Origin of the sequence: Staphylococcus sp. Marseille-Q1834 (assembly GCF_916858875.1) — a bacterium.
Lineage (GTDB): Bacteria > Bacillota > Bacilli > Staphylococcales > Staphylococcaceae > Staphylococcus > Staphylococcus pragensis.
The window spans coordinates 519043-980415 of sequence record NZ_CAKASN010000001.1 but is presented as its reverse complement, the minus strand read 5'-3'; the positions used below and the strand labels follow the sequence as shown (position 1 = coordinate 980415).

Here is a 461373-nt window from a genome sequence, read left to right as displayed (position 1 = left end):
AAATTTCCCCTTTAGTCATGCGTTTAGCTTCAACATCTGCACCTTTATTATCTTTAACAAAGAACATGGCAATAAGACCGCCAATTGCGATAAAGATAATTGATGACCATAACGTACCTTCTTCACCAATAAATGGAATTGTGAAGCTTGGTAAGTATGAACCTAATACACCAATACCGATAGAATACATTGCCCAGAACCAACCCATTGCTGACGCAAGTTTATGACTAGGTGAAGAATATGTAATCCAAACTACAAAGCTATAAATAAACATTGGATACGCAAATCCACGAATACCATACATAATCATCATCATCGCGTAGTTATCTTGAGCTAAACCTAACGTTAAGAATCCAACATGGAAGACAATCCAAATAATAAATGCGATTGTCATGATACGTTTCGGACTGAAGATTTCAGCCATCACACCTGACATCCATGAGGCTACGGCTACGATTAAGCCGTAAACTGTTAATACATTCCCGGCTTCCGCATTACTGTAGCCAAGACTCATAATATATTTAGATAAAAATGCTTGTTCTACCCCATCACCAGTCATAAAGATTGCTACGGCGATATACCCCCAAATTAAAACCATAGGTAAACCTAAAAACTGGCGTTCCTGTTTTTGTAAATCATTAACCACCTTAATCCCACTTTCTACCTTTGTTTAATTGTTTATTTGATTATTTTGTACTAAATTGTTCATGTGCAAGACGTTCAAGCGGAATGCCTTGTTTGAAGCGTTCTGTGTAAGCACTGAAACTGTCGATTTCTTCTTTAGTAGGTTCAATCGTTAGAGATTCAGTACCTTTAAATGCAAAATCATTAAGATATGTTGCTAAATTCGTTGTTTCTTCTTCAATCATGTATCTTGCTAACACCGCGATACCCCATGCGCCACCTTCACTCGCCGTTTGCATCACTAGCACTGGACTTTGAAGCGCAGCCGCTAAGAATGTTTGTGCGACTTTTTCCGTTTTGAAAATGCCGCCATGACCGTACATTGAATCAATTTGAATATTTTCTTTATCTTTTAATAAATCAATACCGATTTTTAATGTACTGAAGGCACTGTAAATATGTGTCTTCATCAAGTTAGCAAGATTAAATTTACTATCAACAGAACGTACGAGCATTGGATAACCATGTTGTACATCTGTAATAAATTCACCTGATATATAGCCAAAAGATAATAATTTACCTAAATCTTGATCACCTTTTAAAGCGCTTTCAAATAACTTTGTAAAAAGTTCTCCTTTATCATATTTCACGCCCATGGTATCTAACACTTCACCAAATAAATCCGCCCAAGCGTTAATATCAGAAGTACAATTATTCGCGTGAATCATCGCAACTTCGTAACCATCTGGTGTAGTGACAATATCGACTTCAGGATATACAGCTTTAATTGGTTTCTCTAAGACAATCATTGAAAAAATACTTGTACCTGCTGAGATGTTACCAGTTCTTGGCGCTACACTATTCGTCGCAACCATCCCCGTTGCCGCGTCAGCTTCTGGGGCACATAAAGGGCACCCTGCTTGTAATTCACCATTTGGATCGATTAATTTAGCGCCTGTTTCTGTAAGACGTCCCGCACACTCACCTGCCACGACGACTTTAGGCAGAATATCGCGAATATCTTGGGTATACCCCTTTTCAGAGAACAAAGCATTAAAACGATCTAGAATATCTTGACGATAATCTTGTGTTTCGCTGTCAATTGGGAACATACCTGAAGCATCGCCAATACCAAGCACTTTCTCGTCAGTAAGATACCAATGAATATAGCCCGCAAGTGTTGTCATGTAACGTACATTCTCTACATGTGGTTCTTGATCTAAAGCAGATTGATAAAGTTGCGCAATACTCCAACGTTCTGGAATATTCACTTGGAAATCTTCACGTAAAATTTCTGCAGCTTTATTTGCATTGTTATTACGCCATGTTCTGAATGGAACGAGTAAATCATCTTTCTCATCAAAAGGTAAGTAACCGTGCATCATACCACTAATACCTAGTGAAGCGAGTTTAGTTACAGTAGCGTTGTACTTATCTTTCAATTCTTGTGTCATTGCGGCATAACTTTTTTGAATGCCAACCCAAGCATCATTCACTGAATACGTCCAATAGCCATCGCGATAGCTGTTCTCCCATTCAAAAGAACCAGTCGCTAGCGTTTGGCATTGGTCATCAATAGCTATGGCTTTAATTCTTGTTGAGCCAAATTCGATGCCTACGGTTAATTTTCCATCTTCAATATATTGCTTAACTTCTGTAGAATTCATCATCTCATCTCGCTTATCTTTTTATGAAAACGTTATCATAAATTAATCCTAGCATATGAAAATTTCATGAAACAAGGTAAATTTTACAATACTCACAACTTTTTAAAGTAAAAAAACACCTTTATTCTAGATTTACATCTATAAAATAAAGGTGTTGATTTTCACTCTATAAGTATTATTTTAAAATACCATATTTTTTCATACTATCAATTGAAGCTAGGATCGCTTCCTCTTTCGTATACATCGGATTCAAGCCTAACACTTCACGCACTTGTTGATTACTCACATTTCTATTCATTTCAAGTAACAATTTACCTTCCTGCGCTTCTCTATATAAGACGTCTTACCCTCTTAATTCTCCAAAGCAATTTTAATATGTTCTAAATGATGTCTTTCATGCCAAGACAACTTCGCCAATAACTCAGCCACTGACACATCACTACCATCAGATAATGTAATATTGCGTGATAAATCTTCTTCCGTAACATGATTACCCATCTCTACAATACGTTGATTTAAACCTTCTAAAATATGAAGAGAGATATCAATTGGTAAAAATGAATCAGGCAACTCTACCCATTTATTTTGATTGAACATAAATGCTGTCACACCTTGTTCAGTTAAAGCCATTTTCAAACGTTCGTATAAATTAATTTGTGAATCTGCAATATGATGAACGAGTTGTCTTACCGTCCAACTCCCTTCACGATATTGTTTCTTTAATTGTTCATCACTTAAATGATCGACTGTTTCTTTTAAATGATCGATATAAACCTCAATTTCACTCATCCATTGTTTTACATCTACTAAAGTTGGATCCTTAGGCGCTTCAAATTGACCAATTGGAAATCTAACATCCATACTGTAATCCCCCTTAAATTTTAATACTTACATTTACCCATTCCATCCCAATTTAAAAGTGGCTCACACCTTTAAGGGTGTAAGCCACTTCATAAAAATATATGTTATTGTTCTATGCTAAAAGTAATGGGCTTGAAAAAATAACAAAGAAAACAATTGTTAAAATCAAAGTTGCACCATTTAATAGTCTATTGCCACTCATCATACCTACGATACTAGAGATTACAGATAACAGAATTACAAAAAAGCCTGGTAAATACCAAAACATACTTGTAAACATAATTGAAACAGCTAATAAAAATGATAAAATACATAAAATACTAGAAACTAAATTAATACTGTTTAACCTCATTTAATCTTTTCCTTTCTATAGGTTTAAACAATATTATATAACATTTACACAAAGAAAAGGAATGACTTTTATATAAATATATTTTTAATAAATAAAGCGCAATTATAATGATTGAGGTGATAGCTAATGAAATGGTTTAGTACTAAACTCTTTATCATTTACGCGATTATACTCGTCGCTTTGACTTACTGTATTTATACATTCACTAATCTCTACACACATAAAGGTTTAGGCTTTTATATCAATATCTTTTTAATAAGTTTAGGATGTTTTGTAGGTACCATGAATCATATTTATCGTAAAAAAAAGAAGAAAAAATAAGAGTAGGTTCAAGACTATCATGTCTTGAACCTGCTCTTACTCAATTTAAAATTATAGTTTTAATTAGTGGAATCTCATACCACCGTCAACGATAATTGTTTGTCCAGTGATGTAATCAGAATCGCTACCTGCTAAGAAACTAACCACATTTGCAACGTCTTCCGGTTTAGATAAACGTTTTAATGTAATTTGATCAGTAAATTGTTTCCAACCCCACTCTTCAGGTTGATTATTTTCTTTAGCTAATTTAATCGCAATACCTTCCATCATTGGAGTTTCAACGATACCTGGTGCATAAGCGTTTACTGTAATTCCTTTTTCCGCTAAGTCACGTGCAGCAACTTGAGTTAAACCACGTACAGCAAATTTAGTACTACTGTATAAAGATAAACCTTTGTTACCTTCAACACCTGCTTGAGAAGTGGCGTTGATGATTTTACCGCCATGACCTAATTTTTCAAATTGTTCTAACGCAGCTTGGATACCCCAGAAGACACCACCAATATTAACGCCGATAACTTGGCTAAATTGTTCAGGTGTTACTGTGTCAATAGGTGTCATTGGTCCTAAACCAGCATTATTTACTAATACATTAAATTCACCGAAATGTTCTACCACACCACGTAAAACATTAAAGACATTTTCACGGTCTGAAACATCTGCTTTAAATGCAACTGCTTCTTGACCTTCTGCTTTTAATGAAGCTGCTGCTTTTTTAGCGCCTTCTTCATTAAAGTCAACAAGCGCTACACTAAATCCATCGTTAAATAAACGTTCAGCGATTTTAAATCCAATCCCTTGTGCAGCACCTGTAACGACTGCGACTTTTTTCGCATTACTCATAAAAAACACCTCTTAAAATATTATTCATTTATTATATTATCACTTTTATATAATAATATTTTGAACGCTTTATGAATAATCTTTGGCAGTTTTGTGAGGTGTCTTCAGATAAATCATTTTTACTAATGCTTTAAATACTTTATAAAAGCTTGAACAGAGCTATCATGATTGCGCTCCTTGTGTGTTACAGCAACAAAGTTAATAAAATAATTGAAAGGCTGACCCAGAGGAATTGCTTCAATTAATTCATTATTCAAGAATGGTTCATTTTCTAACATTAAACTAGAAACAATACCCACACCTAACCCTTCCGCTACTGTTCTCATTAGTACCACAGGATTATTAGTTCGAAAGACAATTTTTAGTTCCCCGCTTGTCTGTTCAAATTGTCTTAAATGATGATGGTAAAAACTACGATCGTATAGTACAAACGGATAATCTTTGATATCTTCTAAATCGACTGTATCTTTAAACGTCAACTTAGATTTAGCTGGGACAATCAATTTAAAATTCGAGGTTAAATTAAGTGACGTTTCAATAATATTCTTCGGGGTTTCATTGATGGTCGTTTGACCAGTTAATCCCAAGTCAATTTCATTATTCTCAACCATTGAAACAATATCTTCACGATCCGCTTCAATCACTTCAATATCTACATTAGGATAATCTTGTTTGAACTGTGATAGTGCTTTAGGCACTAATTTATGGAAAATAGTTGGTATAGTTGCAATTTTTAACTTACCGGCAATATTCGTCTGTAAGCTATCTATTTCAATCATTAAATGTTCTTTAGCTTCAAGTATTTCTAAAATTTTAGGTATCAATTGCTTTCCTATTTTCGTTGGGACAGTGCCTTTTCGGGAACGGTAAAACAATTGATAACCTAACTCTTTCTCAAGACTAGCAATTGACTGACTCATTGCCGATTGGCTAATATGCATCATCTGACTTGCACGAACAATCGATTCTTGTTCATAGACCGTTTTAATATAGCTTAATTGCTCAAAGTTCATTTCACACCTCTTCAATATTAGCTCTACTTATATTAACTTCATTAATTCTAATTATACATTAGTATAATTGATTACTATAATGACTTTATATAGGAAAACACATATTCAGAATGATGATTTAGGAGGGAGAACATGGCTCAACGTCTATGGACAAAAGACTTCATCTTTGTAACGTTAGTTAATTTATTTATGTATTTAATCCATTATATGCTTATCGTTACAGTAACCTCATTTACTATTGATGAATACCATGCGTCAGAAAGCATGGGGGGCTTAGCTGCCGGCGTATTTATTATCGGTATGTTAGGTGGCAGGCTCGGTTCTGGTCGTATTATCGATAGTTTACAACCGAAAAAGGTATTACTCGGAGGCGTCATCGCTTCAATCATTGCGATTGCATTGTATTTCACAATTAATAATATTTGGGTATTAATGTTAATTCGATTTATTCATGGTTTAGCTTTCGGTTTTTCATCTACTGCGACTGGTACAATTTCATCACGTATTATTCCCGAAGAACGTAAAGGGGAAGGTATTGGTTATTATGGACTAAGCGTGACATTAGCCTCTGCATTCGGACCATTTCTTGGGTTAGTGTTAGACAACAATTTAGGATTTTCTTCAATTTTTGCAATTGGCCTAATCAGTATTCTTATCGCATTTGTCTTTACTATTTTTATTAAAAAGTTACCAATGGATGAAATGGACACAAGTGAAGATGCGACACGCAAGCCGAAAGGGATTAACGCATTTTTACAAAGAGAAGCTCTACCTATCTCAATGGTAGTTATTTTAGTCGGTATTGCGTATGCGAGCGTTCTTTCATTCTTATCTATTTATGCTGATTTACTCGACCTAGTCACAGCATCAAGTTTCTTCTTTGTCGTGTTTGCCATTGCGACATTCATTACACGACCATTTACAGGTAAGGTTTATGATCGTTTTGGGGAAAATAAGGTAATGTACCCAGTGTTAGCTAGTTTTGCGATAGGCTTAGTTATCTTAAGCATGACAACTTCTTCATTCACTTTACTTGTAGCAGCAGCCTTTATCGGTATTGGCTATGGTACTGTGATTCCAACTGCACAAGCAATTGCTGTTCAACAATCACCATCTAGTAAAATGGGATTAGCCACATCAACCTTTTATATTTTTGTTGATTTCGGTGCAGGTATGGGACCATTCATCCTAGGAATATTTATCCCTTTCTTAGGCTATAGAAATCTTTATTTAGCGATGGCTGGTGTTATTATCATAGCTATCATTGCGTATTACTTCATACACGGTCGCCATCATAAACACCCTCACAAAGTATCAACAAATCATTCATAAGGAAATAATATAAAAAAGAGGAATTTGAGCCACTTCAACTTAAATTCCTCTTTTCTTATTAAAAGCTGATATAACAAGGTTTTTAAGACGTCCCTCCTACTAACTTCAGACAAACCTCAGTCTTACCTCATCGCATTTTAATAACCAATTACCAAGGCAATAGACATTGCAATGGCACAAATGATTACCCATAACAGAATTAATTTCCAAACAAATTTAATCCATTCTGTATATGAAATACGACCTACGGCTAAAGCTCCCATAAGAATGGCTGAAGTAGGAAATAAAATATTACTAATTGAATCACCATATTGAAATGCGAGTACTGTAAGTTGTCGATTAATATGTAATAAATCAGATATTGGAACCATTAACGGCATAGTTGTTAGTGCTTGTCCTGATCCAGATGGTATAAAGAAATTTAGCAAGAATTGTAAAATGAACATAGCAATGATGACTAAAGATGCCGGTACATTGGATAATAAAGTTGTCATACCATGAACAATCGTATCGATAATTTTTCCATTTTCCAAAATAACTACAATTCCCTTGGCAAAACCTACAATCATTGCTCCAAAAAGTATATTCTGCATACCTTCAATTAAAGCATCAAATGTGCCATTCATTCCTAAGCCACTGACTAAACCAGCGACAATACCAGAAAGTAAGAAGTTGGCACTCATCTCATTAAAAGTCCAATCAAACATAAAAATACCAAAGACATTAAATAAAATCGTCGCTACGATAATTAATAAACTGAAGGCTTGTCGCTTACTAAAATGTTGATATTCAACTTCTTGGTCGGCATGACCTTCTTCTTGTTCAAGATGATAAACGATACTTTTCGTTTTATCCTTTTTAACTTTATGTGCATATAACATGACAGTGGAAATTGCCGCCGTCAGAATAAATAAGTAGATAATTGTACGTAGCCCCCAACCTGAGAACATTGGCAATTCTGCTACCGTTTGAGCTACCCCAACTGTAAATGGATTGAGCATCCCGCCACTAAAACCACTTGCCGCACCTAAAATAACCATAGCCGCGCCTGTTAATGCATCGTAGCCTAATGTACGCGCAATAATAATCCCTATAGGTACAAATATAATTGTTTCTTCAGCTAAACCTATCGTAAATCCTAAAATTGAAAATACTGTCATTGTTAAAGGAATCATTAGAAAGTTAGCTTTACCTAGTGAACGCATTGCCTTATTAACTCCATTTTCAAAGGCGCCTGTTTTATGAATAATACCGAATGCTCCACCTACTAAAAAGATATAAAATACAATTTCTCCGCCACTGATCAAACCTTCAGGAATGGATCTAAATATTTCTAGAAAATTTAAATGTGCAGAATCAACAGTATGATACGTGCCAGAAACAACTAGCGTTTGGCCACCTTTCTTTTCTCTTGTATATTCACCTGCTGGAATAATATATGTTAGTAACCATGCGAGACCTACCACAAACATCAGTAACGCATAAGTGTGTGGTGTTTTAAATTTAAATCTTCTGGATTTCCTGTCTTCCATTTTTTATCAGCACCTTTATTCATATTTAAATTGATTGAATTTTACAAAAATTATTATTTTTATCATACCCTATTTAGAATTAATGCGTAAGACATAATTTAAAAGAAAAGATTCATTGCAAATCAAAAAAGACGGTAGCACTTGATTTAAAAGTGTTACCGCCTATAGAGGTATAGTTTGAATTTAAAACTTAGTCATGTTGTTTTAAATAAGTTGTAAGTAGTTCTGTATAATAATCAATAAATTTAAAGTATTTCTCTTTATCTACATGTTCGTTTACTTGATGAGGCACTGTTCCAGGACCAAACATTAAGAATGAGAAGTGTTCATCTTTACCTCGTAATAAGTTAGATGCATCTGTTACCGCGACAGTTGGTGATGCTACGATATCTTCATCAAAGATTTGTTTAGCGACCTGTTGTCCTGTCTTGATTAAATCATTGTCTCCAGTTGTTAAAACAGGATCTAAGTCTAAGTACATATTCTCTTCTAATTTACCGCCTTGTTTATTGATTTCTTCAAGGTATTTTTTAAATAATTCTTTCACTTTGGCATTATCGTATTCAGGCACCGTTCTAATATTAAACTCTGCAGTAGCTACGTCTGGCACTGAATTGACTTGATTGCCTCCGTGAATGATTGTATTGCTGATGACTAAGCCTGAGATGACACGTTTAACTTCATCTTCATCTAATTCACTATTTTGTTGTAATTGTGATTGGATACGTTCAATTAAATGAGAGAAATCTAATTTTTCATATTTTAATTCTTTCGAAATACGTTCATATTCTTCATCAATATTTTGAATAAATTGGATTAAAGGCTTAATCGCATTATGACCAATCACTGGCACTGAACTATGCGCTGCGCGTCCTTTAGATGTAATTCTGAAATCCATTGAACCTTTATGCGCATATACAAGGTTTTGTTCAGATGGCTCTGCAATAATTAACGCTTCAACATCATCCATATAACCTTTTTCATATAATTGAGCTGAACCTAACTGTTCCATTTCTTCGCCCGCAGTTGCCATAAATTTGATTGTACCTTTAGGTAAAGCGTCATTTTCTTTAATATCAATCATAGCGATAGCTAAGCCTAACAGACCTGCTTTCATATCTGATGTTCCACGCCCATATAACATGCCATCTTTTTCTGTAAGCTCGAATGGCGGGTAGTCCCAATCATCAGGGTCACCTTCAGATACGACATCCATATGTCCTGAAATACCTACGACAGGACTCCCTTCTCCGATAGAAGCAATTAAATTTACACGATTTTCTTCAACTTCATCAATTTCTGCTTGAATACCATGGTCTTCGAATAATTTTTTTAAATAACGTGCGACTTCAATTTCGTTATCATTTACTGTATTCATTTCAACAATATCGGCTAACATTTGAATTTTTTCTTTTTCTGAAAATATACTCATGAATTCATTACTCCTTTTAAAATAAATACAATTTTAATTATAAATTAACTGTATCATGTTAATTTAGCTAAAGAAAATCATCTAGTTTAAAAGAGAATTAATGTTATATATAAACCGAATAAAGTCATAAATAGCACAGGAATAGTAATAACAATACCTGTTTTAAAATAAATTCCCCAGGAAATTTTAACGTCTTTTTGAGCTAACACGTGAAGCCATAGAAGCGTTGCTAAAGAACCAATTGGCGTAATTTTAGGACCTAAATCTGAACCAATCACATTTGCATACACCATACCTTCTTTAAGAAAGCCTGTAACTTGCTATTGATGAATCGCAATCGCATCTATTAAAACGGTTGGTAAGTTATTCATTATTGATGACAGTATTGCAGAAATAAAGCCTACACCCATAATACTTGTGAATAATCCGTGTACTGAGATATTTGAAAAAATTTGTCCTAACACTGTCGTAATTCCTACATTTTTCAAACCGAAGACGACCAAATACATACCTAATGAAAAAATCACGATATTCCATGGCGCGCCTTTGATAACTTTTCCAATAGAAACCGCATGAGATTTACGAGCCAAGAGTAGGAAAATTATCGCGATACCCCCGGCAATGAATGACACAGGAATATGAAGGAATTCGCTACTTAAATAGCCTACAAGCAGGATCGCTAAAACAATCCAAGATATACGAAAGAGCTTTCGATCTTTAATCGCCGTGTTTGGACTTTGAATAGATTGCGTATCTACCCCCTTCGGAATAGAGGTTCTAAAATAAAGCCATAATACTCCAATACTTGCGATTAGAGAAAATAAGTTTGGAATAATCATTCGACTAAAATATTTAATAAATCCAATATTGAAATAATCAGCAGATACAATATTCACTAAATTGCTTACTGTAAAAGGTAACGACGTCGTATCTGCGATAAATCCACTGGCGATAATAAACGGAAAAATGACTTTCTTATTGAAACCAAGATGACGCACCATTGCGAGTACAATTGGCGTTAAAATTAGTGCCGCACCATCATTCGCAAAGAAAGCTGCCACAACGGCGCCAAGTAGCATAATGTAGACAAACATCCTAACGCCATTTCCTTTAGCACCACGCACCATATGTAAAGCTGCCCATTCGAAAAAACCAATTTCATCGAGTATCAGCGAAATTAAAATAATTGCTACGAATGTCAAAGTCGCATTCCATACAATTCCCGTCACTTCTACAATATCCGACCAACCTACAACGCCAGTAATAAGTGCCAATATTGCGCCTATAACAGCAGTAATGGCAATATCTAAACCCTTTGGCTGCCAAATCACAAAAATTAACGTGATGATAAAAATCGCAATTGCTAAAAATGTCATCATAGTTGATCACCCAACAAGATAACATTTTTATAATTAAATAAATTGAATGTTGATAATAATTGTTTATCTGTCATATTCATCAAGTCCTCCTACGTCACAACTAAGCATATCACGAGCAACATTTTGAAATCTATCAGGCTATATAATCGTAGGCTTCAATAAATAAAAAATAAGACCTCCAACATATACGATGTTCGAAGTCTTATTATCGAAAATTTTACAAATTACTTACCGAGTGACTTAATGCCCCTTTTTCTTTTGCTTTGTTTTTTGCATTTTAAGCTGTCGTTTGTGAGCTTTCGTCTTTTCTTTCTGTAATTTGTTTTTCTTTTTGCGCTCTAATTTTTTAATTTCTTGTTCTTTTTTAATTGCTTGTTGTGCATAAGTAGAATACTTAGTTTGCTTTTGTTCCTTAGCAATTTGTCTCTGTAACCGTTTAGGATTAACTTTTTTCGGTTTCTTTTTTATAACCGATACTTTAGTTTGATTCATCAGTTCATCTAAGCGATTATGAATGAAATTAAAAATATCCACACTATTCGGTTCAGTTCCAAAGGTGAATTTTACAAATTTAATTTTATCTTCTTCCCTATATTCAACCAAACCTATAAAAAATTGACCATCATGAAATATTGATAATTCCAATGAGTGCCCCTCCTCTTAATATATAACTTGAAATGAGGGACGACCTGAGGAGGAAGGTTACTGACAAATTATTACATTTGCATTGGGACTACCAACCCAATTGTGTTTTTACATTTCTCCTTAAGCATAACTGATTCATTCAACGAAACCAACTTCAATCTTCTGTAAAAGTATTGTTCTTTCCTCTGAGATCTTCGTCAGACACTCTCTTACTATTGTCATTTAATCGTTCTAAAACTATAAGTTCATCAAATTGATCTTCATAATCTTCTATCGTTTGAAGTAAATTTTCATACTGTTGTTGAGTTAAAATGACGCCTTCAATATTTTTCTTATTTAAAATGTAGACGCCAGTTTGTAGTTTTCTTGCCATTTTAAAAATATTTTTAAGGTTTGAATTTAATTCAGTCATAGATGCAGTAGGAACAGTTTCAGTAAAATAAGATATAAACATATTCTAATGCTCCTTCTCGATGTTTGATTAACTACATTATACTTCTAAATCATTCTTAAATCGTTTATACAAACATCTCATTTTAATTTATATTTTTTGTTAATTACATCTTATTATGAAATAATTATATAAGTGAATTAAATAATTAAGGAGTTAATTATGAATATTTATCAGACTTACGCACTTTTGGTATTAGGCATTATCATTTTAGGAATAATTGTTAACATTGTGATTTCAATTTCTGAGAAACGAAAGTTAATCTCTAAAATTCAATATTTGTGGCAGAACAAACGTCCTTTAGAAACATTTATACGTCCAAATGCTCGCTTTGATTATCAATTTAAACTTAGACGCGATACATACCCTGACCGCAATTTCATTGATGATAAGACGTGGTCAGACTTAAGCCTTGAAGACATCTTTCATCGAAGCAACTTTAACTTCACCGCAATTGGTGAAATGAAATGGTATGCCACTTTACGACATATGTTTCAAACAAATAATAAACAACTATTAGACCAGTTCAATACAAACACACAGTTTCGCAATAGCGTTTCATATCGCTTAGCCCTAATTGGTAAAGTCGTCTATCCGATCTTCCCAGATCAACTTAAGCCAATTAAACGCAATAATTTATTTATGATATGTCCTTTCCTGCCAATATTAGGATTATTAATAATATTCATTTCTCCATCAACTGGTGTCCTAATCACAATCTTTGCAGTTTTACTCAATATCATCTTATCAGGCACCTTAAAACGCACTTATGACCAAGACTTAAAATCATTATTCTATACAGCTAACGTCCTTAAACAAGGATATTATCTTGACCAAATAGAAGGCACGCCAGAAGTTAAAACCAACTTCAATCACTTCAAAGGCGCACGTTTATTTAGTGGCCTACTCGGCAAAGTTGGCGACCAAGATATCGGTGGCGCTTTCGTCATGATGTTGAAAATGGCATTCATGGTAGATTACTTCCTCTTCCATACCATCCAACACACATACTTTAAATATCAAGACGAATTGCTAGCTTGCTATGACTACGTAAGCACCCTAGACAATCATTATTCGCTAGCCATGTACCGACGCACCCTAGACACCTACTGTGAGCCGACTGCCTTTTCAGAAAAAAAGAAGATAGAATTTACCAATTTAGTTCATCCTTTATTGGAAAATGCAGTGCCAAACGACCTCAACATCGATCACAATATTCTATTAACGGGTTCAAACGCATCAGGGAAATCAACATTTATGAAATCTGTAGCAATTAACCTGATACTCGCCCAATCTATCGAAACTGCGACAGCCGACAAATTTAGCTATCAACCCGGTTTAGTCTATACTTCCATGGCAAATGCCGATGACGTGCTATCAGGCGACAGCTACTTTATGGCCGAGCTTAAATCAATCCGCCGTTTATTTGATATAGAAACTGACATGCCAGTTTATTGCTTTATCGACGAAATCTTTAAAGGTACAAATACGACGGAGCGTATTGCAGCATCAGAATCTGTACTTAGCTATTTAGATCAAGAACTTGATTATAGAGTCATCGCAGCAACACATGATATTGAATTGTCAGAGTTATTACAACCTGACTATCATAACTATCATTTCAATGAATCTATTGAAAATAATGAAATCTACTTTGACTATAAGATTAAAGAAGGCAAAGCTAATACACGTAATGCGATTGAGTTATTACGTATCACGCATTTCCCAAATAAGATATATAAAAACGCGAAACAACAAGTTGAACAACTGTAGTTTCACGTCTCAAACTTTAAAATGTTTCATGTAAAACATTTTTCTAGGAATTTATTAAATTACAATAAATAATGCCTATATAAGCTAATTTCAGCATTAACTTATATGGGCACTTTTAAATGTTTAGGCTTCTTCGTGATAAGGTTTTAAGTTTTTAAATTTAGGACTTTCACCGTATTTATTTTTTTCAATTTTACTATTAAAACAAGTGATTACAAGTTGATAAATACCTAAAATAAATGTAATCAAACTAGCTCCTAATGTGAATCCTAAACTCCATCCACTTTCAAGATTAGGGTCATTAATATCAATAAAGACTTGGCTTATAAATACTATAATATTTAAAACTACGACAAGTACTGGTACCAACATAGTGCGATTCGTATCATGGAAACGTCTTGTAGTTAATGCAAGTTGAGGGATGAGAATCGCTAGTACATAAATAATCGTATAAAAGCCTGCACAAAGAACTAAAATAACTCCTGCAATCATGAAACCTTCTTCATGTAAGGAAAATGCTAGTATAAAGAAAATGATACCTGTGATGTAAACAAGTAAAGAAGGAATATAAAAGATTAAGTGCCATAATTGCATAAACCAATACTCACTACGTCTTGAACGCCCTTTAAAATTGAAGTAATTCTTCCAAAATAGTTTAAAGGCTTGACCGAAACCTACTTTTGGGTTCATATTTAATGCCTCCTTTATCCACCTTTTCTTTTATCTTATCATATGTAAAATTTATTAAAAATGAATATAAATAAATAATTTTTTCAATATTATACATGTAATTATTTTTCTAATTTTACGGAAAGCATATAGATTAAATAAGCTCAGAAAAGCAATTAATCTTGCTTCTGAGCTTTAATACCTATTATTTTATTTTTCCTGCTTTATCACTTTGCCATTAGGATCAAGTTTAGATATTTTCCCTTTTTCCATAACATATGTACCTAAGATTTCCCCATCTTTATTACGGTAATTCACTTTCCAATCACCTTTATTGCCTATTGGTTTAACATCATCCCATATGTAATTCGTTTTACTCACAGGAATGTCTTCAAAATCAGAAATAAGTTGATACGCTTGAGTACGGAAATGTGTATTTACCACTCCAGATTTTTCTAAATTTTTATCTGAAAGTGGGTTTTCTCCATCTTCCTCATCTTTTGGAGGTGTAGTTGAAATGTTCATTTTACTGATTAACTCAGGCAACGCTTTATTTCCTTTGTTTTTAAGATACACGTCTTTTAAATCTACCTCTTCGCCTTTAGTTAACAATTCATTGTAATCTGTCACATCTTTTTTCAAACGCCCTATAAAGATTTTATCTTTATTGACTCCAATCAACGCTTTAAAATTTCCTTTATCTGGATATACTGTATAAAAATGCATACCGTCTGGGGCATTATCGATTGAATCTTTAAATTTAACCAACGTAAAATCAACTAATTTAAGAATCTTCTTACCTGTAGATAAACGATATTCATAAATTCCTGTTAGAATTTCGTTTTTAGTTAATGTATATTGTTCAGCATCTTCAACACAAAAAGCTAAAGCTAATTTTGTCTTTTCAGATAATTTAGCTGTATTAATCGTAGTTGTTTTTGCTTCACTCTTATTAGATTGTTTATCTTTTTGTTCTGTATGAGAATTATCTTTATCTTCTTTAGAAGGATTGCTTGTACTACAAGCTGTTAATAATATTAAAAGCGCTCCGCTTAAAAATAAAAATTTCTTCATTCATTACTCCTTTAACGTTCACATTATTAAATAAAAATATTATACTTTATTTATACAATAGTTTTAACTTAAGTTAAATATAAATTTTTCTTTTCCTACGCTGATTTATATTAACGACTCTATTATTTTATTTGAAGATACTTAGAAAGGGATATTAAAATGAAAAAATTTTTTGCAACATTAATATTCAGTACTTTATTACTCACAGCTTGTGGTAATCATTCAAATAATAAAGATGTTTCTGACAATGATCAAAACCAACAAAATGAAGATACTCAAAATAATCAACATATAAAGAAAAATCATAAAAAAGTAACAAAAAATGGCTGTACATACATAGATAATATTTTAATTGTTAATAAGGAAGTCAGTCTTCCCTCTAATTTCAATCCTGGAGAGAATCCAGAGTCTCAACAAGCACTTCAACAAATGTTCAATCAAGCGCACAAAGAAGGCCTTAATTTATACAAAATTAGTGGTTTTAGAGATTATCAAACTCAAGTGCAACTTTTTAATCAATATGCCGCACGAGATGGTAAAAAAGCAGCTGATAAATATAGCGCACGTCCAGGTCACTCAGAACATCAAACAGGTTTAACGTATGATGTGGGAGCCGTGGGTTCAAATAAAAATTTATATAAAAGCTTTGGCAATACTAAAGAAAGCAAATGGATTGCTAAACATGCACATGAATATGGCTTTATCGTACGCTACCCAAAAGGGAAAGAAAAAGTCACTGGTTATCAATATGAACCATGGCATCTGCGTTATTTAGGTAAAGATACTGCTAATAAGGTTTATCAGTCTAATCAAGCTTTAGAAGAATACCTAGGCTTAAAATAAAAAATACCCATGAAAGTAAAGGCACGAAAAGTTTGCCTTTATTTTCATGGGTTTTAAATTAATACGAACGTTTAATTTATAATAAATGATTTTCTTTTAATTGACTCAGTTCAGAGATGATTTTTCGACTATCTGTATTTAAGTTTTTGACTTGAACCGTATTATGTTGATCTTCATATTTTTTCACAATAGTATCAATCGCATCTACAGCGGAATCATCCCATAAATGCGCATCTTTAAAGTCTAATTCAATCGTTTCATTTTGAATACTAAAATCAAGTTGGTTCATCATTGAATCAATAGAAACGAAGAAGATTTGACCTTTAAATGATAGTACGCGTTTGTTGTTTACCTTTTCAGATAAAACTTCAATATTAGAAATCTTCGTTGCAAAGAATAGCGCACTAAAGATAACACCTACGACTACGCCAAGTGCTAAGTTACTTGTAAATAACACAATAACAACTGTCAGAATCATCACAAATGCGTCAGTCTTTGGCGCATTTTTAATATATTTAAATGAACCCCAATCGACCGTGCCAATTGAAACCATGACCATAATACCAGCTAATACAGGCATTGGCATTTCAACGACTAAATGGCCAAGTACCATAATCATAAAGATTAAGAAGATACCCGCCGTCAATGTTGATAATCTGCTATTTGCACCTGAACGCACATTGATACCTGATTGACCAATCATCGCGCATCCGCCCATACCACCAAATAAGGCTGTAATAATATTTGCAATACCTTGTCCACGTGCTTCCTTATTTTTATTACTATAAGTATTAGTATAGTCATCCACAATTTTCGCTGTAAGTAAGGATTCTACTAAACCTACAATAGCCATGGAAACGGAATAAGGTAGAATGATTTTTAAGGTTTCCAGTGTATAAGGTACATCAGGAATAATAAAATGAGGTAATGCTTGTTTAATCGTTCCCAAATCACCAACTGTACGAATATTAGCGCCAGTATATAAGTAAAGTGCTGTCAGTAAAATAATCGCAATAAGCGGTGCAGGAATTGCAGTGAAATATCTAGGTAAAATGAAGACAATAAGCAAAGTAACAATCACGTAGATGTAAGTTGCAATTGAAATTCCAAAAATATGTTCAATTTGAGATAAGAATATCATGATACCCAAGGCATTCACGAAACCAATCATCACTGAACGTGGAATGAATTTCATTAAGCGACCTACTTTTAAAATCCCTAATAGCAATTGAATGATTCCCATTAAAATTGTCGCTGCAAAAAGATATTGAACGCCATGCTCTTTGACTAACGGCGTCACAACTAATGCCACAGCAGCCGTTGCACCTGAAATCATCGCAGGACGTCCTCCAACAATCGCAGTGACCGTTGCGATGATAAATGCGGCATATAACCCTACCATAGGATCTACACCCGCAATAATAGAAAACGCTATCGCTTCAGGAATTAAGGCAAGCGCAACTACAATCCCAGCCATAATATTTTTACCAGGATTGACTAACCATTCAGACTTTAATCTTTCTATCATTTTTGACTCTCCTTTTTTAGACAGAGCCTATTATAACAGTTAAACATTAAGTTGTTGAAAACTTTTTTAAAATTTAGTTATTGTGGCATATTATTTTCAATATACTCCCAAACTTTGGCATTAACTTCCTTATATTGACTAACAGGTACGGGTTCCTCGCTATAGTTATATACAGTGTCACCATTTCTATAAACATAATTATTGTAATATTTAACTAATATATTATAAGTTCCACTATCTATTTTTCCATTTTTAGGACGTAAAGGACCGTCTGGTGCTGGAGGGCCTCCATCTTGTTCAATTACTTCTCCAGTATATCTATTTAGAATTATATGACTTTTTGCAGAACCATTAATTCCAAATAACGGACTTTCAATAAATATTTGATTATCATCGCTTTTATCTTCTCTATAATCAAGATCACCCTCCTTAAAAGACACGCCGCCTTCTTTTTCCATTAAGTCATAAGAGATATTTTTAGCCTTATCAATCGAAATGGGATTAGATTCTTGATTGTTACTCTGAGATGTTCCATTTTCGACGTTCTGATTTTGATTATTACTAGTCTGTTGCTGATTTTGTTGAGTATTATTATCATTATTTTTATTCTTATCTAAATTTATATTGATATCACATGCACCTAAAAATACTGATAATAATAATGAGATACTTAGAAGTTTCTTCAATCTCAATTGTAACCCTCCTCAAATATATTGTAGACTACAAAATAGTTATATGAAACGTTAGTATCTAAATTGAAAATTTCCTTTATTTCAACAAAATAAGAGACTGAGACAAAATAAAATGTCCCAGCCTCAGTTAGCATTTTGGCAGTGATTAGTTTGAAATAGGCTTAAATCAAGCTTTTCAAATTTAGTCATCATTGCCAGAGAGGATTTCCCAATATTTCTAATGATTACGAAGTAATTTAACTTCATTTGTGGCTTGATCTCTAATTGCTTGTTCATAGTCTCGTGCCCATTTTGGGATTAGGAACACATCAATTAGTAACCAAATTAAAGTTGGAATATAGAATATCCACCAACTTACAAGTAAGGTAACTAAAAGTAAACCTACTGCTGACCCTGTTTTACCAAAATAAAAACGATGTGCCCCAAAGCTACCTAAAAAGAACCATAGTAGAAATGCAGGTGTTTTAGATTTACCTCTGTTAGCCACTTGCTGTTCAATATAGTTTTTTTCATCTAAATCCATGATTTAACACCTCTATTATATAAATATTTCATTTTATATTTATATAATATAATACCATACTATTCTAATCAGGATACCTGTTTAAAAAGTTTTACTTCCAACTTTTTAAACTTTGCTTTTATTTAATTAGCGAAAAATTTCGAGGGAAAGGTTCGCATCCTCTCCCTCGAATTTCAAATACTAATTTTTAAGACTGCCGGCTCACTTAATTATTTAATAATTGTGCCTTCTTTTTCATGAATCATTTGAATAATTTCGTTCTTTTCATTCATAACAGCTACTTTTGGCGCATGATCAATTAATTCACGTTCATCTAGTTGAACATATGTCATGATAATAACGACATCATCTACTTCAACTAATCTAGAAGCTGCACCATTTAAACAAATCTTGCCACTACCTCGTTCACCCGCAATCACGTATGTTTCAAAACGGGCTCCATTATTATTGTTAACGATAGCTACCTTTTCATTAGGCAAAATATCCACCGCATCTAAAATATCTGCATCAATCGTGATACTTCCAACATAATTTAAATTAGATTCCGTAACACGGGCTCTATGTATTTTACTATTCATCATTGTTCTAATCATAACTTACTTTCCACTTCCTAAAATAATATTATCTATTAAACGTGCTTTCGAAAACTTAACAGCTAATGAAATAAATATTTGCCCTTCAATGTCAGTAACAACTTCTAATTCTGGATAGCTATAAATCGCAACTTCATCAATATGACTACTTGTATTTTCAGCTAAATATGTTTTAATCGCACCGACTATTTTATTACTACGACGTTCGCCTTCTTCATATAAAGACTTAGCTAATTTTAAACTTTTACTTAAATGGACAGCTTCTTGGCGTTCGTTTTCTGTTAAATATACATTTCGTGAACTACGTGCTAAACCATCTTCTTCACGTACAATATCAATTCCTATTATTTCAATTTGATGGTTAAAATCTTCTACCATTTTTTCAATAATTGCGAGCTGTTGAGCATCTTTTTTTCCAAAATAAGCTTTATCCGGACGTACAATATTAAATAATTTATTTACAACCGTCACTACGCCATCAAAATGGCCAGGGCGTTGGGCACCTTCTAAGACTTCCGCTAGACGTCCCACCTTCAATGTCACGCTTATTTCGTTTGGATACATCTCTTCAACTTCAGGATGGAAAACGTAATCAACATTAATTTCTTCCACTAACGCTACATCTTGTTCAATTTGACGTGGGTAAGCATCGAAATCTTCATTAGGACCAAATTGTAATGGATTCACAAACACGCTTATAATCGTGACATCATTTTCTTCTACAGAACGGCGCATCATACTTAAATGTCCTTCATGCAACGCACCCATCGTTGGTATAAACCCAATTGATTTCTCAGAACGTTTCAACTCTTGCGTAATTTGTTGCATCTCTTTCACAGTCTTAATTACTTGTGTCATCACTATTTACCTCATCCAATATTTTCTTCTTATACGTATGTTCTTCTGCTGGGAAAAGGCCAGCTTTTACCTCTTCGTCATATTGCTTAATACCTTCAACACCTACTGAGAAATCAGCAAACTGTTTCACAAATTTAGCATATCGATCAACGCCGTAATTTAACATATCGTGATATACCAATACTTGACCATCCGTATTTTTACCAGCACCAATACCAATTACCGGAATATCTAATTGTTGACTAATAAGACCAGCTAAATCACTAGGAATGGCTTCAAGAACTAAGGCTACAGCGCCGGCTTCTTGTACTGCATGCGCCTCTTGAATTAATTGTTCCGCAGCATCTTTCGTGCCACCTTGCAAACGATAACCCATGACGCCAACGCTTTGAGGCATTAATCCTAAATGTGCCACGATAGGAATACCGATTTGAGTAGCTTTTTTAATGAAACTTACTAAATGCGCACCTTCTGCTTTTAGCGCATTCGCATTCGTTGCTTGATATAAAGTAATCGCATTTTTCAAATCATGCTCATCACTTACACCAACTGCGCCAATGGGTAAATCCACAACTACAAACGTGTCATCTGCACCACGGCGCACCGCTTTACCATGATGAATCATATCATTTAATGTAACTTGCGTTGTTGTTTCATAACCTAGCACCGTCATGCCTAGCGAATCTCCAACTAATATCATATCCACACATGCTTCTTGTGCTTGCTTCGCACTAGGATAGTCATAAGCGGTAATCATCGAAATTTTCGTTTTACTTTGCTTCATTTCTACTAATTTCGCTAAATTTTTCATTTATTTAATATCTCCTATAGTATGAGTTCATTTATATTAAAATTCATTATATAGCCTTATACGTAATAATACTTTAAAATACTCTCAAAATTTAAAATTTCGCCATAAATAAGCTTATTTAAAATAGTTAATACACTATTTCAAATAATTATTAAATAACATAGTGTTTATTATTTCAATACAAAACTTTATTTTCAATAAAAGTGTAAATTCAATATCCATATAATTACAGTACTTAGTTTATTAAAATAACCACATTTTCTTACAATAAAAAATTGTATAATAATGAATATATTTTTTAGGAAAGGAACTTTATCCATGAATATTGCGATTATTGGTGCTGGCGCAGTTGGAACTATCATTGCACACGAACTCAAACAAACCTTACCGAACGTCACTCTTATTGGACGTACATCAAAACAAATGACTATTCAGCCGGCTAACCAAACCATCAAAGTCCACGACATTAAAGAAATAAAGTCGACTTTCGACACTATCATCATTGCCGTGAAGACGCATCAACTTGACGCCTTGATGCCACAACTTCACCATCTTGCACATAGCGAAACAATTTTTATTTTGGCTCAAAATGGCTATGGCCTACTCCCACAGCTTCCTTTCAAACACACTTATCAGGCTGTGGTCTATATCAGTGGACAAAAGACAGAAGACAAAGTCACACACTTCCGAGACTATCGTCTACATTTACAACAAGACGCACACACTACAGAACTAAAGAAAGTCTTTGATAAAACAAAAATCGAGATTGTTTTAGAAGAGAATATTGAAGAAAAAATATGGTATAAATTACTCGTTAATCTAGGTATTAATTCAATAACTGCACTCGGTAGAAATACCGCTCAAATTTTAAAAATTAATGAAGTAAATAATCTGTGTAGAAAGTTGTTAACAGAAGGAATACAAGTGGCAAAAGCAGAAGGGATTCATTTTTCAAATACTATTGTCGAAGATATCATGAACATTTATGCAGGCTACCCTAATCAAATGGGAACAAGTATGTATTACGACGTTATTGCGAATCAACCACTTGAAGTCGAAGCAATTCAAGGATTCATTTATCGCCAAGCAAGAAAGCATCAACTTAACACCCCACATCTTGATACCATTTATGCGCTTTTACTTTCACATCAATCACTTACTCAACAATAAAAAATAGTGGATAATTTGTGCTTAAACACTGATTATCTACTATTTCTATTTCTTCAATAAAATTCCGTTTAATCGCCACAATTTTTTAATTTTAGAATTATACACATCACAAAAATAATATGGTACGATATAAATAATTTTTAAAGTAAGTTTACTTTCGATATAAAGGGGACAACATTCTTGGATAAATCGAGTCGTATACTTAACCTACTCACATTACTTCTTAATGGTCGTATCGTTACACAAGATGATATACGTAACTTCACAGATGTAAGTAAAAAATCTATTCAACGTGATATTAATACGATCAATACTTTTTCTATGAAAGTCCTTATTGGAATCATACTAATACGCGTGTAGTATACAATCACAAACGTAATGGCTATGAACTTAAGCAAGAAACGAGTTCTAAACATAGCTTAGGTATTTTAAGTTTACTAATTAAATTACAAAGTTTAACGCCAATATTACATTATGACATTCATAAATATCTTTCGAGTTCTATTGCTGCGCTCAAACTTTCAGATAAACACATGCTAATGACAATGTTAAATCAGTTTAAAGTGCGACCAGAGGTTTTACCGGGCAAGTTATTAATGGCACTTCAAAAAGCCATAGTTAATAAAAACTTAGTTCGCATTGAAGTGAAGAATCAAAAATTTGTTATTAAACCACTCTCTATTTTATACATGCATTTCGATTATTGGTTTACTTATGAAGAAAAGCATAAGATTTATACTATATCGTTACGAGATATCCAATCATTTAAAGTACTTGAATCAAAATTTATCAAAGATTGTGCCTCAAACCCTGTTTTATTCGAAATAGATGAACAAATTTGGAACCAATTTCAACAACAATTTTCAATAAAAGAAGTAGTAGAACGCTACGACAAAAATTTACTCGTCTGGGTCAATTGCACAAGATACGATGCCTATTACATCGCTTACCAATTGGCACCATTAGCCAAAATGCTAGAACCCCAATCATATATCGATAGTTTCATCCAACGCTTAGATGAAATTAAACAAACCTATGAAAGTAAAACAGAGATCTAATTATATAAAATTAGATCTCTGTCTCATTTCTTCTTAATATCCGAATTTATTCCGGGTCTCCATTTTCATCATATTTCGTTACATCTCCATCAGCAGTAACAATATAAGAACCCGCTAAATCACCATTTTTATCAACAAACGAGAATCCCCAATCCCCATCAGAATTTTGTTCAGGCTCCTTATAAGTATAAGTAGACGTATCCAACTTATGACCCTCATAATCTTCAACCTTATCAATCACATTTTCACGCGTTACCTTTTCACTACTAGATTCATCAGTAGCGTCATCTTCAGGATTACTAGTCTGTGGTGCCTGACTAAATGAAATTTGGTTCGCTACCTCTTTATAATCTGAATTATTGCCATATTTTTCATATAAATCATGAATATCAAGCTCATTACCAGCTTGAGAATTTACAAAAGATTGATAATTACCAGGACTTTGAGTGCCTGCTATTAAAATCTTATCATTTCCAATTCCAACAAGCGTCACAAAATTACCCTTAGCAGGTCTCGCATTATAAAACTTCATATCACTTGGCGCACCTTCAATACCAGCTCCCGAATGTTCCATATAATAAGTATCAATATGATGTTGACGATCACCATCAAAACTTTTTGTCGTATATGAATGATTTCTCAATTCATCCGCTGTAATTGCATACTCTGAAATTGCTCCATCCTCTAACGCTAAAGCCAATTTCTCCGCTTGAGATAAATTCTGTACCTCATTATCAGTATTATTATTCTTTGATTCTTGATTAGAATTCTCATTCGATTTTGAATTATTGTCCGCTTTTTTAGATTCCTCAGATTTCGAATTGTCGCTACTCTTATTATCCGACTGCGACGTCTTATTACTATCCTCCGTCGACTTACCAGGCCCATTAATCGTCAAACTACAACCCGCTAACAACAACGTCCCCGTCAACGCACCAACCATTAAATAATTCTTTTTCATTTTCCCATTCCTTTCTCTTTTTGAAAATGCAGAACCAAATACCCCTTAATTAATCATACTTCCATTATAACTGTTAATACCGACATAATCCGTCGCTGCGCAAAATTTCCACAAAAAAAGCACACCCACTAAAACAATCACCTCTCGTAATTACTCCAGCAAGCATGCCCTATCAGTCTATAAACTTATATTATTTAATGTGCTGACGTACAAAATTCCCAGCATAACCTTTAAATGATTCCCCACCAGACAATTCTTGCTTCGCATAAGCATCTGATGAGCCACCCATTAAGTTATAACCATATGTTCTTAACCCGTACATTGTATTAAAACTACTATTTAACATTGGAGAACCTGAAGCACCTGATCTAAAGATATCTTTCGTTTGAATTTCTGTGCCATTTGATGAAAATTGTGTCACACGTAATTTATTAAAATATGGTTTCGTATTATCGCCATATTGCCAAGGATAACCTAACGAATAAAGTGGCGTATTGAATTTCAATTTATTAATTTCTGCATCTGTTGCAATGCGAACTGGTTTCACATATTTCGCCATATTTTCTTTTGTATGTACAATAGCAATATCATATTGAGGCACTTTAATAACTTCACTTGCTTGGAACGCATAAGGTATACGGTTTCCATCACGATTCATTTGAAACTTAATGTATTTAGGTGCCGCAGCTCTACCAAATTTATCATCAATAACATGCGCATTTGTAATAAATGTATGTGCGCCAATAACTGTACCAGTACCCATTGAATCCTGGCCTTTATATTCTGGTTTCCCTGCTTTCCAACCATTTAAGTTAGAAACACGTCCAACTGCTTTTAAATTATTTTGCGCCGCATTTGGGTAATATTGAATAGAAATATTATTATTGCTAATTTTTTTAGCTTTTAAATATGCTTGATAACTGCTTGATTGTATTCCATCATAATAATAGTTTGTTTCAACTGCCTTAGCTTCATCATGATGACCAGTATAGCCTAATACTGTTGCGCCAATAATAGCACTAGCAATTAAAGATTTACTAAATTTAGATTTCCACATAACCTATCTCCTAATTCCTTCCTTTTATAAAATGAACATTCCAACTCAATTGCATTATAATTATTTAAAAATTTTCACTATTATTATATTACATAACTGGGACATAATACGTCTTTTTCTTTAAAATTATAAAATAATTTGAATTTATTTAAAATTTACATTTAATTAATATTTATTTACAAAAATGAATTTATATAGTATGATACCTAAGTAATGACATGGAGGGGTACTCAAGCCTGGCTTAAGAGGCCAACCATTTATGGTTGGTAGGAGCTTTTAGCTCGCGTTGGTTCAAATCCTTCCCCCTCCGCTACTAAGAGACTTGTAAGAAATGATTATTACAAGTCTTTTTTTATGTACAAAAATAAAATCACCTCCTATTGAGAAGATCTTAAATCTTATCAATGGAGGTGAAATTTTTATATTTACCTATTGTGCAAGCAGCCAAATGTCCACTTCTTATAGTTACCATTAGTTGCGGCTCGCATTTTGAGTGACGTCATCTATCTCACTGGCGTCTTCTGTTGCAGTTAAGGTCACTTTTTTAGCATGATTCTTCTGATCAACTTCATGACGTAATTCACTATTTAAACCTAGTAAATTGTTTGCTTGTGTTTCATCACTATTATAATCTTCTAAGCCATTTACAATTTCAGTTGCTAAATATTCACACACATCTTCATTTTCAACATTTACTTTTTCATTAATAATACTTTGCATTACTTCGATTAATTCTGATTTTTCGATTTGAATATCAATCATCTTGTAAAACTCCCCTAATCTTCTATTGACATAGCAGAAAAACTATGTCTTCAAATTGTTTACCCAATTCTAATAAAGATATTCCAATAAATAATGTATGAATGATGCTATACCCTATCCAAATGAAATATAAGACTTTTTTCATAAAAATCTTAATGTAGAAAGTATACCTTAAACTAAGATAATAAAATATTAATATAACGATATTGTAATAACTAACAATAATTATAAATTATTAAATCTAATCATCGGCTGGGTTAGGAATAAACACATTTGCTTCACTATCATTCGGATAATAATATCCATTAGGAATGGTTTGGAGCTCGATTAAACTGCCCCATGGACTCTTAACATAAACCGTCTTATTGCCGTCTGTGTCCTCATATTTCGTGTTAACATGCGGCTCAGAAATAGGCTCTCCGCCCGCTTCTTTCACTTTTTCCAACACACTATCGAACGCTTCTGTTTCTATGTAAAATGAAATATGCGTAAAGCCAATATCTTGTAATGATTGTGGTTTACCTTGTTGCGCATCTTTAAACTCAAACATTTCTATATTAGGACCATTACCAAAGACCATCATACGTTTATGAATGATACTAGCCCCTTTTTCTAAGCCAAGAATATGTTCTACATGCGCTCCGCCACGAGGTTCATCTGTTTTCTTTTGACTGTCGTAAGCAATCTTGCCATTTAAACCGTTCTTGAAAAAGTCTGTAGCAACTTCCATGTCTGGTACTGTTAAACCAATATGGTTGATTCCTCGATTGGCATTCATCGACTATCCTCTCCAATCATTGAAAATTGTTTTACATCGTATTTCATTTTTATCTTTGAAAATACCTTTTTTATTTATTAAGTATTCTCACCATTACGAACGCGATCTATTATGTTTTGAAGGCGTTCCCTTTTGTCGTTTTCATTTTCAACAAAAAAGACTGAAGGTTCATCCTTAATAGCGACCCACGGCACAATAGCATCAAACTCTAAGTCACGAATCATCTCTAAACTCTTAATAGAGGCTTCTCTATCACTTGAACTTAGAATGACAGTGCGCCACTCGCCATTATCTACACAAATAAAGTCGCCAGTAAATAAATAACGGTGTTCACCATTATCCCATAAATACATTGTTGTACCTGGTGTATGACCTGGCGCAGGGATCACTTCGATATCACTATCTAACATTTCGCGCTTTGTAAACTGACCGGCTATATTTACTGTTTTACTCATTTCCTTAGCGTCATCTTCATGAATCCAAAATGGTAAATCAATCTCTGTCTTACCTCCTAGCGATTCATGTTCATGATTAATAAGGATACGTGTCGCTCCACCTAAAGCTTTAATATCATGTTGCGCTTTTTCAAGGCTTGGAGAATGGTAAATGATAACATTACCTTGGGGACGTACTAAAACAAAAGATTTAATCATATATCTTTTGTCAAAGGGAAGCACTGTTGTTTCTGTTTCATATAAACCTGGTGCCACAAGACGCAACGACGTTAAATTATGTTGTTTAGAAGCATTTGTCATACTTTTTCTCCTTATAAATTAAGTACTTTGTGCAATTCCTTTATAGCGTCACTCAATATAGTTATACCCGATTTTTATAAAATAAAAAATTTAAGGTCATACTTAAGAAATAAAATTCTTAATTTGTATGACCTCAAGTAAAAAAATTATTTATAATCTACTACTCTATCTACGGGCATTCTAAATGAAGTGTGTGCTTCTTTCGCTTTTTTACCAATAGCGACAATCATCACAGGTACATAGCGTTCTAAATCATACCCAAAGGCTTTACCAATTTCTTCATGATCAAAGCCGCCAATTGGATTTGTATCATAACCATGTTGTTTTGCTACTAACATAAGTTGCATTGCTGCGAGACTGCTATCCACTTTGACAATATCACTCATTGATTGGCGCGTACGACTTTTATAATTTTCAAGCACTATTGGAAGCATTTGCTCTTTCACTTCTTGAGGCATATGCCCATTTTTTACAGCTTGCTCATAAATATATTCGCCTTCTTCATAACATTGTAAGTCTCCAAATATAATAATCATTGCAGAAGATGTATCATTTTGATTGGTATTAAACTGAATTAATGGACGCAACTTCGCTTTCGCTTCATCACTTTCTACTACAACAAAACGCCAAGGTTGCATATTAACTGAAGACGGCGCTTTCGTCGCTTTAGCTATCATCTCGTTCATTTCTTCATGTGGAATTTTATATTCTGAATCAAATCCTTTAACAGATTTTCTATTTTCTAATATTTCATTAAAATCGTTCATTTATTCTTCTACTCTCCTTTAATTTCTATAATTTTTCGTATTCTAGATTATTACTGAATTTGAAAAGGATGAGAAGAAATATGCTTACAAAAAATTAATACTTATTTATTCAGAAAAAGTTTAAAGTTTTTATTAATAAATGTATAATATAGTTACCATTTATACTAAGAATTGATTATTATTAATTAAATAGGGTATCATTAATTTTGGTAAAATAAATAATTTGTATTTTAGAAAAATTATTTATGATATAACAAAGGGTATACAACTTACAGTCATTATATTCAGTCATACATGTACCCACGAAAGGGAAGAACATTATGGCAGATAAGCTGCAAAGAGAATTAAGCAATAGGCATATACAACTTATTGCGATTGGTGGCGCGATAGGAACAGGGCTATTTTTAGGAGCCGGTGCTTCAATTCATTTAGCAGGTCCATCAATCTTGTTAACCTACGTCATCGTAGGATTTATTTTATTTATGTTTATGCGAGCAATGGGAGAAATTTTACTTTCAAACCTAGGATTTAAATCATTTGGTGATATTGCTCATCACCACATTAACCCAATGGCTGGATTCATGGTAGGTTGGACTTATTGGTTAACATGGATTATTTCAGGTATGGCTGAAGTAACAGCCGTAGCTAAATATGTAAGTTATTGGTATCCAAACATTCCAAACTGGATTACAGCTGCATTTACTATTTTAGTATTAATAGCTTTAAATTTATTTAGTGCGAAATTATTCGGTGAACTTGAATTCTGGTTATCACTTATTAAAGTTATTACTATTTTAGCTTTAATCGGTGTTGGGATTGTCATGGTTATCTTCGCTATGAAGACGTCATACGGTCCTGCTAGAGTTTCAAATATTTGGGAATATGGAGGCTTTTTCCCTAATGGCGTATCAGGTTTCCTTATGTCATTCCAAATGGCTATTTTCTCATTTATTGGTATTGAATTAATAGGTATCACAGCTGGGGAAACGCAAAACCCTCACAAAACGATTCCTCAAGCGATTAATAACGTACCATTCCGAATTTTAATATTCTATATTGGTTCATTAGCGGTTATCATGTCAGTCGTACCATGGCACAAATTAAACCCTGAGGAAAGTCCTTACGTTAAATTATTTGGTTTAATTGGTATCCCATTTGCCGCTGGTATTATCAACTTTGTAGTATTAACAGCAGCTGCTTCATCATGTAATAGTGGTATCTTTGCTAATAGCCGTACGTTATTCGGTTTAGCTGGCAGAAAACAAGGTCCTGCATTTTTACATAAAACAAATAAAAATGGTGTGCCGTTTTACGCTATCTTACTTACATGTGGTTTATTAAGTATTGCAATTATTCTAAATGCTATATTTAAAGATGCGACGAAGGTATTCGTTCAAATCACCACATTCTCAACGGTTTTAAATATTATGATATGGACATGTATCATGATTGCTTATTTAGGATTTATTAAAAAGAATCCTGAATTGCATAAAGAAAGTAAATTTAAAATGCCAGGTGGTAAATACACAGCTTATGGTATTTTAGTATTCTTCGCATTTATATTCATTGTATTATTAATCAATAGTAGTACACGTTATGCTGTATTATTCGCACCTGTTTGGGCGATTATCTTAGTAATTATGTATCAAAAATATAAAAAAGAATCTGAAAAAGCGAAGATTGAAATGGATGATGAAGATCGCGAACTTCAAGATAACGCTTAAAATGATGTAAGGGAGAGATACAGAAATCTAATTTATAAATAGGTTTCATTGTTTCATCCTAATTTACTGAAAGAGGTTACGATATTATTAAATATCGTAACCTCTTTTAATCTTCTGATAGGAACTAACGCCCTTTCAAGTAAGCACTACTTATTACTTGAAAGGGCGTTTTCTTCTATTTATTTTTCTGTTAAACGGCCATCTTCCATATGAAAGACTTTGTCACAGAATTGAGTTAAGCGTTCATCGTGTGTAACGATAATACATGTTTTATTGCGTTGTTTAGACTGTTCTTTCAAAATTTCCATTACTGCCATTGCATTTTCTGTATCAAGTGATGCTGTAGGTTCATCGGCTAAAATAATTGAAGGTTGCGTATAAATTGCCTTTGCAATGGCTACACGTTGTTTTTGCCCTCCAGATACTTCAGAAGGTAATTTATTTTCAAGTTCTTTTAAGCCTAAATCTGATAATAATTTATTATATTCTTCAGTATTCAACACATCTTTTTTATAATTTTTCAATAAGTGAAACTGTTGTTTAATTGTTAAAAATGGCACTAAGTTGGTCGATTGTAAGATAAATCCAATTTCTTGCATTCTTAATTTGGCTAATTGTTTTTGACTTAACTTAGAAATTTTCTTGTCATTAATATAAATTTCGCCCGATGTTGGCGTTTGTAATGCACCTGCCATGGTTAGAAATGTACTTTTCCCAGAACCTGAAGGGCCAACAATCGCTATGAGTTCACCTTTATTAAAAGATAATGTAGTAGATTTAACCGCTTCAATAATACGATTTCCATCTTTGAATTCTTTTGTAACTTGATCAAATTTTAACATTGTGGCACCTCCCTAACCGATTGCCTTGAGTGGATCAATTTTGCGAATAGATAATACTGAGAATAAACTGCCGATAAGTGACGTCACAATCAATACAATTCCAAAGATAATTAGCGTGCCAATATTAAACTGTACAGGCACAGCATCCGGTAAGACGAGACTTGTAAGTAATGTAAGAATGAGACCGATCAATGTTCCAATTAAGGCTAGAATAAATGTCTGAGCTAAGACCATTTTCATTAAGAAACCATTAGTAAATCCTTGCGCTTTTAAAACGCCAAATAAATTCTTCTTCTGCAAAGTAATGACGTATAGAAAGACACCAATGACTGTTGCAGAAATGACAAACAAGAATGTTATCATAAAGTTCATTGTTAAATTTTGTGGTTTATAACCTGGTAAATTTTCTATAAATTTATCTATTCCTACCACTTCGAGATGATTATCTACTTTTTTATTTTTCCAATTACTGTCTTTTACGACCACCGCATTGGTTTTATCAGTTGATAATGCTGGGTTTATCTTTTCAATAGTCTTATTATTTGCGAAAATAACGGGCGAGGCATTGTATTTAGCACTTTCTGAGATACCTACAATATGTAATTTTTCGTCAGACTGCGATAATTTTATCGTGTCTCCTATTTTAAATCCTTTGTCTTTTAACGTTTGGTCAATGACTACATCATTATCCTTATGAAATTTCTTGCCATCAATCATTTTAGGCATTAAAAAAGAATCCTCAGTAATACCAAAAAGTAACGCATTCTCCTTACTATCACCATTTGATGCAATGACACCTATTTGTTTTAATGGTGCTTCTTCCTTAAAATCACCTTTGACTTTAGACGTCTTAAATACAGACTGTTGCACTGTTTGGTTCGCATCTTTATTTACGACAATCGCATCTGCTTTCCACTTTTTAATGCCTTCAGTATTCATATTAATCAAGCCATTCGCTAACCCAGATAGTAAAAAGAGTAAATAACTAATTAAAACGAGTATACCGATAATTAATCCAAACTTTAGTTTATTACGCTTAATTTCATTCCATGCTAAAAACATTTAACCCCTCCTTTATTTAATTAGTCATTATTATATCAATAATATGGAAATGAGGAGCTTCGCTTATCGATAATTTATCATATAATCAAGTTCTACAAATTGGTTATATTGTGTGACGTTACGCAATTTTAAATCTACTTTGTTATCAATTTCATTAAATAATGAAACGCCTCCACTCAAGATTGTTGGTGCAATGGTGAGTTGAAGTGACGTTAATAGATTTAAATTAATAAGTTTAGAAATTAAATTTCCACCGCCTACAATCCATACTTTCTCTTCAGGCTTAAATTGCTCGAATAGCTGGTTTAAATCTCCATTGTAAAATTCAATATCCCAATCTATTGATATTTGTTGTGAACTTATTACGACCACCCTTTTATCTTTATAAGGATTCTCTTTAACATCGTTATCAAGCAACCATCTAAATGTCTTACCACCCATGATGACCACATCTACACTTGCATAAAACTGCGCATAGCCGTTATCACCTTGACCTTCCACTTCTTCTAGAAATTGCACGCTTTCCGATTGGTTTGCGATATATCCATCTACCGACGCTCCTAAATAAGCACAAATCTCTGCCATCTTGATTCACTCACTTTTCTTTATTTTTTGAACTTTAATCTAACTATACTGGTAAATGCCAATTAAACAAAGAAAAAGGCCAGAAGGACGAATTCACTTTAAATCCGTTCTTCTGGCCTATTCTTCCTATGATATTTATTTTACACGTTGCCAAACTAATTTTTGGTTAGGTACATTGCCATTTACAATACTAAGTGTATCGCCTTCCAATTCAAATTCACGAGGTTGTATATCCCCTAACCAAGTAGGATTCATACTTACTTCCATTGTATGATAAACCGTTGAATTCTATTCATCTAATTCAAAGCGGCCAGCATATGCAACATAACCGTGTGCTGCCTCAGCCATTTCATCTTTCGTACCAGTGTGTAAATCTCCAGAAGCATAGGGTTTACGACCTTGTTACATTAATTGAGCTGACATATAACCATCTGGATTATACATAATAAATCCTTTTGCATCTTCGCCTAGTGGATAAAAAATATTGCCATCTTTATCTTCATCTTGATATCTCACTAATTTCCAAGTTCCAATTAATTGATCTTTAAGTTCTGCCATTCTAAATACATCCTTTCTTCATTTTTAATATATTTAATAATTATGCGTTTGAACCACCAGAAACACTAATTGTTTCTCCAGTAATTGCTGTAGCACCTCCTGAAGCTAAGAATATAACTGTAGCCGCAATCTCTGAAGGTTCTAATAAACGATTCATTGGCATTTTTCCTGTGATATATTTTTCCATTGCTTCTTGTTCTGTTGAGTCATCTTGTTGAGCAAGATGTTCTAATTGGTTTTCAATTAATGAGGTACGCACTGGACCAGGTAATACAGCATTTGCTGTTATACCATCTTTAACTGTTTCAAGTGCCACAGTTTTTGTAAAACCGATTTGCGCAAATTTAGAAGCTACATATGCAGATTTAAATGGATCTGCCATTTCTCCGTGTGCTGAAGAAATTGTGATAATGCGTCCACTTTGTTGTTGTTTCATTGACGGTAATACATGTTTCGTCATTAAGAATGTACCCGTTTGAATCACGTTAATTACTTTATTCCATTGTTCTAATGGGAAATCTTCTACTTTATCAATATGTTGAACGCCTGCATTATTAACTAATACATCCACTGCACCATATCGTTCAGTTACATCTTTAATAGCACTTGAAACTTCATCTTCATCCGTAATATCTACTTTATATGCCACACCGTTGTTTAATGAGTTAGCTGCTTTATCTGCCGCTTCTTGATTCATGTCGAAGATGAAGACTCTGTCATTCTCTTTATCAAATGCCTGTGCGATAGCATATCCTATACCTTGTGCTGAACCTGTTACGATTACATTTCTTGTCATCATTCATTACCCCTTTATCTTTGTATTGAATTTCCCTGAAAATGAATCACAATTTAAGGTAGTATAATATGTGTAATTTCTATTATTACGTCCACTTCTATTGTCTAACCAATTTCGAAGAATGTAAAAGACGTTTTCAACTATTAAAGCTATAACTAAAAAGTTATAGTTCCAAATATAAAATCTAGAAAGGAATGGAAGGTAATGTCCTATAAGCACGCCATCAGTTATTTAGAAGCAGTGCAACGTTATGGTAATATCTCGCATGCAGCGAAACATTTATACATTTCTCAACCCTATTTGAGTCGTTATATTAAAAACATAGAGGATGATTTAGGCGTCACTTTGATTAATCGTGACAGTAATCCATTAGAACTGACTTATTCGGCCGAACGTTTCCTTGAGTATTTACATGAAATTGAAGAGATTGATACTCAAATGCGTGAAGAATTGCAGACGATTTCTAATTTGAAAAAGGGGCGTCTCCGTATAGGGGTTAATCCAATTTTAGCAACACATACGTTATATAATATTTTGCCGAAATTCATTCAGAATTATCCTGGTGTGGAAATTGAACTTGTAGAGGAAGTTGCTCACAGAATCGAGCAAATAGTAGCTGATCAACAAGTGGATATTGGTGTCACTATCTTGCCTTTATATAATGAAGATTTATCTTATGATATTTTATATACTGAAAATATTTATTTAGCATTACCTCCGGGACATTCATTGCTTGATGAAGCTAGAACACATGCAGATGATGGCGCATTTCCTTTTCACTTATTAAATAATGAAAAATTCATTCTACTTAAACCTGAAATGACACTACGTCGCCTATCTAATCAAATCTTACAAGATTATAATGTTTCACCTAATATTATGCTAGAAACAATGAGTGTGGAAAACGCTCTACGCCTAGTCAATGAAGGCATCGCAATGACGTTTGTCCCTAAAAGCGTTAAAGATATGACTGCAGATCATTTTAATGGCACCTTTGTTCAACTTAATCCTAATCATTATTACAACCAAGTTGTATTAGCTTATAAAGAGAATGACAAAACATGCTTATCTAAAGCAGCGCAGACGTTTATTCAAATGGCAAAGTCAGAAGGCAACTGAAACTCGAGACCATATCTTGCTAAATCATTTAGATGAAAAGAAAAAATAGACCTCATCATCTAAATATAAATCTAGACATTGAGGTCACTACAAATATTATTTATTATATAAGACTAAATTCTTGTTAATTGTATTCATCTTCAATATCTCCGACGATTTCTTCCAGAATATTTTCTAAGGTAATAATGCCTTGGAACTCAGAATTACTATAAACTGTAGCGATATGAACTTTTTCTTTCTTCATTATTTCTAATATATGTTTCAATGGTGTTTCGATCTCAGCATTAATAATTGGATTAATAAAATGTTCTAAATCAGTAGGTTGTTCCACGTTAAACAATGATTTGGAATGAATAAATCCTATAATCTCATTATTCTTCGTAACAGGATATCTTGTATAAGCATTTCTTTTTATTTTTTGAATTGCCTCTTCGAAATGATCATTTATATCAAGCGTTTTGACATATTGTCGTTCAATCATTACATCTTTAGCAACTAAATTATCAAATTTGAAAGCTTGATTAATATGGTGAAGTTCACTTTCATTAATCTCGCCACCTTCATGACTATCATAAATCAATTGCTTCAATTCTTCTTCAGTGTGAAAGACTTCGCTCTCTTTCGCAGGTTTCATGTTAAACATCTTCAAGATAATGCGTGCAGCTCCATTTAAAATATAAATAAACGGATACATGATCTTATAGAAAAAGATAATTGGTTTGGCAAAGGCTAATGTGATAGCTTCCGCCTTTTGTATAGCGACCGTCTTAGGTGCCATCTCTCCAACGACAACATGTAAAAATGTCGCAATTACAAATGCGCCACCAATGGTAAACGGATGTATCCAAGACTCCGGAATACCCACGCTACTGAATAGTGGATGTAACATAAATTCAAATGTTGATTCACCAACCATACCAATACCTAAAGCGGTGATGGTAATACCTAGTTGACAAGCTGCTAAATATTCATCTAAATGTTCAATAACTTTCTTAGCCGCTACAGCTTTGTTGTCTCCAGACTTTGACAGCTGCTCAATCCTGGTCGATCTAACTTTAACAATCGCAAATTCCATTGCTACGAAAAATGCCGTTAGGACTAATAATAAAATAAAAGTAATAAGACTAAATGTGGTCCCCAAATATTTTCCTCCAAAAATTAAAATATTGTAGATATACTACTATACTAATTATATCTTTTTCATAAAATTATTCAAAATATTTAAATTATTATATTATTAACAAATAGTGCCTAATTAATTGGAAAAATAGAGACTTCATTTTTAATATTATTTTTACTTTTTAATGTTCATTGTATCCTGATTTAGACTTACCCCATGGCGGTCAGTCTCAAATAACTGTAATTCGTACATATGGTGATTCTCAGGCAGATGCTGTTCAAACTCATCCCAAATCCACATCGCAATATTCTCTGCTGTCGTATTCATGTCAGGTAATGTTTCATTTAAAATTTGGTGATCGACTTTAGGTTTGATGAATTGATTATAAATCGCATCTACTTCGTTAAAATCTAGTCCTAGGCCAAATTTCCCAATAGGCGATAACACATCTACATACAAACGATACGAATGATCAAAGAGGTCTTGATGTGCTGACTCACTAAAATAAATGCGATTATCACACTTAAATTCATAACTTTGTTTAAGAATCGTCTGACTTTCTTTATATTTGAAATGTGTCGGTGGTTGGATATGACTTAAATCTTTGTTCATACTCATCACTCCCAGAAAGCTTTAATCATGTCGGCATCTTGTCGGCCTTGATCTTGAGCTACTTTGAAAATGTCTGGACGAATGGCAGGGTTAACTGTATTGCCACCAAGTTCTTGTAATTGATTAAATACCGCTTTACTTGGTGTAATTAATTTAACTTCAGAACCATTTTGTTCCAATTCTTTAATAGCATCATCAAGCGTATAAGGGGTTGCTACTGGAAGATTTGTCGCAAAGATTAAGACTTTTTTTGCGCCTTTAGCTAGGTCAGCATTTTCCATAGAATGACAACCACCATCGAAATGTTTCTCTCCGTCAATTGTAGTCGCAGGCCAAACACCTGGTAATGAGCCACTTGATGCCATGGCTCTATGAATATCGACATTCGATTCTGATGTCAATGCAACGCGCTTTGCTTTGTTAGCATTTACCGCAGTAATCATCATATTAGACGGCCATTCTGTTACCTTAATTCTATTTTTTAAACGGTTAATATGTACACTTTCATCAAATTTATGATCTTCTAACGCATACTCACTATAGTTCTCAATCCACTCTTCTGGAGTTGAGGCATTCTTCTCAATTTCATTATAACGCGCAAATATTTTAGACATATCATTAACAGGAGGTGCTTCATTAGATTTAGGTGCAATTTGTTGGTCATAAATTTCTTCCCAACTATGGTCAGAAGTTAAGCTAGTACCAGCTTGAGCCCCACCTGAAGTACCAATGACTAAATCTGCATGTCTCACATCAATACCAGCTTCAGATAGTGCTGAAAGATAACCGAGTTCCCAACCAATCGCGAGTGAACCACCACCGCCTAATACAATGGCATGTTCAAATTTGTCTTTTTGATTATTCATGTTTGTTACTCCTTTAACTTATCATCTATAAATAACGATTGTTATGAATATACGGCGTTTCATTGCGAAACACAAATAAAAAACAGCATCCCTATTAAAATAGATACTGTTTTTTTAATATTATTTATCTAAATATTTATCAGCATGTTCAAGGCCAAATGTCTCATTCTTAGCTCTTTCTTCTCTATATTCTTCATCTGATAACTTTTTAATATCTTCTACTGCATAGCTTACTTTTTGTGCAAACTCTCTTACTTCGTCCTCACTATTCGCTTCCACAAATACAGTTAAAATATTATCGTCTACGATGTCTTTATAATGTTGGTATTGAAGTCTATAAATATTCATAAAAATCTCCTCCTTTAAGATATGCCCTATCATTTTTAACTTTTTACAACTTTCATGAATATATTTAACAGTAAATTTATCCCCTGTTTCAGCCATGTTCAAACTTAAATTCAATAACTATATAGAATTTATTTATGAAAATCCGTTATATCTTATACTTTTTCAGCGTCAAATCTATCTCATACCGAGGACATTTTAATTGTTTTGCCATTAAACGAATTAAGCACATATTGATCATGTGAAATAATGATGAGTTGCGTTTCTTTTAATGTTTTGAGCATTTGAAGTATGGTTTCTTCATTAACCACATCTAAATTGGTGGTCGCTTCATCTAATATTAATATTTGTGGCTCTACAATTAGCGCTTTAGCTATCCATATGCGTTGAAATTGACCCCCACTCAACGTGCCAACACGCTGATTTAATATTTCTGGTGGTAATGCACAACGCTCTAGCACCGCTTCGATTCTCTCTGAGTACGTTTCTTTTTGAAAATGATAATTCTTCAATGGCTCGGTTAAGATGTAACGCACCGTTTTACGTCCATTTAATGTATCACGTTGATATTGTGGTACATATTGAATAACCTTCATCCATTCTTTAATAGTATAATCTTCACGGAGGCTATGATTGAGATATAATTGGCCACTATAATCTGTATCTAATCCCGCTATAATCTTGGCTAACGTAGATTTACCACTCCCACTTTCTCCACTAATCAGTAAATGATGTTGTTTCATCTCAAAACTAATATTTTTGAAAATGATTTTTCCACCAAGATGTTTGGTCACATTATTAATTTCTAGCATAATCTCTTCTCCTATGTGCTATCTCAATTAACTTTTGCGTATAGATTTCAGATGGATTATTCAGAATTGCTTTCGCAGTACCACTTTCGATGATACGTCCATTTTTCATAATACTTATATGTGTCGCATAGTTTCTAACTAAATTAATATCGTGGGTGATAAAGATAATCGTCATACCATAACGTTGTTGCACTTTAATCAAATATGACATCAACCGCTCAACGTTATCTGTATCCAATGCGCTCGTCGATTCATCTAAAAATAAGACGTCCGGGCGTCTTATTAATGACATTATGAAGGCAATACGTTGTGCCATGCCACCACTCATTTCAAAAGGATAACGTTTAAGCAACCTTTCTCCTTCATTCAAACCAAGTAAGCGCATTTGCTCTATTACCCACTCAGTTTGTTGTTCAGAAGTCATTGTAGATTTTGTAGCTTCAAACAAATATTGAAAATGTTTGCCTATGGTAACGTTTTGAAACATATTACTGTAAACATCTTGGAAAACTGCGTCCGTTTTACCTAAATCAATCTTTATCGAACCTTGATATCGCAAATTATCTCGCTTCATGCCAAGAATGGTTCTAGTTAACAATGATTTACCGCTTCCACTTTCGCCAATAATACAATGAAAGTCTCCTTTGTTCACTTTTAAAGAAACCGAATCAATCAAGATACGGTCGTTATCAAACACACTTAATTGTTCAACGTTTACTATCGGGTTATCTTTTTGTTGATGATTTGAAATAATAAAGCATAACCTCCTAACAGTAATCCAGGGAAGAAGAATAACCATGGTGCGCCATTGAAATAACTCTTACCATCAAATAAAATCGTGCCTAATTCTGGTGTGGGTGGTTTAATACCTAAACCGAGAAAAGCAAGACCTGAAATACTAAGCATAATCTTGCCGAAATCTGCAGTAATTAAAGCAAAGATGTTACTACATAAATGCGGAATCACATGTGTGACTGTTGTTTTCACTTTCGAATTACCGCTTAATACGGCATATTGAATAAAAGGTTGTTTCTGAATATCACGCGTCAAATTTCTAAAGTAACGTAAGTAGCGACCCATCCATCCTAGTGTGAGCGCAAGAATCATACCTATCATGGAATTGCTGACCAAACTTAAGACAACTAAAGCGATAATAAAAGAAGGTATCGCCAACAACATATCTGCCATAAACATCACGATTTGATCAAGCCATTTTCTTTCTATACCTGCAATTAGACCAAGCATCAAGCCAATTCCAGCACTTAATATAATGACAATTGCAGTCAAACTAAGCGTTACCAAACTTCCCACACACAACCTAGCAAGGAAATCCCTTCCTAATTGATCTGTGCCTAATAAATGTTGCCAACCAGGAGATTGTAATGACGCAAACTGATGATTACTGCGCATAACGCTATAGGTAATTAATGCTATTAAGAGGATACCAGTCAGACTTACTATGACATATGTTTTACTGTGTCTCTTCATGTCAAATCTCTCTTCTCATCATCAACTTTTTCATAAGCATCACGACGACGTAATCTAGGTTCATTTTTCAAAATAATTAAGTCTCCTACATAATTAATAAGCATGATAATAACAATAATAATGACTACAATGCCTTGAATAAGCGGATAATCTCGCTGATTAATCGCATTAATAAGTAACTTTCCTATACCTGACATACTGAAGATGACTTCTAGAATAACTGCTTTTCCAATTAAATGAATAACGCTATTCACAGAAATAGTCATAAGAGGCGCAAAAACCTCTTTAATTTGCACCACAATACGCGCTTTTAACGGAAAGCCACGTAATAAAGCCAGTTGATAAGCATCATTAGCTAGTGTCCTTTCAATAAGATGTGCAGTCATTAATAAAATATGACAACCTTCAATCATGACGATGGCAATGATCGGTAATATAAAGTGTTGCCAAGAATCACTGCCAACAAATGGTAGGAGTTGCCAGCGAACGCCTAAATAATAGATAAGTAAGATTGCTAACCAATATTCAGGCATAGATGTCATCACTTGCGCGAATCCACGAATAACAGAGCTATAACGAGTTTGTGATTGTGTGCCAACCACATAGCCGATAACATATCCGACAGGCAACATAATACAGGCAGAGACAATCATCAACGTCAGCGTTGGAAGAATTGCCTCTATAATCATTGAAGTAACAGGCTCGTTGGTACTAAAGCTATAACCTAAATTTCCTGTAAAAGCATGACCAACCCAGTCTATATATCTAAGAAATAGATTTCGACCTAAACCAAGTTTATGTTGAGCTAACTCAATATTTTCTTGTGTAATTGAGGTATAACCATGACGTTGCAGATAAAGAATTGCTGGATTGCCGGATGTCTTTTCAACTAAGACAAAAATAATAAACGAACTCACTATTAAATAGAGCAATAATTTAAACGTGCGTTTTAGCATAATTACTCTTTAACTTTCAATGCTTTATAATCTATTGGCGCATCCGTTAATCCTGAGAATTTAAATTCTTTTACTTTATCGCTAACTACAAACGTTTCATTCGGATAAGCGATTGGCACACCATAATATTGCTTATTAAAGTGCTTAAAGATGTCATCAAAGGCGTGTTGTTGATTTTCTTTCGATATGTTTGCTGGATAATCATCTAATTGTTTGGTAAGCGCCTCATCATTAGCTAAGACACCCGATTTACCATCATCATTTTTAAACACTGAACTCATAAAGTTGTATGGCATTAACGCATCTGAATACGTTCTATAGAAAATGAGGTCATACTCCTTTTTAGTCCACAATGTGTCGTAATAAGATTGAGCATCTAATGTTTTAACGTTTACTTTAATTCCTGCTTGTTTCATATCACGTTGCACTTGTTCTGCTTTATCTTTCCAATTTGGAAACTCTGCCGTTTGAATGACTAAATTGAATGCTAATGGTTTACCATCTTTTTCAAAAATACCGTCTTTATTCTTGTTATAACCTTCAGTCTTCAACAGTTTCTCAGCACCGGCAATATCAAATACGTGAGGCTGCTGATTCTTTTTATTAACGTACTGCACATTATTCTGGAACAAACCTTCCACTGGTTTACCCGCAATAGCTTTCGCATTGATACTCTTACTTATCGCTTCACGAATCTCTTTGTTGCTCAATATTTTATTATTCGGATTAAAGGCCATGAAATGACTTACGGTACTTGGTCTATCCTCAACCGTTAATTTGTCGTTTTTCTTATCTTGTTTAATTTGTTGATCCGATAACATGCCTAGTGAACCACCGGAAATGTCTACTGAGCCACTTTGCACAGCAGAATTTCTAGAATCTCCATCTTCAATCGTTTGGAAAGCTAGATTGTACTTAACTGGATGATCATTATCGAAGTATTTATTAGGTTTCATCGTCGTCTTTTCTTTGCCCGTTTTATTAACTACGAACGCCCCAGTACCAATCGCTTTCTTGAATTTCCCAGTCACTTTCTCACCTTCTACAGAATGCGGACTCATAATGTGTAAAGGTCTTACTTGCGTTAATTCGTTCAACACTTGGTTCGACGGTGATTTCAATTTAATTTGAACAACATGATCATTTTTCACGACAACTTTATCTAATTTCTTCAACGTTTCCACTGTCGTTTCTTTATTCATTGCTTTGGCACGCTCAATGGAGAATTTAACCGCTTTGGCATCTAACTTTGAGCCGTCTGAGAATTTAACATTATCTTTTAAATGAAATTCATACACTTTACCAGATTTATCCACGCTCCATTTATCAGCTAAACCTGCTTTAATGCCTTTATCTTTATCGTATTTCACTAATGCGTCGTAAACCGCGCTATATACTGGCATTGCCGCGTCATAACCTTGTGCATCAAGCTTGTCTGCCTTTGCCTCAGTTGGTAATGACACTGTGATATCCTTGCCATCTTTATGGTTATTGCCACATCCCGCTAGTAAGAGTGTCGCACTTGCAGCCACTGTCATTATTAGTCTCTTGTTCATTCCCCAGTACCTTCTTTCAATCTCGCTTTTATTAAAAATGACTCTTCATACAGCGTGCGTAAATAATCATTTGGCGTTAAATAAAAATCACTATAATGTGTTAAATCTATGATGTCTGGAACTGGTTCTTTCATAACTGCGACTTCAAATCCAGCATCAACAAAGCTATCAACAATATGCTTTAACGAGTGATTCTGAGAAGGCGTCGCGCCATATTTATTAATCGTGTCATCCATAAATTGACGACTTGGATTATGTGTTAAATCTGCAAATGTTGCATAATAAACGCCACCAGGTTTTAACACCGCTTTTAAGTCTTGCGCATGCTGTGGCACATCTTCGATTAAATATAAGACTGATGTACTAACTGCCGTATCATATGTATACGATGTATCTTGTGGTTTGTCTGTTAAAAAATAGCTAAGCGGTCGTTGTCCTTTTAAGGCGTCTGCCTTTTCCAAAGATAAACGGGCTAAGTCAATACCTACGCCTGTTTTAAATTGAATCTTGTCGTATAACTGACGCAAAAATCCGCCTTGATTACATCCCACATCTAAAATCGTCTTGCCCTTAATATCTGAACTATCTAGTAGTTGTATCGTTCTCTCCCATGCTTCTTGGTGATCGCGGGCCATATCATCGTCTGTTTCGTCTCCCTTTTGCCACCAAACTTCATAACTCTTAGTCATCAAAATCTCCTCACTATTATTAAATCGTAATAATTACGATTTATATACTACTATAATATTTTTATTTGTACAATAGTGACTTTTTTAAAAGCATAAAAAATAAGTCATGATTAGCTCATACTAAATGAGTTAAACATAGCTTATAAATTGGGTAATTATTGAATTTGTCTGTGACCTCTAAAACGCACTTTATAAACAATGAAACCAATGATAAATCCGATAATTGCAGGGACAATCCATCCCATACCAATCGTAAAGAATGGTAAATATTTTTGAGCGAAACCGATTAATGCTTGCGCGAATGCTGTCTTCGCAAAGAATTCCGGACTCGCATTTATGCCATCAAAGAACGCCGCGAACATTGTGAAGAACGTTGTAAATTTATAAACAATCGTTGAATGATTGAATAACGGACTTGCCAATGTTAATAAGATGAGCGTAATCGCTAATGGATAGATAAACATCAATACCGGCGTTGAGTACATAATGATTTTTGTTAGTCCCACGTTAGCGAAGATACACGCTAGCACTGCCACACCTGTCGCTAACCATAGATAATTCATTTTCGGGAAGAGTTCTGTAAATGTTTCTGAAAATGCAGTAATCAACCCAATTGCCGTTTTTAAACATGCCACGATGATGATTAATGACAAGATGATAATGCCATAGTCACCAAGGTAATGTTGTGCGATTTGTGCAAGTGCGATACCACCATTTTCACTGACTTTAAAATGTCCTAAACTCATCGTACCCATGACAGCTAATAATGTGTAAATGACGCCCATCGCAATGATACTGATGGCACCAGATTTAAACGTTTCTTTCGCGATACCATTCGGGTTCGTCACACCTAACTTCTTAATTGTCGTTACAATAATGATACCGAAAGCAAGTGATGCTAAAGCATCAAGCGTGTTATAACCGTCGATAAACCCTTTAAGTAACACACTATTGCTATAATCCGCACTTACAGGCGCATGGCTAATGCCTCCCATTGGACGGATAAACGCTAATAGTACCACAATTCCTAACAGAATTAAGAATACTGGATTTAAAAATTTACCTATGTAATCAAGTATTTTTGAAGGTCTTCTCGCAAAGAACCATGCGATAACAAAGAACAAAATACTGAAAATGGGTAATAAAATTTTACCTGTACTAGGCGAAACGAATGGAGAAAATGCAATTTCATAAGATGTTGTCGCAAGTCTTGGTAAGGCAAAGAATGGCCCTATTACCAGATACAATGCGATAGTGAATAAGTAAGCGTATGTTTTACTTACTCTTGAAGAAATTTCAAATACGCCATTCGTTTTAGAGATGCCAATCGCTACAATCCCTAGGAATGGTAACCCAATTGCGGTAATTAAGAAACCAAGATTGGCGAGTAACACATTAGACCCTGCCGTTTGGCCTAGATGAATTGGGAAGATTAAGTTCCCAGCACCAAAGAATAAGCCAAACAACATTGATCCAATAAAAATATTATCTTTAATTGAAAGTTTGTGTTTCGTCATATGTCTGTTTCTCCTAATTATAATTTACTTGCTATTATACAAAATTTTCGGCTTTATTTGTTCGAAATATTCAATAAATTTTAAAAATTTTCTGATTTTAATGTATTTTAACGTTTCCGTCCATTGTTTATGACACTAATAAAACCTGAGACACCTTACCTTTGTCATAGGTCTTTACATGTAACTTCTTGATTGTCAATCTGACCTAAATTAATTAAATGTAGCCACAACCATGATTAAAGAGCGATTAAACCCATCTTTTCTCGAATAATTACATACACTATTCATATTTTTATTTACTATCTCAGCTTGACACATCTTATTTTAGGTGTTTATTATAAAATAAATTAGGTTAACCTAAACTTTTATTTAGGAGGTAGTTGGTTGATAGAAATTAGCAACATGAATTTGCATTTAAATCACAAACATGTCCTTAAAGATATTACTTTAAAGATTCCAATTTCTGGGGAAATCATCGGTATTATGGGGCCCAACGGTGCCGGTAAATCCTCTTTGCTGAAATGTCTAATCGGTGAATTTAACGCAACCGGCGAGATGCATTTATATGGCAAATTCATACATAAACAATTGCAATACGTTACATATATTCCTCAAAAAACACAATTAGACTTAGACTTTCCAATCAATGTGGAGAAAGTCATATTGTCAGGTTGTTATCAAACCATCGGCTGGTTCAAACGCGTCGATCACGCTTCAAAAATGAAGTTTCAAAAACTATTAAGGGATTTGGACTTAGCATTGTTACAATACAAACAAATTTCCGAGCTTAGTGGTGGCCAGTTGCAACGTGTACTTGTAGCAAGAGCATTGATGTCAGATAGTACTGTTTATTTATTAGACGAACCGTTTGTAGGCATCGATTTTAACAGTGAGCAACTTATTATGGAGAAACTTCGCCAATTAAAAAATCAAGGCAAGCTCATTCTTATTGTGCATCATGATTTATCTAAAGCAGAACAATATTTCGATCGAATCCTGTTACTTAATCGTACTGTTAGATTCTTCGGTGATAGTCATCAGGCGATGCACTCACAATATCTAAACCGAACTTTTCTATTTAATGGAGCTTCTACTATTGATGAAAGGAGAGCCCTATCAAATGACTGATTTCATTCAACATTTATTTGACTATCAGTTCTTAAACCGCGCGTTAATTACATCAATCATTGTAGGTGTTGTATGTGGGACTGTAGGGAGTTTGATTATCTTGCGTGGATTATCGTTAATGGGAGATGCAATGAGTCATGCTGTTTTACCGGGTGTGGCTTTATCATTCTTATTCAATATTCCCATGTTCATCGGAGCATTAGTAACTGGTATGATTGCAAGTTTATTAATTGGCTATATTTCAAACAATAGTAAAACAAAGCCCGATGCAGCGATTGGCATTAGTTTCACTGCATTTCTCGCAACGGGTGTCATCATTATCAGTCTTATCAATAGCACGACAGATTTACATCATATTTTATTCGGAAACTTACTCGCAATCACACGACAAACGTTTTGGACAACCATCATTATTGGCGTCATCGTGATGTTACTGATTGTCATACTTTATCGACCATTAATGATTTCAACCTTTGATGCTACATTCAGCCGTGTAAGTGGATTGAATACAACGATGCTACATTATTTTGTAATGCTATTACTCGCTTTAGTAACCGTCGCTAGTATTCAAACTGTAGGCATTATCTTAGTCGTTGCATTGCTTGTTACACCGGCCTCGAGCGCCTTTTTAATCACAAAGAATCTATATTCGATGATGATTGTAGCAAGTTTGATAGGCGTAATAAGTTCTATCATCGGCTTGTACTTTAGCTTTATTTACAATCTCCCTAGCGGTGCGACGATTGTGCTTGCAACATTTAGTATTTATATTTTTACTCTTCTCTTTTCAAAAATAAAAACAAAATTTAGAGGTGTACAAACAACATGAAAAAATTTATTCCATTACTTATTGCATTAATGCTCATTCTAGCAGCTTGTAGTTCAAATTCTAATAATCAACTTAGCAAACATCACGACAAATTAAAGGTCGTGACTACTAACTCCATTATTTATGATATGGTCAAACAAGTAGCTGGCGAGAAGGTAGACGTTCATAGCATCGTACCTGTGGGACAAGACCCTCATGAATATGAAGTGAAACCGAAAGATATTAAACAACTTACTGATGCAGACGTCATCTTTTACAATGGCTTCAATTTAGAATCTGGTAACGGTTGGTTTGAAAAAGCCTTAAAACAAGCAGGTAAATCTACTGATGATAAGTCCGTCTTCGCGGTGTCTAAAGGTGTTAAACCAATTTATTTAAATGGAGAAACTGGCAATAAAGATAAGATTGACCCACATGCTTGGTTGAGTTTAGACAATGGTATTCAATATGTGAAGAACATCCAAAAACAATTAATTAAAGCAGATTCATCACATAAAGCAGACTATGAGAAACAAGGTAAGACTTATCTTGCTCAGTTGGAAAAGTTAAACAAGGAGAGTAAATATAAATTTAGTGATATTCCGAAACAAGAACGTGCCATGATCACAAGTGAAGGTGCTTTCAAATACTTTTCAAAAGCATTTGATATTAAACCTGGCTATATTTGGGAAATCAATACTGAAAAACAAGGCACACCTTCACAAATGAAACAAGCTATACAATTTGTTAAAGACAATCACATTAAACATTTATTAGTAGAAACAAGTGTAGACAAAAAATCTATGAATAGCTTATCTGAAGAAACTGGCAAAAGCATTTACGGAGAAGTATTTACAGATTCAATTGGAGAAAAAGGATCTAAAGGAGATTCTTATTATAAAATGATGAAACATAATATCGAGACGATTCACGGAAGCATGGAATAATTATTAATAAAGTAGTGAAAGAGGTTGAGACACAAATCGTTTATGTCTCAACCTCTAATTTTATATGTTCTTATTATATTAATGAATTATTTCTACAAAGTCTTTATTTGCTGTTAAGAAGTATCCGTCTTCAGTTACAAGACGAGGTGTTGAGCTTTTAGTATAGATAATGTTCTTAATCTTCAACGTTTCTCCTACTTTAAGAGGCGCAACTACATTATCTTTAAATTGACGTGAATCGTATAACTTACATCCTTTAATAATCTTAACTTCATTTGGTATCTCAGTGATGTATTTTTCGCTATTTTTCGTTTTAATTAGCGCGATAAAATCTTTATTGGCCGTTACAAAGTTGCCGTCTTCAAGCACTAATCTTGGCGTACCATTTGACGAATTTTGAATTCCTTTCGGATTTATACGACTTCCTACTTCCAATCTTGCCACCTTTTCCTTAAAAGCTAAATCTTGATAAACATTAATCGTTTTAAGCGTCATCATTGGCCCACTAATATGCACAAAGTATTTATCCTCAATGGCAGTTTCTGAATTTTTCTCAGCTTCTGGATGAATCAGTTCCAATTTAAAACTTTGGCGTTTCATTGTATAGACATCATTGAAACTTGGGAACGAGGCATATACCAAGGAGTGATCCGCTTCGCCATATTCCACGCTAAGATTAATATTAGCTTTATCTAATCCTTTAAAATTGTCATGTAAAATATAGATTCTGTCATTCTCATATTCAAATTCTAATTCACAATTATTCGCCATGTTATTAATTTCTAGCATCTTCACAGCACGAATCTTAATCTCTTCTGGCTTCATTACACGTATCACTTCATATTTATTTCCATTAATGAGATGTGTCCCTTCATAAATAGGATAACAATCGACCCGAATTGGACTAATTGCGTCATAATGACGGACGAAATCTCTATAAATGACATTATCTTGAATAATATAGCGCCACTTATTATTGACCACATCTTTCGTAAAATGAATAAAGTCTGTTTTATCTTCTTTATGATATAACGTATACATCGCTTTGAACACAGGATTTGTTACTAGCGATGGCACGTCAATATTGTATTCAGTTAAAAGTTGTTCTAACTCATCAAAAATGTCATAAAACGCTTGTTTATCTTGAGATTTAATAAAAGTCTTTGTACGAAGGAAACGTGAAATGAAATCTATCTCAACAATTCGAGACATAATCATTTCTTTTAGAGATGACTCCATGTCCATCTCACAGATTCTTTTTGTGATTTCTAAGTTTAACTGTGCTTTCTCTAACATAGACGTTTGCTTCACTAATGATTCATTCGCCTCATATCGGTTCACATGATACATTGGCGCTACTGACATTGTGATGTCATTAACTTTCGAGAATAATTCAACGAAGAATAATTTATCTTCGCCATATTTCATATGTTCAAACTTAATTTGATTATCGATGACTAATTGACGTTTAAATACTTTCCCTGGTGGCCCTACTGCTCTGAACAACTTCTTAATCTCTTGAGGTTTCAGATATGACGCTTCTTTATAAGACGTGAATTTACCATGATACGATACACTCTTAGCTGTATGTTTGAAACATTGACCTAAACCAAAGTCCGCATCATCTGCGTCTACCTTTTCCATTAATTGAGGGAAGCCATCTACATCTAACCAATCATCCGCATCTAGTAGCGTAATATACTTACCTGTTGCTTTCTCGATACCCACGTTTCTTGGTTCAGAAGGACTTCCTGTATTGTGAGGCAATTGGATTAATTGAATAAATGCATGCTCTTTCGCGTATTCTTGAATAATCTCCACCGATTGATCCGTTGAGCAATCATCGACAAAGATTGCCTCGACTTGGCTCTTATCCATCTTCAAATCAATTAATGATTCTATACATTGCCTTAAAAATAACTCTTTATTATACACAGATATAATGATTGAAACTAATTTCTCCATGAATGCGCTCCTTTATAATTACTTTATTAATGATTAAACTCTCTCTACGCTTCACGCTTCTTGAAAATTAAACCCCATTTAGCGTTACTGTTATGTCAGTCAATATTCTTTAACATAATACTTTGCACTTTCATTTTATCTATTATATTAAATGTAATTTACATTGTACATTTTCTAAAGTATAGAGCTATTCTGCTGGGAGTCGTTCTACATATATTCTGACTTATTAAAAATAATATATAAAAATATCAACATTACAATTAAATAACCAATCATCCAAAAATTAATAAGTAAGAATGAAAAACTTAATACATCTGCTAGACTTTTATTTAATATATTAAGAAAATCACTAACCGGGGGAAAAATCCATAAAATATATTTTAAAATTGGAAATGATTGAATAAGAATTCTTCTTAACATTGATATTAAAAACATTAATACAATAAATAACCAAATAAGTTTATCAGAAACCTTAGTTAAAGATTTAATTAAAGTTGTCATAATTACGCCTAAAGCTATTATAATAATATGACTATATATACCGATTAAGACTTCTATTAATTTAGGCGAGTGTTCAAATTTAAAAGTAATAATAGGATAAATGACAGCCCATAAACCTAAGGGCAAAATTATGATAAAAGAGAATAGTAATTTACTAGTTAGGTAGTTCTTTTTAGATTTCAATTGTGTAAATAATAATTGTTTCTCTTTTATAGAATCTATATCAAAAATAATTACAGTTATCCACGCTGAAATAAAAAGCAGAAGCATTGAGGTACTAGCGAAACTAGATAGTATTGGCTGGCCTGAATAAGTATATAGAATTACTACCAAGATCAAAAAAATTATTAAAGGCCCAATCCACTTATACGATCTTATAAAGTTCTTAAAATGATAATTAATAAGTGCCATCTTCATTATCCTCTCTTACCTCTTTAATCAAGTAGCCTTCTTCAATCAACAGCATAATTAATTGGTTACTTTTAGCTACATTCACTTTAATTTGAACATTATTTATTGCTTGCGCTTCAAGTTTATTTAAATTTTTACATAGATTGGAATCTAAACTTTCTCTAGTTTTAACTATCATTGATTTAGCTTTAGCTTCATATTTATTCACTGCAAAAGAGTTTTTTTCTAAATTAAATTTATGGGTAACAAATGAATAATCCAACGCCTCTTCATGAGATGTTAGGACTACTGTTGCAGATTGTTTTAATTCAGAGAATATTGATTTTAATTGGACTATCGCACGCTTATCAAGACCAGAAAATGGCTCATCCATAATATAAATGTCTACTTTTCTCGCTAAGCATTGAATTAAATTCACTTTTTGTTGAGTACCTTTAGAACATTCTTTGATTCTTTTTTCTAAAAAAGGAGTTAAATTAAATCGACTAATCAATTCCTCAATATTCATACTAAAATGCGTGTTTGAATTTATATCTTTAATGAATTTTAGATATTCTTTAATAGTTAAGTTAATCGTTGATGGCAAGTGATCAGGTGCATAACTTACAATACCATTTACCTTTAATGTCCCACTTGATAGTTTTAATATATGAGCTAACATTTTCAAAGTAACACTTTTTCCAGAACCATTTTTTCCTTCGATTAAAACAATAGAATTATATGGAAAATTCATATTTATCTTTTTAATAATATGTTGATGATCTATTACTTTAGAAATATCTTGTCCTTCTATTACAAACTTTTCCATATCAACGCTCCTATGTATTAAATATCTTAAATTTCTCGTCGCTACTTTAACTTTTTAACAATAATGTAAATACCAATAATTACTAAAGGGATTTGGAAAAAATTACCAATTAGCATTACAACAATATAGAAAGGGATAATAAATAATAAAGATCCTAAAAAAATAGCTATAAATAAAATTAAAAATGACATACCCTCAGAGTCATCCTGTCGCAATCTATTACCTAACAAAATCCTAATTAAATCATTTACGAAAAAGACGCATTTCCATATACAATACATAAAAACTGCCAATAAAAATATTGAATAAGGTACGATTACTAACATTTGAAGAAACGCAATGATACCATCCATGTATTAATCTCCATGTTTTATTAATTACAATCAAGTTTTCACTTTCTTAATTAAATTATTTATATTCACTATACCATTGATAGAAATAGTTAGCTTAGGTAACACTAATCACCCTCAAACACACTCTCTCGACCTTGTCATTACAATATTCAGCGCATCTTTACAGAACTTTTGAAAATAAAAAATAATAGCTCTAAATAATTCGGTAAATATAGACAATATAATCGTTAACAAATTTAATATTTTCGATATATGTTACAATATTAAAATGTTTAAAAAAACACATTATATATATTAAGGAGTTATTATATATGAATATCATATTAGGGGTCGGCACATTAGTGATTGTGCTCATTGTTATGACGCTATTCTTGAAATTTGCGCCATATGGTCAAGAAGGATTGCAAGCGTTATCAGGGGCTGCTTGTGCCACTTTCTTACCACAGGCATTCTTAAGTTATGCTATTGGAGGCATTTTCCATATAAAATTCTTACAGGAAATCGGAGACTTGGCAGGGAGTTTAGGCGGTATTGCAGTCGGAATACTCGCGTGTATCAACTTAAAAATATCACCTGTATTCGCTGTTATCGTTGGTCTTACTTTAAAGGACTTTAGTTTATTACCTGCATTCATTGCAGCTTATTTAACCGCTTTCGTCATTAAATTGATTGAGAAAAAAATACCAGACGGTTTAGATTTAATCGTGGTTATTCTTGTTGCACCGGCTTTAGTCTATGGCTTAGCAACATTAATCAATCCAGGCGTTACCGCAGTCTTAAATTCAATCGCGAATGCCGTTAACTCTGTAGGAGATAGCAGTCCATACGCGTTAGCGATTATTTTAGGCTTAATCATTCCAGTAACAAGCATGACGCCATTAAGTTCAATGGTACTAGCAAGTATATTAGGTTTAACAGGGGTTCCAATGGCTATCGGTGCCATCACTTGTACAGGCGCATCATTTGCGAATTTCACATTATTTAATTTACTTAAAATTGGTAACAAGTCTAACCGCTTTGCCGTATTTATTGAGCCACTTACACAAATTGATCTTATCGTTAAATATGCGCCCGTCCTTTATGGGGCAAATGCGCTAATCGGTATGTTTACCGCATGTATTATCAATTTCAGTGGCTTGAAAATTGATGTAACGGGCATGGCGACACCAATGGCTGGTGCGATTGTATTATTCGGTTTCAACAACCCAATCACTTCAATTATTACAATTGTAGCAGTCGCAATTACAGCTGTTGTTTTAGCGTTTATTATCGGTTTCATTATTAAAAAATTCGACTTATTACATTTACACATTCCAATGCCTTGGAACAAAAATAAAGAACAACATTCAGAAGCATAATGTAAATACACAGGGAATTTAAAGAACTTTTCGGGAATGATTATTTTCTCGAAAGTTCTTTTTTTATTGCTTAACTTACAGAGTTGTAATTTAAGGCTTTTATCCTTAAATTCAACCTTATTATATGTTTATATAGAGTTGAGGTGAAAAACATGGCAAATTACGAAGATAGATATAACGAACGAAGCGGTAATATATTAGGCGCGTTAAGTTACCTAAGTGTATTTTTTGCGCCAGTCCTTTTCCCATTGATTGTATGGATTTTCGCATCACCACCTGGATCAACGCATTCTAGAAACGCTTTATTTAATCACATTTGGACATGGGTACTCATTGGCTTAGGTTTCGTAGCATTAATGATTGTCCCAGCATTAGTCGGTTCACATCATGGCATGGGCTGGTTTGTAGGTCTTGTACTTGCTGTTATTTTCTTTATTTGGGCAGGTATATTATTCTTATTAAATATCTTTAGAGGTATTAAATTACTTCTTGTATAACGATTTAAAAACGAGCTAGACGACAATGTCTAACTCGTTTTTTGTATGATTTATTGGAAGTATTTGTAACTATTGATTCTTTGATTGTTCCAAATGGCTTCTGCATTTGTTTCTAAGAAATGCTTAAAGTCTTGGTCTTTAATTTTCTTAAACGCTTTGGCAGTGACGAATGGCCGATTAGCATCATTATGGGCGTCACTACCGATAATATGAAATAATCGATGCTTTACCATATATTTGGCAGCTTTTTTAGCACTTCTACCATGATTACCTAAAATCGAACCTCCATTTAATTGCAAGATACATCCTAAATCTACAAACTTTTCAAGCAAGCTAAAATCTGTCTGTACAGACTTATATCGTTCAGGATGCGCGATAATAGGGACATAACCCATGTCTACTAACTTAACAAGAAGTTCAAATATAAATAATGGAATATCATTAAATGAAAACTCTACTAATATGTATGTTTGATTATCTAAAGATAGCGCAGTTTTTGATTCAATTTGTTCAAAAGAAGCGGGTTCTAAATAAATCTCTTCTCCTATTTTAATCGAAACAGGAAGACTTAATTCTTCTAATCGTTTTTCTAGCAAAGCTTTCTTCTCATATAAATCATCTTTATTCGGTTCATAAGTATCAATATAAAAATGCGGTGTCGCTATAATTCTAGTAACGCCTTGTGCGTATGCCGTTTTAATCATATCGAGTGTTTCTTCTATATCCTTTGCGCCATCATCTACGCCCCAAATTAAATGATTATGAATGTCGATCAAAATTATCACCACGCTTAATTAAATTCTTTAAAATTAATAAAATAAACTCATGTTTTAACACTAAATTAGTAATCAAATAAACTAACATTCCGACTACAAGTAAAAGTATAGTTGAGTATACTGTTGGAGAGAGATAGGCATTCAAAAACATCAACACAACGACCATGACAATAGACGCAAATACTGTTTTACTAAGATTTTTAACATCTAATTTAATGCCTGTCCCAGAAATATCAATTACTCTCCATAATAAAATAAGAAGTTCGGAAGTAATTCTGGCTATCCCAGCACCATAAATTCCGAAAAACGGTATAAATATAATGCAACAAATGAAGTTAACAAAAGCGCCTATAATTAACGACATATTATACACTTTCATCTTGTTTTGAATAATAAGATATTGTCTGCTTATCGTCATATTAAGCGGAATAATAAATAGTAATATCGCTAACACAGTCATTAGTGAGACGGTACTTTTAAATTGCTCCCCAAAAAACCAGATATAAAATGTAGGCATAATGGCAATAATACCTAGCACCATCGGAATTGTTAAAATCGGTTGCATATTTATATTAAGTTCTAGCATTTGTGTTAAAGCGTTATCTTGCTTGCGTGCTAGTTTAGTAATTCTCGGAATCATGACTAAATCGATTGTATTCACGAGTAAAATAGCTACCGATAAAATATTAAATGTATTCGTAAAGATACCAACATCACTATAACTTCCAATTAATCCTAGAACTACACAGGCAATACTTGTAAAAAAGTTTAATTGGCCATTAGGTAACAAATAGACTAAGGAAGAATGAAAAATATGCCATACATTTTTCCAATTAATCCGTTTTAAAGTAATGTATTTTCTCAAATAATAATAAAGTGGCACTTGGTTAAGCACAGTCACAATAGATAACGTAAAAACATATAAGGGTAAATCTGAAGTGTCTCTAATAAAAAATACAACAATTACTAAAACAATCAATGATGCTACGATATTACTTAAACTTGGAATTTTAAATTTCTCAATTCCTGCATAAAACCATGAAATATCAACTGCAGCGCCAATAATATATATTCCTTGAAGTAGGAAAATTAAATAATACTCATGAATAAATATACTCATCGTAACAACGTAAAGTAATAAAACGGTTAATGAGAGGAGTAATTTACTCATAAAAATATCGCTAAACTGTTTCGATAATTGTGTTTTTTCATGCGCTACTTCTGCAATCAAACGATTAAAGTATAATTGCACCCCGACACTCGCAAACATTAAAAAATATTGAACCATACTAAATGAAAACGAAGCGACCCCTACTCCAGAAGGCCCAAAGGCACGTGAGATGATTGGAATCGTGATAATAGGCGTAATCGTTCTAATGACTTGATATAAACTCTGATAAATAATGTTTGTTTTAAGTGAGTCACTCTTCATGGGTATGTCTACCTTCTGTCTTATTTGATTGAACTAAATAAATCAGTATACCTATCACAAAGGCTACGTATCTTGAGTTATTAAAAGATACCGTCATAAAATAAACCATTAATATTAAAAGAATTGCTATCCATACAATGTTACGTCCATTTTCATTAAATTTAATTAAACTAAATAACAAGTAGATTAGGTAGAAAATAAACACGAGTCCAAAAACTATGCCCCATTCTGCAAATATTTGTAAATATGTATTATGGGCAACAAGACTAACCCCATTTAAATATGTACCGACATGAACATAGTCGAATAAGCCTAATCCAAATCCAAATGTATATTTGATTAAACTAATGGCGTTAAGCCACACAAGACTTCTGTCCGATCCACTCTCATTGATAGAAGCAGTTCCTTCTTTAAAGATGGAAGTCATTCTATTGAAAGAGCCTCCTAAATCCACATCATATGTGTGCCAATTGCCAAAATTAATCATATAAAATGTGCCTAATAATAAGATAGAAAAGACTGATAGTACGCTAACAATACTTACAACATTTCTATTAAATAATTTAATGGCGCAATAGCCCATGATTAATAATAAAATGATAATCGAAGCGGTCTTTGAACCCGTTGTGAAAATAGATAATAAAATAATAAGTGACAATACTAACCTGTAAAAGAAACGATGTGTCAATTTAAATACTAAAATCAAACTGATAATTTGTGTCATCGCAAAGTAATTAGGATCGTTCATTAATCCTTTAGATCTAAGTTCATCAAAGAATAGTAAACGCATCAATAATGGTGTTTTAAAAACACTCGTAAACACACACAATATACCAATCATAGCGCTACTGATAACATAAGATTTCAGGAATATAGTTCTACTATTACTTAATTTTAAAATAATAGAGCCAATTAAAAGATAAATCACAACAAATGCAAATTTAATTGATGTTGCTAAAATTTCTTTTAAATTAATAATGAGAATATCATCAAAGACCCCTAAAATAACCGTCATTAGAATGCGATAAATATATAAAATAAGAATAAATATCAAGATAAAGTTAACTTCTATTATTTTGCTGTGATTGATTAAGATATAAGCAAATAAGATTAAAATAATAAAATCGGCAATTGAAATATTAATGCCACCAATAACAAAAGATTGTTGAATAAATATTGCTAAGCCTATCAATAATATATTTAAAAATGTGCTATTTTCTTGAGTACGCATTATAAACCATTTCCACTTCTTTTAACATTTTAGTTTCTGTAAAGTGCTCAAGATATTTCTCTCTAGAACGGTCACTTTGTTTAATATAATCATCATTCTCTAATTGTTGTTTTAAAGCCAAAGCAATAGTATGTGGTTCATTATCTTTAAGAATCTTTCCATTATTGTCTACTAACTCACTTATCCCACCTACGTCACTCGCTATAATTGGTAATCCATATGACATCGCTTCAATAATACTGATTGGCAAGCCTTCATGTTTACTCACTAAAACAAATGTATCGTAATGAGGTAATTCTTTTTGTGCATTAATCACATTACCTAAGAAACTCACTTCTTGTGTTACTTCTACAGATTGAGCCAACTCTTTACATTCATTTAAATTAATGCCATCTCCTATAAGGGTAAAATGGAAGTGTTTATCGGTCATATTTTTCAGTAGATTTAAAGCATTGATAATGTTCATCTGCAATTTAGGATAAGCAAATCGGGCTATCATAACGAATTGATGAGCGTCACCTTTCTCATGTGACAAAGACGTAAACTTGAATGGATCTTTAATTCCGTTATGAATAGTTACAAGCTTTCTAGGATTGAAGTTATATTTGATAGCTAATTGCTTATCAAACTCCGAAACACAAATCACGCGATTAGTTACTTTGAACATCATCTTCTCAATCAATAAATATAAATATTTCTTAAGTGGCGCAATACCGTCTGTAAATGACCAACTATGCGCTGTAAAAACAACTAAAGACTTCTTCCCCTTAGATAGTTTATAGGCTAGTCTTCCAATTGTGCCTGCTTTAGAAGAATGTAAATGAATAACGTCTGGACGAATTTTATTAATGAGGCGGGTTATTTTTTTAGTTGCTAAAATGTCTTGCTTCACATTGATAGGTCCGATTAAATTTTCAACTATGGTCACTTTAATGCGAGCATCTAATTGTTCTAGCATCGGCCCTTTACATCCTACTACTACGTAGACATCATTGTTTTGACAAAAGTAATTTGCGAGTTGAATTAAATGTGTTTGTGCACCGCCATTATCAGCCTTGGTAATAAGATATAAAATCTTCAAATTGATACAAGCCCTTTCTAATAATAGCCTTTAGTATTAGTATGTTTTACTTGATTTAGCACCACACCGAAAACAGAAATTTTCAAATTATCTAATCGTGTTTTAGCTTCAATAACTAATTCTCTCGGCGTTTTTTTACTATTTGCCACTAGGATGGTTTGATCCACTAATCTACCAATAATTAACGCATCAGTAACAGGTAAAATAGGTGGCGTATCAATAATCACATAGTCATACTCATCTTTAATATCTTCTAAGAAATCTTTAAAATTAGGCGAATCTAAAAGTTCTGAAGGATTGGGTGGTTTTGTCCCAGCAGGTATAATATCTAGATTTGAATCTTCACTATAATAAATGCCTTGTTCATAAGGAATTTGATGACTAATAATATTTGATAAACCATAATTATTAGGCACATTAAAGCGTTTATGTACTTGAGGTCTACGCATGTCTGCATCGATAAGTAGCACTTTATAGCGCGTATTTGCTAGTGACTCAGAAAGTGATTTGCTTACAAATGTTTTCCCTTCTCCTTGCCTTGAAGAAGTAATCATATATACTGTGCTATTTTCGCCAGTAACGTTGAAGGTTACATTTGTTCTAAGCGTTTTAATTTCCTCGTTGATTAAATCTTGGGCTGTGCTTATATTACTCATTTTTTATCACCTAAGTCGCTAATCTTTCCAATTGTAGGAAGATGTAAATAGTTTTCAACTTCTTTTTCAGATTTAATTTTGTTATTTAATAAATATTTAGTGAACATAATTAAGAGCGCAATCACTAACCCGAATATCACACCGAACACTACATTAAGTAAGATATTAGGAGATTTTGGCGATTTCACTTGGCTACTTGTCGCTTTAGATAAAATCGATAAATTATCAACGCCCATTACTCTTTCAATTTCTTCTTTAGCCGCTTTAGCTACTTCATTCGCATAGGCTACTGCTTCTTTAGGATGTTCACTTAATACATTGATTTTAATAATTTGTGAATTCTCTACAGAATCTATAGAAAGCCCTTGATAGAGACTATTTTTATCTTTCACATCTATTTCATCTAATGCTTTATTTTTAATTTCTTCTGAATTGATAATTTCTGAATACGTTTTGATTAATTGAATATTTGTTTGAATTTCATTTGGATTTTTATATAAGTTGTCATCATTTGCACGTTTTTGATTAATAATGACATTTGAAGTTGCTTGATATTTTGGCGTAATGATAAATTGTGAAACTACAAAGCTAATAGCTCCAAAAATAACAATACACAAAATAATTAACCCAATATGTTCTTTTAAAATTTTTCCAAATTCACTTAAATTAAGATTTTTTCGCATTTTATCCACCTATCTTGATCCTGATCCTGTGATGATGATGTTAATTGTTTTCAAACAGATATAAATTTCGGTAAAAATATTACCTTTGTAAATGTATTTCAAATCATATTTCAATTTTTCTTCAGGAGATAAATCGTAACCTCCTTTGACTTGAGCAAGACCAGTTAAACCAGGTGTTACTAAGCATCGTTTCTCAAATCCTTGTATTTCTGAACTAAATAATTCAACAAATTCTGGTCGTTCAGGTCGTGGTCCTATAAAACTCATTTCTCCTTTTAAAACATTAAGGAGTTGAGGCAATTCATCTATTCTTGTTTTTCTAATGAATTTACCGACTTTTGTGATTCTAGGGTCATCTTTCTCTGCCCATTGCGCACCATTATGTTCTGCATTGAGCTTCATAGAACGCAATTTGTAAATCGTAATTAACTTGCCGTTTTTCCCGACTCTAATTTGCTTATAGATTGGGTTACCAAATGAATCAATAACAATTAATACCGCGAATAAGACCATTATTGGAAAAGTAAAATATAATAAGACGATACTCATCAATACATCCAATAATCGTTTCAATGGGTCATACCATTTCTCTACTGCTTTATAAGTGTTTAATTTCTTTTGGTAATCATATCTAACGATTCCAAATTCTGGCTTAATCACGCCATCTTGTAATTTAAGATCTTCAGTCTTAAAATTTTTCACGTTTATCACCTACGAAATAAAGCGTAAATCGCATTGATATATCCCATTTAGTTTTTCTCTTTTTTAGCTTTTCTAGGGTATCTTGTTGCGTTTAAGTCTTTAAATGTCCTTTACATGTTGTTAGAAAAGCGTCAAAGTCTGCCACCTTAACGTTTGATTACTTAGAATATATCATTAAACCGAAAAAGATTGTACCCATTCTATGAATAAAAAAATACTTTTTTATTCCAACTTTTTAATATTTAAAAACATATAAAATTATAATATTTTATCAGTGTAATAAAAAAACGCCTAGTTGAATGAGCACTTACACTCATTAACTAGACGTTATAATTTAATATTATTGTTTGAAAATAAATACATCGGGACTGTACAATTTCAATACTTTTCCAAATAAGAAATTGAAAAATAAAGCAGAAATGAATGGTACCACTCCATAAGCAATAATGACCATGAACAAACTAGTCATTGTACCTGTATTTAAAAGTCCCATAGATTTAATAGGTCCTACTAAACCGATTAATCCAAAACCTGCAGAGTTGGGTGAGCCTTGGATATTTAATAATCCACCCACAAGACCTGAGACTGCTGCTGTACACACAACCGGCAAGATAATGATAGGATGTCGAATTAAATTAGGCATCATTACTTTAACCGCGCCTAATAATACAGTAATTGGAATACCGATTTTATTGACGCGCCAACTAGCAACTGTCAACGTAATCGCACTAGCAGCTACTCCAACAGCAGCTGATCCTGCGGCTAGACCAGAAATTCCTATCGCAATACCAATTCCAATAGCGGAAATTGGAGATACAATTAAAATTGAAAAGATAATCGCAATCAAGATAGTCATGATAATGGGTTGCATGTTAGTCAAACTATTAACTAATTCACCTAATCCCACAGTGATTAACTTGGTAAATGGTAATAATAAATAGCCTATTAGTCCTGCTACTCCGGCCCCAACAAGAGGGAGTGCAATCATATTTAAACTACCAAAACGGTCTTTAATTAATAACATAATTCCAACCGCAATCGCAGCAGTAATCATTGTATTGATTAAATCACCAATTCCAACAATCATCCATTTCTGATCTGAAACTATAGCTGCACCAGAACCTACAAAAGCAGCTGCACCAGCTGATGCTACTTGAATTGGCGCCATTCCAAATTGCACTGCAATGAGTGCACCAGTAAGAACTGGAATTGTATATTGAATGCCTTGAGTTACAAATGCAATCTTTAAGAAGAAGTCATTGTATTGGCCTAAATATTTACAGAGCTCGCCTAGAATAGCATTGGGAATCATCCCTACCACGATAGCTAATGCTACTCCATTTAATACATTAAATAAGAATGATCTGGGTGTTATTGTTTGTGTCTCGCCCATAATTCATATACCTCATAATTTCTATTATTTTTACATGATTTTATAGCATTGCATGAATAATTCAATCCTATTAAGTTTAATCCATAAAATTTAATATGTAATAATCATTATTTTTTCACAAATTGTTCACATTTTAAAGCGTTTTCATCATTTTTTGGTAAAAATTATTAATTTTTTGAAAAATAAAACTATTATCCTGTTTATTTACAATTTTCAATAGAGATGAAAAAAGGATAATACAAACATGAATTATGTTTATATTATCCTTCATATATTTATTAACTAATTTTGAGCGCATTAAACTTATCCACTACTTAGTTATTTTCATAACTTTCTTCTATGTATTTTTTAGCTTTTTCAATATCCTCTTTATTACGTATTTCTATAGCTAAATTTCCAGTTCCATAGTGTCCTATGTTAGTTACATCTCTAATAAATCCTTTTTCGAAAGCTACATTTTTCACATCGCCTTTAACATAAAGTAAAAGTTTTTGTTTGTTAGGAAGTATTTCCATACAAACAAAGTTTTTTATTCTTTTAAAGGCTAAATACAATTTTAATTCTTTAAATTGTACATCATCCCCCAAATTCATTAAATACTCTTTTAATTCTTTATATAAGTTGGTGAGATGTTCACTAGAAAATTTAAGTTGTTTATTTAAATATGTTTCTTTCTCTTTATTTACATCTATGATATTTTTCACTTCAAAAGTAGTATTAACCAAGTCCAACATTAAATATGTATTTTCAAAATATTTATAACGATATAACTCAATATTACGGTTAATTTGTTTAACCGCATGTTCGTCATATCTTGTAAACCCACCAGCAATACATAATAATCTTGGAGATGACCAATCTATCTTATCCGAAAAATCCTTACCCAATTTTTTCATTACTATGAGTTCAAATTCTGCTTTATGATCCAATAACCAATCAAGATAAAATAATCCTTGATTAATTACATTTTCATTAGTTGTACGCTTATATTCTATAATTACGGGACAGTAATTTTCATCAATAGCTAAAGTATCTATTCTTCCACCGTGATTTTTTCCAGTTGTATACTCAGTTTCTAAAAACTTAATACCTAATAGCTCTTCAGAATTTTCCTCAATAATATTTTGCAATGATTTCTCAATTGCTAAAGATTCTCCTTCTAATTCATGAGTATTTCCATCCTCAATTCTAAAAAGTTTTATATCTCCCAAAAGTAATTCATCTCCAAATTATTTTAACTAATTATTCATTATTATTTTAACTAATTATTCATTTTACCTTTAAACTTATTTAACGACAAATCAATATTTTCTAAATGCTTTGGATATACTCAATCATTTTCATCAAAATATCTTTATTTTGCGACGGAATTTCATAATTTATTATAGATTGCTCTGTATTACCTAATACATTACCCTCTATATAAGCACAATCCGCTTCCACTATATCTTTCAACGTCTCCTTGGTAGTTTCCATATGGAACTGCAAACCTATCACATTATCATTATAAATAAACGCTTGGTTCTCACAATGCTTCGAATCATACAGTCTCATAGCCCCTTTTGGTAAATTAAACGTTTCTCCATGCCAATGTAGCACATCTAACTTTTCCGGTAAGAAATCATACTGATTTGTCGCTTTCTGAATTTCACCAAATCCTACTTCTTTCCCCTCTTTATTTTGGAAAATGGTAGAACCCAACACCTTCGCAATTAACTGTGCACCCAAACATATACCAAGCATCGGCTTATTATTCTCAATCATAGTTCGAATTAACTTCTTTTCTTGTAATAACCACTCAATATCATCATTTACGCTCATAGGTCCCCCTAGAATGATAAGTAAATCTATATCTGCGGTATCAGGCAACCTATAATCAGTCTCATATAACTTAATTACCTTCGCGTCTAACGCCTCTAATATACCCGGTTTCTCAAATGGGACATGTTGTAAAATATAAATGCTCATTCTATCCCTCCGTATCATTTTATTTTCATTATACTTAATATTATGAACTAGAAAAAGCACCCGACAAGACCATACATGTCAGATGCTTTATGTTAAATTGAAAGTTTTCTCTACAATTTGATTCAACTGTTTTGTTATTACTTTGAAATCCTGGTTTAAATCTAGTGTCTTTACGCTTACTTGATTCCCACTCATTTGAAACGTATCATCTGGAATGACGTTCTCATCAGTTTTAGCATAAAGTAACATGCCAGAAACTGTAATATCTTTCTCTTTTAAATTCACAGATTGATTTTTTACATAAGTAAATATTTGATATAAATTAGCAGAATGAAGTTTCTTAGTTTCAAAATAGTTATTTAACGTGTTTTTATAATATTTAGCATCAATTATTAAACATCGCTTATTATACGTTATCATGATATCACTTTTCATAATGGGTAACATTTCAAGACTGGAAGCTTCCTCAATTGACCAAGGGATGTGTGAAGCCGTTACCGTTAACTGTGGAAATTCCTTTTTATAGTATTCAAGTATAAACTTCTCGTATAAACGCGACATTTGTTGCTCATCTTCAAATGTCATTAACTGTTTATTGCCACTCTTTTCAGATTGAAGCACGCCGTCATAAATCAACTTGCATATAGATAACAGCATCTTATATGTCTGATTATTACGCGTAAAACTGAAATTCCATTGAATATTACGATAATCTATCGTATCAACTTTATCAAAATATAATAGCAATCTTTTAAGATTCTTCTTTCTCTCTTTCGAAATTTCCACATTTAGCAACGTAATCATCGTTGTTTTTAATATTTGGTTCATGTACGTATTAATAGAGAATTCTTCATATGTACAATTCATTCTCTTGTTCATCATATCTAGATTCTGTATAGATTGAGTGACATTTATTTTCCCTCTTAATACTTTTAAACTATCGTTGTATTCTACATATTCGTGATGCAAACCATTTTTTAATTGAGTTGAAACACCTTTAATCAGAATGGCTGCATACAAATCAGCAATATTCTCAAATTCTTCAGTCGCTAATTTTTGATAACCCTTTTTATTTAAAATGGTGAACGCATACGACAACATATAATAAATATTTTGAATCTTGATCATAACTCAATCGCATTCCTTAACTTCTCCGCCCACATGTCGACTTTCGACGGGTCATCAAACCAATATTCGTTGAGTAATGGTAAAATTTCAAATTCGATAATATCCGATAACTCAGTAGTAGTAACATTTTCAAAGTTACTAAAATAACTGTGACCGATTACGAAGCTTTCGCCCAACATATCATCTTGGACAATGTCATTGTTCAATGCTTCAATACATTGAATTAATGCATCAAACTCTGCGCTATTTAAGCTTTCTTGATAGTCTTTAAATTTCTCATTTTCAAAGGCAGGTTTCATATCATAAAATGCAAATCTTCGACGCAATGCATAATCAAGAATTGCTAAACTACGGTCAGCCGTGTTCATCATCCCTATAATATAGAGATTCTCAGGCACAGAAAATGATTTGTTCGTATATAACAACTCTACTTCTAAACCTCTCTTGTCGTTCTCGATTAACATGAAAAGTTCGCCAAAGATTTTACTTAGATTACCGCGATTAATTTCATCAATAATAAAGAAATAATCATTATCTAAATCTTGTTCAGCAACTTTACAGAAATCATAAAAAGCCCCTGTAGAAAGCTCAAAACCTTCATTAGTCGGTCTGTAACCCATAATAAAATCTTCATAAGCGTAACTTTGATGAAATTGAATTAATTTAACACGTGACGCATCTTTAATGCCCATCATTGAATACGCTAAACGCTTCGCTACATACGTTTTACCTACACCCGGCGGTCCCTGTAAAATGACATTTTTCTTTCTTTTCACTAGACGTACGAGGCGGTCATAATTGCTTTCAGTCATAAATACGTCGTTCAATAAGTCGTCTTTTGTGTAAGGTGGAGATTTAGGCGGTGGGTCTGGCACTATAGGTTTTTCTTTTGAATAAACCCAAACTTCATGGCTGAAATCAATAAAATTGTCTACTGCTGTTTCGCCACTAGATAAAAACGCTTTTAACATATCTATAATGGCTAAATAGTTCTCACCACTCAACTTACCTTTAGGTTCAAGCTCTTTATTAATAAATTGAGCTGGTATTTGATTCGTTTCAAAGATATAACTTTTTGTAAGAGAATCATAATTCGCAAACGTTTCTGGCGCAATCCAATACAAACCACTCGTTAGCTTGCTATTACCAATTTCTGGTTGAACAATAACCATATTAAACTTTTCAATAAAATTAATTCTCTTATCGTCGTTCTGTTTTTGTGCATATTTCAAAGCACTCTCAAATAACGCCCACAAATTATCGATATCATCGGCATTACGCTTTCCATCAAACGCATAAAATGTCGCACTCATATTATTAACTGTAGGAATACTATAAAAGCTTGTTGGTACCTGAGTTTTGATATCAAAATAGAGCGCCAATTCATTTAAGATCTTAATCTTATTCACATCTCGCATAGATGCTTTATTAAATAACGCAAAAATTGTAAACGGATCAATATCAATCAGCTCATTGTTTTTCTCAAGCGTTGGCAGTTTGATTCCTGCTCTTTCATATATCATCTCTATCATTCTTATTAACTGACCACGACGATGGCGATAATTTAATAATTCAGAAGCTAATGTTTTATAAAAAGGAACCCATGTTTTATCTATATTATTCAAGGTCAAAACCCCTTTAAATTTCAAAAATTACAAATTTAGATGTTAAAAATTTTTATATTTGGCGCTTTATGGTATGAGGTTAATCTCATAAAGTAAGCCAATATGAACAGTGTTTAGTTAATAATATCTAAACATACAAGTATATAGAAGAAAAATGTTTAAGAAATGATTTGATTTCTCTACATTTCTTAGAATTAATTTAAACTCCTATGCAAATAAATTTTAATATATTAAATCTAACTATGAGATGAATATTTACTTCTAAATATTTGATGTATGAATTAATAATTCAAGTTAATCTATATTAAAAATTTTAAAAATAAAATATATTTAATTGTAAATCTTTTGTAAAATTTTAGAAATATTATTGAAATATATTTGTAATAATGAAACGATATAAATGTAACAAAACTATAAAAAGGAGATGGAATTAAATGAACAATAAATTCAAATTAGGTACATTTGCATTAACAACTACATTATTAACAGGTGTTTCGACTCATACTACATATGCAGCGACTAATGATGCAGCAACTGATTCTACGACGACTCAAAGTCAACAAACTACCCAAGGTGAACGTCCTTATGGCGGTATTCCACCTCAAGGCATGACAAATGAACAGTATGCAGAACTTGAACAAAACGTTCCTAATCCAAACAGTGTATCTCAACAACAATATCAATTGGCTTTAAACGATGCTACTCAAGATATTGCTGACAAATATAGCACTACAATTACGGTCCCAGAAGGTTCTTTCAAACCAAATGCTGTTAGAGATAATAACGGACATGCTTTACCTTTAACTAAAGACGGCAATTTCTACCAAACAAATGTGGATGAGAACGGCGTTAACCACGGCGGTAGCGAAATGTTAAACAATCAAACTGAGAATCAAAGCCAACAAACTAATCACGCTCAACAACAAACAACTAAAGAACACAAACAAGCTCTTCCTAATACAGGGGTTAAAGAAACTTCTATTTTAGCTACTACAGCTATTGGCGCACTTATCCTAGCAGTTGGCGTATTCTTCACATTTAAACGCAAAAATTCATCTCATTAATAACATAATAAAGAAGTAAGCTAATATTATTTAAAAAGCATCCAACACTTTTTAATTTGTGCTGGATGTTTTTTCTTAATGTAATAATTTCAAGCTCTACACATGAAATGGAATGAATATGTTTAGTAAAGGAGATTTGTCATGAATAAAGAAAGCTTAAAAGTTACTATTGAACAACTATATGAAGATATATTAATCAACCTAGATACTAAAAAAATTAATAGTTATTTCGCTCCTAATTATATACAAACTACTGATCATCAAACTTCAAATATTAACGAGTTCACCGCTCATTTAGAAAAACTTAAAGAAATAGTAAGTACATTATCAATCGACTCTTTTAAAACAATGCTTATCGATGAAACTCAAAATATAGTTTTTCTTCGTTATGATGTTGTTGTTGAGAAAAAAGATGGTTTTATCGGGAAAATAGAGGTATACGCAGAATTTACTTTTAATGAAAATGGAAAAGTTGTCTCATGTAATGAACTAACACGACCATATCATGAAACATTAGAAGGCATAGGTAGTATTAAATAGCTAAGATACTAATTTATAGTACCTTAGCTTATTTTATATCATAGTAAATTATTAGACATTAGTATCTTATATTTTCTTTTTCATATAAGTACTAAAATTCATATTTTAGACTACTCGTAGACGCCCCTCTTCAACCTTATTTCTCATAAAATTCCTTTTGTATAAGTTCACCATTTGTGGTAATATCATCATGCATAAAAATTAGAGATATTAATAAAGAAGAAGGTTTAAATATATTATGAAAGAAAATTTTTGGAGTGAATTGCCACGTCCATTTTTTATTTTGGCACCTATGGAAGACGTGACAGATATCGTCTTTCGTCACGTGGTTAGTGAAGCAGCTAGACCAGACGTCTTCTTCACTGAGTTTACAAATACAGAAAGCTTTTGCCATCCAGAAGGCATACACAGCGTTAGAGGTCGCTTAACATTTAGTGAAGATGAACAGCCTATGGTCGCTCACATTTGGGGCGACAAGCCAGAGCAATTCCGAGAAATGAGTATCGGTTTAGCAGAAATGGGCTTTAAAGGTATTGATTTAAACATGGGATGTCCCGTAGCCAATGTTGCAAAAAAAGGTAAAGGTTCAGGATTAATTCTACGACCTGAAGTTGCAGCTGAAATCATTCAAGCCACTAAAGCAGGCGGCTTACCAGTAAGTGTTAAAACACGTCTAGGTTATTATGAAATAGATGAGTGGAAAGAATGGTTAAAACACGTTTTCAAACAAGACATCGCAAACCTATCTATTCACCTTCGTACTCGTAAAGAAATGAGTAAAGTAGATGCCCACTGGGAATTAATCGCCGCTATTAAAGAAATGCGCGACGAAATCGCACCAAATACATTATTAACGATTAATGGTGATATCCCAGACAGACAGAAAGGTCTAGAACTTGCCAATAAATATGGCATTGACGGTGTAATGATCGGTAGAGGCATTTTCCACAATCCTTTTGCCTTTGAAAAAGAACCCCGCGAACATACAAGCAAAGAACTACTAGACTTATTCAGATTACATTTAACATTATTTGAAAAGCATTCCACTGAAGAAACACAACAATTCAAAGCTCTACGCAGATTCTTTAAAATCTACGTACGTGGTATTAAAGGCGCAAGCCAACTACGCCATCAATTGATGAGCACTGAAACAGTAGAAGAAGCTCGTGCATTATTAGACGAATTTGAAGCTCAAATGGATGAAGCTTAAAAATATGACAAAACACCTTATTAAGTTTGATTAAATTCAACTTAGTAAGGTGTTTTTATTTACTTACATTATTTCAAAAATGCCCTTTATATACACAGGATATTTAAAACTAATGTATCTATTCTTTTTTCATAGTTCTAGTCCACTAAATTTTGTTTATAACTTTGATAGAATTTTTCATACTTCATTTTCCCAATACCGCCAACAATATACTTGCCGTATTTACTTAAATTCATAACATAAGCTATACATACAGAGAAAGTTACAGTTAATGTAAATGTAAAAATAATATTAAAAAATGGATGCTCATGTAACAATCCTAATCTATGTACAAAGAAATAATGAATTAAATAAATTGAAAATGAATAATTACTAATAAAGATAACAAATCTTGGAACATATTTAATATACGACGATAATAATAAGAATAATAAAATAACCATCGTTATATAAATAGGTGTATCAAAACGTTTAGAATCAACTAATGTTAAAATACCAGATAAGTAGTTAAATATAACAATTATCGTTACTACAATCGTACCAATCACAATATGTAAGGTGTATTTTTGAATTCGGTTCATCATTGTTTCATAATAGTATCCCATATAGAAACCTAATAAGAAGTAACTTAGCCATCCAATGAATAACATCCATCCTTCTCTTTGCCAAAGCCAATTAAACCAAATATTTTCGGGTGCATCTATAAAGTTTCTCATAGCCCAAAATAAAGACGTAATCACTAATGAATATATAATTAACTTTATTGGATTAAGTTTCACGAGATACTTGGCAAATAATACATGTAATAAATAAAACTGAAAAATGATAACAATAAAATATGTTAACGTGCCCCCATGAAACATCATAAAACCAACAGATTCTAAATAATCTTGGAAATTTTTCGGATGGCCATATACATAAGCAAGACCCATATTAATAATGATGTATGGTATTCCTAAAGTGAATAATTTTTGTTTAAAGAAGTTTTCTTTAACTTTAGTTTTATATTGTTTAGCTAATAAAAATTCTGAAATGAAAACAAACATTGGCGTAGCATACAATAACAATAATTGAAAAACTCTTAATAAATAACCTTCATTTGGCATATCAAATTTATAAAAAGTCGTTGTTATTGTATGAATCATCACAACACTTAAACAAGCGATTGCCCTCATCCAAAAAATAATCGATGTATAAACTCTCATCTACATTCTCCCTTTTACATACTAAACCATGAATTTTTATGTTTAAATTTAAAAAATCATAGCTAAATTTCATTATATAATATATTTTTATGTAAATTCAAAATAATTCAAATACTTACTTTTTGATATTGCAACTATTAATTTTTATGTATTTTAGATTACGCATTGAAATTTTTATATGATAATTGGAGTGAATAATGACCTTCCTTTTTTATTTTAAAGATTATAGAAGAAATGGCAGATATCATCTTTTTAAGAGAGAGTATAGATAATTAAATAGATGAAAGTGTAGCAGCTTAAAAATATGAAAAAATTGGACTAATGATTTTGGCATTAGTCCAATTTATTATATATATAATATTAATAAAAGTTTTTTAGCGAATGATAATACCTTTATTAGTCGTCTCAATAGTTGAATGTTTAGGCGCCTTAATCATTTTCCAAACCCAATAAAAGTCACCTATGCAACATCCTGCATGAAATGTAGCAAAGAAGAAAAAGAGACCTCTTGGAAACCATCCTAAAAATAAAGTGACTATGAATATAGCTGTGATAATTATAAAAGGCGCAATACTACTAATTGTAAAAGTTAATGGCGTAAATGTGCCTCCTGGTATCGCACAATAAATCATACCTTTAGTTGCCCCAAAATAAACCTTATTCTCAGGTGAGAATATTTTAAAAAATATGCCATGAATACATTCATATATTGCAAACATAAGTATTAAGAGAATAATTACAAAAAGTGCATTGAATAATATTGAATCAAAGAATCTAGGGGCATCTGCAAATTTCATAATTATATAGAATATAATCCCAAAAATTACAAAACTAATATAAGAGTATATTGCAAGTTTATTCGCTAAATCTTTATCTTCTAATATATTAATTTCTTCCAAAAGTAACGCTCCTTTTTTTGAACTATGTTAATACTATAATTACCCTTCAATTCCTTAGATTTTTAAACTTTTCTTAAGAATAATTTAGTCAGAACATAGTAAATTTTATGTTTTAGTACTAATCCTTCCAGTGACTATGTCATCACTAAGTGGACTCTTTAAATTTTCAAATTTAATTTTCTTTGATAAACAATCCTCACTCAATAAAGGTGTAGTCATCACTTGAAAATGGATATGTGGTTCAGAAGAATGACCTGAATTACCGCACCTACCTAAAAGGTCACCACTTTTAACGCTTTGACCAGGCGTCACTACTATAGAGTTAGGCATAAAATGTGCTATTAAACTATACTCTTGTTCTCCATGACGTATAATCACATAGTTTCCTAATAACTGTTTTTCATTCATTACTCCTGGTTGATTGTCTTTAATATTGCTACGTACATCAACAACTACGCCGGCGTGTGGGGCAACAATATTTTGATTATATGCAAAATAGTCTTCGTTATGTTTGCCTTCATCAGAATAAGTTTTATTTTCTTTCTCAATCAGTAAATCATAAGCATATTTTTGAGATGAAATGTTGCTATGATAATTAGTTAATAAGGTATCGTCGCCCCAAACAACTTTCCATTCTTTATCAATAGGCATGAAATAGTTCAAATCAGTAAAGAATTGCTCTTTTTCTTTATTAATAGGTACGAGTAATAAACCTAATATTTTTTTAGTTACTTTATGAATGGTTATGGCAATTCTCATTTATAATCTTTACTTAAATAAATGCAACGAACTGAATTATTTAGCTCTAGTTGATTGAACAATTCATGGGAATGACCTTTATAATTCAAGATAATCTTTTTTAGCTGGCGTTTTTTTATTTTACTTTTAAATTCTTTATCTAAATTTCGATATAACAGTTTGTATTTTTTATTTTCAATACAATTTATGTAATCACTTACTTTGATAAAATGACCTCCTAAAATCATTCTTTAGAATATCCATTTGAAACTACTCTTATAATAAGAATTGCCTTCCCCATAATAACTGTTACTAAATAAGAGATGCCTCCTTGATTTTTTAAAGGGCGCTACCAATTTTTGAAAGTGATTTAACCTTCATCTATATAAATCTTTATATTACGATCTATTAGAAATAATAAGCTATTATCTCCAATATATTAGAATCGAAAACACTAACACTAAAAAAGCTACGAAGAAATCTATAGTCATAGATTTTTCATAGCTAATTTTTATAGTTGTAGAGATCCGCACTTTAAACTTATACTGCAAAATGACCAATCATAATATTTTGAACTTTACCATTGTTAGTGTAGAAAGCAATACCATAATGTTGTTTGTTAGGATTATATACATACACTTTTACATCTTGAGAACTATTTACTAATTTCAATTTATTTCCATATGCATTCATTAATTGTTTCGTTGTCAATTTACCATTTGCATTAAATGATACAAATCTTGCTACTGTTCCATTAGAGTTTGTAATTGCAAATGTTTGGTCATATTTTTGAACATTTTTAATTTCATTAGGAAGCGCTTTTTTGCCGGTTGTGTAAGGGATTTTCACACCATTGATTTTAAAATTGTCGTATTTTAAAGCATTAATAAACGCTGGATCTAAAACGAAAGAAGGCGTACCTTTTGCTGCATAACCGTTATAATTATAATAAGGTTGTCCAGTTTGATTTTGAGCTGCATATGCTTCATTTACATGAAGGTTATCAACTGAATATCCTACTCCAAATAATGTTCCAAGGGCTACTACAGATGACAATGTAATTTTTGTAAGTTTTTTCATAGTTCTTCTCCTTTTGATATAAATTGAATAGTAGCAAGTCCAAAATTCATATTACCCTTCGATTACAATATTACAGTTATATTACAAAATATGCAATGTTATACTATATAAAGTTTTGTAAACTTTATATGAAAACTGTAAATAAAAAAAGACATCATCAAAAGACTTAGTCTTTTAATGATGCCTCGCATAAATTATTTAAAATCAATCTTAAATTTACTCACTCTACACAATATTATCAAGGATTTCCTTACGTAAATTTCCTCTAATTTCCGCCATCGTGTTTAAATGATATTTCTTATACTCTCCTGAGTCCACTCTAAATGCATGAATACCTAACACTTCGTTCTTATCATTTAACACAGCAGCTCCAGACGAACCTGGTTCAGCCATCATTTGATAATAACCAATAGGATTAACATTACGTGCGATCATAGAGTATTTACCTTTAGAATGGTACATCGTTCCTGCAGGATCGTTTTTATACTGCCCTGATGGCGCACCATAATGATACATATGAATAGGTGTATTTGCTTTCAATGACTTAATTGTCTTCTCAGATGCAATTTTGCGTATCGGCATGTATTTCGAAATATCCTCGTATGTATACACTAAAGCTACATCCCCATTTTGTAACATCTGGACACCAAAAACCTCAAGTGTTTTCGCTACTTTTGAACCCTCTTGTAATAAATTCACTCGCATATTCTGAGGCTGTGACGGTGATAGAGGTCGATGCGCACGTTGATCATTCACGACATGATTAGCAGTTAAGATAGTATGCTTCCCAATCGCAGTGCCTGTTCCGTACGTTAATGTTTTGGCCGTTGGATTCCAGTTATATACTGTCGCAATGTTAACATCCTTTGGTTTGGCATGTTCAATTGTCACACCTTTATTCCCAGATTTTTTCATGATTTTTAAAGCATCATCAAGACCTGACTCTTTCGTCGTTTGACCGAAATCTCGTACATTCTCACCGCCGGGTACATTTGAAGGCCATCGCTTAGGCGGTTGGTTATAATAATTTTTATTAGTTGATGCTGTTGTTTTTGGTAGTGTCTTCGCTGTCGTTTTAACGCTTGGTTGCACTGGCTTACTTTTAGTGATTGTAGCTATTCTAGGCGTTTTCTCATTCTTTGAATTACTTGCAGTCTTTGTCGTTTGAGCAGGTAATTGTGATTTTGATGGTTTTGGTACTACGCTCTTTGATACTTGACTAGAAGTTACTTTCTTATTTTGTGGCAGCGTTGTAGAACGCTGAATAGATTTAGGCGCATTTATTACACTTTTGCCTTGAGGTTCAGCAACCTTATGTAACGTGTGGTGAGTAGCCTCTAAATTGTCTTTAGTTAAAGCCTGTGCTTCATTTAATTGGAAAAAGAAGGCCAACCCCATCATTACGAATAACGTAACAACTATTTCAATATATCTTTCTAATCCTACCCCTTTATTCACTATATTTATCCCCTCTTACTTTGAAAATATAAATAAATTATCTTTTAATAATATTTATTATATACATTTATTACCAAAATCTACAATATTTTATTAATCAAACTTTTTATTTAACAAAAAGGAATTGATGTTTAATTTCATATTTGTAATGTTAACTCATAAAAATACACCCCAAAAGTTAGATTTTCAGTTTAACTTTCGGGATGCACACCAATGAATACTTTGTCTTTATTTCAAACACTAAATTTTATTATAAAACATTTTTACTTTTTTCTATTTATTTGGAGAATACTTTTTTCATTTTCAATTATGCACATCTAATAAAATAAATGAATCAACTAAAAACTTAATCAATTATATTTCTACTTGATAATGCATTTGAAATAATTTTCAAAAAACAAATCATGATTATAAGTTGAAACTTTAATTACTTCTTAATATATCCTAAATTACCCCCAACTGTTTCATAAAAATCAAAACGCATGCCAGATTTGATTACTGAACCATTTAAATCTTTATCTAAAACAGTAAGCGCTAATTTCCCTTTAGGTAGGTTATCAGTTTTAAACTGAACACTATATTCTCCGGATTTGAAACGATTTTTCTTAACATCTATTACAATAAACTGAGTTGGATCTTTTCGATTTTTAACTTCTAGATATTTTAAATCCGAGTTTTTAGAAAGTAATTTTAAGAAAATCTTATCGTTTTCTTGCTCGATTTTTAGTAATGTAGGGTGCATTCTTTTTTTATAATTTGACCCTTTAAATGAATAATAATAGATGTCATTTTTCTCATGAAGTGACTTATCATCTTTATTAAGATAGAATTTAACGAATTTTATAATCTCTTCTTTATTGCCTTTACGTATTAATTTTATTGCTTGATGGTTTAAATCATCATCTACATAATCTAAAGGATTGAAATTTTCTTCTATCATATGAATAATATTTTGAAAAATAGGAAGTAATTCATCAATGTCATTAATAAAGCGCTTTTTATAGAACTTAGCTTCTAAAATATCTTTATTAATAATACGGTATAGCAAATTAGGCATTAGCTTATTATTTTTATACTTATCCATTAAATGTCTGTAAGCTTCGCCTTGCCATTTCATTCTATTAATACTTGTTGAACTTTCTGATTTAACTAAAGAAATATTATCATCGTATCGATTAGCACAATAAACAACCTCTTGTGTCGTACTAATACGTCTAGTATTGAAAAATACTTCTGCAAAAAATTGTAAATCTTCTCCATAAATCATTTCTGGAAATTGAATATGATTCTTTTTAATTACGCTAGCTTTAATCATACGGCCAGCAGGCGCTAGATGATAAAACGCTTTTCTAAAATATTTTAAATCTGTTTTTTTATATGCAATTTTAGATAAAGCAACTCCACTTCTAGCAATACGGTCACTATGCACATATTTAGTTAACCCAGTAGCATAATCTGTCTTATTTGTTTTTAAAAGTGTGTATAGCTTTTCTAAAGCACCTACAGGTAACCAATCATCCCCATCTATAAACATTATGTATTTTCCTTTACTTAAATCAATAGATAAATTACGTGGCTTTGCCGGAGTACCTGAATTGGCATCTAATTGAACAAACTTATAATTAGCAAAGCTATCTATTTTTTTAGTAACAATATCGAATGTTTGATCAGTAGAACAATCATCCACCACAATTACTTCAAAATCTTTCATATCCATTGTTTGTTTTAAAATACTATCTAATGTAGTATCAATAAACTTCTCTTTATTGTATGTGCTAATTAACACACTTACTTTAGGCCTATGATTGATTTCTTTACTCTTTACAATCTTCATTTCTATACTCCTTCAATTAATAATGTAATGTATTTTTAAATAATAATGAAAATACAAACAATAATATAATTATACATAATAAAATATATTTTTATATGTCTTATTTATTGTAATAATATAATTATATATTATATAATGTATTTCTTTATTTAATATTACGGAATACAACATTAATTAATAGCATATTATCAAGCGCATGAAACAATATGTCTATCAGAATGATACTAATTTAATGACATCACTATATAAAAGGGACTTTTTGAAAAATGATTGTGCTTTTCTACATTTAAGGTAAATTTAATCAACCTAGATTAATTTCTTACTTATATAATTAAATATATTAAACGGTCAAATAATGGCCGTTTAAAAATGTAGTGTGGAGTTTGAGGTGAAGTAAATTTGGAAAAAGAGAAACGTCTTTTATATATTTTTTTACTATTAATAAATGGTGAGAATGTAAATCGATCTAAATTACTTCAAGATACAAAAGTAAGTATTAGAACATTAAGAAGAGACATAGAGGCAATTAATAATTTTTTTAAGGATTTAGATTCTCCTTGGCGTAGTATTAACTCAAAAATTAAATTGAAGCTTAAAAACAATAATGCATTTTATTATTTAGAAAACAACTCATTCACTAGTGATAGTTACGCAATATTAGGGATGTTATTAAGTATTAAAAGTCTAACCCCTAAGTTACATAGAAGTGTTTATGAATTATTCGAACAACTTATATCAAACAGTAAAGCTGAAAATATAACAATTTTAAAAAGTGTGTTAAATCACTTTTCAATACGTGAAAAGGTATATGATAGTAATTTTCCTGGGCAAGAATTAATGATTTTACAAAAAGCAATAACAACTGGGAAAATGGTCGATTTTAAAGTTAAAGAAACAGGAAAATATGAGTTTGTAACCCCTCATTCTTTAGTGTATATGAACTATGACTATTGGTTAACCTATGAAAAAAGAGATAATTTCTATAATATCAGAGTTCGTGACACATTTGATGTTCACATAGCAGAACAGTTTTCAAAGAAAAAATCTGAATCAAAAGAATTAGTTAAATTTAAAATACATAAAAGAATAGCCAATGAATTAAAGCAAATATTTAACGTTCAAAGTAGTCGTCCATTAAATCAAGAAGAAGCAAAGTCTGTTGAAAAAGAAAACGATTGGCTCATTTTTGAAATTGCTTGTACTAAATTAGATGCTTATTATATCGCTTATCAACATGCACCATTTGCTCAAATACTCGCACCTCAAACATATGTAAATAGTTTTACGGATAGAATGAAAGAGATAGTTAGTCAATACGATAAAGCTATTTAGCAAAGATAGCTACTATATGAAAATTAAATAAGCAAACTCATGTATAATTTATTCAAACGGGGCTTAATACCACTTGAAATAAAGAAATGTGAGTAAAACTCTACGCATTACTCACATTTCTTTATTCAATTTATATTATAAAAATTTTACTAATCTTTACTCTCTTTAACATACTTCGCAGTTGGTTTATCATTGCTTACAGTTTCTACTTTATCTCCAACTTTAGTGACTAACTTAACCTTTGAACTTTCAGTGCTGTTCATATAAGCAAAGTTAGTGTCATATATTTTCTTAACTCCACCTCCACTATATGATTCATAACTATCATGAATAGGAGTATAATTTCCGCTTAATAAATCTAATACATCTTGTTTGCTACGTGCACCGGCACTTTGGAAAAAGTTAAAATGGCTATAACCAAATGTACCAATATTAAATTGTTCTTTAGTCGTTTCATTCCCTGAACTATCTGAAGTTACCTTAATATTTAATTTATATGGTTCTGTAGTCTTTTTAAATATATTGTCTGCTTCTTTTTGTGCCTCTTTCACATATTTCATACTCTTATCATAATCATTTTGAGAAAATTCAATAGTATCTCCATCTACAGTATGTTTTCCAATTCTGTCTTTTTTCGTTACAAACTTATACTCTTCAGTAATAGCATGGTCATCAGAAATATTTTCACCTTTGATATATTTAGATAAAGCTAGAGAGTATATTGCTTGATTATTAATTGTTCTTTTATGACCTTTTTTAGCCGCTTCTTCTATCTCTTTATCCGTCATCTTACTAATCTTACCTAACGTAATGTCATTCATTGTTTCATCGTCAAATAAAGGTGTATTATTTAAATTGTAAGTAGTAATTTCTCCATTATGAGACTTTATAATTGTTTGGACTAAATTATCTTTACCAATAGAATCATCTTCCCCACTAACTACAAAAAACCATTTTGTATCACTATTCATCATTTCTCCAAATGATACTTCTTTCTTATTACTCATATGTTCTGCTTTATTTCCACAAGCAGTTAATATAAATATCATAGTTAAAATAATTGTTACTATTTTTTTCATGTAGTTCCCTCAGATCACTTTAAATTTACTATATTAATATATGAATTTAGAGTGACATGATATGACCGTTTTAAAACTATTTTTTAAAACAAAATATAAAATCACATAATTATTTATAATAATTAATTCAAAAAGCCCCTTCACTATTTCTTTAATGAAGGGTAAACTAAATTACTTGTTTATCATTTATTTGAATTGAATATAAAGATACATATTTCTTTAAAAATACTGTATTTTACATTAATGGTGGACCTATAGGGGGACGAGTTATATCTGCATGGTTATAGTAAATATTATTATTAGAAAATGTGTGGAGAATAGCAATTGTAAATAATTTATGTTTTTCCACAAAAGATCCTTTAAGTTTAAGATAAATATAATCTCCTCTTTGATTCCAACTAGCCACTTCGTTATTGTCTTTTGTATCTATCATTTTGCAATGTTCTTTTTTATCTACACTCACTGTAAAAAGGTGATTTTCATACTCGAACAATCCTATTTTTTCTCGATTAAACTTTTCTTTTTTATTTAGATATACTTCATTGTATTCCTTGTAATTTGCATCGAAATAAGACAATATATATTTTCTTTTTTGTGATAATACTAATTTTCTAGACTTTACTATGATTTTGTCTTCATCATCTTTAAAAAGGTATCTCTCAAAAAAGTATCCAAAAGTTATATTGCCTATAATTTTTTCAAATATATTATTATAGTACTTTTGAACAACTCCTACTTTTTTCCCTTTAGAATCAAATATGGTAGAAGATTTAGTCGAGTTAATATATCTTTTTTTATATTTATACATTATATTCCACCTTTAATATAAAATGGTTTAACTGATTTCTTTAGAATTTATAAGCATTTATATAATAACTACATTTTAAACATTAAATTTTATTCATCGCTAATAATTAAGTTATAAATATCGCATTTATAAAACATTATCCTTTTGAAATTTAAATTTTCTTACATTGCAAACAATTTACTTTTTAGTTATATTTAGTAATGACTTACTACCCATTATTTATAGAGATTTATATATAGAAAAAATTTATCGGAGGTAATAAAGTTACTATGAATCAACTAAAGAATACATTGTATAGGTTGTTTGAACCTATGACAGAAATTGAATTTTATCAAAGTGTGTTAATTAATATTTTAATTATCATTGCTTATATCTTAATGGGTATGATTGTAATTGCTATATTAAGAAAGTTAGTTACTAAATTTTTCACCGTTAATGGAAAGAAAAAGAATCGTCATAAAATTAAAAGAAGCGAAACACTATCAAAATTACTTCAAAATTTAATCAGTTATGTCGTATGGTTTATTGTACTTACGTCAATACTCTCACGCTTTGGCATCAGTGTATCAGCGATTTTAGCCGGAGCTGGAGTTGTTGGTGTCGCTGTTGGTTTTGGGGCACAAACGATTGTTAAAGATATTATTACTGGTTTCTTCATTATATTTGAAGGACAGTTTGATGTAAGTGATTATGTTCAAATTAATTCATCTGGCGTAACTATTGCAGAGGGTACAGTTAAAACGATTGGTTTAAGATCAACAAGTATACAATCAGATACTGGAGAAATCTATACATTGCCTAACGGTACGATTAGTGAAATAGTAAACTATTCAACAACAGACGTTTCTCCAATTGTAATGATACCACTTTCTCCTAATGAGAATTACGAAGTCATAGAAGAAAAATTATTAGAGTTTTTACCAACATTGAAAAACAAATATGACATGTTTGTAGCAGCACCTGAATTGCTTGGTTTAGATAGTGTTGATGGTAATGAAATGATTATTAAACTTTTAGCACATGTTAAGCCAGGAATGCACTTCCCAGGTCAACGCTTACTTCGTAAAGAAGTAATCCAGTACTTTAGTGAAGAAGGCATTCATATTCCTAAACCAACACTCGTAAAACTTGATGATGATTTGAAAAAATAATCTGCAAATAAATTTTATATCGAAATGAGTAAAGCATCCCTCACTTTGTGTGAAGGATGCTTTTAATTTTAATCAAAGTAAATATTAATTTTATAGTTAATAACTGAGAAAGTCTTGTGAATTGGTATTTAAAAGCATCGTGATATAATCATCAACGGTATTTATATCACGATGGTTTGTTTTTTACCATTACTATCATTTTAGTAGTTATGATAATAGGATATATTTGTACTAAAATATTTATTCGTTAATCACTAGAGAAACATAAGTAAATAATTATTCTTCTAAACTAATACTACAACTACATTTAATTTATTGTGTTTGCTTGTTTATAATACATTGTAAATAAACTGCTATTAATATTTCTTTTTTTTAATTTAGTACTGAGAATTTGTATATTGTGTTTTTCACCACGTTTTTTAGTTCTTTTACTTTTTGAAATATCTAAAAAACTGCGCTTTGCAGTAAATAAAGTTTCATTTCCAGATGTGATTTTGGTTTCATTACTAAAAAATGGGTTACTTACATCAAATAAATCAGATTTGTAATTAAGTGTATAAGGAATTTGTTGTTTTCCCCCACTTTTGAAGAATTTTTTCATTTCAAGTGTACCTACTTCTTCATTGTTCAAATAAATCGTATATTGGTGTCTATTAGCTGCAATATTTTTACGAATTACTTTCACGCTATTATTACGAGAATTCATGTGCAAACTATATTTTGTTTGAACACCAAAAGTACTCATTATCTTATGCAACATATTATCAAAAACAGGTTTATAAGTTATAGTCTCATTACCGTATATAACATTGCTTTGATTCTCAATGATATATAAAGGCATTTGCACGAAGAACTCTCCCTCTTTAAATTCTTTATTAATATCGGAGTTTATATTAGTTAGAGAATCCTTTTTTTGTAGATATTTTCTAAAGAGCAAAACACTTATTATAATTATTGTAACAATTCCCCATAATAACCATGTGCTCCATAAAGGTGCTTTAAACAATTGTGTTTTTCCTATGAGTACTAAGAATGTGTTTATTAAATTAAATACTAGAAGTAAAATCCAAATCAATGCCTCACGAAACATAGTCATTACCATTTTCTCCTTTATTCAATTAATGATTTCACAATATATATTACACACCTTATTTCTTAGTTTTATTTGTGGTACGCTTCTGCGTATCGGTTAATGATGCGGTTTTTAATTAACGTCTTTTTGTTATAAGTCTTAAAGAATATTAAATAAACAACATCATTTTTCTTAACTGAAACGAAAGAACGACAAATTCCATACTATTACATTGGAATTTGTCGTTCTTTTATTTATTAGAAGCATATATTTTACAGACTTCTAAATTAATTGTTACAACAACAATTATTATCCTGTTGCTCTTTTTCATTTTTTTCATTTTTTTCTTCAATTTCTACAGAACAACAAGATTGTTCCTGAGGTTTTAATTTTTTTAATACGTCTTTGACTCCCATTATCTCACCTCCTTTAAATAACGATGTTCACCATCAAACCTGTAGAAATAGCTACAACTAAAATGGCGATAACGAATGAGATTACAAATTTTTTCTTGAATAGTTTCGATAATAATACAACTTCTGGAATACTTGCACCAGCACCACCAATGATCAAAGCAACAACTGTCCCAAGCGACATTCCTTTTGAAGCTAATGCTTCAGCTATAGGTAACATGGTTTCAGGTCTAATATACATAGGAATACCTATAATAGAAGCAATAAATACGGATATAATGCCACCTCCACTCGCATATTTAGTAATAAATGTTTCGGGTACAAAGCCATATATAAAAGCACCAATAAATACACCGATAAATAAGTAAGGAATCATTGGATATAAGAATGCCCAAGCATCATTTAATGCTTGTTTAAAACGAGATCCATGTTTATTAGCGAAAAACCCATCGCCTTTAACATTTACACCTTTATAACTTTTAGATAAATTCATTTTTGAAAATACTAGACCCGTTAAGACACTAAAGATTGCTAGTACAATAAAATAAACAACAGCAACTTTCCAACCTAATAAGGCCCATAACATAAATATCATTAAGGGATTCATTAAAGGTGACGCAATTAAAAAACTCATTGCAGGACCAAATGGAACTTTAGAATTTAATAAACCTGCAAGTATAGGAATTGTAGAACAAGAACAAAATGGTGTCATCGCACCAAAAGCCATTCCCAAAATATAATTAATAGCTTGATTAGGTTTACTTAAAAAGTATTTTATTTTTTCTTCTGAAACTATCTGCTGGATGATACTTACAATAAAGCTCACGATGATAAATAGTATGAATAGTTCAAAAAACAACATCACAAATGTTTTTATAAATTCCATAATTGAATCTAACATGAGTATAACGCCTCCAAATTTAATTAATCAATATTTCTTGATGTATTAATCAAAAAAAATTGATTAATACTACATTAAAAAAGATACTTAAAGTATCTTACAACAAGTATCTTCATTTAAAACAACCTGTATTTGCTGCTCATTAATTTTATAATAATTCCATGTGCCATGCTTTTCAGCAATAAGAACATTTGCATCTACTAATTTTTTTAAATGATAAGAAAGTTTAGATTGTTTTATATCTAATAACTCTTCTAAATCACATACACATAATGATTTATTGAAGCTTTGGCTAATTTGATTTAGTATTTTTAATCTGATTTTATCGGCAAGTGCATTAAACATATTTTCATAAAAGTCAAATTGTTGATCTTCACTCATATCAGTCTTTGCTTTAATAACTTCCATAAAAGACCATCCTTTTTATAATATTTCATTGAGTTTATATTATCTTTATTTCAATTCTTGAATTGCTTGTTTATAGTTATTTTTTGTTGATTCGCCATACTGATTAATGTTCCCTTTAAAAAACTCCTTTTCCATATATATTGTAGCTTCTTTTAAATTGATTTCTCTTGATAGCATAACAAGATTTAAATAACTTACAAAATAACCAACAGTTAAAGTACTTGCATGGTTTACTCGCAATCAAGCACGCCTCCTTATTGTCAACGTAGTTTTATATCATTTAATACATCAATTTTTTTTGATGTATTAAATGTAAATCAATATCCATATTATCGCAAGAAAAAAACTATAATTTTTACATAAACTTAGGTATTGCTCACAGAAATACTAAAATAATTTTTTTATAAATTGTATTATTAAGAATTAAATTTAGTAAAATTTTTAAAACTCAAATAAAAACATAGACACCCATCTATATAGATGTTAGTCTATAATCGTAAATTAATTAATGAGGTGAGTATAATGTTAAATATTGAAATATACGAAGAAGCTATGTGCTGTTCTACTGGGGTATGTGGTCCAGAACCGGATGAAACACTAATAAAAGCGAACCAAATCAATGAATATTTAAAACAAAATCAAATAGAAGTTCAACGTTATAATATGAATAATAATCCGAATGAATTCATTAAAAATCAAGAAGTTATTCGTTTAATTCAAGAAAAAGGTGATGAAGTTTTACCCATCACTTTTATAGAAGGCGGTATAGCTAAAACGGGCGCTTATATTACCCAAGAAGAAGCTGATGAAATCATTACAGTTAATCAAATGAGAAATGGAGGATGCTGTGGTGGAGATGGATGCTGTTAAATACTTAAATAAATTGAATTTAGATAACATTGAGTTAACAAAATATTTGTTTTTTACTGGTAAAGGTGGCGTAGGCAAAACAACGATATCAAGTTTTATTGCTTTAAACTTAGCAGAGAATGGAAAGAAAGTAGCTTTAGTAAGTACTGATCCAGCTAGTAATTTACAAGATGTATTTCAAATGGAATTATCTAATAAATTAACTAAATATCAACCTATACCTAATCTCTCTATAGCCAATTTTGACCCGATTGTTGCTGCAGACGATTATAAAGCACAATCTATAGAACCTTATGAGGGTATTCTACCAGAAGATGTGCTTTCTGAAATGAAAGAACAGTTAAGTGGTTCATGTACAGTTGAAGTAGCAGCATTTAATGAATTTACAAATTTTTTATCCGATAAAACTTTAGAACAAGAATTTGATTTCATTATATTTGATACAGCTCCCACAGGTCACACCTTGAGAATGCTTGAATTACCTTCTGCATGGACAGATTATTTAAATACAACGAGTAATGACGCTTCTTGCTTAGGTCAATTATCAGGTTTAAATGAAAATAGAGTTAAATATAATTCAACACTTGAAAAACTACGTAACCAAGATGATACGACCATGATGTTAGTTGCGAGACCTACTCACTCTTCTATATATGAAATTCAAAGAGCGCAACAAGAATTACAACAACTGTCAATTTCTAAATTCAAAGTAATCATTAACAACTATATAGAAGAAAGTCACGGTTTAATTTCGAGTCAGATGAAATCAGAACAAGATAAAAACATTAATCATTTTACTGAATGGTTAAATAACAATCATGCTTATTACGTTCCATATAAAAATCAGAAAGAAGAAGGTATAGAAAGTTTAACTAATCTATTAAATGATGATAACTTAATTGAAAATGATGACTTTATTGTTGAAGATCATCCGCAATTCAATAAATTAATCGATGAAATTGAAAATAGTAAAGTTCAATATTTATTTACAATGGGAAAAGGTGGCGTTGGTAAAACGACAGTAGCAACGCAATTAGCTACAACGTTATCTAATAAAGGATATCGTGTTCTTTTAGCAACTACTGACCCTACTAAAGAAATTAATGTTGAAACTACAAGTAATTTAAATACTGCTTATATTGATGAAGAACAAGCATTAGAAAAGTATAAAAAAGAAGTACTAGCCACAGTGAATGATGATACACCACAAGACGATATTGATTATATTATGGAAGATTTAAAATCACCTTGTACAGAAGAAATAGCATTTTTCAAAGCCTTTAGTGACATTATGGAGAATCAAGACGACATGGATTACGTCATTGTAGATACAGCTCCTACAGGCCATACCTTGCTGTTACTTGATTCTAGTGAAAATCATCATAGAGAATTAAAGAAAAAATCAACTCAAACTACCAGTAATGTTGAAACATTATTACCTAAAATTCAAAATAAAAATTTAACACAGATGATAATCGTAACACTAGCAGAAAAAACACCTTATTTAGAATCTAAACGTTTAGTAGAAGATTTAAATAGAGCTAATATAGGCCATAATTGGTGGGTGGTTAATCAATCGTTAGTTACGCTAAATCAACGTGATGACCTTTTTAGTAACAAAAAAGAAGATGAATCATTTTGGATAAACAAAATTAAAAATGAAAGTTTTGATAATTACTTTGTTATACCTTATCGAATATCAGAATATTAATGTTATTGATTATAATGAGACCTAGAGTCTACTTTAAACCAGTTAATAATTTAGGAGTTAAGCAAGTATATAATTTATCAAGTGACAATAAAAATTATTAACGAAATAAAAGATTTCAAGTAGAAAGGGAGAAAAAATTGAATTATAGTGAAATATCGCAATACTTGAAAGTGATGGCTGATAGTAGCCGTCTTGAAATATTAGATTTGTTATCTTGTGGTGAATTATGCGCTTGTGATTTATTAGAGCATTTTTCTTTTTCTCAACCCACATTAAGTCATCATATGAAAGTATTAAAAGACAATAATTTAATTACATCCAGAAAAGATGGTAATAAAATTTTATACAAATTGAATCATGACGTATTGGATAACGTTACATCACGACTCACTCTATTGAGTTCCTGTACTGTCCCATGTATATGTGAAACAGTAGAGAAAGGTGAGTGTTAACAATGACGATATTAGCAATCACTATTTTTATATTAACGTTGATTTTTATCATATGGCAACCTAAAGGTTTGGATATTGGAGTTACAGCTTTAATCGGTGCTGTTATTGCTATCATTACAGGTGTCGTTAGCTTTTCAGACGTATTAGAAGTTACAGGGATTGTTTGGAATGCGACATTAACCTTTGTCGCTGTTATACTCATTTCATTAATTTTAGATGAAATTGGATTTTTCGAATGGGCAGCTATACATATGGTCAGAGCTTCAAATGGTCATGGGTTTAAGATGTTTGTCTACATTATGTTGTTAGGCGCTATTGTAGCAGCTTTCTTTGCGAACGATGGAGCTGCATTAATTCTCACTCCAATCGTGCTCGCTATGGTAAGAAATTTAGGGTTTAATCAAAAAGTCATTTTTCCTTTTATCATTGCAAGTGGATTCATTGCAGATACTACGTCTCTTCCATTAATTGTAAGTAATTTGGTTAATATCGTTTCTGCTGACTACTTCCATATTGGATTTATTGAATATGGAAGTCGCATGATGATTCCCAATCTATTCTCTTTAATTGCAAGTATTGTTGTATTATGGCTATATTTCAGAAAAGTTATTCCTAAGCATTTTGAAATTAAAAACCTTAAAACACCTGATCAAGCCATTAAAGATCCAAAATTATTCAAGTTTTCATGGATTGTTTTATCAATCTTACTCATTGGTTATATAGTTAGTGAATTTATTCAAATTCCAGTATCGATAATTGCTTGTTCAATTGCGTTTATATTTACTGTATTGGCCTATCAATCAAGCGTTGTAAATACGAAACAAGTGATCAAAGGTGCACCTTGGAATATTGTGCTCTTTTCTATAGGAATGTATTTAGTTGTATTTGGTCTGAAAAACGTGGGTATTACTGCATTATTAGCTAATATTCTATCAAGCATATCAAACTATGGGTTGTTTAGTAGTGTGATAGGTATGGGCTTCATATCCGCATTCCTTTCAGCCATTATGAATAATATGCCTACCGTATTAATTGATGCCATTGCTATTGGACAATCTGCAACTACCGATTTAATTAAAGAAGGCATGATTTATGCCAATATCATCGGCGCAGATTTAGGACCTAAAATCACACCTATCGGCTCCTTAGCAACACTACTATGGCTACACGTTTTAACACAAAAGGGAGTAAAAATTTCGTGGGGCACATATTTTAAAACGGGTATTGTTATCACGATTCCTGTTCTTTTTATCACATTAGTTGGTTTATACGTTACACTTATTATATTTTAAAAAAGAGGTGTCAATGATGACAAAGAAAATAATTTATTTTATATGTACAGGTAATTCATGCCGTAGCCAAATGGCTGAAGGCTGGGGTAAAAAAATCTTAGGAGATGAATGGCAAGTATATTCTGGCGGTATTGAGGCACACGGTGTAAATCCAAAAGCAATCGAAGCTATGAAAGAAGTTGGAATTGATATATCAAATCATACTTCTAATTTAATTGACAAAAATATACTAAACCAATCCGATTTAGTAGTAATTTTATGTAGTGATGCTGACAATAATTGTCCTATATTGCCGCCGAATGTAAAAAAAGAACATTGGGGATTTGATGATCCAGCAGGCAAACCTTGGTCAGAATTCCAACGTGTTAGAGATGAAATCAAAACCGCCATTGAATCATTTAAAACTATATAAACTTTAAGCGTCTCAATATAATTGGGACGCTTTTTTATTATTAATTATTTTATACTTTTTGATTTATCTCCAGGATTAGTCATTTTTCTTATCTATTTATTTATAGTTTATTGTATATTTAGAGAAAAATAGAAAGGAATTTAAGAATGTTTAAAGTTAATAAAGATGAAAAGCAGCTAGTTAAAGCAATAGTTCAATTACTTAATATAGATTCTGAAAATTTAGAATTTAACGAAGAAGTATTCATTAGCTCAAACCAAATGCTAAGTGAGCCATTTATCACTAATAAAATAAGCATTGAAATAAAAGATGATTTCAAACATGTTATCAATCAATATGGCGCACACGCTGGTTCTGTCTTAATACTTAACCGATTATTCGACGCTTTATATCAATTTTTGAAATATAATTACGATCAAGAAATGCTAGATGAACAATTCGAACAGGTAAAAGAAGAAATCGTATCATATTTTATTGATAAAGAAAGCGTTACTCGTTACTTAGAATATTGCTTACTACAAGATAACTTAATTAATTTAAGTGATAAAGAAATAAAAAATATAAAGATAGCCATTACTTTTGGTGGATCAAAGGAATTTTTAAACCATCGATTTCATTTAACTCCTATTGTAAATAATATTGAATCTGTTGTTGCAAGATTAAAACAACTCCCCCAATCTAATAAGAAAAACGCAAAAACTTACAGCCAATATGAAAATATTCGATTAAGCAAATTAACTAAATATTTAGCTGATACTAGTGAATTCAATCCAAATGGTCATTTCTATAGCGATACTAAGCTTAAACGAAAAGATATTCAAATAAGCTATTATGCGACGATGAAAAGTTATATTAGCTCAACCTCATCAATAGAAATGCCTACTAAGAAAGACCTGGATAAGGATATTGATAATTTAATGAAGCATGTTGCTAAAGAACAAGATAATGACTTTACTAAAGCATTTTATACATTTAATGATACTTTACTAATAATAACCAATTGTATGGTCAATAGGTTATTACCTTCTAACACGTATTGGCAATTATTAAATCACAATAAAACGCTTTTATCTAAGTATGACAATTCTAAAGCATCACTCAATCATACTTTATCAGAAACATTTATTGACACATTACTTACTTCTAATAACTCTAAAGAACTACTCAATAAAGATTTTTCTAAAGTAGTTGAGCTACTCTCAAATGTAATACCTAAGCATTTAATTATTTTAATAAATAGTGCTACTTATAGTTTAGAGGAGCTTTTAGATGAAGATTTTCTTGATAATTATAATCATAATTTAATATTTCATTTCAAAAAGAGACCCTCTTACTATCCTTTACATCAAGTGTTTAAAGATTTTTATATTTATTACTTTAAAGGATTCAATGATTTAAGAACATTAGTAAATTACACTCGAATTTTAATAAAAGAGGAAATGTACAACAGTTACCAACGTATCTAGTCGACAAATAGAAGTTAAATCAATACCTAATGCGTCGTCAATGTAAGAGAAGGTTTGTGCAACAGGTACCGGTTCAGATATCCCTGTAGATTCAATCACAATATAATCAATATTTCCTTTTTCTACTAGACGCTCAACTTCTTGCAATAAATCGTCTCTTAACGTACAGCAAATACAACCATTAGATAATTCGACTAATTTTTCATCTGTTCGAGATAACCCGCCCCCATCAGCAACTAAGTCTTTATCAATATTTACCTCACTCATATCATTCACAATAACCGCAATTCGACGGCCTTCATGATTATTTAAAATGTGGTTAAGTAATGTTGTCTTACCTGATCCAAGATAACCACTCAATACCGTTACAGGTATCTTGCCCATAAAATCATACCTTTCTTTTTATAAATCGTAATTATTACGTTTTATATTTTATATTTAAATTTTTAATTGTCAATCAAACTAATGATAATCAAATGTAGCTATATCAATGATTAACGCTCACTCTAGAACTTATTTACCGAAATGAATTGATACTATTTCCACACTTTTATTGACTACCTCGACTTGACACGCTCTATTTTCGGAAGCTATTATAAAATAAATTAGGTTAACCTAAACTTTTATTTAGGAGGTAGTTTGTTGATAGAAATTAACAACATGAATTTGTATTTAAATCATAAACATGTACTGAAAGATATTTCTTTAAAGATTTCAATATCAGGGGAAATTATTGGCATCATGGGGCCCAACGGTGCGGGTAAGTCTTCATTGCTAAAAAGCTTGATCGGAACGTTTAACGCTAGTGGCGAGATGTATTTATATGGCAAATCCATACATAAACAATTGCAATACATTACATACATTCCTCAAAAAGCGCAATTAGATTTAGACTTCCCAATCAATGTTGAGAAAGTCATTTTATCTGGCTGCTATCAAACTATTGGTTGGTTCAAACGTGTCGATCATGCGTCTAAAACAAAATTCCAAAAACTATTAAGAGACTTAGATTTAGAAGCGTTGCAATACAAACAAATTTCCGAGCTCAGTGGCGGTCAATTGCAACGTGTTCTTGTAGCAAGAGCATTAATGTCTGATAGTACAGTTTATTTATTAGACGAACCGTTTGTAGGCATCGATTTTAATAGTGAGCAACTTATTATGGAGAAACTTCGCCAATTAAAAGCGCAAGGTAAGCTTATTCTTATTGTGCACCATGATTTATCTAAAGCAGAAGACTATTTCGACCGTATTCTTTTGCTGAATCGTACAATTAGATTCTTCGGTCCTAGTCATCAAGCAATGCAACCCCAATATCTCAATCACACATTTTTATTTAATGTGACTTCTACTTTTAATGAAGGGAGTGACATAGCAAATGACTGATTTCATTCAACATTTATTTGATTATCAGTTCTTAAATCGCGCTTTAATTACATCTATTATAGTGGGCGTAGTTTGTGGGACTGTCGGAAGTTTAATCATCCTTCGTGGATTATCGTTGATGGGAGATGCGATGAGTCATGCCGTTTTACCTGGTGTGGCGTTGTCATTCTTATTCAATATTCCGATGTTCATCGGCGCATTAGTCACTGGCATGATTGCAAGTTTATTAATTGGATACATTTCTAACAATAGTAAAACAAAGCCAGATGCAGCGATTGGCATCAGTTTCACTGCATTTCTCGCAACGGGTGTCATCATTATCAGTCTGATAAACAGCACGACAGATTTACATCATATTTTATTTGGTAACTTGCTCGCGATTACCCGACAAACATTTTGGACAACCCTTATTATTGGTGCCATCGTGATGTTACTGATTGTCATATTGTATCGACCATTAATGATTTCAACGTTTGATCCAACATTCAGTCGCGTAAGTGGGTTGAATACTACAGTCATTCATTATTTTGTAATGCTCTTACTCGCCTTAGTCACCGTTGCTAGTATTCAAACTGTTGGCATTATCCTAGTCGTCGCATTACTTGTTACACCGGCATCGACCGCCTTTTTAATCACAAAGAATCTTTATTCAATGATGATTGTAGCAAGTTTGATTGGCGTAGTAAGTTCGATTGTCGGATTGTACTTTAGCTTTATTTACAATCTTCCAAGTGGGGCAACGATTGTCATTGCAACATTTAGTATATATATCTTGACCCTTCTCTTTTCAAAAATAAAAACAAAATTTAGAGGTGTACAAACAACATGAAAAAATTTATTCCATTACTTATTGCATTGATTCTAGTTCTAGCAGCATGTAGTTCAAATTCTGGTGAACAACATTCTAAAAATCATGACAAATTGAAGGTTGTCACAACCAATTCCATTATTTATGACATGGTCAAACAAATCGGTGGTGACAAGGTAGACGTTCATAGTATCGTACCTGTAGGACAAGACCCGCATGAATACGAAGTGAAACCGAAAGATATTAAACAACTTACTGATGCAGATGTTATCTTCTACAATGGTTTCAATTTAGAATCTGGTAACGGTTGGTTTGAAAAAGCTTTAGAACAAGCAGGCAAATCTACAGATGATAAGTCAGTATTCGCGGTGTCTAAAGGCGTTAAGCCTATCTATTTAAATGGTGAAACAGGTAATAAGGACAAGATTGATCCACATGCATGGTTAAGTTTGGATAATGGTATTCAATACGTTAAGAATATTCAAGAACAACTTGTGAAAGCAGATGCCTCACATAAAGCAGACTATCACAAACAAGGTGATGCTTATCTTGCTGAACTTGAAAAGTTAAACAAAAACAGTAAAGATAAATTCAATGATATTCCAAAACAAGAACGTGCTATGATTACAAGTGAAGGTGCCTTCAAATACTTCTCAAAAGCCTTTGATATCAAGCCAGGCTATATTTGGGAAATCAATACTGAGAAACAAGGTACACCGTCACAAATGAAACAAGCTATCAAGTTTGTTAAAGACAATCACATCAAACATTTATTAGTTGAAACAAGTGTAGATAAAAAATCTATGAATAGCTTATCTGAGGAAACTGGTAAGCGCATTTACGGAGAAGTCTTTACAGATTCAATCGGAGAAAAAGGCTCTAAAGGTGATTCATATTATAAAATGATGAAACACAATATCGAAACAATCCATGGAAGCATGGAATAGACTTAATTAAAACAACGCAATTAAGAAATTAAATTAATATACTATTATCATCTTTCTATTAAAATAGCTAGTAAATGAATTTTTAGGAATTCATTTACTAGCTTATTATTTTTTATATCCTTAGTTAAAATCTAAATCCTAAGGCAGCGGTCTAAAGAAATTCTTAGATGAACATTTACTCATTCTATTGTGATGTTTGCTACGGGTAAGCTGGGTCGAACCGCCATCTCAAAACTTATCCTACTTCCTCAGGCGTCATACAACATCATTCGTAGTCCATCCTTAGAACTACTAGAGCCTAGGACATAAATAATTTATTATCGTATTATTTGATTATCTCAATAAAATCTTTATTTACTGTTAAGAATAGCCCTTCTTGTGTTACTAATTTTGATGTTGGGTTCTCAGTATAAATAATGTCTTTAATAGTCAGTATATCATTTTTTTAAGTTTGCCTTCTACATTATCTTTGAAATTACGTGAGTCATACAGTTTACAAGCTTCTATACTTTTCACAATTTCAGGCGCCTTAGTAATATACTGTTCTAAACCTGCTGTGTTAATCAAGGTAATAAAGTCTTTATTCGCTATTATAACACTATCATCTTTTAATATCAGGCGATGTGTACCATTTGATGTATATCGCTCAGCAACTTCTAACAAATCTTTTTTCTTCTTCGACATCATTACCACTTACCACTCATTTAAAAAAAGAATAGTCATTATACTTTAAAGTATCAGAGATATTTTCTTCTGTCAAAAGAAATTTTTTAGTTTATTAAAAAAAGACCTCATGATACTTGTCATGAGATCTATCCACGAAGGTCTGTCACCTTGTATTTTAAATCATATTATTCATTTTTAAGGGCTTTTTCAATTGCTTTAACGTTCTCTTTCATAAATGATTGATACGTATTTTTGTCGTCATCTTGTTGTTTCGTATGTGAGCCCATATTGTAGAATTTGATTGTTTCTGCATTTGTTTCTTTTCTCACTGTCTCTGCAACTTTGTTCGATACATTTTCTTCAGCTAAGATATATTTTACTTTATCTTCTTTAATTTGTTTAACAATGTTTGTTAAATCTTTTTGGCTAGGTTCTTCAGCATTCATATTTTGAATACCTTCTTGTTTGAAATTGTATCTATCTACTAAGTAACCGATAGAATCATGTGAGATATAAACTGTTTTACCTTCATTACCTTTAACTGCTTGTTTCATATCTTTATCGATGCCTTTTAAGTCTTTAACTAATTTTTTATAGTTATCTTCATAGTAATCTTTATGTTCACTATCTTTCTTAACTAATTCATCTTTAATTTCTTTAGCAAATTTTTGGCTAATGACAGGATCTAACCAAATATGTGGGTCATATTTACCATGATGATGATGTTCATGGTCTTCGCCATGATCATGTTCTTCACCATGTTCATGCTCATGTTCGTGTTCTTCACCTTTTAATAAGTCACTATTTTTGTCTAATGATGCTTCTAAAGATAATGTTTTATCTTTGTCGTTAATTGCTTTGGCAATCTTCTTAGCTACAGGGTCTAAATTGTCACCTGTGTATACGAATAAATCTGATTTGCCGATATCAACCATTTGTTTTTGACTTGGGTCATATGTATGTGGGTCTACTCCGTTTGGATAAACTGATTCAACATCAACATATTTACCACCGATTTGTTGTGCAAATGATTTTAATGGATAAACTGTCGTCTTAACTTCTAATTTACCTTTATGATCAGATGACTTTTCACTATCGCCTTTGCCACATGCTGCAAGTGATAACGTTAAAACAGTCACGAATAATAAAATAATACTCTTCTTAAACATGTACACATCTCCTAAATCAAAATCGTTACGTTTTATTATTTACATTAAATGGTGTAATTGTCAATGCTAATTTTTAAAATCGCAAAACTCTGACAACAGTAATAGGTTTAATTTATCTTTATCTATTCATTTTATTTTGAAAATGATTATATGTTTGATATATTTTTTAAATAGTAGTAATTACGCTTTGAAAACTTACCTTTATTTCTTTTATCATAATAGTTATTTAAAATCGTGAATAAAATCGCACATCTCATTCATAGTTAGGAGACTATTATTGTTGGGGATTTCTTAGGTAGCGGCAAGACAACGACATTAAATCATCTGATTACAGAGGTCTTGGATCATAACCTAAAAACCGAATTCATTATATATGAATTCGGAAAAATGGGCATCGATAGTCAACTCATTCATCCGGCTATCCCTATAAGTGAAATTGTTGAAGGCTGCATTTGTTGCGCTATAAAGTCTGACGTATTTCAACAACTACACGAATTATATTTAGCGCATCAACCAGATCTAGTATTCGTTGAATGTGCATAGGTGTGACAGAACCACTGGTTGTTGTCGATATCTTTTTAACACCCGCCTTAGCACCAATCACTACAATAAGAAGCAAGCTTGGTATTATTAATGCGAAACTATATGTGCAATTGGAAACATACTCCAGAGATATTCAAACGTTATTCTATGAACAATTAAATCACTGTATTCTCTACGAAGTGTTTTTTAGCACTTCATTTTATTTTTCCTCAAGTATTTTTTCTAACTATTTCTCCATATACTTATACATTTTCTTATTTAAATTCTATGGCATACCAATTTTATGTGAAAATTAGTATAGATGTTAACTAAAATAATAAAAAATAAAAGCGGAGATATAGGTAGTCCTAAACCTGTATATTCAGATGATGATATCGACTCTAGTGAAGAAGATTAATAATACCAATTGTAATATTAACGAAGTGCCCTCAAGCACTTCGTTTTTTCTTTCTGTAGTATTTCTAACTATGCTTAAGAATTCTCTTTATCAATTTCAATAACACTTATCTAATGAGATAGCGAATTGACATCATCTATCTACTACTACACGAAGCTTATATTGAAATTGCTAAAGAACATCCCATGATGATTTTTATCGGGAAATGACTGGGATTTGCAGATTCAAAGAAGCAGAAGGATTGTGCAAGCACAATCCCAAAATCCCGTTATTTTTTATAAATAAATAATATATATAAGGAAGCAGAGACCTCACCCTATCATTAATACGTATAAATAATGAGTTGATTGTTCGTCAAAATGAGTGGGATTCCGGGATTTCCTTGTTACACCAACGTTTGTAGCGGGTTTTTATATGGAATTTTCTCATATTGTCAACGGGATCCGTAATAAATGACAAATCAAATATATATTATCTCAGTGATGTATATGAAATACATCACTATCACACTATCTAGGAGGCAATGATATGAAAACAACCACTCAAGAACTCAAACAATATATAACTCATCTATTCCAACTATCTAACAATGAAACGTGGGAATGTGAAGCACTGGAGGAAGCAGCAGAAAATATTCTACCGGAACGTTTTATTAATAATTCTCCACTTGCACATCTTACACTTGAAACTTATACCTACTATAATGATGAGCTACATGAGCTAAGTATCTATCCATTTCTAATGTACGCCAACAACCAACTCATCAGCATTGGTTATCTGGATCACTTTGATATGGACTTTCTATACCTCACAGATACTAAAAATATAATTATTGATGAACGTCATCTATTACAAAAAGGAGGAAAAGACCATGAATAATTGGATCAAAGTGGCACAAATATCTGTTATAGTCATTAACGAAGTGATTGACATCATGAAAGAAAAGCAAAATGGAGGAAAATAGTATGCAAATCAATCGATATATCACAAGAGGCATTAGTGAACACTTATCTCTAGACCTTCAAATCTTACTTTGGAACATGGTAAAAGAACGGGACAATCAACCTCAGACAGATTACCTACACATTTTTAAACTGCAAGAAGATGAGAATATACTCTCAATCACACATGAACAAGAACAACCTGCATACAAATTGGAATATCACTATACAAACTATGTAAAAAATCAAAATGCATTACCTAAGAAAGTCTACGTCATCCGAGAAGATGATGTAGACGTTTTTTATTATGTGATGCTTTTACCAGAAGAATACTAAAGGAAGTGATGATATATGAATACAATTAAAAGTACGATACACACAGAAGCGATTTTTAGCGATGATGAACAACATCGCTACTTACTCAAAAAGACATGGGATGACAAGAAACCGGCTTGTACTGTGATAACGATGTATCCTCATTTGGATGGTGTATTATCACTCGATCTTACTACGGTTCTCATCCTCAATCAATTAGCTAATTCTGAGCAATATGGCGCTGTTTATCTCGTTAATCTTTTCTCTAATATTAAAACACCTATGAGTATAAAGCACCTCAAAGATAAAGAACCTTACGATAAACACACGGACATACATTTAATGAAAGCAATTAGTGAAAGTGACACAGTGATTTTAGCCTATGGTGCCTATGCGAAGCGCCCTGTTGTAGTCGAACGTGTAGCGCAAGTGATGGAAATGTTAAAACCTCATAAAAAGAAAGTCAAAAAGCTCATTAATCCAGTAACGAACGAAATCATGCATCCACTTAACCCTAAAGCACGTCAAAAATGGACATTGAAATAAAAGGAGGATTATCTATGAACCATGAAACCACACACTCAGACTGGCGAACGGTTGCTAATTGCTTAGCATCGCAAAATTATATTTCAATTGTAAAAGGACTAGTACATCATTTCGCAGCAATTAAAGATGAGGAAATATTGGATAAAATCTATGATGATTTTATGGATGATGACTCTATAACAACGGTACTTAATAATGATTTACAGACAATTATTAACCATTATCTATTAAAATGAAAACTATATTCTAATAAAACTAGAGCATCCTTCACTTAGCGGTGAGGGATGCTCTCAATTTATTTTTTTGCTATTTTCAATTAACATAATAGGACGTTATCAGTATTAGATAAACATTTTTTGTAGTAACCCTTTTTTTCGTTGTTTTAATACTTCAATTTTAGCGTATTGTTTTCTTATTAATTTATCTAATTCATTGAAAAAGTATGCTATTTTATTTTGTTCTTGTATCACTGGTAACTTTACTATAATACTATTAATTGAATCGTTATTTAATGTTACTCCTTTAACCGCTTGTGCACCAAAAGTACTTATATTTATAGAATTTAAATAGTAGTACATATACTCAGTATTAACATTACTTTCTTTCCATACGAAATGACATATAGCTTCATTTGTATAGATAGGCTCTTTTACTATAGCTAACTTACCTAAAGTCAATTTAAAACTCATTATTAGAGTATCTTTATCTACTTTTACATGCTTTGATGCACCTTTTTTTGTAATTCCTTTATTTCCTTTATACAAATATTTCTGTGTCATACCTGCTATAGATAACCAATTTTCATTTAATTCATCCCAGTATTCATCATTTTTTGTATTTGGAGTAAACCCTTTATTAACCTTAGAAATATCTTCAATCTTTTTAATAGACCAATCAGGATAACTGTTTCCATTTGCATCTTTAAATCTTAACTCTTGTGAAAAAAATTTTTGTATATATCCACGCTTTTGTTGCTCTAAAAGTTCCAGTTTCTCTTCTTCTAACTCAATTTGGCGGTCGAGTTTGCTAAAGAAATTTCCTATTTTCTTTTGTTCAACCATATTAGTAGGGAGATAAAAATTTAATTTTTTTATATCTGAATTATATAAATGAACTACTGATTTTCCTTGAGCATATTTTGCTAGGTTATATTTACCTTTACCGTTAATATATAAAGAAATAAATCTTCCATCAGAATTAATAGGAGTTATTATATTTAAGTCACCTCCTATTGCTATTTTTACATCAGTATCAATAGCAGTTGCAGTTGCTATATCGATATCTGTTTCTCCAGAAGAAGGTATTAAAATCTGATTTCTTTTTGAGAATACCAGTGAATCATTTTGAGTAGAAGTTTTACTATAGACCTTATTTAAGATAGCTCCATACTTAGTATATAATTCTCCATATAAAATGCAGGGATTTCCATTTATATTTAAATCTTTTTTTGATAATGATTTGCCCTTTGAAAATTGAGCTAAGTTTCCTAATTTTTGAAATTTCCATTCTTCTTTAAACTCTGGAAATCTTAATTCTGGAGTATTTTTATGTTCAGTCATGTTTTAACACTCCTAGTTCTTTGAGATAATCGTTAATTTCTGATTTAATATTACGTATATTTACTCGTTTATATCCTAAATTTTCAAGTTGTTGAAGTACCTCATTTTCTAATGCATATTCACTTTGGTAAGCCATTCATTCACCCACCCTAAACTTAATCTTTCTTTAAATATATCAAAATTTAGTAATAATTAATATTGCATACTTCATTTTTTAGCAACTAATTAATAAAAACCGCATCACTTATGATATGCTTCTGCGTATCGGTTAATGATGCGGTTCTTTCTATATACTAGGAAATATTGGATAACTATTACTACTTACTTTAAATGTTATTAAGGAAATCTTTGACTTCATCTTTATGAATCATATTTTTAATTGGTAATGCATCTAATACTGCTTCTTTATGCTTATAAGTGGGTTTATTCATTCTTGAATCTAATAACACTAATAAACCTTTATCCTGCTTTGTTCTTACTAATCTTCCTACACCTTGTTTCAGTTTAATTATCATTTCAGGAACTATAACTGCTTCATTACTATCATTTAATTTAGTAATCTTATATTTTGTAATTGGATCAATCGTAGGAAAAGGTAATCTGACAATAACTAATAATGTTAATAATTCATTTTTTAAGTCTATTCCTTCCCAAAATACTCCCGTACCCAATATTACACCTTTAGTCTTTTTAAATGATTCAATAATTTCATTTTGACTTTTACTACCATCATCTACATAGATATTTTTATTAAATTTCCTTTTTGATAAATCATTATATACACCGTCAATGTCATCTTTAGCAGTAAACAATATCAAAGTGCCTCCCTTATTTTGGCTTGCCAATTCAAAAATATGTTTACCTATTTCTTCATAATATTTAACATCACGTTTATCAAATTTTGGTAAGTTTGGAGGTATGTAGAGCCTGCTTTCCTTGTACGGAAAATCATTATACTTAATATCTTCCTCATAGCCTTTAAAACCAATTATTTCTTTAATGTACTCATAGCTATTTTCATTATTAGTTTTATTAGTAATTGTTGCAGAAAGACATACAACTGGGTAACTTGTACTAAAAACTGTTTTTCTAAGTGTTTCAGCAATATTATTGGGACAAAATGAAATATCAATTTGGTCTTGCTTAGTTATTTCAGTCCAAAATATATATTTGTCACTGTTATTTTGAAGATTTTTAAATAATGTTAACAGATTATTAGCTATTTCTAATTGTTCATTACTAACTAACGAAGATTGTTTAAATACAGCAATATTATTAACATCGAATTCTTCGACTATTTCCTTTGTCATACTAATTAATTTGGCCATTTGATGATGACTAACAGGTTTTATATCAACTCGTCCAGTAGATAAACAATTACCATTTTTGTATATCTCACTTTTGGCACTATCCTTTTGAAGATTAAACCAATCTTCAATCATTTTTATATTTTTTAAATACCGAGATCTACTACCAACTCGGTTTGCGCCTTCTTTTATTTTATTTATCACAGTTTTAGAGTTAATAGTTTTAGTCATGTTAGCACGTTGTTTCTCTTCTAAGTTGTGAACTTCATCTATGATTAGCATACAAGGATCATCATAGATTAAACTCTCTTTTCCAAAGGTTAACTTTTTAAAGTTCATCATTAACATATCTTGATTAACGATTATGACTTTCGGCTTATATTCATTGAGTCTAATATATCTATTTCCTTCTTTTAACTTATTTCTCATTTTAAAATAAGCGCATTCATTTTTATAGTGACATTTACTCATAATACAATTATTGGTAGATATTTGATTCCATTTTAAATTAGTCTCACGTACAGTTTGTTTTGTTAAACCTTTATTTGCTATATCTAAAGCCTCCATTAAATTTAATTTACTTAAATTTTTACGATGAATTTCTTTAAAACAAGGATAGTTAGTTACACCTTTACCTACTATACAATCAACAGATATATGTAAAATTTCTTCAACTTGCTGTATATCATTGACTAGTTGTTCAGTTAATTGAATTGAGGAAGACGTTACAATTAAAGGTTTTTTAGTACTTTTTGAAATCAATATACCAGGAATTAAATATCCAAATGATTTTCCTATACCTACTTGCGCTTCTACTATTAAATTTTCTCTTGAATCATAAGCATCAAATACATCATACATTAAAGCTTCTTGCCCATACCTTGTTTCCCAGCCTTTATTTTTCATATTTTCAATAGTCTTTGTTATATGATCGAATATAATTTGATTACTCTCATTCATTACATCACCCCAAAATCAATTTAAACTAATTATACCCTAATTAAGAACACATGTTCTTTTTATAAGTTTTTACTTGTAGATAACGTATTTAAGTTAGTTATTGTATCCAATGAGATTAAGAGATATATCTTTAATAGCTCTATGAAGTGTGTTCCTATCTTGATCATTAAAGTCTCGACCTCTTAACCATCTAATTCCAAATTCATGTTTGAGTAAGGTAAAATATTCTTTAATACTATTTCTTTTATATCTGTTTTCTATAATTGCATCTAGATAAGGAACCCTACCATATTTCACATTCATTAAATCTCTAATTCCTTCTTCAATTTCTGCTCGTTCAATCCACTGTTCGATTTCAAGTAACGTATAATTGATAATATGACTAATATCGTTAATCAATGAATTTATATCATGATATTTTTTTATATTATCAATAAAAGCTCTTAGAACTACTAATCTTAGCCATGGAAATTCTATATTTGCTAACTTCATACTAATTTCACCTATTGCTTTTTCTATTATCTTGCTATTAGCAGCTAGTTTACACTTTTTGATTAAATGTATCATCCTTAATAATTCGTTATAAAGTACAAATGAGTAATCTAATTCTAAATATAGAAGCGCTCGTAATTGCTCAAAGTCGTTGCTATAGTTTTCTATTTCGTCCATAAAATAATTGTATAACTCATATAAATTTTTATAAGCAATCAACTTTGGTTCCAATTTTATGTCAAATGTATTCTTACTTATTTTATCTAAAATCTGTTCAATATTAGAATTTAGTTGTTTATAAGTTTGGCTTAAGCTTTTAATATTGGAGTCAATGTATTTAGTTCCAGCCATCAATTTTGTTTCACCTAAACGTATTGCTAAGATACTTTTAAAAGATTCTGGATGAATGACTTTTTCTTCTTCCCAAGCTTTTTTTGGCTTTAGTTTTACCCGTAAGTAATTGTGAATATTGCTCGTTTTATAGAATCGATGAAATGTCTCATAATCATAAATAACTATGTCCTTCTGTATTAGATTATGGTAAAACTCTTTAATGTTCTTATATTTATCTATCGAATTACGTTCATGTTTCCTAATCATTAGATGTATTGCAATCTCAAGTTCAATAATGTCTCCTAATCGTTCGTACAGCTTATTTTTCCAATTATTCATTTTATCTCTCCTTTTATACTTTATCGCGTTAATATATTAATGCATTAAATCGATAAAAAGTATCATTAAAACTCTCTATGACTTAAAATTCTGATCCTTGCAATAATTCAAGTGTAAAGTTGATTAAGTAATTAGTCACTTTACTAGCAATTAAGTAAGGAGTGATTTTTATGACTTATAAAAGTCAAGAATTTATAAATTTAAAAAATGCAGATTTAGCTATTGCAAATAATTTACAGAAAGGCACTGAATTTACAATTGGTGATTTAACTAAAAAATCAGGCCTTAACTGTTCTAGAGATGTTCAACGCGAGGTAGGACGTTGGTTCGCTTATTTCGTAAAACATACACCTAGCATTCCTTTTATTATTATTGGTAAAAAAAATGGTAGTTTATTGTATAAAAAAATAGGACCTAATCCACTCAATGATAGCAACCCTTCGAAAGGAGGTGTTCGCTAATGGCTCAAACTAACTTTTCGTTTAATCCTTTACCGTATTACGTACCAAAAAAAGGTTGGTATGAAGATAAGCCTCCCAAAGAAAAAGGAGGAATGCCTACTGAAGTTGAAATCGCAGGTCCTATCGTTATCGAAAATAAATTTATTGACCCTAAAACTAACACTGAAAAAGTAATTATTACAGACGAGGATCAAAAAGTAATTGTTGAATCTAGTGATATTTTAACAACACAAAAACTGCCCTCTTTAATGAAATATGGATTTAGTATTAATGAAAAATATACAAAAGATTTAGGCTATGCGTTGCAACAAATGCGTAATCAATTACCTATTTCCTACTTATATGAAGGGGTAGGCATACTGGAAACACCGTTTGGTCCTATTGTATCGTTAAGTGAAATCTATACTACTGCGGAATTTGATAATAAATCTCCATATGACGCCATTTGTGAGAATACTTATGACTTAGCATCTAGGGGCACATTTGATAATTGGTTTAACATGTATATTGACGAGGTTAAAGGTCATCTTCTTCTAGAGTTAGCGGTCGTATTTGGAATTTCTGCCTTAGTGACAGCATTTCTGAAGCATAAACATGAAATCGAATTTGCAGGAATTATCTTTAGTTTTACAGGTCAATCCTCAACCGGTAAGTCAACCGCAGCTGCATTAGCTGTATCAGTCGCTGGTAACCCTACCAAAGGTAATGAAACTCTCTTTAGAAGTTGGAATGCCACACGTAATGCACTTGAAGGTTACTTGAGCAACAATTTTGGTATACCTATTGTATTTGACGAGCTCTCATCAGCAACTTTTAAAGATACAACAGGGTTATTGTACTCTATCGCTGAAGGTCAAGGGCGTCAACGTTCCAATGTACATGGAGAAGTTAAAACGCCTAAGAATTGGGGCACTTCTGTGATTTCAACCTCTGAATACAGCATCTTTACTGATTCTGCTCAAAATGATGGTTTACGCGTGAGAACTATTGAGATTAATGAACAGTTTACTAAAGATGCAACAAATTCTGATAATATTAAAAAAACTGTGGCACTAAACTATGGTCATGTTTTACCGTTAGTAGCTCAATACCTTATAAATCGTGAAGATGAAGTTATTCAATGGTTTCACAAGGAAGTTGCTTGGTTTGAAGCTAAATTGAAGAGTGAAACAAACAATACAGGTATTCGTATGTTTAAACGTTATGCAGTCATTACAACATCTGCGAAAATATTAAGTCGTGTTTTAGCTACAGATATTGATATCGCTAAAATAAGAGACTACTTTATTGATTATCATGGTCATACAGTCTCTGAACGATCACTAGCAGATAAAGCGATCGAAGTCATTACGCAATTTGTAGCACAAAACCGGGGTAAGTTTTCTGATGATACAGCATTAAAGAATATGATCGAGAACTATGGACTAATTGTCTTAAAAGATGATTATATCGAAGTCAAAATCATTGCGTCTGTATTTAAAAATATGTTGATAGAGAATCACTTCCAAGATGTTAATAATGTCGTGAACGCACTAAGGGATAAAGGATTTATCGAATCTGACCGTGATCGAATCACGACAAAAAGAACTGTCAAAGATGACTATGGCAAGAAACAGTCACTTGTCTTTTACCATTTAAAGTTAGATTCAGAATATGCGTCTATTTTTGGTCTAACTAAAGATGCTGAACCTATTAAAGCTAAAATTAACTTGGATAACAAAAAGATTCTTGAATCATGGAAAAAACAGAATGATGAGTCAATTGATTTTTAATAACTTAAAGATGTAATCGTACAGGAGTAGATAAAATGGATGAATTGATTGAATTACTAGCTGATTTAGTCGTTGAAGAGTTGCAGAATGATAACTAATCATGGCGGTCCAACGTGTTAAAAGCACGTTGGACCTTTCATTCGAATTTACTCACAAATATATATTATCTTTTTGGAGGTGTATAACATGGAAGAAGCGATTGCTTACGTACGTCAAAGTACACTAAAACAACAAAGCTTAGCCACTCAGAAATCCCTCATTATAGACACCGCTAAGCAATATGGATGGGTCAATGTAACATTTTATGATGATAAGAAAACAGGTCGACATACAAAACGGTCTGGCTATCAAAAAATGGTAGAAGCGATTACATCTGGAAAATGTAAAGTATTGTGTTGTTATCGCCTAAATCGGCTCCATCGTAATTTGAAAAATGCCATACAATTCTTTGAAATTTGTAAAAAGCATCACGTCACAATCATTAGTGTGAATGATGGCTATTTTGACTTATCTAAAGAGTTTGATTGTTTTCGCTTGAACATACTTATGAGTCTAGCAGAAATGGAATCGAACAATATTAGTGAACAAACACAAAATGGTCTAAGAGAAAAAGCCAAACAAGGTAAGTTGATTACAACACATGCCCCTTTTGGCTATCGTTATAGAAAAGGCCGCTTTATTGTACACAAAGAAGAAGCTTATATAGTTAAAATAGTTTATCGTTGGTATTTACAAGGCCTGGGTTATAAGAAAATTTCTCAAAAGTTGGATAAAGATATGAATTTTATTTCTCGTAAGCCCTACCAAGTTAGAAATATTCTCTTGAATCCTAACTATTGCGGTCGTGTCATCAATAAGTATGGCACGTTTAATAATATCGTTCCACCTATTATTGATGTTGATACGTTTGAAGAAGCACAGGAGCGTCGTATTCATAAGCAATACAATCGATCCCATTCTAGAAATAAGCTAAAACGACGAATCAAATGTCCTTACTGTCAGTCAACATTAACAAACTTAACGATAAAAAAAGAGAATCATTCTCTACATTACTATATCTGTCCTAAAAATATGAATGAAGCTTATCATACGTGTCCATTTAAAGGTATCAATGCCCAAATGATTGAAACAGAGGTCCTAAACATTTGTAAAGCATATTGTGACAATCAGTCATTTCATGACAAATTAAATGAGACAATACTAAAAGCTCTAAAACACCAACAAATGAAACACAGACAATCACATCTAACACAAGAACAACTCATCGAAAAGCTGGCACAAAATCAAATTGATATCGAAACGTTTAAACGTTTATCCGCTGGCTCTGAAAATGAAGAACGTTACTCTAATTATTCACATAAACAAATTACCGAAACAATCTGTCATGTACTCAAAGATAAATTGACATTAGAAACCATAGCACCTTTGATTGATGACATTACAATAACTCAAACTAAACAATTACAAGGAATCTACTTTAAAAATAGTCCCCTCAATATCGTTGAACAATCACGTTTAATAACTCCTGAAAGGAATGAAGTAATATGAAACAACTCAAAAAGAAACGTATTGGATTATATGCCCGTGTATCGACTGAAATCCAGACGAACGGCTACAGCATTCAAAGCCAGTTAAATCAACTTAAAGAGTATTGTCAATTTCAAGGATATGAAGTCGTTGATGAATATACCGATCGTGGTATATCGGGTAAAACCACGCAACGTCCTGAACTACAACGTATGTTAAAAGATGCAAACGACGGTAAGTTAGATTGTATTATGGTCTACAAAACCAATCGTTTAGCTAGAAATACCTCAGATTTATTAACTATTGTCGAAGAATTATATAAGATTAATGTCGAATTTTTTAGTCTAACTGAAAAAATAGAAATTGCCAGCTCAACAGGTAAATTAATGCTCCAAATCTTAGCTAGCTTTTCTGAATTTGAAAGAAATACAATTGTAGAAAATGTCTACAATGGCCAAAGACAACGTGCTATTGAAGGTTATTACCAAGGTAATTTACCTCTAGGCTATGATAAAGTACCTGACAGTAAAAAAGAGCTCATGATCAATCAACATGAAGCGAATATTGTTAAATATATTTTTGAGTCATACGCTAAAGGTCATGGTTATCGTAAGATTGCGAACGCATTGAATCATAAAGGTTATGTGACTAAGAAAGGTAAACCTTTTAGTATTTCGTCCATTACCTACATCATCTCTAACCCTTTTTACATTGGAAAGATACAGTTTGCGAAGTATAGACACTGGAGCGATAAGAGACGAAAAGGACTCAATGAAGAACCAATTATTGCAGATGGTAAGCATGCACCTATTATTGATAGAAACTTATGGGATAAAGTGCAATTTAAACGCAAAGAGAGTCGTAAGAAACCACAAGTTCATGGTAAAGGGACCAATCTACTGACTGGGATTGTAAAATGTCCCGAATGTGGTGCAGCCATGGCGGCAAGTAATACGACCAATACATTAAAGGATGGCACTAAGAAAAGAATCAGATATTACTCATGTAGTAATTTTAGAAACAAAGGATCAAAAGTATGTAGTGCTAATTCTGTTAGAGCAGATGTATTAGAAAAATATGTTATGGATCAGATATTGGAAATTATCAAAAGTAAAAAGGTATTGAAGCAATTGGTTGAAAAGGTAAATGAAAACAGTCAAATAGACGTATCTTCTTTGAATCATGATATCGCCTATAAACAGTCACAATGTGAAGAAGTCAAAGCCAAAATGCATACACTAACGAAAACCATTGAAGACTCACCTGACTTAGATAGCGTATTGAAACCCACAATACTTAGCTACCAAGATGAATTGAATCAAATAAATAATCAAATACATCAACTAGAACAAGATAAACAAGCGGAAGCTCCACATTATGATACTGATATGATTGCCAACATACTACAAAAAATATTTAAAGATATAGACAAATTAGAGAAATCACAGTTGAAATCATTGTATCTGACGGTCATCGATCGTATTGACATAAGAAAAGATGAGCATCATAAGAAGCAATTTTACGTTACGCTCAAACTGAATAATGAGATTATCAAACAACTATTTAATAACCATCCACTTGACGAAGTGCTTCTTAGCACTTCGTCTTTATTTTTGTCCCAAACACTATATCTTATTATTTAGTAAATAAAGTGAGTATAATTATATTTTAATAGAATAAAAAATAAAACCCTTCAAGAAAACGTTTACACAAAAATGTATATATGTTATTATCTCTTTGAATGAAACAAACAAATGTTTTGTTTATGAACTATTGTTTCTTTAAAAGGAGGTGCTATTTTGAAAAATAAAGAGCAATTTATTTTAAACGAAATTAAAAAAAATCCTTTTATTACTCAACAAGAGTTAGCAGAACGTATTGGTTTATCAAGGCCAGCCACAGCTAATATAATATCTGGTTTAATAAAAAAGAAATATATATTAGGAAAAGCATACATTGTTAATGAGGAAGATTCCATAATCTGTATTGGAGCTGCTAATGTTGATAGAAAGTTTTATTGTGATACTGATCTACAATCTATGACTTCCAATCCAGTAAAATCAACAAAATCGATTGGAGGCGTAGCAAGAAATATTGCTGAAAACTTAGGGAGACTTGGTGAAAATGTTACATTTTTAACAGCAGCTGGAAATGATAGCGAATGGAGTTTAATTAAAAAACTATCTGAGCCTTTTATGAATACAAATTATATTCAACCTATAGAAAATGCAAGTACAGGATCATATACAGCCATTATAGATAAAAAAGGTGATATGCAGTATGGTTTTGCAGATATGAATATTTACGAGGAAATTACACCTGAATTTCTGTCAAAGCAGTCATCTATCTTATTAAAAGCTAAATGTTTAGTAATAGATTTAAATTTACCCAAAAAATCTATTGAGTACCTCACTTCATTCGCAGAAAAAAACAATATTAAGTTAGTAATTGTACCAGTATCTTCACCTAAAATGATCCATATGCCTAATTCACTACATTCAATTGATTGGTTAATTATTAATCGCGATGAAACCGAAACTTTTTTAAAAATGAAAATTGATAGTAATGATGACATGAGTATTGCTGCTGAGAAATTAATTAATCTTGGTGTGTCTAACGTCATTATTACAAATGGACTAAAACCACTCATTTTCAAAGATAATAGTTCAGAATCATTTCACTCAGTAATTTCATCTAAAAATGTAGTTGATGTAACTGGTGCTGGTGATTCATTTACTAGCGCAGTAATATATAGTTGGCTAAAAAATTATACTAATGAAGACATTATTAACTTAGCTTTGTTAAACTCGAAGAAAACTGTTGAAACTAATTACACTGTTAGACAAAATTTAGATCAAAAACAATTAGAAATTGAATTGGAGGAATTTAAAAATGAAAAAATTTCTTGAATTTTCTACAGAAGTTGAAGAAGCCAAAAAAAACAATAGTCCCATAGTAGCTTTAGAATCTACAATAATCTCTCATGGTATGCCCTACCCACAAAACATTGAAATGGCAAAAAAAGTTGAACAAATAATACGAGACAATGGCGCCACACCTGCTACTATTGCCATAATGGATGGGAAAATAAAAATTGGTTTAAACGAAAATGACTTGGAGACTCTAGCAAATAGTCCTAATGTCGCTAAAGTATCTCGTCGCGACTTAGCAGAAATAGTTGCTACTAAAAAAATTGGGGCTACAACTGTTGCTTCTACTATGATTTGTTCAGAATTAGCTGGGATACCATTTTTTGTCACTGGTGGAATTGGTGGTGTTCATAAGGGCGTAGAAACTAGTATGGATATTTCAGCAGATTTAGAAGAACTAGCGCATACAAATGTTACAGTTATATGCGCAGGAGCAAAATCTATTTTAGACTTGCCTAAAACGCTTGAATACTTAGAAACTAAAGGTGTTCCGGTAATTGGATATCAAACAACTGAACTACCTGCTTTTTTCACTAGAGAAAGCGGTTTAAAACTAAATAGTTCAGTTGAGGAACCTACAGAAATAGCTGAAATTTTCAAGACCAAAATGGAGTTAAATTTACATGGTGGAATGGTCATTGCAAATCCTGTTCCTAAAGAACATGAACTTTCTAAAGATTATATTGACACTATAATTGAAGAAGCTGTTAAAGATTCTATTGCCAATGGAATTAGTGGAAAAGACTCTACGCCTTTCCTTCTTAAAACAATCGTTGAAAAAACAGATGGCAAAAGCTTAGAAACAAATATTAAGTTGGTAGAAAATAACGCTGTTTTAGGAGCTAAAATAGCTGTAGCTTTCAGCAAAATGTAGGTGCTTGACTATGTCAATAATCTTCACATTTTTAGGAATAGTTTTTGCTTTATTAGTTGCATATATTTTTAGTTTTAATAGAAAAGCTATAGATATAAAAAAACCAATGATTATGATAGTAATACAAATTGTTCTTGTTTTATTTATGATGAATACATCAATAGGTCTTAATTTATTAACCGCAATGAGTACATTTTTTGAGGGTTTAATGAATATTAGTAAAGAAGGTATTGAATTCGTTTTTGGAGATTTACAAAATAAAAACGGCTATAATTTCTTTCTAAATGTATTACTACCTTTAGTTTTTATTTCGGTTTTAATTGGTATGTTAAACTATTTTAAAATTTTACCTTTTCTAATTAAAATTATAGGTTGGATAATTAATAAAATAACTCATATGGGGCAACTTGAAAGCTATATCGCAATATCTACTTCTATGTTAGGTCAACCAGAGGTTTATTTAACAGTTAAAAATATTATTCCAAGCTTGTCAAAAGAAAAGTTATATACTATTACTACTTCAGGTATGAGTGCTGTCAGTATGGCTATGCTAGGCTCATATATGCAAATGATCGATCCTAAATATGTAGTTACTGCAGTTGTTTTAAATATTTTCAGTGCTTTGATAATTGCTAGCGTCATTAATCCTTACAAAAATGATAATAAAGAAGTAGAAGCTGAATCAGAAAAAAATGTTAAAAAAACAACTTTCTTTCAAATGATTGGTGAAAGTGCTATTGATGGCTTCAAAATTGCTATTACTGTAGCAATAATGTTGTTAGCTTTTATATCTTTAATGAAAGGAATTACCATTGTATTTGATTTAGTCGGTCTAGATTTTAAAAAATTGATTGGTTACATATTTGCTCCTATCGCTTTTATTATGGGTGTTCCATGGAGTGAAGCTATACGTGCTGGATCAATTATGGCAACAAAGTTAATTACAAATGAGTTCGTAGCAATGTTAGATTTTCAAAAAATTGCCTCTTCTCTATCTCCAAAGACTCAAGGTATAATATCTGTTTATCTTGTAAGCTTTGCTAACTTTGGTACTGTTGGAATTATGGTAGGAGCTATTAAAGGTATTGATAGTAAACAGGGAAATAAAGTAGCTTCTTTTGCCCTAAGATTATTATTAGGTGCAACATTAGCATCAATTATTTCAGCAAGTATTATTGGCTTAGTTTTATAAATAATAAATTTTTAAGTAAAAAGTCTTCACTAAAATTTAATAGTGAAGACTTTTTATTATAGAAAGTTCTTTATTTTCTTCTTCTGATTACTTTTTCTAACTAAGTTTAAGAATTCTCTTTATCAATTTCAATAACACTTATCTAACATGGTAGCAAATTGCATTATCTATCTACTACTACATGATGCTTATATTGAAATTGCTAAAGAACATCCCACGATGATTTTTTACCGGGAAAGGAATGGGATTTGCAGATTCGAAGAAGCAGAAGGATTGTGCAAGCACAATCCCAAAATCCCGTTATTCTTTATAAATAAATAATATATATAAGGAAGCAAAGACCCAACCCTATCATCAATACTTATAAATAATGAGTTGATTGTTCGTCAAAATGAGTGGGATTCCGGGATTTCCTTGTTACACCAACGTTTGTAGCGGGTTTTTACATGGAATTTTCTCTTATCCCCACCGGGGTTCGTAATAAATGACAAATCAAATATATATTATCCCAATGATGTATATCAACTACATCACTATCACACTATCTAGGAGGCAATGATATGAAAACAACCACTCAAGAACTCAAACAATATATAACTCGTCTATTCCAACTATCTAATAATGAAAAATGGGAATGTGAAGCACTGGAGGAAGCAGCAGAAAATATACTTCCTACTCGCTTTGTAGACCATACTCCACTTGTGCATCTTACACTTGAAACTTATACCTACTATAACGATGAACTACATGAGCTAAGTATCTATCCATTTCTTATGTACGCCAATAACCAACTCATCAGCATCGGTTATTTGGATCATTTTGATATGGACTTTCTCTACCTCACTGATACTAAAAATACGATTATCGATGAACGCCATTTACTAAGAGAAGGAGGGAATGACCATGAATAATTGGATCAAAGTCGCGCAAATATCTGTTACAGTCATTAACGAAGTGATTGACATCATGAAAGAAAAGCAAAATGGAGGAAAATAGTATGAAAATCAATCGATACATTACACGAGGCATTAGTGAACAACTATCTCTAGAGCTTCAAATCTTACTTTGGAATATGGTAAAAGAACGAGATTATCAATGGCATACCGATTACCTACACATTTTCAAACTACAAGAAGATGATAATATGTTGTCAATTACACATGAACAAGAACAGCCCGTATACAAGTTAGAATATCACTATACAAACTATGAAAAAAATCAAAATGCATTACCTAAGAAAGTCTACGTCATTCGTGAAGATGATGTAGACGTTTTTTATTATGTGATGCTTTTACCAGAAGAATACTAAAAGGAGTGACGTTGATGAATACAATCAAAAGTACGATACACACAGAAGCTATATTTAGCGATGATGAACAACACCGCTACTTACTCAAAAAGACTTGGGATAAAAAGAAACCTGTTTGTACAGTGATAACGATGTATCCTCATTTAGATGGCGTATTATCACTCGATCTTACTACTGTTCTTATCCTCAACCAATTAGTGAATTCTGAACAATATGGCGCTGTATATCTAGTGAATCTATTCTCTAATATTAAAACACCAGAGAATCTTAAACATATTAAAGAACCTTATGATAAACACACAGACATCCATTTGATGAAAGCAATTAGTGAGAGTGATACAGTGATTCTAGCTTATGGCGCCTATGCAAAGCGGCCTGTTGTCGTCGAACGTGTTGAGCAAGTGATGGAAATGTTAAAACCTCATAAAAAGAAAGTAAAAAAGCTCATAAATCCAGCAACAAATGATATTATGCATCCGCTTAATCCTAAAGCACGTCAAAAATGGACATTGAAATAAAGGAGGATTATCTATGAACTATGAAACTAAACAATCAGATTGGCATACAGTTGCTAGTTGTTTAGCATCGCAAAGTTATGTATCAATTGTAAAAGGATTAGTACATCATTTCGCAGCGATTGAAAATGAAGAAATACTTGATAAAATCTATGAAGATTTCACGTAATAATGATTTTCAAAATATTATTAATAATTATTTAACAAAATGAAATGTATATTTCAATAAAACTAGAGCATCCTTCACTTTTACGGTGAGGGATGCTTTATTATTTATTTTTTTATTGTTACTATCGACGTATTTATTCTTAATACAAACAAATGTGAGAATTTTATAGGTTTCATAGTAAGAGTAATAAATCGAGAATAACAAGAAAATGAGAATTAGTATGTGGTGAATTGTTAAAATAGAGTATTCACAGTGAATGATGACTTATTCGTTATTTATATTTATAATGCAAATATATGAGAAAATTTTGGGAGTGGAATTATGAAACTAAGAGCATTAGAGTATAGTGACTTACTTTTTGTTCATGAATTAAATAATGAATATTCTATTATGTCTTATTGGTTTGAAGAACCATATGAATCCTTAACGGAACTTCAATATTTATTTGATAAGCATTTATTAGATGAATCGGAAAGACGTTTTATTGTTGAAGATGAAAATCAAGTCGTAGGTATTGTTGAATTAGTAGAAATTAATTACATCCATCGTAATTGTGAAATACAAATAATTATTAAACCTGAGTTCAGTGGTAAAGGTTATGCAAAATTCGCATTCGAAAAAGCGATAAATTATGCATTCGATATATTAAACATGCACAAAATTTATCTATATGTTGATACAGATAACAAAAAAGCTGTGCATATATACGAGTCACAAGGATTTAAAACAGAAGGATTACTCAAAGAGCAATTCTACACTAAAGGTAAATATAAAGATGCCTATTTTATGTCATTATTGAAATCTGAATATATTTTGTAGCATAAAAAATAGCTCATATATTCATTTAGGTAGGTTCAAACCTAAATTACTTCTAATAAAATTGAAATGGGCTTCACTCGAATGTCCGTAAGAGGAATAAATAAAGTTAAAAGAGAATTGGGATTTGTATGAACGGCACTCAATATGAGAAAAGTAGTAGCTCAACCAGCTGAAAATAATCAAAAAATTTATAAAAAAGACAATTTCTATATTAATTTGATAGAAATTGTCTTTTTTATTTATTCAAAAACTTTATGTCTTGGGCTCGCTTTCATAATGTTATCTCTATTTAATATTTTACATAATAGGACTTTATCAGTATTAGATAAACATTCTTTGTAGTAAGCCTTGTTTACGATGTTTTAATAACTCAATTTTATGTATCTGCTTATTAATCTTTCTATTAATTATCTGAAACAATCGTCCTATTTGTTTTTGTTCCTTTAATATTGGAATTAACAACTTTATTTGTTCCATCTGTTTTCTTGACACTTCAGAAAATGTTGATCCTGCTCCTACTTTTTCAGCTTTTCTTTTTAAAATACTCGTCATTGAATATAAAAAATATGAATCTAAATCGTTCTCTTTTGGCACTATTGATTGAAATCCTTGATTAGTAGTCGCTTCTTTAGAGAGTATAGCTGTTTTTCCTATGCCTGCTCTTGAAGTAAATAACACCGTGCCTATTGGAAGCATCTTTGCAGAACTTTTTTCTAGTCCTTTTTCAGTTATTCTTCTTTGACTAGTACTTACAAATTCTTTATCTCCTATTTCAACTGGCGAAAACCAATTTATATCGCCATCCCAATATTCACTTTTTTTAGTACTTGGTGTTCCTCCACCTATAATATCAGCAACATTGCTTAACTTCTTCAATTTCCAATCAGGATAATCATTTCCATTTTCGTCTTTAAATCTTAACTCCTGAGAAAAAACCTTTTGCATATATCCTTTCTTTTGTTGCTCTAAAAGTTCAAGTTTCTCTTCTTCTAGCTCAATTTGGCGGTCGAGTTTGCTAAAAAAAACACCAATTTTTTGTTGTTCTTTTAACGAAGGTAGAAATAATTTCATTTTTCCTAATTCTTTTCCCGATATTTCTAAAAATGTTGATCCAGCAGCATGTTTTAATGCATATTTTTTTATATGGTTACTGATAGTGTAAATAAAATAACTATCGATTTTCTCACTATTAGGTATAATCGATTGGAATCCTTGATTAGTACAACCTTCTTTTGCTAATATAGCTGTATTTCCTATACCTGCTCTTGAAGTAAATAAAATTGTATTAATCGGCAATAATTTAGTAGAGCTTTTTTTATAACCTAAATTTGTTATTTTCTTCTTACTACCTCTAGCATAAATACTTTCCCCTATTTCATTCGGCGTATACCAATCAATTTCTCCATTCCAATATTCTGATACTTTTGTACTTGGCGTACCGCCTCCTGTAATTGTAGCTACATCACTTAACTTATGAATATGCCACATATCTAAAAAATTCGAAAATCTTAGCTCTGGAGTTTTTATGTGTTCAGTCATGTTTTAACACTCCTAGTTCTTTGAGATATTTGTTTATTTCTGATTCCACATTATATATTTACTCTTTCACTTCCTAATTCCACAAGTTGTTGAAATATTTCTAATGCATATATCTTTTGATATATCATTCATTTATACATCTTAAAATTTAATCTTTTATTAAATATATCAAAATTTGGTATTAATTAATATTGTATACTTTACTTTTATAAATTAATAAAAACCGCATCACTTATGATATGCTTCTCCTCGCATTATTTTAAATGCTCGATATACTTGTTCAATTAAGACGACGCGCATCATTTGATGTGGAAATGTCATTTTACTGAAAGAAAGTGCATAGTTGCTGCGTTTTAAGACATCCTCATGCAATCCGTTAGATCCTCCAATGACAAAGACAAAGTCGCTTTGTCCCTGAGTCATGCGTTGTTGAAGTTCTTGTGCTAATCCTTCTGATGACAACATTTTCCCTTGTATTTCTAAAGTGATGACAGTCGCTTGTGGTTTAATTTTGGCTAGAAGGCGTTGTCCTTCTTTTTCTTTTACTTGTTCAATTTCTTTTTCGCTCATATTTTCTGGAGCTTTTTCATCGGGTACTTCAATAATTTCAATTTTGGAATAAGCACCTAATCTTTTTTCATATTCTGCAATAGCCTGTTTCCAATATTTTTCTTTTAATTTACCCACAGCTAAGATAGTTATCTTCATATAAACCTCCATAGATGATAATAGTTATCCCACTTATCCACAAGTTATTCACTTGTTAACAGAATTCCCTCTAATTATAACAGTAATGTATATAAATTCTGTGGAAAAATTAAGAAATAGTACTAAAATATGTTATTAACACCTTTATTTTGTGGATAACTCTGTGAATAATGTGAGTATTTCTGTGTGTATTATACACAATAGTGGATAACTTCAATTAATTTTGGGGATAACTCAAAGTGAGTCTTAAATATTTATTCACATATTTTATCCAAATCCTACTTTTATAGGGTTGCTTATGAATATTAATGTATAGTTCAAATTATTAGATAACTACATCAAAATATAAAAAAAGACCTACTTACAATTACTAAAATTATAAGTAGGTCGACTGTCTAAAATATTATAATGTGTAAATAGGTGTAGCTTGTGCTTTATCTGTATCGCACAATAATACTTCTTTTTCTGTATCAATATCATGTTCATTTAACACTTGTCCCACACTCATACGTGCTAACTCTTTCATATTGTTATCTTGAGATAAGTGAGAAAGATAAATGCGCTTTGTGTTACCTGTAATAACATCTGTCATCGCAAGTCCAGCATCTTCGTTTGATACATGCCCCATATCGCTTAAAATACGTTGTTTCGTCTTCCATGGATAACGGCACATACGTAACATATCTACATCATGATTACTTTCAAACATAAAGGCATCACTACCTTGAATCATACCTTTCATGCGGTCAGAAACATAACCTGTATCTGTAATCATTGTAAATTTTTTATAATTATTATGGAAAATATAAAACTGTGGATCAATCGCATCGTGAGATACATTAAATGACTCTATATCAAAACCTGCAATTGATTTTGTTTCATATGGGTTAAAAATAAATTTTTGGTCCATTGGAATCTTACCGTCTTTTTTATCGATAGCTTTCCAAGTATTCTCATTCGCATAAATCGGTAAACCATATTTACGTGCAATTACGCCTAATCCTTTAATATGATCACTATGTTCATGAGTAACTAATATACCGTTCAAATCTTTCATATTTCTATCTATTTGGCTAAATAACTCTTCCATCTTTTTACCAGTGAGTCCAACATCTACTAAAAGACTGCCTTTGTCACTTTCAACATAAGTGGCATTTCCCGTACTGCCACTAGCCAGAACACTCATACGTATCAAGCAGCTCATCCTTTCTACTTCTGACAACCTATTCTATATGTTAGAGTGCCTTCAGTGTAAAATATTTATTCTGCACTCTTTTTATCCTAAAAAATGATGTTTCGAACAACTCACATCATCCGAAACATTCCAGTCCTTTAAAAATACCTTTATATTATACTATACCAACACAGAAATTAAAGTTCCAATTCCTTGTTTATGTATTAGCCATCTCCACACAAACATAAAAAAGTAAGTGCATAAAACCTAGGCCTCACACACTTACTATACTTCCCACTCCTAACCCTCTTCCTCTCTTAGATAAGAGAGAGGAAAGGATGAGGATAGTTATTTATTATTGAAAAAGTTTATTAAACTTAATTTCAGTAAAGAATTCTGAAGAATTGATTCGAGCAATCGTTTTGTTTTCTTTCTTCATTAATTAATAAAAACATAAATATTAGCGAATGAAGTAGCGCGACTCTTGGCGGAAAAGAAAGAGCCTCAAGACTACAGGCTTGAGCCTTTCCCGCAAGAAAGCGTCGCTACGAAATGAGCTAAGAGTATAAAACCTATTACAAATTCAAAGAAGCGAGAATAATTCGTAAGAATTATCCTTTTAACCAACACACTAAAGTAACCCTAGTTATCAATCACCTTAGGATTGGTTGATGTCGCCTCAACATAATACGTCTTCGTATCATTTTTACCTTTATGCTTCACCTTAATCTCCCAGTTCGCTTGCAACAACTGCACATTTGTTTCCCTCACGACTGAGTAATAACCAAGTCTCGCATCCAATACTTCATCACCCGATTTTAAATAACGATTAAAATACAACGTCTCAATCGCCTTACGTGGCGTAATCACCTGCTTCTTAGGATTATTATCACTCTTCGCAGGCTCAATCTTACTCATCACTGTCTGCTTATAACTCGTCGCCTTACCATCACTCACATTAAAACGTAAACGCGCCTTATTATTATTCATCAACGGATAACCATCATACGTTTGCTCATATGTCACCGAATCTCCTGACACACTTCCTAATTGATACGCCTTGCCATTATAAATATTATCCATAATGTAATTCTTCAAATCACTTAAATTACTATCACTTACATTAACCGTACTATTCATCTCACCTGTCAACGTATAACCTGAATCATCCGCTTCCAACGACGATTTATCTTCTGCATAATTATTGAAGTTCTTCGTCGTCGCAGTAATCATCTGCATCTTCGTACCGCTGACATCTTTATTCAACACATCTTTCGAAATCTTAATTTCTTCTTGCTGAAAATTAACCTCATTATCACTCTCTGACTCGTTAATCTGAGACTTCGTCACCTTGTTAATGTAAATCATAACTAGCAGGATGTTAACAAGAACAAATACGAAAATAAACAATGTCTTCGTTCGTTTCCAGTTCATTTATTCAAGCCTCCCATCCTCATATGCATACCAATCTCCATCATATTCAACATACCACGTTGGAACAAACTCACTATTACGTTGTACTTCAATATCATCTTTCGTAGGTTGATCATCTTCACGATAGCCAACCGCCATATTCGTTACTTTTTGGAAATCAATATTATGATTGTTAGCTAAAGCTGAACGCACTGTTTCTGCACTATCGAGAGAAACACTTTCACCTTCTAAAGGCACGCTAGAACGCAGTAATGCCCGTTTATAATCATAAATACCTTTCTCTCCCCATGTGACTTCAATATCATTCAACTTCTGATCATTGAATGTTGGATGGCCGTTGAGGAATAACTGATAGGTTAATTCACCTGATGAATTATCTGTGCTAAATAGACGGAAATCATCGTTAAAGAAGCCACCATGACCATTAATATATTCAAAAGTACTTGGAATCGTGGTATCCATATCACTCAAACTTGATTCATCTTCTGATAAGTTCTTATAATGATATTTTTTACTCTCATCATTATAGTTCGCTACGCCTGTATTGTTGTTATAGGTCGTAGCGCCACTTTTCCCGCTTCGAATAATAACAGAATCATCAAATAAAATTGAATTCATCGTTTCTACAGGAATAGTATCATACACCATACGATAAGAACGCATACGTTGAGGGTGATTTGGCGCAAAAACGTGTGTCGCTTTATCAATGGTATCCTTATTCGTAATAATCTCTGAATATTTCTGCATATCCTCATTTAATTGATCCATCGTCTTAGCAAAATTCTTAGCTTTCGCATTCATTGTTACCTTCATCACTTGATGTCGGTCTTTACTTATCGCATATAGCTCTAAATTACCTTTTGAATTCTCATCAACCAATAAACGATTAAAATTAAAGTTTTTAGGCACTTTCGCCGATGTATTTAAGACTTGTCCTAAATATGTAGTTAAAGGCATATCATAAGTAAAATCTAATACAGTAAAACGGGTATTTAACGTCGGAAGCGTTAAATTATAATCGCGCTGTAAATGCTCAATTTTACTTACTTCATGATTCTTTAAAGCCTCTGACACTTGTGATAATTGCGCACGTGACGGCGCCATACCTTTAACTTTATCATCTTTAACCTCGACGATTTGATACGGCGCAATTACATTCTCAATATGCGCTGCCATAGGTTTACCAATCGACTTTACATTACCTTTTTTACTCTCTGCACTATCGATATTCGTTAAATCAGGCGTAAAGTTCCACACCATGTACGTTAAGACAATACTCATCATGACTAATAAAATCAGAATAATAGATTTAATATACTCCTTACTCTTCATCCCAATCACCATCGTCTATAACTTCACATGGAAGCGTAATAAATATCGATGTACCTTGACCTTCAACGCTGTTTGCCCAAATACGCCCATTATGTGCTTCAACAATCTCTTTTGAAATCGCAAGACCTAGACCAGTACCACCCATTTTACGCGTACGTGCTTTATCTACACGATAGAAACGATCAAAGATTTTATCTACTTTGTTAATAGGGATACCAATACCGTTATCCTTAATACGAATGGTCATACGATTGTATAACGCATTCTGTTTCACGTGGAACTCGACACGTTTCTGACCGCGAGAATATTTCATCGCATTAGTAATAACGTTGTCGAACACTTGCGTCATCTTATCGGGATCAATTTCAGTGAAAATCGTATCTGAAGGAATTTCACGCACGAAAATGGTATCTTTCGCTGCCATTTCATGGCGATTAATAATTTTATTAATAAACATATTGAAGTCGACAATTTCTTTAGTGATTTGTTCAGATTCGTTATCCATTTTCGATAATTGAAGTAAATCGTTAACTAAACGAATCATACGTTCCGTTTCTTCACGTGTCACTGATAAGAATTGAGGCGCTAAATTATCATCTTTCCACGCGCCTTCTTCTAACGCTTCAATATAACTGTTCATTGACGTTAATGGTGTACGTAGTTCGTGAGACACATTGGCTACGAATTCGCGACGTTCACGTTCTACTTGTTGTTGCTCTGTAACATCGTGGAGCACGGCAATATAACCATTTACAAAGCCCGTTTCCTGAACAATAGTACTAAAGTTCACACGCGCAATAATGCCTTCTTCTTCATTTATATCAAGTAAGAAACTATCATTGTTCTCTTGAATCTCATCTAAAGAGAACTCGTCTTCGATATTCAAGACATTTAACATATAATAACCTATTAAATCTTCTCGTGCCATGCCTAACATTTTAAGCGCCATATCGTTAACGATACGCACACGTCCGCGTCGGTCCGTCGCAATAATCCCGTCACTCATATGCGTGATAACGGAATCTAGACGACGTTTTTCACTTTCCGTATTGGCTTGTGCTTCTTGTACACGTTTCGATAAATTGTTGAATGCTAAGGCAAGTTCACCAATTTCGTCATTCCCGTAAATCTTCACACGTTGCGTATAATTCCCTTTCGACATTTCAACCGTTTGGTTACGCATATCCGTAATCGGACGCGTAATTGTTCGCGCAATGAAGAAACCAAGAATTACCGTTATGAAAAGGGAAATAGCCGTACCAATAATGAAGATTTGGTTAATATTATTCAACTGATTATATACATCATTAATATTCGATTCTATGTAAATATTACCAATCGTCTCGTTACCATTCTTCACGGGCAAATTATAAATCCAAATTCGCTCTTTACCACTACCATAATCTTTCAATACATTGTGATTATTTGGTTCTCCTAATGATAAAGCTTTCTGAACGGAATTATCATTTACTTTCTGATTAATTAAATTATGAGACGATAACTTCGCCGTTGCCATAATAATTTGATCCTTATCAATAAAACGAATCTCTTCTATTTCTTGACGATTGGCATACTCATTTAATAAACTTTGCACTTCTTTTTGTGCATTAGACGGATCATCTCGATAAATCCGTTCAATATTAACTTCAAGCTGCGTCGCATATTGTTTAATATTCTTCATGAAGTTATTCGTTAATTCTTTTTCCAAACTATTAGTGAAATACAGACCAATAATTTGCATCCCAATAATAATCAGTAACACATAGACAATAACAAGCTTTGTGTGAAGGGATTGTAATTGCTTCAGCCACTTCATAACCTTAAACCCCTAATCATGTTGTTGGAGGAAGTATCCAACGCCTCTACGTGTCACAATATATTCTGGATGAGAGGGATCATCTTCAATCTTCTCACGTAAACGACGAATCGTTACATCCACTGTACGCACGTCGCCGAAGTAATCATAACCCCAAACCGTTTGTAATAAATGTTCACGTGTCATAACCTGACCCATATGTTTAGATAAATAGTGGAACAATTCGAACTCACGATGTGTTAATTCGATATCCTCACCACGTTTCTTAATAGAATACGCGTCTGGATAAATGACAATATCCTTAATTGTAATTTCATTAGAAGTACTCGCCACTTCTTGAGCAGGTTGTGAATAGTGACGACGTAAGTTCGCTTTCACACGCGCAATCAATTCACGTGTACTAAACGGTTTCGTTACATAGTCATCCGCACCTAATTCAAGACCCAACACCTTATCAATTTCAGAGTCTTTCGCCGTTAACATAATGATAGGCATTTCATATTTTTTACGTACCTCACGACATACTTCCATTCCGTCGCGTCCAGGTAACATGATATCTAATAAGACGATATCTGGTTCTTCTTCATAAATTAAATCCACTGCATCATTGCCATCATAAGCACAGTAAACATCATAACCTTCTTTTTTTAAGTTAAATTCCAATATATCCGCAATTGGCTTTTCATCATCAACTACAACAACTTTTCTTGCCATATCTATAAACCTCATTTCTCAAATTGTAGTTCTATATTTCATTAAATATTTATGTTAATTAGTAAAGAATAAACAGTGATTTGATGCGTTAAATTAAGTTTATAGCGCATATTAATCTATTATATAATTTACCATTAATAGTCACTTAATTCTATTTTCATAATTAAATTTATAGAATAATATTAGTTTCAAGTTTACCACTCTAATTTAATATTACAAATAAGTTGAATGCTTTTGAAATGAGACAATAGTCGTAGTGACGCATGATTTGAAGATTATTACAAATAGATAATCGTCTTTAAAGTCGGTCTATCAACATTTGTCAGAGTATTCACATTGAAATATTAAGAATGTGTTGCACCGTCACACACCTGTAACGCATTGAATATAATTGAGGAATATTTAACTTTTAGACTATGCCCGTAGGCTTATTTTTTGAAAAGGGTGTATAAAGAGGACCGCCACAAAAAAGAAGGGGTTATGAAGCAAAAAAAGCATAAAAAAAATGCCTACCCTTTTGGGTAAGCAGTACGGTCTCGACGGGAATCGAACCCGCGATCTCCTGCGTGACAGGCAGGCGTGTTAACCGCTACACTACGAGACCTCCTAAATGGTGACTCCTACGGGACTCGAACCCGTGTTACCGCCGTGAAAGGGCGGTGTCTTAACCGCTTGACCAAGGAGCCGTTCTTAAGCACAAGATAGATTATAGCATAGCTTTTAATTTAAAGACAAGACTTTTTTTACATAATTTTAATATTTTTTTAGAAATCTTAATTTTCCTTAGAGAAGCCTATGATATCAAGGGTTTCAAGTTTACATATCCTTCATTTTCAACCCTTTTACACCTCGATTAAAATAAAAAAAGCAGACATTGAATAATCAATGTCTGCTTTTTGATGAAAATCATCTTTAACCATCATTCAATTTTTACATTCACAATATGATAGACATGCTCCGATAAACAGGTTTTTCAACAGAGACTTTCAAAACCTAAGCGCTTATCTTCGCACCTTGTGATAGACGGGCTACAGTGAGCAGGTTTTTCGGCAGAAATACTCAAAGCTCAACAAAACTTGAGAAACAGTTTTGCTCACTTTTCGGTTCTGCTCAAAACCTAAGCGCTCACTTTCACACCTTTTTTTACCATAATTGTTCTAATAAGTTTGTTTGGTCACGGTCTGGACCAACTGAGAAGATTGAAATGCGTACGCCACATAATTCAGAAATACGTTCTAAATATTTACGTGCATTGTCAGGTAGCTCTTCTAAAGTACGGCAACCTGTAATATCTTCTTTCCATCCTGGTAACTCTTCAAAGATTGGTTTACAACGACGTAATTGATCAAGGTTCGCAGGATATTCTGTGATTTCTTCTCCATCTAATTCGTATGCTGTACAAATCTTCACAGTGTCTAAACCTGTAAGCACATCGATAGAGTTAATAGATAAATCTGTAATACCACTTACACGACGAGAGTGACGTAATACAACTGAGTCGAACCAACCTACACGACGTGGACGACCTGTAGTTGTACCATATTCACGACCAACTTCTCTGATATGGTGACCATCTTCATCAAATAATTCAGTAGGGAATGGACCATCACCTACACGAGATGTATAAGCTTTACATACACCAATCACTTTAGATACGAAAGTTGGGCCTACACCAGTACCAACTGTTACGTTACCTGCAACAGGGTTACTTGAAGTTACGAAAGGATATGTACCGTGGTCGATATCTAACATTACACCTTGTGCACCTTCAAATAATACTTTTTCCTCAGCTACAAAAGCATCGTCTAAGATTTTAGCTGTGTCAGTAACAAACTCTTTTAAGCGTTGACCTGCAGCATAGTATTCATCAAAGATTTCATCGAAACGTGGACAAGATTCATTGAACATACCTTTGAAATAAGCATCTTTAATTTCAATATTTTCTTTTAAGCGTCTTTCAAAAGTTTCTTTTTCCAATAAATCAGCCATACGAATACCAATACGTTGTGCTTTATCTACATAAGCTGGACCGATACCTTTTTTAGTTGTACCGATTTTATTATCGCCACGACGACGTTCTTCGTATTCGTCTTGTGCTAAGTGATAAGGAAGAATCACTTGCGCACGGTTTGAAATGCGTAAGTTTGATGTAGACACACCACGTTCATTTAAACCGTCTAATTCTTTTAATAATGCAACTGGATCAACAACTACACCATTACCAATCACTGCTAATTTATCTTTATAAAAAATACCTGATGGCACTAAATGCAATTTGTACGTTTCTCCGCCAAATTGAATTGTGTGGCCTGCGTTATTACCACCTGAAAAACGTGCAATAACATCTGCTTGTTCCGCTAAGAAATCTGTAATTTTACCTTTACCTTCGTCTCCCCATTGTGTCCCAACTACTACGATTGATGACATGTGAGCACCTCCAAAGTTTTCTCAATTAACCATTAAGTATTCTATCAATACGAACCTCATAATGCAAATAAAAATCGAACGTTGAGTTTTACACTTATCACTTCTCTTTTTGAAAATGAATTTAATCGATAAACTTTGAAAGTTCCTGTAATATCAACATTTCATAGCACATTTTTCAAAATGAAGAACACATACTTCAAAAAATGTGATTAGGTCTAAACAAAATAAAAACCGTACATTGAATTATAATTAATAAAAAATGTACGGTAAAAATATTTTTTAATTTATTATGTCATTTCAGCATGAGCATAATCAATATCTGTAAATTTATTGTATTGTTTCATAAAGTGTAGTTTCACGGTTCCAGTTGGGCCGTTACGTTGCTTAGCAATGATAATTTCAATTTCCCCATTATCATCATTAGATGGCGGTTCGAAATCTGTACTATCATCGTCATCTTCGCCTTCACCACGATTATAATAATCGTCACGGTATAAGAATGCAACAATATCCGCATCTTGCTCGATAGATCCAGATTCACGAATATCACTCATCATCGGACGTTTATCCTGACGTTGTTCTACACCACGAGATAACTGACTTAAAGCAATAACCGGACATTCTAATTCACGCGCAATCGCTTTTAACGTACGTGAAATTTCCGAAACCTCTTGTTGACGGTTATCTGAAAAGCGTGACCCACTACCTTGAATCAATTGTAAATAGTCAATCACAATCATGTCTAAACCATGTTCTTGTTTTAAACGACGACATTTAGAACGTAAATCTGTAATTCGAATACCTGGTGTGTCATCAATAAATATCTTCGTACGAGATAACTTACCAACTGCAATCGTAAAACGATTCCAGTCTTCTTCCGTCATTGTACCTGTTCTTAAACGGTTTGAATCTACATTCCCAGAACTACAAATCATACGCGTCGCTAATTGGTCTGCACCCATCTCAAGTGAGAAGATGCCTACAGTGTAGTTATCCTCATGCGTCGCTACCTTTTGAGCAATATTAAGAGCGAAGGCAGTCTTACCTACCGAAGGACGTGCTGCTAAAATGATTAAATCATTACGGTTAAACCCTGCCGTCATTTGGTCTAAATCACGATATCCTGTAGGAATACCAGGAGTCTGACCACTGTTTTGGTCAAGTTCCTCTGCTGTCTCATATACTTGCCCTAGAACATCTCTAATGTCCTTGAAACCATCGCTTTGACGGTTAGCGGATAACTCAAGTATACGTCGCTCTGCATCACTTAGAATTGCATCTAATTCTAGTTCATTATTATAACCATCATTGGCGATACTATCCGCCGTTTGAATTAATCTACGTTTTAACGCCAAATTAGCAACGATATTCGTATAATACTGAATGTTTCGTGTCGTCGGTACATTATTAGAGAGTTCCGCTAAATATTGAGGACCACCAGCTTCACTTAATGTACCTTCTTTCGTTAATTGATCCATTAACGTAACAACATCAATTTCGCTACTATCTTCATTCAAGTTCATCATTGCTCTGAAGATATGTTGGTGGGCACCTCGATAAAATGACTCAGGAAGTAGGGCCTCCTGAGTCGTTCCAATTAATTGTGGATCTAAAATAATTGCACCTAAGACAGATTGTTCAGCTTCATTATTATGGGGCATTTGTTTTTGATCATACATATTATCCATCAATCATCACACCTCTAAATCAATCCATCTCAAATTTCACAAATACAGTGCAACATTGTTCAATTATATTTTAATTCTTACTTTGATTATTTCTTATAATCATTCACTCATTCTGTTGTGACGCTTTCTTGCGGGAAAGGCTTAAGCCTGTAGTCTTAAGCTCTTTCTTTTCCGCCAAGAGTCGCACAACGTCATTCGTTGTCTATCTTAATCTATAAAAATTTATTTCCTTACCATGCTAATGCCTTGATTAGTTTAAATTCTAAAATCATTTACTTTATATAAGGATATTAGAAATTCTTTTAGAAACATATCGAATAAAGTAGCGAGACTCCTGTAGAAACAATACAAGTCAAAGACCTTAGAGTTACCCACAGACTTATCTGTGAGGTAATTCTGGCTGAGACTGTATCCACGGAAAGCGAAGCTAACTGAATAAGATAAAAGTTTCTAATTAGAATTTCTTAATAAAATATATGAGTACGTAAGTTAGATAATAACTCTGTTTCTAAAATTACAATTTCGAGTAATTCCACTTATGATAAAGTAATAAATTCTTTTTTAGAAAAAGAGAAATTTTGTGGTTGGCTAACGTAGCGTAGTTGAGCGACGCCTGAGGGAGCAGGATGAGTGTCGAGACCAAGGCTCGACCCAGCCCCCTAGGCAAGCGTCTCAACTTAAGCGAAGTTAAAAACCAACCTACAAAATTTCTTTCCGCTAGGAAAGTATTTGAAGAAGTATTATTTTTCTACTGTATGAACACGAATAGTTCCTTCAACCTCTTTGTCTAATTTTACAGGAACATTTGTATAACCTAACGCGTGGATACCGTGAGGTAAATCCATTTTACGTTTGTCAATCTTGATATCATGTTGTGCTTTAAGTGCCTCAGCAATTTGCTTAGTACTTACAGAACCAAACAACTTACCGCCTTCGCCTGTTTTCGCACTTACTTCAACTTCAATTTCTTCTAATTTAGCTTTTAATGCTTTCGCGTCATCAATCTCTTGTTGTCTATCCGCTTCAGCACGTTTATTTTGTTGTTCCAATTGTTTTAAATTACCTGGAGTTGCCTCAACAGCATAGTTATTTTTTAATAAAAAGTTATTAGCGTAACCTACTGGCACGTCTTTAACTTCACCTTTTTTACCTTTACCTTTAACATCTTGTGTGAATATTACTTTCATGCGTCTTCACTCCTACTCATTTGTTCAGTAATTGCTTGTTGTAAACGATTAATTGCTTCTTCAATTGTAAAGCCTTTAAGTTGTGTCGCTGCATTCGTTAAGTGACCACCGCCACCTAATGCTTCCATCGTTAATTGAACATTGATAGAGCCTAATGAACGTGCAGAGATACCAATTAAATCATCTTCACGTTTCGCCACAACATATGAAGCTTCAATACCTTCTAAACTTAACAACTCATCCGCAGCTTGTGCAACTGTAACGGGATGATAAATTTTTTCGTCAGAACCATGGGCAATCGCAATACCGTTATCTTGAACTTCAACCGTTCTAATCAATTCTGAACGATTAATATACGTATCAACATCATCTTTTAAGAAGTGTTGCGTCAAGATAGTATCTGCGCCGTGAGCACGTAAATAACTTGCCGCATCAAATGTTCTTGAACCCGTACGCAATGTAAAGTTACGTGTATCTACGATGATACCTGCGTACATTACTGTAGATTCTAAACGTGTTAAGCGTTGTTCAGTTGGTTGATATTCAAGTAACTCAGTCACAAGTTCTGCAGTCGAACTTGCGTATGGTTCCATATATACCAATAATGGGTTTGAAATAAAGCTTTCGCCACGTCTATGGTGGTCAATAACCACTTTACGGTTTGCTTTATTTAGAATATTTTCATCTAAAACCATTTCAGGTTTATGCGTATCTACGACTACAATCGTGGTTTTAGATGTCATCATATCCCAAGCCTCATCAGACGTTACGAAACGTTCTTTCAACTCGGGTTTCTTATCGATTTCATCCATCACACGACGTAACGTTGGATCGATATCTTCTTCATTTAATACAACGTAGGCTTCTAAATTATTCATTAGTGCGAAACGAGAAACACCAATTGCGGCACCAATCGCATCTAAGTCAGGACGTTTATGCCCCATAATAATCACTTTATCGCCTTCAGTTAAGATATCTTTTAATGCATGAGAGATAACACGCGCTCTTACACGAGTACGTTTTTCCATCGGGTCAGTCTTACCGCCGTAGAAACGCACGTTACCATTCATATTCTTAATAGCGACTTGGTCCCCACCACGTCCTAATGCTAAATCAAGACCTGATTGAGATAGTTCACCAAGATCGATTAAGTTCTCAGTGCCTTCCCCTACCCCAATACTTAGTGTTAATTGAGCGCGGTAACCGACACTCTTTTCACGTAACTGACTGAGAATTTCAAAGTTAGATTCTTCAATTTCAGCTAAAATCTTTTGATTTAAGTAAGCAACAAATTGATCTGAATTATAACGTTTGAAATAGATATTATACTCAGAAGCCCAACGACTAATGACACGCGTCACCATTGAGTTAATCTCAGAACGTTGTGTATCGTTCATATTTTGCGTGATTTCATCGTAGTTATCTAGGAAAAGCGTTGCAATAATTGGTTTCGATTCTTCGTACAATTCATTTGTATGTACTTGTTCAGTAATATCGAAGAAGTATAAACAATTCTCTTCTTCAGAATGACGTACATGATAATGATATTGACCATGTTCGATTTCAATTTCTTGAACCTTTTCAAGTTGCTTTAAAATGTTAGGAAACACTTCATTAACTGGTTCTGAAATGACATTTGTTTCTAAGTGTTCAGACATGTATTGGTTAATCCATTCAATATGATTGTCCTCATCAAGAACAACCAAACCAATCGGCATACGCTTAATTGCTTTATTACTTCCTGCCGACACATGACCACTCAAGTTATCCACATAATTATCCATTTTTAATAAGGCTTGTCTTACTAAGACGATACTGATAATAATCATGACTGCTAAGATTGCAGCCGCAATCGTTGCGACTAATGGCTTAAAAATAAACCATACGACAACAAGTGCTATCGCAGTAAGTACCATTAAAATGTAAGGTATCATTAATGCCTTTTTAGTGGATTGACGGTTCATTGTTCCACCTCTATTCGCTTTTTAAAGTCATTTTTTAATCATTCGTTTTAAATTAATTCCTAAATCAAGTACCCCAAGTAATGAAACAATATGTGTAAATGGCGTTATAATTGTCCCCACGACCATTAATAATATTGAAACACCGTCTGGCATACGTCTTGCTTTACCAAAGAAATGAATCAAGCTCAATCCTTGGATATACATCAATAATGATAACACAACTTCGAAATTTAACACGATACTTTGGAAAATACTTGGTTCAGTTGCCACCATGACACATAGCAATACAACCATATATATCCATAGTAATGAACGATTCATTTGCCAAGCAAATAGCGGTTTAAAAATAGGTGTTGCTACTTTAAATTTACGAAGAATTGGAAATGTAATAATTAGATTAATTAAAACAAAAATAAAGATTAAAATGATGATAAAACTTGGAAGTTGAACTGACATTTGTCGGAAGCCTTCTTCTAAAATCGTTTTATAATCTGATTCCACGCCTGCGGTTACAATCGCTTCATGCATTGTATCTTTAAATGGTTTAATTAGTGTTGAGGCACTTGGAATTTTTTTAAATACTTGTAATAACATCATTGCGACTAAAGTAAATATACTTAAATAAGCTGTGGCTATATATAAGATACGTTCTTTAGAAGCACGTTCTTTTAATAATTGGCCAATTACGAAACTAAATAATAAAACTAAAATCATGGCACTTAATACGAACGTATTACCTAATAAAGTGGTTAAGATTACGGTTACTAAAGCTCCAATTCCAAACGATGGTATCGATTTGTTCCATAGAATCACACCGGGAATGGTAGCGAATAGACATAATATTAAACCAAGAACTGGTAATACATACGTTACTAAAGCAACAACCACAAGTGCTAACGTTCCTAGAATGGTTGCTTTAGGATGTACTTTTGAAAACACATTCGCCACTCCTATACTTTTTTGACTATAACCTCTATTTTAACCTCTATGGAAGATTAAAACAAATAGCGCGAATGCTTCTTATTAGAAGTCTTTCCCATTATTTACGTTTGAAATGAGTGACCTTTAAGAAATGATAGAGTTTTGGCGCCCAGTCATTAAAGTTTAATAGGAAACCATCATGGCCGACATTATCTGGCACAAAGAAGTGACGATGATATTTAAACCGCTCCCCTACTGCTCTTACTTGATCATCTGGATAGAGTAAATCGTCTGTAAAGCCCATTGTTAAGACTTTCGTATCTAAAGACTGCAACACTTCATCTACATCATCACGACCTCGATCTAAATTATGACTATCTAATACATTTAACATAGTTAAATAACATGTTAAATCGTAGCTTTCTTTAAATTTGTCGCCTTGGTAGCGTTGATAAGTAACCACCTCATCTGGCGTAAAACGTTGATCGTAACTTTTAGAGGAGCGATAAGTAAGAAAGCCAAGTTGGCGTGCGATACTCAAACCTTCTTTGCCACCTAACTGAATGGCTTCACGTGCAATTTCATTAAAGGCACGACTATATGACGATGTTTTGTCCGTAGCAGCTAAGATGACTGCTTTATCTATTTGAAATTGGTTGTTATAGAGCAATTCCATCGCTTGCATACCACCAAGACTGCCCCCGATTAAGATATTAATTCTATCGAAGCCGAGTGCCTGAATGCCCTTTTCAATAGCTTTAACTATATCTCTTAGGGTTAATTGCTTTGGAAAATGTGGGTCCGTTAATGGCGAACTTGAACCGAATGGGCTACCAATTACGTTAAATGTAAGAAATTGGTAATCATAGATGGGCATGTAGCCACCATCAATGATTTCACGCCACCATCCTGGATGTTCATCTGTGCCATAGGTTAAATGATTACCTGTAAGGGCATGACAAACCACGACAAGTGGTTGACCTGAATAGCCTACATGTTCGTATCGTAACTGCAAATTCTCAATGGTTTCTCCTGATTCTGTCGTAAAAGATCCTAGGTTCAAAGTATCTACGGTATAATTTGTCATGCGATTACCTCCTTTAAAATAAAAACCGCTTCCTACTCTTGTTAGAAGAAGTAAGAAGCGGTTGTGCTTTAATACTTATCATTCGAGTAGTGTCTCGTTGGTTTTAGCACCGTACGTGAAGTTGCCGGTTGCTGAAGCTTCTTTGGGCCAAGTCCCTCTGCTTCTCATAATAAGGTTTCATGTTATTTTATTTATTTACACGTTAACTTTAGTTTGAATTTATTTTATCTGATTGTCGGTATAACTTCAATCGTCAGCTATTTGGGACTGCCTTTTAAAAGAAGAAACGTATCCCGGCAATAAGTGCGATGCCGACGAGTATAGTTATAGTCAGACTGCGTGTAACGAGTGCAATGATGACGGTTGGAATGGTTACGATGATATACGGGATGTTAAGTGTGTAACCTTGAACGCCTTCTTGTTGCACGATGATACCGTCTAGGATGAGTGCTGTGAACAATGTGATTGGGATGAATGATAACCATTTAATGACGGTTTCTGAGAGTTGTATTCGTGAAATCATCAAGAATGGTAGGATTCGAATAATTATGGTTACGAGTCCACATAAGACGATTAGGATAAACATATGCCAAGATGTTGTCATCGGTCCATCACCACCCCTAGTGTTGCTGCAAAGATGGATGCGATAAGGATAGCCACGTATGATGGCATGAACCAGCTTAAAATGAGCATCATCACAATGACACATGCGATTAATACGAGATATATTTTAATCTTTGAGCCTCTAATAGTTTCAAATTGTGCCATTGCCAGGAAAATGAACATGGCCGTGATGGCGAAGTCTAGCCCAAACATTTCTGGGTTAGAAATGTATTTACCGAATACGGCACCTGCTATGCTTGCGAGTGCCCAAAACGTATAGGCTGTGAGATTTAGACCGTGTAACCAGCGATCGTTAATCTTTTCCCCTTTTAAGTGAGGCGTAATGGCTACACCAAATGTTTCATCAGTAAGAATGGAAGACATGGCTAAACGATTCCAAAAGCCGTAATCTTTGTAGTTTGGTGCGAGTGTCATTGATAAGAGAAAGAAACGTGAATTTACAATTAATGTCGTTAAGACAATTGCAGACATAGGTGTACCTGTAATTACAAGTGCGCAAATAATAAATTGTGCTGCGCCTGCGTAAACGAGTAAGCATAGCAACAGAATTTCTAAAACACTAAAATGTTGGGAAGCCGTCACGATTCCAAATGACAATCCAATTCCGATATATCCTAATAATGTAGGAATACATTCTTTAACCCCTTGTTTAAATGTCACATGTGACGTCATCTAAGTACCCCCTTTGTTTAAATTTTGTATTAAAGAAAAAATGAATCTATAAGTAATTAAACTTAGTCTAATACACGCCCTGAATAGTAGCAATAGTCTTAGACGTAGGGTTGTGTGAAGTTAGACTGAAAGATGTGTTAAAACGTTGATATTAAGACATTTTAAAATGTCAGAATTTTAGAGAATCAAAGTAGAGTTACCTCTATAAGAGTGGTCTTATTTGATATATTTTACTGCGCTACTTTAGCAAGAAAAAGCAGTTTGTAGATGTAAAAAGGAGCGGGACAGAAATTAAAATAATTTCGTTGTCCCGCCCTGGCAAGGATGACTAGATTTGATTGCATTTTCAAATCAGTCAGCTACTGCCAAAATGCTAAAGTAGGCTGAGACATTTTATTATGTCCCAGCCACTTTTCTTAATAAACCTCTATTTAAATTTTAGATTAGTCATTTACTGGACGGATTTCAGTTTTACCACCCATGAATGGTACTAATGCTTCTGGGATTGTAATTGAACCGTCTTCGTTTTGATAGTTTTCAACGATAGCTGCGAATGTACGACCAACTGCAAGACCACTACCATTTAATGTGTGTGCTAATTCTGGTTTAGCAGAAGCGTCACGTTTGAAGCGGATGTTTGCACGACGCGCTTGGAAATCAGTACAGTTTGAGCAAGAGCTGATTTCTTTATAGTCGTTGTAACTTGGTAACCAAACTTCTAAGTCGTAAGTTTTACTTGCACTGAAACCGATATCTCCAGTACATAAGATAACACGACGGTATGGTAAACCTAATTCTTCTAAGATAGCTTCAGCATTTTGAGTCATATCTTCTAAAGAATCCCAAGAATTTTCTGGTTGTTCGAAACGAACCATTTCAACTTTGTCGAATTGGTGTAAACGGATTAAACCTCTTGTATCTCTACCAGCTGAACCCGCTTCACTACGGAAACATGCAGTTTGAGCAGTGAATCTTTCAGGTAACACGCCTGGTTGGATGATTTCGTCTCTGTAGAAGTTTGTTAATGGAACTTCTGCAGTTGGGATTGTGTATAAACCTTCTTTTTCAACTTTAAATAAGTCTTCTTCGAATTTAGGTAATTGACCTGTACCGAACATAGTATCTGCATTAACTAATTGAGGTGTCATCATTTCAGTATAACCGTGCTCAGTTGTATGTTTAGTAAGCATGTAGTTCATTAACGCACGTTCTAATAACGCACCGTCTCTAGTTAAGTAAACGAAACGTGCACCTGAGATTTTTGCAGCACGCTCGAAGTCAGCCATTTTTAATTCTTCAACTAAGTCCCAGTGTGCTTTAGGTTCGAAATCGAACTCACGAGGTGTACCCCATTTTTTGATTTCTACGTTATCTTCATCAGAATCACCTTGTGGTACATCGTCTGCGATTAAGTTAGGGATGCGAATTAAGATGTCTCTAATTTTATTATCTACTTCATTTAATTTAGCGTCGTTTTCTTTGATTTCATCGCCAAGTTCACGCATTTCTTTGATAACGTCATCAGCATTTTCTTTGTTACGTTTCTTTTGAGCGATTTCATCACTTACTTTGTTACGACGGGCTTTCATTTCTTCAGTCTTACCAATTAATTCACGACATTGGTTATCTAATTCTAATACTTCGTCGACAACCTTTGGATCGTCTCCACGTAACTCAATTTTACTCTTAACTTTGTCAGTTTCATCTCTAAATTGTCTGATATCTAACATTTAACATTCATCCTTCCCATTTTTGAAAAAATTATTAAGAATGGTCGCTACTTTTAAATAAATAAAAAAAGACCACATCCCTCACAAGGGACGTGGTCTACGCGTTGCCACCCTATTTAACAATTTAATACATAGATAATGTACTAAATTGCACTTTACTAAAATAACGGTTATTACCGATTGCTCACAATTGTAGGTAGATTCGCATAATCATTAATTACTTGTTCACACTCAACACAAGCTCTCTGAAATTAACGTGTTATGTTACTTGGCCTACGAACAATAACTTATTAAGTTATTTTTAATATAGCAAAGTCTTTTAGAATTTTCAAGCAATTGCTAATGTTAAATTTTCATTTAAGTAAACGCTATCATTTTCAATAATTCAGACTTTTAATTATTTCTCAGAATAGTGTTGACGAAAGTCTCTAGCAGGTATAGTATTTTCTATTGTATTTAAAGCTCATAAATGGCTGATCTTTCGCTACAGATTTAGAGTTCAGACATTGAAAATATAGGTGAAAACAGGGGCTTGGACGTAAAGAATATACACATTGTCCGGACCTCATAGATAGGGAGGGTTTTGTTCATGGAAACATTAACTACTGTTAATATTCCAAAACGTAAAGATGAAACACATAAAGGCGATTACGGTAAAATCTTGTTAATCGGTGGTAGTGCGAACTTAGGTGGCGCTATTATGTTAGCTGCTCGTGCTTGTGTATTTAGCGGCAGTGGTTTAATTACAGTCGCTACACATCCAAATAACCATGCAGCTATTCATTCACGCTGCCCAGAAGCAATGGTAACAGATATTAACGATACAAAAATGTTAACAAAGCTCATTGAAAATACAGATAGTATCTTAATTGGTCCGGGACTTGGCGTAGACTTCAAAGGTAATAATGCGATTACTTTCTTACTACAAAATATTCAACCTCACCAAAACTTAATTGTTGATGGAGATGCGATTACAATATTTAGTAAGTTGAAACCAGACATTCCAACATGTCGTGTTATCTTTACGCCACATCAAAAAGAGTGGGAACGTTTAAGTGGTATTCCTATTGAAGAACAAACTTATGAACGTAATAGAGAAGCTGTAGACAAATTAGGCGCTACAGTAGTCTTGAAAAAACATGGTACAGAAATCTACTTTAAAGATGAGGATTATAAACTTTCAATTGGTACACCTGCCATGGCAACAGGTGGCATGGGTGACACACTTGCTGGTATGATTACAAGCTTTGTAGGCCAATTCGATAGCTTAAAAGACGCCGTAACAAGTGCTACTTATACACATAGTTATATTGGCGAAAAGCTCTCAGAAAAAATGTACGTTGTACCACCTTCACGCTTGATTAGTGAAATACCATACGTCATGAAAGAATTAGAACACTAAGACTTGAAATCAAAACGCTCTGAACTTCTTATTTGAAAGAAACTCAGAGCGTTTATTTTATATAAAACTAGAAGTCGTAAATTTGAATCCATTTTTCCTTAACTAAATAGTTCAAAAATGGATAATGAAACGTAGTTGCATAGACTCCTATATTGATTGTTAATGAACATAAGTGCTATGCACTTATGTAAGTAGTTCTAAAATAAATAATGAAACGTAGTTGAGTGACGCCTGAAGGATTAATTTATTAATGAACGTAAATGCTTCCTCACTTACGTAAGTAGTTCTAAGATAATAACGAAACGTAGTTGCGTAGACTCCTAGGGTAGCAGTGCCAGTCGAAGACTACAGGCTGAGACGGCACCCCAGGAACGCGTAGCAACTTAAGTGAGTTAATATCTATCTAAGAACTACTTTACAAGACCAAGGCTCAACCCATCCCCCTAGGCAAGCATCTCAACTTAAGCAAGTAGACATCTACATAAAAACTACATAAAAAATAAGACTACCTTCATGAGAGGGTAGTCTTATTTTTTAAATTATTATTCGTTATCACTGTCGTTTTCTGAACTATTTTCAATATCTTCATTCACACGATCCATGAAGTCTTGTCTAAGTTCAACGCGTTCATTACTATTATCTTCTGTTGTTTCTGTATGAAGTGCATTACCTGGCGTAGCATCATCTACAACATGTTCACTTGGGCTTTCTGTACTTTCCGCATTAGATGTACCTTCTGCTTGAGCCGCTTCTGTCGTATCTTCATCTTCTGTATTGTCTTGAACCTTAGCTACAGTTGAAACAGATTGATCCTCGCCTAATTTCATTAGACGCACACCTTGTGTTGAACGACCAGTTTGTGAAATGTCGTCTACTTGTAAGCGAATAATAACGCCACCATTTGTAACCATCATTAAATCTTCATCGCCAGTTACTGTAGTGATACATACGATATTACCGTTACGCTCTGTTATAGTAGCGGTTTTAACACCTTTACCACCACGATTAGATAAGCGGTATTCACTTACTGGCGTACGTTTACCGTAACCATTTTCAGTAACAACTAAAACTTCATCTTCACTGTCTGCATGCGCGACGTCTAAACCAACTACAACGTCGTCTTCACGTAATGAAATACCTCTTACACCGGCAGCTGTACGACCTAATGGACGTAAACTATTCTCAGAGAAGCGAATCAATGATGCATGAGATGTACCAATTAGGATATCTTGGCTACCATCTGTTAAGCGTACCGCAATGAGTTCATCATCTTCTTTGAAACCAATCGCAATCTTACCATTCTTATTAATATGTGAGAAATTACTTAACGCAGAACGTTTCACAATACCGTTCTTAGTCGCAAATACTAAGAAACTATCCTCATCTTCAAGATCTCTTACCGCAATCATTGTACTAATTGTTTCGTCATTCTCAAGTTCAATCGCATTGATAACTGGAATACCTTTAGATTGACGAGAAAGTTCTGGCACTTCATAACCTCTAAGTTTATAAACACGACCTTTATTCGTGAAGAATAATACATTGTCATGTGTACTTAGCGTAACTAATTGGCTGACAAAGTCTTCTTCAAGCGTGTTCATACCTTGCACGCCACGTCCGCCTCTGTTCTGAGAACGGTACGTTGAAACAGGTAGCCGTTTAATGTAGTTATTATGACTTAATGTAATGACGATTTGTTCTTCTGGAATTAAGTCTTCATCTTCTAAATCATCTAAACCACCTAATTGAATTTCTGTACGACGTTCATCGCCGAAACGCTCTTTAATCTCAGTTAATTCATCGCGGACTAATTGAAGTAATACTTCTTCGTCTGCTAGAATCTCCTCTAATTCAGCAATATAGCTTAATAACTCATTATATTCTGATTCAATCTTGTCGCGTTCTAAACCTGTTAAACGTCTTAAACGCATATCAAGAATAGCTTGTGCTTGGCGTTCTGAAAGCTTAAAGCGTTCTTGTAACGTCTCCATAGCGATTTTATCTGTGTCAGATTCACGAATGATAGAAATGATTTGATCGATATGGTCTAACGCAATACGTAGACCTTCTAAAATGTGTGCACGATCTTTCGCTTTCTTCAAGTTATATTCAGTACGACGACGTACCACGATTTTTTGATGTTCTAAGTATTCTACTAACGCTTCTTTTAAATTAATTAATTTAGGACGGCCGTTTACAAGGGCAATCATATTCACACCAAATGATGTTTGTAATGGTGTTTGTTTGTATAAATTATTAAGAATAACATTCGCATTAGCGTCTTTACGTACATCAATCACAACTCTTACACCTGTACGTAAACTTGTTTCATCACGTAAGTCTGTAATACCTTCGATTTTTTTATCACGTACAAGTTCTGCAATTTTTTCAATCATACGTGCTTTATTCACTTGATATGGAATTTCAGTGACTACGATACGTTGACGACCGCCACCACGCTCTTCGATTTCTGCACGTGCTCGCATTTGAACGGAACCACGTCCTGTTTCGTAAGCACGTCGAATACCACTTTTCCCTAAAATTAAGCCCGCTGTAGGGAAGTCAGGGCCTTGGATATCTTCCATAAGTTCAGCGATTGTAACATCTGGATTCTTACTTAAATGTAATACACCATCAATGACTTCAGTTAAGTTATGAGGAGGAATATTAGTAGCCATACCTACTGCGATACCTGAAGCACCGTTCACTAAAAGGTTAGGGAAACGAGAAGGTAAGACTTCCGGCTCTCTTTCAGTACCATCATAGTTATCTAAAAAGTCAATTGTATCTTTATTGATGTCGCGTAACAGTTCCAATGTAATCTTTGTCATTTTGGCTTCTGTATAACGCATAGCCGCAGCACCATCGCCGTCCATTGAACCAAAGTTACCTTGACCATCTACAAGTGGATAACGATAGCTAAACGTTTGTGCCATTCGGACCATGGCATCATAAATTGAAGAGTCACCGTGAGGGTGATATTTACCCATTACGTCCCCAACGATACGAGCTGATTTCTTATAAGGTTTATCAGGTGTCATCCCTTGTTCATTTAAACCGTATAAGATACGACGGTGTACAGGTTTTAAACCATCACGCACATCAGGTAAAGCACGTGAAACGATAACGCTCATTGCATAGTCTAAGAATGATTCACGCATTTCGCTGGTTATATTTCGTTCATTAATTCTTGATTGAGGTAAGTCAGCCATCAAGATATCCTCCTTCTATCATCACTTAAAAATGAATAGTCAGACTGTTAATACGTACGATTGATTAACAGCCTGTGCTATAACTTATGCAAATAGGCAATCAATTAGAAATCTAAGTTTGCGTATACTGCATTTTCTTCAATAAATTGTCTTCGATTCTCAACAACGTCGCCCATTAACATTTCGAATGTTTGGTCGGCATCTAAAGCATCTTCAAGTTTTACTTGTAACATCATGCGGTTTTCAGGATTCATCGTTGTTTCCCATAATTGATCCGCATTCATCTCTCCTAAACCTTTATAACGAGAAATTTGCCATTTAGGTGTAGGATTTAGCTCTGATTTCAATTTGTCTAATTCACGGTCGTTAAACACATAGTATTTTTGTTTACCTTGTGTCAATTTGTACAATGGTGGTTGTGCGATATAAACATATCCCGCTTCAATAAGTGGGCGCATGAAGCGATAAAAGAATGTTAATAATAACGTTCTGATATGTGCACCATCGACATCGGCATCTGTCATGATAACGATTTTATGATAACGTGCTTTAGAAATATCAAACTCGCCACCAATACCCGTACCAAATGCTGTAATCATTTGACGAATTTCATTGTTATTTAAGATACGGTCTAAACGTGCTTTCTCTACGTTTAAAATTTTACCTCTTAACGGTAAAATCGCTTGTGTTTTAGAGTCACGACCTTCTTTCGTAGACCCCCCGGCAGAGTCACCCTCAACTAAGAAGATTTCACTTTCTTCCGGTTTTTTACTAGAACAATCTGCAAGTTTACCTGGTAAGCTTGAGATTTCTAAGGCTGATTTACGACGTGTCACTTCACGTGCTTTTTTAGCAGCTACACGTGCGCGTGATGCCATAATTCCCTTTTCAACAATCGTTCTAGCCACATTAGGATGTTCGTATAAAAATCTTTCAAAGTGCTCTGCAAACAATTTATCCACAATTTGACGCACTTCAGAGTTACCTAATTTCGTTTTAGTTTGTCCTTCGAATTGAGGATCGCCGTGTTTAATTGAAACAACCGCAGTCAAACCTTCACGTGTATCTTCACCAGATAAGCGTTCTTTATCATCTTTAATGATCTTACTTTGTGTACCATAACTATTCAGTACACGTGTTAACGCACGTTTGAAGCCATCTTCATGTGTACCACCTTCGTACGTGTGAATGTTATTAGCGTAAGATAATAAATTCGTCGCATAGCCACTGTTGTATTGCATCGCAATTTCAATTTCTACGTCATCTTTAGTTTGGTGAATATAAATTGGCTCATCATGGATAGGCTCTTTATTCTCATTTAATAATTCAACGTATGATTTAATACCACCTTCATAGTGATATGTATCTTCACGTTGTTCTTCTTCTTCACGTTCGTCTCTTAAAGTGATTGAAATGCCTTTATTTAAGAAAGCTAACTCTCTGATACGCTTTTGAAGTGTATCGTAATTATAAATTGTCGTTTCAGTAAAAATTTCCGCATCGGCTTTAAAGCGAATTACCGTACCTGTTTTATCAGTTGTGCCAACTTCTTTAAGATCAAATTGAGGTACGCCTCGTTTATAAGCTTGATGATAAATTGTATCGTTACGATGAACGTATACTTCTAACTGCTCTGATAAGGCGTTTACTACAGATGACCCTACGCCGTGAAGACCACCAGACACCTTGTATCCGCCACCGCCGAATTTACCACCGGCATGTAATACAGTTAAGATAACCTCTACTGCTGGGCGTCCCATTTTTTCTTGTATATCAACAGGAATACCACGGCCATTGTCAGTTACTTTAATCCAATTGTCTTTTTCAATAATGACTTCTATTTTATTAGCATAACCAGCAAGTGCCTCGTCGATACTGTTATCCACGATTTCCCATACTAAATGGTGTAAGCCTCTTTCTGAAGTTGAACCAATATACATACCAGGTCTTTTACGAACCGCTTCTAGTCCTTCTAATACCTGTATCTGTCCAGCACCATAATTATCTGTGTTGTTTACATCTGACAATGTATTCACCATCACTTTCTATTACTTAATAATTTCACCTTGACTGATTCGGTAGAGTTTCGCATTATTCATAATCTCATGATCAATACCCTCTACTGACGTTGTTGTTACAAAGGTTTGTACTTTATGTTGAATCGTACTTAGTAAATGAGTTTGTCGTGAATCGTCTAACTCACTTAGTACGTCATCTAATAACAAGATGGGATATTCTCCTACTTCAATATTCATTAATTCTATTTCTGCTAACTTGATGGATAACGCCGTCGTACGTTGTTGCCCTTGTGAACCATACGTCTGAGCGTCCATTCCGTTGACGTTAAACCCTAGATCATCTCTATGTGGGCCATATAAACACACGCCACGCTCCATTTCGCGTTTAATATTGTCATTTAACAAAGTAAGCACTTCATCTAACAATTCGTTTTCATCTTTCTCCGCATCACTTAACTTAATACTTGGTAAATACTTTAACGACAGTGTTTCACGTTCATTTGTAATACCTGCATGAATAGGTTTAGCTAGAGATTCTAGCTCTTTTATAAAATAATCGCGTCTTAATGTCACATTAAGGGCATACTGTGCAAATTGATGATTTAACACTTCCAACATGGTTGTGTCTGTCTTCTGACCAAGTTGTAACTGCTTCAAATAGTTATTCTTTTGCTTAAGGATACGTTGATACTGAGCTAAATCGTTCAAATAAACGGCAGATATCTGACCTAATTCCATATCTATAAAACGACGACGTATTTGAGGAGAACCTTTAACAATATTTAAATCTTCGGGCGCAAAAAGAACCACATTAAGATGTCCAACATATTGCGTTAGACGACTTTGCTCTAAGTGGTTCACTTTAACTTGTTTACCTTTTTTAGTTATAAACATTGTCAGTGGCATTGTTCCGTGTCTATAACTTAGCTCACCCTCTATTTTAGCATAATCAGCGTTAAATCGTATGAGCTCCTTGTCATTAGAAGTACGATGACTTTTTGCCAAAGCTAGCGTATAAATTGATTCAAGTAAATTTGTCTTCCCTTGGGCATTTTCGCCAATAAGAATATTCACTTCAGGATGACAATTTAACGTAACCGCTTCATAGTTACGATAATTTTCTAGTTGGAGTGTTTTAAGCTTCATTGTTCACCTTGATGAATAATGATTACAGAATCAATTTCAGGAATATCAGGGAAATCAATTCGATCTTGGTCAGCTAGTTTCTTACCGCGACGTGTTTCACGTTCTCCGTTAATTAAGACTTCATAATCTTGTAAGAACCATTTGGCTTGTCCACCAGACTCTATGATGCCTTCTGTTTTAAGAAATTGACCTAACGTGATGTCGCCATCAACTATGACTTCTTGAACCAAAATAATCACTCCGTTTCTTTATGTGTCATTAATATATTATACCTTTTTTAGGATTAAATTTCATTTAAAATGGAATGTGAAACCGCTTACTTTATTAAAGTTTTTTACATTCTGATTTTGATTGAATTTTATCTAGAATTTAAGGCGTTTGAAGCGGCTTTTTTACTTTTAGAAAATGCTAATTTCATGTCTTGAGGATTTGCACATATCCAATTTTTAATTTTAAGGCCTATTTTAGCTTGAAAATGAGAAAAACAATATTTATCCACAAGTCACTAACTCTTTAGCCACAGTGAACGGCTGAGAGGGCTTAAAATGAATTTCCAAAGATAAATAAAAAGCAGGAAGGAAATCTATTTTACTAAAAAGATTTCACTATCCTGCTTTGATTATTTCTAATATGTTCTGATTGGTAAGATTAATTGTGTTACTGAATCATCTTCCTTAGGTTTAAGGATGAATGGTTTCATTGTGCCAAAGAATTCAACTTCAACTTCGTCATTGTCGATTGCTTTTAAAGCGTCCATCATGTAGCGAGAGTTGAACGAAATCTTTAAGTTGCCACCTTCAACATCCGTTGCTCTCACTTCTTCTTTTACAGTACCAATTTCAGGTGATGTAGAAGATAATTCTACTACCTCGTTACCTGTACTTAGTTTAATAACATTATTGCCGCCTTCACGTGCGAGTAATGAAGCACGATCAATTGCATGATAAAACTCGCCATTGTCTAATCCTAATTTGATTTCATAATTCTCTGGGAACAGACGTGTCGTATCAGGATAATGTCCCTCTAGTAGTCGAGAAATGAAGTTAACGTTGCCTACTTTGAATAACACTTGGTTAGATGCAAAGAAGATATCGATGTCTTCATCGCTGTCACTCATAATTTTGTTTAATTCAGATAAAGCTTTACCTGGAATAATCACATTTTTGTTTTCAGATGCATCTTCAAGTTTTAACTTTCTTACAGCCAAGCGGTGTGAGTCAGTTGCAGTGCATATTAATTCATTATCTTGTATAAGCCAGTTCACACCAGTTAATACTGGGCGTGTTTCTGAGGTGGACACTGCGAAATTCGTTTGCGCAATGATGTTTTTAAGTACTTTTACTGATAATTGAATCGCGTCATCGCGTGAAACTTGTGGCAATAATGGATATTGATCAGGATCTAAACCACTTAAGTTAAACTCTGAATGACCTGATGTAATTAGTGTTTGGAACTGTTCATTTGTTGATAATTTAACGTCTTTACCTGGTAATTTTTTAATAATATCTACGAAGAAACGACCAGGAAGTACTACAGAACCAGTTTCAGCAATAGTGACAATATCTTCACCATCTACTTGTTTAGGAATAGTGATTTCAATAGAGATTTCAGAATCTGAACCAGTTAGAATCACTTCATTATCTTTAGCGTCAATCTTGATACCTGTTAAGATTGGTAAAGTTGTTCTTGGTGAGATTGCTTTTAATGTGTCATTTAATTGAGTAATAAAATAATCTCTTCTAATTGTGAATTCCATTATTAATTAAACTCCTTCCAGTCGTTTATATATAAATTATATAGGTTTTAAAATCATAGTAATAGTAGTAGGGCTTGTGGATTAGTGGATATCTTATGAAAAGCCTGGAATGGCAAAGTTATACACATGTGGATAAACTGTTGATGGTGTGTATTACTTTTAAACATTATCCACATATACCACTTTATATTTTAAAACAGCGAAATCAATTTTTAACTACAAAATTTAATTTCTTAGCCCATTTTTTATTTCTCAGTTTGTAAGCATGTAATCTGTTATATAACAGTAATAACTTATTGCTTACGAATCTCTTTCTCCAGATCTTCCACTTCTTGTTTGAAAATGCTATCCGCTTTAATATCATTAGCAATTTTTTCATGTGCATGAATTACTGTTGTATGATCGCGGCCACCAAATTCTTCACCGATTTTTGGTAATGAAAAATCAGTTAGCTCTCTAGATAAGTACATTGCAATTTGGCGTGGATAAGCGATTGATTTCGTACGTTTCTTCGCACTAAAGTCTTCAAGGCGCACATTGTAGTAGTGACCAACAACTTTTTGAATATCTTGAATTGAAATCTTTTTAGATTTAGGGACTTGAATAATGTCTTTAAGTGCTTCAGCTGCCAATTCAGTTGTGATAGGTCTTCCTTGAAGTTTTGAATAAGCAAGTAAACGCGTTAAAGCGCCTTCTAATTCACGGATGTTAGATTGAATTTGATTTGCGATATAATTTAGCGCTTCAGCAGGAATTTCTAAATTCTCTTCTTCGATTTTCTTCTGAAGAATAGCCATACGAGTTTCATAATCAGGTGGTGTAATATCAACAATCAAGCCCCATTCAAAGCGTGAACGTAAGCGATCTTCAAGCTTTGCAATTTCTTTAGGTGGACGGTCACTTGAAATAACAATTTGTTTTTTATTTTGATGTAACTCATTAAAAGTATGGAAGAATTCTTCTTGTGTTTGCTCTTTATTCTGAATGAATTGGATATCATCAATCAGTAAAACATCGATATTTCTGTATTTCTCTCTGAATGCTTCAGGTTCATTGTTACGAATAGATTTAATGAAGTCATTAGTAAATTTCTCACTAGAGGTATAAAGCACTTTGGCATTAGGTTGATTGCTTAATACATGATGTCCAATCGCATGCATTAAATGTGTTTTACCTAAACCAACGCCCCCGTAAATAAATAAAGGGTTATAGGCTTGAGCGGGTGCTTCTGCAACAGCTAAGCTTGCAGCATGAGGGAAACGGTTACCAGGTCCGATGACGAAAGTATCAAATGTGTTGTGAGTATTGAATTGATCAGTACCCTCATGAGGATCTTCAATCGTTTGAGTCGTAGTTTCTTTACTATGAGAAGACTTACGATTACTTTCATCGAGTTCAGCTAACTGTGCAGCAGTGAAAAATTTGGGATCAACTTCATAACCGATAATATCTTTCATAATGTTTTGAATAACATCTTTGTAATTTGCATTTAGCCAATCGGCGTAAAATTCCTCAATAACAAAGATGTATGCTACATTATCACGAATTTCTTTGAGTTCTGTATCTTTTAAAAACGTATTAAAAGTAGTCTTTGAGATTTCTGTTTGAGCAACCTCTAATACCTTTTTCCAAATTTCTTGTTCTGACATATATAAACTCCATCTTTCTATAAATTTAAGACTTATACACAGAAATTAGAATGAGTGGATAAAAATAATCACAGCATGTTAATAATTATCCACAAGTTAATAACAATCGGTGGATAACTTTAGAAATGCTATGATTTATTCACACTAATTATGTCTATAAAATCTATAAATAAATCCTGTAAAAATAATGAGTTAGACGACTTATCCACACAATTATACTTTTTAACCGGGACAGATGTCAATTGGGTGTGAATATGTTGTTAAATTAGGTATAAAGTTGTGAATAATGACTTGATTATCCACAATATTTTCAATACTATATGTGAATAAGTGGATAAAAAATGGGCACTATTTTTCAGAAACTAAAAATGTACTATAACAGTTTTGGGAAATAATTTATAAACGTGTATTAAAAATGAATAAAACCGGCTCGATGATTCGAAACTACAAATGTATAAATATTAATAATGAAGAAAATGCAAATTTTATTAAAAAAATGTAGGCTTGCTTTTAAATGCTGCTTGCTTTATAAATGGTAATTTGTTATATTGTAGTAGTTGCTTGAATTATGACTAGATAAAATTTAATTAAATCAAGAATTCTGATATCAGAAAGTATAATTTATCTATTAAAATAATCAGGTTCATTCAGATTAATAATGAACTGGATAATAAGTAGATGGAGGTGTTTTGCATGGTAAAACGTACTTATCAACCAAATAAACGTAAACATAGTAAAGTTCATGGTTTCAGAAAACGCATGAGCACTAAAAATGGCCGTAAAGTTTTAGCGCGTCGTCGTCGTAAAGGCCGTAAAGTTTTATCAGCATAAGATCACTGACTTCTCAGTGGTCTTTTTTTTCGTTTGAAAGGTAGTTTGAGGCGTCTCAAGTATGAATTCAAACGTAAATAGTTAACTAGATAGATAAATTTAAAGTAGAGAATAAAATAAGCGAGTGATGTAAACGTGGAGAAGGCGTATCGTATAAAAAAGAATACGGATTTTCAAACTATTTATAAAAAGGGTAAATCCGTAGCAAACAGACAGTTCGTAGTTTACACCTATAATAGTAATAATGAACATTTTCGCTTAGGAATTAGCGTATCTAAAAAATTAGGAAATGCCGTAACTAGAAATAGAATTAAAAGAGCTATCAGAGAAAATTTTAAAGTACACAAACAAGATTTCATTGCTCGCGATATTATCGTAATAGCAAGACAACCTGCGAAAGATATGTCGACATTAGAAATACAAGGTAGTTTAGAGCACGTGTTGAAGATTGCGAAAGTATTTAATAAAAAGATAAAGTAAATCGCGAATACTACACAGACTTCAGTCTAACTTCAGACAACCCGAAGTCTTACCTAGATGCTATAAATCAAGATATTCGCATTTTCAAAAGAAACAAATTACAATGTTATAATGAAATTTTACTTGGATAAGGAGGCGAGGATAATCATGGATTTTGATACAATAACTAGTATTTCAACGCCGATGGGTGAAGGTGCTATTGGTATTGTCCGTTTATCTGGACCACAAGCAGTAGAAATTGGAGATAAGCTATATAAAGGAAAGAAAAAATTAGAAGACGTAGATTCACATACGATTAACTATGGGCATATAGTAGATCCAGAAACGAATGAAGTTGTCGAAGAAGTAATGATTTCAGTGTTACGTGCGCCAAGAACATTTACGCGTGAAGATATTATTGAAATCAACTGTCACGGTGGTATTTTAACGATCAACCGTATTTTAGAACTTACAATGACGCATGGTGCTAGAATAGCTGAACCAGGTGAATACACTAAGCGTGCTTTCCTTAATGGACGTATTGATTTATCTCAAGCTGAAGCGGTAATGGATTTCATTCGTTCTAAAACAGATCGTGCTTCAAAAGTAGCAATGAACCAAATTGAAGGTCGTTTAAGTGATTTAATTAAACGCCAACGTCAATCTATTTTAGAAATTCTCGCTCAAGTAGAAGTGAATATTGATTATCCTGAATATGACGATGTTGAAGATGCGACAACTGAATTCTTATTAGAACAGTCTAAAAAAATAAAAAACGAAATTAACCTTCTATTAGAAACTGGTACGCAAGGTAAAATCATGAGAGAAGGACTTTCAACAGTTATTGTAGGTAAACCAAACGTAGGTAAATCTTCAATGTTAAATAACCTTATTCAAGATAATAAAGCCATTGTAACGGAAGTCGCAGGAACGACACGTGACGTCTTAGAAGAATATGTTAATGTTCGCGGTGTGCCGTTAAGATTAGTGGATACGGCAGGTATTCGTGACACTGAAGATATTGTAGAGAAAATCGGTGTAGAACGTTCGCGTAAAGCATTAAGCGAAGCGGACTTAATCCTTTTTGTACTTAATAATAACGAACCGTTAACACAAGAAGATCGTACATTATATGAAGTCATTAAAAATGAAGATGCGATTGTTATTGTTAATAAAACTGACTTAGAACAAAAATTAGATATTGCAGAAGTGAAAGAAATGATTGGCGATACGCCACTTATTCAAACGTCTATGTTGAAACAAGAAGGTATCGATGAATTAGAAATTCAAATCAGAGATTTATTCTTTGGTGGCGAAGTTCAAAACCAAGATATGACTTATGTTTCTAATTCAAGACACATTTCGTTATTAAAACAAGCAAGACATGCCATTCAAGATGCCATTGATGCTGCTGAATCAGGTATTCCAATGGAGATGGTTCAAATCGATTTAACACGTACTTGGGAGTTACTTGGTGAGATTATCGGTGAATCTGCAAGTGACGAGTTAATCGATCAATTATTTAGTCAATTCTGTTTAGGTAAGTAGTTATTAATAAATATTAAAAAATCGAGACGGTAGGGTGTCTTAATTTTCATAAATAAAAAAAGTAGGAATATATGAAGGAGGTCAATAAAGTGGTTCAAGAATATGATGTAATTGTCATTGGAGCAGGTCATGCTGGGATTGAAGCAGGCCTAGCTTCAGCAAGACGTGGCGCTAAAACATTAATGTTAACAATTAACTTAGACAATATCGCCTTTATGCCATGTAACCCATCAGTAGGGGGACCAGCTAAAGGTATTGTAGTACGTGAGATTGACGCATTGGGTGGCCAAATGGCGAAAGCAATTGATAAAACGCATATCCAAATGCGTATGTTAAATACTGGGAAAGGCCCGGCAGTACGTGCATTAAGAGCACAGGCAGATAAAGTGTTATATCAACAAGAAATGAAACGTGTGATTGAAGATGAAGAGAATTTAGATATCATGCAAGGCATGGTAGATGAATTAATGATTGAAGATAACGAAGTCAAAGGTGTGCGCACAAATATTGGAACAGAATATCGTGCCAAAGCGGTTGTCGTTACTACAGGTACTTTCCTACGTGGTGAAATTATCTTAGGTAATATGAAATATTCAAGTGGACCGAACCACCAACTTCCTTCAATTACTTTAGCTGATAATTTAAGAGCGCTTGGCTTTGAAGTCGTGCGCTTCAAAACAGGTACACCACCACGCGTGAATTCTAAAACAATTGATTATTCTAAAACAGAAATCCAACCTGGTGATGATGTAGGACGTGCGTTTAGCTTTGAAACAACAGAATACATTTTAGATCAACTTCCATGTTGGTTAACGTATACAAATGATAAAACGCATAAAGTCATTGATGATAATTTACATTTATCAGCTATGTACTCAGGAATGATTAAAGGTACTGGCCCACGTTACTGTCCATCAATTGAAGACAAATTTGTGCGTTTCAATGATAAACCTAGACACCAACTTTTCTTAGAGCCTGAAGGTCGTAATACGAACGAAGTTTACGTTCAAGGTTTATCAACAAGCCTTCCAGAACACGTGCAACGCGAAATGTTAGCAACGATTCCTGGTCTTGAAAAGGCAGACATGATGCGTGCAGGTTATGCCATTGAATACGACGCAATCGTGCCAACGCAATTATGGCCAACATTAGAAACTAAAATGATTAAAAACTTATACACTGCGGGTCAAATTAACGGTACGTCAGGATATGAAGAAGCGGCAGGTCAAGGTATCATGGCAGGGATTAATGCTGCAGGGAAAGTTTTAGGTACAGGCGAAAAAATCTTAAGCCGTTCAGATGCATATATCGGTGTATTAATCGACGACTTAGTGACAAAAGGTACGAACGAGCCATATCGTTTATTAACGTCTCGTGCTGAATATCGTTTATTACTTCGTCATGATAATGCAGACTTACGTTTAACAGATGTAGGTCATGAATTAGGAATGATTTCAGAAGAACGTTATGCACGCTTTAACGAAAAACGTCAACAAATTGAAGACGAAATTGAACGCTTAAAAAATATTCGAATTAAACCTAATGAGCATACACAATCTGTTATTGAAGCAAATGGTGGTTCACGTCTTAAAGACGGTATCTTAGCTATTGATTTACTACGTCGTCCTGAAATGACTTATGATACAATCTTAGAAATCTTAGAAGAAGACCATAAATTACCTGAAGCGGTTGAAGAGCAAGTCGAAATTCAAACGAAATATGAAGGTTATATCAATAAATCATTACAACAAGTTGAAAAAGTAAAACGTATGGAAGAGAAGAAAATTCCAGAAGACTTAGATTACAGTAAAGTGGATAGTTTAGCGACTGAAGCGCGTGAAAAATTAGCTGAAGTTAAACCGTTAAATATTGCGCAAGCATCACGTATATCAGGCGTAAATCCAGCAGATATCTCAATCTTACTTGTGTATTTAGAACAAGGTAAATTGCAAAGGGTGAAAAGTTAATGAGTGGCGTAGAATGGCTATCTAAAGAATTAAGTGAACATGGAATTGAATTATCAGATAAACAAAAAGAACAATTTGAAACGTACTATAAATTGCTTGTTGAATGGAATGAAAAAATGAATTTGACAAGTATTACGGATGAACATGAAGTTTATTTGAAACACTTCTATGATTCTATTACACCAAGCTTTTATTATGACTTTAACCAACCACTGACTATCTGTGATGTAGGTGCAGGCGCTGGATTCCCAAGTATTCCATTGAAAATTGTTTATCCAGAGTTAAAAGTAACCATCGTTGATTCTTTAAATAAACGTATTCAATTCTTAAATCATTTAGCTGCTGAACTTGGTTTAACAGAAGTCAGCTTTGTCCACGATCGCGCCGAAACATTTGGTAAAGGTGTTAATCGAGAAACTTATGATGTGGTGACGGCACGTGCCGTAGCAAGATTAACTGTTTTAAGTGAATTATGCTTACCTTTAGTTAAAAAAGGCGGGCACTTCATCGCGTTGAAGTCTTCAAAAGGAGAAGAAGAGTTAGAAGAAGCGCATTATGGGATTGGTATTTTAGGTGGCGTCTTCAGTGATTCGTATACATTCGACTTACCTGAAGATGCTGGCGAAAGACAAATGATCATTATTGATAAACGTCGCCAAACATCTAAGAAGTATCCTAGAAAGCCCGGTACGCCTAATAAATCTCCTTTATTAGAAAATTAATAGTGAACTCGTGTTAAAATTAATTTTAAGAGGAGTGAATGGATAATGAAAAAACCTTTTTCAAAATTATTTGGATTGAAAAATAAAGATGACATCGTTGGATACATTGAAGAAGATCGTAATTCAAGCGTTGAATCCATTCAAATTGAGCGTATCGTACCTAACCGTTATCAACCACGACAAGTCTTTGATGCGAGTAAAATTACAGAACTTGCTGAATCGATTGACGAACATGGATTATTACAGCCGATTGTTGTACGACCTATCGAAGAGAATATGTATGAAATTATCGCAGGTGAGCGACGCTTCCGTGCGTTACAATCTTTGCATAAAGCTCAAGCAGACGTGATTATTCGAAATATGAATGATGAAGAAACAGCAGTAGTTGCGTTGATTGAGAATATTCAACGTGAAAACTTGTCTGCGGTAGAAGAAGCGGAAGCTTATAAAAAGTTACTTGAGATTGGCGAAACAACGCAAAGTGAACTTGCTAAGAGTTTAGGTAAAAGCCAAAGCTTTATTGCGAATAAATTAAGATTATTGAAATTAGCGCCGAAAGTCATTACGCGCTTACGAGAAGGTAAGATTTCAGAGCGTCATGCCCGTGCGGTGCTATCTCTTGAACATGAAGAACAAGAAAAGTTGATTGAACAAGTAATAAGCCAAAAATTAAATGTTAAACAAACAGAAGCCCGTGTAAAACAAAAAATCGGACCGGAAAAAGTTAAAGCTCAGAATTTTCAATTTGAGAAAGACTTAACGCAAGCTCGAGATGAAGTTGGAAAAAGTATACAGGCTATCGAATCATCAGGTATACGCGTAGAACAACGTGATAAAGACCATGGTGATTATTACGAAATTAAAATTAAAATTTATAAGAAGTAAAACTATCCTCCTTTCACAATATGCTAGATTTAGCTAAGCGTGAAAGGAGGTTTTTGTGTTTTGAGAAAAGAGTGATATACATGAGAACAGATGTAATAATTTGAAAATTAATGATATTTCATTCGATATTTACAACTGAGTTGTTTAGTTTTACAATATTATTAAACGAAACGTTTCGTTTAATAATTAATGAAGAAGGGTTTCAAAGTGTTCTCAATTTCAAGTGCTATACTTCATTTTGTGATTGGCGGATTGGCAGTCGCCTTTGCTTCTATTATGGCTGAAAAAGTTGGAGGTAAAATGGGAGGTATTATTGCAACTATGCCCGCAGTCTACCTCGCAGCTATCATCGCATTAGCTATAGACCATCGTGGAGACAAGTTAGTTCAAATGTCGATTCATTTAAGTGCTGGTGCGGTTATCGGCATCATTTCATGTATTGTTACTGTCTTTTTAACTTCTCTCTACATCAGTAAAAGAGATTATAAACGAGGAACGATTTTTGCATTAATTTGCTGGGTCGTTATTTCACTTTCTATTTTTGCAATTAGACATATTTCGTAATAGTTGGAGGCATTTTCAATGAAATTAGCATTTATCAAATTTCTTGTTGGTGGCATGGCAGTCACATTAAGCTATATTATTTCAGTTATTTTACCTTGGAAAGAATTAGGTGGAGTATTTGCTACATTACCTGCAGTCTTTTTAGTTTCACTATTTATTACGGGCATGCAACACGGCGATGTCATTGCGAAGCACGTGAGTAGGGGCGCTGTTTTTGGAATGACTGGTGTATTATTTAGTATCTTAGCCACTTGGGCGATGCTATACTATACTAATCAATGGTTATTAAGTATTGTAGTAGGATTTATCGTATGGTTTGTTAGTGCGGTAATCATATTTGAACTAGTAGAATTTATTGCACATTTAAGAAGGGGAAAACATGGCTGGAAGACCGAAAGATCCAACAATCAATCATAAAATATTTAATGAAATAGATAAGTTATTAGAAACGACACATTTTAGAGAAATTACAATTGATCAACTTGCAGAGAATACAGGTATATCTAAAGCTACAGTATATCGACGTTGGAAAGATAAATCCTCAATTATTGTAGATATGTTTGTCAGTCGAACTCAAGTTTTTGAACATGAATATGAAGATTTATATAGCGATTTATATTCATTTTTAGTAAGAATTATGGAAGTTTATAAAACAAATTTGGGACGCGCAGTTATTGAAATATTGATTAGTAATCAACAAAGTGAAGCACGCGAACTTTTTATGAAAGGTTACTTTGAAAGTAATCGTAAGAGTTTAAAAGCTATTGTGGCTAGACATATTAATGAAGCAGATCAAGATATATTTATTGATTTAATTTTTTCGCCAATTTATTTTAATATTTTAATTAAACCTAATGTACTAGATGAAGATTATATCGAAAAAATGTTAAATATTGTTTTGAAAGCTTATGAGAAGTGATACAAGGCTAAACATGTCTTGTGTCACTTTTATAGTATAAAAAAAGACCTAAGAAGAGCAAAGTCTTCTTAGGTCTTTTGGCAGTTAAAGGAGATTATTTATCTTCTTTTTTTCTTCTTCTACCAAATAATAAGATGCTACCTAAACCTGCAAACATTGTAGCTAATAATGGTGCGTTAGTGTTAGTTTCTTCGCTACCAGTTTTAGGAAGATGTTTAGGTTTATTTGGTTGTTCAGGTGTAGGTGGCACGTGATGTGTCGGTGGTACACCTGGTGTTTTAGGTGGAACCGGTGGTTTACCCGGATGATGTGGCGGATGAACCGGTGGCTTACCTGGATGACGTGGTGGGCAATATGGTGGTTTGTCAGGTTTTGGTGGTACTGGTGGTTTAACTTTATTGTTAAACTCAGTATCATCTAATCCAATTGCTTTACCACCTGTACTGATGTAACTTACTTTCGCTTGTAAGTCACCTGTAGTTGGATTTTCAGTTACAACTACAGTAGCTACGATTGACATTGTATCGTAGTCGATATTTTGGTCTGTACCCACTTTTTCAGTGATTAGGTAAGAGTAAGTTCCTACTTTATCGAATTTAATTGGTAAGAAGTTCACTTTACCATTAACATCGTTTGTTGCTAATTGAACTGGGTGATCAGGACTATTTAAGTCAGTTAAGATGAATGTGTAATCTCCACCTTTAAGTTGACCACCTTCAAGTTTCTTAGTCACTTTGAATTCGAATTTTGCTGGTACTGGTTTGACTTTGTTAATACGTTTTTCAGTTGTTGGTGGAGGTGGTACCTCATTGCCACCTTTAACTGGGTTAAAGAATTGAACAGATTGGTTAGCCACGTTAGTGATGTCTTTATTAGCTTTAGCATCATTTCTAATTACACCAACAATGTCAAATTTGTAGTAACGTCCAAATGGCATTTGTGCGTTATCAATCACATGGTCTTTTACTAAGTTTTCTTTAGTAGTTGCTGTGATGACACCATTTGTATCAACAATATCGAATAAGTGAGTCACATCTTGGCCAGTAACACCGTCATAAGCTTTAATGTGCTGTATAGCTACGCTTGATTCATCGTAATCATCAGTAATACCTAATTTATTAATTTTATTCGCTTCAGTTAATTTCGTAGTATCTAACCATACTTGGTAAACGATTTTATCTCCACGATTTAATGCTTTTGTATTAATATTTTCAGGTTCATTGTTACTTGTTTGATCAGCGTATGGGTTTTTATTTGTATCAGCGTATTTATTCGCTAACTCACTATCATCGTCTAATAATTTCTTACCAGTTAAGTCGAATTTTTCAACTGATAAATCAAATTTCTCAGGTTGTACCACTGGTGTTGGCGGTACTGGAGGTTTAACTGTGTTGTTAAATTCAGTATCATTTGCACCAATAGATTTACCACCTGTACTGATATATTTCACAGCTGCTTTAAGATTACCTGTAGTTTCATCTTTAGTTACATTAACGTTAACTAAAATGTTCATTGCATCGTAATCTACATTTGCATCTGTTCCAACTTTTTCAGTAACAAGGTAAGAATGTGTACCTACTTCTTTATATTTCATTGTTGAGAATTTCACAATACCATTCGCATCATTTGTTACTTCTTGAACGACTTGGTTAGGATTATCCAAATCAGTTAATACGAATGTGAAGTCTCCACCTTTAAGTTGACCACCTTCAAGTTTCTTAGTCACTTTAAGTTCGATATCAGCTGGTGCTGGTTTTACTTTGTTTACACGTTTTTCTGATGGTGGTGGAGGTGGTACCTCATTGCCACCTTTAACTGGATTGAAGTATTGAACAGATTGGTTCGCAATGTTAGTGAAATCTTTTCCAGCTACTGCGTCAGCTTTCACTGTACCGACGATATCAAATTTATAGTAACGTCCAAATGGCATTTGTTCGTTATCGATGACATGATCTTTCACTAGGCTTTCTTTAGATGTAGCTGTGATAACACCATTATTGTTAACGATGTCGAATAAGTAAGATACATCTTGACCAGTTACGCCATCATAAGCTTTGATACTTTGTACATCTACGCTAGACTCATCGTAATCATCAGTAATACCTAATTTATTGATTTTATTCGCTTCAGTTAATTTCGTAGTATCCAACCATACTTGGTAAACGATTTTATCTCCACGGTTTAGTTCTTTCGTGTTGATATTTTCAGGTTCATTATTATTAGTTTGGTCAGCGTAAGGGTTTTTATTTGTATCAGCGTATTTATTCGCTAATTCGCTGTCATCATCTAATAATTTATTACCAGTTAAATCGAATTTTTCGACTGATAAATCAAATTTTTCAGGTTGATATACCGGTGTTGGCGGAACTACTGGTGGCGGTGGAGTAATTGTATTGTTGAACTCAGTATCGTTTGAGCCAATAGAATTACCGCCTGTACTTACATAGTTCACATGTGTTTTTAAGTTGCCAGTAACTTCGTCTTTAGTTACATCAACATTAACGATGATTGACATTGTATCGTAATGAACGTTAGCTTCTGTACCAACTTTTTCAGTTACAAGGTAAGAGTGCTTACCTACTTCGTTATATTTAATTGGTAAGAATTTTACATTACCATTTGCATCGTTAGTAGCTTGTTGAACTGGTTGATCAGGATTTTCTAAATCAGTTAATACGAATGTAAAGTCGCCACCTTTAAGTTCTCCACCTTCAAGTTTCTTAGTGACTTTAAGTTCGATGTTCGCTGGTTCAGGTTTCACTTTATTGATACGTTTTTCAGTTGATGGTGGAGGTGGTACTTCATTGCCACCTTTAACTGGGTTAAAGAATTGAGCAGATTGGTTAGCTACGTTTGTAATTTCTTTTCCGCCAACTGCATCAGCTTTAACAGTACCAACGATATCAAATTTATAGTAACGTCCAAATGGCATTTGTTCATTATCAATCACGTGATCTTTTACTAAACTTTCTTTAGTAGTCGCAGTGATTACACCATTATTGTTAACGATATCGAATAAATGAGTCACATCTTGACCAGTTACGCCATCATAAGCTTTGATATCAGAAACTTCTACGCTTGATTCATCATAATCATCGGTAATACCTAATTGATTAATTTTGTTAGCAGCAGTTAATTGAGTTGTGTCTAACCATACTTGGTAAACGATTGTGTCACCATGGCTTAATGCTTTTGTATTAATATTTTCAGGTTCATTATTATCAGTTTGATCAGCATAAGGGTTGTTAGCTGTATCAGTATATTTGTTTGCTAATTCACTATCGTCGTCTAATAATTTATTACCAGTTAAATCAAATTTCGGAACAGATAAATCGAATTTTTCAGGTTGGAAGTGTGGTGTTGGTGGTACTGGTGGAATAACAGTGTTATTAAACTCAGTATCGTTTGCACCAACAGATTTACCGCCTGTGCTTACGTATTTAACGTTTGTTTTTAAGTTACCAGTAACTTCGTCTCTAGTTACCTCTATGTTAACTGCGATAGTCATTCTATCGTAATCCACATCAGTTTCTGTACCTACTTTTTCAGTTACAAGGTAAGAATGAGTGCCAACTTCATTATATTTAATTGGCAAGAATTTCACATTACCATTTGCATCGTTAGTAGCTTGTTGAACTGGTTGTTCAGGATGATCTAAATCAGTTAATACGAATGTGAAGTCTCCGCCTTTAAGGTCTCCACCTTCAAGTTTCTTAGTGACTTTAAGTTCGATATTAGCTGGTTCAGGTTTCACTTTATTAATACGTTTTTCAGTTGTTGGTGGAGGTGGTACTTCATTGCCACCTTTAACTGGGTTAAAGAATTGAGCAGATTGGTTAGCTACGTTTGTAATTTCTTTTCCACCGACTGCGTCAGCTTTAACAGTACCAACGATATCAAATTTGTAGTAACGGCCAAATGGCATTTGAGTACTATCGATGACGTGGTCAGTTACTAAACTTTCTTTAGTAGTTGCTGTGATGATACCATTTTCATTCGTAATATCGAATAAGTGAGTCACATCTTGACCAGTTACGCTATCGTAAGCTTTAATATCGCTTACTTCAACAGTTGTTTCATCGTAATCATCAGTAATACCAAGTTTATTAATCTTATTCGCTTCAGTTAATTTCGTAGTATCTAACCATACTTGGTAAACGATAGTATCTCCACGATTTAATTCTTTCGTGTTAATATTTTCAGGTTCATTATTATCAGTTTGATCTGCATATGGATTGCTAGCTGTATCAGCATATTTATTTGCCAATTCGCTATCATCATCTAATAATTTGTTACCTGTGATATCAAATTTTTCTACTGATAAATCGAATTTTTCAGGTTGGAAGTGTGGTGTTGGCGGTGTTGGTGGTACAAAAGTATTATTGAACTCAGTGTCTGCCGGTGCAACAGATGTTGCAGTAAGGACATGTAAGTCTTTCGTTACATTCACTGTTACAGTGGCTTTCATTGTATCACTTGTAACACCTACTTCTGTACTTGGTACTTCTTCAACAGTGTAAGTAAATGTTTTACCAGCATCTGCATTTGTATAAGTAGGACGTTTACCATCTACAAATGTAAATGAGATTTTACCTTCTGCATTATTAGTACCAGTCGCAATGACTTCGCCATTCGCATCTTTCATATTGAATTGGAATTCTTGATCTTTTAAGTCGCGACCTGTTAATGCTTTAGTGAATTCTACATCAAAGTTTAATTCTTTAGGTGCAACATAGAAGTTATCGAATTCAGTGTCATCAGGTGTAATGACAGTAGCTTCGTAGTTACCAGTTGTGCTATTTTTCGTTACATTTACTGTAACTGTTGCTTCCATAGGATCATAGTCGATATTACTATCTGTGCCAGTTACCTCTTTAACGGTATAAGTATGAAGTCCTTCTTCGTTGTAAGAAATTTCATCGAATGAAACTTTGCCGTCTTTGTTAGTAACGGTTTGAATTACTTCACCATTTTCAGAAAGTGTGAATTGGAATTCACCGTCAGTCAATGCTTTACCAGTTAACACTTTAGTCAATTCAATTTTCGCTTTTATAGGTGTTGATGTGAATAAGTTATTGAACTCAGTATCTTTAGGTGCAACAGATGTTGCAGTAAGAACATGTAAGTCTTTCGTTACATTCACTGTAACAGTTGCTTTCATAGGGTCGCTAATCATACCTTGTTCATCACTAGGCACTTCTTCCACAGTATAAGTGAATGATTTACCAGCATCAGCATTTGTATAAGTAGGACGTTTACCATCAACAAATGTAAATGTGATTTCACCAGCTGCGTTGTTAGTACCAGTCGCAATCACTTCACCGTTTGCATCTTTCATATTGAAGTGGAATTCACCATCTTGTAATGGACGACCAGCTAGTTCTTTAGTGAATTTAACACCAAAGTCTAATTCTTTTGGTTTAACGTAGTAGTTGTCGAATTCAGTATCGTCAGGGTTAACGATGACAGCTTCTAAACCACCAGTTGAAGGATCTTCAATTACATTGACTAATACTACGGCTACCATCGGATCATAGTCGATATTTGTATCAGTACCAACTACCTCTTTAACATTGTACATATGCATGCCTTTTTCAGTATATGTGAGGTTGTCGAATACTATTTTACCGTTTTGGTTTGTCACAGTTTGAATGACTTCATCATTTTCAGAAAGTGTGAATTGGAATTCACCGTCAGTTAATGCTTTACCAGCTAAAGTTTTAGTCAATTCAATTTTCGCTTTTATAGGTGTTGATGTGAATAAGTTATTGAACTCAGTATCTTTAGGTGCAACAGATGTTACTGTAAGTACACGAAGACCTTGGTCTTCAGATTTTGTTACATTAACGGTAACAGTGGCTTTCATAGGGTCACTTGTAATACCTAGTTCATCACTTGGCACTTCTTCCACAGTATAAGTGAATGATTTACCAGCATCTGTATTTGTATAAGTAGGACGTTTGCCATCAACAAATGTAAATGTAATTCGTCCATTTTCATTGTTTGTACCTGTGGCAATGACTTCGCCAGCAGCATTTTTCATGTTGAAGTGGAATTCGCCATCGCGTAAAGGACGACCAGCTAAATCTTTAGTGAAGTCCACGTCAAAATTTAATTGTTTAGGTGCAACATAGTAGTTATCAAATTCAGTATCTTGAGGATTGTCAACGATTGCTTCAAGATTATGTGTAGATGGATCTTCGATAACGTTAACGTTTACAGTTGCCACCATTGGGTCATAATCGATGTTTGCGTCTGTGCCTCTAACTTCTTGGATAGTGTAAGTATGGTTTCCTTCACTACTATAAGAAATATCTTGGAATGTTACCTTACCATTTACATTTCTAACTGTTTGAAGTACTTCTCCATCTTCAGAAAGAGTGAATTCAAAAGCGCCATCTGTTAATTTTTTACCTGCTAATACTTTAGTGAACTCAATTTTTGCTTTAGCAGGAGTAGGTGTATAAACGTTATTGAATTCAGTATCTCTAGGTGCTACAGAAGTTACAGTGAGCACATGTAAGTCTTGGTTTTGAGTTTTAGTAACATTAACAGTTACTGTAGCTTTCATCGGATCGTAAGTTACGCCTTGTTCGCTACCAGGCACTTCTTCAACTGTATAAGTGAAAGTTCTACCTGCGTCAGTATTTGTGTAAGTAGGACGTTTACCATCGATGAATTCAAAGTTAATTTGACCTTGAGCATCATTTGTACCTGTGGCAATGACTTCACCAGCAGCATTTTTCATATTGAAATGGAATTCGCCATCAGTTAATGGACGACCAGTTAAATCTTTAGTGAAATGTACATCAAAATTTAATTGTTTTGGTGCAACATAATAGTTTGTAAATGCTTGGTTCCCATCAGTATCAGAATTATAAGCATAAGCTACATTTGATTTTAAGACACCGTTTTCTTCAGTGACTGTAACTGTTGCAGTCACTGTTAAAGGCTCAGCATCATAATCTGGACTTAAGTTAGTTTTATTTTCAGTTATTGTATAAGTGTACGTACCTGGTTTAGTAAATGAAATTTTATCAAACGTTACCGAACCGTCTGCTGCATTTGTTTTAGATTGAGATGCAGCTGGGATGGCTGGTGAATTTGGTCCAGCTACGATATTGAATGTAAATTGTCCATTAGTTAGTTGCCCGCCTGGTAAAGAAGTATTACGTTTAACTACTTTTCTAGCAGATAATGTTACCTCTACTGGTTCAATCTTAGTGTAATAGTAGATAACAGGGTGTGCTTTCGTTAATAAGTTTTGTAAACGGAAGTTACTACCACGACCTACTTGAACACCTTTAATTGTTTGGTCAGGTACGAAAACGTTACCTACCGCACCATCACCTTGGCTAGCGTCAAGAATTTTAAATGGTTTAGAATAACCAGGAATCGAAATTTCCTTACCTAAATCATTCATATTTCTTTGACCAGGCTTTAATGTTGTTTCGTATACTTTGACATAATTTGTTGTATCGATACCTGTGTTTTTAGCTGATTCAGACATATGGTCCGCCGATAATGTCCAAACTTCTACGCGAGTTGTACCATCCTCTTCAACGATTTCTTTAATACGTTTAACCCCACCATTATTAGTTTCGGCATCTACGTATCTTAAACCTACTTGATAAGGACGCGTAATAGGACCAGTCATGTTAGCAGGATCTGCCATTTGATATAAATGATAGCCTTCAAATTGTCGCACGTTTGATGCATTGTATGTTTGACCATCCATACCTTTTATTACATAACGCGCAAGTTCTGTTTCAGTCTCATTTGGTTCGTATGTTTGCGCATTAACATCGGTTTTATTCGCTTGATAAGTAGGGTTGTTTTTATTTACGACACGATAGTAAGTAATTTGAGGGACAACCTCAGGCACATAGTATTGAGGGTCCGTGATTGTTGTACCTTCATTTGCTTGGTTAAATACGTCATAGATTTGCATACCACTACGTTCATTCTCTAAGCTACCTTGGTCATCTATTGCGAAACGTCCTCTGATTGTTGAAAGCGTCTTGTTAAATGAGTCTAACGTTTGTAAAAACGTAAAATTAATATGACCGTATTTCGCTTTTTTAGGATCACGTGCAGCGACAACTCTTGCTAAAGAAGTTTCACCTATTGATACAGTTCCAGGTGAATTAATACGTTTAGTTTCTACTACGGCGTTTGTTTCACCATCTACTAATTCAATCGTTACATTTTTAGAGTCATCAAATGGTTTTGATAAACGATAATAATATTTTGTATGATACGAAGCGTTAAAGTCTTTCAAGTCAGTAATCGCAAAAGTATATTGATTAGGATCTGGATTTTTTTCGAATAGTACGTTTTGTGTAGGAATTGTGTTAGGATCTTTAGCTTTTGGAATCTTAACAGGTCTACTTTGAATTGTTGCTCCATTAGGATCATCCATGTTTGGTGATGCTGTTGTAGCATTATTTTCTAATATACCTTCCGATGAGAGTGGTGCAGTAGCTGAGCGACGTGAGCGTTTATGTACTGCTGGTTGACTTGTTGTATCTGAAGCGGCTGTAATTGTATTTGTTTCAGTTTGAGGAGCAGCTTCCGTTTTTGCTTCTCTGTCTTCACCTTTAGTTGTTGAAGAAGGGGCAACTTCAGTTTTAGGCGTCGCTGAGTTATCAGCAACAGTGTTATGTTGAGTACTTGACTGTTCACTAGCTTGCACTTCAGTTGTCGGAGTTTCTGTAGCAACTGTATTATCTTTATTTGTTGTTTCAGTTTGAGAAGCCTCTTTCGTAGGTGCTTGAGTTACTGGGGCTTGAGCATCAGCATTTGCTGAGCTATTAGCCGTTGTTGATTTCGTGTTGTTAGTGTTCAATTCGCTCGCATGAGCTACATCATGAACACTCAAAATTAGAAACGTTCCTAATAAGACAGAACCAGTACCGACTGTGAACTTTCTAATAGAGAATTTCTGTTTCAAATGTTGTTTCAAATCTTGATGTCCTCCAGTATTAAATTTTAAGCTTAGGCCTAATACATATATTATAAATGAGTTAAAAGAAAATACAACATTAAAATAAAATATTTATAAGATGAGATTATAAAATTTTAATGAATAAATAAATGTTGTTTGCATGAATTATTTATATTGAAAATATAGCTTTGTAAAGGTAAGTTTATTTCATTTGAAATATATAATTTTGCCATGAAAAACTAATGATAAGGTCATTGGGAAAATGTCATTATTAAGCACTACATAAAAATACCAAGAGAAGCAGTTGAATCTACTCCTCTTGGCATTTAAATACTAAAATCATTCAATTTTAATTTAATCATTCTTTTCTTCGTAGCGTTTTAAGAAGTAACCGCCACCAAGTAAACCAACTGGAACACCGACAATCGGCGTCGCAACACTACTTAAAATAAAAACGATAAGAACTAGCATGAAACCGTTAAACCAATTCACTTTTAAACTTAATAAATCTTCATAGGATTTATGAATTAATTCTTTAATGTTCATTTAGATACCTTCTTTCTTTACGTTTGACCAAGCACCTTAGATAGATTGTTTGATAATGCGATTAGCATGCACGAATGAAATAGCTGCAAAGATAAGGTATACCAGTGAATAAATAACCATGACAACTAGAATTGCTACTGGTGCGTATTCGCCAACGAATTTCATGAAGGCCATAGCAGCAAATAGTGCGTGTAACAATGCGACAATTAGTGGTAAACCAAAGTTGAATAGAATCTTCATTGCTAAACCTTTCATCATATCAGTGTGTGTAAAACCGATACGTCTTAAGATACGGTAATTATTCACTTCATCTTCTGTTTCATCCATCTGTTTAATATAGATGATACAGCCTGCCGCAATTAAGAATGCAAGTCCTAAGAATGAAGAGACAAACATTAATATACCCATATTTTCATCAATCAATTTTTTGATTTCACTTTGAAGAGGAACTTGAGGATATATTTTTTTAGCTATCTTTTCAGCTTTAGGAAGATCATGCTTATCTTTAATATTGATACCGTATTGATGCATTATTTTATCTTTTGATTTTAAGGCTTGATAATTTTCTGGACTTACTTTTAGTACTGGACCACCCATTGAAGCATTGCCTGGGATGATTCCAGAGTCATCTTTTTTATCGACATGGAATGTTTTTTTCGTCTTACCAATAAGTGTAATATCTTTGTCTATATGAACATCTACCATACCTTCGATAGGGCCTTGTAAGTTCGTAATAGTCGCATGATTGCCCTTAATATTTTTATCTGGCGTTATTCCCATTTCAGCATGTGAAAAATCATCATCCGTTTTACTTGTTAACACATCATTTTTACCCATGCGCATATTCGCACTTTCATAATGTTTCTCATCATAATTAATATGACGTTGATCTAAAGAATGTTTTAACTTTTCTGCTGAACTTTTTTGAGCAAAGTTAATATCTTGTGGTGCCATAGATTGGATTGAATAGTCAGCATTAGCTTTGCTTACTACGCCGAAACATAGGACTGTTACTGTTACTGCTGAAATAACTGCGATAACTGTTAATGACATCGCATTTTTCTTCATTCGGTGCATAATTGATGATGTGAAGACGACATCTGTAATAGATACGCGTCCATGTTTAGCTTTCTTAAGGGATTTAAAGATTATTGAAACAGAGCTTCTAAAGAAGAGATAAGCGCCTACTACAGTTAAGAATAGAATAATAAATGGTGTAAGTAAGCTCATTGTTAATTGTCTAAACGTACCAAACAGCTCAGTAGACATGTAATAACCAAATGCAATCATCACGATGCCTAGAATACCTGCAACTAATTCGGCCGGTGTAATCTTAGCTTTTGTTGCTTCAGTCTTCGTACTATCCTTCATCATTGTAAGGATAGTTCTTCTTTTTAGGAAAAGGGAGTCCTGAATAATAATCAAGATAAATGCAAGTACAAGCATTAAGATAGTTTGAATTAACGCAGGTAGCTCAAATCCGATGGCTACATGGACCGATAAATGCATCATCTTAACTAGTATATTGAGTAAGCCAACTGACACTAAAGTACCAATGAGAATGCCAATGATGCCAGTTATAATGAAAAATGTTAGTTGTTCAATGGCTAACATTCTTAAAATATTGCCACGCGTTAGCCCAATTAATTGAAATAACGCAAATTCACGTGTACGTCGCTTAATAAATAAGTGATTTGCATACATTAAGAAAACAATGATAATAATGAATAAAAATACAGAGCCGACTTTAGCGCCATTACGAATAATCCCAGGTGATTCACTACTATTTAAACTATGTGTATATTGCAAAGTGACAAAGCTAAAATACAAAATAATACTGAGCACTAAAGAGAATAAATAAAGTGCATAGTTCTTTATATTACTTTTTAAATTTTTGAGCGTAATTTGATTAAACGTCATTTGCGACACCACCTAGGGATGACTGTAATTGAATAATTTCCTTATAATAATCTTGTTTAGATTTATTCTGTTGATGAATTTCTGAATGAATATTACCGTCTTTTAACATAATAACGCGCTCAGAGAAACTAGCTGCTGAAGGATCATGCGTAACCATGATGATAGTACTATTGAATTTTTTGTTCATTTCTTCTAAGCGATTTAATAAATCTTTCGCACTTTTAGAATCTAGAGCTCCGGTTGGTTCATCGGCAAATATAATAGAAGGTTTGTGTACAAAGGCACGCGCTGCAGCGGTACGTTGTTGTTGCCCACCTGAAATCTCACTTGGGTATTTATTGCTTAAATCATAAATGCCGAGCGCTTCCGTCACTTCTTTATAATGTTTCTCCATATCGTCCTTACTTACTTTTTGAACAGATAACGGTAACATAATATTTTCTTTAACGGTTAAAGTAGGAAGAACACTGTAATCTTGGAAAATGAACCCAAGTTCCTTTTTACGAAATTGAGCTAATTTTTTATCAGATAATTTATTAATTACATTGCCATCGACTTCTACAGTGCCACCAGAAATACTGTCAATTGAGCTAATCACGTTTAAAAGCGTTGTTTTACCTGAGCCAGAAGGCCCCATGATTGCTACAAATTCACCTTTTTCTACTGAAAAGTTAATATCATTAAGTGCTTTGAATTTTTGTTTACTTCCATATACTTTAGATAAATGATTCACATTTAAAATTGTCATTGTTGCAACGCTCCTTATCTGATTTTATAGTTTTTCTTTAGCTTTATTAGGAATATCTGATTTTTTAACTTCTTCATATGAAGTAATAGTATGTGATTTTTCTTTTACAACTAGATAATGATCTGTTTTTAATTTTTTAGGTGCTGTATATTCAATTTTTTTAGATTTACCATCTTTTGTGTAGCCTTTTTGATTGTAATGATAGAGATAAAAGTCTTTTTCTTTATCTAACGTTTCAACTTTTGATGGTTTTTGGGTTTTAACATAATATGCATATGTTGGTGCTAGGGGGTTGAGTTTATTCCAATCATTGACTGAACGATTATTAGGATGTTTATCTGAATATGCATTTAATCCGAATAGTCCTCCTACAGCAATAATTGCAATAATAACGACTGCAATTAGAATATTTCTTAATGTTTTCAATATCCTCACTCCTTTTTCTATTACATTTATAATTGTAGGAGTGTTGCGTTATCACTGCCTTTATCTAATCTTACAAAGTAGGAGCCATATCTTACGGATGTGAAAGGTTAGATTATTTTTTGGAAAAATAAGTAGTTGGGCATTCTTAAAAGTGACAACTTGAATAGTAATCATGTAAGAGGTTTGTTACTATGAAGCCATCGAGACAATAGAGAGGAAATCATATATAAATCTCAAGGATTTTATGATGAGAAGATGTTCTATTTTGACTGACAAAAAATGTGGTCGCAGGACACTATGTGAAACATACATATTTTCCAAAAGAAGATGGAAGTCAAGAACGTTATCATATTTAAAAATAAGTGAAACGACTTTGCAATGAATTTGTGATAAAGTAAATTATGTTTATAAAAGATGATAGGCGGGGTTAACTTGAAAAAAGAAATAATTGAATGGGTCGTAGCCATTGGTGTAGCCCTCTTAGTAGTGGGGCTAGTATGGAAATTTATTGGTGTTTCTTATACCGTATCAGGTTCTTCCATGTATCCAACGTTCCAAGACAGAAATAAAGTAATCGTAAGTAAAATTTCAAAATCATTAAATCATATCGATAATGGAGATGTCGTGGTCTTTCATGAAGATGCACAACGCGACTTTATCAAACGTGTCATCGGTACACCTGGTGATAAAGTAGAATATAAAAAAGATCAATTATACGTAAATGATAAAAAAGTATCTGAACCGTATTTAGATTACAATAAAAAGCACAAACAAGGTGAATACTTAACAGGTACATTCAAATCTAGCCAACTTGAAGGTGCTAATGGAGAAACTAAAATTCCTAAAGACAAATATTTAGTTTTAGGAGACAATAGACAAAATAGTGTGGATAGTCGCTTCCCAGAAGTCGGTTTAATCGATAAGAAACAACTTGTAGGTAAAGTTGTATTAAGATACTGGCCGTTCAATGAGTGGAAAGCAAATTTTAATCCAGGTACATTTTAATAATATAGGAAAAGTTGCTTAATGCGTTATTGCGCGTAAAGCAACTTTTTTATGAAAACTGTTATGAAGGCGTGTTTATAGGTAGTTATTGTCATTATATTGATTGAAAAGCTGTTTAATTCGAGAAGAGAATTAAACAGTTTTTCTTTTTCACGAACTATTATATAGATTAAATCTATTTAAACTTCAATTTTTTATAAATTTTTTTGATATACATTAATAATATATTCAATTAATATAAACAACCTTTTTTTATAGTAAATATTGAAAAGAGGTGAAAAGATGACATTAGAGTTAGTAAATATTAAAAAATCGTTTGATAAAAAGAATGTAATTAAAGATGTGAGTTTAACAATTGAAAATGGAAAGTTTGTTTCTTTATTGGGAGAATCGGGTTGTGGTAAAACGACGTTATTACGACTCATAGCAGGGCTAGAAAAACCTGACTTCGGAAAAATCATACATGACGAGAATACATACTATTCTACAGAAAATAAACGTTTCATTTCTCCAGCAAATCGAGATTTAGGGATGGTATTTCAAGATTTTGCTTTATGGCCTCATATGTCCGTATTTCAAAATGTAGCCTATCCGTTAAAAGTAAAAAAAGATACAAAAAATTTAAAACAACGTGTCATGGATGCTTTAAAAGAAGTTCATCTAGAAGAACATTGGGACAAAGCGATTCATCAGTTATCTGGAGGACAACAGCAACGTGTCTCATTAGCACGTGCTATTATATCGCAGTCAAAATTGATTTTAATGGATGAACCTTTATCTGCACTTGATGCCACTTTACGAGAAGATATGCAAATACTCATAAAACGATTAATTAAAGAAAATAACATGACAGCTATATTTGTGACTCATGACCAAAATGAAGCCATGACAATGTCTGATGAAATTATCGTACTATCTCAAGGTCAAATTATTCAAAAAGGTTCGCCGGAAAACCTATATTACCATCCAAAATCTAAAAAAATCGCTACATTTATTGGAAAAGGTACATATATTGAAGGAGCTATAGATAATCAATATTTCAAAACGTTGGATGATTTTAAATTTGAAGTTCCTAATTCATTAAAAAGTGGCGAATGTGGCGTACTTGTACGTCCAGAAAATATTAGTATTTCAAAAAATGAAAAATCGCTACCAGCTACAATAGAAAACATTCAATTTACAGGAGAACGTTATCAATATTTAGCTCGCATTAATAATACAAAAGTTATGTTTTACGATATTAAATCTTATGCAAAAGATACACAAGTTAATTTAGAGTTTAACATTCCAGAAAATTATTTTATTTATTCAAATTCGGAGGAGAATAAAGATGAAGCACGTTACTAAATATCTTTTTTTATTACTTGCATTAGTTGTCGTTTTAGCCGCATGTCAAAATAAACCTGAAAATAGTAATAGTAGTGATGATAAATCGAAATCATCTAGTAATGGAAAAGGTAAGCTTGTTTTATATGCAGCTGGACCTGACAACTTAGTTAAAGATATGGTCAAAGAGTTTGAAAAAGAAACAGGAAAGAAAGTAGAAGTCTTCCAAGGTACAACAGGTGAGGTGTTAGGACGTTTAGAAGCTGAAAAAGATAACCCAAAAGCTGATGTTGTACAGCTTGCTTCTTTACCTGCAGCTTTAGATTATAAAAAGAAAGGTTTAATTGAACCTTATAAAGTTAAAAATCATAACAAGTTATACAAGGACTGGATTGATAAAGACGGTTATTATTACGGATTTAGCGGTAGTGCTTTAGGTATGTCTTATAATACTAAAAATGTTAAAAACCCTCCTAAAGATGATAAAGATTTAACTAAGTCACAATATAAAGATAAGATTGCAATACCTGACCCATCTGAATCTGGTACAGCTTTAGATTTATTATCTATTAAAGTAAATAATGAAGGAAATAAAGCATGGGATGAATATAAAGCATTAAAAAACAATGGAATGAAATTAGCTGGGGCTAATAAGCCAGCATTAGAATCGGTTATTAAAGGTGAAAATGACGTTGTATATGGTGGCGTAGATTATATGGTTTATGCAGCTAAAGCTAAGGGAGAACCAGTTGATATTGCTTATCCTAAATCAGGTACTGCTATATCTCCACGACCTGCATTTATTTTAAAATCTTCATCTCATAAAGAATTAGCAAAACAATATATGGATTATGTAACAGGTTCAAAAGGACAAAAACAAGTAGACGATCACTATTTAATTCCAGCAGATAAGTCAGCAGAAAAGAAAAAAGATAAAGCAAAACGAGCAGATATTAAAGAATTTAAATATGATTGGAATAATTTAAGTGATAAAAGTGAGAAAGTATTAAAACAATTTACGGAATTGATGAGATAGAATGAATAGCAAATTAATAAATAGATTTAATCAGATTTTAGCATTCATTGTATTATTTATTTTAATCATCATGCCTTTATGTCTCATACTGTTGAAAGGCTTTGTTCCAGAAGGTGATCAAACATTTTTTGATCACCTTAAACAACTGGGACAATCGTACCATTTGAAGATATTATTGAATTCCATTCTATTAGGTGTTTCTGTAGTCATTTTATGTACGCTCATTGCCCTTCCTTTAAGCTATATTATGACTAAAACGACTTTAGCAAAACACCAATGGTTGGATTTATTAATTATGGTGCCGTTTATGACGCCTCCCTATATTGGATCAATGGGATGGATGCTTACGATGCAACGAAATGGGTTGCTAGAACAAATTAGCCCTATTTTCTCTCATATGACGCCTTATTTTTTCAGTTTTTTTGGGATGGTACTTATTATGAGCTGTCACTTGACGCCATTTTTATATATTATTTTAAAAAATGCGCTTATGAATATTCACCAGTCTCAAGAAGAAGCGGCTGAAATTTACGGTGGGACATTCTTTTATCGTTTTAAAAAAATTATCGCGCCATTATTTATCTCGGGTTATAGCATGGGTGCCCTATTAATATTTGTGAAAACAATAGGAGAATTTGGGACACCAGTTACAATGGGTAATCGTATAGGGTTTAGAGTACTGACTTCTGAGATTCATCATAGTGCGTCAATATGGCCGATTGATTTTCAAAGAGCAGCGTTATTATCAACCTTATTATTAGCTGTAAGTATGTCGGTATGGGCTTTTCAACAATGGTTTCAGACTAAAACGAATATCAACTCTAGTTCTGGAAAAGGTCGGAAAATTAAAATTCATCAATCAAGTAAATGGAATATATTATGTTACGTATATGTGATTTGTGAACTGATCGTAACGATTGTTTTACCTTATGCGAGCATCTTCGCTAACGCATTTATGAAAAAGATGTCGCAAGGATTTCATTTAAATAATTTTACAATTCAACATTTTATTGATGTTTTATCGGGCAATGGAAGCATCGCACTATTTAATAGCTTTTTATTGGCTACAATATCAGCCACATTAGCGAGTTTAATTGGCTTATGGGTTGTATTGATTACAGAAAGAGGGAATACGTTAGGTCGCTTTATAGATTTTACAAGTTTATTACCTAATACAGTACCAGGGATTATTGTAGTAATCGGTCTGATACTTTTTTGGAATAATAAATACAATGTATTACCTATCTACAATACGATTGCCATCTTAGCTGTTGCTTATACTGTGCTCTATATTCCATATGCTGTGCAAAATATTAAAACAGTAAATCAACAAATAAGTAAAAACTTGATTGAAGCTGCAGAAATATCTGGTAGTAAGGGATGGACATTATTTAGAACTATTACATTACCATTATTAACGCCTGGTATTCTTTCGGGATGGATTTTAATATTTTGTATTTCGATGAGGGAACTTGTTGCTTCTTTAATGTTGAGACCGCCTAATACAGATACGTCTTCTACATTTATTTATCGACAATTTGAACAAGGCGATTCTGCACAAGGGATGGCCATGGCACTTTTATCTATAGGATTAACTTCTATTATTTTAATGATACTTGAAATATATCAAAGAAAGAAAAAACGAATTGAATAAGGGGGTACAATGCCGTTGAAGAAAAGAATTTTAGCTGTTTCTGATATTCATGGCCACGTAGACTCCTTATCACAATTACTAGAGGTCACAAAATATAACTCGAAAAATGATCAACTTATCTTAGTAGGTGATTATGTGAATAAAGGCCCTGACTCAATAGGCACTTTGAAATTAGTTAAGCAATTACAAGCAGAAGGTGCCATTGTGTTAATTGGTAATCATGAAATGAGATGGTTGGAAAGTGATGAGGAACAAGCTTTAGAGTGGCGCCATTTTATTGAAGAATTGCCACATATTAAAATATTAGATAACTACATCTTTGCCCATGCAGGCATTGATACTAACAAAGATTTACAACATCAAGACCGCAGTATCGTTACGGGACATCAACCTAAGGAATTAAATTTCAATTTACCTGAAAATAAAGTTTTAGTTCATGGGCATGTACCGAATTTTAGACTTGGTTATGAAGATGACGAACTTCTTTTTGAAAATAGAATTATCGGCATAGACACTGGAGCAGGTCATGATAAATATTTAACGTTAGTAGATTTAACGAATCGAATAAAGTATTCAATTGATGTCTTAGATGAAAAGAAAGAAGTCGTTATTAAAAAATTGAGTGGAATTTTATAAGGAAACTTGATTTGGGTTCGAAATCATAAGCCTGTATAATATAAATGAAACATGGCGATAGTTAATATTTAATAAGGAGTTTCAATAAATGGACAATAAGAAGATAAATGAAGAACCAGTTTGGTGTAAAACGCTTAATTATATTTCAAATTTATTTATTTTTTTAGGTCTAATCAGTTTAATTCTTATTCTTTTTCTAGATGTGATGAAAAATATTGCTCCGGCGTTATTTATGATAGGATTTTTACTCAATATTATTCCCAATTTTTATAAGAAAAACTTTTTCATTGTATATGTAGATATATTTATCTTTGTTCTAATAATTATTATTAAAGTTTTATAATAAATTGGACTGATGGCTAAAAATCATCAGTCCAATTTTTATGTTTTGAATACAAAAATAGCGCAATTACCTCTATAATTATTAGCTACCACACCAAATAAAAAAGAAAGGTAATGCGCCTATGTGTAAGTCTATATTAAATACATTAAGAATTAAAGATAAAAATCTAAATTTTTCAGATGAAGTGACTGAGAAAAAATATAAAGGACGAAAGAGTTTGTTTTACTATGCAGAGCTTACTTATCAACCTACACATTGTGAAAACTGTTTAACTAAAAACGAAAATTTCTCTATAGTGAAAAATGGGAAGAAAACTTCAACGATTACTTTACTTAAAATTATGGAAATGCTGCTTATTTAAAGCTTCAAAAACAAAGATTTTATTGTAAAACATGTGATAGTTATTTTACTGCTAAATCTAATATTGTCGACGATTATTGTTTTATTTCTAACAAAACAAAACTTGCAGTTTTAGATAAAGCACAAGAATACCGCTCTCAAAAATCTATCGCTAAGTCATGCTTAGTATCATCAATGACTGTATCTAGAGTGATTAATCAAGCGGCAAGCGACGTAGGTCAGTCTTCTTTTGATGCTTTACCTGAACACTTAATGATGGACGAATTTAAAAGTGTTAAAAATGTAATTGGAAAAATGAGTTTTATTTATGCAGATGCTGTATCACACCGCATCGTAGATGTGGTAGCGGATCGTAAGTTAAAATCGCTGAAAGATCATTTTTATCGTTATTCTTTGAAACTAAGACAAAAAGTCAAAACTGTAACGATTGATATGTATGAACCCTATATGTCGCTAATCAAACAATTATTTCCTAATGCGAAGATTATTATTGATCGTTTCCATATTGTTCAATCTTTAAATCGAGCGTTAAATATGTCTAGAGTTCATATAATGAATTGTTATAGAACCTCTAATAGACCGCTTTACAATAAATATAAAAGTTATTGGAAACTATTTCTTAAACCTTTTGAAACGCTAGAGGCATTTAATTATCGTAAAGTCCGTTTATTTAAAGAGTGGAAAACCGAAAAAGGAATTATGAATTACTTATTAAGTGTAGACGTTGAATTATTTAATACATATCACTACGTTCATGAGCTAAGACGATTATTAAAAGAAAACCAAATAGAGAAATTTACTCATAAACTCTTTTCTATTCATCTTTCAGATGTGTGTCCTAGATTACGCCCAGTCATTAGAACTTTAAGAAGATTAACAGCTTTCATTGAAAACTCCATGATATATTCTAACCTGACCAACGGTCCGTTAGAAGGAATTAATAATAAAATCAAACTCATTAAAAGGGTATCTTTTGGTTATAGAAATTATGATAATTTACGTAATCGAATTATTATAACTTCGCGACTATTTGCCTCAACAACAAAAAAAGAGATTAAACAACATAATGTTGCTTAATCTCAATAGTATTGAAAAGTTTATTTTGTCCATTGATCTACTTTATCACGGTTATTATCAATCCATTCTTTAGTTGCATCTTTAGGATCTTTACCGTTTTCAATTTCAAGCATGATAGATTCCATATCATCTACTGACCACTTGAAATTATCTAATATTTCATAAGCTTCTGGCATATCTTTTTTAAGCCCTTTACGTGCCATTGTATTAATGTTTTCTGATTTCCCCATGGTACCTTTAGGGTCTTTTAAATATTTTAAATCATAGCGTTGGAAAATCCAGTACGGGTTCCAACCTGTAATGACAATATCTTTTTTACTTTTAATCGCACGTTTTAATTCGGCATTCATTGCGCCTGTTGACGAATTGATTTGTTTCCATCCTTTAAGGTTTGGATATGATTTCAATGTTTTATTTGTAGCTTGAACGATACCAGCGCCTGGTTCTATACCTGTAATTTTTTTGTCAGCTTGATTGTTTAAATCTTCAATTGAATCTACGTCCATATATTTTGGAACGACTAAACCAAGTTTAGCTTCACCGTCAATATGTGGACCTAGATTATCTAAGTCATCTTTATATTCATCATATTGTGCCTTATGTGTAATTGGAATCCATGCCCCTGTCATAGCATCAGCTTCGCCATTAGCTACAGCTTTCCATGTCACAGGGATGTCTAAAGAAGTCATTTTAACATTGTAGCCTTGTTCTTCTAATACTTGAGCAATAACATTTGTTGAAACTACTTGGTCGTCTTGTTGTGCATATGCTAACGTGATTGTTCCCTTACTTGAACCTACATTACTTGGTAAAAACAGTGTAATCAAGATAGCAAGTATAGCTAAAATTGCTAAAATAATACCAATAATTAATTTTTTCTTTTTAGATAATTTGTTTTTATTTGGTCGATTCATAGCTTGTGTAAAACGATCGATAATTATAGCTAAGATAACTATACCAATACCAAATACAAAGCCATTACCTACTTCTGAACGTTGTACAGCTGCTAAAACGCCTTCACCTAAACCAGGCGTACCTATCATTGAAGCAATGACTACCATAGATAGTGTTAACATGATAGTTTGGTTAATACCAGCGAAAATATTTTCTTTCGCCATAGGTAAATCTAGTTTAAATAGTCTTTGCCAAGGTGTTGAACCAAATGAATCAGAGGTTTCGACTAGTTCTTTTGAAATAGAACGAATACCTAAATTTGTCATTCGAACAGTAGGAGGTAATGAGAAAATGACTGACGCAAATACACCAGGCACCATACCTATACCAAAGAATGCAACAGCAGGTATTAAATATACAAATCCTGGCATTGTCTGCATTAAATCTAATAACGGTTTAACTATTTTTTCAACTGTGTCACTTTTAGACATAAGTATACCTAGTGGCACACCAATAATAATTGCTATCATACTTGAAATAATAACTAATGTGACCGTATTCATTAAATCGTCCCACATATCTTGATTATAGATAAACAGTAATCCGATTAGAACAAATATTGGGAAACCTAATTTACGATTAAATACGAAAAATGCAATGATAACTAATAAGGCTATCATTAAAAATGGTGGGATTGCCGTTAAGATATCAGTCATAAAGTTCATGATTGAATTACCAATTGTCTGTAAGAATGAGAATAGGCCAGAAAAGTTTTTAGTTAGCCAATCTACAATATTGTCAATCCAATTGGAAAATGGTAATTGTGAGATGAGAAAGTTAAACATTTGTTGTCACTTCCTCTCTATTATTAGAATTTGAATTTTTATTGCTCATAGCTCCTATGACACTACCACGAACAACAACACCAATAAGATGATTATTTTTGTCAGTTACTGCTAATGGCGTTGGTGAGTCATAAATGATATTAAATATATCAATGATTAGCGTATCTTTTTGTATCGTTTTTACGTTTGGTTCATAAATATCTTTTATCGAAGTGCCTTCTTCTCTCGCTTTTAATGCATTTTCAGCAGTAATGCTTCCCTTTAATTGTCGCTTACTATCTATAGCTAATAGCATACTGACTTCTTCTTTTCTCATTCTTTGTAAGGCGACATTAGGTCCTTCCGTTTCAATATTAATAGTTAACGGCGTTTCCATTATATTTTCAGCAGTGAGAATTTTAGAACGATCCACATCTTCAGTAAACTCACTAACGAAATCATTGGCTGGATTTGTTAGAATTTCTTCACCAGTACCAATTTGTATAATTTTGCCATCACGCATTAATGCAATACGATCTCCGATACGTAATGCTTCATTTAAATCATGTGTAATGAATATAATTATCTTTTTCATTTTTTCTTGTAATTTTAATAAATCATTTTGCATATCTTTTCGGATAAGCGGATCCAACGCAGAGAAAGCTTCGTCCATTAATAATATGTCTGAATCATTAGCAAGCGCTCGTGCTAAACCAACACGTTGTTGCATACCACCAGATAATTGGTCGGGATATTGATTTTTAAATGATAAGAGACCTGTATCATCTAATGCTTGTTCCGCTCGCTTTTGTCTTTCAGCTTTATTTATCCCTCTAATTTCTAAGCCATATTCAGTATTTTCTAAGATAGTTCTTTTTGGAAAAAGACCAAAATTCTGAAAAACCATATTTACCTTGGTACGACGAATTTCTCGTAATTCCTTTTTTGACATTTTTGATATTTCGTCATCGTTGATGTAAATACTGCCGGAGGTTGGTTCGATTAAACGATTAATCAAACGAATCAATGTTGATTTACCACTTCCTGAAAGTCCCATGATGACAAATATTTCCCCGTCATTAACATCAAAGTTGACATCGTAAACACCAACTGTAGCACCTGTTTGTTCAAATATTTCTTTTTTAGATTTGCCTTCTTGAACTAACTTCAATGCTTTTTGTTGTTTTCTCCCAAACACTTTCGTTAAGTGTCGTATTTTAACTTTGCTCAACTTAAAACACTCCCTATAAAACTGTTTGTACATATTTGACTGTATCATAGGAAATAAAAAAGACAACTTTATTAAAAGTAAAAATAATAAATTTCACATTATTTTAATTACTAAAATTTACAATTAATTAATATCTTGGAATGTTATTTAGAGTTAGAATTTTTAGCACAATTGTGGACACGTATTAAAATTGATATGTTTCTGGATTTTTTAATTTATTAAATGAGTTATCGGTATTTAAGACTATTTAAATTTATTTTTAATAAACATAAAACTACCTATAAAGTTTATTAATAAAATTTTTTGATTTTTTGTAGAAAGCAATACAAATAAAATGATATAATTTTTAAAGATTATGAAATTTAATATTGGGAGGTAACATTATGCATTGTCCAAATTGTGGGAATCCGGTTGAGTCTAATGACTTATTTTGCGGAGAATGCGGACATAAAATTGACAGACAATCACAAACCGTAAACTCTGCCAAAGAAGACATTTCTAATGCAACTTCAAATTCCACGTCTAAGACAACCAATGAATCACATTCAGACGCTAACCATACGTCATCACAAATGTCATCTAAAGAAACATATTCAAGAAAAGGTAATTTACATTCTGAACAAGATAATCATTCAGCTTCTCTTGAAAAATCACCTCAACATGAGAATCAACAAAAGACTCCGCAGGCTAATCAACCAGGTAATTCAAAACAGCAACAACAATCTCACACACAAACATCTTCTACATATCAGAATGACACCCATCAACAACAACCTGCGCATCATCAATCAAATCAACAACAAAATCAATTGAGTGAACATGCTAAAGAAGTTACAGAAGAAAGTAAAGGTTTCTTTAAAAGTGCCTTTGTTGCACCAGACCAAATAATTAAAAGTAATCATGCCTTTAGTTTTAAATTATTATTATCACTTTTAGTTATTGGCTTTTTAGTGGTAGCTATCTTGCTCGGTACGATTATTCCAGATGAAATCTATCAATTAGGAACATCTAAAGGAAGCTTTGTTTCATCTCTTGTACTTGGTATTATTCTATTTTTAGCAGTCATTGTAGGGGCTACTTACGCAATTACTCGTTTAGTGGTCAAACAACCTATTTCATTTAGAAAAGTACTATCAGATTATGTGCTTATTAACAGTGTAACTGTAGCACTTTTAGTCGTTGTATTTATTTTATTCATAGTAAATTCATATAGCTTTGGTACTGGCGTCTTTATGTTATCTCTATTTTTATTTGTGATATCAGGCGTTTATATGATAGCTAAGTATAGTGCTCAGTATGATACTAAATTTTCTAGTTTTTACGGAATTATTTTATTTTTAATCATTATCTTCTTATTTACTAGCATTTTTGGAGAGTCATTATTTAACCAATTATTTAGAAACTTATTAGAAAGATTAGGAGACATATTTGATGGGGGAGGCTCAATGTATTAATGAAGTATTGTAGTAACTGTGGTCAACCACTACGTGAAGGTGTAAAAGTTTGTACTAATTGTGGAGAACCAGTTCGTGGAGCTAAGCAACATTCATCACAGACTCATCAAAATAAAAGTCAACAAACTCATTCAACGCAACACTCTCCACATCAACACCATCAAAAAGGGTCTCAACAACATAACAATAATAAAAAAACATGGATTATTTTAGCAATCATTGCTGTAGTTCTTATTGCTTTAATAGTTTTATTTTCAATTCTAAAAAGTCAATTTTCACCTGAAAAACAAGCATCAACGATAGCACAGTCAATAAAAAAAGATGATGCAAAGTCCTTGTCTAACAAGTTAACAACAGAAGAAGGAAATCAGTTGAATGAAGAAGAAGCACGTGCTTATTTAGATTATATTAAATCTGAGGATAGTTTAGATAATGTTGGTAACAAAGTAGAACAAAATGCGAAAGATTTAAAACATAATCACTATAATGACGTATCAGTCGATGCTAATGGTAACAATGTACTTAATATCAAAAAAGATGGTAAGAAGTATATGTTCTTCGATAACTATCAATTCAATGTACCTCAACATTCTGTAAGTATCTATCCAAGTGATAGTGGGAAAATAACTTATGAATTAAATGGTGAAAAACACACTACTGACGTCGAGCAAGACAGAAATAAAACACTAGGCACATTTCCAATTGGTAATTATAATTTGAAAGCTACCAAAGAAATGGATGGTAAAAAATTTAAAGGTGCGCTTATGATTGATATGGGCAAAGATGCTTCTACTGCATATGAATCATTTAAACAAAAACGTTTCACTGTTAATATTGACGGAGACTCTATGTTAGATAATGTGAAAGTTTATGCCAATGATAAAGAAATTGGAGATGAATCATCTTATGATACATATGGTCCTTATGATCCAGATGAAAAAGTAACTGTATATGCACAAGGAACTTATGAAGGTAAATCATTTAGATCTAATTCTGTTAATGTGACAAATCCTACTGATGAAGACAATGACGTAACGACAGTTGATTTATCATTTGATGAAGATGAAATTGATAACTATATTGATGAAAAAGATAAAGCATCTGAAGAAGATGAAGATGACGATAGCGATTCTAGTTCAGAAGAAGTAACACGTGATAATGTTATTGATAAAGTAGAATCTTATGAAGGTCATACATTAGATACTGATACGTACACCTATAAAGAACCTGAAATAACAGACGATGGTAAATGGGGATTCTCATTTACAGATAAAGATGGTGAATTAGCAGGCTCATATACTGTAGATAGAGACGATGGTTATGTTACGGAATATGATGAACATGGCGATAAAGTTGGTTCAGGATATTAGAATATATAACTAATTAAATAAAATTTAGAAGTGGGATAGTGAATCTATTAAATAGCTAGCTATCTCACTATTTTGTTTATTAAAATACTTAGTATATTAAAAATTAAAGTAAATTACATAGAAAAATGTGATAATATAAATATAATTTACTGAATAATTAGAAATTTTTGACTGGAGGGGATAGGGATGATGTTTGGGTACGAAGTCAATGAACATGTGAAGTTAAAGATTTTAGAAGAACGTGAAGCGGATCAACTTTTCAAATTAGTAGATAGCAATCGTGAGTATTTAGGGGAGTTCTTGCCATTTGTAGCGTACACCACTGAGGTTGAACACAGTAAGAAGTTTATTCAGTCGGCGTTGCAACAATTTACACGTGGCGATGGCTTTCCATATCCTCTTTAGTAGCGGTTTTTTTTAAGGTTCATTAATAATTATATAAGCGGGTGGGATAGTTATGATCTTTGGATATCAAATTAATGAACGGTTAAAATTAAAGATATTAGAAGAACGAGAAGCAGGGCAGTTATTTAAATTAGTAGATAGTAACCGCAAATATCTAGCGGAATTTTTACCTTTTGTCGAACATACAAAGAGGGTGGAAGATAGTAAACACTTTATCCATTCAGCGTTACAACAATTTATCGATGGTAATGGATTTCATTGTGGAATATGGAGTGATAAAGAACTGATTGGTGTTATTGGATTACATTATTTAGACTTAGTTAATAAACGTACCTCGATTGGTTATTACTTAGCTGAAGGTTTCCAAAAGAAAGGCATCATGACTAGATGCACTAAAGCACTTATTCAATATGTATATGAAGAATATGATATTAATCGAATCGAAATACGAATGACTACTAAAAATAAGAAAAGCCGAGCTATACCTTATATAGACTGAGATTTACACAAGAAGGCATATTGAGAAGCGATGAGTGTTTATTAGGGGTATTTTCAGATAGTTATGTGTATAGTCTGCTCAGAGAAGAATATTACAAATAATCAATCATCTAATTTACAAAAAAATTTAGTTTATTCAATAACTTTAAACATGAAATCAACAAAGCCTCCGGCATTTCATGAGGGAGGCTTTATTCTTTCATAAATAATTATTTAATATCAATAAAGGTAGATAAATAATTAGCTTTCAATTAAATAATTAAAACAGGTTAGACTATTGATTTAGACTAACCTGTTAAAAGTAACAAATTTAAGAATAAATTAAAACTTGTGTAATCAGTAAGCCACCGCCAAATAGTAAGACAAATGCGACAACAGGCCATACAAAACGTAACCAGTGTGAGTAACGCATATTTAACATTTGAAGTGTTGCCATCACAAGTCCAGTAGGTGCTAAAAATAACATAGCATACTGACCAAATTGATATGTTGTAACAATAACAAATCTTGGTATACCTACTGTATCAGCTAATGGTGCAAAGATTGGCATAGATAGTACTGCTAATCCAGATGAGGATGGAACGATAAATCCTAAACAGAAAAAGATAAAGAGTAGAACAATGATAAATAATGGACCACTCATATTTTCTACGATAGATGATGAGAAGTTCAAAATTGTATCAGAAATCATTCCTTTATTAAGTACTAAATTGATACCTCGAGCTAAGCCAATAATTAAAGATACACCAACTAAACTTGAAGCGCCATTAACGAATGCGTCTACAGTACCTTTTTCTCCTAATCCGTATTTACCAGTACCAGCAATAAACATGATAATGATGGTAAAGATTAAGAATGCAGATGCCATGATTGGAAACCACCAACCTTGTGTCATCACACCCCAAACCATAATCGGGAACGGTAAAACAAAAAGTGTAAGAATGATTTTTTTACGAAGTGAAAACGTAGATGAACTATTATTATTCATTACAGACCATTGCTTTTCAAATTCTTTCTTATCTTCATAAGCGTATGAAGCTTTAGGATCTTTTTTAATTTTTTTACAATACCAGAATAAATAACCAACTACAAAGATAGCACCGACTATACAAGCCCCTATTCTCCAATATAATCCATCTGTAAAAGTTGTACCTGCTGCATTTGAAGCAATAACAACTGAGAATGGGTTGATTGTTGAGAATGTACTACCAACTGAGCTTGCTAGGAAAATTGCACCAACTGAGACGATAGAATCATATCCAAGTGCAATAAAAATTGGCACTAGTACAGGATAAAATGCAACGGCTTCTTCTTCAATACCACAAAGCGTACCACCCAGAATCATTAAAATTGAAACGAACGCAATTAACATAAATTCATGGCCTTTAGTCTTTTGTGTTAAAGCTAATAATCCAGACTCGAACGATCCACTTGCTTGAACAACACCAATGAGTCCACCTAGTACAAGAATGAATACCATAATATCTACAGCTTCAATCGTTCCTTTTACCATACTACTGGTAATTTGATCTAGACCAGCGGGATGTTGTTTTAATCGTTCATAAGTATTAGGAATAGAAACAGGTTTGTTAATAGCACCTGATTTAAATTGTTCAATTTTTATTTTTACTCCCATTTTATTGAGTTCTTTTTGTGTTCCAGGAACTTTTTTAACTTGATTATGTGGATTAACTATTTTCAACTCTTGAGATGAAGGCTCATAAGAGAGCTTTGAATAAGCCCCAGCGGGAATAATCCAAGTTGCAATTACAGCTATAACAGTTAATATAAAAAGAATCATAAATGCTCCTGGCATTCTGAAGCTAAAACGCTTTTTCTTTTTGTTTTTATTGATTACTTGGTCCAACAGTTTCATCTCCTTCAACAACTAACGTATGATGTAAAACCACTTAATAATAAAAAAACAAAAGAGCCTCCTGGGGCTATAGGCTCTTTTGTTTGTAGCAAAATGGAGTATAGTATTATAATTTTAATTTTTAATTAATGTTCCAATTTTGCCGTCTAATGCGTCTCCTAATCCTGCTAGAGAGGTAATCAAAACACTGCCTTCAGTATTTTTTTCAAGGAATTGAAGTGCAGCTTCAACTTTTGGAAGCATACTACCTTTAGCAAATTGGCCATCAGCAATATGTTTTTTAATTTCATCAACAGTTACTTCACCAAGACCTTCTTGGTTTTCTTTTCCGTAATTGATGTAAACATAATCTACAGCAGTTAAGATAATGAGTTGATCAGATTGTAAATGTGCTGCTAATAAAGCGCTCGTTTTATCTTTATCAATAACTGCATCAACGCCTTTATAATTGTTATCTTCTTTAACTACTGGAATACCGCCACCGCCGGCTGCTATAACTAGTGTTCCATTTGTGATTAATGTTTCAATACTATCTAATTCAACTATATTTATAGGTTGAGGAGATGGAACGACACGACGATAACCGCGTCCAGAATCTTCTACGAAAGTATAACCTTTTTCTTCCATAGTTTTATCGGCTTGCTCTTTTGTATAAAATAGTCCTATTGGTTTCGTTGGATTATGAAATGCAGGATCATCTTCAGAAACTTCAACTTGTGTCACTAATGTGACCACTTCTTTATCAATACCTAATGCATGTAATTCATTTAACAAACTTTCTTGCATTTGATAGCCAATATAAGCTTGACTCATAGCTCCGCATTCAGGGAAAGGGAATGGAGGGCCTTGTTTGTTCTCAGCGGCATAGTTTAAACCTAAGTTAATACTTCCAACTTGTGGACCGTTACCATGACTAATTACAATTTCATATCCTTTATTAATTAAACTTACTAGAGATTTAGCTGTACTTTTTAATAAATCTAATTGCTCTTTAGGAGATTGTCCTAAGGCATTTCCGCCTAAAGCTACGACGATTTTAGACATTGTATCTCCACCTTTCATTTATTCTCCCAAAGTTGCTACCATAACTGCTTTTATTGTATGTGCTCTATTTTCTGCTTCTTGGAAAACAACTGATTGTTCACTTTCAAATACTTCATTTGTTACTTCCATTTCAGTTAGACCATATTTTTCTTGAATTTGTTTACCGATTATTGTTTCAGTATCATGGAATGATGGTAAGCAATGTTCAAAAATTGTATGTGGATTACCTGTTTTTTTCATTAATTCTTTAGTTACACGGTATGGTTCTAATAATTTGATACGTTTTTCCCAAACTTCATCAGGTTCACCCATAGATACCCAAACATCTGTGTAAATTACATCAGATCCTTTGACACCTTCATCAATATCGTCAGTTATAAGGATTTCACCACCGTTTTTTTCAGCTATATCATTACAACGATTTAATAATTCATCAGTTGGATTTAGCTCTTTAGGACATACGAGATGGAAAGTCATGCCCATGATTGCTGCTCCTTGCATTAAGGCATTTGCAACGTTATTACGTCCATCTCCAACATATGTGAAGTTAATTTCATTATATGGCTTTTTCAATACTTCTTTAGCTGTTAAAAAATCAGCAAGTACTTGCGTAGGATGATCTTCGTCAGTTAAACCATTCCATACTGGCACTCCAGAATATTTTGCTAAGTCTTCTACTACTCGTTGTGAGAATCCTCGATATTCTATGCCATCATACATTCCGCCTAATACACGAGCTGTATCTTTAGCAGATTCTTTTTTACCCATTTGAGAACCTGTAGGTCCAAGATACGTCACATGTGCACCTTGATCATAAGCGGCTGTTTCAAATGCACATCGTGTACGTGTTGAATCTTTTTCAAAAAGTAGAGCGATATTTTTACCTTTCATTTTTTGTTGTTCTATTCCTGCATATTTTGCGCGTTTAAGATCTTCAGATAAATTAAGTAAAAATTCCATTTCTTTTTGTGTAAAGTCTAACAAAGTTAAAAAGCTTCTATTTCTTAAATTTTTCATTTTGAATATCTCCTTTTAAATTAATAGTTACTTTTTTTTATAATCCAATTTCTTTTATCTTGATATATAATATTTTCCATTTTTAATTCTCTAATTATTTCACCAGTAGTTTTTCTGTTAAGTCCAGATAAATTACTTATTAATTGAATAGTCATAATTTGTTTTAATTCATAGAATTCTCCATTATCATCTCCAATTGAAAGGCATAAAATTCGTAGTATTCTTTCAATTCTTTCTTTAGCTGAATTAGCTCTTAACGCCATAATATATTCTACTTGAAATTGAATAGTCTCATTAAGTTTCTTGAAGAGACTTTCAAATATTTCATTATGCTTTCTACATAAATACTCAAGTAAAACTTTCGGTAAAGTTAATATTTTACAATCTGTCAAAGCTGTACATATTTCATATGGTGCAGGGGTTTCATTAAATATGAAGTTCATTGGAAATATATTTTCATCTTTACTTAATCTTAAATAATTGTCACCAGTAATATTAGAACATTCATGTAAAATACAACCATTTACTAAAAAGTATACAAATTTTATTTGATCAGTTGAATGATATATGACTTGTCCTTTTTTATATTGATAAAGTGTAAAATCCTCTTTATAAGGTCTAATAATACTAACAGGAATATTTAAGTATGATGCTAATTGTTTAAGATTATTATCCAATTCGTATTCTGAATTTTTAATATAAATATTTTCTTCATACATAACTATAAGCCCCTTGAAAATTGCTTCGTTTTAATCATAACTTAAAACACAGAAATACTACCTGTAATCAAACGAATTAGTCCTATTATTGCAAGTACAATAATTAATATGAATAACGTATAATCTAATTTTGTCAAATTTTTATTATTATCTTTTTGTACGTAGCTATATACGAATAATCCAGGTATATATAACAACATCGTTAATAGTAAATAATCTAATCCAGCTGCATAAACCAACCAAATTGTGTAAATAGATGCAATAATTCCTATTATCCATTGTTTCAAACTAGCTTTAGATTTATTTTGAATAGTATATTTGACCTGGTAAAAAGCACTGAATGTATATGGAATTAAGATTGCACTTGAAGCAAGTGAAAACGCAAACTGATAGGCGCTATCTGTAAACAACATACTAATTAAAAATAACTGGACTAGTATATTAGTAATAATTAAAGCGTTGACCGGAGCTTTATTTTTATTTTCTTTAGCAAACCATTTCGGGAATAGTCCATCTTTAGCTACAATAAAAGGTAATTCACCAGCTAGTAATGTCCATCCCAACCAAGCCCCTAAAACAGAGATAATTAAACCTATATTAACTAGTACTGAACCCCAATGACCTACAATATGTTCTAATACTTGTGCCATTGATGGATTAGCAAGTTTTGAAATTTGGTTCTGTTGAATTACACCTTGGGCTAGTACAGTCATTAAGAAATAAATGACTAGTACAGAAATCAAACCAATAACGGTAGCAGTTCCTACATCTTTTTTAGACTTTGCACGTCCAGAAAAGACAACGGCTCCTTCAATCCCAGTGAATACCCACACAGTTACTAACATAGTACTTTTTACTTGTGCCATTGTGTCTCCCCAACTAAAAACACCAACACTTCCGCTAGTCATACCATAAAAACCAGATTTAAAAGTACTGAAGTTGAATACAACTATCATGCATATAATAACTAGAAATATAGGTATTAATTTAGCTACTGTAACAATACTATTTATAAACGCTGCAGTTTCTACACCTCTAAGTATTAAAAAATGTACACCCCATAATAAAATTGATGCTATGATAATACTTGGAAGTGTGTTACCACCTTTAAATATAGGGAAAAAGTTACCCACAGCTGACATTAATAGGGTTGCATAAGCCACATTACCTAGAAATGCTGCAAACCAATATCCCCAAGCACTTGAAAAACCAATAAAATCTCCAAACCCTGTTTGAGCATAACTATAAATTCCTCCATCAAGATCTGGTCGCTCATTAGTTAAATTTTGAAATACGAAAGCAAGAGAAATCATACCAATAGCAGTTATTATCCAACCTATAATTATTGCAAGTCCACCAGCTTGGCCACCCATATCTGAGATGATATTGAATGCACCACCGCCTATCATAGAGCCTATGACTAAACCAATTAAGGAAGTTTTACCTAATTTATTATCCATATTAATCTCCCCTAATAAGAGTGGTAAAAATCTTGTTATTTGATTTAATGAATGAATTACTTGTGACTTTTACCACCTTTCAAATTTAAATATCTTCTCTAAATAACGGCTGACTCATACATCTTGGACCTCCACGTCCACGTACAAGCTCACTACCAGTAATTTCAATCACTTTAATTCCTTTGTCGCGTAAAAGTTGGTTTGATACATAATTGCGATCGTATGTCACCACAACCCCTGGTCGAATACATAATGTGTTTGAGCCATCATTCCATTGTTCACGTGCACCATCAATAACATCGCCATTACCTGTTGGAATAAAGTCCACTTTTTCTACTTCTAGAACTTCAGCAAGTGTTTTACGTAACTTGCTAGAACGAGTAATTTTTATATCGTCCTTACCATCATTTTGTTCTATAGTAAATATATTCATATTATTTTCTTCTTTAAATATTGCTGCATGTACTGTAAACTTATCGTAGTCAATCATAGTTAGTACTGTATCTAGATGCATAAATGTACGTGTATTAGGTATTTCAATAGCTACGATTTTTTTAAAACTTGTGTTTGCATCTTTGAAAATATTACGTGCTAACTTTTCTATTGCTTGAGCTGATGTACGTTCTGATATACCAATAGCTAAAACATCTTTAGATAATACTAATTCATCTCCACCTTCAATATTAAATGGTGAGTTACGATCTAACCATACTGGCACATCTTTATCTTTAAATCTTGGATGATGTTTCAGTATATATGTCATAAAAATAGATTCTCTACGTCGTGCTCTCCAATACATTCTGTTAATTGTCATTCCTCTACCAATTGAAGCTTGGGGATCTCTTGTAAAATAAAGGTTGGGCATTGGATCTAAGTAAAATGGATATCTATCATCCATATACTCTACTAAATGAGTTGTTTCAAGTTGAATTTCTTCTTTACGTACGCCAGCCATGATTTTATTAATAAGCTCTTGGTCAGATAACTTTGAAAAGAATTCTTTAATTTCAGTTTCATGACCCAGTATTGTCTTTTTAGATTCTGCTAATATGTCGTTTATGAAGTTCTCGCGTACTTCTGGCTCAGTAATAGATTCTGCTGCAAGTTTTTCTAAATAAACTACTTCGATTCCTTCATCTCTCAAAGTTTGAGCAAATTTGTCATGCTCTTCTTGTGCAACTTTTAAGTAGGGAATATCATCGAATAATAAACCACTTAAATGATCAGGTACTAAATTTTCTAATTCTTTTCCTGGTCTTTTTAACAACACAGTTTTCAATTTGCCTATTTCACTATTTACTTGAATGGGTCCTTGTACCATTTCAAATTCCTCCTTTGATTTATTACATTTACATTATAAAGCGCTTTCAAAAAGTATTATGTGATTTAATTCACAATTATTTAGGGAGTTTTTTCACATATATAGATTTATTCAATGCAAAATTTTGTATAAATATATACTTCTTTACTAAATAATAGTGAAAAATTGAAAAATCTAGTAATGAAATATTATCTTATTTGAATAAAAAAGTTTTTTATTCATTTTTTTGTATTGGTAATCATTACTATATATTTAATTTTGAAGAGAATAATTGATAATAAATAAATTGTGCTATTTCACTAGATGATGTCAAAATCATTAAGTTATCATTGCCTCCAATAGTTCCTAGTATTTCTTTTAATAGTAATTGATCTATGTAATAACCTATACTTTGAGCAAATCCAGGGGACGTTTTTATTAAAATATAGTTACTTAGTATTGTGATTTTAAGAATTTCATCACTTAATGTTTCTAATTGTTTTTTCGCGTTTAATTGGTACGTTCGATTTATTTTTTTGTAAATATACTTTTTGTTTTTAGTAGGAATTTTGTAAATTCCTAATTCCTGTAAATCCTGAGAAATAGTAGTCAAGCTATAACAAACTCCAAAATGTTTTTCCATGTAGTCTAATATTTGTTTTTTTGTATTAAATTGATTCTGTTTTATAATAGTTAATATAAGATTTAAACGTTTTTCTTTTTCCATTTTTATTACTCCTTTACTATTTATTATATGTAATAGGGTTTAAATAACTGTATAAGAGTTACTTGTAAATTTCGATGTATAAGTATTTCGAAATAGCAGGATGTTTTAATAATCTTTTATATAATACTAACTTTTATAATACAATACTTAATGTTTTTTGTAATTTCACTGCATTTTACTTAAAGTAGAGATTGAAAAAATTCTTGAATTACTGAATAGTAAATAATTAAAATGGAAACTATGTGTTTATAAGTAGATTGTTTTACGGTTAAAAGAAATGGATGATTATCTAAGATTATATTCAAAATAATTTGTATGATAATAGGAAATATAAAGAGTATGTAATAAAAACTAGTCAAATTGAGATGGTTTGAAATTAAGTTTACTATGTATAAATAAAATGATCACAATATCTTATCAAAGAAATTTGATTAAATGAATTGAAAAATGAAAAAATTAATGAATAAAAGATATGGAAGTACTCATTGAAACATATTGGAAAGATACTCTAGTTTTTATGACTTAAATTAACATTACAAGTTAAGTAATGTTTAGTAAAATTATTAGTCGGATTTACAGATAAAAAGTAATAAATATACTATCTTTTAAAAAAGTTCGTTATTTCTCTAGTATAAAATAACGCGTCCAATATTAATTATTACTAAATTTTGATATATTTAAGGAAAGATTAAGTTTAGGGTGGATGAATGAATGGCTTATCAGAGTGAATATGCATTAGAAAATGAGGTACTTCAACAGCTTGAGAGTTTAGGATACGAACGAGTGAACATACATAACGTTGAACAATTACATGATAATTTTCGTAATATAATTAATGAACGTCATAAGGATAAATTAAATGGGAAACCCCTAACAGACCGTGAATTTGAACGTTTAATGACGGGGATTAACGGCAAATCTGTATTTGATAGTGCGATGCAATTACGCGATAGTTATGTACTTAAACGTGATGATGATACTGATTTATACCTAAATTTCATGAATTTAAAACAATGGTGTCAGAATAAATTCCAAGTAACTAATCAAATTAGTGTGAAAGATAAGTATAAAAGTCGTTATGATGTGACGATTTTGATTAATGGTCTACCATTAGTTCAAATAGAATTGAAGCGTAGTGGGGTAGCAATCACGGAAGCATTTAATCAAATTGAGCGTTATCGTCGTCAAAACTATACGGGTTTATTCCGATACATACAATTATTTGTCGTTAGTAACAAAATGGAAACACGCTACTACGCCAATAGTGATCGTGAAATCTTTAAGGGACAAATGTTTTATTGGAGTAATGAACAAAATGAGCGTATTAATTATCTTAAGGACTTTATTGAAGATTTCTTAGAACCATGTCACATTGCTAAGATGATTAGTCGTTATATGGTCGTCAATGAAACAGACAAAATTCTAATGGCATTACGTCCATATCAAGTCTATGCAGTGGAAGCTATTTTAAATCGTGCTTTAGAAACAAATAACAATGGTTACATTTGGCATACAACAGGTAGTGGTAAAACGCTGACTTCATTTAAAGCGAGTCAATTATTATCGCAAGAAGAAAATATTAAAAAAGTGATTTTCTTAGTCGACCGTAAGGACTTAGATAATCAAACGTTAGCTGAATTTAATAAATTCCAAGAAGACTCGGTTGATTTTACGGATAATACACGTAAATTATTGAGACAGTTAGCTGATCCAACTTTGCCTTTAATTGTAACGACGATTCAAAAAATGGCGAATGCAGTGAAGTCCAATCACTCAGTAATGGAATCGTATAAACAAGATAAAGTCATTTTTATTATTGATGAGTGTCATCGTACACAATTTGGAGATATGCATCGTTTGATTAAGCAGCATTTTGAAAATGCACAGTATTTCGGATTTACGGGGACACCACGTTTTGAAGAAAACAAGAGTCAGGATGGGCGTGCTACAGCGGACATTTTTGATAAATGTTTACATCACTATCTCATTAAAGATGCTATTAGAGACCATAATGTGCTTGGATTTTCCGTTGAATATAATCAAACATTTAATTCACATGACGATTTAGATGAAGAGTATATTTCTAAAATTAATACGTCGGAAATTTGGATGGCAGATGAACGTATTGAAGCTGTTTGTCGACATTTGATTTCAAATTATCACAAGAAAACAGATAACGGAAACTACACGTCTATGTTTGCGGTTCAAAGTATTCCAATGGCGATTAAATATTATGACACATTCCAAAGACTAAAAAACGAAGGTGTTCATGATTTAAATGTTGCAACTATTTTTACGTATCAGGCTAATGAAGATGCACAAGAGGATGATAATCATGTTCATTCAAGAGAAGTTCTCGATCGTATTATGAATGATTATAATCAAACATTTAAAACGAATTATAATACGGATAATTTCGAAGGCTATTTTTCTGACGTATCTAAGCGTATGAAAGAAGTGGTTCGTGATGACAAGATTGATATTCTTATCGTCGTTAATATGTTTTTGACTGGTTTTGATAGTAAGAAACTGAATACCCTTTACGTCGATAAAAATCTGAAACATCATGATTTAATTCAAGCTTATTCAAGAACCAATCGTGTTGAAAAGGAACGTAAGCCTTACGGTAATATTGTATGTTATCGTGATTTAAAAAAACAAACGGATGAAGCCATTGAAATTTTCTCACAAACTGACAACACAGATACAGTGTTAAGTTTATCTTACGAAGAATATTTAGAAAATTTCAAAGATATCTTACAAGATGTTTTTCAATTAGCACCAACACCTTTAGATGTTGATAAACTAGAGGCTGAAGATTTAAAAAAAGAATTTGTTATTTCGTTCCGTGATTTATCAAATACATTAATCAAGTTAAAAACCTTTGATGAATTTCAATTTACAGAAAACGAACTCGGTATTGCAGAACAAACGTATGAAGATTATAAAGGAAAATACTTAAATATTTATGAAGAAGTCATGCGTGGTAAAAAAGTGGATAATGAAGAAGCTGTTTCCGTTTTAGATGATATTGATTTCCAAGTTGAATTAATGCGTAATGATTTGATTAATGTGAAGTATATTATGGATCTCATTGGTCAAATTAATCTATCTGACGCAAAAGCACGCGATGAAAAACGTCATCAAATTCATAAGTTATTAGATAAAGCCGACGATCAACAATTACGTTTGAAAGCTGATTTGATTCGTAGCTTCTTAGATAAAGTTGTGCCGTCACTAAAAGAAGATTCCGATATTAATGAAGCCTATTATGAATTTGAAGACAAAGAAAAAACAAAAGAAATTGATGCATTTGCAGAACAAAAAGCCTTTTCTGCTATGTTACTTAACGAAGCTGTTAATGAATATGAATATAGTGGTAATATCGATCGTAAATCTATCGGTCAAAATATTTCAGAGCCTTTTATGAAACGTAAGCGAAAAACCGACGAAATTATACGGTTTATTGAAGATACCGTTGAAAAATATGGTATGGTCGAATAAATCTCACAAGAATCCTTGTATTTTTTCTTTACTACAAGGATTTTTTGTTATATACTCAATTTGTAGTAATAAAAAAATACAAATAAGAAGGTGAGTCAAATATCTCAATTATTTACGTTTCATAATGGTTCTTTAATCAATCGACTTGAGACTGTAGAAGCTTCTCAGGGTATAACATTACCTATCTATGATCAACGTATGATGGAGTTTGATGGTGGAGTGTTTCAACCGACAACACATCAACCTAAGCATGTAACCTTAAGCACAACACATCAAGCCAAGATAGTTCATACGGGTGATATCGTGATTAATATGATGACGAGTGAGTGTGTCATTGTGAGTCAACAACATCATGACAGTATTCTCCCTTATAATTATACGCATATTGAGATTGATACTGCACGCATTGATGCCAATTATTTTGTCTATTGGATGAATGCCTCATCGCAAGCAAAAAGTCAGTTAAATCAATTTAAGCAAGGGGGTTCCTTAGTTAAAAAATTAACATTGAATCAACTTAAACAACTTAAGATGGCTCTACCTCCATTAGAACAACAACAACGTATAGGAAAACTTAATGAACGACGTAGACATTTAAAGTATTTACAAGCGAAACGAACTTATTTGATGGACCAATTTTTATCAGAATATTTATTTAAGGAGGACATTTAGATGTCAACAACGGAAAAACAAAGACAACAACAAGCCGAATTACAAAAGAAATTATGGAGTATTGCGAATGATTTACGTGGAAATATGGATGCAAGCGAGTTTAGAAATTATATTTTAGGACTCATCTTTTACCGCTTCTTATCAGAAAAAACAGAAGAAGAAGTGGCTGAGTTATTAAAAGAGGACAATATTTCATATGCAGAAGCTTGGGAAGATGAAGAATATCGTGAAGCGTTACAACAAGAATTAATTAATTTAATTGGCTTTGTAATTGAACCTCAAGATTTGTTTAGTCACTTAATTCAGAAAATTGAAACTCAAACATTCGAAATCGAAGATTTGCATAAAGCGATTAATAAAATCGAAGAATCAACACGTGGTGAAGACAGTGAAGAAGACTTTGACCATTTATTCGCTGATATGGATTTAAACTCTACACGTTTAGGTAATACCAATGCAGCACGTACGAAACTTATTTCGAAAGTCATGGTTAATTTAGCTACACTTCCGTTTGTGCATAGTGATATTGAAATTGATATGTTAGGGGATGCTTATGAATATTTAATTGGCCAATTTGCAGCCAATGCAGGTAAAAAAGCGGGGGAATTCTATACGCCACAACAAGTGTCTAAAATTTTAGCTAAGATTGTCACAACGAATAAGCCTAACTTAAAAAATGTTTATGACCCAACATGTGGTTCAGGTTCATTATTATTACGTGTTGGACGTGAAGCCGATGTCCGCTTCTATTACGGTCAAGAATATAACAATACTACATTCAACTTAGCACGAATGAATATGTTACTGCATGATGTAAACTATACACGTTTTAAAATAGATAATGATGATACCTTAGAAAACCCTGCTTTTAGAGGAGAAAAATTTGATGCGGTAGTAGCCAATCCGCCTTATAGTGCGAAATGGAGTGCCGACCCATCATTTTTAGATGATGAACGCTTTAGTGGTTATGGTAAATTAGCACCGAAGTCAAAAGCAGATTTTGCCTTCATTCAACATATGATTCATTATTTAGACGATAATGGCACAATGGCTGTCGTTTTACCTCATGGCGTACTATTCCGTGGTGCAGCTGAAGGAACGATTCGTAAATATTTAATAGAAGAAAAGAATTATCTAGATGCAGTCATTGGATTACCAGCGAACCTATTCTTTGGGACAAGTATTCCAACAAGTATATTAGTATTCAAAAAATGCCGAGAAGATAGTGATAATGTATTATTCATTGATGCTTCACAATCATTCGAAAAAGGTAAAAACCAAAATCTATTGACAGATGAAGATGTCGATAAAATTGTCACAACATATCGTAATAGAGAAACAATCGATAAATTTAGCTATGTGGCTTCCTTAGATGAAATCAAAGATAACGATTATAACTTAAACATTCCAAGATACGTCGATACATTTGAAGAAGAAGAACCTATCGACTTAGACCAAGTTCAACAACAACTGTCAGATATTGATAAAGACATTGCAGAAGTTGAATCAGAAATCAACGAATATCTTAAAGAACTAGGAGTGTTAAAACATGAGTAAACACCGTAATACTCCAGAACTAAGATTTCCAGAATTTAAAGATGAGTGGAAAAATAATGAGCTTGGTAAATTATTATCTATAATTTCAGGTCACTCACCTTCTTATTATAGTGAAGGTTCTGAATATCCATTATATAAAGTGAATGATTTAAATAATAATAGTAAATTTCAGGATTACTCGGATTTGTATGTGGAAAAAAAACATACTCCTTTAAATAAAAAAGTAATAATTTTTCCTAAAAGAGGAGCTGCTATATTACTTAATAAAATAAGAATTATAAATACTCCTGGCTACATTGATACAAATCTTATGGGACTCGAGTTTAACGATGTAAATGACACTGAATTTTATTATTATGCCATATTAAGAGAAGGTCTCTATAGGATAGCGGATACATCTACTATTCCCCAAATTAACAATAAACATATTTTACCTTATAAAATTTATTCGCCTAGCTATATTGAAAAAAATAAATTAGGTAATTTTTTTAGTAAACTCGACCGCCAAATTGAGTTAGAAGAAGAGAAACTTGAACTTTTAGAGCAACAAAAGAAAGGATATATGCAAAAGATTTTCTCTCAAGAACTGCGATTTAAAGATGAGAATGGCAAAGATTATCCAGCATGGGAAATTAAAAAATTGGGAGACCTCTATAAATACCAACAGGGACAACAGATACCAGTGGAAAATCAATACAAAATACCAATTAATAATATGAAAAGATTTATAAGAATAGTAGATATTACTGAAAATCCAAAAAAAAGATATATAAAAGACCGTAAAGAAAGTGGTTTAATAAATCAAAAAGATTTAATCATGATTCGGTATGGAGCCTCAGCGGGCACGATATCAATGGGTTACGAAGGAGTTATAGCTAATAATTTATTTAAATTTGTAAAAAAACAAAATGTAGATAATAGATATTTCTATTTCTTATTAAAGAAAAGTCACTTTAAAATAAAATCTTTATCTAGTCAATCAGCTATGCCTGCACTAAATTTTAATGCTATGAATACATTAAAATTTAGTATACCGCAGTACTCAGAACAACAAAAAATAGGTGATTTTTTTAGCGAATTAGATAAATTGGTTGAGAAACAGGTTTCAAAGATTGAATTATTAAAACAACGCAAACAAGGCTTACTACAAAAAATGTTCGTTTGATACTGATAACGACCTATTATGTTAATTAAAAGGAGATAAGTATTAATGAAAGATGAAAATTTAGACATTGTTATGTCGGTGCTAATTGACATTTCTTTAAAAGCTAAGCAATTTAGATTTTTAAACCAAGAAAAAGAAAAGATAGAAAAAATACTGAAATTATTGGTTCGTGAAGAACAAATTATATTTTTAGGAAATACTTCTGCAAGTAACCAACCTTATTTGTATCTTATTCCTGAATATTATTCATTAACAAAAGAACTCATAGATGAGATAAATACAAATTTCGACTTGTACACTGAAAAAAATAATAAGTATTATAAAGTTCGTTTGAATGATTTAGGAATATTAGTGAAAATTCCTATTAGCCGTGATAGTTTTAATAAAACAGAAAAAAGTATATATGTCTCAAATGAACTGGTAGTATAACAAATTGGCCTTTATCTATAATTGAAAAATACTGTAAATATTGTTCATAAAAATATAAGAAATTAAATATAAAAAAATAATTTAAGAGCATCCCTCACCACAAAAGTGAAGGATGCTTTAATTTTAATGTACATTTCATTTTATTAAATAATGATCAATAATATCTTGAAAATCATTGTTAAGTACCGTTGTGATAGAGTCATCCTTCATAAAATCGTTATAAATCTTATTAAGAATTTCTTCATCTTCGATAGCTGTGAAATGATGCACTAATCCTTTTACAATTGAAGTGTAATTATATGATGCTAAACAACTAGCAACTGTTTGCCAGTCTGATTGTTTAGTTTCACGGTTCATAGATAATCCTCCTTTATTTCAATGTCCACTTTTGTCTCGCTTTAGGATTGAGTGGATGCATGATCTCATTCGTTGCTGGATTAATGAGCTTTTTTACTTTCTTTTTATGAGGTTTTAACATTTCCATCACTTGCGCTACACGTTCGACTACAACAGGGCGCTTCGCATAGGCACCATAAGCAAGAATCACTGTGTCACTTTCAGATACTGCTTTCATAATATGAATATCTGTATGCTTATCATAAGGTTCTTTTATATGTTTAAGATTTTCAGGTGTTTTAATGTTCGAAAATAAATTAACAAGATAAACTGAACCATAATCGTTTTCAGTTGATAATTGATTTAGAATTAGTACAGTTGTTAAATCAAGAGATAATATTCCATCTAAATGAGGATACATCGTTATCACTGTACAAGTTGGCAATTTTCTATCCCATGTTTTTTTAAGTAAATAACGATGTTGTTCATCGTCACTGAAGATAGCTTCAGTTTCTATAATACTTGTAATTGCATTCATACTCGCCACTCCTTTTAATATTCTTCTGGCAAAAGCATCACATAATAAAAAGCGTCTACATCATCTTCACGAATGACGTAGACTTTCTTAGGTAATGCATTTTGATTTTTTACATAGTTTGTATAGTGATATTCCAATTTGTATGCGGGTTGTTCTTGTTTATGTGTGATTGAGAGTATATTTTCATCTTCTTGCAGTCTAAAAATGTGTAGGTAATCTGTATGACTTTGATTATCTCTTTCTTTTACCATATTCCAAAGTAAGATTTGAAGGTCTAGAGATAGTTGTTCATTAATGCCTCTTGTGATATATCGATTGATTTTCATATTATTTTACCTCATCTTGAATTTCTTTCATGATGATAATCGCTTGGCTAATAATCGTAACAGATATTTGTGCGACTTTGATCCAATTATTCATGGTCATTCCCTCCTTCTCTTAGTAAATGACGTTCATCGATAATCGTATTTTTAGTATCTGTGAGGTATAGAAAGTCCATATCAAAATGATCCAGATAACCAATGCTGATGAGTTGGTTATTGGCGTACATAAGAAATGGATAGATACTTAGCTCATGTAGTTCATTGTTATAGTAGGTATAAGTTTCAAGTGTAAGATGCGCAAGGGGAGAATTATCAACGAAACGAGCAGGAAGTATATTTTCTGCTGCTTCATCTAGTGTTTCACATTCCCATTCCTCTTTATTAGATAATCGAAATAAGTGAGTCATATATTGTTTGAGTTCCTGAGTCATTGTTTTCATCATATTACCTCCAAGATATTTATAATGTGATGTAGTTGATGAGCTACGTCATTGAGATAATATATATTTGAAGGATGACTTGTTACGTTAGAAATAGTGACAGAAGTGACGATAGTGATATAGAAAAAATGGTTTATAGACTAAATTCGAGGAAGAATGTTTCAGAAGATATTTGAGATAAAAAAGAAGACGAACAATTGAGTAATTGTTCGTCTGGATTAATATTATTTAATAAGGTTGCTACGATATCTTTGTTGAATTTAAAAGTAATGTAAAACTGCTTTTTATTACCTTTATCTGCTTCAACATAGATATGATCGATGACTAAGTGATAAATGTTTTTTAAAGAAGTTTTATTTGTGCTTTCTAGATTTTTAAATAAAACAGCAAAAATATCAATCACTGTATTTGTATCTATTTTTGGATGTTCCACTAGTTGTTTACGTTCTAGGTGCGTAATACTGTTTTCTAATTCGCGTATTTGTTGAGTATATTTAAGTAACGCTGGCTGAATTGATTCGATAATGCTGCTATCTTGTTCAGTAGCTTCAATTAAGTTATCGTATTTAGATCGCAATTCTTCTATTTGGAATTGTTTATTAGCAATTTCATGTTTAATTTGGGTAGTATCTGGTGTTCTTTTTGAGTTAACAGCATTGACCACTTTTTGAATTAAATCAGGTTTACGAATCAAATTCTTAATATTTTGAAATACATAGTCTTCTATGAAGTCAGCACGAATATTTGGAGCTTCTTTACAATCAGAGCCTTTTTGTTTACGTGTTCGGCAGATATAGTAACGAAAACGGCGTTTACTCCCATCCTTAAGCGTATTTACAGTATTTGAAATGACGTAGTTCGCATTACAACTTTTACATTTTAACAAACCAGTAAGAAGGTTGTCTGTTTTGTTATTACCACGTTTATAACATTTTCTTGCTTTATGTTGTGCTTGAACTTTATTCCATAGTTCTTGAGACACAATGGCTTCATGCTTACCTTCAGTAATAATAGGTTTATCATTATACCCTTTACGACCTTTTTTCTTCCAATCAACATATTGATTATAAACAACTAAGCCACGATATACTTTATTTTTAAGAATATAAGATATAGAATCTTTGGAATGTGGCTTACCTAATTTTGTGACTTCGTGTCTGTCATTTAACATTTTAGCGATAGCAGTATAATTCATACCTTGACTATACATTAGGTATATTTCTTTCACAATTCTACTTTCATGTTGATTAATAATTAAGTTACCATCAATACGATCATAACCGTATGGTGTTTGACCACCGACTGATTTTCCTTCGTTAGCTTTATTAGAAGAGGCAAGGCGAATATTATCTTTTAATATAGCTCGTTCATATTCACCAAGAGATCCCATGATATTCAACATTAATTTGTGCATATCACTGTCTATGCCGAGGTGTTCACTCACTGAATAAAAAGATACATTGTTTTTTTCGCATTCTTCAACAATTTGAAGTATGTCCTTCATACTTCGCCCAAGACGAGAGAGTTTCCACACAACTATTTTATCAAACTTATTCATTTTTAAATCTTTAAGCATTTCTTGTAAAGCGGGTCGGTTATTCATTTCGGCACCACTTATCCCGTTATCTATATAAGGAGATGTCATTTCATAATCATGTAATGTACAATACTTTTCTACTTCAGCAAGTTGAGCGGCAATAGAATAATTATCAACTTGTTTCAAAGAACTTACTCTAGCATAAGCGGCTACTCTAATTTTATTTGTGACTGTGTTCATTTTATCAAACCCTTATTTATTAATATTTTAACTATTTATCAAACTTTGAAAGTGGGAAGCGTATCAATATGTGAATAATAATTCAGTTGTAATTGTTCTAAACTTGGATAATCTGAAATGTGACCCCACACTATGATGGGTATATTAGCAACGATTCCATATTTTATGTCGTTAATTAAGTGATCTACAGTAGTGTAAGATTTAGTAACTTTAATATTTAAATTTTGACACTCTTTTTTTAACATATCGATATTATCGTCAGGCATTAGGTGTCTTTCATCTATTTCATTTTCATGAGCTAAAATAAGTACTTCACTTGGTTTTTGATACAACATTTATATCATCCTTTTCTTTTAACAGGTTAATTGGGTGGTCTTTTAGAAAGACACCTGTGATATTTTTATCTTGACCTATGGTTACTCGAGTAATCATTTCAGTTAGTTGGTCAAGATACAATGTATAATTATTTAAAATATTTTTTGTGATTTTGTGAACGTTTATATCAGAATTAGATTGTTGATAGTAGTTCATTTTATATTGCCAGATTTCCAGCTCGTTGATTTTCATTTTATAGTCCTCAATGCTGATTTGTTTTTTAGACAATTCTTCAATAAGGGTAGCTTTACTAAAATTAGGCTTACTTCGATAAATTTTAGTAGCCAATCTCTTTTGAACTATAGATTCTAAACATTGTAGTGTAGGCTTAGTTAGAATGTTATCTTCAATAACGTCAATCGTTTGTTGATCTATCTCAGAGGCTACAAGATATCCCATATCACACTTTTTATAACCTACATTTTCATTCAGAGGACAAATGTAATACGTAATAGGATGCGTCATATGCTTTCTCTTCATACGTATAGGTGTCATTGTTGTGCCACAAATGCATTTGATTTTCTTACGAAGCAAAACCATAGGGTGTTGATGTTTTAGTGTTTGTTTAGAAACGCGTATCGTTTCAGCTTGACGAAATATTGCCTCATCGATAATAGGTTTAAAGGTTCCTTTATATTCACCAAATTGATTGCGTATTAGGCCAGCATACTTTGCATTAGTAAGAATACGCTTAACCTGTTTAGGTGTTCTATCAAACAATTCGATATGGTTATTAAGTGCTTGGGATATTTTTTTATAACCCCAACCTTGTTGAATATAGGAATTAAAAACAAATTTAATTGTAGTAACCTTAGATGAATCGATATAAAAGGACTTATTTTTATATATATAACCAAATGGCGCGTTTGTACCTAATAATTGATGATTCTTAGCTTTCAGTGCATTAGCTGAACGGACGTTCTCTGAGATGATTTTACTTTCTGTTTCTCCAAGAATTGCTAAAAACCTTATCTTGAAAGCTTGAGTTTTATCAGATAAATCAAACTGACCATCACATAACGAGGTAATTAAAACTTGGTGCGTTTCACATAATTCCTGGAATTCTAAAAAATCATGGTAATTTCGATTCAAACGATTGATACGAAAAACAATAATATGTTGGCATTCATTGTTTCGTATCATATCTAACATAGACTGATAGCCATCACGTGTAGTAGTACGACCACTTTTTACATCGCTTAGAAATGTAACATCTTGAAGATGATGTTTATTTGTATAGGCTTGGATTGCTTTTATTTGAGATTTAACAGAATTTTCTATCTTCTTTTTATCTATGGATTGACGTGCATAACCAATAATTTTACCCATTGTAGGGCCTCCTTTCCAATATGATAATATACATTTAAATTTACATTTAATGAGCTCTAACTCCTTCTAAGAGAGTTAGAGCGACAATTTTATTCAGACTGTTCGTCGAGATATTCAATTATAATATCCGCTAACATATTTATAAGTTCTTCCACTTTTATCACCTTTCTTAGTTAGTTATTTTTAACGTCACTATCATCACTACTGTCACTTTTGAACTTAATACCTTTAACGACTGTTTTACCAGAAGATTTAGTTTTAGTATAATTAATACCTAGTTTTTGCATTTCAACACTAAATTCACGCCAGAATGCAATAGGTGATAATAAATGAGTTACATTATAGTTATGCATCTCTGACCACGATTTGAAAGTGGCTATCAATTCGTTGCCCAATATATTACTATTATTAGAATTAATGTCTAAGCAATTTCTTATGAAGTCCATCATAGGTGAAATTGCGTTAAAATATTTTTGCTTAATTACATTCATACTTTTAGAAGTTGTAAATTGATAATCGTTTTGATCTAAGCGACGTAACCCTTCTAAAGCCCAATTAAATATACCTGATAACTCTTTTTCAAGCTGCTGAGGTAAATTTTTATTTTGCGAACTTAGAGGTATTGGTTTAGTCATGGGTAAGATTAGAAGTCTACGTTGGAGTCCATTGCTTTTATCTTTAAGTACTGGTAAATCATTTAATAGGAATGTCATTTTAGCAGAGATTACAGTTTCGATTTCTTTAAGTCCTTTGCGATTAACCGTTATTTTTTCACCAGCTGTAATAGCTTTGAGTTTATCTGTACTAAATTCAGTGTTTGATGATTCAGTAGCTAAATTAAGTTTTTTGTGTAATAAAGGCTCAAGTCCAAAACTTTGATTGAAGTTGCTCAACGAAATGGCAGTCGTGTTAGGTATACCAACAATATGTTCTAATAAACCAAATAATGTCGATTTACCTTCTCCTCCCTGGCTATATACTAACAAGAAAACATTAGCTTTAAACTCTTTGGAGAGTACATAGCCAAACCATTGTTGGACAAATGCAATATCATCTTTATCATCAAACCACTCACGCAAAGACTGTTGAAATACTGGGGCTTTAGCCTTTGGATTATATTTTACATGTGATTTGATGGTTGAAAGGTGCAGGGGCGATCTAGGTTCTATTTTTAATGTATTATAATTAAAAGCACCATTTTCTAAAGTGAGTGCTTCCTGATTAAATTCACTAGGCTCGTAGACCTTAATACGTCGTTTAATTTGGTCTAATAAAGCAGTTTCAAGATTTTTCGACCAACTTGTCTCTAATGTGTGGCAAAGTTCATAGATAAATCTTTGCAAGGGAAGATCGGTGATTTCCCACACGCCTTTTTCATAATTGTAAATCCTCACTTCATTTGGATCATCGGATGTACTAACAATGTTAAAACAAGCATCGATGAATTTTGCCGTTCTTCCTTTTTTTATACGTGTTTCTCCCTTTTGCGTTTCGTAAGACAGAAACTCTTTTAATATATTTTGAAGAGATTGATCAAAATTACAACTTTTTTGTGATAATGCTGTTTTCGAAATTGATGGTACATCGGGGCTTTGGTTTGCATGATACGTGTAAAATGGTTTATTTAAGGTATGTCGCAATATCCATTCTCGATCTTGACCATTAAGGTCTGATAAATGATAAATTGGAGAAGACGCAGTAGTAGCGTCTTCCAATTTGTTAATTAAGGTAGTTTTATCTGGATGTTGCTTGATAAATGGATTAACAATGTTTAAATTTTCCAAAGATTTCACTTTAAACATTTTATTCATCCTCCTCAGCATTAGCCCAAGGGTTGAAAGGATTCATTTGAGATTGGTTAGATATATCTTGCTGATTATAAATATGCTCTTGAATCATTTGAACACTTCTATTTGAAGGAATATCAAATTGCCAATTATTCAATCCAGGAAAGTTATTATTTTTAATAAAATAATCAGCCCTACCAGTTAAACCATTTAAATCTTCTGTGGTAATATCTTCTATTCCAAGTGATGTACTTACGGCAGTTAAAAATTGACCGAACTGAGACATTTGACGTTGATCGATAAATATTAAAAGTGGGTTAATAGTACGTTCATTTCTGTTATCGTCAGTGATCGTCACATTTAAATTGAGGACATCTTTTATCTCTCCCGACTTAAGCGAGACCTTATCATCCATCGCTTTATTTATTTTAAAATTTACTGTCCCTGTTTGTACTTCATTTATTAAGTTTCTTACGCTATAGTTAGCCATTTTATTTTTCCTCCATTTGTTTAAAATTTAAAATATTATTTAACGGAAAATCGTTGTGATAACGATTGATTGTTTTTTCGAAATTTTGTTGCAAAAGCTTTTGCCAATTTGAATAACTTGGTTTGACTTCAATCCATAGCTCATCATGAATGACATGAACGATATCTAAATTAAGTTTGTATGCTTCCAACATGAGTAACTTAATCGAGGTCGCTACTGATGATTGAAGTGCGAAGTTACGTTTAGTACTCTGTTTCATTTTGACAAGTGGCATAACTCTTCCGAAGAAGGTTTGCACTTCATTTTGATTTGAGCATAGGTCTAAATAATAAACTGCTTGTGGTATTGTAAGCTCTAATTGTTTCAATATGTGATTTACATCAACTGAAGTAATATCAAAATCATTCTTCCTTAATTTTTTCAGCAATGTGTTAGTACTTGCTCCATAAAGCCAAGCAAGGAAGAAGGTTTTACATACATTACGCAGTCGTTCAGGTTGTTTATTACAATTGTACGGGGTAATCAATCTACCGATATAGCTGTACATATCCTGATCAGTACTAAAATGCCTTAGTAAAAACTGATCGTTAGCATAATATGCTAGGAATCGTAGCTCTGCTTGGTTTATATCAACAGACCACAACTCTTTATTAGAATTGCTTGCCATAACATATTTTCGCAAATTTTTAGGCATGGACGTTAATGGGCTCTTTTTAGCAGTCATTCGCCCACTGTAAGAAGAGAAAAGATTCCAATGACCTCTAATTCTGAAATTAGAAGGTTGTATTGCCAATTTCTCAACATATGGTGCAACCCACAACGATAAATGAGATGCTAGATTCCTAGCTATCTCATTACCTTGTTGCTTTTCTTTATTTAGCACATTGATTAAGTTACTCAGGTCCAAATCCACCTTGAATAACTGGTTAACGCGCTTGATCTCATCAGTTATCCATTTCGAATCAATAATTATGCCATTCTCTTCGATAGTTGAAATGATAGGTTGTATTGCTTTCTCTAACTCATAAAGTTGTTTGAAAACGAATGAAGCATTAAGTAATGAATCCAAGTTATTTTCAACGGTAATTGAATCAATATAACTTGGCAGCAAAAACAAAAATAGAATATTAATGTTCATAATTTTTCTCCTTTCAAATTTTTTTACAAATCAGAGTCTATAAAATGATTGGCATTTTAGCGATTGAATTTTTCACAATAAAATTTAAAAAGTTTAAGTAAGAAAAATAGCGCAAACACAACGTTTAAGAAGTATTTGCGCTATTAGAATTATTTAAGATGATAATGTGAAATTTCAGCCCTTATTTACAGGTATAATAGTTATTAGGACAATAAAAAATTTCTTTATTATTTATTTTTACGATTACTGATGATTTTCGTTTGGTACTCACCTAAGAAATCAATATCGTCAAATAATGAAAATGAACTTTTGGAATGTATATATCGAATAGAATTTAAACTCTTGGATAGATTTTCATTAGAAATACTGAGAGATTTAGAAGAATTATTGTTATTATTACTATATTCGATATCTTTGAATTTAAATATATTAATGGTATTTTTCAATGAATTATTAAATGCAAATATATCAAAATGCTCATTATTAGTATAACTATTGTACATATTTTCTTTTATCAATTTTCGAGTATATTTCATAAGTACTCTTAAGTCGCTAAAGCCTTTAAAGTAATAAATGTAAAAGTCTTTGAAAACCTGATGTAGTGGATAATATGATGGGGTGTTTTCAAAGTGAAACACTAAATCATTATCATCTTTGTAATCTTCCGGCGAATAATTATCCAAATCATTAATAGGGTCATTCTTCAAAATAACTAAATGCTTAGGTATAACATTAGAAATTACTTCGACTAGTTTAGCAAAATCTTCATTAAGGATTTCTTTATCTTTATTACGAGTAAATAATTTCTTAATTATCTCGTCTGAAAGCATGTCATTGGTCATATTTTTAGGCATTTGATAACGTGATAATACTTTTTTATCATGATTTAATAACTGCCAATATTTATTCGGATCAGGGAGCAACCGTTTTAAAATACAGTGAGCAATGATTAATAATGTGTCATTGAATGTATAATAAGATTTATTAAAATTATGATCCTCTTCTTTCGCCACATTTTTTAATAAATTCTCTACATCTTTATTTAATTCTTCTTCTTTAGGATGTATTTTAAATTGATCTGTAGCTTTAGCATAGCTCTTCATGGTAGCATAGAAACTTTTTTTGATGTCTTTTGGCTTAAATTGAATATCATTGAAGGACTTTTTGTTAGGATTGAATCCATTAGAATCAGCTAAATATTTAGTTAATTCGCTTAAATTGCCTGTCTCATAGAGGAGGTGATTTCTAGCACTCTTTTTTCTAGAACGCTGTAATTGTTTTAATCTTCCCTCAAGTGGCTTCATTTTATTGTCAACGGGATTTAAATAAAAATGATTATGTAGAGGTTTAGTAGCACTACCAAAAGCGAGAGCTATCTCAATATTTTTTTCTTCTTTCTCACTTCTATTAATTAAGTTGTCTTGAAGTAAGCAATATTCTAATTGATTGGTAATATCTTGATTAGAAATAAATCGTGATACAATTTCTTCTTTAACTTTATAAAATTGTTCATTGAGCATTACTTCATCATAATTCTCTAATAAGAATTCATATAGAGCATTCATTATCCTATTAATTATTACTACTGATCCAGCATACGTACCATATAAGTGTATTAATTGACCAAAATCATCTTTTATTTCAATACTTGTATCATTAGTAATAAAAGGTGATTTTAGATTTTTATCAGACATCACTAATATCTTATTTTTAAACTTTAACTTTTCAGACGCTATATTAAAATAATGGACTAACGATTTAATTAATTGCTTTTCTTGCTCTCTAAATTCAAACATTTAGAATTCCTCTTTTCATTATTATTTTATTAACTAAAGTGTACTTAAAAAATAAGTGGATATAAAGTTAATTAAATACTACAAGATAATAATTACAAAGTATGTTTAAACTTCTAAAGTGGGGGAGGAGATCATTTGTTTCTAAACATTAAAGTGTATATTTGATGAAAATACATTAATAATTTTATAGTAAATATCTACGAAATGTATGACAGAAAGATCTTTGTAGAGGAATATATATAAAGACGTACTGATGCGGGTATGGATTGAAGAGTGTCATTTGAAAACCGCAGTGATGCGGAGGTGAATTGAAGTATGGTATTTAGAAACCGCACTGATGGGGAGATGGATTTCATTGTGGCATATGGTATGACGATGAATTAGTAGGTGTCATCGGTTTGCATTATTTGGATTTAGTTAATAAGCGTACGTCTATTGGCTATTATTTGGCTCAGCATTTTCAGAAAAAGGGTATCATGACGGCATGCACAAAAGTGTTAATTCAATACGTATTCGAGGAGTTCGACATTAATCGGGTGGAAATTCAAATGTCAACGCGTAATCCTAAAAGTCGCGCGATACCTGAAAGATTGGGGTTCACTCAAGAGGGCGTGTTAAGAAGCAATGAACGTTTGCGTGGCGAGTTCTCGGATAGTTATGTATATAGTTTGTTGCGCGAAGAGTACTATAAATCACTAACTATCTAATTGATAAAAAATCAACAGAGCTCCCGTCATTTTATGAGAGAGCTCTGTTCCTAAAATCAAGATAATTTTTTAAATATTTAATTTAATATGTGCCACCATTTCCATTTGCATTAGCTTCTACTTGTCCTCTTAAAAAATTAATATAATCATCAGAACCTGCAGCATTTTTATCAACAGTAGCTGCTTCTTTTTCTGACATACCTTCTTTATAAGCTTCTAAGAATTCATCATCAGTCATATGCTTAGCATCTTCTGCTGTATACTTAGGTTGCCCTTCTTCATTATTGTTCTCTGAAGTATTTACACTTTCGCTAGATGCGCCACCACCAGCTGGCTGGAACTTACCTGCTATTGCAAATTTCTGTAAAGTAGGAGTCATTTCATTTGTTGTGATAATACCATCTTTATTAATATCTGCATGATTAATTTCATTCGCTAAAATTTGAGCTTCATTATCATTAATATTATAACCTTCTTAAGTTGGTTTGCTAAATCACTATTATTTGTCTCGTTGGTATGAACATTCTGTTGTGTATTTTCTATCGAGTCTTGGTTATTTTGATTATCAACTTGTTGCTGATTTTCATTTTCTGAATTTTTATTTTTTTTGATATTATTTTTATCTTCATGTTTAACTTCTTTTGTAGTTTCTGCTTCTTTAGTTTTTAAGTTTTTGTAATTACTGTAACTAAATCCACCTGCAAATCCCAATATAACAACTAGTAAAATGACACCAGAACTTATTAAAATTTTTTTCAATTAATTAACCTCATTCTTTTTGATTTTTATTTTGTACTATAATATTAATGTAATTTTTTAGTTTTTTCTAATATATTTTTATAATATGTAAAATTAAATTTCAAAAAATTGATAAAAATACTATTGAAAAATAGTTATTCCTAACTATTTTTTTGATAGCAATATAAAAAACGCTTAACAGTTCTTAATTTAAATTAGCTGTTAAGCGTTTGAGTTGTTTAATTATTTATCGATAATTTGAATTAAATTGCCACATGTATCATCAAAAATAGCCATATTATTTTTACCTACTTTAGTAGGTTCTACAGTGAATTTAACACCTTTTTGACTTAATCGCTCATATTTTTTATGAACATCTGAAACCCCAAACATAGTAATAGGAATGCCAGCTTCAAATAAGCGGGTTTGAAAGTCTTTAGCAATCGGGTCGCCATTTGGTTCTAAAATAAGTTGTGCTTTGTTAGAAGAATCGGGCGATCCTAAAGCAATCCAGCGATAACCTTCACCTACGGGCTCGTCCTCTTTCTTTTCAAATCCTAAAATGTCTGTGTAAAATTGTAAAGCTTCTTCTTGATTCTCTACAAAAATACTACTAGCAATAATTTCCATATTTATCACCTTTAACTTTAATAATTTAAAAATTAATGCTGATGTTGCTCTCTAAGTACACGTGTCATTTCTTCAATTTTACCTGCATGTAATGGCACATGGATGGCATTTAATACTAGTAATTCATCAAGTGTTTTGAACCCAGCTACGGGTTGGTTTAATTCTTGTTGTAAATCTGCATCTGTTAATTTTTGAGCGCGTTCAGGAAGTGTTTTTAAATCTTTTTTAATGTCTTCAATTGAAGGTACGTCTTGCTCTTTCCAATCTTTAGGGCTAGAGCCATAGCCAAATAATTTATGGTATTTTTCAACGTCTACTACATTTTGATTACCTAATGCAAGAGCTTCTTCAAAGATAGTTAAAACATGACCGTATTGCCAATGTAATGTATTTGGGAAGAAATGATCTTCTTTATCTAATACCTCTTCAACGTTCCAACTATCGTACACAGATAATATATAATTCACGCCAGTTTCAATAACGTCATAAATTGTTTTATTAGTCATTTGATTACTCCTCCTTATTAAATACGATATAAGTAAGATATTATTGAATTACCCGTTAAAGCTTTAATTAATCTAAGAGAAAATGAGAAGGATTTATAGCACGCGCTAGTTTGTAACGGGTATGATGTAAGTGAAGTATATAAAATGAATATATTGCAGAAATCAAATAGATTGATTAGAAGAATTTGGACTTTGAATTTGAGATATAAAAGATGATGGATTAATAATTTTAAAAGGTGAGTGAAGCATGGAAACATTACAAGACATTAGTCAACGAATGGAACAATGGATTCAAATGATTGCGCTTAAAGTGGAAAGAATGCGACAAGATTTTTACGTAGAAACGAAGAAAAATGAACTGGATTTAGTGACAAACATTGATAAAGAAGTTCAAGCTGATTTTACTAAGTTATTAAATGAATATTATCCAGACCATCAGTTAATGGGGGAAGAAAAAAGTAATGTTGATGTCGATATGTATAGCGGTTATGCATGGGCAATAGATCCAATTGATGGCACGACGAATCTTGTGAAACAAGGGAAAGATTATTGTTTAATCTTAAGTTTGTTTTATAATGGGGAGCCATTATTAGCGTATACTTATGAATTTTATCAACAAAAATTATACAAAGCAGTGAAGGGCGAAGGGGTTACAATCAATGGTGTGCCACTTCAAGTTAAGAAGTATCAATCTCTTAAAGATGCTTTAATTTCAATTGATTCAAAACATTCAAGTTCTGACCTTTTAAAAGCGTTATTATCTAAAGCTCATGGATTTCGTTTTATTGGTGCTGGAGGTATCGGCGCATTAAGAACAATCACAGGGGACTTTGGCGCTAGCATTGATGTGGGAGCAAACCTTTGGGACATGAGTGCTCAACTCCTTTATGCTCAAGAACTTGGGTTGGAGGTAACAGATATTGAAGGAAAGGCTATCGATTTAAATCACGTTAAAGGCGCTATCATTGCGCATCCTGCTATTCACTCAGAACTTGTTGAAATAATCAAAATGTATCAATAAAAAAATCCTGTCATGTACCGGAGATACCGGCTTACATGGCAGGATGTTTTAGTAATAGAAGAGGTTTTTGATCGCTCATTATCAAGCTCTAGGGGGAGCTCATCTTCTAATTATATATTGAATAGGGGTCGCTTTTATTTTAAGTATTCATTAAGGTTTAATCGCAAAAGCGCGCACTGGGAATCCTGGTGCGTCTTTAGGTTTCGGACTAATTGCATAAATAACTGCACCGCGTGTAGGCAATTGGTCCAGGTTTGTTAATAACTCCAATTGGAAAGTATCTTGTCCGAGAATATAGCGTTCTCCGACGATATCTCCATTTTTAGCTGTATCTACAGATGCATCTGTATCGAATGTTTCATGTCCGATAGATTTCACGCCACGTTCTTCGATTAAGAATTTTAAGGCATCTAGACCCCAACCTGGTAAATGTTGGTTACCCTCAGCATCTTTATTTTCAAATTTTTCAATATCCGGCCAACGTTTAGACCAATCTGTACGTAATGCTACAAATGTTCCTTCTTCAATTTTACCGTTCGCAGCTTCCCACTGTTCTAAATGATCTCTGGTAACAATGAAGTCAGCATTTTCTGTTGCTTCTTTTGAAAAGTCTAAGACAATAAGGGGCAAGACTAATTCTTTTAAATCTAATTCTTCTAGATAGCGTTTATTCTCAACAAAGTGAATTGGTGCATCAATATGTGTGCCGTATTGTGTCACAATATTCCAACGTTGTACATAAAACCCATGGTCTTTGACGTTAAATAGTGTTGATACTTCCCCTTTTTCAAATTCACTGAAGCGAGGGATTTCTGGGTCAAAGGTATGTGTTAAATCAACCCATTCACTCTCTTTTAATGTAGATAATTGATCCCATAATGGATAATTTGTCATTTATAACACCTCCAATAATAGTAATTTATAACTATCACTTGGCAGTGGCTGACTGAACTGAACCATCGCTTTAAAAAGCTTGCTTCAGTTCTAGTCACCTATGCCAGGCAATCCTAAGAAATTTATCTAAACGGATTTCAAGATTGTTCCTTATGCTGGTTTATTTTGGCTTGTTTCTTTTCGTTTTTTGCGTACTGTGTTGACTAATACGGTTAAAGCGTCTTTCACTTCGTCTTCTTTACGTGTTTTCAAGCCACAGTCTGGATTAACCCAGAATAATGAACGGTCAATTTGTTGTAAAGAACGATCAATCGCAGTCGCAATTTCGTCTTCAGTAGGAATACGTGGGCTGTGAATGTCATAAACACCTAAACCAATACCTAGATCATAGTTAATGTCTTCAAAGTCTTTGATTAAATCACCATGACTACGTGATGTTTCAATAGAGATAACATCTGCATCTAAATCATGAATTGCATGGATGATTTGACCAAATTGAGAATAACACATATGAGTATGAATTTGAGTTTCATCTTGGACTGAAGATGTTGCAAGTTTGAATGAATTCACTGCATCTGCAAGATATTGTTCATGGTATTCAGAACGTAATGGTAAACCTTCACGTAATGCTGGTTCATCTACTTGGATTACTTTAATACCCGCTTCTTCTAATGCTAATACTTCTTCATCAATCGCTAATGCGATTTGATCTTGAACGACTTTACGTGGAACGTCTACACGTTCGAATGACCAGTTTAAGATAGTGACAGGACCTGTTAACATACCTTTTACAGGTTTGTCAGTTAAACTTTGTGCGTAAACAGTTTCTTTTACAGTTAATGGTTCAGTCCATTTTACATCTCCATAAATTACTGGTGGTTTTACGGCACGTGAACCATAAGATTGAACCCAGCCAAATTTAGTTACTAGGAAACCTTGAAGTTTCTCACCAAAGAATTCAACCATGTCATTACGTTCGAATTCTCCATGCACAAGTACATCTAAACCGATATCCTCTTGGATTTTAATCCAACGTGCAATTTCACTTTCTAAGAAGTTGTTATATTCTTCATCTGAAATGCGATGGTTCTTCCAGTCAGCACGATATTTACGTACTTCACGTGTTTGAGGGAATGAACCAATAGTTGTAGTTGGTAAATCTGGTAAATTTAAACGTGCATCTTGTACTTTTTTACGTTCAGGGAATGCTGATTTACGACTTGTTGGCACGCTGTCAAAGTCATATTCTAAGTTTTTGAATGATTGACTTTGGAAACGTTCATAACGTGATTTTAACTCGTCATATTTTTTGCTGTCGTTGTGATTAAATAAGCGACGAAGTGCGTCTAACTCGTCTAACTTTTCAGTAGCGAAACTTAAACCTTCTTCAATAGATTCATCTAATGTTTCATCATCTAATGACACAGGAACGTGTAATAATGAAGATGATGGTTGAATGACGATCGTTTCAGCATAGTTTTGTAATGTTTCAATTAATTCTTTCTTACCTTCGATGTCAGCTGCCCAGACATTACGGCCGTCGATAATACCAGCATATAACGTTTTAGCTTTATCAAAGTCACCAGCTTCAATTTGTTTTAAGTTATAGCCATTATCATGTACGAAGTCTAAACCTAAACCACCAACTGGTAATGAACTTAAGAATTTAACATTTGCACGTTCGAAGTACGTTTGGATAACTAACTTATCCGCTAATCCAGCTTCAGCAAAATAGTTATAAGCTTCTTTCGTAATGTCTTCATAGTTTGCACTTTCATCTGTCACTAAAATAGGTTCATCAACTTGAATGTATTCAGCGCCAGCATCTACAAGTGATTGAAGCACTTCTTTATATAATGGAAGTAAAGTTTGTACTTTCTCTTCAAATGATTGGTTGCCACCTTTAGATAATTTCACAAAAGTGATTGGTCCAACGATAACAGGATGCGCATTAACGTTAAGAGATTTTGCATAGTTAAAGCGGTCTAATAATACGTTACGATTCACTTTAGGTTCAACGTTATTCCATTCTGGCACAATATAGTGATAGTTCGTGTTGAACCATTTAATTAATGCACTCGCGACATGTTCTTTATTACCACGTGCAATATCAAATAGTAAGTCGTCATTTACTTCGCGTCCTTGGAAACGTTCAGGAATGATGTTGAATAATAATGATGTATCAAGAATGTGATCATATAATGAGAAATCACCAACTGGTACACTATCTAAGTTGTAATTTTTTTGAAGTAATAAATTTTCTCGATGTAAGTCCGTTAACGTTTGGTCTAATTCTGCTTTATCAATTTTTTTAGCCCAGTAGCTTTCAATTGCTTTTTTCCATTCTCTTTTTCTACCTAATCTTGGGAATCCTAAATTTGAAGTTTTAATTGTTGTCATGATATTGCCTCCTTGTTTTGGGTAATTGCTTTAGAATACGCTGCGAGTTCTAATGAATAATCAATGCGTTGGAAAGGGGTAATAATGTATAAACCATTAAAGTACTCATGAACTGTATCGATTAATTCTTTAGAAAGTCTCAAACTTAATGCTTTTGTTTTTTCTTTATCATCTTTTACTGCTTTAAATTGGTTTAATATATCTTCCGACATCTTAATACCTGGCACTTCGTTATGTAGGAAAAGTGCATTATTATAGCTCACGATTGGCATGATACCTATAAATAGTGGTACATTGAGGTATTTCGTTGCCTCATATACTTCTTTAATTTTCTCCTTACTATAAACAGGTTGTGTGATGAAGTAACTCATGCCCGCTGCTATTTTTTTCTCTAGGCGTTTGACTGCGCCGTCTAATTTACGAACGTTAGGGTCAAACGCACCAGCGATGTTGAAGTTTGTGTGTCTCTTCAGCGCATCACCGTCTGTATTGATACCTTGGTTAAATCGTAAAGCTAATTCTGTTAATCCTTTGGAATTGACGTCATAAACATTTGACGCTCCAGGTAGATGACCTACTTTTGAAGGATCGCCAGTAATGGCCAAAATTTCATTAACACCTATGAGTGATAGTCCAAGTAAATGAGATTGTAAGCCAATTAAATTTCTATCACGACAGGTGATATGAACGAGTGGTTCAATATCATAGCGCTGTCGGATAATGCTTGCTGCTGCAATATTGCTGACACGCACCGTAGCAAGTGAGTTATCGGCAAGTGTTACGGCATCAATATGAGCTTCATCCAGCTTACGAATATTCTCGAAGAATAAATCAGTATCCAGATGCTTTGGCGTATCAAGCTCAACAATCACTGTTGGCCCATTTTTAACTTTGGTAGTTAAATTATGTTTATAAGTATGAGTAACCGAATGATTTGTTTTACGATTTATCGGGACTACTTTTTTAGTGGTCACAGGTTTCAAATCTTTCACAGAAGATTTGATGTAGGCGATATGTTTAGGAGTCGTGCCACAACAGCCTCCTATTATTCTGACCCCTTCATTAATCAATTCTTGCGCCACGTCTCCGAAATACTGTGCGTTATCACTATATCTAAATTCACTATTCTCGATATCGAGAAGACTTGCATTTGGATAACATGAGAGATATGCATCCTTTGGCAATTCGATATGAGAGAAAGAACGTTGCATATGGTGAGGACCATGATGGCAATTGAGTCCGACCACGTTTGCGCCACATTCTACTAGTTGCTTCAAAGCTTCATTGATTTCAGTACCATCGACTAAATAATTTGTATTTGAAGCGGTAAGTTGAGCGATTATTGGAATATCATACTTGCGACGTGTACTAGTAACGATATTAGTTAACTCTTCTAGATCGTAATAAGTTTCGAAGAGTAAGCCATCTACGCCTTCCTCTACAAGTGTGTCAATTTGATTTTCTGCATGATATTGTATGGTAGATAATGGTAATTCTTCTTGTTTTAATCCTCTGAAACCACCAACTGTACCTAATATGAAAGTAGTAGGGTCAGCTGCACGCTTTGCAATTTGTACAGCCGCTTTATGAATTTCTTTCACTTTGTGTTCTAAGCCAAAGGTTTTTAACTTTTCAAAATTAGCTCCATAAGTATTGGTTTGAATAATGTCGGCACCTGCTTCTATATAGGAGCGATGGATGCGTTCAACTTTGTCTGGATGAGTAAGATTGTAAGCTTCAGGACAAGTGTCGAGCCCCTCTGAATAGAGGATAGTTCCCATTGCGCCATCAGCTACTAAAACGTTGTTCTGTAATTGGTTTAATAAGCGACTCATTGAAAGCCTCCTTTAATGCGTAGTTGATGTCTGCAATTAATTCTTGCGGTTGTTCTAAACCTACACTTAATCGGAATAAGCCGAATGTAATACCTCGTTCATTTCGAACATGTTCAGGCACGGCAGCGTGTGACATTGTAGCAGGATGCGAAAGAATCGTTTCTACACCGCCTAAACTTACTGAAACTAAAGGTAAAGTAAGTGCGTCTACAAAAGTTTGTGCCTTTGTTTCATCTTTTAATCTGAAACCAATAACGGCGCCACCACTCTTAGCTTGAGACAAGTGGAGTGAGCTGTTTCCGGGATAATATACTTCAGCAATTTCTTCTTGATTACTTAAAAATTCAACAAGTTGTTCCGCGTTTGATGTTGATTGTTTAAAACGTACGGGTAAGGTTTTTAAGTGTTTAGCTAAAGTCCAACTATCGTGTGCAGAAAGGGCAGTGCCAGTACCGTTTTGAAGTAAATAAAGTGCATCTGCAACATCTTTACGATTTGTAATTGCAGCGCCAGCTATAATATCGCTATGTCCTCCTAAAAACTTAGTGGCTGAATGAACGACGATGTCGGCACCTAAAGCAAGCGGTGATTGTCCTAAAGGCGTCATGAAAGTATTATCAACCGCGAGTAGTAACTCATGTTGACGCGCAATGTTAGCAACTGCTTTAATATCGGTAATTTTAAAACATGGATTCGAAGGTGTTTCTACATAAATTAATTTAGTGTTTTCTTGAATCGCGTGCTCAATTTCAATAGGGTTGGTCGCATTAACTGTAGTAAATCGAATATTAAAACGATTAAGGATCTGTTCAGTTAGTCTAAACGTTCCACCGTAAACATCATCTGGAAGAATGACGTGATCTTCGGCTTTTAACGTAAGTAGTACAGCTGAAATAGCAGCTATACCTGATGCAAAAGCGAAAGCATATTGGCCACCTTCAAGTTTGGCTAACTTTTCCTCAAGTAATTGGCGATTAGGATTACCACTTCTTGCGTAATCGAATTTAGCGTTACCACCTAGGATACTTTGATGAAAAGTAGAAGAATCGTACAGTGGTGGGTTCGCTGAATCGTAATCTACGCCTCTATGTTCATCAAAAATAACTTCTGTTTCTTTGGATAAACTCATGAAATCACTCCTACTTTAGAATTCTCTAGTGCTTGAATAATATCTGCTTCAATATCGTTGTAGTCTTCAATACCAATAGATAGTCTGATTAAGTGTTCGTCGATACCACGTTTATCTTTTTCTTCGTCAGGCATATCAACGTGCGTTTGTGTGTAAGGGAAGGTAATAAATGTTTCAGTTCCACCTAAGCTCTCTGCAAAAATACAAATTTCTAAATTTTCCAAAAATTTAGCGACGCTATAAGCCTTATTAAGTCGTAAACTTAACATTCCTGTTTTACCGCTATAAAGTACTTCATCAATTGATTCTGACGTTTGACACCTTTCGGCTAATTTCTTTGCATTCTCTTGAGAACGATCAATTCTTAAATGTAATGTTTTTAAACCACGTTGTAGTAAATAACTATCGAGTGGTGATAACGTTGCGCCAATCATGTTGTGGAATTGACCAAGCTGTTCAGCTAAAGTTTCATCTTTCACTGTGACTACGCCCGCTAATACATCATTGTGTCCGCCTATATATTTTGTAGCAGAGTGAAGAACGATGTCTGCGCCCTCCTCTAATGGAGTAGATAGATAAGGTGTTAAAAACGTATTGTCGATAATAGTTAATAAATTATGCTTTTTACCCAGTACGTAATATGGTTCAACGTCTATTTCAATCATTTGAGGATTTGAAATAGGTTCGATGAAAAGTGCTTTAGTATTAGGTGTAATATGAGTCGTGACTTCTTCGTAATTTAAAAAATCTACATAAATGAATTTAATGCCATATTGCTTTTCATAAAAATCAAATAGTCTAAATGTGCCACCATATAAATCAAAGGCTACTAAAATTTCATCACCCGGTTTAAAAAGATTACAGACTAATTGAATAGCAGCCATTCCACTGGATGTGGCGAAAGATGCAAGTCCACCTTCTAACTTGGCGAATGATTCTTCGAATGCTGAGCGTGTAGGATTCTTTGTTCTCGTATAATCGTATCCTGTTGATTGTCCAAGATGAGGATGTTGATATGCAGTAGACAAATATATTGGATTAGCAATTGCACCAGTCGTATCTTTAGTTAAGGAAATTTGCGCTAATTGAGTATCTTTCATGTCAAACCCTCCAAATTTATTCTCAATAAAAAAAGCTTCCGTCCTTTAAACCCGATATGTATCGGATGTAAAGGACGAAAGCTTGTTTCGCGGTACCACCTTTGTTTATTACTTTATTACTAAAGTAACCTCAAACAGTACGCCAAATTTGATTTTAATTAGTACTGAAAAAGGGAACCACTTCATTATCGTTATTCATAGTTAATAACTTCTAATAAAAAAACTCATTTAACTTATATAAGTAAATGAGTATTAACGATAATTTAGTGACGTCTAACATTCCAGTACGCCATTAAACAAAAATGTTAATACTGTATCGCTGTAACGGGCGAACCCGTTGACACCTCATATTGGCATCAACACTCAAAGGCCATTTTCAAACTTTCTTTCTATGTCTCTTCTCAGCTTACGAGACTCTCTGTATCAGCAGTGTAAGTTTTACTTTCCTTATTGCCGTGTGTAATTTGTGTTTTTTTAAGTTAATTCATAGCTTACAGACAGAAATTACATTTGTCAACAACTTTTCTGAAAATTTAGATTAAACAGTTATTTTGGAAAGCGTTTAATACATTGATGCGATTGAGTTAAAGCTTTTAAAAAATTTTTACAATCTTTAAGATAATATGATAAATAGTTCTTGTGAAAATTATGAAATATTTTTTAAAATTAAAGCTAAGTAAGAGTCATAACATCAGATACTATATTATGATTTGAAATATTAAAGTTTTAATTAATAAAAGGGAGGAGGCAAAATTCATGGCATATGAACAAGACGAGCGATTAACGTTAAATCAAAATGAGCAAGTGCAAAAAATAGCTATCTCTGAAATAAAAGCCAATCCTTATCAACCTCGTAAAACATTTGATGAAGATAAATTGCAAGATTTAGCAGATTCTATTCGCACGCATGGCATCTTGCAACCTATCGTTTTACGTAAAACGATTCAAGGTTACTATATTGTGGTGGGTGAAAGAAGATTTAGAGCTTCACAAATAGCTGGATTGGATGAAGTACCGGCTATTGTAAAAGAGTTATCAGACTCTGACATGATGGAACTAGCCATTATTGAAAATTTGCAGCGTGAAGATTTAAATGCGATTGAAGAAGCTGAAAGTTATAAACGACTTATGGATGATTTAGGTATCACCCAACAAAAAGTTGCAGAAAGATTAGGTAAATCTCGTCCATATATTGCTAATATGTTGAGACTACTAAATTTACCTTCGGAAGTTTCTAAGTTAGTAAAAAATGGGAAATTATCAGGTGCTCACGGCCGTACCTTATTAGGTGTAAAAGAGACTTCGACTATGAATAAATTAGCGAAACAAGCCATTCGAGAAGCATGGAGTGTAAGGTATTTAGAAAATGTTGTAGCAGAATTACAAGACGGTAAGGAGTCTAAAAATAGCTCTAAATCAACGCATTTAAAACCGAAATTTATTCAAAAACAAGAACGTCTTTTAAAAGAAAAATATGGAACGAAAGTAGATATTTCTACTAGTAAAAGTATCGGTAAAATTACATTTGAATTTAAATCTGAAGAAGAATTCAAAAATCTAATAAAAAAATTAAGTGATAAATAATTTGAAATTGCTTTCAGGAACTAAGTAATTTGTTTACGAATTAATTGATGTGTTATCTTTAGCCTTTCTGTGAGAAAAAGCGTTAATGAATAAAGCTAAAGACCGATATATTATCTTATTGAAACACTGTATAATTATTAAATTATGATGAAAATTCAAATTAAAAAGGAGGAAAATTTTGAATGAATCAGGTTAAAAATGTGTTGTCTTCACTATTTGAGCCTTTGACAAAGCCAGAAACATATGAAAACTTAGGAATTAAACTTATTTTAATACTTATTTATATTCTGGTAGCCATAATAGTGATTGCTATATTGAATAAAGTCATTGAACAAGCATTTAAACTTCAAAATAAAAGTAGTAAAGGAAATAAGAAACGTTCTAGAACGCTAGTGTCACTCGTTCAAAATGTAGTAAAATATATCGTATGGTTTATCGTTATTACCACAATTTTAAGCAAATTTGGTATTAGCGTAGAAGGTATTATTGCCAGTGCTGGTGTTGTAGGTTTAGCCGTTGGTTTTGGTGCTCAAACAATTGTAAAAGATATCATTACTGGTTTCTTTATTATTTTTGAAAATCAATTCGATGTAGGTGACTACGTTAAAATTAATAGCGGTGGTACGACTGTAGCTGAAGGTACGGTTAAATCAATTGGTTTAAGATCGACACGCATTAATACGATTACTGGGGAATTAACAATTCTGCCAAATGGTAGTATGGGAGAAATTACTAACTTCTCTATTACAAATGGTTTCGCTATTGTGAAAATTCCAGTTTCTGTAGAGGAAAACTTAGATAAAGTTGAAAAACGATTAAATAAATTATTCACTGCAATGCGTAGTAAATACTATCTATTCATTACAGATCCTGTAGTGGAAGGTATTGATTCGATTGATGAAACGAAAGTAATATTTAGAATTTCTGCAGAAACGATTCCTGGTGAAGGTGCCTCAGGTTCAAGAATTTTACGTAAAGAAATTCAAAGAGTTTTCGTACAAGAAGGTATTAAATTACCACAACCAATCTATGTTAAAAGTATGGACGCACAAGATAAAGCTTAATTATCATTGGGGGCAATTTCATGACGTCAAATTATGGAATAAATGATATAGTAGAAATGAAAAAACAACATGCATGTGGAACAAACAGATTTAAAATTATTCGCATGGGTGCAGATATTCGAATTAAATGCGAAAATTGTCAAAGAAGTATTATGATTCCACGTCAAACGTTTAATAAAAAATTAAAAAAAATATTAGTATCTCAACAAGATACAGAAAGTTAGGAGAATGATTAATGGCTTTAACAGCAGGTATCGTAGGGTTACCGAACGTTGGTAAGTCTACTCTATTTAATGCAATAACTAAGGCAGGCGCATTGGCTGCGAACTATCCTTTCGCAACAATTGATCCAAACGTAGGTATTGTAGAAGTACCAGATACACGTTTAAATAAATTAACTGAAATGGTAGAACCTAAGAAAACAATTCCAACTACTTTTGAATTTACAGACATTGCAGGTATTGTTAAAGGTGCATCTAAAGGTGAAGGTTTAGGTAATAAATTCTTATCTCATATTCGTGAAGTAGATGCAATTTGCCAAGTTGTTCGTGCATTTGATGATGAAAATGTTACGCACGTATCTGGGCGTGTTAATCCTTTAGATGATATTGAAGTTATCAATATGGAATTAGTATTAGCTGATTTAGAATCAGTAGAAAAGCGTTTGCCTAGAATTGAAAAAATGGCACGTCAAAAAGATAAAACTGCTGAAATGGAGTTACGTATTTTATCTAGAATCAAAGAAGCTTTAGAAAATGGTAATCCTGTTCGTAGTTTAGAATTTAATGATGAAGATCAAAAATATGTTAATCAAGCTCAATTATTAACATCTAAAAAAATGCTTTATATAGCTAATGTTGGCGAAGATGAAATTGGTAATGAAGATAATGATAAAGTGAAAGTGATTCGTGAATATGCTGCGAAAGAAGATTCAGAAGTTATCGTTATCAGTGCAAAAATTGAAGAAGAAATCGCTACTTTAGATGATGAAGATAAAGAAATGTTCTTGGAAGATTTAGGTATTGAAGAACCAGGTTTAAATAGATTAATCAGAACAACTTATGAGTTATTAGGATTATCAACTTACTTTACTGCTGGTGTACAAGAAGTTCGTGCTTGGACATTTAGACAAGGTATGACAGCGCCACAATGTGCAGGTATTATTCATACTGACTTTGAGCGTGGCTTCATTCGTGCTGAGGTAACAAGTTATGATGACTATGTTGCAAATGGCGGAGAACAAGGTGCTAAAGAAGCCGGTAAGCAACGTTTAGAAGGTAAAGAGTATATTATGCAAGATGGTGACATTGTTCACTTCAGATTCAACGTTTAGAATTGTAATTCGTAATAAATGATAAAAATAAAGCAATGTAAGTTTCATGTGGCTTAGAGTGACAAGGAACTTACATTGCTTTTTTATATATTTTATTTCATTATATCTTAAAAGAACGGTATAACTTTACTTGCTTCAATAATATCTTTGGTGCTGAAAAACTGTTTACCTTCTCCAGTGTAGGCAGGTTCGAGTACCATATTGGCTTTCGCACAATATAACCATTCTGGATTGATACCGCAATTTAAGACTTCTTGAAATTCTTGGAAATCTTTGTCCCAATCTAAATCTAATTGCATGTTTTACACCTCGCCATCATTATAGAACATTTGTTCTGTTTTGAAAAGTACTTTTACATCTTCTTTGTTCAATTCATTGTTTTGATGGTGTTTATTGATATTATTAAGGAGCATATGAGCATTATTTCATGTTTGGGACTGCCTTTTCAAAAAAGAAAATTGAGAGAGTGAAAATTTATTGTAAAAAGTAATACTCTATGCTATAATTCTTGATTGTGAGTAATGAAAATTATTCCTTGCTTGTCGACAGGAGTCGATAGGCCGCATAGACCACAAGGAGGTGCAAGTATAAAATGAGAACATATGAAATTATGTATGTCGTACGTCCTAACATTGAAGAGGATGCTAAAAAAGCTGTTGTTGAACGCTTTAACGGTATCTTAGCTTCAGAAGGATCAGAAGTTTTAGAAGAAAAAGACTGGGGTAAACGCCGTCTTGCTTACGAAATTGAAGATTTCAAAGAAGGTTTCTATAACATCGTACGCATTAAAACTGATAACAACAGAGCTACAGACGAATTCCAACGTTTAGCTAAAATCAGTGACGATATCATCCGTTATATCGTTATCCGCGAAGACCAAGATAAGTAATAATTTAATGGGGGCGTTTTAATGATAAACAGAGTTGTATTAGTAGGTCGTTTAACTAAAGATCCAGAATACAGAACCACTCCCTCAGGCGTAAGTGTAGCGACATTTACTCTAGCAGTTAATCGTACTTTCACGAATGCTCAAGGGGAACGCGAAGCTGACTTTATTAATGTTGTTGTGTTTAGAAGACAAGCAGAGAATGTGAATAATTATTTATTCAAAGGTAGTTTAGCTGGCGTTGATGGTCGCATACAATCACGCAGTTATGAAAATCAAGAAGGTCGTCGTATCTTTGTTACTGAAGTTGTAGCTGATAGTGTTCAATTCCTTGAACCTAAAAATGCTCAAGGTGGCCAACGTAATCAAAGTAGTAACAATGATTTCCAAGACTACGGTCAAGGATTTGGTGGTCAACAATCAGGACAAAATACGTCTTATAACAATAATCAATCATCAAATAATAAACAATCAGATAATCCTTTTGCGAATGCAAATGGCCCGATTGATATTAGTGATGATGACTTACCATTCTAATAATAAAATGAACGTATAAAAACTATTTCAAAAGGAGGTAATTAACCATGGCAGGTGGACCAAGAAGAGGCGGTCGTCGTCGTAAAAAAGTTTGCTACTTCACAGCAAATGGCATTACACACATCGACTATAAAGATACTGAATTATTAAAACGTTTTATCTCAGAACGCGGTAAAATTTTACCACGTCGTGTAACTGGTACTTCAGCTAAATATCAACGTATGTTGACTACAGCTATCAAACGTGCTCGTCATATGGCTTTATTACCATATGTTAAAGACGAAAACTAATATATAAGTATTGGTTAAACCCCGTAAGCTTAAGGCTTGCGGGGTTATTTTTTGTGTTGGAATTTAAGGGAAGGGTAGAAGAAGGGCTGAAGCATCAACTTACTGATTTATTTTTGTTTTTGATTTAAATGATTATAAATTTTATTATAGTTATCATCTTGAAAGTATTTAAATACATACCAATCATTATTGTAGAATATGCCTAATGATTTTATAAAGATACCTTTTTTTAATTTAACTTTCTTAATATCTTCAAGTGGAATTTGTATATTGAGTGGACTATTGGTTAAACTAAAGGACGCAAAAGTTAAGTGATGATTAGTTAAAGTAAGACTACCCGGTACACTAACCCGTCGATAAATAAAAGTTTTTAAACTACAATTTGTAGTTATTTCCATTGTGTAAAACCTCCTTTTCAAAAAATAAACTGTATATATCAATACTAAAATAATAAATATACTTAAAAATTACAACGTAAATGATTTTTAAAGTTTGTAATAAGTTGTACGATATTGTTAATAAAATGAATATTAAATGTTATGATTTAAGTAGATATACATAAGGAGTTTTTAAATTATGAAGGGTAAATATTTTTTAGCAGGTTTAACGGCGTCAACATTTCTATTGGGAGCATGTAGTTTAAATATTGGTTTACCGGGTGGAGACGACGAGAATTCAAACAATAACAAACAAGAGCAAAAGAAAGATAATGACTCAGATTCTGGAAAAAAATCTAACGATCCTAAAAAATCTGGAGATGAATCTAATAATAAAGAGCATTCATCAACAAATGATAATGCGCAAAACGATAGCAATGACTCAAATGGAGATACTGAAGCTGGTGGAGAGTATATGACTGGCTCAGCACAACCTCAAGACCAAGATAGTACTAATGACGAGGGCTCAAACGATGATCAAGAGGCCAACTCAGACAATAATGACGAGGCGAACTCAGACAATAATGATGATGCGAACGCAGATAATCAAGCTGAAGATGACGCATCTGAAAATAGTGAAGATAACGCTAACGAGGCTCAGGTTAGTGAAGATGAGGCTATTCAAATCGCCAAAAGTCATGTTAAGGAAAAAATAGGTGGAAGTAAACAACCTGATTGGAATTCGTTCCACATTAATAATGATAAAACAACCGATGATAATTATTATATTAGTTATAGAGCACAAAGCGTGGTATCTACTCCAGTAGATGTGGGCGTTGCAGTAAGTAAGAAAGATGGCTCTATAGTGGGTGATTACTCAGACATGACTGAGGAACAAAGAGCACAAGCAGAAGCTAAAGGAAGAGAACAACAAAGAGCTGCTGAGGAAAGAAACGCTAAACATCAACAAGCTGAAGAAGAAAATAATCAGCAAGACAATAGTGATGAACAACAAAATAGTGACGATAATCAACAACAATCTGACAAAGGACAAACTATAGCAAATAGCCAACAAGCGCATGAGAACGCTGTAAATACACCTATTCAAAATGCTGCAGGTAGTCAAGATAACGAAGAACAAGAAGACCAAAGCCAACAACAAGCTGCAGACAATGGTAACCAAGACCAAGCGCAACAACAAACAGAGCAACAACAAGCTTCGGACCAACCACAAGAACAACAAGCAGATCAAACACAACAAGACAGTAGCGATAACAACACTGAAGAGGAATAATTAAACCTCGCACGGCAGAAATTCCGAAAACGTTATATCTAACTATAAACAAAAATCCGGCTTCTTTATCGAAGTCGGATTTAATCATTTTTAAATTATAAACGAATATCTATATCATCAATATGTTGTTGATATTCTTTATATTTACTTTCAACTAACATTTGATAAGGTGTATCAAAGAAGTCTGCGAGAATCATCGCATCTTTGAAACTAGGTTCATGTTGATGGTTTTCCCATTCCCATAATTGATGTGGTTCATAGTGTGTACCATATTTTTTATTTAATAACTCTGTTAATTCATTAATTTCAAGATTTCGTTTTGTTCTTAAGTTAAAAAGTGTATGTGAACTCATGATACATAACCTCCCTGTATATGCTAAGTCTGGAATGTAAGATAATCTTATTTTCCCTGTTAAATTATCTTCCTAACAAACTTATAAAGTCTTTTATAAAAATAAACCCACGTTATTTAATTATACTATTCCTCTTCACAAATTTTATCAAGTCTTTTAAGTCATTATTCATAATTATGTTATTTTTAATTTATAAATTGTAAACAAAGGGGTTATCGTTATGAAAATTTTTGATGCACATTTTCATATTATTGATTTTAATTTCCCAGTTAAAGAGAATAATGGTTATATGCCACCTTCCTTCACTACACAAGATTACTTAAATCGTACTAATGATTTAGAGATTATTGGTGGTGCAGTTGTTTCAGGTTCATTTCAAGAGTTCGATCAAGATTATTTAGTGGATGCCCTTCATAAATTAGATGGCAAATTCGTAGGAACCACTCAGCTACCGATAACTACTAGCGATGCAGAGATTCGCAGATTAAATACTTTGGGAACTAAGGGGATTAGATTTAATGTAAAACGCGGTGGGTCAGAAGATATTTCGAAACTTAAAGCATTTGCGCAACGCGTTTATGATTTAGTAGGTTGGCACACAGAAATCTACATTGAGTCGAAGAAATTAACTAAATATAAAGAGGTTATCCTTCAACTACCTCAAGTGTCTATTGATCACTTAGGTTTAACTGAAGAAGGATTTGAAGACTTGAAAGACTTAGTTAGACAGGGCGTTTATGTAAAAGCAACTGGATTCGGTAGAATTGAAATTGATCCTTTATCAGCTATTCAAGAATTAATCAACATCAATCCTAATGCTGTCATGTTCGGTACTGATTTGCCTTCCACACGTGCCAATCGCCCATTTAACGTAGAAGATATTCAACTAATCCAGGATCATTTTAACCAAGACATTCAAGAAAGAATTTTTTATAAGAATGCATTAGAATTTTATAGACTTTCAGAATAATGTACTTTTATGATTTTTATCTTTGGAAAAGGGAATAGATTAATACCTAAATAAAAAATATTAATTGGAGATAAGTAGATGAAACTTTCATGGATTTTGTGGTGGATCGTTTCTGCATTTTGGATTATCTTATTCATTAGCAGTTCAGTAATGATTTGGGAAAGACGTACAGACGCAGCTGGTATTGTTCAAACACCAGAATTAAGAGCAATATCTATTATTATTATGGCAATAGCATTTCTATTACCTATTATCATACAAATCGTATGGCTAGCAATTAACTTAGTTATGTCACGTAAAGAAAAAATTCAGAAGTATTAAAAAATGAATTCAAGTAAATTTCTTATAAAAAGTTAATTAATTTTTAATAAATATGTTTAAAAATAATTAATGGTGGTATAAGTAAGAAGCAAATAAAAAACAAAAAGATAAGGAGAATTCTGATTATGAGCTTTATTATTATGTTAATCGTCGGCGGATTAATCGGATGGGTTGCCGGTATGATTATGGGTAAAGATATCCCAGGCGGTATTATCGGTAACATCATCGCTGGTTTAATCGGTTCAGCAATCGGTAGTAGAATCTTCGGTATGTGGGGTCCTGTATGGGGCGGCGTACCAATCTTCCCAGCATTAATTGGTTCAATTATTTTGATCTTTATCGTAAGCTTAATCTTACGTGTTATCAGAAAATAATAATATTTGAAGAGTTAAAGAGGGCTATGTTGAATGGCTCTCTTTTTTTATTAGGAAATTAAATCTTAAAAAAGGGCATAAAAAGAGGGTGACGTCGGGTTAAGGCGTCACCCAGGAGTATTATGTTCATGAATATAAAAGACTTTGTAGTTATAATTTAACTACACGTTAATATTATCATGTAATGTAATGGTATGACAATCATAAACTAATAAAAACTGAAAAATTATAGATTGATATTAAAGTAGTAAAAATAATTAATAGCTTGTAAATATAAATAAGACCTTTTACATAAGTTGCAATTACTCTTTTTGACTTTAAGACGTCTGGATGACTTACCTTCCTCACACTTCATATGGCATAATTAATGTAATATTTTACTTAAGGAGGGTGTCATATGGAAGGTATTGTAACTTTCATCATTATTACGCTTCTAATTATTATCGTACCAGGTCCTGATTTTTTAATTGTTATGAAAAATACGATTCATTCTGGTAAATTAAATGGAGCAATGTCAGCATTTGGAATCACTTCGGCACATATTGTTTATTCGTCCTTAGCAGTATTTGGAATTATTTATTTACTGACTAGTTTGTATTATGTATTTTTTATTATTAAAATTTTAGGAGCTTGTTATCTAATATATTTAGGAATCCAAAGCATTCTTAGTGCACGTCAATCTATGGATTTTACTTCTGCTAAAAGTGGCAGAAATAATGTAAGCCGTTTTACTTCTTACCGTCAGGGGTTTTTAAGTACTATTTTAAACCCTAAAGCTTTATTATATTATGTCAGTGTCTTACCGCAATTTTTATCAACTGGTGGTATTGAAGTTAAATCACAAATTGCAATGTTATCCGTTATTGTCATTTTAGTGATTTGTGGTTGGTTTTTATTTTGTGTTTTTGTTTTTCAATATATCAAATTACTATTTAGTAATCCAAAAATTAAATCGATATTTGATTATGCAGTCGGTTTTATTTTAATTGGACTTTCGGTTAATTTATTATTAAGTAAGAGTACTTAATTTTAAAAAAGAAGGAGAAATATTAAGGTGAAACTATATTTAGTGAGACATGGAGAGTCACAATCGAATTATGATAACAAACATCATCGTGCTTATTTCTGTGGCCAATTAGATGTACATTTAACTAAAAAGGGTGTTGAAGGTGCACAAAAATTAGAAAGCTACTTTAAAGATATGGATATTGATTATGTCTATGTATCTGATTTAACACGTACGATTGAAACTTATAACAATATCTTTCCATATGATATTCCTACTACCGTTACACCAAGTCTCAGAGAACGCTCATTAGGTGTATTTGAAGGCGAATATAAAGATAAATTAATGCAGGATAATCAGTATCATCAATATTTTAACCACCCAGAATATAAAGATTTCCGTCATAGTTTTACACAGAAAGCGCCTGAAGGGGAGAGTTATGGGGATGTCTTAAATAGAATTCGGTTATTTTTTGAAAATGAAGTATCGCAAGACGCTGAAACAATAGTGATAGTAGCTCATCAAGTAGTAATTCGTTGCATGCTCGTTTACTTTGGAATGCTTACTAAAAAAGAAGCGTTGGATTATAATATTGAAAACTGTAAGCCAATATACATAGAAATCTAAAAAGCCACACTTTAACGAATTGAAAATACTCGTTAAAGTGTGGCTTTTTTCTATTATTTATCAAAAACGTCTGTTTTGATATTTTTATCTTTTAAGAATTTTTTAATTTTATTTTGCTGTTTACCATTTACGTCTCCAGCATAATGTGTAGGTACATCAACAACGTTAATTGTATTTTGAGGCTCATAATTAAGTTGTTCTAATTTTTCGTCTATATCCGAAATTGTACTATTTAATGCGTTAAAATAATTAATAATACGAGTTATGTTGTCTTTGTAACCTGCAGGGATAGTATTATTTTCAACAAATTTCTTAAAGTGTAAGTCATTTTTAACTGCTACATTTGATAATTTACTCAATTTGTTTGCTTGAGCTTTTGTGACTCTTGTTTGACCGCCACTTTGTTTATCTATCTGACTTTGTAAAATATATTTATTATCTAGAATATCGCTATTAACATCTAAATATTTCTTTATCGCTTTATTCATCTCATCTTCACTAATTTTTTGGTTAGTTTTATCTGAGGTGAAAATATCCTTATCTGTTAAGTTTCTAGCGTGTTTGGGAGCCGAAATACCATTACTTTGTAGATGATCTTCATTTTTTTCATTACTATCATCATTATGAGGTGCACATGCACTTAAAGTTAAAAGTAGTGTTAAAATTCCGCCAACTATAATACTCTTCTTCATAGATTTTAATAATCTCCTTTATAAATAAAACATAATAATAGATTATCATTTATAGGCAAATATTTGAATGATAAGAACTTAAAATAAAAATTATCTATGAACAATTTATGGCAAGTGATGACTAATTTATCTATTTGAAACAAATATATAATAGATTATTATACGTAAAAAAACCGAGATACTAATAAGCATCTCGGTTTAATATGAAGATATTTGATAGGTTAAGTGACAAACTAGAAAAGTTCTAGTTATTAATTTCTAATTATATAATCAAAGGCATTTAGTGCCGCATTAGCACCTGCGCCCATTGAAATAATAATTTGTTTATTTTTTTGATCAGTAACGTCTCCAGCAGCAAAAATTCCTGGAACATTTGTATGATTATCGCGATCGATAACTACTTCTCCACGATTATTTAATTCTACTGCGTCACCAATCCAGCTTGTGTTTGGTACAAGACCAATTTGTACGAAGATACCATCTAAGCTTAATTCTTTCATTTCGCCAGATTCTAAGTCTTCATAGCTTAATCCAGTTACATGATCTTCACCTAAAACTTCAGCAGTTCTAGCATTTGTATGAATATCTACGTTTGATAGAGAACGTAAACGGTCTTGTAATACTGTATCTGCTTTAAGTTCAGATGAATATTCAAATAATGTAACATGGTTTACAATACCTGCTAAATCGATAGCTGCTTCAACACCTGAGTTACCGCCACCGATAACTGCAACGTCTTTATTTTCAAATAAAGGACCATCACAGTGAGGGCAGAAAGCAACACCTTTGTTGATTAAGCGATCTTCACCAGGAATGTTTAATTTACGCCAACTTGCACCTGTTGAAATAATAGCAGTTTTACTTTCAAGAACTGCGTCATTTTCAAGTGTTACACGAATAGCTTTATCTGTTTTCTCGATACTTGTAGCACGGATGCCTGTCATAGCGTCAATATCGTATTCTTCGATATGTGCTGCTAAGTTAGCAGAGAACTCAGAACCAGTTGTTTCTTTAACAGTAATGAAGTTTTCAATACCAGCAGTATCGTTAACTTGGCCACCGATACGGTCAGCTACAATACCTGTACGTAAACCTTTACGTGCAGTATAAATTGCAGCACTACCACTTGCTGGTCCACCACCAATGATTAAAACATCATATGGTTCTTTATTGTTAAATTCAGAAGCATCTTGTGTACTTCCTAATTTAGTTAAGATATCAGAAATAGTCATACGACCATTGCCAAATTCTTCACCATCTAAGAAGACTGCAGGGACAGCCATAATGTCTTCTGATTCTTCACGGAAGACAGCCCCATCAATCATTGTATGAGTGATATTAGGGTTAATAACACTCATTAAGTTTAATGCTTGGACAACGTCTGGACATTTTTGACAAGTTAAACTTACATAAGTTTCGAAGTTGTAGTTACCTTCTAAACCTTTAATTTGATCAATGATTGATTGTTTCTCTTTAGGAGCACGACCACTCACTTGTAAAATTGCTAAAACAAGTGAGTTGAATTCGTGGCCTAATGGAATACCAGCAAACGTAATGCCTGTATCTTCTTCAGGTTTACTTACTGTGAAACTTGGCGTACGTTTTAACTCTTTATCTACAATCGTTATATGGTCTGACATTTCAGCGATTTCATCTAAAAGTTCTTTTAACTCTTTAGACTTATCATCAGAACCGATACTAGCTCTGAATTCAACATCGCCTTCCATAAGACCTAAAAGCTGTTGTAATTGTTGTTTTAAATCAGCATTAAGCATTCTATAATGCCTCCTTAAATTTTACCTACTAAGTCTAATCCTGGTTGTAATGATTCAGAACCTTCTTCCCATTTAGCTGGGCATACTTCACCTGGATGTTGACGTACATATTGAGCTGCTTTGATTTTGTTAACTAAAGTGCTAGCGTCACGGCCGATACCGTCTGCATTGATTTCAGCTGCTTGAACTACGCCATCTGGGTCAACGATGAATGTACCACGTTGAGCTAATCCAGCTTCTTCATCTAATACATCGAAGTTACGAGTAATAGTTTGAGAAGGGTCACCAATCATAGTGTATTGGATTTTGCTGATAGCATCTGAATGATCGTGCCATGCTTTGTGTACAAAGTGAGTATCAGTTGATACTGAGAATACGTTAACACCTAAATCTTGTAATTTTTCATATTGGTTTTGTAAATCTTCTAATTCAGTTGGACATACGAATGAGAAGTCAGCAGGGTAGAAACAAACTACACTCCAAGAACCTTTTAAATCATCTTGGCTTACTTCTTTGAATTCATCATTTTTAGGATCATAAGCTTGAGCTGTGAATGGTAAAATTTCTTTATTGATTAAAGACATAACTTAAATTCCTCCTGATTTTCGAAAAAATTTTTAGAATTACATAAGAATAATTGCTTATTTATAATAATTCTAATTTCTTGAATATTATTATTACACTTCGTTTCCATTTCGTCAACTTAATAAGCTTGCAAGAAATGGAATGTTGTTTAAATACTGTTAAATAAGGGTTTTTATATAATTTGTTAAGATAGTTAAGAAGTATTTAAATTTATATTTTTTAAATAAATATTGTAAATTGCAAATACCTCTTACTATCATTTATCCTTTATCATTCTCAACTAAACATCTGTATTTGATAATGGAGAAGATTTATTTTTGAAAATGAACAAGTAAAACATGGACAAAAAACGTTTATATATAGTGAAGGGGATAGGAAGTTGTCATAAGCATTTAGTTCTATTATTAGATGTTCATTTTAAACAGCATCAAGGCCAGGAAGCTACGCTATCCTGACCTCAATATATAATTAATTTACTACTTTGACTGTTACACTACCAACTTTGTCATATTTTGCAGTGTAAGTGCCTTTTTCTAAATGTAAAGGAGAAATAAATGTGCCTGAAGAAATAAATTGTCCTTTTTCTAGTTTTTTACCATGAGCATGTAATTTTTTATTTAACCATTTTACTGATTCAATTGGGTTACCTAATACCTCGCTTGAATGACCAGTTTCAATTTTTTTATCATCTTTAAATAATTCTAAATTAATATCTGCAAATTCTTTATATTCTAAAGGTGTAACGCGTTCCCCGACGACAATTAATCCTGTAGCAGTATTATCTGAAATTAAATCGCCTAATGTGAAATTAGGGAACCAATCTTTGTAACGCGCGTCTGGGATTTCAATTCCTGCTGCGATTTTAACACTTTCTAAAATAGTTTGATTAGAAGCATCTTCAGGTAAATCAGCAGTTAGTTCAAAAATAATTTCTGGTTCTAATAATGGATCGAAAAGATTTGATAAAGATACTTTGGCGTCACTTTCAACCACCTGAGTAGACAAGATTGTACCGTAAGCAGGCTCGTGCGTTTTAGCTATGGCTTGAGTAGCAGCACTAGTCATGCTCACTTTATAACCTTTTATAGTAGCTTTTTGATGTTTTTCAAGTTGTTCAATCAAATCATCTTGAGTTTTATATGCTTCTTCTTCACTAATGTCATGCGTTTTACTGACAAATTCAATAGGTTTCTTAGAAGTAAAAGCTTTGTATAGTGCGTTTGAAATTTCTTTGTTAGCTTGAGGCATAGTATCTCTCCTTAAATATCTGAAAATTATTACTATTATGATAACTTTAAACATACAAGCATGCAAATTTTTTATTAAAGAGAGAAAGGTGACTTTGAAGACAAACATAAGTATAAATTGTTACGATATATTCAGTAGATGATAAGGAGTGAATTAAATGTCGAATCATGTTTATGATTTAACTAAAAAACACCATTCAGTAAGAAAATTTAAAGATAAACCTTTAAGTGAAGAGGTAGTAAAAAAACTAGTTGAAGCTGGTCAAAATGCGTCTACATCTAGTTATTTACAAACATACTCAATTATTGGTATTGATGACCCACAAATTAAAGCGCAATTAAAAGAAGTTTCAGGTCAATCTCATGTAGTAGATAATGGTTACTTATTTGTATTTGTTTTAGATTATTATCGACATAGCTTAATTAATGAAAAATTTGATTATAATATGGAAACATCTTTTGAATCTGCAGAAGGTTTGTTAGTAGGATCTATTGATGTTGCACTTGTGTCTGAAAATATTGCTTTAACAGCTGAAGATATGGGCTACGGTATTGTATATTTAGGTTCTTTACGTAATGACGTTGGTCGTGTGCGTGAAATTTTAGACTTACCAGAATATGCTTTTCCTTTATTCGGAATGGCAGTAGGTGAGCCTGCTGATGATGAGAATGGGGCACCAAAACCACGTCTACCATTTGAACATGTCTTTCACAAAAATGTTTATAATAGTAACCAAAAACAACAAAGTGAAGAATTAAGTCAATATGATGAAACTGTTAGTAACTATTATAAAGAACGTACAAACGGAGAACGTTCTGAAACTTGGTCACAACAAGTGGCAGGATTTTTAAGTAAAAAAACACGTTTAGATATGTTGGAACAATTAAATAAATCAGGTTTAATGAAGCGATAAAGCTATTATAAAAAAAGAAGCGTAGCTCAATCATTCTAATATATTAACGATACTAGAATGTTGGCTACGCTTTTTAATATCTATTATTTATTCAGTAGATAAGTCACCGTAGTGATTTGAATTAAATTTCTCTTTATCGAGGTTACCAGTTAACTTAGCTGTACCAGTACCTGCTAATATTGAATCATTAACGTTCAGAGCTGTTCGTCCCATATCAATAATTGGTTCAATTGAAATTAGTACACCGGCTAAAGCAACTGGAAGGTTAAGCGTTGATAATACAAGAATAGATGCAAATGTTGCACCGCCACCTACACCAGCAACACCAAATGAACTAATAATTACTACACCAATAAGAGTCAATATAAATGGTAAATCAATATCAACTTTAGCTACTGGCGCTACCATGATAGCTAACATAGCTGGATAAATTCCTGCACAACCATTTTGACCTATTGATAAACCAAATGAGGCAGAGAAGTTAGCAATACCATCTGGTACACCTAAACGTTGTGTTTGTGTTTGGATGTTTAATGGTAATGCACCTGCGCTTGATCGTGAAGTGAAAGAAAAGATAAGTACTTCGAACGTCTTTTTAACATAGCGAACAGGATTAATTCCCATAATTGTTAAAATAATTAAATGAATAATATACATTGTTATTAAAGCAGCATATGAAGCAATCATAAATTTACCTAATGTCCAAATCGCTGCAAAATCACTTGTAGCAATGGTTGAAGCCATAATCGCAATAATACCATAAGGAGTTAAACGTAGAACAAAAGTAACGATTGACATTACTAATGAATAAATGGCATCAATACCACGTTTTAACAAGCTACCATTTTCAGGTTGTTTACGTGCTACACGTAAATATGCAAAACCTACAAATATCGCAAATATTACTACCGCAATTGTAGAAGTAGTTCGTTGACCAGTGAAGTCTAAGAACGGGTTGCTTGGTAATAATTCTAAGATTTGTTGAGGTAGCGTATTAGCTGTTATATCTTTAGCTTTACTACTAATTTCACTTCCGCGAGCATTTTCAGCACTACCTAAATCAATACTTGATGCGTCTAAACCGAATACAATGGCATAAAAAATCCCGACTATAGCTGCAATAGCCACAGTGCCGATTAAGAACATAAAAATATAAGAACCAATTTTAGCGAATTTATCCCCAATTTGTATCTTACTAAATGCTGAAACGATTGAAATAAATATTAAAGGCATAACAATCATTTGTAATAAAGCAACATAACCGTCGCCTACGATACTAAACCAATCTGTTGTGGTTTCAAGTACTTTTGAATTTACGCCATAAATTAAATGTAAAGCAATACCAAACACAATTCCTAAGCCTAAAGCTGTAAATACACGTTTAGGGAAGGAAACATGTTTTTTCGCCATAATAAATAAGCCAATAAGAAAGGCGAGCATTATGACAATGTTAATAACTGTAAAAAAAGTCCCCATAAAGCGAATCTCCTTTGATGAAATTTAATTCCGATTTACTTAATAAGGATAGTATTGTTTTGATATTATTTCAATACTTTATAATAAAAAATAAAATTATATCTATTAAAAATGTAGTTTGAATAAATTTAAATAACTAAAATTTTAATTTTAAAAAAGAAAAAACCACAGTCCTTATAGACTATGGTTTGAATTTAAACTATATATTAAAGGTTGAATAATCTAGCTAAAAATCCTTTTTTCTCTGTTGAAGGTCTACTCATTGAAGCTGTATTTTTTATCGCTTGTTGGTTATTATCGTTAATTTCCTTAACTAAATCATTTTTAGTGTATTCAGATTGCTCTTTTTGAGCATTTTGAATTGCTTCTTGAGATGTTTGAATCGCTTGTAAAGATTGATTGTTAGCCTCAAGTTTATTAGTAATTTGACTTTGAAGTTCTTTCAATTCATTTTGCTGTTGATTAACTTGATTAATCATTTGCGCAAGCATTTGACGTTCTTCACGCATTTTTTGAATTTCATTACGTAAATCGCCTACTAATTGAGCCACGTTGTTATCAGTAGGTAATTGTTCTTTGTCTTCTTTAACAATGACTTGTAAAAAATCTTTCTCTTTCTCTAATTCTTCAAACGCTAAATCATAACTACTAGTTTGTTTAACTTTCTCCGCGATATCTTGGAATAATTCGATATCTTCTTCTTTAAAATCAGTGGCTTCACGACCACGATATTCTGTCTTGCTAAGTTGATAACCACGTTCTTCTAAATGCTGTACAATTTTACGGACTTGTTTTTCACTTAGGTTGACACGTTGAGCGAATTCTTTAGTTAACATAGCTGAAAGTCCTTTCGTTTCTATATTTATCTATACTTATTTACACTGACGTCGGTCTTCGGCCAGTAACACGTCAGTCTAACCTCGCTATTCAGTTTAACCCTTTATATCGCTCATTTCAAGTGTTCTTATAAAGGAAGGCGTAAATTCATACGTTCTAAGAGTGGATAAATAATATCTCTAGAAATGCCATTTGCAAAGACATACTTAAGAATATAATTTGATTTAACACTTGCTGGGTAAATATCCTTAGTTAGTTCAATATTTGATTTAATAAATAGATCAACTTCAAATGGAGAAGTTTCATTCGAATAGTTTGGATGTAAGTATTCGATTTCACTTTGCTTTTTAAAACCATTAGTTAGAAGCGAATTGACACGTTTCTCTAATAACTCTTTATCATGACCATTACTATTTGGTTCTTTAGGGACTTCGACCATTATAAAATTAATATCTCTAGAATGAACTTTATTAGAAAGTTCGTTTAATTGGATTTCAATTTCTTGAAGCGTTTCCGATATCATTTCATCGTGGTTAGCATTATTGATAGCTAGTAAATGAATTAGGAATGCCGAGTTTGTTGTCGCTTCATAATGGGCAGTCGCTACGCTAACTACTTCTTCTTTTTCGAGACCTACAATGACGGCATAGTCATTTTCAGTTTTGTTATTTTGCAAAGATTTTTTAACTATCGAGCTGTCTTCATAAAAATCGATATCGAGCTGTTTGTTGTAGAAATCTACTGCCTTATTAAAATAGTCATCGTTAAAAGATTGGATAGTATGAAATTTCATAATGTCACCCCCACAATTTTTTTGTTTTAGTATAGCACATTTGTAAAGTAGGCTATCATTAAGAAAAACATAAAATAGTAATGATAATTAAAAAACACCGTAAAATAGACTTAAATATAAGTTTATTTTACGGTGATGAATAATTAAATTTTTAAATTGCTTTATGATTTTGGACCTTTAGATTCATTTGCATAATGTGTGATATCAACTTCTTCATAAGCAGAATTATTTTCTTCTACTTCATCATGAGAACTATTATCTTTATTAGCAACAACTAAAATTCTATCGTTAAGTACTTCTTTTTTATACTTATCTAATTGATCCTCAGATAATTTATAGCGAGTCAACACTGCTTCTTCTCCGTCTTCGCCTGTAAGTAATCTAGACATACGGTCGCTGAATGAACCACTTGTAGCTACTAATGAAATTTGAGAATCATGTAAGTCGTCTAAATGCAATTTACTTTTACTTACAATAGTCAATTCATTTTCTGAATAACCTTCCGCTTTTTTCTTGTCAATAACGTTATAAATTTCATCTTGATTATCTACTACTGTAATATCTGGCATATTTCTCGCCCTCCAATTTCGTCCTACTTTTAATAAAAATATACCCTAATGAATGTTTATAAAACTAATCTATAATAATTATATAATTAAATGAGAATAGTTTACAAATATAGGTAGATATCATTTAATGAAACGCTTACATCTATAAATGCTATCATATAAGGCTTTATCTCATTTTCAAATATTGAAAAGAATGTAAAAATTTGCTATTATCAATAATAATTTATATCACTCATATAATCTAAAGAATATGGCTTTAGGAGTATCTACCATGTTGCCACAAACGACATGACTATGAGTACAGAATAATATAATTTAAGGAAAGACTTTATTAAATGGTCATCTAGAAATACTACATATAACATTGTTTGACTTTGGAGGTAGGCGTATAGCTACAGTTTCTCTATGTGATTGAACAAATAATATATTTTAAAGTGTTTTTAGACTGACACATTTAAGCTAATCGCTATTTAAGTGTTTATCCTACGATGTATTGTCTGTTCACTCATAGATCCTGAAACTTTTTCAAAGTTTTAGGGTTTTTTTGTATATATTTTGAGGAGGTTTTAAAGTGGAATCGCTTAGACAGAAAGTCAAAGAGGATGGCGTCGTAATTGATGAGAAGATTTTAAAGGTTGATGGTTTTCTTAATCATCAGATTGATGCTAAGTTAATGCACGAAGTTGGTAAAACATTTTATGATCAATTTAAAGATAAAGGTATTACTAAAATTTTAACGATTGAAGCATCAGGTATCGCGCCAGCAATTATGGCTTCGCTACATTTTGATGTGCCTTGCTTATTTGCCAAAAAAGCCAAGCCAAGCACGTTGAAAGATGGATTTTATAGTACGGATATACACTCATTTACTAAGAATAAGACGAGTACGGTTATCGTTTCTGAAGAATTTTTAGGTGAAAATGATAAAGTCTTAATTATCGATGACTTTTTAGCAAATGGTGATGCCTCTTTAGGTTTATATGATATTGCACAACAAGCCAAAGCTGAAACAGTAGGTGTGGGCATTGTTGTTGAAAAGAGTTTCCAAGATGGACGACAAAGATTAGAAGAAGCAGGTTTAACAGTTTCTTCATTATGTAAAGTGGCTTCTCTTAAAGGGAATAAAGTTACTTTACTAGGTGACGACGAATGAAAAATTTTATTTTAAGCCTTCAACATTTATTGGCAATGTATGCAGGGGCGATTCTAGTACCTATTATCGTAGGAACTAGTCTTAAATTTACACCTGAAGAAATTGCTTACTTAGTCACTGTAGATATTTTTATGTGTGGGGTCGCTACTTTTTTACAAGCGAATAAAGTAACTGGAACAGGTTTACCTATTGTTCTGGGTTGTACTTTTACAGCGGTAGCACCAATGATATTAATTGGACAAACTAAAGGATTAGGCGTCCTTTACGGTTCATTATTTTTATCAGGTATTTTAGTAGTTATTATTGCACCTTTCTTTTCATATCTAGTTAAATTCTTTCCTCCTGTTGTGACAGGAAGTGTGGTTACGATTATAGGTATTAATTTAATGCCTGTAGCTATGAATTATTTAGCTGGAGGAGAAGGTGCAAAAGATTACGGCAATCCTAAAAATTTAATTTTAGGTGGCGTAACGTTAGTCGTCATTCTCTTATTACAACGATTTACGACTGGCTTTTTAAAATCTATTGCTATCCTTATCGGCTTAGTGATAGGTACTATTTTAGCTAGTGTGTTTGGATTAGTAGATATTAATCAAGTAGGCCAAGCACATTGGTTTGGTATTCCTCGACCATTCCGTTTTTCAGGATTTGGATTTGATTTAGGAGCGACATTAGTGTTCACTATTGTGGCTATTGTCAGCTTGATAGAATCTACAGGGGTGTATCATGCGTTAAGTGAGATTACTGGTAAACAACTTGAACGCAAAGATTTCCGTAAGGGTTACACTGCGGAAGGTCTAGCGATTATCTTAGGATCGATTTTTAACTCGTTTCCTTATACTGCCTATTCTCAAAATGTAGGCTTAGTATCTTTATCAGGTGCTAAGAAAAATAATATTATTTATGGCATGGTGGTTTTACTCTTAATTTGTGGTTGTATACCTAAATTAGGTGCCTTAGCTAATATCATTCCTTTACCTGTATTAGGTGGCGCAATGATAGCTATGTTTGGCATGGTAATGGCTTATGGAGTAAGTATCTTAGGTCATATTGATTTTAAAAATCAAAATAATTTATTAATTATTGCCGTATCTGTTGGTTTAGGAACGGGTATAAGTGCAGTACCTCAAGCTTTTAAAGCATTAGGTGAGCAATTTGCTTGGTTAACTCAAAACGGTATTGTATTAGGCGCAATTTCTGCAATCATTCTTAATTTCTTTTTTAACGGTATAAAATATAAACAAAACGAAGAAAATGTGAAATAATAGGACTAACTATACAAAAATGGAGGCTGTATTACAAATGTGGGAAAATAAGTTTGCTAAAGAATCATTAACGTTTGATGATGTTTTATTAATTCCAGCTGCATCAGACGTATTACCGAGCGATGTTGATTTAAGTGTTGAATTATCAGATAGAATTAAATTAAATATTCCAGTGATTTCAGCTGGGATGGATACAGTAACTGAATCTAAAATGGCAATTGCTATGGCACGTCAAGGTGGATTAGGTGTTATTCATAAAAATATGGGTATTGAAGAGCAAGCTGATGAAGTACAAAAAGTTAAACGTTCAGAAAATGGCGTTATTACAAACCCATTCTTCTTAACTCCAGAAGAAAGCGTGTATGAAGCAGAAGCATTAATGGGTAAATATCGTATTTCAGGTGTACCTATTGTTAGTGATGAAGAATCAAGAAAACTTGTAGGTATTATAACGAATCGTGATTTACGCTTTATTGAAGACTTTTCAATCAAGATTTCTGATGTTATGACAAAAGAAAATTTAATTACAGCTCCAGTTGGTACAACATTAGATGAAGCAGAAGCGATTCTACAAGAACATAAAATCGAAAAATTACCTTTAGTGGAAAATGGTCGTTTAGAAGGTTTAATTACGATTAAAGATATTGAAAAAGTACTTGAATTCCCTCATGCAGCAAAAGATGCACATGGTCGTCTATTAGCTGCGGCTGCTATCGGTACGTCTAAAGATACTGAAATTCGTGCGCAAAAATTAGTTGAAGCAGGTGTAGATGCTCTAATTATTGATACTGCTCATGGACACTCTAAAGGCGTAATCGAACAAGTTAAGAAAATGAAAGAAAAATATCCTGAAATTACAATCGTGGCAGGTAACGTTGCTACTGCTGAAGCGACACGCGCATTATTTGAAGCGGGCGCTGACGTAGTTAAAGTAGGTATTGGTCCTGGTTCAATTTGTACAACACGTGTCGTAGCAGGTGTAGGTGTGCCTCAAATTACAGCTGTCTATGATTGTGCGACTGAAGCACGTAAACACGGTAAAGCTATTATCGCTGATGGCGGTATTAAATTCTCTGGTGATATTATCAAAGCATTAGCTGCTGGTGGACATGCAGTAATGTTAGGTAGCCTTTTAGCTGGTACTGAAGAAAGTCCAGGTGCGACTGAAGTGTTCCAAGGTAGACAATATAAAGTTTATCGTGGTATGGGTTCTTTAGGTGCTATGGAAAAAGGTTCAAACGATCGTTATTTCCAAGAAGATAAATCTCCAAGAAAATTTGTTCCTGAAGGTATCGAAGGACGTACTGCTTATAAAGGACCATTACAAGATACAATTTATCAACTTATGGGTGGCGTAAGAGCTGGTATGGGTTACACTGGCTCACCAGACTTAAAAGCATTACGTGAAGAAGCACAATTCACACGTATGGGTCCTGCTGGTTTAGCAGAAAGTCATCCACATAATGTACAAATTACTAAAGAATCACCTAACTATTCATTCTAGTTTAAAGTGAAATATCTAGGTAGTCTTGTTAGATAACATTAAGAGAACGCTTTTCTCTTCTCATGCGTCTGTAAAATAGGTTGTTCATTTTTCAAAATAACTAAAAAACGCGCGTGGGGGAAAGCGTTTCTCTATTATTTACATAAAAATCAATTAAAAGGAGCTTCACAATTATGGAAATGGCTAAAGAGCAAGAGTTGATTCTTGTCTTAGACTTCGGTAGTCAATATAACCAACTTATTACGCGTCGTATTCGTGAAATGGGCGTTTACAGTGAATTGCATGATCATGAAATTTCTATCGAAGAAATCAAGCGTATGAATCCTAAAGGTATTATCCTTTCAGGCGGACCTAATTCAGTTTATGAGGAAGGTTCATTTACAATTGATCCTGAGATTTATAATCTAGGCATTCCTGTGCTTGGTATTTGTTACGGTATGCAATTAACGACTAAACTTTTAGGCGGAAAAGTAGAACGCGCAAACGAGCGTGAATATGGTAAAGCAATCATTAATGCTAAATCTGATGAGTTATTCTTCGGTTTACCAGAGGAACAAACGGTATGGATGAGTCACTCGGATAAAGTTATTGAAATTCCAGAAGGTTTCGAAGTGATTGCAGATAGTCCAAGTACAAATTATGCAGCGATTGAAGATAAAGAACGTCGTATTTATGGCGTACAATTCCACCCAGAAGTACGTCACACTGAATATGGTAATGACTTATTAAGAAACTTCGTACGTCGCGTTTGTAATTGTACAGGCGAATGGACGATGGAAAACTTTATCGAAATCGAAATTGAGAAGATTCGTGAACGTGTTGGAGACCGTAAAGTGCTATGTGCCATGAGTGGCGGCGTAGATTCTTCTGTAGTTGCTGTGTTATTGCATAAAGCAATAGGCGATCAACTTACATGTATCTTTGTAGACCATGGTTTACTTCGTAAAGGTGAAGGAGACATGGTAATGGAGCAGTTCGGCGAAGGTTTCGATATGAATATCATTCGTGTGAACGCTAAAGATCGTTTTATGGAGAAATTAAAAGGTGTTTCTGACCCTGAACAAAAACGTAAGATTATCGGTAACGAATTTGTGTATGTGTTCGATGATGAAGCGGCTAAGTTAACAGACGTAGATTTCTTAGCACAAGGTACACTTTATACTGACGTGATCGAATCAGGTACTAAAACAGCACAAACGATTAAATCTCACCATAATGTTGGTGGTTTACCAGAAGATATGGAGTTTGAATTAATCGAACCGATTAATACATTATTTAAAGATGAAGTACGTGCATTAGGTATCGAACTTGGCATTCCTGAACATTTAGTATGGAGACAACCATTCCCAGGTCCAGGTTTAGGTATTCGTGTATTAGGTGAAATTACTGAAGATAAATTAGAAATCGTGCGTGAATCAGATGCGATTTTACGTGAAGTTATCCGTGAGGAAGGTCTTGAAAGAGAGATTTGGCAATACTTTACAGTGTTACCAGGCATTCAATCAGTAGGTGTGATGGGTGATTACCGTACGTATGATCATACGATTGGTATTCGTGCAGTAACATCAATTGACGGTATGACAAGTGACTTTGCGCGTATCGATTGGGAAGTCTTACAAAAGATTTCTAGTCGTATCGTAAACGAAGTAGACCACGTTAACCGCGTTGTCTATGATATTACTTCTAAGCCACCTAGCACAATTGAGTGGGAATAGAATATACGAATGACAAAACCCTTTAACCGCAATGGTTAGAGGGTTGTTTTTATGCTTTGAATTGAGAAAAAAGGGCAGAATAAGGGCATAAGGTGGAAGTTTTTGAGATTTAGGCATAAAAAATAGGTCAACTGTTGCAACAGTTGACCTCAAGTACACTCCGTAGATTCAGGTTTCTTATTCGCTTTCTATTTTCCTACCTTTTCTAATTTATTCACCATATCTTTATCCATTTGTTCAGTAACATGGCTGTATATCTGTAATGTAGTTTTATGGTCTGTATGCCCTACACGATCCATTATTGCACGCAGTGACACGCCTAATTGTGATAATAAGGATATGTGACTGTGACGCATGGTGTGGCTTGTCACGTGCTTTTCTACCCCTATATTTTGTGTAGCTAGTTGTATGTTTCTATTAATGGATGTAAGAGGTAAGGGATTGCCTCTATGACTTGTGAAAATAAAGCCCCTATCCACATACATATTTTCCCATTGAACTGCTTTCTTATTCTCTAACATAACCTTACGTAAAATATCACAACTTCTAGTAGTTAAAGATATAGTACGGTAAGATGATGCTGTTTTTGTGGTATCTTTGAAACCTATTTTGTTACCATCTTTGAGCCAGTGTATAGTGCCATCTATAACAAGTTTCTTATTTTCAAAATCAATATTATCGGGTTGAATTGCTAAGAGTTCACCAATTCTCATACCATTTAATGCTTGAAATTCAACTATGTAAGCAGTAAATAAGTATGATCTTTTCATATAACTAGCACGCTTTTTATTTGCTATACGTTTTAATTCTTCAACAATAGCTAGAACTTCAGTCATTTCTAAATAATTCTCACGTTTAGCTTTAACTTCTTCTCTTGTAGTCGCTTTTTTAGGCATTACAACATTATCTATGTATGATATATCAGTGATGTTGTATTTTTTTTGAGCAAAACGGAGTATATTTTTAATAATACTTAAATCATCTTTAACTAATTTATGGCTTAATCCATCTTTTAACGAGGAGTTAATTAAATCTTGTATAACATCAGCATTCATATTCTTAACAAGAATATCTTTATCAATATTTCTTTTGATGTGAGCCACTTTATAGCTTTTAGTAGTAATAGTTGATTGTTTAGATCCAGATACTAATTTATAACGTTCAAACCACTCAGCACATGCAGCATGAAAAGTTAGCGTCTTAAGTGTAGTAGGTGTCTTGTCATTTAACTTTGCCTCTATACGCTCATTTAAGCGTTTCTGAGCCTCTTTCTGTGATTGCTTACCATTTTTATTAAGCACAACGCTAGTACGTCGCCATTTGTTAGTGAGTGGATCTTTGTACTTCTCATAATAGCGATATTTAACTTCGCCATGCTTATTAGTAAATTTCTCATGCCACATATGATCACCTCCTAAAATTTTAAAAAGTACGTGAGACACCCTAGTATTAAGTATTTGTTCTATTAACATTGAGTTCTAATCGATTAGGAAGATGTTTATTTAAGTACTATACTCCATCTAAAGTAATTTTATTTAGTTTTATTTTGCAATTTAAAATTCTCAAATATATTCTCCTTAATAAAATTTTCGTCTTCTATTTAAAGTTATATAGCAATATTAAGATGATTATTATACATATACCATACAATATACTCCAGGTAGAATAAGTTTTTGTAATGATGCTACCATCTGTTTTTATAAACATATAAACGTTATATAAGAACAATATTAAGCATATGCACCATAAAATCATAAGACAGCTTATAACGAAAATCACTTTTTATGCATCCCGTATATTTAGAACCATTAAGATGATGCTAATTAAAATAGTCCAATTCATAAACGCTTAATGGTTCAAGTGTAGTTATTCAAATATTGTAATGCTATATTAAATTCCTAAATAGTTTGAAGATATATAATTTATAAGATAGCCCATCAAACAAAGTACTCCGATGGCTAATATAAGCACCGAGATAGTCCTACAATTCTTCTTATAATACAAACCTTCGTTTTGTGCTAAAAAGAAACTTAGTCCATATAATATAATGCTAATTAAAAATAAAATTATGATAAATATTAGCATAACAAACTCCTTTTTGAATGATTGTAGTTGATAAGAAAAGAATTTTAGTAACTATTTATCTAGTTGTTTTGCAACTTTTTCTAATGTGTATCTAATTTCTTTTAACGTATGATTTTCTGAAAATGTATAAGTAAAAGTTTTCCCTTTATTTGTTTTTGCAGTAACGGTATATAAATCACTATCATATTCATAATTTATTTTATAGTTTAAAATTTTCATGATATAACCCCTTTTTAATTTAAAGATTTTTATACCAGTATGTAACTCCCCAAAATTTATTATCTTCTTATATATATATTATGGTGTATTAGACATTGTTCGATAGCACCACCACCTTAATTATTTTTGTTGTGCCATATGTGAGTAGACCTCCTAAAAAAGTAACGCTTTATTGTGTTTCAATAGTTATAAATTTATCAAAAGAAACGATATTTTTATTTTTTTTATTTATTTCCATAACTCTAGTATTAATTTTATTTTTATCTATATTTTTATTTTTAATAGATATAGGGATGACTTTTGTATAATGACCTCTAGCACGAATATATACAAAAACATCATTATACAAATCTTCAGATAGTACACTATTCATATGGTCGATTAAATATGTTTCGTTTTCTAAAACTTTTTGACTAAAATAATATGCAAAAATAATAGAAAAATCTTCCATGTTATTAAATAGTGAATTGAGTAGATCGTGAAATTCGTGTTCTCTAAGATTAATGTCTATTTGAACAGAACTATGTGCACCCATGTTGAATATAAGTTCATAAGGAATAAAACTTTCTTTTAGATTTTCATCTTCTTCAATTGAACATTTAATAGCCCAGTTCTTTTTTTCGAAATATCCCTCTGACAATTTCTTATATGTAGAGAAATCTTTTTTCTTATCTTGTAATTTTATAATAAGTTTATCAAACTCAATTTCAAATAATTCACTTATATTAACATTCAAAGCTGTTGTAATTTTATCTAGTGTATCGTATTGAATACCTCTCGACTTACCATTTGCTAGTAAAGTTAATGAATTTCTAGATATGCCTGTTTTTTTATGTAAATCAGTAATACTCACACCTTTTTCATTAAGGATTTTTTTAAGTTTAAAATTTAGCATTTTTTCACCTCACTCAAAAGAATACCATATAAATAGTTCGGAAAGTAATTTTAAAAAACTGATTATTATTACAAAAATGACATAAATATAGTACAAAAAAATAATTTTAAACACATATGTTGACATATGTCAGTGTAACATATATAATTCATTTATACATTGATTGTAATGTAAATATTTCAAAAGGAGAATGAGTTATGTTTTTAACTGTCAAAGAAACTGCTGCTTTATTAAGAGTAAGTGAAAGACATGCTTATAGATTGATTAAGCAAAATGTAATACCCCATACCAAAATTGGTGGAAAAATTCTTATCAACAAAGAAAAGCTACTTAATACATTAGAAAAAGAGGAGGCTTAAAATATGCCACATGTTAAGCTGCAAGATTTACCGACTAAGCAAAATACAGCACTTGAAGAAAAACAAATAGTATTCCCAGTTAAGTATGCAAAGCCGAAACTAATCTGTGAAATTTTCAACATTAGTTACTCAACTTGCTACCGACTTCTAAAGTCTTATGAAGATGACAATTTAGGCATTGAAGATATGTATATCGACATTAGTAGCACGCTAACGCTTGTGAACGTAGGACAGTTTGAAAAGTATTTAAAAGCAAAACACAAAAAATATTTATAAAAACGATGGAGGTGTTAAAATGGCTAAATTTATATTCAAATTAATATTAATTTCAGCAATCTCATTCCTTAGTGGTTGGCTATTAGGAATACATGTAGCTTTTGCTATTCACATGTTAGGTAGCGTGGTTGCAGCATTTAATATTGAAGAAAATGGAGGAGTAGTAAATGAACATTAATAAAAAATTAAACACAAAAAATAATTTCAGAGAGGAAAATGAAAAAATGAACAATTTAACTAATCAAGATTTTAAAGATATTGAAAATAAAGTGAGCCACGATCTAATTTTTAAAGACAAAAAGCATATTAAAAAAATGACGAAACTATTACAAAAACGTCGTAACAAAGATATTTCAATTATTAAAAAAATGTACCCTTATTTAAATAATAATGAGATTTTAGAAATTACAAATGATTATCAAGAATACAAAAATGTTGTTCAAGCTACTGAAACTTTTACAGATTTTCCTATCATTTATGAAGATTCTAATATTAGTAAATTCTTAACTGAAGAAAATATTGAAGATTTAAAAATGGCTGTTGAAGAAATGCTAGTTTTTGTTGAAAGATTGGAGGAGTAATAAATGAAAAATTTAAAGTATCAAATTCATGAAATCAAAGATGAGGTAATAAGTGCAGATTTAACTTCTAAACTCAACGCACTCAGAAACTTAGTAGCAGATGAAAAGGAACGTGCTGAGGAATATAAAAAAATGCTAGTTGCGTCTAACGATCAAGTAGCAGCATATACTGCAAATGAAAGCATTCAAAATCATTTTGTTTATCTTGCAGTAATCAATTCAATCTTTACTGATGTGAGTTCAATGATTGAACAAATGGAACATCACTATAACAATGCAATAGAAGAATTAAAAAATGCGTCACTTCCAACTGACCAAAGCGAAAGTAACGCATAATATATAAATTTTATTAAATACAAGAGCAATAAGAAAATACTCCATTTGTATTATAACATCTTTGCTCTTGTTTTAATACATTGGAGGTCAAAAATTGGATTTTCAAAAAGTTAAGTTAAACAATAACTTTAATATTCATATTGTTCAATATAAAAACTTGTATTCAAATTCGTGTAGTAGTTTTGATTTATATAATTGGTCAGATTGGTTGAATAAGCTTCAAATACCAATGATTAATGAAGATAAATATAAACGTGGCCTATGCGTATACGGTGATTTTGAAGATATAGAAAAAGACAATCAAAACATTAGTAAATATCGTAGTGATGCTACTTTAATTAACCGAAGTGCAATCACATTAGATTATGATGAAATCAAAGATTTTAGAGGTCTATATGAAGTGCTGAAAGCTAAATTGGAACATGTATCTTGGGTATTTCATACAACGTATTCATATACTGCCGAAAAGCCTCGTATTCGCCTTATAGTACCTTTAAATGAGCCAGTGAGTGCATCAGACTATCGGAAATATTCAAATGGATTAGCACGTTATATTGGTTATCCAGTAGATGAATCTAGTTTTGTACCATCACAATCTATGGCGTTACCAGTCAAAAAATCAAAGGATTCAATTTACATTTTTAAATATAATGACGCACCAGCAATAAAAAAAGAAGAATTAAACAAGATGGTAGTTAATGATGAACCTGTAACAGTGAAGTATTCAAATCAATTTAATAAACGTGATAGTTCATATTGGCGCGAAATTGCATTTGGAGTAGGTGAAGGTGAACGCAACCAAACATTAGCTTCTTTAACAGGGTACCTATTGCGTCGTTATGTAGACGCTAATCTTGTTTACGGATTGGTAAGTGCATGGGCGATGACTTGCAGGCCACCAATTGAACAAAAGGAAGTTAATCGTACGTTTAAAAGCATTTTGAAGAAAGATAGTAAGAACAAGTAGGGAGGTTTTTATTTGGAAGATGTAACCAACGAAGAAGTATTTGAGTTGATTGATGAAAATAATTATTTGGCCAATAGTGATGATTGGCGTAGTAAATTAAGACGATCAGCCACAACACAAGCCCTTAAAAAGACCACTGCAAACGCAGAATTGATAATGGAAAATGATGAAAGTTTAAAAGGGTTAGTACAATACGATTCCTTTGAAAAAATTACTAAACTAAAACGTCTACCATATTGGCGTACCAACGATGATAATAATTATTATTGGGCTGATATTGATACAACTCATGTCATTTCTCATATAGATAGATATTATAATGTGCAATTTAGTCGTGACATTATGGATAGTGTCATTGAAAAAGAAGCTTATCATAATAAATTCCATCCTATTAAGTCGATGATTGAATCTAAATCATGGGACGGCATTGAAAGAATTGAAACATTATTTATTGATTATTTAGGTGCAGAAGATAATCATTATAATCGTGAAGTGACTAAAAAATGGATGATGGGTGCGGTTGCTAGAATTTATCATCCTGGTATCAAATACGATTCCATGATTATTCTATATGGCGGGCAAGGTGATGGCAAGTCTACGACAGTAAGTAAGTTAGGTGGTCATTGGTATAACCAAAGTTTAAAAATGTTTAAAGGTGATGAGTCCTATAAAAAAATACAAGGTTCCTGGTTGTGTGAGATAGAAGAGCTCGCAGCATTTCAAAAGTCTACTATTGAAGATATTAAAAGTTTCATTAGTGCGATTGTAGATATTTATAGAGCTTCATATGGTAAACGTATTGAGCGACATCCACGCCAATGTGTGTTTATAGGTACGACAAATAATTATGAATTTCTAAAAGACCAAACAGGTAACCGTCGTTTCTTTCCTATTACGACAGATAAAAATAAAGCAACTAAAAGTCCATTTGACGATTTAACACAAGACATTGTTCAACAAATGTTTGCTGAAGCTAAAGTTTATTTTGATGATGATCCAACCGATAAAGTATTGTTATTAGATAAAGAAGCTAGTGAAACAGCATTGAAAGTCCAAGAAGAGCATTCTGAAAAAGATGCTTTAGTCGGTGAAATTGAAGAGTTTCTTGAGCGTCCTATTCCATCTGACTATTGGTATAGAACATTAGAAGAAAAAAGAAGATATGCTCACGATGTTATAGACCAAGATTATATTAAATTATATGGTGACGGTAAATTGATTGAATTACCAAATACAAAACCAGGTGCTCATGTATGGCGTGACAAAGTATGTAGTATGGAAATTTGGAAAGTGATGATGAAACGAGATGACCAACCACAACCACATAATTTAAGGAAGATTGATAAAGCATTAAGAAATACACGATATTGTGGACAAAGCAAGTCGCGTTATAGATTCGGTGAAGGTATAGGCAGACAATATGGTTTTCAAATTGATTTGTCCTCTTATTATCGAGATTTAAAAAATGAAAATGACGATAAAGGGACAACGGGACAGTAATAGGACAGTTGTAGGACACATTCAAGCTATTGTGACAGTAAGTGCCATGCTACAAGTGTCCCTGTGTCCTGCTAACTTTAAGTTAAAGTTTTATAAAATATATATATCAAGAACCCAAAAAATATATATAAGTGTAGACCTAAACCGGTGGGACAACGGGACAAAGAACCTTAATACATTGGGAGAGTAGCAATAACAAGTGTACTAAATGCGTCCTGCAACTTACTAATAATAGGACGGTAGGACACCTATACAATTTTAGGAGGAATACAATGAATAAGAATGAATTAAAATCAAAAATTTTAGAATATATAGAATCACACGATGGAACTACTTTTGTAGAAATAGAAAATGTATTCGAAGAAAATAACTTTAATTATAAAGGTGATGGGGCATATACAAGCGGCCAACATCCAAATGTGGTGTTTTGGATTGGATGGAACCAAGAAGCATTTAATATAATTGCTGAACTTAAACGAGATGGATTAATTGAGATGGATATTTGTCCACCAATTATTTATCTAGTTGATGGTAAAGGGTTGGACTTACCGATAGTGAAGTCTAAATATATTAAAACAGATCATTGGTTGCCCATTGCATTTAATATTTGTAAAAAAGAAATGGAGTGTGTCTAATATGAACGTTGAAATTATAGCAAATGAATTTGAAACTAGGGCAGCAACATTATTAAGATATTTTACGGGCTTATGTGAAAGTAGTTATAAATTACCTTTTGCATTTAAGATTTATAATGATCCATTTAATACTGTGTATCTAGTAAGCAAAGGGAAGATGTACGCTCATGTGTTAATAAAAGATTGTGAAGTGAGAAAAACTTTTGAGATTGCCTCAGAAAAGCATACTGAGAAGCTTATAGAGAGCATTGAGGGATATTATGCTGGTTATGATTTACATGATGGTACACATGACACTATAAGCGATATGATGGCTAGTTTCATGTTTGATAATGAGTATTTCATGTATGGCCTAGAAACCTTTGCAGAAAGTAATAATACTGATATGTTCGACTACATGAGTAAAGATTTCAATATAGATGAACTTGAGGGCGTTCAATCTAGTAATGCTGATGTTATAGGTAATATGGAGGCATTGTATCAGTTAGCTACTGGAATTAATGAACCAGCACCAGAATTAGTTGAGGGTTTGAAAATCATTACTGAGTTTATCCAGAATGAGAAAGCGAATGAAGATGATAGTAAGGCATTGATTAAGCGATTGAATGAATTGAAACAGTCTTATTATGATGGTGTGAAAGCGTAAATTTTTAGGTCATGCACTTAGTAGGTGCATGGCTTTTTTATATGTAAATCGTAATTGTTAAGATTTGTTAATGATTTCGAATTGAGTTTAGGTAAAAACGAACATTAGTTCTATAAAAGAAAGTGTGTGAAATTGTATGAAAAGTAGTATAAACGCTTTATTTATAGTGTTAAATGGAATGTTAAGAAGTTATATAAACGTTACTAAAATAAGAACATTTGTTTGTTATTTAGGTGTAAATTTAGTATAATAGTGTTATAGAAGTAATTATACTTTTATATAATTTGATTAGTTTTCTTGTTCTCTGAAACTACGAATACAATAGTTGAAAAATGTAAATTCACTAGATTTTCATTTATTACCTCCTCATTTACTTAGGTCTGCTCAATTAAGAATGAAATGAGGATAAAACAATGACAATAACAATTGAAAAAGAATTAACGAACGATCATATCAGAGTATTAAATGTATTACGCAACACTAAGCACGAGATTATTACTAAGCAAAATATATTTAATCAATTGAATATGGAATTTAACCGAAACAACGACAGATGGTTAAGAAATACGATTAATAGCTTAGTAGTTGATTATGGTTATCCAATCGGATACAGCTATAAAAAAGATGCAAGAGGTTATTTCATGGTTAAATCTGAGGAACAGAAAGAATTAGCCTTAAGAAGTATAAAGCGTCATATTGAGGGCAGTATGAAACGATATGAGGCTTTAAAGAAAACTGAGATTTAAGGTGATGTAGTGAGTGCAGCGATTGAAATTATCCAAGAGAAAGTTAGCGATTACGAATTGTTCACTAGATTTAATACTTACTACATTCAATCAAGAATAGCACTCATAGAAAGTGATATAGAAGATATGTATGACCGAACTACACCTAGTTTATGTAGTGATACGGTATCAGAAAGCATTTACTATGAGAGTTATTCCGTTGAAAATTTAGTAATCGCTATATTAGAAGAACGTCAGAAATTGGAACGGTATAAGAGTAGAAGTCAAAGAGATTTAAACGCCTTTTATACTGTTCTAGGGCGTTTCTCTACTAAAGAACAAAAGTATATAAAAAACTATGTTAATACACACTCAGAGGCTCATATGAATGTGATAGAGCGTTTTAAGATTGAACTATACAAATATATTCAAACAAATAGAAATGAGCGTAATAAAGGTATAGAAAACAATTATTCATATCTAAATGACAAGCATCAAAAATTAAAGACTTATCCTCATAAGTTGACGCTTAACCAAGAGAAAGCACTCAGGGAAAAAGAAGATGGTGCTACTGAAAAGAATATGAATAATGATGAGTTTGTAGCAAAGTTGAATGATCTAGATAAGAAATCATTTAAAGAATTTATTTATAACAGAAATGAAAATAATATCGACTTTGAGAAAGTCTTAATATTACTGCAAACTATACCGAAACGATTACCACAAAAAGAGATTAAAAAGCCATATAACTACATAAGAGAAATAGGCTTAAAAACTAATTGAAACGAGGGACTTAATTGAAAACTGCAAAATATTTTGATGAATACAACGAATATGTCACAGGTCAAAGAGAGAATATCAATAAAATTGAAAATGAGCGTCAAGAGTTATCGCAACGAATTAAAGAAGATAAAGCAAAATATAAAGAATTAATTGCTAACTCACAAGATGACGAGGCTGACGCACTCTATACTACATTTGATAGTAATGAGAAGAAATTGAAAGCCTTAGAGAAACGCTTATCGACTAAAAAAGAAGTATTTGATGAAGCTAGACGTAAAAAGGCAATTGAACTTATTAAACATCAAGCAGATTTACCTCATTTGTACAAAAAAGACAAAGAACGTATATTAGCAAAATTTGAGCCAATCGTTGAGGAATATAACAAAGTAGTAGATGAAATCGCAGCATTAAATGATGAATATGAAATAGAATTTGATAGATTTGTTCGAGTTTATGATAAAGAAAACTTTGAAGAAGATAAAGAAGTAAGAGCAGAAATTAAAAACTATTTCAGTCCTATTAAGTATTCAAATTATGTGAGCGGAAATGAGCTACCAATCATTGATATTAGAAATAAAATGAAATTAAGAGGTGCTAAATAATGGCTAGAAAATACAATTTAGATAAGATTAGTAATTATCTTTTAACTGAAACAACATTATCGGCAGATGAATGTCACAAAGTATTAGATGTAGTAGAAGAACAATTTTCCCAAAATATTCAGCAACAACGAAAAGATGAACTAACTCAACAGTCACAAAGAGACAGAAACCTTATGAAAATGTTCGAAGAAAATCGAATAGTTAAATAATAAATATCTTGCCTATCCTTAGCGGTAGGCTCATTTTATTTGTGAGGTGCATACATGAACCTTAAAAGAGTGAAATATCCACTAATCTATCATGAAAATAAAATATCTGAGTACACATTGCTAACGGAATATAACCCTAAGTTTATCAATACTAAAATTAAGGCTATCACTATGCAAATAGAGATGATGTATCACCTAAACATCTCCCACATGACTACTAGTGAAGTTCATGGCGTTATAACTATCTCATATCCCTTAGAGAAGTTAGCAATTACTATTATAGAAGAAAAGGAAAAGTTAAAGTATTTCAAAATGAAATCTAATAGCAATATGCAGCAATTAAAACAAGTTATTAAGCGATATACACCAGGTGAACAAAAGGAAATCATGTATTATATGCAGTCCAATGGTTCGACAATAGATTATGACCTCATAGAACGCCTACAACGTGACTTATATAAGATAAGACGAAAGTAAGTGTAAGGGCATGAGTTACGATAGAGAGGCTATCAAGCAGTTTATAAGTGACTACTCAAAAGAGAACCATGATACTACATATAATGATGAAAATACCAATATAGATGATTTCTTTTCACTGAGTGATGAAGTCGAACCCTTTGCACTAAACGAGAATACTGGAAACCAAGTGTTTTTTAATGAATTAGATCAACTTATTTATGCAGTAGGAACTAGAAGGGAATACTACATATTTTTCTTACTATGTGAAGGAAAATCAATGAATGAAGTTGCAAAGATATTCAATTTAAGTAGGGAAAGAATACGTCAGCTATTGAATGGTTTATTAGACAAATTAGAGGAGGGATAACATGAGTGATTTAAACCCTAGACAAGAAAAGTTTATATCTGAATACCTAAAGACGTTGAATGTAACACAAAGTGCAATTAAGGCTGGTTATAGTCCTCATACTGCAAGTGTACAAGGTAGTAGATTGCTAAAGAATGAGAAAGTGGCTAAGTACATTGATGAGCAACGTAAGAAAGTGATTGATGAGGGCGTACTATCAGCTAACGAACTACTTCATATTCTAAGTAATGCAGCAGTAGGTGATGAGAGTGAAGTGAGAGAGGTTGTCGTTAAACGTGGTGAGTTTCAACGCAACCCCGATACTGACAGAATGAACCTAGTTTATAACGAACATGTAGAAATGGTAGAAGTACCTATTAAGCCTAGTGACCGTTTACGGGCTAGAGATATGTTAGGTAAGTATCATAAGCTATTTATTGATAAGAAAGAATTATCTACGGACACACCGATTTTTATTAATATAGGTGAGTGGCCGGAAGATGAGGGAGAAGAAAAACGGAAAGCATTAGATGAATTACATGAGCAACACCCTAACAGAACAATGATTATTAATGATTTACCATTAGAGGACTGATAACCATGAGTGATACTGCCGATAAATTAAATATGATAAGCATTGAAGATATGTATAACAGAGCGATGTCGATAAAGAAATGTTCCGTCATCTATTACGATGATCTGATGAATGATAAAGAGCGTACAGTGTGGCATACATTGAGTAAAACGCAAAAAGGATTAGGAGTAATACTACCGTTTAACTTAATGATTGCTAGAAATGGTGCAGATAGGCGCATAGTACCATCTATAAAATTGAATGATGATAGGATATTTATTTATAATTAAAAAAGTTGAATAGTGGTATAAGTGAAGTAGAGATATTAAAGGGGATATGTCTATGGAATTGATAGGAAAATTAGTAAACTTTATTATGAGTACTATTTCTAATTGGATAGGAAGTAACGAATTGATAAGAGATGTTTTCAAGATTAAAGATAATAAAAAACAATAAATAATGAGATAGTTCAAACGTCACTTATTAAGTGGCGTTTTTGTATTGATAAAATACTTTTTAAATACATATTGTAATAAATTTTAACTCGGGTTAGCCTATTGTTGGAGGTGCTAAAATGAACTATAAAATCGAAGTTTTAGATGATTGTAATGTGATTTATGTTAGAAATAAAGGTAAGTATGGTAGTAATAGGAATTATGAAATGATGAAAAATTTTAAAGAGTGGATTAAAGAAAATAGTTATTGGAGATATGTTGAAACTAACGGAATATTAGGTGTAGCATTAGACGATCCGCAAATTGTCGAAGAAGAATCATGTAGATATGATTTAGTATTAAAAATAGACGAAGATGTAAAGATAAATGATTTTATAAATTCTCGAAGTTTTACGGGAGGAAAATATGTTGTTTTTGCAATACCTCATACAACAAAAGACGTGAAAGACTTCTATTCTAATTTACCAGACATTATAGATAACAATAAGTTAAGAGTAAAAAATGAACCTATATTAGAGCGTTATAAGGAAGAAGAGGGAAAAGATAAGTATTGTGAAATACTAATACCAGTTTTATAATTCTGAGAAGCGTCCTGTGTTGCAGTGGGAAATACATTGTAAATTCATCTTTACATACTAGTAAAAACTTTTAACAATTATTTAATAGACATTATCTACAAAAAAAGAGATAATAATTTCCAGAGGCTAATATAAAGCCTCAGCTGTCCTATTTTATTAAATGAAACCCTTAGCTATACGTGGATATGTAATGGTTAAAAGAGGCTAACCTTAATGGTTGGTCTCTTTTATATATACAAAAAACCTCATTAATCAATTGACTAATGAGGAGAGTTTATTTTATGAGCATAATCTATTATACCCATGCTTAAATTAATATAAACATGTTTTATCTTGTTATTCTGTGATTATTCATGACGAAACACATTTTTTAAAGACGCTGAGAGACGTATTCTAATGCAGCGAGAAATAGGAATACGTACAAATATATTGATCGCTACAAATACAAGAGTGGAATTTTACATGTAAAATCACTATATGTAATCAAATATTAATAGTAGAAAAACAATAATGAATATGTAATAATTAACAAATGAGGTTACCTTTGTAATAGACTTTTCTTACATTATATCCTTTTCGTCTATTGATACAATTCATTCTTACTTAGGTAATCTCTAACTTTGTTAAGTATACGGCATAAGACTCGAGGGGCTGAGTGCCCCTTTTTTATACTATGAATATTGACTATGATGGTGAGTATACATTGATTGAAATATAAAAAATTGGTTTTTAAAAATATGATTATGTGGTAAAGTATATACACGTTGAAATTCCCTTCAACATATTGAAATGTTTATCTTAAGACATTTTAAACTTTTCCTTTTATTGAGGCAAATCTTAGTGATTGCTTCAATTTTTATGTTATAATTTATCTACTCTCGAAATGAGAGTTTTGTCTTTTAGATAAGTTTCTTAAAAAAAGGTGTAAGTGCAATTACAATCTTTTGAAAACATTCTCCTTGAAAGATACTTTCCAAACCCCTTTCGCCACATCTTAATTGATGTGTTTTTTTAGTTTAAATGAGAATGCAAATAATGTAATATTTAAAATCAAATTTATTTAAAAAACAGAGGGCAAAAAAAGGGCATAATTCTGAAACAAAAGGCAAGGTTATGAAATTAAATCTAATGAATAATCAGCTATAATAAGCGATATGATAGTCTTTTTATAGTTTCTGATGTATTATAAAATTAAATCTATGATTGAGTGGGAATAAGAGATAAGAATGATGAAACCCTCTAGCCGTTGCGGTTAGAGGGTTTATTTTGGTTTTATTCAGTTGTAGGTTTGGTCCATTTCATTAAAAGTTCTTTATTATCTAGGGTGTCAATATTGGTATCAACCGTAACGAAACCGAGTTTTTCATAAAAATGAACGGCTTTTTTATTCTCGGCGAATACCTTTAATGTTAATTCTGCATGTATTGTCATTAAATGATGCATTAACGCTGTGCCAATGCCTTCATTTCTATGTTCAGTTTTGACAAATAATCCTTTAATGTAATTACCTTCTAATCCGCAAAAAGCTACAATAAGATTATTCTTCTTATAGACGTATATATTGGCTTCTTTTACTGACTTCAACATATTGCTATAGTTATCAATCCAATAACGACTATTTATAAAAGTATGAGAATCTATATTTGCGTTTAACCAGATATTAGCTAATACTTTCAAGGTTTTCCGCTTTTTCTTTTCTAAATGTTCTATCAATATTAACACCTACTTTATAATATGTATGAATTTCGAACGTATGGGTATGTATATGCGATCAATATAAAGTCTTCATTAGACAAATACCCTTTTTCATAGGTAAATAAATAGAACATACATTAATTAATGAAAATAATTGAGGACTATAAAACAACGCATTTCATTATTAGTGAAAATAAAGCGCGCAGTAAATTTCTATAATAGAAGACATACCACGCGCTTGTTATAATTATGAAAATTTAACTCAATAAAAATGGTGAGGTAAATATAATTAATAAAATAATGTTACAAATAAACAAAATGATATTAAGTATAAGGCGCATACCTAATAATAAACATAATGTATTGAAAATAAGTGTAAGGAAAATGATTAAGGCGCCAGGCCAATACCAAAAATTGAAGATAGTTTGATTATATAAATTGGTAAAAAGGGTAGTGTAGACAATAAAGACGTTCACAATTGTCATCACTACAGAAATAAAAGTAAAGCGTGTGTGGTGCTGCATATAGATGTCCTCTCTGTGATGTTGTTTAGTTATATTTTTTAATATAACTTTTCTCTAAAATGTTGTTGGTCTATTGCAATAAAGTGTTACAAAGTATATTATCAGTGAGAGTGATTAGATTTACAACCTTTAATTAAAGGTTAAGTATCATTTATGTAGAATTAAGCACTTTTTTTAAAAGATTTAAGCGTTTTCACAGAATTGTTACATGCACACACTCAAAAATGTGTTATTTTATAGATAACTAAAAAATTCATTTTATCCACTAACGTTTAATCGAGTTATTTCTCGGTTAAACGTTTTTTCTTCAGCAATAAAAAAGTAAGTTAGCTTCTTAAAAAAACTAACTTACTTTTAATAGATTCTATGTGCGTTATTTAGGACTTATTTTTTAGTTAAGTCGATGATGAATTTAACAAGATCAATAATACCAGAAATGATTCCCATTTTGAGTACCTCCTTATTAAATGTTAAATACAGTATAACGTGCGCTTTTAAATAAAAGGGTGATAATCCCTAAGTTGTGGAAAGCGCTTCATAACCGACCATTTTCTGATAACTTACGACAGTGATTCATGCCTAAGTGTAATAGTTTAAGAATTTAAGGTTTACACTCTATTATATTCATCAATAACGTCAAAACCTTAATATTACTCAGCCTAGCCACGATAAATGTTTGACATTTAGGTATTATTTTCATATATTGTAGGTATTACGCGAATTTTTTTACATAAGTCTTTATCAAGCAATTATGCAAGGATGTTTCATACTATAATACATCCATTGTTTAATTGAAGGATAAGAAATATGTTATATAGAAATTATCGGCACAACCACAAATTCTAAAAGACTAAATTAAAATAATAGATAACACTAGATAGTCTTATATACATAATCAGAAGGTAGCTTATAAAAAACATTTATAATATATTCAAATGAGTTCTAAAGAAGCCTGCGATAGTTAGTTGAAACCTTAAATGATAGGAACCAAACTAGTCTGTTGCAGGTATTTTCGTATATAAATTTAAATATTAAATTAGTTTGAAAAATGGAGGATTAGCAATGTTAAGTTCAAGTTTATTATTAACATTATTTTTTATAACGCTTGTCATTGCAGTGCTAAGTGGACTGATTTTTTTAATTCCTTCGGTCCCTGTACAATACATACGTTTACATTTAATTTTACTCTTATTACCTGTCATCGTAGGAGTGATTGGTTTAATTACCATTCAAGATAGAGAAGTGGTAGGCATATTTGCATTAGATAAACTTGCTTGGTTAGTAGGTGCTTTTGTATTAGCCTTAGGATTTATCATTCAAAAGTTCTCAATGCGTTATTTACTAGGAGATCGTAACTATCGTAAATATTTCACACTCTACACCTTTACGACAGTATTTGCTTCAATTGGTTGGCTAAGTAATGATTTACGATTAATGACATTATGTTGGGGACTTACGTTATTTTGCTTAACTCAATTGATTCGTCTTAACCGCTCATGGAAAGTGCCTGCAGAGGCAGCCAAAGTTTCTGCGCGTTCATTTATTATCGGTTGGCTCGCTTTATTATTAGCAGTGATCTTATTGTATGTAGGAACTGGAGAATGGGCGATTAATCCAACGCAAAATTACGATTTCGCAATAGGTTATGGCATGAAGTTGCTAATAGACTTATTGCTTGTGCTTGCCGTCATTATTCCAGCAGCGCAATATCCATTCCAAAGTTGGTTAATTGAATCAGTAGTAGCGCCGACACCTGTATCTGCCATTATGCATGCAGGTATTGTAAACGCTGGTGGTATTATTTTAACTCGTTTTTCACCAGTATTTGATAACCATATTGCGTTAACAGTATTGCTAATTATCTCAAGTATTTCCGTATTAATTGGTTCAGGAATTAGTTTGGTCCATGTAGACTATAAACGCCAACTCGTAGGTTCTACGATGAGCCAAATGGGCTTTATGCTTGTGCAATGTGCGCTAGGTGTTTATTCAGCTGCGATTATTCACTTAATTTTACACGGTGTATTTAAAGCAACTTTATTCTTACAATCAGGTTCAATTGTGAAACGCTTTAACATTCCTACGCCGCCTAACGTTAAGCGCTCATATGCTTGGACAGTATTAGGACGCGCACTTGCGATTATTATTGCAATTATCTTTTTCATGACAAGTAAGCACAATGCTTACACTTTAATTAGTGCATTCATTTTAGCTTGGTCATTATCTGTATCTTGGAACCAAATGGTAGCATTAAATCGAGGCGTTATGGGACGTATTATCGGTATTGCTATGCTCGTTATCGTAGCATTCGTTTATGTCATCACACATCAAGTATTTGTGGACATTTTAGATAGTGTTTACATGGTGCCATCTCATCCACCATTATTCAGTGCCATTCTTTGTATCGCAATTCTAGTATTAGGTAGTGTCTTCAGTATTTGGGTCGCACGCCGTCGTACATCGACTGCTTTTGCCAAAGTTTATTTATGGCTCATTAAGATCGGTGAAGCTAAATTTAAATCCGTCGAAAGCCATCCTAACTATTTGAAGAAATATTTATAAGAGGTGAAACCTGACATGACTATTACCAAACATAATATAGATGAAACAGTTAAATCAGCACGTCGTGTGATAACGCCACTTTCACCTATCTCAATTTTTGCAGCACGCAACCCTTGGGAAGAAATGGAACATCAAACCTTCGACCAAGTCGCACAGTGGTTTAAACACGTACGAGATATTGATTTATACCCTAGCCACGCCTCTGTGATGACTGCTTTGGAAAAGGGCGAGATAGACCAATTTATCGTTGAAGAAGAAGTCAAACAAGCTGTGCGTACATACGAGACAACTGTACCTCAACAACATATCGACACTTATTGCAAAAATGCAATGCGCATACAAGATGTACCGCAAGATTTAATCACGAAAGAAGCATACTTAAAACTGGAAGTATCCAAACTTAAAGGCGTCTTTGAGAATGAACCATTTAAATATGCGCGTTCTAAAAGTGCCAATGCCTTTAATGCTAAAGGCGAATCCCTAATGGATGAGCTAAATACACATATTATCAAGTGGTCAAAACTTTATCTTGATAATTTCCAATCAAGTTGGACAATGCCTAAACGTGAAGAAGGATTCTATGTGGCATGGTTACACTTAGCTCAACATGATCCTATGTTGACGAAAACACAACGCAAAATGATTAAAACCTTGCCTCATGACTATAGAGAAGCACTTGTTATGGCATTAAATCATTTGGATATCGCAGAAGATGAACGCGAATTCTATTTAACAGGACATTTCCTATCATTGCCTGGATGGGCAGGAATGATGTATTATCGCGCAGAACAGAATGAACACGAAGAAGACTTACTCACACAATATCTTGCGATTCGTTTAACAATGGAATGTATCTTTTTAGATACTGAAAAAATGAGTCGCCCGGCAGTCTTAAATGTGGAAAGACGTATTAAAGAATTAGTGAGTAAATGGTTGTATTATGGTGAAATGTCTATTGATGAATGGGCAGCGATGTCGATTGAAGAACAAATTGCTCATTTGAGATTTGCACATGATTTTAATCCGCTTTATTTTAAAAAATTATGGCTTGAAGCATGGGAAGAAACACATGAACGTGAATTAGTAGATAGTATTTATGATAAATCGACGAAACAAGATACACCACAAACGCAAGTTCAATTAGCATTCTGTATTGACGTACGTTCTGAACCATTTCGTCGTCACTTAGAAAGCGAAGGTCCATTTGAAACAATTGGTATCGCAGGATTCTTCGGCTTACCGATTCGTAAAGAAGTATTAGATGAACAATTTAGTCATAATTCATTGCCAGTCATGGTACCACCTGCATATACAATTAAAGAATACGCAGATCGACATGCTTTAAATACGTATAATCAACAGCAACATTCAGTCACATCAATGTTTTACACATTTAAATTGATGAAACATAACGTGCTACCAAGTTTACTTTTACCAGAATTAAGTGGCCCATTCTTAAGTTTGAATACATTAGCAAGCACGCTGATACCAAAGAGCACACGCAACTTTGTTCGTAACTTCACGAAGAATTGGTTGAAGAAGCCAGAAGCTAAGTTAACAATCAATCGTGAACATGAAGTATATAGCGATTTACCAATTGGCTTCACTGAAGAAGAACAAGTCGCTTTCACGAGACAAGCATTACAACTTATGGATTTAACCACTGATTTCGCGCCACTTGTCGTTTTAGGTGGACACGGCAGTGAATCGAACAATAACCCATACCACGCTTCATTAGAATGTGGTGCTTGTGGTGGGGCATCAAGTGGCTTTAATGCTAAGTTACTTGCGATGATGTGTAACTTACCGCATGTGCGTCAAAGCTTAAAAGCAGAAGGTATTCATATTCCGGAAGAAACGGTATTTATTGCAGCAGAACATAAAACGTCTGTAGACGAATTAGAATATATTTATATGCCAGAGTTAACAGCGTCAGCTCAAAAAGCATTTGATATGTTAGAAGAAGCGATGCCACGTGTAAGTTATAAAGCCAATACTGAACGTTTAGCTAACTTACCTGGTTTAGATCAAGGCAAAGTGAAAAATCCGATTGCGGAAGCGCGTCGCTATGCGAGTGACTGGAGTGAAATCCGTCCAGAATGGGGTCTTGCTCGTAATGCAGAGTTTATTATTGGGCAACGTAGTATCACAGAAGGTACCAATTTAGAAGGTCGTGCATTTTTACATAATTACGATTGGAAAAAGGATGCAGACGGTCAGATTCTTAATACGATTATTTCTGGCCCAGCGCTAGTTGCGCAATGGATTAATTTACAATATTACGCTTCAACGGTAGCACCTCATTTTTATGGAAGTGGGAATAAAACAACACAATCTGTAACGTCAGGCGTTGGCATCATGCAAGGTAATTCAAGTGACTTGTTAGCGGGCTTACCATGGCAATCGGTGATGGCAGCGGATAATAAAATTTATCATTCTCCGATTCGTTTATTAGTGGTCATTCAAGCGCCTGATAGTTATATTGAAGCGTTACTTGAGAATAATATTAAATTTAAGCAGAAAGTAGATCATCGTTGGGTACGTCTAGCAAGTATCGATGAAGATGGCAGTTGGAAAGACTGGTAGGGAGTTCGGTTTTTCACGAAAAAGTGATAAAATAAGGTTAATCAATCAATAGGAGAGTTAGGATTAACCATGGCTAAAACTAAAGGTGCGTATGAAGCGGAAATTAGTAAAGCAATCACTCAGTGGGAAAAGGACTTTCTTGGGAGAGGTTCGCTTTCAGTTAAAACAGATATTTTAAGAGATATGATTATCGTCAATTTACAAGGTGTCTTAACTCCAGCAGAATACCGTGTATGTGAAACACAAGAAGGCTTACTTAATATTAAGCGTACACGTTCTGAACTTGTTGAATCCGGACAAGATGATTTAATGCAATTAATATTAGATATTACAGGCGTGAGCGTGAATAGCTTTCATAGTGACTTGAGTACAATCACTGGAGAACGCGTGATTGTCTTTAAATTAGATGATAATTTAGAAAAAACACTCCAAAAATAAATAATAACGTGCATAAACAGGATAAGAATCTTTCGAAACGAGATGGATTTCTGTCCTGTTATTTGTTTTATAAGCTAAATAGAGCGAATTAGTGTACAATTTACACAAGGAAATATATGAAATTAGGAACTGGTGAAAGTGGCATGACGAGACAAAAGAAAGAATTTACATCTGCGATAACGGTACCTATGTTCATGATTGGGTTAATTATTTTTATATTTTTAGCGATAAATGTGAGCATGAATACATTGTTTGTTCAAAACATTGACTTAGGTTCACTACATTGGCTCACTGAACGATTTGGAGAACCTCAAAGACAATTTGGAGACAATCTTTGGCAGGACTTTATGACTTTTTGCGCTGAAATTGGCGAAGTGAAATCGGTCATGTACATAACTGCATTTTTAGCGCTTATTTTATTATTTAAAAATTATAAAGTTTCGATATGGCTCATATTGAGTATCTATACAGGCACGTTAATGAATTATTTGATTAAACAACTGATTGAAAGACCACGTCCATATAATCATTTAATGAGGGATCATGGCTATTCGTTTCCAAGTGGACACTCAAATGCGAGTACATTATTAGCCTTAGCTTTACTTATCGTCATCTTGCCTATGATTAAGGTGATGGCTATAAGAATCATAAGCAGTGTGCTTACTATCATAATATGGATGGGCATTTTAGGTTGTCGTCTATATTTCCATGCTCATTATATTACGGATGTCGTGGGCGGTGTGTCGTTAGGTGTGCTATGGATAGCGTTGTTTTTAATGGTTGTTCCATTGTTTTATCTTAATTTTCCAAGAGCTAAAAGAAAGGTTGTTCAACGTCGTTAAATAAAGGAGAGATATCAATGACAAATGAACGTACATTAGTATTAGGCGGAGGCGGTATTACGGGTATCGCTTGGGAAGCTGGCGTGTTAGCAGGGTTAATAGATAATGGTATCAAATTAAATAAAGCGGATAAGATCATAGGTACGTCAGCTGGCTCATTTGTGGGAGCTGTGTTGGCGAATGGTTATGATATGAAGGATTATTATTATGAATTAGATGAGCGACGTGATGAGAATGATCGTGCTTCTATGTCGTCTGATGTTTATCGTTTATGGCAAAATGCCTTTATCGTAGGACGCGATGATGCTGAGAAAGTCGGACAAATGATGGGCGATATTGTGTATACGCGTCCTTCTAAAGTAGATTTAAATGAGCGTAAACAAGCGATTCGCCAACGTTTAGGTGATGTTGAGTGGAAAGATAATTTGGAAATTACTGCGATTAATGCTAAAACTGGAGTAACTGGTACATTTAATTCGCAAAGTGGCATAACGCTGGAAGAAGCGGTCACAGCGAGTGGTGCTGTGCCTGGTATTTGGCCACACATTCGTTTGAATGACAATGACTGGATTGATGGTGGCATGATTTCACCAACCAATGCGATGCTAGCGGAAGGCGCTAAGTCGATTATTATTCTAGCACCGTTAGCTGATGGCTTAAGTATGATGCCAAGCGCTTATGATGATGCTGAAAAGTTAAGCGCACACAGCCAAGTCTTAGTGATAAGTCCTGATAGTGATAGCCAAGCAGAAATTGGAGATAATATTTATAATCCAAATAATATCTTAAATATTGGTAATACAGGTTATCAACAAGGTCAAGCATTGGCTCAAGAAATTCGAAATCATTATAAGGAATGGGTAGACTAACACATTTTTAGATTTAAGCCTGCGGGCAGTGTTAATAAAACTTAATTTGCATTTGATTAGGGGGAGTTAGAATGAAAGTAAAATCACCACGTCCCATCCATCTTAAAGGGACACGAGAAGAAGCAGTATTATTATTACATTCTTTTACAGGCACGATTCGTGATGTTAAACATTTGGCGACCGTACTTAACGAAGCAGGTTATACGTGCTATGCACCTAATTATAGTGGGCATGGTTTACCTTTAAATGAATTCACTCAATTTACGATTAACGATTGGTGGAATGATGTTCAAGAAGCGTATCAATTTTTAAAAAATGAGGGCTTTGAAACGATTTATGTCACTGGCGTATCGTTAGGTGGTTTATTTACATTGAAATTAGCTGAAACAGTTAAAGTGGATAAAATCGCAGTGATGTCTGCGCCAAGTGAGAAAGAAGAAGCGGGTATTGCATGGCGTATGGAACGCTACGGTCAACGTATGAACGAATTATTGAATTTCGACGAAGAAACATCGCAACAACAATTAGAAAGTATTCAAGCATATCAACCTCATATTACGACATTTAAAAACTTTATTACTGGTATAACAGAAAATTTGAGCAACATTGAATTACCAGCAAGAATTTTATACGGCGGTAAAGATGAAGCATCTTATCAAGATGGTGCCAAATACATTTATCAACACATTAAGAGTGAAGATAAAGAATTAATGTGCCACCCATTATGTAAGCATTTGATGACCCACGGTGATGGTAGTGACAAAGTAGAAGCTGATATCATTGAATTCTTTAATGCATAAATTAATGGAGGAATAAGATGAAACGTACTTTTCTATTAACATATACAACAGTTTCTGGGAAATCATATACTGAATTTAAAACATTTCAACATGGGCCAGATTATGATACATGTGTGCAACGTTTAATTGATGAATTCGACGAACTTGCCTATTTATTTCTAAAAAATGATACGCAAGTACATTATATTAATATTGACCATATTGAAAGTCTAAGTATTCAAGAAGTCACTGAAGGACAAGCCATCGCATATGATTTTAATGGATAAAAAGTAGTAGAAGGTATAAAGAAGTGTGAGTTAAATACTTCTATCTTTAGGAATAAGAGAGTGGGACAATATGTTCGTAATGAATTCTGTCCCACTCTTAAATATATTAAGCTTTCGTATCGTTAAGAAATTGAATAACATTTTTTTGTTGGTAGACTACTAATTTATGTTCATTATCGTCTTTATCAATTACTTTTACTCCATTAGGAATAATACCTAGGCTTCTATATGGTTTTACTTCTTTTATATTGTCATAAGACACAAATACTGACTCTTTTTGAATATTCAAAGCGTGCGCAGTAAATTTGAAACCATTGTCCTCAAATAATACATGACCACCAACGGCCTCTTTTCCTTTCCAATAATTAGCTTTAATATTTTCATGAAGTAAAGACATAAATAATCCTCCTTTATAGACTCTTTTATACAAATGTTACTATATAGAGTAATAAATAAAAAATATATGTATATTGCACTCTTTAACTAGACGTGATAGAGTAGTACTTAAGTGCATAAACGCTTTAACGCGTTAAAGGGAGTTGGTAAAATGAGTAGCCAATCGCAATGGAAGACTTCAACTGGATTTATTTTAGCAAGCGCTGGATCCGCAATCGGGCTAGGCGCAATGTGGAAGTTTCCTTATATGGCAGGGATTTACGGTGGTGGAGCTTTTCTACTCTTATTTTTATTATTTACGATATTTGTAGGATTACCACTATTAATTATGGAATTTACAGTAGGTAAGATGGGAAGAACTTATACTACTCAAATATATAGCAAATTAACTGGTAAGAAATGGCTAAATATCATTGGTTGGAACGGTAATTTAGCTGTATTTATTTTATTTGGATTTTATAGCGTTATCGGTGGCTGGATTATTATTTATATTGGTAATGTCATCTTACAAATGCTATCTATTGAAAAAGCGTCACTCACTCAAATTAACTTTGAAAAAATTATTAGCAATCCTTGGTTAACAGTATTGGGACAAGGTATTTTTATTCTGTTGACTATGATTATAGTGATGATGGGTGTTGAAAAAGGTTTAGAAAAAGCGTCAAAAGTAATGATGCCGCTATTGTTTATCTTTTTAATTATTGTAGTAGTAAAATCTTTAACTTTAGACGGTGCGCTATATCTTACAACCTAGAATGGAAGATATTTCTATGAAAGGTGTGCTTTTCGCACTAGGTCAATCGTTCTTCACGCTATCTTTAGGTACGACAGGAATGATTACATATGCGAGTTATGCCCCTAAAGCAATGACAATTAAATCGTCTGCGATTTCAATCGTTATTATGAATATTTTAGTGTCAGTATTAGCAGGATTAGCAATTTTCCCAGCATTAAAAACATTTGGCTATGCGCCTCAAGAAGGTCCAGGGTTATTATTTAAAGTGTTACCTCTAGTGTTTAGCCAAATGGGCTTTGGAACAGTATTTTATTTTATCTTTTTAATCCTGTTTTTATTTGCAGCCTTAACGTCATCTATTTCATTATTAGAACTTAATGTTTCTAATTTTACTAAAAATGATAATACTAAGCGTAAATCAGTTGCATTTGTGGCAAGTATTCTCGTATTTATTATAAGTATTCCAGCGACACTTTCATTCGGTAGTTTAAGTGGATTGAAGTTTGGCGCAGGTACTATTTTTGATAACATGGACTTTCTCGTATCAAATATATTAATGCCATTGGGCGCCTTAGGTACGACGCTTGTAGTTGGTCAATTATTAGATAAAGATACTTTAAAAGAAAGCTTTGGACGCGATAAGTTCAAATTCTTTGCGCCATGGTATTTCTTAATTAAATATATTATGCCAGTTGTTATCATATTAGTGTTTATCGTACAGTTATTTTAATATATATAAAAATGAGGTTGATTCCTACAAATTTATAGGAGTTCAACCTCATTTTTTATTTGAATAAAGTGTCTAAATAGTCACGTTCTATTTCTAAACCATGCACATAGTCATCTGACATGATTTCTTTACTGATTTCAATGTTTTTAGAGTTAATAAATAATACTAATTCATGATTTTCTTCTGTAGAATCAAAGAATGTCATTGCACGATGAATTATTTTTTCTTCTGAGAAAAGGATAAGCGTACGTCCGTACACTAAATCTTCTTTACCTCTTTGGTAAGAGGCTTTTAAGAAATCATAAACTTTTTCACCATCGTTATACTCAAATCCTGCATTAATATCACTATGGACTTTATCTGCTATATTAGAAAGTCTTTCTTTATCAGTTGTGTCTTCAGGTTTATATTGATCTTTGACATACATTTTCCATTTACTAAATTCGTCATTAATACGTTCTTTTAATTGTTGATCGTCACTATTATTTTTAAATTTTTCCACTAGTTCTTTTAATTCATCTAGTTCCATTAATTCTTCTCTAGATATGCCACTAGGTTCAAATTCTTCATAATGTTCATCTGCATGTACTGACATAGTGATTCCTCCTCGTTTTAAATACCTAAATCATTATTCCTTTAAATGATGTATTTAAAACATGGCAAGAGAGGATTGTATTTAATTTCAAAAATAAGGAATTACATATTTTCAAAAGTGACATCTTGCTTACGCAATTCATTCATCACTTTTTCAGGAATAGCAGAATTATTAATTGATACATTGATAAATGTACAATCTTTCATTTTTACATTATCAAGATGACATAAATCTAATGCAACATTCTCAAAAATTACTTTTTTAAACACGACATCTTTAAATGTTACATTACGTAAACTACAGTCTTTAAAGTAAGTATGCTCTATTGTTAAAGAATTGAATTGACTGTCATCAAACGTCGTCACACTATAATCAATTTTATTAATTAATGTTTTGAAGAAATTAGTATTTACAAAGATACTGCTACTAAAGTCACAATTTATCAATTTAGAATTAGAAATAGTATTGATATTTTTAAAGATACCTTCGCTGAAATTACAATTTTTAAAGCGACTTTTATTCACTTCCAATTCATCATACATAGCATTTCTAAAATTACTATTCGTATAAGTTAATTTTTTGTAATTTTCATTTGAAAATACGGATAAAGATAAATCTGCTTTTGAAGGCATAAGTAAATTCTCCTTTGTGTCATATTAGTTATAAAATATACGCCCTTTGTGTGTTTATTACATTAATCGTAACACGATTGTTAATAGGAACGATAGTTATTAATTAGTAATAGTAAATAGTCTAATTTTTTAGTTAATATATAATTTAGCTTTTTGCATTAATGCTAAGGATAGCGTATAATCCATAGTGGTTAAGTAAGAATTGTAGATTGTAAAAATTTTGGAAATGAATATTATTAAAAGAAAGTAGGTTATATTCAGACGGTTATCAACGTACTGGATACTCAACATGATTGCATATGATTTAATAGGACAAACACCACTAGTATTATTAGAAAGTTTTAGTGATGACAACGTTCAGATTTATGCTAAATTGGAACAATTTAATCCTGGTGGTAGCGTGAAAGATCGCTTAGGTAAATATTTAGTAGAAACAGCTATCAAAGAAGGACGACTTCATGAAGGCGATACTATTGTAGAGGCAACAGCAGGAAACACAGGTATTGGATTAGCAATTGCGGCTAATCGCTACAATTTAACATGCGTTATTTTCGCTCCGGAAGGCTTTTCAGAAGAGAAGATTTCAATTATGCGCGCGCTTGGTGCAGATATTAAGCGTACGCCGAGAGAAAACGGGATGATTGGTGCGCAACAAGAGGCACGAGCTTATGCCGAAGATGCAGGCGCTGTTTATATGAACCAGTTCGAAACAGAACATAATCCAGCTGCTTATACACATTCGCTAGGTAAACAACTTACAGATGCTTTACCGCACATTGATTACTTTGTGGCAGGTGCTGGCTCAGGCGGTACGTTCACTGGCGTCGCACAACATATGAAACAGTTCGATGTAAAGAATGTCATCGTTGAACCTGAAGGCTCAGTGCTTAATGGCGGTGAAGCGCATGCACATGATATTGAAGGTATTGGTTCTGAGAAATGGCCCGTCTTCTTAGATCGATCGTTAGTGGATAACATTATTACCGTGAGTGATAAAGATGGTTTTGAAAATGTGAAACTGTTGGCGAAACAAGAAGGCTTACTTGTAGGAAGTTCTTCAGGCGCTGCGTTACAAGGCGCGTTAGAGATTAAAAATCAAATCGATAAAGGTGTTATTGTAACCATTTTCCCAGATGGAAGCGATCGCTATATGTCGAAAAAAATATTTGAATACAAAGGAGATAAATAAAATGAAGAAAAAAACACAAATGATTCATGGTGGACATACGACAGATGACTATACTGGCGCAGTAACAACGCCAATTTATCAAACAAGTACGTATTTACAAGATGATATCGGTGATTTAAGACAAGGTTATGAATATTCTCGTACTGCGAATCCTACGCGTACATCATTAGAAAGTTTAATCGCGAACTTAGAGAACGGTAAACATGGTTTCGCATTTGGTTCAGGTATGGCGGCGATTAGCGCAGTTATTACGTTATTAGATAAAGGCGACCACATTATCTTAAATTCTGATGTGTATGGTGGTACTTATCGTGCATTAACAAAAGTGTTCACACGTTATGGCATCGATGTTGATTTCGTGGATACGACTCACATTGAAACGGTTAAAGACTATATTAAACCAGAAACTAAAATGTTATATGTAGAAACACCTTCAAACCCTTTATTACGTGTAACAGATATTAAACGTACTGCAGAAATTGCGAAAGAGCATCATTTAATTTCTGTCGTAGATAATACATTTATGACACCTTATTACCAAAATCCATTAGATTTCGGTATCGATATTGTCTTACATTCAGCAACAAAATATTTAGGTGGACATAGTGACGTAGTTGCAGGTTTAGTTGCTACTGCTGATGATGAGTTAGGCGAGCGTTTAGCGTTTATTTCAAATTCAACTGGTGGCGTGCTTGGACCACAAGATAGTTATTTATTAATTCGAGGTATTAAAACATTAGGTTTACGTATGGATCAAATTAACCGTAACGTTGAAGGTATCGTTGAAATGTTACAAAATCATCCAGCCGTACAACAAGTCTTCCATCCAAGCATTAAAGATCACTTAAATCATGATATTCATGCAGCACAATCAAGTGGTCATACTGGTGTTATCGCATTTGAAGTGAAAGATACAGAAGCTGCGAAACAATTAATCCATAAAACAACTTACTTCACATTAGCGGAAAGTCTGGGTGCTGTTGAAAGTTTAATTTCTGTACCAGCTTTAATGACACATGCGTCAATCCCAGCTGATGTTCGTGCTAAAGAAGGTATTACAGACGGATTAGTACGTTTATCTATTGGTATTGAAGATACAGATGATTTAGTTGAAGACTTAAAACAAGCTATTGATACTTTAAACGCGTAAGTAGATAGAAATTGATGATATAAAGAATAGTGAATAACGAATGCGCCACCGGAGGGCATTCGTTATTTTTTTATCAATTAATATTGAAAATTGTTAAAAATTACTATATAAGTAAATAAACACTAAAAATTTCAGAAATTTTTAATTTTTTAAAAAACTGTAGTGACGCTTAATTGAGTATCCCCTATAATTCAATTATTCTTATATGTATAATCAGAATTAGATGAGGGTGAAGATGTTTGATTGAATTTCGAAATGTGAATAAAGTTTTTCGGAAAAAGCGAGAAACAATACATGCTTTGAAAGATGTGTCTTTCAAAATAAATAAAAATGACATATTCGGTGTCATTGGGTACAGTGGCGCTGGTAAAAGTACGCTCGTTCGATTAGTAAACCAACTTGAACATACTACAGAAGGCCAAGTGATTGTAGATGGCCACGAAATCAATACATATAGTGAAAAAGATCTTCGTAAAGTAAAAAAAGATATCGGTATGATATTCCAACACTTTAATTTATTAAATTCTAAAACAGTCTTTAAAAATGTTGCAATGCCACTTATTTTAAGTCATAAAAGTAAGGCGGAAATTAAAGAAAAGGTAGAAGAAATGTTAGAGTTCGTTGGTTTAGCCGACAAAAAGAATCAATTCCCCGATGAACTATCAGGTGGTCAAAAACAACGTGTAGCTATTGCGAGAGCACTCGTCACAAATCCTAAAATTTTATTGTGTGATGAAGCAACAAGTGCGTTAGACCCTGCAACTACGAGTTCAATTCTCCAATTATTAAAAAATGTAAATCAAACTTTCGGTGTCACAATTATGATGATTACTCATGAAATGAGTGTGATTCAAAAAGTTTGTAATCGTGTAGCTGTGATGGAACAAGGTAAAGTAGTAGAGCTTGGTACAGTTAAAGATGTATTTAGCCATCCTAAAACGAAGACAGCTAAAAGCTTTGTCTCTACAGTAATTAGTACTGAGCCATCGAAAGCGTTACGCAAATCATTTAAACGTGCAGATAACCATTACACAGATTATCAATTGTTTTTAGATAAACAACAAATTGAACAACCTTTAGTGAATGAACTTATTCGTCAATATCAGGTTAATGTGACGATTTTATTTTCATCTATGTCGGATATTCAAGATGAAACGGTGTGTTATTTGTGGTTACGTTTTGAACATGACCAACATTTTCAACGAGATAAGATTGAGGATTACTTTAATGCACATCATATTCAATTTGAGGAGGTGCGTTAGATGTTTGGTTCAAGTATAGATTCATCTCAATTACTTCAAGCACTATACGACACTATACGAAACGTTATATATGGTGACAGTCGCACTGATTATTGGTGCGTTAATTGGTATACCATTAGGGATTTTATTAGTTGTTACACGAAAAAATGGGATATGGCCAAATGTCATTATTCACCAAATTCTTAATCCAGTTATTAATGTTTTAAGATCTATTCCATTTATTATTTTATTAATCGCGATTGTACCATTTACTAAATTGTTAGTAGGTACATCGATTGGAACGACTGCAGCGATTGTGCCACTAACAGTATACGTTGCACCTTACATAGCAAGATTAGTAGAGAATTCATTACTAGAAGTAGATGACGGTATTATTGAAGCGGCAAAAGCAATGGGAGCTTCACCGTTTCAAATTATCCGTCACTTCTTATTACCTGAAGCATTAGGCTCACTCGTTTTAGCGATTACTACTGCCATTATTGGATTAATTGGTAGTACGGCGATGGCTGGAGCTGTCGGAGGTGGCGGTATTGGTGACTTAGCTTTAGTGTACGGTTATCAACGTTTCGATACACTTGTCATCATTATTACAGTAGTAGTTTTAGTGATTATCGTCCAAATTATTCAATCATTAGGTAACTTTATTTCTAGAGTTATTCGAAGAAATTAGTTATTTAAATATATATTTTTTAATTAGGGAGGCATTTTCAGATGAAAAAAATTATCGGATTATTATTAGCGTCGTTAATTGTCTTAGCGGCATGTGGCGGAGGCGGCAACGATAAGAAAGTAACGATTGGGGTTGCTTCTAATGATACTGCTGCTTGGGAAAAGGTAAAAGAATTAGCTAAAAAAGATGGTATCGATGTCGAAATCAAACACTTCTCAGACTATAATGTGCCCAATAAAGCGTTAAGTGATGGGGACATTGATATGAACGCATTCCAACATTTCGCATTCTTAAATGAATATAAAAAAGCACATAAAGACACAAAAATTGATGCAATTAGTACAACTGTATTAGCACCATTAGGCGTTTATTCTAAAAAAGTTAAAGATATCAAAGATGTTAAAGATGGCGCAGAAGTCACTATTCCAAATGATGTGTCTAACCAAGCTCGAGCTTTAAAATTATTAGAATCAGCTGGATTATTAAAACTTAAAGACAACTTCGGTTTAAGTGGCACAACAAAAGATATTAAAGACAATCCAAAACATTTAAAAATTAAAGCAGTTGATGCACAACAAACTGCACGTGCATTAGATGATGTAGATATCTCAGTTATCAATAATGGGGTAGCGACTAAAGCTGGATTAGATGCTAAGAAAGGTCCAATTTATTTAGAAAAATCTTCTTCAGACTCAGTAAAACCTTACATCAACATTGTTGCGGTGAACTCTAAAGATAAAGATAATAAAACAATTAAGAAAATTGTAGAGTTATATCATGGTAAAGAAGCACAAGAAGCATTGAAAAAAGATACTAAAGACGGAGAAAAAGCCGTTAATTTATCACAAAAAGAAATTAAAGAAATTGAAGATAGCTTAACTAAATAAAGATAATCAGTTTGGAAGGCCAATTAAGTATTCATATTCTTAATTGGTCTTTTACATTATCGTATAAATGTAAATTTTAAAACGCGTAATAATATATAAAATTTACATTTTATATATATCGCACTAAAAATTCATACATCTGTAATCAAAATGAAATGGAATATTATGTCAATTTGTATTAATTTAATATACGTAAACTACTCGTTCGGATTAAAATGATTAAAATATTAAATACAAAAGCGTTTAATTCAGTTTCGAAATATTAATGAATAAATAACTCACGTATATTTAAGGAGGCATTATTTCATGAATAAAAAATATCTTGCGACAGCTATTATAGGAACAGGGGCTTTAAGCTCAACGTTCTTCGGACATCAAGCTGAAGCATCGACAACCCATACAGTTCGTAGTGGAGAATCAGTATGGTCAATTTCACATCGTTACGGTATTACAATAGCTAAACTAAAATCACTAAATGGTTTATCTTCAAACTTAATCTTTCCAAACCAAGTATTAAAAGTTTCTGGCTCTGCATCTACGAATCATTATTCAAATCAATCATATCAAAGCAATTCAGGAAGTACATATACTGTAAAAGCAGGGGATAGTTTATCATTAATTGCTAGTCGCTATGGTACGACTTATCGTCATATTATGGACTTAAATGGTCTTAATAGTTTCTTGATATTCCCAGGCCAAAAGTTAAAAGTTTCAGGTTCGGCAGCAACGCATACATATACAAACAATAACAATTCATCTTCAAACGCTAATAGATCAACTAGTACATATACAGTACGTTATGGAGATTCGTTATCATTAATTGCATCACGTTATAACACAACGTATCAACATATTATGCGATTAAATGGATTAAATAACTTCTTCATTTATCCAGGGCAACAATTAAAAGTAAGTGGTACAGCACCAGTAAGTGCTCAAAATACAAGTACTAGAAGTGTAACACCGTCACAATCAAGTTATAATTCTCCAACATATCATCACAGTAATTTATATGATTGGGGTCAATGTACATGGCATGTATTTAATCGTCGTGCAGCTGTAGGTAGAGGAATTAGTACATATTGGTGGAACGCTAATAACTGGGATAATGCAGCAGCAAGAGATGGATACAGAGTTGATTATAGCCCAGCAGTAGGTGCTATCGCACAATCAGATGCTGGTTATTATGGACACGTGGCTTTTGTGGAAAGAGTAAATAGTAATGGTAGCATTTTAGTATCAGAAATGAACTATAGTGCAGGCCCAGGAATTGTTACGTATCGTACTATTCCAGCATATCAAGTACGTAATTATAAATTTATCCATTAATATATAAATAGAAAGGCTAGTCATACGTGAGTTCAATGTTGAACTTTTGAGTATGGCTAGCCTTTTATTATTATTGGAAATTGTAGTCTTCTTTAACTTTTCTGAAGCTTGAAGCTAAACGTGTAACGTTAATGATGAATGAACCAAATGCCGTTACTTTACGGAATTTATATGGTGATCTCATTGAAACGATGAAATCAAGTAATGTACCAAATGCACTTAATCCTAAAGATAAATAAACTAAGTTTTTATTTTTAGCATTAAATTTAATACCGTTATAACCATCAACGATAAAGCCAGCTGTACTAACTAAGCTAGATAAACGTGCAGTTTTTGATTTTTTTGCCATGAATAATACCCTCCGAAACGTTAGAATCTGGATAAAAGCTTTGAGGCTCTGGGAAATCGCTTAACGGCGTCCCGAAAGCAGAATTTTCGGCAGACACTCTCACGATTCGACAAAATTTGAGAAACAATTTTGCTCACCGTTCGGTTCTGCTCAAATCCTAAGCGCTTTTGTCCCGACCTTCTTTACTATTATATGTTAACATCATACTAAATTGTGTTATTTTTTTGAAGTGTAAAGCTATAAATGGAGGAATAATATCCTATGATTAAATGTGTGTGTCTAGTTGAAGAAACAGAGGACAAAATTTTATTAGTGCAAGTACGTAACAGAGAGAAGTATTATTTTCCTGGAGGCAAGATTGATGAAGGTGAAACCTTACTTGATGCTATTCAAAGAGAGGTAAGGGAAGAACTAAGTTTAGACTTATCACAAAGTGATTTCACTTATATAGGTACAGTTGTAGGAGAGGCTTATCCTCAACCCGATATGTTAACTGAATTGAATGGCTTTAAAGTTAACGTAGATATTGATTGGGATCAAGTGACAATTGATAATGAAATCACTGATATTAAGTGGTTTGATAAAGCTGATACGTCATTAATAGCACCTGCTGTAATTAAATGGATTGAAACATTTTCGACAAGAAAGTAGGAGAAAAATGCAAATTCGACGTTTTACAAATAATGATATTAAATGGATTGAATCATTTGAAGTACTTAAGGAAGATAGAAAATTTACAAAAACTCCATTGCATAATATTGAATTAGCTCAAGAGGATAGTGAAAGGCATCCAATTATTGTTACGCAAAATGACAGATGTGTGGCGTATTTCACTTTGCATGAAGGTCGTGGTGTTATCCCGTATAGTGATAATCCCCAGGCGATATTCTTTCGTTCTTTTAGTGTGGATGCGAAACATAGAGGCCAGGGTATTGGAAAATCAATTATTGACGCATTACCTCATTTCATCGAACAAGAATTTCCAATCATGAATGAAATTGTACTTACAGTCAATACTGACAATCATAAAGCAATGAGGTTATATGAGAACGCAGGATACAATTATACTGGTGATGCTTCTTTAGAAGGTAGGCCAGTCTATATCATGAGCTATAAAATAAATAAAACGTAAGCGTCACTACAATGTTTGAGAATGGTAGGATGCTTACGTTTGTATATCTTAATCACGTTCAATTGGTGCTTCATTTTCAAGAGAAGACGTATCAGAAGATGATGAATGATTAAACTTAGGGTGTTTAATCAACATCGCGGTTATCCACGCTGTAATTGGAATACTGAGGGCTACGGCAATGCCACCCAATAAAATAGAAATGAATTCTTGGGCGAAAATCTTCGAGTTAATAATATGTCCAAACGAGTAATGAAGTTGGAAGAACCAGAAGAATAAAGTTAGCTGACCGCCAAAGAATGCTAAATAAATCGTATTTGCCGAAGTAGCAAGAATTTCTCGACCTACACGCATACCTGATTGAAATAATTCCTTACGAGTTAAGTTAGGATTCGTAGCATTGAGTTCATAGATCGGTGAACTGATGGTAATCGTTAAATCGATAACTGCAGCAATAACTGCAAGAATGATAGTGAATACTGAAAATTGGACCATATCAATGCCAATATTCATTGAAAAAATATACGTTTCATCTTGTTGCTCAGTCGCAAAACCTTGTAAGTGACCTAGTTTAACCGATAAATAGATACCGATAATTAAAATAATAGTGGTAGCAATGGTACCTATAAATGCAGCTTTTGTCTTAGTATTATAACTATTTAAAATAAATAGATTGCAAGCTGCTATAATAAGGCAAAAAATGAATGAGACTAAATAAATAGGGGTACCAAACATAATGAACACAATACTAATGATTAAAATAATAAAGTTTAAAAACAGTGTTAAGTAAGAAACTACCCCTTTTTTACCTCCGAAGATAATCATTAGTGCAAATAAGATAAGTGCGAGTATAAAAATTGCATTCATCGTGTCATCACACCCCTTCTTTTAACCCATAGCACCATAAGGCCAATAGTAATTGGAATCGTTAATACTATACCGATGCCTCCCGTTAGCGCGCGGGCTATTTCTAACGACCAATTCATTGAAATCGTATAGGTAAACGTATTAGCATTTTTTAAATAAATTAAAAACATGGCTAAACTGCCGGATAAATAAGAGAAAAGTAAAATATTGATCATTGTCCCCATGATATCTTGGCCGATATTACGCCCTGCTAATGCTAAACGAGATGTAGTGATGTCAGGTGTACGCTGAACGATTTCATACATACCACTAGAGATAGTAATGGCTACATCCATAACAGCGCCTAATGAGCCGATCAATACGGAAGCCATAAATACATCTTTAGGAGGTAAGGTTAAAAAGCTCATTGTTTCATATTTTACGCCCGAACCACCCGTAAGTTGAATCACTAATTCTGTAATACCGATACATAAAAATGTACCTAATAACGTACTAAGTGCTGTAATCCATGTACGCATGTGCCAACCGGTCACTAATAACAATGTAACGATTGTAGAAAGAATGACCGCAATACTCATTAATAAAAATAAATTTGTAGATGTCAGTGCGTTATGAATTGCTATCGCTGAAATGATTGCAATCGTATTAAATATTAATGATAAGATGGATTGAAGTCCCACGTGTCTTCCTACTAGAAGCAACGTTATGATAAAAATGCCTACAATAGCGACAGTCAGACTATCGCGCTTTTTCTCTAATATGGTCGCATCTTTAGGACTTTTTTGAATATGCAATAATACTTTGTCATTTTTACTGAAATGTTCAGTATCTGCTTGAGATTTTACATATGTGTTATCAATAGTTGTGGTCGCATTTTTAAATTGACCGTTGAGTATGGTTAATGTTAAATGCTGTTTGTATTTTAAGTCAGAGTTGTGTTGTTCGTCTGTTATTTTTTGTGCTTTGCTTGTTTCAACTTGCGTGATTTTACCGATAGGTGTGTGATAAAAAGACGCGTTAAAAAATGTAAAGACAAACAAAGCTATCATTACAATAGTGATGATAAGCGTTATCCAATTAAGAACGCGCCGTTGTAATGGTGTTTGTTTCTTTATATTCATAAATCATAAACCTCGTTCATTTTTTATTTCTATCCTTTATTATGACAGAGTGATTATACGCCTCCATAAAAGATTGTTCAAATAGTAACTATTTTGATTTACAGATTTTTAATCAGCTTCAGTTCTGGTTGATGAACATACCTTTATTTAAGGCTAATCTTTAATGATAGGTTGATATTTTACTTAATAGTTGTTGTATTAAATTCAGTAAATTAAGCACATCTATTTTCTTATTATCTTTTTTTGAGATAGCGCAAAATGAACGTTTTAGCTCTGTATGGGCTAGCGAAATATTATATATGTCTTGATTAGCATTATTAAGCGTTACATAGTCAGGAACTATGACATATCCTCGTCTTTGCTTTAATAAGTATTGCGCTAATAATTCTGTTCCTACAATAATAGGAGACGTTTTTAAAGTGTTTTTTAATTTACGCTCTATGCTAGGGGCAAGCGACGTCAATGTATATAACTCGTGTTTCTCAAATTGAGAGAGAGGTGGCTGAGTTGCTAAGGCCACCGCATCATCTTTTGGCACATATATATGATATGTTTCTTCAAATAAAGGTTTCAATGATAAACGTCTATCTTGTTGTAATTCTGGAGTTATCTCAACTAATCCTATATCTAATGCCCCTGTATGAACCTTCTCTATAATTTCTGATGTTGTCATTAATGATGGCATCACCATGCTCTCATAATTTTGCTCAAATGATTGAATGAGAGACGTAATCATCTTCGAAATATAACTTTCTTCAAATCCGACATTAATAATATGTGCATTTTTAAGTTTTTCTTTTTGGAAAAGGGCAACAGTTTCATCTAATTGTCCTAAAATTTGAGTAGCTTGAGTTAATAAAGCTTTGCCCTGAGAGGTTAGATGGATATTACGTCCTTGTCTATTAAATAGGGTCACTTGTAACTCCTGCTCTAATAAGGTAATTTGTCTACTTATAGCAGATTGAGCAATATTCAACTCTAAAGCTGCTTCAGAAATATGTTCACGTTTTGCGACTTCAACGAAATATTTAAGTTGTTTAATCTCCAACACGTTCCCTCGCTTTCAATAGTGCTTATTATCGTGGTATCATTCATCTATTTTTTAGAACGGTATCATCTAATTAATATATTGTTCAGATAAATATTTTACATTATATTAATTATTATTAACAGTAAATTTTCTGAAAATTCTCAAAAGTAGTGGGCATCGTGTTTGAACATAGATTAAAAAGAGGGTTGTATGATTTCCGTGAGGAACATGATGCATGTGGTATCGGTTTTTACGCCAATATGAATAATGTAAGGTCTCATGACATTATTGAAAAGTCTTTAGAAATGTTGCGACGATTAGATCATCGTGGGGGCGTTGGGGCAGACGGAGTTACTGGAGATGGTGCAGGTATTATGACAGAAATTCCGTTTGAATTTTTCAAAAAATATAGCGACTTTGACTTACCTAATGAAGGGGAATATGCGGTAGGTCTTTTTTTCTCTAATCAAAAAATTGCTGGCACATCACATGAAACAATATTTAATCAAATTATTGATCAAGAAGGTCTAAGTGTTATCGGCTATAGAGATGTACCCGTTGATACTCAAGCTATTGCCCCGCATGTTGTGGCAACTATGCCTTATATTCAACAAATCTTTATCAATTTAAACTCACATAAAACAGCTGTGAAACAGCTTTTCCTAGCAAGAAAGCAAATTGAACAATACGCAGAATCACAAAAGTTAACACTTTATTTCACAAGTTTATCTCATAAAACGATTGTGTATAAAGGATGGCTGCGTTCAGATCAAATTAAAAAGTTTTATTTAGATCTAAATAATGAAGATTATAAATCAAAGCTAGGGTTAGTTCATTCAAGATTTAGTACGAATACATTTCCAAGTTGGAAACGTGCCCATCCGAACCGTATGTTGATGCATAATGGAGAAATTAATACGATAAAAGGCAATGTCAATTGGATGCGTGCGCGTCAACGCAAATTAATTCATACATTGTTTGGAGAAGAAAGTTATAAAATTCAAAAGATTGTGGATGAGGATGGTAGTGACTCAGCCATTGTAGATAATGCGTTAGAATTCTTAACATTAGCAATGGAACCTGAAGAAGTAGCAATGTTGTTAATTCCAGAACCATGGTTATATAACAAAGCAAACGATAAAAATGTGCGTGCGTTTTATGAATTCTATAGTTATTTAATGGAGCCATGGGATGGACCGACAATGATCTCATTCTGTAATGGTGATAAAATTGGTGCGCTAACTGACCGTAATGGTTTACGTCCTGGTCGTTACACGATCACTAAAGATAACTTTATTGTATTTTCTTCTGAAGTGGGTGTCATCGATGTGCCTGAGGAAAATGTTGCTTTTAAAGGACAATTAAATCCAGGAAAATTGCTACTTGTAGATTTCAAAGCTAATAAAGTAATCGATAATAACGAGTTGAAAGCACGTATAGCGAGTCAGCACCCATATCAAACATGGCTTGAAAATTATAAAGTTGATTTAGGGTTGGATGATGTAAAGTATCACCGTCGTTTATTAGAACCATCTACACTATTTCGATTACAAAAACAGTTTGGTTATACTAAAGAAGATATTTATAAATATATGACTGCGTTAGTGGCAGGCAAAAAGGATCCAATTGTTGCGATGGGCTATGATTCACCACTCGCAGTACTAAATGAGCGCCCTGAATCATTATTTAATTACTTTAAGCAATTGTTTGCACAAGTAACTAATCCGCCAATTGATGCGTATCGTGAAAAGATAGTCACAAGTGAACTTTCTTATTTAGGAGGAGAAGGAAACTTATTACAACCGAATCCTTCTGTGCTTAATCGCATTCAATTATCTAAACCTGTGTTGACGTTGAGTCAATTAGAGAAGATTAAACAAAGCAAGTTTGACGTGAAACATTTATCAACGTTATATCATGGTAGTCTTGAAGAGGCATTACAACGTTTAGGTAAAGCCGCCATTCAAGCAACACGTGAAGGTTACACGATTCTAGTTCTTGATGATAGTTATCTCATTGAAACAGAGAGTAAAACAGAAGTTGAAGGTCAACGTTATGCGATACCAATGTTATTAGCAATCAGCCATATTCATCAACTATTGATTAGAGAAGATTTACGTATGAATACGAGTTTAGTCGCTTTATCTGGTGAAACACGTGAAGTTCATCATGTCGCTTGTTTACTAGGCTATGGTGCCAATGCGGTGATTCCATATTTAGCACAACAAACGATTGCGCACTTATCGGAGAATGGACATCTTACAGGTACTATCTCTGAAAATGTAGAAACCTATACGAATGTTTTATCTGAAGGTGTCATTAAAGTCATGGCTAAAATGGGTATTTCTACTGTTCAAATTTATCAAGGTGCTCAAATTTTTGAAGCAGTAGGTCTTTCTCAAGAAGTCATTGATGCTTATTTTACAGGAACACAATCTAAATTATCAGGCTTGAGTATTGAACAAATTGATGAAGAAAATAAAGCACGTCAAAGTAGTCATAGTGAATATTTAGACTCAGGAAGCCTTTTCCAATGGCGTCAGCAAGGCCAACATCATGTGTTTAATCCGACAACGATTCATTTGTTACAACATGCGTGTCGTGAGAATAATTACGAACAGTTTAAAGCTTTTTCAAATGCAGTTCATGACAACAGAAAGGATCACCTACGCGACTTATTAGAATTTAAGACGCAACCTTCTATTCCTATTAGTGAAGTGGAATCTGTAGAATCTATCGTTAAACGTTTTAATACAGGAGCAATGAGTTATGGCTCAATTTCTGAAGAAGCGCATCAAACATTAGCGAAAGCTATGAACCGATTAGGCGGAAAAAGTAATAGTGGTGAAGGTGGAGAGAACCCTAAACGCTATGAAATTCAAGAGGATGGTAGTTATTTATCAAGTGCGATTAAACAAGTAGCCTCTGGACGTTTCGGTGTTACAAGTGATTACTTACAACATGCGAAAGAATTACAAATTAAAGTAGCCCAAGGTGCTAAACCAGGTGAAGGTGGCCAATTGCCAGGCACTAAAGTTTACCCATGGATTGCTGAAACACGTGGATCAACGCCAGGAATCGGGTTGATTTCACCACCCCCACACCATGATATTTACTCGATTGAAGACTTAGCACAATTAATTCACGATTTGAAGAATGCGAATAAAGAAGCGGATATTGCCGTGAAGCTTGTATCTAAGACAGGCATCGGAACGATTGCTTCAGGGGTAGCTAAAGCATTTGCAGATAAAATTGTAGTAAGTGGATATGATGGTGGAACTGGTGCGTCTCCTAAGACAAGTATTCAACATGCTGGTTTACCGTGGGAGCTAGGGTTAGCTGAAACACATCAAACATTGAAGTTAAATGATTTGCGCAGTCGTGTACGTTTAGAAACAGATGGTAAATTACTAACGGGTAGAGATGTAGCCTTAGCTTGTGCATTAGGCGCAGAAGAATTTGGATTTGCTACTGCACCACTTGTCGTTTTAGGTTGTATCATGATGCGCGTATGTCATAACGATACATGCCCGGTAGGTATTGCAACTCAGAACCAAGACCTAAGAGCTTTATTCAGAGGTAAAGCTGACCATGTAGTCAACTTTATGCATTTTATTGCAGAAGAACTTAGAGAAGTTTTAGCTTCTCTTGGTTTGAAAAAGGTCGAAGATTTAGTGGGACGAACAGATTTATTACAACGTTCTAGTGAGATTCATTTCAAATCTAAAGCTGCATCACTCGATGTCACTAAATTATTACATTTAGTAGATGGACCAAACTCGAAACAAATCGCTCAAGACCATCATTTAGATATTGGTTTCGATTTAAATTATCTATATAAAGATGCTAAACAAAGTATTGAAAATGGAGAAGCATTTAAGGGACATTATGTTGTAAATAATGAACAACGTGATGTGGGCGTTATCACAGGTAGTTATATTACTCAACAGCACGGTAGTAAAGGTTTACCAGAACATACAATTATCGGTGAAACAACAGGTCATGCGGGTCAAAGCTTGGCAGCCTTTGCCCCTAAAGGATTATTGATTCATCACACTGGTGATGCAAATGACTATGTAGGTAAAGGGCTATCAGGTGGTACTGTTGTTGTAAAAGCACCTAATAAAGCCCGAGAGAACGAAATTATTGCAGGGAATGTTAGTTTCTATGGTGCTTCACAAGGTAAAGCCTATATTAATGGTAAAGCTGGTGAACGTTTCTGTATCCGTAATAGTGGTGTAGACGTTGTAGTTGAAGGTATTGGCGACCATGGCTTGGAATACATGACTGGGGGCCATGTCATCATACTAGGAGATGTTGGTAAGAACTTTGGACAAGGTATGAGCGGTGGCGTCTGCTACATTTTCCCAAGTGATATTGAGACATTCAAACGCGTTAACGCATTGCCGACATTAGCCTTTAAGAAAATCAGTCATGACGAAGAAAGAAACTTATTGAAAACGATGTTAGAAGAACATTATCACTTTACTCAAAGCACTAAAGCAGCGGCTATTTTACAAGATTTTGAACATGTAGCCGATAAAGTAGTCAAAGTCATTCCAAAAGATTACGAGTTAATGATGCAAAAAATCGAGTTACAAGGTCGTCGTTTGCCACAAGAGGAAGCGAAATTGGCTGCCTTCTACGATGAAGGTACTTCAATTGATCAGAACTTACAACCGGCAGTTATTTATTAAAGAGAGGAAGAGCAATTATGGGCGAGTTTAAAGGGTTTATGAAATATGAGAAACAGTCGTTATCCGAATTGTCGCTTGTTGATCGATTAAAAAATCACGATGCATTTCAACAGCGCTTTTCACGTGAAGAAGCCTCAATACAGGGCGCACGTTGTATGGATTGTGGAACGCCTTTTTGTCAAACGGGTCTTCCTTTTGGTCGAGAAACGATCGGGTGTCCTATTGGTAACTATATTCCGGAGTGGAATGATTTAGTGTATCATCAAGATTTTAAAGGGGCATACGAACGTTTAAGTGAAACGAATAATTTTCCAGATTTCACTGGACGCGTTTGTCCGGCTCCATGTGAGAACTCTTGTGTAATGAAGATTAACCGTGATTCCATTGCAATTAAAGGGATTGAACGTACAATTATAGATGAAGCGTTTGAACATGGATGGGTCAAACCAAAATATCCAAAAGAACGTAAACCTCAAAAAGTAGCTATTGTAGGGAGTGGTCCGGCTGGACTCGCGGCCGCTGAAGAACTTAATTATATAGGCTATCAAGTTACAGTGTTCGAAAAAGCTACTGAGCCCGGTGGATTACTCATGTATGGCATACCTAACATGAAGTTAGATAAAGATGTTGTACGTCGACGTATTGCCTTAATGGAAGAAGCGGGCATAAAATTTAAAACGAATGTGAACATAGGGGTAGATGTATCAAAAGACGAGTTAGAAGCGCAATTTGATGCGATTATCTTATGCACAGGTGCTCAAAAAGCACGCGATTTACCTTTAGAAGGACGTATGGGACAAGGCATTCACTTTGCGATGGATTATCTTACAGAACAAACACAGCTGCTCAATGGTGAAATTAAAGAGGCCACTATTACGGCAAAAGATAAAAATGTCATCATTATTGGTGCGGGAGATACAGGCGCCGATTGTGTAGCAACTGCATTACGTGAAAATTGTAAGTCGATTGTACAATTTAACAAATATACTAAAGCACCAGAAGAAATTACATTTAAAACTAATACATCATGGCCACTTCCTTTACCTGTCTTCAAAATGGATTATGCGCATAAAGAATATGAAACACGTTTCGGCAGAGAACCACGTGCTTATGGCGTTCAGACTATGCGTTATGACGTGGATCATATTGGTAATATCCGCGGAGTTTATACTCAAATATTAGAAGAAACGCCTGAAGGCATGGTAGTTGTGGATGGTACTGAAAGACATTGGCCAGCCGACTTAGTCTTACTTTCGATTGGATTTGAAGGTATTGAACCTACAGTGCCAAGAGAATTTGATATTGCTACTAAATTTAATAGAATTGTAGCAAATGATAAAGACTATCGTACAAATCAAGACAAGATTTTTGCGGCTGGAGATGCACGTCGAGGTCAAAGTTTAGTTGTATGGGCAATTAAAGAAGGACGTGCGGTTGCTAAGTCAGTCGATAGTTATTTACAACAAAAAGTGCTGGTGTAAACATTTGTTTTTGACCATGTAATAGAATTCATTTGTAAAGAAATAATTAAAAAAGTTTTAATACAGTAAAGAAAATGTTTGACTTCCAATGAACCATGTTATAAGATAGTTATTGTGTTCATTGGAGGAATACCCAAGTCCGGCTGAAGGGATCGGTCTTGAAAACCGACAGGGCCTTAACGGGCCGCGGGGGTTCGAATCCCTCTTCCTCCGCCATTATAATTAAAATCCAAGACTAATAAATATAAAAAGACAAGTACTCAATCTACATTGAGTACTTGTCTTTTTTTGCATACTATTGGTAAAAACAGTACTAATAATATCCTATTTTAAAAAATATCACACTTAATGTAAGCCTTTACAAAACTTGTATAGACAAGTTATACTTTATGTATTAAAGATAAGGGAGTGAAAGGCGTGGCTGTCAAAAGACAAGATGTACAAGACATCGTTAAAGCAATTGGTGGCAAAGAAAATGTTGATGCTGCAACCCATTGTGTAACTCGTTTGCGTTTAGTATTAAAAGACGATAATAAAGTTAATAAAGAAGCTTTAGATGACAATACGTTAGTAAAAGGCCAATTTAAAGCGGATAATCAATACCAAATTGTAATTGGTCCAGGAACAGTAGACGAAGTATATCAACAATTTATAAAAGAAACAGGTGCTGAAGAAGCCTCAAAAGATGAAGCGAAAGCAGTTGCAGCTAAAAAAGGTAACCCAGTACAAAGATTGATTAAATTATTAGGAGACATCTTTATTCCTATCTTACCTGCTTTAGTTACTGCCGGGCTTCTTATGGGAATTAATAACCTTTTAACAATGGAAAATCTATTTGGTTCTAAACCACTAGTAGAACAGTTCCCACAATTAGGAGATATCTCAAATATTATCAATGTTATCGCGAGTACCGCATTTATTTTCTTACCAGCATTAATTGGTTGGAGTAGTATGAAAGTCTTCGGCGGTAGTCCTATCTTAGGTTTAGTACTTGGCTTGATTTTAATGCATCCACAATTAGTATCACAATATGATATTGCGAAAGGGCACATCCCAACTTGGAATCTCTTCGGTTTAGAGATCAAACAGTTAAACTATCAAGGACAAGTATTACCAGTATTAATCGCAGCTTATGTACTTTCACTCATTGAAAAAGCGCTTAACAAGGTCGTACATGATTCTATTAAAATGCTCGTGGTAGGTCCAGTAGCATTATTAATCACTGGATTCTTAGCGTTCATCATTATTGGACCGATTGCTTTAGCCATTGGAACTGCAATTACTGGTGCGATTCAATTTGTCTTTGAACATGCCGGTTGGTTAGGTGGCGCAATTTATGGTTTCTTCTATGCACCACTTGTTATCACAGGTCTACATCATATGTTCTTAGCAGTTGATTTCCAATTAATGGGAAGTAAATTAGGTGGTACATACTTATGGCCAATCGTTGCTATTTCTAATATTTGCCAAGGTTCAGCTGCATTTGGCGCATGGTTTATTTATAAACGTCGTAAAATGGCGAAAGAAGAAGGTTTAGCGTTAACGTCAGGTGTGTCAGCATTTTTAGGCGTAACAGAACCCGCAATGTTTGGAGTAAACTTACCACTTAAAGTACCGTTCTTCGCTGCAATTTGTACTTCAGGCGTTTTAGGCGCAATTATCGGTGCAAATAGAGTACTAGGAAACGTAGGCGTTGGCGGTGTTCCAGCATTCATCTCAATTAAAAGTGAATACTGGTATCTTTATATTCCAATCACATTGCTTGCTGTTATAGTCCCAGCAATTTTAACGATCATTTTCTCAAGGTTTACTACGATTAAAGCTAAGAAAATGGTTGAAAATCCTGACGAAACAAAATAAGGGTAATTAACAACAATAAAGACGTTCACGTATCATTTTATAAGTACTTGGACGTCTTTTCGTTTTAATCCTATTTACTATATATAAAGGTGGAATGAAAATGGCTCAACAAGACTGGAAAAAATCAGTAGTTTATCAAATTTATCCTAAATCATTCAATGATACTACTGGCAACGGCCAAGGGGATTTAAATGGCATTATTGAAAAATTAGACTATCTACAATATCTAGGGGTAGATTATATTTGGTTAACGCCAATTTATGAATCACCTATGAACGATAATGGATATGATATTAGTAATTATTTAAAAATCAATGAACAATTTGGCACGATAGAAGATTTCGAAACATTAGTTAAAGAAGCCCATCAACGTGATTTGAAAGTAATGATGGACATAGTGATTAATCATACATCTACTGAACATCAGTGGTTTAAAGAGGCAATTAGTTCAAAAGATAATCCATACCGTGATTTTTATTTCTTCAGACCATCTCAAGATGGACCACCGACTAATTGGGAATCTAAATTTGGTGGTAATGCTTGGCAATATGATGAACACACAGACGAATATTATTTACATTTATTCGATGTTACACAAGCAGATTTAAATTGGGATAATGAAACTGTCCGCAAAGCGTTATATGATATCGTTAATCATTGGATTGACTTTGGTGTAGATGGTTTCCGTTTTGATGTTATCAATCTGATATCTAAAGGTGAATTTAAAGATTCACCAAAGATAGGTAAAGAATTTTACACAGATGGCCCACGCGTTCATGAGTATCTTCATGAACTCAATCGTCATACATTTGGAGATAAAGATATGATGACAGTAGGAGAAATGTCATCTACAACGATTGATAATTGTATTAAGTACACGCAACCTAAACGCCAAGAATTAAGTAGTGTATTTAATTTCCATCATTTGAAAGTGGATTACGTAGATGGAGAAAAATGGACGAATGCGAAATTAGATTTTCTGAAATTAAAAGAGATTCTTATGGAATGGCAAGTGGGCATTAATAAAGGTGGCGGTTGGAACGCCATCTTTTGGTGCAACCATGACCAACCTCGTGTAGTATCACGTTTCGGGGATGATTCAACTGAAGAGAATCGCCAAGCTAGTGCTAAAATGTTAGCAATTGCGCTTCACATGTTGCAAGGCACACCATACATTTACCAAGGTGAAGAAATTGGTATGACCGATCCACACTTTGATTCTATTCAACAATATCGCGATGTCGAGTCTTTAAATGCTTATGAAAATTTAAAGCATAAAGGCATAGACGAAGAAGAAATTTTAACTATTTTAGGACAAAAATCACGCGACAATTCACGTACTCCAATCCAATGGACTTCAAGTCAACATGCTGGTTTCACAACGGGTACGCCATGGATAGACATACCTCATAATGTTAATGAAGTGAACGTTGAAGATGCCATGGAAGATGAACATTCTATTTTACAAATGTATCGTCAACTTATCACCCTACGTCATGAACATGATATTATTACTTATGGCGATATTGAGCCAATGTATATGGAACACCCTCAATTATTTATTTATCGTCGTAATTATCACAATCAATCTTGGCTAGTGATTGCTAACTTTTCAAAAGAAGCAGTTAAACTACCAGATGAAATCGATACAAATGGAGATATTGTGATTCAAAATGGCACAGTGGAAAACGGTGAAATATCACCGTTTGGCGCAATTGTAGTTGAGCAGTCATAATCATTGGCTAAGCAGACTGGTGGAGAAAATATGGCACAGCAAAAATTTATAACGATTTATGATGAATTAAAACAAGGTATCTTCGAGGGTACCTATAGCTACGGTGATCAGTTACCTTCCGAGCATGAATTAGTTGAAAAATATCATGCTTCGCGTGAAACAGTGAGGAAAGCACTGGAACTGTTAGCAAATGATGGGATGATTCAAAAGATTAGAGGCAAAGGTTCTATCGTTATCGATCAAGGCATGACGGAATTTCCTTTCTCGAATCTCATTAGTTTCAAAGAAGTGAAAGAAGAATTAGGATTGAAGCATACGACGCAAGTGCTTCTTAATGAAGTGGTTGAAGCGGATGATGTGCCACATGTTAAGAAACAACTCAATTTAAAGCAGAATCAACCGCTTATTCATATTATTAGAAGTCGTAGCGTGAATGATATAGTAAAGATTCTAGATGAAGATTATTTCTTAACATCGATTGTTCCATCTATTACTGATCAAGTAGCACAAGACTCAATTTATCATTATTTGGAAGCGGAATTAGATTTAGAAATTAGTTATTCCAATAAATCGATTACGTTCGAGCCATTTACTAAATGGGAATACGATGTTTTTGGAAAAGTGCAGCCTCCTTACACGGCGACGGTAAGAAGTATTGTTTATTTAAAAGACACAACGCAATTTCAATACAATGTGTCCAAACACTTAGCAACAGAATTTAAATTTAATGAATTTTCAAGAAGGTATACCAAATAAAAGGCGTCATAGAAGTGTGAGAGAAGTTTATATTAAGAGTGCAAGATTCTTTGGAACATTATACTTGCATTTAAAGGATTATTTATAGTATTATAAAACTTACCGTGCTAGGTGGGGAGGTAGCGGTTCCCTGTACTCGAAATCCGCTTTATGCGAGACTTAATTCCTTCGTTGAGGGTGTGTCTTTGTGAAGTCTGCCCGAAGCACGAGGTGTTTGAAGATTTCGGTCCTATGCAATATGAACCCATGAACCATGTCAGGTCCTGACGGAAGCAGCATTAAGTGGATCCTCATATGTGCCGTAGGGTAGCCGAGATTTAGCTATCGACTTCGGTAACGTTTATGATACACACTCGATTCGAAGGTGCGCGGTTTTTTATATTTACAATTAACAATTTATACATAGATATATAATTAACCTGTAGGTGACTTTAATTAATTTTGATTGAGGTTATTGATATATTAATTATATAAGAAAAGACTGAAAGAAAGCCCTTAGCAATTGAGGAAGCGCAATGCATAACGACGGGAATTTAACATGCGTAAATGACCTAGGCATGCATTAGCTGACAAAGAGTGAAAGGGTTTGGCTACAGTCTGAGGTGACTTTAATTTAAAGTCACCTCTTTTTTGTATAGAATAAAGAAGTATCATATTTATATGTGAAGTAAATAGGCATTGGCTTTTATCAACATTGGGGACCTTTTCAAAAATAGAGAAGTGTGAAAGATACATAAATAGGGGGATAACGAATGCAAATCTATTTAAGCACGTTAACTGAAATGGACTATGCTGCAACACTCGATAAAATTGAAGATAGTTATAATCAACATACGATTCAAAATGGCGCAGCACAACGTCAGCTTGTAGCACGCTTACGTCAAGCGGAAACATACAACTACGAGTTAGAAGTGATTGCTAAAAATGAAAATGGAGAAATTATCGGTCACATTATGTTAAGTGAAGTTAACCTTGTTACAGAGGATAACAAATATAAGGCTTTAGAACTCGTTTCTCTCATTGTAGATGAACGTATCCAAAATCAAGGGTTAGGTAAAGCGTTAGTTCAAGCTATTGAAGAACGCGCTAAATCGCAACATTACACTACAATAATAGTGGGATGTAGTCCGAATTATTTTGAAAAGATGGGATATGAGCCGGCCGATGTGCACCATATTTTCTCGAAAGATACAGAACAAGATCAATTGCGTGTGAAGTTCTTATGGGATCAGTTAAATGATTATCCACATGGGACAGTGCGTAATGCAGATATAATATAAAATTGAGTTGAATCTAGGAAAGTAAGGCATGATATAATATAACGTAATTGTTAACGGAGGTGCGAATGTGAATTATCAAGCTTTATATCGAATGTTTAGACCTCAAAGTTTCGAAGACGTCGTAGGTCAAGAACATGTAACGAAAACGTTACGCAATGCTATTTCAAAAGGAAAGCAATCGCATGCCTATATATTTAGTGGTCCGAGAGGTACAGGTAAAACAAGTATCGCCAAAGTATTTGCCAAAGCAATTAATTGTTTAAACCCTCACGATGGGGAGCCGTGTAATGAATGTGCGATATGTAAAGGGATTACACAAGGCACAAATGGAGATGTTATCGAAATCGACGCGGCCAGTAATAATGGTGTAGATGAGATTAGAAATATTAGAGATAAAGTAAAATACGCACCTAGTGAATCAAAATATAAAGTGTATATTATTGACGAGGTACATATGCTGACGACTGGGGCCTTTAACGCATTATTAAAAACACTTGAAGAGCCTCCAGCACACGCAATTTTTATATTAGCGACAACAGAACCTCATAAAATTCCTCCAACTATTATTTCACGTGCACAACGTTTTGACTTTAAAGCAATAGGTACTGAACAAATTGTAGATCGATTACGCTTTGTGGCTGAAGAACAGGAATTGCAATATGATGACGCTGCGCTTGAATTTATTGCCAAAGCTTCTGAAGGTGGTATGCGTGATGCATTAAGTATTATGGATCAAGCCATTGCATTTGGTGACGAGCATCTCACACTGCAAGACGTATTAGACGTGACAGGCAGCGTGGATGAAGCGGCATTAAATGATTTATTTAAAGAAGTGGTTGATGGCAATGTGAAAGAAGCTTTTGCACGTTATCATCGTTTTATCGCAGAAGGTAAAGAAGTTAACCGTCTCATTAATGATATGATTTATTTCGTACGTGATACGATTATGAATAAAACGGTTGAAAGCGAAGCGGAATATGATGCCTTAATTCGTTTCGATTTAGAAACGTTATACCATTTAATTGATATTATTAACGATACATTAGTTTCAATTCGTTTTAGTGTTAATCAGAATGTGCATTTTGAGGTTTTATTGGTGAAAATTGCTGAAATGATAAAAAACCAACCAGAAAATGTCCAAAACGTAGCTACAACTCAAGTAGCTTCAGAACCTCATAATGAAGAGTTGTTACAAAGAATGGAACAACTCGAAAATGAATTAAAAATGTTAAAAGCTCAAGGTATCACACAGCCAAGTAATAAAACGAACTCAACTCAAGCGACTACTAGAGGAAAACGTGCAAATAAAAATCCTTTCTCTATGACTCAAATTGCTAAAGTTTTAGATGAGGCTAATAAAGAAGATATTCAGTTATTAAAAAAACATTGGCAAGAAGTAATTGATTACGCTAAAAGTAACGATAAAAAATCATTAGTCAGCTTATTACAAAATTCTGTACCAGTGGCAGCCAGTGCTAAACGTGTTCTTATTCAGTTTGAAGAAGAAATTCATTGTGAAATTGTTAATAGAGATGAAGAAAAACGTAGTAATATTGAAAATGTAGTTAGAAATATTATCAATAAAAATGTAGAAGTAGTAGGTGTTCCATCCGATCAATGGATGAGAGTGCGTTCTGAATACATTAATAATCGTAAACAATCTGAACATAATGAAACATCAACGAATACACCACAACAAGAACCAGAAACGGATGTGGCTCAAAAAGCTCGTGACTTGTTTGGTGAAGAAACCGTCCATTTAATTGATGACTAATTATATAGAAGAAAAATATTAAACAATAACCAGAAATCTTAATTAATAACGGTAAAAATAGTTAAAACAGTGATACATGACAATGATAATAAACGCATGTATAATAAATTATAAACTAATAAAAATGTCGATACATTTAAGGAGGAAATGATATTATGCGCGGTGGCGGAAATATGCAACAAATGATGAAACAAATGCAAAAAATGCAAAAGAAAATGGCTCAAGAACAAGAAAAACTTAAAGAAGAACGTATTGTAGGTACAGCTGGTGGCGGTATGGTAGCTGTAACAGTTACTGGTCATAAAGAAGTTGTAGACGTTGAAATTAAAGAAGAAGCTGTAGATCCAGATGACATCGAAATGTTACAAGATTTAGTATTAGCTGCTACAAACGAGGCTATGAACAAAGCAGATGATTTAACACAAGAACGTTTAGGTAAGCATACTCAAGGCTTAAACATTCCAGGAATGTAAGTATAGATGCATTATCCTGAACCTATATCTAAACTTATAGATAGTTTCATGAAATTGCCAGGCATTGGTCCTAAGACGGCTCAACGTCTGGCATTTCATGCATTAGATATGAAAGAAGATGACGTAGTTCAATTTGCTAAAGCCTTAGTAGATGTTAAACGAGAACTTACCTATTGTAGTGTTTGTGGTCATATTACTGAGAATGACCCTTGTTACATTTGTGAAGATAAACAAAGAGATCGATCAGTTATATGCGTCGTAGAAGACGATAAAGATGTGATCGCAATGGAAAAAATGAGAGAATACAGAGGACTTTATCATGTATTACATGGTTCTATTTCTCCTATGGATGGAATAGGGCCTGAAGATATCAATATCCCTACTCTTATCGAAAGACTTAAAGATGAAGAGGTTAAAGAGCTAATATTAGCGATGAATCCTAACTTAGAAGGTGAATCAACAGCGATGTATATTTCAAGGTTGGTTAAACCTATAGGCATAAAAGTGACAAGATTAGCTCAAGGATTATCAGTAGGCGGAGACTTAGAGTACGCAGACGAAGTTACGTTATCTAAAGCAATCGCTGGTAGAACAGAAATGTAAATTCTCAAACCGTTATTAAGAGTGTCATAATGAAGAGAAAGAGCCACTTTATTCATTATGATAACGACTTAAATAACGGTTTTTAATTTTTTTATAAGAAAATGTAAATTTTTTAAAGTTTGTGTATTGTGCGTTTGTAGAATAGATAAATAGGGTAATAAGTCTTTTTACTCATAATAAACGTATTATTAAACGAAATTTATTTAAAAATGTTCGTTAAATAAAGATAATCTTCGTTAGAAAGATGTTGAAAGTGTAATTTTTACCGTTGTTAAAACGCGGAAAAGCCTGTATAGTATGTATTTGTTGAGCGAAACAAATCAACGAACATTAAAAATCACAAAAAATAATTTTAAAAAGTTGTTGACTTTCATATCAATAGCGAGTATAATTAATTCTTGTGTTGAAGAAATGAACATTGAAAACTGAATGACAATATGTCAACGTTAATTCCAATAAATGTAACTTTTAAGTTACAAACACTATTTAGTTTTATGAGCTAATCAAACATCATAAATTTTTTATGGAGAGTTTGATCCTGGCTCAGGATGAACGCTGGCGGCGTGCCTAATACATGCAAGTCGAGCGAACAGACGAGGAGCTTGCTCCTCTGACGTTAGCGGCGGACGGGTGAGTAACACGTGGGTAACCTACCTATAAGACTGGGATAACTCCGGGAAACCGGAGCTAATACCGGATAATATTTTGAACCGCATGGTTCAAAAGTGAAAGATGGTTTTGCTATCACTTATAGATGGACCCGCGCCGTATTAGCTAGTTGGTAAGGTAACGGCTTACCAAGGCGACGATACGTAGCCGACCTGAGAGGGTGATCGGCCACACTGGAACTGAGACACGGTCCAGACTCCTACGGGAGGCAGCAGTAGGGAATCTTCCGCAATGGGCGAAAGCCTGACGGAGCAACGCCGCGTGAGTGATGAAGGTCTTCGGATCGTAAAACTCTGTTATTAGGGAAGAACATACGTGTAAGTAACTGTGCACGTCTTGACGGTACCTAATCAGAAAGCCACGGCTAACTACGTGCCAGCAGCCGCGGTAATACGTAGGTGGCAAGCGTTATCCGGAATTATTGGGCGTAAAGCGCGCGTAGGCGGTTTTTTAAGTCTGATGTGAAAGCCCACGGCTCAACCGTGGAGGGTCATTGGAAACTGGAAAACTTGAGTGCAGAAGAGGAAAGTGGAATTCCATGTGTAGCGGTGAAATGCGCAGAGATATGGAGGAACACCAGTGGCGAAGGCGACTTTCTGGTCTGTAACTGACGCTGATGTGCGAAAGCGTGGGGATCAAACAGGATTAGATACCCTGGTAGTCCACGCCGTAAACGATGAGTGCTAAGTGTTAGGGGGTTTCCGCCCCTTAGTGCTGCAGCTAACGCATTAAGCACTCCGCCTGGGGAGTACGACCGCAAGGTTGAAACTCAAAGGAATTGACGGGGACCCGCACAAGCGGTGGAGCATGTGGTTTAATTCGAAGCAACGCGAAGAACCTTACCAAATCTTGACATCCTTTGACAACTCTAGAGATAGAGCTTTCCCCTTCGGGGGACAAAGTGACAGGTGGTGCATGGTTGTCGTCAGCTCGTGTCGTGAGATGTTGGGTTAAGTCCCGCAACGAGCGCAACCCTTAAGCTTAGTTGCCATCATTTAGTTGGGCACTCTAAGTTGACTGCCGGTGACAAACCGGAGGAAGGTGGGGATGACGTCAAATCATCATGCCCCTTATGATTTGGGCTACACACGTGCTACAATGGACAATACAAAGGGTAGCGAAACCGCGAGGTCAAGCAAATCCCATAAAGTTGTTCTCAGTTCGGATTGTAGTCTGCAACTCGACTACATGAAGCTGGAATCGCTAGTAATCGTAGATCAGCATGCTACGGTGAATACGTTCCCGGGTCTTGTACACACCGCCCGTCACACCACGAGAGTTTGTAACACCCGAAGCCGGTGGAGTAACCATTTGGAGCTAGCCGTCGAAGGTGGGACAAATGATTGGGGTGAAGTCGTAACAAGGTAGCCGTATCGGAAGGTGCGGCTGGATCACCTCCTTTCTAAGGATATATTCGGAACATCTCGTAGAGATGATGAATTAACGTGACATATTGTATTCAGTTTTGAATGTTTATTTCAAACATTCAAATTAAATGATGATTGCATTAAACATTATAATTTGATATAATATTTAATTGTGATTGTTGAAAATATTATTTAAAGAAATCGTTTCTCAGACAATGAGTTGAATGAATTTAAAGCGCAGTTTACTTTCGTAAATGAGCATTTAAATTTGTGATAACGAAGAAGTATGAAAACGATTGACTAAATAATTTAAATTGTACATTGAAAACTAGATAAGTAAGTAAATAGATTTTACCAAGCAAAACCGAGTGAATAGAGTTTTAAATAAGCTTGAATTCATAAAAAATAATCGCTAGTGTTCGAAAGAACACTCACAGATTAATAACTATATTTAGATTAAGTTATTAAGGGCGCACGGTGGATGCCTTGGCACTAGAAGCCGATGAAGGACGTTACTAACGACGATATGCTTTGGGTAGCTGTAAGTAAGCGTTGATCCAGAGATTTCCGAATGGGGGAACCCAGCACGAGTTATGTCGTGTTATCGACAAGTGAATTCATAGCTTGTCAGAAGGCAGACCCGGAGAACTGAAACATCTTAGTACCCGGAGGAAGAGAAAGAAAATTCGATTCCCTGAGTAGCGGCGAGCGAAACGGGAAGAGCCCAAACCAATAAGCTTGCTTATTGGGGTTGTAGGACACTCTATACGGAGTTACAAAGGAATATGTTAGACGAATCATCTGGAAAGTTGAATCAAAGAAGGTAATAATCCTGTAGTTGAAAACGTATTCTCTCTTGAGTGGATCCTGAGTACGACGGAGCACGTGAAATTCCGTCGGAATCTGGGAGGACCATCTCCTAAGGCTAAATACTCTCTAGTGACCGATAGTGAACCAGTACCGTGAGGGAAAGGTGAAAAGTACCCCGGAAGGGGAGTGAAAGAGAACTTGAAACCGTGTGCTTACAAGTAGTCAGAGCCCGTTAATGGGTGATGGCGTGCCTTTTGTAGAATGAACCGGCGAGTTACGATCTGATGCAAGGTTAAGCAGGAAATGTGGAGCCGTAGCGAAAGCGAGTCTGAATAGGGCGTTTAGTATTTGGTCGTAGACCCGAAACCAGGTGATCTACCCATGGTCAGGTTGAAGTTCAGGTAACACTGAATGGAGGACCGAACCGACTTACGTTGAAAAGTGAGCGGATGAACTGTGGGTAGCGGAGAAATTCCAATCGAACTTGGAGATAGCTGGTTCTCTCCGAAATAGCTTTAGGGCTAGCCTCAAGTGATGATTATTGGAGGTAGAGCACTGTTTGGACGAGGGGCCCCTCTCGGGTTACCGAATTCAGACAAACTCCGAATGCCAATTAATTTAACTTGGGAGTCAGAACATGGGTGATAAGGTCCGTGTTCGAAAGGGAAACAGCCCAGACCACCAGCTAAGGTCCCAAAATATATGTTAAGTGGAAAAGGATGTGGCGTTGCCCAGACAACTAGGATGTTGGCTTAGAAGCAGCCATCATTTAAAGAGTGCGTAATAGCTCACTAGTCGAGTGACACTGCGCCGAAAATGTACCGGGGCTAAACATATTACCGAAGCTGTGGATTGTCCTTTGGACAATGGTAGGAGAGCGTTCTAAGGGCGTTGAAGCATGATCGCAAGGACATGTGGAGCGCTTAGAAGTGAGAATGCCGGTGTGAGTAGCGAAAGACGGGTGAGAATCCCGTCCACCGATTGACTAAGGTTTCCAGAGGAAGGCTCGTCCGCTCTGGGTTAGTCGGGTCCTAAGCTGAGGCCGACAGGCGTAGGCGATGGATAACAGGTTGATATTCCTGTACCACCTAACATCGTTTTAATCGATGGGGGGACGCAGTAGGATAGGCGAAGCGTGCTGTTGGAGTGCACGTCCAAGCAGTGAGATTGAGTGTTAGGCAAATCCGGCACTCTTAAGATTGAGCTGTGATGGGGAGAGGAAATTGTTTCCTCGAGTCGTTGATTTCACACTGCCGAGAAAAGCCTCTAGATAGATAATAGGTGCCCGTACCGCAAACCGACACAGGTAGTCAAGATGAGAATTCTAAGGTGAGCGAGCGAACTCTCGTTAAGGAACTCGGCAAAATGACCCCGTAACTTCGGGAGAAGGGGTGCTCTTTAGGGTGCAAGCCCAGAAGAGCCGCAGTGAATAGGCCCAAGCGACTGTTTATCAAAAACACAGGTCTCTGCTAAACCGTAAGGTGATGTATAGGGGCTGACGCCTGCCCGGTGCTGGAAGGTTAAGAGGAGTGGTTAGCTTCTGCGAAGCTACGAATCGAAGCCCCAGTAAACGGCGGCCGTAACTATAACGGTCCTAAGGTAGCGAAATTCCTTGTCGGGTAAGTTCCGACCCGCACGAAAGGCGTAACGATTTGGGCACTGTCTCAACGAGAGACTCGGTGAAATCATAGTACCTGTGAAGATGCAGGTTACCCGCGACAGGACGGAAAGACCCCGTGGAGCTTTACTGTAGCCTGATATTGAAATTCGGCACAGCTTGTACAGGATAGGTAGGAGCCTTTGAAGCGTGAGCGCTAGCTTACGTGGAGGCGCTGGTGGGATACTACCCTAGCTGTGTTGGCTTTCTAACCCGCACCACTTATCGTGGTGGGAGACAGTGTCAGGCGGGCAGTTTGACTGGGGCGGTCGCCTCCTAAAAGGTAACGGAGGCGCTCAAAGGTTCCCTCAGAATGGTTGGAAATCATTCATAGAGTGTAAAGGCATAAGGGAGCTTGACTGCGAGACCTACAAGTCGAGCAGGGTCGAAAGACGGACTTAGTGATCCGGTGGTTCCGCATGGAAGGGCCATCGCTCAACGGATAAAAGCTACCCCGGGGATAACAGGCTTATCTCCCCCAAGAGTTCACATCGACGGGGAGGTTTGGCACCTCGATGTCGGCTCATCGCATCCTGGGGCTGTAGTCGGTCCCAAGGGTTGGGCTGTTCGCCCATTAAAGCGGTACGCGAGCTGGGTTCAGAACGTCGTGAGACAGTTCGGTCCCTATCCGTCGTGGGCGTAGGAAATTTGAGAGGAGCTGTCCTTAGTACGAGAGGACCGGGATGGACATACCTCTGGTGTACCAGTTGTCGTGCCAACGGCATAGCTGGGTAGCTATGTATGGACGGGATAAGTGCTGAAAGCATCTAAGCATGAAGCCCCCCTCAAGATGAGATTTCCCAACTTCGGTTATAAGATCCCTCAAAGATGATGAGGTTAATAGGTTCGAGGTGGAAGCGTGGCGACACGTGGAGCTGACGAATACTAATCGATCGAAGACTTAATCAATTTTTTCAAAGTTTTGCGACGCAAAATCTTTACTTACTATCTAGTTTTGAATGTATAATCATTCACTTGTCTGGTGACAATGGCAAGGAGGTCACACCTGTTCCCATGCCGAACACAGAAGTTAAGCTCCTTAGCGCCGATGGTAGTTGGATTTACGTTCCGCTAGAGTAGGACGTTGCCAGGCAATATTGAGACCGTAAGGTCTCTTTTTTTATGCTTAAAAAACAATAAAACCGTAGGCGAAAAGAAAAGATTCTAAACAATAAAAAAATATAAATTTCGAAGAGAATTTGAAAGAGTTTATTTAGCTTTACGAAGAGAAAGCGATTGAAGCTGATGAATTGAGGAAAGAGAGCAGCGAGTTTAGTTGGGCTAAATGAGCAAACGAAAGACGATAATGAAGAAAGATGCGAGCGCTTGCCTCAAAGTAAAGTAAGTTCCTTGGCGCCGATGGTAGCAGATTTACGTTCCGCTAGAGTAGGACGTTGCCAGGCAATTAAATCGTATGGATGCGATGAGCCGATATCGAGACCGTAAGGTCTCTTTTTTTACTTTAAAAGAAGATTAAACCATTAATGTAAGATGTATAACTATAGTTATAAAGTTTTAAGAAATAAACCTAATTATAGTGCAGAGATAGGCTAATTTTTATTTCTAGCAACTTTATAAAAATTAAATAATATTTATATTGATTTAAGTTTCTGTACATAGTATTATAACTATGAGTATGGAGAAATAAAGAAATAGCCTCACAATAGTATATTAATAAGGAGAAAAGAAATAATTGGACAGAAATAACAACAAGAATAACTTCTTTCAACCGAATATCCAAAATAAGTATTCGATTAGAAAATTTTCAGTAGGTATCGCATCAATTTTAGTAGGATCTTTTCTAGTATTTGGGGTTAATAATGAGGCACATGCAGCCGAAGCAAAAGATAGTGTTAATGCTTCTGATAAACAAAATAAAGAAGAAAATAACAAATTGCCTTCAACAAATATAGATAATGATAAGGCTAAAACACCTCAAGATAATAATAATAAAAATATAGCTCAAAATCAGGACAAAGTTCATGATATAACAGTAAGTAATGAAAAGCTGAATGTTTCTAAAAATAGTAAATTACAGTTAAATGAGCAAAAGGCTGATAATAACGATAAAATTTCAATAACTAACAACACTCAACAAGTTGATAATAGTCAATTGCTTGAAAATCAATTGACTAATAAGCAAGTTCAGAGCACTAGTAATATTCGAGAAAATGACAAAGTATCAGATAATAATGAGTTTGATAAAAATAAACAAACTGAGTTTAATAATATCACTCCAGTTGATGCAGCTAAAGTTGTTAAAAAACGTGTTAGACGTGATGCCGATTCATCAGATGATCAATTGGCAGGAGATTTTGTATTTAGTGGAACAAGTTCATCTGATAAAAGATATAATATTACTTCTGATTTAATTAACAACCGACGTGAAACTAATACATCATTTTCATTTACTGGTTCCGGACACGGAGCTATTAATAATGGGAAGTTGGTTTACGAAGCGCCTAAGAAATTCATTATGACAGCGCCTACTTTTTCTAATTCAGAATATGTGACGAAGAAGACTGATTTATCAGATACAGATACGTGGCGTTATCAATTTGATTTAAGACCAATTGCGGGAACTTCTGCTGGACAAATTAACATCAATCAAGTTATTGGTGGGATGATTTGGACTGGACCGGGAGATGGGGATGTAGTTACCTCAACTATGAAAATGTATCAAGGAGATACATTAGTTACGACTAAACAAACTAACGCGACTTTTGATAACGTTAAAGGTGGATTATATGTTGATCGTGGTCAACCAGCACCTACATCTGTTTGGCAAATAACACCTAAAATTCCTTCAAGCACATCACCAACTATCGGCGTTATAAAATCAGATGGTACAGTCTCAGATAAATCGGATAACTATCGTTACCAAGTTCCATTACCAAGCGATAATTGGTTCTTAGAAAATCGTGATGATGCGATTACACCAAGATACTATAGCCGTTACACTGACTTTAAATATAATATACAAAACATACCTAGTTGGCTTGAACTCGATACAGAAACGCCAAGTAATCAATTTTGGACTCAAGATGATACTGGCATTCATATGCATTTAACTGAAGGACAAAAATTACCATATGTAGGATATCGTCCAGTTCTAAAGTTGAAAAAATCTGCGCTTACACCTGAGGTACTTCAACAGTTTAAGAGAGATGGTTTCATTAAAGTTAACATGAATTGGCAAACAGTAGGTCGCTTACCAAATGGACAAGATTACATTCAAAATGTACCTGATCCTGAAGGTATTAAATTTAAAATGATTGACGAAGCTGGTAAAGCGACAGATAAAGTTTATTTTGCTGCTACGCGTACTTTAGAACCATCCCGTTTATTTACTAAAGCCGATCATACGCATGAACAATTTAGAGTGACTAAATACATTAATAACCGTGATCAGTCTAATAAATATGCACCAGCATATATGCATTCTATACAACTACCGCCAGGACAAGATGGTGATTATTTCACATCTTTAACTTGGCCACTTGAGAAAATTCGGTATAACAATGGATCAGGAGATAAGAATGCTGCAAAAGGTATTGCCTTAAAATCTCCATTTATTTTATATGGTGTTAACAATGATGGTACGACAACTAAACTTGCTGAGTGGTCAGAACTTAATAATGACAATAAAACATATAACTTTGGAGATGCTAAATATCAACATCTTATTTTACAAACACCAGTAATTAGAGATACTGTTTCTCCTGATAGTGATCAGCAAAAAGACATTTTCGAGTGGAATGCTGAGTTAACTTATGCTGTAGATGAACATAGATGGGAAACGGCAGCTAAGGACGATAATGTTAGACAAATGCAAAACGGAATTGTTATCGACCAAGTGCCTCAAAATACATTGGAAGCAGCAAGCGCAGTTCCAACTCGTAGTTTGTCAGGTTATTTATTAAATGGTGGATTTTCTTATATTCACACTAAAGAGGGGTTCCCGCATATATTAACAACTCCTATTGTTAGAAATACAAATGGGTCTTCTGGAAATTTACTGAATTATAATGACAAAGCCAATGTTTTAGTTAAGGCAAATACAAAAGATTATATGAAATATTTAAGTAAAGACCTTTTAGATAACAGTTCTGACATCGTAGACGATAAATTAGATAACATCAAAAATGTTTATCTATCATTAAGTGTTCCAGATGGTACAGCACTTGGCAATGTAAGATCATGGACTAATAATAAACTTATACGAACTTCAACTTGGTGGAATGACGCATATTATGAAACTACTAATGGAAATAAACTAAAAACTAGACCTGTACTTGATCCAGTGAAAGTGATTAAAAATTATAAGAATAGTGGAAGAACACTATATCTTTATAAGGCACCAGAAGGCTATGACTGGAATGAATCTGAAAAAAATGCAACGAGTACGCGTAGCTCTTTAACACAGGATACACAAGAAATTACATTTGACATTTATAATAAAGGAACATTGCCTAATGGTACATATTCAATTAGATATGCTACGATATGGGATAAAAATTCAGAAATTGTTCGTCCTACTAATGAACAGTCATTAACACAAAATCAACTTGAACTATCTGATGTAATTACAGATGATTTAAGTACAAATGAAAAATATGTTTCTGTGATAGATATACCTTTTAAAATTGCACTTGCTAAAGAATTTGCCTCAACTTTAACTATTGGTAAAGATTCGACTAATAGTTTTGATAGATCACAAGTTGATGTTAATTTAGGAGATAGTGTTAATTTACAAACTAATACAGTCAATTTCACTAATAGTGATGGAGTAATAAAAGAATTAGTAGTTACCATTCCAAAAGATAATGTGAAAACGAATTTAACTGCTTTAGTACCAGATACTACAAAATATCGAGTAGTTTATACTACTGATAGCGATGTTCAAAATGGAACGTACACTTCTAACCCTACTGATTTAACAAAAGTTACAGCTGTAAAATATGTATTTGATACGCCACTTGTATTAAGAAAAGGAGAAAATTTCCAAACTAATGTGCGAGTAACAGTGCCACCTGATGCACCAATATTAACTAAGTCACACTCACAAATATTTTCACGTGGTGTAGATAATTCTTGGTTAGCAGGTAACAAAGTTGAATTAGAAACTGAAGATAATAGAGGAACATTAGTAGTTAGTTATACAGACGAAGATGGTAATGTAATTCAGAGCCCAACTACGTCTCAAGGAGCAAAGAATACAGAATATCAAGCAAGCGTTCCTCAACTAATTAACAATCAAGGTCACCACTATAGATTTGTGAAAGTTGATAAACAAATGGATCCTATTTTGGGTCAATATGTAAAAGCACAAACGAAAAAAGTTCATTTGATTTATACTGAGGTCTTTGAAGGAAATGTAGTTGCTGATTTTAAAACAACTGATGGAGAAGTTTTAAGCCCTCAAGTTACTGTGGCTGATCATGAAGTAGATGGAACAAGTTATACAGCAACCGCAGCTACAATACCTAATCGAGTAAGTTATGAAACAGATGATAATGGGCCTGTTAAAAAGACGATAAGTTATCGATTAATAGCAACCCCTGATAATCAAACAGGGACAGTTGTTGGTAAGCAAACAATTGAAGTTCATTATGTGTACGAACCTGTAGTACTTTATGAACAAGTACCTAATGAAGCGCCACAAGTGGAGATTCCAGAGCTACAAGTGACACGTTATGTCGATACCGAAGGTAATGAAGTTAAAGATACAGAAGAAGGAACACAACAGCCACCAGGTATCATTGGAGATAAATGGCAATATACATCAAGAATGACACAAGAAGACGGCATCACAACATATGTATATGAGCGCATTCAACATGAAATTCCAAACGAAGCGCCACAAGTGGAGATTCCAGAGTTACAAGTGACACGTTATGTTGATACCGAAGGTAATGAAATTAAAGACACAGAAGAAGGAACACAACAACCACCAGGTATCATTGGAGACAAATGGCAATATACATCAAGAATGATGCAAGAAAATGGCATCACAACATATGTATATGAGCGCATTCAACATGAAATTCCAAATGAAGCACCACAAGTGGAAATACCAGAGTTACAAGTGACACGTTATGTTGATACCGAAGGTAATGAAATTAAAGACACAGAAGAAGGAACACAACAGCCACCAGGTATCATTGGAGATAAATGGCAATATACATCAAGAATGACACAAGAAAATGGCATCACAACATATGTATATGATCGAATTCAACATGAAATCCCGAATGAAGCGCCACAGGTAGAAATACCAGAACTCCAAGTAACACGTTATATAGATATCGACGGTAACGAAGTGAAAGGAACAGAAGAAGGAACGTTACCACCACCGGGAATGATTGGAGATAAATGGGAGTACACAGGAAAAGTGACAACGGAAGACGGCATTACAACATATGTATATGACCGAATTCAAACAAATATCCCAAATGATCCACCACAGGTAGAAATACCAGAACTCCAAGTAACACGTTATATCGATATCGATGGTAACGAAGTAAAAGGAACAGAAGAAGGCACATTACCGCCACCGGGAATGATTGGAGATAAATGGGAGTACACAGGAAAAGTGACAACAGAAGAAGGCATTACAACGTATGTATATGACCGAATTCAAACAAATATCCCAAATAATCCACCACAGGTAGAAATACCAGAGTTACAAGTAACACGTTATATCGACATCGATGGTAACGAAGTGAAAGGAACAGAAAAAGGTACGTTACCGCCACCAGGCATAGTGGGAGATAAATGGCAATATACAGGAAAAGTAACAACGAAAGATGGAGTTACAACATATGTATATGAAAAGATTCAAACGAATATACCGAATGATCCACCACAGGTGGAAATTCCAGAATTTCATATAACACGTTATATCGATATTGATGGTAACGAAGTGAAAGGTACAGAGAAAGGAACTTTACCACCGCCAGGCGTAGTGGGAGATAAATGGCAATATACAGGAAAAGTAACAACGAAAGATGGAGTTACAACATATGTATACGAAAAGATCCAAACGAATATACCGAATAATCCGCCACAGGTAGAAATTCCAGAACTCCATATAACGCGTTATATTGATAAAAATGGACATGAAATTACTACAGTGGAAAAAGGTAACAAGCCTCCGTATTTATTAATTCCAGGTGGCTGGAGATATACTGGTATAGTTATTGAACATGATGGCATTACAACGTATGTGTATGAAAAAGTTGATAATAAAAAAGTCGATAAAACACATAAAGTAAGTCGTTTCAAAGCGTCACCTAAACGTACTGATAAACCGTTACATTCATTTACACCAATATCTGTAAATACTCACAAAGAAGAGAATAAACTCAGTCCACATAAAGTGGAGTTACCACAAACTGGACAAACTAATACTAACCCTTCAAGTGCTCTTGCAAGTATATTGTTAGCATTAGGTTCAATATTTATACTGAGAAGAAAAAAAGACGAGACGCATAAAAATTAATATCTCTCAAAGTCTATAATCATCTAATTGAGATGTACGCCAAAAGTTAGACTCAAACTAACTTAGAGGTGTACATCTCTTTTTTGTCATTATTATTTACTTTTCTTAATCAATTCCCTAGAATTTCAATTAAGGGAGTGCTTATAAATGATAATTAGAGCTTTAGAAGAAACTGATTTGAAATTTGTGCACCATTTAAACAATGAATATTCAATTATGGCGTATTGGTTTGAAGAACCTTACCAGTCACTTAGTGAGTTACAAAATTTATATCAAAAACATATCCTCGATGAATCGGAACGTCGTTTCATTATTGAAGATAATAATATTTCTATAGGCGTAGTTGAATTAGTAGAAATTAACTTTATTCATAGAAATTGTGAGATTCAAATTATCATAGACCCTCAACATAGTAATAAAGGCTACGCTAAAAATGCGTTCAAAATGGCGATTGATTATGCATTCTTAGTATTGAATATGAATAAAATATATTTATATGTCGATGTAAATAATCAAAAAGCAGTCCACATTTATAAAAGTCAAAATTTTACCGTAGAAGGTGAGCTAAAAGAACATTTTTATACTCGTGGTGAATATAGAGATTGCTATATCATGGGATTAAGTAAATCGAATTGGATTAATCAGCGAAATGGAGACGATGATTTATCACAAGTTCGATAAAAAATTTAGAAAGTGTGTCCTCATTGAAACTTCCAATTAATCAACAACTTAATGTTTTGAAAAATGAAAAAGCTATTTCATTACATGTTCCAGGCCATAAAAATATGACTATTGGCTTCCTAAATCAATTAGACTTAAAAATGGATATGACCGAAATTACAGGGCTAGATGATTTACATCATCCCGAAGAAATTATCCTAGAGAGCATGCAAAATATTAATAAACATCCTGATTATGATGCATATTTATTAATTAATGGGACGACGTCAGGTATATTGTCAGTTGTTCAAGCATTTTCCAGCATAAAAGGTAAGTATTTAATTAGTAGAAATGTCCATAAATCTGTATTTCATGGGATAGATATTGCTCAACAAGGCGCTGATCTTATGCCAATGCTACAAAGTAATATTAGCCATCAATATTTAAGTCCTAATTTAAAAAATTTAACGGTTAACAATCAGAAATTAGCAATTTTAACTTATCCTAATTATTATGGAGAGACCTATAATATTAATGAAATAGTTGAAGAATTACATCAATACAATGTGCCAATTCTTGTAGATGAAGCACACGGGGCCCATTTCAATTTAACGCGATTTCCTAAATCGGCCTTAGACTCAGGCGCTGACTACGTTGTGCAGTCTTATCATAAAACATTACCTGCATTAACCATGGGTTCAGTTCTTTTTATACATAAGAATGCTCCACTTAAAGAAGATGTCATTCGTTATTTGGGTTACTTTCAAACATCGAGCCCTTCTTATTTAGTTATGGCGAGTATTGAATTAGCACATCAATTTTTTGAAACTTACGAAACCACTCTATTTTTTGAAAAGAGAACACAATTCATTAATACGCTTAATAATAAAGGTTTTGACGTTATCGAAGTGGATGACCCTTCAAAATTATTAATTCAGTATCCTGGTTATTCTGGTTATGATATTCAAACATGGTTTGAACAAACGCACATTTATGTAGAGTTGGCAGATGAGTATCAAGTGTTACTTATACTTCCGTTATGGCATAAAGATGACACCTACCCATTTGATTTATTATTAAAAAGGATAGAAACGATAACATTGCCACCTAAACGTAAAAAGGAACAAGCCACGTTGCCTATAACATTAGAGGCAGGCGTCTATGATTCTCAGCATATTTCTCAAACGAATTGGATTGAATTAGAGGATGCTATTGGCAAAATCTTAGCGCAACACATTATTCCATATCCTCCAGGAATTCCCATTTTTCTAAAAGGAGAGCGGATGACAAAGAATATGGTAAAATTGATGCGATATTATCTTCAAAATGGCAACAGAGTAGAAGGTATTAATAATGGAAAAATATTAATTAAGGATGAATAATATGTCTGCATTTATAACATTTGAGGGACCTGAAGGCTCAGGTAAAACTACAGTTCTTCAACGTGTATCTGATAAATTAGCTCAAAATTATGAACTAGTAACGACAAGAGAACCAGGTGGCGTACCAACTGGAGAAGAGATTCGTAAAGTGGTACTTGAAAGTGGCACGATGGACATGCGTACTGAAGCGATGCTATTTGCGGCTTCGAGAAGAGAACATCTAGTGGAAAAAGTGATTCCAGCACTAGAAAATCATAAAATTGTCTTATGCGATCGATATATTGATAGTTCGTTCGCTTATCAAGGTTACGCACGGGGTATAGGTATTGAAGAAGTTAAAAAATTAAATGATTTTGCTATTAATGGTTTATATCCTGATTTAACAATTTATCTCGATATTACTGCTGAAGTTGGTCGAGATAGAATATTAAAAAATCAACGCAACCAGAATCGACTTGATAAAGAAGATATGGCTTTTCATGAAAAAGTCATTGAAGGTTACCATCAAGTGATTGAAGCAACACCAGAACGTTTTAGCGTGGTTGATGCTACTCGTAGTATTGATGAAGTCGTTGATGAAACATATGAGATAATCTTAAATTTTTTAAAAAAATTATGATATAATAACTAGAAGAGGTGTTTTAAAATGAAAATGATTATAGCGATCGTCCAAGATCAAGATAGTCAAGAACTTTCAGACCAACTCGTTAAAAATAACTTTAGAGCTACAAAATTAGCAACTACTGGTGGATTTTTAAGAGCGGGGAATACGACATTTTTATGTGGTGTTGATGATGACCGCGTTGATGGAATTTTATCTGTAATTGATCATACTTGTGGTAATAGAGATCAACTTGTTTCTCCAATGACACCAATGGGTGGTAGTGCAGATTCTTACATACCTTATCCTGTTGAAGTTGAAGTTGGAGGCGCTACAGTATTTGTAATGCCAGTCGAAGCATTCCACAGATTTTAATAACTAAGAGAATTAATGTAGAAACTAGAATTTAATGACACCTTAGATGATGATACAATATTCGGCTGCTGTGATAGGCAGCCTTTTTATATAAGTAAAATGAATAAGGGGTATGCAAAATGGATGAACTACACAAATTAGATAATGCGTACCGTTCGAATAAATTGTCTCATGCGTATTTATTCGAAGGCGATGATGCTGAGTCCATGCGTTATGTAGCTATGGAATTTGCAAAACTTATTCTTTGTGACGGAGACCAACAATGCGAGTTGAAAGTAGATCACTATAATCAACCGGATTTTATGTATGTAGCTTCAGAAGAAAATGCAATTAAGAAAGAACAGATTGAGCAACTTGTGCATCGCATGAATCAACTTCCAATTGAAGGTACATATAAAGTTTATGTAATAGAAGATTTTGAAAAGTTAACTGTTCAAGGGGAAAATAGTATATTAAAATTTTTAGAGGAACCACCTAATAATACAGTGGCGATTTTAATGTCTACGAAACCTGAACAGATTTTAGATACCATTCATTCACGTTGCCAACATGTTTACTTTAAACCGAGTGATAAGCAACATTTTATAGATAGATTAGTTGAACATGATGTGAATCGTGCAGTAGCTGAAATGTTGAGTACATATACAACACAATTAGATACTGCTAAAGATTTAAATGAAGAACATGATTTAGTAGCGCTTAGGAAAGTGATTGTTCACTGGTGTGAATTGTTAATTACGAATCAACCGATGGCGTTAATTGGGATTATTGATTTATTAAAAAATGCGAAGAGTCGGAAATTACAGACGCTCACTTTAGCTGCAGTGAATGCTTTCTTTGAAGATATTATGCATGCTAAAGTAGAGACAAAAAAAGATTATATTTATTCGGATTTACAAGCTGAAATTGAATCATATGCTAAACAACTAACATTTAATCAAATTATATTGATGTATGACCAAATTACAGAAGCACACAAAAAATTAATGCAAAATGTTAATCCGACGCTTGTATTTGAACAAATAGTTATAAAAGGTGTGAGATAAAATGCCAAACATCGTAGGTGTACAATTTCAAAAAGCAGGGAAATTGGAATACTATGCGCCTAAAGATTTAGACTTACAGAAACACGATTGGGTCGTTGTCGAATCAAAGCGAGGCATTGAAATTGGTAATGTACGATTTCCATCTAAAGAGGTGGAAGAAGGGGATGTTACATTACCTTTAAAAGAAATTATAAGAATAGCAACTGACGAAGATATTCAAACATATTATCGTAATGAAGCGGATGCTGAGGATGCACTAATACTATGCAAAGAATTAGTGAAAGAACAACAATTAGATATGCGTTTAGTGAATTGTGAATATACATTAGATAAATCTAAAGTGATATTCAACTTTACTGCAGATGATCGTATCGACTTCCGAAAATTAGTAAAAGCTTTGGCACAAAATTTAAAAACACGTATCGAATTAAGACAAATTGGTGTGCGTGATGAAGCTAAATTACTTGGAGGCATCGGTCCATGTGGTCGATCATTATGTTGTTCTACATTTTTAGGTGACTTTGAGCCAGTGTCTATTAAAATGGCGAAAGATCAAAACCTATCTCTTAACCCTACCAAGATTTCTGGCGCATGTGGACGTTTGATGTGCTGTCTTAAATATGAGAATGATTTCTATGAAGAAGCAAGAGCACAATTACCAGATGTAGGCGACCAAGTGGAAACGCCAGAAGGTCAAGGTCGAGTAGTTGGTTTGAATATATTAGATATTTCAATGCAAGTTAAAATTGAAGGTCTTGAACAACCGCTAGAGTATAAAATGGAAGAATTAAAAGCTTTTAATTAAGGAAGGTGCGTCACGTTTGAATCGTAATGATTTATTTGAAAAGATAATTCAACTTGAAAGTAATGTAACACGTTTAAATCAAGATATGACTGAACTTAAATCACTAACGATTGACCTTATAGAAGAAAATGTCGCGTTACAAGTTGAAAATGATAATTTAAAAACATTAATGGCAAAAAGTGAACAAGATTCCGAAGTGAACAAACCTGTTAATCCTACAAAACCAAAAGGGACAACTTCAAAAGATAATGAAGAAGACAAACGTTCTACTAAAAATGTGAAAAAACCATTACCAAGTAAAGATAATTTAGCTGTTTTATATAGTGAAGGCTTCCATATTTGCAATGGTGAATTATTTGGTAAACATCGATTAGGTGAAGATTGTTTACTATGCTTGAACGTGTTAAATAGTTAACAACGAAAAATTTTAATACTGGATATAGAGGTTTATGCCAGTTTCTAATAGACAGAGATGGATTTCAACACGAGTTGTTTATTAAGTGTGTTGTAAAGACATCTCTTTTTTAGGAGTAAATATATGCTGAAAGATCAAGAAAGATTGGATGAATTAATAAAAGAAGATTTAAAAATAATTCAAAATGATGATGTGTTCTCTTTTTCAACCGATGCGTTATTATTAGGGCATTTTACTGAAGTGAGAAAAAAGGACAAGATTTTAGACTTATGTGCTGGTAATGGTGTGATTTCATTATTATTGTCTGCGAAGGGTACACAAATGATTGAAAGTGTTGAGATTCAAGAGAAACTTGTAGATATGGCGCGTCGTAGCTATGAGTATAATCAACTCAACCATCGTTTGAAGATGCATCATTTGGATTTAAAAGAGGTATATCGCTATTTTAAACCATCACAATATACACTCGTTACTTGCAATCCCCCTTACTTTAAAGAGAACCAGCTCCATCAACATCAAAAAGAAGCGCACAAAATTGCGCGTCATGAAATTATGTGTACGTTAGAAGATTGCATGTTAGCTGCCCGTCATTTATTAAAACAAGGTGGCCGTCTAATGATGGTACATCGAGCGGATAGACTGATGGACGTCTTAACGGAAATGCGCAAGGCTGGTATTGAGCCTAAAAAAGTAGTGTTTGTTTATAGTAAGGTAAATAAATCAGCGGTCACAATTGTAGTGGAAGGACGTATGAATGGCAAACCAGGGCTAGAAATTGCGCCTCCTTTTTATATCTACAATAGTGATGGGGAATATAGTGATGAAATGAGAGAAGTGTATTATGGATAACCATTATGTCTATATTGTAAAATGTAAAGATAATAGTTTATATACTGGGTACGCGAAAGATGTTGATGCACGTGTAGCAACCCATAATGCTGGAAAAGGGGCCAAATATACTAAAACAAGACGGCCAGTAGAGTTAGTTTATCAAGAAACGTACACTTCGAAATCAGAAGCCATGCGTAGAGAATACGAAATAAAGACCTTCACAAGACAACAAAAATTAAAATTAATTGAGGAGAATGCAGATGGCGACTTTATATTTAGTGGGCACGCCGATAGGTAATTTAGGTGATATTACATTTCGAGCGATTGAAACGTTAAAAAATGTAGATGTTATAGCATGTGAAGATACAAGAGTAACGAAGAAGTTATGTCACCATTATGATATTCAAACACCGTTAAAATCGTATCATGAGCATAATAAAGAACAACAAACAGCATATTTAATTAATTTATTGAATGAAGGAAATGATATTGCTTTAGTATCAGATGCAGGTTTGCCATTAATAAGTGATCCAGGTTATGAATTAGTCGTTGAAGCACATCAACATCATATTTCAGTGGAAACAGTGCCTGGCCCTAACGCAGGGTTAACAGCACTTATGGCGAGTGGTCTACCATCGTTTACGTATACGTTCTTAGGTTTCTTACCACGTAAGGAAAAAGAAAAAATAGAGGTTCTACAAGAAAGAATGTATCAAGATAGCACGTTAATTATTTATGAGTCACCATTTAGAGTAACAGAAACTTTAAAAGCTATTATGAAAGTAGATGCTTCAAGACGTGTAGCTGTAGGACGAGAGCTAACGAAGAAGTTTGAACAAATTGTTATGCAAGAAGCGGAAACGTTACTCGCTGCTTTTGACAAGGAAGAGATTCCACAAAAAGGTGAGTTTGTCATTCTTATTGAAGGTGCGAAACCGCTTGAAACAGAACAATGGTTTGAGTCATTGTCTATTGAAGAACATGTTAACCATTATATTACTGAACAGAATTTGAAACCTAAAAAAGCGATTAAATTAGTAGCTGAAGACCGTCATATGAAGACGGGCGAAGTATATGATATTTATCATGAAATTAAATAACTTTGTGGTGTAGAAATCAGGATAAGAGAGACAATCATTTTCAAAAATAGACCTTCAAAAAAGGGCTTGAAATATTCCATAATATAATCAATTTGTGGTAATGTTAATAAGATACGACAATAAATTTAATATATGAGTTATAATTGAAATGTAACGAAAAACATTAACTTATAAGTCTTTAAAGTGGGCTTACATGATATTAAGCATCATGTTATATAGGAAGAGGAGGACCATTGATGGCGAAAGAAACATTTTATATTACAACCCCTATTTATTATCCTAGTGGTAATTTACATATCGGCCACGCATATTCAACGGTTGCAGGTGACGTAATTGCACGTTATAAACGTATGCAAGGTTACGACGTGCGTTATTTAACGGGTACGGACGAACACGGTCAAAAGATTCAAGAAAAAGCGCAAAAAGCTGGTAAAACAGAATTAGAATATCTTGATGAAATGATCAACGGCATTAAAAGTTTATGGAAAAAATTAGAAATCTCTAATGATGACTTCATTAGAACAACTGAAGAACGCCATAAACTAGTGGTTGAAAAAGTATTCGAGCGTTTATTAAAACAAGGTGATATCTACCTTGGTGAATATGAAGGATGGTATTCAGTTCCTGACGAAACATATTACACTGAATCGCAACTTGTAGACCCTGTCTATGAAGATGGAAAAATTGTTGGCGGTAAAAGCCCTGATTCAGGTCATGAAGTGGAATTAGTTAAAGAGGAAAGTTATTTCTTTAATATTAATAAGTATACAGACCGTTTATTAGAATTTTACGATGCAAATCCTGATTTCATTCAACCACCTTCAAGAAAGAATGAAATGATTAACAACTTTATTAAACCTGGTTTAGAAGATTTAGCAGTTTCACGTACATCATTTGACTGGGGTGTTCGTGTACCTTCAAATCCTAAACACGTTGTTTATGTATGGATTGATGCATTAGTTAACTACATCTCAGCATTAGGCTATTTATCAGATGATGATGAATTATTCCAAAAATATTGGCCAGCAGATGTGCATTTAATGGCGAAAGAAATTGTACGTTTCCACTCTATTATTTGGCCAATCTTATTAATGGCTTTAGATTTACCGCTTCCTAAGAAAGTCTTTGCACATGGTTGGATTTTAATGAAAGACGGTAAAATGAGTAAATCAAAAGGTAACGTAGTAGACCCTAACGTATTAATTGATCGTTATGGTTTAGATGCTACACGTTATTATTTAATGCGTGAATTACCATTTGGTTCAGACGGTGTGTTCACACCAGAAGCCTTTGTAGAACGTACAAACTATGATTTAGCAAATGACTTAGGTAACTTAGTGAACCGTACGATTTCTATGATTAACAAATATTTCCAAGGTGAACTTCCAGCTTATGAAGGTCCAAAACATGAATTAGATGAAGATATGGAAGCACTTGCGCTTGAAACAATGAAAAACTTCAATGAGAATATGGAAAGCTTCCAATTTTCAGTTGCTTTATCAACTGTTTGGAAATTCATTAGCCGTACAAATAAATATATTGATGAAACAACACCATGGGTATTAGCTAAAGATGATAGCCAAAAAGATATGCTTGGCAATGTAATGGCTCATTTAGTTGAGAATATTCGCTTCGCAGCAGTGTTATTACGTCCATTCTTAACTAATGCTCCAAGAGAAATCTTTAAACAATTAAATATTAATAATCCTGAATTATTCGAATTAGCTAGCCTTGAAAGCTACGGCGCGTTGAAACAACCAATTATGGTTACTGAAAAACCAACGCCTATCTTCCCAAGATTAGATACTGAAGCTGAAATTGCGTATATTAAAGAATCTATGCAACCAGATCAACCAGCAGCAACTGAAGAAGAGGCAGTACCAGGTAAAGCACAAATTGATATTAAAGACTTTGATAAAGTTGAAATTAAAGCAGCAACGATTACTGAAGCTGAAAATGTTCCTAAATCTGATAAATTATTAAAAATTCAAATCGATTTAGGTAATGAACAACGTCAAATCGTTTCAGGTATTGCTAAGTTTTATCGTCCAGAAGATATCGTTGGTAAGAAAGTGGCAGTCGTTACTAACTTGAAACCAGCTAAATTAATGGGCCAAAAATCTGAAGGTATGATTTTATCTGCTGAAAAAGATGGCGTTTTAACTTTAGTAAGCTTACCAAGCGCTATTCCAAATGGTGCGATTGTAAAATAGAACTGACTTGTCGATAAAAATATAAAGAGGCTGAGTCACAAAGATGACGTCTTTTGGCCAGCCTTGAACGTTAGGAGAGATAGAATGTTAATCGATACACATGTTCACTTAAATGATGAGCAATATAATGAAGATTTAGAAGAAGTTATTTCTCGTGCTAGAGAAGCAGGTGTAGATCGCATGTTTGTGGTTGGATTTGATACACCTACGATTGAACGTGCGATGGAATTAATCGATAAATATGACTTTATTTACGGCATTATCGGTTGGCATCCTGTTGATGCGATTGATTTCACTGAAGAGCGCCTTGAGTGGATTGAACAATTAGCACAGCATCCTAAAATTATTGGTATTGGCGAAATGGGTCTTGATTACCATTGGGACAAATCGCCTGCCGATGTTCAAAAAGAAGTATTTAGAAAACAAATTGCACTCGCTAAAAGAGTGAAATTACCTATTATTATCCATAATCGTGAAGCGACTCAAGATTGCGTAGATATTTTAATGGAAGAACATGCTGAAGAAGTTGGAGGCATTATGCACAGCTTTAGTGGTTCTCCTGAAATTGCAGATGTAGTCATTAATAAATTGAACTTCTACGTATCTTTAGGTGGCCCTGTGACATTTAAAAATGCTAAACAACCGAAAGAAGTAGCGAAGCATGTGCCGATGGATAGATTGCTTGTGGAGACAGATGCGCCTTATTTATCGCCACATCCTTATAGAGGTAAACGTAATGAACCTGAAAGAGTGACACTTGTTGCTCAACAAATCGCTGAATTACGTGATATGACATACGAAGAAGTATGCCGTCAAACGACTGAGAATGCAGAACGATTATTTAATTTAAATCAATAAATTGCTGTGAGAAAGATGTTGAACAAGTGATGTCGTGGTATCATTTTATGAGGATATCACGATATAAATGCCAGCATCTTTCTCATTTTTTATTTTTGAAAAGTTAAAAGAATGATGAAATAGCTTGAAAGGTAATGATAATCAATTATGAAGATAAATGAATTTATCGTAGTAGAAGGTAGAGATGATACGGAACGTGTTAAGTCAGCAGTAGAATGTGACACGATTGAAACGAATGGAAGTGCCATTAACAAGGAAACACTAGCTGTTATTCAAAATGCACAAGAAACTCGAGGTGTGATTGTGTTAACAGATCCTGATTTTCCAGGAGATAAAATTAGAAACACTATCACGGAGCATGTTAAGGGTGTTAAACATGCATATATTGACCGCGAAAAAGCTAAAAATAAACGAGGAAAGATTGGCATTGAACATGCACATCCAGAAGATATTAGAGAAGCCCTCATGCATGTCAGTTCACCGTTTGAAGAAGCACACGAAACTATCGATAAAAGTGTGCTCATCGATTTAGGATTGATTATCGGTAAAGATGCAAGACGTAAAAGAGAAATATTAGGTCAAAAACTGCATATTGGACATTCAAATGGCAAACAATTACTAAAAAAACTTAATGCATTCGGCTATACTGAAATGGATGTACGTAAAGCTTTATCAATGGATAAGGAGAGTGAATAAAAGGTGGAAAGAAAAGACATTGCAACACCTTCTCGAACGAAAGAACTATTAAATCAATATGGTTTTAATTTCAAAAAAAGTTTAGGACAAAACTTTTTAATAGATGTAAATATTATTCATAAAATTATTGATGCAAGCCAAATCGATAAAACGACTGGCGTGATTGAAGTAGGGCCAGGTATGGGGTCTTTAACAGAGCAATTGGCTAAACATGCAAAAAAGGTAATGTCATTTGAAATCGATCAACGTTTAATTCCTGTACTTAAAGATACACTTGCACCCTATGACAATGTAACTATCATCAATGAGGATATATTAAAAGCGGATATAGCGAAAGCAGTGGAAACGCATTTAAATGACTGCGATAAAATTATGGTTGTGGCTAACTTGCCATATTATATTACAACACCTATCCTGCTTAACTTAATGCAACAAGATATTCCTATTGATGGCTATGTAGTAATGATGCAAAAAGAAGTCGGCGAACGTTTAAATGCTGAAGTAGGCACAAAGGCGTATGGCTCTTTATCTATCGTCACGCAATATTATACAGAAACGAGCAAAGTATTAACTGTGCCAAAATCTGTCTTTATGCCGCCACCCAATGTGGATTCTATTGTAGTGAAGTTAATGCAACGAGAAACGCCACTTGTTAAAGTCGATGATGAACAAGCTTTCTTTAAACTTGCTAAAGCAGCGTTCGCACAGCGACGTAAAACAATAAATAATAATTACCAGAACTTCTTTAAAGACGGCAAAAAATTAAAAGAAATTATCTCAAAATGGCTTGAACAAGCAGATATCGATCCTAAAAGACGTGGTGAAACACTTTCAATACAAGATTTTGCACGTTTGTATGAAGAAAAGAAAAATTTCCCAGAATTAGAAAATTAAATTGTTGACAAAGCGCTTTTACACTGATAAAATTTAAATTTTATTTGACAAATTGCTACAAAATGTGGTATTATGTAACTTGTAGCGAGGTGGAGCAATATGCCAAAATCAATTTTGGACATCAAAAATTCTATTGATTGTCATTTAGGAAATCGTATTGTACTAAAAGCCAACGGGGGTCGTAAAAAAACAATTGAACGTTGTGGTGTGTTAAAAGAAACATATCCTTCAGTATTCATTGTTGAATTAGACCAAGATAAGCATAATTTTGAAAGAGTTTCGTATACATATACGGATGTTCTTACAGAGAACGTACAAGTTTCATTTGAAGAGGATAATCATCAAGAAGCAGTTGCACACTAATTTGAACATAATAAACATAGAGTAGTTCAGTGTTATGCAAACTCTATAATAAAAATGATTGAGTATTGGGCTTAAATTGAGTTCAATGCTCTTTTTCATTATTGCTGTTTTTTTAAAATAAAAACTCAAAAAGACTATTTTACATAAAATTTTACGCACTATTTATATTAATATTGTTATTCATCGTAGAAAACGTATATTAAGAGAATTTAAAATGGCTTACATTAAGATTTTACATAAATTTATGGTGTATCTATCAAATATTTTAAGTCTTTATGTTAAAATCATCTTATTACTATTGATGAAGAGAGGGCGGAAAAATGATATATGAAACGGCACCTGCCAAGATAAATTTGACGCTCGATACACTTTTCAAAAGAGATGATGGATATCATGAAATTGCGATGGTCATGACAACTGTGGATTTAAATGATCGCCTTTCTTTTCAAAAAAGAAATGATAAAAAAATTGTTGTAGATATAGAGCATAATTATGTTCCAAATGATCATAAAAATCTTGCTTATCGGGCTGCTAAATTTATGATGGATACATATGATTTAACGCATGGTGTAACTATCACGATTGATAAAGATATCCCAGTGTCAGCTGGATTAGCAGGAGGTTCTGCTGATGCTGCTGCTACCATGCGAGGCATGAACCGTTTATATAATCTCAATAGACCTTTAGATGAATTAAGTGAATTAGGTATACAAATCGGTACAGACATTCCGTTTTGTATATATAATAAAACTGCTATATGCACGGGTAGAGGAGAAAAGATTACGTTTTTAAATAAACCACCATCTGCATGGGTGGTCTTAGCTAAACCAGACTTAGGGATTTCTTCACCGGATATATTTAAAGCACTTAATTTAAATTATGCGCATCATGTACATACGAAGATGTGTGAAGAGGCGATTAATGATGGCGATTATCAAAGGTTGTGCCAAAGCTTATCTAATCGTTTAGAGCCTGTTTCAATGTCATTGCATCCTGAAATTGAAAAGATAAAAAATAATATGTTGCAATGTGGTGCAGACGGCGCACTTATGAGCGGAAGTGGGCCTACAGTTTATGCGCTTGCACAAAAGGAAAGTCAAGCGAAGAAAGTTTATAATGCAGTCAATGGCTGTTGTAATGAAGTATATTTAGTTAGATTACTAGGATAGAAGGGTTGAACTTATGAGGTATAAAAGAAGCGAACGTATCGTCTTTATGACACAATATTTAATGAATCATCCAAATCAGTTAATACCTTTAACATTTTTCGTAAAAAAATTTAAACAAGCAAAGTCCTCAATTAGCGAAGACGTTCAAATTATTAAGAACACTTTCCAAAAAGAAAAGTTAGGAACAGTGATTACAACTGCCGGCGCAAGCGGTGGGGTAACGTATAAACCAATGATGAGTAAAGAGGAAGCTACAGAGATCATTGATGAAATTATTGCCTTACTACAAGAGAAAGAACGCTTATTGCCAGGTGGTTATTTATTCTTATCTGACTTAGTTGGCAATCCTTCTTTATTAAATAAAGTAGGTAAATTAATCGCAAGTATTTATATGGATGAGAAGCTAGATGCTGTCGTGACGATTGCCACAAAAGGGATATCACTTGCCAATGCAGTAGCGAACGTATTAAATTTACCTGTAGTGGTAATTAGAAAAGATAACAAAGTCACTGAAGGTTCTACTGTATCTATCAATTATGTTTCAGGTTCATCTCGAAAAATAGAAACTATGGTACTTTCTAAACGAACATTAGCTGAAAATTCAAATGTTCTCGTTGTAGATGATTTTATGAGAGCAGGTGGCTCAATTAATGGTGTGATGAATCTTATGAATGAGTTTAAGGCACACGTAAAAGGGGTATCTGTACTTGTAGAATCGAAAGAAGTTAAACAAAGATTGATTGAGGATTATACTTCTTTAGTCAAATTATCAGATGTTGATGAATATAATCAGGAATTTAAAGTAGAACCTGGCAATAGTTTGTCTAAATTTTCGTAAAAGGAGTTTTTACAGCATGAAAACAATTAATGCAAATAAAGCACCAGAAGCTTTAGGACCATATTCACACGCAATGGTCGTGAACAATTTAGTATTTACATCAGGCCAAATTCCATTAGATACTGATGGAAATATTGTTAGCGATGATGTAAAAGAACAAACAAAACAAGTACTTGAAAATTTATCAGTTGTACTTGAAGAAGCGGGTTCAGATTTAGAATCTGTTGTTAAAGCAACTATCTTTATTTCTGACATGAATGAATTTCAACAAATTAACGAAGTTTATGGAAGTTACTTTAGTGAACATCAACCAGCGCGTAGCTGCGTAGAGGTTGCACGTTTACCTAAAGACGTTAAAGTTGAAATTGAAGTAGTAGGTAAAGTTAAAGGAATATAATTTTCTTAATTAAGCAATTGTCAAGCTTCTAACCAATCAAAGATATATACCAGGGGGGCTCACTGCATGAAAGTGACAGATGTAAGACTTAGAAAAATACAAACAGATGGTAGAATGAAAGCACTTGTTTCAATTACACTTGATGAAGCTTTTGTAATTCATGATTTACGTGTAATTGAAGGTAACTCAGGTCTTTTCGTTGCTATGCCAAGTAAACGTACACCAGATGGTGAATTCCGTGATATCGCGCATCCAATCAACTCTGACATGAGACAAGAGATTCAAGATGCCGTTATGAAAGTATATGACGAAACAGATGAAGTTATTCCTGATAAAAACGCTTCATCAGAAGAATCAGACGAAGCTTAATCAAATATATAAATTTTCCACAGGTTCAGCGCACGTTTTGTTGAGCCTGTTTTTTTATGAAAAGATGAGTACATAAAGATATTTTAAAAATGAGAATAAAAGTCGAGGAGACGAAGTCTTTTTGTATCAAATTAGTTTTCTGTTTATTTCCTATATTGAAACTCGAAGTTGAGTTAAATTATAATAACTATGAAGTGTAAAAATTATTGGAGGGTTACCATTCATGCAAAGAAACGCGGTAATATTAGCAGCTGGTAAAGGCACAAGAATGAAATCAAAACAATATAAAGTGCTACATAAAGTTGCTGGCAAATCAATGATTGACCATGTACTAACAAATGTAAAACGCGCAGGCGTAGACCAAATTGTAACAATTGTAGGTCATGGCGCGGACCAAGTAAAAGAAACTTTGGGTGATCAATCGTTATATAGTTATCAAGAAGAACAACTAGGAACGGCACACGCGGTTAAAATGGCACAAGAGCATTTAGAAAATAAAGAAGGCACAACTCTAGTTGTATGTGGTGACACACCTTTAATTACAGCTGAAACATTAAATAAATTAATTGAACATCATGAACAATCTAAAGCACAAGCAACGGTGTTATCTGCTACGGCTCAAATTCCATTTGGTTATGGACGCATTGTACGCGATGACAACAATCAACTTAGCCGTATCGTAGAAGAAAAAGATGCGACAGAAGAAGAGAAACGTTTAACTGAAATTAGTTCAGGTATTTTTGCATTTGATAATAAAGTTTTATTTGAAAAGCTTGCTCAAGTTAAAAATGATAATGCCCAAGGTGAATACTACTTGCCTGATGTGATTGCCTTAATTTTAGAAGATAAAGGTATCGCAGAAGTTTATCATACGGATGACTTTAACGAAATTATGGGTGTGAATGATCGTGTGATGCTAAGTAATGCAGAAAAAGCGTTACAACAACGCATTAACATTCAACATATGAGAAATGGCGTAACAATTATCGACCCTACGACTACATTTATTGGACCAGATGTGGAAATTGGTATGGATACAATTATCGAACCCGGTGTGCGCATCAATGGTACAACTAAAATCGGTGAAGAAACAGTGATTGGTCAATACTCAGAAATCAATAATAGTCAGATTGGTTCACATGTTGACATTAAACAATCTGTAATTAATGATTCAGTAGTTGGCGATAAAACAAAAGTAGGTCCATTTGCTCAATTACGTCCAGGCTCAAATTTAGGCAATGAAGTTAAAGTAGGTAATTTCGTAGAAGTGAAAAAAGCAGAACTCAAAGACGGTGCGAAAGTATCTCACTTAAGTTACATTGGTGACGCTGAAATTGGTGAACGTACGAACATTGGTTGCGGTTCTATTACGGTTAACTACGATGGTGTTAATAAATTTAAGACAACGGTTGGCAAAGATGCATTTATCGGATGTAATACAAACTTAGTAGCACCGGTAACTGTTGGCGATGGCTCGTTAATTGCAGCAGGATCTACGATTACAGACGATATTCCACAAGATAGCTTAGCACTTGCTCGTGCGCGTCAAGTCACTAAAGAAGGCTATGTTAAAAAATAGTTTTTTAATAATATAAAGAACTTCTTTTTTAGTTTTTTTGTTGAACATAGTAAAAGTTATTGATTTTTTATATAATAAGAGTGTCTAAGTAAAAAATTGGAGGACTATAAATGTTAAATAATGAATACAAAAATTCATCTTTAAAGATTTTCTCTTTAAAAGGGAATGAACCATTAGCACAAGAAGTTGCTGATCGAGTAGGGATTGAATTAGGTAAATGTTCTGTAAAACGCTTCAGTGATGGTGAAATTCAAATTAATATCGAAGAAAGTATTCGTGGTTGTGATGTCTTCATTATTCAACCAACGTCATACCCTGTTAACTTACATTTAATGGAATTATTAATTATGATTGATGCTTGTAAACGTGCATCTGCAGCGAATATTAATATTGTAGTTCCTTATTATGGTTATGCACGTCAAGATAGAAAAGCACGTAGCCGTGAACCTATTACAGCGAAATTAGTAGCTAATTTAATTGAAACAGCTGGTGCAAATCGTATGATCGCATTAGATTTACATGCGCCTCAAATCCAAGGATTCTTTGATATTCCAATCGACCACTTAATGGGCGTACCTATTATTGGTCAACATTTTGAAAATGACCCTAACATTAATCCAGAAGAATGCGTAGTTGTTTCACCTGACCATGGTGGTGTAACACGTGCACGTAAATTAGCTGACATTTTAAAAACTCCGATTGCGATTATTGATAAACGTCGTCCAAAACCAAACGTAGCTGAAGTTATGAATATTGTTGGTGATATTCAAGGCCGTACAGCGATTATTATTGACGACATTATTGATACAGCAGGTACAATCACATTAGCTGCACAAGCTCTTAAAGATAAAGGTGCTAAAGAAGTTTATGCATGTTGTACACACCCTGTTTTATCAGGCCCTGCTAAAGAGCGTATCGAAAATTCAGCAATTAAAGAATTAATCGTGACTAACTCAATTTTACTTGACGATAGTCGCAAACCAGCAAACACAAAAGAATTATCTGTAGCTGGATTATTAGCACAAGCAATTATTCGCGTATACGAAAGAGAATCAGTGAGTGTATTATTTGACTAAAATTTACAAATGCGTTTGACTTCTCATTTCCAACCGTGTATAATACATTCGTTCGTGGTTTTACGAACTAATAAACACTTGCAAGCAACTTTTTAAGTTGATGGGTAAGTGAGGATAAGTTTAGACCATTTATTTATATATGAGAGCATCACATATAGACAGATGTTGTCAGATAATAGTACGTGTCAAAACTTTAATTATGAAAGGTGGAAATACGAATGGCTTCATTAAAGTCAATCATCCGTCAAGGTAAACAAACTCGTTCTGACCTTAAAAAATTACGTAACACAGGTAAAGTACCTGCAGTAGTTTATGGTTACGGTACTAGAAATACTTCAGTTAAAGTTGATGAAGTTGAATTCATCAAAGTTATTCGTGAAGTTGGACGTAACGGTGTAATTGATTTAGGCGTAGGTTCTAAAACAATTAAAGTAATGGTATCAGATTATCAATTTGATCCACTTAAAAACCAAATTACACACATCGACTTCTTAGCAATCAACATGACTGAAGAACGTACTGTTGAAGTACCAGTTCACTTAGTTGGTGAAGCTGCTGGCGCTAAAGAAGGCGGCGTAGTTGAACAACCATTATTCGACTTAGAAGTTACAGCTACTCCAGAAAATATTCCTGAAGCAATCGAAGTAGACATCACTGAATTACAAATCAATGATAGCTACTCAGTTGCTGATATCAAAGTATCTGGTGACTTCACTATCGAAAACGATCCTGAAGAATCTGTAGTAACAGTAGTACCTCCAACTGACGAACCAAGTGAAGAGGAAATCGAAGCTATGGAAGGTGAAGCTGCAACTGAAGAACCAGAAGTTGCTGGCGAAGAAAAAGAAGATAGCGAAGACGAAGAAAATAAAGACGAAGAATAATTCGTCTCAAACTGTCGACAAAGTCTCAGACTTTGTGGGCAGTTTTTTTATGCGCATGTTTTTTAGGGGAATGGGTCGTAAAGTAGTTCTTAGATAGATATTCACTCGTTTAAGTTGTTTCACTTTCCAGGGGTGCTGTCTCTAAAGTAGTTCTTAAATGGATGATCATTTCACTTAAGTTGAGATGCTTGCCTAGGGGGCTGGGTTGAGCCTTGGTCTCAACACTCATCCTGTTCCCTCAGGCGTCACTCAACTACGTTTCATTATCCATTTTAGAACTACTTACGTAAGTGTATGCGCATTTAAGTTCTTCATAGTCTGTTCCTTTGTGAGTTATCTATAAATTCAAGAATAGTTCATCGGATTATTATCATATTGGATAATTTAACAAATGATAATTTGTTTTTTAAGAATCTAGGATAAAAGATAATATTTTAAAACTACAAGGTAAATTCACAGTAGTGAACTGAGTTGAGGAGACACTTATATGTAAGCTGTTCTTAGCTCTAGAGATCTTTGTAAGGGTGGAACAATGAATTCTGTTCCACTCCTTTTTTGTGTTATGATAGGGAATGTTATAGAATAATGATTAATCAATATGACGGACATCTGAACTGGTGAAAACGTCTATTAAAACACATTGGAGGTTGCACGTATGAAATGTATTGTGGGTCTTGGAAATATAGGTAAACGTTTCGAACTAACAAGACACAATATCGGCTTTGAAGTGATTGATTATCTTTTAGAGAAACATCACTTTTCATTAGATAAACAAAAGTTTAAAGGTGCTTATACGATTGAACACCTTAATGGCGATAAAGTTCTATTTATCGAACCGATGACAATGATGAATTTGTCAGGAGAAGCAGTAGGGCCTTTAATGGATTACTATAATGTTGATGTAGAAGATTTAATTGTTCTTTATGATGATTTAGATTTATCTCAAGGTCACATTCGCTTGCGTCAAAAAGGAAGTGCTGGCGGTCATAACGGTATGAAATCCATCATTAAACATCTTGGTACCGATCAATTTAAACGTATTCGTATTGGTGTAGGGAGACCAACGAACGGTATGTCAGTTCCGGATTATGTATTACAGAAATTTTCAAAAGATGAAATGATAACAATGGAGAAAGTGATTGAACATGCTGCACAAGCGGTAGAATCATTTATTGAAAGTTCACGCTTTGACCATGTGATGAATGAATATAATGGAGAAGTCAATTGAGAACCATCATTTCAGATTATATTCAGAAAGATAAACGATTCCAGGAACTCGACCAAGTCTTCGGCCAAGAGAATATTCTCGTAACAGGCCTCTCTCCCTCGGCAAAAGCGACGATTATCGCTGAAAAGTATCTCAGTGATCAGCGCCAAATGTTATTAATTACAAATAATTTATATCAAGCAGATAAGTTAGAAACAGACATCTTACAATATGTAGATAGTTCAGAAGTTTATAAATATCCAGTTCAAGATATTATGACGGAAGAATTCTCAACGCAAAGCCCTCAACTTATGAGTGAACGTGTACGCACGTTAACTGCCTTAGCTCATAATGAGAAAGGGTTATTTATCGTTCCATTAAATGGTTTGAAAAAATGGCTCACACCAGTAGATATGTGGAAAGACCATCAAATCACGCTAAACGTTGGTGATGATATTGATGTCGACGGTTTATTAAATAAACTGGTTAATATGGGTTATCGTCGTGAAAGCGTCGTATCTCATATTGGTGAATTCTCTCTACGCGGGGGCATTATCGATATTTATCCATTAATAGGACAGCCGGTTAGAATTGAATTATTTGATACAGAAGTAGATTCGATTCGTGATTTTGACGTTGAAACTCAACGTTCAAATGACAATATTGAAAGCGTTGATATTACAACTGCGAGCGATTACGTGATTACTGATGAAGTCATTCAACATCTTCAAACAGAGTTGCAAGCCGCTTATGAACATACACGTCCTAAAATCGATAAATCCGTCCGTAATGATTTGAAGGAAACTTACGAAAGTTTCAAATTATTTGAATCGACATTTTTCGATCATCAATTATTACGTCGTCTGGTGGCATTTATGTATGAGAAGCCGTCTACGCTTATTGATTATTTTGAAAAGGACGCCATCATAGTAGCCGACGAGTATAATCGTATTAAAGAAACTGAGAAGACATTAACTACTGAAGTGGATGATTTTATCCAAAATCTAATTGAAAGTGGTAATGGTTTTATCGGACAATCATTCATGCAATATGATGGCTTTGAAACGCTTATTGGACAATATCCTGTCACTTATTTCACATTATTTACGTCTTCAATGCCAGTAAGGTTACAACACATTATTAAGTTCTCATGTAAACCCGTACAACAATTTTATGGTCAATACGATATCATGCGTTCTGAATTCCAACGATATGTTCATAATGATTATACAATTGTCGTACTTGTCGAAACGGAAACGAAAGTCGACCGTATTCAATCGATGTTAAATGAAATGCATATTCCTACCGTGACAAATATTCATAGTGAAGTTCAAAGTGGCCAAGCTATCGTCACAGAAGGTAGTTTATCTGAAGGTTACGAACTTCCGTATATGCAATTGGTCGTGATTACTGAGCGAGAGCTTTTCAAAACGAAACAGAAAAAGCAACGTAAACGTACGAAAACGATGTCTAACGCTGAAAAGATTAAATCTTACCAAGATTTAAATGTAGGTGACTATATTGTTCACGTACATCATGGTGTAGGCCGTTATTTAGGTGTGGAAACGCTTGAAGTTGGCGACGTGCACCGCGACTATATTAAATTGCAATATAAAGGTACGGACCAATTATTTGTACCTGTTGATCAAATGGATCAAGTTCAAAAATATGTCGCTTCGGAAGATAAATCACCGCGTCTTAATAAATTAGGCGGTTCTGAATGGAAGAAAACGAAAGCGAAAGTTCAACAAAGTGTTGAAGACATTGCAGATGAACTTATCGCGCTTTATAAAGAACGTGAAATGTCTGTTGGCTATCAATATGGAGAAGATACGGCAGAACAAACCGCGTTTGAAATGGACTTCCCTTACGAATTAACACCAGACCAAGCGAAATCAATTGAAGAAATCAAAGGCGACATGGAACGTGAACGTCCTATGGATCGCTTACTTTGTGGTGACGTAGGTTACGGTAAAACAGAAGTAGCCGTTCGTGCAGCCTTTAAAGCAGTGATGGAAGGGAAACAAGTGGCGTTCCTAGTGCCAACTACAATTTTAGCGCAGCAACATTATGAAACATTAATTGAGCGTATGCAGGATTTCCCAGTCCAAATTGAACTTATAAGTCGTTTCCGCTCTGCAAAAGAAGTAAGAGAAACGAAAGAAGGCTTGAAGTCTGGTTACGTGGACATCGTTGTCGGCACCCACAAACTATTGAGTAAAGATATTCAATATAAAGATTTAGGTTTACTGATTGTCGATGAAGAACAACGTTTCGGTGTACGTCATAAAGAACGTATTAAAACATTAAAAACCAATGTCGATGTATTAACACTTACAGCTACGCCAATTCCTAGAACATTGCACATGAGTATGCTAGGGGTACGTGACTTATCAGTGATTGAAACACCACCAGAGAACCGCTTCCCTGTACAAACTTATGTCCTTGAACAGAATAGTAACTTTATAAAAGAAGCCTTAGAACGAGAATTGTCACGTGATGGACAAGTGTTCTACCTTTATAACAAAGTACAATCGATTTACGAAAAGCGTGAGCAACTCCAAATGTTAATGCCAGAAGCTAACATTGCGGTCGCACATGGTCAAATGACTGAGCGTGACCTTGAAGAAACCATGTTAAGTTTCATCAATGGCGAATATGATATTTTAGTTACTACAACCATTATTGAAACAGGGGTCGACGTACCAAATGCCAATACATTAATTATTGAAGAAGCGGATCGCTTTGGTTTAAGTCAGCTGTATCAATTACGTGGACGCGTAGGACGTTCAAGTCGTATCGGTTATGCCTATTTTTTACATTCAGCAAACAAAGTATTAACTGAAACTGCCGAAGAACGTTTACAAGCCATTAAAGAATTTACTGAATTAGGTTCAGGATTTAAGATTGCAATGCGTGACTTAAACATCCGTGGCGCAGGTAACTTGTTAGGTAAACAACAACATGGCTTCATCGACTCAGTCGGTTTCGACTTGTACTCACAAATGCTTGAAGAAGCCGTTAATGAAAAACGCGGCATCAAAGAAGAAGCGCCTGATGCACCAGAAGTCGAAATGGAATTACATCTTGATGCTTACCTACCAGCGCAATATATTCAAAATGAACAAGCTAAAATTGAAATTTATAAAAAGCTACGTAAAGTAGAAACAGAAGAACAACTTTTCGATATCAAAGACGAATTAATCGATCGTTTCAACGATTATCCAGTAGAAGTAGAACGCCTATTAGAAATGGTAGAAATTAAAATACATGCCTTACATGCAGGTGTGACGCTAATCAAAGATAAAGGCAAGCAAATTGAAGTCTTCTTATCAGCGAAAGGTACAGAACAAATTAATGGTGAAGAACTATTTAAACAAATCCAACCTTTAGGACGCGCAATGAAACTCGGCGTAAAAGAAGGTAAAATGCACATCACTTTAACGAAATCGAAACAATGGCTCGAGAATCTGAAATTCTTAGTTAAATGCTTAGAAGGAAGCATGGTTATTGAACATGAACTCTAAACACCAATCAACACAAGCACCACCATCAGCATCACCGACAATTAACAAGAAATCAACGAACCAAGCATCATTGACAGAGTCATCTCAGCAACATGCTGCCTTCAATGGAGTAGTCGTACTCACCTTAGCACTCGTCATCGTGAAAATCTTAAGCGCCATTTACCGTGTCCCATATCAAAATGTACTTGGCGATACTGGACTCTATGCCTATCAACAGATTTATCCAATCGTTGCATTAGGCATGATCCTGTCAATGAATGCCATCCCAAGCGCCGTCACACAAACACTAGGTAGCAACGGTCAGGCCTCTGCCTTTTCCAGAGTGATTATCGGATTCCAAATACTAGGATTGGCCATCTTCGCCATCATCCTAGTCCTAGCTCATCCCATCGCGAGACTCATGGGCGATCCACACCTTGCACCCATGCTGAGAATGGCAAGCCTAAGCTACCTCTTCATCGGCGTACTCGGCGTATTTCGCGGCTACTATCAAAGCAGACAACACATGCACATACCTGCCATTTCCCAGGTAATAGAACAATTCATCCGCGTTGGCATCATCATCATTGCCATCGCACTATTCACGCTGAAACACTGGACCATATACCAAGCCGGCACACTCGCCATCCTAGCCTCAGCACTAGGATTCCTAGGCTCAAGCCTATACCTAATGTTCACCAAGCCTTTCCCTTTGAAAAGGCAGAACCCAACAAACCATATCCCGTGGAAACAACTACTAATAGCTACCGTCATCTTTGCCCTAAGTCAGCTATTACTCATCATGTGGCAATTTATAGATAGCTTCACAGTCGTTCATACCTTACAGTCATTTGGACTTCAATTCAAACAAGCTATTATGCAAAAAGGGATATACGATCGAGGTGCCTCTTTCATTCAGATGGGACTTATTGTTACAACTACATTTAGCTTTGTACTCATTCCATTGTTAACACAAGCGATTGAAGACCATAATAGAGTGCAAATGAATCGCTACGCGAACGCTTCACTTAAAATTACAATTTTGATCAGTGCGGCGGCAGGTGTCGGATTGATTAATTTATTGCCTATTATGAACCATGTCTTCTTCAAAACAGATAGCCTAAGTTTCACATTAGGATTTTATATGTTAACAGTGATATGCGTGTCGCTTATCATGATGGATATTGCTTTACTACAAGTATTTAATCGTATTCGTCCAATAATCATTGGCGTTATAATAGGATTGATATCTAAAACTATACTGAATATTGTACTTATTCATCACTTCGGCATTGTAGGCGCAAGTATCAGTACTGTGGTTTCACTTATTTTATTTGGCATTGTTTTACACATTGAAGTAATAAAACATTATCGTTTTAATCGCATGCGCTATTTTATATTAAAGACACTAGTCGCTTTAGCTATCATGTCACTTGTAGTTCAATGCGTGATGTATATTATGCCACCCGTTGGACGTTTAGGTGGACTGGTAGAACTTCTAATTGTAGCCGTTATTGGTGTTGGTGTTTTACTCGCCTTAGTTATGTATATGAACATTTTAGGATATAAAGAACTTAAACACTTACCGTTCGGTGATAAACTCTATCTTATGAAGAAAGGAAGACGTTCATGACACACACAATTACAATTGTTGGTTTAGGGAACTATGATATAGATGATTTACCGCTTGGTATCTATCGTTTCCTTAAAGAACAGCAACATATTTATGCACGTACAGTTGATCATCCAGTAATTGCTAGCTTACAGAATGAATTAACATTTGAAAGTTTCGACAGTATTTATGAGAATAACGATGACTTCGCGTCAGTCTATCAACAAATTGTAGATACATTGATCGAGAAAGCTGCGACAGATGATATTGTTTATGCAGTACCAGGCCATCCTCGTGTGGCAGAAACGACAACAGCTAAATTGCTTGAATATAGCGCAACTCATGACGATGTAGATGTTAAAGTGTTAGGTGGTAAAAGCTTTATCGATGATGTATTTGCAGCGATTGATGAAGATCCTAACGATGGTTTCACTTTATTAGATGGAACTGCTTTATCTGAAAATGTGTTAAACATTCGCACGCATACCCTTATTACTCAAGTCTATAGTGCTATGGTTGCCGCTGATATTAAAATTACATTAATGGAACGTTATCCAGATGATATGTTAGTTAAAGTTGTAACCGGCGCTCATAGTACAGGTGCTAATGTAGTAGAAGTACCATTGTTCGAGTTAGACCGAGACGAAGCCATTTTTAATAATTTAACGAGCGTTTTCGTGCCTAAAGTAACAGATGATGAAGCGATGTACCAAGACTTCGATTTCGCAGTTCAGACAATTGACCGCTTAGTAGACGACGAGAATGGTTGTCCATGGGACCGCGTTCAAACGCATGAGTCGTTAAAACGCTATTTAATTGAAGAAAGTTTCGAACTATTTGAAGCTATAGACAATGAAGATGATTGGCACATGATTGAAGAACTCGGCGATATCTTGTTGCAAGTGTTATTACATGCAAGTATTGGTAAAAAAGAAGGCTACATGGATATTAAAGAAATCATTGAAAGTTTAAATGCGAAGATGATACGTCGTCATCCACACATTTTCGGAGAAGAAGAAGCGGAATCGATTGACGACTTGAATGATATTTGGGCTACAGCGAAAAGTAAAGAAGGCAAAACGCCACGCGTAAAATTCGAGAAAGTATTTGCAGACCATTTCATGTCATTGTATGATAAAACAAAAAATAAGGATTTTGATGAAGAAACCCTTAGAAATTTCTTACAACAAGGGGAGCGTAATTCATGAGATTAGATAAATATTTAAAAGTATCACGACTAGTGAAACGTCGTACATTAGCGAAAGAAATCAGCGACCAAGGTCGTATCACAGTCAATGGCAACGTAGCCAAAGCGGGTACAGACGTAAAATTAGAAGACGAATTAGTAATTCGTTTCGGTCAAAAACGCGTTACTGTGAAAGTTACAGGTTTAAGTGAACATGCATCGAAAGAAAATGCCAAAGGTATGTATGATTTGATTAAAGAAGAACGTATTAACAATGAATTCAATGAAGAATAGATTGAAGGAGGTGGCAAGCTATGAGTAATAAGGTGGAAAATATTGGTAACCAGTATACCTCTGAGAGAAATCGTAAGAAAAGACGTCAACAAAAAAAGATGCGTGTGGTACGTCGTCGTATTACAGTCTTTGGAGGCTTATTGTTAGCCATTATCCTTATTCTATCTATCATGCTTGTCGTCCAAAAACACAGTAATGAGCAAGCAGCTGTTGAACGTAAACATAAAGAAGAGCAATTCCAAAAGAAACAAGATGAAGAATTAGCATTAAAAGAAGAACTCAATAATTTAAATGATAAAGATTATATCGAAAAAATCGCAAGAGATGATTATTACTTGAGTAATAAAGGTGAAGTGATATTTAAATTACCAAATGATAAGAAATCATCAGATTCTCAATCCTCCGATAGCAACTAGATAATTGGAAGATAGTTAGAAAATAGTGATGGTTATCTTGTACAAAATAATCATTGTATAGCATTGTGAAAATATTAAAACAGGAATATAATAAGGTTAAAATCGAATCAAAATCGGGAGGATTTATTTAGAATATGTCAATCGAAGTAGGAAATAAGCTAAAAGGTAAAGTTACTGGTATCAAAAAATTTGGTGCGTTCGTAGAGTTACCTGAAGGGAAAAGCGGCTTAGTTCATATCAGTGAAGTAGCTGATAACTATGTTGAGAATGTAGAAGACCATTTATCAGTTGGAGACGAAGTTGAAGTAAAAGTTTTATCAATTGCTGAAGACGGTAAAATCAGTCTTTCAATTAAAAAAGCGAAAGATCGTCCACGCAGACCACATCATAAATCTCATCAAAATAAAACACCTCAACAAAAAGGTGAAGATTTTGAAAAGAAATTAAGTAACTTCTTGAAAGATAGTGAAGATAAATTAACTTCAATTAAACGCCAAACTGAATCAAGACGTGGCGGTAAAGGTTCAAGACGTTAATTTGAATATACTCTAGAGGTCAAAGTTAAACTATAGCTATATGATACGAGCATGTATGCTTTAAAAAATAAAAGGTATAGTTTATGTGCGCAACAGGTAATCGACTTCTGGTATTTATTATCTGTGCGGGGTGGGATCACGAATTCTATATTTAGAATTCAGTCCCACTCCTTTTTTTGATAATAGCATCCAGTTGTAAAGGTTAAAGAAAGAAGTAGGAGGTCGACAAAGTGGAAGTAAATACATCACTATGGGATAAAAAAGACCATATTGTCATCGCAGTATCCACTGGTATAGATAGCATGTGTCTTTTACATAGCTTAATCTATGATCTTTCCCATACTTATGCGCGTATCTCATGTTTACATATTAACCATGGTTTAAGAGAAGCCTCGCAACAAGAAGAAGAATTTATTCGTCACTTTTGCGCTCAACATGAAGTGCCTTGTTATGTAAAACACTTAGATTTATCTGAGCTAGTGCAACAAGGGAGAAGTATTCAAGCAGATGCCAGACAACAACGGTATACATGGTTTGATAAGATGATGCAGCAACTCGAAGCGGACGTTTTATTAACCGCTCATCATTTAAATGATCAACTAGAAACGATTTTTTATCGTATATTTACTGGAAGGTCCACACGTAGTTCACTTGGCATGGATGACATGTCATGGCGCGGACATTATAAATTATGTCGGCCATTATTAAATACGTATAAATCTTACATTCATAGTTACCAACAATTACATCAGGTTCCTTACTATGAAGATGCTTCAAATAGTGACAATAAATACGCGCGTAATGATATTCGCAATCGACTTTTACCTTCTATAGATGACAATGTAGACCTCGATACAGCTCAGTTATTAAAATTAAAAGCCTGGCACGATATACAATTACAACATACACGCCAACGTGTGAATGAATTTACTCAACATGAAGTTGCAATCAACACGGCGCGTACACGTATTCAATTTTCACGAAATGCTTTTAATCAATTGGACAATATAACTAAAATGGTATTATTGGATCAGTTGTTTGAGTCTATCCATTTGCGGGTTTCATTGTCAGAAAAAAATTATGAAGAGTGGTTTGAACAAATTAATAGTCGTGTCGCACAAATTGAGATTACTCTTTCTGAAACATGGATAATTCAAATTGCTTATGATAAATTTATAATAATGGCTAAAAAAGAAACACCTGCACTCAAAGCGCAAGTGGTGACACAACCTGGAACTTATTATTTCGGAAAATATGTCATCACCATTCATGCTCAAAACGCTTGCTGGGAGTGGCCTTTAACGATTCGTACACGTCGTAACGGAGATAAAATTAAGATGAATGGACGTGAAGGTCATAAAAAAGTCAGTCGCTTATTCATTGATAATAAAGTGAGTAACGATGAACGTGAAAATATGCCATTGATTGAAGACCAACAACATACTATTATTGCGGTGGGTCATTTATATATAAAAACAAATTATAAAAATAATATAGATATTAAAAAATTGGAGATGAATGATAAATGAAGGACGATTTAAAAAGTATTTTATTAACAGAAGAGGATATTCAAACGATTTGTAAGGAATTAGGTGAGCAAATTACTCGCGACTATAAAGATAAACCGCTTGTATGTGTAGGTATCTTAAAAGGTTCTGTTATGTTTATGGCTGACTTAATCAAACGCATTGATACACATTTAGCTATTGATTTTATGGACGTTTCAAGTTACCACGGTGGTACAGAATCTACTGGAGAAGTTCAAATCTTAAAAGACTTAGGTTCTTCTATTGAAAATAAAGACGTGTTAATTATTGAAGATATTTTAGAAACTGGTACAACTTTAAAATCAATTACTGAATTACTTCAATCACGTAAAGTTAATTCTTTAGAAATCGTGACATTATTAGACAAACCAAACCGTCGTAAAGCAGATATTGAAGCGAAATATGTAGGTAAGAAGATTCCTGACGAATTCGTTGTAGGTTATGGCTTAGATTACGCTGAACACTATCGTAATTTACCATACATCGGAACATTAAAACCTGAAATTTATAGTAAATAATTAAAGATTTTTAACTAATAATGCATTAAGTGTTGTTTACATTATTATAACTATACTTAACTTATAAATTAGTGTAGACTTCATTTTATATTAATTATTTTTACTCTGAAAAGTATGGGATGTTTTTAAAAATTTGCTTTCTTTTTTCATAAAGAAACGGTTCGAATGTAGAAATAATGATATTGGGAAATTGAAAAATAGAAAAGTGCTACAAAAGTTGAAATGCTAGCCTTCAACAGAAGTGTTGTGTTACAATTTTTGTTAGCTTTATTATAGAAATAGGAGGAAATGACGCATGCAGAAAGCTTTTCGCAATGTGCTAGTTATCGCAATGATTGGCGTTATTCTATTCGGCATCTTCTCATACATAAATGGGAATGGCACTCAGCCGAAACAACTTTCCTATTCACAATTTGTAGAAAAATTGGATAAAGGTGACCTTAAATCCTTACAAATCCAACCTGAGCAAAATGTGTACTTGGTAAGTGGTAAAACGAAAAATAATGAAGACTATTCTTCAACGATTTTATACAATAACGATAAAGACTTACAGAAAATTACAGATGAAGCACGCAGTCAAAAAGGACTAGATTTTAACGTTAAAGAAGAAGAAAAACAAAGTGTATTTGTCAGCATGTTGACTACACTCATTCCAGTATTAGTTATTGCTTTATTATTTATCTTCTTCCTTAGCCAAGCACAAGGTGGCGGCGGTGGCGGTCGTATGATGAACTTTGGTAAATCTAAAGCAAAAATGTACGACAACCAAAAACGTCGTGTTCGTTTCACTGATGTTGCTGGGGCAGATGAAGAAAAACAAGAATTAATCGAGATTGTTGACTTCTTAAAAGATAATAAAAAATTCAAACAAATGGGTTCAAGAATACCTAAAGGGGTCTTATTAGTTGGCCCTCCAGGTACAGGTAAAACATTATTAGCACGTGCCGTTGCAGGTGAAGCGGGCGCGCCTTTCTTCTCAATCAGTGGTTCTGATTTCGTTGAAATGTTCGTCGGTGTAGGTGCAAGTCGTGTACGTGATTTATTCGAAAATGCTAAGAAAAATGCACCATGTATCATTTTCATCGATGAAATTGATGCTGTTGGTCGTCAACGTGGCGCTGGTGTTGGTGGCGGACATGATGAACGTGAACAAACACTTAACCAATTATTAGTTGAAATGGATGGCTTCGGTGAAAATGAAGGTATTATCATGATTGCTGCAACTAACCGTCCAGATATCCTAGACCCTGCGTTATTACGTCCAGGTCGTTTCGATAGACAAATTCAAGTTGGTCGTCCAGATGTTAAAGGTCGTGAAGCGATCTTACATGTTCACGCTAAGAATAAACCACTTGATGAAACGGTGGATTTAAAAGCGATTTCTCAAAGAACGCCAGGATTCTCAGGTGCCGACTTAGAGAACTTACTAAACGAAGCATCATTAATCGCAGCGCGTGAAGGTAAAAATAAAATTGATATGCGTGATATTGAAGAAGCTACAGACCGCGTTATTGCTGGTCCAGCGAAGAAATCACGTGTTATCTCTGATAAAGAACGTAATATTGTAGCACACCACGAAGCTGGTCACACAGTTATTGGTATGGTACTTGATGAAGCAGAAGTCGTGCATAAAGTAACGATTGTACCTCGTGGTCAAGCCGGTGGTTATGCAATGATGTTACCTAAGCAAGATCGCTTCTTAATGACAGAACCAGAATTATTAGATAAGATTTGTGGATTATTAGGTGGACGTGTATCTGAGGATATTAACTTCCATGAAGTATCTACAGGTGCTTCTAATGACTTTGAACGTGCGACTCAAATTGCGCGCTCTATGGTTACTGAATATGGTATGAGTGAAAAACTTGGACCATTACAATTCTCATCAAGCGGTGGCGGCCAAGTATTCTTAGGTAAAGATATGCAAGGTGAACCTAACTACTCTGGTCAAATTGCTTATGAAATTGATAAAGAAGTACAACGTATCATTAAAGAACAATATGAACGTTGTAAACAAATCTTATTAGAACATGAAGAGCAATTAAAACTGATTGCTAAGACATTATTAACTGAAGAAACATTAGTAGCTGAACAAATTCGTTCATTATTCTATGATGGTGTATTACCTGAAGTTGATTACGATGCTGCTCGCGTTGTAAAAGATGATGACGATTCAGAATTCAGTCAAGGTAAATACGGTAAATCTTATGATGACATTCGCAAAGAACAATTAGACGAAGGTCGTGAAAAAGAAGAGGAAGACCGTAAAGAACACCGTGACATTAATAACGAGCGTAGACATCGTCAACGTGAAGGTAGACCTTATCGTGATGAACAGGATCGCTACCGTGATGATGCTCATGAAGAACATCATTCAGGTTCTCGTAAACGTTCAGACGACGAGGATGATACAGGCTACGAACAATCACCGAATATCGACAAACCGTATAATCCAAATGATCCTAAATAGATAAATACATGCTTCAAAGATTACAATCTCTTTCACTAAGGTACGCGCCTTAGTTGAAAGAGATTTTTTAATACGTCATATCGTTTGGAATAATGAGCATAAAGCAAGTTACTTCATATTCTTATTAAACCAGTGTAGAATAAATGTCCTTAAAGAAATTGACACTTTGGTTTTTAATTTTCAAAAAAATAAGTAATATAAAAATATAAACTGCAATAAAGGAGATAAATAAATGACACATGATTATATCGTAAAATCATTAGCTTTCGATGGAGAAATTCGTGCGTATGCCGCTTTAACTACTGAATCTGTCCAAGAAGGTCAAACACGTCATTATACATGGCCAACAGCTTCAGCTGCAATGGGAAGAACAATGACAGCCACTTTATTAATGGGAGCAATGTTAAAAGGCGATCAAAAACTAACAGTAACAGTAGATGGTAAAGGGCCAATTGGACGTATCATTGCTGATGCGGATGCACAAGGTAACGTACGTGCATATGTAGATCACCCTCAAACACATTTCCCACTTAATGCACAAGGTAAATTAGATGTCAGACGTGCAGTGGGAACAGATGGTTCAATTCAAGTTGTCAAAGATGTAGGTATGAAAGACTATTTCTCAGGGGCAAGTCCAATTGTGTCTGGTGAATTAGGTGAAGATTTCACATATTACTTTGCTACGAGTGAACAAACACCATCATCAGTAGGATTAGGTGTATTAGTTAATCCAGATAATTCAATTAAAGCAGCAGGCGGCTTCATCATTCAAGTAATGCCTGGTGCAAAAGATGAAACAGTTACTAAATTAGAAGAAGCGATTAATAACATGCAACCTGTTTCTAAATTAATCGAACAAGGTTTAACACCAGAAGGCATCTTAAATGAAATTCTTGGAGAAGATAATGTTCAAATCTTAGAAACAATGGATGCGCAATTTGAATGTAACTGCAGTCACGAGAAATTCTTAAACGCAATTAAAGGATTAGGAGAAGCAGAAATTCAAAGCATGGTTGAAGAAGACCACGGCGCTGAAGCAATATGTCACTTCTGTGGTAATAAATACCAATATTCTGAAGGTGAATTAGAAGAATTACTTGCTTCAATGAAATAATAAGTTGCTAAACTTTAAGAAACACTTATAGACGCTATACTTTAATTTACAGTTCCACAAACTTCCTCTAAAAACCTTCTGAGTTTATTAAAATGAGTTTGTGGTAAACTTCTTATATATAAGAAAAAAGTAACATTTTTAGTCGCGTAAAAATAATTCTCTTTGTCTTTTTAGAAAATTCTGATAGAATATAACTATATCCGATAGAAAAACTAAGTTTTAAATTAGAATGTTAAAGGAGCGTTTTTTCAATGGCACAAAAACCAGTAGATAATATTACACAAATCATTGGCAATACACCGGTAGTAAAATTAAGAAACGTAGTAGACGAAGATGTAGCAGATGTTTATGTAAAATTAGAATATCAAAATCCAGGTGGTTCAGTTAAAGACCGTATCGCATTAGCTATGATCGAAAAAGCTGAAAAAGAAGGCAAAATTAAACCTGGCGATACAATCGTAGAACCTACAAGTGGTAACACTGGTATTGGATTAGCTTTCGTATGTGCTGCTAAAGGTTATAAAGCAGTATTTACAATGCCTGAAACAATGAGTTCAGAACGTCGTAACCTATTAAAAGCTTACGGTGCTGAATTAGTATTAACACCAGGATCAGAAGCTATGAAAGGTGCTATTAAAAAAGCCAAAGAATTAAAAGAAGAACATGGTTACTTTGAACCACAACAATTCGAGAACCCAGCTAACCCAGAAGTACACGCGTTAACAACTGGTCCAGAACTTGTTGAACAATTCGAAGGTAAACAAATCGATGCATTCTTAGCAGGTGTAGGTACAGGTGGTACATTATCTGGTGTAGGTAAAGTATTAAAAGAAAAATATCCTAACATCGAAATCGTTGCAATCGAACCAGAAGCTTCACCAGTATTAAGCGGTGGCGAACCTGGTCCACATAAATTACAAGGTTTAGGTGCAGGTTTCGTACCAGACACGTTAAACACAGAGATTTACGAAAGCATCATTAAAGTGGGTAACGACACTGCAATGGAAACAGCTCGTCGCGTCGCTAAAGAAGAAGGTATCTTAGCAGGTATTTCTTCAGGCGCAGCAATCTACGCAGCTATCCAAAAAGCTAAAGAATTAGGTAAAGGTAAAACAGTTGTAACTGTATTACCAAGTAACGGTGAACGTTACCTATCAACACCATTATATTCATTCGACGACTAATTAGACGTCGCTATTGATACGCTAGTGAAGCTTCATTGCTTTGCTAGCTTTTTTTATTTTTGAAAAGGCACTGCAATACACGTACTCGTTTTAAACTAATTCCTCAATTACGAACACTGCAATGTTGTTCAAATGAGTGTATCATTAAAAGTGAATAAAAAATTGAAACGTGGCCGTAGAGTTACGTTTTCATTTTCAAAAAAGCGAAGGGTGACAATAATGACGAAAACAAAAATTATGGGCATCTTAAATGTGACGCCTGACTCATTCTCTGATGGAGGAAAATACAACTCAGTAGAAAACGCCTTGGCACGTGCCAAAGAAATGATTGAAGAAGGCGTAGATATAATAGATGTAGGGGGCGTATCTACAAGACCAGGCTACACTGAAGTGCCACTTGAAGAAGAATTAGACCGTGTGGTACCTGTGGTAGAAAAATTAGTACCTCTAGGTGTGCAAATATCAGTGGATACGTATCGTAGTGAAGTAGCCGAAGCTTGCTTGAAACTTGGCGCAACGATGATTAACGACCAATGGGCTGGATTATACGATCCTAAAATTATTGATAAAGTTGCTGAATACGACGCGGAAATTGTATTAATGCACAATGGCGATGGACACCGTGAGCAACCTGTAGTAGAGGAAATGCTGTTATCTTTAATGACACAGGCAAACAAGGCTGAAATGGCTGGTATTCCTCAACATAAAATTTGGTTAGACCCAGGTATTGGCTTCGCGAAAACGCGTGAAGAAGAAAACGAAGTGATGGCGCGATTAGATGAGCTAGTAGCGACAGAATATCCTATTTTATTAGCGACAAGCCGTAAACGATTCATTAAAGAAATGATAGGTACAGAAACGAAAGCACTAGAACGAGATGAAGCGACGGCTGCTACTACGGCCTATGGTATAATGAAAGGCGTTAAAGCTGTACGCGTGCATAATGTTCAACTTAATGCACGCTTAGGTCAAAGTATGAACTTCTTAAAGGAGAATGAAGATGAACGACATAATCTTTCTTAAAGGCATGCGTTTTTATGGATATCACGGTGCGCTTTCTGCAGAGAATGAAATAGGACAAATCTTCGTAGTCGATGTGACATTAAAAGTAGACTTAGCTGAAGCGGGTAAATCCGATGATGTTACTGATACAGTACACTATGGCGAAGTATTCGAAGATGTAAAAGAGATTGTAGAAGGACCACCTTGCAATTTAATTGAGCATCTAGCTGAACGTATTGCAAAACGTATAAATTCACACTATAATCGTGTAATGGAAACGAAAGTCAGAATCACTAAAGAGAACCCACCTATACCAGGACATTATGATGGTGTAGGGATAGAGATAGTGAGGGAGAATCGTTAAATGGTACAAGCATATTTAGGTTTAGGAAGTAATATTGGAGATAGAGAACAGCAATTACAAGAAGCCATTCGACTAATTGATAGTACTGAAGGAATCGATGTAGTTCAAACTTCCCCAATCTATGAAACCGCACCAGTCGGCTATACGGATCAACCTAATTTTCTAAATTTATGCATAGAAATCAACACAGAATTATCCTCTCAAGCACTTCTTCAACGTTGTTTAGAAACAGAACAACATTTGCATAGAGTTAGAGACATTCGTTGGGGCCCTAGAACATTAGATGTCGACATTTTATTATATGGCGACGAGGTAGTCGAAGAAGAGGATTTAAGTATTCCGCATCCTCGCATGAATGAACGTGCCTTTGTATTAATACCTTTAAATGATATAGCTCCAAATAAAGTTGAACCTCGCTCTCATCAAACGATTGGCGAGTTAGTTATGGCTGACGATACCGTTAAGAAGTATAAAGATTAAGAGGTTATGATTAGGAAAGGGTTCGGGTATGGATAAATGAGAAAATGCTTTATTACCTTTCCATCGTTTAGTAAAATTAAAAGATGAAAATGGTGAAATGAAAATGCTTAAACCTGCATCTTAGTACCTTAAACGTGAAAAGTTAACAGTAAAGCATACGAAACATTAAACCAAGCTAATACTGAACAAAAATTGATAGATATCTTGCTTGTAAGGATTTCAATATGAATATATGGAATGATTGGCAAGAATAATGAAGCTAAAGGAGAGAAAGTTATGTCAGAAGAAATGAATGACCAAATGCAGGTCCGTCGTCAAAAACTACAAGAATTAATCGATTTAGGAATCGATCCATTTGGTAAACGTTTTGAACGTACGGCTACAGCGAGCGAATTAAAAGAACAATGGGATCAATTCTCTAAAGAAGAATTACATGATAAAGAAGACGATAGCCACGTTTCAATTGCTGGTCGCTTAATGACAAAACGTGGTAAAGGTAAAGCTGGATTTGCACATGTTCAAGATTTAACAGGCCAAATCCAAATTTACGTGCGTAAAGACCAAATTGGAGAAGAAGACTTTGATAACCTTTGGAAAAGTGCTGACTTAGGCGATATCGTTGGTATTGAAGGTGTAATGTTCAAAACAAATACAGGTGAATTATCAGTTAAAGCTAAATCATTTACATTATTATCAAAAGCGTTAAGACCATTACCTGATAAATTCCATGGTTTACAAGATATCGAACAAAGATACCGTCAACGTTATTTAGATTTAATTACTAACGAAGAAAGTACACGTACATTTATCAATCGTAGTAAAATTATTCAAGAAATGAGAAACTATTTAAATCAAAGAGGTTACTTAGAAGTTGAAACACCAATGATGCATCAAATCGCTGGTGGTGCTGCTGCACGTCCTTTCGTTACACACCATAACGCATTAGACGCTACATTATATATGCGTATTGCGATTGAACTACACTTAAAACGTTTAATTGTTGGTGGACTTGAGAAAATTTACGAAATTGGTCGTGTCTTCCGTAACGAAGGTGTATCAACACGCCATAACCCAGAATTTACTATGATTGAATTATATGAAGCATACGCTGACTATCATGATATCATGGATTTAACTGAATCAATGGTTAGACATATTGCGCAAGAAGTTCTAGGTTCAGCAAAAGTTCAATATAATGGGGAAGAAATAGATTTAGAATCTTCTTGGACTCGTTTGCACATTGTAGATGCTGTTAAAGAAGCTACAGGTGTAGATTTCTATCAAGTTAAAACTGATGACGAAGCTAAAGCTTTAGCTAAAGAACATGGTATTGAAATTACAGATAATATGAAATACGGTCATATCTTAAATGAATTCTTCGAACAAAAAGTAGAAGAAACATTAATTCAACCAACATTTATTTATGGCCACCCAATTGAAATCTCTCCATTAGCTAAGAAAAATCCTGAAGATCCAAGATTCACTGATCGTTTCGAGTTATTCATCGTAGGTAGAGAGCATGCAAATGCATTTACTGAGTTAAATGATCCTATTGATCAACGTCAACGTTTCGAAGCTCAACTTGTTGAGAAAGAACAAGGTAATGATGAAGCGCATGAAATGGATGAAGACTACATCGAAGCATTAGAATATGGTATGCCTCCAACAGGTGGATTAGGTATTGGTATTGACCGTTTAGTTATGTTATTAACAGACTCACCATCTATCAGAGACGTATTATTATTCCCTTACATGAGACAAAAATAATAAACAGTAAAAATTTCGACGCTATCTACAGTCTAGTAGATAGCGTTTTTTTATTTAGAAGACGTATGTTCAAGTTAATATGGTAAAGCATGTTGAGGAATTGAAAAGATGTTAGCACAATGTTAAAAAAATATTAAAAAAGATCAAAATTCAATAATAATATCAAAAGTAAAAAAGAGTGAAAAATTCATTGAAAATTATAGAAAAAAAGAGTAGTCACAGAGCAGATGATGTGCTAATATATTATGAGTGTTCTCGAAAAACAGAACAAATTAGTTAGTGCTTACAAAACTAATTAAAAAAATCAAAAAAAGTTATTGACATTATCATTTAAATGTTATATGATATAAAAGTCGTCAAAAACGAAAGTTAATTTTGTAAAACGCTTGTAAAAGAAATTTTAACAAAGTGTAAAATTAACTATTGAAAGTTGAAATAATCGATAGTATAATTGATTGAGTAAGTTGTTGTCTGGTGACAATGGCAAGGAGGTCACACCTGTTCCCATGCCGAACACAGAAGTTAAGCTCCTTAGCGCCGATGGTAGTTGGATTTACATTCCGCTAGAGTAGGACGTTGCCAGGCTTACTAAGTCGGAGAATTAGCTCAGCTGGGAGAGCATCTGCCTTACAAGCAGAGGGTCGGCGGTTCGATCCCGTCATTCTCCACCATTTCAATAATACAGCCGGCCTAGCTCAATTGGTAGAGCAACTGACTTGTAATCAGTAGGTTGGGGGTTCAAGTCCTCTGGCCGGCACCATCTTTGAGCCATTAGCTCAGTTGGTAGAGCATCTGACTTTTAATCAGAGGGTCAGAGGTTCGAATCCTCTATGGCTCATACGATTATTTTAATAGCCACATGCGGAAGTAGTTCAGTGGTAGAACACCACCTTGCCAAGGTGGGGGTCGCGGGTTCGAATCCCGTCTTCCGCTCCATTTTTTGCCGGGGTGGCGGAACTGGCAGACGCACAGGACTTAAAATCCTGCGGTGAGAGATCACCGTACCGGTTCGATTCCGGTCCTCGGCACCATCTTTTTAAATATAGCGCCCGTAGCTCAACTGGATAGAGCGTTTGACTACGGATCAAGAGGTTATGGGTTCGACTCCTATCGGGCGCGCCATTTAAAATTCAAACCTTATTTAATTAAATACGGGAAGTAGCTCAGCTTGGTAGAGCACTTGGTTTGGGACCAAGGGGTCGCAGGTTCGAATCCTGTCTTCCCGACTTCTTAAATAATATGGGGGCTTAGCTCAGCTGGGAGAGCGCCTGCTTTGCACGCAGGAGGTCAGCGGTTCGATCCCGCTAGTCTCCACCATTTATAAATTTTCTAAAATGAACATTGAAAACTGAATGACAATATGTCAACGTTAATTCCAATAAATGTAACTTTAAGTTACAAACACTATTTAGTTTTATGAGCTAATCAAACATCATAAATTTTTTATGGAGAGTTTGATCCTGGCTCAGGATGAACGCTGGCGGCGTGCCTAATACATGCAAGTCGAGCGAACAGACGAGGAGCTTGCTCCTCTGACGTTAGCGGCGGACGGGTGAGTAACACGTGGGTAACCTACCTATAAGACTGGGATAACTCCGGGAAACCGGGGCTAATACCGGATAATATTTTGAACCGCATGGTTCAAAAGTGAAAGATGGTTTTGCTATCACTTATAGATGGACCCGCGCCGTATTAGCTAGTTGGTAAGGTAACGGCTTACCAAGGCGACGATACGTAGCCGACCTGAGAGGGTGATCGGCCACACTGGAACTGAGACACGGTCCAGACTCCTGCGGGAGGCGGCAGTAGGGAATCTTCCGCAATGGGCGAAAGCCTGACGGAGGAACGCCGCGTGAGTGATGAAGGTCTTCGGGTCGTAAAACTCTGTTATTAGGGAAGAACATACGTGTAAGTAACTGTGCACGTCTTGACGGTACCTAATCAGAAAGCCACGGCTAACTACGTGCCAGCAGCCGCGGTAATACGTAGGTGGCAAGCGTTATCCGGAATTATTGGGCGTAAAGCGCGCGTAGGCGGTTTTTTAAGTCTGATGTGAAAGCCCACGGCTCAACCGTGGAGGGTCATTGGAAACTGGAAAACTTGAGTGCAGAAGAGGAAAGTGGAATTCCATGTGTAGCGGTGAAATGCGCAGAGATATGGAGGAACACCAGTGGCGAAGGCGACTTTCTGGTCTGTAACTGACGCTGATGTGCGAAAGCGTGGGGATCAAACAGGATTAGATACCCTGGTAGTCCACGCCGTAAACGATGAGTGCTAAGTGTTAGGGGGTTTCCGCCCCTTAGTGCTGCAGCTAACGCATTAAGCACTCCGCCTGGGGAGTACGACCGCAAGGTTGAAACTCAAAGGAATTGACGGGGACCCGCACAAGCGGTGGAGCATGTGGTTTAATTCGAAGCAACGCGAAGAACCTTACCAAATCTTGACATCCTTTGACAACTCTAGAGATAGAGCTTTCCCCTTCGGGGGACAAAGTGACAGGTGGTGCATGGTTGTCGTCAGCTCGTGTCGTGAGATGTTGGGTTAAGTCCCGCAACGAGCGCAACCCTTAAGCTTAGTTGCCATCATTTAGTTGGGCACTCTAAGTTGACTGCCGGTGACAAACCGGAGGAAGGTGGGGATGACGTCAAATCATCATGCCCCTTATGATTTGGGCTACACACGTGCTACAATGGACAATACAAAGGGTAGCGAAACCGCGAGGTCAAGCAAATCCCATAAAGTTGTTCTCAGTTCGGATTGTAGTCTGCAACTCGACTACATGAAGCTGGAATCGCTAGTAATCGTAGATCAGCATGCTACGGTGAATACGTTCCCGGGTCTTGTACACACCGCCCGTCACACCACGAGAGTTTGTAACACCCGAAGCCGGTGGAGTAACCATTTGGAGCTAGCCGTCGAAGGTGGGACAAATGATTGGGGTGAAGTCGTAACAAGGTAGCCGTATCGGAAGGTGCGGCTGGATCACCTCCTTTCTAAGGATATATTCGGAACATCTCGTAGAGATGATGAATTAACGTGACATATTGTATTCAGTTTTGAATGTTTATTTCAAACATTCAAATTAAATGATGATTGCATTAAACATTATAATTTGATATAATATTTAATTGTGATTGTTGAAAATATTATTTAAAGAAATCGTTTCTCAGACAATGAGTTGAATGAATTTAAAGCGCAGTTTACTTTCGTAAATGAGCATTTAAATTTGTGATAACGAAGAAGTATGAAAACGATTGACTAAATAATTTAAATTGTACATTGAAAACTAGATAAGTAAGTAAATAGATTTTACCAAGCAAAACCGAGTGAATAGAGTTTTAAATAAGCTTGAATTCATAAAAAATAATCGCTAGTGTTCGAAAGAACACTCACAGATTAATAACTATATTTAGATTAAGTTATTAAGGGCGCACGGTGGATGCCTTGGCACTAGAAGCCGATGAAGGACGTTACTAACGACGATATGCTTTGGGTAGCTGTAAGTAAGCGTTGATCCAGAGATTTCCGAATGGGGGAACCCAGCACGAGTTATGTCGTGTTATCGACAAGTGAATTCATAGCTTGTCAGAAGGCAGACCCGGAGAACTGAAACATCTTAGTACCCGGAGGAAGAGAAAGAAAATTCGATTCCCTGAGTAGCGGCGAGCGAAACGGGAAGAGCCCAAACCAATAAGCTTGCTTATTGGGGTTGTAGGACACTCTATACGGAGTTACAAAGGAATATGTTAGACGAATCATCTGGAAAGTTGAATCAAAGAAGGTAATAATCCTGTAGTTGAAAACGTATTCTCTCTTGAGTGGATCCTGAGTACGACGGAGCACGTGAAATTCCGTCGGAATCTGGGAGGACCATCTCCTAAGGCTAAATACTCTCTAGTGACCGATAGTGAACCAGTACCGTGAGGGAAAGGTGAAAAGTACCCCGGAAGGGGAGTGAAAGAGAACTTGAAACCGTGTGCTTACAAGTAGTCAGAGCCCGTTAATGGGTGATGGCGTGCCTTTTGTAGAATGAACCGGCGAGTTACGATCTGATGCAAGGTTAAGCAGGAAATGTGGAGCCGTAGCGAAAGCGAGTCTGAATAGGGCGTTTAGTATTTGGTCGTAGACCCGAAACCAGGTGATCTACCCATGGTCAGGTTGAAGTTCAGGTAACACTGAATGGAGGACCGAACCGACTTACGTTGAAAAGTGAGCGGATGAACTGTGGGTAGCGGAGAAATTCCAATCGAACTTGGAGATAGCTGGTTCTCTCCGAAATAGCTTTAGGGCTAGCCTCAAGTGATGATTATTGGAGGTAGAGCACTGTTTGGACGAGGGGCCCCTCTCGGGTTACCGAATTCAGACAAACTCCGAATGCCAATTAATTTAACTTGGGAGTCAGAACATGGGTGATAAGGTCCGTGTTCGAAAGGGAAACAGCCCAGACCACCAGCTAAGGTCCCAAAATATATGTTAAGTGGAAAAGGATGTGGCGTTGCCCAGACAACTAGGATGTTGGCTTAGAAGCAGCCATCATTTAAAGAGTGCGTAATAGCTCACTAGTCGAGTGACACTGCGCCGAAAATGTACCGGGGCTAAACATATTACCGAAGCTGTGGATTGTCCTTTGGACAATGGTAGGAGAGCGTTCTAAGGGCGTTGAAGCATGATCGCAAGGACATGTGGAGCGCTTAGAAGTGAGAATGCCGGTGTGAGTAGCGAAAGACGGGTGAGAATCCCGTCCACCGATTGACTAAGGTTTCCAGAGGAAGGCTCGTCCGCTCTGGGTTAGTCGGGTCCTAAGCTGAGGCCGACAGGCGTAGGCGATGGATAACAGGTTGATATTCCTGTACCACCTAACATCGTTTTAATCGATGGGGGGACGCAGTAGGATAGGCGAAGCGTGCTGTTGGAGTGCACGTCCAAGCAGTGAGATTGAGTGTTAGGCAAATCCGGCACTCTTAAGATTGAGCTGTGATGGGGAGAGGAAATTGTTTCCTCGAGTCGTTGATTTCACACTGCCGAGAAAAGCCTCTAGATAGATAATAGGTGCCCGTACCGCAAACCGACACAGGTAGTCAAGATGAGAATTCTAAGGTGAGCGAGCGAACTCTCGTTAAGGAACTCGGCAAAATGACCCCGTAACTTCGGGAGAAGGGGTGCTCTTTAGGGTGCAAGCCCAGAAGAGCCGCAGTGAATAGGCCCAAGCGACTGTTTATCAAAAACACAGGTCTCTGCTAAACCGTAAGGTGATGTATAGGGGCTGACGCCTGCCCGGTGCTGGAAGGTTAAGAGGAGTGGTTAGCTTCTGCGAAGCTACGAATCGAAGCCCCAGTAAACGGCGGCCGTAACTATAACGGTCCTAAGGTAGCGAAATTCCTTGTCGGGTAAGTTCCGACCCGCACGAAAGGCGTAACGATTTGGGCACTGTCTCAACGAGAGACTCGGTGAAATCATAGTACCTGTGAAGATGCAGGTTACCCGCGACAGGACGGAAAGACCCCGTGGAGCTTTACTGTAGCCTGATATTGAAATTCGGCACAGCTTGTACAGGATAGGTAGGAGCCTTTGAAGCGTGAGCGCTAGCTTACGTGGAGGCGCTGGTGGGATACTACCCTAGCTGTGTTGGCTTTCTAACCCGCACCACTTATCGTGGTGGGAGACAGTGTCAGGCGGGCAGTTTGACTGGGGCGGTCGCCTCCTAAAAGGTAACGGAGGCGCTCAAAGGTTCCCTCAGAATGGTTGGAAATCATTCATAGAGTGTAAAGGCATAAGGGAGCTTGACTGCGAGACCTACAAGTCGAGCAGGGTCGAAAGACGGACTTAGTGATCCGGTGGTTCCGCATGGAAGGGCCATCGCTCAACGGATAAAAGCTACCCCGGGGATAACAGGCTTATCTCCCCCAAGAGTTCACATCGACGGGGAGGTTTGGCACCTCGATGTCGGCTCATCGCATCCTGGGGCTGTAGTCGGTCCCAAGGGTTGGGCTGTTCGCCCATTAAAGCGGTACGCGAGCTGGGTTCAGAACGTCGTGAGACAGTTCGGTCCCTATCCGTCGTGGGCGTAGGAAATTTGAGAGGAGCTGTCCTTAGTACGAGAGGACCGGGATGGACATACCTCTGGTGTACCAGTTGTCGTGCCAACGGCATAGCTGGGTAGCTATGTATGGACGGGATAAGTGCTGAAAGCATCTAAGCATGAAGCCCCCCTCAAGATGAGATTTCCCAACTTCGGTTATAAGATCCCTCAAAGATGATGAGGTTAATAGGTTCGAGGTGGAAGCGTGGCGACACGTGGAGCTGACGAATACTAATCGATCGAAGACTTAATCAATTTTTTCAAAGTTTTGCGACGCAAAATCTTTACTTACTATCTAGTTTTGAATGTATAATCATTCACTTGTCTGGTGACAATGGCAAGGAGGTCACACCTGTTCCCATGCCGAACACAGAAGTTAAGCTCCTTAGCGCCGATGGTAGTTGGATTTACGTTCCGCTAGAGTAGGACGTTGCCAGGCAACCACATTTGACCATTTGGTCTTTTTTTGTGGCAAATATTCCAAGAATTTTAAAAAAGTTGTTGACTTTTATGCCAATAGCGAGTATAATTAATTCTTGTGTTAAAGAAATGAACATTGAAAACTGAATGACAATATGTCAACGTTAATTCCAATAAATGTAACTTTAAGTTACAAACACTATTTAGTTTTATGAGCTAATCAAACATCATAAATTTTTTATGGAGAGTTTGATCCTGGCTCAGGATGAACGCTGGCGGCGTGCCTAATACATGCAAGTCGAGCGAACAGACGAGGAGCTTGCTCCTCTGACGTTAGCGGCGGACGGGTGAGTAACACGTGGGTAACCTACCTATAAGACTGGGATAACTCCGGGAAACCGGGGCTAATACCGGATAATATTTTGAACCGCATGGTTCAAAAGTGAAAGATGGTTTTGCTATCACTTATAGATGGACCCGCGCCGTATTAGCTAGTTGGTAAGGTAACGGCTTACCAAGGCGACGATACGTAGCCGACCTGAGAGGGTGATCGGCCACACTGGAACTGAGACACGGTCCAGACTCCTACGGGAGGCAGCAGTAGGGAATCTTCCGCAATGGGCGAAAGCCTGACGGAGCAACGCCGCGTGAGTGATGAAGGTCTTCGGATCGTAAAACTCTGTTATTAGGGAAGAACATACGTGTAAGTAACTGTGCACGTCTTGACGGTACCTAATCAGAAAGCCACGGCTAACTACGTGCCAGCAGCCGCGGTAATACGTAGGTGGCAAGCGTTATCCGGAATTATTGGGCGTAAAGCGCGCGTAGGCGGTTTTTTAAGTCTGATGTGAAAGCCCACGGCTCAACCGTGGAGGGTCATTGGAAACTGGAAAACTTGAGTGCAGAAGAGGAAAGTGGAATTCCATGTGTAGCGGTGAAATGCGCAGAGATATGGAGGAACACCAGTGGCGAAGGCGACTTTCTGGTCTGTAACTGACGCTGATGTGCGAAAGCGTGGGGATCAAACAGGATTAGATACCCTGGTAGTCCACGCCGTAAACGATGAGTGCTAAGTGTTAGGGGGTTTCCGCCCCTTAGTGCTGCAGCTAACGCATTAAGCACTCCGCCTGGGGAGTACGACCGCAAGGTTGAAACTCAAAGGAATTGACGGGGACCCGCACAAGCGGTGGAGCATGTGGTTTAATTCGAAGCAACGCGAAGAACCTTACCAAATCTTGACATCCTTTGACAACTCTAGAGATAGAGCTTTCCCCTTCGGGGGACAAAGTGACAGGTGGTGCATGGTTGTCGTCAGCTCGTGTCGTGAGATGTTGGGTTAAGTCCCGCAACGAGCGCAACCCTTAAGCTTAGTTGCCATCATTTAGTTGGGCACTCTAAGTTGACTGCCGGTGACAAACCGGAGGAAGGTGGGGATGACGTCAAATCATCATGCCCCTTATGATTTGGGCTACACACGTGCTACAATGGACAATACAAAGGGTAGCGAAACCGCGAGGTCAAGCAAATCCCATAAAGTTGTTCTCAGTTCGGATTGTAGTCTGCAACTCGACTACATGAAGCTGGAATCGCTAGTAATCGTAGATCAGCATGCTACGGTGAATACGTTCCCGGGTCTTGTACACACCGCCCGTCACACCACGAGAGTTTGTAACACCCGAAGCCGGTGGAGTAACCATTTGGAGCTAGCCGTCGAAGGTGGGACAAATGATTGGGGTGAAGTCGTAACAAGGTAGCCGTATCGGAAGGTGCGGCTGGATCACCTCCTTTCTAAGGATATATTCGGAACATCTCTTAGAGATGATGGATTAACGTGACATATTGTATTCAGTTTTGAATGTTTATTTTACATTCATATATTTAATGGGCCTGTAGCTCAGCTGGTTAGAGCGCACGCCTGATAAGCGTGAGGTCGGTGGTTCGAGTCCACTCAGGCCCACCATTAAATAATTTAAATTGTACATTGAAAACTAGATAAGTAAGTAAATAGATTTTACCAAGCAAAACCGAGTGAATAGAGTTTTAAATAAGCTTGAATTCATAAAAAATAATCGCTAGTGTTCGAAAGAACACTCACAGATTAATAACTATATTAGATTAAGTTATTAAGGGCGCACGGTGGATGCCTTGGCACTAGAAGCCGATGAAGGACGTTACTAACGACGATATGCTTTGGGTAGCTGTAAGTAAGCGTTGATCCAGAGATTTCCGAATGGGGGAACCCAACACGAGTTATGTCGTGTTATCGACAAGTGAATTCATAGCTTGTCAGAAGGCAGACCCGGAGAACTGAAACATCTTAGTACCCGGAGGAAGAGAAAGAAAATTCGATTCCCTGAGTAGCGGCGAGCGAAACGGGAAGAGCCCAAACCAATAAGCTTGCTTATTGGGGTTGTAGGACACTCTATACGGAGTTACAAAGGAATATGTTAGACGAATCATCTGGAAAGTTGAATCAAAGAAGGTAATAATCCTGTAGTTGAAAACGTATTCTCTCTTGAGTGGATCCTGAGTACGACGGAGCACGTGAAATTCCGTCGGAATCTGGGAGGACCATCTCCTAAGGCTAAATACTCTCTAGTGACCGATAGTGAACCAGTACCGTGAGGGAAAGGTGAAAAGTACCCCGGAAGGGGAGTGAAAGAGAACTTGAAACCGTGTGCTTACAAGTAGTCAGAGCCCGTTAATGGGTGATGGCGTGCCTTTTGTAGAATGAACCGGCGAGTTACGATCTGATGCAAGGTTAAGCAGGAAATGTGGAGCCGTAGCGAAAGCGAGTCTGAATAGGGCGTTTAGTATTTGGTCGTAGACCCGAAACCAGGTGATCTACCCATGGTCAGGTTGAAGTTCAGGTAACACTGAATGGAGGACCGAACCGACTTACGTTGAAAAGTGAGCGGATGAACTGTGGGTAGCGGAGAAATTCCAATCGAACTTGGAGATAGCTGGTTCTCTCCGAAATAGCTTTAGGGCTAGCCTCAAGTGATGATTATTGGAGGTAGAGCACTGTTTGGACGAGGGGCCCCTCTCGGGTTACCGAATTCAGACAAACTCCGAATGCCAATTAATTTAACTTGGGAGTCAGAACATGGGTGATAAGGTCCGTGTTCGAAAGGGAAACAGCCCAGACCACCAGCTAAGGTCCCAAAATATATGTTAAGTGGAAAAGGATGTGGCGTTGCCCAGACAACTAGGATGTTGGCTTAGAAGCAGCCATCATTTAAAGAGTGCGTAATAGCTCACTAGTCGAGTGACACTGCGCCGAAAATGTACCGGGGCTAAACATATTACCGAAGCTGTGGATTGTCCTTTGGACAATGGTAGGAGAGCGTTCTAAGGGCGTTGAAGCATGATCGCAAGGACATGTGGAGCGCTTAGAAGTGAGAATGCCGGTGTGAGTAGCGAAAGACGGGTGAGAATCCCGTCCACCGATTGACTAAGGTTTCCAGAGGAAGGCTCGTCCGCTCTGGGTTAGTCGGGTCCTAAGCTGAGGCCGACAGGCGTAGGCGATGGATAACAGGTTGATATTCCTGTACCACCTAACATCGTTTTAATCGATGGGGGGACGCAGTAGGATAGGCGAAGCGTGCTGTTGGAGTGCACGTCCAAGCAGTGAGATTGAGTGTTAGGCAAATCCGGCACTCTTAAGATTGAGCTGTGATGGGGAGAGGAAATTGTTTCCTCGAGTCGTTGATTTCACACTGCCGAGAAAAGCCTCTAGATAGATAATAGGTGCCCGTACCGCAAACCGACACAGGTAGTCAAGATGAGAATTCTAAGGTGAGCGAGCGAACTCTCGTTAAGGAACTCGGCAAAATGACCCCGTAACTTCGGGAGAAGGGGTGCTCTTTAGGGTGCAAGCCCAGAAGAGCCGCAGTGAATAGGCCCAAGCGACTGTTTATCAAAAACACAGGTCTCTGCTAAACCGTAAGGTGATGTATAGGGGCTGACGCCTGCCCGGTGCTGGAAGGTTAAGAGGAGTGGTTAGCTTCTGCGAAGCTACGAATCGAAGCCCCAGTAAACGGCGGCCGTAACTATAACGGTCCTAAGGTAGCGAAATTCCTTGTCGGGTAAGTTCCGACCCGCACGAAAGGCGTAACGATTTGGGCACTGTCTCAACGAGAGACTCGGTGAAATCATAGTACCTGTGAAGATGCAGGTTACCCGCGACAGGACGGAAAGACCCCGTGGAGCTTTACTGTAGCCTGATATTGAAATTCGGCACAGCTTGTACAGGATAGGTAGGAGCCTTTGAAGCGTGAGCGCTAGCTTACGTGGAGGCGCTGGTGGGATACTACCCTAGCTGTGTTGGCTTTCTAACCCGCACCACTTATCGTGGTGGGAGACAGTGTCAGGCGGGCAGTTTGACTGGGGCGGTCGCCTCCTAAAAGGTAACGGAGGCGCTCAAAGGTTCCCTCAGAATGGTTGGAAATCATTCATAGAGTGTAAAGGCATAAGGGAGCTTGACTGCGAGACCTACAAGTCGAGCAGGGTCGAAAGACGGACTTAGTGATCCGGTGGTTCCGCATGGAAGGGCCATCGCTCAACGGATAAAAGCTACCCCGGGGATAACAGGCTTATCTCCCCCAAGAGTTCACATCGACGGGGAGGTTTGGCACCTCGATGTCGGCTCATCGCATCCTGGGGCTGTAGTCGGTCCCAAGGGTTGGGCTGTTCGCCCATTAAAGCGGTACGCGAGCTGGGTTCAGAACGTCGTGAGACAGTTCGGTCCCTATCCGTCGTGGGCGTAGGAAATTTGAGAGGAGCTGTCCTTAGTACGAGAGGACCGGGATGGACATACCTCTGGTGTACCAGTTGTCGTGCCAACGGCATAGCTGGGTAGCTATGTATGGACGGGATAAGTGCTGAAAGCATCTAAGCATGAAGCCCCCCTCAAGATGAGATTTCCCAACTTCGGTTATAAGATCCCTCAAAGATGATGAGGTTAATAGGTTCGAGGTGGAAGCGTGGCGACACGTGGAGCTGACGAATACTAATCGATCGAAGACTTAATCAATTTTTTCAAAGTTTTGCGACGCAAAATCTTTACTTACTATCTAGTTTTGAATGTATAATCATTCACTTGTCTGGTGACAATGGCAAGGAGGTCACACCTGTTCCCATGCCGAACACAGAAGTTAAGCTCCTTAGCGCCGATGGTAGTTGGATTTACGTTCCGCTAGAGTAGGACGTTGCCAGGCAATTAAATCGTATGGATGCGATGAGCCAATATCGAGACCGCAAGGTCTCTTTTTTTATGTCTAAAAGAAGGGTGAAGCACAAATCAGTAATTAAAATGATTCGTACTTCACCTTTCTTTTCTTATATAGTTAATGCTTTTATTAATGCGTTTGTATGTGTTTCTAATTCGTCGTTTGGTATACCTCCAAAACCTAATATAAATTTTGGATGTTTTTGTACGATATTGTCATAATGATAGACTTTTAATTTTAAACTTAATTGTTCTGCATTTTCCATACATTCTTTTAATGTGAGACCATTTATAACTTTGATAGTAAAATGCATCCCCGTAAGCGCACCTTCTACGAGTAGTTGATCGTTATATGGTTTTAAACGTTTAAGTATATAATCTAGTTTCTCCCGATATATTCTTCTCATTTTATTTAAATGTCGCTCAAAGCTACCTGAAGCCATGAAATTAGCTATAATGTGTTGAATATGAACGGGAACCGTATTACTTTCTTTATGTGGCATGTCATAATATCTTTGTAATAATTTATTTGGAAGTACAAGATAAGCAATACGACAACTTGGAAATAATGATTTTGAAAATGTACTAATATAAATGACTTTTTCGTTTTTATCTAAACTTTGTAGAGCAGGTATAGGTTTACCATAGTATCTAAATTCTGAATCATAGTCGTCTTCAATAATATAATGTTCTTCTTTTTGATGTGCCCATTTAATCAGTTGGGTTCTTTTTTTTAAATTCATCACATAGCCAGTTGGAAATTGATGAGAAGGTGTAATATATAATATATCATTATTTGAATGAATAACTTGATTAGTGTTTATGCCATCTTTTTCTACTGTAGCTTGGATATAATCATGATTTTTCTTATCTAATACTTGTTTAATAGGAGGATAACTTGGCTTTTCTATAATAAATGAGGAATCTTTCAATAATTCTGTGACCATATTTAATAGTTGTTCTGTCGAAGAACCTATAATGATTTGTTTAGGATGAGAAGACACGCCACGACTATTAAATAAGTAATGAGCGATTTGTTGTCTTAATGACAACTCTCCTTGTATATCGCCCTTATCTAAAAGCGCTAATTGATTATCTTCAAATACTTCTTTAGCATATTTTCTAAATAAATGAAGAGGAAAATATTCTGCATCAATTTCAGCTAAATTAAAAGCATATTGATAGTGAGATTCGATGTATTCTTCTTTGTCAGTATTTATTTGAAAGTCATTTGTATTAACGATAGGAAGGGCTTGAATATCTGAAACATAATAACCTGAACGTGGTTTTGAATATATAAATCCCTCATCTAACAAAAGTTGATAGGCGTGTTCTATAGTAGTATGACTTAAAGATAAGTGTTCACTTAATTGGCGTTTAGATGGGAATTTATCATTGGCTTGATACTGACCCTCGATAATTTGGTTTTTTAACTTTTCATAAAGTGAAATATATAATTTTTGTTTATTAGACATAGTAAACTGGCCCCTAATTTTATAAATAAATTGTACCTTTTTAAATATCAGTTTATAACTTAAAATAGATTTAATCAATCGGAAAAGGGGTAAATGATATGTCTAAAATTGTTGGATCAGATAGAGTTAAACGAGGAATGGCTGAAATGCAAAAAGGCGGCGTTATTATGGACGTTGTCAATGCAGAACAAGCTAGAATTGCTGAAGAAGCAGGTGCAGTAGCAGTTATGGCTTTAGAACGTGTACCATCTGACATCAGAGCAGCTGGTGGGGTAGCACGTAGCGCTAATCCAAAGATTGTTGAAGAAGTTATGAATGCAGTATCTATTCCTGTTATGGCTAAAGCACGTATTGGTCATATTACTGAAGCACGCGTGTTAGAAGCAATGGGCGTAGACTATATTGATGAATCAGAAGTGTTAACTCCTGCTGATGAAGAATATCACTTAAGAAAAGATCAATTCACAGTACCTTTCGTTTGTGGTTGCCGTAATTTAGGTGAAGCAGCACGTCGTATTGGTGAAGGTGCAGCAATGTTACGTACTAAAGGTGAACCTGGTACTGGTAACATCGTTGAAGCAGTAAGACATATGAGAAAAGTTAACTCTGAAGTAAGTCGTTTAGTAGTAATGAATGATGATGAAATCATGACTTACGCTAAAGAGTTAGGTGCACCATATGAAGTGTTAAAACAAATTAAAGATAATGGCCGTTTACCAGTAGTTAACTTTGCAGCTGGTGGGGTAGCAACACCTCAAGATGCTGCATTAATGATGGAATTAGGAGCTGACGGTGTATTCGTTGGTTCAGGTATTTTCAAATCAGAAGACCCTGAGAAATTTGCTAAAGCTATTGTTCAAGCTACAACTCATTACCAAGATTATGAATTAATCGGTAAATTAGCAGCTGAATTAGGTACTGCTATGAAAGGTTTAGATATGAACAAAATTTCATTAGAAGAACGTATGCAAGAGCGTGGTTGGTAAGCTATGAAAATTGGTGTATTAGCATTACAAGGTGCCGTGCGTGAACATATTCGACATATTGAATTAAGTGGTCACGAAGGTATTGCAGTAAAAAAGGTTGAACAATTAGATGAAATAGATGGCTTAATTCTTCCTGGTGGTGAATCTACTACTTTGAGAAGACTTATGGATCTATATGGTTTTAAGGAAAAGTTACAACAGTCTGACTTACCAATGTTTGGTACATGTGCAGGATTAATTGTCCTTGCGAAAGATGTCGAAGGTGAAACAGGATATTTAAAAAAATTGGATATTACCGTTGAACGTAATTCATTTGGTAGACAGGTTGATAGTTTTGAAGCTGAACTTGATATTAAAGGCATTGCTGAAGATATAGATGGTGTATTTATACGTGCGCCACATATCTCTAGCGTAGAAGATGGTGTAGAAGTATTGAGTACTGTAGGTGACAAGATTGTTGCCGTTAAACAAGGCAAATATTTAGGGGTATCATTCCACCCTGAATTAACTGATGATTATAGAGTGACACAGTACTTTATTGATCACATGGTTAAGTAATATAAATTCTTAGGAGGCGCTCAAAATGAGTGCCTCCTTTTTCAAAAATAAAAACCTAGAACTTTCTACATAGTGAAAAGTTCTAGGTTTATTTAAACTCTATATTAAATAAAGAATCCAGCGATTGCTGCTGAGATGAATGAAACTAATGTCGCACCGAATAAAAGTTTAAGACCGAAGCGGGCTACGACGTCACCTTTCTCAGAGTTAAGTGATTTAATAGCACCTGAAATGATACCGATTGAACTGAAGTTAGCGAATGATACTAAGAATACTGAAGTAATACCTTTCGCATGTTCAGAGATACCTTTTAAGTGACCTAATGATTGCATCGCAACGAATTCATTAGATAATAATTTAGTTGCCATTACTGAACCTGATTTAACAGCATCTTCCCAAGGTACACCAGCTAAGAATGCTAATGGAGCAAAGACAAATCCAATTAAAGTTTGGAAATCCCATTTAATTGTACCACCAGATACTAAACTAAAGGCACCACTTACTAAACCATTTAATAATGCGATGATAGCGATATAACCGATTAACATAGCGCCAACGATAACGGCAACTTTAAATCCATCTAAAATGTATTCCCCTAACATTTCGAAGAAAGATTGTTTCTTCGTTTCGCTCTCATCTACTAATAATTTATCTTCTTCTTCATTAACTTTATATGGGTTAATGATTGAAGCGATAATGAAACCACCAAATAAGTTTAGAACAACGGCTGTTACAACGTATTTAGGTTCAATCAATGTAAAGTATGCACCGATGATTGATGCTGATACTGTAGACATTGCTGAAGCGGTTAATGTGTATAAACGTTGTTTAGGAATGTAAGGTAACTGTTGTTTTAATGAAATGAAAACTTCAGATTGTCCTAAAATAGCAGCGGCTACTGCGTTATAAGATTCTAAACGTCCCATACCATTAATTTTAGAAATTAAGAAACCTAACACGTTAATAATCCAAGGTAAAATTCTAGTGTATTGTAAGATACCAATTAATGCTGAAATGAATACGATTGGTAATAATACGCTAAAGAAGAATGGTGGGTTCTTAGGATCTACATATTTAAATCCACCAAATACGAAATTAACCCCTTCTGCTGCTTTTTGTAATAAGTAATTGAATCCTTCTGAGATTCCACCAATGACTGTAATACCTACTGTTGTTTTTAATAGAATAAACGCGAAAATAAGTTGGATAACAAGCAATATTCCAACATATTGCCAGCGGATATTTTTTCTGTCAGAGCTAAATAAAAATGCAAGTGCTAAAAAGAAAATTATCCCTATAATCCCAATAAGAATATGCATGATTCTACTCCTTTAAATTTTTATTTTACCTTATATAATACAATAAATTAGTGTAAGTAACATCATAATTTTTAAAATTATAAAAACAAATTGGTTGAAAAAGGTCAAAGATGCTCATATAATATAGTCAAAGAAGGTCAAAAGAGGTGGTAAATCATGCACAACATGTCTGACATCATAGAACAATACATTAAAAAATTATTTGAAGAAACTAATGAAGACGTGGTAGAAATTCAAAGAGCAAATATTGCTCAACGTTTCGACTGTGTACCTTCTCAATTAAATTATGTGATTAAAACAAGATTTACAAATGAACATGGCTATGAAATAGAGAGTAAACGTGGTGGCGGAGGTTACATCCGAATCACAAAAATTGAAAATAAAGATGCAACGGGGTATATTAATCACCTAATGCAACTTATCGGGCCATCTATTTCACAACAACAAGCGTATTACATTCTAGATGGTCTATTAGATAAAAATCTAATTACTGAAAGAGAAGCTCGAATGATACAAGCTGTTGTCGATCGTGAAACGTTAAAAATGGACGTGGTTGCTAGAGATATTATTAGAGCAAATATTTTAAAACGTTTGTTACCAATTATTAATTACTATTAATAGAGAAAAGCGAGGTGTCTATGTGTGCTTTGCGAAAATTGTCATTTAAATGAAGCAGAGGTTAAACTCACAGTTAAAAGTAAAGAAGGCGCTTCTGAAAAGTGGGTCTGTTCGATTTGTGCGCAAGGAGATAATCCATGGCATCAAAATGAACATACGTCGTCACATTCCCAGTTTCAAGATGATATAGAAGAAGCATTTGTGGTGAAACAAATTTTACAACATCTTGCTACTAAACATGGAATTAATTTTCACGAAGTGGCTTTTCAAGAAGAAAAACGATGTCCAACATGTAATATGACGTTAAAAGATATAGCGCATGTAGGGAAATTTGGATGTGCAAACTGTTATGCTACATTCAAAGAGGACATTATAGATATTGTGAGGCGAGTACAAGGTGGACAATTTGAACATATAGGTAAAACACCTCGCTCTTCACATAAAAAACTTGCTATAAAAAAACAGATTGAAGAAAAAACAAAATATTTAAATATATTAATAGAAGAACAGAACTTCGAAGAGGCTGCTGTGGTTAGAGATGAAATTAAAGCCTTAAAAGATGAGAGCGAGGTGGGACGTCATGAGTGATATCAACCCTCACATTAGTGATTGGATGAAAGAAACTTCTGAAGCGCCTATCGTTATGTCGTCACGTATTCGGTTAGCGCGTAATTTAGAAAATCATGTCCACCCATTAATGTTTCCATCTGAGCAATCAGGTTTTAGAGTGATTAATGAAGTTCAAGACGCATTACCTGAGTTAACATTGATGAGACTAGATACTATGGATCAACAAAATAAAATGAAACTAGTGGCAAAACATCTGATTAGTCCTGAATTAATTAAACAACCTGCCTCAGCGGTGTTATTAAATAATGATGAATCGATGAGTATCATGCTTAATGAAGAAGATCATATTCGCATTCAAGCAATGGGAAGTGATTTATCATTACATGAGTTATATCAACAGGCCTCTGAAATTGATGATCAGCTCGATGAAAAGCTTGATATAAGTTATGACGAGCATCTAGGTTATTTGACGACTTGCCCTACTAATGTAGGTACGGGTATGAGAGCAAGTGTCATGCTTCATTTACCTGGCCTATCTATTATGAAAAGAATGAATCGTATCGCTCAAACAATTAATCGTTTTGGATTTACGATTCGAGGTATATATGGAGAAGGCTCACAAGTTTACGGACATATTTATCAGGTTTCAAATCAGCTTACACTTGGTAAAACTGAAGAAGAAATTATTGATAATTTAACAGAAGTTGTTCAACAGATTATTAATGAAGAAAAACAAATCCGTGAACGATTAACTCAATATAATGAACTTGAAACATTAGATCGTATATATCGTTCATTAGGCATATTACAGAATAGCCGAATGATATCAATGGAAGAAGCGTCTTATAGATTAAGTGAAGTGAAATTAGGCGTAGATTTAGGCTATCTATCGTTAAATAATTTTAAATTTAATGAGCTAATGGTTAGCATACAATCCGCATTCTTATACAATGACGAAGATGAAACGGTATCTGTCAATCAACGTCGAGCAGATATTTTAAGAGAACATACAAAATAGGAGGTATAGAACGATATGCTATTTGGTAGATTAACTGAGCGCGCACAACGTGTGTTGGCACATGCGCAAGAAGAAGCAATCCGTTTGAACCATTCAAATATAGGTACAGAACATTTATTACTTGGTTTAATGAAAGAACCTGAAGGTATCGCAGCTAAAGTTTTAGAGAGCTTCAATATTACAGAAGATAAAGTGATTGAAGAAGTTGAGAAACTCATTGGTCACGGCCAAGAGCAAACAGGCACACTTCATTACACACCAAGAGCGAAGAAAGTGATTGAACTATCTATGGATGAAGCTAGAAAGCTACACCATAACTTTGTAGGTACAGAGCATATTTTATTAGGCTTAATCCGTGAAAATGAGGGCGTAGCAGCACGCGTCTTTGCCAATTTAGATTTAAATATTACAAAAGCACGTGCACAAGTAGTGAAAGCATTAGGTAGCCCAGAAATGAGCAATAAAAATGCTACAGTAAATAAATCTAATAACACACCAACATTAGATGGTTTAGCGCGTGATTTAACAGTCATTGCTAAAGATGGAACGTTAGATCCAGTTATTGGTAGAGATAAAGAAATTACACGTGTGATTGAAGTATTAAGCCGTCGTACTAAAAACAACCCAGTTTTAATCGGTGAACCTGGTGTGGGTAAAACAGCAATTGCTGAAGGTTTAGCACAAGCAATTGTAAATAATGAAGTACCTGAAACATTAAAAAATAAACGTGTCATGTCATTAGATATGGGTACAGTTGTTGCGGGTACAAAATATCGTGGCGAATTTGAAGAACGCTTGAAAAAAGTAATGGAAGAAATTCATCAAGCAGGTAATGTCATTCTATTTATCGATGAATTACACACATTAGTAGGTGCTGGTGGCGCTGAAGGTGCTATTGATGCATCAAATATTTTGAAACCTGCGTTAGCACGTGGTGAATTACAATGCATTGGTGCTACTACATTAGATGAATATCGTAAAAACATCGAGAAAGATGCAGCATTAGAACGTCGTTTCCAACCTATTCAAGTGGACGAACCTACGGTAGAGGATACAATTGCTATCCTTAAAGGTTTACGCGATCGTTATGAAGCACATCACCGCATTAACATTTCAGATGAAGCACTTGAAGCGGCTGCAAAATTAAGTGATCGTTATATTTCTGATCGCTTCTTACCAGACAAAGCAATCGACTTAATTGATGAAGCTAGTTCTAAAGTAAGATTAAAAAATCATACAACACCTAGTAATTTAAAAGAAATTGAACAAGAAATTGAAAAAGTGAAAAACGAAAAAGATGCTGCTGTTCATGCACAAGAATTCGAAAATGCAGCAAACTTACGTGATAAACAAACTAAATTAGAAAAACAATATGAAGATGCTAAAAATGAATGGAAAACATCTCAAGGTGGCCAATCTACTTCATTATCTCAAGAAGACATCGCTGAAGTGATTGCTGGTTGGACTTGTATTCCATTAACTAAGATTAACGAAACAGAATCTGATCGTTTATTAAACCTTGAAGACACATTGCATCAACGTGTTATTGGGCAAAACGATGCTGTCACTTCTATTAGTAAAGCAGTGCGTCGTGCTCGTGCTGGATTGAAAGATCCTAAACGTCCAATTGGTAGCTTTATCTTCTTAGGACCTACTGGTGTAGGTAAAACAGAATTAGCTCGTGCATTAGCTGAGTCAATGTTCGGTGAAGAGGATGCTATGATTCGCGTTGATATGAGTGAATTTATGGAGAAACATGCAGTGAGTCGTTTAGTCGGAGCGCCTCCAGGTTATGTAGGCCATGATGATGGTGGTCAATTAACTGAAAAAGTAAGACGCAAACCTTATTCAGTTATTTTATTCGATGAAATCGAAAAAGCACATCCAGATGTATTTAACATCTTGTTACAAGTTCTTGACGATGGTCATTTAACTGATACTAAAGGGCGTCAAGTTGACTTCCGTAATACAGTAATTATCATGACATCAAACGTAGGTGCACAAGAATTACAAGACCAACGTTTCGCTGGTTTCGGTGGTGGCACTGAGGGCCATGATTACGAAACAATTCGTAAAACAATGATGAAAGAATTGAAAAATGCTTTCCGCCCAGAATTCTTGAACCGAGTTGACGATATCATCGTCTTCCATAAACTTACTAAAGATGAATTGAAAGAAATCGTAACAATGATGGTTAATAAATTAACTAAACGTCTTTCAGAACAAGATATTGATATCATTGTAACGGATAAAGCAAAAGAAAAAATTGCTGATGAAGGATATGATCCAGAATACGGTGCACGTCCGTTAATCAGAGCGATTCAAAAAACAATTGAAGATAACTTAAGCGAATTAATCCTAGAAGGTAATCAAATCGAAGGTAAAGAAGTTATCATCGACCATGATGGTAATGAATTTAAATATGATATTCGTGAAAAAAATAATGACGACGTAACTGATGAAGAAACAACATCTGACGTTGAAGCGTAAATGATTTATCAAATTTAATTATGATAATACGAGGTCAAGACGAGTAGTAAGTCTTGACCTCGCTTTTATATAGCAGTGGTGTAGTTTGCTCTAATGATATATTAGACTTCTGCGCCACTTATTTTTCTATCTTTACATTTGTCATTATTAATCGATACATATAAAATAGATTTGTTCATAGAAAAATCGGAGGTGCAATTTTGGCCAAAAAGAAAGTGATTTTTGAGTGTATGGCTTGTGGCTACCAAACACCTAAATGGATGGGTAAATGTCCAAATTGTGGTGCATGGAACCAAATGGAAGAAATAGTTGAAAAAGCTGCAAACCCTAAACATGGCGTTAAAGCTAAAGAGTCTAGCGCTAAAGTACAAAAATTAAACAATATTAAGCATGAAGCAACACCAAGAGTTCAAACAGAATCTAAAGAATTTAACCGTGTTTTAGGTGGCGGTATTGTTAGCGGCTCATTAGTACTTATCGGTGGTGACCCAGGTATCGGTAAGTCTACATTGTTATTACAAATTTGTGCATCGCTATCACAAAAATTAAATGTACTCTACATTACGGGTGAGGAATCATTAAATCAAACTAAATTACGTGCAGATCGTCTTGAAGAAGATTCAAGTAATTTAAATGTTTTAGCTGAAACGGATTTAGAAGTTATTCACCAAACTGTACAACAAGAACAACCAGACATTTTAGTAGTGGATTCTATTCAGACGATATATCATCCTGAAATTAGTTCGGCCCCTGGTTCTGTCTCACAGGTACGTGAAAGTACGCAAAGTTTAATGAATATTGCTAAACAAATGAACATTGCTACTTTTATCGTTGGACACGTGACTAAAGAAGGACAAATTGCTGGGCCACGATTATTAGAACATATGGTAGATACAGTATTGTATTTCGAGGGCGATGAACATCACGCTTATCGAATTTTGCGCGCAGTTAAAAACCGTTTCGGTTCAACAAATGAAATGGGCATTTTCGAAATGAAACAAAGCGGGTTAAAGGGTGTACAAAACCCATCCGAAATGTTCTTAGAAGAACGTTCAACTAATGTTCCGGGCTCTACTATTGTTGCAACAATGGAAGGAACGCGACCACTACTTATTGAAGTGCAAGCTTTAGTAACGCCAACTACTTTTAATAACCCAAGACGTATGGCGACTGGTATTGATCATAATCGCTTAAGTTTATTAATGGCTGTATTAGAGAAGAAGGAAAATTATTTATTACAGCAACAAGATGCTTATATTAAAGTAGCAGGTGGCGTACGTTTAACAGAGCCTGCAGTAGATTTAAGTGTGATTGTAGCTACTGTCTCCAGCTTTAAAGATAAAGCAGTAGATGGCCTCGATTGTTATATTGGTGAAGTCGGTTTAACGGGTGAAGTTAGACGCGTATCACGTATTGAACAACGTGTGCAAGAAGCAGCGAAGTTAGGATTTGAAAGAGTAATTATTCCTCAAACGAATATTGGCGGCTGGACGTTCCCAGAAGGTCTTCGTGTAGTAGGTGTGTCAACAGTACATGAAGCTTTAAAGTATGCGTTTAAAGCATAATTAAGACGGCTAAAGAGGTGAGATTTATGAAGGTATTGAAGGGTATAGTAGTGATTATCTATATCATCCTCGGTACATCGCTTGGGATTCTGTTAATACCCGAGATACTCCATGATTTAAATATAAAGAATCATCCTATTTTAACGAATTACTACGTCGATGGTTTCATAGGCATCGTGTTGTTTTTCTTAATATTTGGTTTGTTTATAAATAAAGTAACTAAAACATTAAAAAATGTAGAACAATGGATTCTACAACGAAGTGCAGTTGAAATATTATTTGCAACGCTTGGTCTTATTATCGGTTTATTCATCTCAGTGATGGCGTCTTTCATACTTGAAATGATTGGCAATTCCATTTTAAATCATTTAGTGCCGATCATTATTACACTACTATTATGTTACTTAGGTTTCCAATTTGGTTTGAAAAAGCGCGACGAAATGCTTATGTTTTTACCAGAGAATATGGCACGTTCAATGTCTAAAAATAATGTCAGTGCGATACCTAAATTATTAGATACAAGTGCAATTATCGATGGTCGTATTCTAGATGTTATCCGTTGTGGATTTATTGATGGGGAGATTCTTATACCTCAAGGCGTGATTAATGAGCTTCAAGTGGTAGCTGACGCTAATGACAGTGTGAAACGTGAAAAGGGCCAACGTGGTTTGGATATTTTAAAAAAATTATACGACTCGGATTATCCCACGCGCGTTATTCATCCTCAAAAATCACATAGTGATATCGATGAGTTATTAGTGGAATTGGCGCAATCTTACCATGCGCATGTCATTACGACAGATTTTAATTTAAATAAAGTATGTCATGTACAAGGGATTAAAGCGTTAAACGTGAATGATTTATCTGAGGCAATTAAACCGAATGTGCATCAAGGCGATCATATTAACATCTTATTAACTAAGATGGGTAAAGAACCGGGTCAAGGTGTAGGTTATCTCGATGACGGTACAATGGTGGTTGTAGACAATGCGAAGCAACTTGTGGGTAAACAAGTAGAATTAGAAGTCATCAGTTTATTGCAAACGTCATCTGGACGTATTATTTTTGCTAAAAAATTAGGTGACGTTAATTAGAGTGGCTAAGTGAGTGAGCGATGATATTATACAACTAGCATGAAATACATGCGAAATGGATGAGGTAGCAGAATCGTTAGAGACGCATGGGTTTCATGTGGAACGCTAGCTGTTTAGGGCACTCTTTTCAAAAAATAAAAAATGCTGTATACGGAGATGACGTGAGACTTATCAAAGTGTTGATTTAGTGCTACAATAGTGTAGAAATGTGACGTTTTATCTAAGTATAGAGTGGGTGAGGAAAGTTATTCAAAAACGCGTCTTTATAGATAGTTTGGGATAGCTTTTTTCTAATGGAAGAAGATGTTTCTGAGGTGCCTATAGTGTGCCCTGTGGTTAGATGAACCGTGATTGATTAATGAATAATTATTAGGAGTGAATATAATGAGTGAACGCGTAAGAGTTAGATATGCGCCGAGTCCAACTGGATATTTGCATATTGGTAATGCGAGAACGGCATTGTTTAACTATTTATTTGCTAAGCATTATGATGGAGATTTCGTAGTGCGTATTGAGGATACTGATAGTAAACGTAACCTTAAAGATGGCGAAGCTTCTCAGTTTGAGAACTTAAAATGGTTAGGTTTAGATTGGGATGAATCAGTGGATAAAGATAATGGCTATGGTCCATATCGTCAATCTGAACGTGGTGATATTTATAATCCACTTATTCAACAATTGTTAGATGAAGACAAAGCTTATAAATGTTATATGACTGAAGATGAGCTTGAAAAAGAACGTGAAGAGCAAATCGCGCGTGGTGAGATGCCACGTTATGGTGGTAAACATGCGCACTTAACAGAAGAAGAGCGCCAACAATTTGAAGCGGAAGGTCGTAAACCATCAATCCGATTCCGTGTACCACAAGATAAAACTTACACGTTTAATGATATGGTTAAAGGCGAAATTTCATTTGATTCTAATAATATTGGCGACTGGGTTATCGTGAAGAAAGATGGTATTCCTACTTATAACTTTGCTGTAGCAGTCGATGATCATTACATGGAAATTTCAGATGTTATTCGCGGTGATGACCATGTATCTAACACACCTAAACAATTAATGATTTATGAAGCATTTGGTTGGGAACCACCTCGCTTCGGTCATATGTCATTAATCGTTAATGAAGAGCGTAAGAAATTAAGTAAACGTGATGGTCAAATTTTACAATTCATCGAGCAATACCGTGATTTAGGTTATTTACCTGAAGCGTTATTTAACTTCATTACATTATTAGGTTGGTCTCCTGAAGGCGAAGAAGAAATCTTCTCTAAAGAAGAATTTATTAAGATTTTTGATGAAAAACGTCTTTCTAAATCACCAGCAATGTTTGATAGACAAAAACTTGCTTGGGTTAACAACCAATATATGAAAGAGAAAGATAACGAAACAGTATTTGAACTTGCTTTACCTCATTTAATTAAAGCAAACTTAATTTCTGCTGAACCTAATGAAGAAGAAAAAGAATGGGGCCGTAAACTTATTGCACTTTACCAAAAAGAAATGAGTTATGCCGGCGAAATCGTACCATTATCAGAAATGTTCTTTAAAGAAATGCCTGAATTAGGTGAAGAAGAACAAGAAGTACTTAATGGTGAACAAGTACCTGAATTAATGTCTCATTTATATGGTAAATTAGAAGCATTAGAACCATTTGAAGCTGCAGAGATTAAGAAGACAATTAAAGAAGTTCAAAAAGAAACTGGCATTAAAGGTAAACAACTATTTATGCCAATTCGTGTAGCTGTTACTGGTCAAATGCATGGTCCTGAATTACCAAATACTATCGAAGTATTAGGTAGAGACAAAGTGTTATCACGCTTGAAAAAACACGTTTAAAACAAAGATTTGAACGACGGTGGATGTAGCTTTGTACTTGAAATTTTACATTAAAGCTCATATGATTAGGTTACACATGAAACAAAGGATTAGTAAATATCAGATAATGTATTCAGAGAGTGTGCGGTAGCTGCGAGCACATCATTATCAATATTGAATGCACCTTTGTATTAAGAATCAATTGAATATGTAAATGAGTATGATAAAGAGACTGTCTTGATGAATAGAAGGATGGGTAATCTTTATCTAAATACAGAGTGGAACCGTGCGGTAGCGCCTCTAGCATATATGTGTTAGAGGTGCTTTTTTATTAACTAAAATTTAGATTGAGTAGTCGTAATTGTGGAATTAATTACTTTTAAACTGAGGGGGAGACAGTCTTGATAAAAAGAATTAGAGACGATGTGAAAATGGTATTTGAACAGGACCCAGCAGCACGTACAACATTTGAAGTTATTACAACTTATGCTGGTTTGCATGCAGTATGGAGTCACTTAATTGCGCATAAATTATATAACAAAAAACGATATGTCCTTGCTAGAATCATATCTCAAGTTTCTCGCTTCTTTACAGGAATTGAAATTCATCCTGGTGCCAAAATTGGGAAACGTTTATTTATCGACCATGGTATGGGCGTCGTGATTGGCGAAACATGTACGATTGGCGACAATGTAACGATTTATCAAGGTGTAACACTAGGCGGTACAGGTAAAGAAAAAGGAAAACGTCACCCAGATATAGGCGATAATGTGCTGATTGCGGCAGGTTCAAAAATATTAGGTAATATTCAAATAGATTCTAATGTTAATATTGGAGCGAATTCAGTTGTATTACAATCTGTACCTAGTTATACAACCGTCGTTGGTATTCCAGGTCATATTGTAAAACAAGAAGGAAAACGTATAGGTAAAACATTCGATCACCGTAATTTACCGGATCCATTATATGAACAAATTAAGCAACTAGAAAAGCAACTTGAAAAAGCTAAGAACGGAGAGATTAAAGATGATTACATTATATAATACATTAACACGTCAAAAGGAGACGTTTGAGCCTATTGAACCAGGGAAGGTGAAAATGTATGTATGTGGTCCAACAGTATATAACTACATTCATATTGGTAACGCGCGTCCCGCTATTAATTATGACGTGGTACGTCGTTACTTTGAATACCAAGGCTATGAAGTCACATATGTATCAAACTTTACGGATGTAGATGATAAATTAATTAAACGCTCACAAGAGCTTAACGAGAGTGTCCCAGAAATTGCAGATAAATATATCAAAGCATTCTATGAAGATGTCGGTGCTTTAAGCGTTAAAAAAGCCTCTTCAAATCCTCGAGTAATGGACCATATGGATGAGATTATTGCATTCATTAAAGAGTTAGTAGATGAAGGGTATGCGTATGAAAGCAATGGTGACGTTTATTTCAGAACCCGTAAATTTGATGGCTATGGTAAATTAAGTCACCAATCTATTGATGATTTAAAAGTAGGTGCCAGAATCGAAGCGGGTGAACAGAAAGAAGACGCTTTAGATTTCACTTTATGGAAAAAAGCAAAACCAGGTGAAATTAGCTGGGAAAGTCCATTTGGTGAAGGACGTCCAGGTTGGCATATTGAATGTTCAGTAATGGCTTATCATGAATTAGGTAAAACAATTGATATTCATGCTGGTGGTTCAGATTTACAATTCCCTCACCATGAAAATGAGATTGCACAATCTGAAGCACATAACCATGCGCCGTTTGCGAACTACTGGATGCACAATGGTTTCATTAATATTGATAATGAAAAAATGAGTAAATCTTTAGGTAACTTTATTTTAGTACATGACATTATTAAAGAAGTGGATCCAGACGTACTACGTTTCTTCATGATTAGTGTGCATTATAGAAGTCCAATTAACTATAACTTAGAATTAGTTAATGCTGCGAAAAGCGGTTTAGAGCGTATTCGTAATAGTTATAAATTAATTGAAGAACGTGAATCTATCGCAACAGATATTACAGATCAGTCTGATTATATTGAACAAATTGATGCTATTTTAGAACAATTTGAAACAGTGATGAATGATGACTTTAATACTGCCAATGCAGTAACTGCATGGTATGATTTAGCAAAACTTGCGAATAAATATGTATTAGAGAATACAACATCAACACAAGTAATTGCACGCTTTAAAGAAGTGTATCAAATCTTTAGTGATGTTCTTGGAGTACCACTTAAAGGTACAGATTCTGACATGTTGTTAGATGAAGATATTGAAAAACTTATCGAAGAACGTAATGAAGCACGTAAAAATAAAGACTTTGCTCGCGCTGATGAAATTAGAGATATGTTGAAAGAACAAAATATTATTTTAGAAGATACGCCTCAAGGTGTACGTTTTAAACGTGGTTAATATGGATCCTAAATTATTGAACCCTTTAACATTAGCGTATATGGGCGATGCAGTATTGGATCAACATGTTCGCCGTTATATCGTATTGAAATTACAAAGTAAACCGAACCGTTTACATCAAGTGTCTAAACGTTATGTTTCTGCTAAAAGTCAGGCGCAAACATTAGAAAAGTTGATTGAAGCGCAATGGTTTACAGACGAGGAATTAGACATCGTTAAAAGAGGTCGTAATGCTAAAAGTTATACTAAAGCTAAAAATACAGACATACAAACATATCGCAAAAGTTCAGGCTTAGAAGCAGTCATAGGATTTTTATATTTAGATTATCAAGGGGCTAGATTAGAAGCGTTGCTTGATGAAATTGTTCAATTAGTCAATGAAAGGGAGTGAAATTAGTGGAAGATATCGTAATTGTCGGTAGACACGCTGTTAAAGAAGCGATTGTCTCTGGACATACTATCAATAAAATTTGGATACAAGAGGGCATAAGAAAACAACAAATTAATGACATATTACAAAATGCAAAAGAACAAAAATTAATTGTTCAAACAGTACCAAAATCAAAATTAGATAATTTAGCAAATGCACCTCATCAAGGGGTAGCAGCATTAATTGCACCATATGAATATGCAGATTTTGATCAATTTGTTAAAGCGCAAAAAGAAAAAGAAGGTCTATCTACAATTGTTATTTTAGATGGGCTTGAAGACCCACATAACTTAGGTTCTATTCTAAGAACTGCAGATGCGAGTGGTGTCGACGGTGTCATCATACCTAAAAGACGATCTGTTGCCTTAACTCAAACAGTAGCAAAAGCATCAACAGGTGCTATTCAACACGTGCCAGTCATGAGAGTGACTAACTTAGCTAAAACCATCGATGAGTTAAAAGATAATGGTTACTGGGTAGCTGGTGCTGAAGCGGATAACGCTACTGACTATCGTGAAATGGCGGCTGACATGCCACTAGCGATAGTCATTGGTAGTGAAGGTCAAGGTATGAGTCGATTAGTTAAAGATAAATGTGATTTCTATATAAAAATACCAATGGTTGGTCATGTTAATAGCCTTAATGCATCGGTAGCAGCTAGTTTAATGATGTATGAGGTATACCGTAAAAGACATCAACTTGGAGATAACGCATGAAGGATAGATATTTAATTATCGATGGCTATAATATGATAGGTCAATCTCAAGAATTGAGTAAGATTGCACGTGAGAATTTGCAAGAAGCACGTGAACAATTGCTTGATGCTATTGCCAATTATAATGCTGTTGTCGCAGATGAGATTGTATGTGTATTTGATGCTTACGAACAATCAGGTATTGAAAGAGAGTATATTTATCACGGTGTGAAGACAGTGTTTACTAAAGAAAAAGAAACTGCAGATAGCTATATCGAACGCTATGTTTATAATTTATACAATAAGCATACAACGCATATCACAGTAGTAACGAGTGATATGAGTGAACAGCATGCGATATTTGGCGCAGGTGCCTATCGTGTGTCATCTAGAGAAATGTGGCGTGATTTGAAAGAAAATGCAATCACAGTGAGTAAGTCTTTAGATGATTTTAGTGAAAGCAAGCCGAGAACTCGAATTTCGCTATCAAATGATGTTCTAGCAGAATTTGAAAAGATTAGACGAGGTAATCATAAAAAAGATTAAATATGGCTACTTGCCATTTGATATCAGTTCTTTATACACTATGTCTAATTTAATATGAAAGGTATAGTGTATGACTCAAAATTTCAATCAACTAGAACAAGTATTCATTAACTTCCAACAAAGTCGAAATCGCTGCGAACAAGATCAATTATTTACAACTATAGTAAGCCAATTGCACTCGAGCCTTTCAATAAAGTTTAAGCAAGCGGGTGTGTCTGCTTCGGATATTGAAGATTTAGTACAAGAATTATTGATTAGAACATATTTGTCACTACAGACTTTTGATTTTACGTTGAACATTCCATTTGAGCACTATTTAAATTGTATGGTTCGCTCGCTTAGGAATGATTTTTGGAGAAAAAGATATGCAGAGACCAATAGAAATGAATCTCTAATCAATGAATATATTGTGAGATATAAATGGAACAAATCTTCTAACCAAACCGAAGCGTACTGCTTAACACAAGCTCAAAATGAGGAAATACAAGAGAGTTTATTATATTTAAGTGATTTAGAAAGAAATGTAGCGCAATTAATGTTATGTGACTATTCTCCAACAGAGATAGCTAGAAAATTAAATATTAAAGATAAAGTAGTTTACAATAGTATTCAACGTTGTAAAATGAAAATGAAAGACTATTTAATCCAGCGTTATTGCTAGCTAATTAGGGCAACGACACTATTACGCTAGTTTGACATTTCTTGTAAAATTTATGTATAGTATACTGGTATTAAAATGAGTAAAGGTGAATTGTTGTGAAAAAAGTACCTTTAATTTGTGAAGTTTGCGGTAATAGAAATTATAATGTCCCGAAAAATGAAAATTCTGCAACGAGATTAGAATTAAAAAAATATTGTCCAAGATGTAACGCTCATACGATTCACAAAGAATCAAAATAAGCTTGTTAATGCATAATATTTTAAATAGATGGCTAATCAAGGGTAAGTATGGAGGTAATTTTGATGGCTAAAGATAAAGGCACAGGTAAAGAAAAAGAAAGTTTCTTCCAAGGCGTTAAAAGTGAAATGGAAAAAACAAGTTGGCCTACTAAAGAAGAACTTTTTAAATATACTGTAATCGTAGTATCTACAGTAATTTTCTTCATGGTGTTTTTCTGGTTGTTAGACGTAGGTATTGGTAATTTAATTCAATTATTTAGATAAGAGTTATAATTAAAGATAAGTTTATTGACAGAGTAATTTTAAGTATAAAGACTGAAAGGTTTATTTACAGTCTGAGAGAAGGAGTGACAACATGTCTGAAGAAGTCGGCGCAAAGCGTTGGTATGCCGTGCATACGTATTCTGGATATGAAAATAAAGTTAAAAAGAATTTAGAAAAAAGAGTAGAATCAATGAATATGACAGAGCAAATTTTTAGAGTTGTCATACCTGAAGAGGAAGAAACACAAGTTAAAGATGGAAAAGCTAAAAAACAAGTTAAGAAAACATTTCCTGGTTATGTATTAGTAGAACTAGTGATGACAGACGAGTCATGGTACGTTGTTCGTAATACTCCAGGTGTAACTGGTTTCGTTGGTTCAGCAGGTGCTGGTTCTAAGCCTAATCCATTACTTCCAGAAGAAATGAGATTCATTTTAAAACAAATGGGTCTGAAAGAAAAAACAATCGATGTCGAATTAGACATTGGTGAACAAGTTCGTATTAAATCTGGTCCTTTCGCTAATCAAGTAGGCGAAGTACAAGAAATTGAACCTGACAAATTTAAATTGACTGTATTAGTTGATATGTTCGGTAGAGAAACACCAGTTGAAGTTGAATTTGATCAAGTTGAAAAATTATAAAATTTAATCAGAAGAAAAAAGACACTGAAAAATAAAGTCTCTTAAAAAAGATGAAATTTTACTATTGATTTTTAAGTGAGTTCAGTGTTAAAATAATGTGGTCGCGTTTTTAGAACGCTCATTTCGTCACGAAATGTTTATGAGTGGGAGGGCAAAACTGAGCCCTGTGACCACATCACGATATCAAGGAGGTGCACATCGTGGCTAAAAAAGTAGAAAAAGTAGTTAAATTACAAATTCCTGCAGGTAAAGCGAACCCAGCACCACCAGTTGGTCCAGCATTAGGTCAAGCAGGTGTGAACATCATGGGATTCTGTAAAGAATTCAACGCACGTACGCAAGAACAAGCAGGTTTAATCATTCCGGTAGAAATCAGTGTATATGAAGACCGTTCATTTACATTCATTACTAAAACTCCACCGGCTCCAGTACTACTTAAAAAAGCAGCTGGCGTAGAAAAAGGTTCTGGTGAACCTAACAAAACTAAAGTTGCTACAGTAACTAAAGATCAAGTACGTGAAATTGCACAAACTAAAATGCAAGACTTAAACGCTGCAGACGAAGAAGCAGCTATGCGTATTATCGAAGGTACTGCACGTAGTATGGGTATCACTGTACAATAATTTTTGAACATAAAAGTTAGATTATCGAAATAAAATTTAGAGGTTGAAGCAAAAGTTTACTTTTTAAGAGCTGTTATCGGCTCCTAGATTATAAATGCTTTTGTCCATACCTCGTTAGACGATGGCAGGTAACAGAAACGACAACCAATAATATTGTCTGTGATGAATTTTTATAAGTTTTAATACCTTAAGGTGATTTAAAACAGTAGATATTCATCTGTTATCTGCTCTTAACTTGTGTAATACACAAGTAAGCGTGGGAGGAAATTCCGCTAAAACCACTAAAGGAGGAACAATAAATGGCTAAAAAAGGTAAAAAGTATCAAGAAGCAGCTAATAAAGTTGATCGTACTAAACACTATAGTGTTGAAGAAGCAATCAGCTTAGCTAAAGAAACAAGCATTGCTAACTTTGACGCATCAGTTGAAGTAGCTTTCCGTTTAGGAATTGATACACGTAAAAATGACCAACAAATCCGTGGTGCAGTAGTATTACCAAACGGTACTGGTAAATCACAACGTGTATTAGTATTTGCTAAAGGTGATAAAGTCGCTGAAGCAGAAGAAGCAGGTGCAGATTACGTAGGTGAATCTGAATATGTACAAAAAATCCAACAAGGTTGGTTCGACTTTGACGTAGTAGTAGCTACTCCAGACATGATGGGCGAAGTTGGTAAATTAGGTCGTGTATTAGGACCTAAAGGTTTAATGCCAAACCCTAAAACTGGTACTGTAACTATGGACGTTAAAAAAGCTGTTGAAGAAATCAAAGCTGGTAAAGTTGAATACCGTGCTGAAAAAGCTGGTATCGTACATGCTTCAATCGGTAAAGTTTCATTCAGCGATGAACAATTAGTTGAAAACTTTAAAGCTTTACAAGATGTTTTAACAAAAGCTAAACCATCTTCAGCTAAAGGTACTTACTTCAAATCTGTTGCTGTAACTACAACAATGGGTCCTGGAGTTAAAGTAGACACTGCTTCATTCAAATTATAATTTAAATAATAAATGATATAGATTAAAGACTGAGAGAATTTGATGTAATTTCGATATAGCATATATGATTATATATTTGCTTAAGAAGTTTAAAATTAATTTCTTTCAGTCTTTAAAAAAATGTTGACATTTCACAATAAACAGGTTATATTACTTATTGTGATTATTTTACCTAAGACAGTAGGAGTTATTGATAACTTAAAATTTATCCTACCGAGGCTAAATTGACTTGAACGTGATGATTATTAAAATGATCTTTCAAGCACTTTTTGCCGTGGGTAGAAAGTGCTTTTTTTATTGAAAAATAAAAAAAAGCACCAAAAATAAAAATGGAGGTGTCTGAATGTCTGCTATTATTGAAGCTAAAAAACAACAAGTTGATGTTATTGCTGAACAACTTAAAAATTCAGTTTCAACTGTTATCGTTGACTACCGTGGCTTAACTGTTGCCGAAGTAACTGAACTTCGTTCACAATTACGTGAAGCTGGTGTTGAGTATAAAGTATACAAAAACACAATGGTTCGTCGTGCAGCTGAACAAGCAGGTATCGAAGGCTTAGATGAATTCTTAACTGGTCCTACAGCTATCGCTACTTCTACTGAAGATGTAGTTGCTCCAGCGAAAGTTATCGCAGGATTTGCTAAAGAACACGAAGCTTTAGAAATTAAAACAGGCGTTATGGAAGGTAGCGTTATCTCAGCAGAAGAAGTTAAAACTGTTGGTTCATTACCTTCACACGATGGTCTTGTATCTATGCTTTTATCAGTATTACAAGCTCCAGTACGCAACTTCGCTTATGCGGTTAAAGCTGTTGGAGAACAAAAAGAAGAAAGCGCTGAATAATTGCGCGTAAAATATTAAAATAAATGGAGGAATAATAAAATGGCTAATCAAGAACAAATCATTGAAGCAATTAAAGAAATGTCAGTATTAGAATTAAACGATTTAGTAAAAGCAATTGAAGAAGAATTTGGTGTAACAGCAGCAGCTCCTGTAGCAGCAGCTGGCGCAGCTGGTGGCGGCGACGCAGCAGCTGAAAAAACTGAATTTGACGTTGAATTAACTTCAGCTGGATCTTCAAAAATCAAAGTTGTTAAAGCTGTTAAAGAAGCAACTGGCTTAGGCTTAAAAGATGCTAAAGACTTAGTTGACAACGCTCCTAAAGTAATCAAAGAAGGCGTTGCTAAAGAAGAAGCTGAAAAACTTAAAGAACAATTAGAAGAAGTTGGAGCTACTGTAGAATTAAAATAATTCTAGTATCTTAACTTAATATTAAAGTTGTCTGTTAATATGATTACTTTTTTAAAGTAAAAGAATTAAAGATAGCTTGAATTCTTTGAGAAATTAAAACCCCGTTATCACGATAACGGGGTTTTTACTTCATTTTCTAGCAAATAAAAGATGAACAATGATAGAGAGGTGTAATAATGGGGCATTATTATGATGAGAATCCTGAGGTGCAAAGTGATGAGAAGGTCATCAGTTACCATTATCATCAACATGAATTAACCTTAACTACGGATGCTGGCGTGTTCTCTAAAGGTAAAGTTGACTTTGGTTCTGATACGCTTGTTCAAACATTTCTAAATGAACATCCTCCAGGTCCAAGTAAAAAGGTGATTGATGTTGGCTGTGGTTATGGACCAATAGGTCTAATGATTGCGAAAGTTTCACCACATCACCACATCACAATGGTTGATGTGAATCACCGTGCTTTAAATTTAGCTGAAAAAAATAGAAAAGCGAATCACATAGATAATGTAGATATAAAAGAAAGTGATGGCTTATCGCAAGTTGAAGATAATAGTTATGATTTTGTTTTAACTAATCCTCCTATCCGTGCAGGTAAAGAGGTTGTTCATCGTATTTTTGAAGAGGCATATTCAAAATTAAGAGATCAAGGTGAATTATACGTGGTCATCCAAAAGAAACAAGGTATGCCTTCCGCTAAAAAGAAAATGGAAGAAATATTTAATAATGTAGAAACTGTGAATAAGAATAAAGGCTACTACATCTTGAAAAGTCGAAAAGGTTGATTTCAAGGTAGTATTCTGATATAGTAATAAAATGTAAAAATTTATGTTCAATAAGTGTGTACTTTTACGCAAAATGAGTACGAAAAACAAGAATAATTGCAGAATCGAAAATGGTGTCATCAGTTGTGTTGCCGTTTTCTTTTTGTCTTGTTATGCGACTTTTTGTTTTGTGTATCAGTTTATCACACAATATTTGAGGGGTGAATCTGTTTGGCAGGTCAAGTTGTCCAATATGGAAGACATCGTAAACGTAGAAATTATGCGAGAATTTCAGAAGTATTAGAATTACCAAACTTAATAGAAATTCAAACTAAATCTTACGACTGGTTCTTAAAAGAAGGTTTATTAGAAATGTTCCGTGACATTTCACCAATTGAAGATTTCACTGGTAACCTTTCTTTAGAATTTGTAGATTACAGATTAGGTGAACCGAAATATGATTTAGAAGAATCTAAAAACCGTGACGCTACTTATGCTGCACCTCTTCGTGTTAAAGTACGTCTAATTATCAAAGAAACTGGAGAAGTTAAAGAACAAGAAGTGTTCATGGGTGACTTCCCATTAATGACAGATACAGGTACGTTTGTAATTAATGGTGCAGAACGTGTTATTGTTTCTCAATTAGTACGTTCACCATCCGTTTATTTCAATGAGAAAATTGACAAAAATGGTCGTGAAAATTATGATGCGACAATCATTCCTAACCGTGGTGCATGGTTAGAATATGAAACTGATGCTAAAGATGTAGTTTATGTACGTATTGATAGAACACGTAAATTACCTTTAACAGTATTATTACGTGCTTTAGGTTTCTCTAATGATCAAGAAATTATTGATTTATTAGGTGATAGCGAGTATTTACGTAATACGCTTGAGAAAGACAGCACTGAAAATACTGAACAAGCATTATTAGAAATTTATGAACGTTTACGTCCTGGTGAACCACCAACAGTTGAAAATGCTAAGAGTCTATTATACTCACGTTTCTTCGACCCTAAACGTTATGATTTAGCAAGTGTTGGTCGTTACAAAACAAACAAGAAATTACATTTAAAACACCGTTTATTTAACCAAAAATTAGCTGAACCAATCGTTAATAGCGAAACTGGTGAAATTGTTGCTGAAGAAGGCACAGTTTTAGACCGTCGTAAATTAGACGAAATTATGGAAGTTTTAGAAACTAATGCTAATAGTGAAGTGTTTGAATTAGAAGGTAGCGTTATTGACGAGCCTGTTGAAATTCAATCTATTAAAGTATATGTACCAAATGATGAAGAAGAGCGTACAACTACTGTAATCGGTAATGCATTGCCAGATTCAGAAGTTAAATGCATTACGCCTGCTGACATCATTGCCTCAATGAGTTATTTCTTTAACTTATTAAATGGCATTGGTTACACAGATGATATTGACCATTTAGGTAACCGTCGTTTACGTTCAGTTGGTGAACTTTTACAAAACCAATTCCGTATCGGTTTATCAAGAATGGAACGTGTTGTACGTGAAAGAATGTCAATCCAAGATACTGATTCAATCACACCACAACAATTAATCAATATCCGTCCTGTAATTGCATCAATTAAAGAGTTCTTCGGTAGCTCTCAATTATCACAATTCATGGACCAAGCTAACCCATTAGCTGAGTTGACACATAAACGTCGTCTTTCTGCCTTAGGACCTGGTGGTTTAACTCGTGAACGTGCTCAAATGGAAGTACGTGACGTTCACTACTCTCACTATGGTCGTATGTGTCCTATCGAAACACCAGAGGGACCAAACATCGGTTTAATTAACTCATTATCAAGTTATGCGCGTGTTAATGAATTTGGTTTCATTGAAACACCATACCGTAAAGTTGATTTAGATACTAATTCTATTACAGATCAAATCGACTACTTAACAGCTGATGAAGAAGATAGCTATGTAGTAGCCCAAGCGAACTCTCGCTTAGATGAAAATGGCCGTTTCTTAGATGACGAAGTTGTTTGTCGTTTCCGTGGTAACAACACAGTTATGGCTAAAGAAAAAATGGACTACATGGACGTATCTCCTAAACAAGTAGTATCAGCTGCGACAGCATGTATCCCATTCTTAGAAAACGATGACTCTAACCGTGCATTAATGGGTGCGAACATGCAACGTCAAGCGGTACCATTGATGAATCCAGAAGCACCTTTCGTAGGTACTGGTATGGAACACGTAGCAGCACGTGACTCAGGTGCGGCAATCACTGCTAAACACAGAGGTCGTGTTGAACACGTTGAATCAAATGAAATATTAGTACGTCGTTTAGTTGAAGAGAACGGTACTGAACACGAAGGTGAATTAGACCGTTATCCATTAGCTAAATTCAAACGTTCTAACTCAGGTACTTGTTATAACCAACGTCCAATCGTTGCTGTTGGCGATGTAGTTGAATACAACGAAATCTTAGCTGACGGACCTTCAATGGAACTAGGCGAAATGGCTTTAGGCCGTAACGTCGTTGTTGGTTTCATGACTTGGGACGGTTATAACTATGAGGATGCCGTAATCATGAGTGAACGTTTAGTTAAAGATGACGTTTACACTTCAATTCATATTGAAGAATATGAATCAGAAGCGCGTGACACTAAACTAGGATCTGAAGAAATCACTCGTGATATTCCTAACGTTTCTGAAAATGCACTTAAAAACTTAGATGATCGCGGTATCGTTTATGTTGGTGCTGAAGTTAAAGATGGTGACATCTTAGTAGGTAAAGTAACGCCTAAAGGTGTAACTGAATTAACAGCCGAGGAAAGATTATTACACGCTATCTTCGGTGAAAAAGCACGTGAAGTACGCGATACATCATTACGTGTACCACATGGTGCAGGCGGTATCGTGCTAGATGTTAAAGTATTCAATCGTGAAGAGGGCGATGATACTTTATCTCCAGGTGTCAACCAATTAGTACGTGTTTACATCGTTCAAAAACGTAAAATCCACGTTGGGGACAAAATGTGTGGTCGTCACGGTAATAAAGGGGTTATCTCTAAAATCGTTCCTGAAGAAGATATGCCTTACTTACCAGATGGACGTCCAATCGATATCATGTTAAACCCACTTGGTGTACCATCACGTATGAACATCGGACAAGTTTTAGAGTTACACTTAGGTATGGCTGCTAAAAACTTAGGCATCCACGTTGCATCACCAGTATTCGATGGTGCTAACGATGATGATGTATGGTCAACAATTGAAGAAGCTGGTATGGCGCGTGACGGTAAAACTGTTTTATATGATGGTCGTACTGGTGAACCATTCGACAACCGTATTTCTGTTGGTGTAATGTACATGCTTAAACTTGCACACATGGTTGACGACAAATTACATGCTCGTTCAACTGGTCCATACTCACTTGTTACGCAACAACCACTTGGTGGTAAAGCACAATTCGGTGGACAACGTTTCGGTGAGATGGAGGTATGGGCACTTGAAGCATACGGTGCTGCATACACATTACAAGAAATCCTAACTTACAAATCTGACGATACAGTAGGACGTGTTAAAACTTACGAAGCTATCGTTAAAGGTGAAAACATCTCTAGACCAAGTGTTCCTGAATCATTCCGCGTATTGATGAAAGAATTACAAAGTTTAGGTTTAGATGTAAAAGTAATGGATGAACATGATAATGAAATCGAAATGGCTGACGTTGACGATGAAGAGGCAACTGAGCGCAAAGTAGATTTACAACAGAAAGATGTTCCAGAAACTCAAAAAGAAACTACTGACTAATTTGCAATTAAGTATAGAAATAGTATGAAGTAAAAGATAAAGGTGCTAAGGAAAGTTAAGGTTTCCACTTTAGCTTTCCTAGACACTATCTTTTCTAACTTATTTTTAGTTTCAATAAATGTGAATCAATCAAATAGCACAGCTAATCTAAATTGAAGGAGGTAGGCTCCTTGATTGATGTAAATAATTTCCATTATATGAAAATCGGTTTAGCCTCACCTGAAAAAATCCGTTCTTGGTCTTACGGTGAAGTTAAAAAACCTGAAACAATTAACTATCGTACTTTGAAACCAGAAAAAGATGGTCTTTTCTGTGAAAGAATTTTTGGACCTACAAAAGACTGGGAATGTAGTTGTGGTAAGTACAAACGTGTACGTTACAAAGGCATGGTATGTGATAGATGTGGCGTAGAAGTAACTAAATCTAAAGTACGTCGTGAAAGAATGGGACATATTGAATTAGCAGCTCCTGTATCTCATATTTGGTATTTCAAAGGTATCCCAAGTCGCATGGGTCTTTTATTAGACATGTCTCCTAGAGCATTAGAAGAAGTTATTTACTTTGCTTCTTATGTTGTAGTAGATCCAGGTCCAACTGGCTTAGAGAAGAAATCTTTATTATCTGAAGCAGAATTCCGAGATTATTATGATAAATACCCAGGCCAATTTGTGGCTAAAATGGGTGCTGAAGGTATTAAAGACCTATTAGAAGAAATCAACTTAGATGAAGAATTAAAAACATTACGTGATGAGTTAGAATCTGCGACTGGTCAAAGATTAACTCGTGCCATCAAACGTTTAGAAGTTGTAGAATCATTTAGAAATTCTGGTAACAATCCTTCATGGATGATTTTAGATGTACTTCCAATCATCCCACCAGAAATTCGTCCAATGGTTCAATTAGATGGTGGACGTTTTGCTACAAGTGATTTAAACGACTTATATCGTCGTGTTATCAACCGTAACAACCGTTTAAAACGTTTATTAGATCTTGGTGCTCCTGGCATCATCGTTCAAAACGAAAAACGTATGTTACAAGAAGCAGTAGATGCTTTAATTGATAATGGTCGTCGTGGTCGTCCGGTAACTGGTCCAGGTAACAGACCATTGAAATCACTTTCTCACATGTTGAAAGGTAAACAAGGACGTTTCCGTCAAAACTTACTTGGTAAACGTGTAGACTACTCTGGACGTTCAGTTATCGCAGTAGGACCAAGCTTGAAAATGTATCAATGCGGTCTTCCAAAAGAAATGGCTCTTGAATTATTCAAACCATTCGTAATGAAAGAATTAGTTCAACGCGAAATTGCTACAAACATTAAAAATGCTAAAAGCAAAATTGAGCGTATGGATGACGAAGTATGGGATGTATTAGAGGATGTAATTAGAGAACACCCTGTATTACTTAACCGTGCACCTACACTTCACAGATTAGGTATCCAAGCATTCGAACCTACTTTAGTAGAAGGTCGTGCAATCCGTCTTCACCCACTTGTAACAACTGCTTACAATGCGGACTTTGACGGTGACCAAATGGCCGTTCACGTACCTTTATCTAAAGAAGCACAAGCTGAAGCACGTATGTTAATGTTAGCTGCTCAAAACATCTTGAACCCTAAAGATGGTAAACCTGTAGTTACACCATCACAAGATATGGTATTAGGTAACTATTACCTAACATTAGAACGTACAGATGCTGTTAACACTGGTGTTATTTTCAATGACACTAACGAAGTGCTTAAAGCTTATGCAAATGGTTATGTTCATTTACACACTCGTATTGGTGTACATGCTAAATCATTTAACAATCCAACGTTCACCGAAGAACAAAACAATAAGATCTTAGTTACATCAGTAGGTAAAGTTATATTCAATGAAATCATTCCAGATTCATTTGCTTACATTAACGAACCTTCTCAAGCTAACCTTGAAGATAAAACACCAGATAAATACTTCATCAACCCAACTGAATTAGGTGAAGGTGGTCTTAAAGAATACTTCGAGGACAAAGAACTTATCGAACCATTCAATAAAAAATTCTTAGGAAATATTATCGCTGAAGTCTTCAACAGATTTAGCATTACAGATACATCTATGATGCTTGACCGTATGAAAGACTTAGGTTTCAAATATTCATCTAAAGCTGGTATCACTGTTGGTGTATCTGACATCGTGGTACTTCCAGATAAACAACAAATCTTAGATGAACATGAGAAATTAGTTGAACGTGTATCTAAACAATTCAACCGTGGTTTAATTACTGAAGATGAACGTTATAACGCTGTTGTTGAAATTTGGACTGACGCTAAAGACCAAATTCAAGGCGAATTAATGCAGTCTCTTGAGAAAACAAACCCAATCTTCATGATGAGTGACTCTGGTGCCCGTGGTAACGCATCTAACTTTACACAATTAGCTGGTATGCGTGGATTAATGGCTGCGCCATCAGGTAAAATTATCGAGTTACCAATCACATCATCATTCCGTGAAGGTTTAACAGTATTAGAATACTTCATCTCTACACACGGTGCGCGTAAAGGTCTTGCCGATACAGCCCTTAAAACAGCTGACTCAGGTTACCTTACTCGTCGTCTTGTTGACGTTGCACAAGATGTTATCGTTCGTGAAGAAGATTGTGGTACAGACCGTGGTTTATTAGTTTCTGACATCAGAGAAGGTACAGAAATGATTGAACCATTCATCGAACGTATCGAAGGTCGTTATTCTAAAGAAACAATTCGTCATCCTGAAACAGATGAAATCATCATTCGTCCAGACGAATTAATCACAGCAGAAATTGCTAAACAAATTACAGATGCTGGTATCGAACAAATGTACATCCGTTCAGCATTTACTTGTAACACACGTCATGGTGTATGTGAAAAATGTTACGGTAAAAACCTTGCTACAGGTGAAAAAGTTGAAGTTGGTGAAGCTGTTGGTACAATCGCCGCTCAATCAATCGGGGAACCAGGTACCCAACTTACAATGCGTACATTCCATACAGGTGGGGTAGCCGGAAGCGATATCACACAAGGTCTTCCACGTATCCAAGAGATTTTCGAAGCGCGTAACCCTAAAGGTCAAGCGGTAATTACGGAAATCGAAGGTGTAGTTGAAGATATTAAATTAGCTAAAGATCGCCAACAAGAAATTGTGATTAAAGGTGCTAACGAAACAAGATCTTACTTAGCTTCAGGTACTTCAAGAATTGTAGTTGAAGTTGGTCAATCAGTTGAACGCGGTGAAGTATTAACTGAAGGTTCTATTGAGCCTAAGAACTTCTTAGCTGTTGCTGGTTTAAATGCGACTGAAAGCTACTTACTTAAAGAAGTACAAAAAGTTTATCGTATGCAAGGTGTAGAAATCGACGATAAACACGTTGAAGTAATGGTTAGACAAATGTTACGTAAAGTTAGAATCATCGAAGCTGGTGACACTAAACTATTACCAGGTTCATTAGTTGATATCCATAACTTTACAGATGCTAACAGAGAAGCATTCAAAGAACGTAAACGCCCAGCTACTGCTAAACCAGTATTACTTGGTATTACTAAAGCTTCTCTTGAAACAGAAAGTTTCTTATCAGCTGCTTCATTCCAAGAAACTACTCGTGTACTTACTGATGCTGCTATAAAAGGTAAACGTGATGACTTATTAGGTCTTAAAGAGAACGTTATTATCGGTAAGTTAATTCCTGCTGGTACAGGTATGAGACGTTATAGTGACGTTAAATACGATAAAGCTGGAACACCAGTTTCTGAAACTGAAGAAGTTGAAGTTACTGAATAATAGATGAGATAACACTGCTTAAGATTTATCTTCATTGTTAGTGAGACGAGACTTATCAATCTTTTGAGGTTGAAGTCTCGCTCTCATTTTTTATTATTTGAAAATGAGTAAAAAGTCTACAAAAATTGTTGACTTGATACGTTTAAAAGTGTTACTATATTAAAGGTTGATGCAAGCAGAACTTTGGAGGATATGTTAATGTCTAATGAAAAAGTTGCACGCTTTAACAAACAACACTTTGTGGTTGGTCTTAAAGAAACGCTTAAAGCGTTAAAACGAGATCAAGTTGCATCATTGATTATTGCTCAAGACGTTGAAGTCCATTTATTGGCTCGCGTATTTAGTCAAATCAATCATAAAAATATATCTATTTCATATTTTCAAAGCAAACAAGCTTTAGGGAAATATGTAGGTATCAATGTTAATGCAACCATTGTTGCGTTATTGAATGAGAATTAGTAAGTATATTGCTTACTAAATTTTATTTAATCTAAAAATGAACCACCTGGATGTGTGGAATTAAAAAGTGAAGAGAGGAGGACATTTCAATGCCAACTATTAACCAATTAGTACGTAAACCTAGACAAAGCAAAACTAAAAAATCAGATTCACCAGCTTTAAACAGAGGTTTTAATAGTAAAAAGAAACAATTTACTAACTTAAACTCACCTCAAAAACGTGGTGTTTGTACTCGTGTAGGTACTATGACACCTAAAAAACCTAACTCAGCTTTACGTAAATATGCACGTGTGCGTTTATCAAACAACATTGAAATCAACGCATACATTCCTGGTATCGGCCATAACTTACAAGAACACAGTGTTGTACTTGTACGTGGTGGACGTGTAAAAGACTTACCTGGTGTGCGTTACCATATCGTACGTGGTGCGCTTGATACTTCAGGTGTTGATGGACGTAGACAAGGTCGTTCATTATACGGAACTAAAAAACCTAAAAATTAAGATTAAGATTGTGTAAATTTTAATATCAATTTTTGAGAATATATTATAATAGGAAGGGAGGATTTTCATTATGCCTCGTAAAGGATCAGTACCTAAAAGAGACGTATTACCAGATCCAATTCATAACTCTAAGTTAGTTACTAAATTAATTAACAAAATTATGTTAGATGGTAAACGCGGAACAGCTCAAAGAATTCTTTATTCAGCATTTGACCTTGTGGAACAACGCAGTGGTCGTGATGCTTTAGAAGTATTCGAAGAAGCAATCAACAACATTATGCCAGTATTAGAAGTAAAAGCTCGTCGTGTGGGTGGTTCAAACTACCAAGTACCAGTTGAGGTACGCCCAGAACGTCGTACTACTTTAGGATTACGTTGGTTAGTTAACTATGCTCGTCTTCGTGGTGAAAAAACTATGGAAGATCGTTTAGCTAACGAAATCTTAGACGCTGCTAATAATACAGGTGGTGCAGTTAAAAAACGTGAGGATACTCACAAAATGGCTGAAGCGAACAAAGCATTCGCTCACTACCGTTGGTAAGATAAAAGCTTTAACCCTGAGTGTGTTCCGTCGACAAATTGGTTTACCAAGTTAAAGATGGTTCGTGCTTAGGGCATCGCCATATTCTATAGTACTTATTCAGTAATAACTGGAAGGAGAAAAACAATGGCTAGAGACTTTTCATTGAAAAACACTCGTAACATCGGTATCATGGCTCACATCGATGCTGGTAAAACAACTACGACTGAACGTATTTTATACTATACAGGTCGTATCCACAAAATTGGTGAAACACACGAAGGTGCTTCACAAATGGACTGGATGGAACAAGAACAAGACCGTGGTATTACTATCACATCTGCTGCTACAACAGCACAATGGCAAGACCACCGTGTAAACATTATCGATACACCAGGACACGTAGACTTCACTGTAGAGGTTGAACGTTCATTACGTGTACTTGACGGTGCGGTTACTGTACTTGATGCTCAATCAGGTGTAGAACCTCAAACTGAAACAGTTTGGCGTCAGGCTACTACTTATGGTGTACCTCGTATCGTATTCGTAAACAAAATGGATAAATTAGGTGCAAACTTCGATTACTCTGTAAGCACAATTCACGATCGCTTACAAGCTAACGCTGCGCCTATCCAATTACCAATTGGTGCCGAAGACGAATTTGAAGCTATCATCGACTTAGTTGAAATGAAATGCTTCAAATATACAAACGACTTAGGTACAGAAATCGATGAAATTGAAATTCCTGAAGATCACAAAGATAGAGCAGAAGAAGCTCGTGCTAACTTAATCGAAGCAGTTGCTGAAAGCAATGACGAATTAATGGAAAAATATCTTGGTGACGAAGAAATTTCAGTTGAAGAATTAAAAGATGCTATCCGTCAAGCTACTACTGACGTAGAATTCTACCCAGTACTTTGCGGTACAGCATTCAAAAACAAAGGTGTTCAATTAATGCTTAACGCAGTAATCGATTACTTACCATCTCCTTTAGATGTTAAACCAATCGTTGGACACCGTGCTGAAAATCCAGAAGAAGAAGTAATTGCTAAACCAGACGATTCAGCTGAATTCGCTGCATTAGCATTCAAAGTTATGACTGACCCTTATGTTGGTAAATTAACTTTCTTCCGTGTATATTCAGGTACATTAACTTCAGGTTCTTATATTAAGAACTCAACTAAAGACAAACGTGAACGTGTAGGTCGTTTATTACAAATGCACGCTAACTCACGTCAAGAGATTGATACTGTTTACTCAGGTGATATCGCTGCTGCAGTTGGTCTTAAAGATACAGGTACTGGTGACACATTATGTGGTGAAAAGAATGACATTATCTTAGAATCAATGGAATTCCCAGAACCAGTTATCCATTTATCAGTAGAACCAAAATCTAAAGCTGACCAAGATAAAATGACTCAAGCTTTAGTTAAATTACAAGAAGAAGACCCAACATTCCATGCTCACACAGATGAAGAAACTGGACAAGTTATCATCGGTGGTATGGGTGAGTTACACTTAGACATCTTAGTTGACCGTATGAAGAAAGAATTCAACGTTGAATGTAACGTAGGTGCTCCAATGGTTTCATATCGTGAAACATTCAAGCAATCTGCACAAGTTCAAGGTAAATTCTCTCGTCAATCTGGTGGTCGTGGTCAATATGGTGATGTTCACATTGAATTCACACCAAACGAAACTGGTGCTGGTTTCGAATTCGAAAACGCTATCGTTGGTGGTGTAGTTCCTCGTGAATACATTCCATCAGTTGAAGCTGGTCTTAAAGATGCTATGGAAAACGGTGTCTTAGCTGGTTATCCTTTAATCGATGTTAAAGCTAAATTATTTGATGGTTCATACCATGATGTCGATTCATCTGAAATGGCCTTCAAAATTGCTGCATCTTTAGCACTTAAAGAAGCTGCTAAAAAATGTGATCCAGTTATCTTAGAACCAATGATGAAAGTTACAATCGAAATGCCTGAAGAATACATGGGTGATATCATGGGTGACGTAACAGCTCGTCGTGGACGTGTTGATGGTATGGAACCTCGTGGTAATGCACAAGTTGTTAACGCTTATGTACCACTTTCAGAAATGTTCGGTTATGCAACTTCATTACGTTCTAACACTCAAGGTCGCGGTACTTACACTATGTACTTTGACCACTATGCAGAAGTTCCAAAATCAATTGCTGATGACATCATCAAGAAAAATAAAGGTGAATAATTAAACTTGTTTTAACTAGTAAATCTAGTTAAAATACAGCTTGAGCTTATTATTTAAGCTATCATCTTTATGAATTGATTTTTTGCGAAAAATGCATTATAAAAGAACTATGAATTCTTTTAATAACAATCATTATTTCTCATGATGGTGAGAAACTATCATGAGAGATAATATTGAAATAACTTTTACTAGAATAGGAGAGATTTAATAATGGCAAAAGAAAAATTTGATCGCTCAAAAGAACATGCCAATATTGGTACTATCGGTCACGTTGACCATGGTAAAACTACTTTAACAGCTGCTATCGCAACTGTATTAGCTAAAAATGGTGACACTGTAGCACAATCATATGACATGATTGACAACGCTCCAGAAGAAAGAGAACGTGGTATTACAATCAATACTGCTCACATCGAATATCAAACTGACAAACGTCACTATGCTCACGTTGACTGCCCAGGACACGCTGACTATGTTAAAAACATGATCACTGGTGCTGCTCAAATGGACGGCGGTATCTTAGTAGTATCTGCTGCTGACGGTCCAATGCCACAAACTCGTGAACACATTCTTTTATCACGTAACGTTGGTGTACCAGCATTAGTAGTATTCTTAAACAAAGTTGACATGGTTGACGATGAAGAATTATTAGAATTAGTTGAAATGGAAGTACGTGACTTATTATCTGAATACGACTTCCCAGGTGACGATGTACCTGTAATCGCTGGTTCAGCATTAAAAGCTTTAGAAGGCGATGCTCAATACGAAGAAAAAATCTTAGAATTAATGCAAGCAGTTGATGATTACATTCCAACTCCAGAACGTGATTCTGACAAACCATTCATGATGCCAGTTGAGGACGTATTCTCAATCACTGGTCGTGGTACTGTTGCTACAGGCCGTGTTGAACGTGGTCAAATCAAAGTTGGTGAAGAAGTTGAAATCATCGGTTTACACGACACTTCTAAAACAACTGTTACTGGTGTAGAAATGTTCCGTAAATTATTAGACTACGCTGAAGCTGGTGACAACATCGGTGCATTATTACGTGGTGTTGCTCGTGAAGACGTACAACGTGGTCAAGTATTAGCTGCTCCAGGTTCAATCACACCTCACACTAAATTCAAAGCAGACGTATACGTTTTATCTAAAGACGAAGGTGGACGTCACACTCCATTCTTCTCAAACTATCGTCCACAATTCTATTTCCGTACTACTGACGTAACTGGTGTTGTTAACTTACCAGAAGGTACAGAAATGGTTATGCCTGGCGACAACGTTGAAATGACAGTAGAATTAATCGCTCCTATCGCAATTGAAGACGGTACTCGTTTCTCAATCCGTGAAGGTGGACGTACTGTAGGATCAGGCGTTGTAACTGAAATCATGGAATAATTTTAATTATTCAATATTTCAAGACTCCCTTTTGGGAGTCTTTTTTTATACAAATTTATTTAAAAAACGTCTATGCGTTTTCATAAAAAATGATGTCGCATAGACGTTTATAATTAAAATACTTGTTCTATTTCTAAAATCTTTAAAAACTCACTAGCTGCATACTTAAATGCTGCTTCATCGATATCAAAATGTGGATTATGATGAGGCGCTGTAATGCCTTTATCATGATTACCACAGCCTGTTAAGAAAAATGCTCCTGGACGCACTTTTAAATAATGAGAAAAGTCTTCGCCAATCATCATAAGCTCTGATTCATTAAAGCGTAAATGCATCTCATTCGCTGCTTGTTTTACCACTTCATATCCACTTACATGATTATGAACTGGTAAGTAACCACGAATATATTCCATTTCATAAGTGATATCATTGGCTAGCGCGAGACCTTGCAATAATTTATCCATTTTATTTTGAATGTGTGCCTGTAACTCTGTATCAAACGTACGCACGGTACCTTTACAAAATGCTGAATCTGGAATAACACTATCTGAAGAACCAGCTTGTACCATGCCAAATGTTAGTACTGCTTCTTTTACCGGGTCGATAGTACGTGAGACGATCTTTTGCGCACTAAGAATAAATTCGGCCATAATTACAATAGGATCGATTGTTTCATGAGGTTTTGCGCCATGACCACCTCTACCTTTTATTGTAATTGAGAATTCATCTGGAGAAGCCATAATCGCTCCAGGACGTGAATAAATCGTACCTGTAGGGTAACCACTCCACAAATGCGTACCATATATCTTATCAACATCTTTAAGACAACCATCATCAATCATTTCTTGTGAACCACCAGGCATAATTTCCTCGCCGTACTGGAAGATAAATACCACATTTCCTTTTAATAAATGACGATGTTCATGCACAATCTCAGCCACACCTAATAGAATAGCGGTATGTCCGTCATGACCACATGCATGCATAAAGCCTTCATTTTTAGATTTATAAGGAACATCATTTAATTCTTGTATAGGCAACGCGTCAAAGTCAGCTCGGAAGGCTACAGTTGGGCCATTTCCTTTCCCTCTAAACGTAGCTTTAATACCATTACGGCCTACTGGCGATTCAATTTCACAATCTAAATGACTTAATTGATTAAGAATATAATTATGTGTCCATGATTCTTCGAAAGAAGGTTCAGGATATTGATGCATATATCGACGCATCTGAATCATTCTATTTTCCTTTTTACTGGCTAATTGAAACCAATCCATTACACTAACGCCTTCTTCCTCTTTATTATGATTTTTAGTATATCAAACTCTTAAATCTCTCAATAGTTTCTTTTCTTATTTTTTGAAAATGAAGTACCAAAATAGCTAAAAATACGTAATAAATACACATTGAAAATACAATTGTACATGGTATGAAGAATATGAAATATATTGAATTTACAGGCATGATAGTGCTTTCATGTTCTTCAAAAATCAGTTATGATAATGTTGATAAATAAATAAAAGGGGAAATGACAATGGTTCAATCTTTACACAACTTTTTAGAAGAAAATATCCAATATTTAAAAGATAATGGATTATACAATGAAATTGATTCAATTGAAGGTGCGAACGGCCCAGAAATTACTATCAATGGAAAACAATACATCAACTTATCTTCAAACAACTATTTAGGACTAGCTACAAACGAAGATTTAAAAACTGCTGCTAAATCAGCTATCGATTCTCACGGTGTAGGTGCAGGTGCTGTACGTTCAATCAACGGTACTTTAGATTTACATGATGAATTAGAACAAACATTAGCTGAATTCAAAGGTACTGAAGCAGCTATCGCTTATCAATCAGGATTTAACTGTAATATGGCAGCTATTTCAGCAGTAATGAACAAGAATGATGCTATCCTTTCAGATGAATTAAACCACGCATCTATTATTGATGGTTGTCGTTTATCAAAAGCTAAAATCATCCGTGTTAACCACTCTGATATGGACGATTTAAGAGCAAAAGCTAAAGAAGCTGTTGAATCTGGTCAATACAACAAAGTAATGTACATCACTGATGGTGTATTCAGTATGGATGGAGACGTTGCTAAATTACCAGAAATCGTTGAAATCGCTGAAGAGTTTGGCTTAATCACATATGTGGATGATGCACATGGTTCAGGCGTAATGGGTAAAGGCGCAGGTACAGTTAAACATTTCGGTTTACAAGATAAAATCGACTTCCAAAACGGTACACTTTCAAAAGCAATCGGTGTAGTTGGTGGCTATGTAGCAGGTTCTAAAGAACTTGTCGATTGGTTAAAAGCACAATCAAGACCATTCTTATTCTCAACATCATTAGCGCCTGGTGACACTAAAGCCATCACTGAAGCTGTAAGAAAATTAATGGCTTCTACTGAACTACATGATAAATTATGGGATAACGCTAAATACTTGAAACAAGGATTAGAAAAAATAGGTTTCAACACTGGCGAATCAGAAACACCAATTACTCCAGTTATTATTGGTGATGAAAAAGAAACACAAGAATTCAGTAAACGTCTTAAAGACGAAGGTATCTATGTTAAATCTATCGTCTTCCCAACAGTTCCACGTGGTACAGGTCGTGTAAGAAATATGCCTACTGCAGCACATACTAAAGAAATGTTAGATAAAGCTATCGCTGCTTATGAAAAAGTAGGTAAAGAACTAGGAACAATTAAATAATAAAATGACTACATTTTATAATATCGAAACATCCATAGGCTATTAGGCTTATGGGTGTTTTTTGTATTATGGAGTGATAAACTGAAAATGATATAACGTATAAACATTTTAGAAAGAGAGAGAAGTTTATGCATGAATTAAGACAATTAAGTTATCAAGATGAAGCGGCATTAGTGCAGTATTTAAAAGAGTGGTATGACAATAATGAACAAATTGTACCTTCTAATACAGATTTAGCGAAATACGATGCTTTTAATCAAATGGTGGATGAGCTTAATAAAGAGGAAGCAGATGCAGATTGGGTGCCTACTACGACATTGTTCTATTTTAAAGATAATCAAATTGTGGGAGCAGTCGATATTCGTCATAGATTAAATAAACGTTTAACGAATATAGGCGGGCACGTAGGTTATGGTGTAAGGAAGTCCTATAGAGGACAAGGTATTGCTTCAACAATGCTTAAAGAAGCTTTGAAAATTTTGAAAACGCTAGGTGTCGAGACAGTGTTGATGACATGTAATCCTAAGAATTATGCTTCACAAGCCGTAATGAAACATTGTGGAGGATATGAAATAACACCTTATACAAAGAAAAATGGTAACTTAGTTAGTCGCTTTGAAATACCAAATGAATGAAGGGAAAAGTGTATGAAGGATCTTAAAGTAGTTTATGCATTAATTCAAAATGAAAATGGCGAGGTATTACTTGTTCATAATACAGATGACGATGGATGGTCATTACCGGGGGGGAAAGTAGAATACGGTGAAACCTTAGTTGAAGCATTAGAACGTGAAGTGATGGAAGAAACTGGTTTAATTGCTAAAGTAGGCGATATTGTTAGTATCAATGAAGGCAAATCAACACGTATGGACGTACATACATTATTTATTATGTTTAAAGTTACAGTAGATGAATATAAAACAGAAATTCATATGAAAGATGAAATTGCAGAATTACGTTGGCTTACAGTAGAAGAAGCGGATGAAAAATTAGTGTACTATCATCATAGTTTGAAGGAGTTCTTATCTAACAGAGCGACATATTATAACGAAGGCTACGTGGATTAAAGTCTGAAAGTTTTTAGTTTAGAAAAAATCATTCTTCACTGGTGAAGAATGATTGGCGTCAAAAGTTTATAAATAGTTTCATATTAATATGAAATCGCAAGGTTTCTCTTATGAGTATCCTTTTATTTATAGTATAAAGATAACACCATTTAAACATCTTCACAATACTAAGTTAATGTTTTTTATAAAATAACTTAATATTCATAGTAGACTACAGAGTATTACTTTTAATCTTTAAACTTTTAAATTCTCTTGTTCAAAAATGCTATACATTATTTAGTTTTTGGATTAAAAAATGTATTTATTTGAATTAGTTGTAGGGTAATGAGTAAATATAAATATACATATATGGAGGCGTTTAAATGCTAGTATTAAATGAGCAAGATCAACAGCAATTGTTAAATATGGAAGAAGTCATTGAGGAAGTAGCGCAGTCATTGCAAGCATTTTCAGAGGGAAAAACAGAAACGCCATTGCGCTACGTCTTACCATTCAATAATGAAAATAGATATTTAGTCATGCCAGCACTTTCAGATGAATTAAAAATAGTCGGTATCAAAACTGTGACATTTGCACCAGATAATCCTAAAAAAGGTAAAAAAACAATCACAGGGTCTGTATTATTAAGCGATTATGAGACAGGAGAAACTTTAGCAGTTTTAGACGGAAGTTACTTAACTAAAATTCGTACCGGTGCAATTTCAGGCGTAGCTACTAAATATTTAGCCCGTGAAGATGCGAAAACATTATGTGTCATTGGATCAGGAGATCAAGCTGAAGGGTTAATTGTAGCAGTGATGGCGGTTAGAAACATAGAAACTGTGCACTTCTCAAGCCGTACTAAAGAAAATGCTGAGCGTTTAGCACAGAACGTAGAGAAAGAATTTAACGTATCTACAAAGGTATTTGACGAAGCAGACGATGCGATGGAAGAAGCGGATATTGTAGTGACAGCAACTAATTCTACGAAACCGGTCTATTCGCACTCATTACATCCAGGCGTTCATCTTAATGCAGTCGGTTCTTTCAAACCAGAAATGCAAGAATTACCATCTGAATCTATGCTAGTTGCTAATAAAATTGTGGTGGAATCTGTTGAAGCAGCTATGGAAGAAACTGGTGATTTGAAAGTACCTCAAGAAGAAGGAATTATTACACAAGAATCATTACATGGAGAACTTGGGGATATCGTAGCAGGTAAAATTCCTGGACGTGAAGATGATAAAGAAGTTACTTTATTTAAGTCAGTAGGATTAGCAATTGTAGATATTGTAGTAGCGAATTATTTCTATAAAAAAGCAGTGGAAAATAATAAATAAAAATCCAAAAATAAGAAACCGTGTAGATGGCATCTAATTGTTCCATTTACACGGTTTTATCATTATTAATTATAGTTATGCTGATTTTTTGCGGTTACGTAAGTATACTAAACTTGCGCCTGTAATCACTAATACGATAGCAATACCATGCTCTGCAATATCGCCATTTTTACCTGTGTTAGGTAATTGAGCAGTAGGTGTGTGAGGAGATGTCATAGGTGAATTAGTCGTTTCATTTGTATTACTTTTAGCTACATTATGTGACTGATGTACATGAGTTGCACTTACATCTAAATGTTTATTATCGAAGGCATGTTTTCCTTCATGAGAAGGTTGTTTCATTGATGCCACTGTGTTAGATGATTGATGTGATTTCTCATTAGTATGTGTCACGTTAGAGCATGCTTTTGTTGCATTATTATGATTAGCGTTTTGATGATGCGTTTTACCTTCATTTGTTTTACCATTTTGACCGTTTGTGCCTACTGTATTTGTATTGTTATGTTGATGTTGCGTAGGGAATATGATGATGTTGTCGCCTTTATGATAGTGATGTTTACCACTTGCTACGTGACCTTTTGTTGCTTCATTTTCAGAAGAAGCGTGATGACCTGTACATTGATGTGCACCATGCTCTTCATGGTGAGCAACTTCGCCATTATGTTTAGGCGTATCTACGTCTGTATTGTTATCGTTGTTACCGGGTTGAGGTGTACCGTTAGCGTTATTATTGTTATCGCCAGTGTGAGTGCCTGTATTAGGCTGTTCATCACTTTCAGGCTGACCATTAATAATACGTACAGGCTCTGTCGTATCATATTTGTTTAAATCCGCTTCTTTAATATACTGTGCCACGACGGCATCTAGTGAAATGCCTTCTTCACGTTGTCCACCGAACATATCATAGCCATCTCCTTGATTAGCGGTGAAATCATTTGTTGTGACATAATATGTGCGATTTGGGTCCAAGTCTTCGTACGTACCTGTGTCCTTATTCAATACTTTAATCGCATTGACGCGATGTCCTGCTTCTTTATTAATATCATAGTACACGCGAATTGAGTCAGATACTTGTAAAAAGCCTCCGTTTGGCGCTAATACCGTTTTGCCATCTTGCATTTCTGTATCTGAACCAAGACTATGTTCGAATGCTTTTTCTACATCTGAACCTTTAACTTGAATTTGTGAAATTAAGTTTCCGAATGGTAATACTGTAATAATGTCGTTTTCTGTTACTTTACCTTTTTCAATAGAAGCGCGAATCCCACCACCATTTGTCACTGCGAAATCTGGTTGATGTGAGAAGTTCTTAGCGCCATATGCTTCCATCGCATCGGTAATTAAGTTGCCTAAATTCGTTTCTTGTGTACGCGCTTGAGCACGTTCTCCGTTAAATGTCACGGTGTTGTTAGGAATGACCACTGTAGACGTTTCTTTTAAGAATTCATCGTTCGCTTTCTTCGTTTGAGCCTCGATTTGAGAATCAGCCGTCACGTCTTTAGCATCCGCTACATTGATTAATGAAGCGTTGACGTCAGATGCTTTTTTATTTTGAAAATTAAAATCAACACGGCCAACATTAGCTAGTGCCGTTCCAGTCTGAGCAAGGACATTATTTGAACCATAATGTTCACCATGATCAATCACTGTATGTGAATGACCATCTAGTACAAAAATGGGCTGTTTGAAAGCGCCACTTTTAGTTAATTGATCGATAAGGTAATCCCCACGCCAAATAGACTTTGTTGATTTATCTACACCTAAATGAGATAAAATGACGAACACATCGACCTTATTTTTAATATCTGTCATTGCTTGCGTCACACTAGGAAGTGGATCTTTAAATTCGACACCTTCTACAGCAGTAGGAGAAGTCTTTGTCTTCGTTTCAGGCGTCGTCACACCTACAATTCCATAACGAATATTATTTTTATTGACGATAGTAGAAGGTTTGAACACACGATGTCCGTTTTTATAAATATTTGAAGAAACCATTGGGAAGTTAAGCTGTTTCTGTAAATGCATTAATTGATCATAACCAAAGTCAAATTCATGATTTCCGATAGTCATAGCGTCGTAGCCCACGCCATTCATCGCTTTAGCCATTTCTTCACCTTTAGAATTATTAGATACTGGTAACCCTTGAAAAGCATCGCCAGAATCAACGACTAAATCTGGATGATATTGCGCTTTAAGTCCCTTAACTTTAGCCATACCAATTACTCTGCCTTCATCTTCTACAAAACGGCCATGAATGTCATTAGTATGTAAAATTGTATGTTTTGCAGTATTAGTAGAAGTCTTAGGAGTTGGTGCAACTGCTTTTGTTGAAGGTGTAGCAGGTTCTGCTGATTTTGTGTCTTGAGTTTTATCTTTAGGAGTTTCTGTTTGAGCTTTTTGTGTCACATCTGAGTTGGTATTTGGTGATTCTATAGTGTTGTTATGTTGAGGTTGTTGCACTGAATCTTGTGCAGTTTTTGAACTTTTGTTCTCTTGCGTAGAAGGTTGTGTCGCTACTTCTTGAGTAGGCGCTTCAGTAGTTGCTTTCTCTTCAGTTTGAGAAGGTGGTTCTACCTCTTCAGACGCTGGCGTAGCAGTTTTTTTAACTTCTTGAGAAGGTGTTTCTACCTCTTCAGACATTGACATAGCAGTTTTTTTAATTTCTTGAGAAGGTGTTTCTACCGATGTTTCATTTTTTGAAAAGGCAGAACCTTGAGATGAATCAAGGGGCTTCTCTGAAGTAGCAGATTGTGTAGAGGATGAGATTGTATCTTGATGTGATGTAGCTGTATCTTGATGTGATGGTGTTGAGTCTTGTTGTGTTATAACTGTATCTTGTTGTGTTATAACTGTATCTTGTTGTGTTGATGACTTATCTTGGTGCGCTGGTGTTTGTACTGATGTAGTTGTTTCAGTATTAGTAGCATTATTAGTCGAGTTAGTATCTTGTATTTCGGCAGCATAGGATGTGCCAGATACTAAACCGAATGCTAAAAATAAAATAAGTAAGAATGGAACGAGATACTGTTTCATATTAGCCTCCTTTATGAATAAAATTTACATTCTCATCTTAGCATAAGGCGAAGGATATAAAGCTTTCTTGTGGGATTATTTACGTTAACTTTAAAAATAATTAATAAATATAGTGTTTTGTGTGCTAAGTATCTCTGACTTTTCAAAAAAAGAGAAAAAACAAAAGCATGTACTTTGTGAGTATACAAGAAAGCGCTTTTATACTATAATAAACATGTAATCAGGGACTATGTATTCTCTGAGAGGACAATTATACGTGTAAAACACACAAAGGGAGCTTTTATTTATGGAAAGAATTGTTATTACAGGAGCGCTTGGTCAAATCGGGACTGAGTTGGTATTAAAATGTCGCGAAATTTATGGGAATGATAATGTTTTAGCGACGGATATTAGAGAGCCTGAAGAGGGATCACAGGTTGCAAATGGACCGTTTGAAATTTTAGACGTAACGAATCGTGAAGCGATGATGGCTACCGTTGAGAACTTTAAAGCGGATACGTTAATGCATATGGCAGCGTTACTATCAGCGACTGCTGAAAAGAATCCGTTATTGGCATGGGATTTAAATATGGGCGGTTTAATGAATGCATTAGAAACGGCTAGAACATATGATTTACATTTCTTCACGCCAAGTTCTATTGGAGCGTTTGGTGATTCTACGCCTAAGAAAAATACGCCACAAAATACGATTCAACAACCTACTACAATGTATGGTGTGAATAAGGTTGCTGGTGAGTTATTATGCCAATACTACTTCAAGAAATTCGGCGTGGATACGCGTAGTGTGAGATTCCCTGGACTTATTTCTCACGTTAAAGAACCAGGTGGCGGTACGACTGACTATGCGGTTGAGATTTACTTTGAAGCGGTTAGAAAAGGTCGTTATACAAGCTATATCGCGAAAGACACTTACATGGATATGATGTATATGGATGATGCGATTGATGCGATTATTAAATTAATGGAAGCGGATGCTGACAAGCTTGAAACACGTAATGGTTATAACTTAAGTGCGATGAGTTTCGAGCCTGAGGAAATTAAAGCGGCGATTCAAAAACATTATCCTGATTTCGTGTTAGATTACGAAGTGGATCCTGCACGTCAAGCGATTGCGGATAGCTGGCCTGATAATATTGATACGAGTTATTCTCGTAAAGAGTGGGGCTTTGATCCTAAATATGATTTAGCTGGTATGACTGAATTAATGTTAAAAGCGATTGAAGAAAAAGAGCAAAATAAATAAGTTTGATATATTGAACTAGCAAGGTGATAGTACCTTGCTAGTTTTTTGTGTGAAAAGGAAGTTCTAAAATGGAGTCTCATTTCACTTAAGTTGAGATGCTTGCCTAGGGTACAGTTTCAGCCAGAAATTCCGCACAAATAAATTTGTGGGAATTTCTAAGGTCTTCAACTTGTACTGTTCCCTCAGGCGTCACTCAACTACGTTTCATTATCCATTTTAGAACTTCTTACTTAAGTGTGTAATTACTTATAACTAATATTTTTATTGTGCTACCAATCCTTTTAAATTTATTTAATTACTGTTTTTCAATGTTAATGATAGATTTAAATTAAGTATTAAAGTATGTTACTTTTAAGGAAAGGGTTTACAATAAGTATTTAGTTTGAATTTTTTGAAAATTTATTGAATAGAAAATACGAGATTGCTATAATTTAAGTTACTATTAATCAGGAAAACATTAGGAGGTTTTCATCATGTCAGGAAAAGTTAAATTTGAACAACGCGACACACTTAAAGAGAAACCAGAAGGCAATTTGGGATTTGGTCAGTACTTCACTGATTACATGTTAAGTTTAGACTATGATGCTGATAAAGGATGGCATGATTTAAAAATCGTTCCTTACGCACCAATTGAAGTATCTCCAGCTGCACAAGGGCTTCACTACGGTCAAGCAGTATTCGAAGGATTAAAAGCTTACAAACATAATGGCGAAGTAGTATTATTCCGTCCAGATCAAAACTTCAAACGTATCAACGATTCATTAGCACGTTTAGAAATGCCTAAAGTGGATGAAGAATTATTATTAGATGGATTAAAACAACTAGTTGATGTTGAACGTGATTGGGTACCTGAAGGCGAAGGTCAATCATTATATATTCGTCCATTCGTATTCGCAACAGAAGGTATTTTAGGCGTTAGAGCTTCTCATCAATATAAATTATTAATTATCTTATCTCCATCTGGTGCATATTACGGTGGCGACACATTAAAAACAACTAAAATTTATGTAGAGGATGAATATGTACGTGCTGTACGTGGCGGTGTAGGTTTCGCTAAAGTAGCAGGTAACTACGCAGCAAGCTTATTAGCACAAACAAATGCGAACCAATTAGGTTATGACCAAGTATTATGGTTAGACGGGGTTGAACGTAAATACGTTGAAGAAGTAGGTAGTATGAATATCTTCTTCGTTGAAAATGGAAAACTCGTTACACCAGCATTAAATGGTAGTATTTTACCAGGTATCACACGTAAATCAATTATTGAATTAGCTAAAGAACTTGGCTATGAAGTTGAAGAACGTAAAGTAGGCATCGATGAATTATTCGAAGCATACGATAAAGGTGAATTGACAGAGGTATTCGGTTCAGGTACAGCAGCAGTTATTTCACCAGTAGGCGTATTAAAATATGAAGATCGTGAAATCGTAATTAACAATAACGAACCAGGTGAAATCACTAAAAAATTATACGATACTTACACAGGCATCCAAAGCGGTAAATTAGAAGATAAACACGGCTGGAGAGTTATTGTGCCAAAATATAAATAACTTGTGAAAACAAGCTAGAAACGTTATAACTACGCGGTTTCTAGCTTGTTGTTTTTTTAATAATTATAAATTGAATACGTTTTGAATACGTTATTGTTAAAAACTAATATAATTAGCAAACTTCTCAGCAACTTTTTCACGTTGTTTTTCGGTAATATGAGCATAAACATCCATTGTTGTATTAATATCGCCATGTCCGAGTCTATCTTGCACTTCTTGAATAGATAAGCCCGCTTCAAATAATAATGAACAATGAGTATGTCTAAAACCATGAATTTTAATTTTTTTAAAGTTATATTTCTTACATATTTTATCCATTGCTTTATTGGGGTGCTGAACTTGAAGACGTTTATTTGTTCGTAAATTTGTAAATAAACATTGTGATTTATTACTTGTGTTATGTCCATGCATTAAACAAAGTTTACGTTGTTCTACACGCCAATTTTTTAATATTGAAAGAGTACGATCATCAATGCTTATAACTCTTATAGATGAATGAGTTTTAGGAGGTTGTATAATCTCTTTACTGTTAAGTCCAATAGTAACAGTTTTATCTATACTGATTGTTTTATTTTTAAAGTTTATATCTTCCCAAGTTAAAGCCATTAATTCCCCTCTACGCATACCTGTAAATCCTAAAAGTCGAAACATAGCATAATACATTAAATCATCTTTAATAAGTTCTAGAAATTGTTTTAATTCATCACTAGAATAATAGGTTAAATGCTCATTGCTTTTATTTCTTGTTCTTTTCGGTAATTTAGTATATTTAAATGGATTCTCATGTATTATTTTTAACATAACGGCATATTCAAATACATTCGCAGCATATACCTTAATATTTCTAAAATCCTTATAATTTTCTATCCAGTAGTTTATAACTTTTTGACAATAAGGCGTAGTGATACTTTGAATAGGCATATTATCAAATTCTTTAAGTATTTTTATTTTAAACATATTACTAACTCTAACAAATGTACTTTCTCTAACCGTGCATTTATATTGCTCTAGCCATAAATCATATACTTGCTTAAAAGTCGTAATATCATTATTTAGAAATCCTTTACTTTGTATTTCTGTTTGCAGCTTAGCCTCTGCAATTTTGGCCTCTCTTTCAGTTTTAAAGCCACGTCTTGTTGTCCGCTTCTGCTTACGAGTAATAGGATCAACACCGAGATATGCAACAAACATATACGCCGTTGAGCCGTCTTTCTTTTTATATTTCTTAATCATTGTAAATCAATCCTTTCTACTTGCCCGCATGCGTTTGATTGGATTGAACACACCTTTGAGAGTGGTTACTCATTGGTGCGGTATTAGTATTAATATTGTTGTTGTAGGTAAATTTATAATAGGGTAGGCGAGCTACCCGTGAATATAAAAAATTTTCGTGTTAAAATAAAATAAAGTAGGTGATTTAATGAATATAGAATTCAGTGATGCAGAAATAGCATTTATAAAAGAATCTGTTGAAAATTATAGTAGCGAATTTGATATTTATGATTGTGAACAAGAACTTAAATTTAATATTTATAAAAACATTATGTGTAAAATTGATTCTCGATATGAAAAATCGTACTTATTTAGTATCATCAACTGATTTGTTGTAATATGATAATACTTCTTCATTTGCGTCTACAATATCTTTTAATGTATTTAATAAGAAGTCACAATCAGCTTTTGCTACTGCGCCAGCTTGTGAATGATTTATAATGTTTCTCATATTATAAGCTACTTCTATTCGCTTTTTAGTTCTATAATTGATCTTTTTATTTGCTTTTAAGGATTCTAAAAGTCTATCATACATTGTGGGATCAGAATCTTTGTGTTTTATATTGTTGGCTCTCTTTAACTTAATTAAAAAAGATTCTATGGCAACTGCAAAGGTAGCTGCAGCTGGCAAATATAATTCTCTTTTATAAGCTTGTAGACCTTGGTTTATTTGATAAGTAAAAGTTTCGTCGTTTACTATGTCTTTCATACTGTTTAAATCTAAATGATTGAAAGGTTGCACTTCTTCATGTGACTTATCAGTCATTTTTTCTTGGGAAATTTTTTCAAACTTTCTGAAATGTTCTTCTGCGAATCCTTTCCCGTTTGTATAAAATTTATCTAACATATAATCTGAAATTTTCTTGGGTGGGTATTCGCTATGATAAGTAATCATAAATACTGTATGTTCTTCTGTATTAATTATATTTAAACAATCGCGTACGTATGATAATTGATTGTAAATATATGAAACGTAATTTTTTGACAAATAAGTTTTATCTTCTGTTGTGTAATCATAAACTTCTTTCATAGAAGAATCATTTGAAATAACAATCACTTTTGGATATTCAAAAAACTCTTCGTTTAAAAGTACGATAGAAATTTTATAATCATTTTCTTTTACGAATGGAAATGCTTCGGGATTGCTTTGGAATTGATAAATATATCTTTTATTAACGACATCTCGATAACCATCTAGAAATTTTTCTAAATATACATTCATAACATTTTCATTTCTTTTCATCAGTTTACCTCTTTCTCGAATATTTTATATCGATTTTAAAATGTTTTTTAATCCTTCTACCTCCTTTAATTAATTACTCATCATCTTCTAATAAATTTGTTACATTAACCGTTATTTCTTTTGTAGTAGGGTTAATGCTTACATCCTCTCCATATCCTAATGATTTTACTTGAATAGTATCGTTTACTAATTTTAATGCTATTTCAACATGTTGATAATCTTGCAAAATTAACAAAGTATCTTCATTTGTCACAACATCATGTGATCCTTTTCCGTTAATAGTAACTTTCCAATCATTGAAGTACATTCTATCTTTCTCCTTTAATTAAATTTAAATATAAACGACTATGTAATGCTATATTAATGTATAAATAGTATGTATGAACTCGTAAGTGAAGCGGAAGATCAAATTATTTAAAAATCTTCATCTTCAATTTCTTCAGTGGGCAAACTTTTAATGTAATTCATTAATTCTTTAGTTTGTTTCCAACCAATTCTTTCTGTTTCTTTCATAAATTCATAAACTTGAAATGCACTAGCACCATAATATTCTTCTTCCTCTAGCAATAGGTCATCAATTTTATCTACTAGATTATTTCTTTTTATTCTTTCTTTGGAATAATGTTTTAAGATTTTATTTTCTGAAATTACATCTTTAACCAAAAAATAAGCAGTACGTATTAAATCTGGATATTCATTCTCTAGTAGTTCCTCATGTTCTACACTCCAAAAACCAAGATTTAAAGCAGTTTTATAAGATAAATTCAAATGATTAAAATGCTTTTCATCTTTTAACCTTTTTAAAAGTGCAATTGCCTCTTTGTCATTATTAATTGGATAATCTCTTTTATCGCTATATCTAGTTATATAATCAATTGAAACATCAAAAAAATTAGCCATTTCTTGTAACAGACCAAGTTGAGGACTTCTTTTCCCTGTTTCGTATTGGCTTAAAGTGTTATCTCTTATATTAAATTCTTTTGCTAATTGTTTAAGTGTCATCCCTTTTTCTTTTCTGAGTTCGGCTATTCTATTATCCATGATTATATTCCTCCTTAAAAATAATTATAACTACAATTCAGTAATAATTCCATATTTAATTCACAAAATGAGAATTTATCTATTGACACTCACAAAATGAGAATTATATAATATTCACATATCGTGAGTATGGAGGTGGATATATGTTTGATATTGATATTGACTTTGCTAAAAAAGTTAGAAAATTAAGAGCAGAAAAAAAGCTTACTTTAGCGACAGCTTCAAATGAAATAGGTATTTCTGCTAAATCTTTATCTTTAATTGAAAATGAAAAAAAATCAAAGATAAATAAAACAACATATCAAAAAGTTATGAACTGGTTGATTAATAACTAATTAAGGAGGCTTCTAAATGAGTACACCGATTTTAAGCGAAGCCGCTTCAATCGAGTTAGCAAACGGTATATTAAAAATTGCCGAGCAAATCGCCCAACAAAAACTAGAACAACAACAGAAGCGGTGGCTTACACAAACAGAAGTAAGAAAGCTATACCGATGTACACATAGTGATGTAACTGAATGGGAGCGTTTAGGACTTACTAAACGTAAACAGGGACGAAGTTATTACTATGATCGACAAGAGATAGAACAATTTTTAGAAAGACAAAAATATTAAAGAAATCTTGCCCGCAGCGAGAGATGTTAAGTAGTAGTATCAGTCAAATAACTGGAGGTGCTATATGATTAAGCAAATTTTCAAAGATAATGAAATTAGATTTATAGAAAAAGACGGGGAACATTGGGCAATAGCAAGTGACGTAGCCACGATATTAGGTTTTAGGGATAGCAATACAGCAGTCAGATATTTACCCGAACACACAAGAGGTACACTCAAAGGGCGTACCACCTCAAATAAGAAATACTCAAGAAAATATCAAGATTATACAGTTATAAATGAAAAAGGTATATATAGATTAGTCATGCGTTCTAATAAATCCGAAGCGGAAGAGTTTCAAGATTGGATATGTGATTTACTGGTTGAGTTACGCAAAGCCACAGGCTTAGAAGATTATCAAGCCTTTAGAATGTTAGACAAAGAAAAGCAAAAAGAAGCTATGGCGATTGTTAAAAAAGCAAATAGTAATGTTAAGCCAGTAGATTTTATTAAACCTAATATGATAGCTAATAAGGCAGTTTCAACGCTATATGGCTTCAAAAAGGCAATTAAGAAAGGCGATATGACACCGCCAATGTTAGAAGCAAGACAAACCATACTTGATGATGTGGTTGCACTGACGGAGGCGAACAACCGCTTTAACCTAGGTATCAAAGTTAGTGAACGCATTTACAATAAATACAATGTTAGGACAGATAAATAAAGGGGGCGTTCAAAATGCTTAGATTTATAAATGAACTTATTTATATAAGTGCAATTACCATATTTATATGTATGTATAGTGAATTTCATTACGCAATAGCGTTTTATGGATTTGCTTCAATGGTAGCAATAATCAAATATGAGGTTGGTAAAGAAGAGATAGCTAATAAACGCATATAAGAGGTTTAGAGAGCAATTAAGTAAAAGACAGATAGAAAATCATAATAATATAAACCGCTTCAAATTGAGGCTATTAGGAGGAAATAGAATGAATTGGGAAGTTAAAGATTTATTTAGTGATTTGGAAGTTGTAAAAGACAGATTAGTAGATTTACACACAACACACCGATGGAGTGGAGATAGTATTTTTACAAAGCCAAGACTTGAAACTAAAGAAGACCGAATTAATTATTCATATAGTTACTTAGAGAACCGTATACAACATGAACAACATGGTGAATTATTACTCCTTTACGTTGAGGAACTAAGCAACTTAATAGATAGATTTAATGAATTAGACAAAAAAGAAACGTTATCAGCAACCGACCAAAGCACTGATAACGCTGATAAATAGTTAGGAAACTAAAAATCTATATGAAAGGATAACACTATGAGTGATATAAAACAATCAAGTAATGAATTAATTGAGCAACCTAGTTATTACTCTATTTTACCTGCTAACGTGAGATATGACAATCGTCTTAATGATAGCGAGATAGTATTATTTGCAGAAATAACAGCATTTAGTAATAAGTATGGCTATTGTACTGCTAGCGATGAGTATTTCGCTAGCTTGTACGGTCATAATGAATTAACGATATTAAATAGAATTAACCATTTAAGAAAACTAGGTTACTTAAAGATCACATATAAGTATATAGATAACGTATTACAAAGACAGATAGCACCAGTGTTATATGAAAGTGAGGGTGGTAACTATGAGTGATAGATTAATTGATGTTACAGGCGGATATGGAACAATTTATAAGCAAGTCATGAAAGAACCTAAATTAAGTATCGAAGCTAAAGCTATATATTGCTACTTATCTTCTTATGCTGGAGGTAAAGACATAGCCTTTCCTAGTGTGAGCCTTATTTGTCACGAATTAAATATAAGTAAAAACCGCTTCTATAAACATAGAAATGAATTAGTTGATAAACAAATTATTTCAGTAAAAAGAGAGCGTACTGAAAATGGTTTTAGTAAAAATATTTATACTATCAATCATCATTTCGTATGTCGCAATTTTGTAGACATACAAAACGTAGATATAAGAAACGTAGACATACAAAATGTAGATATACAAAATGAAGACACTAAGAATAACAGTATTAAGAAAAACAATATTAAGAATAACAAAGAGAAGAATAACAGTAGTAGTGACGACACAACAACAGCTTACGACTTTCTTTTGAATAATTTTGTTGAAATGCAAAACACTAATAAACAAAAAGAAGTAAGCAATCTCTTACAAGATATTAAAGATAATACGCTTGATGTAGTAAAGGTAGCTACTAACTATTGTAAGGAAAATAACAAAGGCCTTAATTACTTTATATCGGTTATTAGAAACTGGATTGATGAAAATATTGATAGCAAAGAAAAAGCAGAGGCTAAAGTAATGCCTAAAAAATCTAAAAGTCAAACTACTGATGATGTTATAGCAGCATATAAAAAAGAATTAGGTATAGGGGAAGAAAACGAAGTTAATAATAACGAAGATAGTAACCACGATCAACAGCAACCGCTTCATTCAACTAATGTATTTGATTTTTACCAAAGTAATGGCTTCGGTATTATACAGCCCACTATTACTGACCAAATAAACGCATGGGTAAATGACTTTAACGGTAACGAGGATATTATCATCGAAGCATTAAAAGAAGCGGCTACAAATAACGTCTATAAGTGGGCATATGTGAACAGTATTTTAAAAAACTGGTATCAAGACGGGATAAAGTCAGTTGACGATATAGAAGCTCGTAGAAAGCAAAGAGAAGCCATAAGCAACCGAGGTAAATCAAATAGCGGTAGTTACTTAAATAAGCTATTAAATAGCGAAGATGAAGCGTTTGATAATTCACAATACAAAGATTTATTTTAAGGAGGCGATATATTGAAAGTACTCACTGATATTGTAAAAGGTAGTCATAAAGTAGAAGTCATTGAACATCAGAGCGACTTAAAATGTAAACAATGTGGTAATAAGTACGATTATTATAAGTTTAAGAACGGATCTGAATTTAGATTTGGTTGTGATTGTGAAGCGATAAGAATAGCTAAAGAAAGTACACAAAACTATCAAGATAAACAAAAGCGTATAAGTATTGAGAATGTATTTAAACAGTCACTAACAAATGATGACTTATCAAATGCTATTTTCGATAACTATAAGCCTACAAATGCTAACCTTTTAGAAGCTAAACAGGAAATTCAGAAATATGCTGCTAACTTCTCGATAGACAATCCTAAATCGCTTTTATTACAAGGGAGTTTTGGAATAGGTAAAAGTCATTTAGCTATGTCAGTAGTGGAGCAAGTTAAGAAAAAAGGTTATACAGCGTTATTTATTGACGTTACTGAACTTATTACATCATATAGAGATACCTATAATAAAAAATCAGATGTTACAGAAAAAGAGTTAGATCAACTTATCAAAGATGTAGATTTACTTGTCATTGACGACTACGGTACTTCTCTCACACAGTACGGCATAAGTAAGATGTTTAGTGTAGCCAATCTAAGAACAGGTAAGAATAATATTATTACTACTAACAATGAAGCGTCAGAACTAGCTACTACGAAAGATATGGCGAAGATATTTAGCCGACTAATGAAGAATACGAAAGTAATTAAAATGCACGGTTCAGATTATAGATTGAAAGATTTTAAATCGTAATTAAGAGTTGCGGACTTTTTTGTCCGTGACTTCTTTTCACATTAAGGGAGGGGCTAAAATACCCCGTACAATTAATATGTTTTGAGTAATCGCTTGATAACTTATTTGTATCCAAATTCTAGAAACTTAAAATCTAAATAAAAATTACATGTTAGAGCTTGTTTAAGGGCAATTATTAAAAATTGGTATAAAATATCGAAATAAAAGATAAAGCTTCTAAAATGAGCTGTTAGAGTGTTTAAAATTGATTTTATAGAATAAGTTAGAACGTTCTCGTAAAAAAATAGAGGGGGAACTAAACATGATAGCTTCAAAAGAAGATAAGCAAGCAATCATTGATGCATGGAGCGTACTATTTGAAGATAACGACTATTTAGCGCTTATCAGTGAACTAGATACTATACTTAATCAAACTAAAGACATGATTAAACAAGGTTACAGCATAGATAGTATAGATGATGAGCAGTTACCTAAAATTGATAAGCTAGAGGATAAATTTAAGGCGTTTGCAGTGCATAAATTACAAAGTATTAATAATCAATTATGTAATATGCAAAGCCAAGCGTTAGAGAGGGATATAGATGATCCACAAGCCGAAATTATTAAGCGGCAAGACTTACAAGCTAGGTTATCCCTTATAACCAACAACGAAGCGATTGCTCTTATAAAACACTTAGCACCAACTGATACTAAAATATATGAAATATATCTATATGAGAACTTAATAAATAACCGCTTCAATGAGTTAGAGAAGAAGCATATAGCAAAAGACTTCGAGAAACTTAAAGAAAAGGTGTTATATCCTTATTCAGATGAGATTGAGTATAAAAGGTTGGTAAGTGAAAGAAACACGTTAAACACGCTTAAAATGTATTATTTGGGAATACCAGCAACTAGAGATGAAGCGGGCTATATTGGTGTACGTTCAGTTAAACAACGTTACTTAGATGTATTAAGCAATAATGAATAGGAGTGTATGAATGAATATTAAACGAGTGAAACATTGTTTATATTACCGTGAAGCAAAGATAACAGAATATGCACTATTAACGGAATTTAGTCCGCAGTTTATAAATTCAAAGATAAAAGGTATCAAATTGCAAATAGAAGCAATGTATTACTTAAATATCTCTCATTCATCTTCTAGTGATGTATTTGGGTTTGTATCGGTATCATATCCATTAGAGAAACTTGTTATACATATACTAGAAGAAAAGGCTAAGCTAAACGCATATATTAAACGATCAAGTAAGAAGCTAACACTATTTAAAGAAGTGGTTAAAGGATATACACCAAGCGAACAAAAAGAAATAATGTATTACATTCGTTCTAATGGTGCAACAGTAGATAGTGAACTGATTAACCGTTTAAGATGTGATTTATATAAAGCAATTCATTCACATAAAGTGGGTGTTAAGGTGTGAAGTATGATAGAGAAGCGATTAAACGATTTGTAAAAGAATATCATAATACGACTACGATTGATGTTAAAGAGAGTGAGTTAGATATTGATAACTTCTTTGAAATTAATGATGATGTTGAAGCGGTAGAAGTCGATGATAATATCGACAATCAAATCTTTTTTAATGAACTAGAGCAAATTGTAGATAGAGTGGGAACAGATAAAGAATACTTTGTATTTTATTTATTGTGTCAGGGTAAGTCGTTAAACGAAGTAGGAAAAGTATTTAATTTTTCGGGAGAACGCATTAGACAAATGTATAACGGTTTGCTAGATAAGATTGTAAATGAAGCCAGTTAATACCCCCCACTCTAAACATTTAAAGAGTAAAAGGGTTATTGGAGAACGGCGAGGGGTGTCTACTCTCCAAATTTATTATTTTTTTCACGCGTGAGGGGGGTGGGGTATCAATTATGAAATTGTTGGAAAATGTTGGACAAATTCAAATAGGGGCATTCAAATCCCCCCGCCTATTATTGTTATTTTGTTATATCGTTTGTTCACTTTTCTTTCAATGAAAGTATCAATAAGATTTTAAAAATGTGGGGAAATGTTGGGATAAAATCCTTTAATAATAAGCTATTGCTTGTAAGTAAGCAGTAGCTTTTTTCTTTAACTTTTTTTAACATTTACGAGATTTTAAATTAGTAAAAACCTTGAGGCTCTTAGGAATGCTACCTATCACTTTGTTTAGATGTTAAATTGCTGCATTTAGATCATAATTGTCCGACATGATGAAATGATTCCCCGGGGAATCATTTAGGGATTTCAATTTGTTGCACCGGTGCAACATTTAAAGAATGCGACGACATCCTCGTATTTAATTTAAAAATTGTGTTCAGGCGCAAATATCCAAAATGTAGGAAAGATTTTGAGAGATAACCTAGCAAATCTTAGCACGAAAAAGCTGTTACTTAATAATGAGTAGCAACTTATTTGATTAGACTTTTTTGACTAAGCAAAGCTATCTCTCATAAAAAGTTTGAGCTTATTAAAGTTGATCATTTTTGGATTTGTACTTTTAATTAATGCTAAATAATGCAAAATTTAAGAGGTTTCAAATACTGCCTAACGTGAACTATACCAACGTATCTAGCAAATTTGAAATTTTAAAAATTAACATTGAGAAAAAGAGAGTAATCAAGCAAAGAAACGACATTAACGACGGGTTAAAAAAGAACATAGTCAATTTTGTCTTTATACCTTTAATTAACTTTAATTTTCGAGAGATTTAAAACTATATAGAAGTTATGAGCATCTAAGTGTAGAAAATGATTATTAAGTTTAATAATTAAAATCGACTAAAATACTACATATTACTGCATTTTATATTAGGTTTTCTTAGGTAGTTAAGCGTACATTGAATGTTAAGTATTGTTAAGCTGCATTGAATAAGTGGGTGCTAAATTATGAAAGATGATGAAGAATTTTAAAGAATAAAGGGGTTATAAAGTGATGAGAAAAGGTAGAGGTAGTCGAGTTTTTAGTGAATAGATAGTAAATTTGATTTCTATAAAAAATTAAGACTATCCAATTTTGGATTGTCCTTTAATACATCTGAAATAATCATCAGAACCCAAATTTGGGTTTTGCTTCAAAACTATTAAATAATTAGCAGAGCTCAATTTTGAGCTTTGTAAAAATACAAAGGTTTCCTAAAGGTAGAGCAAATATAAAATGTACAAGGTTTGTGCAAGATAAGTAAAAAAATAGTGCGATTTTAGATAGGTACAAAAATTTATGTTGTCAAAAAATCGTAAGGTTTTCGTAAGGTAGTCAGAAATGGGAAGATTTTGGGAAGGTAGTAAAAAACGATAAGGTTATATAAAGGTTACAAAGAAATAAACGTAAGTTTTCGTAAGATAGTAGCGTTTTTTAAGCCTATTTAAACTACTTAACATATATTAGGTATAAAGTATCAATACTACTATTAGAGGCTTTCTAAAACGATCTCTGGAGCTTATAAGAGATAAACCGCTTCTATATGTTAAAACCTTACATTTACTTACTCAATATAAAGATTAATTATCTTATATATTCTATTATTAGTACTAGGTACTAAAATAACTTTAAAAAACTTGAAATATAGAGGGGTATTACTTTGCTAATGATTGAAAGACACGATATTAAGAAGTTAGAGGACTATATAGAACGTATAGAGCAGTATCGCAAAGAAATGAAGTTTACTCACTTTGAATTGCTAAATGATACCAACAACGAAATAAACAGTGTAGTTATGAAAAATAAATATGAGAGATTATGTAATATTGTTAATGGTGTAGATCAACTCATAGATGAAGCGGACAAAGAAACCAAAGAAATTATGCGTTTTAGATATTGGGAGTGTCCGATTGGTTGTTATGAGTGGCAAGATATAGCCGACTACTTCGGTATAAGTAAAACAAGCATGCTGCGTAAACGTGACGCTATAATCAGACGTTTAGCAACGCTTATAGGATATGTGTAAAGTTTAATTATGATTAAGTACTAAATAAGAGTTTAATTTGTTAGTATCTAAAGTAAAGGTTTGTTTTTCTGATTTTTAAATTTAGCTCATATTTGCGTTTTAAGAGCTGTTAAATAAAATATATATGAAATTCTCTAAATGCTCTAAAAAGTATCTTAAATTTGCAAATAAGGGTATTTAAAAGGAGAGATTTAAATCATGAAAATAAGTCAGTGGATAATAAGTTTAGTAGTTGGAATTTTGATATTTTTAGTTGTTTTTTTTATAGGAGATAACTCATTCTCTGTGGCTTTATTATGTGGAGTTGTTGGTTTTATTGGTAATGCGTTAATTGGTTGGAATGCTAGACGAAAAATGTAAGTCATGCATATATGTCGAGAAAATTTATTGATGTTGAGTGGAACTATTTTGGAATAAAGCAATTTTATTTTTTGAGAAGAAAACAAAAGGAGTTTTTACATGAAATTCGGAAATTACAAAATTGATTCGTTTTACTTAATTATGATTATAGGTTTTTTAGTTACTTCTTTATTTTTTCCATTTATGCTTTTATCTGTTCTTGTCTTATTGATTATTGGTTTAGAAAAAGTTGATAAAGAGGGTTAATTTTTGGTTTTGCTTTTTGAAACGAGTTTCTTCTTGTCTTGATACTATGTAGAAATCATTTTTTAAAAATATGAATAGATACTGATATATCAATGTTTCTCTTTGCTTTTTTATATTTTAAGAGACGTTAAATAGTTCATAAACTATATAGAATACCCTAAATGCTCTAAAAAGTATCTTAAAATTGCAAATAAGGGTATTTTAAAATTCAATAACTCTTGTAATAAAATATTAAAAAAAGGAGTTTTTTTATGAATGCTGGTTTGTTTTTGATAATTGCTATTTGTTGTGGTTTGTTACCAATTATAATTTCTGTAAACGAAAAAAATAAGAAGAATAAAAAGAGGTAGAACACGCATTTATACCGAGAAACTTATTGTACGTTGAGAAGAACTGTTAATTAAATTACAAATATATATAGTGAATGTACTATCCGACAATTCGTTGATTTTGGTTTAATAAAGCATTTAGAATAAAGCAATGTTGATTTATGAATTTTTGAGTAGAAGGGAGTTTTTTATGAATAGTAATTATATTTCTATCGCTTTTTTAAATGAAATACCATTGTTTGATCGTAACTTTTCTTTGATAAAACATGAATTTGAACAATGGAATCAAGAGTATGAGGCTTTTAATTTTGAGTTCAATGGAGTTGAATTTAAAAGTCGATTAGCTAAAAAAACTCCTAAAAAATCAGGTTATTTTGTTGCGTTTTGGTGCAAGAATGAAATTAATAAAAACAGACCTTTTAATTTTGACGAATCAAAAGATAAGTTAATTATTAATATTTTAGATGAATCTAAAAAAGGTCAATTTATATTTCCTAAAGAGCTATTAGTTAAAAAAGGAATTATTAGTTCGGAAAAACATAAAGGAAAAATGGCTATTCGTGTTTATCCTAGTTGGGAACAAAGTTTAAATAAAATAGCAGTTAGTACACAAAAATGGCAAATCCCGTATTTTTTAGATTTTAGTAAGGGTTTTGATAAGAAAAAAATTAAGGAATTATATTTAGGTTGAGTTTGGTTTTAGAAAAGAGTTTTTTCGTGTTTTGATGTTAATACTAAGATGAAAATAAATGTAAGTGTGACGTTTATTTATAAAAAGTAAGCGTTTTCTATTTACATTTAGAGCCATTTATAAGATAATAATCTCAGCTACTAAAATTTACTACTCAAAATCGAGTATCCTTTAATAAACTGACTGTATCCTTTGGGTGCAGTCTTTTTATTTATAACTTGTCAAAACTTTACATTTCACACAATAACAAATGGACTTAAAAGTCAGTCCGCTTGCAAGCAGTACCTTAAAATAAGGAAGTGGTTTGATAAAAGAATAAAGGGTGCCCCAAATTAGGGGTACCTTTTTGTGTATAACCGATCCAAATGTGGCTTCGTTAAATGTGTTTATAAGTGGACGTATTATCATTTTTTAATATCCCCAAATTTGAGGATATTAATTTATTGCTCAATCTAAATGTACTGAGTAAATATACTTTCTCAGCTCAAAAGTGAGCTCAGTAATATAAGTACATTTACTAAAACCAAATTTGGGTTAAGTGAATATATTGGAAGTTGCGTTCCGCTTCTAAAAGCTGATACGTTAAGTTACCGTATTAGAAAAAACAAAAGCGAGCTTATTAATCAATAAAAAGCTGACGCACTAAGTTAGTGCATTAGAAAACGAAAATATTCGTTCTCTAAAATTAAGACGAATACAGCCGAAATATAGGCTCAATAGAATATAAATAGAAAACCGAAATGTCGGTTATCTAATTCTGAAAAGCCGTTTGTGGCTTCTCTGCGTAGTCAAAATGGCAACGCAGCTATTTCTTAACTAAATAGCGTTTTATATAGATTATCTATGTACCTAAATTGAGTACGCAGCTTATATAATGATCTAGTAGTGAGTTTTATTCCCAAAATGTTGGGAATGAGAATGTAAACAATTTATAGATACTGTAAAGGTTATAGACAATGTATAAATTTAATGTGTATAATGACGTTAGAAGTGGTTCCCTTACAAAGCACTTCAATATTTTATTTTTCTTAATATAAGTCATTTTTTACCTTGCTATGTCCTTTGGGCATAGCTTTTATTTTGCTTTAAACAAATATTAAAATAATGATATACTAACAATAGAGGTTTAAGACCTCTCACTTCTTTACGTACATATAGAGTTTTCACTCTACTTCAACTACAATGGGGCTAACCTTAATTGGTTAGCTTCTTTTTTTGCGTAAAAAAGCACTCTCAACTTAGCTCATGACGGACTAAGTGAGAGTGTAGATGAAAAGTAAGGAGTGAAACATTTTTATTAATTTATTACATTTATGCATACAAGTTAATGATTTTTATTTTAATAGTGTGGCTAAATAAAAATTAGTGTGTAATAATGATAATTGAGATTGTCTAACTGGCGATTCTTTCCTTTCCACTAAGTATTTCTTCTCCATCGAAAATACTGTATGTTTAGGCAATCTCAACACTTTAAAAGCTTTCATAAATAGCATAACTCTTTAGGGGCGTAAAGCCCCTTTTTGTATGCGAAAAAAGTCTCACTAGTACATGACTAGTAAGACTAAGTTCAATGAAAGAAATGTTGTCTATAACTTATATTAACATACAGTCGTTTCAATTAATACAATTACGTTTGTATTATACTAACGTAACAATTCGTGACGGTAGCTGCATGAACAATTCATTCAGTCATGTATAAAAGGGAGTAGGGAAACACGACGCCCTTTGTTAGTTGATCTAAGTAAGGGATGAACGAAACGGTATCCCCCTTATTCATGGGGTCGTGAAACGCTACCCCATGTGTCGTAACTTGTGACGTTAGGTAAGTGAATATAGCAACCGCTTCGATACATAGACATATTCCCAATTTAGATATGTGTTAATACACAGGTGCAGTCCTAAATTAGGATTGCAGCATTAACCAGCTTGTCGATTTAGCAATGTGGTTTAAAGTAATGTATAAATGAAACAGAATTAAATAAACAATACTTAAATGCAGATTTCCATATTGATGATATAGGTGGTTTTGAGGAATAAAAATAAAGTATAATGATGCGTACTTTATAGTATAAATAAACAAATAGTGATAATATTTAATTGAAAAATAAAAATAAAGGGGGATGACATGAGCAATCTAATAAGATTAGAAAATGCATGTGTTTTTATTACAGCTGTTAGTGTTTATTTTATATTTGATTTTTCGTTATGGATCTTTTTACTATTTCTATTAGTTCCAGATATTTCCATGATTGGGTATGTTGTTAATAAAGATATTGGTAGTAAAATATATAATTTAGGTCATACTTATGTTCTACCTATCATTATTACTTTGTTGTATTTACTTACTAAAGAAGAAGTGATATTACAAATGTCTTTAATATGGTTGGCACATATCAGTATGGATAGAACTATAGGATATGGACTTAAATATGCATTAGGGTTTGATAAAACTACTATTCAAAAAGTTTAAGGATTAATTATAATAAGCACCAAGCCTTTGTGGTTTGGTGTTTTGTATTAAAAAGTATAAATAAAGTTTGACAATTGATATAAAGTGATTGTTTTTAACAACGTATAATATTATAATTGCTATACAACATGTAATACTACATTCGTCAAATGAATATAAAAACATATAAAATAAATTTATTACGGTGACAGCGTTATAACGCTGTTATTTTTATGCTAAACAATTCAATAAAATTGAATTAAATAGGAGAGATAGTATGAGTACTTTAACTATTAATAAATATTCAGATAATAAAATTAAAAATATATTAAGCAAAAAATTATCAAAACTTAATAGTTCGGAAAAAGAAGTTGCGGAGGACTTTATTGAATATCCTCGTTTGAATTTTCAAAATACAGAAATAATTGCTACAATACTTAATGTTTCTCCAAATGAACTATTTGAAAAAAAAGAAATAAGTGCGGCAACATTAAATTATAGAAATAAAAATCATGATTCTTTTAATGCTCAAATAGATGATTTGTTACAGTTAATAGGCGAGATAGATAAACAATATAAATATTATGGTGATAATCATGAAAATGAATGAAGAAAAAGTAATTCGAAAGGCAATGGATTTTAGAAGGAATATTCTTGGTTTACGAGACGATGAAAGTATATCTGATTTTGAACAGCTCGTTGAAAAAGCGGGCTTTTTTTTATTAATCAGTTCTTTTCCAAGCGAATATGATAACCAAAATGAAAAGGGTTTTTTATATTCAGGTGAAAATATTGAGTTTATATTTATAAATAATACTAGTTATTATTGTACACAAAATTTTACTGTTTGGCATGAGGTCTATCATTCAATAGAGGGGCATGATGATTTTGAATTTAAGGATGATAACTCAAAAAAAATAATAGAAAAAGAAGCTGATCTTTTTGCTGCAACTATACTTATACCTCCTGAAACACTTAGAGTACGTTTAAATAAAAAAATTGGTGAAAATCGTATATATATATCTGATATACATAAATTATCTATTGAATTTAATTGTCATTATGAGGTTGCGTACATGCAAATAAAAAGAACTTTTCCTAGATTCTATAAAAGTAATAAATATTTTAAGAATTTATATAAATCTTCTAATAACTTTGCTTATTTAAAAGACGAAGAAATATACAAAATAGAAGAATTAAGAAAAAATAAAAATTATTATCTGAGTCCAAAAGTAGTGGATATACTACTAAATAATTACGAAAAAGGTATAATATCTGAAGAAAGACTTGAAAAGATTATTAGTAAAATAAAGGAGGTTACAAATATTGAATATTGAACCTCATGGATTTTGTGATACTAATATTTTTGTTGATTTTTCTTTAACAGATAAATTTTTGAATTTCATAGATAAATTTAAAAAACTAAATATTGCTGATGCTGTCCATACTGAATTATTAGATTGGTCAAGAGATAATTATGATTATTCTTATATTTATAATAATTTGATAGAACAAATAAAAAAAGAAAACATATTGTTAATAGAATTTAAGAAATTCTCACCGTTGCAACAAGAAATTATTGAGAGAAGATTGGAAGGTATTAATGAATTATTGGAAAACTTATCTCAAGAAAAAAAGAAACACCTTAATAAAGGTGAAATTGTAAGTGCTGTTTACGCAGAGGTAACTAACGCTCCATTTATTCAATCAAATGATAAATTTCCGGGTGAATTGAAAAATAGTGAGTTTAAAAACATAGTTTTTTTGAATAGAAGAGATATACTTAAAGAATTATGTGTATCTTTTAAAGAAGTAGAACATTATGATAGGGAAATTAATAAAGAAAGAGATAAGATGAATCTTTCTTTTAAAAAAAGTAAAGAAGTAGAAAAATCTAAATTACCTATAGATGACAAAGGAAAAAATGATTTACTAGAATTAAAAGAAAAATTGGAGAATAATAATTTAAATAATTAATGAGTAACTGTATAAAAATATCAATAATAGTAGGGAATATTAAAGCTGAGAAACGTCCTGTGTTGCAGTAAGAATTTGATTTGTGTATTTATATAAGTAAATGAGTAAGATCTTTTATGCGAATCTAAATACTAATTTTTATTGTTATTGAGGGCTTTAAAAATCGTATATAAATCATATACAATAATATATGATGTACTAATAAACGCTTTATTAATAGCGTTCTGTGTACTATTTAACGCGTCTAAAAATAATAAAAGGGCATAAAAAGGGCAATAATAAGGAACAAAGGGAAAAAGTATTAAATAGTTAGCATACGGACAAGTTAAATAAATCTTTTATATTTTATAACGTCACTCGTAAGTGACGTTTTTTTATTTTGAATACGTTTTGAATACGTTATTTAAAAATATACATTAAACATGAGTAAAAATAATGATATGAAAAGCTAAAATAACAATGTTTATAAATCGTTATAAACATATATAAAATATACTTATTGTTGGAGAGTAGTCGTACCAGAATATAAATAATAGAGAATTTAATTAGCTAGAAACGCTGAAATAAAGCAGTTTCTAGCTTTTTGTTATATTCTTCGTTATCTTTCTTATAACTACATTAGTAACGAGCAATCTTTTATTCATTAGTATCGCTTCATTTATTTTACTTATTCAATTAGTCATTTCTTATAATCGTTTTGAAAACAGAAAGCACTCGTAACTTAATACACAAATAAAAAGATCAACATTAGTTGGTCTTTTTTAATGAAATAAATTGTTATATTAAAAATCTGAAATAATAAATAGCTATTTACCGTCTAAATGACGCCCTATATAACCTAAAATTGAACCAATAACGAAAAGCAATATAATATATATTATATTTGATAATTGATTATCTAAATCTAACGATGGTTGAATAAAAAAGTAGCAATAATAACTATTATTAAAAATATAACACCAGCAATTAATCTATATCTTAGTGTACGCATTTTTGTTCCCCTTATCTTTACCATATTGTTGTGCTTCACATTTAGCAGTATTCATTTTGAATTGAAAATTGTGAAGATAGATTTGGCAGTGACAAACTTTATGCATTAACTTCAGTTCTACTTTATCAATGTATATAAAAAATAGTAATTACATCATTACAAAAATACCATATTTAACTAACATATCTAGAAATTTTAGAAAGATAAATAATGTGATAGTTTGAAAATATAAAGTAAGAAAGGGGAGGAATCTAATGCCTCAAGTTATAATGTTGATTATAACTATCATTTGTATACTATATATTGTTTATTGTTTAGTAAAAGACAAACCAATTATTAATGTGTTTATTGCGGCTGTAGTACAATCAATTTTGCTTTTTTTAGTACGTTTTCTTTGGGTTAAAGAATCTTTTAGTCAATCAATTATAGCTTCGTTTGACTTAATAACGATTATATTTGTAATTATTTATGTAATATATAAGTTGGCAAAGAGGTAAAAGAATTGAGAGATATTGTAAGTTACTCAAGAAATAAGGTTAATGAAGTAATCTCTAAATATGAAGATAAACTGGTTAAATTAAAAAGTAATCCAGTAGTTTATGAATTGAAAGACAGTTATGTAGAAGAATTGCTTTCGATTGAATTGAATTAATTACTTTAATAACAGATTTGCATGTTAAATAATCATTTACGCAAGAATGCCCAAAAATTTCTAAATGAAGCTAAACTATAGGTATAAGACAAATATACAAGGAGTGAAATCAAATGGTAGACGTATTCGGCTTCATTAAAAAAGTCATCGATTTAGTAAGTGGCATTCTTGTACACGGCGAACCTAAATAAGTTGTTAAATTGTATAGTAAATACCTCCTAAAAGTTAGATGAAATTCTAACATTTAGGAGGTATTTTTTTAATAAGAACGACCCCACTAATCTATTGACTAATGGGGTAAGCTTTTACGATTTATGAAATTGAATAACCGTACTTAATTTTACCCACCTATAATAGTTGTAAACTACATATTTTGATAAAAAATTAGATTTTTTATCAAATAGCATGTTCAAATGTTATATTATTGTTAAAAGTAATATGTTCCACTTTAAAAAATAAAAGAAAGGTGATAAATATTATGATTATTCGTGCGATAAAAGAATTTATCAAAGGTGCTAAAAAAGGTGTAAATGAAGCAAAAGAAAATCCAGAGAAATTTGAATATGGCGTATCTAAGGAAGAGGCGCGTCGTAGAAAATTTAGAGAAGACCGTAATAACCAAAAAGATAATAATTAAAAATCACAGCTTTGCTCCACCCATTTCACATTTCTATGCGAATCATAGCTATCTATATTACAATAGAAACGTTATAAATTTTGAGTGGTAGGAGTGTTAGTTGAAATGGAATGGATATTATTTGATAAAGACGGAACATTAATTGAATTTGATAAGAGCTGGGAGAAGATTGGCGTTCGTCTTGTAGACAGCTTTTTAGATAAATTTCCAATTGCTGATAAAGAAGCGGCACATCGCCAACTTGGAGTTATTGATGATGCGATTGTGCCGAATTCAGTCATGGGCTCTGGATCTTTAGATGACATGGTAAAAGCGTTTAGTGATATAGCGGGTGAAGATGTTTCGGATTGGACACGTAATACAAGTCAAGATCTTGTAGATAATCGAGTACCAGAGAATAACTGGATTGATGGTGTTTATGAAACGGTTAAAGCCTTGAAAAATGAAGGCTACAAAATTGGTATTGTTACTAGTGATTCTCGAAAAGGTGTCATGCAATTTTTAGAAGATACAGATTCAAAAGATGCTTTTGACCTAGTCATTTCTACTGAAACACATGCAGCAGAAAAACCTAATCCAGCAGTACTGAATCCATTATTCGATCACTATGATGTTAGACCTGCAGACGTTGCTATCGTAGGCGATACCAACAATGATATGAAAACAAAAGTAAATGCAGAATTAGGCTTAGCAATCGGCGTATTAAGTGGCATTGCTAAAAAAGAAGAACTAGAAGATGCAGATTATATCATCGATACAGCTGTAGACGTACCTAAAATATTAAAACAACACAGCGAAAAATAATTATATTTAAAAATTATAATAAATACACAAAACGCCTGCACAATTCGACTGATTGTGCAGGCGTTCTCTCTATTATCTATTATCTACATTACGATACGTATTAATAATGTGCGCAATTTTATCAATGATTGGGTCTAAAGAATCAGGATTTTCATGAATATCATACTCATTAATATTAATACGAACTACAGGACATGCATTAAAGTTATTAATCCAGTTCTCATAACGTTTAAATAATTTTTGCCAATATTCAGGATCGGTATTAATCTCCATATCTCGACCACGACGCTTAATACGCTCAATAACCTCATCATAATCACATTCTAAATAAATCAATACATCTGGCTTTGGAAAATATGGCGTCATTACCATTGCATTAAATAATTCTGAATACGTCTTAAAGTCATCCGCACTCATCGTACCTTGTTCTTCATGCATCTTCGCAAAGATATCTACATCTTCATAAATTGAACGATCTTGGATAAAACCGCCACCATATTCAAACATACGTTTTTGTTCTTTAAATCGCTCTGCTAAAAAATAAATTTGTAAATGAAAACTCCAACGCTCAAAATCATCATAGAATTTATCTAAATAAGGATTATGGTCTACATTTTCAAAAGAAGTTTTAAAATTCAATTTGTCAGCCAACGCCTGTGTTAACGTTGACTTTCCTACACCCACTGTCCCAGCAATTGTAATAATTGCATTCTGGGGTATGCCATAATTATTCATGTTCACTATCTCCTATCATTGGTTTAATTTGTTCTAAAATATTCTGATAATCTGCTTCATTATTAACAAAATCAATGTCACTCGTATTAATTAATACCACATTTGCGCCTTCTTGTTTTAGAGCTTCATACAATGCTAAATAATCTCTTTTTAAATTTAATAAATAATTATCTTCAATTTGATGCTCAAAACTACGATTACGTTTGGCAATACGCTTTTTCAAAATATTTAAATCAGCATCTAGGAAAATAATCATATTTGGCATTTCAATATCTTCTGTCAAAATATCAAAAATACGATTGAATTTATCAAATTCTGCATCGTCTAAAGTATTACGGGCAAAAAGTTTATTCTTATAAATGTGATAATCACTCACAACACCTTGTGTCATTTCTGCAATATCTTTGGCTTGTTTATAGCGATTACATAAGAAGAACATTTCTGTTTGAAAGCTCCATTTAGAAATGTCATCGTAAAAATCTGATAAAAAAGGGTTCTCGTCAATAATTTCTTTTTCTTCATAATAATTCAAAGTTTGGCTAAGTTTATGAGCTAAAGAAGATTTACCTACACCGATAGGACCTTCGATTGCGATAAATGGTTTATTCATAATCACATCTCCAAATGTTAAAATAGACAATGAGTATTGTATCACAAGTGAGGTAGGACACACATGGTAAATGATGAATATTACATGAATTTAGCGATTGAGGAAGCGGAGAAAGCACAACAGCTTGGCGAGGTTCCTATTGGGGCAATTATTGTAAAAGATGATGAAATTATAGCGCGTGCGCACAATTTAAGAGAAACTGCACAACAGCCAACTGCACACGCGGAACATATCGCGATTGAACGTGCTTCGAAAGTAGTGGGAAGTTGGCGTTTGGAAGATTGCACGTTGTATGTCACGCTTGAACCATGTGTGATGTGTGCGGGAGCGATTGTAATGAGCCGTATTCCTAAAGTGGTATTCGGCGCTATGGATCCTAAAGGTGGATGTAGTGGTAGTTTAATGAATTTACTTGAAGAACCTCGCTTTAATCACAGAGCCTCGGTAATTACGGGTGTTCTTGAAAATGAATGTGGTGATTTGTTGCGTAACTTTTTCCGAGAACTACGTGCGAAGAAGTCTAAAACAAACATTTAGGCGTACAAATTGTCGCAAATTTGTTAAAATAAACACTGAATTTAAAGTTTAAAATTTCATAGTTTTGTTAAGCAAATACCCTTTTCCCAAAAAAGAAAAATTGATAGGGATTAAGTCAATGAAACGAGGTAACTGTATGATTAAATTAATAGCAACGGATATGGATGGCACTTTATTAAATGCGGCACATGAGATTTCACAAGAGAATATTGATGCCATTAAATATGCGCAATCTCAAGGAATTACAGTCGTTATTGCGACGGGACGTGCGTTTTACGAGGCAAGTACACCTATCGCTGAAACTGATTTAAGTGTCCCGTATATCTGCTTAAATGGTGCAGAAGTGCGTGATGAAACACATAATATAATGAGTACGTCTAATCTAAATCATGAGTTAGTGGAGCGAATTAAATCTATCTTGAATAAAGATGATGTATATTATCAAATTTATACGAATAGAGGGATTTATACTGAAGATCCAACACGTGATTTAGATATTTATTTAGATATTGCGAAACAAGCGGGTCAGGAAGCTGATGTTGAAAAGATTAAAGCCGGTATTCAAAAGCGTATTGATAATGGAACGCTAAAAGTAGTGGACAGTTATGAAGATATTGAAGATATTCCTGGTGAATTAATTATGAAAGTATTAGCTTTCAACCCTGATTTAGAAAAAATAAATGCAATAGGCGAAGAACTAGCGGCTATTCCTAGTTTAGCAATTTCATCATCTTCACGTGGTAACTTAGAAATTACGCATTCAGATGCTCAAAAAGGAATCGCTTTAGAAACCATTGCGGACCAACTTAACGTTGATTTACAAGATGTGATGGCATTAGGTGATAACTTAAATGATGTTTCTATGTTAGAACGCGTCGGTTATCCAGTTGCTATGGAGAATGCAATGCCTGAAGTGAAGGAGATTGCTAAATACGTTACTGATACAAACGAAAATAGTGGTGTTGGTAAAGCAATTATGAAGTTATTAAAAGAAGAGCAGAATAAATAATTAAAGGAGTTTTAAATAATGAAAGGACTTATTATTGTAGGAAGTGCCCAAGTTGGCTCACATACAAACGCGTTGGCGAAATATTTAGTAGGTCAATTTGATAATCATGATATGGATGTCGATATTTTCGATTTAGCTGAGAAACCTTTAAATCAGTTAGACTTCTCAGGTACAACGCCTTCAGTTGATGAAATCAAAGCGAATACGAAAGAATTTAAAGAGAAGACGATGGAAGCGGATTTCTTAATTCTTGGTACACCAAACTATCATGGTTCATATTCTGGTATTTTGAAAAATGCTTTGGATCACGTTAATATGGATTATTTTAAAATGAAACCTGTAGGATTAATCGGTAATAGCGGTGGTATCGTAAGTTCTGAGCCATTATCTCACTTACGTGTCATTGTGAGAAGTTTATTAGGTATTGCTGTACCTACACAGATTGCTACACATGACTCTGATTATGGTAAATTAGACGATGGCACATTGTACTTAGACGATGAACAATTCCAATTACGCGCAAAATTATTTGTCGATCAAATTGTTTCATTCGTGAATAATAGTCCATATGAACATTTAAAATAAAAATTAATTATACAGAAAAACGTATATATAATAGAAGAAACTAGTTTAAAGAGCTTGAGATATAAATCTAAAAAAAAAAGCCAATAATTGAATTTATATAAATGTTGTACACACCCCATAAAGTTGGACTTAAATCCAAGTTTATGGGGTGTATATTATTTTTAATAGAAATTTTTTCACTATCCAGTAACTAGATTTACTGGACTCAACTAATCTTAGTATATTTTTTATATAGGTCATTTAGAAAGAAAAGTCTTATTTTAATCCAATTTATATTAATTTATTATATATAAAATTATAGTTTAACCTATTTTGTATCGGGTATATTTAATTTGCATTTAATTAATCATTAATTATTTGCGACTAAATATATAAAAAGAGCTTTCAAATTGCTCTCTATTTATGTATATTTTTTTTGTATTTTACATATTATGATTGAGTGACTTGTAAAATACTTACTATTTTGGAAGGTTTTTCGAAATTAGAAAAGGGAGTGGATTTTTTTGAAGAAAAAACCTAATAAGAGATTGGATTTTCTGCCTAATAGATTGAATAAGTATTCGATTAGAAAATTCACAGTTGGGACTGCATCGATTTTAGTTGGTGCCACATTACTTTTTGGTAGTGCACATGATGAAGCAAAAGCTGCTGAAAGTAATCAAATTGAAAGCAATAGTCAAAATGGACAAGATGAAAACATTAAGCAAAAAGGTAGTGTACAAAATACTACTGAAGAAAATGCTACACAAACTGAACAAGTAGACATTACTAATCACTCAACAAAAGAAAGTAACGAAGCTCCAACAAAAGAAGTAGCAACAGAAGAAAGTAACGAAGCTCCAACAAAAGAAGTAGCAACAGAAGAAAGTAACGAAGCTCCAACAAAAGAAGTAGCAACAGAAGAAAGTAACGAAGCTCCAACAAAAGAAGCAGCAACAGAAGAAAGTAACGAAGCTCCAACAAAAGAAGTAGCAACAGAAGAAAGTAACGAAGCTCCAACAAAAGAAGCAGCAACAGAAGAAAGTAACGAAGCTCCAACAAAAGAAGTAGCAACAGAAGAAAGTAACGAAGCTCCAACAAAAGAAGTAGCAACAGAAGAAAGTAACGAAGCTTCAACAAAAGAAGCAACAATAAAAGAAAGTAAAAAAGACTCAACAAAAGAAGTAGCAACAGAAGAAAATAACGAAGCTCCAACAAAAGAAGTAGCAACAGAAGAAAGTAACGAAGCTTCAACAAAAGAAGCAACAACAAAAGAAAGTAAAAAAGACTCAACAAAAGAAGTAGCAACAGAAGAAAATAACGAAGCTCCAACAAAAGAAGTAGCAACAGAAGAAAGTAACGAAGCTTCAACAAAAGAAGTAGCAACAGAAGAAAATAAAGAAGCTTCAACAAAAGAAGTAGCACAAACTTTTGATAGTATTAATAATGAAAACAACGCAGATAAGAAAAAAGAATTATTTACTAACATGGTTGCTAAAAACAATGATTCAACTTCTGAAGAAGCATCTAAATTAGTTAATGATTTAAATATTGATTTTAATAAAGCAGATGAAAATGAATTATTAGCAGCGTTTTTAAAAGCGGATAGCGAAAATAATGATAAATTTTCAGCGTTAGGTACTACTTCAGAGATTTCTACAAATAAAAGAATTAAACCGGTTAGTCGTATAGCTACTAATCTTAGAGCGGCTGTGACACAAAGTGAGACAGGTAAAAATGTAAATGATTTAGTGGAAATGACATCAGCTTCAATCGATAAAGACTATGTTCAACCTAACGATGGTCAAGGTTTCAAACTCACTTCTAATTTCAAAACTAATGGTCGCGTAAATGCAGGTGATTACTTTACAGTTGATATGCCAGAATATGCCAACTATGAAGGTATTGCTGATTATAAAGCATCTAATAACAAAATCTATCCAACTTTAACAGAGGGTGATCAAGTCGTTGCAAATGGTGTTTACGACGTTGATACTAAAAAATTAGTTTATACATTTACTGATTATGTTAACAATAAAGATAATGTAAAAGGTTCATTTTCAATTCCTCAATACATTGATAGAAAAAATGCGAAAACAAGTGGAACATATGATTTAAACTATAATATTGCTGGTGAAAATGTAACTCTTCCTATTGATGTTAAATATACTAACTATAACATTGGACACGTAATTGCTAATGCAGATTCTCTTATTACAAAAGCTGATTTATTTAATGTAGGTTCATACGATTATACTCAATATATTTATGTGAATCCTAATTCAGTAGATAGCTACGATACTATATTAAATATTCTAGGTTACCAAGAAAATGTAGGTGACAGTAGTACATTATTAGACCCAAATAATTCTAATATTCGCATATTTGATGCCGGTAACTCAAATAATATTAATCCAAGTTTCTATGTAGATGAAAATCAATATGAAGAAGTAACTGATGAATTTAACATTGATCAAGTTGGTGAAAAACATGCACAAATTAATTTTGGACATATTGACCACCCATATATTGTAAAAGTTACTTCTAAAATTGATCCAAATTCTACGCAAGATTTAAGAACTAGAATAACAATGACTAATAAAAATTTTGAAGGAACATCAGATTTTTATGGCCATGATAACTATGTTGAGCGAAGTGGCTCAAATGGACAAGCAACAGGTAACGAGAGATTATATAGCTTAGGTGACTATGTATGGGAAGATACAAACAAAAACGGTCTCCAAGATGAAGATGAAAAAGGTATTCAAGGCGTTAAAGTTTCAATTATTAGAGACAATGGTATTAAAGAAGAAACTTATACAGATGAAAATGGTAAATATCGATTCGATAATTTAAGAAATGGATCATATGTTATCAACTTTGAAACACCTAAAGGTTATACGCCTACAAATGCAAATGTAAATAATAATAACGATGACGCTAAAGACTCTGATGGATTATCAACAATTGGTATTATTAAAGACGAAGATAACTGGACGTTAGATAGTGGCTTCTATAAAACTCCTAAATATAAATTAGGTGATTATGTTTGGTATGATTACAACGAAGATGGTAATCAAGATGAAGATGAAAAAGGTATTCAAGGTGTAACTGTTACATTAAAAGATAGTCATGGTAATACATTGAAAACTACTCAAACAGATGAAAATGGTAAATATATATTTGAAGACTTAGAGAGTGGGGAATATAACGTTCACTTTGAGAAACCAGACGGTTTAACTCAAACATCTGTAAACTCCAGCGATGACTCTAAAGATGCCGATGGTGAAAATGTTAAAGTAACTATTACTGATCATGATGATATGACCATTGATAATGGTTACTTTAAAAAAGGTGAATCTGAATCAGCTTCATTAAGTGAATCAGAATCTAAATCATTAAGCGACTCAGAATCAAAATCATTAAGTGAATCAGAGTCTAAGTCATTAAGCGATTCAGAATCTAAGTCATTAAGCGATTCAGAATCTAAATCATTAAGTGAATCAGAATCAAAATCATTAAGCGACTCAGAATCTAAGTCATTAAGTGAATCAGAGTCTAAGTCATTAAGCGACTCAGAATCAAAATCATTAAGTGAATCAGAATCAAAATCATTAAGCGACTCAGAATCTAAGTCATTAAGTGAATCAGAGTCTAAGTCATTAAGCGACTCAGAATCTAAGTCATTAAGTGAATCAGAGTCTAAGTCATTAAGCGACTCAGAATCAAAATCATTAAGTGAATCAGAGTCTAAGTCATTAAGCGATTCAGAGTCTAAGTCATTAAGCGATTCAGAATCTAAGTCATTAAGTGAATCAGAATCTAAGTCATTAAGCGACTCAGAATCTAAGTCATTAAGTGAATCAGAGTCTAAGTCATTAAGCGACTCAGAATCTAAGTCATTAAGTGAATCAGAGTCTAAGTCATTAAGCGACTCAGAATCAAAATCATTAAGTGAATCAGAGTCTAAGTCATTAAGCGATTCAGAATCTAAATCATTAAGCGACTCAGAATCTAAATCATTAAGTGAATCAGAATCAAAATCATTAAGCGACTCAGAATCAAAGTCATTAAGTGAATCAGAGTCAAAATCAACTTCAGAAAGCACAAGCAACAGCACATCTGAATCAACTTCAGAAAGCACAAGCAATAGTACATCTGAATCAACTTCAGAAAGCACAAGCAACAGCACATCTGAATCAACTTCAGAAAGTCATAAGCATTCAGATTCATTGCCTGATACTGGTGATAAAGATAATAATGGTACATTATTAGGTACATTATTAGCTGGTTTAGGATCAACATTGTTATTAGGTAGACGCCGTAAAAAAGAAGATAAATAGTATAAATATATTGTTTAGAAAGAGGCCGGATATTTAAAATTCCGGCTTCTTTTTTATGCTTTTTATATTTATTAAATTCAATAAGAAATATTATTTAGAGAATAACTTTTTTAATGATAACGCTTACACAAAGTATGCTAAACTTGAATAGTAAAGTAACTTGTAAACAAAGGGTGGGGATTAAAATGAAGAAATATCGTTACTTTATTATTGCGATGATTATTGTAATGACAATGATTAATTACATCGATAGAGGAGCTATTTCCTATGCTCAGAAAGACATCATCAATGAATATGGCTTTGATACTATCGCATGGGGCAAGATTTTAGGATATTTTGGTTATGGTTACATGTTTGGTTCATTAATCGGAGGATTAACGGCAGATAAAAGGGGACCTAAATTTGTTTGGATTATTGCTGGAACTGCATGGTCAATTACTGAAATAGCAATGGCATATGCTGGAGAACTCGGTATGGCACTATTTGGAGGTTCAGCGATTATTGGTTTCGGTCTATTGCGTGTATTATTTGGCGTGGCTGAAGGTCCAGTATTTTCAATAATTAGTAAGACGAACGCTAACTGGGCAGCACCCAAAGAACGTGGTTTATTATCGGCTTTAGGGTTAATTGGTGTGCCACTTGGTGCTTTAATTACAGCACCTATCGTTTCTGGATTTCTTACAATAGCAAGTTGGAGACTGTTATTTATTATTTTAGGAGCGTTAGGATTAGTATGGGTAGTCATTTGGGCCTTTGTGTTTACAGATTATCCTGAAGATAACAAACGCGTTTCACAAGAGGAGCTTGAAGAAATTCGTGCGACTGATAGTAGTTTAAATGTTGAGAAGACGGTTAACACTGAAAATAATAAAAATGAAAAATGGTATCATTTCTTTAAAAGTCCTACATTAGTAGGTAATATGTTTGGTTATTTTGGTTTCCAATATGTAAACTTTTTAATTTTAACTTGGACGCCTAAATATTTACAAGATGAATATCATTTTGAAATCCATTCCTTATGGTATTTAGGTATGGTGCCATGGATTGGAGCTTGTTTCACTATCTATTTTGGTGGCCATATCTCAGACTGGCTTCGTAAAAAAACAGGCAGTTTACGTATAGCACGATCATATTTTGCGATAGTAGGTATGATTTGCGCTGCGATTTGCTTCTTAATCATTCCCTTTACACATAGTATTGTAGCTATCATGATATTAATGATGATTGGGAATGCATTTATTTTCTTACCAAATGGTGTTTATTGGTCTGTTATTATTGATACTGCACCTAGTAAAACGGGTACATACGGTGGTATTACACATTTCTTCGTTAATACAGCAACAGTCATTGCACCGACTTTAACAGGATATTTAGTCGCAAGTTACGGTTATTCTTCTATGTTTATTTCAGCAGTAGTTGCATCACTGATAAGTATTGTAGCAATGTGTTTTGTTAAACCTGGTGAAAAGCGTATGGCAAAACATCATTAAGCTGATGCTATATCAAGCTAAGCTAAATTTAATTTGAAAATCTAATTCATTATAAAAATTCAAACATACTAAAAAGCAGTTGTCTCACGAAAGTAAGTGAGACAACTGCTTTATTTTTAAAAACAATTATTTACGATATTTTAATTTAGCGAATGCGTCATGTTGATGAATAGATTCTTCATTACGACATTCAATGTCAAAGCCATCAATCCAATCAAATTCTACTAAATCAGCAGCAATTAAACGGATTAAATCTTCAACGAAACGTGGATTCTCATAAGCACGTTCAGTGACACGTTTTTCATCTGGACGTTTTAAAATAGGGTACAAGATAGAACTTGCGTTGGCTTCCATAGCATCCAGGATTTTTTCTTTATAATCATCAACGACATCATTATTTTTGTCTAAATATACTTTAACAGTGACTACGCCACGTTGATTGTGAGCAGAATATTCACTGATTTCTTTAGAACAAGGACATAATGTAGTTACTGTTGCTTCAATTGTAATTTCTTTGCGTGTCACGTTATCTTTTTCAATAGCTAAACCATAAGTTACGTCAGCGTTCGCTACTGCTTTAATGTTTGTAACTGGACTATAACGATCGAAGAACCATTTGCCAGATACATCTACGCCTGCAGAATTTTGTTTCATATTACCTTGTAATGTACGTAGTACTTGGTAAAGTGTATCGAAATTAAGTTCTAAGCCATTTGAGTAGTGTTTCTCAACACTCTCTAAGATACGACTCATGTTAATTCCTTTTTCATCTTGGTTTAAACTTGTTGAAAAGCTAAACTTCCCTGCTGTTTGATAGCGGTCAATTTTTACAGGGTAAATTAAGTTTTTAATACCTACTTCTTCAATTTCGAATAAAAAGTTTTTATGCGTACTTTGTAAGTCTGTCATTTCATTTTTAGTTGTAGGTTTTGTTCCTTCTACTGGATCTACTGAACCAAAGTGTTTCCAGCGACCTTCTCGTGTAGATAAATCAAATTCAGTCATCATTTACCTCCCCTTAAGATTCAAAATGATATGTCCAATATGGCTCAACCTCTAGGAAACTTTGTGTTTTCCCATCTACTTCTGGACTTGCTATTTGTTTTAAGAAAGGTCCAGTTTGTGAAGCATGTGCTTCGAAAGCTTTTAATTTAAGCTCTCTATATTGGCTAATATCGTTTAATATATCTGGTTCACCTAATTTTTCAGGTGCATCATTGCTAAATGCAACGAGTTGTAAGCGTGGACGTTCTTCTTTCGGCATACGACCTACTGTTCTTACTACAGCTTCTGCTGTCGCTTCGTGGTCAGGATGGACTGCAAATTGAGGATAGAATGAAATAATTACTGAAGGGTTCGTTTCTTCAATTAAATTTTTCACCATATCATCCATTTGATTATGCGGTTCGAATTCTACGGTTTTATCACGTAATCCCATCTTACGTAAATCAGTGATACCCATCACTTTCGCTGCTTCTTCTAATTCATGTTCGCGAATATTGGGTAATGATTCTCTTGTTGCAAAAGGGGGATTCCCTAAATTGCGTCCCATTTGTCCCAATGTTAAACAAGCATATGTTACGGGCACACCATTGTCGATATAGCTTGCAATTGTGCCTGCCGATGAGAAGGTCTCATCATCAGGATGTGGAAAAATCACTAATACATGTTTTTCATCTTTCATGAATAAGCCTCCTCTATATTGTAAATGGCTTTTCACTAATTTCGAGTGTAGCAGCCAATTGTCCTTCGTAATTAAATCCTGCAATTAAAAATTCATTGTTGTCATTGATTTCATAATGTGTCAGTCCTTGAACATAAACCCAACCGCCATCACGTAGCTTTAGACCAACGCGATAAGGGTCTTTCTCTCCGCCTTTAAGTTGCGCATGTTCATAGGTAACTTGTATATTTCTTAAAAATGTCCCCGCATTAAAGACACGTTGATCGAAATGGTTAGCATATGCACCATTAGTCGTTTCAACGTGTAGGAATACTGGTTTATTTTCAAATGATGTTAATAGTCGTTGTACTTCTTCAGCATTAATGAGTTCCAACACTTTCACTCCTTGCAACCATACAATGTGTTTATCTATTTATTTTACTAAAAAGATAGGAGTAATTGTATATCTCTGCTCAATTTATTTAGAAAAAATTGTATTAATTCCACATTTAAGTCGAATTACAATCTTTATTTTCAAAAAAGTGATATTAGAACATTGAAAGATATTCTATCGTTTAAAAAAATCTTAGATGGGTAAATAACCAAATGTGAAAGATAAAAAACACGAACTAAAGTAAATGACATACTTTAGTAACGAAAGGATGTTTGCATTGGAATTACAATTAGCAATCGATTTATTAAATAAAGAAGAAGCAGCAGAATTAGCTAAAAAAGTAGAGGAATATGTAGATATCGTAGAAATTGGTACACCAATCGTAATCAATGAAGGTTTACCAGCAGTTCAACATTTAAATGAAAATATTAATAACGCAAAAGTATTAGCTGACCTTAAAATTATGGACGCAGCAGATTATGAAGTTAGCCAAGCAATCAAATTTGGTGCTGACGTAGTAACAATCTTAGGTGTTGCTGAAGATGCTTCAATCAAAGCAGCAGTTGAAGAAGCGCACAAACATGATAAACAATTATTAGTTGATATGATTGCCGTTCAAGATTTAGAAAAACGTGCAAAAGAATTAGATGAAATGGGTGCTGACTATATCGCAGTACACACTGGTTATGACTTACAAGCTGAAGGACAATCTCCATTAGAAAGCTTACGTACAGTGAAATCAGTGATTAAAAACTCTAAAGTTGCTGTTGCTGGTGGTATTAAACCAGAAACAATTAAAGATATTGTAGCTGAAGAGCCTGACTTAGTTATCGTAGGTGGCGGTATCGCTAATGCAGATGACCCTGTAGAAGCAGCTAAACAATGTCGTGAAGCGATTGAAGGTAAATAATGATGTCTCAATTTACTAATTATCGTCTCATTCTTGAGGAATTAGAGCGTACTTTATCTCATATACAAGATGAAGAATACGACCGATTTGCGAACGATGTGAATGGTGCACAACGCATTTTCACAGCTGGTAAAGGTCGTTCAGGGTTTATCGCAAATAGCTTTGCTATGCGTTTAAATCAATTAGGTAAAGAAGCATTTGTTGTAGGAGAATCTACAACGCCATCTATTAAAGAACATGATTTATTCATTATTTTATCAGGTTCAGGTTCAACTGAGCATTTGCGATTATTAGCTAATAAAGCAAGATCAGTAGGAGCTAAAGTGGTATTATTAACAACTAAACCAGAATCTCCTATTGGCGAATTAGCTGAAACTGTAATTGAACTTCCTGCAGGTACGAAACATGATGCGGAAGGTTCTGAACAACCATTAGGTAGTTTATTTGAACAAGCATCTTTATTATTCTTAGACAGTGTTGTACTTGGATTAATGGATACGTTCAATGTAGATGAAGAAACAATGCAACAGAACCATGCTAATTTAGAATAAAGTCTTTTGACTGTTAGTATTTGACTAACAGTCTTTCTTATAAATAAAATTTTTAATATATAGAATAAAGTACTTTACACTATTTTATAAAGTAATATACTTGATACATAAATGTATAAAGATTATCGGAGGTATTACTTTATGACCTTAGAAGATAAAAATCAAAGTACTGATCACTCATTAAAAACAGATAGCGATACAGAAGATGACAATAGCATTGGTTATGATGGGAAAAAGAAATCTGCATTAGATTTAGAAATTGAACGAGAATTGTTAGAAATGATGGAAAATGATGATTCTGACGAACCTGAAAAACAAAGCAAAATAATAAAAATTGGGACGCTTCTTTCTTCGTTGGTAATCGCAACTTTTGCTATAGTGCGTTTTATAAAAAGTGTTATTTAAAAATGAAATTTATAACTGACGGTTGATTTTACATATGAAAATCAACCGTTTTATTTATAACTAAAAATAGATATAGTACTTTTTTGGAAGATATTTTATATTAGTTTTTAAAAATATACTTTAGCTAGTTTTATTAAAAATGTTAAAATATTAGTATACAATTATATGGAAGTTACATAATCAAAAACGGGAGAGAAATAATGACTATTTATAATTTAAATTTTGGGATAGGTTGGGCTAGCAGTGGAGTAGAGTATGCTCAATTATATCGAAGAAATATTTTTGAGAAATTAGAATTAGATTTTAAATTTGTATTTTTTGATTTTATTAGTAGAGAAAACATTCAATCTTATACAAGTAATATGGGGTTTAAAGATAATGAAATCATTTGGTTATATCAATATTTTACGGATATAAAAATTGCTCCTACAACTTATACTTTAGATGACATTATCGAAAATTTAGATTATGAGGATATACGTATAGAAGTAGTAAATGAAGATGTGAAAAGAATATTCTTTAATAATGATGATAACTACATAACTTGCTATCTACGTTATCCAAATAGCTCAGTAGTAAATAGAGCAGAATTTGTTTCTATGAATAAGCTGATTAGAAAAGACTATTATTCCTACGTAAGGATTTTTAGCGAATATTATGCTCCTAAAGATGGACAAGCTAAAGCATATCAGAGAGTCTTTTATAATGAGAATGGTACAGTAGCTTATGAAGAATATATCAATGAAGATAATAACATGTATGTGTTTAAGGATAAGATTCTTTATTCTAAGGAAGAATTAATTGGTTACTTTTTAAAAAAATTAAATCTTTCTAAAAAGGATATTTTACTGATTGATCGTTCTACTAATGTTGGTCAAGTATATTTAGAAAATAAGGGTGAAGCTAAGATAGGTTCAATAATACATGCTGAACATTATAATGAAAATACTACTAATGAAAAACATATTTTGTGGAACAATCATTATGAATATCTTTTTAATAATGCTAAAAATATAGATTTCTTTATAACAGCAACTGATAAGCAAAATGAAAAGTTAGCTAAGCAATTTGAAAAATATTATCAATATCCATCTAAAATCTATACTATTCCTGTTGGTAATTTGTCGGAATTAAAAAAATCTAATGAAAGAAGAAAAGCTTCGATTATAACGGCTTCAAGATTAGCCAGTGAAAAACATGTAGATTGGTTGGTAAAAGCAGTTATTAAAGCTCATCAATACAACACGGATATTACCTTTGATATTTATGGTGAGGGTGGTGAAAAAGAAACGTTACAAAAAATAATTAATGATGAAAATGCTGAAGGATACATAACACTAAAAGGTCATCAAAATTTAGAGAATATTTATAGAAAATATCAGTTATTTATCTCCGGATCAACTAGCGAAGGTTTTGGTTTAACACTAATGGAGGCTATTGGCTCGGGCTTAGGAATGATAGGTTTTGAAGTAGATTATGGTAACCCAACATTTATTAAAAATGGTGAAAATGGTTATCGTATAAGTATTAATACAGAAGAAGCCACTGAACAAGAAATTGTAAACGTATTAGCTAATGCCGTTGTAAAATTTTTCAAAAGTAATATTGAAAAAATGAGTATAGAATCATATAAAATAGCCGAAAATTTTCTTTTTGAAAATATAGCAGAGAAATGGCATTCATTAATTAAAGAGGTGCAATATGATTAATCTATTTGAAAAACTCGATAAAAAAACTATTAAACTTTTAAATACCTTGCGAAATGTTGGAATGAATCATCAAACTATTCTTTTAGAAGATAACGGTTTTTTACCTGAAAATACTCAATCTCCATATAGTTTTTTCTCAAAATGTGAGCTTTTAAATGTAAATCCTTTATTTTTTAATGAAGTTCCTGTTCCGGATTTGTGGGAAATCGAAGGTAACAACTCAATAGCAAGAATACGAGATAAGGGACGAGTTCGAGGTAAGATCAAATTTAAAAAGAATTGGGGAACTCGTATAGTTGAACACGTTGAGTGGTTAAATGAAAAAGGACAAACTCAATATATTGATTATTACAATAAATATGGCTATAAATTTGCACAACTTTTACTAGATGATAATGGAAAGTATATTGTAAAAAAATATTATAATGATAAAGGTAAAATCATTATTAGTGAAAACTTTGTGACCAATTCATATATATTAACATGGAGAGATAAAGAGTATTTCTTTAACTCAAAACTTCGCTTTTTAGAATTTTATTTAGAGCAGTCAAAGATCAAACTTGATAGTTTTTTAATCAACTCTTTAGCTTTTCCATATGCTCTCTTAAGACATGTAAAAAATATTGAAGGAAAAGATTATCTTTTTTGGCAAGAGAGTCCTGAAGAATTACCTGGTAATATGAAATACTTGTTGAATAATGGGAATAGAACAGCTAATATCTTGATTCCTAATAGTAATGAATATAATCGTATATATAATTGGTTAGATGACAATGAAAAGAATTATCTATTCAAAGTTGGGTATGTGTATGACTTTATTAAACAAAATTCATATTCTAATGAAATTTTAACTTTAACAAATTCAGACGATATACCTAACATAGAACAAATTGTGAGTAAAAATCCTCATTTACATTTTAATATCGTTGCCGTAACAGAGATGTCAAAAAAATTAATGTCTCTCGGTGTTTATAAAAATGTCTCCTTATATCCACATGTAAGACGCAGTAAAGTTACTGAACTTTATAAACAATGTGATATATATCTAGATATTAACCACGGAAGTGAAATACTAGATTCAGTACATGCAGCTTTTGACTATAATCTATTAATATTAGGTTATAATGAGACTTGTCATAATAATGATGTAGTAGATTTAAATAATTTATTTAAAATTGAAAATTATGAAAAGTTGATTGAGATATTAGCATCTTTACCTAATAAAATCATTTTAGACAACTTATTAGATAATCAATTAGTTCATGGGAGATCAATATCAAAAGATGAATTTAAATCATTCTTTAGCAAATAATAAATTTAATCTGAAAATACCTCTCGTAAAAGAGAGGTATTTTTTTATATTTTTTTCTTAAATGATATTTAGATGACAAAGTGTAAAGAAGTTAATTAAATAACTGTGAAATGGGGCTCACATAGTCAATCAGGTTTAGAGAATGAATATCTTAACTATATTATCGCTTAATCAAATTAATTAGCTCAATTGTTATAAAATAACTTAAAGCGAAATGATTTTATTTCATTTAAATGTTAACATTATACTTAAATTAGTTGACATTAAGAGGTTGAAACCATGTTAGAGATTGTGAAGAACTTACAAATTTATGCAGAAGAGCAACCAAACGTTATTGCATTACAATTTGATGATGAGCAGTTAACCTATGCTGAATTCTATGAAGCTATTAAAGAAGCTCTAAGTGATTATCAAGGGCTTCTATCTGCTACGCGAGTTGGATTATTAAGCGAGTTGCCAATGACGAATATGATTCACTATTTTGCTGTGTTGATGCAAGATGCAGTGCCTTGTTTTTTAGATGCGAGTTGGCCAATGTCAACGATTGATAAACTCATCAATACATACAATATTCAATATATTGCTAAGAATGATGCGCAGTTAATTCCAACACAGTCACTGAATTTGAAGGATTCATTTTTTGAGGAACAGGCGCAAATTCACAACCTATTACATATTGGTTTTACATCAGGGACGACTGGACTTCCTAAGGCATATTATCGTAACGAGCCCTCATGGCTTGCTTCATATATTGAAAATGAAAAGCTCTTACATCACGATGAAGCTATCTTTATCGCTCCTGGTCCACTGGCACATTCATTGTCATTGTACACTTGCATTTATGCTTTATGGTCAGGAAGAACGTTCATCGGACAGCGACATTTTGAGGCGTCACAATTAATGCAATGTATTCAACGACAATCGAAATCGATAGCGCTGTTTCTCGTGCCTACAATGTTATCGCAACTTATACATATGCCAAATAAAACGAAGACGCTTACCTCTATATTAAGTAGTGGCGCTAAACTTTCGTCTCAATTATTTCAAGATGTCACTACTACATTTTCACAAGCGAATATTATAGAGTTTTTCGGTACTTCTGAAGCGAGTTTTATTAGTTATAATTTTAATCAAACGGCACCTACAGACTCAGTTGGTCAACTGTTTCCAAATGTAACTTATCAATTAGAAGAACAAGATAAAGATCAAATAGGGCTCTTGCATGTCAAAAGTAACATGACCTTTTCTGGTTATGTAAATCGCAAAGTGATTCAACCAGAAAGTTGGATAGAAACAGGTGATTATGCCTACATAAAAGATCAATATCTCTATTTAGTAAGTCGCAAAAGCGAACGACTTATTATAGGAGGTAAAAATATTTACCCGACTGCGGTAGAACAACGTGTAAAGCAACTGGATGGCATTGATGAAGCAGTGATGATTGGGGAACCACATACACGCTTTGGTGAAATTGCAGTGCTTGTTTATATGGGGCACCGCGAACTTGATTATTTAAGTTTACGACGTTATTTATTACAAACATTATCGCGATATGAGGTGCCTTCAAAGCTTGTGAAAGTAAGTGCGTTGCCTTTTACCAATAGTGGCAAAGTGGCGCGTGGCACATTGCGAGAGCTTTATTTAAAGGGGGAGCTAGAAGTATGAAAGAAGCGGTCATAGTGTGGGCTAAAAGGACACCGTTTGGTAAGTATGGTGGGGCGCTAAGGCATTTAGAACCTGAGCAGTTATTGTTACCCCTTTTCCAAAAAATAAAAAATGAATTTCTTGAGATTGTGGAGCAAATAGATGATGTGATATTAGGGAATGTTGTGGGAAATGGGGGGAATATAGCGCGTAAGGCGTTGTTGGAAGCGGGGGTGTCTAATGAGGTGCCGGGTGTAACGGTGGATCGGCAATGTGGTTCGGGTCTTGAAAGCATTATTTATGCGTGTCGGATGGTGCAGTGTGGTGCGGGGCGTGTGTATGTGGCTGGCGGGGTCGAGAGTACGAGTCGTGCGCCGTGGAAGATTAAGCGTCCTCAGTCGGTTTATGAGACACAGTTACCGCAATTTTATGAGCGTGCGTCGTTTGCGCCAGAAGGTCAGGATCCAAGTATGATTGAAGCTGCTGAGAATGTGGCGAAGCACTATGGTGTGTCGCGAGAGGCACAAGATGCGTTTGCGATTCGAAGTCATCAGTTTACCTCTGCGCACTTTAAGAATGGGGATATATCACGTGAGATTGTGCCATTAAAGGTGAAAGGGCAATGGTTTGAGCAAGACGAGAGTATTAAGTCGACATTGACGGAGGCACGTTTGAATCGATTGCGTCCTCTATTGGCTGGCGGAACTGTGACGGCGGGTAATTGCTGCATGAAGAATGATGGTGCGGGTCTAGTGATTGTTATGGAGAAGGAACTGGCGATAGAACATGGATTCACTCAAGGTATGTTATTTAAAGATGGTGTGACAACAGGTGTAGCTCCAACGTTATTAGGTATCGGTCCAGTGCCAGTGGTTAAGCGTTTATTACAACGACAGGCGTTGCAAATTGAGGATATAGACGCAGTGGAATTAAATGAGGCGTTTAGCTCGCAAGTGCTAGCTTCCATAAATGAGTTACATCTAGATGTGGCACGCGTGAATCAATGGGGCGGCGCAATTGCATCAGGTCATCCTTATGGTGCTAGTGGTGCAGCGTTAGTAGCGCGTTTGTTCAATTTACCAGCGTGGCGATTAGGCATAGCAACGATGGGTATTGGGGGAGGTATGGGTAATGCAATTCTCTTTGAAAAGTGGCACCAGTGAAGCCCGTTATGTATCATTTCGCGAAGAAGATGTGCGACGTTATTGTGATGTGATAGGGCGTGTTTATGATGGCACTGTGCCACCGTTAATGTGTGCGAAACTTTGGCCAGAATTTAATCTCTTTCAATCATTTATGAGAAAAAAGATAATATTAAAGCGTACCCGAGTAACTCAGTATGAAAAGTTGGAATGCAACATGCAATATTGTGTATATTTAACGCATAAACGCACTACTAAGGTAAAGCGATTTGACCAATATATTTTTGAATTAAAAATAAATAAAAATAACAATACTTGTATGATTATCGAACAAACGTTCATTGAGGAGAGGGTGTGAATGAAGTTTAGTCAATCACAAGTCGATCAATATTTGGCAATTGTTAATGACCAAAATCCACTTCACAATACTATCGTTCCCGGACAACTCGTCGTAGATTATTTAATGAATGAATATGAGATTGAGTGGCATAGTTATAAAGTTAAATACCTTCAAACTATTGTTATTAATGAGGTTGTAGAGGTTTGTGTGAAGTCGGAAAATGAAATTGTGGTTAGTTCTGAAGAAAACGGGGTAAAACTAGTTATAATTATGAATTGATAAAAAAATTAATTCTTAATTATAACTTTTTTTATTTTAAAATTTAATGTGTAAGCGTATTCGTTTAATTATTGTTAAATTCTGTCAATTGAATAAAATTGTATTTTTTAATTTAAATTAATTTTAATAAATTTGACAACATGCATTAGTTCTGTATAATTATGTAACATAAATAGAAGGAGTGTTACAGGTCATGAACTTTAAAAAAGATAAAATTAACATGGTCGATGCTCAGACGGCGAAAAAAACAGTGTTCGCCACGGGTATTGGTAATGCCATGGAGTGGTTTGACTTTGGTGTGTACGCTTATACGACAGCTTATATCGGAGCGAATTTCTTTTCACCAGTTCAGAACCCTCAAATACAACAAATATTTACATTTGCTGCATTAGCCATTGCGTTCTTACTTAGACCAATTGGCGGCATAGTATTTGGTATTATCGGGGATAAATATGGACGTAAAGTTGTATTAACAACGACAATTATTTTAATGGCCTTATCAACATTGACAATCGGTATCTTACCGAACTACGACATGATCGGCTTATGGGCACCCGCACTCTTGTTACTCGCTAGGGTCTTACAAGGTTTCTCTACTGGTGGGGAATATGCAGGTGCTATGACATATATTGCAGAAATTTCACCAGATAAACGACGTAACAGTTTAGGTAGTGGACTTGAAATAGGAACATTGTCTGGTTACATTGCAGCCTCAATTATGATTGCATTATTAAGTTTCTTCTTAAGTGATGCACAAATGCAAGCTTGGGGTTGGAGAATTCCATTTATTTTAGGTTTATTCCTTGGATTATTTGGTCTTTATTTACGTCGTAAACTTGAAGAATCTCCAGTTTATGAGAATGATGTTCAAACACCAGCTCGTGATAATATTGGATTCTTTACAATTTTACGCTACCACTTCAAAGACATCTTAGTATGTTTCGTAGCGGTAGTATTCTTTAATGTAACAAACTATACAGTTACAGCTTATTTACCAACATACTTAGGTCAAATTGTTAAGATTGATCAAACAACGACAAGTGTTTTAATTACTTGTGTTATGGCAATTATGATTCCTTTAGCGTTATTCTTTGGTAAAATGGCAGATAAAGTTGGTGAGAAGAAAGTATTCTTAATCGGTACAGGTGGTCTTACTTTATTAAGTATTGTGGCATTTAGTTTATTAAACACTAAAGCATTACCACTTATTATCGTAGGTGTATTTATTTTAGGTTTCTTCTTATCAACATACGAAGCAACAATGCCTGGTTCTTTACCAACAATGTTCTTCACACACATTAGATATCGTACATTAGCGGTAACATTTAACGTGTCTGTATCATTATTTGGTGGTACAACACCATTAGTTAACTCTTGGTTAGTAGAATCAACTGGTAATATTTATGCACCAGCTTACTACTTAACTGCAATCAGTTTAATTGGCTTTATCGTGATTGCTATATTTCATACAAGTACTGCAGGTAAATCGCTCAAAGGTTCTTACCCTAATGTTGATAACAAGAAAGATCTTCATTACTTTGAAGAACATCCTAAAAAAGCATTATGGTGGATTAAAGAAAAGAAAAATAGAAATGCATAATAGATATTTAAACGCATTGATGAGAGTAACCTCATCAATGCGTTTTTTTATTTAGGAAAAATGAAAAGAAATTCCTAGATGAACATTTACTCGTTCTGTTGTGATGCTTGCCCAGGGTACAGTTTCAGCCAGAAATGCCTCACAGATAAATCTGTGAGGATTTCTAAGGTCTTCAACTTGTACTGTTCCTTCGGGCGTCACACAACGTCACTCGTTGTCCATCTTTAGAATTTCTTACATAAGTGCATGGCACTTATGTTCATTAATAATCAACATAGGAGTCTTCACAACTACGTTTTGTTATCTATCTTAGAACTACTTACTGAAGTGATAAGTACATAAGTTCATAAATTACGTTATCCTCTCTTTGCATTTTAAAATAGTTTAAGCATAAATATAAACAAAAATAGCGTCGATGTTAGCTGGGCTTAAAGTTACTCTCTAAGCTTTCAAAGGGGGACATCTTTGGCTAACATTGACGCTATAATTCATAAGGTGAGTTTAGGAATGATTTATGACTTTTTAAGTTACTTTATATTAGGGGGCCTAGTACTTAAAAATCAATTTTGGGAATATACTTCTGTTTGAATTCTCATTTGGAAAACATCTTTATTTGTAGTGAAAATGTCTTAATAACTTAATTTCATATTATCAAGATCATTTTCTAGTAGAGAGAGCAATTTATAGATTTCATTTTTGTTAAACGTTTCATCAAATTTTACCGTAATCGTCTTGAAGGTTTTTGTAATGATTTCGTACATTGGGATACCGTTCTCTATATTTTGCTTGTAGATGATCATGATGTGTGTTACCTCCTTTGTCTCTCTACACTTTATATAGTAATGTATTTTTTATTTGAAAACATGAGCCCCAAGTACCAACTTTTCATACGACGAACAACGGATAATTATCTACGACTTAATGCCTAGAGACATCAAAAAAGCACCCCATTATAGTAATGGAGTACTGTAATTATAACTATTTAATTAAAGTTCACCTTTAAATAATTTAACAAATCGCTCTGGACTATCTTCGCCTAAACAAATATCTAAGATTTCATGTGATTCTTGTTGTTCTTCTTCACTTCTTGAGAACATACGACTTTCATATTCTTTAATTACGTCGTCAATATTATCATAATTTTTAGCAATGCCCTCTGCTAATTCAGCAGCGTCTAACATGGCTAAGTTAGCACCTTCACCAGATGGGGCCATTAGATGTGCTGCATCGCCAATTAATGTGACACCTGATTTAGGTTCCCAACGATGTTTGTCTGATAAGGCGTTGATTTTACGTGCGACAATATCTGAATCTGATTCAGTTTTAAAATCCAAAAACGAGTTGGTAAGAAAGTTAAAATACTTAGGTAAGTAGTTCTAAAATGGATAATTAAAAGTAGTTGAGTGACACCTGAGGGATGAGTTATTGATGAACGTAAGTAGTTCTAAGATAGATTACGAAGTGTAGTTGTGAAGACTCCTAGGGGAGCAGTGCTAGTCGAAGACTACAGGCTGAGACAGCACCCCTGGAAAGCGCAACAACTTAAACGAGTGAATAACTGTCTTAGAACTATTCTAGATATAAAATTAAACAATAAAACTGCCCACAAAGCCTTTGTGGACAGTTAAAATAAATTTCTTATACTTCAGTTACTTCTACGTCAATGTGTTCAACACGGTTGTATGCACCGTGGTCTACTGGACCTACGAAATCGTTCATTTTCCAACCATTTTTAATTGCTGAAGCAACAAATGCTTTGGCACTTACTACAGCGTCTTTAGGTGATTTACCATTTGCTAAGTATGCTGTAGTAGCTGCTGCGAAAGTACATCCAGCACCATGGTTATAACTTTGTTGGAACATGTCTGTAGTTAATTGATAGTATTTGTCGCCATCGAAGTATAAATCATAAGATTTATCTTGATCTAGTGCTTTACCACCTTTAATGATGACATGTTGTGCACCTTGGTCGTAGATGACTTTAGCTGCTTTTTTCATATCTTCGATTGAAGTTAATTTTCCTAAGCCAGAAAGTTGACCAGCTTCAAATAAGTTTGGTGTAACTACTGTAGCTTTAGGTAATAGGTGTTCAATCATAGCGTCAGTATTTCCTGGGTTAAGTACTTCGTCTTCACCTTTACAAACCATAACTGGATCGACTACGAAGTATTTTGCGCCTGACTCTTCGAATGCTTCGCCAGCACGTTTAATGATTTCTTGCGTACCTAACATACCCGTTTTTACAGCATCTGGGCCGACTGAGATAGCTGTTTCTAATTGTTTCTCAAATAAGTCCATTGGAAGAGGTGTCACATCATGAGACCAAGTTTCTTTATCCATTGTTACGACAGCAGTTAAGGCTACCATGCCGTAAGTATCTAATTCTTGAAATGTTTTAAGGTCCGCTTGCATACCAGCTCCCGCACTAGTATCTGAACCTGCAATAGTTAAAACTTTTTTTAAAGCCATATTGATTCACTCCCGACAGTTTTCTAATCTATTACTTATCATAACATGTTTTTTATGAAGCATACTAGCACAAGCGTTGAGGGATATAATAGTAGGAAATTGATAACTGATGATATGCACATTATGTTAAAATATGGCATGAGGTGAAAGCGATGGAATGGTCAGAAATATTTCATGATATTAAACAGAGACATGATTTTAAAGCAATGCATGATTTTTTAGAAAAAGAGTATACGACTCAAATCGTCTATCCAGATAGAGAGAATATATATCAAGCGTTTGATTTAACGCCATTTGAAGATATAAAGGTAGTTATTTTAGGGCAAGATCCTTATCATGGACCTAATCAAGCACACGGTTTAGCGTTCTCTGTACAGCCGAATGCGAAATTTCCGCCATCATTAAGAAATATGTATAAAGAGTTAGAAGATGATATTGGTTGTCATAGAACATCACCACATTTACAAGATTGGGCACGTGAAGGCGTATTATTATTAAATACTGTGCTAACGGTACGTCAAGGCGAAGCACATTCTCATAAAAATATTGGTTGGGAAACATTCACAGACGAAATCATTCAAGCGATTTCTGATCATAGAGAAAATGTGGTCTTTATTCTGTGGGGCAAACCTGCGCAACAAAAGTTAAAATTAATCGATACGTCTAAACATCATATCATTAAATCTACACATCCTAGTCCATTGTCAGCGCATCGTGGTTTCTTCGGTTCGAAACCATACTCACGTGCCAATGAGTTTCTAGAATCTAAAGGGAAATCTCCAATTCACTGGTGTGAAAGAGAGGAACAATAGATGAATAAAGAACAAATTATTCAATTAATAGAACGTGAACTTGTGCAAGCGGATGAAGCGAACGATAATCAAGAATTTGAAAAGCATATGTACGCGATTCATACATTGACTTCACTGTATGCTCATTCTGAGAGTGTGCCTAGTGCACGTCGCAATAAAACGCATGATTTTACTGATACAGTATCGGCGCCTTCATTTTCAAATAATAATGCAATGACTAGCTCTGGAATGAATCATTCTGCTTCATCAAGTAAGCCAACGGTTACAGCAGCTGAAATCGAAGCGATGGGTGGCAAGGTACCAAATTCAATGAAATCGTCACAAAATAATAGCTTACCATCGAATACAATGGTTACAGATGATGAAATCGGTAATGGCGAATCTATATTTGATTTCTAAAAGAAATAAGGAGTTTGAAAGTAAATGATGAAACTATTTATAATCTTAGGAGCTTTATGCACAATGATGTCAGTAGGGACTGGGGCATTCGGTGCGCATGGCTTGGAAGGTAAATTGTCGGATAAGTATATGTCTGTATGGGAAAAAGCTGTGAATTACCAAATGTATCACGGCCTTGGCTTATTAATTATTGGTGTAATCAGCGGTACAACTTCAATTAATGTCAATTGGGCTGGATGGCTTATATTCTTAGGCGTTATCTTCTTCAGTGGTTCACTTTATATTTTAGCATTAACACAAATTCGCATCTTAGGTGCTATAACACCAATTGGTGGGGTACTGTTCATTGCAGGTTGGTTAATGTTAATAATCTCTACATTTAAATTTGTAGGTTAAACTCAATTAAATAGAGCATTAGTAGATTAGAACACTCACTTCAAGGGTATATAGGGTACTTGAGGTGAGTTTATTTTATGAAAGAAAAAAATCAAAATATAGATAGGGGAGATTTGAAACAGAATCTCTCTGAAAAATTTGTATGGGCGATTGCCTATGGTTCTTGTATTGGCTGGGGCGCGTTTATCTTGCCTGGAGATTGGATTAAACAATCTGGTCCGATTGCTGCATCAATAGGGCTTGTTATTGGCGCATTACTAATGATTTTAATCGCGGTAAGTTATGGTGCGCTAGTTGAAAAGTTCCCTGTCTCAGGTGGCGCATTTGCATTTAGTTACTTAAGTTTCGGAAGATATGTAAGTTTCTTCTCATCTTGGTTTTTAACATTTGGATATGTCTGTGTAGTTGCCTTAAATGCTACAGCATTCAGTTTATTAGTTAAATTTTTATTACCTAATTTATTGAATAATGGGAAGCTTTATACGGTCGCTGGATGGGATGTTTATATTACTGAAATTATCATTGCAACGGTCTTATTACTTGTGTTTATGTTTATTGCTATTCGTGGTGCAAGTGTTTCAGGATCGCTACAATATTATTTCTGTGTAGCAATGGTAATTGTAGTATTGTTAATGTTCTTCGGCTCATTCTTTGGTCATAATTTTAGTTTTAGTAATTTACAACCATTAGCGAATCCTAAGGCTGGATGGTTTACTTCTATTATTATGATTGTCGCTGTTGCACCATGGGCTTATGTAGGTTTCGATAACATTCCACAAACCGCAGAGGAATTCAACTTTTCACCTAATAAGACGTTTAAATTAATCGTTTATAGTTTATTAGCAGCGTCATTGACGTATGTAGTGATGATTCTTTATACAGGTTGGTTAAGTACTAATAATGCAAGTCTTAACGGAAACTTATGGGCGACTGGTGCTGAAACACAAGCGGCCTTTGGCTATATTGGTTTAGGCGTGTTAGCCATTGCGATTATTATGGGAATCTTTACAGGTTTAAATGGTTTCTTAATGAGTGCAAGTCGTTTGTTATTCTCAATGGGGCGTTCTGGAATTATGCCTAAAGCATTTAGTAGATTGCACCCAAAATATAAAACACCTTACGTAGCGATTATCTTTTTAGTCGCAGTAACGCTTATCGCACCTTGGTTAGGACGTACAGCATTAACTTGGATTGTAGATATGTCTTCAACTGGTGTATCAATTGCATACTTTATTACATGTTTATCTGCTGCTAAATTATTTAGCTATGATAAGAATAGTAATACGTACGGACCTGTTTACAAGACATTTGCAATTTTAGGTTCTATTGTATCATTCATTTTCCTTCTATTATTATTAGTGCCAGGTTCACCAGCCTCACTTTCAATGCCATCATATATCGCATTAGGTGGTTGGTTAATCATTGGCTTAATCTTCTTCGTTATACGTTATCCTAAGTTGAAACGTATTGATAGTGATGAATTAAGTCGTTTGATTTTAAACCGCTCTGAAAATGAGGTCGAAGATATGATAGACGAGACAAACAAATAAATCATGTGTCATTGTTAAATCGCAAATAAAAGTGCATGATATTGAACAACACTATGTTCAATATCATGCACTTTTTTATATATTAAATACGTTTACGTCGACGTACAAAGCCTGATACGACAATTTTAGAAATTTGATCAGCAAATAATAAACCAAGCGCAATGGCACCAGCAATTAATGTTACTTCGAGCATCGTATTAATCGCTTTACCGAATTGCAATAATACTAAATTTTTAGTGGCATCAAAAGCGAGTCCACCAGGTACGAGAGGGATAATTCCTGGTACCATGAATATAATTGCGGGTTCTCTCTTTTTACGTGCCATATAGTGACTGATCAAACCTAAAGCAAAACTACCAAAGAAACTAGAATAAATCGTATGAACACTAAGTCCTTGATAGAAAAGGATATAAACCATCCAGCCACATGCCCCTACAAAACCACAAGAAAGATAGAATCTTCTAGGAGCGTCGAATATAACACAGAAAAACAGTGAAGCGGTATAACTAAAAAGTAAATTTAATAACCAAAACATGTGTGTACACTCCTAAACTAAAATTAACACTGAACCTACACCTGCACCGATACCAAAGGCGGTGACAAGTGCTTCAAGCGATTTCGTCGTAAACATCAACATATGACCACCGAATAAATCTTGAATGGCATTCGTGATAAGTACTCCAGGGACGATAGGCATGACTGATGCGATGATAATCGTCGCTAAATCACCACTAGGGGCTAGAGAGTGCCCTAAAACTGAAATAATACCAATAACTAATGAACCTACAAACTCAGGTATAAATTGAGCATGTAATCGTCGGTCTAAAATTTCAACTACTAGATAGCCTAGTCCACCAGCTAATAATGCAGTAATCACATCGATAAGTTGTCCCCCTTGTAAGTAAAGGAAGCTGATAGCGATAATAGCAGCTGCAATACCTTTGAACGTTAAACTACTATCTCTTTTAGCAACATAAATATGTTCGAGCTTCGTTTTTGCATCTTCAAGTGTAATCTTACCTTTTGTGATTTGTCGTGATATTTCATTAACCTGTGAAATTTTAATCAGATTTGTGTCGCGGGAATTAATTCTAAAAATTCGTGGATAGGATTCGTTGTGTAATGTAAATTGTATGACTGTATTTGTAACGAAACTATTACTTTCAGAGTAACCTAACTTGCGTGCAATACGCGTCATTGTATCTTCAACACGTGTACCTTCAGCGCCAGATTCAAGTAATATACGTCCGGCTATCATCACCACGTCTTTAATTAGTTTTTCATTTGCATTTTCATGTGTATCTATATGTTCCATTTCATCACCATTTATATTTATGTATCATAATTATAGTTGAAGCTTATTAAAAAGACTACTACGTTAATGAAAATTAAAAAATAAAATGATTACAATTCGTTAATAACAATTAATAAGACGGTAATAACATAAAGTTGTAATATACTTAATTAAAAAATAATTTACAGACTTTCTCTATAATGTTTCAAAACATTACAATTCGGTTAAATAATAATTAGTTAACAATTTATGAATAATATTGGGTAGCGACAATATTTTTCATAATGTTAACGTTCAGAGTAGTAATTAAGTTCTCCCAAACATACTACACGAAGTACACTTTGAGATAGAAGTGTACTTTCCTTTAACAAATCATACTTACTTTTATATAGATTTTAGAAGCTGGCCCGTAGATGCAAAATTTACGGGCCGTTATGTTTATATTCATTTAAAAGGCGTTCTAAGATAGGTTTTCACTCACTTAAGTTGCTATGCTTTCTTGAGGGAAAGGCTCATTCCTGTAGTCACTCGGTACTTTCTTTTCCACTAGGTGTCTCTTCAAACTGCACTTCAAATTCTTCAATATAGATTTCTTCATCGTTTAGCATGGTTGCCTATATAAGAACTTCTTTATTAATGATCGATATAATAAATGGTTTCTACCTTAAGATAGAAACCATTTGAATTCAGTTATATTTGAAATCGTTATGCAGTCGTTTTCTGAGAGACTAGTTTCAACTTATTCGCGTTATTAAATCGCGAAGAATGTGTCGAAATCGTCTGTTTTTAAAATATGGCCGATGTAGAAGCCACCAAACTCTCCGTAGCGTGCTGTTGTTTCATCAAAGCGCATTTCATAAACGATTTTTTTGAATTGTAAGACATCATCTGCGAATAATGTTACGCCCCATTCGAAATCGTCGAAACCTACTGAACCAGTGATAAACTGTTTGATTTTACCAGCATATTGACGGCCAATCATACCATGGTTATACATTAATTTTTTACGTTCTTCCATTGGTAACATGTACCAGTTATATGTTTCATTACGACGTTTATCCATTGGGTAGAAGCAGATGTATTCTGTTCTAGGTAATTCTGGATATAAGCGTGCTCTTATATGTGGGTTTTGGTAAGGATCTTCATCAGATTTACCAGCTAAATAGTTACCTAATTCGATAACTGATACATATGAGTAAGTTTGAATAAAGAAATCAGCAATACGAAGTTTATTTAATTCATTCTCAATTGCATTTAATTCTTTCATTTCTGGACGTAGGTACCATAATAGGATATCAGCTTTTTGTCCAGTAATGTTATACAACGCATAATCGCCAGCGTGTTCATCTCTAGCACTTGCTTTATCGTTAATAAATGATTTAAATTCGTTAATCATTGCTTCACGCTCATCTTCAGGCACTAATCGGAAAGTGGCCCAATCTACAGCGTAAAATAAATGAAGACTGTACCAACCATCTAATGTTTCGGCTGCTTCACTCATAAAATATCGCTCCTTTAATATAATGTTTTATCATTTAATACAGGTTAAATTTTATCACAAAGAGAAATGTGAAACATACCTAAATGATTACAAATTGGTGAAATGGAAATCTCGTTACAAATACAGTATAATTAAGTTGCAAAATATTATTATGAAATTATTTAGGAGGGCATTATGTCTAGTTTATTAGATGTATTACAAGAAAAACTTTCAGGAAAAAATGTCAAAATCGTATTACCTGAAGGTGAAGATGAACGTGTATTAACAGCTGCTACAAAATTACAAGCAACTGACTACGTAACACCAATTGTTTTAGGTGATAACGACAAAATAAAACAATTAGCTGAAGAAAAAGGATTAGATATTTCAGATATCGAAGTAATCAATCCTTCTACAAGCGAATTAAAACCTGAATTAGTTAAATCTTTTGTTGAACGTCGTAAAGGCAAAGCAACTGAAGAACAAGCTAAAGAATTATTAGATAACGTTAACTACTTCGGTACAATGTTAGTTTATGCTGGTCATGCTGAAGGTTTAGTAAGTGGTGCTGCACATTCTACTGGTGATACTGTTCGCCCTGCATTACAAATCATTAAAACAAAACCAGGCGTATCTAAAACTTCTGGTATCTTCTTTATGATTAAAGATGACCAACAATATGTATTTGGTGATTGCGCAATCAACCCAACATTAGAATCTTCTGATTTAGCTGAAATCGCTGTTGAAAGTGCTAAATCTGCTAAAAGCTTTGGTATGGACCCACGCGTAGCTATGTTAAGCTTCTCAACTAAAGGTTCTGCTAAATCTGACGATGTTGAAAAAGTTGCTAACGCAGTTAAATTAGCACAAGAAAAAGTTGAATCTGAAGGATTAGACAACGTAGTTATCGATGGTGAATTCCAATTCGACGCTGCTATCGTTCCTGCTGTTGCTGAGAAAAAAGCACCAGGCGCTAAAATCCAAGGTGATGCAAACGTATTCGTATTCCCAAGCTTAGAAGCTGGTAACATTGGATACAAAATTGCACAACGTTTAGGCGGATTCGACGCAGTTGGTCCTGTATTACAAGGTTTAAATTCACCTGTTAACGACTTATCTCGTGGTTGCTCAACTGAAGACGTTTATAACTTATCAATCATCACTGCTGCTCAAACATTACAATAATGGATTTAGCAAGCAAATATTTTAATGACATTGATTGGCGCTATGTAGACCATACTTCTGGTTTAGCGCCAATGCAGTCATTTGCATTTGATGACACGTTTTCAGAAAGCGTAGGTAAAGATCTATCTTGCAATGTTGTGAGAACTTGGATTCATCAACATACCGTCATCTTAGGTATTCATGATTCCCGCTTGCCATTTCTTAAAGATGGTATTCAATATTTAACGGATGAAATCGGTTATAATGCGATAGTTAGAAACTCTGGAGGCCTTGGCGTAGTGCTCGATCAAGGTGTTTTAAATATTTCTCTTATCTTTAAAGGTCAAACTGAAACGACAATTGATGAAGCATTCACTGTGATGTATTTATTGATTTGTAAAATGTTTGAAAATGAAGATATTGATATAGATACGAAAGAAATTGAACATTCGTATTGTCCAGGGAAGTTCGACTTAAGCATTGATGGCAAGAAATTTGCAGGTATTTCACAACGCCGTGTACGTGGTGGTATTGCCGTTCAAATCTACCTTTGTGTTGAAGGTTCTGGTTCTGAACGTGCTGAAATGATGCGTGTCTTTTATGAACGTGCTCTTAAAGGTGAAACGACTAAGTTTAAATATCCAGATATTCAACCTGAATGTATGGCGTCATTAGAAACATTACTTGGACGTGAAATTAAAGTTCAAGATGTGATGTTCCAATTACTACATGCTATTAAAGATTTAGGTGGTAATCTCAATATGGATGAGATTACTCATGATGAATGGACACGTTACGAAGGTTATTTTGATAAAATGATTGAGCGTAACGAAAAAATGACACGTTCAATGGATAAGAAGTAAGCGTTAATTGAATGAATATTAAGAAGAGGTTTTTATTACTTTTGAAGTAATAAAAGACCTCTTTTTTAATGGAGGAAAAAGTTAAAATAAGTAGAATAATGCATTGTAATTATTATAAAGTGCTATATTCCTACTTATTTTTATAGTAATATAATTTAGGTGGACTAATTTAAGTTAAATTGGAATATTTTATTTGGAAACTAAAAAATACTGTCATTGCGTGTTTTCAAATTGGATGAAAATTATCATCATATTCCAATGGATAACCCTAAGGTAATTAAAAACATTGTTTAACATACAACAAGGGTTGTAACGATGTTAATAATTTTGATTTTAGGGTATAAATATTTTTAAGTTTTGAACTAATTTTGACAAAGTTTTATACTAATTATTGATATGAGTTTTATAACATAAATTATTATTAAATTTATTTTAGATATTTGAACTTACTATACCAGCATAAAACACAATTGTTATAAAACAGAAAATAGATTGACAGTAATTTAAAAAACGTAAGAGTACGTTATCATCATTGAGGTTATATGTCATATAAATGCGTATGCGTGCCTCGAAATAATTTTCAGAAAGAATATTAAAGGTGAGATATCATGGTACAACGTGGCTATGGGGAGTCTAACGGGAAGATCATATTAATCGGGGAGCATGCGGTCACTTTCGGACAACCAGCAATTGCAATCCCATTTACTTCAGGCAAAGTCAAAGTGCTTATTGAAAGTTTAGAAAAAGGTAACTATTCAGCGATTCAAAGTGATGTGTACGACGGCCCATTATATGATGCGCCAGAACATTTGAAATCATTAATTGGACATTTTGTTGAAAATAAAAAAGTTGAAGAACCGTTGTTAGTTAAAATTCAAGCTAATTTACCACCTTCAAGAGGATTGGGTTCAAGTGCTGCCGTAGCAGTGGCATTCATCAGAGCAAGTTATGATTACTTAGGCTTACCGTTAACAGATAAAGAATTATTGGAACATGCGGATTGGGCAGAACGTATTGCGCATGGTAAACCAAGCGGAATTGATACGAAAACGATCGTAACGAATCAACCGGTTTGGTATCAAAAAGGCGAAGTTGAAATCTTAAAGTCTTTAGATTTAGATGGCTATATGGTAGTGATTGATACAGGAATTAAAGGCTCTACAAAGCAAGCGGTAGAAGATGTTCATCGTTTATGTGATAACGATGACGAATACATGAAAGTCGTTGAACATATCGGAAGCTTAGTTTATTCAGCAAGTGAAGCGATTGAACAACATAGCTTTGATCAATTAGCAGAAGTATTTAACGCATGTCAATCGGATTTACGTACGCTCACAGTGAGTCACGATAAAATTGAAATGTTGTTGAAATTAGGTGAACAACATGGCTCTGTAGCAGGTAAATTGACAGGTGGCGGTCGTGGAGGCAGTATGCTGATTTTAGCTAGAGAGTTAAATACGGCGAAAGCGATTGTTTCAGCAGCCGAGAAAGCTGGCGCACAACATACGTGGATTGAAAAGTTAGGAGGATAAACCATTGAAACAAAGTGGTAAAGCACGCGCACACACGAATATAGCACTGATTAAATATTGGGGTAAAGCGGATGAAGCATTAATCATTCCAATGAATAATAGTTTATCGGTGACGTTAGACCGTTTTTATACGGAAACACAAGTAACTTTTGACGAAACATTATCTCAGGATCAGTTAATTCTTAACGGAGAAGAAGTCGATGCGAAAGAAAGCGCAAAGATTCAACGTTATATGGATATGATTCGTAAAGAAGCAGGTATCACAACATATGCTTTAATTGAAAGTGAGAATTTCGTACCAACAGCTGCAGGCTTAGCGTCTTCAGCTAGTGCTTATGCTGCTTTAGCGGGTGCTTGTAATGAGGCACTACAATTAGGTTTATCTGATAAAGATTTATCACGTTTAGCGCGTCGTGGCTCTGGTTCAGCTTCACGTAGTATTTTCGGCGGTTTCGCTGAATGGGAAAAAGGGCATGACGATGCTACATCATATGCTCATAGTATTGATGCAAATGGTTGGGAAGACGACCTAGCCATGATTTTTGTTGTTATTAATAATAAATCTAAAAAAGTTTCAAGTCGCTCAGGGATGTCATTAACACGTGATACCTCTCGTTTCTACCAATATTGGTTAGATCGTGTTGACGAAGACTTAAAAGAAACAAAAGATGCGATTGCACAGAAAGACTTCAAACGTATGGGTGAAGTTATTGAAGCAAATGGCTTACGTATGCACGCAACGAATTTAGGTGCGCAACCTCCATTTACATATCTAGTACCAGAAAGCTATGAAGCGATGCGTATTGTACATGAATGTAGAGAAGCAGGCTTACCTTGTTACTTCACAATGGACGCAGGCCCTAACGTAAAAGTATTAATTGAAAAGAAAAATAAACAAGCAATTGTAGATAAATTTTTAGAAACATTTGACCAAGCGCAAATCATCACAAGCGACATTACACATTCAGGCGTCGAAATAATTAAGTAAGGAAGAGATATAATGATTCAGGTGAAAGCACCCGGGAAACTATATGTAGCAGGTGAATATGCAGTAACTGAGCCAGGCTATAAGTCTGTCTTAATTGCTGTGGACCGATTTGTTACGGCTACTATTGAGGCTTCAAATGAAGTATCAGGTACCATTCATTCTAAAACGTTACATTACGAACCAGTAACGTTTTATCGCAATGAAGATAAAATTGAAATATCTGATGCGCATGCCGCAAACCAATTAAAATATGTAGTAACGGCAATTGAAGTTTTTGAACAGTATGCTAGAAGTTGTAATATCCACTTAAAACATTTCCACTTGACGATTGATAGTAATCTAGATGATGCTTCAGGTCAGAAGTATGGTTTAGGTTCAAGTGCTGCAGTATTAGTTTCTGTCGTTAAAGTGTTAAATGAATTTTATGAGATGCAATTATCTAATTTATATATTTATAAATTAGCTGTTATTGCAAACATGCGACTTCAAAGTTTAAGTTCATGTGGAGATATCGCTGTAAGTGTATATAGTGGCTGGTTAGCGTATAGTACCTTTGATCATGAATGGGTGAAACAACAAATGGAAGAAACATCTGTTACAGATGTTTTAGAGAAGAACTGGCCTGGTCTTCATATTGAGCCACTTCAAGCGCCTGAGAATATGGAAGTATTGATAGGCTGGACGGGTTCACCTGCATCTTCACCTCATTTAGTAAGTGAAGTGAAACGTCTTAAATCGGACCCTATTTTTTATGGGGAATTTTTAGATCAATCGCATACATGTGTTGAGAACTTAATTTATGCATTTAAAACAAATAATATTAAAGGCGTACAAAAGAGGATTCGTCAAAACCGCAGCATTATTCAACAAATGGATAATGAAGCAACGGTAGATATTGAAACAGAGAATTTAAAATTACTGTGTGATATTGGAGAGCGTTTTGGTGGCGCCGCGAAAACTTCTGGCGCTGGTGGAGGCGACTGCGGTATTACAATTATAGATAACCGTATTGATAAACAGCGCATTTATAATGAATGGGAAGCTAAAGGTATTAAACCACTTAAATTTAGAATTTATCACGGCCAATAGAAGAATAGAGAAATAAGTAAGACATAATTCGATTAAGAAATTAGTGTCTTGCTTTTTTTATTGGGAAAATGTAGGACTTTTAAACCAGTGCTTGAATTTTTCAATAAAAAGAGTAAAATAATTAGAGTTAAATTAGTCGATAACTCATAGAGGCAAAATATATATAATAATAAAAATAGAAAGGTGGGTGGAAAATGAAAAATAAATTCCTAATCTGCGATGAATGCCAGGCAGTAAATATAAAAACATTAAAGAAAAAATTAGAAAAATTAGATCCTGAAGCAGAAATTGAAATAGGTTGCCAATCCTATTGTGGCCCAGGACGTCGTAAAACATTCGCATTCGTAAACAACCGCCCACTTGCTGCACTCACTGAAGATGAATTAATGGAAAAGGTGACAGCACAACTGAAAAAACCACGTGATCCCGAAGAAGAAGAGCGACTACGTAAACGTAACGAAGAGCGTAAACGACGCAAAGAAGAACAAGATAGAAAATTAAAAGAAAAATTAGCTAAACGTAAAGCCGCTAAATAAGATTCTTTTTAGTTTATTAGTATTACTTAGGCAATAGTATAT

The 461373-nt window shown here is 33.8% G+C and carries 419 protein-coding genes, 13 tRNA genes, 10 rRNA genes, 1 other RNA gene, 14 pseudogenes, 2 riboswitches and 2 other annotated features (1 of these 461 only partly in view); of the genes and pseudogenes, 277 read left to right on the top strand and 180 right to left on the bottom strand.

Going from position 1 to position 461373, the window contains the following annotated elements; all coding sequences use genetic code 11:
* From LIX58_RS04945 to LIX58_RS04920, 7 genes are all read right to left on the bottom strand, one after another.
* Positions 1-646, bottom strand: partial view of an MFS transporter gene (locus LIX58_RS04945; RefSeq protein WP_126564746.1) — the 5' end (the start) only. 659 nt of this gene lie to the left of the window's left edge; 646 of the gene's 1305 nt are visible here — the first part of the coding sequence; the start codon lies at positions 644-646; its stop codon lies off the left edge, out of view.
* A 40-nt stretch (positions 647-686) separates the two neighbouring features.
* Entirely contained in the window at positions 687-2291 is a 1605-nt protein-coding gene (locus LIX58_RS04940; protein ID WP_126564747.1) for a xylulokinase, read from the bottom strand.
* Between the two features lie 175 nt (positions 2292-2466).
* Positions 2467-2601, bottom strand: coding sequence for a hypothetical protein (locus tag LIX58_RS12560; protein WP_261763212.1), 135 nt, complete (start codon positions 2599-2601; stop codon positions 2467-2469).
* A gap of 41 nt (positions 2602-2642) precedes the next feature.
* Positions 2643-3152, bottom strand: a complete 510-nt coding sequence (locus LIX58_RS04935; RefSeq protein ID WP_126564748.1) for a YfiT family bacillithiol transferase — start codon at positions 3150-3152, stop codon at positions 2643-2645.
* Between the two features lie 112 nt (positions 3153-3264).
* Positions 3265-3504, bottom strand: a complete 240-nt coding sequence (locus LIX58_RS04930) for a hypothetical protein (protein WP_126564749.1) — start codon at positions 3502-3504, stop codon at positions 3265-3267.
* A gap of 384 nt (positions 3505-3888) precedes the next feature.
* Positions 3889-4668 carry a (S)-acetoin forming diacetyl reductase gene (locus LIX58_RS04925; RefSeq protein WP_154836993.1) on the bottom strand — a complete coding sequence of 260 codons (780 nt, stop codon included), beginning with the start codon at positions 4666-4668 and terminating at the stop codon, positions 3889-3891.
* Between the two features lie 122 nt (positions 4669-4790).
* Positions 4791-5681 carry a LysR family transcriptional regulator gene (locus tag LIX58_RS04920; protein ID WP_126564750.1) on the bottom strand — a complete coding sequence of 297 codons (891 nt, stop codon included), beginning with the start codon at positions 5679-5681 and terminating at the stop codon, positions 4791-4793.
* A gap of 132 nt (positions 5682-5813) precedes the next feature.
* On the opposite strand from LIX58_RS04920, the gene LIX58_RS04915 reads away from it, so the two are divergent.
* Entirely contained in the window at positions 5814-7013 is a 1200-nt protein-coding gene (locus LIX58_RS04915) for an MFS transporter (RefSeq protein WP_126564751.1), read from the top strand.
* A 137-nt stretch (positions 7014-7150) separates the two neighbouring features.
* Here the strand turns inward: LIX58_RS04915 and LIX58_RS04910 are convergent, their stop codons facing one another.
* The 5 genes and pseudogenes from LIX58_RS04910 to LIX58_RS04890 form a co-directional block, all read right to left on the bottom strand.
* A complete protein-coding gene (locus LIX58_RS04910; protein ID WP_154836991.1) occupies positions 7151-8545 on the bottom strand; it encodes a YfcC family protein in 1395 nt (464 codons plus the stop codon).
* Between the two features lie 190 nt (positions 8546-8735).
* Entirely contained in the window at positions 8736-9977 is a 1242-nt protein-coding gene (locus tag LIX58_RS04905; protein ID WP_126564752.1) for an ArgE/DapE family deacylase, read from the bottom strand.
* Positions 9978-10063: 86 nt separating this feature from the next.
* Positions 10064-11353: pseudogene (gene arsB, locus LIX58_RS04900) on the bottom strand (arsenite efflux transporter membrane subunit ArsB).
* Between the two features lie 243 nt (positions 11354-11596).
* Entirely contained in the window at positions 11597-12001 is a 405-nt protein-coding gene (locus LIX58_RS04895; protein ID WP_154836989.1) for a YjdF family protein, read from the bottom strand.
* A 154-nt stretch (positions 12002-12155) separates the two neighbouring features.
* Positions 12156-12455 carry a hypothetical protein gene (locus LIX58_RS04890; RefSeq protein WP_126564754.1) on the bottom strand — a complete coding sequence of 100 codons (300 nt, stop codon included), beginning with the start codon at positions 12453-12455 and terminating at the stop codon, positions 12156-12158.
* A 159-nt stretch (positions 12456-12614) separates the two neighbouring features.
* Between LIX58_RS04890 and LIX58_RS04885 the strand changes: the two genes are divergently transcribed.
* The gene (locus LIX58_RS04885) at positions 12615-14225 is read left to right on the top strand and encodes a MutS-related protein (RefSeq protein WP_126564755.1); all 1611 of its coding nucleotides are present in this window, start codon (positions 12615-12617) and stop codon (positions 14223-14225) included.
* 123 nt (positions 14226-14348) lie between these two features.
* On the opposite strand, the gene LIX58_RS04880 is transcribed toward LIX58_RS04885, so the two are convergent.
* Entirely contained in the window at positions 14349-14915 is a 567-nt protein-coding gene (locus tag LIX58_RS04880; protein ID WP_154836987.1) for a DUF805 domain-containing protein, read from the bottom strand.
* A gap of 189 nt (positions 14916-15104) precedes the next feature.
* Entirely contained in the window at positions 15105-15968 is an 864-nt protein-coding gene (locus LIX58_RS04875) for a hypothetical protein (protein ID WP_126564757.1), read from the bottom strand.
* A gap of 159 nt (positions 15969-16127) precedes the next feature.
* On the opposite strand from LIX58_RS04875, the gene LIX58_RS04870 reads away from it, so the two are divergent.
* Positions 16128-16811, top strand: coding sequence for a M15 family metallopeptidase (locus LIX58_RS04870; RefSeq protein ID WP_154836985.1), 684 nt, complete (start codon positions 16128-16130; stop codon positions 16809-16811).
* 76 nt (positions 16812-16887) lie between these two features.
* On the opposite strand, the gene LIX58_RS04865 is transcribed toward LIX58_RS04870, so the two are convergent.
* From LIX58_RS04865 to panB, 6 genes are all read right to left on the bottom strand, one after another.
* Entirely contained in the window at positions 16888-18339 is a 1452-nt protein-coding gene (locus LIX58_RS04865; RefSeq protein WP_126564759.1) for a SulP family inorganic anion transporter, read from the bottom strand.
* Positions 18340-18416: 77 nt separating this feature from the next.
* Entirely contained in the window at positions 18417-19031 is a 615-nt protein-coding gene (locus tag LIX58_RS04860) for a hypothetical protein (protein WP_154836983.1), read from the bottom strand.
* Between the two features lie 217 nt (positions 19032-19248).
* A complete protein-coding gene (locus tag LIX58_RS04855) occupies positions 19249-19554 on the bottom strand; it encodes a TM2 domain-containing protein (protein WP_126564761.1) in 306 nt (101 codons plus the stop codon).
* Between the two features lie 209 nt (positions 19555-19763).
* Positions 19764-20147, bottom strand: a complete 384-nt coding sequence (gene panD, locus LIX58_RS04850) for an aspartate 1-decarboxylase (RefSeq protein WP_103298828.1) — start codon at positions 20145-20147, stop codon at positions 19764-19766.
* Between the two features lie 3 nt (positions 20148-20150).
* Positions 20151-21005, bottom strand: coding sequence for a pantoate--beta-alanine ligase (panC, locus tag LIX58_RS04845; protein WP_126564762.1), 855 nt, complete (start codon positions 21003-21005; stop codon positions 20151-20153).
* Complete coding sequence (gene panB / locus LIX58_RS04840) at positions 20989-21816, bottom strand: 3-methyl-2-oxobutanoate hydroxymethyltransferase (RefSeq protein ID WP_126564763.1); 828 nt, start codon at positions 21814-21816, stop codon at positions 20989-20991. The genes panC and panB overlap by 17 nt, the downstream gene beginning before the upstream one ends.
* Before the next feature lie 318 nt (positions 21817-22134).
* Between panB and LIX58_RS04835 the strand changes: the two genes are divergently transcribed.
* The 3 genes from LIX58_RS04835 to LIX58_RS04825 all read left to right on the top strand — a co-directional run bounded on the left by LIX58_RS04835 (position 22135) and on the right by LIX58_RS04825 (position 24044).
* A complete protein-coding gene (locus LIX58_RS04835; protein ID WP_154836981.1) occupies positions 22135-22986 on the top strand; it encodes an oxidoreductase in 852 nt (283 codons plus the stop codon).
* A 180-nt stretch (positions 22987-23166) separates the two neighbouring features.
* Positions 23167-23346, top strand: a complete 180-nt coding sequence (locus LIX58_RS04830; protein ID WP_226386135.1) for an HTH domain-containing protein — start codon at positions 23167-23169, stop codon at positions 23344-23346.
* A 179-nt stretch (positions 23347-23525) separates the two neighbouring features.
* A complete protein-coding gene (locus LIX58_RS04825; protein ID WP_226386134.1) occupies positions 23526-24044 on the top strand; it encodes a hypothetical protein in 519 nt (172 codons plus the stop codon).
* 46 nt (positions 24045-24090) lie between these two features.
* On the opposite strand, the gene LIX58_RS04820 is transcribed toward LIX58_RS04825, so the two are convergent.
* Both LIX58_RS04820 and LIX58_RS04815 read right to left on the bottom strand, forming a co-directional pair.
* Positions 24091-25005 carry a hypothetical protein gene (locus LIX58_RS04820; RefSeq protein ID WP_126564766.1) on the bottom strand — a complete coding sequence of 305 codons (915 nt, stop codon included), beginning with the start codon at positions 25003-25005 and terminating at the stop codon, positions 24091-24093.
* Between the two features lie 190 nt (positions 25006-25195).
* Positions 25196-26062: a trypsin-like serine peptidase gene (locus LIX58_RS04815; protein WP_126564767.1), complete on the bottom strand. Its 867-nt coding sequence runs from the start codon at positions 26060-26062 to the stop codon at positions 25196-25198.
* Positions 26063-26282: 220 nt separating this feature from the next.
* Here LIX58_RS04815 and LIX58_RS04810 point away from each other — a divergent pair.
* Positions 26283-26372, top strand: a tRNA-OTHER gene (locus LIX58_RS04810).
* Between the two features lie 161 nt (positions 26373-26533).
* On the opposite strand, the gene LIX58_RS04805 is transcribed toward LIX58_RS04810, so the two are convergent.
* The 4 genes from LIX58_RS04805 to LIX58_RS04790 all read right to left on the bottom strand — a co-directional run bounded on the left by LIX58_RS04805 (position 26534) and on the right by LIX58_RS04790 (position 29124).
* Complete coding sequence (locus LIX58_RS04805) at positions 26534-26824, bottom strand: hypothetical protein (protein WP_154836979.1); 291 nt, start codon at positions 26822-26824, stop codon at positions 26534-26536.
* 241 nt (positions 26825-27065) lie between these two features.
* Positions 27066-27602, bottom strand: coding sequence for a VOC family protein (locus LIX58_RS04800; RefSeq protein WP_126564769.1), 537 nt, complete (start codon positions 27600-27602; stop codon positions 27066-27068).
* A gap of 77 nt (positions 27603-27679) precedes the next feature.
* Positions 27680-28357 (bottom strand): MBL fold metallo-hydrolase, encoded by a 678-nt coding sequence (locus tag LIX58_RS04795; protein WP_126564770.1) that lies wholly within the window; start codon positions 28355-28357, stop codon positions 27680-27682.
* Positions 28358-28503: 146 nt separating this feature from the next.
* Positions 28504-29124: a nitroreductase family protein gene (locus LIX58_RS04790; protein WP_126564771.1), complete on the bottom strand. Its 621-nt coding sequence runs from the start codon at positions 29122-29124 to the stop codon at positions 28504-28506.
* A 320-nt stretch (positions 29125-29444) separates the two neighbouring features.
* Between LIX58_RS04790 and LIX58_RS04785 the strand changes: the two genes are divergently transcribed.
* Positions 29445-30848 (top strand): amino acid permease, encoded by a 1404-nt coding sequence (locus LIX58_RS04785; RefSeq protein ID WP_126564772.1) that lies wholly within the window; start codon positions 29445-29447, stop codon positions 30846-30848.
* A gap of 179 nt (positions 30849-31027) precedes the next feature.
* Here LIX58_RS04785 and LIX58_RS04780 read toward each other — a convergent pair whose 3' ends face one another.
* The 5 genes from LIX58_RS04780 to LIX58_RS04760 all read right to left on the bottom strand — a co-directional run bounded on the left by LIX58_RS04780 (position 31028) and on the right by LIX58_RS04760 (position 34691).
* Positions 31028-31690, bottom strand: coding sequence for an ABC transporter ATP-binding protein (locus tag LIX58_RS04780; RefSeq protein ID WP_126564773.1), 663 nt, complete (start codon positions 31688-31690; stop codon positions 31028-31030).
* A 12-nt stretch (positions 31691-31702) separates the two neighbouring features.
* Complete coding sequence (locus tag LIX58_RS04775; protein ID WP_154836977.1) at positions 31703-32752, bottom strand: ABC transporter permease; 1050 nt, start codon at positions 32750-32752, stop codon at positions 31703-31705.
* Between the two features lie 63 nt (positions 32753-32815).
* A complete protein-coding gene (locus LIX58_RS04770; RefSeq protein WP_126564775.1) occupies positions 32816-33337 on the bottom strand; it encodes a dihydrofolate reductase family protein in 522 nt (173 codons plus the stop codon).
* Between the two features lie 402 nt (positions 33338-33739).
* The gene (locus tag LIX58_RS12650) at positions 33740-33895 is read right to left on the bottom strand and encodes a lipocalin-like domain-containing protein (protein WP_413470804.1); all 156 of its coding nucleotides are present in this window, start codon (positions 33893-33895) and stop codon (positions 33740-33742) included.
* Positions 33896-33935: 40 nt separating this feature from the next.
* Positions 33936-34691, bottom strand: a complete 756-nt coding sequence (locus tag LIX58_RS04760; RefSeq protein WP_126564777.1) for an SDR family NAD(P)-dependent oxidoreductase — start codon at positions 34689-34691, stop codon at positions 33936-33938.
* 204 nt (positions 34692-34895) lie between these two features.
* On the opposite strand from LIX58_RS04760, the gene LIX58_RS04755 reads away from it, so the two are divergent.
* On the top strand, positions 34896-35810 hold the full coding sequence (locus LIX58_RS04755) for a LysR family transcriptional regulator (RefSeq protein ID WP_126564778.1): 915 nt from the start codon (positions 34896-34898) through the stop codon (positions 35808-35810).
* A gap of 124 nt (positions 35811-35934) precedes the next feature.
* Here the strand turns inward: LIX58_RS04755 and LIX58_RS04750 are convergent, their stop codons facing one another.
* The 11 genes from LIX58_RS04750 to brnQ form a co-directional block, all read right to left on the bottom strand.
* The gene (locus LIX58_RS04750; protein WP_126564779.1) at positions 35935-36951 is read right to left on the bottom strand and encodes a hemolysin family protein; all 1017 of its coding nucleotides are present in this window, start codon (positions 36949-36951) and stop codon (positions 35935-35937) included.
* A 153-nt stretch (positions 36952-37104) separates the two neighbouring features.
* A complete protein-coding gene (locus LIX58_RS04745) occupies positions 37105-37542 on the bottom strand; it encodes a 6-pyruvoyl trahydropterin synthase family protein (protein ID WP_126564780.1) in 438 nt (145 codons plus the stop codon).
* Between the two features lie 5 nt (positions 37543-37547).
* Positions 37548-38408, bottom strand: coding sequence for a patatin-like phospholipase family protein (locus tag LIX58_RS04740; protein ID WP_126564781.1), 861 nt, complete (start codon positions 38406-38408; stop codon positions 37548-37550).
* Positions 38409-38528: 120 nt separating this feature from the next.
* Positions 38529-38756, bottom strand: a complete 228-nt coding sequence (locus tag LIX58_RS04735) for a hypothetical protein (protein ID WP_126564782.1) — start codon at positions 38754-38756, stop codon at positions 38529-38531.
* 179 nt (positions 38757-38935) lie between these two features.
* Positions 38936-39565 (bottom strand): ABC transporter ATP-binding protein, encoded by a 630-nt coding sequence (locus LIX58_RS04730; RefSeq protein WP_126564783.1) that lies wholly within the window; start codon positions 39563-39565, stop codon positions 38936-38938.
* Positions 39552-40316 carry an ATP-binding cassette domain-containing protein gene (locus tag LIX58_RS04725; RefSeq protein ID WP_126564819.1) on the bottom strand — a complete coding sequence of 255 codons (765 nt, stop codon included), beginning with the start codon at positions 40314-40316 and terminating at the stop codon, positions 39552-39554. Before LIX58_RS04725 ends, LIX58_RS04730 begins: the two co-directional genes overlap by 14 nt.
* Positions 40283-41053: an ABC transporter permease gene (locus LIX58_RS04720; RefSeq protein ID WP_226386133.1), complete on the bottom strand. Its 771-nt coding sequence runs from the start codon at positions 41051-41053 to the stop codon at positions 40283-40285. Before LIX58_RS04720 ends, LIX58_RS04725 begins: the two co-directional genes overlap by 34 nt.
* The gene (locus LIX58_RS04715) at positions 41050-42009 is read right to left on the bottom strand and encodes an ABC transporter permease (protein WP_126564785.1); all 960 of its coding nucleotides are present in this window, start codon (positions 42007-42009) and stop codon (positions 41050-41052) included. Before LIX58_RS04715 ends, LIX58_RS04720 begins: the two co-directional genes overlap by 4 nt.
* A 2-nt stretch (positions 42010-42011) precedes the next feature.
* Positions 42012-43565 carry an ABC transporter substrate-binding protein gene (locus LIX58_RS04710; protein WP_154836973.1) on the bottom strand — a complete coding sequence of 518 codons (1554 nt, stop codon included), beginning with the start codon at positions 43563-43565 and terminating at the stop codon, positions 42012-42014.
* A complete protein-coding gene (locus LIX58_RS04705; RefSeq protein ID WP_126564787.1) occupies positions 43562-44254 on the bottom strand; it encodes a class I SAM-dependent methyltransferase in 693 nt (230 codons plus the stop codon). The genes LIX58_RS04710 and LIX58_RS04705 overlap by 4 nt, the downstream gene beginning before the upstream one ends.
* Before the next feature lie 155 nt (positions 44255-44409).
* Positions 44410-45771: a branched-chain amino acid transport system II carrier protein gene (gene brnQ / locus LIX58_RS04700; protein WP_226386132.1), complete on the bottom strand. Its 1362-nt coding sequence runs from the start codon at positions 45769-45771 to the stop codon at positions 44410-44412.
* Positions 45772-46155: 384 nt separating this feature from the next.
* Here brnQ and LIX58_RS04695 point away from each other — a divergent pair, with 384 nt between their 5' ends.
* The 3 genes from LIX58_RS04695 to mntC (LIX58_RS04685) are packed head-to-tail and all read left to right on the top strand — an operon-like array spanning position 46156 to position 48654.
* Positions 46156-46899 (top strand): metal ABC transporter ATP-binding protein, encoded by a 744-nt coding sequence (locus LIX58_RS04695; RefSeq protein ID WP_126564789.1) that lies wholly within the window; start codon positions 46156-46158, stop codon positions 46897-46899.
* Positions 46892-47728 (top strand): metal ABC transporter permease, encoded by an 837-nt coding sequence (locus LIX58_RS04690; protein ID WP_126564790.1) that lies wholly within the window; start codon positions 46892-46894, stop codon positions 47726-47728. The genes LIX58_RS04695 and LIX58_RS04690 overlap by 8 nt, the downstream gene beginning before the upstream one ends.
* Positions 47725-48654, top strand: a complete 930-nt coding sequence (mntC, locus tag LIX58_RS04685) for a manganese ABC transporter substrate-binding lipoprotein MntC (protein ID WP_154836969.1) — start codon at positions 47725-47727, stop codon at positions 48652-48654. Before LIX58_RS04690 ends, mntC (LIX58_RS04685) begins: the two co-directional genes overlap by 4 nt.
* 78 nt (positions 48655-48732) lie before the next feature.
* On the opposite strand, the gene LIX58_RS04680 is transcribed toward mntC (LIX58_RS04685), so the two are convergent.
* The 4 genes from LIX58_RS04680 to LIX58_RS04665 form a co-directional block, all read right to left on the bottom strand.
* Positions 48733-50619 carry a glycosyltransferase family 2 protein gene (locus LIX58_RS04680; RefSeq protein ID WP_154836967.1) on the bottom strand — a complete coding sequence of 629 codons (1887 nt, stop codon included), beginning with the start codon at positions 50617-50619 and terminating at the stop codon, positions 48733-48735.
* A gap of 207 nt (positions 50620-50826) precedes the next feature.
* On the bottom strand, positions 50827-51531 hold the full coding sequence (locus tag LIX58_RS04675) for a hypothetical protein (protein WP_126564793.1): 705 nt from the start codon (positions 51529-51531) through the stop codon (positions 50827-50829).
* Positions 51518-52339 (bottom strand): ATP-binding cassette domain-containing protein, encoded by an 822-nt coding sequence (locus tag LIX58_RS04670; protein WP_154836965.1) that lies wholly within the window; start codon positions 52337-52339, stop codon positions 51518-51520. The genes LIX58_RS04675 and LIX58_RS04670 overlap by 14 nt, the downstream gene beginning before the upstream one ends.
* Before the next feature lie 41 nt (positions 52340-52380).
* Positions 52381-52692, bottom strand: a complete 312-nt coding sequence (locus tag LIX58_RS04665; protein WP_126564795.1) for a hypothetical protein — start codon at positions 52690-52692, stop codon at positions 52381-52383.
* A 311-nt stretch (positions 52693-53003) separates the two neighbouring features.
* Here LIX58_RS04665 and LIX58_RS04660 point away from each other — a divergent pair, with 311 nt between their 5' ends.
* A complete protein-coding gene (locus tag LIX58_RS04660; protein WP_154836963.1) occupies positions 53004-54050 on the top strand; it encodes a PTS sugar transporter subunit IIC in 1047 nt (348 codons plus the stop codon).
* Positions 54051-54202: 152 nt separating this feature from the next.
* The gene (locus tag LIX58_RS04655; protein WP_126564797.1) at positions 54203-54547 is read left to right on the top strand and encodes a hypothetical protein; all 345 of its coding nucleotides are present in this window, start codon (positions 54203-54205) and stop codon (positions 54545-54547) included.
* A 50-nt stretch (positions 54548-54597) separates the two neighbouring features.
* Here LIX58_RS04655 and LIX58_RS04650 read toward each other — a convergent pair whose 3' ends face one another.
* The 12 genes from LIX58_RS04650 to LIX58_RS04595 form a co-directional block, all read right to left on the bottom strand.
* A complete protein-coding gene (locus LIX58_RS04650) occupies positions 54598-55323 on the bottom strand; it encodes a tyrosine-protein phosphatase (RefSeq protein ID WP_154836961.1) in 726 nt (241 codons plus the stop codon).
* Positions 55307-56755, bottom strand: coding sequence for an oligosaccharide flippase family protein (locus LIX58_RS04645; RefSeq protein WP_154836959.1), 1449 nt, complete (start codon positions 56753-56755; stop codon positions 55307-55309). Before LIX58_RS04645 ends, LIX58_RS04650 begins: the two co-directional genes overlap by 17 nt.
* Complete coding sequence (locus LIX58_RS04640) at positions 56745-57986, bottom strand: O-antigen ligase family protein (RefSeq protein WP_154836957.1); 1242 nt, start codon at positions 57984-57986, stop codon at positions 56745-56747. The genes LIX58_RS04645 and LIX58_RS04640 overlap by 11 nt, the downstream gene beginning before the upstream one ends.
* Positions 57967-59067, bottom strand: a complete 1101-nt coding sequence (locus tag LIX58_RS04635) for a glycosyltransferase family 4 protein (RefSeq protein ID WP_126564801.1) — start codon at positions 59065-59067, stop codon at positions 57967-57969. Before LIX58_RS04635 ends, LIX58_RS04640 begins: the two co-directional genes overlap by 20 nt.
* A gap of 17 nt (positions 59068-59084) precedes the next feature.
* Positions 59085-59723, bottom strand: coding sequence for a CpsD/CapB family tyrosine-protein kinase (locus LIX58_RS04630; protein WP_226386131.1), 639 nt, complete (start codon positions 59721-59723; stop codon positions 59085-59087).
* The gene (locus LIX58_RS04625) at positions 59720-60406 is read right to left on the bottom strand and encodes a YveK family protein (protein WP_154836953.1); all 687 of its coding nucleotides are present in this window, start codon (positions 60404-60406) and stop codon (positions 59720-59722) included. Before LIX58_RS04625 ends, LIX58_RS04630 begins: the two co-directional genes overlap by 4 nt.
* 9 nt (positions 60407-60415) lie before the next feature.
* On the bottom strand, positions 60416-61108 hold the full coding sequence (locus LIX58_RS04620) for a sugar transferase (protein WP_413470803.1): 693 nt from the start codon (positions 61106-61108) through the stop codon (positions 60416-60418).
* Positions 61109-61448: 340 nt separating this feature from the next.
* Positions 61449-62501, bottom strand: a complete 1053-nt coding sequence (locus LIX58_RS04615) for a PTS sugar transporter subunit IIC (RefSeq protein WP_154836949.1) — start codon at positions 62499-62501, stop codon at positions 61449-61451.
* A gap of 314 nt (positions 62502-62815) precedes the next feature.
* Positions 62816-63712, bottom strand: a complete 897-nt coding sequence (locus LIX58_RS04610) for a DUF5655 domain-containing protein (protein ID WP_154836947.1) — start codon at positions 63710-63712, stop codon at positions 62816-62818.
* Positions 63713-63812: 100 nt separating this feature from the next.
* The gene (locus LIX58_RS04605; protein ID WP_154836945.1) at positions 63813-64469 is read right to left on the bottom strand and encodes a type 1 glutamine amidotransferase; all 657 of its coding nucleotides are present in this window, start codon (positions 64467-64469) and stop codon (positions 63813-63815) included.
* Positions 64470-64556: 87 nt separating this feature from the next.
* Positions 64557-65597, bottom strand: coding sequence for a 5-methylcytosine-specific restriction endonuclease system specificity protein McrC (mcrC, locus tag LIX58_RS04600; protein WP_154836944.1), 1041 nt, complete (start codon positions 65595-65597; stop codon positions 64557-64559).
* Complete coding sequence (locus LIX58_RS04595) at positions 65594-67222, bottom strand: AAA family ATPase (RefSeq protein ID WP_226386130.1); 1629 nt, start codon at positions 67220-67222, stop codon at positions 65594-65596. Before LIX58_RS04595 ends, mcrC begins: the two co-directional genes overlap by 4 nt.
* A 434-nt stretch (positions 67223-67656) precedes the next feature.
* Between LIX58_RS04595 and LIX58_RS04590 the strand changes: the two genes are divergently transcribed.
* The 3 genes from LIX58_RS04590 (at position 67657) to LIX58_RS04580 (ending at position 70036) form a co-directional block, all read left to right on the top strand.
* Positions 67657-68286 carry an LPXTG cell wall anchor domain-containing protein gene (locus tag LIX58_RS04590; RefSeq protein WP_226386129.1) on the top strand — a complete coding sequence of 210 codons (630 nt, stop codon included), beginning with the start codon at positions 67657-67659 and terminating at the stop codon, positions 68284-68286.
* A 141-nt stretch (positions 68287-68427) separates the two neighbouring features.
* Positions 68428-68826: a nuclear transport factor 2 family protein gene (locus tag LIX58_RS04585; protein ID WP_154836940.1), complete on the top strand. Its 399-nt coding sequence runs from the start codon at positions 68428-68430 to the stop codon at positions 68824-68826.
* 238 nt (positions 68827-69064) lie between these two features.
* The gene (locus LIX58_RS04580; protein WP_154836938.1) at positions 69065-70036 is read left to right on the top strand and encodes a tRNA dihydrouridine synthase; all 972 of its coding nucleotides are present in this window, start codon (positions 69065-69067) and stop codon (positions 70034-70036) included.
* 137 nt (positions 70037-70173) lie between these two features.
* Here the strand turns inward: LIX58_RS04580 and LIX58_RS04575 are convergent, their stop codons facing one another.
* From LIX58_RS04575 to LIX58_RS04550, 6 genes are all read right to left on the bottom strand, one after another.
* Positions 70174-71241 (bottom strand): acyltransferase family protein, encoded by a 1068-nt coding sequence (locus LIX58_RS04575; RefSeq protein WP_154836936.1) that lies wholly within the window; start codon positions 71239-71241, stop codon positions 70174-70176.
* Between the two features lie 374 nt (positions 71242-71615).
* Complete coding sequence (locus LIX58_RS04570) at positions 71616-72140, bottom strand: DUF3267 domain-containing protein (protein ID WP_154836934.1); 525 nt, start codon at positions 72138-72140, stop codon at positions 71616-71618.
* Positions 72141-72245: 105 nt separating this feature from the next.
* Positions 72246-72899, bottom strand: a complete 654-nt coding sequence (locus LIX58_RS04565) for a M23 family metallopeptidase (protein ID WP_154836932.1) — start codon at positions 72897-72899, stop codon at positions 72246-72248.
* A gap of 519 nt (positions 72900-73418) precedes the next feature.
* A complete protein-coding gene (gene isaB, locus LIX58_RS04560; RefSeq protein ID WP_154836930.1) occupies positions 73419-73958 on the bottom strand; it encodes an immunodominant staphylococcal antigen IsaB family protein in 540 nt (179 codons plus the stop codon).
* 225 nt (positions 73959-74183) lie between these two features.
* Positions 74184-75416, bottom strand: a complete 1233-nt coding sequence (locus LIX58_RS04555; RefSeq protein ID WP_413470802.1) for a trypsin-like serine peptidase — start codon at positions 75414-75416, stop codon at positions 74184-74186.
* A 427-nt stretch (positions 75417-75843) separates the two neighbouring features.
* Positions 75844-77250 (bottom strand): glycosyltransferase family 2 protein, encoded by a 1407-nt coding sequence (locus LIX58_RS04550; protein WP_226386128.1) that lies wholly within the window; start codon positions 77248-77250, stop codon positions 75844-75846.
* Between the two features lie 399 nt (positions 77251-77649).
* Here LIX58_RS04550 and LIX58_RS04545 point away from each other — a divergent pair, with 399 nt between their 5' ends.
* Complete coding sequence (locus tag LIX58_RS04545; protein WP_154836928.1) at positions 77650-78582, top strand: helix-turn-helix transcriptional regulator; 933 nt, start codon at positions 77650-77652, stop codon at positions 78580-78582.
* Positions 78583-78731: 149 nt separating this feature from the next.
* Here LIX58_RS04545 and LIX58_RS04540 read toward each other — a convergent pair whose 3' ends face one another.
* A complete protein-coding gene (locus LIX58_RS04540) occupies positions 78732-79661 on the bottom strand; it encodes a hypothetical protein (RefSeq protein ID WP_154836926.1) in 930 nt (309 codons plus the stop codon).
* Between the two features lie 235 nt (positions 79662-79896).
* On the bottom strand, positions 79897-80469 hold the full coding sequence (locus LIX58_RS04535) for a hypothetical protein (protein WP_226386127.1): 573 nt from the start codon (positions 80467-80469) through the stop codon (positions 79897-79899).
* Positions 80470-80738: 269 nt separating this feature from the next.
* Between LIX58_RS04535 and LIX58_RS04530 the strand changes: the two genes are divergently transcribed.
* Positions 80739-81620: a mechanosensitive ion channel family protein gene (locus LIX58_RS04530; protein WP_154836924.1), complete on the top strand. Its 882-nt coding sequence runs from the start codon at positions 80739-80741 to the stop codon at positions 81618-81620.
* 307 nt (positions 81621-81927) lie between these two features.
* On the opposite strand, the gene LIX58_RS04525 is transcribed toward LIX58_RS04530, so the two are convergent.
* The 5 genes from LIX58_RS04525 to LIX58_RS04510 form a co-directional block, all read right to left on the bottom strand.
* Positions 81928-82716 carry a hypothetical protein gene (locus LIX58_RS04525; protein ID WP_226386126.1) on the bottom strand — a complete coding sequence of 263 codons (789 nt, stop codon included), beginning with the start codon at positions 82714-82716 and terminating at the stop codon, positions 81928-81930.
* Positions 82717-82979: 263 nt separating this feature from the next.
* A complete protein-coding gene (locus LIX58_RS12555; RefSeq protein WP_017175598.1) occupies positions 82980-83108 on the bottom strand; it encodes a hypothetical protein in 129 nt (42 codons plus the stop codon).
* A gap of 13 nt (positions 83109-83121) precedes the next feature.
* Complete coding sequence (locus LIX58_RS04520) at positions 83122-84006, bottom strand: permease (protein WP_049335230.1); 885 nt, start codon at positions 84004-84006, stop codon at positions 83122-83124.
* Positions 84007-84093: 87 nt separating this feature from the next.
* Positions 84094-84414, bottom strand: coding sequence for an ArsR/SmtB family transcription factor (locus LIX58_RS04515; protein WP_002449352.1), 321 nt, complete (start codon positions 84412-84414; stop codon positions 84094-84096).
* Positions 84415-84459: 45 nt separating this feature from the next.
* Positions 84460-84654: a hypothetical protein gene (locus LIX58_RS04510; RefSeq protein WP_002441924.1), complete on the bottom strand. Its 195-nt coding sequence runs from the start codon at positions 84652-84654 to the stop codon at positions 84460-84462.
* A 282-nt stretch (positions 84655-84936) separates the two neighbouring features.
* Between LIX58_RS04510 and arsD the strand changes: the two genes are divergently transcribed.
* The 6 genes from arsD to LIX58_RS04480 all read left to right on the top strand — a co-directional run bounded on the left by arsD (position 84937) and on the right by LIX58_RS04480 (position 90617).
* Positions 84937-85284, top strand: a complete 348-nt coding sequence (gene arsD, locus LIX58_RS04505) for an arsenite efflux transporter metallochaperone ArsD (RefSeq protein ID WP_002449502.1) — start codon at positions 84937-84939, stop codon at positions 85282-85284.
* The gene (gene arsA / locus LIX58_RS04500; protein ID WP_186805185.1) at positions 85271-86995 is read left to right on the top strand and encodes an arsenical pump-driving ATPase; all 1725 of its coding nucleotides are present in this window, start codon (positions 85271-85273) and stop codon (positions 86993-86995) included. The genes arsD and arsA overlap by 14 nt, the downstream gene beginning before the upstream one ends.
* A gap of 137 nt (positions 86996-87132) precedes the next feature.
* The gene (locus LIX58_RS04495) at positions 87133-87447 is read left to right on the top strand and encodes an ArsR/SmtB family transcription factor (RefSeq protein WP_039984126.1); all 315 of its coding nucleotides are present in this window, start codon (positions 87133-87135) and stop codon (positions 87445-87447) included.
* A 2-nt stretch (positions 87448-87449) separates the two neighbouring features.
* Complete coding sequence (gene arsB / locus LIX58_RS04490) at positions 87450-88739, top strand: arsenite efflux transporter membrane subunit ArsB (protein WP_154836914.1); 1290 nt, start codon at positions 87450-87452, stop codon at positions 88737-88739.
* A gap of 16 nt (positions 88740-88755) precedes the next feature.
* The gene (gene arsC, locus LIX58_RS04485; RefSeq protein ID WP_226386125.1) at positions 88756-89151 is read left to right on the top strand and encodes an arsenate reductase (thioredoxin); all 396 of its coding nucleotides are present in this window, start codon (positions 88756-88758) and stop codon (positions 89149-89151) included.
* Between the two features lie 146 nt (positions 89152-89297).
* Entirely contained in the window at positions 89298-90617 is a 1320-nt protein-coding gene (locus LIX58_RS04480; RefSeq protein ID WP_226386124.1) for a hypothetical protein, read from the top strand.
* Here the strand turns inward: LIX58_RS04480 and LIX58_RS04475 are convergent.
* Positions 90594-91001 (bottom strand): annotated as a pseudogene (locus tag LIX58_RS04475) (GTP-binding protein); the annotation flags it as partial. The gene LIX58_RS04480 and the pseudogene LIX58_RS04475 overlap by 24 nt on opposite strands.
* A 258-nt stretch (positions 91002-91259) precedes the next feature.
* Between LIX58_RS04475 and LIX58_RS04470 the strand changes: the two are divergent.
* Genes LIX58_RS04470 through mntC (LIX58_RS04460) form a run of 3 tightly spaced genes read left to right on the top strand, consistent with a single transcriptional unit; the run spans position 91260 to position 93758 of the window.
* Positions 91260-92003: a metal ABC transporter ATP-binding protein gene (locus LIX58_RS04470; protein ID WP_154836910.1), complete on the top strand. Its 744-nt coding sequence runs from the start codon at positions 91260-91262 to the stop codon at positions 92001-92003.
* Positions 91996-92832, top strand: coding sequence for a metal ABC transporter permease (locus LIX58_RS04465; protein WP_226386123.1), 837 nt, complete (start codon positions 91996-91998; stop codon positions 92830-92832). Before LIX58_RS04470 ends, LIX58_RS04465 begins: the two co-directional genes overlap by 8 nt.
* Positions 92829-93758 carry a manganese ABC transporter substrate-binding lipoprotein MntC gene (gene mntC / locus LIX58_RS04460; RefSeq protein WP_154836908.1) on the top strand — a complete coding sequence of 310 codons (930 nt, stop codon included), beginning with the start codon at positions 92829-92831 and terminating at the stop codon, positions 93756-93758. Before LIX58_RS04465 ends, mntC (LIX58_RS04460) begins: the two co-directional genes overlap by 4 nt.
* A gap of 429 nt (positions 93759-94187) precedes the next feature.
* Here mntC (LIX58_RS04460) and LIX58_RS04450 read toward each other — a convergent pair whose 3' ends face one another.
* Positions 94188-94442: a hypothetical protein gene (locus LIX58_RS04450; RefSeq protein WP_070673380.1), complete on the bottom strand. Its 255-nt coding sequence runs from the start codon at positions 94440-94442 to the stop codon at positions 94188-94190.
* A gap of 167 nt (positions 94443-94609) precedes the next feature.
* Entirely contained in the window at positions 94610-95593 is a 984-nt protein-coding gene (locus tag LIX58_RS04445) for a metal ABC transporter solute-binding protein, Zn/Mn family (protein WP_154836906.1), read from the bottom strand.
* A 273-nt stretch (positions 95594-95866) separates the two neighbouring features.
* On the opposite strand from LIX58_RS04445, the pseudogene LIX58_RS12595 reads away from it, so the two are divergent.
* The 5 genes and pseudogenes from LIX58_RS12595 to LIX58_RS04420 all read left to right on the top strand — a co-directional run.
* Positions 95867-96303, top strand: a pseudogene (locus LIX58_RS12595) (GTP-binding protein); the annotation flags it as partial.
* A gap of 758 nt (positions 96304-97061) precedes the next feature.
* On the top strand, positions 97062-97412 hold the full coding sequence (locus LIX58_RS04435; RefSeq protein WP_226386122.1) for an SAUGI family uracil-DNA glycosylase inhibitor: 351 nt from the start codon (positions 97062-97064) through the stop codon (positions 97410-97412).
* An 86-nt stretch (positions 97413-97498) separates the two neighbouring features.
* Positions 97499-97810, top strand: coding sequence for a DUF960 family protein (locus tag LIX58_RS04430; protein ID WP_053018072.1), 312 nt, complete (start codon positions 97499-97501; stop codon positions 97808-97810).
* Between the two features lie 15 nt (positions 97811-97825).
* Positions 97826-98335, top strand: coding sequence for a DUF1643 domain-containing protein (locus tag LIX58_RS04425; protein WP_154838454.1), 510 nt, complete (start codon positions 97826-97828; stop codon positions 98333-98335).
* Positions 98336-98349: 14 nt separating this feature from the next.
* Complete coding sequence (locus LIX58_RS04420) at positions 98350-98571, top strand: hypothetical protein (protein ID WP_070508389.1); 222 nt, start codon at positions 98350-98352, stop codon at positions 98569-98571.
* Between the two features lie 105 nt (positions 98572-98676).
* Here LIX58_RS04420 and LIX58_RS04415 read toward each other — a convergent pair whose 3' ends face one another.
* From LIX58_RS04415 to LIX58_RS04400, 4 genes and pseudogenes are all read right to left on the bottom strand, one after another.
* Positions 98677-99894, bottom strand: a complete 1218-nt coding sequence (locus tag LIX58_RS04415; protein WP_226386121.1) for a restriction endonuclease subunit S — start codon at positions 99892-99894, stop codon at positions 98677-98679.
* A 25-nt stretch (positions 99895-99919) separates the two neighbouring features.
* Positions 99920-100030 (bottom strand): annotated as a pseudogene (locus tag LIX58_RS04410) (hypothetical protein); the annotation flags it as partial.
* A gap of 190 nt (positions 100031-100220) precedes the next feature.
* Positions 100221-102161: an ATP-dependent DNA helicase gene (locus LIX58_RS04405; protein ID WP_226386120.1), complete on the bottom strand. Its 1941-nt coding sequence runs from the start codon at positions 102159-102161 to the stop codon at positions 100221-100223.
* Between the two features lie 93 nt (positions 102162-102254).
* The gene (locus LIX58_RS04400; protein ID WP_226386119.1) at positions 102255-103325 is read right to left on the bottom strand and encodes a hypothetical protein; all 1071 of its coding nucleotides are present in this window, start codon (positions 103323-103325) and stop codon (positions 102255-102257) included.
* 170 nt (positions 103326-103495) lie between these two features.
* On the opposite strand from LIX58_RS04400, the gene ssb (LIX58_RS04395) reads away from it, so the two are divergent.
* The 13 genes and pseudogenes from ssb (LIX58_RS04395) to LIX58_RS04335 form a co-directional block, all read left to right on the top strand.
* Complete coding sequence (gene ssb / locus LIX58_RS04395) at positions 103496-103786, top strand: cassette chromosome ssDNA-binding protein (RefSeq protein ID WP_107372849.1); 291 nt, start codon at positions 103496-103498, stop codon at positions 103784-103786.
* Entirely contained in the window at positions 103786-105558 is a 1773-nt protein-coding gene (gene cch1 / locus LIX58_RS04390; RefSeq protein ID WP_226386118.1) for a cassette chromosome replicative helicase, read from the top strand. Before ssb (LIX58_RS04395) ends, cch1 begins: the two co-directional genes overlap by 1 nt.
* Positions 105559-105744: 186 nt before the next feature.
* Complete coding sequence (gene ccrA, locus LIX58_RS04385; protein ID WP_226386117.1) at positions 105745-107106, top strand: cassette chromosome recombinase CcrA; 1362 nt, start codon at positions 105745-105747, stop codon at positions 107104-107106.
* Positions 107103-108728 carry a cassette chromosome recombinase CcrB gene (gene ccrB, locus LIX58_RS04380; RefSeq protein WP_226386116.1) on the top strand — a complete coding sequence of 542 codons (1626 nt, stop codon included), beginning with the start codon at positions 107103-107105 and terminating at the stop codon, positions 108726-108728. The genes ccrA and ccrB overlap by 4 nt, the downstream gene beginning before the upstream one ends.
* A gap of 156 nt (positions 108729-108884) precedes the next feature.
* Positions 108885-109994, top strand: a complete 1110-nt coding sequence (locus tag LIX58_RS04375) for a carbohydrate kinase (RefSeq protein WP_048667849.1) — start codon at positions 108885-108887, stop codon at positions 109992-109994.
* Positions 109978-110889 (top strand): pseudouridine-5'-phosphate glycosidase, encoded by a 912-nt coding sequence (locus LIX58_RS04370; protein WP_049395052.1) that lies wholly within the window; start codon positions 109978-109980, stop codon positions 110887-110889. Before LIX58_RS04375 ends, LIX58_RS04370 begins: the two co-directional genes overlap by 17 nt.
* Positions 110890-110899: 10 nt before the next feature.
* Positions 110900-112081 carry a NupC/NupG family nucleoside CNT transporter gene (locus LIX58_RS04365; RefSeq protein ID WP_070673394.1) on the top strand — a complete coding sequence of 394 codons (1182 nt, stop codon included), beginning with the start codon at positions 110900-110902 and terminating at the stop codon, positions 112079-112081.
* Between the two features lie 560 nt (positions 112082-112641).
* Positions 112642-112992 (top strand): SAUGI family uracil-DNA glycosylase inhibitor, encoded by a 351-nt coding sequence (locus LIX58_RS04360; protein ID WP_226386115.1) that lies wholly within the window; start codon positions 112642-112644, stop codon positions 112990-112992.
* Between the two features lie 86 nt (positions 112993-113078).
* The gene (locus LIX58_RS04355; RefSeq protein ID WP_226386114.1) at positions 113079-113390 is read left to right on the top strand and encodes a DUF960 family protein; all 312 of its coding nucleotides are present in this window, start codon (positions 113079-113081) and stop codon (positions 113388-113390) included.
* A 14-nt stretch (positions 113391-113404) separates the two neighbouring features.
* Positions 113405-113908: a DUF1643 domain-containing protein gene (locus tag LIX58_RS04350; RefSeq protein ID WP_226386113.1), complete on the top strand. Its 504-nt coding sequence runs from the start codon at positions 113405-113407 to the stop codon at positions 113906-113908.
* Positions 113909-113921: 13 nt separating this feature from the next.
* Positions 113922-114117: pseudogene (locus tag LIX58_RS04345) on the top strand (hypothetical protein).
* Positions 114118-114395: 278 nt separating this feature from the next.
* The gene (locus LIX58_RS04340) at positions 114396-114893 is read left to right on the top strand and encodes a GNAT family N-acetyltransferase (RefSeq protein ID WP_001631030.1); all 498 of its coding nucleotides are present in this window, start codon (positions 114396-114398) and stop codon (positions 114891-114893) included.
* Between the two features lie 57 nt (positions 114894-114950).
* A pseudogene (locus tag LIX58_RS04335) lies at positions 114951-115235 on the top strand (hypothetical protein); the annotation flags it as partial.
* On the opposite strand, the gene LIX58_RS04330 reads toward LIX58_RS04335, so the two are convergent.
* The 18 genes from LIX58_RS04330 to serS form a co-directional block, all read right to left on the bottom strand.
* A complete protein-coding gene (locus tag LIX58_RS04330; protein ID WP_226386112.1) occupies positions 115215-116432 on the bottom strand; it encodes a restriction endonuclease subunit S in 1218 nt (405 codons plus the stop codon). The pseudogene LIX58_RS04335 and the gene LIX58_RS04330 overlap by 21 nt on opposite strands.
* Positions 116433-116660: 228 nt before the next feature.
* Positions 116661-117140: a 23S rRNA (pseudouridine(1915)-N(3))-methyltransferase RlmH gene (rlmH, locus tag LIX58_RS04325; RefSeq protein WP_126564575.1), complete on the bottom strand. Its 480-nt coding sequence runs from the start codon at positions 117138-117140 to the stop codon at positions 116661-116663.
* Between the two features lie 403 nt (positions 117141-117543).
* Positions 117544-118344: an MBL fold metallo-hydrolase gene (locus LIX58_RS04320; RefSeq protein ID WP_126564576.1), complete on the bottom strand. Its 801-nt coding sequence runs from the start codon at positions 118342-118344 to the stop codon at positions 117544-117546.
* Positions 118345-118956: 612 nt separating this feature from the next.
* On the bottom strand, positions 118957-119748 hold the full coding sequence (locus LIX58_RS04315; RefSeq protein ID WP_154838349.1) for a two-component system regulatory protein YycI: 792 nt from the start codon (positions 119746-119748) through the stop codon (positions 118957-118959).
* The gene (locus LIX58_RS04310) at positions 119749-121080 is read right to left on the bottom strand and encodes a YycH family regulatory protein (protein WP_154838348.1); all 1332 of its coding nucleotides are present in this window, start codon (positions 121078-121080) and stop codon (positions 119749-119751) included. It lies immediately after the preceding gene.
* Positions 121070-122896 (bottom strand): cell wall metabolism sensor histidine kinase WalK, encoded by a 1827-nt coding sequence (walK, locus tag LIX58_RS04305; RefSeq protein ID WP_154838347.1) that lies wholly within the window; start codon positions 122894-122896, stop codon positions 121070-121072. Before walK ends, LIX58_RS04310 begins: the two co-directional genes overlap by 11 nt.
* A gap of 12 nt (positions 122897-122908) precedes the next feature.
* The gene (yycF, locus tag LIX58_RS04300) at positions 122909-123610 is read right to left on the bottom strand and encodes a response regulator YycF (RefSeq protein WP_103297271.1); all 702 of its coding nucleotides are present in this window, start codon (positions 123608-123610) and stop codon (positions 122909-122911) included.
* A 531-nt stretch (positions 123611-124141) separates the two neighbouring features.
* Positions 124142-124214 (bottom strand) — tRNA-Asp (locus LIX58_RS04295).
* 7 nt (positions 124215-124221) lie between these two features.
* Positions 124222-124296 (bottom strand) — tRNA-Glu (locus LIX58_RS04290).
* 457 nt (positions 124297-124753) lie between these two features.
* Entirely contained in the window at positions 124754-126037 is a 1284-nt protein-coding gene (locus tag LIX58_RS04285) for an adenylosuccinate synthase (RefSeq protein ID WP_126564580.1), read from the bottom strand.
* Positions 126038-126324: 287 nt separating this feature from the next.
* Complete coding sequence (dnaB, locus tag LIX58_RS04280) at positions 126325-127725, bottom strand: replicative DNA helicase (RefSeq protein WP_126564581.1); 1401 nt, start codon at positions 127723-127725, stop codon at positions 126325-126327.
* A gap of 740 nt (positions 127726-128465) precedes the next feature.
* Positions 128466-128912: a 50S ribosomal protein L9 gene (gene rplI / locus LIX58_RS04275; protein ID WP_126564582.1), complete on the bottom strand. Its 447-nt coding sequence runs from the start codon at positions 128910-128912 to the stop codon at positions 128466-128468.
* On the bottom strand, positions 128909-130876 hold the full coding sequence (locus LIX58_RS04270) for a DHH family phosphoesterase (RefSeq protein WP_154838346.1): 1968 nt from the start codon (positions 130874-130876) through the stop codon (positions 128909-128911). Before LIX58_RS04270 ends, rplI begins: the two co-directional genes overlap by 4 nt.
* A gap of 27 nt (positions 130877-130903) precedes the next feature.
* Positions 130904-131830, bottom strand: a complete 927-nt coding sequence (locus LIX58_RS04265; protein WP_126564584.1) for a YybS family protein — start codon at positions 131828-131830, stop codon at positions 130904-130906.
* An 85-nt stretch (positions 131831-131915) separates the two neighbouring features.
* Positions 131916-132884, bottom strand: a complete 969-nt coding sequence (gene metX, locus LIX58_RS04260) for a homoserine O-acetyltransferase MetX (protein ID WP_126564585.1) — start codon at positions 132882-132884, stop codon at positions 131916-131918.
* 72 nt (positions 132885-132956) lie between these two features.
* Positions 132957-133060: riboswitch (SAM riboswitch) on the bottom strand.
* 98 nt (positions 133061-133158) lie between these two features.
* Positions 133159-133488 (bottom strand): AzlD domain-containing protein, encoded by a 330-nt coding sequence (locus tag LIX58_RS04255; RefSeq protein WP_154838345.1) that lies wholly within the window; start codon positions 133486-133488, stop codon positions 133159-133161.
* Positions 133485-134180, bottom strand: a complete 696-nt coding sequence (locus tag LIX58_RS04250) for an AzlC family ABC transporter permease (RefSeq protein ID WP_154838344.1) — start codon at positions 134178-134180, stop codon at positions 133485-133487. Before LIX58_RS04250 ends, LIX58_RS04255 begins: the two co-directional genes overlap by 4 nt.
* A 443-nt stretch (positions 134181-134623) precedes the next feature.
* Entirely contained in the window at positions 134624-135910 is a 1287-nt protein-coding gene (serS, locus tag LIX58_RS04245; RefSeq protein WP_226386111.1) for a serine--tRNA ligase, read from the bottom strand.
* Positions 135911-136499: 589 nt separating this feature from the next.
* On the opposite strand from serS, the gene LIX58_RS04240 reads away from it, so the two are divergent.
* On the top strand, positions 136500-137312 hold the full coding sequence (locus LIX58_RS04240; RefSeq protein ID WP_126564589.1) for an NAD(P)H-hydrate dehydratase: 813 nt from the start codon (positions 136500-136502) through the stop codon (positions 137310-137312).
* Positions 137313-137854: 542 nt separating this feature from the next.
* Here LIX58_RS04240 and gyrA read toward each other — a convergent pair.
* From gyrA to dnaA, 6 genes are all read right to left on the bottom strand, one after another.
* Entirely contained in the window at positions 137855-140524 is a 2670-nt protein-coding gene (gene gyrA / locus LIX58_RS04235; protein ID WP_226386110.1) for a DNA gyrase subunit A, read from the bottom strand.
* Positions 140525-140628: 104 nt separating this feature from the next.
* Positions 140629-142563: a DNA topoisomerase (ATP-hydrolyzing) subunit B gene (gene gyrB, locus LIX58_RS04230; protein ID WP_126564591.1), complete on the bottom strand. Its 1935-nt coding sequence runs from the start codon at positions 142561-142563 to the stop codon at positions 140629-140631.
* A gap of 9 nt (positions 142564-142572) precedes the next feature.
* The gene (recF, locus tag LIX58_RS04225) at positions 142573-143688 is read right to left on the bottom strand and encodes a DNA replication/repair protein RecF (RefSeq protein WP_154838341.1); all 1116 of its coding nucleotides are present in this window, start codon (positions 143686-143688) and stop codon (positions 142573-142575) included.
* Positions 143685-143927 carry a S4 domain-containing protein YaaA gene (gene yaaA / locus LIX58_RS04220; RefSeq protein ID WP_186805210.1) on the bottom strand — a complete coding sequence of 81 codons (243 nt, stop codon included), beginning with the start codon at positions 143925-143927 and terminating at the stop codon, positions 143685-143687. Before yaaA ends, recF begins: the two co-directional genes overlap by 4 nt.
* A 386-nt stretch (positions 143928-144313) precedes the next feature.
* A complete protein-coding gene (gene dnaN / locus LIX58_RS04215) occupies positions 144314-145447 on the bottom strand; it encodes a DNA polymerase III subunit beta (protein WP_126564594.1) in 1134 nt (377 codons plus the stop codon).
* Positions 145448-145737: 290 nt separating this feature from the next.
* Entirely contained in the window at positions 145738-147093 is a 1356-nt protein-coding gene (gene dnaA, locus LIX58_RS04210; RefSeq protein ID WP_154838340.1) for a chromosomal replication initiator protein DnaA, read from the bottom strand.
* A gap of 693 nt (positions 147094-147786) precedes the next feature.
* On the opposite strand from dnaA, the gene rpmH reads away from it, so the two are divergent.
* The 9 genes from rpmH to LIX58_RS04165 all read left to right on the top strand — a co-directional run bounded on the left by rpmH (position 147787) and on the right by LIX58_RS04165 (position 154988).
* Positions 147787-147924 (top strand): 50S ribosomal protein L34, encoded by a 138-nt coding sequence (gene rpmH / locus LIX58_RS04205; protein ID WP_000240855.1) that lies wholly within the window; start codon positions 147787-147789, stop codon positions 147922-147924.
* A 135-nt stretch (positions 147925-148059) separates the two neighbouring features.
* Positions 148060-148404: a ribonuclease P protein component gene (gene rnpA, locus LIX58_RS04200; protein ID WP_126564596.1), complete on the top strand. Its 345-nt coding sequence runs from the start codon at positions 148060-148062 to the stop codon at positions 148402-148404.
* A gap of 147 nt (positions 148405-148551) precedes the next feature.
* Positions 148552-149931 (top strand): tRNA uridine-5-carboxymethylaminomethyl(34) synthesis GTPase MnmE, encoded by a 1380-nt coding sequence (mnmE, locus tag LIX58_RS04195; protein ID WP_154838339.1) that lies wholly within the window; start codon positions 148552-148554, stop codon positions 149929-149931.
* 89 nt (positions 149932-150020) lie between these two features.
* The gene (gene mnmG, locus LIX58_RS04190) at positions 150021-151898 is read left to right on the top strand and encodes a tRNA uridine-5-carboxymethylaminomethyl(34) synthesis enzyme MnmG (RefSeq protein ID WP_226386109.1); all 1878 of its coding nucleotides are present in this window, start codon (positions 150021-150023) and stop codon (positions 151896-151898) included.
* Positions 151898-152620 carry a 16S rRNA (guanine(527)-N(7))-methyltransferase RsmG gene (gene rsmG, locus LIX58_RS04185; RefSeq protein ID WP_126564599.1) on the top strand — a complete coding sequence of 241 codons (723 nt, stop codon included), beginning with the start codon at positions 151898-151900 and terminating at the stop codon, positions 152618-152620. The genes mnmG and rsmG overlap by 1 nt, the downstream gene beginning before the upstream one ends.
* A 45-nt stretch (positions 152621-152665) precedes the next feature.
* A complete protein-coding gene (noc, locus tag LIX58_RS04180; RefSeq protein WP_154838337.1) occupies positions 152666-153505 on the top strand; it encodes a nucleoid occlusion protein in 840 nt (279 codons plus the stop codon).
* Positions 153506-153694: 189 nt separating this feature from the next.
* A complete protein-coding gene (locus LIX58_RS04175) occupies positions 153695-154069 on the top strand; it encodes a DUF3147 family protein (RefSeq protein WP_413470801.1) in 375 nt (124 codons plus the stop codon).
* Positions 154070-154087: 18 nt separating this feature from the next.
* Positions 154088-154486 (top strand): DUF3147 family protein, encoded by a 399-nt coding sequence (locus LIX58_RS04170; protein WP_154838336.1) that lies wholly within the window; start codon positions 154088-154090, stop codon positions 154484-154486.
* Positions 154449-154988 (top strand): TetR/AcrR family transcriptional regulator C-terminal ligand-binding domain-containing protein, encoded by a 540-nt coding sequence (locus LIX58_RS04165; RefSeq protein WP_154838335.1) that lies wholly within the window; start codon positions 154449-154451, stop codon positions 154986-154988. Before LIX58_RS04170 ends, LIX58_RS04165 begins: the two co-directional genes overlap by 38 nt.
* Positions 154989-155082: 94 nt before the next feature.
* Here LIX58_RS04165 and LIX58_RS04160 read toward each other — a convergent pair whose 3' ends face one another.
* From LIX58_RS04160 to LIX58_RS04140, 5 genes are all read right to left on the bottom strand, one after another.
* Positions 155083-163953: a Spy0128 family protein gene (locus tag LIX58_RS04160; protein ID WP_226386108.1), complete on the bottom strand. Its 8871-nt coding sequence runs from the start codon at positions 163951-163953 to the stop codon at positions 155083-155085.
* A gap of 336 nt (positions 163954-164289) precedes the next feature.
* A complete protein-coding gene (locus LIX58_RS04155) occupies positions 164290-164481 on the bottom strand; it encodes a VraH family peptide resistance protein (RefSeq protein ID WP_154838334.1) in 192 nt (63 codons plus the stop codon).
* 36 nt (positions 164482-164517) lie between these two features.
* Positions 164518-166401 carry an FtsX-like permease family protein gene (locus LIX58_RS04150; protein WP_126564603.1) on the bottom strand — a complete coding sequence of 628 codons (1884 nt, stop codon included), beginning with the start codon at positions 166399-166401 and terminating at the stop codon, positions 164518-164520.
* Entirely contained in the window at positions 166391-167149 is a 759-nt protein-coding gene (locus LIX58_RS04145) for an ABC transporter ATP-binding protein (RefSeq protein ID WP_154838333.1), read from the bottom strand. Before LIX58_RS04145 ends, LIX58_RS04150 begins: the two co-directional genes overlap by 11 nt.
* 24 nt (positions 167150-167173) lie before the next feature.
* A complete protein-coding gene (locus LIX58_RS04140; RefSeq protein ID WP_226386107.1) occupies positions 167174-167584 on the bottom strand; it encodes a YxeA family protein in 411 nt (136 codons plus the stop codon).
* Between the two features lie 423 nt (positions 167585-168007).
* Here LIX58_RS04140 and lepB point away from each other — a divergent pair, with 423 nt between their 5' ends.
* The 7 genes and pseudogenes from lepB to LIX58_RS04105 all read left to right on the top strand — a co-directional run bounded on the left by lepB (position 168008) and on the right by LIX58_RS04105 (position 175012).
* The gene (gene lepB / locus LIX58_RS04135) at positions 168008-168580 is read left to right on the top strand and encodes a signal peptidase I (protein WP_126564606.1); all 573 of its coding nucleotides are present in this window, start codon (positions 168008-168010) and stop codon (positions 168578-168580) included.
* Between the two features lie 282 nt (positions 168581-168862).
* The gene (locus tag LIX58_RS04130) at positions 168863-169927 is read left to right on the top strand and encodes an ABC transporter ATP-binding protein (RefSeq protein WP_126564607.1); all 1065 of its coding nucleotides are present in this window, start codon (positions 168863-168865) and stop codon (positions 169925-169927) included.
* Complete coding sequence (locus LIX58_RS04125; RefSeq protein ID WP_226386106.1) at positions 169911-170942, top strand: ABC transporter substrate-binding protein; 1032 nt, start codon at positions 169911-169913, stop codon at positions 170940-170942. The genes LIX58_RS04130 and LIX58_RS04125 overlap by 17 nt, the downstream gene beginning before the upstream one ends.
* Before the next feature lies 1 nt (position 170943).
* Positions 170944-172596 carry an ABC transporter permease gene (locus LIX58_RS04120; protein WP_154838329.1) on the top strand — a complete coding sequence of 551 codons (1653 nt, stop codon included), beginning with the start codon at positions 170944-170946 and terminating at the stop codon, positions 172594-172596.
* A gap of 15 nt (positions 172597-172611) precedes the next feature.
* Positions 172612-173232 carry a metallophosphoesterase gene (locus LIX58_RS04115; protein ID WP_154838328.1) on the top strand — a complete coding sequence of 207 codons (621 nt, stop codon included), beginning with the start codon at positions 172612-172614 and terminating at the stop codon, positions 173230-173232.
* Between the two features lie 88 nt (positions 173233-173320).
* A complete protein-coding gene (locus LIX58_RS04110) occupies positions 173321-173575 on the top strand; it encodes a hypothetical protein (RefSeq protein WP_154838327.1) in 255 nt (84 codons plus the stop codon).
* A 121-nt stretch (positions 173576-173696) separates the two neighbouring features.
* A pseudogene (locus tag LIX58_RS04105) lies at positions 173697-175012 on the top strand (ISL3 family transposase).
* 20 nt (positions 175013-175032) lie between these two features.
* Here LIX58_RS04105 and LIX58_RS04100 read toward each other — a convergent pair.
* A complete protein-coding gene (locus LIX58_RS04100) occupies positions 175033-176751 on the bottom strand; it encodes an ABC transporter permease/substrate binding protein (protein ID WP_154838461.1) in 1719 nt (572 codons plus the stop codon).
* Complete coding sequence (locus LIX58_RS04095; RefSeq protein WP_154838462.1) at positions 176744-177961, bottom strand: quaternary amine ABC transporter ATP-binding protein; 1218 nt, start codon at positions 177959-177961, stop codon at positions 176744-176746. The genes LIX58_RS04100 and LIX58_RS04095 overlap by 8 nt, the downstream gene beginning before the upstream one ends.
* A gap of 383 nt (positions 177962-178344) precedes the next feature.
* Here LIX58_RS04095 and LIX58_RS04090 point away from each other — a divergent pair, with 383 nt between their 5' ends.
* From LIX58_RS04090 to LIX58_RS04075, 4 genes and pseudogenes are all read left to right on the top strand, one after another.
* The gene (locus LIX58_RS04090) at positions 178345-179415 is read left to right on the top strand and encodes a zinc-ribbon domain-containing protein (protein WP_154838463.1); all 1071 of its coding nucleotides are present in this window, start codon (positions 178345-178347) and stop codon (positions 179413-179415) included.
* Entirely contained in the window at positions 179415-180785 is a 1371-nt protein-coding gene (locus LIX58_RS04085) for a zinc ribbon domain-containing protein (RefSeq protein WP_154838464.1), read from the top strand. The genes LIX58_RS04090 and LIX58_RS04085 overlap by 1 nt, the downstream gene beginning before the upstream one ends.
* Positions 180786-180974: 189 nt before the next feature.
* A pseudogene (locus LIX58_RS12645) lies at positions 180975-181097 on the top strand (RimJ/RimL family protein N-acetyltransferase); the annotation flags it as partial.
* A 148-nt stretch (positions 181098-181245) separates the two neighbouring features.
* Positions 181246-181790, top strand: a pseudogene (locus LIX58_RS04075) (GNAT family N-acetyltransferase).
* A 208-nt stretch (positions 181791-181998) separates the two neighbouring features.
* Here the strand turns inward: LIX58_RS04075 and LIX58_RS04070 are convergent.
* From LIX58_RS04070 to LIX58_RS04040, 7 genes are all read right to left on the bottom strand, one after another.
* Positions 181999-183555 (bottom strand): YfcC family protein, encoded by a 1557-nt coding sequence (locus tag LIX58_RS04070; protein WP_070673413.1) that lies wholly within the window; start codon positions 183553-183555, stop codon positions 181999-182001.
* A gap of 123 nt (positions 183556-183678) precedes the next feature.
* Positions 183679-184608: a carbamate kinase gene (arcC, locus tag LIX58_RS04065; protein WP_070673429.1), complete on the bottom strand. Its 930-nt coding sequence runs from the start codon at positions 184606-184608 to the stop codon at positions 183679-183681.
* A gap of 18 nt (positions 184609-184626) precedes the next feature.
* On the bottom strand, positions 184627-185625 hold the full coding sequence (gene argF / locus LIX58_RS04060) for an ornithine carbamoyltransferase (RefSeq protein ID WP_070673411.1): 999 nt from the start codon (positions 185623-185625) through the stop codon (positions 184627-184629).
* Positions 185626-185645: 20 nt separating this feature from the next.
* On the bottom strand, positions 185646-186344 hold the full coding sequence (locus tag LIX58_RS04055) for a Crp/Fnr family transcriptional regulator (protein ID WP_154838414.1): 699 nt from the start codon (positions 186342-186344) through the stop codon (positions 185646-185648).
* A 41-nt stretch (positions 186345-186385) separates the two neighbouring features.
* Positions 186386-187804 carry an arginine-ornithine antiporter gene (gene arcD / locus LIX58_RS04050; protein ID WP_145421521.1) on the bottom strand — a complete coding sequence of 473 codons (1419 nt, stop codon included), beginning with the start codon at positions 187802-187804 and terminating at the stop codon, positions 186386-186388.
* Positions 187805-187889: 85 nt separating this feature from the next.
* Complete coding sequence (gene arcA, locus LIX58_RS04045; protein WP_070673405.1) at positions 187890-189125, bottom strand: arginine deiminase; 1236 nt, start codon at positions 189123-189125, stop codon at positions 187890-187892.
* A 244-nt stretch (positions 189126-189369) separates the two neighbouring features.
* Positions 189370-189831: an arginine repressor gene (locus LIX58_RS04040; RefSeq protein ID WP_154838413.1), complete on the bottom strand. Its 462-nt coding sequence runs from the start codon at positions 189829-189831 to the stop codon at positions 189370-189372.
* A 711-nt stretch (positions 189832-190542) separates the two neighbouring features.
* Here LIX58_RS04040 and LIX58_RS04035 point away from each other — a divergent pair.
* From LIX58_RS04035 to LIX58_RS04015, 5 genes are all read left to right on the top strand, one after another.
* Positions 190543-193335, top strand: a complete 2793-nt coding sequence (locus tag LIX58_RS04035) for a type I restriction endonuclease subunit R (protein ID WP_226386105.1) — start codon at positions 190543-190545, stop codon at positions 193333-193335.
* Between the two features lie 90 nt (positions 193336-193425).
* Positions 193426-194007: a restriction endonuclease subunit S gene (locus LIX58_RS04030; RefSeq protein ID WP_226386104.1), complete on the top strand. Its 582-nt coding sequence runs from the start codon at positions 193426-193428 to the stop codon at positions 194005-194007.
* Complete coding sequence (locus LIX58_RS04025; protein ID WP_226386103.1) at positions 194008-195564, top strand: type I restriction-modification system subunit M; 1557 nt, start codon at positions 194008-194010, stop codon at positions 195562-195564.
* Positions 195557-196729 (top strand): restriction endonuclease subunit S, encoded by a 1173-nt coding sequence (locus LIX58_RS04020; protein ID WP_226386102.1) that lies wholly within the window; start codon positions 195557-195559, stop codon positions 196727-196729. Before LIX58_RS04025 ends, LIX58_RS04020 begins: the two co-directional genes overlap by 8 nt.
* Before the next feature lie 45 nt (positions 196730-196774).
* The gene (locus LIX58_RS04015; protein ID WP_226386101.1) at positions 196775-197158 is read left to right on the top strand and encodes a hypothetical protein; all 384 of its coding nucleotides are present in this window, start codon (positions 196775-196777) and stop codon (positions 197156-197158) included.
* A gap of 135 nt (positions 197159-197293) precedes the next feature.
* Here LIX58_RS04015 and LIX58_RS04010 read toward each other — a convergent pair whose 3' ends face one another.
* The 11 genes from LIX58_RS04010 to LIX58_RS03960 form a co-directional block, all read right to left on the bottom strand.
* A complete protein-coding gene (locus LIX58_RS04010) occupies positions 197294-197515 on the bottom strand; it encodes a hypothetical protein (protein WP_226386100.1) in 222 nt (73 codons plus the stop codon).
* A gap of 13 nt (positions 197516-197528) precedes the next feature.
* Positions 197529-198032, bottom strand: coding sequence for a DUF1643 domain-containing protein (locus LIX58_RS04005; RefSeq protein WP_226386099.1), 504 nt, complete (start codon positions 198030-198032; stop codon positions 197529-197531).
* A gap of 14 nt (positions 198033-198046) precedes the next feature.
* The gene (locus tag LIX58_RS04000; RefSeq protein ID WP_226386098.1) at positions 198047-198358 is read right to left on the bottom strand and encodes a DUF960 domain-containing protein; all 312 of its coding nucleotides are present in this window, start codon (positions 198356-198358) and stop codon (positions 198047-198049) included.
* Positions 198359-198444: 86 nt separating this feature from the next.
* Positions 198445-198795, bottom strand: a complete 351-nt coding sequence (locus tag LIX58_RS03995) for an SAUGI family uracil-DNA glycosylase inhibitor (protein ID WP_226386097.1) — start codon at positions 198793-198795, stop codon at positions 198445-198447.
* 133 nt (positions 198796-198928) lie between these two features.
* Positions 198929-200572, bottom strand: coding sequence for a recombinase family protein (locus tag LIX58_RS03990; RefSeq protein WP_145462229.1), 1644 nt, complete (start codon positions 200570-200572; stop codon positions 198929-198931).
* A 38-nt stretch (positions 200573-200610) separates the two neighbouring features.
* Positions 200611-200907: a hypothetical protein gene (locus LIX58_RS03985; RefSeq protein ID WP_226386096.1), complete on the bottom strand. Its 297-nt coding sequence runs from the start codon at positions 200905-200907 to the stop codon at positions 200611-200613.
* Positions 200885-202276: a recombinase family protein gene (locus LIX58_RS03980; protein ID WP_226386095.1), complete on the bottom strand. Its 1392-nt coding sequence runs from the start codon at positions 202274-202276 to the stop codon at positions 200885-200887. Before LIX58_RS03980 ends, LIX58_RS03985 begins: the two co-directional genes overlap by 23 nt.
* A gap of 173 nt (positions 202277-202449) precedes the next feature.
* Positions 202450-204078 (bottom strand): phage/plasmid primase, P4 family, encoded by a 1629-nt coding sequence (locus LIX58_RS03975; RefSeq protein ID WP_226386094.1) that lies wholly within the window; start codon positions 204076-204078, stop codon positions 202450-202452.
* Position 204079: 1 nt separating this feature from the next.
* Complete coding sequence (locus tag LIX58_RS03970) at positions 204080-204553, bottom strand: hypothetical protein (RefSeq protein ID WP_226386093.1); 474 nt, start codon at positions 204551-204553, stop codon at positions 204080-204082.
* A gap of 1 nt (position 204554) precedes the next feature.
* Entirely contained in the window at positions 204555-205691 is a 1137-nt protein-coding gene (locus LIX58_RS03965) for a DNA polymerase (RefSeq protein WP_226386092.1), read from the bottom strand.
* A gap of 227 nt (positions 205692-205918) precedes the next feature.
* Complete coding sequence (locus LIX58_RS03960) at positions 205919-207487, bottom strand: hypothetical protein (protein WP_226386091.1); 1569 nt, start codon at positions 207485-207487, stop codon at positions 205919-205921.
* 341 nt (positions 207488-207828) lie between these two features.
* On the opposite strand from LIX58_RS03960, the pseudogene LIX58_RS03955 reads away from it, so the two are divergent.
* Positions 207829-208194: pseudogene (locus tag LIX58_RS03955) on the top strand (GNAT family N-acetyltransferase); the annotation flags it as partial.
* An 82-nt stretch (positions 208195-208276) separates the two neighbouring features.
* Here the strand turns inward: LIX58_RS03955 and LIX58_RS12640 are convergent.
* The 4 genes from LIX58_RS12640 to LIX58_RS03935 form a co-directional block, all read right to left on the bottom strand.
* Complete coding sequence (locus LIX58_RS12640; RefSeq protein ID WP_226386090.1) at positions 208277-208573, bottom strand: hypothetical protein; 297 nt, start codon at positions 208571-208573, stop codon at positions 208277-208279.
* 56 nt (positions 208574-208629) lie between these two features.
* Positions 208630-208953, bottom strand: coding sequence for a hypothetical protein (locus LIX58_RS12635; RefSeq protein WP_226386089.1), 324 nt, complete (start codon positions 208951-208953; stop codon positions 208630-208632).
* A gap of 222 nt (positions 208954-209175) precedes the next feature.
* Positions 209176-209562, bottom strand: a complete 387-nt coding sequence (locus LIX58_RS03940) for a VOC family protein (RefSeq protein WP_154838211.1) — start codon at positions 209560-209562, stop codon at positions 209176-209178.
* 32 nt (positions 209563-209594) lie between these two features.
* On the bottom strand, positions 209595-210068 hold the full coding sequence (locus tag LIX58_RS03935) for a DinB family protein (RefSeq protein ID WP_226386088.1): 474 nt from the start codon (positions 210066-210068) through the stop codon (positions 209595-209597).
* 247 nt (positions 210069-210315) lie between these two features.
* Here LIX58_RS03935 and LIX58_RS03930 point away from each other — a divergent pair, with 247 nt between their 5' ends.
* Positions 210316-211089, top strand: coding sequence for an inositol monophosphatase family protein (locus LIX58_RS03930; protein ID WP_226386087.1), 774 nt, complete (start codon positions 210316-210318; stop codon positions 211087-211089).
* A gap of 150 nt (positions 211090-211239) precedes the next feature.
* Here the strand turns inward: LIX58_RS03930 and LIX58_RS03925 are convergent, their stop codons facing one another.
* The 5 genes from LIX58_RS03925 to LIX58_RS03905 all read right to left on the bottom strand — a co-directional run bounded on the left by LIX58_RS03925 (position 211240) and on the right by LIX58_RS03905 (position 218447).
* Positions 211240-211983: a cyclase family protein gene (locus tag LIX58_RS03925; protein ID WP_154838208.1), complete on the bottom strand. Its 744-nt coding sequence runs from the start codon at positions 211981-211983 to the stop codon at positions 211240-211242.
* A 150-nt stretch (positions 211984-212133) separates the two neighbouring features.
* Positions 212134-214383, bottom strand: a complete 2250-nt coding sequence (gene metE, locus LIX58_RS03920; protein WP_226386086.1) for a 5-methyltetrahydropteroyltriglutamate--homocysteine S-methyltransferase — start codon at positions 214381-214383, stop codon at positions 212134-212136.
* Complete coding sequence (locus LIX58_RS03915) at positions 214380-216218, bottom strand: bifunctional homocysteine S-methyltransferase/methylenetetrahydrofolate reductase (protein WP_154838206.1); 1839 nt, start codon at positions 216216-216218, stop codon at positions 214380-214382. Before LIX58_RS03915 ends, metE begins: the two co-directional genes overlap by 4 nt.
* Positions 216172-217347: a cystathionine beta-lyase MetC gene (gene metC, locus LIX58_RS03910; RefSeq protein WP_154838205.1), complete on the bottom strand. Its 1176-nt coding sequence runs from the start codon at positions 217345-217347 to the stop codon at positions 216172-216174. Before metC ends, LIX58_RS03915 begins: the two co-directional genes overlap by 47 nt.
* The gene (locus tag LIX58_RS03905; RefSeq protein WP_154838204.1) at positions 217344-218447 is read right to left on the bottom strand and encodes a PLP-dependent transferase; all 1104 of its coding nucleotides are present in this window, start codon (positions 218445-218447) and stop codon (positions 217344-217346) included. Before LIX58_RS03905 ends, metC begins: the two co-directional genes overlap by 4 nt.
* 67 nt (positions 218448-218514) lie before the next feature.
* Positions 218515-218910: a binding site (T-box leader), on the bottom strand.
* 293 nt (positions 218911-219203) lie between these two features.
* On the opposite strand from LIX58_RS03905, the gene LIX58_RS03900 reads away from it, so the two are divergent.
* The 4 genes from LIX58_RS03900 (at position 219204) to ychF (ending at position 222428) form a co-directional block, all read left to right on the top strand.
* On the top strand, positions 219204-220031 hold the full coding sequence (locus tag LIX58_RS03900) for a ParB/RepB/Spo0J family partition protein (protein WP_126564614.1): 828 nt from the start codon (positions 219204-219206) through the stop codon (positions 220029-220031).
* 182 nt (positions 220032-220213) lie between these two features.
* On the top strand, positions 220214-221095 hold the full coding sequence (locus LIX58_RS03895; protein ID WP_154838203.1) for a mechanosensitive ion channel family protein: 882 nt from the start codon (positions 220214-220216) through the stop codon (positions 221093-221095).
* A gap of 20 nt (positions 221096-221115) precedes the next feature.
* The gene (locus tag LIX58_RS03890) at positions 221116-221319 is read left to right on the top strand and encodes a DUF951 domain-containing protein (RefSeq protein WP_126564616.1); all 204 of its coding nucleotides are present in this window, start codon (positions 221116-221118) and stop codon (positions 221317-221319) included.
* Between the two features lie 11 nt (positions 221320-221330).
* Entirely contained in the window at positions 221331-222428 is a 1098-nt protein-coding gene (gene ychF, locus LIX58_RS03885) for a redox-regulated ATPase YchF (RefSeq protein WP_126564617.1), read from the top strand.
* A 107-nt stretch (positions 222429-222535) separates the two neighbouring features.
* Here ychF and LIX58_RS03880 read toward each other — a convergent pair whose 3' ends face one another.
* Positions 222536-222727: a hypothetical protein gene (locus LIX58_RS03880; protein WP_126564618.1), complete on the bottom strand. Its 192-nt coding sequence runs from the start codon at positions 222725-222727 to the stop codon at positions 222536-222538.
* Positions 222728-223020: 293 nt separating this feature from the next.
* On the opposite strand from LIX58_RS03880, the gene rpsF reads away from it, so the two are divergent.
* Genes rpsF through rpsR form a run of 3 tightly spaced genes read left to right on the top strand, consistent with a single transcriptional unit; the run spans position 223021 to position 224141 of the window.
* Positions 223021-223317, top strand: a complete 297-nt coding sequence (gene rpsF, locus LIX58_RS03875) for a 30S ribosomal protein S6 (RefSeq protein ID WP_011276867.1) — start codon at positions 223021-223023, stop codon at positions 223315-223317.
* Between the two features lie 21 nt (positions 223318-223338).
* Positions 223339-223851 (top strand): single-stranded DNA-binding protein, encoded by a 513-nt coding sequence (ssb, locus tag LIX58_RS03870; RefSeq protein ID WP_103329472.1) that lies wholly within the window; start codon positions 223339-223341, stop codon positions 223849-223851.
* A gap of 47 nt (positions 223852-223898) precedes the next feature.
* Positions 223899-224141, top strand: coding sequence for a 30S ribosomal protein S18 (gene rpsR, locus LIX58_RS03865; protein ID WP_002447994.1), 243 nt, complete (start codon positions 223899-223901; stop codon positions 224139-224141).
* 107 nt (positions 224142-224248) lie between these two features.
* Here the strand turns inward: rpsR and LIX58_RS03860 are convergent, their stop codons facing one another.
* Positions 224249-224539, bottom strand: a complete 291-nt coding sequence (locus LIX58_RS03860) for a GRAM domain-containing protein (protein ID WP_126564619.1) — start codon at positions 224537-224539, stop codon at positions 224249-224251.
* 178 nt (positions 224540-224717) lie between these two features.
* Here LIX58_RS03860 and LIX58_RS03855 point away from each other — a divergent pair, with 178 nt between their 5' ends.
* Positions 224718-225812, top strand: a complete 1095-nt coding sequence (locus tag LIX58_RS03855) for a hypothetical protein (RefSeq protein WP_154838202.1) — start codon at positions 224718-224720, stop codon at positions 225810-225812.
* A 95-nt stretch (positions 225813-225907) separates the two neighbouring features.
* On the opposite strand, the gene LIX58_RS03850 is transcribed toward LIX58_RS03855, so the two are convergent.
* Positions 225908-226165, bottom strand: a complete 258-nt coding sequence (locus LIX58_RS03850; RefSeq protein WP_126564621.1) for a helix-turn-helix domain-containing protein — start codon at positions 226163-226165, stop codon at positions 225908-225910.
* A gap of 220 nt (positions 226166-226385) precedes the next feature.
* Between LIX58_RS03850 and LIX58_RS03845 the strand changes: the two genes are divergently transcribed.
* The 5 genes from LIX58_RS03845 (at position 226386) to LIX58_RS03825 (ending at position 229463) form a co-directional block, all read left to right on the top strand.
* The gene (locus LIX58_RS03845) at positions 226386-227135 is read left to right on the top strand and encodes an amidohydrolase family protein (protein ID WP_126564622.1); all 750 of its coding nucleotides are present in this window, start codon (positions 226386-226388) and stop codon (positions 227133-227135) included.
* A 78-nt stretch (positions 227136-227213) separates the two neighbouring features.
* On the top strand, positions 227214-227456 hold the full coding sequence (locus LIX58_RS03840; RefSeq protein ID WP_126564623.1) for a DUF3923 family protein: 243 nt from the start codon (positions 227214-227216) through the stop codon (positions 227454-227456).
* 125 nt (positions 227457-227581) lie between these two features.
* Positions 227582-227830 (top strand): GlsB/YeaQ/YmgE family stress response membrane protein, encoded by a 249-nt coding sequence (locus LIX58_RS03835; RefSeq protein ID WP_126564624.1) that lies wholly within the window; start codon positions 227582-227584, stop codon positions 227828-227830.
* Positions 227831-228227: 397 nt separating this feature from the next.
* Positions 228228-228857, top strand: coding sequence for a LysE family translocator (locus LIX58_RS03830; RefSeq protein ID WP_126564625.1), 630 nt, complete (start codon positions 228228-228230; stop codon positions 228855-228857).
* 27 nt (positions 228858-228884) lie between these two features.
* Complete coding sequence (locus tag LIX58_RS03825) at positions 228885-229463, top strand: histidine phosphatase family protein (RefSeq protein WP_154838201.1); 579 nt, start codon at positions 228885-228887, stop codon at positions 229461-229463.
* Positions 229464-229516: 53 nt separating this feature from the next.
* Here the strand turns inward: LIX58_RS03825 and LIX58_RS03820 are convergent, their stop codons facing one another.
* The 4 genes from LIX58_RS03820 to LIX58_RS03805 all read right to left on the bottom strand — a co-directional run bounded on the left by LIX58_RS03820 (position 229517) and on the right by LIX58_RS03805 (position 233763).
* Positions 229517-230155 (bottom strand): NDxxF motif lipoprotein, encoded by a 639-nt coding sequence (locus LIX58_RS03820; protein ID WP_126564627.1) that lies wholly within the window; start codon positions 230153-230155, stop codon positions 229517-229519.
* 251 nt (positions 230156-230406) lie between these two features.
* Positions 230407-231930, bottom strand: coding sequence for an alkyl hydroperoxide reductase subunit F (gene ahpF / locus LIX58_RS03815; protein WP_126564628.1), 1524 nt, complete (start codon positions 231928-231930; stop codon positions 230407-230409).
* A 14-nt stretch (positions 231931-231944) separates the two neighbouring features.
* Positions 231945-232514, bottom strand: coding sequence for an alkyl hydroperoxide reductase subunit C (gene ahpC, locus LIX58_RS03810; RefSeq protein ID WP_126564629.1), 570 nt, complete (start codon positions 232512-232514; stop codon positions 231945-231947).
* Positions 232515-232983: 469 nt separating this feature from the next.
* Complete coding sequence (locus LIX58_RS03805) at positions 232984-233763, bottom strand: 2-keto-4-pentenoate hydratase (protein WP_126564630.1); 780 nt, start codon at positions 233761-233763, stop codon at positions 232984-232986.
* 157 nt (positions 233764-233920) lie between these two features.
* On the opposite strand from LIX58_RS03805, the gene LIX58_RS03800 reads away from it, so the two are divergent.
* Positions 233921-234676, top strand: a complete 756-nt coding sequence (locus tag LIX58_RS03800) for an NADPH-dependent oxidoreductase (protein ID WP_126564631.1) — start codon at positions 233921-233923, stop codon at positions 234674-234676.
* A gap of 87 nt (positions 234677-234763) precedes the next feature.
* Here LIX58_RS03800 and LIX58_RS03795 read toward each other — a convergent pair whose 3' ends face one another.
* The 4 genes and pseudogenes from LIX58_RS03795 to LIX58_RS03780 form a co-directional block, all read right to left on the bottom strand.
* Positions 234764-236152 carry an L-cystine transporter gene (locus LIX58_RS03795; protein WP_126564632.1) on the bottom strand — a complete coding sequence of 463 codons (1389 nt, stop codon included), beginning with the start codon at positions 236150-236152 and terminating at the stop codon, positions 234764-234766.
* A 338-nt stretch (positions 236153-236490) separates the two neighbouring features.
* Positions 236491-236988: pseudogene (locus LIX58_RS03790) on the bottom strand (DNA-binding protein); the annotation flags it as partial.
* Between the two features lie 128 nt (positions 236989-237116).
* Positions 237117-237782, bottom strand: a complete 666-nt coding sequence (locus LIX58_RS03785; RefSeq protein WP_126564634.1) for a hypothetical protein — start codon at positions 237780-237782, stop codon at positions 237117-237119.
* A gap of 161 nt (positions 237783-237943) precedes the next feature.
* Positions 237944-238351, bottom strand: coding sequence for a general stress protein (locus tag LIX58_RS03780; protein ID WP_126564635.1), 408 nt, complete (start codon positions 238349-238351; stop codon positions 237944-237946).
* Positions 238352-238563: 212 nt separating this feature from the next.
* A riboswitch (purine riboswitch) is annotated at positions 238564-238666 on the top strand.
* A 256-nt stretch (positions 238667-238922) separates the two neighbouring features.
* Between LIX58_RS03780 and xpt the strand changes: the two genes are divergently transcribed.
* The 4 genes from xpt (at position 238923) to guaA (ending at position 243988) form a co-directional block, all read left to right on the top strand.
* Entirely contained in the window at positions 238923-239504 is a 582-nt protein-coding gene (xpt, locus tag LIX58_RS03775; RefSeq protein ID WP_103297766.1) for a xanthine phosphoribosyltransferase, read from the top strand.
* The gene (gene pbuX / locus LIX58_RS03770; protein ID WP_126564636.1) at positions 239501-240769 is read left to right on the top strand and encodes a xanthine permease PbuX; all 1269 of its coding nucleotides are present in this window, start codon (positions 239501-239503) and stop codon (positions 240767-240769) included. The genes xpt and pbuX overlap by 4 nt, the downstream gene beginning before the upstream one ends.
* A gap of 37 nt (positions 240770-240806) precedes the next feature.
* A complete protein-coding gene (guaB, locus tag LIX58_RS03765) occupies positions 240807-242273 on the top strand; it encodes an IMP dehydrogenase (RefSeq protein WP_154838199.1) in 1467 nt (488 codons plus the stop codon).
* A 173-nt stretch (positions 242274-242446) separates the two neighbouring features.
* Positions 242447-243988 (top strand): glutamine-hydrolyzing GMP synthase, encoded by a 1542-nt coding sequence (gene guaA / locus LIX58_RS03760; RefSeq protein ID WP_126564638.1) that lies wholly within the window; start codon positions 242447-242449, stop codon positions 243986-243988.
* Between the two features lie 188 nt (positions 243989-244176).
* Here the strand turns inward: guaA and LIX58_RS03755 are convergent, their stop codons facing one another.
* The 3 genes from LIX58_RS03755 to LIX58_RS03745 form a co-directional block, all read right to left on the bottom strand.
* Positions 244177-245391 carry a tyrosine-type recombinase/integrase gene (locus tag LIX58_RS03755; RefSeq protein ID WP_226386085.1) on the bottom strand — a complete coding sequence of 405 codons (1215 nt, stop codon included), beginning with the start codon at positions 245389-245391 and terminating at the stop codon, positions 244177-244179.
* 733 nt (positions 245392-246124) lie between these two features.
* Complete coding sequence (locus LIX58_RS03750) at positions 246125-246292, bottom strand: hypothetical protein (RefSeq protein ID WP_186805208.1); 168 nt, start codon at positions 246290-246292, stop codon at positions 246125-246127.
* A 169-nt stretch (positions 246293-246461) separates the two neighbouring features.
* Entirely contained in the window at positions 246462-247187 is a 726-nt protein-coding gene (locus LIX58_RS03745) for a helix-turn-helix domain-containing protein (protein WP_154838197.1), read from the bottom strand.
* Positions 247188-247384: 197 nt separating this feature from the next.
* On the opposite strand from LIX58_RS03745, the gene LIX58_RS03740 reads away from it, so the two are divergent.
* The 18 genes from LIX58_RS03740 (at position 247385) to LIX58_RS03655 (ending at position 257218) form a co-directional block, all read left to right on the top strand.
* Entirely contained in the window at positions 247385-247546 is a 162-nt protein-coding gene (locus LIX58_RS03740) for a helix-turn-helix domain-containing protein (RefSeq protein WP_071859943.1), read from the top strand.
* 3 nt (positions 247547-247549) lie between these two features.
* The gene (locus LIX58_RS03735) at positions 247550-247822 is read left to right on the top strand and encodes a helix-turn-helix domain-containing protein (RefSeq protein ID WP_076684572.1); all 273 of its coding nucleotides are present in this window, start codon (positions 247550-247552) and stop codon (positions 247820-247822) included.
* A 19-nt stretch (positions 247823-247841) separates the two neighbouring features.
* The gene (locus LIX58_RS03730; RefSeq protein ID WP_186805207.1) at positions 247842-248000 is read left to right on the top strand and encodes a hypothetical protein; all 159 of its coding nucleotides are present in this window, start codon (positions 247842-247844) and stop codon (positions 247998-248000) included.
* Complete coding sequence (locus tag LIX58_RS03725) at positions 247990-248403, top strand: pathogenicity island protein (RefSeq protein WP_154838196.1); 414 nt, start codon at positions 247990-247992, stop codon at positions 248401-248403. The genes LIX58_RS03730 and LIX58_RS03725 overlap by 11 nt, the downstream gene beginning before the upstream one ends.
* A 3-nt stretch (positions 248404-248406) precedes the next feature.
* Positions 248407-248739, top strand: a complete 333-nt coding sequence (locus LIX58_RS03720) for a hypothetical protein (protein ID WP_154838195.1) — start codon at positions 248407-248409, stop codon at positions 248737-248739.
* A gap of 94 nt (positions 248740-248833) precedes the next feature.
* Positions 248834-249706 (top strand): primase alpha helix C-terminal domain-containing protein, encoded by an 873-nt coding sequence (locus LIX58_RS03715; RefSeq protein ID WP_126564644.1) that lies wholly within the window; start codon positions 248834-248836, stop codon positions 249704-249706.
* Between the two features lie 12 nt (positions 249707-249718).
* Positions 249719-251206, top strand: a complete 1488-nt coding sequence (locus LIX58_RS03710) for a virulence-associated E family protein (protein WP_226386084.1) — start codon at positions 249719-249721, stop codon at positions 251204-251206.
* 272 nt (positions 251207-251478) lie between these two features.
* Complete coding sequence (locus LIX58_RS03705) at positions 251479-251841, top strand: pathogenicity island protein (RefSeq protein WP_126564647.1); 363 nt, start codon at positions 251479-251481, stop codon at positions 251839-251841.
* Position 251842: 1 nt separating this feature from the next.
* Positions 251843-252487 (top strand): pathogenicity island protein, encoded by a 645-nt coding sequence (locus LIX58_RS03700; RefSeq protein ID WP_126564648.1) that lies wholly within the window; start codon positions 251843-251845, stop codon positions 252485-252487.
* Between the two features lie 413 nt (positions 252488-252900).
* On the top strand, positions 252901-253233 hold the full coding sequence (locus tag LIX58_RS03695) for a hypothetical protein (protein ID WP_049401970.1): 333 nt from the start codon (positions 252901-252903) through the stop codon (positions 253231-253233).
* Positions 253234-253242: 9 nt separating this feature from the next.
* On the top strand, positions 253243-253995 hold the full coding sequence (locus tag LIX58_RS03690) for a hypothetical protein (RefSeq protein ID WP_154838194.1): 753 nt from the start codon (positions 253243-253245) through the stop codon (positions 253993-253995).
* Positions 253996-254009: 14 nt separating this feature from the next.
* Complete coding sequence (locus LIX58_RS03685) at positions 254010-254597, top strand: pathogenicity island protein (RefSeq protein WP_126564649.1); 588 nt, start codon at positions 254010-254012, stop codon at positions 254595-254597.
* Entirely contained in the window at positions 254597-254806 is a 210-nt protein-coding gene (locus tag LIX58_RS03680; RefSeq protein WP_226386083.1) for a hypothetical protein, read from the top strand. Before LIX58_RS03685 ends, LIX58_RS03680 begins: the two co-directional genes overlap by 1 nt.
* 54 nt (positions 254807-254860) lie before the next feature.
* The gene (locus LIX58_RS03675; RefSeq protein ID WP_126564651.1) at positions 254861-255283 is read left to right on the top strand and encodes a pathogenicity island protein; all 423 of its coding nucleotides are present in this window, start codon (positions 254861-254863) and stop codon (positions 255281-255283) included.
* 10 nt (positions 255284-255293) lie between these two features.
* Positions 255294-255632, top strand: coding sequence for a helix-turn-helix transcriptional regulator (locus LIX58_RS03670; RefSeq protein ID WP_226386082.1), 339 nt, complete (start codon positions 255294-255296; stop codon positions 255630-255632).
* A gap of 1 nt (position 255633) precedes the next feature.
* The gene (locus LIX58_RS03665; RefSeq protein WP_126564653.1) at positions 255634-256206 is read left to right on the top strand and encodes a terminase small subunit; all 573 of its coding nucleotides are present in this window, start codon (positions 255634-255636) and stop codon (positions 256204-256206) included.
* A 5-nt stretch (positions 256207-256211) separates the two neighbouring features.
* Positions 256212-256475: a hypothetical protein gene (locus LIX58_RS03660; RefSeq protein ID WP_126564654.1), complete on the top strand. Its 264-nt coding sequence runs from the start codon at positions 256212-256214 to the stop codon at positions 256473-256475.
* Between the two features lie 284 nt (positions 256476-256759).
* Positions 256760-257218 (top strand): GyrI-like domain-containing protein, encoded by a 459-nt coding sequence (locus LIX58_RS03655; RefSeq protein ID WP_002488641.1) that lies wholly within the window; start codon positions 256760-256762, stop codon positions 257216-257218.
* Positions 257219-258490: 1272 nt separating this feature from the next.
* Here LIX58_RS03655 and LIX58_RS03650 read toward each other — a convergent pair.
* Positions 258491-258895, bottom strand: a complete 405-nt coding sequence (locus LIX58_RS03650) for a GNAT family N-acetyltransferase (protein ID WP_226386081.1) — start codon at positions 258893-258895, stop codon at positions 258491-258493.
* A 926-nt stretch (positions 258896-259821) separates the two neighbouring features.
* Positions 259822-259884, bottom strand: a complete 63-nt coding sequence (locus tag LIX58_RS12630) for an alpha family phenol-soluble modulin (protein WP_103329523.1) — start codon at positions 259882-259884, stop codon at positions 259822-259824.
* 615 nt (positions 259885-260499) lie between these two features.
* Here LIX58_RS12630 and LIX58_RS03640 point away from each other — a divergent pair.
* From LIX58_RS03640 to LIX58_RS03610, 7 genes are all read left to right on the top strand, one after another.
* A complete protein-coding gene (locus tag LIX58_RS03640) occupies positions 260500-261999 on the top strand; it encodes an NADH dehydrogenase subunit 5 (protein ID WP_126564657.1) in 1500 nt (499 codons plus the stop codon).
* Positions 262000-262014: 15 nt separating this feature from the next.
* On the top strand, positions 262015-264585 hold the full coding sequence (locus LIX58_RS03635) for a DUF2309 domain-containing protein (RefSeq protein ID WP_226386080.1): 2571 nt from the start codon (positions 262015-262017) through the stop codon (positions 264583-264585).
* Between the two features lie 69 nt (positions 264586-264654).
* Complete coding sequence (locus tag LIX58_RS03630) at positions 264655-265023, top strand: DUF2294 domain-containing protein (RefSeq protein ID WP_126564845.1); 369 nt, start codon at positions 264655-264657, stop codon at positions 265021-265023.
* A gap of 143 nt (positions 265024-265166) precedes the next feature.
* Complete coding sequence (locus LIX58_RS03625) at positions 265167-265865, top strand: phosphatase PAP2 family protein (protein ID WP_126564844.1); 699 nt, start codon at positions 265167-265169, stop codon at positions 265863-265865.
* 17 nt (positions 265866-265882) lie between these two features.
* A complete protein-coding gene (locus tag LIX58_RS03620) occupies positions 265883-266734 on the top strand; it encodes a patatin-like phospholipase family protein (RefSeq protein WP_188349598.1) in 852 nt (283 codons plus the stop codon).
* Positions 266735-266805: 71 nt separating this feature from the next.
* Positions 266806-267534, top strand: coding sequence for an alpha/beta hydrolase (locus tag LIX58_RS03615; protein WP_126564842.1), 729 nt, complete (start codon positions 266806-266808; stop codon positions 267532-267534).
* A gap of 17 nt (positions 267535-267551) precedes the next feature.
* Positions 267552-267800 (top strand): hypothetical protein, encoded by a 249-nt coding sequence (locus LIX58_RS03610; RefSeq protein ID WP_126564841.1) that lies wholly within the window; start codon positions 267552-267554, stop codon positions 267798-267800.
* Between the two features lie 106 nt (positions 267801-267906).
* Here LIX58_RS03610 and LIX58_RS03605 read toward each other — a convergent pair whose 3' ends face one another.
* The gene (locus tag LIX58_RS03605; RefSeq protein WP_126564840.1) at positions 267907-268197 is read right to left on the bottom strand and encodes a hypothetical protein; all 291 of its coding nucleotides are present in this window, start codon (positions 268195-268197) and stop codon (positions 267907-267909) included.
* A 150-nt stretch (positions 268198-268347) separates the two neighbouring features.
* Between LIX58_RS03605 and LIX58_RS03600 the strand changes: the two are divergent.
* A pseudogene (locus LIX58_RS03600) lies at positions 268348-269662 on the top strand (sodium-dependent transporter).
* Positions 269663-269717: 55 nt separating this feature from the next.
* Here the strand turns inward: LIX58_RS03600 and LIX58_RS03595 are convergent.
* Together LIX58_RS03595 and LIX58_RS03590 are read right to left on the bottom strand one after the other, a co-directional pair.
* Positions 269718-270257: a hypothetical protein gene (locus tag LIX58_RS03595; RefSeq protein WP_154838190.1), complete on the bottom strand. Its 540-nt coding sequence runs from the start codon at positions 270255-270257 to the stop codon at positions 269718-269720.
* A gap of 101 nt (positions 270258-270358) precedes the next feature.
* Complete coding sequence (locus tag LIX58_RS03590) at positions 270359-270889, bottom strand: pentapeptide repeat-containing protein (protein WP_126564837.1); 531 nt, start codon at positions 270887-270889, stop codon at positions 270359-270361.
* 289 nt (positions 270890-271178) lie between these two features.
* Between LIX58_RS03590 and LIX58_RS03585 the strand changes: the two genes are divergently transcribed.
* The 6 genes and pseudogenes from LIX58_RS03585 to LIX58_RS03560 all read left to right on the top strand — a co-directional run bounded on the left by LIX58_RS03585 (position 271179) and on the right by LIX58_RS03560 (position 277376).
* Positions 271179-272078 carry a PLP-dependent cysteine synthase family protein gene (locus LIX58_RS03585; protein WP_154838188.1) on the top strand — a complete coding sequence of 300 codons (900 nt, stop codon included), beginning with the start codon at positions 271179-271181 and terminating at the stop codon, positions 272076-272078.
* 1 nt (position 272079) lies between these two features.
* Positions 272080-273228: a bifunctional cystathionine gamma-lyase/homocysteine desulfhydrase gene (locus LIX58_RS03580; protein ID WP_154838187.1), complete on the top strand. Its 1149-nt coding sequence runs from the start codon at positions 272080-272082 to the stop codon at positions 273226-273228.
* Positions 273229-273467: 239 nt separating this feature from the next.
* Positions 273468-274490, top strand: a complete 1023-nt coding sequence (locus tag LIX58_RS03575) for a methionine ABC transporter ATP-binding protein (protein WP_126564834.1) — start codon at positions 273468-273470, stop codon at positions 274488-274490.
* Positions 274491-275160, top strand: a pseudogene (locus LIX58_RS03570) (methionine ABC transporter permease). It abuts the gene before it with no gap.
* A gap of 41 nt (positions 275161-275201) precedes the next feature.
* Positions 275202-276047, top strand: coding sequence for a dipeptide ABC transporter glycylmethionine-binding lipoprotein (gene gmpC, locus LIX58_RS03565; RefSeq protein ID WP_226386079.1), 846 nt, complete (start codon positions 275202-275204; stop codon positions 276045-276047).
* Positions 276048-276353: 306 nt separating this feature from the next.
* A complete protein-coding gene (locus tag LIX58_RS03560) occupies positions 276354-277376 on the top strand; it encodes a LysM peptidoglycan-binding domain-containing protein (RefSeq protein ID WP_126564831.1) in 1023 nt (340 codons plus the stop codon).
* Positions 277377-277446: 70 nt separating this feature from the next.
* On the opposite strand, the gene LIX58_RS03555 is transcribed toward LIX58_RS03560, so the two are convergent.
* Positions 277447-277725: a hypothetical protein gene (locus tag LIX58_RS03555; protein WP_154838185.1), complete on the bottom strand. Its 279-nt coding sequence runs from the start codon at positions 277723-277725 to the stop codon at positions 277447-277449.
* Between the two features lie 261 nt (positions 277726-277986).
* On the opposite strand from LIX58_RS03555, the gene LIX58_RS03550 reads away from it, so the two are divergent.
* Together LIX58_RS03550 and LIX58_RS03545 are read left to right on the top strand one after the other, a co-directional pair.
* Positions 277987-278376 carry an NUDIX hydrolase gene (locus LIX58_RS03550; RefSeq protein WP_126564829.1) on the top strand — a complete coding sequence of 130 codons (390 nt, stop codon included), beginning with the start codon at positions 277987-277989 and terminating at the stop codon, positions 278374-278376.
* 7 nt (positions 278377-278383) lie between these two features.
* A complete protein-coding gene (locus tag LIX58_RS03545; protein ID WP_126564828.1) occupies positions 278384-278857 on the top strand; it encodes a GNAT family N-acetyltransferase in 474 nt (157 codons plus the stop codon).
* 48 nt (positions 278858-278905) lie between these two features.
* Here the strand turns inward: LIX58_RS03545 and LIX58_RS03540 are convergent, their stop codons facing one another.
* The 3 genes from LIX58_RS03540 to gltC all read right to left on the bottom strand — a co-directional run bounded on the left by LIX58_RS03540 (position 278906) and on the right by gltC (position 281890).
* On the bottom strand, positions 278906-279721 hold the full coding sequence (locus LIX58_RS03540; RefSeq protein ID WP_126564827.1) for a YibE/F family protein: 816 nt from the start codon (positions 279719-279721) through the stop codon (positions 278906-278908).
* Positions 279718-280842, bottom strand: a complete 1125-nt coding sequence (locus tag LIX58_RS03535) for a YibE/F family protein (protein ID WP_226386078.1) — start codon at positions 280840-280842, stop codon at positions 279718-279720. The genes LIX58_RS03540 and LIX58_RS03535 overlap by 4 nt, the downstream gene beginning before the upstream one ends.
* Before the next feature lie 160 nt (positions 280843-281002).
* Positions 281003-281890: a glutamate biosynthesis transcriptional regulator GltC gene (gene gltC, locus LIX58_RS03530; RefSeq protein ID WP_126564825.1), complete on the bottom strand. Its 888-nt coding sequence runs from the start codon at positions 281888-281890 to the stop codon at positions 281003-281005.
* 161 nt (positions 281891-282051) lie between these two features.
* Between gltC and gltB the strand changes: the two genes are divergently transcribed.
* From gltB to rrf (LIX58_RS03185), 69 genes are all read left to right on the top strand, one after another.
* Positions 282052-286569: a glutamate synthase large subunit gene (gene gltB, locus LIX58_RS03525; RefSeq protein WP_226386077.1), complete on the top strand. Its 4518-nt coding sequence runs from the start codon at positions 282052-282054 to the stop codon at positions 286567-286569.
* A 17-nt stretch (positions 286570-286586) separates the two neighbouring features.
* Positions 286587-288050 (top strand): glutamate synthase subunit beta, encoded by a 1464-nt coding sequence (locus tag LIX58_RS03520; RefSeq protein ID WP_154838183.1) that lies wholly within the window; start codon positions 286587-286589, stop codon positions 288048-288050.
* A gap of 123 nt (positions 288051-288173) precedes the next feature.
* Positions 288174-288266, top strand: a tRNA-Ser gene (locus tag LIX58_RS03515).
* A gap of 201 nt (positions 288267-288467) precedes the next feature.
* Positions 288468-289910 (top strand): PTS system trehalose-specific EIIBC component, encoded by a 1443-nt coding sequence (treP, locus tag LIX58_RS03510; protein WP_135789031.1) that lies wholly within the window; start codon positions 288468-288470, stop codon positions 289908-289910.
* A gap of 100 nt (positions 289911-290010) precedes the next feature.
* Entirely contained in the window at positions 290011-291645 is a 1635-nt protein-coding gene (gene treC / locus LIX58_RS03505; protein WP_126566361.1) for an alpha,alpha-phosphotrehalase, read from the top strand.
* A gap of 30 nt (positions 291646-291675) precedes the next feature.
* A complete protein-coding gene (gene treR, locus LIX58_RS03500; RefSeq protein WP_126566364.1) occupies positions 291676-292401 on the top strand; it encodes a trehalose operon repressor in 726 nt (241 codons plus the stop codon).
* Between the two features lie 102 nt (positions 292402-292503).
* Positions 292504-292773, top strand: an RNA gene (ffs, locus tag LIX58_RS03495) — signal recognition particle sRNA large type.
* A gap of 380 nt (positions 292774-293153) precedes the next feature.
* A complete protein-coding gene (locus LIX58_RS03490; protein ID WP_126566367.1) occupies positions 293154-293681 on the top strand; it encodes a GNAT family N-acetyltransferase in 528 nt (175 codons plus the stop codon).
* A 67-nt stretch (positions 293682-293748) separates the two neighbouring features.
* Positions 293749-295455, top strand: coding sequence for a DNA polymerase III subunit gamma/tau (dnaX, locus tag LIX58_RS03485; protein ID WP_154838182.1), 1707 nt, complete (start codon positions 293749-293751; stop codon positions 295453-295455).
* A gap of 155 nt (positions 295456-295610) precedes the next feature.
* Positions 295611-295928 carry a YbaB/EbfC family nucleoid-associated protein gene (locus LIX58_RS03480; RefSeq protein WP_031916187.1) on the top strand — a complete coding sequence of 106 codons (318 nt, stop codon included), beginning with the start codon at positions 295611-295613 and terminating at the stop codon, positions 295926-295928.
* Positions 295929-295934: 6 nt separating this feature from the next.
* A complete protein-coding gene (gene recR, locus LIX58_RS03475; protein WP_126566371.1) occupies positions 295935-296531 on the top strand; it encodes a recombination mediator RecR in 597 nt (198 codons plus the stop codon).
* Between the two features lie 520 nt (positions 296532-297051).
* Positions 297052-298602, top strand: a 16S ribosomal RNA gene (locus LIX58_RS03470).
* Between the two features lie 419 nt (positions 298603-299021).
* Positions 299022-301943: ribosomal RNA gene (locus LIX58_RS03465) — 23S ribosomal RNA — on the top strand.
* Positions 301944-302012: 69 nt separating this feature from the next.
* Positions 302013-302127: ribosomal RNA gene (rrf, locus tag LIX58_RS03460) — 5S ribosomal RNA — on the top strand.
* The 16S, 23S and 5S rRNA genes sit together here, the layout of an rRNA operon.
* A gap of 600 nt (positions 302128-302727) precedes the next feature.
* On the top strand, positions 302728-308538 hold the full coding sequence (locus LIX58_RS03455; RefSeq protein WP_226386076.1) for a MucBP domain-containing protein: 5811 nt from the start codon (positions 302728-302730) through the stop codon (positions 308536-308538).
* A gap of 147 nt (positions 308539-308685) precedes the next feature.
* Positions 308686-309219, top strand: a complete 534-nt coding sequence (locus LIX58_RS03450) for a GNAT family N-acetyltransferase (RefSeq protein ID WP_126566254.1) — start codon at positions 308686-308688, stop codon at positions 309217-309219.
* A gap of 23 nt (positions 309220-309242) precedes the next feature.
* Positions 309243-310580, top strand: coding sequence for an aminotransferase class V-fold PLP-dependent enzyme (locus LIX58_RS03445; RefSeq protein ID WP_154838409.1), 1338 nt, complete (start codon positions 309243-309245; stop codon positions 310578-310580).
* Position 310581: 1 nt separating this feature from the next.
* Complete coding sequence (gene tmk, locus LIX58_RS03440; protein WP_126566258.1) at positions 310582-311199, top strand: dTMP kinase; 618 nt, start codon at positions 310582-310584, stop codon at positions 311197-311199.
* A gap of 27 nt (positions 311200-311226) precedes the next feature.
* The gene (locus tag LIX58_RS03435) at positions 311227-311556 is read left to right on the top strand and encodes a cyclic-di-AMP receptor (RefSeq protein ID WP_226386075.1); all 330 of its coding nucleotides are present in this window, start codon (positions 311227-311229) and stop codon (positions 311554-311556) included.
* Positions 311557-311675: 119 nt separating this feature from the next.
* Positions 311676-312602, top strand: coding sequence for a DNA polymerase III subunit delta' C-terminal domain-containing protein (locus tag LIX58_RS03430; RefSeq protein ID WP_126566262.1), 927 nt, complete (start codon positions 311676-311678; stop codon positions 312600-312602).
* 1 nt (position 312603) lies between these two features.
* Positions 312604-313407, top strand: coding sequence for a stage 0 sporulation family protein (locus LIX58_RS03425; protein ID WP_154838408.1), 804 nt, complete (start codon positions 312604-312606; stop codon positions 313405-313407).
* Positions 313408-313423: 16 nt separating this feature from the next.
* Complete coding sequence (gene yabA / locus LIX58_RS03420; RefSeq protein WP_126566267.1) at positions 313424-313822, top strand: DNA replication initiation control protein YabA; 399 nt, start codon at positions 313424-313426, stop codon at positions 313820-313822.
* 123 nt (positions 313823-313945) lie between these two features.
* Positions 313946-314671: a tRNA1(Val) (adenine(37)-N6)-methyltransferase gene (locus tag LIX58_RS03415; RefSeq protein ID WP_126566270.1), complete on the top strand. Its 726-nt coding sequence runs from the start codon at positions 313946-313948 to the stop codon at positions 314669-314671.
* Complete coding sequence (locus tag LIX58_RS03410) at positions 314664-314951, top strand: GIY-YIG nuclease family protein (RefSeq protein ID WP_154838407.1); 288 nt, start codon at positions 314664-314666, stop codon at positions 314949-314951. The genes LIX58_RS03415 and LIX58_RS03410 overlap by 8 nt, the downstream gene beginning before the upstream one ends.
* Positions 314914-315753: a 16S rRNA (cytidine(1402)-2'-O)-methyltransferase gene (rsmI, locus tag LIX58_RS03405; protein ID WP_126566274.1), complete on the top strand. Its 840-nt coding sequence runs from the start codon at positions 314914-314916 to the stop codon at positions 315751-315753. The genes LIX58_RS03410 and rsmI overlap by 38 nt, the downstream gene beginning before the upstream one ends.
* Positions 315754-315989: 236 nt before the next feature.
* Complete coding sequence (gene metG, locus LIX58_RS03400) at positions 315990-317966, top strand: methionine--tRNA ligase (RefSeq protein ID WP_226386074.1); 1977 nt, start codon at positions 315990-315992, stop codon at positions 317964-317966.
* An 84-nt stretch (positions 317967-318050) separates the two neighbouring features.
* The gene (locus LIX58_RS03395; protein WP_103298607.1) at positions 318051-318824 is read left to right on the top strand and encodes a TatD family hydrolase; all 774 of its coding nucleotides are present in this window, start codon (positions 318051-318053) and stop codon (positions 318822-318824) included.
* A 147-nt stretch (positions 318825-318971) separates the two neighbouring features.
* On the top strand, positions 318972-319520 hold the full coding sequence (rnmV, locus tag LIX58_RS03390; protein WP_154838405.1) for a ribonuclease M5: 549 nt from the start codon (positions 318972-318974) through the stop codon (positions 319518-319520).
* A gap of 3 nt (positions 319521-319523) precedes the next feature.
* Complete coding sequence (rsmA, locus tag LIX58_RS03385) at positions 319524-320414, top strand: 16S rRNA (adenine(1518)-N(6)/adenine(1519)-N(6))-dimethyltransferase RsmA (RefSeq protein WP_154838404.1); 891 nt, start codon at positions 319524-319526, stop codon at positions 320412-320414.
* Between the two features lie 99 nt (positions 320415-320513).
* Complete coding sequence (veg, locus tag LIX58_RS03380) at positions 320514-320777, top strand: biofilm formation stimulator Veg (protein ID WP_002461480.1); 264 nt, start codon at positions 320514-320516, stop codon at positions 320775-320777.
* A gap of 320 nt (positions 320778-321097) precedes the next feature.
* On the top strand, positions 321098-321946 hold the full coding sequence (gene ispE, locus LIX58_RS03375) for a 4-(cytidine 5'-diphospho)-2-C-methyl-D-erythritol kinase (RefSeq protein WP_154838403.1): 849 nt from the start codon (positions 321098-321100) through the stop codon (positions 321944-321946).
* A gap of 13 nt (positions 321947-321959) precedes the next feature.
* Positions 321960-322784, top strand: coding sequence for a pur operon repressor (gene purR, locus LIX58_RS03370; protein ID WP_126566284.1), 825 nt, complete (start codon positions 321960-321962; stop codon positions 322782-322784).
* Between the two features lie 16 nt (positions 322785-322800).
* Positions 322801-323181, top strand: coding sequence for a RidA family protein (locus LIX58_RS03365; protein ID WP_154838402.1), 381 nt, complete (start codon positions 322801-322803; stop codon positions 323179-323181).
* Positions 323182-323247: 66 nt separating this feature from the next.
* The gene (gene spoVG, locus LIX58_RS03360; protein ID WP_103298613.1) at positions 323248-323550 is read left to right on the top strand and encodes a septation regulator SpoVG; all 303 of its coding nucleotides are present in this window, start codon (positions 323248-323250) and stop codon (positions 323548-323550) included.
* 223 nt (positions 323551-323773) lie between these two features.
* A complete protein-coding gene (glmU, locus tag LIX58_RS03355; protein WP_154838401.1) occupies positions 323774-325129 on the top strand; it encodes a bifunctional UDP-N-acetylglucosamine diphosphorylase/glucosamine-1-phosphate N-acetyltransferase GlmU in 1356 nt (451 codons plus the stop codon).
* A gap of 110 nt (positions 325130-325239) precedes the next feature.
* Positions 325240-326205: a ribose-phosphate diphosphokinase gene (locus LIX58_RS03350; protein ID WP_154838400.1), complete on the top strand. Its 966-nt coding sequence runs from the start codon at positions 325240-325242 to the stop codon at positions 326203-326205.
* A gap of 218 nt (positions 326206-326423) precedes the next feature.
* The gene (locus tag LIX58_RS03345; protein WP_126566292.1) at positions 326424-327089 is read left to right on the top strand and encodes a 50S ribosomal protein L25/general stress protein Ctc; all 666 of its coding nucleotides are present in this window, start codon (positions 326424-326426) and stop codon (positions 327087-327089) included.
* A gap of 655 nt (positions 327090-327744) precedes the next feature.
* Entirely contained in the window at positions 327745-328317 is a 573-nt protein-coding gene (pth, locus tag LIX58_RS03340) for an aminoacyl-tRNA hydrolase (protein ID WP_126566293.1), read from the top strand.
* Positions 328314-331823, top strand: coding sequence for a transcription-repair coupling factor (gene mfd, locus LIX58_RS03335; RefSeq protein WP_154838398.1), 3510 nt, complete (start codon positions 328314-328316; stop codon positions 331821-331823). Before pth ends, mfd begins: the two co-directional genes overlap by 4 nt.
* 70 nt (positions 331824-331893) lie before the next feature.
* Positions 331894-333435, top strand: coding sequence for an oligosaccharide flippase family protein (locus LIX58_RS03330; RefSeq protein ID WP_413470811.1), 1542 nt, complete (start codon positions 331894-331896; stop codon positions 333433-333435).
* Positions 333432-334622: a MazG nucleotide pyrophosphohydrolase domain-containing protein gene (locus LIX58_RS03325; protein ID WP_154838397.1), complete on the top strand. Its 1191-nt coding sequence runs from the start codon at positions 333432-333434 to the stop codon at positions 334620-334622. Before LIX58_RS03330 ends, LIX58_RS03325 begins: the two co-directional genes overlap by 4 nt.
* The gene (locus LIX58_RS03320; protein WP_126566296.1) at positions 334619-334894 is read left to right on the top strand and encodes an RNA-binding S4 domain-containing protein; all 276 of its coding nucleotides are present in this window, start codon (positions 334619-334621) and stop codon (positions 334892-334894) included. Before LIX58_RS03325 ends, LIX58_RS03320 begins: the two co-directional genes overlap by 4 nt.
* 20 nt (positions 334895-334914) lie before the next feature.
* Complete coding sequence (gene divIC, locus LIX58_RS03315) at positions 334915-335310, top strand: cell division protein DivIC (RefSeq protein ID WP_126566297.1); 396 nt, start codon at positions 334915-334917, stop codon at positions 335308-335310.
* Positions 335311-335444: 134 nt separating this feature from the next.
* Complete coding sequence (locus tag LIX58_RS03310) at positions 335445-335846, top strand: S1 domain-containing RNA-binding protein (RefSeq protein WP_126566298.1); 402 nt, start codon at positions 335445-335447, stop codon at positions 335844-335846.
* Between the two features lie 230 nt (positions 335847-336076).
* A complete protein-coding gene (gene tilS, locus LIX58_RS03305; protein ID WP_126566299.1) occupies positions 336077-337375 on the top strand; it encodes a tRNA lysidine(34) synthetase TilS in 1299 nt (432 codons plus the stop codon).
* The gene (hpt, locus tag LIX58_RS03300) at positions 337372-337911 is read left to right on the top strand and encodes a hypoxanthine phosphoribosyltransferase (RefSeq protein WP_103365378.1); all 540 of its coding nucleotides are present in this window, start codon (positions 337372-337374) and stop codon (positions 337909-337911) included. Before tilS ends, hpt begins: the two co-directional genes overlap by 4 nt.
* 295 nt (positions 337912-338206) lie before the next feature.
* Positions 338207-340381 (top strand): ATP-dependent zinc metalloprotease FtsH, encoded by a 2175-nt coding sequence (gene ftsH, locus LIX58_RS03295; protein ID WP_126566300.1) that lies wholly within the window; start codon positions 338207-338209, stop codon positions 340379-340381.
* Positions 340382-340613: 232 nt separating this feature from the next.
* Positions 340614-341495 (top strand): Hsp33 family molecular chaperone HslO, encoded by an 882-nt coding sequence (gene hslO / locus LIX58_RS03290; RefSeq protein ID WP_226386073.1) that lies wholly within the window; start codon positions 340614-340616, stop codon positions 341493-341495.
* A 251-nt stretch (positions 341496-341746) separates the two neighbouring features.
* On the top strand, positions 341747-342679 hold the full coding sequence (cysK, locus tag LIX58_RS03285) for a cysteine synthase A (RefSeq protein WP_154838396.1): 933 nt from the start codon (positions 341747-341749) through the stop codon (positions 342677-342679).
* 219 nt (positions 342680-342898) lie between these two features.
* Positions 342899-343702: a dihydropteroate synthase gene (gene folP, locus LIX58_RS03280; protein ID WP_154838395.1), complete on the top strand. Its 804-nt coding sequence runs from the start codon at positions 342899-342901 to the stop codon at positions 343700-343702.
* A complete protein-coding gene (gene folB / locus LIX58_RS03275) occupies positions 343680-344045 on the top strand; it encodes a dihydroneopterin aldolase (protein WP_126566305.1) in 366 nt (121 codons plus the stop codon). The genes folP and folB overlap by 23 nt, the downstream gene beginning before the upstream one ends.
* Complete coding sequence (folK, locus tag LIX58_RS03270) at positions 344046-344525, top strand: 2-amino-4-hydroxy-6-hydroxymethyldihydropteridine diphosphokinase (RefSeq protein WP_126566307.1); 480 nt, start codon at positions 344046-344048, stop codon at positions 344523-344525. It begins immediately after the preceding gene.
* Positions 344526-344801: 276 nt separating this feature from the next.
* Positions 344802-346292 carry a lysine--tRNA ligase gene (gene lysS / locus LIX58_RS03265; RefSeq protein ID WP_126566309.1) on the top strand — a complete coding sequence of 497 codons (1491 nt, stop codon included), beginning with the start codon at positions 344802-344804 and terminating at the stop codon, positions 346290-346292.
* Positions 346293-346762: 470 nt separating this feature from the next.
* A 5S ribosomal RNA gene (rrf, locus tag LIX58_RS03260) occupies positions 346763-346877 on the top strand.
* 10 nt (positions 346878-346887) lie between these two features.
* Positions 346888-346963: transfer RNA gene (locus LIX58_RS03255), tRNA-Val, on the top strand.
* A gap of 13 nt (positions 346964-346976) precedes the next feature.
* Positions 346977-347052, top strand: a tRNA-Thr gene (locus LIX58_RS03250).
* Between the two features lie 5 nt (positions 347053-347057).
* Positions 347058-347130: transfer RNA gene (locus tag LIX58_RS03245), tRNA-Lys, on the top strand.
* Positions 347131-347153: 23 nt separating this feature from the next.
* Positions 347154-347228, top strand: a tRNA-Gly gene (locus LIX58_RS03240).
* 6 nt (positions 347229-347234) lie between these two features.
* Positions 347235-347323: transfer RNA gene (locus LIX58_RS03235), tRNA-Leu, on the top strand.
* A gap of 14 nt (positions 347324-347337) precedes the next feature.
* Positions 347338-347414: transfer RNA gene (locus LIX58_RS03230), tRNA-Arg, on the top strand.
* Positions 347415-347444: 30 nt separating this feature from the next.
* Positions 347445-347518 (top strand) — tRNA-Pro (locus tag LIX58_RS03225).
* 15 nt (positions 347519-347533) lie between these two features.
* Positions 347534-347609, top strand: a tRNA-Ala gene (locus LIX58_RS03220).
* A gap of 125 nt (positions 347610-347734) precedes the next feature.
* Positions 347735-349285: ribosomal RNA gene (locus LIX58_RS03215) — 16S ribosomal RNA — on the top strand.
* 419 nt (positions 349286-349704) lie between these two features.
* Positions 349705-352626 (top strand): 23S ribosomal RNA (locus tag LIX58_RS03210).
* 69 nt (positions 352627-352695) lie between these two features.
* A 5S ribosomal RNA gene (gene rrf, locus LIX58_RS03205) occupies positions 352696-352810 on the top strand.
* Positions 352811-353028: 218 nt separating this feature from the next.
* Positions 353029-354579 (top strand): 16S ribosomal RNA (locus tag LIX58_RS03200).
* A 95-nt stretch (positions 354580-354674) separates the two neighbouring features.
* Positions 354675-354751, top strand: a tRNA-Ile gene (locus LIX58_RS03195).
* Between the two features lie 153 nt (positions 354752-354904).
* A 23S ribosomal RNA gene (locus tag LIX58_RS03190) occupies positions 354905-357826 on the top strand.
* A gap of 69 nt (positions 357827-357895) precedes the next feature.
* A 5S ribosomal RNA gene (rrf, locus tag LIX58_RS03185) occupies positions 357896-358010 on the top strand.
* A 121-nt stretch (positions 358011-358131) separates the two neighbouring features.
* Here the strand turns inward: rrf (LIX58_RS03185) and LIX58_RS03180 are convergent.
* The gene (locus LIX58_RS03180; RefSeq protein WP_126566068.1) at positions 358132-359496 is read right to left on the bottom strand and encodes a PLP-dependent aminotransferase family protein; all 1365 of its coding nucleotides are present in this window, start codon (positions 359494-359496) and stop codon (positions 358132-358134) included.
* Positions 359497-359594: 98 nt separating this feature from the next.
* On the opposite strand from LIX58_RS03180, the gene pdxS reads away from it, so the two are divergent.
* Together pdxS and pdxT are read left to right on the top strand one after the other, a co-directional pair.
* Complete coding sequence (pdxS, locus tag LIX58_RS03175) at positions 359595-360482, top strand: pyridoxal 5'-phosphate synthase lyase subunit PdxS (protein WP_126566066.1); 888 nt, start codon at positions 359595-359597, stop codon at positions 360480-360482.
* 3 nt (positions 360483-360485) lie between these two features.
* Positions 360486-361040, top strand: coding sequence for a pyridoxal 5'-phosphate synthase glutaminase subunit PdxT (gene pdxT / locus LIX58_RS03170; RefSeq protein ID WP_126566064.1), 555 nt, complete (start codon positions 360486-360488; stop codon positions 361038-361040).
* 104 nt (positions 361041-361144) lie between these two features.
* On the opposite strand, the gene LIX58_RS03165 is transcribed toward pdxT, so the two are convergent.
* Positions 361145-362359 (bottom strand): NupC/NupG family nucleoside CNT transporter, encoded by a 1215-nt coding sequence (locus tag LIX58_RS03165; RefSeq protein WP_126566061.1) that lies wholly within the window; start codon positions 362357-362359, stop codon positions 361145-361147.
* A gap of 156 nt (positions 362360-362515) precedes the next feature.
* Here LIX58_RS03165 and LIX58_RS03160 point away from each other — a divergent pair, with 156 nt between their 5' ends.
* From LIX58_RS03160 to tuf, 28 genes are all read left to right on the top strand, one after another.
* Positions 362516-362977 (top strand): CtsR family transcriptional regulator, encoded by a 462-nt coding sequence (locus tag LIX58_RS03160; protein ID WP_103297547.1) that lies wholly within the window; start codon positions 362516-362518, stop codon positions 362975-362977.
* A gap of 24 nt (positions 362978-363001) precedes the next feature.
* Positions 363002-363565, top strand: a complete 564-nt coding sequence (locus LIX58_RS03155) for a UvrB/UvrC motif-containing protein (protein WP_126566059.1) — start codon at positions 363002-363004, stop codon at positions 363563-363565.
* Positions 363558-364565, top strand: a complete 1008-nt coding sequence (locus LIX58_RS03150) for a protein arginine kinase (RefSeq protein WP_126566056.1) — start codon at positions 363558-363560, stop codon at positions 364563-364565. The genes LIX58_RS03155 and LIX58_RS03150 overlap by 8 nt, the downstream gene beginning before the upstream one ends.
* Positions 364566-364580: 15 nt before the next feature.
* Positions 364581-367055 carry an ATP-dependent Clp protease ATP-binding subunit gene (locus tag LIX58_RS03145; protein ID WP_226386072.1) on the top strand — a complete coding sequence of 825 codons (2475 nt, stop codon included), beginning with the start codon at positions 364581-364583 and terminating at the stop codon, positions 367053-367055.
* Between the two features lie 200 nt (positions 367056-367255).
* Positions 367256-368620 carry a DNA repair protein RadA gene (gene radA / locus LIX58_RS03140; RefSeq protein WP_226386071.1) on the top strand — a complete coding sequence of 455 codons (1365 nt, stop codon included), beginning with the start codon at positions 367256-367258 and terminating at the stop codon, positions 368618-368620.
* Between the two features lie 26 nt (positions 368621-368646).
* Positions 368647-369714, top strand: coding sequence for a PIN/TRAM domain-containing protein (locus tag LIX58_RS03135; protein WP_226386070.1), 1068 nt, complete (start codon positions 368647-368649; stop codon positions 369712-369714).
* Positions 369715-370098: 384 nt separating this feature from the next.
* Positions 370099-371553 carry a glutamate--tRNA ligase gene (gene gltX / locus LIX58_RS03130; RefSeq protein ID WP_154838088.1) on the top strand — a complete coding sequence of 485 codons (1455 nt, stop codon included), beginning with the start codon at positions 370099-370101 and terminating at the stop codon, positions 371551-371553.
* 380 nt (positions 371554-371933) lie between these two features.
* The gene (cysE, locus tag LIX58_RS03125) at positions 371934-372575 is read left to right on the top strand and encodes a serine O-acetyltransferase (protein WP_103297554.1); all 642 of its coding nucleotides are present in this window, start codon (positions 371934-371936) and stop codon (positions 372573-372575) included.
* Positions 372559-373959, top strand: coding sequence for a cysteine--tRNA ligase (gene cysS, locus LIX58_RS03120; RefSeq protein ID WP_126566047.1), 1401 nt, complete (start codon positions 372559-372561; stop codon positions 373957-373959). The genes cysE and cysS overlap by 17 nt, the downstream gene beginning before the upstream one ends.
* A 1-nt stretch (position 373960) precedes the next feature.
* A complete protein-coding gene (locus LIX58_RS03115) occupies positions 373961-374350 on the top strand; it encodes a Mini-ribonuclease 3 (RefSeq protein ID WP_126566070.1) in 390 nt (129 codons plus the stop codon).
* A 5-nt stretch (positions 374351-374355) separates the two neighbouring features.
* Positions 374356-375105 carry a 23S rRNA (guanosine(2251)-2'-O)-methyltransferase RlmB gene (gene rlmB, locus LIX58_RS03110; RefSeq protein WP_126566045.1) on the top strand — a complete coding sequence of 250 codons (750 nt, stop codon included), beginning with the start codon at positions 374356-374358 and terminating at the stop codon, positions 375103-375105.
* Entirely contained in the window at positions 375102-375629 is a 528-nt protein-coding gene (locus LIX58_RS03105; RefSeq protein WP_126566042.1) for an NYN domain-containing protein, read from the top strand. Before rlmB ends, LIX58_RS03105 begins: the two co-directional genes overlap by 4 nt.
* A gap of 70 nt (positions 375630-375699) precedes the next feature.
* Positions 375700-376290, top strand: coding sequence for a sigma-70 family RNA polymerase sigma factor (locus LIX58_RS03100; RefSeq protein WP_126566039.1), 591 nt, complete (start codon positions 375700-375702; stop codon positions 376288-376290).
* A gap of 95 nt (positions 376291-376385) precedes the next feature.
* Positions 376386-376529: a 50S ribosomal protein L33 gene (gene rpmG, locus LIX58_RS03095; protein WP_126566037.1), complete on the top strand. Its 144-nt coding sequence runs from the start codon at positions 376386-376388 to the stop codon at positions 376527-376529.
* A gap of 63 nt (positions 376530-376592) precedes the next feature.
* On the top strand, positions 376593-376793 hold the full coding sequence (gene secE / locus LIX58_RS03090; RefSeq protein ID WP_103297561.1) for a preprotein translocase subunit SecE: 201 nt from the start codon (positions 376593-376595) through the stop codon (positions 376791-376793).
* A gap of 91 nt (positions 376794-376884) precedes the next feature.
* Entirely contained in the window at positions 376885-377433 is a 549-nt protein-coding gene (gene nusG, locus LIX58_RS03085; protein WP_103297562.1) for a transcription termination/antitermination protein NusG, read from the top strand.
* Positions 377434-377633: 200 nt separating this feature from the next.
* Entirely contained in the window at positions 377634-378056 is a 423-nt protein-coding gene (gene rplK, locus LIX58_RS03080; RefSeq protein ID WP_001832298.1) for a 50S ribosomal protein L11, read from the top strand.
* Positions 378057-378355: 299 nt separating this feature from the next.
* Positions 378356-379051 (top strand): 50S ribosomal protein L1, encoded by a 696-nt coding sequence (gene rplA / locus LIX58_RS03075; protein ID WP_126566036.1) that lies wholly within the window; start codon positions 378356-378358, stop codon positions 379049-379051.
* A 153-nt stretch (positions 379052-379204) separates the two neighbouring features.
* Positions 379205-379355, top strand: a sequence feature (ribosomal protein L10 leader region).
* 39 nt (positions 379356-379394) lie between these two features.
* Complete coding sequence (gene rplJ / locus LIX58_RS03070; RefSeq protein ID WP_103328829.1) at positions 379395-379895, top strand: 50S ribosomal protein L10; 501 nt, start codon at positions 379395-379397, stop codon at positions 379893-379895.
* A 39-nt stretch (positions 379896-379934) separates the two neighbouring features.
* A complete protein-coding gene (gene rplL, locus LIX58_RS03065) occupies positions 379935-380303 on the top strand; it encodes a 50S ribosomal protein L7/L12 (protein WP_126566033.1) in 369 nt (122 codons plus the stop codon).
* Between the two features lie 176 nt (positions 380304-380479).
* Positions 380480-381088, top strand: a complete 609-nt coding sequence (locus tag LIX58_RS03060) for a class I SAM-dependent methyltransferase (protein ID WP_126566030.1) — start codon at positions 380480-380482, stop codon at positions 381086-381088.
* Positions 381089-381298: 210 nt separating this feature from the next.
* Positions 381299-384850 carry a DNA-directed RNA polymerase subunit beta gene (gene rpoB / locus LIX58_RS03055; RefSeq protein ID WP_226386069.1) on the top strand — a complete coding sequence of 1184 codons (3552 nt, stop codon included), beginning with the start codon at positions 381299-381301 and terminating at the stop codon, positions 384848-384850.
* A gap of 197 nt (positions 384851-385047) precedes the next feature.
* The gene (rpoC, locus tag LIX58_RS03050; RefSeq protein ID WP_186805203.1) at positions 385048-388641 is read left to right on the top strand and encodes a DNA-directed RNA polymerase subunit beta'; all 3594 of its coding nucleotides are present in this window, start codon (positions 385048-385050) and stop codon (positions 388639-388641) included.
* Positions 388642-388839: 198 nt separating this feature from the next.
* Positions 388840-389100: a ribosomal L7Ae/L30e/S12e/Gadd45 family protein gene (locus tag LIX58_RS03045; RefSeq protein WP_103297568.1), complete on the top strand. Its 261-nt coding sequence runs from the start codon at positions 388840-388842 to the stop codon at positions 389098-389100.
* A gap of 89 nt (positions 389101-389189) precedes the next feature.
* Positions 389190-389603 carry a 30S ribosomal protein S12 gene (rpsL, locus tag LIX58_RS03040; protein ID WP_103328833.1) on the top strand — a complete coding sequence of 138 codons (414 nt, stop codon included), beginning with the start codon at positions 389190-389192 and terminating at the stop codon, positions 389601-389603.
* 70 nt (positions 389604-389673) lie between these two features.
* Entirely contained in the window at positions 389674-390144 is a 471-nt protein-coding gene (rpsG, locus tag LIX58_RS03035; protein ID WP_001137495.1) for a 30S ribosomal protein S7, read from the top strand.
* A 126-nt stretch (positions 390145-390270) separates the two neighbouring features.
* Positions 390271-392352, top strand: a complete 2082-nt coding sequence (gene fusA, locus LIX58_RS03030) for an elongation factor G (RefSeq protein WP_154838082.1) — start codon at positions 390271-390273, stop codon at positions 392350-392352.
* A 210-nt stretch (positions 392353-392562) separates the two neighbouring features.
* Positions 392563-393747 carry an elongation factor Tu gene (gene tuf, locus LIX58_RS03025; RefSeq protein WP_126566021.1) on the top strand — a complete coding sequence of 395 codons (1185 nt, stop codon included), beginning with the start codon at positions 392563-392565 and terminating at the stop codon, positions 393745-393747.
* Positions 393748-393860: 113 nt separating this feature from the next.
* Here the strand turns inward: tuf and LIX58_RS03020 are convergent, their stop codons facing one another.
* Complete coding sequence (locus LIX58_RS03020; protein WP_154838080.1) at positions 393861-395024, bottom strand: M20 family metallopeptidase; 1164 nt, start codon at positions 395022-395024, stop codon at positions 393861-393863.
* 257 nt (positions 395025-395281) lie between these two features.
* Between LIX58_RS03020 and LIX58_RS03015 the strand changes: the two genes are divergently transcribed.
* The 4 genes from LIX58_RS03015 to LIX58_RS03000 all read left to right on the top strand — a co-directional run bounded on the left by LIX58_RS03015 (position 395282) and on the right by LIX58_RS03000 (position 398858).
* Positions 395282-396472, top strand: a complete 1191-nt coding sequence (locus LIX58_RS03015; protein WP_226386068.1) for a glycine C-acetyltransferase — start codon at positions 395282-395284, stop codon at positions 396470-396472.
* A 128-nt stretch (positions 396473-396600) separates the two neighbouring features.
* Complete coding sequence (locus LIX58_RS03010; RefSeq protein WP_126566015.1) at positions 396601-397107, top strand: GNAT family N-acetyltransferase; 507 nt, start codon at positions 396601-396603, stop codon at positions 397105-397107.
* A 12-nt stretch (positions 397108-397119) separates the two neighbouring features.
* Positions 397120-397539: an NUDIX hydrolase gene (locus tag LIX58_RS03005; protein WP_126566013.1), complete on the top strand. Its 420-nt coding sequence runs from the start codon at positions 397120-397122 to the stop codon at positions 397537-397539.
* Positions 397540-397901: 362 nt separating this feature from the next.
* Positions 397902-398858, top strand: coding sequence for an ornithine cyclodeaminase family protein (locus LIX58_RS03000; protein ID WP_126566010.1), 957 nt, complete (start codon positions 397902-397904; stop codon positions 398856-398858).
* 75 nt (positions 398859-398933) lie between these two features.
* Here LIX58_RS03000 and LIX58_RS02995 read toward each other — a convergent pair whose 3' ends face one another.
* Positions 398934-401891, bottom strand: a complete 2958-nt coding sequence (locus LIX58_RS02995) for a 5'-nucleotidase C-terminal domain-containing protein (RefSeq protein ID WP_226386067.1) — start codon at positions 401889-401891, stop codon at positions 398934-398936.
* Positions 401892-402177: 286 nt separating this feature from the next.
* Between LIX58_RS02995 and LIX58_RS02990 the strand changes: the two genes are divergently transcribed.
* Entirely contained in the window at positions 402178-403134 is a 957-nt protein-coding gene (locus LIX58_RS02990) for an L-threonine 3-dehydrogenase (RefSeq protein WP_126566004.1), read from the top strand.
* Between the two features lie 473 nt (positions 403135-403607).
* Positions 403608-404684, top strand: coding sequence for a branched-chain amino acid aminotransferase (locus tag LIX58_RS02985; protein WP_226386066.1), 1077 nt, complete (start codon positions 403608-403610; stop codon positions 404682-404684).
* 96 nt (positions 404685-404780) lie between these two features.
* Here LIX58_RS02985 and LIX58_RS02980 read toward each other — a convergent pair whose 3' ends face one another.
* From LIX58_RS02980 to LIX58_RS02965, 4 genes are all read right to left on the bottom strand, one after another.
* The gene (locus LIX58_RS02980; RefSeq protein ID WP_131566023.1) at positions 404781-405917 is read right to left on the bottom strand and encodes a site-specific integrase; all 1137 of its coding nucleotides are present in this window, start codon (positions 405915-405917) and stop codon (positions 404781-404783) included.
* Positions 405918-406263: 346 nt separating this feature from the next.
* Positions 406264-407199 carry a hypothetical protein gene (locus LIX58_RS02975; RefSeq protein ID WP_226386065.1) on the bottom strand — a complete coding sequence of 312 codons (936 nt, stop codon included), beginning with the start codon at positions 407197-407199 and terminating at the stop codon, positions 406264-406266.
* 73 nt (positions 407200-407272) lie between these two features.
* The gene (locus LIX58_RS02970) at positions 407273-407506 is read right to left on the bottom strand and encodes a hypothetical protein (RefSeq protein ID WP_002468636.1); all 234 of its coding nucleotides are present in this window, start codon (positions 407504-407506) and stop codon (positions 407273-407275) included.
* Positions 407507-407613: 107 nt separating this feature from the next.
* A complete protein-coding gene (locus tag LIX58_RS02965) occupies positions 407614-408240 on the bottom strand; it encodes a helix-turn-helix domain-containing protein (protein WP_226386064.1) in 627 nt (208 codons plus the stop codon).
* Between the two features lie 143 nt (positions 408241-408383).
* On the opposite strand from LIX58_RS02965, the gene LIX58_RS02960 reads away from it, so the two are divergent.
* The 14 genes from LIX58_RS02960 to LIX58_RS02895 all read left to right on the top strand — a co-directional run bounded on the left by LIX58_RS02960 (position 408384) and on the right by LIX58_RS02895 (position 418012).
* Positions 408384-408575 (top strand): helix-turn-helix domain-containing protein, encoded by a 192-nt coding sequence (locus LIX58_RS02960; RefSeq protein ID WP_161388594.1) that lies wholly within the window; start codon positions 408384-408386, stop codon positions 408573-408575.
* 16 nt (positions 408576-408591) lie between these two features.
* Positions 408592-408855, top strand: coding sequence for a helix-turn-helix domain-containing protein (locus tag LIX58_RS02955; RefSeq protein ID WP_226386063.1), 264 nt, complete (start codon positions 408592-408594; stop codon positions 408853-408855).
* Between the two features lie 64 nt (positions 408856-408919).
* On the top strand, positions 408920-409558 hold the full coding sequence (locus LIX58_RS02950) for a Bro-N domain-containing protein (RefSeq protein ID WP_226386062.1): 639 nt from the start codon (positions 408920-408922) through the stop codon (positions 409556-409558).
* A 267-nt stretch (positions 409559-409825) separates the two neighbouring features.
* The gene (tscT, locus tag LIX58_RS02945; RefSeq protein WP_226386061.1) at positions 409826-410131 is read left to right on the top strand and encodes a type II toxin-antitoxin system toxin TscT; all 306 of its coding nucleotides are present in this window, start codon (positions 409826-409828) and stop codon (positions 410129-410131) included.
* Positions 410132-410167: 36 nt separating this feature from the next.
* Entirely contained in the window at positions 410168-410503 is a 336-nt protein-coding gene (locus tag LIX58_RS02940; protein WP_318976207.1) for a helix-turn-helix domain-containing protein, read from the top strand.
* Positions 410496-411662: a DnaD domain protein gene (locus LIX58_RS02935; protein WP_226386060.1), complete on the top strand. Its 1167-nt coding sequence runs from the start codon at positions 410496-410498 to the stop codon at positions 411660-411662. The genes LIX58_RS02940 and LIX58_RS02935 overlap by 8 nt, the downstream gene beginning before the upstream one ends.
* Before the next feature lie 12 nt (positions 411663-411674).
* Positions 411675-412457, top strand: coding sequence for an ATP-binding protein (locus LIX58_RS02930; RefSeq protein WP_226386059.1), 783 nt, complete (start codon positions 411675-411677; stop codon positions 412455-412457).
* A gap of 301 nt (positions 412458-412758) precedes the next feature.
* A complete protein-coding gene (locus tag LIX58_RS02925; protein ID WP_226386058.1) occupies positions 412759-413427 on the top strand; it encodes a hypothetical protein in 669 nt (222 codons plus the stop codon).
* A 10-nt stretch (positions 413428-413437) separates the two neighbouring features.
* On the top strand, positions 413438-413881 hold the full coding sequence (locus LIX58_RS02920) for a pathogenicity island protein (RefSeq protein WP_226386057.1): 444 nt from the start codon (positions 413438-413440) through the stop codon (positions 413879-413881).
* Complete coding sequence (locus tag LIX58_RS02915; protein WP_226386056.1) at positions 413878-414219, top strand: RNA polymerase subunit sigma-70; 342 nt, start codon at positions 413878-413880, stop codon at positions 414217-414219. Before LIX58_RS02920 ends, LIX58_RS02915 begins: the two co-directional genes overlap by 4 nt.
* A gap of 1801 nt (positions 414220-416020) precedes the next feature.
* Positions 416021-416386: a transcriptional regulator gene (locus LIX58_RS02910; RefSeq protein ID WP_143129819.1), complete on the top strand. Its 366-nt coding sequence runs from the start codon at positions 416021-416023 to the stop codon at positions 416384-416386.
* A gap of 198 nt (positions 416387-416584) precedes the next feature.
* A complete protein-coding gene (locus LIX58_RS02905) occupies positions 416585-416746 on the top strand; it encodes a hypothetical protein (RefSeq protein ID WP_168210225.1) in 162 nt (53 codons plus the stop codon).
* A 99-nt stretch (positions 416747-416845) separates the two neighbouring features.
* Positions 416846-416992 (top strand): hypothetical protein, encoded by a 147-nt coding sequence (locus tag LIX58_RS02900; RefSeq protein ID WP_185956992.1) that lies wholly within the window; start codon positions 416846-416848, stop codon positions 416990-416992.
* Positions 416993-417511: 519 nt separating this feature from the next.
* The gene (locus tag LIX58_RS02895) at positions 417512-418012 is read left to right on the top strand and encodes a MepB family protein (RefSeq protein WP_226386055.1); all 501 of its coding nucleotides are present in this window, start codon (positions 417512-417514) and stop codon (positions 418010-418012) included.
* A gap of 1334 nt (positions 418013-419346) precedes the next feature.
* Here the strand turns inward: LIX58_RS02895 and LIX58_RS02890 are convergent.
* Positions 419347-419496, bottom strand: coding sequence for a hypothetical protein (locus tag LIX58_RS02890; RefSeq protein ID WP_186311540.1), 150 nt, complete (start codon positions 419494-419496; stop codon positions 419347-419349).
* A 641-nt stretch (positions 419497-420137) separates the two neighbouring features.
* Between LIX58_RS02890 and LIX58_RS02885 the strand changes: the two genes are divergently transcribed.
* From LIX58_RS02885 to LIX58_RS02870, 4 genes are all read left to right on the top strand, one after another.
* Positions 420138-420482 (top strand): DUF4260 domain-containing protein, encoded by a 345-nt coding sequence (locus tag LIX58_RS02885; protein ID WP_226386054.1) that lies wholly within the window; start codon positions 420138-420140, stop codon positions 420480-420482.
* A 256-nt stretch (positions 420483-420738) separates the two neighbouring features.
* Positions 420739-421071 carry a hypothetical protein gene (locus LIX58_RS02880; RefSeq protein ID WP_226386053.1) on the top strand — a complete coding sequence of 111 codons (333 nt, stop codon included), beginning with the start codon at positions 420739-420741 and terminating at the stop codon, positions 421069-421071.
* Complete coding sequence (locus LIX58_RS02875; RefSeq protein WP_226386052.1) at positions 421064-421798, top strand: ImmA/IrrE family metallo-endopeptidase; 735 nt, start codon at positions 421064-421066, stop codon at positions 421796-421798. Before LIX58_RS02880 ends, LIX58_RS02875 begins: the two co-directional genes overlap by 8 nt.
* Complete coding sequence (locus LIX58_RS02870; protein WP_226386051.1) at positions 421788-422438, top strand: hypothetical protein; 651 nt, start codon at positions 421788-421790, stop codon at positions 422436-422438. The genes LIX58_RS02875 and LIX58_RS02870 overlap by 11 nt, the downstream gene beginning before the upstream one ends.
* Positions 422439-423409: 971 nt before the next feature.
* Here the strand turns inward: LIX58_RS02870 and LIX58_RS12625 are convergent.
* A complete protein-coding gene (locus LIX58_RS12625; protein ID WP_371869285.1) occupies positions 423410-423535 on the bottom strand; it encodes a BPTI/Kunitz-type proteinase inhibitor domain-containing protein in 126 nt (41 codons plus the stop codon).
* A 396-nt stretch (positions 423536-423931) separates the two neighbouring features.
* Between LIX58_RS12625 and LIX58_RS02865 the strand changes: the two genes are divergently transcribed.
* The 3 genes from LIX58_RS02865 (at position 423932) to LIX58_RS02855 (ending at position 425522) form a co-directional block, all read left to right on the top strand.
* Entirely contained in the window at positions 423932-424081 is a 150-nt protein-coding gene (locus tag LIX58_RS02865; RefSeq protein WP_168210246.1) for a hypothetical protein, read from the top strand.
* 478 nt (positions 424082-424559) lie between these two features.
* Positions 424560-424718 (top strand): hypothetical protein, encoded by a 159-nt coding sequence (locus tag LIX58_RS02860; protein ID WP_168210247.1) that lies wholly within the window; start codon positions 424560-424562, stop codon positions 424716-424718.
* Between the two features lie 105 nt (positions 424719-424823).
* A complete protein-coding gene (locus LIX58_RS02855; RefSeq protein ID WP_154838076.1) occupies positions 424824-425522 on the top strand; it encodes an HAD family hydrolase in 699 nt (232 codons plus the stop codon).
* A 72-nt stretch (positions 425523-425594) separates the two neighbouring features.
* Here LIX58_RS02855 and LIX58_RS02850 read toward each other — a convergent pair whose 3' ends face one another.
* Complete coding sequence (locus tag LIX58_RS02850; RefSeq protein WP_126565994.1) at positions 425595-426257, bottom strand: deoxynucleoside kinase; 663 nt, start codon at positions 426255-426257, stop codon at positions 425595-425597.
* Positions 426250-426867: a deoxynucleoside kinase gene (locus LIX58_RS02845; protein ID WP_126565991.1), complete on the bottom strand. Its 618-nt coding sequence runs from the start codon at positions 426865-426867 to the stop codon at positions 426250-426252. The genes LIX58_RS02850 and LIX58_RS02845 overlap by 8 nt, the downstream gene beginning before the upstream one ends.
* Positions 426868-426930: 63 nt before the next feature.
* Here LIX58_RS02845 and tadA point away from each other — a divergent pair, with 63 nt between their 5' ends.
* From tadA to LIX58_RS02820, 5 genes are all read left to right on the top strand, one after another.
* The gene (gene tadA / locus LIX58_RS02840; RefSeq protein ID WP_126565989.1) at positions 426931-427404 is read left to right on the top strand and encodes a tRNA adenosine(34) deaminase TadA; all 474 of its coding nucleotides are present in this window, start codon (positions 426931-426933) and stop codon (positions 427402-427404) included.
* Between the two features lie 136 nt (positions 427405-427540).
* Positions 427541-428413, top strand: coding sequence for a Cof-type HAD-IIB family hydrolase (locus tag LIX58_RS02835; RefSeq protein ID WP_126565986.1), 873 nt, complete (start codon positions 427541-427543; stop codon positions 428411-428413).
* A gap of 18 nt (positions 428414-428431) precedes the next feature.
* Positions 428432-428998: an NADPH-dependent FMN reductase gene (locus LIX58_RS02830; protein WP_103329973.1), complete on the top strand. Its 567-nt coding sequence runs from the start codon at positions 428432-428434 to the stop codon at positions 428996-428998.
* A gap of 503 nt (positions 428999-429501) precedes the next feature.
* Complete coding sequence (locus LIX58_RS02825; protein WP_226386050.1) at positions 429502-433320, top strand: SdrD B-like domain-containing protein; 3819 nt, start codon at positions 429502-429504, stop codon at positions 433318-433320.
* Between the two features lie 185 nt (positions 433321-433505).
* Positions 433506-434810, top strand: coding sequence for an MFS transporter (locus tag LIX58_RS02820; protein WP_126564934.1), 1305 nt, complete (start codon positions 433506-433508; stop codon positions 434808-434810).
* A gap of 126 nt (positions 434811-434936) precedes the next feature.
* On the opposite strand, the gene folE2 is transcribed toward LIX58_RS02820, so the two are convergent.
* Genes folE2 through LIX58_RS02805 form a run of 3 tightly spaced genes read right to left on the bottom strand, consistent with a single transcriptional unit; the run spans position 434937 to position 436870 of the window.
* The gene (gene folE2, locus LIX58_RS02815; protein WP_126564935.1) at positions 434937-435815 is read right to left on the bottom strand and encodes a GTP cyclohydrolase FolE2; all 879 of its coding nucleotides are present in this window, start codon (positions 435813-435815) and stop codon (positions 434937-434939) included.
* A gap of 13 nt (positions 435816-435828) precedes the next feature.
* Positions 435829-436494 (bottom strand): bacillithiol biosynthesis deacetylase BshB2, encoded by a 666-nt coding sequence (gene bshB2, locus LIX58_RS02810; RefSeq protein ID WP_154838075.1) that lies wholly within the window; start codon positions 436492-436494, stop codon positions 435829-435831.
* Positions 436495-436507: 13 nt separating this feature from the next.
* Positions 436508-436870 (bottom strand): YojF family protein, encoded by a 363-nt coding sequence (locus LIX58_RS02805; protein ID WP_186805201.1) that lies wholly within the window; start codon positions 436868-436870, stop codon positions 436508-436510.
* Between the two features lie 274 nt (positions 436871-437144).
* On the opposite strand from LIX58_RS02805, the gene hxlA reads away from it, so the two are divergent.
* The 10 genes from hxlA (at position 437145) to LIX58_RS02755 (ending at position 446759) form a co-directional block, all read left to right on the top strand.
* On the top strand, positions 437145-437777 hold the full coding sequence (hxlA, locus tag LIX58_RS02800; RefSeq protein ID WP_103298238.1) for a 3-hexulose-6-phosphate synthase: 633 nt from the start codon (positions 437145-437147) through the stop codon (positions 437775-437777).
* A gap of 2 nt (positions 437778-437779) precedes the next feature.
* Complete coding sequence (hxlB, locus tag LIX58_RS02795) at positions 437780-438328, top strand: 6-phospho-3-hexuloisomerase (RefSeq protein WP_226386049.1); 549 nt, start codon at positions 437780-437782, stop codon at positions 438326-438328.
* A gap of 141 nt (positions 438329-438469) precedes the next feature.
* A complete protein-coding gene (locus tag LIX58_RS02790) occupies positions 438470-438733 on the top strand; it encodes a hypothetical protein (protein ID WP_126564939.1) in 264 nt (87 codons plus the stop codon).
* 200 nt (positions 438734-438933) lie between these two features.
* The gene (gtfA, locus tag LIX58_RS02785; RefSeq protein ID WP_154838073.1) at positions 438934-440442 is read left to right on the top strand and encodes an accessory Sec system glycosyltransferase GtfA; all 1509 of its coding nucleotides are present in this window, start codon (positions 438934-438936) and stop codon (positions 440440-440442) included.
* The gene (gene gtfB / locus LIX58_RS02780; RefSeq protein WP_126564940.1) at positions 440435-441754 is read left to right on the top strand and encodes an accessory Sec system glycosylation chaperone GtfB; all 1320 of its coding nucleotides are present in this window, start codon (positions 440435-440437) and stop codon (positions 441752-441754) included. The genes gtfA and gtfB overlap by 8 nt, the downstream gene beginning before the upstream one ends.
* A 279-nt stretch (positions 441755-442033) precedes the next feature.
* Positions 442034-443419 (top strand): AMP-binding protein, encoded by a 1386-nt coding sequence (locus LIX58_RS02775; protein WP_226386048.1) that lies wholly within the window; start codon positions 442034-442036, stop codon positions 443417-443419.
* Positions 443416-444561, top strand: a complete 1146-nt coding sequence (locus LIX58_RS02770) for a thiolase family protein (RefSeq protein ID WP_126564942.1) — start codon at positions 443416-443418, stop codon at positions 444559-444561. Before LIX58_RS02775 ends, LIX58_RS02770 begins: the two co-directional genes overlap by 4 nt.
* Positions 444530-444898: a protein VraC gene (locus LIX58_RS02765; protein WP_126564943.1), complete on the top strand. Its 369-nt coding sequence runs from the start codon at positions 444530-444532 to the stop codon at positions 444896-444898. Before LIX58_RS02770 ends, LIX58_RS02765 begins: the two co-directional genes overlap by 32 nt.
* Positions 444899-445159: a hypothetical protein gene (locus LIX58_RS02760; protein WP_126564944.1), complete on the top strand. Its 261-nt coding sequence runs from the start codon at positions 444899-444901 to the stop codon at positions 445157-445159. It begins immediately after the preceding gene.
* Between the two features lie 193 nt (positions 445160-445352).
* Positions 445353-446759: an MFS transporter gene (locus tag LIX58_RS02755; protein ID WP_126564945.1), complete on the top strand. Its 1407-nt coding sequence runs from the start codon at positions 445353-445355 to the stop codon at positions 446757-446759.
* A gap of 629 nt (positions 446760-447388) precedes the next feature.
* Here LIX58_RS02755 and vraX read toward each other — a convergent pair.
* The 3 genes and pseudogenes from vraX to thiD all read right to left on the bottom strand — a co-directional run bounded on the left by vraX (position 447389) and on the right by thiD (position 449228).
* On the bottom strand, positions 447389-447559 hold the full coding sequence (gene vraX / locus LIX58_RS02750; protein WP_046309718.1) for a C1q-binding complement inhibitor VraX: 171 nt from the start codon (positions 447557-447559) through the stop codon (positions 447389-447391).
* Between the two features lie 186 nt (positions 447560-447745).
* A pseudogene (locus LIX58_RS02745) lies at positions 447746-448081 on the bottom strand (FAD-dependent oxidoreductase); the annotation flags it as partial.
* Between the two features lie 316 nt (positions 448082-448397).
* A complete protein-coding gene (gene thiD / locus LIX58_RS02740) occupies positions 448398-449228 on the bottom strand; it encodes a bifunctional hydroxymethylpyrimidine kinase/phosphomethylpyrimidine kinase (protein ID WP_126564946.1) in 831 nt (276 codons plus the stop codon).
* A gap of 152 nt (positions 449229-449380) precedes the next feature.
* Between thiD and LIX58_RS02735 the strand changes: the two genes are divergently transcribed.
* The 4 genes from LIX58_RS02735 to LIX58_RS02720 all read left to right on the top strand — a co-directional run bounded on the left by LIX58_RS02735 (position 449381) and on the right by LIX58_RS02720 (position 452385).
* Entirely contained in the window at positions 449381-450040 is a 660-nt protein-coding gene (locus tag LIX58_RS02735; protein WP_126564947.1) for a uracil-DNA glycosylase, read from the top strand.
* Positions 450041-450439 carry a DUF5327 family protein gene (locus LIX58_RS02730; RefSeq protein WP_126564948.1) on the top strand — a complete coding sequence of 133 codons (399 nt, stop codon included), beginning with the start codon at positions 450041-450043 and terminating at the stop codon, positions 450437-450439.
* A 27-nt stretch (positions 450440-450466) separates the two neighbouring features.
* A complete protein-coding gene (locus LIX58_RS02725; RefSeq protein ID WP_126564959.1) occupies positions 450467-450835 on the top strand; it encodes a DUF423 domain-containing protein in 369 nt (122 codons plus the stop codon).
* Between the two features lie 77 nt (positions 450836-450912).
* On the top strand, positions 450913-452385 hold the full coding sequence (locus tag LIX58_RS02720) for an APC family permease (RefSeq protein WP_154838071.1): 1473 nt from the start codon (positions 450913-450915) through the stop codon (positions 452383-452385).
* 82 nt (positions 452386-452467) lie between these two features.
* Here the strand turns inward: LIX58_RS02720 and LIX58_RS02715 are convergent, their stop codons facing one another.
* The 3 genes from LIX58_RS02715 to hemQ all read right to left on the bottom strand — a co-directional run bounded on the left by LIX58_RS02715 (position 452468) and on the right by hemQ (position 455180).
* On the bottom strand, positions 452468-452920 hold the full coding sequence (locus tag LIX58_RS02715) for a threonine/serine exporter family protein (protein WP_226386046.1): 453 nt from the start codon (positions 452918-452920) through the stop codon (positions 452468-452470).
* A 12-nt stretch (positions 452921-452932) separates the two neighbouring features.
* On the bottom strand, positions 452933-453700 hold the full coding sequence (locus LIX58_RS02710; RefSeq protein WP_126564951.1) for a threonine/serine exporter family protein: 768 nt from the start codon (positions 453698-453700) through the stop codon (positions 452933-452935).
* Between the two features lie 730 nt (positions 453701-454430).
* Positions 454431-455180 (bottom strand): hydrogen peroxide-dependent heme synthase, encoded by a 750-nt coding sequence (gene hemQ, locus LIX58_RS02705; RefSeq protein ID WP_126564952.1) that lies wholly within the window; start codon positions 455178-455180, stop codon positions 454431-454433.
* A gap of 174 nt (positions 455181-455354) precedes the next feature.
* Between hemQ and pta the strand changes: the two genes are divergently transcribed.
* The 6 genes from pta to LIX58_RS02675 all read left to right on the top strand — a co-directional run bounded on the left by pta (position 455355) and on the right by LIX58_RS02675 (position 461331).
* Positions 455355-456344, top strand: coding sequence for a phosphate acetyltransferase (gene pta / locus LIX58_RS02700; protein ID WP_126564953.1), 990 nt, complete (start codon positions 455355-455357; stop codon positions 456342-456344).
* Complete coding sequence (locus LIX58_RS02695) at positions 456344-457186, top strand: biotin/lipoate A/B protein ligase family protein (protein ID WP_154838069.1); 843 nt, start codon at positions 456344-456346, stop codon at positions 457184-457186. Before pta ends, LIX58_RS02695 begins: the two co-directional genes overlap by 1 nt.
* Before the next feature lie 608 nt (positions 457187-457794).
* Positions 457795-458718, top strand: a complete 924-nt coding sequence (gene mvk, locus LIX58_RS02690; RefSeq protein WP_126564955.1) for a mevalonate kinase — start codon at positions 457795-457797, stop codon at positions 458716-458718.
* A 4-nt stretch (positions 458719-458722) separates the two neighbouring features.
* On the top strand, positions 458723-459706 hold the full coding sequence (gene mvaD, locus LIX58_RS02685) for a diphosphomevalonate decarboxylase (RefSeq protein WP_126564956.1): 984 nt from the start codon (positions 458723-458725) through the stop codon (positions 459704-459706).
* Between the two features lie 12 nt (positions 459707-459718).
* A complete protein-coding gene (locus LIX58_RS02680) occupies positions 459719-460795 on the top strand; it encodes a phosphomevalonate kinase (RefSeq protein WP_226386045.1) in 1077 nt (358 codons plus the stop codon).
* 194 nt (positions 460796-460989) lie between these two features.
* On the top strand, positions 460990-461331 hold the full coding sequence (locus LIX58_RS02675; protein ID WP_126564958.1) for a DUF1450 domain-containing protein: 342 nt from the start codon (positions 460990-460992) through the stop codon (positions 461329-461331).
* Positions 461332-461373: the final 42 nt, after the last annotated feature.

Excerpts from the sequence above, each read along its gene's own strand:
- LIX58_RS03015 (WP_226386068.1), top strand. The coding sequence starts at position 395,282 with ATGGTTCAATCTTTACACAACTTTTTAGAAGAAAATATCCAATATTTA.
- LIX58_RS04005 (WP_226386099.1), bottom strand. The coding sequence starts at position 198,032 with ATGAATGCAATTACAAGTATTATAGAAACTGAAGCTATCTTCAGTGAC.
- LIX58_RS04590 (WP_226386129.1), top strand. The coding sequence starts at position 67,657 with ATGAACAATAAATTCAAATTAGGTACATTTGCATTAACAACTACATTA.
- LIX58_RS02860 (WP_168210247.1), top strand. The coding sequence starts at position 424,560 with ATGATTATTCGTGCGATAAAAGAATTTATCAAAGGTGCTAAAAAAGGT.
- LIX58_RS04575 (WP_154836936.1), bottom strand. The coding sequence starts at position 71,241 with ATGAGAGTTTATACATCGATTATTTTTTGGATGAGGGCAATCGCTTGT.
- LIX58_RS03855 (WP_154838202.1), top strand. The coding sequence starts at position 224,718 with ATGAAGGGTAAATATTTTTTAGCAGGTTTAACGGCGTCAACATTTCTA.
- LIX58_RS04340 (WP_001631030.1), top strand. The coding sequence starts at position 114,396 with ATGAAACTAAGAGCATTAGAGTATAGTGACTTACTTTTTGTTCATGAA.
- gltX (WP_154838088.1), top strand. The coding sequence starts at position 370,099 with ATGAGTGAACGCGTAAGAGTTAGATATGCGCCGAGTCCAACTGGATAT.
- LIX58_RS03135 (WP_226386070.1), top strand. The coding sequence starts at position 368,647 with ATGAAGGTATTGAAGGGTATAGTAGTGATTATCTATATCATCCTCGGT.
- arsC (WP_226386125.1), top strand. The coding sequence starts at position 88,756 with ATGACAAAGAAAATAATTTATTTTATATGTACAGGTAATTCATGCCGT.
- LIX58_RS03150 (WP_126566056.1), top strand. The coding sequence starts at position 363,558 with ATGAGTGATATCAACCCTCACATTAGTGATTGGATGAAAGAAACTTCT.
- pth (WP_126566293.1), top strand. The coding sequence starts at position 327,745 with ATGAAATGTATTGTGGGTCTTGGAAATATAGGTAAACGTTTCGAACTA.
- LIX58_RS03160 (WP_103297547.1), top strand. The coding sequence starts at position 362,516 with ATGCACAACATGTCTGACATCATAGAACAATACATTAAAAAATTATTT.
- LIX58_RS12650 (WP_413470804.1), bottom strand. The coding sequence starts at position 33,895 with ATGGCAGAACTTAAAGATCAATTAATTGGAACTTGGAAATTAGTGAGA.
- LIX58_RS03560 (WP_126564831.1), top strand. The coding sequence starts at position 276,354 with ATGAATAAAAAATATCTTGCGACAGCTATTATAGGAACAGGGGCTTTA.
- LIX58_RS03660 (WP_126564654.1), top strand. The coding sequence starts at position 256,212 with ATGAGTGATACTGCCGATAAATTAAATATGATAAGCATTGAAGATATG.
- LIX58_RS04640 (WP_154836957.1), bottom strand. The coding sequence starts at position 57,986 with ATGCGTACTCAAGAAAATAGCACATTTTTAAATATATTATTGATAGGC.
- LIX58_RS02765 (WP_126564943.1), top strand. The coding sequence starts at position 444,530 with ATGCAATTCTCTTTGAAAAGTGGCACCAGTGAAGCCCGTTATGTATCA.
- LIX58_RS03665 (WP_126564653.1), top strand. The coding sequence starts at position 255,634 with ATGAGTGATTTAAACCCTAGACAAGAAAAGTTTATATCTGAATACCTA.
- LIX58_RS03965 (WP_226386092.1), bottom strand. The coding sequence starts at position 205,691 with ATGAACATTAATATTCTATTTTTGTTTTTGCTGCCAAGTTATATTGAT.
- LIX58_RS03680 (WP_226386083.1), top strand. The coding sequence starts at position 254,597 with ATGGCTAGAAAATACAATTTAGATAAGATTAGTAATTATCTTTTAACT.
- LIX58_RS02735 (WP_126564947.1), top strand. The coding sequence starts at position 449,381 with ATGGAATGGTCAGAAATATTTCATGATATTAAACAGAGACATGATTTT.
- LIX58_RS03720 (WP_154838195.1), top strand. The coding sequence starts at position 248,407 with ATGAAAAATTTAAAGTATCAAATTCATGAAATCAAAGATGAGGTAATA.
- mnmE (WP_154838339.1), top strand. The coding sequence starts at position 148,552 with ATGGATTTTGATACAATAACTAGTATTTCAACGCCGATGGGTGAAGGT.
- ftsH (WP_126566300.1), top strand. The coding sequence starts at position 338,207 with ATGCAGAAAGCTTTTCGCAATGTGCTAGTTATCGCAATGATTGGCGTT.
- LIX58_RS04145 (WP_154838333.1), bottom strand. The coding sequence starts at position 167,149 with ATGACAATTTTAAATGTGAATCATTTATCTAAAGTATATGGAAGTAAA.
- LIX58_RS03970 (WP_226386093.1), bottom strand. The coding sequence starts at position 204,553 with ATGGCTAACTATAGCGTAAGAAACTTAATAAATGAAGTACAAACAGGG.
- ccrA (WP_226386117.1), top strand. The coding sequence starts at position 105,745 with ATGGAAGAAGCGATTGCTTACGTACGTCAAAGTACACTAAAACAACAA.
- LIX58_RS04040 (WP_154838413.1), bottom strand. The coding sequence starts at position 189,831 with ATGGAAAAAGAAAAACGTTTAAATCTTATATTAACTATTATAAAACAG.
- LIX58_RS04420 (WP_070508389.1), top strand. The coding sequence starts at position 98,350 with ATGAACCATGAAACCACACACTCAGACTGGCGAACGGTTGCTAATTGC.
- arcC (WP_070673429.1), bottom strand. The coding sequence starts at position 184,608 with ATGTCTAAAATCGTCGTAGCTTTAGGCGGAAATGCCTTAGGACAATCT.
- LIX58_RS02990 (WP_126566004.1), top strand. The coding sequence starts at position 402,178 with ATGGAAAGAATTGTTATTACAGGAGCGCTTGGTCAAATCGGGACTGAG.
- LIX58_RS04450 (WP_070673380.1), bottom strand. The coding sequence starts at position 94,442 with ATGTCGAAGAAGAAAAAAGATTTGTTAGAAGTTGCTGAGCGATATACA.
- LIX58_RS04760 (WP_126564777.1), bottom strand. The coding sequence starts at position 34,691 with ATGACAAGAAATGTAATCGTAACAGGTTCAGCACAAGGTATAGGATAT.
- ychF (WP_126564617.1), top strand. The coding sequence starts at position 221,331 with ATGGCTTTAACAGCAGGTATCGTAGGGTTACCGAACGTTGGTAAGTCT.
- LIX58_RS03520 (WP_154838183.1), top strand. The coding sequence starts at position 286,587 with ATGGGCGAGTTTAAAGGGTTTATGAAATATGAGAAACAGTCGTTATCC.
- LIX58_RS02980 (WP_131566023.1), bottom strand. The coding sequence starts at position 405,917 with ATGATTAAGAAATATAAAAAGAAAGACGGCTCAACGGCGTATATGTTT.
- arsD (WP_002449502.1), top strand. The coding sequence starts at position 84,937 with ATGTTAAATATTGAAATATACGAAGAAGCTATGTGCTGTTCTACTGGG.
- LIX58_RS03785 (WP_126564634.1), bottom strand. The coding sequence starts at position 237,782 with ATGAAATTTCATACTATCCAATCTTTTAACGATGACTATTTTAATAAG.
- rplJ (WP_103328829.1), top strand. The coding sequence starts at position 379,395 with ATGTCTGCTATTATTGAAGCTAAAAAACAACAAGTTGATGTTATTGCT.
- LIX58_RS03695 (WP_049401970.1), top strand. The coding sequence starts at position 252,901 with ATGACAATAACAATTGAAAAAGAATTAACGAACGATCATATCAGAGTA.
- LIX58_RS03585 (WP_154838188.1), top strand. The coding sequence starts at position 271,179 with ATGATTGCATATGATTTAATAGGACAAACACCACTAGTATTATTAGAA.
- LIX58_RS04925 (WP_154836993.1), bottom strand. The coding sequence starts at position 4,668 with ATGAGTAATGCGAAAAAAGTCGCAGTCGTTACAGGTGCTGCACAAGGG.
- LIX58_RS03705 (WP_126564647.1), top strand. The coding sequence starts at position 251,479 with ATGAATAAGAATGAATTAAAATCAAAAATTTTAGAATATATAGAATCA.
- pdxT (WP_126566064.1), top strand. The coding sequence starts at position 360,486 with ATGAAAATTGGTGTATTAGCATTACAAGGTGCCGTGCGTGAACATATT.
- LIX58_RS04645 (WP_154836959.1), bottom strand. The coding sequence starts at position 56,755 with ATGAAGAGTGACTCACTTAAAACAAACATTATTTATCAGAGTTTATAT.
- hemQ (WP_126564952.1), bottom strand. The coding sequence starts at position 455,180 with ATGAGTGAAGCAGCCGAAACATTAGATGGTTGGTACAGTCTTCATTTA.
- cysS (WP_126566047.1), top strand. The coding sequence starts at position 372,559 with ATGATTACATTATATAATACATTAACACGTCAAAAGGAGACGTTTGAG.
- LIX58_RS04940 (WP_126564747.1), bottom strand. The coding sequence starts at position 2,291 with ATGAATTCTACAGAAGTTAAGCAATATATTGAAGATGGAAAATTAACC.
- LIX58_RS04480 (WP_226386124.1), top strand. The coding sequence starts at position 89,298 with ATGTTTAAAGTTAATAAAGATGAAAAGCAGCTAGTTAAAGCAATAGTT.
- LIX58_RS03450 (WP_126566254.1), top strand. The coding sequence starts at position 308,686 with ATGATAATTAGAGCTTTAGAAGAAACTGATTTGAAATTTGTGCACCAT.
- LIX58_RS02960 (WP_161388594.1), top strand. The coding sequence starts at position 408,384 with ATGTTTGATATTGATATTGACTTTGCTAAAAAAGTTAGAAAATTAAGA.
- LIX58_RS04795 (WP_126564770.1), bottom strand. The coding sequence starts at position 28,357 with ATGACAAATGCTTCTAAACAACATAATTTAACGTCGTTGCGTCTTGTG.
- LIX58_RS03005 (WP_126566013.1), top strand. The coding sequence starts at position 397,120 with ATGAAGGATCTTAAAGTAGTTTATGCATTAATTCAAAATGAAAATGGC.
- treR (WP_126566364.1), top strand. The coding sequence starts at position 291,676 with ATGGCACAGCAAAAATTTATAACGATTTATGATGAATTAAAACAAGGT.
- LIX58_RS03740 (WP_071859943.1), top strand. The coding sequence starts at position 247,385 with ATGTTTTTAACTGTCAAAGAAACTGCTGCTTTATTAAGAGTAAGTGAA.
- LIX58_RS04150 (WP_126564603.1), bottom strand. The coding sequence starts at position 166,401 with ATGACGTTTAATCAAATTACGCTCAAAAATTTAAAAAGTAATATAAAG.
- LIX58_RS03590 (WP_126564837.1), bottom strand. The coding sequence starts at position 270,889 with ATGCCTTCAAAAGCAGATTTATCTTTATCCGTATTTTCAAATGAAAAT.
- LIX58_RS04520 (WP_049335230.1), bottom strand. The coding sequence starts at position 84,006 with ATGTTAGATTCAATTATGGAATTTATAAAAACATTTGTGATGTTGTTT.
- hslO (WP_226386073.1), top strand. The coding sequence starts at position 340,614 with ATGACACATGATTATATCGTAAAATCATTAGCTTTCGATGGAGAAATT.
- LIX58_RS03730 (WP_186805207.1), top strand. The coding sequence starts at position 247,842 with ATGGCTAAATTTATATTCAAATTAATATTAATTTCAGCAATCTCATTC.
- LIX58_RS04670 (WP_154836965.1), bottom strand. The coding sequence starts at position 52,339 with ATGGAAAAGTTTGTAATAGAAGGACAAGATATTTCTAAAGTAATAGAT.
- LIX58_RS02725 (WP_126564959.1), top strand. The coding sequence starts at position 450,467 with ATGAAACTATTTATAATCTTAGGAGCTTTATGCACAATGATGTCAGTA.
- dnaB (WP_126564581.1), bottom strand. The coding sequence starts at position 127,725 with ATGGATAATATGTATGATCAAAAACAAATGCCCCATAATAATGAAGCT.
- LIX58_RS03755 (WP_226386085.1), bottom strand. The coding sequence starts at position 245,391 with ATGTGGCATGAGAAATTTACTAATAAGCATGGCGAAGTTAAATATCGC.
- LIX58_RS02905 (WP_168210225.1), top strand. The coding sequence starts at position 416,585 with ATGAAAATAAGTCAGTGGATAATAAGTTTAGTAGTTGGAATTTTGATA.
- LIX58_RS04020 (WP_226386102.1), top strand. The coding sequence starts at position 195,557 with ATGAGTAAACACCGTAATACTCCAGAACTAAGATTTCCAGAATTTAAA.
- LIX58_RS04660 (WP_154836963.1), top strand. The coding sequence starts at position 53,004 with ATGAATATCATATTAGGGGTCGGCACATTAGTGATTGTGCTCATTGTT.
- LIX58_RS04330 (WP_226386112.1), bottom strand. The coding sequence starts at position 116,432 with ATGACTGAACACATAAAAACTCCAGAGCTAAGATTTTCGAATTTTTTA.
- LIX58_RS03640 (WP_126564657.1), top strand. The coding sequence starts at position 260,500 with ATGTTAAGTTCAAGTTTATTATTAACATTATTTTTTATAACGCTTGTC.
- noc (WP_154838337.1), top strand. The coding sequence starts at position 152,666 with ATGAAAAAACCTTTTTCAAAATTATTTGGATTGAAAAATAAAGATGAC.
- LIX58_RS02720 (WP_154838071.1), top strand. The coding sequence starts at position 450,913 with ATGAAAGAAAAAAATCAAAATATAGATAGGGGAGATTTGAAACAGAAT.
- rpsF (WP_011276867.1), top strand. The coding sequence starts at position 223,021 with ATGAGAACATATGAAATTATGTATGTCGTACGTCCTAACATTGAAGAG.
- LIX58_RS03835 (WP_126564624.1), top strand. The coding sequence starts at position 227,582 with ATGAGCTTTATTATTATGTTAATCGTCGGCGGATTAATCGGATGGGTT.
- metG (WP_226386074.1), top strand. The coding sequence starts at position 315,990 with ATGGCGAAAGAAACATTTTATATTACAACCCCTATTTATTATCCTAGT.
- LIX58_RS02895 (WP_226386055.1), top strand. The coding sequence starts at position 417,512 with ATGAATAGTAATTATATTTCTATCGCTTTTTTAAATGAAATACCATTG.
- LIX58_RS04825 (WP_226386134.1), top strand. The coding sequence starts at position 23,526 with ATGACAATGTTAAATCAGTTTAAAGTGCGACCAGAGGTTTTACCGGGC.
- ispE (WP_154838403.1), top strand. The coding sequence starts at position 321,098 with ATGATATATGAAACGGCACCTGCCAAGATAAATTTGACGCTCGATACA.
- tscT (WP_226386061.1), top strand. The coding sequence starts at position 409,826 with ATGAATTGGGAAGTTAAAGATTTATTTAGTGATTTGGAAGTTGTAAAA.
- LIX58_RS03735 (WP_076684572.1), top strand. The coding sequence starts at position 247,550 with ATGCCACATGTTAAGCTGCAAGATTTACCGACTAAGCAAAATACAGCA.
- LIX58_RS03490 (WP_126566367.1), top strand. The coding sequence starts at position 293,154 with ATGCAAATCTATTTAAGCACGTTAACTGAAATGGACTATGCTGCAACA.
- LIX58_RS04355 (WP_226386114.1), top strand. The coding sequence starts at position 113,079 with ATGAAAATCAATCGATACATTACACGAGGCATTAGTGAACAACTATCT.
- LIX58_RS02760 (WP_126564944.1), top strand. The coding sequence starts at position 444,899 with ATGAAGTTTAGTCAATCACAAGTCGATCAATATTTGGCAATTGTTAAT.
- LIX58_RS03925 (WP_154838208.1), bottom strand. The coding sequence starts at position 211,983 with ATGACAAATTATCCATTATGGGATCAATTATCTACATTAAAAGAGAGT.
- gyrB (WP_126564591.1), bottom strand. The coding sequence starts at position 142,563 with ATGGTGAATACATTGTCAGATGTAAACAACACAGATAATTATGGTGCT.
- LIX58_RS02975 (WP_226386065.1), bottom strand. The coding sequence starts at position 407,199 with ATGAAAAGAAATGAAAATGTTATGAATGTATATTTAGAAAAATTTCTA.
- LIX58_RS04625 (WP_154836953.1), bottom strand. The coding sequence starts at position 60,406 with ATGCGAAAAAATCTTAATTTAAGTGAATTTGGAAAAATTTTAAAAGAA.
- LIX58_RS04910 (WP_154836991.1), bottom strand. The coding sequence starts at position 8,545 with ATGGAAGACAGGAAATCCAGAAGATTTAAATTTAAAACACCACACACT.
- LIX58_RS04585 (WP_154836940.1), top strand. The coding sequence starts at position 68,428 with ATGAATAAAGAAAGCTTAAAAGTTACTATTGAACAACTATATGAAGAT.
- gyrA (WP_226386110.1), bottom strand. The coding sequence starts at position 140,524 with ATGGCTGACTTACCTCAATCAAGAATTAATGAACGAAATATAACCAGC.
- LIX58_RS04710 (WP_154836973.1), bottom strand. The coding sequence starts at position 43,565 with ATGAACAAGAGACTAATAATGACAGTGGCTGCAAGTGCGACACTCTTA.
- LIX58_RS03615 (WP_126564842.1), top strand. The coding sequence starts at position 266,806 with ATGAAAGTAAAATCACCACGTCCCATCCATCTTAAAGGGACACGAGAA.
- LIX58_RS04770 (WP_126564775.1), bottom strand. The coding sequence starts at position 33,337 with ATGGCAGAGATTTGTGCTTATTTAGGAGCGTCGGTAGATGGATATATC.
- recF (WP_154838341.1), bottom strand. The coding sequence starts at position 143,688 with ATGAAGCTTAAAACACTCCAACTAGAAAATTATCGTAACTATGAAGCG.
- thiD (WP_126564946.1), bottom strand. The coding sequence starts at position 449,228 with ATGGCTTTAAAAAAAGTTTTAACTATTGCAGGTTCAGATACTAGTGCG.
- LIX58_RS04130 (WP_126564607.1), top strand. The coding sequence starts at position 168,863 with ATGACATTAGAGTTAGTAAATATTAAAAAATCGTTTGATAAAAAGAAT.
- LIX58_RS04085 (WP_154838464.1), top strand. The coding sequence starts at position 179,415 with ATGAAGTATTGTAGTAACTGTGGTCAACCACTACGTGAAGGTGTAAAA.
- LIX58_RS03890 (WP_126564616.1), top strand. The coding sequence starts at position 221,116 with ATGACGTCAAATTATGGAATAAATGATATAGTAGAAATGAAAAAACAA.
- LIX58_RS03595 (WP_154838190.1), bottom strand. The coding sequence starts at position 270,257 with ATGTCAGTACATGCAGATGAACATTATGAAGAATTTGAACCTAGTGGC.
- LIX58_RS04870 (WP_154836985.1), top strand. The coding sequence starts at position 16,128 with ATGAAAAAATTTTTTGCAACATTAATATTCAGTACTTTATTACTCACA.
- LIX58_RS02855 (WP_154838076.1), top strand. The coding sequence starts at position 424,824 with ATGGAATGGATATTATTTGATAAAGACGGAACATTAATTGAATTTGAT.
- LIX58_RS04780 (WP_126564773.1), bottom strand. The coding sequence starts at position 31,690 with ATGTTAAAATTTGATCAAGTTACAAAAGAATTCAAAGATGGAAATCGT.
- LIX58_RS04920 (WP_126564750.1), bottom strand. The coding sequence starts at position 5,681 with ATGAACTTTGAGCAATTAAGCTATATTAAAACGGTCTATGAACAAGAA.
- nusG (WP_103297562.1), top strand. The coding sequence starts at position 376,885 with ATGTCTGAAGAAGTCGGCGCAAAGCGTTGGTATGCCGTGCATACGTAT.
- LIX58_RS04320 (WP_126564576.1), bottom strand. The coding sequence starts at position 118,344 with ATGAGCTGCTTGATACGTATGAGTGTTCTGGCTAGTGGCAGTACGGGA.
- LIX58_RS04855 (WP_126564761.1), bottom strand. The coding sequence starts at position 19,554 with ATGGATTTAGATGAAAAAAACTATATTGAACAGCAAGTGGCTAACAGA.
- LIX58_RS03670 (WP_226386082.1), top strand. The coding sequence starts at position 255,294 with ATGAGTTACGATAGAGAGGCTATCAAGCAGTTTATAAGTGACTACTCA.
- pta (WP_126564953.1), top strand. The coding sequence starts at position 455,355 with ATGTCTAGTTTATTAGATGTATTACAAGAAAAACTTTCAGGAAAAAAT.
- veg (WP_002461480.1), top strand. The coding sequence starts at position 320,514 with ATGCCAAAATCAATTTTGGACATCAAAAATTCTATTGATTGTCATTTA.
- LIX58_RS04370 (WP_049395052.1), top strand. The coding sequence starts at position 109,978 with ATGAAAAAATTTCTTGAATTTTCTACAGAAGTTGAAGAAGCCAAAAAA.
- LIX58_RS04745 (WP_126564780.1), bottom strand. The coding sequence starts at position 37,542 with ATGAACAAAGATTTAAGTCATATCCAACCACCGACACATTTCAAATAT.
- cch1 (WP_226386118.1), top strand. The coding sequence starts at position 103,786 with ATGGCTCAAACTAACTTTTCGTTTAATCCTTTACCGTATTACGTACCA.
- LIX58_RS02675 (WP_126564958.1), top strand. The coding sequence starts at position 460,990 with ATGAAAAATAAATTCCTAATCTGCGATGAATGCCAGGCAGTAAATATA.
- LIX58_RS02965 (WP_226386064.1), bottom strand. The coding sequence starts at position 408,240 with ATGGATAATAGAATAGCCGAACTCAGAAAAGAAAAAGGGATGACACTT.
- LIX58_RS03415 (WP_126566270.1), top strand. The coding sequence starts at position 313,946 with ATGCTGAAAGATCAAGAAAGATTGGATGAATTAATAAAAGAAGATTTA.
- LIX58_RS04875 (WP_126564757.1), bottom strand. The coding sequence starts at position 15,968 with ATGAAGAAATTTTTATTTTTAAGCGGAGCGCTTTTAATATTATTAACA.
- LIX58_RS04465 (WP_226386123.1), top strand. The coding sequence starts at position 91,996 with ATGACTGATTTCATTCAACATTTATTTGATTATCAGTTCTTAAATCGC.
- dnaA (WP_154838340.1), bottom strand. The coding sequence starts at position 147,093 with ATGTCAGAACAAGAAATTTGGAAAAAGGTATTAGAGGTTGCTCAAACA.
- pdxS (WP_126566066.1), top strand. The coding sequence starts at position 359,595 with ATGTCTAAAATTGTTGGATCAGATAGAGTTAAACGAGGAATGGCTGAA.
- LIX58_RS04175 (WP_413470801.1), top strand. The coding sequence starts at position 153,695 with ATGAAGAAGGGTTTCAAAGTGTTCTCAATTTCAAGTGCTATACTTCAT.
- panB (WP_126564763.1), bottom strand. The coding sequence starts at position 21,816 with ATGAAAAATTTAGCGAAATTAGTAGAAATGAAGCAAAGTAAAACGAAA.
- metE (WP_226386086.1), bottom strand. The coding sequence starts at position 214,383 with ATGACAACAATTAAAACTTCAAATTTAGGATTCCCAAGATTAGGTAGA.
- LIX58_RS03700 (WP_126564648.1), top strand. The coding sequence starts at position 251,843 with ATGAACGTTGAAATTATAGCAAATGAATTTGAAACTAGGGCAGCAACA.
- LIX58_RS03430 (WP_126566262.1), top strand. The coding sequence starts at position 311,676 with ATGGATGAACTACACAAATTAGATAATGCGTACCGTTCGAATAAATTG.
- LIX58_RS02710 (WP_126564951.1), bottom strand. The coding sequence starts at position 453,700 with ATGGAACATATAGATACACATGAAAATGCAAATGAAAAACTAATTAAA.
- LIX58_RS03805 (WP_126564630.1), bottom strand. The coding sequence starts at position 233,763 with ATGCCTCAAGCTAACAAAGAAATTTCAAACGCACTATACAAAGCTTTT.
- LIX58_RS03435 (WP_226386075.1), top strand. The coding sequence starts at position 311,227 with ATGAAAATGATTATAGCGATCGTCCAAGATCAAGATAGTCAAGAACTT.
- LIX58_RS02695 (WP_154838069.1), top strand. The coding sequence starts at position 456,344 with ATGGATTTAGCAAGCAAATATTTTAATGACATTGATTGGCGCTATGTA.
- LIX58_RS03745 (WP_154838197.1), bottom strand. The coding sequence starts at position 247,187 with ATGCTAAATTTTAAACTTAAAAAAATCCTTAATGAAAAAGGTGTGAGT.
- divIC (WP_126566297.1), top strand. The coding sequence starts at position 334,915 with ATGAGTAATAAGGTGGAAAATATTGGTAACCAGTATACCTCTGAGAGA.
- LIX58_RS04550 (WP_226386128.1), bottom strand. The coding sequence starts at position 77,250 with ATGAAGATTGTAAAGAGTAAAGAAATCAATCATAGGCCTAAAGTAAGT.
- LIX58_RS04535 (WP_226386127.1), bottom strand. The coding sequence starts at position 80,469 with ATGTATAAATATAAAAAAAGATATATTAACTCGACTAAATCTTCTACC.
- LIX58_RS03830 (WP_126564625.1), top strand. The coding sequence starts at position 228,228 with ATGGAAGGTATTGTAACTTTCATCATTATTACGCTTCTAATTATTATC.
- cysK (WP_154838396.1), top strand. The coding sequence starts at position 341,747 with ATGGCACAAAAACCAGTAGATAATATTACACAAATCATTGGCAATACA.
- LIX58_RS03550 (WP_126564829.1), top strand. The coding sequence starts at position 277,987 with ATGATTAAATGTGTGTGTCTAGTTGAAGAAACAGAGGACAAAATTTTA.
- LIX58_RS04270 (WP_154838346.1), bottom strand. The coding sequence starts at position 130,876 with ATGAACCGTCAATCCACTAAAAAGGCATTAATGATACCTTACATTTTA.
- LIX58_RS02730 (WP_126564948.1), top strand. The coding sequence starts at position 450,041 with ATGAATAAAGAACAAATTATTCAATTAATAGAACGTGAACTTGTGCAA.
- LIX58_RS04010 (WP_226386100.1), bottom strand. The coding sequence starts at position 197,515 with ATGAACCGTGAAACTAAACAATCAGACTGGCAAACAGTTGCTAGTTGT.
- LIX58_RS03860 (WP_126564619.1), bottom strand. The coding sequence starts at position 224,539 with ATGGAAATAACTACAAATTGTAGTTTAAAAACTTTTATTTATCGACGG.
- LIX58_RS04035 (WP_226386105.1), top strand. The coding sequence starts at position 190,543 with ATGGCTTATCAGAGTGAATATGCATTAGAAAATGAGGTACTTCAACAG.
- LIX58_RS03165 (WP_126566061.1), bottom strand. The coding sequence starts at position 362,359 with ATGCATATTCTTATTGGGATTATAGGGATAATTTTCTTTTTAGCACTT.
- rsmG (WP_126564599.1), top strand. The coding sequence starts at position 151,898 with ATGAGTGGCGTAGAATGGCTATCTAAAGAATTAAGTGAACATGGAATT.
- lysS (WP_126566309.1), top strand. The coding sequence starts at position 344,802 with ATGTCAGAAGAAATGAATGACCAAATGCAGGTCCGTCGTCAAAAACTA.
- LIX58_RS03655 (WP_002488641.1), top strand. The coding sequence starts at position 256,760 with ATGAACTATAAAATCGAAGTTTTAGATGATTGTAATGTGATTTATGTT.
- rpsG (WP_001137495.1), top strand. The coding sequence starts at position 389,674 with ATGCCTCGTAAAGGATCAGTACCTAAAAGAGACGTATTACCAGATCCA.
- glmU (WP_154838401.1), top strand. The coding sequence starts at position 323,774 with ATGCAAAGAAACGCGGTAATATTAGCAGCTGGTAAAGGCACAAGAATG.
- arcA (WP_070673405.1), bottom strand. The coding sequence starts at position 189,125 with ATGGTACAAGGACCCATTCAAGTAAATAGTGAAATAGGCAAATTGAAA.
- LIX58_RS03635 (WP_226386080.1), top strand. The coding sequence starts at position 262,015 with ATGACTATTACCAAACATAATATAGATGAAACAGTTAAATCAGCACGT.
- serS (WP_226386111.1), bottom strand. The coding sequence starts at position 135,910 with ATGTTAGATATCAGACAATTTAGAGATGAAACTGACAAAGTTAAGAGT.
- LIX58_RS02775 (WP_226386048.1), top strand. The coding sequence starts at position 442,034 with ATGTTAGAGATTGTGAAGAACTTACAAATTTATGCAGAAGAGCAACCA.
- folP (WP_154838395.1), top strand. The coding sequence starts at position 342,899 with ATGACGAAAACAAAAATTATGGGCATCTTAAATGTGACGCCTGACTCA.
- mcrC (WP_154836944.1), bottom strand. The coding sequence starts at position 65,597 with ATGATCAAGATTCAAAATATTTATTATATGTTGTCGTATGCGTTCACC.
- LIX58_RS02680 (WP_226386045.1), top strand. The coding sequence starts at position 459,719 with ATGATTCAGGTGAAAGCACCCGGGAAACTATATGTAGCAGGTGAATAT.
- LIX58_RS04360 (WP_226386115.1), top strand. The coding sequence starts at position 112,642 with ATGAAAACAACCACTCAAGAACTCAAACAATATATAACTCGTCTATTC.
- LIX58_RS04930 (WP_126564749.1), bottom strand. The coding sequence starts at position 3,504 with ATGAGGTTAAACAGTATTAATTTAGTTTCTAGTATTTTATGTATTTTA.
- LIX58_RS04165 (WP_154838335.1), top strand. The coding sequence starts at position 154,449 with ATGGCTGGAAGACCGAAAGATCCAACAATCAATCATAAAATATTTAAT.
- rpsR (WP_002447994.1), top strand. The coding sequence starts at position 223,899 with ATGGCAGGTGGACCAAGAAGAGGCGGTCGTCGTCGTAAAAAAGTTTGC.
- LIX58_RS03725 (WP_154838196.1), top strand. The coding sequence starts at position 247,990 with ATGAACATTAATAAAAAATTAAACACAAAAAATAATTTCAGAGAGGAA.
- LIX58_RS02755 (WP_126564945.1), top strand. The coding sequence starts at position 445,353 with ATGAACTTTAAAAAAGATAAAATTAACATGGTCGATGCTCAGACGGCG.
- mvk (WP_126564955.1), top strand. The coding sequence starts at position 457,795 with ATGGTACAACGTGGCTATGGGGAGTCTAACGGGAAGATCATATTAATC.
- LIX58_RS03675 (WP_126564651.1), top strand. The coding sequence starts at position 254,861 with ATGAACCTTAAAAGAGTGAAATATCCACTAATCTATCATGAAAATAAA.
- LIX58_RS03940 (WP_154838211.1), bottom strand. The coding sequence starts at position 209,562 with ATGGAAATTATTGCTAGTAGTATTTTTGTAGAGAATCAAGAAGAAGCT.
- LIX58_RS04690 (WP_126564790.1), top strand. The coding sequence starts at position 46,892 with ATGACTGATTTCATTCAACATTTATTTGACTATCAGTTCTTAAACCGC.
- panD (WP_103298828.1), bottom strand. The coding sequence starts at position 20,147 with ATGATTAGAACAATGATGAATAGTAAAATACATAGAGCCCGTGTTACG.
- arsB (WP_154836914.1), top strand. The coding sequence starts at position 87,450 with ATGACGATATTAGCAATCACTATTTTTATATTAACGTTGATTTTTATC.
- LIX58_RS04805 (WP_154836979.1), bottom strand. The coding sequence starts at position 26,824 with ATGATTGATATTCAAATCGAAAAATCAGAATTAATCGAAGTAATGCAA.
- LIX58_RS04820 (WP_126564766.1), bottom strand. The coding sequence starts at position 25,005 with ATGAAAAAGAATTATTTAATGGTTGGTGCGTTGACGGGGACGTTGTTG.
- LIX58_RS03180 (WP_126566068.1), bottom strand. The coding sequence starts at position 359,496 with ATGTCTAATAAACAAAAATTATATATTTCACTTTATGAAAAGTTAAAA.
- LIX58_RS02820 (WP_126564934.1), top strand. The coding sequence starts at position 433,506 with ATGAAGAAATATCGTTACTTTATTATTGCGATGATTATTGTAATGACA.
- LIX58_RS04125 (WP_226386106.1), top strand. The coding sequence starts at position 169,911 with ATGAAGCACGTTACTAAATATCTTTTTTTATTACTTGCATTAGTTGTC.
- gmpC (WP_226386079.1), top strand. The coding sequence starts at position 275,202 with ATGAAAAAAATTATCGGATTATTATTAGCGTCGTTAATTGTCTTAGCG.
- LIX58_RS04800 (WP_126564769.1), bottom strand. The coding sequence starts at position 27,602 with ATGAATGCCAATCGAGGAATCAACCATATTGGTTTAACAGTACCAGAC.
- LIX58_RS02950 (WP_226386062.1), top strand. The coding sequence starts at position 408,920 with ATGATTAAGCAAATTTTCAAAGATAATGAAATTAGATTTATAGAAAAA.
- LIX58_RS02970 (WP_002468636.1), bottom strand. The coding sequence starts at position 407,506 with ATGTACTTCAATGATTGGAAAGTTACTATTAACGGAAAAGGATCACAT.
- LIX58_RS02875 (WP_226386052.1), top strand. The coding sequence starts at position 421,064 with ATGAATGAAGAAAAAGTAATTCGAAAGGCAATGGATTTTAGAAGGAAT.
- LIX58_RS04565 (WP_154836932.1), bottom strand. The coding sequence starts at position 72,899 with ATGAGAATTGCCATAACCATTCATAAAGTAACTAAAAAAATATTAGGT.
- LIX58_RS03980 (WP_226386095.1), bottom strand. The coding sequence starts at position 202,276 with ATGGGTAAAATTATTGGTTATGCACGTCAATCCATAGATAAAAAGAAG.
- LIX58_RS04775 (WP_154836977.1), bottom strand. The coding sequence starts at position 32,752 with ATGTTTTTAGCATGGAATGAAATTAAGCGTAATAAACTAAAGTTTGGA.
- LIX58_RS02940 (WP_318976207.1), top strand. The coding sequence starts at position 410,168 with ATGAGTGATATAAAACAATCAAGTAATGAATTAATTGAGCAACCTAGT.
- LIX58_RS02900 (WP_185956992.1), top strand. The coding sequence starts at position 416,846 with ATGAAATTCGGAAATTACAAAATTGATTCGTTTTACTTAATTATGATT.
- LIX58_RS03320 (WP_126566296.1), top strand. The coding sequence starts at position 334,619 with ATGAGATTAGATAAATATTTAAAAGTATCACGACTAGTGAAACGTCGT.
- secE (WP_103297561.1), top strand. The coding sequence starts at position 376,593 with ATGGCTAAAGATAAAGGCACAGGTAAAGAAAAAGAAAGTTTCTTCCAA.
- LIX58_RS03540 (WP_126564827.1), bottom strand. The coding sequence starts at position 279,721 with ATGAATGCAATTTTTATACTCGCACTTATCTTATTTGCACTAATGATT.
- LIX58_RS12640 (WP_226386090.1), bottom strand. The coding sequence starts at position 208,573 with ATGACTCCTACTTTACAGAAATTTGCAATAGCAGGTAAGTTCCAGCCA.
- brnQ (WP_226386132.1), bottom strand. The coding sequence starts at position 45,771 with ATGACGAAACACAAACTTTCAATTAAAGATAATATTTTTATTGGATCA.
- LIX58_RS03425 (WP_154838408.1), top strand. The coding sequence starts at position 312,604 with ATGCCAAACATCGTAGGTGTACAATTTCAAAAAGCAGGGAAATTGGAA.
- LIX58_RS04025 (WP_226386103.1), top strand. The coding sequence starts at position 194,008 with ATGTCAACAACGGAAAAACAAAGACAACAACAAGCCGAATTACAAAAG.
- LIX58_RS04540 (WP_154836926.1), bottom strand. The coding sequence starts at position 79,661 with ATGAAAAAAATAGTAACAATTATTTTAACTATGATATTTATATTAACT.
- LIX58_RS04815 (WP_126564767.1), bottom strand. The coding sequence starts at position 26,062 with ATGTGGAAATCTAAATTTAGTAAATCTTTAATTGCTAGTGCTATTATT.
- isaB (WP_154836930.1), bottom strand. The coding sequence starts at position 73,958 with ATGAAAAAACTTACAAAAATTACATTGTCATCTGTAGTAGCCCTTGGA.
- LIX58_RS03535 (WP_226386078.1), bottom strand. The coding sequence starts at position 280,842 with ATGAATATAAAGAAACAAACACCATTACAACGGCGCGTTCTTAATTGG.
- LIX58_RS03900 (WP_126564614.1), top strand. The coding sequence starts at position 219,204 with ATGGCATATGAACAAGACGAGCGATTAACGTTAAATCAAAATGAGCAA.
- mntC (WP_154836908.1), top strand. The coding sequence starts at position 92,829 with ATGAAAAAATTTATTCCATTACTTATTGCATTGATTCTAGTTCTAGCA.
- LIX58_RS03115 (WP_126566070.1), top strand. The coding sequence starts at position 373,961 with ATGGATCCTAAATTATTGAACCCTTTAACATTAGCGTATATGGGCGAT.
- LIX58_RS03610 (WP_126564841.1), top strand. The coding sequence starts at position 267,552 with ATGAAACGTACTTTTCTATTAACATATACAACAGTTTCTGGGAAATCA.
- ahpC (WP_126564629.1), bottom strand. The coding sequence starts at position 232,514 with ATGTCTTTAATCAATAAAGAAATTTTACCATTCACAGCTCAAGCTTAT.
- LIX58_RS03350 (WP_154838400.1), top strand. The coding sequence starts at position 325,240 with ATGTTAAATAATGAATACAAAAATTCATCTTTAAAGATTTTCTCTTTA.
- LIX58_RS03145 (WP_226386072.1), top strand. The coding sequence starts at position 364,581 with ATGCTATTTGGTAGATTAACTGAGCGCGCACAACGTGTGTTGGCACAT.
- LIX58_RS03310 (WP_126566298.1), top strand. The coding sequence starts at position 335,445 with ATGTCAATCGAAGTAGGAAATAAGCTAAAAGGTAAAGTTACTGGTATC.
- LIX58_RS03020 (WP_154838080.1), bottom strand. The coding sequence starts at position 395,024 with ATGGATTGGTTTCAATTAGCCAGTAAAAAGGAAAATAGAATGATTCAG.
- LIX58_RS03325 (WP_154838397.1), top strand. The coding sequence starts at position 333,432 with ATGACACACACAATTACAATTGTTGGTTTAGGGAACTATGATATAGAT.
- rplA (WP_126566036.1), top strand. The coding sequence starts at position 378,356 with ATGGCTAAAAAAGGTAAAAAGTATCAAGAAGCAGCTAATAAAGTTGAT.
- spoVG (WP_103298613.1), top strand. The coding sequence starts at position 323,248 with ATGAAAGTGACAGATGTAAGACTTAGAAAAATACAAACAGATGGTAGA.
- LIX58_RS04785 (WP_126564772.1), top strand. The coding sequence starts at position 29,445 with ATGGCAGATAAGCTGCAAAGAGAATTAAGCAATAGGCATATACAACTT.
- rnmV (WP_154838405.1), top strand. The coding sequence starts at position 318,972 with ATGAAGATAAATGAATTTATCGTAGTAGAAGGTAGAGATGATACGGAA.
- LIX58_RS03880 (WP_126564618.1), bottom strand. The coding sequence starts at position 222,727 with ATGCAATTAGATTTAGATTGGGACAAAGATTTCCAAGAATTTCAAGAA.
- LIX58_RS04630 (WP_226386131.1), bottom strand. The coding sequence starts at position 59,723 with ATGAGTAATATAAGCACAGCCCAAGATTTAATCAACGAGGAAATTAAA.
- LIX58_RS04255 (WP_154838345.1), bottom strand. The coding sequence starts at position 133,488 with ATGACAACATCTTGGCATATGTTTATCCTAATCGTCTTATGTGGACTC.
- LIX58_RS04735 (WP_126564782.1), bottom strand. The coding sequence starts at position 38,756 with ATGAATATTTATAGACTTCAATACCAACATTATAAAGACATCGTAGAC.
- guaB (WP_154838199.1), top strand. The coding sequence starts at position 240,807 with ATGTGGGAAAATAAGTTTGCTAAAGAATCATTAACGTTTGATGATGTT.
- arcD (WP_145421521.1), bottom strand. The coding sequence starts at position 187,804 with ATGGATAATAAATTAGGTAAAACTTCCTTAATTGGTTTAGTCATAGGC.
- folK (WP_126566307.1), top strand. The coding sequence starts at position 344,046 with ATGGTACAAGCATATTTAGGTTTAGGAAGTAATATTGGAGATAGAGAA.
- ahpF (WP_126564628.1), bottom strand. The coding sequence starts at position 231,930 with ATGCTTAATGCTGATTTAAAACAACAATTACAACAGCTTTTAGGTCTT.
- hpt (WP_103365378.1), top strand. The coding sequence starts at position 337,372 with ATGAAGGACGATTTAAAAAGTATTTTATTAACAGAAGAGGATATTCAA.
- LIX58_RS02835 (WP_126565986.1), top strand. The coding sequence starts at position 427,541 with ATGATTAAATTAATAGCAACGGATATGGATGGCACTTTATTAAATGCG.
- LIX58_RS03365 (WP_154838402.1), top strand. The coding sequence starts at position 322,801 with ATGAAAACAATTAATGCAAATAAAGCACCAGAAGCTTTAGGACCATAT.
- LIX58_RS03845 (WP_126564622.1), top strand. The coding sequence starts at position 226,386 with ATGAAAATTTTTGATGCACATTTTCATATTATTGATTTTAATTTCCCA.
- gtfA (WP_154838073.1), top strand. The coding sequence starts at position 438,934 with ATGACTATTTATAATTTAAATTTTGGGATAGGTTGGGCTAGCAGTGGA.
- folE2 (WP_126564935.1), bottom strand. The coding sequence starts at position 435,815 with ATGACTGAATTTGATTTATCTACACGAGAAGGTCGCTGGAAACACTTT.
- rplI (WP_126564582.1), bottom strand. The coding sequence starts at position 128,912 with ATGAAAGTAATATTCACACAAGATGTTAAAGGTAAAGGTAAAAAAGGT.
- tuf (WP_126566021.1), top strand. The coding sequence starts at position 392,563 with ATGGCAAAAGAAAAATTTGATCGCTCAAAAGAACATGCCAATATTGGT.
- LIX58_RS04730 (WP_126564783.1), bottom strand. The coding sequence starts at position 39,565 with ATGCTAGAAATTAATAATGTGACCAAACATCTTGGTGGAAAAATCATT.
- LIX58_RS03045 (WP_103297568.1), top strand. The coding sequence starts at position 388,840 with ATGTCTAATGAAAAAGTTGCACGCTTTAACAAACAACACTTTGTGGTT.
- hxlB (WP_226386049.1), top strand. The coding sequence starts at position 437,780 with ATGTCTCAATTTACTAATTATCGTCTCATTCTTGAGGAATTAGAGCGT.
- LIX58_RS03800 (WP_126564631.1), top strand. The coding sequence starts at position 233,921 with ATGTCGAATCATGTTTATGATTTAACTAAAAAACACCATTCAGTAAGA.
- metC (WP_154838205.1), bottom strand. The coding sequence starts at position 217,347 with ATGAGTTTATCCAAAGAAACAGAAGTTATTTTTGATGAACATAGAGGC.
- LIX58_RS03105 (WP_126566042.1), top strand. The coding sequence starts at position 375,102 with ATGAAGGATAGATATTTAATTATCGATGGCTATAATATGATAGGTCAA.
- LIX58_RS04655 (WP_126564797.1), top strand. The coding sequence starts at position 54,203 with ATGGCAAATTACGAAGATAGATATAACGAACGAAGCGGTAATATATTA.
- LIX58_RS04155 (WP_154838334.1), bottom strand. The coding sequence starts at position 164,481 with ATGAACATTAAAGAATTAATTCATAAATCCTATGAAGATTTATTAAGT.
- LIX58_RS03545 (WP_126564828.1), top strand. The coding sequence starts at position 278,384 with ATGCAAATTCGACGTTTTACAAATAATGATATTAAATGGATTGAATCA.
- guaA (WP_126564638.1), top strand. The coding sequence starts at position 242,447 with ATGGAAATGGCTAAAGAGCAAGAGTTGATTCTTGTCTTAGACTTCGGT.
- LIX58_RS12555 (WP_017175598.1), bottom strand. The coding sequence starts at position 83,108 with ATGGGAGTCAAAGACGTATTAAAAAAATTAAAACCTCAGGAACAATCT.
- LIX58_RS03345 (WP_126566292.1), top strand. The coding sequence starts at position 326,424 with ATGGCTTCATTAAAGTCAATCATCCGTCAAGGTAAACAAACTCGTTCT.
- LIX58_RS04240 (WP_126564589.1), top strand. The coding sequence starts at position 136,500 with ATGGAAACATTAACTACTGTTAATATTCCAAAACGTAAAGATGAAACA.
- LIX58_RS03895 (WP_154838203.1), top strand. The coding sequence starts at position 220,214 with ATGAATCAGGTTAAAAATGTGTTGTCTTCACTATTTGAGCCTTTGACA.
- LIX58_RS03995 (WP_226386097.1), bottom strand. The coding sequence starts at position 198,795 with ATGAAAACAATGACTCAGGAACTCAAACAATATATGACTCACTTATTT.
- LIX58_RS04740 (WP_126564781.1), bottom strand. The coding sequence starts at position 38,408 with ATGAATAATCAAAAAGACAAATTTGAACATGCCATTGTATTAGGCGGT.
- LIX58_RS02955 (WP_226386063.1), top strand. The coding sequence starts at position 408,592 with ATGAGTACACCGATTTTAAGCGAAGCCGCTTCAATCGAGTTAGCAAAC.
- fusA (WP_154838082.1), top strand. The coding sequence starts at position 390,271 with ATGGCTAGAGACTTTTCATTGAAAAACACTCGTAACATCGGTATCATG.
- LIX58_RS04405 (WP_226386120.1), bottom strand. The coding sequence starts at position 102,161 with ATGAATGAGAGTAATCAAATTATATTCGATCATATAACAAAGACTATT.
- LIX58_RS04755 (WP_126564778.1), top strand. The coding sequence starts at position 34,896 with ATGTCCTATAAGCACGCCATCAGTTATTTAGAAGCAGTGCAACGTTAT.
- ssb (WP_107372849.1), top strand. The coding sequence starts at position 103,496 with ATGACTTATAAAAGTCAAGAATTTATAAATTTAAAAAATGCAGATTTA.
- LIX58_RS04350 (WP_226386113.1), top strand. The coding sequence starts at position 113,405 with ATGAATACAATCAAAAGTACGATACACACAGAAGCTATATTTAGCGAT.
- LIX58_RS03975 (WP_226386094.1), bottom strand. The coding sequence starts at position 204,078 with ATGTTTAAAGTGAAATCTTTGGAAAATTTAAACATTGTTAATCCATTT.
- rpmH (WP_000240855.1), top strand. The coding sequence starts at position 147,787 with ATGGTAAAACGTACTTATCAACCAAATAAACGTAAACATAGTAAAGTT.
- LIX58_RS04675 (WP_126564793.1), bottom strand. The coding sequence starts at position 51,531 with ATGGCACTTATTAATTATCATTTTAAGAACTTTATAAGATCGTATAAG.
- purR (WP_126566284.1), top strand. The coding sequence starts at position 321,960 with ATGAGGTATAAAAGAAGCGAACGTATCGTCTTTATGACACAATATTTA.
- ssb (WP_103329472.1), top strand. The coding sequence starts at position 223,339 with ATGATAAACAGAGTTGTATTAGTAGGTCGTTTAACTAAAGATCCAGAA.
- LIX58_RS03850 (WP_126564621.1), bottom strand. The coding sequence starts at position 226,165 with ATGAGTTCACATACACTTTTTAACTTAAGAACAAAACGAAATCTTGAA.
- LIX58_RS04680 (WP_154836967.1), bottom strand. The coding sequence starts at position 50,619 with ATGGAGAAATTAGTTTCAATCATTATATCTGTGTATAATAAAGAGTTA.
- pbuX (WP_126564636.1), top strand. The coding sequence starts at position 239,501 with ATGAAAAATTTTATTTTAAGCCTTCAACATTTATTGGCAATGTATGCA.
- LIX58_RS04400 (WP_226386119.1), bottom strand. The coding sequence starts at position 103,325 with ATGAATAATTGGAAAAATAAGCTGTACGAACGATTAGGAGACATTATT.
- LIX58_RS04835 (WP_154836981.1), top strand. The coding sequence starts at position 22,135 with ATGAATATTGCGATTATTGGTGCTGGCGCAGTTGGAACTATCATTGCA.
- LIX58_RS02995 (WP_226386067.1), bottom strand. The coding sequence starts at position 401,891 with ATGAAACAGTATCTCGTTCCATTCTTACTTATTTTATTTTTAGCATTC.
- LIX58_RS02935 (WP_226386060.1), top strand. The coding sequence starts at position 410,496 with ATGAGTGATAGATTAATTGATGTTACAGGCGGATATGGAACAATTTAT.
- vraX (WP_046309718.1), bottom strand. The coding sequence starts at position 447,559 with ATGATCATCTACAAGCAAAATATAGAGAACGGTATCCCAATGTACGAA.
- LIX58_RS12625 (WP_371869285.1), bottom strand. The coding sequence starts at position 423,535 with ATGCATAAAGTTTGTCACTGCCAAATCTATCTTCACAATTTTCAATTC.
- LIX58_RS04415 (WP_226386121.1), bottom strand. The coding sequence starts at position 99,894 with ATGACTGAACATAAAAATACTCCAGAATTAAGATTTCCAGAGTTTAAA.
- tadA (WP_126565989.1), top strand. The coding sequence starts at position 426,931 with ATGGTAAATGATGAATATTACATGAATTTAGCGATTGAGGAAGCGGAG.
- LIX58_RS03395 (WP_103298607.1), top strand. The coding sequence starts at position 318,051 with ATGTTAATCGATACACATGTTCACTTAAATGATGAGCAATATAATGAA.
- LIX58_RS04580 (WP_154836938.1), top strand. The coding sequence starts at position 69,065 with ATGAAAGAAAATTTTTGGAGTGAATTGCCACGTCCATTTTTTATTTTG.
- LIX58_RS04425 (WP_154838454.1), top strand. The coding sequence starts at position 97,826 with ATGAATACAATTAAAAGTACGATACACACAGAAGCGATTTTTAGCGAT.
- LIX58_RS04915 (WP_126564751.1), top strand. The coding sequence starts at position 5,814 with ATGGCTCAACGTCTATGGACAAAAGACTTCATCTTTGTAACGTTAGTT.
- rlmH (WP_126564575.1), bottom strand. The coding sequence starts at position 117,140 with ATGAAGATAACTATCTTAGCTGTGGGTAAATTAAAAGAAAAATATTGG.
- LIX58_RS03840 (WP_126564623.1), top strand. The coding sequence starts at position 227,214 with ATGAAACTTTCATGGATTTTGTGGTGGATCGTTTCTGCATTTTGGATT.
- LIX58_RS04445 (WP_154836906.1), bottom strand. The coding sequence starts at position 95,593 with ATGTTTAAGAAGAGTATTATTTTATTATTCGTGACTGTTTTAACGTTA.
- rplL (WP_126566033.1), top strand. The coding sequence starts at position 379,935 with ATGGCTAATCAAGAACAAATCATTGAAGCAATTAAAGAAATGTCAGTA.
- LIX58_RS04720 (WP_226386133.1), bottom strand. The coding sequence starts at position 41,053 with ATGAAGAGACACAGTAAAACATATGTCATAGTAAGTCTGACTGGTATC.
- LIX58_RS02925 (WP_226386058.1), top strand. The coding sequence starts at position 412,759 with ATGATAGCTTCAAAAGAAGATAAGCAAGCAATCATTGATGCATGGAGC.
- rpoC (WP_186805203.1), top strand. The coding sequence starts at position 385,048 with ATGAAAATCGGTTTAGCCTCACCTGAAAAAATCCGTTCTTGGTCTTAC.
- LIX58_RS04885 (WP_126564755.1), top strand. The coding sequence starts at position 12,615 with ATGAATATTTATCAGACTTACGCACTTTTGGTATTAGGCATTATCATT.
- treC (WP_126566361.1), top strand. The coding sequence starts at position 290,011 with ATGGCTCAACAAGACTGGAAAAAATCAGTAGTTTATCAAATTTATCCT.
- LIX58_RS02890 (WP_186311540.1), bottom strand. The coding sequence starts at position 419,496 with ATGAAAGCTTTTAAAGTGTTGAGATTGCCTAAACATACAGTATTTTCG.
- LIX58_RS03060 (WP_126566030.1), top strand. The coding sequence starts at position 380,480 with ATGGGGCATTATTATGATGAGAATCCTGAGGTGCAAAGTGATGAGAAG.
- LIX58_RS04430 (WP_053018072.1), top strand. The coding sequence starts at position 97,499 with ATGCAAATCAATCGATATATCACAAGAGGCATTAGTGAACACTTATCT.
- ccrB (WP_226386116.1), top strand. The coding sequence starts at position 107,103 with ATGAAACAACTCAAAAAGAAACGTATTGGATTATATGCCCGTGTATCG.
- LIX58_RS04665 (WP_126564795.1), bottom strand. The coding sequence starts at position 52,692 with ATGGATGGTATCATTGCGTTTCTTCAAATGTTAGTAATCGTACCTTAT.
- LIX58_RS04090 (WP_154838463.1), top strand. The coding sequence starts at position 178,345 with ATGCATTGTCCAAATTGTGGGAATCCGGTTGAGTCTAATGACTTATTT.
- LIX58_RS04525 (WP_226386126.1), bottom strand. The coding sequence starts at position 82,716 with ATGACTATGTTTCGTGAGGCATTGATTTGGATTTTACTTCTAGTATTT.
- tmk (WP_126566258.1), top strand. The coding sequence starts at position 310,582 with ATGTCTGCATTTATAACATTTGAGGGACCTGAAGGCTCAGGTAAAACT.
- LIX58_RS03480 (WP_031916187.1), top strand. The coding sequence starts at position 295,611 with ATGCGCGGTGGCGGAAATATGCAACAAATGATGAAACAAATGCAAAAA.
- LIX58_RS03580 (WP_154838187.1), top strand. The coding sequence starts at position 272,080 with ATGAAGAAAAAAACACAAATGATTCATGGTGGACATACGACAGATGAC.
- LIX58_RS03750 (WP_186805208.1), bottom strand. The coding sequence starts at position 246,292 with ATGAAAATTTTAAACTATAAAATAAATTATGAATATGATAGTGATTTA.
- LIX58_RS03620 (WP_188349598.1), top strand. The coding sequence starts at position 265,883 with ATGACAAATGAACGTACATTAGTATTAGGCGGAGGCGGTATTACGGGT.
- LIX58_RS03935 (WP_226386088.1), bottom strand. The coding sequence starts at position 210,068 with ATGACTAATAAAACAATTTATGACGTTATTGAAACTGGCGTGAATTAT.
- LIX58_RS03990 (WP_145462229.1), bottom strand. The coding sequence starts at position 200,572 with ATGAACACAGTCACAAATAAAATTAGAGTAGCCGCTTATGCTAGAGTA.
- folB (WP_126566305.1), top strand. The coding sequence starts at position 343,680 with ATGAACGACATAATCTTTCTTAAAGGCATGCGTTTTTATGGATATCAC.
- LIX58_RS03960 (WP_226386091.1), bottom strand. The coding sequence starts at position 207,487 with ATGTTTGAATTTAGAGAGCAAGAAAAGCAATTAATTAAATCGTTAGTC.
- LIX58_RS04790 (WP_126564771.1), bottom strand. The coding sequence starts at position 29,124 with ATGAACGATTTTAATGAAATATTAGAAAATAGAAAATCTGTTAAAGGA.
- LIX58_RS03410 (WP_154838407.1), top strand. The coding sequence starts at position 314,664 with ATGGATAACCATTATGTCTATATTGTAAAATGTAAAGATAATAGTTTA.
- LIX58_RS04615 (WP_154836949.1), bottom strand. The coding sequence starts at position 62,501 with ATGGGCGAGACACAAACAATAACACCCAGATCATTCTTATTTAATGTA.
- LIX58_RS04705 (WP_126564787.1), bottom strand. The coding sequence starts at position 44,254 with ATGACTAAGAGTTATGAAGTTTGGTGGCAAAAGGGAGACGAAACAGAC.
- LIX58_RS04865 (WP_126564759.1), bottom strand. The coding sequence starts at position 18,339 with ATGATAGAAAGATTAAAGTCTGAATGGTTAGTCAATCCTGGTAAAAAT.
- LIX58_RS02880 (WP_226386053.1), top strand. The coding sequence starts at position 420,739 with ATGAGTACTTTAACTATTAATAAATATTCAGATAATAAAATTAAAAAT.
- LIX58_RS03780 (WP_126564635.1), bottom strand. The coding sequence starts at position 238,351 with ATGCCAGATATTACAGTAGTAGATAATCAAGATGAAATTTATAACGTT.
- LIX58_RS04000 (WP_226386098.1), bottom strand. The coding sequence starts at position 198,358 with ATGAAAATCAATCGATATATCACAAGAGGCATTAATGAACAACTATCT.
- mntC (WP_154836969.1), top strand. The coding sequence starts at position 47,725 with ATGAAAAAATTTATTCCATTACTTATTGCATTAATGCTCATTCTAGCA.
- LIX58_RS03100 (WP_126566039.1), top strand. The coding sequence starts at position 375,700 with ATGACTCAAAATTTCAATCAACTAGAACAAGTATTCATTAACTTCCAA.
- LIX58_RS03795 (WP_126564632.1), bottom strand. The coding sequence starts at position 236,152 with ATGGGGACTTTTTTTACAGTTATTAACATTGTCATAATGCTCGCCTTT.
- metX (WP_126564585.1), bottom strand. The coding sequence starts at position 132,884 with ATGACAAATTATACCGTAGATACTTTGAACCTAGGATCTTTTACGACA.
- LIX58_RS02985 (WP_226386066.1), top strand. The coding sequence starts at position 403,608 with ATGTCAGGAAAAGTTAAATTTGAACAACGCGACACACTTAAAGAGAAA.
- LIX58_RS04935 (WP_126564748.1), bottom strand. The coding sequence starts at position 3,152 with ATGGATGTTAGATTTCCAATTGGTCAATTTGAAGCGCCTAAGGATCCA.
- LIX58_RS04365 (WP_070673394.1), top strand. The coding sequence starts at position 110,900 with ATGTCAATAATCTTCACATTTTTAGGAATAGTTTTTGCTTTATTAGTT.
- LIX58_RS04605 (WP_154836945.1), bottom strand. The coding sequence starts at position 64,469 with ATGAGCATTTATATTTTACAACATGTCCCATTTGAGAAACCGGGTATA.
- recR (WP_126566371.1), top strand. The coding sequence starts at position 295,935 with ATGCATTATCCTGAACCTATATCTAAACTTATAGATAGTTTCATGAAA.
- argF (WP_070673411.1), bottom strand. The coding sequence starts at position 185,625 with ATGAAAAATTTAAGAAATAGAAGCTTTTTAACTTTGTTAGACTTTACA.
- LIX58_RS02715 (WP_226386046.1), bottom strand. The coding sequence starts at position 452,920 with ATGTTTTGGTTATTAAATTTACTTTTTAGTTATACCGCTTCACTGTTT.
- LIX58_RS03985 (WP_226386096.1), bottom strand. The coding sequence starts at position 200,907 with ATGTTGTATCAAAAACCAAGTGAAGTACTTATTTTAGCTCATGAAAAT.
- LIX58_RS04890 (WP_126564754.1), bottom strand. The coding sequence starts at position 12,455 with ATGTTTATATCTTATTTTACTGAAACTGTTCCTACTGCATCTATGACT.
- LIX58_RS04530 (WP_154836924.1), top strand. The coding sequence starts at position 80,739 with ATGAATCAACTAAAGAATACATTGTATAGGTTGTTTGAACCTATGACA.
- LIX58_RS04435 (WP_226386122.1), top strand. The coding sequence starts at position 97,062 with ATGAAAACAACCACTCAAGAACTCAAACAATATATAACTCATCTATTC.
- LIX58_RS04015 (WP_226386101.1), top strand. The coding sequence starts at position 196,775 with ATGAAAGATGAAAATTTAGACATTGTTATGTCGGTGCTAATTGACATT.
- LIX58_RS04120 (WP_154838329.1), top strand. The coding sequence starts at position 170,944 with ATGAATAGCAAATTAATAAATAGATTTAATCAGATTTTAGCATTCATT.
- bshB2 (WP_154838075.1), bottom strand. The coding sequence starts at position 436,494 with ATGAAAGATGAAAAACATGTATTAGTGATTTTTCCACATCCTGATGAT.
- LIX58_RS03555 (WP_154838185.1), bottom strand. The coding sequence starts at position 277,725 with ATGGCAAAAAAATCAAAAACTGCACGTTTATCTAGCTTAGTTAGTACA.
- LIX58_RS03905 (WP_154838204.1), bottom strand. The coding sequence starts at position 218,447 with ATGAAAGATACTCAATTAGCGCAAATTTCCTTAACTAAAGATACGACT.
- rpsL (WP_103328833.1), top strand. The coding sequence starts at position 389,190 with ATGCCAACTATTAACCAATTAGTACGTAAACCTAGACAAAGCAAAACT.
- LIX58_RS04515 (WP_002449352.1), bottom strand. The coding sequence starts at position 84,414 with ATGGAAGTTATTAAAGCAAAGACTGATATGAGTGAAGATCAACAATTT.
- LIX58_RS03625 (WP_126564844.1), top strand. The coding sequence starts at position 265,167 with ATGACGAGACAAAAGAAAGAATTTACATCTGCGATAACGGTACCTATG.
- LIX58_RS04285 (WP_126564580.1), bottom strand. The coding sequence starts at position 126,037 with ATGTCATCAATCGTAGTAGTTGGGACACAATGGGGAGACGAAGGTAAA.
- LIX58_RS04250 (WP_154838344.1), bottom strand. The coding sequence starts at position 134,180 with ATGACGTCACATGTGACATTTAAACAAGGGGTTAAAGAATGTATTCCT.
- arsA (WP_186805185.1), top strand. The coding sequence starts at position 85,271 with ATGGATGCTGTTAAATACTTAAATAAATTGAATTTAGATAACATTGAG.
- panC (WP_126564762.1), bottom strand. The coding sequence starts at position 21,005 with ATGACACAAGTAATTAAGACTGTGAAAGAGATGCAACAAATTACGCAA.
- LIX58_RS02770 (WP_126564942.1), top strand. The coding sequence starts at position 443,416 with ATGAAAGAAGCGGTCATAGTGTGGGCTAAAAGGACACCGTTTGGTAAG.
- yycF (WP_103297271.1), bottom strand. The coding sequence starts at position 123,610 with ATGGCAAGAAAAGTTGTTGTAGTTGATGATGAAAAGCCAATTGCGGAT.
- LIX58_RS02885 (WP_226386054.1), top strand. The coding sequence starts at position 420,138 with ATGAGCAATCTAATAAGATTAGAAAATGCATGTGTTTTTATTACAGCT.
- LIX58_RS04170 (WP_154838336.1), top strand. The coding sequence starts at position 154,088 with ATGAAATTAGCATTTATCAAATTTCTTGTTGGTGGCATGGCAGTCACA.
- walK (WP_154838347.1), bottom strand. The coding sequence starts at position 122,896 with ATGAAGTGGCTGAAGCAATTACAATCCCTTCACACAAAGCTTGTTATT.
- rsmI (WP_126566274.1), top strand. The coding sequence starts at position 314,914 with ATGGCGACTTTATATTTAGTGGGCACGCCGATAGGTAATTTAGGTGAT.
- LIX58_RS03000 (WP_126566010.1), top strand. The coding sequence starts at position 397,902 with ATGCTAGTATTAAATGAGCAAGATCAACAGCAATTGTTAAATATGGAA.
- LIX58_RS04310 (WP_154838348.1), bottom strand. The coding sequence starts at position 121,080 with ATGAAGAGTAAGGAGTATATTAAATCTATTATTCTGATTTTATTAGTC.
- LIX58_RS03010 (WP_126566015.1), top strand. The coding sequence starts at position 396,601 with ATGCATGAATTAAGACAATTAAGTTATCAAGATGAAGCGGCATTAGTG.
- LIX58_RS03820 (WP_126564627.1), bottom strand. The coding sequence starts at position 230,155 with ATGAAGAAGAGTATTATAGTTGGCGGAATTTTAACACTACTTTTAACT.
- LIX58_RS04110 (WP_154838327.1), top strand. The coding sequence starts at position 173,321 with ATGGACAATAAGAAGATAAATGAAGAACCAGTTTGGTGTAAAACGCTT.
- gtfB (WP_126564940.1), top strand. The coding sequence starts at position 440,435 with ATGATTAATCTATTTGAAAAACTCGATAAAAAAACTATTAAACTTTTA.
- LIX58_RS02850 (WP_126565994.1), bottom strand. The coding sequence starts at position 426,257 with ATGAATAATTATGGCATACCCCAGAATGCAATTATTACAATTGCTGGG.
- LIX58_RS04715 (WP_126564785.1), bottom strand. The coding sequence starts at position 42,009 with ATGCTAAAACGCACGTTTAAATTATTGCTCTATTTAATAGTGAGTTCG.
- LIX58_RS02920 (WP_226386057.1), top strand. The coding sequence starts at position 413,438 with ATGAATATTAAACGAGTGAAACATTGTTTATATTACCGTGAAGCAAAG.
- LIX58_RS02830 (WP_103329973.1), top strand. The coding sequence starts at position 428,432 with ATGAAAGGACTTATTATTGTAGGAAGTGCCCAAGTTGGCTCACATACA.
- LIX58_RS03630 (WP_126564845.1), top strand. The coding sequence starts at position 264,655 with ATGGCTAAAACTAAAGGTGCGTATGAAGCGGAAATTAGTAAAGCAATC.
- LIX58_RS04055 (WP_154838414.1), bottom strand. The coding sequence starts at position 186,344 with ATGTATGAAGAAAATATTTATATTAAAAATTCAGAATACGAATTGGAT.
- LIX58_RS04880 (WP_154836987.1), bottom strand. The coding sequence starts at position 14,915 with ATGAACCCAAAAGTAGGTTTCGGTCAAGCCTTTAAACTATTTTGGAAG.
- LIX58_RS03930 (WP_226386087.1), top strand. The coding sequence starts at position 210,316 with ATGGAAACATTACAAGACATTAGTCAACGAATGGAACAATGGATTCAA.
- LIX58_RS04315 (WP_154838349.1), bottom strand. The coding sequence starts at position 119,748 with ATGAACTGGAAACGAACGAAGACATTGTTTATTTTCGTATTTGTTCTT.
- LIX58_RS04100 (WP_154838461.1), bottom strand. The coding sequence starts at position 176,751 with ATGTTTAACTTTCTCATCTCACAATTACCATTTTCCAATTGGATTGAC.
- LIX58_RS03915 (WP_154838206.1), bottom strand. The coding sequence starts at position 216,218 with ATGAGTCGCTTATTAAACCAATTACAGAACAACGTTTTAGTAGCTGAT.
- LIX58_RS03605 (WP_126564840.1), bottom strand. The coding sequence starts at position 268,197 with ATGTCTTTACTTCATGAAAATATTAAAGCTAATTATTGGAAAGGAAAA.
- LIX58_RS04905 (WP_126564752.1), bottom strand. The coding sequence starts at position 9,977 with ATGAGTATATTTTCAGAAAAAGAAAAAATTCAAATGTTAGCCGATATT.
- LIX58_RS02845 (WP_126565991.1), bottom strand. The coding sequence starts at position 426,867 with ATGAATAAACCATTTATCGCAATCGAAGGTCCTATCGGTGTAGGTAAA.
- LIX58_RS02790 (WP_126564939.1), top strand. The coding sequence starts at position 438,470 with ATGACCTTAGAAGATAAAAATCAAAGTACTGATCACTCATTAAAAACA.